At 71.9% G+C, this 461373-nt stretch carries 419 protein-coding genes, 1 tRNA gene and 30 pseudogenes (2 of these 450 cut by a window edge); 285 read left to right on the top strand and 165 right to left on the bottom strand.

Going from position 1 to position 461373, the window contains the following annotated elements; genetic code table 11:
* The 4 genes and pseudogenes from WBK50_RS06585 to WBK50_RS06600 all read right to left on the bottom strand — a co-directional run.
* Positions 1–1070, bottom strand: the 5' portion of a protein-coding gene (locus WBK50_RS06585) for a (Fe-S)-binding protein (protein WP_341334730.1). The gene continues 325 nt to the left of window position 1, outside the view; the window shows 1070 of its 1395 coding nt (coding positions 1–1070); it begins with the start codon at positions 1068–1070; the stop codon falls past the left edge of the window.
* Positions 1067–2200, bottom strand: a complete 1134-nt coding sequence (locus WBK50_RS06590) for an FAD-binding oxidoreductase (protein WP_341334731.1) — start codon at positions 2198–2200, stop codon at positions 1067–1069. The genes WBK50_RS06585 and WBK50_RS06590 overlap by 4 nt, the downstream gene beginning before the upstream one ends.
* A pseudogene (locus WBK50_RS06595) lies at positions 2197–3650 on the bottom strand (FAD-linked oxidase C-terminal domain-containing protein). Before WBK50_RS06595 ends, WBK50_RS06590 begins: the two are co-directional and overlap by 4 nt.
* A 109-nt stretch (positions 3651–3759) precedes the next feature.
* Positions 3760–4542, bottom strand: coding sequence for an IclR family transcriptional regulator (locus tag WBK50_RS06600; protein WP_341334732.1), 783 nt, complete (start codon positions 4540–4542; stop codon positions 3760–3762).
* Positions 4543–4639: 97 nt separating this feature from the next.
* Between WBK50_RS06600 and WBK50_RS06605 the strand changes: the two genes are divergently transcribed.
* The 12 genes from WBK50_RS06605 (at position 4640) to WBK50_RS06660 (ending at position 16049) form a co-directional block, all read left to right on the top strand.
* Positions 4640–6778 carry a malate synthase G gene (locus WBK50_RS06605; RefSeq protein WP_341334733.1) on the top strand — a complete coding sequence of 713 codons (2139 nt, stop codon included), beginning with the start codon at positions 4640–4642 and terminating at the stop codon, positions 6776–6778.
* 88 nt (positions 6779–6866) lie between these two features.
* A complete protein-coding gene (locus tag WBK50_RS06610) occupies positions 6867–8045 on the top strand; it encodes an MFS transporter (RefSeq protein ID WP_341334734.1) in 1179 nt (392 codons plus the stop codon).
* 19 nt (positions 8046–8064) lie between these two features.
* Complete coding sequence (locus WBK50_RS06615) at positions 8065–8556, top strand: GNAT family N-acetyltransferase (protein ID WP_341334735.1); 492 nt, start codon at positions 8065–8067, stop codon at positions 8554–8556.
* A 137-nt stretch (positions 8557–8693) separates the two neighbouring features.
* Positions 8694–11069: a hydrogen gas-evolving membrane-bound hydrogenase subunit E gene (mbhE, locus tag WBK50_RS06620; RefSeq protein ID WP_341334736.1), complete on the top strand. Its 2376-nt coding sequence runs from the start codon at positions 8694–8696 to the stop codon at positions 11067–11069.
* Entirely contained in the window at positions 11066–11611 is a 546-nt protein-coding gene (locus tag WBK50_RS06625) for an MnhB domain-containing protein (RefSeq protein WP_341334737.1), read from the top strand. Before mbhE ends, WBK50_RS06625 begins: the two co-directional genes overlap by 4 nt.
* Positions 11611–12078, top strand: a complete 468-nt coding sequence (locus WBK50_RS06630; RefSeq protein WP_341339320.1) for a Na(+)/H(+) antiporter subunit C — start codon at positions 11611–11613, stop codon at positions 12076–12078. The genes WBK50_RS06625 and WBK50_RS06630 overlap by 1 nt, the downstream gene beginning before the upstream one ends.
* Positions 12075–13592: a Na+/H+ antiporter subunit D gene (locus tag WBK50_RS06635; RefSeq protein WP_341334738.1), complete on the top strand. Its 1518-nt coding sequence runs from the start codon at positions 12075–12077 to the stop codon at positions 13590–13592. Before WBK50_RS06630 ends, WBK50_RS06635 begins: the two co-directional genes overlap by 4 nt.
* The gene (locus WBK50_RS06640; protein WP_341334739.1) at positions 13589–14128 is read left to right on the top strand and encodes a Na+/H+ antiporter subunit E; all 540 of its coding nucleotides are present in this window, start codon (positions 13589–13591) and stop codon (positions 14126–14128) included. Before WBK50_RS06635 ends, WBK50_RS06640 begins: the two co-directional genes overlap by 4 nt.
* Positions 14125–14391, top strand: coding sequence for a monovalent cation/H+ antiporter complex subunit F (locus WBK50_RS06645; protein ID WP_341334740.1), 267 nt, complete (start codon positions 14125–14127; stop codon positions 14389–14391). The genes WBK50_RS06640 and WBK50_RS06645 overlap by 4 nt, the downstream gene beginning before the upstream one ends.
* A complete protein-coding gene (gene mnhG, locus WBK50_RS06650; protein ID WP_341334741.1) occupies positions 14388–14732 on the top strand; it encodes a monovalent cation/H(+) antiporter subunit G in 345 nt (114 codons plus the stop codon). Before WBK50_RS06645 ends, mnhG begins: the two co-directional genes overlap by 4 nt.
* Before the next feature lie 112 nt (positions 14733–14844).
* Positions 14845–15369, top strand: coding sequence for a gamma carbonic anhydrase family protein (locus tag WBK50_RS06655; protein ID WP_341334742.1), 525 nt, complete (start codon positions 14845–14847; stop codon positions 15367–15369).
* Positions 15369–16049: a uracil-DNA glycosylase gene (locus WBK50_RS06660; protein WP_341334743.1), complete on the top strand. Its 681-nt coding sequence runs from the start codon at positions 15369–15371 to the stop codon at positions 16047–16049. Before WBK50_RS06655 ends, WBK50_RS06660 begins: the two co-directional genes overlap by 1 nt.
* Before the next feature lie 191 nt (positions 16050–16240).
* On the opposite strand, the gene rpmB is transcribed toward WBK50_RS06660, so the two are convergent.
* The gene (gene rpmB / locus WBK50_RS06665; protein WP_297499029.1) at positions 16241–16432 is read right to left on the bottom strand and encodes a 50S ribosomal protein L28; all 192 of its coding nucleotides are present in this window, start codon (positions 16430–16432) and stop codon (positions 16241–16243) included.
* Positions 16433–16565: 133 nt separating this feature from the next.
* On the opposite strand from rpmB, the gene WBK50_RS06670 reads away from it, so the two are divergent.
* The gene (locus WBK50_RS06670; protein WP_341334744.1) at positions 16566–18221 is read left to right on the top strand and encodes a DAK2 domain-containing protein; all 1656 of its coding nucleotides are present in this window, start codon (positions 16566–16568) and stop codon (positions 18219–18221) included.
* Positions 18222–18298: 77 nt separating this feature from the next.
* Positions 18299–20457 (top strand): annotated as a pseudogene (locus WBK50_RS06675) (ATP-dependent DNA helicase RecG).
* Positions 20458–20510: 53 nt separating this feature from the next.
* On the opposite strand, the gene WBK50_RS06680 reads toward WBK50_RS06675, so the two are convergent.
* Entirely contained in the window at positions 20511–21329 is an 819-nt protein-coding gene (locus WBK50_RS06680; protein WP_341334745.1) for a hypothetical protein, read from the bottom strand.
* A 228-nt stretch (positions 21330–21557) separates the two neighbouring features.
* On the opposite strand from WBK50_RS06680, the gene WBK50_RS06685 reads away from it, so the two are divergent.
* From WBK50_RS06685 to WBK50_RS06700, 4 genes are all read left to right on the top strand, one after another.
* Positions 21558–24935, top strand: coding sequence for a pyruvate carboxylase (locus tag WBK50_RS06685; RefSeq protein ID WP_341334746.1), 3378 nt, complete (start codon positions 21558–21560; stop codon positions 24933–24935).
* Between the two features lie 88 nt (positions 24936–25023).
* Positions 25024–25605: a 16S rRNA (guanine(966)-N(2))-methyltransferase RsmD gene (gene rsmD, locus WBK50_RS06690; RefSeq protein ID WP_341334747.1), complete on the top strand. Its 582-nt coding sequence runs from the start codon at positions 25024–25026 to the stop codon at positions 25603–25605.
* The gene (gene coaD, locus WBK50_RS06695) at positions 25602–26084 is read left to right on the top strand and encodes a pantetheine-phosphate adenylyltransferase (RefSeq protein ID WP_341334748.1); all 483 of its coding nucleotides are present in this window, start codon (positions 25602–25604) and stop codon (positions 26082–26084) included. Before rsmD ends, coaD begins: the two co-directional genes overlap by 4 nt.
* Positions 26085–26221: 137 nt before the next feature.
* Positions 26222–26968, top strand: coding sequence for a DivIVA domain-containing protein (locus WBK50_RS06700; protein ID WP_341334749.1), 747 nt, complete (start codon positions 26222–26224; stop codon positions 26966–26968).
* Positions 26969–27083: 115 nt separating this feature from the next.
* On the opposite strand, the gene WBK50_RS06705 is transcribed toward WBK50_RS06700, so the two are convergent.
* The gene (locus WBK50_RS06705; RefSeq protein ID WP_341339321.1) at positions 27084–28004 is read right to left on the bottom strand and encodes an NADP-dependent oxidoreductase; all 921 of its coding nucleotides are present in this window, start codon (positions 28002–28004) and stop codon (positions 27084–27086) included.
* Positions 28005–28137: 133 nt separating this feature from the next.
* On the opposite strand from WBK50_RS06705, the gene WBK50_RS06710 reads away from it, so the two are divergent.
* Both WBK50_RS06710 and WBK50_RS06715 read left to right on the top strand, forming a co-directional pair.
* A complete protein-coding gene (locus WBK50_RS06710) occupies positions 28138–29148 on the top strand; it encodes a MinD/ParA family ATP-binding protein (protein WP_341334750.1) in 1011 nt (336 codons plus the stop codon).
* A gap of 120 nt (positions 29149–29268) precedes the next feature.
* A complete protein-coding gene (locus WBK50_RS06715) occupies positions 29269–30789 on the top strand; it encodes a MinD/ParA family ATP-binding protein (protein ID WP_341334751.1) in 1521 nt (506 codons plus the stop codon).
* A gap of 14 nt (positions 30790–30803) precedes the next feature.
* Here WBK50_RS06715 and WBK50_RS06720 read toward each other — a convergent pair whose 3' ends face one another.
* A complete protein-coding gene (locus tag WBK50_RS06720) occupies positions 30804–31043 on the bottom strand; it encodes a hypothetical protein (protein WP_341334752.1) in 240 nt (79 codons plus the stop codon).
* On the opposite strand from WBK50_RS06720, the gene WBK50_RS06725 reads away from it, so the two are divergent.
* The 4 genes and pseudogenes from WBK50_RS06725 to mutM form a co-directional block, all read left to right on the top strand.
* The gene (locus tag WBK50_RS06725; protein WP_341334753.1) at positions 31033–31608 is read left to right on the top strand and encodes a YceD family protein; all 576 of its coding nucleotides are present in this window, start codon (positions 31033–31035) and stop codon (positions 31606–31608) included. The genes WBK50_RS06720 and WBK50_RS06725 overlap by 11 nt on opposite strands.
* Positions 31609–31704: 96 nt before the next feature.
* Positions 31705–31887, top strand: a complete 183-nt coding sequence (rpmF, locus tag WBK50_RS06730) for a 50S ribosomal protein L32 (protein WP_297499002.1) — start codon at positions 31705–31707, stop codon at positions 31885–31887.
* A gap of 16 nt (positions 31888–31903) precedes the next feature.
* Positions 31904–32662 carry a ribonuclease III gene (rnc, locus tag WBK50_RS06735; protein WP_341334754.1) on the top strand — a complete coding sequence of 253 codons (759 nt, stop codon included), beginning with the start codon at positions 31904–31906 and terminating at the stop codon, positions 32660–32662.
* Between the two features lie 21 nt (positions 32663–32683).
* A pseudogene (gene mutM / locus WBK50_RS06740) lies at positions 32684–33568 on the top strand (bifunctional DNA-formamidopyrimidine glycosylase/DNA-(apurinic or apyrimidinic site) lyase); the annotation flags it as partial.
* Here the strand turns inward: mutM and WBK50_RS06745 are convergent.
* On the bottom strand, positions 33546–34577 hold the full coding sequence (locus WBK50_RS06745) for a magnesium and cobalt transport protein CorA (RefSeq protein ID WP_341334755.1): 1032 nt from the start codon (positions 34575–34577) through the stop codon (positions 33546–33548). The pseudogene mutM and the gene WBK50_RS06745 sit on opposite strands and share 23 nt — an antisense overlap.
* 200 nt (positions 34578–34777) lie before the next feature.
* Between WBK50_RS06745 and WBK50_RS06750 the strand changes: the two genes are divergently transcribed.
* From WBK50_RS06750 to WBK50_RS06880, 27 genes and pseudogenes are all read left to right on the top strand, one after another.
* Positions 34778–35068 carry an acylphosphatase gene (locus WBK50_RS06750; protein ID WP_341334756.1) on the top strand — a complete coding sequence of 97 codons (291 nt, stop codon included), beginning with the start codon at positions 34778–34780 and terminating at the stop codon, positions 35066–35068.
* A gap of 152 nt (positions 35069–35220) precedes the next feature.
* A pseudogene (gene smc / locus WBK50_RS06755) lies at positions 35221–38804 on the top strand (chromosome segregation protein SMC).
* Between the two features lie 109 nt (positions 38805–38913).
* Complete coding sequence (gene ftsY / locus WBK50_RS06760; protein ID WP_341334757.1) at positions 38914–40782, top strand: signal recognition particle-docking protein FtsY; 1869 nt, start codon at positions 38914–38916, stop codon at positions 40780–40782.
* A 260-nt stretch (positions 40783–41042) separates the two neighbouring features.
* Complete coding sequence (locus tag WBK50_RS06765) at positions 41043–42395, top strand: ammonium transporter (protein WP_341334758.1); 1353 nt, start codon at positions 41043–41045, stop codon at positions 42393–42395.
* Between the two features lie 3 nt (positions 42396–42398).
* Positions 42399–42737 carry a P-II family nitrogen regulator gene (locus WBK50_RS06770; RefSeq protein ID WP_341334759.1) on the top strand — a complete coding sequence of 113 codons (339 nt, stop codon included), beginning with the start codon at positions 42399–42401 and terminating at the stop codon, positions 42735–42737.
* 372 nt (positions 42738–43109) lie between these two features.
* Entirely contained in the window at positions 43110–45509 is a 2400-nt protein-coding gene (locus WBK50_RS06775) for a [protein-PII] uridylyltransferase (protein WP_341334760.1), read from the top strand.
* A gap of 94 nt (positions 45510–45603) precedes the next feature.
* Positions 45604–46218, top strand: a complete 615-nt coding sequence (locus tag WBK50_RS06780) for an AAA family ATPase (protein WP_341334761.1) — start codon at positions 45604–45606, stop codon at positions 46216–46218.
* Positions 46219–46351: 133 nt separating this feature from the next.
* A pseudogene (gene ffh, locus WBK50_RS06785) lies at positions 46352–47895 on the top strand (signal recognition particle protein).
* Positions 47895–48977: an amidohydrolase family protein gene (locus WBK50_RS06790; RefSeq protein ID WP_341334762.1), complete on the top strand. Its 1083-nt coding sequence runs from the start codon at positions 47895–47897 to the stop codon at positions 48975–48977. The pseudogene ffh and the gene WBK50_RS06790 overlap by 1 nt, the downstream one beginning before the upstream one ends.
* A gap of 52 nt (positions 48978–49029) precedes the next feature.
* A complete protein-coding gene (locus tag WBK50_RS06795; protein ID WP_341334763.1) occupies positions 49030–49905 on the top strand; it encodes a CPBP family intramembrane glutamic endopeptidase in 876 nt (291 codons plus the stop codon).
* A gap of 199 nt (positions 49906–50104) precedes the next feature.
* On the top strand, positions 50105–50533 hold the full coding sequence (gene rpsP, locus WBK50_RS06800) for a 30S ribosomal protein S16 (protein WP_341334764.1): 429 nt from the start codon (positions 50105–50107) through the stop codon (positions 50531–50533).
* Positions 50530–50769 (top strand): RNA-binding protein, encoded by a 240-nt coding sequence (locus WBK50_RS06805; RefSeq protein WP_341334765.1) that lies wholly within the window; start codon positions 50530–50532, stop codon positions 50767–50769. Before rpsP ends, WBK50_RS06805 begins: the two co-directional genes overlap by 4 nt.
* Positions 50747–51316: a ribosome maturation factor RimM gene (gene rimM / locus WBK50_RS06810; RefSeq protein WP_445942230.1), complete on the top strand. Its 570-nt coding sequence runs from the start codon at positions 50747–50749 to the stop codon at positions 51314–51316. Before WBK50_RS06805 ends, rimM begins: the two co-directional genes overlap by 23 nt.
* Positions 51317–51493: 177 nt before the next feature.
* A complete protein-coding gene (locus tag WBK50_RS06815; protein WP_341334767.1) occupies positions 51494–51709 on the top strand; it encodes a helix-turn-helix domain-containing protein in 216 nt (71 codons plus the stop codon).
* Positions 51710–51726: 17 nt separating this feature from the next.
* On the top strand, positions 51727–52284 hold the full coding sequence (locus WBK50_RS06820) for a Clp protease N-terminal domain-containing protein (protein WP_341334768.1): 558 nt from the start codon (positions 51727–51729) through the stop codon (positions 52282–52284).
* 47 nt (positions 52285–52331) lie between these two features.
* Complete coding sequence (gene trmD, locus WBK50_RS06825) at positions 52332–53099, top strand: tRNA (guanosine(37)-N1)-methyltransferase TrmD (protein ID WP_341334769.1); 768 nt, start codon at positions 52332–52334, stop codon at positions 53097–53099.
* A 173-nt stretch (positions 53100–53272) separates the two neighbouring features.
* Positions 53273–53632, top strand: coding sequence for a 50S ribosomal protein L19 (rplS, locus tag WBK50_RS06830; RefSeq protein WP_341334770.1), 360 nt, complete (start codon positions 53273–53275; stop codon positions 53630–53632).
* Positions 53633–53938: 306 nt separating this feature from the next.
* Positions 53939–55618, top strand: a complete 1680-nt coding sequence (gene lepB, locus WBK50_RS06835; RefSeq protein WP_341339322.1) for a signal peptidase I — start codon at positions 53939–53941, stop codon at positions 55616–55618.
* A gap of 17 nt (positions 55619–55635) precedes the next feature.
* A complete protein-coding gene (locus WBK50_RS06840; RefSeq protein WP_341334771.1) occupies positions 55636–56487 on the top strand; it encodes a ribonuclease HII in 852 nt (283 codons plus the stop codon).
* The gene (locus WBK50_RS06845) at positions 56484–56807 is read left to right on the top strand and encodes a DUF2469 domain-containing protein (RefSeq protein ID WP_297503892.1); all 324 of its coding nucleotides are present in this window, start codon (positions 56484–56486) and stop codon (positions 56805–56807) included. The genes WBK50_RS06840 and WBK50_RS06845 overlap by 4 nt, the downstream gene beginning before the upstream one ends.
* A gap of 134 nt (positions 56808–56941) precedes the next feature.
* Positions 56942–57298 carry a YraN family protein gene (locus WBK50_RS06850; RefSeq protein WP_341334772.1) on the top strand — a complete coding sequence of 119 codons (357 nt, stop codon included), beginning with the start codon at positions 56942–56944 and terminating at the stop codon, positions 57296–57298.
* Positions 57298–58734, top strand: coding sequence for a YifB family Mg chelatase-like AAA ATPase (locus WBK50_RS06855; protein WP_341334773.1), 1437 nt, complete (start codon positions 57298–57300; stop codon positions 58732–58734). The genes WBK50_RS06850 and WBK50_RS06855 overlap by 1 nt, the downstream gene beginning before the upstream one ends.
* 5 nt (positions 58735–58739) lie before the next feature.
* Positions 58740–60200: a recombinase family protein gene (locus WBK50_RS06860; protein ID WP_341334774.1), complete on the top strand. Its 1461-nt coding sequence runs from the start codon at positions 58740–58742 to the stop codon at positions 60198–60200.
* Positions 60201–60232: 32 nt separating this feature from the next.
* Positions 60233–60499, top strand: coding sequence for a hypothetical protein (locus WBK50_RS06865; RefSeq protein ID WP_341334775.1), 267 nt, complete (start codon positions 60233–60235; stop codon positions 60497–60499).
* A gap of 811 nt (positions 60500–61310) precedes the next feature.
* The gene (locus WBK50_RS06870; RefSeq protein WP_341334776.1) at positions 61311–61853 is read left to right on the top strand and encodes a hypothetical protein; all 543 of its coding nucleotides are present in this window, start codon (positions 61311–61313) and stop codon (positions 61851–61853) included.
* Positions 61854–62105: 252 nt separating this feature from the next.
* Positions 62106–62687 (top strand): hypothetical protein, encoded by a 582-nt coding sequence (locus WBK50_RS06875; protein ID WP_341334777.1) that lies wholly within the window; start codon positions 62106–62108, stop codon positions 62685–62687.
* 53 nt (positions 62688–62740) lie between these two features.
* Entirely contained in the window at positions 62741–63625 is an 885-nt protein-coding gene (locus tag WBK50_RS06880; RefSeq protein WP_341334778.1) for a hypothetical protein, read from the top strand.
* 129 nt (positions 63626–63754) lie between these two features.
* Here WBK50_RS06880 and WBK50_RS06885 read toward each other — a convergent pair whose 3' ends face one another.
* Entirely contained in the window at positions 63755–64342 is a 588-nt protein-coding gene (locus WBK50_RS06885; protein ID WP_341334779.1) for a hypothetical protein, read from the bottom strand.
* Between the two features lie 284 nt (positions 64343–64626).
* Between WBK50_RS06885 and WBK50_RS06890 the strand changes: the two genes are divergently transcribed.
* Positions 64627–65208: a recombinase family protein gene (locus WBK50_RS06890; RefSeq protein WP_341334780.1), complete on the top strand. Its 582-nt coding sequence runs from the start codon at positions 64627–64629 to the stop codon at positions 65206–65208.
* 250 nt (positions 65209–65458) lie between these two features.
* On the opposite strand, the gene WBK50_RS06895 is transcribed toward WBK50_RS06890, so the two are convergent.
* Positions 65459–65773 (bottom strand): hypothetical protein, encoded by a 315-nt coding sequence (locus WBK50_RS06895; RefSeq protein ID WP_341334781.1) that lies wholly within the window; start codon positions 65771–65773, stop codon positions 65459–65461.
* Between the two features lie 441 nt (positions 65774–66214).
* Between WBK50_RS06895 and WBK50_RS06900 the strand changes: the two genes are divergently transcribed.
* The 3 genes from WBK50_RS06900 to WBK50_RS06910 all read left to right on the top strand — a co-directional run bounded on the left by WBK50_RS06900 (position 66215) and on the right by WBK50_RS06910 (position 67469).
* Entirely contained in the window at positions 66215–66484 is a 270-nt protein-coding gene (locus tag WBK50_RS06900) for a hypothetical protein (RefSeq protein WP_341334782.1), read from the top strand.
* A 91-nt stretch (positions 66485–66575) separates the two neighbouring features.
* Positions 66576–66830 (top strand): hypothetical protein, encoded by a 255-nt coding sequence (locus WBK50_RS06905; RefSeq protein WP_341334783.1) that lies wholly within the window; start codon positions 66576–66578, stop codon positions 66828–66830.
* 9 nt (positions 66831–66839) lie between these two features.
* Complete coding sequence (locus WBK50_RS06910) at positions 66840–67469, top strand: hypothetical protein (protein ID WP_341334784.1); 630 nt, start codon at positions 66840–66842, stop codon at positions 67467–67469.
* Here WBK50_RS06910 and WBK50_RS06915 read toward each other — a convergent pair.
* From WBK50_RS06915 to WBK50_RS06935, 5 genes are all read right to left on the bottom strand, one after another.
* Positions 67462–68058, bottom strand: coding sequence for a hypothetical protein (locus tag WBK50_RS06915; protein ID WP_341334785.1), 597 nt, complete (start codon positions 68056–68058; stop codon positions 67462–67464). The genes WBK50_RS06910 and WBK50_RS06915 overlap by 8 nt on opposite strands.
* A complete protein-coding gene (locus WBK50_RS06920) occupies positions 68007–69308 on the bottom strand; it encodes a protein rep (RefSeq protein ID WP_341334786.1) in 1302 nt (433 codons plus the stop codon). The genes WBK50_RS06915 and WBK50_RS06920 overlap by 52 nt, the downstream gene beginning before the upstream one ends.
* Positions 69305–70309 (bottom strand): FtsK/SpoIIIE domain-containing protein, encoded by a 1005-nt coding sequence (locus tag WBK50_RS06925; RefSeq protein WP_341334787.1) that lies wholly within the window; start codon positions 70307–70309, stop codon positions 69305–69307. The genes WBK50_RS06920 and WBK50_RS06925 overlap by 4 nt, the downstream gene beginning before the upstream one ends.
* Positions 70310–70485: 176 nt before the next feature.
* Complete coding sequence (locus WBK50_RS06930) at positions 70486–70848, bottom strand: hypothetical protein (protein ID WP_341334788.1); 363 nt, start codon at positions 70846–70848, stop codon at positions 70486–70488.
* An 89-nt stretch (positions 70849–70937) separates the two neighbouring features.
* Positions 70938–71210, bottom strand: coding sequence for a hypothetical protein (locus WBK50_RS06935; RefSeq protein ID WP_341334789.1), 273 nt, complete (start codon positions 71208–71210; stop codon positions 70938–70940).
* A 372-nt stretch (positions 71211–71582) separates the two neighbouring features.
* On the opposite strand from WBK50_RS06935, the gene dprA reads away from it, so the two are divergent.
* The 3 genes from dprA (at position 71583) to WBK50_RS06950 (ending at position 74834) form a co-directional block, all read left to right on the top strand.
* Entirely contained in the window at positions 71583–72731 is a 1149-nt protein-coding gene (dprA, locus tag WBK50_RS06940; protein ID WP_341334790.1) for a DNA-processing protein DprA, read from the top strand.
* Positions 72732–72850: 119 nt separating this feature from the next.
* Entirely contained in the window at positions 72851–73822 is a 972-nt protein-coding gene (locus WBK50_RS06945) for a tyrosine-type recombinase/integrase (RefSeq protein WP_341334791.1), read from the top strand.
* Complete coding sequence (locus tag WBK50_RS06950; protein WP_341334792.1) at positions 73797–74834, top strand: FliA/WhiG family RNA polymerase sigma factor; 1038 nt, start codon at positions 73797–73799, stop codon at positions 74832–74834. Before WBK50_RS06945 ends, WBK50_RS06950 begins: the two co-directional genes overlap by 26 nt.
* A 99-nt stretch (positions 74835–74933) precedes the next feature.
* Here the strand turns inward: WBK50_RS06950 and WBK50_RS06955 are convergent, their stop codons facing one another.
* Positions 74934–75539 carry a M23 family metallopeptidase gene (locus tag WBK50_RS06955; RefSeq protein ID WP_341334793.1) on the bottom strand — a complete coding sequence of 202 codons (606 nt, stop codon included), beginning with the start codon at positions 75537–75539 and terminating at the stop codon, positions 74934–74936.
* A gap of 379 nt (positions 75540–75918) precedes the next feature.
* On the opposite strand from WBK50_RS06955, the gene rpsB reads away from it, so the two are divergent.
* The 9 genes and pseudogenes from rpsB to rlmN all read left to right on the top strand — a co-directional run bounded on the left by rpsB (position 75919) and on the right by rlmN (position 82750).
* Entirely contained in the window at positions 75919–76842 is a 924-nt protein-coding gene (gene rpsB / locus WBK50_RS06960) for a 30S ribosomal protein S2 (RefSeq protein ID WP_341334794.1), read from the top strand.
* A 106-nt stretch (positions 76843–76948) separates the two neighbouring features.
* Positions 76949–77764, top strand: coding sequence for a translation elongation factor Ts (gene tsf, locus WBK50_RS06965; RefSeq protein ID WP_341334795.1), 816 nt, complete (start codon positions 76949–76951; stop codon positions 77762–77764).
* A 6-nt stretch (positions 77765–77770) separates the two neighbouring features.
* On the top strand, positions 77771–78529 hold the full coding sequence (gene pyrH / locus WBK50_RS06970; protein ID WP_341334796.1) for a UMP kinase: 759 nt from the start codon (positions 77771–77773) through the stop codon (positions 78527–78529).
* 48 nt (positions 78530–78577) lie between these two features.
* A complete protein-coding gene (gene frr, locus WBK50_RS06975) occupies positions 78578–79144 on the top strand; it encodes a ribosome recycling factor (RefSeq protein WP_341334797.1) in 567 nt (188 codons plus the stop codon).
* 35 nt (positions 79145–79179) lie between these two features.
* Positions 79180–80049 carry a phosphatidate cytidylyltransferase gene (locus WBK50_RS06980; RefSeq protein WP_341339323.1) on the top strand — a complete coding sequence of 290 codons (870 nt, stop codon included), beginning with the start codon at positions 79180–79182 and terminating at the stop codon, positions 80047–80049.
* Positions 80046–80788, top strand: a pseudogene (locus WBK50_RS06985) (class I SAM-dependent methyltransferase). The gene WBK50_RS06980 and the pseudogene WBK50_RS06985 overlap by 4 nt, the downstream one beginning before the upstream one ends.
* Before the next feature lie 217 nt (positions 80789–81005).
* Complete coding sequence (locus WBK50_RS06990) at positions 81006–81308, top strand: hypothetical protein (RefSeq protein WP_341334798.1); 303 nt, start codon at positions 81006–81008, stop codon at positions 81306–81308.
* A 2-nt stretch (positions 81309–81310) separates the two neighbouring features.
* Positions 81311–81562 carry a hypothetical protein gene (locus WBK50_RS06995; protein WP_341334799.1) on the top strand — a complete coding sequence of 84 codons (252 nt, stop codon included), beginning with the start codon at positions 81311–81313 and terminating at the stop codon, positions 81560–81562.
* Positions 81563–81637: 75 nt separating this feature from the next.
* Complete coding sequence (rlmN, locus tag WBK50_RS07000; protein ID WP_341334800.1) at positions 81638–82750, top strand: 23S rRNA (adenine(2503)-C(2))-methyltransferase RlmN; 1113 nt, start codon at positions 81638–81640, stop codon at positions 82748–82750.
* A gap of 80 nt (positions 82751–82830) precedes the next feature.
* Here rlmN and WBK50_RS07005 read toward each other — a convergent pair whose 3' ends face one another.
* From WBK50_RS07005 to WBK50_RS07020, 4 genes are read right to left on the bottom strand one after another with little or no spacing between them, the layout of a single operon-like run.
* On the bottom strand, positions 82831–83922 hold the full coding sequence (locus WBK50_RS07005; protein ID WP_341334801.1) for an ABC transporter ATP-binding protein: 1092 nt from the start codon (positions 83920–83922) through the stop codon (positions 82831–82833).
* A gap of 30 nt (positions 83923–83952) precedes the next feature.
* The gene (locus tag WBK50_RS07010; RefSeq protein ID WP_341334802.1) at positions 83953–84837 is read right to left on the bottom strand and encodes a carbohydrate ABC transporter permease; all 885 of its coding nucleotides are present in this window, start codon (positions 84835–84837) and stop codon (positions 83953–83955) included.
* Entirely contained in the window at positions 84837–85775 is a 939-nt protein-coding gene (locus WBK50_RS07015) for a carbohydrate ABC transporter permease (RefSeq protein ID WP_341334803.1), read from the bottom strand. The genes WBK50_RS07010 and WBK50_RS07015 overlap by 1 nt, the downstream gene beginning before the upstream one ends.
* Before the next feature lie 34 nt (positions 85776–85809).
* On the bottom strand, positions 85810–87252 hold the full coding sequence (locus WBK50_RS07020; protein WP_445942231.1) for an ABC transporter substrate-binding protein: 1443 nt from the start codon (positions 87250–87252) through the stop codon (positions 85810–85812).
* Positions 87253–87478: 226 nt separating this feature from the next.
* Between WBK50_RS07020 and WBK50_RS07025 the strand changes: the two genes are divergently transcribed.
* The 5 genes from WBK50_RS07025 (at position 87479) to mug (ending at position 90721) form a co-directional block, all read left to right on the top strand.
* Positions 87479–88495, top strand: a complete 1017-nt coding sequence (locus WBK50_RS07025; protein WP_341334805.1) for a LacI family DNA-binding transcriptional regulator — start codon at positions 87479–87481, stop codon at positions 88493–88495.
* A gap of 52 nt (positions 88496–88547) precedes the next feature.
* Positions 88548–89615, top strand: coding sequence for an ATP-dependent DNA ligase (locus WBK50_RS07030; RefSeq protein ID WP_341334806.1), 1068 nt, complete (start codon positions 88548–88550; stop codon positions 89613–89615).
* A 96-nt stretch (positions 89616–89711) separates the two neighbouring features.
* The gene (locus WBK50_RS07035; RefSeq protein ID WP_341334807.1) at positions 89712–89954 is read left to right on the top strand and encodes a hypothetical protein; all 243 of its coding nucleotides are present in this window, start codon (positions 89712–89714) and stop codon (positions 89952–89954) included.
* Positions 89951–90154: a hypothetical protein gene (locus WBK50_RS07040; protein ID WP_341334808.1), complete on the top strand. Its 204-nt coding sequence runs from the start codon at positions 89951–89953 to the stop codon at positions 90152–90154. The genes WBK50_RS07035 and WBK50_RS07040 overlap by 4 nt, the downstream gene beginning before the upstream one ends.
* A gap of 9 nt (positions 90155–90163) precedes the next feature.
* The gene (gene mug / locus WBK50_RS07045; protein WP_341339324.1) at positions 90164–90721 is read left to right on the top strand and encodes a G/U mismatch-specific DNA glycosylase; all 558 of its coding nucleotides are present in this window, start codon (positions 90164–90166) and stop codon (positions 90719–90721) included.
* Between the two features lie 9 nt (positions 90722–90730).
* Here mug and ligD read toward each other — a convergent pair whose 3' ends face one another.
* Together ligD and WBK50_RS07055 are read right to left on the bottom strand one after the other, a co-directional pair.
* Positions 90731–91708, bottom strand: a complete 978-nt coding sequence (gene ligD, locus WBK50_RS07050; protein WP_341334809.1) for a non-homologous end-joining DNA ligase — start codon at positions 91706–91708, stop codon at positions 90731–90733.
* A gap of 28 nt (positions 91709–91736) precedes the next feature.
* Positions 91737–91997, bottom strand: a complete 261-nt coding sequence (locus WBK50_RS07055) for a DUF2631 domain-containing protein (RefSeq protein WP_341334810.1) — start codon at positions 91995–91997, stop codon at positions 91737–91739.
* A 122-nt stretch (positions 91998–92119) separates the two neighbouring features.
* On the opposite strand from WBK50_RS07055, the gene dxr reads away from it, so the two are divergent.
* The 5 genes from dxr to WBK50_RS07080 all read left to right on the top strand — a co-directional run bounded on the left by dxr (position 92120) and on the right by WBK50_RS07080 (position 97402).
* Entirely contained in the window at positions 92120–93319 is a 1200-nt protein-coding gene (gene dxr, locus WBK50_RS07060) for a 1-deoxy-D-xylulose-5-phosphate reductoisomerase (RefSeq protein WP_341334811.1), read from the top strand.
* Positions 93313–94596 carry a M50 family metallopeptidase gene (locus WBK50_RS07065; protein WP_341334812.1) on the top strand — a complete coding sequence of 428 codons (1284 nt, stop codon included), beginning with the start codon at positions 93313–93315 and terminating at the stop codon, positions 94594–94596. Before dxr ends, WBK50_RS07065 begins: the two co-directional genes overlap by 7 nt.
* 83 nt (positions 94597–94679) lie before the next feature.
* Positions 94680–95183 (top strand): phosphatase domain-containing protein, encoded by a 504-nt coding sequence (locus tag WBK50_RS07070; RefSeq protein WP_341334813.1) that lies wholly within the window; start codon positions 94680–94682, stop codon positions 95181–95183.
* A 114-nt stretch (positions 95184–95297) separates the two neighbouring features.
* Positions 95298–96440: a flavodoxin-dependent (E)-4-hydroxy-3-methylbut-2-enyl-diphosphate synthase gene (ispG, locus tag WBK50_RS07075; protein ID WP_341334814.1), complete on the top strand. Its 1143-nt coding sequence runs from the start codon at positions 95298–95300 to the stop codon at positions 96438–96440.
* Positions 96441–96568: 128 nt separating this feature from the next.
* A complete protein-coding gene (locus WBK50_RS07080; RefSeq protein WP_341334815.1) occupies positions 96569–97402 on the top strand; it encodes a GNAT family N-acetyltransferase in 834 nt (277 codons plus the stop codon).
* Between the two features lie 66 nt (positions 97403–97468).
* On the opposite strand, the gene WBK50_RS07085 is transcribed toward WBK50_RS07080, so the two are convergent.
* Together WBK50_RS07085 and WBK50_RS07090 are read right to left on the bottom strand one after the other, a co-directional pair.
* Positions 97469–98755, bottom strand: coding sequence for an NAD(P)H-dependent oxidoreductase (locus WBK50_RS07085; RefSeq protein ID WP_341334816.1), 1287 nt, complete (start codon positions 98753–98755; stop codon positions 97469–97471).
* Positions 98755–99336: a dTDP-4-dehydrorhamnose 3,5-epimerase family protein gene (locus WBK50_RS07090; protein ID WP_341334817.1), complete on the bottom strand. Its 582-nt coding sequence runs from the start codon at positions 99334–99336 to the stop codon at positions 98755–98757. Before WBK50_RS07090 ends, WBK50_RS07085 begins: the two co-directional genes overlap by 1 nt.
* Positions 99337–99492: 156 nt before the next feature.
* Between WBK50_RS07090 and WBK50_RS07095 the strand changes: the two genes are divergently transcribed.
* The 5 genes from WBK50_RS07095 to WBK50_RS07115 all read left to right on the top strand — a co-directional run bounded on the left by WBK50_RS07095 (position 99493) and on the right by WBK50_RS07115 (position 103425).
* Positions 99493–99672, top strand: coding sequence for a hypothetical protein (locus WBK50_RS07095; protein ID WP_341334818.1), 180 nt, complete (start codon positions 99493–99495; stop codon positions 99670–99672).
* Positions 99673–99758: 86 nt separating this feature from the next.
* On the top strand, positions 99759–101327 hold the full coding sequence (locus tag WBK50_RS07100; RefSeq protein WP_341334819.1) for a penicillin-binding transpeptidase domain-containing protein: 1569 nt from the start codon (positions 99759–99761) through the stop codon (positions 101325–101327).
* A 121-nt stretch (positions 101328–101448) separates the two neighbouring features.
* On the top strand, positions 101449–101835 hold the full coding sequence (locus WBK50_RS07105) for a DUF3054 domain-containing protein (RefSeq protein WP_341334820.1): 387 nt from the start codon (positions 101449–101451) through the stop codon (positions 101833–101835).
* Between the two features lie 49 nt (positions 101836–101884).
* Positions 101885–102742, top strand: coding sequence for a type I methionyl aminopeptidase (map, locus tag WBK50_RS07110; RefSeq protein ID WP_341334821.1), 858 nt, complete (start codon positions 101885–101887; stop codon positions 102740–102742).
* 113 nt (positions 102743–102855) lie between these two features.
* The gene (locus WBK50_RS07115) at positions 102856–103425 is read left to right on the top strand and encodes a pyridoxamine 5'-phosphate oxidase family protein (RefSeq protein ID WP_341334822.1); all 570 of its coding nucleotides are present in this window, start codon (positions 102856–102858) and stop codon (positions 103423–103425) included.
* A 126-nt stretch (positions 103426–103551) separates the two neighbouring features.
* On the opposite strand, the gene WBK50_RS07120 is transcribed toward WBK50_RS07115, so the two are convergent.
* The 7 genes from WBK50_RS07120 to WBK50_RS07150 all read right to left on the bottom strand — a co-directional run bounded on the left by WBK50_RS07120 (position 103552) and on the right by WBK50_RS07150 (position 110428).
* On the bottom strand, positions 103552–104016 hold the full coding sequence (locus WBK50_RS07120; RefSeq protein ID WP_341334823.1) for a peroxiredoxin: 465 nt from the start codon (positions 104014–104016) through the stop codon (positions 103552–103554).
* Between the two features lie 68 nt (positions 104017–104084).
* The gene (locus tag WBK50_RS07125) at positions 104085–104837 is read right to left on the bottom strand and encodes a DUF1295 domain-containing protein (protein ID WP_445942341.1); all 753 of its coding nucleotides are present in this window, start codon (positions 104835–104837) and stop codon (positions 104085–104087) included.
* A gap of 71 nt (positions 104838–104908) precedes the next feature.
* Positions 104909–106291 carry a cyclopropane-fatty-acyl-phospholipid synthase family protein gene (locus WBK50_RS07130; RefSeq protein WP_341334825.1) on the bottom strand — a complete coding sequence of 461 codons (1383 nt, stop codon included), beginning with the start codon at positions 106289–106291 and terminating at the stop codon, positions 104909–104911.
* A 45-nt stretch (positions 106292–106336) separates the two neighbouring features.
* Positions 106337–107590: a class I SAM-dependent methyltransferase gene (locus tag WBK50_RS07135; protein ID WP_445942342.1), complete on the bottom strand. Its 1254-nt coding sequence runs from the start codon at positions 107588–107590 to the stop codon at positions 106337–106339.
* A 62-nt stretch (positions 107591–107652) separates the two neighbouring features.
* Positions 107653–108375: a DUF1365 domain-containing protein gene (locus WBK50_RS07140; RefSeq protein WP_341334826.1), complete on the bottom strand. Its 723-nt coding sequence runs from the start codon at positions 108373–108375 to the stop codon at positions 107653–107655.
* 65 nt (positions 108376–108440) lie between these two features.
* Entirely contained in the window at positions 108441–109709 is a 1269-nt protein-coding gene (locus WBK50_RS07145) for an NAD(P)/FAD-dependent oxidoreductase (RefSeq protein WP_341334827.1), read from the bottom strand.
* Positions 109706–110428, bottom strand: a complete 723-nt coding sequence (locus tag WBK50_RS07150) for an alpha/beta hydrolase (protein WP_341334828.1) — start codon at positions 110426–110428, stop codon at positions 109706–109708. Before WBK50_RS07150 ends, WBK50_RS07145 begins: the two co-directional genes overlap by 4 nt.
* A gap of 214 nt (positions 110429–110642) precedes the next feature.
* Between WBK50_RS07150 and WBK50_RS07155 the strand changes: the two genes are divergently transcribed.
* A complete protein-coding gene (locus WBK50_RS07155) occupies positions 110643–111446 on the top strand; it encodes a lysophospholipid acyltransferase family protein (protein ID WP_341334829.1) in 804 nt (267 codons plus the stop codon).
* Positions 111447–111504: 58 nt separating this feature from the next.
* On the opposite strand, the gene WBK50_RS07160 is transcribed toward WBK50_RS07155, so the two are convergent.
* Together WBK50_RS07160 and WBK50_RS07165 are read right to left on the bottom strand one after the other, a co-directional pair.
* Complete coding sequence (locus WBK50_RS07160; RefSeq protein WP_341334830.1) at positions 111505–112449, bottom strand: acyl-CoA desaturase; 945 nt, start codon at positions 112447–112449, stop codon at positions 111505–111507.
* Positions 112450–112575: 126 nt separating this feature from the next.
* Positions 112576–113958 (bottom strand): mycothione reductase, encoded by a 1383-nt coding sequence (locus WBK50_RS07165; protein ID WP_341334831.1) that lies wholly within the window; start codon positions 113956–113958, stop codon positions 112576–112578.
* A gap of 88 nt (positions 113959–114046) precedes the next feature.
* Here WBK50_RS07165 and WBK50_RS07170 point away from each other — a divergent pair, with 88 nt between their 5' ends.
* A complete protein-coding gene (locus WBK50_RS07170) occupies positions 114047–114511 on the top strand; it encodes a GNAT family N-acetyltransferase (RefSeq protein ID WP_341334832.1) in 465 nt (154 codons plus the stop codon).
* A 98-nt stretch (positions 114512–114609) separates the two neighbouring features.
* Positions 114610–115035, top strand: a complete 426-nt coding sequence (locus tag WBK50_RS07175) for a LapA family protein (protein ID WP_341334833.1) — start codon at positions 114610–114612, stop codon at positions 115033–115035.
* 31 nt (positions 115036–115066) lie between these two features.
* On the opposite strand, the gene WBK50_RS07180 is transcribed toward WBK50_RS07175, so the two are convergent.
* The 3 genes from WBK50_RS07180 to yaaA all read right to left on the bottom strand — a co-directional run bounded on the left by WBK50_RS07180 (position 115067) and on the right by yaaA (position 117864).
* Complete coding sequence (locus WBK50_RS07180; protein ID WP_341334834.1) at positions 115067–116443, bottom strand: DEAD/DEAH box helicase; 1377 nt, start codon at positions 116441–116443, stop codon at positions 115067–115069.
* 425 nt (positions 116444–116868) lie between these two features.
* Positions 116869–117078 (bottom strand): RIO1 family regulatory kinase/ATPase domain-containing protein, encoded by a 210-nt coding sequence (locus WBK50_RS07185; RefSeq protein ID WP_445942232.1) that lies wholly within the window; start codon positions 117076–117078, stop codon positions 116869–116871.
* Between the two features lie 36 nt (positions 117079–117114).
* Complete coding sequence (yaaA, locus tag WBK50_RS07190; RefSeq protein ID WP_341334835.1) at positions 117115–117864, bottom strand: peroxide stress protein YaaA; 750 nt, start codon at positions 117862–117864, stop codon at positions 117115–117117.
* Positions 117865–117955: 91 nt separating this feature from the next.
* On the opposite strand from yaaA, the gene WBK50_RS34970 reads away from it, so the two are divergent.
* From WBK50_RS34970 to metX, 3 genes are all read left to right on the top strand, one after another.
* Positions 117956–118030, top strand: a complete 75-nt coding sequence (locus WBK50_RS34970; RefSeq protein WP_366890865.1) for a putative leader peptide — start codon at positions 117956–117958, stop codon at positions 118028–118030.
* Positions 118031–118130: 100 nt separating this feature from the next.
* On the top strand, positions 118131–119441 hold the full coding sequence (locus WBK50_RS07195; RefSeq protein WP_341334836.1) for a bifunctional o-acetylhomoserine/o-acetylserine sulfhydrylase: 1311 nt from the start codon (positions 118131–118133) through the stop codon (positions 119439–119441).
* Positions 119438–120607: a homoserine O-acetyltransferase MetX gene (gene metX / locus WBK50_RS07200; RefSeq protein ID WP_341334837.1), complete on the top strand. Its 1170-nt coding sequence runs from the start codon at positions 119438–119440 to the stop codon at positions 120605–120607. Before WBK50_RS07195 ends, metX begins: the two co-directional genes overlap by 4 nt.
* Positions 120608–120611: 4 nt before the next feature.
* Here the strand turns inward: metX and WBK50_RS07205 are convergent, their stop codons facing one another.
* Positions 120612–121046 (bottom strand): PPOX class F420-dependent oxidoreductase, encoded by a 435-nt coding sequence (locus tag WBK50_RS07205; RefSeq protein WP_341334838.1) that lies wholly within the window; start codon positions 121044–121046, stop codon positions 120612–120614.
* Positions 121047–121153: 107 nt separating this feature from the next.
* Between WBK50_RS07205 and WBK50_RS07210 the strand changes: the two genes are divergently transcribed.
* Positions 121154–122899, top strand: a complete 1746-nt coding sequence (locus WBK50_RS07210) for a proline--tRNA ligase (RefSeq protein WP_341334839.1) — start codon at positions 121154–121156, stop codon at positions 122897–122899.
* Positions 122900–123135: 236 nt separating this feature from the next.
* Here the strand turns inward: WBK50_RS07210 and WBK50_RS07215 are convergent, their stop codons facing one another.
* Positions 123136–123270, bottom strand: a complete 135-nt coding sequence (locus WBK50_RS07215; protein ID WP_341334840.1) for a hypothetical protein — start codon at positions 123268–123270, stop codon at positions 123136–123138.
* 16 nt (positions 123271–123286) lie between these two features.
* Here WBK50_RS07215 and WBK50_RS07220 point away from each other — a divergent pair, with 16 nt between their 5' ends.
* Together WBK50_RS07220 and WBK50_RS07225 are read left to right on the top strand one after the other, a co-directional pair.
* On the top strand, positions 123287–123718 hold the full coding sequence (locus tag WBK50_RS07220) for a hypothetical protein (protein WP_341339326.1): 432 nt from the start codon (positions 123287–123289) through the stop codon (positions 123716–123718).
* Between the two features lie 83 nt (positions 123719–123801).
* A complete protein-coding gene (locus WBK50_RS07225) occupies positions 123802–125157 on the top strand; it encodes an FAD-dependent oxidoreductase (protein WP_341334841.1) in 1356 nt (451 codons plus the stop codon).
* Positions 125158–125423: 266 nt separating this feature from the next.
* Here WBK50_RS07225 and WBK50_RS07230 read toward each other — a convergent pair whose 3' ends face one another.
* The 3 genes from WBK50_RS07230 to WBK50_RS07240 form a co-directional block, all read right to left on the bottom strand.
* The gene (locus WBK50_RS07230) at positions 125424–126806 is read right to left on the bottom strand and encodes a serine/threonine-protein kinase (protein ID WP_341334842.1); all 1383 of its coding nucleotides are present in this window, start codon (positions 126804–126806) and stop codon (positions 125424–125426) included.
* A gap of 153 nt (positions 126807–126959) precedes the next feature.
* Positions 126960–127991: a hypothetical protein gene (locus tag WBK50_RS07235; protein WP_341334843.1), complete on the bottom strand. Its 1032-nt coding sequence runs from the start codon at positions 127989–127991 to the stop codon at positions 126960–126962.
* 102 nt (positions 127992–128093) lie between these two features.
* Positions 128094–128504 carry a YjbQ family protein gene (locus tag WBK50_RS07240; RefSeq protein ID WP_341334844.1) on the bottom strand — a complete coding sequence of 137 codons (411 nt, stop codon included), beginning with the start codon at positions 128502–128504 and terminating at the stop codon, positions 128094–128096.
* 22 nt (positions 128505–128526) lie between these two features.
* Here WBK50_RS07240 and WBK50_RS07245 point away from each other — a divergent pair, with 22 nt between their 5' ends.
* Positions 128527–129543: an aminotransferase gene (locus WBK50_RS07245; protein WP_341334845.1), complete on the top strand. Its 1017-nt coding sequence runs from the start codon at positions 128527–128529 to the stop codon at positions 129541–129543.
* 7 nt (positions 129544–129550) lie between these two features.
* On the opposite strand, the gene WBK50_RS07250 is transcribed toward WBK50_RS07245, so the two are convergent.
* Positions 129551–130018 carry a ferritin-like domain-containing protein gene (locus WBK50_RS07250; RefSeq protein ID WP_341334846.1) on the bottom strand — a complete coding sequence of 156 codons (468 nt, stop codon included), beginning with the start codon at positions 130016–130018 and terminating at the stop codon, positions 129551–129553.
* Entirely contained in the window at positions 130015–130491 is a 477-nt protein-coding gene (locus WBK50_RS07255; RefSeq protein WP_341334847.1) for a hypothetical protein, read from the bottom strand. The genes WBK50_RS07250 and WBK50_RS07255 overlap by 4 nt, the downstream gene beginning before the upstream one ends.
* A gap of 233 nt (positions 130492–130724) precedes the next feature.
* Between WBK50_RS07255 and rimP the strand changes: the two genes are divergently transcribed.
* From rimP to WBK50_RS07300, 9 genes are all read left to right on the top strand, one after another.
* On the top strand, positions 130725–131309 hold the full coding sequence (gene rimP / locus WBK50_RS07260; protein WP_341334848.1) for a ribosome maturation factor RimP: 585 nt from the start codon (positions 130725–130727) through the stop codon (positions 131307–131309).
* Positions 131306–132388: a transcription termination factor NusA gene (nusA, locus tag WBK50_RS07265; RefSeq protein ID WP_341334849.1), complete on the top strand. Its 1083-nt coding sequence runs from the start codon at positions 131306–131308 to the stop codon at positions 132386–132388. The genes rimP and nusA overlap by 4 nt, the downstream gene beginning before the upstream one ends.
* A 134-nt stretch (positions 132389–132522) precedes the next feature.
* A complete protein-coding gene (locus tag WBK50_RS07270; RefSeq protein ID WP_445942343.1) occupies positions 132523–132792 on the top strand; it encodes a YlxR family protein in 270 nt (89 codons plus the stop codon).
* Positions 132793–132886: 94 nt separating this feature from the next.
* Positions 132887–136018 (top strand): translation initiation factor IF-2, encoded by a 3132-nt coding sequence (gene infB, locus WBK50_RS07275; RefSeq protein ID WP_341334851.1) that lies wholly within the window; start codon positions 132887–132889, stop codon positions 136016–136018.
* 70 nt (positions 136019–136088) lie between these two features.
* Positions 136089–136385 (top strand): DUF503 domain-containing protein, encoded by a 297-nt coding sequence (locus WBK50_RS07280; protein ID WP_341339327.1) that lies wholly within the window; start codon positions 136089–136091, stop codon positions 136383–136385.
* A gap of 25 nt (positions 136386–136410) precedes the next feature.
* Positions 136411–136872, top strand: a complete 462-nt coding sequence (gene rbfA, locus WBK50_RS07285) for a 30S ribosome-binding factor RbfA (protein WP_341334852.1) — start codon at positions 136411–136413, stop codon at positions 136870–136872.
* A 32-nt stretch (positions 136873–136904) separates the two neighbouring features.
* A complete protein-coding gene (locus WBK50_RS07290) occupies positions 136905–137915 on the top strand; it encodes a DHH family phosphoesterase (protein WP_445942344.1) in 1011 nt (336 codons plus the stop codon).
* 225 nt (positions 137916–138140) lie between these two features.
* Complete coding sequence (locus WBK50_RS07295; RefSeq protein WP_341334854.1) at positions 138141–138662, top strand: class I SAM-dependent methyltransferase; 522 nt, start codon at positions 138141–138143, stop codon at positions 138660–138662.
* 7 nt (positions 138663–138669) lie between these two features.
* The gene (locus WBK50_RS07300; RefSeq protein WP_341334855.1) at positions 138670–140052 is read left to right on the top strand and encodes an MATE family efflux transporter; all 1383 of its coding nucleotides are present in this window, start codon (positions 138670–138672) and stop codon (positions 140050–140052) included.
* Here the strand turns inward: WBK50_RS07300 and WBK50_RS07305 are convergent.
* Positions 139982–143140: a cation:dicarboxylate symporter family transporter gene (locus WBK50_RS07305; RefSeq protein WP_341334856.1), complete on the bottom strand. Its 3159-nt coding sequence runs from the start codon at positions 143138–143140 to the stop codon at positions 139982–139984. The two genes, WBK50_RS07300 and WBK50_RS07305, sit on opposite strands and share 71 nt — an antisense overlap.
* Before the next feature lie 117 nt (positions 143141–143257).
* Here WBK50_RS07305 and WBK50_RS07310 point away from each other — a divergent pair, with 117 nt between their 5' ends.
* The 9 genes and pseudogenes from WBK50_RS07310 (at position 143258) to dapB (ending at position 152077) form a co-directional block, all read left to right on the top strand.
* A complete protein-coding gene (locus WBK50_RS07310; protein WP_341334857.1) occupies positions 143258–143917 on the top strand; it encodes a response regulator transcription factor in 660 nt (219 codons plus the stop codon).
* A gap of 11 nt (positions 143918–143928) precedes the next feature.
* Entirely contained in the window at positions 143929–144828 is a 900-nt protein-coding gene (gene truB / locus WBK50_RS07315; RefSeq protein ID WP_341334858.1) for a tRNA pseudouridine(55) synthase TruB, read from the top strand.
* A 36-nt stretch (positions 144829–144864) separates the two neighbouring features.
* Positions 144865–145801, top strand: a pseudogene (locus WBK50_RS07320) (bifunctional riboflavin kinase/FAD synthetase).
* Positions 145802–145905: 104 nt separating this feature from the next.
* Positions 145906–146514 (top strand): XRE family transcriptional regulator, encoded by a 609-nt coding sequence (locus tag WBK50_RS07325; RefSeq protein WP_341334859.1) that lies wholly within the window; start codon positions 145906–145908, stop codon positions 146512–146514.
* Between the two features lie 162 nt (positions 146515–146676).
* On the top strand, positions 146677–146946 hold the full coding sequence (gene rpsO / locus WBK50_RS07330; RefSeq protein ID WP_297500738.1) for a 30S ribosomal protein S15: 270 nt from the start codon (positions 146677–146679) through the stop codon (positions 146944–146946).
* 220 nt (positions 146947–147166) lie between these two features.
* A complete protein-coding gene (locus tag WBK50_RS07335; RefSeq protein ID WP_341334860.1) occupies positions 147167–149404 on the top strand; it encodes a polyribonucleotide nucleotidyltransferase in 2238 nt (745 codons plus the stop codon).
* Positions 149405–149411: 7 nt separating this feature from the next.
* Positions 149412–150752 (top strand): M16 family metallopeptidase, encoded by a 1341-nt coding sequence (locus WBK50_RS07340; RefSeq protein WP_341334861.1) that lies wholly within the window; start codon positions 149412–149414, stop codon positions 150750–150752.
* Between the two features lie 2 nt (positions 150753–150754).
* Positions 150755–151231, top strand: coding sequence for a DUF456 domain-containing protein (locus WBK50_RS07345; protein WP_341334862.1), 477 nt, complete (start codon positions 150755–150757; stop codon positions 151229–151231).
* 87 nt (positions 151232–151318) lie between these two features.
* A complete protein-coding gene (dapB, locus tag WBK50_RS07350) occupies positions 151319–152077 on the top strand; it encodes a 4-hydroxy-tetrahydrodipicolinate reductase (protein ID WP_341334863.1) in 759 nt (252 codons plus the stop codon).
* A gap of 29 nt (positions 152078–152106) precedes the next feature.
* On the opposite strand, the gene WBK50_RS07355 is transcribed toward dapB, so the two are convergent.
* Entirely contained in the window at positions 152107–152655 is a 549-nt protein-coding gene (locus WBK50_RS07355; protein ID WP_341334864.1) for a GNAT family N-acetyltransferase, read from the bottom strand.
* 83 nt (positions 152656–152738) lie between these two features.
* Between WBK50_RS07355 and WBK50_RS07360 the strand changes: the two genes are divergently transcribed.
* Together WBK50_RS07360 and WBK50_RS07365 are read left to right on the top strand one after the other, a co-directional pair.
* Positions 152739–153677, top strand: a complete 939-nt coding sequence (locus WBK50_RS07360) for an EamA family transporter (RefSeq protein WP_341334865.1) — start codon at positions 152739–152741, stop codon at positions 153675–153677.
* A 49-nt stretch (positions 153678–153726) separates the two neighbouring features.
* Positions 153727–154967: pseudogene (locus WBK50_RS07365) on the top strand (winged helix-turn-helix domain-containing protein).
* Between the two features lie 21 nt (positions 154968–154988).
* Here WBK50_RS07365 and WBK50_RS07370 read toward each other — a convergent pair.
* Together WBK50_RS07370 and WBK50_RS07375 are read right to left on the bottom strand one after the other, a co-directional pair.
* Complete coding sequence (locus WBK50_RS07370; protein WP_341334866.1) at positions 154989–156137, bottom strand: DUF4097 family beta strand repeat-containing protein; 1149 nt, start codon at positions 156135–156137, stop codon at positions 154989–154991.
* A 5-nt stretch (positions 156138–156142) separates the two neighbouring features.
* Complete coding sequence (locus WBK50_RS07375; protein ID WP_341334867.1) at positions 156143–156667, bottom strand: toxin-antitoxin system HicB family antitoxin; 525 nt, start codon at positions 156665–156667, stop codon at positions 156143–156145.
* 108 nt (positions 156668–156775) lie between these two features.
* On the opposite strand from WBK50_RS07375, the gene thyX reads away from it, so the two are divergent.
* The 4 genes from thyX (at position 156776) to WBK50_RS07395 (ending at position 161138) form a co-directional block, all read left to right on the top strand.
* Positions 156776–157528, top strand: a complete 753-nt coding sequence (gene thyX / locus WBK50_RS07380; RefSeq protein ID WP_341334868.1) for an FAD-dependent thymidylate synthase — start codon at positions 156776–156778, stop codon at positions 157526–157528.
* An 80-nt stretch (positions 157529–157608) separates the two neighbouring features.
* Entirely contained in the window at positions 157609–158301 is a 693-nt protein-coding gene (locus WBK50_RS07385) for a TIGR03085 family metal-binding protein (RefSeq protein WP_341334869.1), read from the top strand.
* Positions 158298–159302: a 4-hydroxy-tetrahydrodipicolinate synthase gene (gene dapA, locus WBK50_RS07390; RefSeq protein ID WP_341334870.1), complete on the top strand. Its 1005-nt coding sequence runs from the start codon at positions 158298–158300 to the stop codon at positions 159300–159302. Before WBK50_RS07385 ends, dapA begins: the two co-directional genes overlap by 4 nt.
* Positions 159303–159509: 207 nt before the next feature.
* Entirely contained in the window at positions 159510–161138 is a 1629-nt protein-coding gene (locus WBK50_RS07395) for a ribonuclease J (protein ID WP_445942233.1), read from the top strand.
* A gap of 96 nt (positions 161139–161234) precedes the next feature.
* Here WBK50_RS07395 and WBK50_RS07400 read toward each other — a convergent pair whose 3' ends face one another.
* From WBK50_RS07400 to WBK50_RS07420, 5 genes are all read right to left on the bottom strand, one after another.
* Entirely contained in the window at positions 161235–162185 is a 951-nt protein-coding gene (locus WBK50_RS07400) for a PDR/VanB family oxidoreductase (RefSeq protein ID WP_341334871.1), read from the bottom strand.
* 11 nt (positions 162186–162196) lie between these two features.
* A complete protein-coding gene (locus tag WBK50_RS07405; RefSeq protein WP_341334872.1) occupies positions 162197–162409 on the bottom strand; it encodes a hypothetical protein in 213 nt (70 codons plus the stop codon).
* On the bottom strand, positions 162406–163458 hold the full coding sequence (locus WBK50_RS07410; RefSeq protein WP_341334873.1) for an aromatic ring-hydroxylating dioxygenase subunit alpha: 1053 nt from the start codon (positions 163456–163458) through the stop codon (positions 162406–162408). Before WBK50_RS07410 ends, WBK50_RS07405 begins: the two co-directional genes overlap by 4 nt.
* A 30-nt stretch (positions 163459–163488) precedes the next feature.
* A complete protein-coding gene (locus WBK50_RS07415; protein WP_341334874.1) occupies positions 163489–164841 on the bottom strand; it encodes an MFS transporter in 1353 nt (450 codons plus the stop codon).
* 141 nt (positions 164842–164982) lie between these two features.
* Entirely contained in the window at positions 164983–165651 is a 669-nt protein-coding gene (locus tag WBK50_RS07420; protein ID WP_445942345.1) for an IclR family transcriptional regulator, read from the bottom strand.
* Positions 165652–165859: 208 nt separating this feature from the next.
* On the opposite strand from WBK50_RS07420, the pseudogene WBK50_RS07425 reads away from it, so the two are divergent.
* The 4 genes and pseudogenes from WBK50_RS07425 to WBK50_RS07440 all read left to right on the top strand — a co-directional run bounded on the left by WBK50_RS07425 (position 165860) and on the right by WBK50_RS07440 (position 171105).
* A pseudogene (locus WBK50_RS07425) lies at positions 165860–167285 on the top strand (DHA2 family efflux MFS transporter permease subunit).
* A 214-nt stretch (positions 167286–167499) separates the two neighbouring features.
* Entirely contained in the window at positions 167500–168648 is a 1149-nt protein-coding gene (locus WBK50_RS07430) for a hypothetical protein (protein WP_341334875.1), read from the top strand.
* Complete coding sequence (locus WBK50_RS07435; protein WP_341334876.1) at positions 168534–170066, top strand: DNA translocase FtsK; 1533 nt, start codon at positions 168534–168536, stop codon at positions 170064–170066. The genes WBK50_RS07430 and WBK50_RS07435 overlap by 115 nt, the downstream gene beginning before the upstream one ends.
* Positions 170067–170295: 229 nt before the next feature.
* Positions 170296–171105 carry a YceI family protein gene (locus WBK50_RS07440; protein WP_341334877.1) on the top strand — a complete coding sequence of 270 codons (810 nt, stop codon included), beginning with the start codon at positions 170296–170298 and terminating at the stop codon, positions 171103–171105.
* 12 nt (positions 171106–171117) lie between these two features.
* Here the strand turns inward: WBK50_RS07440 and WBK50_RS07445 are convergent, their stop codons facing one another.
* The 4 genes from WBK50_RS07445 to WBK50_RS07460 form a co-directional block, all read right to left on the bottom strand.
* Positions 171118–171591 (bottom strand): tRNA (cytidine(34)-2'-O)-methyltransferase, encoded by a 474-nt coding sequence (locus WBK50_RS07445; RefSeq protein WP_341334878.1) that lies wholly within the window; start codon positions 171589–171591, stop codon positions 171118–171120.
* Positions 171592–171603: 12 nt separating this feature from the next.
* Positions 171604–172434, bottom strand: coding sequence for a helix-turn-helix domain-containing protein (locus WBK50_RS07450; RefSeq protein WP_341334879.1), 831 nt, complete (start codon positions 172432–172434; stop codon positions 171604–171606).
* Positions 172435–172529: 95 nt separating this feature from the next.
* Positions 172530–173231 carry an ankyrin repeat domain-containing protein gene (locus WBK50_RS07455; protein ID WP_341334880.1) on the bottom strand — a complete coding sequence of 234 codons (702 nt, stop codon included), beginning with the start codon at positions 173229–173231 and terminating at the stop codon, positions 172530–172532.
* Positions 173232–173238: 7 nt separating this feature from the next.
* Positions 173239–173736 carry an amino-acid N-acetyltransferase gene (locus WBK50_RS07460; protein WP_341334881.1) on the bottom strand — a complete coding sequence of 166 codons (498 nt, stop codon included), beginning with the start codon at positions 173734–173736 and terminating at the stop codon, positions 173239–173241.
* A gap of 45 nt (positions 173737–173781) precedes the next feature.
* Between WBK50_RS07460 and rimO the strand changes: the two genes are divergently transcribed.
* The 4 genes from rimO (at position 173782) to WBK50_RS07480 (ending at position 177578) form a co-directional block, all read left to right on the top strand.
* Positions 173782–175275: a 30S ribosomal protein S12 methylthiotransferase RimO gene (rimO, locus tag WBK50_RS07465; protein WP_341334882.1), complete on the top strand. Its 1494-nt coding sequence runs from the start codon at positions 173782–173784 to the stop codon at positions 175273–175275.
* A complete protein-coding gene (gene pgsA / locus WBK50_RS07470) occupies positions 175272–175916 on the top strand; it encodes a CDP-diacylglycerol--glycerol-3-phosphate 3-phosphatidyltransferase (protein WP_341334883.1) in 645 nt (214 codons plus the stop codon). Before rimO ends, pgsA begins: the two co-directional genes overlap by 4 nt.
* A 135-nt stretch (positions 175917–176051) precedes the next feature.
* Positions 176052–176438, top strand: coding sequence for a helix-turn-helix domain-containing protein (locus WBK50_RS07475; protein WP_341334884.1), 387 nt, complete (start codon positions 176052–176054; stop codon positions 176436–176438).
* A gap of 324 nt (positions 176439–176762) precedes the next feature.
* Complete coding sequence (locus WBK50_RS07480) at positions 176763–177578, top strand: PspA/IM30 family protein (protein WP_341334885.1); 816 nt, start codon at positions 176763–176765, stop codon at positions 177576–177578.
* Positions 177579–177670: 92 nt separating this feature from the next.
* Here WBK50_RS07480 and WBK50_RS07485 read toward each other — a convergent pair whose 3' ends face one another.
* Positions 177671–178489, bottom strand: a complete 819-nt coding sequence (locus tag WBK50_RS07485; RefSeq protein ID WP_341334886.1) for a DNA-formamidopyrimidine glycosylase family protein — start codon at positions 178487–178489, stop codon at positions 177671–177673.
* A gap of 118 nt (positions 178490–178607) precedes the next feature.
* On the opposite strand from WBK50_RS07485, the gene WBK50_RS07490 reads away from it, so the two are divergent.
* From WBK50_RS07490 to WBK50_RS07505, 4 genes are all read left to right on the top strand, one after another.
* On the top strand, positions 178608–178907 hold the full coding sequence (locus tag WBK50_RS07490; RefSeq protein ID WP_341334887.1) for a DUF6412 domain-containing protein: 300 nt from the start codon (positions 178608–178610) through the stop codon (positions 178905–178907).
* Positions 178908–179012: 105 nt separating this feature from the next.
* Positions 179013–179987 (top strand): membrane protein insertase YidC, encoded by a 975-nt coding sequence (gene yidC, locus WBK50_RS07495; protein WP_341334888.1) that lies wholly within the window; start codon positions 179013–179015, stop codon positions 179985–179987.
* Positions 179988–179996: 9 nt separating this feature from the next.
* A complete protein-coding gene (locus tag WBK50_RS07500; protein WP_341334889.1) occupies positions 179997–180455 on the top strand; it encodes a hypothetical protein in 459 nt (152 codons plus the stop codon).
* 244 nt (positions 180456–180699) lie between these two features.
* Positions 180700–181932, top strand: coding sequence for a L,D-transpeptidase (locus tag WBK50_RS07505; protein ID WP_341334890.1), 1233 nt, complete (start codon positions 180700–180702; stop codon positions 181930–181932).
* A gap of 43 nt (positions 181933–181975) precedes the next feature.
* Here WBK50_RS07505 and WBK50_RS07510 read toward each other — a convergent pair whose 3' ends face one another.
* Entirely contained in the window at positions 181976–182872 is an 897-nt protein-coding gene (locus WBK50_RS07510; protein WP_341339330.1) for an alpha/beta hydrolase, read from the bottom strand.
* Positions 182873–182997: 125 nt separating this feature from the next.
* Positions 182998–184893, bottom strand: a complete 1896-nt coding sequence (locus WBK50_RS07515; protein ID WP_341334891.1) for a flavin-containing monooxygenase — start codon at positions 184891–184893, stop codon at positions 182998–183000.
* Between the two features lie 150 nt (positions 184894–185043).
* On the opposite strand from WBK50_RS07515, the gene WBK50_RS07520 reads away from it, so the two are divergent.
* The 3 genes from WBK50_RS07520 to WBK50_RS07530 are packed head-to-tail and all read left to right on the top strand — an operon-like array spanning position 185044 to position 187861.
* On the top strand, positions 185044–185682 hold the full coding sequence (locus tag WBK50_RS07520) for a nitroreductase family protein (protein ID WP_341334892.1): 639 nt from the start codon (positions 185044–185046) through the stop codon (positions 185680–185682).
* Positions 185679–187241: a class I adenylate-forming enzyme family protein gene (locus WBK50_RS07525; protein WP_341334893.1), complete on the top strand. Its 1563-nt coding sequence runs from the start codon at positions 185679–185681 to the stop codon at positions 187239–187241. Before WBK50_RS07520 ends, WBK50_RS07525 begins: the two co-directional genes overlap by 4 nt.
* Positions 187238–187861, top strand: a complete 624-nt coding sequence (locus WBK50_RS07530; RefSeq protein WP_341334894.1) for a TetR/AcrR family transcriptional regulator — start codon at positions 187238–187240, stop codon at positions 187859–187861. Before WBK50_RS07525 ends, WBK50_RS07530 begins: the two co-directional genes overlap by 4 nt.
* A 141-nt stretch (positions 187862–188002) precedes the next feature.
* On the opposite strand, the pseudogene WBK50_RS07535 reads toward WBK50_RS07530, so the two are convergent.
* Positions 188003–192785: pseudogene (locus WBK50_RS07535) on the bottom strand (ATP-dependent helicase).
* The gene (locus WBK50_RS07540) at positions 192773–193651 is read right to left on the bottom strand and encodes a DMT family transporter (protein WP_341334895.1); all 879 of its coding nucleotides are present in this window, start codon (positions 193649–193651) and stop codon (positions 192773–192775) included. The pseudogene WBK50_RS07535 and the gene WBK50_RS07540 overlap by 13 nt, the downstream one beginning before the upstream one ends.
* A gap of 106 nt (positions 193652–193757) precedes the next feature.
* On the opposite strand from WBK50_RS07540, the gene WBK50_RS07545 reads away from it, so the two are divergent.
* Positions 193758–194324 carry a TetR/AcrR family transcriptional regulator gene (locus WBK50_RS07545; RefSeq protein WP_341334896.1) on the top strand — a complete coding sequence of 189 codons (567 nt, stop codon included), beginning with the start codon at positions 193758–193760 and terminating at the stop codon, positions 194322–194324.
* Between the two features lie 4 nt (positions 194325–194328).
* On the opposite strand, the gene WBK50_RS07550 is transcribed toward WBK50_RS07545, so the two are convergent.
* Positions 194329–194481, bottom strand: coding sequence for a hypothetical protein (locus WBK50_RS07550; protein WP_341334897.1), 153 nt, complete (start codon positions 194479–194481; stop codon positions 194329–194331).
* Positions 194482–194540: 59 nt separating this feature from the next.
* On the opposite strand from WBK50_RS07550, the gene WBK50_RS07555 reads away from it, so the two are divergent.
* From WBK50_RS07555 to WBK50_RS07565, 3 genes are all read left to right on the top strand, one after another.
* Positions 194541–194753 (top strand): DUF3046 domain-containing protein, encoded by a 213-nt coding sequence (locus WBK50_RS07555; RefSeq protein WP_341334898.1) that lies wholly within the window; start codon positions 194541–194543, stop codon positions 194751–194753.
* A 256-nt stretch (positions 194754–195009) separates the two neighbouring features.
* The gene (gene recA, locus WBK50_RS07560) at positions 195010–196056 is read left to right on the top strand and encodes a recombinase RecA (RefSeq protein ID WP_341334899.1); all 1047 of its coding nucleotides are present in this window, start codon (positions 195010–195012) and stop codon (positions 196054–196056) included.
* A gap of 2 nt (positions 196057–196058) precedes the next feature.
* Entirely contained in the window at positions 196059–197294 is a 1236-nt protein-coding gene (locus WBK50_RS07565) for a regulatory protein RecX (RefSeq protein WP_341334900.1), read from the top strand.
* 152 nt (positions 197295–197446) lie between these two features.
* Here WBK50_RS07565 and WBK50_RS07570 read toward each other — a convergent pair whose 3' ends face one another.
* Complete coding sequence (locus tag WBK50_RS07570; protein ID WP_341334901.1) at positions 197447–198385, bottom strand: LysR family transcriptional regulator; 939 nt, start codon at positions 198383–198385, stop codon at positions 197447–197449.
* A 77-nt stretch (positions 198386–198462) separates the two neighbouring features.
* Here WBK50_RS07570 and WBK50_RS07575 point away from each other — a divergent pair, with 77 nt between their 5' ends.
* From WBK50_RS07575 to WBK50_RS07600, 6 genes are all read left to right on the top strand, one after another.
* The gene (locus WBK50_RS07575; RefSeq protein ID WP_341334902.1) at positions 198463–199197 is read left to right on the top strand and encodes a succinate dehydrogenase cytochrome b subunit; all 735 of its coding nucleotides are present in this window, start codon (positions 198463–198465) and stop codon (positions 199195–199197) included.
* Between the two features lies 1 nt (position 199198).
* Positions 199199–201142, top strand: coding sequence for a fumarate reductase/succinate dehydrogenase flavoprotein subunit (locus tag WBK50_RS07580; protein ID WP_341334903.1), 1944 nt, complete (start codon positions 199199–199201; stop codon positions 201140–201142).
* Positions 201139–201897 carry a succinate dehydrogenase/fumarate reductase iron-sulfur subunit gene (locus WBK50_RS07585; protein WP_341334904.1) on the top strand — a complete coding sequence of 253 codons (759 nt, stop codon included), beginning with the start codon at positions 201139–201141 and terminating at the stop codon, positions 201895–201897. Before WBK50_RS07580 ends, WBK50_RS07585 begins: the two co-directional genes overlap by 4 nt.
* 230 nt (positions 201898–202127) lie before the next feature.
* Complete coding sequence (locus WBK50_RS07590) at positions 202128–202943, top strand: hypothetical protein (RefSeq protein ID WP_341334905.1); 816 nt, start codon at positions 202128–202130, stop codon at positions 202941–202943.
* Between the two features lie 5 nt (positions 202944–202948).
* On the top strand, positions 202949–204877 hold the full coding sequence (locus tag WBK50_RS07595) for a fumarate reductase/succinate dehydrogenase flavoprotein subunit (protein ID WP_341334906.1): 1929 nt from the start codon (positions 202949–202951) through the stop codon (positions 204875–204877).
* On the top strand, positions 204874–205623 hold the full coding sequence (locus tag WBK50_RS07600) for a succinate dehydrogenase/fumarate reductase iron-sulfur subunit (protein ID WP_341334907.1): 750 nt from the start codon (positions 204874–204876) through the stop codon (positions 205621–205623). The genes WBK50_RS07595 and WBK50_RS07600 overlap by 4 nt, the downstream gene beginning before the upstream one ends.
* A 206-nt stretch (positions 205624–205829) precedes the next feature.
* Here the strand turns inward: WBK50_RS07600 and WBK50_RS07605 are convergent, their stop codons facing one another.
* On the bottom strand, positions 205830–206144 hold the full coding sequence (locus WBK50_RS07605) for a hypothetical protein (RefSeq protein WP_341334908.1): 315 nt from the start codon (positions 206142–206144) through the stop codon (positions 205830–205832).
* A gap of 124 nt (positions 206145–206268) precedes the next feature.
* Between WBK50_RS07605 and WBK50_RS07610 the strand changes: the two genes are divergently transcribed.
* The 3 genes from WBK50_RS07610 to WBK50_RS07620 all read left to right on the top strand — a co-directional run bounded on the left by WBK50_RS07610 (position 206269) and on the right by WBK50_RS07620 (position 208671).
* Positions 206269–206595: a hypothetical protein gene (locus WBK50_RS07610; RefSeq protein ID WP_341334909.1), complete on the top strand. Its 327-nt coding sequence runs from the start codon at positions 206269–206271 to the stop codon at positions 206593–206595.
* Positions 206596–206716: 121 nt separating this feature from the next.
* Positions 206717–207958: a TolB family protein gene (locus tag WBK50_RS07615; RefSeq protein ID WP_341334910.1), complete on the top strand. Its 1242-nt coding sequence runs from the start codon at positions 206717–206719 to the stop codon at positions 207956–207958.
* Positions 207952–208671, top strand: a complete 720-nt coding sequence (locus WBK50_RS07620; RefSeq protein ID WP_341334911.1) for a S9 family peptidase — start codon at positions 207952–207954, stop codon at positions 208669–208671. Before WBK50_RS07615 ends, WBK50_RS07620 begins: the two co-directional genes overlap by 7 nt.
* A 7-nt stretch (positions 208672–208678) precedes the next feature.
* On the opposite strand, the gene WBK50_RS07625 is transcribed toward WBK50_RS07620, so the two are convergent.
* The 4 genes from WBK50_RS07625 to WBK50_RS07640 all read right to left on the bottom strand — a co-directional run bounded on the left by WBK50_RS07625 (position 208679) and on the right by WBK50_RS07640 (position 211989).
* The gene (locus tag WBK50_RS07625) at positions 208679–209578 is read right to left on the bottom strand and encodes an amino acid ABC transporter permease (protein ID WP_341334912.1); all 900 of its coding nucleotides are present in this window, start codon (positions 209576–209578) and stop codon (positions 208679–208681) included.
* A 28-nt stretch (positions 209579–209606) separates the two neighbouring features.
* Entirely contained in the window at positions 209607–210254 is a 648-nt protein-coding gene (locus WBK50_RS07630) for an amino acid ABC transporter permease (RefSeq protein WP_341334913.1), read from the bottom strand.
* 81 nt (positions 210255–210335) lie between these two features.
* The gene (locus tag WBK50_RS07635; protein WP_341334914.1) at positions 210336–211220 is read right to left on the bottom strand and encodes a glutamate ABC transporter substrate-binding protein; all 885 of its coding nucleotides are present in this window, start codon (positions 211218–211220) and stop codon (positions 210336–210338) included.
* Between the two features lie 40 nt (positions 211221–211260).
* Positions 211261–211989, bottom strand: a complete 729-nt coding sequence (locus WBK50_RS07640) for an amino acid ABC transporter ATP-binding protein (RefSeq protein WP_341334915.1) — start codon at positions 211987–211989, stop codon at positions 211261–211263.
* 152 nt (positions 211990–212141) lie between these two features.
* Between WBK50_RS07640 and WBK50_RS07645 the strand changes: the two genes are divergently transcribed.
* The gene (locus WBK50_RS07645; protein ID WP_341334916.1) at positions 212142–212834 is read left to right on the top strand and encodes a response regulator transcription factor; all 693 of its coding nucleotides are present in this window, start codon (positions 212142–212144) and stop codon (positions 212832–212834) included.
* A gap of 4 nt (positions 212835–212838) precedes the next feature.
* Positions 212839–214287, top strand: a complete 1449-nt coding sequence (locus WBK50_RS07650) for a sensor histidine kinase (protein ID WP_341334917.1) — start codon at positions 212839–212841, stop codon at positions 214285–214287.
* On the opposite strand, the gene WBK50_RS07655 is transcribed toward WBK50_RS07650, so the two are convergent.
* Positions 214263–215237, bottom strand: a complete 975-nt coding sequence (locus WBK50_RS07655; protein ID WP_341334918.1) for a TAXI family TRAP transporter solute-binding subunit — start codon at positions 215235–215237, stop codon at positions 214263–214265. The genes WBK50_RS07650 and WBK50_RS07655 overlap by 25 nt on opposite strands.
* 66 nt (positions 215238–215303) lie before the next feature.
* Here WBK50_RS07655 and miaB point away from each other — a divergent pair, with 66 nt between their 5' ends.
* Together miaB and WBK50_RS07665 are read left to right on the top strand one after the other, a co-directional pair.
* Entirely contained in the window at positions 215304–216794 is a 1491-nt protein-coding gene (gene miaB, locus WBK50_RS07660) for a tRNA (N6-isopentenyl adenosine(37)-C2)-methylthiotransferase MiaB (protein ID WP_341334919.1), read from the top strand.
* A complete protein-coding gene (locus tag WBK50_RS07665; protein ID WP_341334920.1) occupies positions 216791–217285 on the top strand; it encodes an Rv2732c family membrane protein in 495 nt (164 codons plus the stop codon). The genes miaB and WBK50_RS07665 overlap by 4 nt, the downstream gene beginning before the upstream one ends.
* A 67-nt stretch (positions 217286–217352) precedes the next feature.
* Here WBK50_RS07665 and WBK50_RS07670 read toward each other — a convergent pair whose 3' ends face one another.
* The 3 genes from WBK50_RS07670 to WBK50_RS07680 all read right to left on the bottom strand — a co-directional run bounded on the left by WBK50_RS07670 (position 217353) and on the right by WBK50_RS07680 (position 219731).
* The gene (locus WBK50_RS07670) at positions 217353–217691 is read right to left on the bottom strand and encodes an endonuclease domain-containing protein (RefSeq protein ID WP_341334921.1); all 339 of its coding nucleotides are present in this window, start codon (positions 217689–217691) and stop codon (positions 217353–217355) included.
* Positions 217631–218224: a type IV toxin-antitoxin system AbiEi family antitoxin domain-containing protein gene (locus tag WBK50_RS07675; protein ID WP_341334922.1), complete on the bottom strand. Its 594-nt coding sequence runs from the start codon at positions 218222–218224 to the stop codon at positions 217631–217633. Before WBK50_RS07675 ends, WBK50_RS07670 begins: the two co-directional genes overlap by 61 nt.
* A gap of 160 nt (positions 218225–218384) precedes the next feature.
* Positions 218385–219731: a DUF349 domain-containing protein gene (locus WBK50_RS07680; RefSeq protein WP_341339331.1), complete on the bottom strand. Its 1347-nt coding sequence runs from the start codon at positions 219729–219731 to the stop codon at positions 218385–218387.
* A 689-nt stretch (positions 219732–220420) separates the two neighbouring features.
* On the opposite strand from WBK50_RS07680, the gene WBK50_RS07685 reads away from it, so the two are divergent.
* The 6 genes and pseudogenes from WBK50_RS07685 (at position 220421) to WBK50_RS07710 (ending at position 226513) form a co-directional block, all read left to right on the top strand.
* Positions 220421–221128: a hypothetical protein gene (locus tag WBK50_RS07685; RefSeq protein ID WP_341339332.1), complete on the top strand. Its 708-nt coding sequence runs from the start codon at positions 220421–220423 to the stop codon at positions 221126–221128.
* Entirely contained in the window at positions 221119–222024 is a 906-nt protein-coding gene (gene miaA / locus WBK50_RS07690) for a tRNA (adenosine(37)-N6)-dimethylallyltransferase MiaA (protein WP_445942234.1), read from the top strand. Before WBK50_RS07685 ends, miaA begins: the two co-directional genes overlap by 10 nt.
* Positions 222021–222866: a diaminopimelate epimerase gene (gene dapF, locus WBK50_RS07695; protein ID WP_341334923.1), complete on the top strand. Its 846-nt coding sequence runs from the start codon at positions 222021–222023 to the stop codon at positions 222864–222866. Before miaA ends, dapF begins: the two co-directional genes overlap by 4 nt.
* A gap of 167 nt (positions 222867–223033) precedes the next feature.
* Positions 223034–224466 (top strand): annotated as a pseudogene (hflX, locus tag WBK50_RS07700) (GTPase HflX).
* 28 nt (positions 224467–224494) lie between these two features.
* Complete coding sequence (locus WBK50_RS07705; protein ID WP_341334924.1) at positions 224495–225463, top strand: hypothetical protein; 969 nt, start codon at positions 224495–224497, stop codon at positions 225461–225463.
* A 225-nt stretch (positions 225464–225688) separates the two neighbouring features.
* Complete coding sequence (locus tag WBK50_RS07710; RefSeq protein WP_341334925.1) at positions 225689–226513, top strand: universal stress protein; 825 nt, start codon at positions 225689–225691, stop codon at positions 226511–226513.
* Between the two features lie 28 nt (positions 226514–226541).
* Here the strand turns inward: WBK50_RS07710 and lexA are convergent, their stop codons facing one another.
* Positions 226542–227312 (bottom strand): transcriptional repressor LexA, encoded by a 771-nt coding sequence (gene lexA / locus WBK50_RS07715; protein ID WP_341334926.1) that lies wholly within the window; start codon positions 227310–227312, stop codon positions 226542–226544.
* Between the two features lie 328 nt (positions 227313–227640).
* Here lexA and WBK50_RS07720 point away from each other — a divergent pair, with 328 nt between their 5' ends.
* The 5 genes from WBK50_RS07720 to WBK50_RS07740 all read left to right on the top strand — a co-directional run bounded on the left by WBK50_RS07720 (position 227641) and on the right by WBK50_RS07740 (position 233229).
* Positions 227641–228198, top strand: coding sequence for a LysM peptidoglycan-binding domain-containing protein (locus WBK50_RS07720; protein ID WP_341334927.1), 558 nt, complete (start codon positions 227641–227643; stop codon positions 228196–228198).
* Positions 228199–228780: 582 nt separating this feature from the next.
* Positions 228781–228939, top strand: a complete 159-nt coding sequence (locus tag WBK50_RS07725) for a hypothetical protein (RefSeq protein ID WP_341334928.1) — start codon at positions 228781–228783, stop codon at positions 228937–228939.
* Positions 228940–229414: 475 nt separating this feature from the next.
* Positions 229415–229951: a transcriptional regulator NrdR gene (gene nrdR / locus WBK50_RS07730; RefSeq protein ID WP_341334929.1), complete on the top strand. Its 537-nt coding sequence runs from the start codon at positions 229415–229417 to the stop codon at positions 229949–229951.
* A gap of 119 nt (positions 229952–230070) precedes the next feature.
* Positions 230071–232962 carry a vitamin B12-dependent ribonucleotide reductase gene (locus WBK50_RS07735; RefSeq protein ID WP_341334930.1) on the top strand — a complete coding sequence of 964 codons (2892 nt, stop codon included), beginning with the start codon at positions 230071–230073 and terminating at the stop codon, positions 232960–232962.
* A 102-nt stretch (positions 232963–233064) separates the two neighbouring features.
* The gene (locus tag WBK50_RS07740) at positions 233065–233229 is read left to right on the top strand and encodes a hypothetical protein (RefSeq protein WP_341334931.1); all 165 of its coding nucleotides are present in this window, start codon (positions 233065–233067) and stop codon (positions 233227–233229) included.
* Here the strand turns inward: WBK50_RS07740 and WBK50_RS07745 are convergent.
* Positions 233198–234196, bottom strand: coding sequence for an alpha/beta fold hydrolase (locus WBK50_RS07745; protein ID WP_341334932.1), 999 nt, complete (start codon positions 234194–234196; stop codon positions 233198–233200). The genes WBK50_RS07740 and WBK50_RS07745 overlap by 32 nt on opposite strands.
* A gap of 85 nt (positions 234197–234281) precedes the next feature.
* On the opposite strand from WBK50_RS07745, the gene WBK50_RS07750 reads away from it, so the two are divergent.
* Positions 234282–234773 (top strand): NUDIX domain-containing protein, encoded by a 492-nt coding sequence (locus WBK50_RS07750; protein ID WP_341334933.1) that lies wholly within the window; start codon positions 234282–234284, stop codon positions 234771–234773.
* Here WBK50_RS07750 and WBK50_RS07755 read toward each other — a convergent pair.
* Complete coding sequence (locus WBK50_RS07755; RefSeq protein ID WP_341334934.1) at positions 234762–235568, bottom strand: transglutaminase-like domain-containing protein; 807 nt, start codon at positions 235566–235568, stop codon at positions 234762–234764. The genes WBK50_RS07750 and WBK50_RS07755 overlap by 12 nt on opposite strands.
* 223 nt (positions 235569–235791) lie before the next feature.
* On the opposite strand from WBK50_RS07755, the pseudogene WBK50_RS07760 reads away from it, so the two are divergent.
* Positions 235792–236466, top strand: a pseudogene (locus tag WBK50_RS07760) (pirin family protein); the annotation flags it as partial.
* Positions 236467–236661: 195 nt separating this feature from the next.
* Here WBK50_RS07760 and WBK50_RS07765 read toward each other — a convergent pair.
* Positions 236662–236874: a helix-turn-helix domain-containing protein gene (locus WBK50_RS07765; RefSeq protein ID WP_341339334.1), complete on the bottom strand. Its 213-nt coding sequence runs from the start codon at positions 236872–236874 to the stop codon at positions 236662–236664.
* Positions 236875–237095: 221 nt separating this feature from the next.
* Here WBK50_RS07765 and WBK50_RS07770 point away from each other — a divergent pair, with 221 nt between their 5' ends.
* The 5 genes from WBK50_RS07770 (at position 237096) to WBK50_RS07790 (ending at position 241259) form a co-directional block, all read left to right on the top strand.
* Positions 237096–237782 carry a transglutaminase family protein gene (locus WBK50_RS07770; RefSeq protein WP_341334935.1) on the top strand — a complete coding sequence of 229 codons (687 nt, stop codon included), beginning with the start codon at positions 237096–237098 and terminating at the stop codon, positions 237780–237782.
* 37 nt (positions 237783–237819) lie between these two features.
* Complete coding sequence (locus tag WBK50_RS07775; RefSeq protein WP_341334936.1) at positions 237820–238878, top strand: MBL fold metallo-hydrolase; 1059 nt, start codon at positions 237820–237822, stop codon at positions 238876–238878.
* 44 nt (positions 238879–238922) lie between these two features.
* Positions 238923–239798: a hypothetical protein gene (locus tag WBK50_RS07780; RefSeq protein WP_341334937.1), complete on the top strand. Its 876-nt coding sequence runs from the start codon at positions 238923–238925 to the stop codon at positions 239796–239798.
* A gap of 253 nt (positions 239799–240051) precedes the next feature.
* Positions 240052–240540 (top strand): DUF3145 domain-containing protein, encoded by a 489-nt coding sequence (locus tag WBK50_RS07785; protein ID WP_341334938.1) that lies wholly within the window; start codon positions 240052–240054, stop codon positions 240538–240540.
* Positions 240541–240590: 50 nt separating this feature from the next.
* Positions 240591–241259, top strand: coding sequence for a hypothetical protein (locus tag WBK50_RS07790; protein ID WP_341334939.1), 669 nt, complete (start codon positions 240591–240593; stop codon positions 241257–241259).
* Here the strand turns inward: WBK50_RS07790 and WBK50_RS07795 are convergent.
* From WBK50_RS07795 to aceE, 7 genes and pseudogenes are all read right to left on the bottom strand, one after another.
* The gene (locus WBK50_RS07795) at positions 241246–242487 is read right to left on the bottom strand and encodes a beta-ketoacyl-[acyl-carrier-protein] synthase family protein (RefSeq protein ID WP_341334940.1); all 1242 of its coding nucleotides are present in this window, start codon (positions 242485–242487) and stop codon (positions 241246–241248) included. The two genes, WBK50_RS07790 and WBK50_RS07795, sit on opposite strands and share 14 nt — an antisense overlap.
* An 88-nt stretch (positions 242488–242575) precedes the next feature.
* Positions 242576–242818, bottom strand: coding sequence for an acyl carrier protein (locus WBK50_RS07800; RefSeq protein ID WP_297494910.1), 243 nt, complete (start codon positions 242816–242818; stop codon positions 242576–242578).
* A gap of 69 nt (positions 242819–242887) precedes the next feature.
* The gene (locus WBK50_RS07805) at positions 242888–243874 is read right to left on the bottom strand and encodes a beta-ketoacyl-ACP synthase III (RefSeq protein WP_341334941.1); all 987 of its coding nucleotides are present in this window, start codon (positions 243872–243874) and stop codon (positions 242888–242890) included.
* Positions 243871–244775, bottom strand: a pseudogene (locus tag WBK50_RS07810) (ACP S-malonyltransferase). The gene WBK50_RS07805 and the pseudogene WBK50_RS07810 overlap by 4 nt, the downstream one beginning before the upstream one ends.
* A 214-nt stretch (positions 244776–244989) precedes the next feature.
* The gene (locus WBK50_RS07815; RefSeq protein WP_341334942.1) at positions 244990–246264 is read right to left on the bottom strand and encodes a PucR family transcriptional regulator; all 1275 of its coding nucleotides are present in this window, start codon (positions 246262–246264) and stop codon (positions 244990–244992) included.
* Positions 246265–246457: 193 nt separating this feature from the next.
* Entirely contained in the window at positions 246458–246664 is a 207-nt protein-coding gene (locus WBK50_RS07820; protein WP_297494900.1) for a cold-shock protein, read from the bottom strand.
* A 281-nt stretch (positions 246665–246945) separates the two neighbouring features.
* On the bottom strand, positions 246946–249717 hold the full coding sequence (gene aceE / locus WBK50_RS07825) for a pyruvate dehydrogenase (acetyl-transferring), homodimeric type (protein ID WP_341334943.1): 2772 nt from the start codon (positions 249715–249717) through the stop codon (positions 246946–246948).
* Positions 249718–249998: 281 nt separating this feature from the next.
* Between aceE and WBK50_RS07830 the strand changes: the two genes are divergently transcribed.
* The 8 genes from WBK50_RS07830 (at position 249999) to WBK50_RS07865 (ending at position 255693) form a co-directional block, all read left to right on the top strand.
* Positions 249999–250436, top strand: coding sequence for a DUF3052 domain-containing protein (locus WBK50_RS07830; protein WP_341334944.1), 438 nt, complete (start codon positions 249999–250001; stop codon positions 250434–250436).
* A 120-nt stretch (positions 250437–250556) separates the two neighbouring features.
* The gene (locus tag WBK50_RS07835) at positions 250557–251018 is read left to right on the top strand and encodes a peroxiredoxin (protein ID WP_297494890.1); all 462 of its coding nucleotides are present in this window, start codon (positions 250557–250559) and stop codon (positions 251016–251018) included.
* A gap of 34 nt (positions 251019–251052) precedes the next feature.
* Positions 251053–251127: transfer RNA gene (locus WBK50_RS07840), tRNA-Val, on the top strand.
* 89 nt (positions 251128–251216) lie between these two features.
* Entirely contained in the window at positions 251217–253028 is a 1812-nt protein-coding gene (locus tag WBK50_RS07845; protein ID WP_341334945.1) for a tyrosine-type recombinase/integrase, read from the top strand.
* Positions 253029–253724: 696 nt separating this feature from the next.
* The gene (locus WBK50_RS07850) at positions 253725–254366 is read left to right on the top strand and encodes a class I SAM-dependent methyltransferase (protein WP_341334946.1); all 642 of its coding nucleotides are present in this window, start codon (positions 253725–253727) and stop codon (positions 254364–254366) included.
* A gap of 221 nt (positions 254367–254587) precedes the next feature.
* Positions 254588–255160, top strand: coding sequence for a hypothetical protein (locus tag WBK50_RS07855; protein ID WP_341334947.1), 573 nt, complete (start codon positions 254588–254590; stop codon positions 255158–255160).
* Positions 255161–255307: 147 nt separating this feature from the next.
* Positions 255308–255550 (top strand): hypothetical protein, encoded by a 243-nt coding sequence (locus WBK50_RS07860; protein ID WP_341334948.1) that lies wholly within the window; start codon positions 255308–255310, stop codon positions 255548–255550.
* On the top strand, positions 255547–255693 hold the full coding sequence (locus WBK50_RS07865; RefSeq protein ID WP_341334949.1) for a hypothetical protein: 147 nt from the start codon (positions 255547–255549) through the stop codon (positions 255691–255693). Before WBK50_RS07860 ends, WBK50_RS07865 begins: the two co-directional genes overlap by 4 nt.
* A 406-nt stretch (positions 255694–256099) precedes the next feature.
* Here WBK50_RS07865 and WBK50_RS07870 read toward each other — a convergent pair whose 3' ends face one another.
* Positions 256100–257632 carry a hypothetical protein gene (locus tag WBK50_RS07870; protein ID WP_341334950.1) on the bottom strand — a complete coding sequence of 511 codons (1533 nt, stop codon included), beginning with the start codon at positions 257630–257632 and terminating at the stop codon, positions 256100–256102.
* Between the two features lie 257 nt (positions 257633–257889).
* Between WBK50_RS07870 and WBK50_RS07875 the strand changes: the two genes are divergently transcribed.
* Both WBK50_RS07875 and WBK50_RS07880 read left to right on the top strand, forming a co-directional pair.
* Complete coding sequence (locus WBK50_RS07875) at positions 257890–258363, top strand: GntR family transcriptional regulator (RefSeq protein ID WP_341334951.1); 474 nt, start codon at positions 257890–257892, stop codon at positions 258361–258363.
* A gap of 43 nt (positions 258364–258406) precedes the next feature.
* Positions 258407–258982, top strand: coding sequence for an NUDIX hydrolase (locus tag WBK50_RS07880; RefSeq protein WP_341334952.1), 576 nt, complete (start codon positions 258407–258409; stop codon positions 258980–258982).
* Here the strand turns inward: WBK50_RS07880 and WBK50_RS07885 are convergent.
* Both WBK50_RS07885 and WBK50_RS07890 read right to left on the bottom strand, forming a co-directional pair.
* Positions 258968–259465 (bottom strand): hypothetical protein, encoded by a 498-nt coding sequence (locus WBK50_RS07885; protein WP_341334953.1) that lies wholly within the window; start codon positions 259463–259465, stop codon positions 258968–258970. The genes WBK50_RS07880 and WBK50_RS07885 overlap by 15 nt on opposite strands.
* A complete protein-coding gene (locus tag WBK50_RS07890) occupies positions 259423–260085 on the bottom strand; it encodes a hypothetical protein (RefSeq protein WP_341334954.1) in 663 nt (220 codons plus the stop codon). Before WBK50_RS07890 ends, WBK50_RS07885 begins: the two co-directional genes overlap by 43 nt.
* Before the next feature lie 223 nt (positions 260086–260308).
* Here WBK50_RS07890 and WBK50_RS07895 point away from each other — a divergent pair, with 223 nt between their 5' ends.
* The 10 genes from WBK50_RS07895 to mobF all read left to right on the top strand — a co-directional run bounded on the left by WBK50_RS07895 (position 260309) and on the right by mobF (position 271216).
* Positions 260309–260563 carry a helix-turn-helix domain-containing protein gene (locus WBK50_RS07895; RefSeq protein WP_341339335.1) on the top strand — a complete coding sequence of 85 codons (255 nt, stop codon included), beginning with the start codon at positions 260309–260311 and terminating at the stop codon, positions 260561–260563.
* 44 nt (positions 260564–260607) lie between these two features.
* Positions 260608–260850 (top strand): hypothetical protein, encoded by a 243-nt coding sequence (locus tag WBK50_RS07900; protein ID WP_341334955.1) that lies wholly within the window; start codon positions 260608–260610, stop codon positions 260848–260850.
* Entirely contained in the window at positions 260847–261287 is a 441-nt protein-coding gene (locus WBK50_RS07905) for a WhiB family transcriptional regulator (protein WP_341334956.1), read from the top strand. The genes WBK50_RS07900 and WBK50_RS07905 overlap by 4 nt, the downstream gene beginning before the upstream one ends.
* A gap of 534 nt (positions 261288–261821) precedes the next feature.
* A complete protein-coding gene (locus tag WBK50_RS07910) occupies positions 261822–262631 on the top strand; it encodes a hypothetical protein (RefSeq protein ID WP_341334957.1) in 810 nt (269 codons plus the stop codon).
* Between the two features lie 43 nt (positions 262632–262674).
* Positions 262675–263724, top strand: a complete 1050-nt coding sequence (locus WBK50_RS07915) for a type IV secretory system conjugative DNA transfer family protein (RefSeq protein WP_341334958.1) — start codon at positions 262675–262677, stop codon at positions 263722–263724.
* Positions 263721–264053, top strand: coding sequence for a hypothetical protein (locus WBK50_RS07920; protein WP_341334959.1), 333 nt, complete (start codon positions 263721–263723; stop codon positions 264051–264053). Before WBK50_RS07915 ends, WBK50_RS07920 begins: the two co-directional genes overlap by 4 nt.
* A 123-nt stretch (positions 264054–264176) precedes the next feature.
* On the top strand, positions 264177–264830 hold the full coding sequence (locus WBK50_RS07925) for a hypothetical protein (RefSeq protein WP_341334960.1): 654 nt from the start codon (positions 264177–264179) through the stop codon (positions 264828–264830).
* The gene (locus WBK50_RS07930) at positions 264827–265501 is read left to right on the top strand and encodes a hypothetical protein (protein WP_341334961.1); all 675 of its coding nucleotides are present in this window, start codon (positions 264827–264829) and stop codon (positions 265499–265501) included. Before WBK50_RS07925 ends, WBK50_RS07930 begins: the two co-directional genes overlap by 4 nt.
* Positions 265498–266571, top strand: a complete 1074-nt coding sequence (locus WBK50_RS07935; protein ID WP_341334962.1) for a hypothetical protein — start codon at positions 265498–265500, stop codon at positions 266569–266571. The genes WBK50_RS07930 and WBK50_RS07935 overlap by 4 nt, the downstream gene beginning before the upstream one ends.
* A gap of 241 nt (positions 266572–266812) precedes the next feature.
* The gene (gene mobF / locus WBK50_RS07940) at positions 266813–271216 is read left to right on the top strand and encodes a MobF family relaxase (protein WP_341334963.1); all 4404 of its coding nucleotides are present in this window, start codon (positions 266813–266815) and stop codon (positions 271214–271216) included.
* A gap of 50 nt (positions 271217–271266) precedes the next feature.
* On the opposite strand, the gene WBK50_RS07945 is transcribed toward mobF, so the two are convergent.
* The 3 genes from WBK50_RS07945 to WBK50_RS07955 form a co-directional block, all read right to left on the bottom strand.
* Positions 271267–271773: a hypothetical protein gene (locus WBK50_RS07945; RefSeq protein WP_341334964.1), complete on the bottom strand. Its 507-nt coding sequence runs from the start codon at positions 271771–271773 to the stop codon at positions 271267–271269.
* A gap of 125 nt (positions 271774–271898) precedes the next feature.
* Entirely contained in the window at positions 271899–272918 is a 1020-nt protein-coding gene (locus WBK50_RS07950) for a hypothetical protein (protein WP_341334965.1), read from the bottom strand.
* A gap of 356 nt (positions 272919–273274) precedes the next feature.
* Complete coding sequence (locus WBK50_RS07955) at positions 273275–273646, bottom strand: hypothetical protein (protein WP_341334966.1); 372 nt, start codon at positions 273644–273646, stop codon at positions 273275–273277.
* Between the two features lie 697 nt (positions 273647–274343).
* Between WBK50_RS07955 and WBK50_RS07960 the strand changes: the two genes are divergently transcribed.
* Positions 274344–274466 carry an excalibur calcium-binding domain-containing protein gene (locus WBK50_RS07960; protein ID WP_341334967.1) on the top strand — a complete coding sequence of 41 codons (123 nt, stop codon included), beginning with the start codon at positions 274344–274346 and terminating at the stop codon, positions 274464–274466.
* 6 nt (positions 274467–274472) lie between these two features.
* Here the strand turns inward: WBK50_RS07960 and WBK50_RS07965 are convergent, their stop codons facing one another.
* Positions 274473–275063, bottom strand: a complete 591-nt coding sequence (locus WBK50_RS07965; protein WP_341334968.1) for a hypothetical protein — start codon at positions 275061–275063, stop codon at positions 274473–274475.
* Between the two features lie 110 nt (positions 275064–275173).
* Positions 275174–275452: a hypothetical protein gene (locus tag WBK50_RS07970; protein ID WP_341334969.1), complete on the bottom strand. Its 279-nt coding sequence runs from the start codon at positions 275450–275452 to the stop codon at positions 275174–275176.
* Between the two features lie 595 nt (positions 275453–276047).
* Between WBK50_RS07970 and WBK50_RS07975 the strand changes: the two genes are divergently transcribed.
* On the top strand, positions 276048–276701 hold the full coding sequence (locus WBK50_RS07975; protein ID WP_341334970.1) for a hypothetical protein: 654 nt from the start codon (positions 276048–276050) through the stop codon (positions 276699–276701).
* A 237-nt stretch (positions 276702–276938) separates the two neighbouring features.
* Here the strand turns inward: WBK50_RS07975 and WBK50_RS07980 are convergent, their stop codons facing one another.
* A complete protein-coding gene (locus tag WBK50_RS07980; protein ID WP_341334971.1) occupies positions 276939–277319 on the bottom strand; it encodes a VOC family protein in 381 nt (126 codons plus the stop codon).
* Between the two features lie 324 nt (positions 277320–277643).
* Between WBK50_RS07980 and WBK50_RS07985 the strand changes: the two genes are divergently transcribed.
* Genes WBK50_RS07985 through WBK50_RS08000 form a run of 4 tightly spaced genes read left to right on the top strand, consistent with a single transcriptional unit; the run spans position 277644 to position 280652 of the window.
* Entirely contained in the window at positions 277644–277898 is a 255-nt protein-coding gene (locus tag WBK50_RS07985) for a hypothetical protein (protein ID WP_341334972.1), read from the top strand.
* The gene (locus WBK50_RS07990; protein WP_341334973.1) at positions 277895–279091 is read left to right on the top strand and encodes a hypothetical protein; all 1197 of its coding nucleotides are present in this window, start codon (positions 277895–277897) and stop codon (positions 279089–279091) included. Before WBK50_RS07985 ends, WBK50_RS07990 begins: the two co-directional genes overlap by 4 nt.
* A gap of 59 nt (positions 279092–279150) precedes the next feature.
* Complete coding sequence (locus WBK50_RS07995; RefSeq protein WP_341334974.1) at positions 279151–280212, top strand: DNA cytosine methyltransferase; 1062 nt, start codon at positions 279151–279153, stop codon at positions 280210–280212.
* Between the two features lie 2 nt (positions 280213–280214).
* Positions 280215–280652: a very short patch repair endonuclease gene (locus WBK50_RS08000; RefSeq protein ID WP_341334975.1), complete on the top strand. Its 438-nt coding sequence runs from the start codon at positions 280215–280217 to the stop codon at positions 280650–280652.
* Positions 280653–280692: 40 nt separating this feature from the next.
* Here the strand turns inward: WBK50_RS08000 and WBK50_RS08005 are convergent, their stop codons facing one another.
* From WBK50_RS08005 to WBK50_RS08020, 4 genes are read right to left on the bottom strand one after another with little or no spacing between them, the layout of a single operon-like run.
* On the bottom strand, positions 280693–285018 hold the full coding sequence (locus WBK50_RS08005; RefSeq protein WP_341334976.1) for a DUF1998 domain-containing protein: 4326 nt from the start codon (positions 285016–285018) through the stop codon (positions 280693–280695).
* A complete protein-coding gene (locus WBK50_RS08010) occupies positions 285015–286025 on the bottom strand; it encodes a DEAD/DEAH box helicase (RefSeq protein ID WP_341334977.1) in 1011 nt (336 codons plus the stop codon). Before WBK50_RS08010 ends, WBK50_RS08005 begins: the two co-directional genes overlap by 4 nt.
* Before the next feature lie 28 nt (positions 286026–286053).
* Positions 286054–288003, bottom strand: a complete 1950-nt coding sequence (locus WBK50_RS08015; RefSeq protein WP_341334978.1) for a hypothetical protein — start codon at positions 288001–288003, stop codon at positions 286054–286056.
* A gap of 41 nt (positions 288004–288044) precedes the next feature.
* Positions 288045–289130 (bottom strand): hypothetical protein, encoded by a 1086-nt coding sequence (locus WBK50_RS08020; RefSeq protein ID WP_341334979.1) that lies wholly within the window; start codon positions 289128–289130, stop codon positions 288045–288047.
* Positions 289131–289911: 781 nt separating this feature from the next.
* On the opposite strand from WBK50_RS08020, the gene WBK50_RS08025 reads away from it, so the two are divergent.
* Complete coding sequence (locus tag WBK50_RS08025) at positions 289912–290841, top strand: HNH endonuclease (protein ID WP_341334980.1); 930 nt, start codon at positions 289912–289914, stop codon at positions 290839–290841.
* 27 nt (positions 290842–290868) lie between these two features.
* Here the strand turns inward: WBK50_RS08025 and WBK50_RS34975 are convergent.
* Positions 290869–291031: pseudogene (locus tag WBK50_RS34975) on the bottom strand (IS1634 family transposase); the annotation flags it as partial.
* Here WBK50_RS34975 and WBK50_RS08030 point away from each other — a divergent pair.
* From WBK50_RS08030 to WBK50_RS08065, 8 genes and pseudogenes are all read left to right on the top strand, one after another.
* A pseudogene (locus WBK50_RS08030) lies at positions 291024–291791 on the top strand (IS1634 family transposase); the annotation flags it as partial. The pseudogenes WBK50_RS34975 and WBK50_RS08030 sit on opposite strands and share 8 nt — an antisense overlap.
* A 12-nt stretch (positions 291792–291803) precedes the next feature.
* A pseudogene (locus WBK50_RS08035) lies at positions 291804–292019 on the top strand (transposase); the annotation flags it as partial.
* 163 nt (positions 292020–292182) lie between these two features.
* Positions 292183–292542 (top strand): hypothetical protein, encoded by a 360-nt coding sequence (locus WBK50_RS08040; RefSeq protein WP_341334981.1) that lies wholly within the window; start codon positions 292183–292185, stop codon positions 292540–292542.
* Position 292543: 1 nt separating this feature from the next.
* Positions 292544–294097 carry a hypothetical protein gene (locus WBK50_RS08045; RefSeq protein ID WP_341334982.1) on the top strand — a complete coding sequence of 518 codons (1554 nt, stop codon included), beginning with the start codon at positions 292544–292546 and terminating at the stop codon, positions 294095–294097.
* Positions 294090–297260: a CHAT domain-containing protein gene (locus tag WBK50_RS08050; RefSeq protein ID WP_341334983.1), complete on the top strand. Its 3171-nt coding sequence runs from the start codon at positions 294090–294092 to the stop codon at positions 297258–297260. Before WBK50_RS08045 ends, WBK50_RS08050 begins: the two co-directional genes overlap by 8 nt.
* Positions 297261–297264: 4 nt before the next feature.
* A complete protein-coding gene (locus WBK50_RS08055) occupies positions 297265–297660 on the top strand; it encodes a hypothetical protein (protein WP_341334984.1) in 396 nt (131 codons plus the stop codon).
* The gene (locus WBK50_RS08060; RefSeq protein ID WP_341334985.1) at positions 297657–298688 is read left to right on the top strand and encodes a hypothetical protein; all 1032 of its coding nucleotides are present in this window, start codon (positions 297657–297659) and stop codon (positions 298686–298688) included. The genes WBK50_RS08055 and WBK50_RS08060 overlap by 4 nt, the downstream gene beginning before the upstream one ends.
* A 707-nt stretch (positions 298689–299395) precedes the next feature.
* Positions 299396–300118 (top strand): annotated as a pseudogene (locus tag WBK50_RS08065) (DUF429 domain-containing protein).
* Between the two features lie 466 nt (positions 300119–300584).
* On the opposite strand, the gene WBK50_RS08070 reads toward WBK50_RS08065, so the two are convergent.
* Complete coding sequence (locus WBK50_RS08070; protein ID WP_341334986.1) at positions 300585–301292, bottom strand: B3/B4 domain-containing protein; 708 nt, start codon at positions 301290–301292, stop codon at positions 300585–300587.
* A 285-nt stretch (positions 301293–301577) separates the two neighbouring features.
* Between WBK50_RS08070 and WBK50_RS08075 the strand changes: the two genes are divergently transcribed.
* From WBK50_RS08075 to WBK50_RS08085, 3 genes are all read left to right on the top strand, one after another.
* Complete coding sequence (locus WBK50_RS08075; protein ID WP_341334987.1) at positions 301578–301901, top strand: transposase; 324 nt, start codon at positions 301578–301580, stop codon at positions 301899–301901.
* A gap of 501 nt (positions 301902–302402) precedes the next feature.
* Positions 302403–302897 (top strand): pyridoxamine 5'-phosphate oxidase family protein, encoded by a 495-nt coding sequence (locus tag WBK50_RS08080; protein ID WP_341334988.1) that lies wholly within the window; start codon positions 302403–302405, stop codon positions 302895–302897.
* 694 nt (positions 302898–303591) lie between these two features.
* Positions 303592–303717, top strand: a complete 126-nt coding sequence (locus tag WBK50_RS08085) for a hypothetical protein (protein WP_341334989.1) — start codon at positions 303592–303594, stop codon at positions 303715–303717.
* A 184-nt stretch (positions 303718–303901) separates the two neighbouring features.
* Here the strand turns inward: WBK50_RS08085 and WBK50_RS08090 are convergent, their stop codons facing one another.
* Complete coding sequence (locus WBK50_RS08090) at positions 303902–305653, bottom strand: amidohydrolase (RefSeq protein ID WP_341334990.1); 1752 nt, start codon at positions 305651–305653, stop codon at positions 303902–303904.
* 222 nt (positions 305654–305875) lie between these two features.
* Positions 305876–306682, bottom strand: coding sequence for an IclR family transcriptional regulator (locus WBK50_RS08095; protein WP_341334991.1), 807 nt, complete (start codon positions 306680–306682; stop codon positions 305876–305878).
* A 129-nt stretch (positions 306683–306811) separates the two neighbouring features.
* Between WBK50_RS08095 and WBK50_RS08100 the strand changes: the two genes are divergently transcribed.
* A complete protein-coding gene (locus WBK50_RS08100; RefSeq protein ID WP_341334992.1) occupies positions 306812–307708 on the top strand; it encodes an alpha/beta hydrolase in 897 nt (298 codons plus the stop codon).
* 332 nt (positions 307709–308040) lie between these two features.
* Here WBK50_RS08100 and WBK50_RS08105 read toward each other — a convergent pair whose 3' ends face one another.
* Both WBK50_RS08105 and WBK50_RS08110 read right to left on the bottom strand, forming a co-directional pair.
* Entirely contained in the window at positions 308041–308172 is a 132-nt protein-coding gene (locus WBK50_RS08105; RefSeq protein WP_445942235.1) for an aldehyde dehydrogenase family protein, read from the bottom strand.
* Positions 308169–309469: pseudogene (locus WBK50_RS08110) on the bottom strand (aldehyde dehydrogenase family protein). The gene WBK50_RS08105 and the pseudogene WBK50_RS08110 overlap by 4 nt, the downstream one beginning before the upstream one ends.
* A gap of 203 nt (positions 309470–309672) precedes the next feature.
* On the opposite strand from WBK50_RS08110, the gene WBK50_RS08115 reads away from it, so the two are divergent.
* The 10 genes from WBK50_RS08115 (at position 309673) to WBK50_RS08160 (ending at position 318040) form a co-directional block, all read left to right on the top strand.
* A complete protein-coding gene (locus WBK50_RS08115) occupies positions 309673–310605 on the top strand; it encodes a DODA-type extradiol aromatic ring-opening family dioxygenase (protein ID WP_341334994.1) in 933 nt (310 codons plus the stop codon).
* Positions 310598–311422: a DODA-type extradiol aromatic ring-opening family dioxygenase gene (locus tag WBK50_RS08120; RefSeq protein WP_341334995.1), complete on the top strand. Its 825-nt coding sequence runs from the start codon at positions 310598–310600 to the stop codon at positions 311420–311422. The genes WBK50_RS08115 and WBK50_RS08120 overlap by 8 nt, the downstream gene beginning before the upstream one ends.
* A 21-nt stretch (positions 311423–311443) precedes the next feature.
* A complete protein-coding gene (locus tag WBK50_RS08125; RefSeq protein ID WP_341334996.1) occupies positions 311444–311740 on the top strand; it encodes a BMC domain-containing protein in 297 nt (98 codons plus the stop codon).
* Between the two features lie 54 nt (positions 311741–311794).
* Positions 311795–312130, top strand: a complete 336-nt coding sequence (locus WBK50_RS08130) for a BMC domain-containing protein (RefSeq protein ID WP_341334997.1) — start codon at positions 311795–311797, stop codon at positions 312128–312130.
* Complete coding sequence (locus WBK50_RS08135) at positions 312130–313500, top strand: PEP/pyruvate-binding domain-containing protein (protein ID WP_341334998.1); 1371 nt, start codon at positions 312130–312132, stop codon at positions 313498–313500. Before WBK50_RS08130 ends, WBK50_RS08135 begins: the two co-directional genes overlap by 1 nt.
* A 24-nt stretch (positions 313501–313524) precedes the next feature.
* On the top strand, positions 313525–313812 hold the full coding sequence (locus WBK50_RS08140) for a hypothetical protein (RefSeq protein ID WP_341334999.1): 288 nt from the start codon (positions 313525–313527) through the stop codon (positions 313810–313812).
* Positions 313809–315347, top strand: a complete 1539-nt coding sequence (locus WBK50_RS08145) for a PEP-utilizing enzyme (RefSeq protein ID WP_341335000.1) — start codon at positions 313809–313811, stop codon at positions 315345–315347. Before WBK50_RS08140 ends, WBK50_RS08145 begins: the two co-directional genes overlap by 4 nt.
* Before the next feature lie 15 nt (positions 315348–315362).
* Complete coding sequence (locus WBK50_RS08150) at positions 315363–315929, top strand: hypothetical protein (RefSeq protein WP_341335001.1); 567 nt, start codon at positions 315363–315365, stop codon at positions 315927–315929.
* A gap of 163 nt (positions 315930–316092) precedes the next feature.
* The gene (locus tag WBK50_RS08155; RefSeq protein WP_341335002.1) at positions 316093–316569 is read left to right on the top strand and encodes a RidA family protein; all 477 of its coding nucleotides are present in this window, start codon (positions 316093–316095) and stop codon (positions 316567–316569) included.
* 616 nt (positions 316570–317185) lie between these two features.
* Complete coding sequence (locus tag WBK50_RS08160; RefSeq protein WP_341335003.1) at positions 317186–318040, top strand: hypothetical protein; 855 nt, start codon at positions 317186–317188, stop codon at positions 318038–318040.
* Between the two features lie 330 nt (positions 318041–318370).
* On the opposite strand, the gene WBK50_RS08165 is transcribed toward WBK50_RS08160, so the two are convergent.
* The 11 genes from WBK50_RS08165 to WBK50_RS08215 all read right to left on the bottom strand — a co-directional run bounded on the left by WBK50_RS08165 (position 318371) and on the right by WBK50_RS08215 (position 334518).
* Positions 318371–320152, bottom strand: coding sequence for an alpha-amylase family glycosyl hydrolase (locus tag WBK50_RS08165; RefSeq protein ID WP_341335004.1), 1782 nt, complete (start codon positions 320150–320152; stop codon positions 318371–318373).
* Between the two features lie 819 nt (positions 320153–320971).
* Positions 320972–321895 carry a hypothetical protein gene (locus WBK50_RS08170; protein ID WP_341335005.1) on the bottom strand — a complete coding sequence of 308 codons (924 nt, stop codon included), beginning with the start codon at positions 321893–321895 and terminating at the stop codon, positions 320972–320974.
* Positions 321896–321978: 83 nt separating this feature from the next.
* Positions 321979–324804: a D-alanyl-D-alanine carboxypeptidase family protein gene (locus tag WBK50_RS08175; protein ID WP_341335006.1), complete on the bottom strand. Its 2826-nt coding sequence runs from the start codon at positions 324802–324804 to the stop codon at positions 321979–321981.
* Positions 324805–324992: 188 nt separating this feature from the next.
* Positions 324993–326174 (bottom strand): hypothetical protein, encoded by a 1182-nt coding sequence (locus tag WBK50_RS08180; protein WP_341335007.1) that lies wholly within the window; start codon positions 326172–326174, stop codon positions 324993–324995.
* 29 nt (positions 326175–326203) lie between these two features.
* Entirely contained in the window at positions 326204–326674 is a 471-nt protein-coding gene (locus WBK50_RS08185) for an IPT/TIG domain-containing protein (RefSeq protein ID WP_341335008.1), read from the bottom strand.
* Positions 326675–326695: 21 nt separating this feature from the next.
* On the bottom strand, positions 326696–327952 hold the full coding sequence (locus tag WBK50_RS08190; RefSeq protein WP_341335009.1) for a hypothetical protein: 1257 nt from the start codon (positions 327950–327952) through the stop codon (positions 326696–326698).
* A complete protein-coding gene (locus WBK50_RS08195; RefSeq protein WP_341335010.1) occupies positions 327949–330333 on the bottom strand; it encodes a hypothetical protein in 2385 nt (794 codons plus the stop codon). The genes WBK50_RS08190 and WBK50_RS08195 overlap by 4 nt, the downstream gene beginning before the upstream one ends.
* 169 nt (positions 330334–330502) lie before the next feature.
* Positions 330503–330679: a transposase gene (locus WBK50_RS08200; RefSeq protein WP_341335011.1), complete on the bottom strand. Its 177-nt coding sequence runs from the start codon at positions 330677–330679 to the stop codon at positions 330503–330505.
* 608 nt (positions 330680–331287) lie between these two features.
* Positions 331288–331809, bottom strand: coding sequence for a hypothetical protein (locus tag WBK50_RS08205; RefSeq protein ID WP_341335012.1), 522 nt, complete (start codon positions 331807–331809; stop codon positions 331288–331290).
* Between the two features lie 175 nt (positions 331810–331984).
* Positions 331985–332293, bottom strand: a complete 309-nt coding sequence (locus WBK50_RS34980) for an integrase core domain-containing protein (protein ID WP_445942236.1) — start codon at positions 332291–332293, stop codon at positions 331985–331987.
* 419 nt (positions 332294–332712) lie between these two features.
* A complete protein-coding gene (locus WBK50_RS08215) occupies positions 332713–334518 on the bottom strand; it encodes a hypothetical protein (RefSeq protein ID WP_341335013.1) in 1806 nt (601 codons plus the stop codon).
* Positions 334519–335401: 883 nt separating this feature from the next.
* Here WBK50_RS08215 and gltD point away from each other — a divergent pair.
* Positions 335402–335722, top strand: a pseudogene (gene gltD / locus WBK50_RS08220) (glutamate synthase); the annotation flags it as partial.
* Here gltD and WBK50_RS08225 read toward each other — a convergent pair.
* Together WBK50_RS08225 and WBK50_RS08230 are read right to left on the bottom strand one after the other, a co-directional pair.
* The gene (locus tag WBK50_RS08225; protein WP_341335014.1) at positions 335723–336805 is read right to left on the bottom strand and encodes a hypothetical protein; all 1083 of its coding nucleotides are present in this window, start codon (positions 336803–336805) and stop codon (positions 335723–335725) included. It lies immediately after the preceding pseudogene.
* 62 nt (positions 336806–336867) lie between these two features.
* Positions 336868–338334 carry an APC family permease gene (locus tag WBK50_RS08230; protein WP_341335015.1) on the bottom strand — a complete coding sequence of 489 codons (1467 nt, stop codon included), beginning with the start codon at positions 338332–338334 and terminating at the stop codon, positions 336868–336870.
* An 88-nt stretch (positions 338335–338422) separates the two neighbouring features.
* On the opposite strand from WBK50_RS08230, the gene WBK50_RS08235 reads away from it, so the two are divergent.
* Positions 338423–338908 carry a VIT1/CCC1 family protein gene (locus WBK50_RS08235; protein WP_341335016.1) on the top strand — a complete coding sequence of 162 codons (486 nt, stop codon included), beginning with the start codon at positions 338423–338425 and terminating at the stop codon, positions 338906–338908.
* On the opposite strand, the gene WBK50_RS08240 is transcribed toward WBK50_RS08235, so the two are convergent.
* The gene (locus WBK50_RS08240; protein ID WP_341335017.1) at positions 338902–339759 is read right to left on the bottom strand and encodes a DUF2127 domain-containing protein; all 858 of its coding nucleotides are present in this window, start codon (positions 339757–339759) and stop codon (positions 338902–338904) included. The genes WBK50_RS08235 and WBK50_RS08240 overlap by 7 nt on opposite strands.
* Here WBK50_RS08240 and WBK50_RS08245 point away from each other — a divergent pair.
* Positions 339758–339948 (top strand): annotated as a pseudogene (locus WBK50_RS08245) (ATP-dependent DNA ligase); the annotation flags it as partial. The gene WBK50_RS08240 and the pseudogene WBK50_RS08245 overlap by 2 nt on opposite strands.
* 675 nt (positions 339949–340623) lie before the next feature.
* Here the strand turns inward: WBK50_RS08245 and WBK50_RS08250 are convergent.
* Positions 340624–342159 (bottom strand): alpha/beta hydrolase, encoded by a 1536-nt coding sequence (locus WBK50_RS08250; protein WP_341335018.1) that lies wholly within the window; start codon positions 342157–342159, stop codon positions 340624–340626.
* A 994-nt stretch (positions 342160–343153) separates the two neighbouring features.
* Positions 343154–343372 (bottom strand): hypothetical protein, encoded by a 219-nt coding sequence (locus tag WBK50_RS08255; protein WP_341335019.1) that lies wholly within the window; start codon positions 343370–343372, stop codon positions 343154–343156.
* Positions 343373–343851: 479 nt separating this feature from the next.
* Here WBK50_RS08255 and WBK50_RS08260 point away from each other — a divergent pair, with 479 nt between their 5' ends.
* Positions 343852–345282 carry a tyrosine-type recombinase/integrase gene (locus WBK50_RS08260; RefSeq protein ID WP_341335020.1) on the top strand — a complete coding sequence of 477 codons (1431 nt, stop codon included), beginning with the start codon at positions 343852–343854 and terminating at the stop codon, positions 345280–345282.
* Between the two features lie 102 nt (positions 345283–345384).
* On the opposite strand, the gene WBK50_RS08265 is transcribed toward WBK50_RS08260, so the two are convergent.
* From WBK50_RS08265 to WBK50_RS08275, 3 genes are all read right to left on the bottom strand, one after another.
* The gene (locus tag WBK50_RS08265) at positions 345385–345798 is read right to left on the bottom strand and encodes a hypothetical protein (protein ID WP_341335021.1); all 414 of its coding nucleotides are present in this window, start codon (positions 345796–345798) and stop codon (positions 345385–345387) included.
* Between the two features lie 655 nt (positions 345799–346453).
* Positions 346454–346687: a hypothetical protein gene (locus tag WBK50_RS08270; protein WP_341335022.1), complete on the bottom strand. Its 234-nt coding sequence runs from the start codon at positions 346685–346687 to the stop codon at positions 346454–346456.
* 19 nt (positions 346688–346706) lie between these two features.
* A complete protein-coding gene (locus WBK50_RS08275; RefSeq protein WP_341335023.1) occupies positions 346707–347393 on the bottom strand; it encodes a hypothetical protein in 687 nt (228 codons plus the stop codon).
* Between the two features lie 559 nt (positions 347394–347952).
* Here WBK50_RS08275 and WBK50_RS08280 point away from each other — a divergent pair.
* Positions 347953–348537, top strand: a complete 585-nt coding sequence (locus WBK50_RS08280; RefSeq protein ID WP_341335024.1) for a GNAT family N-acetyltransferase — start codon at positions 347953–347955, stop codon at positions 348535–348537.
* A 201-nt stretch (positions 348538–348738) separates the two neighbouring features.
* On the opposite strand, the gene WBK50_RS08285 is transcribed toward WBK50_RS08280, so the two are convergent.
* The 4 genes from WBK50_RS08285 to WBK50_RS08305 all read right to left on the bottom strand — a co-directional run bounded on the left by WBK50_RS08285 (position 348739) and on the right by WBK50_RS08305 (position 350599).
* Positions 348739–349104, bottom strand: coding sequence for a hypothetical protein (locus WBK50_RS08285; RefSeq protein WP_341339588.1), 366 nt, complete (start codon positions 349102–349104; stop codon positions 348739–348741).
* Positions 349105–349273: 169 nt separating this feature from the next.
* The gene (locus tag WBK50_RS08295; RefSeq protein WP_341335025.1) at positions 349274–349552 is read right to left on the bottom strand and encodes a cadmium resistance transporter; all 279 of its coding nucleotides are present in this window, start codon (positions 349550–349552) and stop codon (positions 349274–349276) included.
* A 297-nt stretch (positions 349553–349849) separates the two neighbouring features.
* Positions 349850–350065 carry a hypothetical protein gene (locus WBK50_RS08300; protein WP_341335026.1) on the bottom strand — a complete coding sequence of 72 codons (216 nt, stop codon included), beginning with the start codon at positions 350063–350065 and terminating at the stop codon, positions 349850–349852.
* Positions 350066–350335: 270 nt separating this feature from the next.
* Complete coding sequence (locus WBK50_RS08305; RefSeq protein WP_341335027.1) at positions 350336–350599, bottom strand: hypothetical protein; 264 nt, start codon at positions 350597–350599, stop codon at positions 350336–350338.
* A gap of 32 nt (positions 350600–350631) precedes the next feature.
* Between WBK50_RS08305 and WBK50_RS08310 the strand changes: the two are divergent.
* Positions 350632–351147 (top strand): annotated as a pseudogene (locus WBK50_RS08310) (mycothiol-dependent nitroreductase Rv2466c family protein); the annotation flags it as partial.
* A gap of 316 nt (positions 351148–351463) precedes the next feature.
* Positions 351464–351946, top strand: a complete 483-nt coding sequence (locus WBK50_RS08315) for an acyltransferase (protein ID WP_341335029.1) — start codon at positions 351464–351466, stop codon at positions 351944–351946.
* Between the two features lie 694 nt (positions 351947–352640).
* Here the strand turns inward: WBK50_RS08315 and WBK50_RS08320 are convergent.
* The gene (locus WBK50_RS08320; RefSeq protein WP_341335030.1) at positions 352641–353624 is read right to left on the bottom strand and encodes a methyltransferase; all 984 of its coding nucleotides are present in this window, start codon (positions 353622–353624) and stop codon (positions 352641–352643) included.
* 117 nt (positions 353625–353741) lie between these two features.
* Entirely contained in the window at positions 353742–354389 is a 648-nt protein-coding gene (locus WBK50_RS08325; RefSeq protein ID WP_341335031.1) for a hypothetical protein, read from the bottom strand.
* 137 nt (positions 354390–354526) lie between these two features.
* On the opposite strand from WBK50_RS08325, the gene WBK50_RS08330 reads away from it, so the two are divergent.
* Positions 354527–355192, top strand: coding sequence for a hemerythrin domain-containing protein (locus WBK50_RS08330; protein WP_341335032.1), 666 nt, complete (start codon positions 354527–354529; stop codon positions 355190–355192).
* Between the two features lie 6 nt (positions 355193–355198).
* Here WBK50_RS08330 and WBK50_RS08335 read toward each other — a convergent pair whose 3' ends face one another.
* The 6 genes and pseudogenes from WBK50_RS08335 to WBK50_RS08370 all read right to left on the bottom strand — a co-directional run bounded on the left by WBK50_RS08335 (position 355199) and on the right by WBK50_RS08370 (position 365467).
* On the bottom strand, positions 355199–355606 hold the full coding sequence (locus tag WBK50_RS08335) for a hypothetical protein (RefSeq protein WP_341335033.1): 408 nt from the start codon (positions 355604–355606) through the stop codon (positions 355199–355201).
* Positions 355606–358452, bottom strand: a complete 2847-nt coding sequence (locus WBK50_RS08340; protein ID WP_341335034.1) for a BTAD domain-containing putative transcriptional regulator — start codon at positions 358450–358452, stop codon at positions 355606–355608. Before WBK50_RS08340 ends, WBK50_RS08335 begins: the two co-directional genes overlap by 1 nt.
* A 1304-nt stretch (positions 358453–359756) precedes the next feature.
* Positions 359757–360047: a hypothetical protein gene (locus WBK50_RS08345; protein WP_341335035.1), complete on the bottom strand. Its 291-nt coding sequence runs from the start codon at positions 360045–360047 to the stop codon at positions 359757–359759.
* Positions 360048–360237: 190 nt separating this feature from the next.
* Positions 360238–360576 carry a hypothetical protein gene (locus WBK50_RS08350; protein WP_341335036.1) on the bottom strand — a complete coding sequence of 113 codons (339 nt, stop codon included), beginning with the start codon at positions 360574–360576 and terminating at the stop codon, positions 360238–360240.
* 494 nt (positions 360577–361070) lie between these two features.
* Positions 361071–363373, bottom strand: a pseudogene (locus WBK50_RS08355) (hydantoinase B/oxoprolinase family protein).
* Positions 363370–365467 (bottom strand): annotated as a pseudogene (locus tag WBK50_RS08370) (hydantoinase/oxoprolinase family protein). The pseudogenes WBK50_RS08355 and WBK50_RS08370 overlap by 4 nt, the downstream one beginning before the upstream one ends.
* A 143-nt stretch (positions 365468–365610) precedes the next feature.
* Here WBK50_RS08370 and WBK50_RS08375 point away from each other — a divergent pair.
* The 11 genes and pseudogenes from WBK50_RS08375 (at position 365611) to WBK50_RS08420 (ending at position 376562) form a co-directional block, all read left to right on the top strand.
* Positions 365611–367134 carry an FAD-dependent monooxygenase gene (locus tag WBK50_RS08375; protein WP_341335039.1) on the top strand — a complete coding sequence of 508 codons (1524 nt, stop codon included), beginning with the start codon at positions 365611–365613 and terminating at the stop codon, positions 367132–367134.
* A complete protein-coding gene (locus tag WBK50_RS08380; protein ID WP_341335040.1) occupies positions 367131–368765 on the top strand; it encodes a (2,3-dihydroxybenzoyl)adenylate synthase in 1635 nt (544 codons plus the stop codon). Before WBK50_RS08375 ends, WBK50_RS08380 begins: the two co-directional genes overlap by 4 nt.
* Entirely contained in the window at positions 368762–369484 is a 723-nt protein-coding gene (locus tag WBK50_RS08385; RefSeq protein WP_341335041.1) for a maleate cis-trans isomerase family protein, read from the top strand. The genes WBK50_RS08380 and WBK50_RS08385 overlap by 4 nt, the downstream gene beginning before the upstream one ends.
* Positions 369485–369506: 22 nt before the next feature.
* On the top strand, positions 369507–370217 hold the full coding sequence (locus WBK50_RS08390; RefSeq protein ID WP_341335042.1) for a TetR/AcrR family transcriptional regulator: 711 nt from the start codon (positions 369507–369509) through the stop codon (positions 370215–370217).
* Positions 370218–370346: 129 nt separating this feature from the next.
* Positions 370347–371018: a VOC family protein gene (locus WBK50_RS08395; protein WP_341335043.1), complete on the top strand. Its 672-nt coding sequence runs from the start codon at positions 370347–370349 to the stop codon at positions 371016–371018.
* Complete coding sequence (locus tag WBK50_RS08400) at positions 371015–371263, top strand: hypothetical protein (RefSeq protein WP_341335044.1); 249 nt, start codon at positions 371015–371017, stop codon at positions 371261–371263. Before WBK50_RS08395 ends, WBK50_RS08400 begins: the two co-directional genes overlap by 4 nt.
* Positions 371260–372501 (top strand): alpha/beta hydrolase, encoded by a 1242-nt coding sequence (locus tag WBK50_RS08405; protein WP_341335045.1) that lies wholly within the window; start codon positions 371260–371262, stop codon positions 372499–372501. The genes WBK50_RS08400 and WBK50_RS08405 overlap by 4 nt, the downstream gene beginning before the upstream one ends.
* A 105-nt stretch (positions 372502–372606) precedes the next feature.
* The gene (locus WBK50_RS08410; RefSeq protein ID WP_341335046.1) at positions 372607–373101 is read left to right on the top strand and encodes an MFS transporter; all 495 of its coding nucleotides are present in this window, start codon (positions 372607–372609) and stop codon (positions 373099–373101) included.
* Between the two features lie 110 nt (positions 373102–373211).
* Positions 373212–373445, top strand: a pseudogene (locus tag WBK50_RS34985) (site-specific integrase); the annotation flags it as partial.
* Positions 373364–373804 carry a hypothetical protein gene (locus WBK50_RS08415; RefSeq protein ID WP_341335047.1) on the top strand — a complete coding sequence of 147 codons (441 nt, stop codon included), beginning with the start codon at positions 373364–373366 and terminating at the stop codon, positions 373802–373804. The pseudogene WBK50_RS34985 and the gene WBK50_RS08415, both read left to right, overlap by 82 nt.
* A 259-nt stretch (positions 373805–374063) precedes the next feature.
* Positions 374064–376562 carry a hypothetical protein gene (locus tag WBK50_RS08420; protein ID WP_341335048.1) on the top strand — a complete coding sequence of 833 codons (2499 nt, stop codon included), beginning with the start codon at positions 374064–374066 and terminating at the stop codon, positions 376560–376562.
* A 100-nt stretch (positions 376563–376662) separates the two neighbouring features.
* On the opposite strand, the gene WBK50_RS08425 is transcribed toward WBK50_RS08420, so the two are convergent.
* Positions 376663–377379, bottom strand: coding sequence for an alpha/beta fold hydrolase (locus WBK50_RS08425; protein WP_341335049.1), 717 nt, complete (start codon positions 377377–377379; stop codon positions 376663–376665).
* 179 nt (positions 377380–377558) lie between these two features.
* Between WBK50_RS08425 and WBK50_RS08430 the strand changes: the two genes are divergently transcribed.
* The 8 genes from WBK50_RS08430 (at position 377559) to WBK50_RS08465 (ending at position 388563) form a co-directional block, all read left to right on the top strand.
* A complete protein-coding gene (locus tag WBK50_RS08430) occupies positions 377559–378383 on the top strand; it encodes a PaaX family transcriptional regulator (RefSeq protein WP_341335050.1) in 825 nt (274 codons plus the stop codon).
* 103 nt (positions 378384–378486) lie between these two features.
* Positions 378487–379836 carry an MFS transporter gene (locus WBK50_RS08435; protein WP_341335051.1) on the top strand — a complete coding sequence of 450 codons (1350 nt, stop codon included), beginning with the start codon at positions 378487–378489 and terminating at the stop codon, positions 379834–379836.
* Complete coding sequence (locus WBK50_RS08440; RefSeq protein WP_341335052.1) at positions 379833–380936, top strand: cupin domain-containing protein; 1104 nt, start codon at positions 379833–379835, stop codon at positions 380934–380936. Before WBK50_RS08435 ends, WBK50_RS08440 begins: the two co-directional genes overlap by 4 nt.
* Positions 380933–381745 carry a fumarylacetoacetate hydrolase family protein gene (locus tag WBK50_RS08445; protein ID WP_341335053.1) on the top strand — a complete coding sequence of 271 codons (813 nt, stop codon included), beginning with the start codon at positions 380933–380935 and terminating at the stop codon, positions 381743–381745. Before WBK50_RS08440 ends, WBK50_RS08445 begins: the two co-directional genes overlap by 4 nt.
* Before the next feature lie 3 nt (positions 381746–381748).
* Positions 381749–385363: an acetate--CoA ligase family protein gene (locus WBK50_RS08450; protein ID WP_341335054.1), complete on the top strand. Its 3615-nt coding sequence runs from the start codon at positions 381749–381751 to the stop codon at positions 385361–385363.
* Positions 385344–387026, top strand: coding sequence for a (2,3-dihydroxybenzoyl)adenylate synthase (locus WBK50_RS08455; RefSeq protein ID WP_341335055.1), 1683 nt, complete (start codon positions 385344–385346; stop codon positions 387024–387026). The genes WBK50_RS08450 and WBK50_RS08455 overlap by 20 nt, the downstream gene beginning before the upstream one ends.
* Positions 387023–387718 carry a maleylpyruvate isomerase family mycothiol-dependent enzyme gene (locus WBK50_RS08460; RefSeq protein WP_341335056.1) on the top strand — a complete coding sequence of 232 codons (696 nt, stop codon included), beginning with the start codon at positions 387023–387025 and terminating at the stop codon, positions 387716–387718. Before WBK50_RS08455 ends, WBK50_RS08460 begins: the two co-directional genes overlap by 4 nt.
* 53 nt (positions 387719–387771) lie before the next feature.
* Complete coding sequence (locus WBK50_RS08465; protein WP_341335057.1) at positions 387772–388563, top strand: alpha/beta fold hydrolase; 792 nt, start codon at positions 387772–387774, stop codon at positions 388561–388563.
* Positions 388564–388584: 21 nt separating this feature from the next.
* Here the strand turns inward: WBK50_RS08465 and WBK50_RS08470 are convergent, their stop codons facing one another.
* From WBK50_RS08470 to WBK50_RS08480, 3 genes and pseudogenes are all read right to left on the bottom strand, one after another.
* The gene (locus WBK50_RS08470; RefSeq protein WP_341335058.1) at positions 388585–388740 is read right to left on the bottom strand and encodes a hypothetical protein; all 156 of its coding nucleotides are present in this window, start codon (positions 388738–388740) and stop codon (positions 388585–388587) included.
* A 72-nt stretch (positions 388741–388812) separates the two neighbouring features.
* Positions 388813–388935, bottom strand: a complete 123-nt coding sequence (locus WBK50_RS08475; RefSeq protein WP_341335059.1) for an ATP-binding cassette domain-containing protein — start codon at positions 388933–388935, stop codon at positions 388813–388815.
* 71 nt (positions 388936–389006) lie between these two features.
* Positions 389007–389543: pseudogene (locus WBK50_RS08480) on the bottom strand (SDR family oxidoreductase); the annotation flags it as partial.
* Between the two features lie 50 nt (positions 389544–389593).
* Here WBK50_RS08480 and WBK50_RS08485 point away from each other — a divergent pair.
* The 4 genes from WBK50_RS08485 (at position 389594) to WBK50_RS08500 (ending at position 392511) form a co-directional block, all read left to right on the top strand.
* On the top strand, positions 389594–390292 hold the full coding sequence (locus tag WBK50_RS08485; RefSeq protein WP_341335060.1) for an AMP-binding protein: 699 nt from the start codon (positions 389594–389596) through the stop codon (positions 390290–390292).
* On the top strand, positions 390259–390864 hold the full coding sequence (locus tag WBK50_RS08490) for a class I adenylate-forming enzyme family protein (RefSeq protein ID WP_341335061.1): 606 nt from the start codon (positions 390259–390261) through the stop codon (positions 390862–390864). Before WBK50_RS08485 ends, WBK50_RS08490 begins: the two co-directional genes overlap by 34 nt.
* 340 nt (positions 390865–391204) lie before the next feature.
* Positions 391205–391996, top strand: a complete 792-nt coding sequence (locus WBK50_RS08495; RefSeq protein WP_341335062.1) for a hypothetical protein — start codon at positions 391205–391207, stop codon at positions 391994–391996.
* 56 nt (positions 391997–392052) lie between these two features.
* Positions 392053–392511 carry a pyridoxamine 5'-phosphate oxidase family protein gene (locus WBK50_RS08500; protein WP_341335063.1) on the top strand — a complete coding sequence of 153 codons (459 nt, stop codon included), beginning with the start codon at positions 392053–392055 and terminating at the stop codon, positions 392509–392511.
* A 39-nt stretch (positions 392512–392550) separates the two neighbouring features.
* Here WBK50_RS08500 and WBK50_RS08505 read toward each other — a convergent pair whose 3' ends face one another.
* The 6 genes from WBK50_RS08505 to WBK50_RS08530 form a co-directional block, all read right to left on the bottom strand.
* Positions 392551–392997: a pyridoxamine 5'-phosphate oxidase family protein gene (locus tag WBK50_RS08505; protein WP_341335064.1), complete on the bottom strand. Its 447-nt coding sequence runs from the start codon at positions 392995–392997 to the stop codon at positions 392551–392553.
* A 71-nt stretch (positions 392998–393068) separates the two neighbouring features.
* Positions 393069–394103, bottom strand: coding sequence for a hypothetical protein (locus WBK50_RS08510; protein WP_341335065.1), 1035 nt, complete (start codon positions 394101–394103; stop codon positions 393069–393071).
* Between the two features lie 3 nt (positions 394104–394106).
* Positions 394107–397550 (bottom strand): thiol reductant ABC exporter subunit CydD, encoded by a 3444-nt coding sequence (cydD, locus tag WBK50_RS08515; RefSeq protein ID WP_341335066.1) that lies wholly within the window; start codon positions 397548–397550, stop codon positions 394107–394109.
* Positions 397547–398590, bottom strand: a complete 1044-nt coding sequence (gene cydB / locus WBK50_RS08520; protein WP_341335067.1) for a cytochrome d ubiquinol oxidase subunit II — start codon at positions 398588–398590, stop codon at positions 397547–397549. The genes cydD and cydB overlap by 4 nt, the downstream gene beginning before the upstream one ends.
* Positions 398591–398599: 9 nt before the next feature.
* Positions 398600–399994, bottom strand: coding sequence for a cytochrome ubiquinol oxidase subunit I (locus WBK50_RS08525; RefSeq protein WP_341335068.1), 1395 nt, complete (start codon positions 399992–399994; stop codon positions 398600–398602).
* A 240-nt stretch (positions 399995–400234) separates the two neighbouring features.
* Entirely contained in the window at positions 400235–400897 is a 663-nt protein-coding gene (locus WBK50_RS08530; protein ID WP_341335069.1) for a phosphatase PAP2 family protein, read from the bottom strand.
* A gap of 149 nt (positions 400898–401046) precedes the next feature.
* On the opposite strand from WBK50_RS08530, the gene WBK50_RS08535 reads away from it, so the two are divergent.
* The 5 genes from WBK50_RS08535 to WBK50_RS08555 all read left to right on the top strand — a co-directional run bounded on the left by WBK50_RS08535 (position 401047) and on the right by WBK50_RS08555 (position 405936).
* Complete coding sequence (locus WBK50_RS08535; RefSeq protein WP_341335070.1) at positions 401047–401640, top strand: ImmA/IrrE family metallo-endopeptidase; 594 nt, start codon at positions 401047–401049, stop codon at positions 401638–401640.
* 344 nt (positions 401641–401984) lie between these two features.
* Entirely contained in the window at positions 401985–402971 is a 987-nt protein-coding gene (locus tag WBK50_RS08540; protein WP_341335071.1) for a CBS domain-containing protein, read from the top strand.
* A gap of 47 nt (positions 402972–403018) precedes the next feature.
* Positions 403019–403693, top strand: a complete 675-nt coding sequence (locus tag WBK50_RS08545; RefSeq protein ID WP_341335072.1) for a CBS domain-containing protein — start codon at positions 403019–403021, stop codon at positions 403691–403693.
* 363 nt (positions 403694–404056) lie between these two features.
* Positions 404057–404980, top strand: a complete 924-nt coding sequence (locus WBK50_RS08550) for a universal stress protein (RefSeq protein WP_341335073.1) — start codon at positions 404057–404059, stop codon at positions 404978–404980.
* 656 nt (positions 404981–405636) lie between these two features.
* Positions 405637–405936: a hypothetical protein gene (locus WBK50_RS08555; RefSeq protein WP_341335074.1), complete on the top strand. Its 300-nt coding sequence runs from the start codon at positions 405637–405639 to the stop codon at positions 405934–405936.
* A gap of 127 nt (positions 405937–406063) precedes the next feature.
* Here WBK50_RS08555 and WBK50_RS08560 read toward each other — a convergent pair whose 3' ends face one another.
* Positions 406064–406735 carry a CBS domain-containing protein gene (locus tag WBK50_RS08560; protein WP_341335075.1) on the bottom strand — a complete coding sequence of 224 codons (672 nt, stop codon included), beginning with the start codon at positions 406733–406735 and terminating at the stop codon, positions 406064–406066.
* A gap of 171 nt (positions 406736–406906) precedes the next feature.
* Between WBK50_RS08560 and WBK50_RS08565 the strand changes: the two genes are divergently transcribed.
* Both WBK50_RS08565 and WBK50_RS08570 read left to right on the top strand, forming a co-directional pair.
* On the top strand, positions 406907–407068 hold the full coding sequence (locus tag WBK50_RS08565) for a DUF6307 family protein (protein WP_341335076.1): 162 nt from the start codon (positions 406907–406909) through the stop codon (positions 407066–407068).
* A complete protein-coding gene (locus tag WBK50_RS08570; protein ID WP_341335077.1) occupies positions 407065–408045 on the top strand; it encodes a PEP/pyruvate-binding domain-containing protein in 981 nt (326 codons plus the stop codon). Before WBK50_RS08565 ends, WBK50_RS08570 begins: the two co-directional genes overlap by 4 nt.
* A 61-nt stretch (positions 408046–408106) precedes the next feature.
* On the opposite strand, the gene WBK50_RS08575 is transcribed toward WBK50_RS08570, so the two are convergent.
* Genes WBK50_RS08575 through acsA form a run of 5 tightly spaced genes read right to left on the bottom strand, consistent with a single transcriptional unit; the run spans position 408107 to position 413456 of the window.
* Positions 408107–408370, bottom strand: coding sequence for an acyl carrier protein (locus WBK50_RS08575; RefSeq protein ID WP_341335078.1), 264 nt, complete (start codon positions 408368–408370; stop codon positions 408107–408109).
* Complete coding sequence (locus tag WBK50_RS08580) at positions 408367–409701, bottom strand: dihydrolipoamide acetyltransferase family protein (protein WP_341335079.1); 1335 nt, start codon at positions 409699–409701, stop codon at positions 408367–408369. Before WBK50_RS08580 ends, WBK50_RS08575 begins: the two co-directional genes overlap by 4 nt.
* 1 nt (position 409702) lies before the next feature.
* Positions 409703–410716, bottom strand: a complete 1014-nt coding sequence (locus WBK50_RS08585; RefSeq protein ID WP_341335080.1) for an alpha-ketoacid dehydrogenase subunit beta — start codon at positions 410714–410716, stop codon at positions 409703–409705.
* On the bottom strand, positions 410713–411681 hold the full coding sequence (pdhA, locus tag WBK50_RS08590) for a pyruvate dehydrogenase (acetyl-transferring) E1 component subunit alpha (RefSeq protein WP_341335081.1): 969 nt from the start codon (positions 411679–411681) through the stop codon (positions 410713–410715). The genes WBK50_RS08585 and pdhA overlap by 4 nt, the downstream gene beginning before the upstream one ends.
* On the bottom strand, positions 411678–413456 hold the full coding sequence (gene acsA / locus WBK50_RS08595; protein ID WP_341335082.1) for an acetate--CoA ligase: 1779 nt from the start codon (positions 413454–413456) through the stop codon (positions 411678–411680). The genes pdhA and acsA overlap by 4 nt, the downstream gene beginning before the upstream one ends.
* Positions 413457–413907: 451 nt before the next feature.
* Between acsA and WBK50_RS34990 the strand changes: the two are divergent.
* From WBK50_RS34990 to WBK50_RS08610, 4 genes and pseudogenes are all read left to right on the top strand, one after another.
* A pseudogene (locus tag WBK50_RS34990) lies at positions 413908–413970 on the top strand (hypothetical protein); the annotation flags it as partial.
* A gap of 40 nt (positions 413971–414010) precedes the next feature.
* Positions 414011–416257 (top strand): glycoside hydrolase family 65 protein, encoded by a 2247-nt coding sequence (locus WBK50_RS08600; protein ID WP_341335083.1) that lies wholly within the window; start codon positions 414011–414013, stop codon positions 416255–416257.
* A gap of 179 nt (positions 416258–416436) precedes the next feature.
* Positions 416437–417036 (top strand): Rv1733c family protein, encoded by a 600-nt coding sequence (locus WBK50_RS08605; RefSeq protein ID WP_341335084.1) that lies wholly within the window; start codon positions 416437–416439, stop codon positions 417034–417036.
* A 357-nt stretch (positions 417037–417393) separates the two neighbouring features.
* Complete coding sequence (locus WBK50_RS08610) at positions 417394–417657, top strand: SHOCT domain-containing protein (RefSeq protein WP_341335085.1); 264 nt, start codon at positions 417394–417396, stop codon at positions 417655–417657.
* 101 nt (positions 417658–417758) lie between these two features.
* Here WBK50_RS08610 and WBK50_RS08615 read toward each other — a convergent pair.
* Positions 417759–418001: pseudogene (locus tag WBK50_RS08615) on the bottom strand (transposase); the annotation flags it as partial.
* Between the two features lie 249 nt (positions 418002–418250).
* Here WBK50_RS08615 and WBK50_RS08620 point away from each other — a divergent pair.
* From WBK50_RS08620 to WBK50_RS08635, 4 genes are all read left to right on the top strand, one after another.
* Positions 418251–419678 (top strand): GAF domain-containing protein, encoded by a 1428-nt coding sequence (locus WBK50_RS08620; protein WP_341335086.1) that lies wholly within the window; start codon positions 418251–418253, stop codon positions 419676–419678.
* Positions 419627–419914: a sensor histidine kinase gene (locus WBK50_RS08625; protein WP_341335087.1), complete on the top strand. Its 288-nt coding sequence runs from the start codon at positions 419627–419629 to the stop codon at positions 419912–419914. Before WBK50_RS08620 ends, WBK50_RS08625 begins: the two co-directional genes overlap by 52 nt.
* Positions 419915–419979: 65 nt before the next feature.
* The gene (locus tag WBK50_RS08630) at positions 419980–420423 is read left to right on the top strand and encodes a pyridoxamine 5'-phosphate oxidase family protein (protein WP_341335088.1); all 444 of its coding nucleotides are present in this window, start codon (positions 419980–419982) and stop codon (positions 420421–420423) included.
* Positions 420424–420588: 165 nt separating this feature from the next.
* Positions 420589–420966 carry a CBS domain-containing protein gene (locus WBK50_RS08635; RefSeq protein WP_341335089.1) on the top strand — a complete coding sequence of 126 codons (378 nt, stop codon included), beginning with the start codon at positions 420589–420591 and terminating at the stop codon, positions 420964–420966.
* Between the two features lie 164 nt (positions 420967–421130).
* Here WBK50_RS08635 and WBK50_RS08640 read toward each other — a convergent pair whose 3' ends face one another.
* Together WBK50_RS08640 and WBK50_RS08645 are read right to left on the bottom strand one after the other, a co-directional pair.
* Positions 421131–421235, bottom strand: a complete 105-nt coding sequence (locus WBK50_RS08640) for a hypothetical protein (protein WP_341339336.1) — start codon at positions 421233–421235, stop codon at positions 421131–421133.
* A 263-nt stretch (positions 421236–421498) separates the two neighbouring features.
* Positions 421499–424270 carry a cation-translocating P-type ATPase gene (locus WBK50_RS08645; RefSeq protein WP_341339337.1) on the bottom strand — a complete coding sequence of 924 codons (2772 nt, stop codon included), beginning with the start codon at positions 424268–424270 and terminating at the stop codon, positions 421499–421501.
* A 976-nt stretch (positions 424271–425246) separates the two neighbouring features.
* Here WBK50_RS08645 and WBK50_RS08650 point away from each other — a divergent pair.
* The 9 genes and pseudogenes from WBK50_RS08650 (at position 425247) to WBK50_RS08690 (ending at position 431508) form a co-directional block, all read left to right on the top strand.
* Positions 425247–425723 (top strand): hypothetical protein, encoded by a 477-nt coding sequence (locus tag WBK50_RS08650; protein ID WP_341335090.1) that lies wholly within the window; start codon positions 425247–425249, stop codon positions 425721–425723.
* Positions 425720–426148 (top strand): universal stress protein, encoded by a 429-nt coding sequence (locus WBK50_RS08655; protein WP_341335091.1) that lies wholly within the window; start codon positions 425720–425722, stop codon positions 426146–426148. Before WBK50_RS08650 ends, WBK50_RS08655 begins: the two co-directional genes overlap by 4 nt.
* Positions 426149–426167: 19 nt before the next feature.
* Positions 426168–427133, top strand: coding sequence for a universal stress protein (locus WBK50_RS08660; RefSeq protein ID WP_341335092.1), 966 nt, complete (start codon positions 426168–426170; stop codon positions 427131–427133).
* A gap of 98 nt (positions 427134–427231) precedes the next feature.
* A complete protein-coding gene (locus WBK50_RS08665; RefSeq protein WP_341335093.1) occupies positions 427232–427939 on the top strand; it encodes a universal stress protein in 708 nt (235 codons plus the stop codon).
* Positions 427940–428043: 104 nt separating this feature from the next.
* On the top strand, positions 428044–429438 hold the full coding sequence (locus WBK50_RS08670) for a wax ester/triacylglycerol synthase domain-containing protein (RefSeq protein ID WP_341335094.1): 1395 nt from the start codon (positions 428044–428046) through the stop codon (positions 429436–429438).
* Positions 429439–429657: 219 nt separating this feature from the next.
* A complete protein-coding gene (locus WBK50_RS08675) occupies positions 429658–430056 on the top strand; it encodes a hypothetical protein (RefSeq protein WP_341335095.1) in 399 nt (132 codons plus the stop codon).
* A 165-nt stretch (positions 430057–430221) separates the two neighbouring features.
* A complete protein-coding gene (locus tag WBK50_RS08680) occupies positions 430222–430488 on the top strand; it encodes a DUF1876 domain-containing protein (RefSeq protein WP_341335096.1) in 267 nt (88 codons plus the stop codon).
* Between the two features lie 65 nt (positions 430489–430553).
* Positions 430554–431060 (top strand): annotated as a pseudogene (locus WBK50_RS08685) (universal stress protein); the annotation flags it as partial.
* Complete coding sequence (locus WBK50_RS08690) at positions 431053–431508, top strand: universal stress protein (RefSeq protein WP_341335097.1); 456 nt, start codon at positions 431053–431055, stop codon at positions 431506–431508. The pseudogene WBK50_RS08685 and the gene WBK50_RS08690, both read left to right, overlap by 8 nt.
* 367 nt (positions 431509–431875) lie before the next feature.
* Here the strand turns inward: WBK50_RS08690 and WBK50_RS08695 are convergent, their stop codons facing one another.
* Positions 431876–434404, bottom strand: a complete 2529-nt coding sequence (locus WBK50_RS08695; protein WP_341335098.1) for a cation-translocating P-type ATPase — start codon at positions 434402–434404, stop codon at positions 431876–431878.
* Between the two features lie 223 nt (positions 434405–434627).
* Here WBK50_RS08695 and WBK50_RS08700 point away from each other — a divergent pair, with 223 nt between their 5' ends.
* Positions 434628–435104: a universal stress protein gene (locus WBK50_RS08700; protein ID WP_341335099.1), complete on the top strand. Its 477-nt coding sequence runs from the start codon at positions 434628–434630 to the stop codon at positions 435102–435104.
* A 489-nt stretch (positions 435105–435593) separates the two neighbouring features.
* Here WBK50_RS08700 and WBK50_RS08705 read toward each other — a convergent pair whose 3' ends face one another.
* The gene (locus WBK50_RS08705; protein WP_341335100.1) at positions 435594–436055 is read right to left on the bottom strand and encodes a CBS domain-containing protein; all 462 of its coding nucleotides are present in this window, start codon (positions 436053–436055) and stop codon (positions 435594–435596) included.
* 185 nt (positions 436056–436240) lie between these two features.
* Here WBK50_RS08705 and WBK50_RS08710 point away from each other — a divergent pair, with 185 nt between their 5' ends.
* Positions 436241–437008 (top strand): hypothetical protein, encoded by a 768-nt coding sequence (locus WBK50_RS08710; RefSeq protein WP_341335101.1) that lies wholly within the window; start codon positions 436241–436243, stop codon positions 437006–437008.
* Between the two features lie 64 nt (positions 437009–437072).
* Here the strand turns inward: WBK50_RS08710 and WBK50_RS08715 are convergent, their stop codons facing one another.
* Complete coding sequence (locus WBK50_RS08715) at positions 437073–437369, bottom strand: hypothetical protein (protein WP_341335102.1); 297 nt, start codon at positions 437367–437369, stop codon at positions 437073–437075.
* A 188-nt stretch (positions 437370–437557) separates the two neighbouring features.
* Between WBK50_RS08715 and WBK50_RS08720 the strand changes: the two genes are divergently transcribed.
* A complete protein-coding gene (locus tag WBK50_RS08720; protein WP_341335103.1) occupies positions 437558–437740 on the top strand; it encodes a hypothetical protein in 183 nt (60 codons plus the stop codon).
* A gap of 25 nt (positions 437741–437765) precedes the next feature.
* Here WBK50_RS08720 and WBK50_RS08725 read toward each other — a convergent pair whose 3' ends face one another.
* Complete coding sequence (locus WBK50_RS08725; protein WP_341335104.1) at positions 437766–438668, bottom strand: universal stress protein; 903 nt, start codon at positions 438666–438668, stop codon at positions 437766–437768.
* 280 nt (positions 438669–438948) lie between these two features.
* On the opposite strand from WBK50_RS08725, the gene WBK50_RS08730 reads away from it, so the two are divergent.
* The 3 genes from WBK50_RS08730 (at position 438949) to WBK50_RS08740 (ending at position 442766) form a co-directional block, all read left to right on the top strand.
* Positions 438949–439845: a universal stress protein gene (locus WBK50_RS08730; protein WP_341335105.1), complete on the top strand. Its 897-nt coding sequence runs from the start codon at positions 438949–438951 to the stop codon at positions 439843–439845.
* 387 nt (positions 439846–440232) lie between these two features.
* Positions 440233–440670, top strand: coding sequence for a hypothetical protein (locus WBK50_RS08735; RefSeq protein WP_341335106.1), 438 nt, complete (start codon positions 440233–440235; stop codon positions 440668–440670).
* Positions 440671–441968: 1298 nt separating this feature from the next.
* Positions 441969–442766 (top strand): STAS/SEC14 domain-containing protein, encoded by a 798-nt coding sequence (locus WBK50_RS08740; protein WP_341335107.1) that lies wholly within the window; start codon positions 441969–441971, stop codon positions 442764–442766.
* Positions 442767–443000: 234 nt separating this feature from the next.
* On the opposite strand, the gene WBK50_RS08745 is transcribed toward WBK50_RS08740, so the two are convergent.
* Positions 443001–444533 (bottom strand): IS1380 family transposase, encoded by a 1533-nt coding sequence (locus WBK50_RS08745; protein WP_341335108.1) that lies wholly within the window; start codon positions 444531–444533, stop codon positions 443001–443003.
* Between the two features lie 188 nt (positions 444534–444721).
* Positions 444722–445354 carry a TetR/AcrR family transcriptional regulator gene (locus WBK50_RS08750; RefSeq protein WP_341335109.1) on the bottom strand — a complete coding sequence of 211 codons (633 nt, stop codon included), beginning with the start codon at positions 445352–445354 and terminating at the stop codon, positions 444722–444724.
* A 72-nt stretch (positions 445355–445426) separates the two neighbouring features.
* Between WBK50_RS08750 and WBK50_RS08755 the strand changes: the two genes are divergently transcribed.
* Positions 445427–446422: an alpha/beta fold hydrolase gene (locus tag WBK50_RS08755; RefSeq protein WP_341335110.1), complete on the top strand. Its 996-nt coding sequence runs from the start codon at positions 445427–445429 to the stop codon at positions 446420–446422.
* Positions 446423–447071: 649 nt separating this feature from the next.
* Here WBK50_RS08755 and WBK50_RS08765 read toward each other — a convergent pair.
* On the bottom strand, positions 447072–448073 hold the full coding sequence (locus WBK50_RS08765) for an Acg family FMN-binding oxidoreductase (RefSeq protein ID WP_341335111.1): 1002 nt from the start codon (positions 448071–448073) through the stop codon (positions 447072–447074).
* A 178-nt stretch (positions 448074–448251) separates the two neighbouring features.
* Here WBK50_RS08765 and WBK50_RS08770 point away from each other — a divergent pair, with 178 nt between their 5' ends.
* Positions 448252–449148: a universal stress protein gene (locus WBK50_RS08770; RefSeq protein WP_341335112.1), complete on the top strand. Its 897-nt coding sequence runs from the start codon at positions 448252–448254 to the stop codon at positions 449146–449148.
* Positions 449149–449191: 43 nt separating this feature from the next.
* On the top strand, positions 449192–450094 hold the full coding sequence (locus WBK50_RS08775) for a universal stress protein (protein ID WP_341335113.1): 903 nt from the start codon (positions 449192–449194) through the stop codon (positions 450092–450094).
* A gap of 87 nt (positions 450095–450181) precedes the next feature.
* Here WBK50_RS08775 and WBK50_RS08780 read toward each other — a convergent pair whose 3' ends face one another.
* The 3 genes from WBK50_RS08780 to WBK50_RS08790 form a co-directional block, all read right to left on the bottom strand.
* On the bottom strand, positions 450182–451669 hold the full coding sequence (locus WBK50_RS08780; RefSeq protein ID WP_341335114.1) for a bifunctional aminoglycoside phosphotransferase/ATP-binding protein: 1488 nt from the start codon (positions 451667–451669) through the stop codon (positions 450182–450184).
* Between the two features lie 30 nt (positions 451670–451699).
* Complete coding sequence (locus WBK50_RS08785) at positions 451700–452749, bottom strand: Acg family FMN-binding oxidoreductase (protein ID WP_341335115.1); 1050 nt, start codon at positions 452747–452749, stop codon at positions 451700–451702.
* A gap of 291 nt (positions 452750–453040) precedes the next feature.
* Positions 453041–453691 carry a response regulator transcription factor gene (locus WBK50_RS08790; RefSeq protein WP_341335116.1) on the bottom strand — a complete coding sequence of 217 codons (651 nt, stop codon included), beginning with the start codon at positions 453689–453691 and terminating at the stop codon, positions 453041–453043.
* Positions 453692–453906: 215 nt separating this feature from the next.
* Between WBK50_RS08790 and WBK50_RS34995 the strand changes: the two are divergent.
* Both WBK50_RS34995 and WBK50_RS08795 read left to right on the top strand, forming a co-directional pair.
* Positions 453907–454077, top strand: a pseudogene (locus tag WBK50_RS34995) (universal stress protein); the annotation flags it as partial.
* 118 nt (positions 454078–454195) lie between these two features.
* A complete protein-coding gene (locus WBK50_RS08795) occupies positions 454196–454804 on the top strand; it encodes a universal stress protein (RefSeq protein ID WP_341335117.1) in 609 nt (202 codons plus the stop codon).
* Between the two features lie 40 nt (positions 454805–454844).
* Here the strand turns inward: WBK50_RS08795 and WBK50_RS08800 are convergent, their stop codons facing one another.
* On the bottom strand, positions 454845–455849 hold the full coding sequence (locus WBK50_RS08800; RefSeq protein WP_341335118.1) for an Acg family FMN-binding oxidoreductase: 1005 nt from the start codon (positions 455847–455849) through the stop codon (positions 454845–454847).
* A gap of 370 nt (positions 455850–456219) precedes the next feature.
* Here WBK50_RS08800 and WBK50_RS08805 point away from each other — a divergent pair, with 370 nt between their 5' ends.
* Both WBK50_RS08805 and WBK50_RS08810 read left to right on the top strand, forming a co-directional pair.
* Positions 456220–456726, top strand: a complete 507-nt coding sequence (locus WBK50_RS08805) for a hypothetical protein (protein ID WP_341335119.1) — start codon at positions 456220–456222, stop codon at positions 456724–456726.
* Positions 456710–457321, top strand: coding sequence for an Rv1733c family protein (locus tag WBK50_RS08810; protein ID WP_341335120.1), 612 nt, complete (start codon positions 456710–456712; stop codon positions 457319–457321). The genes WBK50_RS08805 and WBK50_RS08810 overlap by 17 nt, the downstream gene beginning before the upstream one ends.
* Positions 457322–457804: 483 nt before the next feature.
* Here WBK50_RS08810 and WBK50_RS08815 read toward each other — a convergent pair whose 3' ends face one another.
* Positions 457805–458368 carry a flavodoxin domain-containing protein gene (locus tag WBK50_RS08815; RefSeq protein WP_341335121.1) on the bottom strand — a complete coding sequence of 188 codons (564 nt, stop codon included), beginning with the start codon at positions 458366–458368 and terminating at the stop codon, positions 457805–457807.
* A 207-nt stretch (positions 458369–458575) separates the two neighbouring features.
* Here WBK50_RS08815 and WBK50_RS08820 point away from each other — a divergent pair.
* Positions 458576–460977 (top strand): annotated as a pseudogene (locus WBK50_RS08820) (phosphoketolase family protein).
* A protein-coding gene (locus tag WBK50_RS08825; RefSeq protein WP_341335122.1) for an acetate/propionate family kinase crosses the window boundary here: on the top strand, positions 460965–461373 show its start. Its footprint extends 800 nt past the window's final position; 409 of the gene's 1209 nt are visible here — the first part of the coding sequence; the start codon lies at positions 460965–460967; the stop codon falls past the right edge of the window. The pseudogene WBK50_RS08820 and the gene WBK50_RS08825 overlap by 13 nt, the downstream one beginning before the upstream one ends.

The following is a 461373-nucleotide window of genomic DNA, read 5'->3' on the forward strand; positions in this document are numbered from 1 at the left end:
GCGTGCCCGAGGTGGCAGGCGTCGTGGTAGGCGACCCGGAGCCCACGCGAAGCGTCCTTGTCTCCGACGGGCGAGCGCGGGGCACGCGGTTCGAGCGCCGCGAGGACCTCGTGCACGTCCTTCACCCGCGCGCTGAACGCCTTCGCCCGCTCGGCCCACTCGGGGTCGTCGGACATCAGGTGGCCGTAGTCCTTCATCGACGAGCCGCAGCCCGCGACGTTGGTGACGATCGTGTCCACGTCGAGGTGCTCGAACCGCGCGATGGTCCTCCTCGCCCGGCCCAGCGCGGACTCCTCGCGTCCGGAGTGCAGCTCCAGCGCGCCGCAGCACTGCTGGTCCCTGGGGACCTCCACGTCGTAGCCCTCGGCGGAGAGCACCCGCACGGTCGCCTCGTTGACCCGGTGGAAGAACACGTCCTGCACGCACCCGGAGAGCAGCGCGACCCGGCCGCGGCGCTCGCCGATCGCGGCGGTGTGCACGGGCAGCGTCGCGAACGCCTCCCGGACCGTGACGGGCGGGAGCAGGGACTCCATCGCGGCCAGCCGCGAGAACCCTCCGGTGGCGAGGCGTCCGATCGCCTTGTCGGCCAGCTTCCCGATCGCCGGGACGGTCCGGAGCTTCTGGTAGAGCGCACCGGGCAGCGCGGCCGCCTTCAGCCGTCGCTTGTACGGGAAGAGGGCGAAGATCGCGTTCCGGAAGAGCTGGTCCCCACGCTCCCGTTCCACGTTCCGCTCGATCTGCGGGCGCACCGACTCCAGCAGCTTGTCGTACTGGACGCCGGACGGGCAGGCCGTCACGCACGCCATGCAGCCGAGGCACCGGTCGATGTGCTCGGTGAACGGGCCCTCGAGGGGGATCTCGCCCTTCGCCGCCAGGTCCATCAGCAGGATCCGGCCGCGCGGGGAGTCCATCTCCTCGCCCCAGAGCTGGTAGGTCGGGCAGGTGGGCAGGCAGAAGCCGCAGTGCACGCAGTCGTCGAGGAGCTCGCGCTCCGGCGGCCGGTGCGGGTCGAACGCACTCGGCCCGGCCTGCGGGATGTTGGTCTCGGCGGAGCCGGCGGGGGTGGTCACGAGATCTCCCACGGGTCGAAGCGGCCCGGACCGAAGCGGCCGTCCGGGTCGAACTGGGCCTTGACCGCTTTCAGCACGGCCAGGGCGGAGGGCGGCGGGCCCCAGGCGGGGGCGTCGAGCGCGGCGGGCCGTCGGCGGAGCACGGAGGTACCGCCCACCGCGTGCACGGCGTCGTGCGCGTCGGCGACGGCGGTGCCGGGCACGCTGACGGTGGCGACGCCCGTTCCCAGGCCCGCGGCGGCCGACGTGCAGGGCAGCCCGGCCAGCAGTGCGGGGAGCCGGGAGGGCCGGGCGCCGATCCGCAGGACGGCGCCGTCGCCGGAGCCGCGCACGAGGGCGGCGTGGGCGTCCCACACGTCGTCGGACGTCGTCTCGGCTCCCGCCCCGAGCTGCGCGACCACGCGCTCGATGCGGGCGGGCAGGGCCGCCTCGGTGCTCTCGATCCGCACCAGCAGCCGATCCGGCTCCGACGTCGAGTTCCCGCCCGAGATCCACTCCAGTGCGGTCGGCTCGAGCGGGCTCTCCAGCACGCGTGCGGCGTGCCCCGCGGCCTCGGCCAGGGGGCAGGCCAGCGCGACGGTGCCGGTCGCCTTCGGCGTCGGGTGCAGCCGCAGGACGACCTCGACGAGCGCGCCGAGCGTCCCGTACGAGCCGTGCAGCAGCTTGGCGAGGTCGTAGCCGGCGACGTTCTTGATCACGTGTCCGCCGCTGCGGGCGATGGTGCCGTCCGCGAGCAGTGTCGTCGTCCCGATCACGAGGTCCCGCATCCCGCCGTGGACCAGCGCGGACGGGCCGGCGTCGGCGGTCGCGACGAGCCCGCCGACGGTCGCCCCGTCGGCGATCCGGGCCGCGTCGAGCGAGACGTGCTGGCCGTGCTCGGCGAGCTCGTCCTGCAGGTCCCGCAGCGGGGTCCCGGCGTGCACGGAGACCGTCATGTCGCCCGGGTTGTGGGCGATGACGCCGCGCAGCCGGGAGAGGTCCAGGACGGCGTCGACGTCCCGGAGCCGGCCCGCCCAGTCCGCGGCGGTGCCGGCGCCGGTGATCCCCAGCGATCCGGGGGTGTCGAGGACCGCGTCCCGGGCCTCGTGCAGGCTCTCCGGCCTGGGTGTGGTGGGGGCCGTGGATGTCATAGCCGCTCGATCACTCCTGACTCCTCCAGCGGGTGCGGACGGTACTTCCCGGGGCGCTCGCCGCAGAGCCGCGGCGTGGGCAGCACCTTCCCGGGATTGCAGATCCCGTCCGCGTCGAACGCGTCGCGGACCCGCTGCATGACGGCGAGGTCGTCCTCCCCGAACATCTTGGGCATCGAGCACGCCTTGTCCGTGCCGATGCCGTGCTCGCCGGACAGCGACCCGCCGAGCTCGACGCACAGCTCCGCGATCCGGCCGGACAGCTTCTCGGCGCGCTCGGTCTCGCCCGCGGCGGCGCTGTAGAGGACCAGCGGGTGCAGGTTCCCGTCCCCGGCGTGGAAGACGTTCGCGACCCGGATGCCCTCCTCTGCGCCCATGTCCGCGATCCGGCCCAGCACCTCGGCGAGCCGGGTGCGGGGGACCACGCCGTCCTGGACGAAGTAGTCCGGCGAGATCCGGCCGACCGCCGCGAACGCCGCCTTGCGGCCCCGCCATATCGCGGCGCGCTCCTCCGGGGAGCCCGCGATGTGCAGCCGGGTGCAGCCGTGGGCGTCGCAGATGGCCTTGACCTGCTCGAACTGGTCGTCGCACTCCTCGATCGGCCCGTCCAGCTCGACGACCAGCGCCGCCGGGGTGCCCACGGTGTAGCCCGCGTGCACGGCCTCCTCGGCGGCCTCGATCGCGAGCGTGTCCATCATCTCGACGGCGGCGGGCACGATCCCGGCGGCGACGATGTCGCTGACGACGTCCCCCGCCTCCCCGACGGACGGGAAGTCCGCGAGCAGCGTCCGGACCGTCTCCGGGGTGCGCAGCAGCCGGACGACGATCTTCGTGGTGATGCCGAGCGTGCCCTCGGAACCGAGGAACACCCCGCGCAGGTCCGGGCCCTGTTGTTCGGGGCTGTCCCCGCCGAGGGTGACCAGCGTGCCGTCCGGCAGCACGACCTCGACGGACAGCACGTGGTTGGTGGTGAAGCCGTACTTCAGGCAGTGGGCACCGCCGGAGTTCTCCGCGACGTTCCCGCCGATCGTGCAGACCTGCTGGCTCGACGGGTCGGGTGCGTAGTACAGCCCGTGCGACGCCGCCGCGCCGGTGATCTCCAGGTTGGTCACGCCCGGCTCGACGACCGCGCGCCGGTTCTCCGGATCGACCTCCAGCACCCGCTTCAGCCGGGCCAGCGAGATCACGACCCCGTCCGCGACCGGGAGCGCCCCGCCGGAGAGCCCGGTCCCGGCGCCGCGGGCGACGAACGGGATGCCGTGCTCGTGGCACACCCGGACGCTCGCCGCGACCTCCTCGGCGGTGCGGGGAGCAGCACCATGTCCGGCACGACGCGGTACCCGGTGAGCCCGTCGCACTCGTAGGCGCGTCGCCTCACCGGGTCGTCGACGATGTTCTCGGCCCCGACCGCCGCGGCGAACGCGGCGCGGGCTCGCGGATCCAGGCTCATCGGTCTCCTCCTGTCGACGCTGGCGGAAAGGTGTGCGGAGCGTACGTCCGGATCGGCGCCCGGCGCCCGGCCGGACGGGGACGGGCCGGCCGCCCGTTCACCCGGCCCGTCACGCGAAGGCCAGCAGCGAGCCGAGCCGTCGGCCCGCCGCGACGACCAGCGGGGCGATCCGGGCGACGGTCGCGTCGTCCATCCGGGAGACCGGACCCGAGACCGAGACCGCGGCGGAGCCGTGCGGGCCGGTGACCGGGGCCGCGACGCAGCGCACGCCCGTCTCCTGCTCGCCCTCGTCCAGCACGTACCCCCGGCCCCGCGCGACGGTGAGCTCCGCGGCGAGGACCCCGGGGTCGGTGATCGTCGTCGGCGTGACGGCCGGGAGCCCGGTGCGCTCCATGATCGCGGCGGACTCGTCCGCCGGCAGCGCCGAGAGCAGGGCCTTCCCGACCCCGGTGCAGTGCAGCGGGACCCGGCGGCCGATCTCGGTGAACATCCGCATCGAGTGCCGGGACGGGACCTGGGCGACGTAGACGGCGCGGTCGCCGTCGAGCACCGCGAGGTTCGCCGTCTCGCCGGCCGCGGCGACCAGCTCGTCGAGCACCGGGGTGGCCCAGCGGCCGAACTGCCGGGCCGCCGTCTCGCCCAGCCCGACGAGCCTGGGGCCGAGCGTGTAGCGGCGCGAGGGGAGCTGGCGCAGGTAGCCGAGCCCGACGAGCGTGCGGACGAGCCGGTGGATCGTGGCCGGCGCGAGCCCGGTGCGGTCCGCGAGCTCGGACAGCCCGGCCTCGCCGCCGGCGTCGGCCAGGGTCTCCAGCAGCTCGAAGGCGCGCGCGAGCGACTGGACGCCGCCGGCGCGGGGTACCTCGGGGAGGGACTCGGGAAGGGACTCGGTCACGCCGGTGACTGTAGCGCGTATTCCGTGATGCGGAAACCGTAGTCCGCGTGGTAGAAAAGCAGCCGACACAGACGCGAGCGAGAGGGAGTGGACGGCGATGGCCGAGCCGACCGGTGGACTGCAGGTCGACCCGCAGCTGCGGGAGTTCGTGGAGACCGAGCTGCTCGCGGGCCTGGACCTGAGCCCCGAGCAGTTCTGGACCGCGCTGGCCGGGCTCCAGGAGCGGTTCGCTCCGCGGATCGCGGAGCTGCTCGCCCGCCGGGACGAGCTGCAGCAGCAGATCGACACCTGGCACGAGGCGAACGGCGCCGGCAGCCGGGAGGCCTACGAGGCCTTCCTGACCGAGATCGGCTACCTGCTCCCTGACGACACCTCGACCACCATCTCGGTGGAGAACGTCGACGCGGAGATCGCCGAGGTCCCGGGCCCGCAGCTGGTGGTCCCGTCGACCGTCCCGCGCTACGCGCTCAACGCGGCCAACGCCCGGTGGGGCTCGCTCTACGACGCCTTCTACGGCACCGACGCGCTCCCGCTGGACCACGAGCTCGCCGAGGGCTACGACGAGAAGCGCGGCGCCCAGGTCATCGCGGCCGCGGACGAGCTGCTCGACGAGCTCTTCCCGCTCGCCCGGGGCAGCCACGCCGACGTCAGCGCCTACCGGGCCTCCGCGGACGGCCTGACCGTCGAGCCCGGGGGCGCCCGGCTCGCCGACCCCTCCCAGTTCGCCGGCTTCCGGGAGCTGGACGCGGACGGTCGTGGTGCGGTCCTGCTGCGGCGCAACGGGCTGCACGTCGAGCTGACCCTCGACCCCGGCCACCGGGTCGGCCGGCAGCACCACGCCGACGTGGCGGACGTCGTGCTCGAGTCCGCCGTCACCACGATCGTGGACCTCGAGGACTCGGTCGCGACCGTGGACGGCGAGGACAAGGCGCTGGCCTACCGCACCTGGCTGGGCCTGATGACCGGCGAGCTGGTCTCGGAGTTCCGCAAGGGCGGGCAGACCGTCACCCGCCGCGTCCACGGGGACCGCGAGTACACCGGCGCCGACGGCGGGCAGCTCACCCTGCCCGGCCGCTCGCTGCTGCTCGCCCGCACCGTCGGGCACCACATGACCACCAACGCCGTCCGCACCGCCGACGGCACCGAGGTCGCCGAGGGCGTGCTCGACGCGCTGGTCGTCGCGGCCGCCGCGCAGTACGACCTGTCCGGCAAGGGCGCCTGGTCGAACTCGCGCACCGGCAGTGTGTACGTCGTCAAGCCCAAGCAGCACGGGCCGGACGAGGTGCGGCTGACCGTCGAGCTGTTCGCGGCCGTCGAGGAGGCCCTCGGGCTGCCCGCGAAGACCCTCAAGATCGGCATCATGGACGAGGAGAAGCGCACCAGCGTGAACCTCGGCGCGTGCATCGCCCAGGCCGCCGAGCGCGTCATCTTCGTCAACACCGGCTTCCTGGACCGCACCGGCGACGAGATCCACACCTGCTTCGTCGCCGGGCCCGTCGTGCCCAAGGGCGAGATGAAGACGTCGACCTGGCTCAACGCCTACGAGGACCGCAACGTGGACGTCGCGCTGCGGGCCGGGTTCTCGCACAAGGCGCAGATCGGCAAGGGCATGTGGGCCAAGCCGGGCGCGATGGCGGAGATGCTCGAGCAGAAGGGGGCCCAGCCGAAGCAGGGCGCCAACTGCGCCTGGGTCCCGTCGCCGACCGCGGCCACCCTGCACGCGCTGCACTACCTGCGCACGGACGTGCACGCCGTCCAGGAGGAGCTCGCGAAGCGGCCGCTGAAGGACCGCCGGGACCTGCTGGTGCTCCCGCTGCAGGAGAGGCCGGTCACGGACGAGGTCAAGACCCATGAGCTGGAGACGAACGCGCAGTCGATCCTCGGCTACGTCGTCCGCTGGGTCGGGCTGGGCATCGGCTGCTCGACCGTCCCGGACCTCGAGGGCGTCGGGCTGATGGAGGACCGCGCGACCCTGCGGATCTCCAGCCAGCTCCTCGCGAACTGGCTGCACCACGGCCTGGTCGACGAGCAGACCGTCCGGGACAGCTTCGCCCGCATGGCCGCCCTGGTCGACGAGCAGAACGCGAACGAGCCGGGCTACCCGCCGATGAGCAAGGACCTCGACGGCAGCGAGTCCTTCCAGGCCGCCCTGGAGCTCGTCTTCACCGGCCGGACCGAGCCGAACGGCTACACCGAGCGCGTCCTCACCAGCTGGCGCCAGAAGGCCAAGTCCTGACCCCCTGTGCGCGTGGAACCTCGTTCTAGCGAGGTTCCACGCGCACAAGTCCCTATGAGCTGCGGAAAGCGAGACGATGAGGCCCTGGATGCGGGTCGCCGCGGTGCTGTTCGTGATCGGGTACGGCGCGAACCAGTTCAGCCCGCTGATGGTCATGTACCGCGAGCAGGGGCACTACTCGGCGATCGTCGTCGCGGCGTTCTTCGGCGTGTACGTCGCCGGGCTCGCCCCCGGGCTGCTCGTCGGTGGCCCGCTCTCGGACCGCTGGGGACGGCGCCGGGTGCTGCTGCCCGCGGTCGTCGCCTCGGTGCCGGCGAGCGCCGTGCTCGCCCTCGGGGCGTTCTCCGAGCCCCTGCTCTACACCGGGCGCTTCCTGTTCGGTGTGGTCACGGGCATCGCGATGGCCGTCGGGACGACGTGGGTCAAGGAACTGAGCCAGCCGCCTTACGACCCCGAGGCGGACGAGGGCTCCGGCGCCCGCCGGGCGGCGCTGGCGCTGTCCGCGGGGTTCGGCATCGGCCCGGCGATCGGCGGCACCCTCGCGCAGTGGGCGCCGCTGCCGATGGAGCTGCCCTACCTGGTGCACATCGCGCTGACAATCCCGGTGGTGTTCTGGGTCGCCAAGGCCCCGGAGACCTGGGCGCCCGCCGCGACCGGCCGGTCGTTGCTCGCAGACCTGCGCGTCCCGGCCGTCGCCCATCCGCGGTTCCGCCGGGTCGTGCTCCCGGCCGCGCCCTGGGTGTTCGGCGCCTCGGCGGTCTCGTTCGCCATCCAGCCCGCCGCGCTCGGCGCCGGCCGCACGGCGGGCTACGGCCTGATCTTCGCAACCCTGCTGACGGCCGTGACGCTCGCCGCGGGCGTCGGCATCCAGTCCTGGGCCCGGCGGCTCGACCGGACGTCGGACACCGTGGCCGGACGCCTCGGCCTCGTCCTCGTCGCCGTGGGCGCCGCGATCTCCGCGGTCACGGCGGCCACCGGGTCGCCGGCCGTCGCCGTCCTCACATCGGCCGTCCTCGGTGCCGGCTACGGGATCCTGCTGGTCTCGGGGCTGCTGGAGGTGCAGCGCATCGCGGAGCCCGGGCAGCTCGCCGGGCTCACCGCCGTCTACTACTCGCTGACCTACGTCGGCTTCTTCCTCCCCGTGGTGCTGGCCGCGCTCGTCGGCGTCGCGTCCTACCCGCTGCTGCTGGTGGTCGTCGCCGCGGTCGCGGTCGGCTGCCTGGCCGTCGTGGTCACCGGTGGGCGAAGCTTCGTCGCGGAGGTGTAGTCGTGGTGCGGTGCTCGTGATGACCCCCGCGCCGTACGCCGATCCCGAGGCGCTCCGCTTGATCGCGCAGATCCAGGCGTTCTACGCCGAACGCTACGGCGGCGGGGACGACACGCCCCTGCGGCCCGAGCAGTTCGCGCCGCCCCTCGGCTACTTCCTGCTCGGCCGGGTCGACGGGGAGACGGTCGCCTGCGGGGGCTGGCGCCGGCGCGACGCCGTCGGGCCGGACGACCCGTCCATCCGGGACGGGGACGCCGAGATCAAGCGCATGTACGTCGTCCCGCAGGCGCGCGGCAAGGGCCACGCCCGCGCGGTCCTCGCCGAGCTCGAGCGCACCGCCGCGGAGGCCGGGCGGACTCGGATGATCTTGGAGACCGGTACGAAGCAGCCGGAGGCCCTCGGCCTCTACGCGAGCTCCGGCTACGTGCCGATGGAGGGATTCGGGATCTACCGGTTCGAGCCAGGCAGCCTGTGTTTCACCAAGCCGATGAGGGGAACGACCCTGGTGTGACGGGCGGCGACGGCCGTCACGCCGGTAGGGTCGAGGGCGACTCCGGGCCACGCGCCCGGGATCACCGTCGACCCGACCGTCCCCGAGCCGGGCCGCTCACCTTCGCGCACGTTGCACGGGACCCCGCGGTCAGAGCCATGGAGTTGCCGTTGCTCGCGCTCGTCCTCGCCCATCTGGTGCTGGCCGCCGTGCTGCCGCTCGTCTCGAGGCGCAGCCGGCGGGCGGCGTTCGGCGTGGCCGCGATCCTGCCCGCCGCCACGCTGGCCTGGGGGCTGGCCAACTCCCGCGCGGCCCTGGGCACCGGGCTGACGGAGACGGTCTCGTGGGCGCCCGCGCTGCACCTCGAGCCGTCCTTCCGGCTGGACGCGCTGGGCCTGGTCATGATCGTGCTGGTCAGCGGGCTCGGGGCGCTGATCCTGGTCTACAGCGCCTGGTACTTCGGGAAGGACAGCCGGGACGCCCCGCGCAACGCGGCCCTGCTCCTGGCGTTCGCCGGCGCGATGCTCGGCCTGGTCCTCGCGGACGACCTGCTCACCCTCTACGTCTTCTGGGAGCTGACCTCGATCGCGTCGTTCCTGCTGGTCGGGCAGGGCGGGGTACACCGCGTGAACCGGCGGGCGGCGGTCCAGGCGCTGCTCGTCACGGTGTTCGGCGGGCTCTCGATGCTGCTCGGGATCGTGTTCCTCGGCGAGGCCGCGGGCACCTACCGGATCTCCGAGATCGTCGCCCATCCGCCGTCCGGCGGCCTCGTCACCGCGGCGCTGGTGCTGATCCTGCTCGGCGCCCTGACCAAGTCCGCCCAGTTCCCGTTCCACCCCTGGCTGCCGGCCGCGATGGCCGCGCCCACGCCGGTCAGCGCCTACCTGCACGCGGCGTCGATGGTGAAGGCGGGCGTCGTGCTCGTCGCGCGGCTGTCCCCGGGGTTCGCGGACCGGCCCGGCTGGTGGGTCCCGATCGTCGTCCTCGGGCTCGTGACGATGCTGATCGGCGGCTGGCGCGCCCAGCAGGAGACGGACCTGAAACGGCTGCTGGCCTTCGGTACCGTCAGCCAGCTCGGGTTCCTGATGGTCCTGTTCGGCGCGGGCGGGCGGATCGCCGAGGTCGCCGCGCTGACGATGCTGCTGGCCCACGGGCTGTTCAAGGCGCCGCTGTTCATGGTGGTCGGGATCGTGGACAAGATCACCGGCACCCGCGACGTCGGGAAGCTGTCCGGGCTCGGCCGTGCGCAGCCCGCGCTCGTCGTCGCGTCCGTGCTGGCGGCGGCGTCGATGGCGGGGATCCCGCTGCTGCTCGGCTTCCTCGGCAAGGAGGCCGCGTTCGAGGCGTTCCTGCACCCGGGCGGGGTCCGCGGCTGGCTGGTGGGCCTCGGGCTGCTCGCCGGGTCGGTGTTCACGGTCGCCTACAGCGTCCGGTTCCTCTGGGGCGCGTTCGCGACCAAACCCGTCGTCGACGTCGTCGACGCGGCCCGGCCCGCCGCCGGGCTCATGGCGCCCACCTGGATCTCGGCGCTGGCCGGCCTGGTCCTGGGCTGCGTCCCGGCCGTCGCGGACGCCCTCGCCCAGCGCTACGCGGCGGCCTATCCGGCCGTGGACGCCGTCGAGAGCGGCTACCACCTCGCGCTCTGGCACGGGCTGTCGCTGCCGCTGCTGTTCTCGGTGCTCGCCCTGGCCGGCGGCGCGCTGCTGCACCGGCAGCGCGCCCGGGTCCAGGCCGTGCACCGCGCGCTGCACACCCCGCTGAGCGCCCAGCGCGCCTACGAGCAGGTCGTCGCCGGGCTGGAGCGCCTGGCGGTGCTCGTCACGGGCCGGGTGCAGGCGGGGTCGCTGCCCGTCTACCTCGCCGTCCTCCTGCTGACGGTGCTCGCCGTGCCGGGGACCGCGCTGGTCCTCGGCGGGGAGTGGCCGCGGGACCAGCCGTGGATCGGGTCGCTGATGCAGATTCCGCTCGGGCTGATCGTCGTGGTCGCGTCGCTGGCGCTGCTGCGGGCCCGGCGCAGGTTCACCGCCGTGCTGCTGGTCGGGGCCGTCGGGTACGCGATCGGCGGGCTGTTCGTGGTCGACGGGGCGCCGGATCTCGCCCTCGCGCAGTTCCTGGTGGAGACGCTGACGATGGTCGCGTTCGTCTTCGTCCTGCGCCGGCTGCCCGCCCACTTCGACAACCCGCGCGCCCCCCGGCCGGGCCGTTCGGTGCAGGCGCGCAAGGCGGTCATCGCGATCGTGGCCGGCGTCTTCGTCGCGATCGCGGGCGTCGTGCTGAGCGGGGCGCGGCAGGAACCGCCGTCGGCCAGCGGGGACTTCATCACGCTCGCCCCGCAGACCGGCGCGGACAACGTGATCGCCGCGATCCTCGTGGACTTCCGGGCGCTGGACACGGTCGGGGAGATCACCGTGCTGCTGATCGCCGCCGCGGGCACGGCCAGCCTCGTGCTGGCCACCCGCTTCGACCGCAGACGCCGCGGCGGGGTACTCAGCGGTTCGGGCTCACCCGATCACGAGGAGGAGATTCTCGGATGACCCGGCAGGAGCAGATGCCCCTCACGTGGAACCACGGGGACGAACCGGAGGGCGAGTGGATGCTGCCCGGGGAGTGCCCCGTCCGCACCAACCGAACGTTGCTGCTGGAGATGGCAGCGCGGCTGCTCTTCCCGACCGTCCTGGTGTTCTCGGTGTACCTGCTGATCGTGGGCCACTACGCGCCCGGCGGCGGGTTCGCGGGCGGCCTGGTCGCGGGGCTGGCGTTCGTGCTGCGCTACATCGCGGGCGGCGGCACGGAGGGGGCCGAGATCGGCACCCGGCTGAACCTGCGCCCGCCGTTGCTGGTCGGCCTCGGCCTGCTGCTCGCGGTGATCTCGGCGTTCGCGCCGGTCGCGTTCGGCAGGCCGGTGCTGGCCAGCGCGAAGTTCTCCGCCGACGTCCCGGTCCTCGGCCACGTCGACCTCGTCAGCAGCCTGGTCCTCGACGTCGGGGTCTACCTGCTGATCATCGGGGTGGTGCTCGACCTGCTGCGGTCCCTCGGCAGCGGCATCGAGCGGGACGCCCGGGAGGCCCGGCCGTGATCACCCTCAACCTGGGCATGACGATCGTGCTCGCCGTCCTCTACTCGGTCGGGTTCTACCTGCTGCTGCAGCGGTCGCTGATGCGGATCCTGATCGGGATCGTGGTACTCGGCCACGGTGCGAACCTGCTGCTGCAGCTCGCGGGCGGCCCGCCCGCCCGCGCCCCGGTGCTCGGCACCGCGCCGCCGGAGCTGTTCGCGGACCCGTTGCCGCAGGCCCTGGCCCTGACGGCCATCGTGATCACCTTCGCGATGACGACCTACCTGCTGGCGCTGGGCTACCGCTCGTGGGTGCTGGTCGGCCACGACGAGGTGCAGGACGACGTCGAGGACCGCCGGATCGCCGAGCGCGAGCGCCCGGAGGGCTCGATGTCCGACGACACCGCGGACACGGGCACCGACGACGACGAGGACCCGGGCTCCGCGGCGGCGTCCAGCGAGCCCGCGGCGACCGGGGGCAGACGATGAGCACCCTCGTCACACTGCCGGTCCTGCTCCCGATCCTCGGGGCGGCACTGACCGTCATCGGCTCCCGTTCCGCCCGGCTCCAGCGGCTGATCGGCATCGCGGTGCTGGCCGTGGTGTCCGTCGTCGCGGCGGTCCTGCTCGTGGCGGCGGACCGGACGGGGCCGGTCGTCGCCGAGGTCGGCGGCTGGCCGGCCCCGGTGGGGATCGTGCTGGTCGCGGACCGGTTGTCCGCCCTGCTGCTGCTGATCTCCACGCTGGTGACGCTGGCCGTGCTCGTCTACGCGATCGACCAGCGGATCACCGACTACGGCCGGGACACCGCCAGCACCACGTTCCACCCGATCTTCCTGCTGCTCTCCACGGGCGTCTCGCTCGCGTACCTGACCGGGGACCTGTTCAGCCTGTTCGTCGCGTTCGAGATCATGCTGGCCGCGTCGTACGTGCTGATCACCCGGCGCACGAACGCCTCGCGGATCCGCTCGGGTATGACCTACGTGATCATCAGCCTGACGTCGTCGCTGCTCTTCCTGACGACGATCGCGTTCGTCTACGCCGCGACGGGCACCGTGAACCTCGCGGACCTCTCCGCGCGGGTGGCCGTCCTGCCGCCGGGCCTGCAGACGCTGCTGGCGTGCATGACCATCGTGACCTTCGGGATCAAGGCCGCGATGGTGCCGCTGCACTTCTGGCTGCCGGACAGCTACCCGAACGCCCCCGCCCCGGTCACGGCCCTGTTCGCGGGCCTGCTGACCAAGGTCGGCATCTACGCGCTGCTGCGCACCCAGACGCTGGTCTTCCCGCAGGAGCAGCCCTCGGCCCTGCTCCTGGTGCTCGCCGCGCTGACCATGCTCGTCGGGGCGCTGGGCGCGCTCGCGCAGAACGACCTCAACCGCCTGCTGTCGTTCCTGCTGGTCAGCCACATCGGGTTCATGCTCTTCGGGCTGGCCGTGTTCGACGCGGCGGGGGTCGCCGGGACGGCGCTCTACGTCGTCCACCACATCACCGTGCAGGCCACGTTGTTCCTGGTGAGTGGGTTGATCACGCGCCGGACCGGCACCGTCGCGATCGACCAGATGGGCGGGCTCGCACAGCGGGCACCGTTCCTGGCGGTCCTCTTCGCGGTCCCGGCGCTCACCCTCGCCGGCATCCCGCCGACGTCCGGGTTCGTGGCGAAGCTGGCGTTGCTGCAGGCCGGCGCCGCGGCCGGGCTCTCGACGGCGCTGGTGGCGGGCGTGGTCGTCGTGGCCAGCCTGCTGACGCTCTACGCCATGGTCCGGGTGTGGATCCGGGTGTTCTGGGGGATCGAGAAGGAGCCGCTGCCGGACGCCGACCCGGCGGACGAGCTCGTGGTCGGTACCGCGGCGACGTCGCGTCCGATGTACGCCGCGACGGCCGGGCTGGTCGCCGTGAGCCTCGCCATCGCCGCGGCCGCCGGGCCCCTGTCGTCGGTGACGGGCCGGGCGGGCGTCGACCTGATGGACCGGCTGCCCTACGTCACGGCGGTGCTGCGGTGAACGTCCTCCGCCGCTGGCCGCAGGTCCTGTGGCTGACCGTGGTCCACGTCCTGCTGTGGGGAACGATCTCGGTGAAGATCGTTCTCGGTGGACTGCTCGTGGCGGTCGCGGTGACGGCGCTGTTCCCGTTGCCGCTGCTCCCGCGGCTGCCGGTGCGGCCCTGGCGGTTGCTCCGACTCCTCGGGTTCCTGGCGATGGACCTCGTCGTGTCCGGGGCGCAGGTCGCCTGGGAGACGCTGCGGTACGGCCCGAGGGCCCGGGCGGGGATCGTCGCGGTGCCGCTGCTGACCCGCTCGGACCGGGTGATCACGCTGATCGCCGGGGCGTTGTCCCTGGCGCCGGGGAGCTTCGTGCTGCAGATCGACCGCCGAGGCTCGGACACGGGTGAGGCCCGCTGGTACGTCTACGCGCTCGGCCTGCGGGGGCCGGACGACGCCGATCGGGTACGGAGGCAGGTGCTGTCGTTGCAGCGCAGGGTGATCGATGCGTTCGGGAGCCCCGAGGAGCTGCGGGCGTGCGAGGAGGTGGGCGCGTGAGCCTCGTCTTCACCGTCGTCCTGGTGATGCTCAGCGTCGCCGCCGTGCTCACGCTCTACCGGCTCCTCCGGGGGAGCAGCACGCTGGACCGGGTCGCCGCGCTCGACGTGTTCGTGATCCTGATCGTGTGCGCCGCGGCGGTGTACGTCGCGATCTACCGGGACGGATCGAACATCCCGCTGCTGGCGGCCGTCGCGCTGGTCGGGTTCGTCGGGTCCGCGACCGCGGCCCGGCTCGTCGAGCGCTGGGAGCGGCACCGGTGAGCGGTCTCCGAGACGTCGTCTGTGCCGTCCTGCTGCTGGTCGGCGCGCTGTCGTGCCTGCTGGGGGCGCTCGGGCTCGTCCGGCTCCCGGACCTGCCCGCCCGGCTCCAGGCGGCGACCAAGCCGCAGACCCTCGGCCTCGTGCTGATCCTGGTCGGTACCGCGGTGCGGCTGGAGTTCGAGAACGCGGCGACCCTCGTGCTCGTCATCGCGTTCCAGGTGGTCACGGCCCCGGTGATCTCACAGATCGTGGCCCGCTCGGCCTACCGGACGGGAACGCTGGACCGGGAGGACCTGGTCGTCGACGAGCTCGCCGGCCGGATGGACCGGGACACGGACTGACCCTCCGCGCGGGCTCGGGTCGTCCCGCGCGTGGCGGGACGCGCGCGGAACGACCGCACCGCGCGCGGAACCCCCGGGCCGGTGGCGGAGCCCCCCGCCGTACGCTCCGAGCGTGGCCATCTACGCGCTCGGCGACGTCGAACCGGACATCCATCCCGACGCCTATGTCCACCCGGACGCGGTCGTCATCGGGAACGTGAAGCTGGGGGCGGAGGCCTCGGTCTGGCCGACGGCGGTGCTCCGCGGGGACGACGGCTACATCGAGGTCGGTGCCCGGACCAGCATCCAGGACGGCTCGATCATCCACACCACCCTGCGCCAGCCGACGATCATCGGCGCAGACTGCACGGTGGGGCACAACGTGCACATCGAGGCCGCCACCATCGCGGACCGCGTGCTCATCTCGTCCGGCTCCGTGGTGCTCAACGGGTCGCGGATCGACGAGGGCGCGATCGTCGCCGCGGGCGCGGTCGTCTCGCCGAACGCCCACGTGCCGGCACGGCGGATGGCGCTGGGGATCCCGGCCAAGATCCGCGAGGGCTACGAGGTGCCGGAGGGACGGTTCCAGTACGCCGTGGACTCCTACGTCCAGCGCGGGAAGCGGTTCCACGCCGAGCTGCGCAGGCTGGACGTCTGATGGCCGCCAAGCCGCTCGCCGAGGTCGTCGAGGCCGGGTGGGCCCGCGCCCTGGAGCCCGTCGCCCCCGTCATCGCCGAGATGGGCGAGTTCCTGCGGGCCGAGCTGGCCGCCGGGCGCCGCTACCTGCCCGCCGGGGCGAACGTGCTGCGCGCCTTCCAGCAGCCCTTCGACGAGGTGCGCGTCCTGATCGTCGGCCAGGACCCGTACCCGACGCCCGGGCACGCCGTCGGGCTGTCGTTCTCGGTGTCCGCGGACACCCGGCCGCTGCCGCGCTCGCTGATGAACATCTTCCGTGAGTACCAGGAGGACCTGGGCCACCCGCTGCCGTCCAACGGCGACCTGACGCCGTGGACGAAGCAGGGTGTCCTGCTGCTCAACAGGTGCCTGACCGTGGAGCCGGGCTCGCCGGGGTCGCACCGGGACAAGGGCTGGGAGGCGGTCACCGAGCAGGCGATCCGCGCGCTGGTCGAGCGGGACGCGGATCCGATGGTGGCGATCCTGTGGGGGCGGGACGCGCGCAACCTCGCCCCGCTGCTCGTCGACGTCCCGATCATCGAGTCCGCGCACCCGAGCCCGATGTCCGCGGACCGCGGCTTCTTCGGCTCGCGCCCGTTCAGCCGGGCGAACGACCTGCTCGAGGAGATCGGCGGCGAGCCGGTGGACTGGAAACTTCCCTAGGCTCGCCCCGTGGGCAGGCCGGACTGCGGGTGTCCGACGCGGACCGCGAGGCGGCCGCGCGTCATGGCCCCATGACGTGCTCCGGACGCCTGCTCTTCCGCGTCGTGGCTCCACGACGCGATGCTTCACAACGCGACAAGGGCGGCTCCTCGTGGTCGAGGGGCCGCCCTTGTCGAGCAGAAGGGGTCGCGTCAGGCGCGCGCGACCTTGCCGGCCTTCAGGCACGACGTGCACACGTTCTTGCGCTCGCGGTTTCCGCCGGAGTTCAGGGTGCGCACGGTCTGGATGTTCGGGTTCCAGCGGCGGTTGGTACGGCGGTGCGAGTGCGAGACGGACATGCCGAAGCCCGGACCCTTGCCGCAGACGTCACAGACGGCAGCCACGTCGGACACTCCTCGGTTCGTAGGTGATCACAACTCGCCCGGGTGACCCCGGGCGCATGAAGGTCAAGGGTAACCGCCCGCTCCGACGCGCTGCACACGGGGCTCGGCCGGCGCGATGACTAGGGTGCCTCCCGTGCCCCCCATCCTCGACACCGACCTGCTCGGCCGGTGGGCCGCGGGTGCCGTCGCGGCGCTGGAACGGCACCGCGCGGAGATCGACCGGATCAACGTCTTCCCGGTCCCGGACTCCGACACCGGCACGAACCTGCTGCTCACGATGCGCTCCGCGGCCGATGCGCTACGGCGGGGCCGCCGGGAGGACGGCCCGGCGGATCCTCCTGCCATCGCGGCGGGCGAGTTCGCCCGCGGTGCGCTGGTCGGCGCGCGCGGGAACTCCGGTGTGCTGCTGTCCCAGGTGCTGCGCGGCTTCGCCGAGGCCCTCGTCGAGGGTGAGGGACCCCACGTCGCGGACGCCCTGGACCGGGCGGAGCGGCTCGCCGCGGCCGCTGTCGCGTGCCCCCGCGAGGGGACGCTGCTGACCGTGCTGTCCGCGGCGGCGAAGGCCGCGGTCGGCTGCCCCTCCCCCGACGACGGCGAGGTGGCGGCGACCGCTGCGGACGCCGCCCACGCAGCACTGCGCGAGACCACCGGCCAGCTCGCGGAGCTGACCCGGGCCGGGGTCGTCGACGCCGGCGGGCTGGGTCTCGTCGTCGTGCTGGACACGCTGGTGGAGGCGCTGACGGGTGTCGCCCCCACCGCCCGTTCGCACCTGCCGGAACGGGTCCGCGACACGGCGCCGGCGCCCCGTGGCCGCGAGGCGCTCACGACCGAGCGGGAGAGCGGCTCGGCCGAGCACGAGTACGAGGTCATGTACCTGCTCGAGGACTCGGACGACGTGCGGGTCGCGGAGCTGCGCGGCGCCCTGCTCGCCGTCGGGGACTCGGTGGCGATCGTCGGGGACGGGACGCCGGGGGGCACCGGCCTCTGGAACGTGCACGTGCACTGCACGGACATCGGCGCCGCCGTCGAGGCCGGGATCGGGGCGGGCCGGCCGCACCGGATCACCGTCATGCGCTTCGCGGTCCAGGACGCCCCCTCCGGCGCGGACCCGACCGGCCGCTTCGCCCGCGGCCGTGCGGTCCTGTTCCTCACCACCGGACCGGGCGCCGCGGAGCTGGCCCGGGAGGCCGGTGCGGACGTCCTGGAGGTCTCCCCGCGGCGCTCCGTCCCGGCCGACGAGCTGGCGGCCGCGCTCGCGGGCACCCGCGCCCGGCACGTCACCGTGCTGGCCTGCGACCGCGAGCTGACCGCCGTCGCGGAGCAGGCCGCGACGGCCGCCCGGGCGGACGGACAGGAGGTCGTCGTGGTGCCCACGTCGTCGGTCCCGCAGGGCCTCGCCGCTCTCGCGGTGCACGATCCGGAGCGCCGGGCCGGGGACGACGTGGTCGCGATGGCGGAGGCGGCGGCCGGGACGCGGACCGGGGGACTGGTCGTCGCCGAGTCCGAGGCCCTGACGTGGGTGGGTCGCTGCGCGCCCGGCGAGGTGCTGGGGCTCTCCGACGGCGAGGTCGTGCTGATCGCCCCGGATCTGAATGTCGGTGCCCTGTGGTTGGCTCACCGCATGTTGACCCCGGGCGGCGAGCTCGTCACCGCGCTGCTCGGCGCCGAGGCGGACGAGGAGCTGGGCACCCGGCTCGCCGACGACCTCCGGCGCACCCACCCGGAGGTCGACGTGGCGGTGTTCCGCGGTGGGCAGACGGACTTCCCACTGGTCCTGGGGGTGGAGTGAGCGCGCACAAGGATCCCGACGAGATCGACCTGGACTCGCCCCTGGAGCGGGCGATCGGCGGTGCGTCGGCGAAGCTGATGGCGAAGATGGACCTGCACACGGTCGGGGACCTGGTCCGGCACTACCCGCGCCGCTACGTCGCGCGCGGTTCGCTCACGGACATCGCCGGGCTCGAGATCGGCGAGCAGGCCACGCTGGTCGCGCGGATCGACAAGGTCTCCACCCGGCAGATGCGCACGCGCCGCGGGTCGCTGATGAACGTGACACTGGTCGACGGCAAGGGCCGCACGCTGGACTGCACGTTCTTCAACGCCCACAAGCTCAAGGGGATGATCGAGGTCGGCAAGACCATGATCTTCTCGGGGAAGGTCGGCACCTACCGCAAGGGCAACGAGGTCGTCCTGCAGCTCACCCACCCGGAGTTCGAGCCGCTGGACGACGGCGACGGCATCCGCCCCTTCATCTCCGTCTACCCGGCGAAGAAGGGGGTGGACTCCTGGAAGATCGCGCGGTGCGCCCGGGCTGCCCTCGACGTGCTGGACGACCCCACGGACCCGCTCCCGGAGGAGATCCGCCGCGCCGAGAAGCTGCCCGAGCTGGGCCGTGCGCTGCGCCGGATCCACGTCCCCGAGACCGAGGCGGACTACCACGCCGCCCGCGCCCGGCTGGTCTGGGACGAGGCGTTCGGCGTGCAGCTCGCGCTGGCCCTGCGCCGGGAGAAGGCCCTGGAACGCCCCGCCGCGGCCAGCCCGCACCGCCCCGGCGGCCTGCTCGACGCGTTCGACGCCGTGCTGCCCTTCCCGCTGACCAGCGGGCAGAAGTCCGTCGGGGCGGAGATCGCCGAGGACCTCGCGCACGAGCTCCCGATGAACCGGCTCGTGCAGGGGGACGTCGGCGCGGGCAAGACGATCGTCGCGCTCCGGGCGATGCTGCAGGTCGTGGACTCGGGCCGGCAGGCCGCGATGCTCGCGCCCACCGAGGTGCTCGCCTCGCAGCACGCCCGGTCGCTGCGCGCGATGCTCGGCCCGATCGGCCGCGGCGGCGAGCTGGACGCCGCCGAGAACTCCACGAAGATCACCCTGCTCACCGGCTCGATGACCACCGCGGAGAAGCGGCAGGCGCTGCTGGACACCCAGTCCGGGGAGGCCGGGATCGTCGTCGGCACCCACGCGCTGATCCAGGACACGGTCGGGTTCGCAGACCTCGGCCTCGTCGTGGTGGACGAGCAGCACCGCTTCGGCGTCGAGCAGCGGGACGCGCTTCGCGGGCGCGGCGAGCGGACCCCGCACCTGCTGGTCATGACGGCCACGCCGATCCCGCGGACCGTCGCCATGACGGTCTACGGGGACCTGGAGATCTCCGCGCTCACCGAGCTGCCCAAGGGCCGGTCCCCGATCGCTACGACGGTCGTCCCGGCGGGGAGAAGCCGGCCTGGCTCGCGCGGGTCTGGGCCCGGGTCCGCGAGGAGGTCGACGCCGGGCACCAGGTCTACATCGTGTGCCCGCGGGTCGGCGGGGACACGGCGACGGGGAAGAAGCGCGCCGCGGACCCCGAGGACGCAGACCTGATCGACACCGACGACCCGGACATCGGTGCGGACTCCGACGACGGCTCCACCAGGAGGCCCCCGCTCGCGGTCCTGGACGTCGCGCCGGGCCTCTCCGAGGGGCCGCTCGCAGGCCTGCGGATCGGCATCCTGCACGGCAAGCTCCCGCCGGAGGAGAAGGACGCGGTCATGCGCGCCTTCGAGCGTCACGAGCTGGACGTGCTGGTCGCCACCACCGTGATCGAGGTCGGCGTCGACGTCCCGAACTCCACCGGGATCGTGATCCTGGACGCGGACCGGTTCGGCCTGTCCCAGCTGCACCAGCTCCGCGGCCGGGTCGGCCGGGGCTCCGCGCCGGGTGTCTGCCTGCTGGTCACGGACATGCCCGCGGGCACCACGGCCCGGGAACGCCTCGACGCGGTCGCGGGCACCACGGACGGCTTCGAGCTCGCCCGGCTGGACCTGGAGCTGCGCCGGGAGGGGGACGTCGTCGGAACCACGCAGTCCGGGCGGCGCTCCGGCCTGCGGCTGCTGTCCCTGGTCCGGCACGAGAAGGTGATCGTGAGCGCCCGGGACTACGCGGGGAAGCTCCTCATCGAGGACCCGGGCCTGGAGAGGCACCCGGGCCTGCGCGCGCTCGTCGAGGAGACGGTCGGGGAGGACCAGGCGGAGTACCTCGCCAAGGCGTGACCGCCGGCCGCCGAGCAGGAGACCCCAGCAGGGCCGCCGGGCCTAGCCCTGGCCTAGCCCGGCAGCGCGCCCCGTGCCGCCTCGTCGAGCGCCGCCACCGCGGTCCGCGGCAGGCGCACCACCCCGGTCCGCTCCAGCCTGGCGAGCTCGCTGCGGGCCATCGCGTATGCGGTGAGCCGTTCGGCCTCGGAGTCCGAGTCCCGCGCCGTCGTCAGGAGCTTGAGGACGCGCTCGACGCTGCCCCGCTCGTCCGGGGAGAGCGCGGAGTGCCGGATCCGCTCGGCCGCGTCCCGGGCCGCCTGCCAGGCCCGCTCGGCCCGGTCCACGGCCGCGATGAACTTCCGGGCGTGGCCGTCGGGCGGGCGGGCGTCCGTGTCCAGGGCCTGGGCCTCGGCGAACGCCTCGACGAACCGGCCGGTGCTGGGCACCGACACGTCCGCGAGCGCGGGCAGCCGCAGGACCTCCATCGCGTCGCACTCGTACGCGGCGTAGTCGACGCGCAGCGCGTCGAATCGGGCACGGGCGGCGTCCCACGCCGGCCGGGGAGGCGTCGAGGGCGCGGTGCGCGGGGGTAACGGCGCCGGCGCCGTGAACAGGGAGCGGGCCCGGTACACGGACACCCCGACCATCAGCAGGAGGATCATCGGGATCAGGCCGAGCAGCAGCACGCCGTTCGCACCGGCACCCGAGACGATGAACAACAACGGGATGATCACGAAGGGAGCGGGGAAGGCGCCGCGGTGGCGGTACGGTCCGTGGTGTCCGTTCCGGCCGCGGGCGGCGCGCCGAACCTGGTGGGCCGCGCGCTCGCCCGGCCCCTCCCACCGCGGGTACAGATGGCCCTGCCGGTGCCCGTGTGGACGCGGTCTCATGACTCCTTGGTACCCCCGACGGGTGGCGGCGGCACGGAATCGAGGCGGAATGAACCCGGTCGGCCGTGCAGGTCTCAGGGGTTCCTCAGCGTGCCCCCGACGAGCGTGAGTCGATCCCGGACCCGGGACAGCGCTCGACGCTCGCCGGACGCCGTGCGAGTCTTCCCGCGTTCCTCCCGCCCTGCCGCCACCGCGGTCCGGGCGGGCCGGCGTGGGTGAGGGAGCTCGATGTTCAGCAAGGTGTTGGTGGCCAACCGCGGCGAGATCGCGATCCGGGCATTCCGGGCGGCGTTCGAGCTGGGGATCTCGACGGTCGCGGTCTTCCCGTACGAGGATCGGAACTCGCTGCACCGGGCCAAGGCGGACGAGTCGTACCAGATCGGCGAGGCGGGCCACCCCGTCCGCGCCTACCTGTCGGTGGACGAGGTGATCAAGGCTGCGCGCAAGGCGGGCGCGGACGCCGTCTACCCCGGCTACGGCTTCATGTCCGAGAACCCCGACCTGGCCGCCGCCTGCGCGGACGCCGGGATCGTCTTCGTCGGGCCACCCGCGGACGTGCTGCACCTCACGGGCAACAAGTCCCGCGCGGTCGCCGCCGCGCGGGAGGCGGGCGTGCCGGTGCTGGCCTCGTCGGAACCGACCACGGATGTCGACGCGCTGGTCGCGGCGGCCGAGGAGATCGGGTTCCCGATCTTCGTCAAAGCGGTCGCCGGTGGTGGTGGCCGCGGCATGCGCCGGGTCGCGGAGCCCGCGGACCTGCGGGACTCGATCGAGGCCGCGAGCCGCGAGGCCGAGTCCGCGTTCGGCGACGGCACGGTGTTCCTCGAGCAGGCCGTGGTGAACCCGCGGCACATCGAGGTCCAGATCCTCGCCGACTCGGCGGGCAACGTCGTGCACCTCTACGAGCGGGACTGCTCGGTGCAGCGCCGCCACCAGAAGGTCATCGAGATCGCGCCGGCGCCGAACCTGGACCCGGAGCTGCGCGAGCGGATCTGCACCGACGCGGTGAACTTCGCGAAGGCCATCGGGTACGTCAACGCGGGGACCGTCGAGTTCCTCGTCGACGAGCGCGGCAACCACGTCTTCATCGAGATGAACCCGCGCATCCAGGTCGAGCACACGGTCACCGAGCAGGTCACGGACCGGGACCTGGTCATCGCGCAGCTGCGCATCGCGTCCGGCATGACCCTGCCGGAGCTGCACCTCACCCAGGACGAGATCACCCTCTCGGGCGCGGCCCTGCAGTGCCGGATCACCACCGAGGACCCGGCGAACGGCTTCCGTCCGGACACCGGCACCATCTCGGCCTACCGCTCGGCCGGTGGTCCCGGGGTGCGGCTCGACGGCGGCACGGTCCACACGGGCGCGGAGATCTCCGCCCACTTCGACTCGATGCTGGTCAAGCTGACCTGCAACGGCCACGACTTCGCCAACGCCGCCCGCCGGGCCCGCCGGGCGATCGCGGAGTTCCGGATCCGGGGGGTCTCGACGAACCTGCCGTTCCTCGCCGCCGTGCTGAACGACCCGGACTTCCAGGCCGGCGCGGTCACGACGTCGTTCATCGAGGAGCGCCCGCAGCTGGTCAAGGCGCGCCCGTCCGCGGACCGCGGCAGCCGGGTGCTGAGTTACCTCGCCGAGACCACGGTGAACCGGCCGAACGGGCCGCGGCCCGAGGTCGTCGAGCCGGTGGACAAGCTGCCGTCGGTGGACCTGAACGCGGAGGCGCCCGCCGGGTCCGCCCAGCTCCTGCGCGAGCTCGGGCCGGAGGGCTTCGCGCGGCGGCTGCGGGAGCAGACCGCCGTCGCCGTCACGGACACCACGTTCCGCGACGCGCACCAGTCCCTGCTGGCCACGCGGGTGCGGACCCGGGACCTGCTCGCGGTGGCCCCGTACGTGGCGCGGACGGCGCCGGAGCTGCTGTCCCTGGAGTGCTGGGGCGGCGCGACCTACGACGTCGCGCTGCGCTTCCTGGCCGAGGACCCGTGGGAGCGGCTGGCCGCGCTGCGCGAGGCCGTGCCCAACATCTGCACGCAGATGCTGCTGCGGGGGCGGAACACGGTGGGCTACACGCCGTACCCGACCGAGGTCACGGACGCCTTCGTCACCGAGGCCGCGCAGACCGGGATGGACATCTTCCGGATCTTCGACGCGCTCAACGACATCGCGCAGATGCGCCCGGCGATCGAGGCCGTGCGGAACACCGGGACCGCGCTGGCGGAGGTGGCGCTCTGCTACACCGCGGACCTGTCGAACCCGGACGAGAAGCTCTACACCCTGGACTACTACCTGCGCCTGGCCGAACAGATCGTCGACGCCGGCGCGCACGTGCTGGCGATCAAGGACATGGCCGGGTTGCTGCGCCCGCCGGCCGCGCGGACGCTGGTCACGGCGCTGCGGGAGCGGTTCGACCTGCCGGTGCACCTGCACACCCACGACACCGCGGGCGGCCAGCTCGCGACGCTGATGGCCGCGATCGACGCCGGGGTGGACGCCGTGGACGCGGCGGTCGCGTCGATGGCCGGCACGACCAGCCAGCCGTCGCTGTCCGCGCTGGTCGCGGCCACGGACCACACCGAGCGGGCGACGGGGCTGAGCCTGCAGGCGGTGGCGGACCTGGAGCCGTACTGGGAGGCGGTGCGGAAGGTCTACGCGCCGTTCGAGTCCGGGCTGGCGTCGCCGACCGGACGCGTCTACCACCACGAGATCCCGGGCGGGCAGCTGAGCAATCTCCGTCAGCAGGCGATCGCGCTGGGGCTGGGGGACCGGTTCGAGCTGATCGAGGACCTCTACGCCGCGGCGGACCGGATGCTGGGCCGGCTGGTGAAGGTCACGCCGTCGTCGAAGGTCGTGGGGGACCTGGCGCTGCACCTGGTCGGCGCGGGCGTGGAGGCGGCGGACTTCGAGTCCGACCCGGGCAAGTTCGACGTCCCGGACTCGGTGATCGGGTTCCTGCGCGGCGAGCTGGGTGACCCGCCCGGCGGCTGGCCGGAGCCCTTCCGCACCCGCGCGCTGGAGGGCCGCTCGCCCGAGGCGGAGACTCCGGAGCTGTCGATCGAGGACCGGCGCGGACTGCGGGACAACCGCCGGGCGACGCTCAACCGGCTGTTGTTCCCCGCCCCCACGAGCGCGTTCGAGACCCACCGCGAGCACTACGGCGACACGTCCGTGCTCTCGACGAAGGACTTCTTCTACGGCCTGGAGCCCGACCTCGAGCACACCGTGACCCTCGAGCAGGGCGTCACGCTGCTGATCGAGCTGGAGGCGATCTCCGAGGCGGACGAGCGGGGCTACCGCACCGTCCTCGCCACCCTGAACGGGCAGCTGCGCCCGGTGTCCGTGCGCGACGAGTCGATCACCACGGACGTCAAGGCGGCGGAGCGGGCGGAGCGCGGCAACGACCACCACGTCGCGGCGCCGTTCGGTGGCGTGGTGACGCTGCAGGTCGAGGAGGGCGCGTCCGTCGAGTCCGGGCAGACCGTCGCGACGATCGAGGCGATGAAGATGGAGGCCTCGATCAGCGCCCAGCGCTCCGGCACGGTCGCGCGGCTGGCGATCGGCAAGGTCCAGCAGGTCGAGGGCGGGGACCTCCTCCTAGAGATCGAGTGACCCCCGGGCCGCACCATGGAGCCACGACGCGGAAAAATGGGCACCGAAACCGCGTCGTGGCCCATGACGCGCAGGGGCGGGGGAAGTCGTGACGCGGATCATCGCCGGGGTGGCCGGGGGGCGGCGGTTGGCGGTGCCTGCCGCTGGTACCCGGCCTACGTCGGACCGGGTGCGGGAGGCGTTGTTCAGCGCGCTCTCCCACGATCCCGGCCTCGACGGCGCGGCCGTCCTGGACGTGTGCGCGGGCTCCGGCGCGCTGGGGCTCGAGGCGCTGTCCCGGGGGGCCGCGCACGCCACGTTCGTCGAGTCGGACCGCAAGGCCGCCGCGGTGCTGCGCCGCAACGTCGCGGAGCTCGGGCTCGGCGGGACCGTGCGGCACGGCACCGCCGGGACGGTCCTCGCCGGGCCCGCGGACCGCGCCTACGACGTCGTGCTCGTGGACCCGCCCTACGCCGTGACGGACGCCGAGATCGCCGGCTGGCTCGCCTCCGCGCACCGCGGCGGCTGGCTCGCCGACGACGCGGTGGTCGTGGTCGAGCGGGCCCGCCGGTCGCGGGACTTCCCGTGGCCCGAACCCCTCGAAGGGGTGCGTGAGCGTCGTTACGGGGACACCGTGCTGCACGTCGGCGGCTGTTACCGTCCGCCCATGCCTGCTGAGGCGCAGCGATGAGGCGCGCGGTCTGTCCCGGCTCGTTCGATCCCCCCACCCTCGGGCACCTCGACATCATCGGCCGGGCGGCCGGGTTGTTCGACGAGGTCGTCGTCGGGGTGCTGATCAACAAGAGCAAGAAGAGCCTGTTCACGGTGGACGAGCGCATCGCGATGCTCAGCGAGATCACCCAGGACTACGACAACGTCCGGGTGGACTCCTTCCACGGGCTGCTCGTGGACTACTGCCGCACCCACGAGATCCGGGCGATCGTGAAGGGCCTGCGCGCCGTCACGGACTTCGACTACGAGCTGCAGATGGCGCAGATGAACCAGCGGCTGTCCGGTGTGGACACGCTGTTCATGTCGACGAACCCCGAGTTCAGCTTCCTGTCCAGCTCGCTGGTCAAGGAGGTCGCGACCTACGGCGGCGACGTCGCACACCTGCTGCCTGAGCTGGTCCACCGCCAGCTGCTGGACCGGATCGCCGAGCGCTCCTGAGCACGGCCGGGCGGGGGCTCGACGCCCTACCCGGTCGCGAAGCGCTCCACACCTGTCGATCACCCGGTCGGAACTTGACACGCTGGGGCAGGGCTCAATACAGCGTTCGGCCGCAGGGCGGTGAGAGGATCCCCTACGTGTACCGGGTCTTCGAGTCGCTCGACGCGCTGGTGACCGTGGTCGAGGAGGCGCGCGGCGTCCCCATGACCGCCACCTGCGTCGTCCCGCGTGGTGACGTGCTCGACCTGCTCGACGACGTCCGGGAGGCGTTGCCGGGCGAGCTCGACGACGCCCAGGACGTCCTGGACCGCCGGGACGAGATCGTCGGCGAGGCCGAACGGGAGGCCGAGGAGACGCGCTCCGCGGCGAGCACGGAGGCCGAGGAGACGCTCGCGGACTCCCGCGCCGAGGCCGAGCGGATGGTCGCCGAGGCCCGCGAGGAGGCCGAGCGCACCCTGGCCGAGGCCCGCCACGAGGCGGAGCTGGCCGTCGCCGAGGGCCGCCGGCTGTACGCGGAGCTCACCGACCGGGCCCGGTACGACGCGGACCGCCTCGCCGAGGCCGGTCGGGCCGCGCACGACCGCTACGTCGCGGACGGGCAGGCGGAGCAGACCCGGCTCGTCTCGGGAACCGAGGTGTTCCGGGTCGCGCAGCAGGAGGCCGCCCGGATCGTCGACAGCGCCGAGGACGAGGCGGAGCGGCTGCGCCGCGAGTGCGACGGCTACGTCGACGCGAAGCTGGCCGAGTTCGAGGAGACCCTCGGCAAGGCGCTGCGGACGGTGAGCCAGGGCCGCAGCCAGCTCTGGCAGACCGGCTCGCCCAGCGGGTCCCCGGTGACCGCGCTGCGCGGGCGCTCCGGCACGGGCATGGACCTGATCGACTGATCGTCGCGGGCGGGGACCAACGCCGTCCGTACTGCACACGTCGGCCTCGTTGCCGGCCGGGACGGGCCGGCCGAGGAGGCCGCCACGCTGCGGCCCGCCGCCGAGGGGTGACCGCTCAGTCCGTCGGCGCGACCCGGACGACGATCTTGCCGCGGCCGTGGCCCTGCTGGTTGAGGCGGAAGGCGTCCGCCGCCTCGGCCAGCGGGAAGACGCGCGTGACGGGGACGGTGAGCTCCCCGGCGTCGGCCAGGCCGGCGAGGAGCCGCAGCTGGGCCGCGTCCGGGCGCACCCAGCAGTACAGGCCGCCCGCCTCGGCGACCGTGGCGTCGACGACGGAGCCGTGCCGGCCGTTCTCGGCGAGGACCGCCCGGGTGACGTCGAGGACGCCGCCGACGAAGTCCGCGACCACGTCGACCCCGTCCGGTGCGAGCTCCCGGACGCGCTCGGCGAGGCCGTCGCCGTACTCGACGGGCTCGGCGCCGAGGGAGCGCAGGAAGTCGTGGTTGGCGGGCGAGGCGGTGCCGATGACCCGGGCGCCGAGGACGCGGGCGATCTGCACGGCGAGCGCGCCGACCCCGCCGGCCGCGGCATGCACCAGCACCGTGTCGCCCTTGCCGGTGCCGAGCCGGGTGAGCAGCTGGTAGGCCGTCAGGCCCGCGAGCGGCAGCCCCGCGGCCTGGTCCCAGTCGAGCGCGGCGGGCTTGCGGGCCGCCGTGCGGACCGGGGCGGAGACGTACTCGGCGAACGTCCCGCCGTGCACCCAGTCCTTGCGGGCGTAGGCGATCACCTCGTCGCCGACGGAGAACTCGGGGGTGTCGAACCCGGCCTCCTCGACGACCCCCGCCACGTCCCACCCGGGGATCGCGGGGAACTCGATCTCCAGCACGGCGTCGAGGCCACCGGCCATCACCTTCCAGTCGACCGGGTTGACGGACGCGGCCCGAACCTTGATCAGCACCTCGTCGGGCCCGACCTTCGGCCGCGGAAGCTCGGTGGCCTCGAGGACGTCGGGGTCGCCGTAGTGGTCGTACGTCATCGCCTTCACAGCCCCACCATGCCCCGTGGTCCGGCGGTCCCGCCTCGGAGCGAGGCAGCACGCGCGCGGCCGGCTCGATCACCATTCGATCAAGAGGGGCAACCGGGAGCGCCCGGCGGGTTACCGTACGCACATGGCGCGTCGTGTCGAGCCGGATCCGACGACCTGGTGGGACAGGTACGGGCACCGACTGCACCCACGGCCCACCGAGGCCGGCTCGGAGTCGCCGTCCGAGGTTGATCGATTCGATCCGCACAGCCTCCTGCGCCCCCGCGATCCCGCGCCGGACCGGGGCTGGCGGCGGCTGGTGCACACCGGCAGCCTGGGCCGGATCAACCCCGGCCCGGGCCCGGCGCAGCTCGTCGCGGAGGACCGGCTCGCCCGCATCAGGACTCCGCTCGATGGCCCGCACCGCGTCGCGATCACCTCGATCAAGGGTGGGATCGGCAAGACCACCGTGACCGCGGGTCTCGGCCTGGCGATGGCGGACCACCGGGGGGACCGGGTCCTCGCGCTCGACGCGAACCCGGACGCGGGCACGCTCGCGGACCGGACCTCGGGGGAGTCCGGGGTGACCGTGCGGGACCTGCTGAACGACCTCGCCCACGTCGACTCGTGGACCGCGCTGTCCCGTTACACCAGCCTGGCCGGCCGGCTGCACGTGCTGTCGTCGGAGCAGGACCCGGCGGCGGGCGAGGCCTTCAGCCGGGAGGAGTACTTGCGGGTCGACGCGCTGCTGGGCCGTTTCCTCAGCCTGATCCTCACGGACTCCGGGACCGGCCTGGTGCACTCGGCGATGGCAGGGACGCTGGAGTCGGCGGACTCGCTCGTCGTCGTCGGGGCGCCCACGGTCGACGGTGCGGGCCGGGCGAGCAAGACCCTGGACTGGCTGGTCGCGCACGGGTACGGGCAGCTGGTCGCGCAGGCGGTCGTCGTGCTGTCCCAGGACCGGGCCAGCGCGGAGGTCGACGGCGCGCGGGTGCACGCGCACTTCGCCTCCCGCTGCCGCGCGGTCGTCGAGCTCCCGCACGACCCGCACCTGGCGATGGGGGGCCGGATCGACCCGGGCCGCCTGCGCCCGGCGACGCGGGACGCGTTCCTGGTGCTGGCCGCGGTGGTGGCGGACGGCTTCCCGAACGGCTGACATGCACTCGGGAACGGGGGCACATGATCGTCTCTCGTTATAGTCACCGGACGACCGCGCTCCGTGACCGGCCGGGCCGCCGGAGCCGCGTGCACGTCGTCGACCAGGGGAGAGGTGGCCGTGAACGGCCAGGACAGCGGCAGCGACCGTCACGAGCAGGACGACCGGCCGGCCGAGCGGACGACGGACGGCGGCGACGGCCGGGTCGCCGGTGCCCGGTCCGCGGAGGGCCGGGTGTCCGCGACGTCGGCCCGCCCACCGGCGCCGGACGACGACGAGATCGAGGCCGCCGCCGAAGCGGAGAAGCGACCGGCCGGCGCGCCGGAGCCGGTCACCGAGCACGCCGAGTTCGAGCCGGAGCACGCCGAGCACGACGGGGACCAGGGCGAGGAACCCCTCGACGCCGAGGTGGTCGAGCCCGCCGAGACGGATCCGCCCGCGGCCACGGACCCCGCGCTCCCGGTCGGTCCGGATGCGGCGGCCGGGAAGCCGGGCGGAGCCGAGGCCGCCCCCGTGGAGCCGCCGCAGGGGCCGCGCCGGCCGCCCGGCCCGCCCACAGGGGCGCGGAGCCAGGCCGCGGCCCGGCTGCCGCAGGCCACCGGACCCGTGCCCGGGCCGTCGGACCTGGGACGGCGACCGAGCCGCGGGCCGGCGCAGCCCGCCCGGCCCAAGGCCCGTCCGGACGCGACGGCGGCCGAGCTCACCGAGGACGCGATCGTCCGCAACCGCGGGGACCGGCCCACCCAGGGTTGGCGCGGCGCGGTGTTCCGGGTGACCGGCGGCCTCGTCAACCCGGGCGTCGGCGCGGACGAGCGCGGCCGGCAGGAGCAGCTGCGGCGGATCCGCCGCCCGCTCCCGGGCTCGCACCAGATCGCGGTCAGCTCCATCAAGGGCGGGGTCGGCAAGACCACCGTGTCCGCCTGCCTCGGGCTCGTCCTGGCCGAGAACCGCGGGGACCGGGTGATCGCGCTCGACGCCAACCCGGACGCCGGCACCCTCGCCGACCGGCTCACCGGGGAGGCCTCCGTGACGGTCCGCAGCCTGCTGGACAACATCGAGGCGACCCACTCGCTGACCGACGTGGCGCGCTACACGAGCCTCGCGGGGCGGCTGCAGGTCCTCGCCTCCGAGCAGGACCCGGCGATGAGCGAGGCCTTCGACCGGGACGAGTACGAGCGCGTCTGCGCCGTCCTCACCCGCTTCTACAACATCGTGATCACGGACTCCGGGACCGGCCTCGTGCACTCCGCGATGGAGGGCACGCTCGCGCTCGCGGACAGCCTGGTGGTGGTCGGGGCGCCGACGGTCGACGGGGCGAGCCGGGCCAGCAAGACCCTGGACTGGCTGATCGCGCACGGGCACGCCGCGCGGGTCGCGAACGCCGTCGTGGTGCTGAGCTGCGACCGCGTGTCCAAGGAGGTCGACCGGGTCCGGGTGCGCGAGCACTTCGCGGCGCGCTGTCGCGCGGTCGTCGAGATCCCGCACGACCCGCACCTGGCCACGGGAGGCCGGATCGAGCTCGGCCGGCTGCGCTCGGCCACCCAGGACGCGTTCCTGGAGTTGGCCGCGCACCTCGCGGACGGCTTCGGCTACGTGCCCCGCGGGGCGGTTCCGTCGACGCCGGCGCCCGGCCTGCCCTGACGCGGTCCGGACGGTCAGGTGTCGAGGCGGGCGGTGGGCATCTCCGGTACCGGCCGGTGCAGGTCCGCGGCCTCCTCGGCGGGCGGCACCGGCACGTCGAGCGCGGTCAGCGCCAGGTACGCCTCGACGATCCCCGCGCCGTTCGTCCGGCTGCTCCCGGCGGGGCCGTCGCCGGACCCGGAGATCGCGGCGAAGGAGTACGCGGGCCGCTGAGCCGGACGGAGGACTATCGTGGCACCGGCTATGAGCAACAAGCGCACACCCACCCCCCGCCCCGAGGCGAGCCCGTGGGCTTTCAGCACCCGTGAGCTGGGACGTCGTCCCGGCATCATGCGTCCCGTCACCCGGTCCGTCCCCGCCCCCGGTGGAGACGAGGCGATCGGGCTCGTCGGCGTGCTCGAGGTTCCCGCGGGCTCCGACATCGACCTCGACCTACGGCTCGAGTCCGTCAGCGAGGGCGTCTACGTCTCCGGGACGGCCGCGGCGAGGCTCGAGGGCGAGTGCTCGCGCTGCCTGGACCCGCTCTCCGAGGACGTCGAGGTGCGCGTCGAGGAGCTGTTCGCCTACCCGGACAGCATCACCGAGGAGACCACCGACCCCGACGAGGTCCCCCGCCTGGTGGACGATTACCTGAACCTCGAGCAGACGGTCCGGGACGCGCTCGTCGTGGACCTGCCGCTCGCCCCGCTGTGCCGCGACGACTGCCCCGGTCTGTGCCCCGAATGCGGGGGACGACGGGCCGATCTCGGGCCGGACCACGGGCATGAGACACTGGATCCTCGGTGGGCCGCTCTCCGTGAGCACCTCCCTTCCGAGTGACGGGCCGTAGTCAGAGACGGGCTCGTCGGCTCGGCGCCCGAAGCCAGACCAGAACATGATGTCGTAAGACCTCTCAGCAACCGTAGGAGATCTGCCGTGGCCGTACCCAAGCGCCGGATGTCGCGGTCCAACACGCGCTCTCGCCGGGCGCAGTGGAAGGCCAGCGCGCCGAACCTCGTCGCCTGCTCGAACCGTGCCTGCCGCGAGATGAAGATTCCGCACATGGCCTGCCCCGTCTGCGGAACGTACGACGGCCGCCAGGTCACCAGCCCGGCCTGATCCACAGGTCAGCCGGGTGGGGGACAAGACCTTCACGGGGCCGCGCGAAGACCGCGGGCCCCTGCTCGAGGCGCTCGGCGTCGACTTCGACGCCGAGCTGCTGACTCTTGCCCTCACCCACCGCTCGTACGCCTACGAGCACGGGGGCCTGCCCACGAACGAGCGCCTGGAGTTCCTCGGGGACTCCGTGCTCGGGGTGGTCATCACCGAACGTCTGTACCGGGACCACCCGGACCTCCCGGAGGGACAGCTCGCGAAGCTGCGCGCCTCCGTCGTCAACATGCACGCCCTGGCGAGCGTGGCGGTGGAGCTCTCCGAGTTCGGTCTCGGTGCCTACCTGTATCTCGGCCGCGGTGAGGAGCTCACCGGCGGCCGGGAGAAGGCGAGCATCCTCGCCGACGCCACCGAGGCCCTGATCGGCGCGGTGTATCTGCAGCACGGCCTCGAGACCGCGCGCTCCCTCGTGCACCGCCTCTTCGAGGGCCTGCTGCAGTCGGCCCCACTGCTCGGTGCCGGCCTGGACTGGAAGACCAGCCTCCAGGAGCTGACGGCCTCGCAGAGCCTCGGCGTGCCGGAGTACCGGATCGCCGAGGAGGGCCCGGACCACCTCAAGGTGTTCACCGCCACCGCCGTCGTCGGCGGGCGGGAGCTGGGCACCGGGGACGGGCGCACCAAGAAGGAGGCCGAGCAGAAGGCCGCCGCTCTCGCCTGGCGGACACTCAGTGGTGACAAGAGCGTGGGCGGCGAGACGAGCTCGACCTCCCGCAGCTCCTGAGTCCGCGAGCAGTACCGTGCCCAGCTCCCCGAGGTCGAGGTCGTCCGCCGCGGCCTCGCCGACCACGTCCTGGACCGCCGGATCGCGGCCGTCACAGTCGCGCATCCCCGGGCCGTCCGCCGCCACGTCGCCGGGGCCCAGGACTTCACGTCCCGGTTGAAGGACCGCACCATCACCGCCGCCCGTCGCCGCGGCAAGTACCTGTGGCTGGAGCTCGATGCCGCCGGCCCCGGGGACGACGCGCTCCTGGCGCACCTCGGCATGAGCGGGCAGATGCTCGTCGCGGATCCTGGTCGGGCCGACGAGAAGCACCTGCGGATCCGCGTCTCCTTCGACGACGACGGCCCCGAGCTGCGCTTCGTGGACCAGCGGACCTTCGGCGGGCTGTCGGTCCACCCGCTCGTCGAGGGCGCCGGGGGAGGCCTGCTGCCCGAGCCGGTCGCACACATCGCGCGGGACCCGATGGACCCCGCCTTCTCCCTGGACGAGGCCGTGGCCGCGATGCGCCGGCGGCGCACCGAGGTGAAGCGGGCCCTGCTGGACCAGACCGTCGTCTCCGGGATCGGGAACATCTACGCGGACGAGGCCCTCTGGCGGGCACGCCTGCATTGGGCCCGCCCCACCGCCGCCCTCACCCGCGCGCAGGGCCGCGCGGTGCTGGCGGCGGCGTCGGAGGTCATGGACGAGGCCCTGGGCCAGGGCGGGACCTCCTTCGACGCGCTGTACGTCAACGTCAACGGGGCGTCGGGCTACTTCGACCGCTCGCTGAACGTCTACGGACAGGCGGACCGGGGGTGCCGCCGCTGCGGCACCCCGATCCGCCGGGACCCGTTCATGAACCGGAGCTCCTTCAGCTGCCCGCGCTGCCAGCCCAGGCCGCGCGCTACAGCCAGCCGCGCCGTTTGAAGATCAGGTACAGCACCAGTCCGAGCAGGAGCATCAGGCCGATCGCCATCGGGTAGCCGAACCACAGGTTCAACTCCGGCATGTGCGTGAAGTTCATCCCGTACACCCCGGCGACGAGCGTGGGGGCGAAGAGGATCGCCGCCCAGGACGACACCCGCTTCATCTGCTCGTTCTGCACGTAGCCGGCCTCGGTCAGCCGGGTCATCTCCTCGTTCTGCCGCTGCCCGACGAGCGTGGAGTTGACCGCCAGGATGTTCGTCAGCAGCTGCCGGAAGCCCTCGGTGCGCTCGCGGACGCGGGTGGCGTGGTCCTGGACGTCGCGCAGCAGGCGGCGCAGCTCGAGGTCCGGCGCCGAGCCGGTCTTGCCGAACCGGTCCCGCAGCTCGGTGAAGATCTCCGCCAGCGGCTCGACGGCGCGCTGGAAGTCGATGACCTCGCGGCTGAGCTGGTAGATGCGCCGGGAGACCTTCGGATCGCCCTCGAAGACCTGGACCTCGATCTGGTCGATGTCGTCCTGCAGGCCGTCGATCACCGGGCCGTAGTCGTCGACGACCCGGTCGAGCACGGCGTAGAGCACCGCCATCGGCCCGTGCGAGAGCAGATCCGGGTCCTTCTCCAGGCGGTGGCGGACGACCGCGAGGTCCGGTTCCTCGGCGTGCCGGACGGTGATCACGAAGTCCGGGCCGAGGAAAAGGTGCACCTCGCCGAGCTCGATCTCCTCCTGCTCGTCGAGGTAGCGGGCGGGCCGCAGCACGACGAACTCGGTGTCCCCGTAGCGTTCCATCTTCGGCCGCTGGTGGGCGTGCACGGTGTCTTCCACGGCGAGGGCGTGCAGGCCGAACTCCTTCGCGACGTCCGCGACGTCGTCGGGCGTCGGCCGCAGCAGCCCGATCCAGCAGAAGGTCCGCCCGGGCCCACAGTCCCGCAGCGTCTCGACGGTCTGGTCCAACGACTCGGGTTCGCGCGCGCGGTGCCCGTCGACGTACACGGCGTTGTCCACGACGGACACGGGGCACCTCCGAACGATCACCAGGCCGCCGGGGGCGGACCCTTCGCGGAGGATATCTCCGCGCCCCGCTGAGCGCGGGTCCGAGCGGTCCCACCGCCGCGACCCCCGCCGACCGGCGCGGCAGGGTCGAGGAACGCGAGCAGGCACGAGGCTCGCGTGCAGGCCCCGGCGGTGGATCACCGCGGTACCGTGGCGGCGCGATGAGTACCGACCAGTCTTCCTCCGTACGGCTCACCGCCTGGGTCGAGGGCAGTGTGCAGGGCGTCGGCTTCCGCTGGTGGAGCCGCTCCCGCGCCCTCGAGCTGGGCCTCGTGGGCCAGGCCCGCAACCTCGACGACGGCCGCGTCGCCGTCGTCGCGGAGGGTCCGCGCGCCCAGTGCGACGAGCTCCTGGCCCTACTGAGGGGCGGCACGACCCCGGGCACCGTGACCGGGGTCGCCGAGCAGTGGACGGACGCGAAGAACACCTTCACGACCTTCAGCGAAGCCTGACCGGAGGGGATCGCCCGGGCGTCGCGGGCGAGCGCGCAGGGATCGACGGCCCCGGGGCCCACCTCGCGAGCACCGGCGCGGGGGAGCAGGGCGTTCCTACCGCGACCGGTACGCTCCGCCTCACCCCCGAGACCTCCCGGAGAGCCCACCCCGTGCACCTGAAGAGCCTGACGTTGAAGGGCTTCAAGTCCTTCGCCTCGGCCACGACGCTCCGCCTGGAACCGGGCATCACCTGCGTCGTGGGGCCGAACGGCTCCGGCAAGTCCAACGTGGTGGACGCCATCAGCTGGGTGCTCGGCGAGCAGGGTGCGAAGGCGCTGCGCGGCGGCAAGATGGAGGACGTGATCTTCGCCGGCACGTCCGGCCGGGCGCCGCTGGGTCGCGCCGAGGTCACCCTGACCATCGACAACTCCGACGGCGCCCTCCCGATCGACTACTCCGAGGTCTCGATCACCCGGCGGATGTTCCGGGACGGCGCCGGCGAGTACGAGATCAACGGCAGCGCGTGCCGCCTGCTCGACGTCCAGGAGCTGCTCAGCGACTCCGGGATCGGCCGGGAGATGCACGTCATCGTCGGGCAGGGCCGGCTCGACGGCGTGCTGCAGTCCAAGCCCGAGGACCGCCGCGCCTACATCGAGGAGGCGGCAGGCGTCCTCAAGCACCGCAAGCGCAAGGAGAAGGCCCTCCGCAAGCTCGACGCGATGCAGGCCAACCTCACCCGGCTCACCGACCTCACCGGCGAGCTGCGCCGCCAGCTCAAGCCGCTGGGCCGGCAGGCGGAGATCGCACGCAGAGCGCAGCAGGTGCAGTCCGAGCTGCGGGACGCCCGGATCAGGCTCGCCGCGGACGACATCGTCACGCTACGGGACTCCCTCGCCCGCGAGGAGGCGGACGAGCAGCGTGCCCGCGCCCGCCGCGCGGAGGTCGCCGAGCAGTTGGACGCCGCCCGCGAGCAGCAGTCCGGCCTGGAGGACGCCCTCGCCGCGGACGCGCCACGGCTGCAGGCCGCGCAGGACACCTGGTACAGGCTCTCCGCGCTGGCCGAGCGGCTGCGCGGAACCGTCCGGCTGGCCGAGGAACGCGCCCGGCACCTCGCGGGGGACGACGGCGAGCGGCCGCAGGGCCGGGACCCCGACGAGCTCGACGCCGAGGCGGAGCTCGTCGCGGAGCAGGAGGCGGAGTCGTCGAGGGGGTCGTCGAGGCCCGGCAGCGGCTCGCGGAGGTCCTGGAGGAGCGCGCCGAGCAGGAGCGCACGCTGCAGGCCGCCGAGCGCGCGCACCTCGCGGCGGTCCGGGCGATCGCGGATCGCAAGGCGGGACTGGCGACGCTCGCGGGCAAGGCCGAGGCGCTGCGCAGCGGTGCGGCCGCCACGGCCGAGGAGATCGACCGGCTCTCCGAGGCGCTGGGCGAGGCCGAGGCCCGGACGACCGCGGCCGTCGCCGAGCTGGAGACCGCACGCGCCGAGCCGGGCGGCACAGACGAGTCCGAGGGCCTCGACGAGCGGGTCGAGACGGCCGCGGAGGCGCACGAGAGCGCCCGCGCCCGGGTCGCGGAGCTGGTTGCGCGGGAGCGGGAGCTCGAGCAGCAGCGCGCGCACTGGCGGGCCCGGGTGGACGCGCTGTCCGTCGGCCTGGCCCGCAAGGACGGTTCCGGCGCGCTGCTGGCCGGGGAGCACCAGGGCGTCCTCGGCGCGGTGTCCGGGCTGCTCACCGTCGAGCCGGACGCCCGGACGGCGGTCGCCGCGGTCCTGGGCGAGCTCGCCGAGGGGGTCGCGGTGGCCTCGGCCGAGGCGGCCGTCGACACCCTCCGCACGCTCCGCCGCACGGACTCCGGGACGGCGTCGCTGCTGGTGGGGACCTCCGCGAGCAAGGGCGACCCGGTCGCGCTGCCCGGTCCCGGTCGCGCTGCCCCGCCCGCGGGGACCTGGGCCCGGGAATCCGTGAAGGCGCCGCAGGGGCTCGGAGCGGCGGTGGCCGCGGTGCTGGACGGGGTCGTGATCGTCGACGACCTGGACGCCGCCCGTGCCGTCGTCGAGGCCGCTCCCGCGCTGATCGCCGTGACCCGGGACGGGGACGTGCTCGCCGCCGGGCGGGCCCGCGGCGGATCCGGGGGCGGTTCCAGCGCCCTCGACGTCCAGGCCGCGGTCGACGAGGCGCTGGCGGCCCGCGAGACGAACGAGCAGGAGCTGGCCCGGCTGCGCCCCGCGCTGGAGGGCGCCCGCGCCGAGGAGGCCGCCCGGGCCGGGGACCTCGAGGCCGCCACCGCCGCGCGCCGCGCCGCGGAGTCCCGGCGCACGGCCGCGTCCGCGCAGCTCGGGCGGCTGGAGCAGGTCGTGCGCTCGGCGGAGGCCGAGGCCGTGCGGCTCCGGGAGCGCCGCGACGCCGTCGAGGCCCGCCGGTCGGACTCGCTGCTCGCCCTGGAGGCCGCCGAGCGTCAGCTTTCCCTGGCCGAGGGCGAGCCGCTCGAGGACGAGCCGGACACCGAGGTGCGGGACGCCGCCGCGGACCGGCTGGCCGAGGCCCGGTCCGAGGAGGTCGAGTGCCGGCTCGCGCTGCGCACGGCCGAGGAGCGGGCGCGGGCGATCGCCGGGCGAGCGGACTCGTTGCGCCGCCAGGCCGCGTCGGAACGCCAGGCCAGGGCCCGGGCCGAGGCCGCCCGCGCCGAACGGGAGCGCGGCGCGGCGGTGGCCGCCCTCGTCGTCGGGGCGGGTGGGGCCGCGCTGGAGCGGATGGACGTCTCACTGGCGTCCGCGGCGGTGGAACGGGACGAGGTCGCGGCGGCGCGGGCCGAACGCGAGACGGCCCTGGCCGAGGCCCGCGCGTCGACGGGCCGGCTGTCGGCGCTGCTGGACAAGCTGGTCGACACCGTCCACCGGGACGAGGTCGCCCGCGCGGAGTCCCGGCTGCGGCTCGAGCAGCTCACCGAGAAGGTCCTGGGGGACCACGGGCTCGGGATCGACGACCTGGTCGCCGAGTACGGGCCGTCCGTGCCGGTGCCGCCGCCCGCAGGAGAGATCGCCGAGTACGAGGCGGCGAAGGAGCGCGGCGAGGATGTCGTCGCGCCCATGTCCGTGCCGTACGACCGGGCCACCCAGGAGCGCCGGGCGAAGCGCGCCGAGAAGGACATCGCGCTGCTCGGCAAGGTCAACCCGCTCGCGCTGGAGGAGTTCGCCGCGCTGGAGGAGCGCTACACGTTCCTGTCCACGCAGCTCGAGGACCTGAAGAACACCCGCCGCGACCTGCTGACCGTCGTCCGGGAGGTCGACGACAAGATCCTCGAGGTCTTCACCTCGGCGTACTTCGACGTCGCCCGCGAGTTCGAGACCGTGTTCGCCACGCTGTTCCCCGGCGGCGAGGGGCGGCTCGTCCTGACGGACCCGAGCGACATGCTCACCACCGGCATCGAGGTGGAGGCGCGGCCGCCGGGCAAGAAGGTCAAGCGGCTGTCCCTGCTCTCCGGCGGCGAGCGCTCGCTGACCGCGATGGCGCTGCTCGTCGCGATCTTCCGGGCCAGGCCCTCGCCCTTCTACATCCTCGACGAGATCGAGGCGGCGCTCGACGACGTCAACCTCCGCCGGTTGATCAGCCTGCTGGAGGAGCTGCGCGCCACCAGCCAGCTCATCGTCATCACGCACCAGAAGCCGACGATGGAGGTCGCGGACGCGCTCTACGGCGTCTCGATGCGGGGCGACGGCATCACCACGGTGATCTCCCAGCGCCTCCGCGCGGCGTCGTAGTCCCAATGATCTTCACGAGCGGCACTTTCGTTCAGACCTGGTGAGCGAACGCGCCGTTCGTGTGGTGCGGCACCGAGGCACCGACCCCGGCTGTGACAGGCTTGCCCGTGTGACGACGCAGACCTTGTGGATCGTCGTGGCTGTGGTCGCGGCGGTCCTGCTGATCGCTCTGGTCCTGGGGCTGGTGATCGGCCGGCGACGGCGGATCAGCCTGCGCGAGCAGGACGAGCTGAAGACGCAGCGCGGCCCGGAGCTGAAGCCCCCGCCGAAGGGCGGGGGCTACAAGGCGAGCGGTGGGTTCGACTTCTCCTCGGGCACCGCCGCCCCGCCGGCCCCGGAGGCCCCGGTACGCCCGGGCCGGCCTTCGGCCCCGGTCGAACCTCCGACCGCGGCCCAGCCCACGGCCCCGGTCGAGCAGCCGACCCCGGCGCAGACCGCCCCGCCGACCCCCACCGCGCCGGAGAGCACCGCCACCGCGGACGATGTGCGGACGCCGCCGGAGGGCCTGTCCGCCACGGGCACGGCGACCGAGGCGCGGACCCCGCCCGCCGGGATCCCCGTCGCGGAGCAGGCCCCGACCGCGGCGCCGCCGGTCATCCCGGTCGCCCCGCCGACGGACACGGCTCCCGCACGCGAGGACACGGCTCCGGCACCTGAGGCCACCGCGCCGCCGGTCATCCCGGTCGCCCCGCCGACGGACACGGCTCCCGCACGCGAGGACACGGCTCCGGCACCTGAGGCCACCGCGCCGCCGACCGAGACGGCCCCGCCGAGGGACACGGCCCCGCCGACCACCACGGCCCCGCCGATCGACCGGGCCGCGCCGGCCCCGACCGCCCCGCCGAGGGACACCGCCCCGGTCGCGGACACCGCTCCGCCGACCGCCCCTCCGCCGATGGCTCCTCCGGTGCGCGCTCCGGAACGCACCGCGCCCCCGCAGACCCCGGTCGCCCCGCCGCGCGAGGCACCCGCGCCCGCGGCGCCGGCCGCCCCCGCGGCGCCACCTGCCGCCCCTGCGGCCGACACGGCGGCCCCGCCCGCCCCGACGGAGGAGATCGCTCCCACCGACGGCCGCCTGGAGCGGCTGCGCGGGCGCCTCGCCCGCTCCCGTTCCGGGTTCGGGCAGAGCCTGCTGGGCCTCCTCGGCGCCGGCGAGCTCGACGAGGAGTCCTGGGAGGACGTGGAGGCGACCCTTCTGCAGGCGGACCTCGGTCCCGAGATGACCTCCGAGCTCGTCGAGACCCTGCGCACCGAGCTCGCCGCCCGCGGTGTCCGCACCCCGGAGCAGGCCCGTCAGCTCCTCCGGGACGTGCTCGGCCGCGCGCTCGGACCGGACGTGAACCGGTCCGTCGCGGCGCTCCCGCACGACGGGCGCCCGGCCGTGGTGCTCGTCGTCGGCGTCAACGGGACGGGCAAGACCACCACCACCGGCAAGCTGGCCCGGGTCCTCGTGGCGAACGGCCGGCACGTGGTCCTGGGCGCGGCGGACACGTTCCGCGCGGCCGCCGCCGAGCAGCTGCAGACCTGGGGCGAGCGGGCCGGTGCCAAGGTCGTGCGCGGCGCCGAGGGCGCGGACCCGGCAGCCGTCGCGTTCGACGCCGTCAAGCGCGGCACTGCGGACGGCGTGGACGCCGTCCTGCTGGACACGGCCGGCCGGCTGCACACCAAGACCGGGTTGATGGACGAGCTGGGCAAGATCAAACGCGTCGTCGAGAAGCAGGCCGAGGTCGACGAGGTGCTGCTCGTCCTCGACGCGACCACCGGCCAGAACGGGCTGATCCAGGCCCGCGTGTTCGGCGAGGTGGTGAAGGTCACGGGCATCGTGCTGACGAAGCTGGACGGAACGGCCAAGGGCGGCATCGTCTTCCGCGTGCAGCGGGAGCTGGGGGTGCCGGTGAAGCTGGTGGGTCTGGGCGAGGGCCCGGACGACCTGGCTCCGTTCGAGCCGGGAGCCTTCGTCGACGCCCTGCTGACCTGAGCCGGACGAGCGACGACGGTCACAGTGGACGGTCGCCGAACCGTGATGCACGGACGACGGTGCGTGACATGACGGTCACCCTCGCGGTTCGCCGCATTGCGTAATCCCGATGTAACCCGTGGAGGCGGCAGGTTCACTGATCGGAAACATCGAGCGACCCTCCCCGAAACATCGCGCTTCGATTATTCCGGGCATCTGCCGCTCGGCGGCGGCGACGAACGGGAGGGAGTTCCGTGGCTGACACCGGCGATACCGCCTGGATGCTTGCCAGTACCGCGCTGGTGCTGCTCATGACACCAGGCCTCGCGCTCTTCTACGGCGGCATGGTCCGTAGCAAGAGCGTGCTCAACATGATGATGATGAGCCTGAGTGCCATGGGCCTGGTCGGCGTCCTCTGGGTGCTGTACGGCTACTCGCTGGCCTTCGGTAACGACGTGGGCGGCGGACTGCTCGGCAACATCACGGACTACTGGGGCCTGAAAGGGCTCTTCGTCGGGTCCTACACGGGCGCCGCGCAGTCCTACCCGCTGGTGGGCACCATCCCGTCGCTGGTCTTCGTCGGCTTCCAGGCCACGTTCGCCATCATCACCGTCGCCCTGATCTCGGGTGCGATCGCGGACCGGATGAGGTTCGGCGCCTGGCTGGTCTTCGCCGGCATCTGGGCCACGGTCGTGTACTTCCCGGTCGCGCACTGGGTGTTCGCCTTCGACGGCGTCACCGCCGAGACCGGTGGCTGGATCGCCAACACCCTCAAGGCGATCGACTTCGCGGGTGGTACCGCGGTCCACATCAACGCCGGTGTCGCGGCGCTGGCCCTCGCGATCGTCCTCGGCAAGCGCCGCGGCTGGCCGCGCGAGCCCATGCGCCCGCACAACCTGACGCTGGTCATGCTCGGTGCCGGCCTGCTGTGGTTCGGCTGGTTCGGGTTCAACGGCGGTTCGGCCGTGGGCTCCAACGGCCTCGCCGGCTACGCGATCATCAACACCATCGTCGCGACCTGCGCCGCGATGCTCGCCTGGCTGGTCGTCGAGCGTGTCCGTGACGGCAAGCCCACGAGCCTCGGAGCCGCCTCCGGCATCGTCGCGGGCCTCGTCGCGATCACCCCGTCCTGTTCCTCGGTCTCCCCGCTGGGCGCCATCGCGGTCGGCGCCATCGCCGGTGTGCTCTGCGCCCTGGCGGTCGGGCTGAAGTTCCGCTTCGGCTACGACGACTCGCTCGACGTCGTCGGCGTCCACCTCGTCGGCGGCATCGCGGGCACCGTGCTCGTCGGCTTCCTCGCCGACCCGGGCTCGGGTGCCGGTGTGGCCGGCCTGTTCTACGGCGGCGGTGTCGACCAGCTCTGGCGCCAGATCGTCGGCGCGGCCGCGGTCCTCCTCTACTCGGGCATCCTGACCTTCGTCATCGCCTACGTCGTGAAGGTGATCTTCAAGGGCAGGCTCCGCCTCGACGAGGACGACGAGTACACCGGTATCGACGAGACCGAGCACGCGGAGACCGCGTACGACTTCTCGAGCCACCGCGGCCTGGCGAGCGTCGCCGGGACCCCGCGCCCCGATGCGGCCACCGCCCAGGCGGCCTCCCACGTGCCGGCGCCCGCCGGCAAGGAGGGCTGATCCATGAAGCTGATCACGGCGATCGTCAAGCCGTTCGTGCTGGAGGACGTCAAGGGCGCCCTCGAGCAGATCGGGGTCCTCGGGATGACCGTCTCCGAGGTCCAGGGCTACGGCCGGCAGAAGGGCCACACCGAGGTCTACCGGGGTGCCGAGTACTCCGTGGACTTCGTCCCGAAGGTCCGGGTGGAGGTCGTCGCGGACGACGCCCTCGCGGACAAGGTGGTCGACGCCGTCGTCGAGGCCGCGCGTACCGGCAAGATCGGTGACGGCAAGGTCTGGGTGACCCCGGTCGAGACCGTCGTCCGGGTCCGCACGGGCGAGCGCGGGAACGACGCGATCTAGGGCCCGTCCTGCGGATCCACGCCGGCTGGACAGACCCTGGTTCTGTCGCTTCACCGTCGGGGCCCGCCGTGCCGAGTGATCGGTGCGGCGGGCCTCCGGCGTCTGACGAGCGGGCGTGTTTCGTCCGGTTCGTCGGAGTTCTTCGTGATTTCCCGCAGGTACCCGTCGAAGAGGAGGCCACCGTGGTCGGTCGAGACGGTCGAGCGGGTCGGGTCCGGTGAGCGGGGTTCCGACGCCCTGTGAGGGTGGCGGAGGCCGGCGCCCCGGGGTTCGTCGGGGATCCGCCGGGAGGGTCGGGGGGCCTGGTGATGATCGGCGTGGACGTCGGCCCGGTTGCCGGCGGAGGACGCCGACGGAGGTGAAAGCGAGTCGGTGACGACGGTGAACTCGGGATCGGCCGAGGATCTGGTGAAGGCCAAGGCCGTGTTGCTGGAACACCCGGGTGGCCGGCGACGGCTGAGCCCGGAGGCGCTGCGGACGGCCCTGGTGGACCTGCACGACTTCTGGCTCTCGTCGCGGTGCGCCGCGATCGGGGTGAACGAACGGGCGTCCCTGGTCGCGGTGGGGGCGCTGGGCCGCCGGGAGCTGGCCCCCTACTCGGACCTGGACCTGGTGCTGCTGCACGACGGGCGCAAGGACGTCGACCGGCTCGCCGAACAGCTCTGGTACCCGCTCTGGGACGCCGGCATCGGGCTGGACCACTCGGTCCGTACACCCGGCCAGGCCGTCCAGGTCGCGGCGACGGACCTGCGGGCCGCATTCGGGCTGCTGGAGATCCGGCACATCGCCGGGGACCCCGCCCTGTCGGACAAGGTCCGCGGCGCGGTGCGGCAGGCCTGGCGGGCGGGTATCCGGAGCCGCTTCGACGAGATCGACGACGGTGCGCACGACCGCTGGACCAAGGTCGGTGACGTCGCGCACCGCATCGAGCCGGATCTCAAGTCCGGGCACGGCGGCCTCCGGGACGTCCAGCTGATCGGTGCGCTGGCCGCCGCCCAGCTCGTGGACCGGCCGGGCAGCGAGGTCGCGGAGGCCCGTGACCTGCTGCTGGACGTGCGGACGGAGCTGCACCGGCTCGCCGGGCGCGCCCGGGACGTGCTGCGCGCCCAGGACGCCGACGAGATCGCCGCCGTCCTCGAGATCGGGGACCGGTTCGAGCTCGCCCGCGCCCTGTCGGGCGCCGCCCGCGCCGTCGCGTTCGCCGCCGAGGTGGGCCTGCGGTCCGCCCGGGCCGCGCTGCCGCGGCGCGGGCTGGCCGCGCTGCGCCGCGCGCCCGTGCGCCGCCCGCTGGACTCCGGGGTCGTCGAGCACATGGGGGAGGTGGCGCTGGCGCGGGACGCCTCCGCCAACCGGGATCCCGCGCTGGTCCTGCGGGTCGCCGCCACGGCCGCCCGGACCGGTCTGCCGGTGGCCGCCGGCACCCTGCACCGCCTCGCCGAGACCGCCCCCGAGCTGCGGGAACCGTGGCCGCGGGCCGCGCTCGGCGAGCTGCTGTCGCTGCTCGGCACCGGGCGCGGCATGGTCGACGTGATCGAGGCGCTGGACCGCACCGGCCTCTGGGGACGGATGTTCCCCGAGTGGGGTGCCGTGCGGGACCTGCCGCCGCGGGACCGCGCGCACGTGTGGACGGTGGACCGGCACCTCGTCGAGGCGTGTGCGCAGGCCGCGCGGCTCACGACCCGCGTCTCCCGCCCGGACCTGCTGCTGGTCGGGGCCCTGCTGCACGACATCGGCAAGGGCCGCGGCGGGGACCACTCCGAGGTCGGCGAGTCGCTGGCGGTGCAGATGGGCCGCCGGCTCGGGTTCGGCGAGGCGGACGTCGTGCTGCTCGGCCGGATGGTCCGCCACCACCTCCTGCTCCCGCACACCGCCACCCGCCGCGATCTCGACGACCCGGCCACCGTCGGCCGGGTCGCGGAGACCCTCGGCAACGACGTGGTGCTGCTGGACCTGCTCGACGCGCTCGCCGAGGCGGACTCGCTGGCCACCGGTCCCGCCGTGTGGAGCCCGTGGAAGCGGGCGCTGATCCGCGACCTCTCCGCCCGGACCCGCGCGCTGATGGCGGGGGAGTCCCTGCCCGAGCCGGGCCCGGACCCCGAGCTCGACCCGGAGCTTGCGCGGGCGGTCGCCGAGGACGGGAAACCGCACGTCCGCCTCGTGCAGGACCACGACCTGGCCTCCGTGACCATCGGCGTGCCGGGCGGCCCCGCGGCGCTGTCCGCGTCCGCCGGGGTGCTGGCCCTGCACTCGCTGGAGGTGCACGCGGCCGAGGTCCGCACCACCGGCACGCTCGCGATCGCCCGGTTCGCGGTGTCCCCGCGCTTCGGCGGGCTCCCGGACCAGGCGTTGATCCGGGCGGACCTCGTCCGGGTGCTCGACGGCTCCCTCGTGCTCGCCGAGGCGCTGGCCCGCAAGGAGAAGGACTACGCGCCGACGTCCCCGGCCGTCGAGGGCACCGTCGCGCCGCGGATCCTCTGGTTCGACGACGAGGCCACCGGCGCCGTCGTCATGGAGCTCCGCGCGGCGGACCGGATCGGCCTGCTGCACCACGTCGCGGGCGCCCTCGAGAGCTGTGACGTGGAGGTGCGCTGGGCGCGGGTCGCCACGCTCGGGGCGTCGGTGGTCGACTCGTTCGGCCTGGCGGGCGCGGGGACGGACGGCGGGGTCGCCCGGGCGGCCCGGCGCAGGATCGAGCAGGCCGTGCTGGCGGCCGCGCGCCAGCCGGCCGGCAAGGTCCCGGCGGGGAGGACCCGCAAGGACACGCCCACGTAGCGGACGGGCGAGCGCGGCAACGACGCCCTCCTGAGCCGCGGGTCCGGGTAACGGACACCGGGAACGTACCGCCCTGACCGCTCGTTGGTCCGGCATGACGCTGACGCTGCCGGGAGACACCCCGTCCCGGCCGCTGCCCGTACCTTCCACCCCGCCGAGCCGATCGGCCGCGCCGGTCCGGCTCAGGCTGCCCGGGCGCAGCCTCGTGCTGGTGGCCGGGATGCCGGGCGCGGGGAAGTCCACGATGCTGCGCTCCGTCCGTCCCCGGCCCGGCCTGGTGGTCCTGGACTCCGACGCCCAGCGGGACGCCCTGGTCCGGCTCGCGCCGCGCACGCCGTACGCGCGCCTGCGGCCCCTCGTGCACCTGCTGCACCGCCTCGCCGTGATCGCGGCGGCCCTGGGCGGCGCGCCGACTGTCGTCGTCCACCTGCCCGCGACCGCACCCCGGCTGCGCCGCGCGGCGATCCTGCTGGCCCGGCTGAGCCGGCGGGACCCGCACCTCGTGTGGTTCGACGTCGACCCGGCGGACGCGCTGCGCGGCCAGCGGGAGCGCGGCCGGGTCGTCGACCCGGGGTCGTTCGCCCGGCACGCCGAGCGGGCGGAGGGGGTGGCGGAGCGGCTTCGGACGGGTGCGCTCGCCGAGCCGTGGCGCACCGTCACCGTCCTCGACCGTCCCACGGCGGCGCGCGGCCTCACCCTGGACAGCTGACCTCCCACGCAGACGCGCACGGGCCGGATCAGGTGCGTCGGCCCGCCATCTCGTGCGTGACCGCGGTGATCGGCCGGCCGGGGGCGGGCACGGGGTCTGCATCCCGGCCGCGCGGCCAAGTAGGGTTGGAGGGGTGTTCGACACCCTCAGCGAGCGTCTCAGCGGAACGCTGCGCGATCTGCGTGGCAAGGGCCGGCTCTCCGACGCCGACGTCGACGCCACCGCGCGCGAGATCCGTATCGCGCTGCTGGAGGCGGACGTCGCGTTGCCGGTCGTCCGGGGCTTCATCAGCCGGATCAAGGAACGGGCCAAGGGCGCGGAGGTCTCCGGCGCGCTGAACCCGGCCCAACAGGTCGTCAAGATCGTCGACGAGGAGCTCGTCACGATCCTCGGCGGCGAGACCCGCCGGCTGCGGCTGGCGAAGGAACCGCCGAGCGTCGTCATGCTCGCGGGCCTGCAGGGCTCCGGCAAGACGACCCTGGCGGGCAAGCTCGCGAAGCACCTCAAGGACCAGGGACACGCCCCGCTCCTGGTGGCCTGTGACCTGCAGCGCCCGAACGCGGTCAACCAGCTCCAGATCGTCGGCGAGCGCGCCGGCGTGCCCACCTACGCCCCCGAGCCCGGCAACGGGGTCGGGGACCCGGTGGACGTGGCCCGCCGCGGCATCGCGCACGCCCGCTCGGCGATGTACGACGTCGTGATCGTGGACACCGCCGGCCGCCTGGGCGTGGACCAGGAGCTGATGCAGCAGGCGTCGGACATCCGGGACGCGGTGCAGCCGGACGAGACGCTGTTCGTCGTCGACGCCATGATCGGTCAGGACGCCGTGGCGACCGCCGAGGCGTTCCGGGACGGGGTCGGGTTCACCGGCGTCGTCCTCACCAAGCTCGACGGCGACGCCCGCGGTGGCGCCGCGCTGAGCGTCCGCGAGGTCACCGGGCAGCCGATCCTCTTCGCCTCCAACGGCGAGAAGCTCGAGGACTTCGACGTCTTCCACCCGGACCGCATGGCGTCGCGGATCCTGGGCATGGGCGACCTGCTCACCCTCATCGAGCAGGCCGAACAGGTTTTCGACGCCGAGAAGTCCGCCGCCACCGCCGCGAAGATCGGCAGCGGTGAGCTCTCGCTCGAGGACTTCCTCGAGCAGATGCTCGCCATCCGCAAGATGGGGCCGATCGGCAACATCCTGGGCATGCTCCCCGGCGCCAACTCGGCGCAGATGAAGGAAGCCCTCGCGCAGGTCGACGACAAGCAGCTGGACAAGCTGCAGGCGATCATCCGCGGCATGACGCCGGGGAGCGGGCGGACCCGAAGATCATCAACGGGTCGCGGCGGTCCCGGATCGCGAACGGCTCGGGCGTCACCGTCTCCGATGTGAACGACCTGGTGAACCGCTTCTTCGAGGCCCGCAAGCAGATGAAGCAGATGGCCGGGCAGTTCGGCTTCGGCGGCGGGGGCCGCAGCGCCACCCGCAAGCAGCCCAAGAACAAGCGCAAGGCGAAGCAGCAGAAGGGACGCAAGGGCCCGACGCCGTCCCGCGCCGCCGGGATGCCGGACCTGTCGAACCTGCCGCCGTCGCTGCAGGAGCTGCCGCCGGCGTTCGGCGGCGGCATGGACCAGCTGCCGCCCGGCTTCGACCCCTCGAAGCTGAACTTCGGGAACAAGAAGGGCCGCTGATGCCCTCTGCCGGGTACCTGCTGCGCGGTGTGGTCCTGCCGTCGGGGGAGCGGGCGGAGCTCTACGTGGACGCGGCCGGACGGGTCGGCGCCGAGCCGCTGCCCGGCGCCGAGGTGCTCGACGAGGGCGGGTGGATCGTCCCCGGGCTGGTGGACGCGCACTGTCACGTCGGGCTGGGGCCCTCGGGGCCCGTCGAGCTGGACGAGGCGGAGCGGCAGGCGATCACGGACCGGGACGCCGGCGCGCTGCTCCTGCGTGACTGCGGCTCGCCGGTGGACACCAGGCCGTTGCAGGTCCGGGAGGACCTGCCGGAGATCATCCGCGCGGCCCGGCACATCGCCCGACCCAAGCGCTACATCTCGGGCCTCGCCGTCGACCTGGATGACCCCGCGCTGCTGCCCGAGGTCGTCGCGGAGCAGGCGGCGGCCGGGGACGGCTGGGTCAAGCTGGTGGGGGACTGGATCGACCGCGGCGTCGGCGATCTCGCCCCGCTCTGGCCCGACGACGTCCTGAAGGCGGCCGTCGACGCCGCCCACGCCGCCGGGGCCCGGGTCACCGCGCACGTCTTCGGGACGGACGCGCTGTACGGGCTGATCGCCGCGGGCATCGACTGCATCGAGCACGGCACCGGACTCACGGACGACCTGATCGCCGATATGGCCGCCCGCGGGACCGCGCTGGTCCCGACGCTGATCAACGTCGACACGTTCCCCGGGATCGCGGACAGCGCGTCGCGGTACCCGACGTACGCCGCGCACATGCGCGAGCTGCACCGGACCGCGCGGGAGACGGTCGGCAAGGCCATCGAGGCGGGCGTGCCGGTGTTCGCCGGGACGGACGCGGGTGGCGGCATCCGGCACGGCCGGATCGCCGACGAGATCGCCGCGCTGGCCGCGGCCGGGCATCCGGACGCGCTCGGGGCGGCCGCCTGGGCCGCCCGGGAGTGGCTGCAGCGGCCGGGCCTGGAGCCGGGGGCGCCGGCGGATCTCGTCGTCTACCGGACGGACCCCCGCACGGACCCCGAGGCCGTCCGGCACCCCGCCCTGGTGATGCTGCGCGGGCGGATCGCCGGGGCGGCCTGACCGACGCCCGTCGTGCGGACACGCTGATCCGGGGCCGGGTAGCGTCGGGGGCGTGGGCATCCCGGACGGCGACGGCCAGACGATCGGCCCCGGTTCGCAACAGCTGCCGCCGGGGGGCTACCGGTACGGGCCGCCGCCGCCGAGACCCGGCGCCCCGGTGATCCACGGGTGGCCGCACCCCCTGCCCGTCGCCCCCGCCTCCGACCCGTCCCCGGAACCCGCACCGGAGCCGCGCCCGCCGCACCGCTGGGGGCTCGGCGCCTACCTGCTCGTCGAGGTGGTCTTCCTCGGCGCGTCGTTCCTGGTCTCGGCGCTCTTCGCCGGCCCGGACGGCCTCGGCGTGCCGGGGATCCTGCTCGCGCTGGGTGCACCCACGCTGCTCGCCGCCGGGACCGCGCTGCTCGTCACCCGCCTGCGGGGCAACGGCCCCCGCCTCGACCTGGGGCTGAGCGTGCGTGCCCGGGACCTCGGGATCGGTCTGGCCCTCGGCTTCGGCGGGCTGCTGCTGAGCATTCCCGCGTCGCTGGTCTACGCGGCCGTGGTCGGGCCGGAACAGGCCACGTCCACCGTCGGGCAGATCTTCGACGGCGTGCGGGTCGGCTGGCCGATCGCCGTCCTGGTGTTCCTGCTGGTGGTGGTCGTCGCACCGATCTGTGAGGAGATCGTCTACCGCGGGCTGCTCTGGGGTGCGGTGGAGAAGCTCGGCGCCAACCGATGGGTCGCCTTCCTGATCACCACGCTGCTCTTCGCCATGGCCCACTTCGAGCTGACCCGCACGCCGTTGCTGCTGGTCGTCGCGCTCCCGATCGGGCTGGCCCGGGCGATCACCGGGCGGCTCCCGGCCGGGATCGTCGCCCACGCCGTGAACAACCTGCTGCCCGGGCTCGCGCTCGCCCTGGCGCTGACGGGCGCGCTGCCCGCGGTCTGAAAGCCCGGCGCGGGGGGCGATCCGCAGGTGGTGGGGTCGTCCGCCCGCGGGGGCGTCTGGCACAATGGTCGATCGGGTCCGCGGCTGGCCCTCTACCGTGCCGCGGCCGAACATCTCGAGTGAGCGAAGCCGTACCCCCACGCGGGACTGAGCTGACTCAACAGCAGCACTACCCGATCCGCGAGGAGTACCGAACAGCGTGGCCGTCAAGATCAAGCTGATGCGTCTGGGCAAGATCCGTCAGCCGTACTACCGCGTCGTCGTCGCCGACTCGCGCACCCGCCGCAGCGGTCGCGCCATCGAGACGATCGGCAAGTACCACCCGAAGAACGAGCCGAGCCTCATCGAGATCGACTCCGAGCGTGCGCAGTACTGGCTGGGCGTCGGCGCGCTGCCGACCGAGCCGGTGCAGCACCTGCTCGAGATCACCGGTGACTGGCAGAAGTTCAAGGGCCTCCCGGGCTCCGAGGGCACCCTGAAGCCGCAGCCGGAGAAGATCGACAAGCTTGCGCGCTTCCAGGCGGCGCTCGCGGCGGCGGGCGAGGAGCCCACCACCGAGGCCACCACGCCGAAGAAGAAGAAGGCCAAGGCGGACGAGCCGGCCGAGGCCGAGTCGACCGAGTCGTGAGCCTCCTGGCGGATGCGCTCGACCACCTGGTGCGCGGCATCGTGGACCACCCGGAGGACGTGCGCGTCGACCTGGTGACCAACCGTCGTGGCCGCACGCTCGAGGTCCGGGTGCACCCCGAGGACCTCGGCAAGGTGATCGGCCGGGGCGGTCGTACCGCGACGGCGCTGCGCACCGTGATGGGGGGCATCGGCGGCCGGGGTGTCCGGGTCGATGTCGTCGACACCGATCACTAGGACCGTGGCGCCCGGAACGGGCGGCGAACTGCTCGTCGGGCTCGTCGCCAAGGTCCACGGCCTGCGCGGCGAGCTCGCGGTCGACGTCCGCACGGACTCCCCCGAGGAGCGGTTCGCCCCCGGGTCGGTGCTGGTCTCGCGGCGCACCGGCCGGCCGGACGGCACCCTGACCGTGGAGAGCGCCCGCCCGCATTCCGGGCGGCTGCTCGTCCGCTTCGTCGAGGTGCCGGACCGGACCGCGGCCGAGGAGATGCGCGGCGCCCGGCTCCTGATCGGTGTCGAGTCGCTGGCGCCGGCGGAGGACCCCGAGGAGTTCCACGCCCACCAGCTCGAAGGCCTCCGGGCCGAGCTGGCGGACGGCGAGTCGCTCGGCACGGTCCGTGAGATCGTCCACGGCCCGGGCGGGGACCTGCTGGTCGTCGCGCGCGAGGGCCGGGCGGACCTCCTCGTGCCGTTCGTGCGGGAGATCGTCCCGACCGTCGATCTCGACGGCGGCAGGGTCGTCCTCACCCCGCCCGAGGGCCTGCTGGACCTCGACCAGAACTGAAGAAGCACCCCGGAAGGCCCCGTCGCACCGCGACGGGGCCTTCCGCATGCTCGCCTCGGCCGCCCGGCCCCGTTGTGGAGCCACGACGCGGTCTCTGGCGGGGTCGGCGCGTTGTGGGTTCCATGATGGTGTCAATGTCAGTTGACATGCTCCGCTTGTCAACGTAAGTTGACGGACATGGCAGATGCGACAGCGGTGGCGGCAGCGGCGTCGAGCAAGGACCCCGCGGTCGGCCTGGCGGCCGTGGCGTCCCTGCGGACGCTGCTCGAGTCGCTCGAGGAGCTCCAGGTCGGCAACGCCAGGGCGCAGGGCTGGTCCTGGCAGCGGATCGCCGACGTCATGAAGGTCAGCAGGCAGGCGGTGCACAAGAAGTACCGCCGCCTCGGATTCTGAGAGCGGGAGGCGCGAGCATGTTCGAGAGGTTCACCGTCCCGGCCCGGCAGGCCGTGATCACCGCCCAGCAGGACGCCCGGGAGCGGCGGCAGACCCACATCCGCACCGAGAACGTCCTGATCGCCCTCTACGGGTCCCCGACGAGCCCTGGCGCGCAGCTGCTGCGCGACGCGGGGGTGGAGCGCGCCGACGTCGAGGCGGACATCGTGCGCATGCACCGCGGCGACGCCCCGGATCCGGAGGCCCTCGCGACGATCGGCATCGATCTCGACGAGGTGCGCCGCCAGGTGGAGGACGCCTTCGGGCCCGGAGCCCTGGAGCGGACCCGGGCGGTCCGGGGGAAGGGTGGCGGCAAGCACGTCCCCTTCGACCGCCCCGCGAAGAAGTCCCTGGAGCTGTCGCTGCGGGAGGCGCTGCGGCTCGACCACTCCTACATCGGCTCCGAGCACATCCTGCTGGGGCTGCTGCACACGGAGACCGGCGCGGCCCACCACATCCTCGCGAGCCGGGGGGTCACGCTCGCCGGGATGCGTGCGGCCGTCGAGGAGTTCGGGCGCGGCGCGGCGAGCGGCTGAGAGTCCGCCGGCGTCCACGGCCACCCCACTCTGCGAGGATCCGCCCGGTGCGGATCGACGTCGTCACCATCTTCCCCGGCTATCTGGCCCCGTTGCGCGAGGCGCTGCTCGGCCGGGCGATCGAGGCCGGGCTGATCGACGTGGCCGTCCACGACCTGCGGAACTGGACGCACGACGTGCACCAGGCCGTCGACGACTCGCCCTACGGTGGCGGGCCCGGCATGGTCATGCGCCCGCAGGTCTGGGGCGAGGCCCTCGACAGCGTGATCGGGGGGGTGCCGGGTGACGCCCCCGCGCGGCTGGTGGTCCCGACGCCCGCGGGCCGCCCGTTCACCCAGGCCACCGCGCACGCGTGGGCGGGGGAGGAGCGCCTCGTCTTCGCCTGCGGCCGCTACGAGGGGATCGACCAGCGCGTCGTCGACCACTACGCGGAACGCATGCCCGTCGACGAGGTCAGCATCGGGGACTACGTGCTGGTCGGCGGCGAGGTGGCGGTGCTGACGATGGTCGAGGCGGTGGTGCGCCTGCTGCCCGGCGTGCTCGGCAATCCGCGCTCGGCCGCGGAGGACTCCTTCTCCGACGGGCTGCTCGAGGGCCCCGCGTACACGCGTCCGGAGAGCTGGCGCGGCCACGACGTCCCGGACGTGCTGCGCAGCGGCAACCACGCCGCGATCGCCCGCTGGCGGCGGGACCGGGCCCTGGAACGGACGGCCGCGCGCCGGCCGGACCTGCTCGACGCGTTGCCCGCCGACGCCCTCGACAAGAAGGACCGGGCGCTCCTCGCCCAGCTCAGGGAAGCTGCGGAGGGCTCCTGACCCCACCGATTTCACCCTGCCCGAACCCGTCTGGCACTATGGACGGGTTGCCAGCGCCCGACGCCATGGTTGTCGGGCCCTGTCGGGCGCCCCCGGCTCCATCGAGATCGAGCCGGTGCGGCCACCCCACACGACCGCTGCACGAGAGTTTCAGACGAGGACGGACCTGCGCGATGAACACCCTGGACGACCTGGACGCACAGATGCTGCGCTCCGACATCCCCGCCTTCCGGCCGGGGGACACGCTCAAGGTGCACGTGAAGGTCATCGAGGGCAACCGCTCTCGTGTCCAGGTGTTCCAGGGCGTCGTCATCCGCCGCCACGGCTCCGGCGCCCGGGAGACCTTCACGGTCCGCAAGGTGTCGTTCGGCGTCGGCGTGGAGCGCACCTTCCCGGTGCACTCGCCGAACATCGACAAGATCGAGATCTTCACCCGCGGCGACGTGCGCCGCGCCAAGCTCTACTACCTTCGTGACCTGCGCGGCAAGGCCGCGAAGATCAAGGAGAAGCGTGAGACGACCACCGCTTCCTGAGCGTCACCCGGACCGGTCGCCCCGGTTGCCGTAGCCTCGACACCGTGGCGTTCCCCAGCTCCCCGACGACCGCCGCGCGCAACCGCGGCGGTACGCGCCCGCGGATTCGCCCGCGCGGACGCAGACCCCACCCGACGGGTGGCGTGGTCCGGACGTCGGGCAGCCCGAGGACGACGGCGGTCGTGGCCGCGGCTGGGGCGGCGCCCTCCCGGACGGCCTCGAGGGCCGGCCCGGGGAGAGCCTCCCGTCTACGGACGCGCCTGGGGTGCGGAGCCGGACTTCCCGCCCGCGGAGCGGCTCGGCGTGATGCGCCGGGCCGACGCCCGTGACCAGCCCGGGCCGGACCGGCCCCCGTCGGGCAGCTCCGGCGGCCCGTCGTCGAGAGGGCAGCGCGCGGACGCTGCGCCCGCCGCCGGATCCGGCGGCTGGGTCAACGGCGTCTGGCTCGGGATGGCCGAGGCCGTCGGCTTCGACCCGGTCGAGGCGCGCCGCAGTGGCTCCGGATACGCCGCAGACCCTGCGGCGCCCTACGGCGACGCCCGGGCCGATCGCCCCGGCCCCGACGACCAGGGCCCGAACCGCAGGCCCGCGGAGCGCGGCCCGAACGGTCGGTACGCCGACGACCGCAGGCACAGCGAGAACCACCGCCCCGAGAACCACCGCCCCACCGAGAACCACCGGGACGAGCAGCCCACCGAGGAGTTCCGCACCGGCGGGTTCGCCGGCCGGCCCGTCCCGGGGCGCCAGGACCCGGAGGGGCGCCCGCCCCGCGGCCCGGACCCCGCTCGCCCGCAGGGCGACCCGCGGAACGTCGCGCCCCGGCAGTGGACCCCCGCCGGACCGCCGGAGACCGAGGAGACCGGCCCCACCGAGGTCATCCCCGCCGCGACCGACACCGCCGAGACCGAGGCCATCCCGAACGACCTCGTCCGCCCGCACGATCCTGCTCCGCAGGACCTGCCCGTCCCGGACGACGCTCCCGGGGACGTCGCCCCCGGGGCCGCTCCCGACGACGACGCGGACCCCGACGGCATCCCCGGCCGGCACCGCCGGCGCGCGGGCGCCTCGTCCGCGGGCAAGCCTGCGGCGTCCTACCTCGCCACCCAGCGCTCGGGCGGGAAGAAGCCCCGCACCGGTCGCCGGCGGCGGCCCACGTTCTGGAAGGAACTGCCGCTGCTCATCGTGGTGGCGCTGGTCCTGACCTTCCTGATCCAGACGTTCCTGGCGAAGGTCTACGTGATCCCGTCGGGCTCGATGGAGACCACGCTGCACGGGTGCACCGGCTGCAACAACGACCGCGTGCTCGTGGACAAGGTCACCTTCCGCTTCGGAGACCCCCAGCCCGGGGACGTCGTCGTGTTCCGCGGCCCGGACAGCTGGAGCAACACCGAGTTCAGCGTGGCCCCGCCCTCCAGCACGATCGCGCGGGTCGGCCAGGAGATCGGATCGCTGATCGGCCTCGCCCCGCCGGACGAGAAGGACTTCGTCAAGCGCGTCATCGCCGTCGGCGGCCAGACCGTCGCCTGCTGCGACTCGCGGAACCGCGTCATGGTCGACGGCGCGCCGCTCGACGAGCCCTACATCTACTACCTGCCCGCCGCGGGGCCGGCCCGGCAGATCCCGTTCGGGCCGATCACGGTGCCGGACGGGGAACTCTGGGTCATGGGCGACAGCCGCAACAACTCCTCGGACTCCCGGATCGACGGTCACGGCCCCATCCCGGTCGCCAACGTCATCGGCAAGGCCCGGCTCAAGGTGCTGCCGATCGGCCGTTTCGGCTGGATCGACGCGACGAACCCGCAGCAGAGCAAGGCGGTCGGCCTCGGCGACAGCCTCCCGCAGGGCGTGCCGCTGGCGCTGGGCATGGCCGGTGCGCTGCCGTTCGGGCTGCTGCGCCGCCGACGCATCCGCTTCGACCAGCACGTCGAGGAGTTCCTGCCGTCCACGCGCCGCAGCCGGTCCCGGTTCCGTCACGGCGGGTCCTGACCCCGTACGGTCACTCCGTGGTCGCGCGCCCTCGCATGCCGTCACCCCGCTCGCCGTCCCGCCGGCCCGCCCGGCGCCGCCCCGCCGAGATCCTGCCGCCCGAGCTCAGGCCCGGGCGGGCGATCGTCCGCGCCTCGGCGGGGACCTGGACGTTGCAGACCACGCTGCACCGGCACGGCCTGGGCCCCGTCGCGGGCGTCGACGAGGCCGGGCGCGGGGCCTGCGCCGGACCGCTCGTCGTCGCGGCCTGTGTCCTGAGGCCGAACGACGCGAAGCGGTTCGAGGGCCTCACGGACTCGAAGATGCTCACCCCGGCCGCGCGGGAGGAGTTCTTCACGCTGATCACCCGGCGGGCGGAGGACCTGTCGGTGATCGTCATCCCGCCGGCGGAGGTGGACCGCCGGGGCGTCCACGTCGCCAACATCGAGGGGATGCGGCGGGCCGTCGCCGGCCTCGCGTCGGCGCCCGGTTACGTCCTCACCGACGGGTTCGCCGTGCGCGGCTTCGGCCGGCCGGCGCTGGCGGTGCCCAAGGGCGACCTCGCGGCGGCCTGCGTCGCCGCGGCGTCGGTCCTGGCCAAGGTGACCAGGGACCGGATGATGGTCGAGCTGGACGCCGCGCTGCCGCAGTACCGGTTCGGCGAGCACAAGGGCTACTGCACGCCGGTCCACGACGCCGCCCTGGCCGAGCACGGCCCCAGCGCCGTGCACCGCTACTCGTTCGTCAACGTGGCCGCTGCTGCCCGCCGTGACCGCGGTGTTCCCGGAGGTGACCCGGCCGGGGTCGGGGGGTCGGTGGGCCTGGTCCACAATGAGGGCCCGCTCGACGAGCCCGTCGAGTCCACCGCAGGGGGAGGAATGCAGCTGTGAGCGCCGAGGATCTCGAGAAGTACGAGACCGAGATGGAGCTCACGCTCTACAAGGAGTACCGCGACATCGTGTCGCAGTTCTCCTACATCGTGGAGACGGAGCGCCGCTTCTACCTGGCCAACTCGGTGGACGTCGCCCCGCGCAACGCGGACGGCGAGATCTACTTCGAGGTCCGGATGTCCGACGCGTGGGTGTGGGACATGTACCGGCCCGCGCGGTTCGTGAAGAACGTCCGGGTGCTCACGTTCAAGGACGTGAACATCGAGGAGCTGGACAAGCCGGATCTGCGGCTGCCGGAGGACGAGCAGTTCGGGCGCTGACGCCCTACACCACGGCCCCGAGGGTTTCGGTGGCCCCGCCCTGATCCCGGCGAGTTGTCCCCACCGGCCTCCGGCCATCCACAGATTCTCGATTCACCCCGGGCGGACCCGCGGTCCACGCGATCGTGGACCGCATGGCAGCCAAGGACGAACTGGGCCGCCGCGGCGAGGACGTCGCGGTCGAGTACCTGCAGAACCGCGGCCTGGTCGTGCTGTCCCGCAACTGGCGTTGCCGGGACGGGGAGCTCGACGTGGTCGCGACGGACCGCGCACGGCTCGTGGTGTGCGAGATCAAGACCCGCTCCGGCACGCGGTACGGCGAACCCGCCGAGGCGGTGACGGAGAAGAAGGCCGCGACGATCCGGCGGGTCACCCGGGCCTGGCTCGCCCAGCACCACGTCGGCTGGTGCGAGATCCGGTTCGACGTCGTCGCGGTGCTCATGCCGCCGGACCGGCCGGTCACGCTGAAGCACTACGAGGCGGCGTTCTGATGGCGGCGCTGGCCCGGGCCTGGTCGGTCGCGCTACGTGGCGTCGAAGGCGTCCCGGTGGAGATCGAGGCCGCGATCGGCGGCGGGATGCCCGGGGTGCACCTGGTCGGCCTGCCGGACGCCGCGCTGCAGGAGTCCAAGGACCGGGTGCGGTCCGCGGTGGTCAACTCCGGCCGGCAGTGGCCCAACGAGCGGATCCTCCTCGCGCTCTCCCCGGCGACCCTGCGCAAGGCCGGTTCCGGGTTCGACCTGGCTCTCGCCTGCGCGGTCCTCGCCGCCGCCGGCGTGGTGGACCGCGGGCGGCTGGCCGGCACGGTGCTGCTCGGGGAGCTTGCCCTGGACGGCCGGATCCGGCAGGTCCGCGGTGTGCTGCCGTGCCTGCTCGCGGCCCGGGCGGCCGGGCTGCGGCGCGTGGTCGTGCCGGGGGTGGCGCTGGCCGAGGCGGGCCTCGTCGACGGGCTCGACGTGTTCGGGGCCGGGACGCTCGCCGACGTGCTCACCTGGCTCGCCGGGGACGGTCCGCTGGACCGCCCGGGCCCGGTGGCGGGCGAGCCCGGGGCCGCGGCGCCGGAGCTCGCGGAGGTCGTGGGGCAGCCGGACGCCCGCCACGCGCTGGAGGTGGCGGCCGCGGGCGGCCATCACCTGCTGCTGGTCGGGCCGCCCGGGACCGGCAAGACCATGCTCGCGCAGCGGATCGTCGGGCTGCTCCCCGAACTGTCCCGGGACGACGCGCTGCAGCTCGCGGCCGTCCGCTCGGTGGCGGGGAACCTCCCGCCGGCCGGGCCGCTGAGCACCGTGGCGCCGTTCGTCGCCCCGCACCACTCCAGCTCGATGGCCGCGCTGCTCGGCGGCGGGAGCGGTGTCGCGAGGCCCGGCGCCGTCTCGATGGCTCACCGCGGCGTGCTCTTCCTGGACGAGTGCGTCGAGTTCGGCGCGCACGTCCTGGACTCGTTGCGGACGCCGCTGGAGGAGGGCGAGGTCAGGCTGGCCCGCGCCGAGGGGACCGTGAGCTATCCGGCGCGCTTCCAACTCGTCCTCGCGGCCAACCCCTGTCCGTGCGCCCCCGCGAACGACCGGGACTGTGTGTGCTCGTCGGCCATGCGGCGTCGCTATCTGGGGAAACTGTCCGGCCCGCTGCTGGACCGGGTGGACCTGCGCGCGCGGATGCTGCCGGTCACCGCGCTGGGCGGAACGGACGAGACGGCCGAGAGCACCGAGGTCGTGCGCAAACGAGTGCTGGCCGCGCGGGAGGCCGCCGCGGAGCGCTGGGCCGAGCAGGGGTGGCGGACGAACGCCGAGGTGCCCGGGCCGGCGCTGCGTACCGCGTTCGCGCTGCCGCGCGCCGTGATCAGACCACTGGAGGAACGGATGCGAGCAGGCGAGCTGTCGGCCCGGGGCGCGGACCGCGCACTCCGGGTCACCTGGACTGTAACCTAGCGGATGTGCGCGCCGCCACCTATCTCCGCCAGTCGCAAGATCGACTAGGTGATGAGCTGGGCATCTCCCGCCAGCGCGAAGACGTGCAAAACCTGATCTCGCAGCGTGGATGGACTCCAGTGGTCGAGTTCAGCGACAACGACGTCTCTGCGTCCGGGAGGAAGACCCGGCCCGGCTTCCGCGACCTCATCGGGGCGATCGAGGACAAGCGGGTGGACGTAGTCGTGGCCTGGAATCTCGATCGTCTGACTCGCAACGCCCGTGACCGGTTAGCGCTCGTCGAAGCCTGCCAGCGGAACAGGGTGCAGATCGCCATCGTGCGTGGAACGGACATCGATCCGACGACGCCCGGCGGGCGACTACATCTCGGCATCCTCGGCGAAGTAGCTCAGCATGAGATCGATCAGAAATCGGACCGGCAGTCTCGGGCACAGCTCCAGGCCGCACAGCAGGGCAAGCGGGCCGGGGGAAGGATTCCGTTCGGGTACGAGGACGACGCAATCACCATCCGCGAGGACGAAGCGGAGTTGATCAGACGTGCCTACCAGGACGTCCTGTCCGGGGTGTCGGTCTCCGAGATCGCACGGGACTGGACGAACGCGGGCTACACCACGCGCCAGAAGCGCTACGGGGAGAAGCACCGCGGCGAGCCGAGTCCGTGGCGACGGGATGCCGTCCGCCGTCTCCTAATCAATCCTCGTAACGCCGGTCTACGGGCCTACAGGGGCGAGATCATGAGCCCGGCCGTCTGGCCCGGCATCGTTCCGGAAGAGACCTGGAGGGCCGCCGTGGACGTCCTCACCGACCCCTCTCGGACCCGCACGCCGACCCGGCCGAAGTTCCTCCTCACCGGCGTGGCCCTCTGCGGAGACTGTGGGGCGACGGTGCACGGCGGGGGAGCGCGACGGCACTATCGGACCTACCGGTGCAGTGCCACGAACGCGCACGTCTCCCGCATGGCCGAGCCGATCGAGAAGCACGTCGCCGACGTCATTGTCCGGCGGCTTGCCGAGCCGGACGCCATCGATCTTCTCGTGGACCAGGGTCACCCGGACGTCGACGCTCTCCGCGAGGAGGCCACGGCACTACGGACGCGCATGGAGACGGCGGCCGGAGCCTTCGCCGACGGGGACCTGTCGATTGCACAGGTTCGGACGATCAACGACCGGTGCACGGAGAAGCTCGCGGGGATCGAGGCTCAGATCGCCGATGCGGGCCGGGTGGACGTCCTCGGGCCTCTGGTCCGTGCTGACGACGTCCGTGAAGCCTGGGACGCTCTCAGGACCGCGAAGAAGCGCGTCGTCGTGGACACGCTCATGGCCGTCCGCATCTGCCGGGTAGGACAGGGCGTTCGGACCTTCCGGCCGGAGTCCGTGGAGATCGTCTGGAAGCTCATGGTGCCGAAGTCCTGGACGGGCGCGAAGACCGTCGCGAAGAAGCGCGTTGTGGTCCGCCGCCTGAAGTGACGCCCTACCCCGATACCCCCGAGGACAAGCCGATGGAGACCACGTTGAACAGCAGCACGAGCAGCAGCTATCCCGAGGACCGGCGGAGGGACGTGCAGGACGGGTCGGACGACGACGCGGTGCAGAAGGTGGTGAACCGTGCCCCGAAGCTCACGCCTGCACAGCGGGACACCCTGGCGACGATCTTCCGTCCCGTGCCTGCACCGAAGGGCCGTCGCCGGAAGACCAGGAGCGCAACGGACTGGGACAAGCTCGCACGGGCCACGCATGCCGACGAATTCGGCGACGGGCGCGACTAGGCGCAGAAGGGGCGCCGCCCGCGCACGTGAAGACGACGCCCCCGCGACGATCCCTGACGCCTCAAGATCGCCCTCCATCTGCCCTACGCCTGGTCAGGGTAGTGATCCCTAGTCGGGTAGGCAACGGAACCGAGCTAATCGGGCATTTCATCTTGTCTTATAGACGATGTTCTACGAATATATCTAGAATAGACAGAACAACACCCCCGCCGCAGGACCGGAAGGTCAGATGCAGAGCGGGGGTGCTATTCTGTGGGCACCAATACAAATCCCAAGGTCGGAGTGTACCTGAAACACTCGGCTCTCCCCAGACGTAGGGCACTGGTGAGGTAGCCGTAAGTCCCTAGCTCGGCTCGTACCCGAGGCAAGGCCGTCAGACGGCTTGTCGTTCGATGTCTCAGACCAGTCCGGTGAAGGCGGTACCCGGCCGGACGAGTATTGGTTGAGTCTGGACGACGCTAGAGCGGCCCTCGGGCCATACTCGGCACCCCGGCCCGTGGATCAGGTAACAGTGATCCGGGTAGGAACCTTCGTTGACGGAAAATTCCTTCCCCCTATGCTCGGCAGCTTTCTATTTCGCTGTCGGCAGGGGGGTAATTTCTTGTCTCCAGAAGGGGGATGCAGCTTACGCCCTGGTATCGCCTCCGGGGGAGTCGATCCCTTCTCCGGGCGAAAGGATCAGCAGGTCAGGCCAGGTGCGGGGTGCCGGCTATCTCTTACTTCGTGACTTCTCACGTATTGTGGACTCATGGGCAGAACACTTCACGGACCGCTGAACTCAGAGCCCTGGCGAAACGAACAGGAGAACGTCATGGAGCTTTCGGACAGCACTGGGCGTCGGTGGATCACCAAGGGCACCGGGATCCGGAAGAAGGATCTTGGACCCTCTCCCCGGCGAGTCCTGAACCGTCGGCCGGACGCACACCGGAACTCCGTGGAGAACACGGACGGGGTGAAGCGAGTCAAGGCCTCTGCCAGTACCACGGAGCTAGCCGACCAGGTGAAGCGGCGTAACCCACACCTGTTCAACACGGCCACCAGGTCGGACCAGCTCACGCAGGAGGCCCATGACCGGGAGCGCTTCCGAGGTCCCCGGATTGTTCAGCCGGAAGCGGATTACACGCGGTACAGCACCCATCCCAACGGCCTGGACCGCATGATCGATGACGTGGACTGGAGTGATCCGGACTCCGTGATCCACCGGACCGATCCGATCCTCACGGCCACAAGGGACACGGCGAAGCGCGTCCGTCGGCAGTTCCGCCACCTCGGCGGGAAGTCGAAGCTCAACGACACGAGCAACGTCGACTCGGCCACCCTCTCCCGCTTCGTCCGGGGTAACCGGGCCGGGTAGAAGACGCGGCGGGTGATGCGATCTCGGTTATGCCCATGATCGAGGTGGACGGCATCCCGCCGAAGTGGATCACGCTTTCTCCTTTCCGTGGTCCGCACTAGTGAAGGCCCGCCCGGTAGGGCGCGTGATAGTTCCCTCTCGGGCCGGGCGGGCCTTCCCACTCATTAGACGACCTGCGGATTAATAGCTACGGGCCTCCAGTAGCAGCAAGCAGCGGAGCAAGTAGCTACCAACACGATCACCCCTAAGAGCATGAAGACAACGGACAGAGAACGGGACTCCATGAGCGAGGACAGCAACCCGCGTAGACGAGCCGGCCACCGCACCCGCCGAGAGCGCATCCGAGACCGGGACGCGGAAGCCGCGAACCTCCGATCCGTCGGACACAGCTTCGCCGTCATCGCCGAGAAGATGGGTTACGCGGACGCATCGGGGGCCCGGAAGGCCGTCTACCGCGTCCTGGACCGCAACGCCTGGGAGCCGGTGGAGGAAGCCCGTCTACTGGAGCTTGCCCGTCTCGATCAACTCCACCGGGCCGCGTGGCAGATCATGCGGACGGCACCCACCCCGGCCATGCAGCTCCAGGCCGTGAAGAGCGTGCTGTCAGTCATGGAGAGGCGGACGAAGCTCCTGGGCCTGGACGCACCCACCCGGCACGAGCGGTGGAACCACCAGGTAGAGACGCAGGCCCCAGAGAGCATGTTCGAGGAGGAGATCAACCGCCTCACCCGAGAGCTTGCCGTCCTGGACCAGCAGCAGGGCAGAGACGCCGGGGGCACGTCGGTCTCCGACCCCGACGAACTCGAAGAAGCCCGTCGGGCAGCCGGGCTGTAGGAAGGGCACGGGCTGTCGGCGGTCCGTCGGTCCTGGGCCTTTAGTCTCACGGAGTGCAGCTCCCCGGCCGCCTCGGCACTGGCTCCGCGCCAATCAACTTCCCTTGGTACGTCGACCTCTGGCACTGGATCTCCCACCTGGACTACGGCAATGTCCAGGAGTTCATCACCTGGATCGTGGCGTCCGTGGCGCTGTTCTTTGCCTACCGCGCAGCCGTGGCGGCGAAACAGTCGAACGACCGCCAGAGTGAAGCCATCGAGTTGCAGCGGCAGCAGATCGAAGCGCTGCAGGAGGAAAGCAAACGGGAGCAGGCTGACAAGGTGGCGGTCTGGCTCACGCGGAAAACTGTGAAGCGGAAGCAGTTCGGCGAGGAGGGACTGCGAGAGGTCGAGCACGACGCCGTGATCGTGAAGAATGCTTCAGAGCTTCCGATCAATTTAGTCTGGGTCTACGTCTACGCTCCCGAAGACAATGAGGCCATCCCAGCCTTCTGGGAGATCAGCGAGTTCAACCTTATTCCTCCCCCACCTGCGGAGCCCTTCGTAGTCCCGCTCGGTAGGCAACTCTTCAGCTTCGACCATCGGATGGAGCAGCGGGTAGGTATTGTCTTCCGCGACGCGCGTGGACGCTATTGGGAGCGATATCAAGGCGTTCTGTATGCATTGGACGAAAGTGCGGCTCGTCAGCGAATTGGCCAGCTACGAATCGTCAAGGCGGAACTCGAAGCCGAGCTGGTACCTGACCCTCCGACGATCCTCGACGGCGGGACACCGCATGACTTCATGAAAGAGCGCTTCGGCGAAGCCGCGTCGAGCACCGCGGCGCGGGATGCCCCGCTGGTCGCGGAGAAGCGCATGAGGCTTCGGGGAAGGCCGCGGAGCGAGGGGGGCGGATGGCTCGCGAAGAAGCGGAAACTCTCCGAGCGCTCCTCCGAGTGATCAACTTGGGAGAGGTAGCCGCCGACGAAGTGCAGCGGGCCTACCTACTCGGCGCGGCCGACACGCGCGAAGCGCTCACGGAGCAGCACGGCGCGGACCAGTCGGACGCTACGGGGTAGTACTGCCCGGCTAAGCGGCGCCGTAGGTCCACTCCCAGCCGCCAAGCGTCGGGTTCGGGTGCTTGAAGATCAAGGTGCCGGTCGGGCTACTGACATCGAGGACCACCGATCCCCGGTACTTCGAGGCCGGGGAGAACTGAGGTGGGAGCTGCTCATTCGGATTCTGGCAGGTGAAGCTCGCCCCGGTGGCGACGTTCGACTGTGTAATCTCGTCAGGCCCGATCGCGGACCAGGAGTACGGGTTGATCGAGTAGCCGGCGTCCTTCGGCATGGTCTGAGTCGTCTCGACTCGGAGGTCAACCTGCACGAGGTGGCCGTTCTCCGCCTGTGACGGGAACTGGCTGTTGCACTTCGGGTCGACCGTGATCTTGTCCACCACGAACTTCACCGAGATGTCGTTGCTGCTGAGACCCCAACCAGAGGTGTCGCCGATCTGCTTGACCAGGTTTCCGCGAGGAGACTCGGGCGCCCCCTGCGCTGCTGTAGGCGCCGCTGCGGTCGTAGCCGGTGCAGCACTAGGAACGTCGACCGTCGGTGAGGACGTCGAGCTGTTCGAGCACGCGGTGAGCACGACGGCGGCGGCAGCGACGACGAACATGCGGGCAGTGCGGCGCACGTGGACCTCACGGGGTAGACGGGACTTGCTGCTCCGCAGTCGCGAGATCCGAAAGGTCTGTTACGTCGCCGGCATTCGCATACCCAAAGTTGATGATGGAGCGCTGACGCTGCTCCCGCCGGGGTGTCCCAGAAGTTTCGCATCGGGACATCCGAGACGGCGGCAGCCCGTGATCCCGTTTCCGCAGGTCGTCCAGTCCCGAAAGACCATCCCAGAAGTCGTGTCCCACTATTGCCCAGTGCGCCGACTTTTGAGACACTAGGTCTATGAGCACAGGGCATCTGGTCGGCTACGCACGCGTCAGCACGAAGCGTCAGAGTCTCGATCAGCAGATCGACGCGCTTCAGCGGGCGGGGGTGTCCCTCGATCGCATCTACACGGACAAGATGTCCGGCAAGCGGGATGACCGGGCCGGGCTCGCCGAGATGATGCGGTACGTGCGGGAGGGGGACACTCTCGTGATCGTCGCCCTGGACCGTCTCGGCCGTAGCCTCTCCGGGATCATCCGGACCCTGGCTGAACTCACCGAGCGTGGCGTCATGGTCAAGTCGCTCCGCGAGGGGATCGACTACTCGACCCCGACCGGCAAGATGGTCGCGGGGATCTTCGCCTCGCTCGCCGAGTACGAGCACACCCTGATCAACGAGCGGGCGGAAGCGGCTCGCGAGGCCGCACGCGACCGGGGAAAGCACACGGGTCGCCCCCGTGCCCTCACGAGCGACCAGGTCCGGCAGGCCCGTGCATTGCGGGACGCCGGGGAGTCGATCGCCGAGATTCAGAAGACGCTCAACTGTGCTCGGTCGACGCTCTACCGTGCCCTCAATGACACTCCGCCCGTGGAGGCGTGATCTTCGCGTCCTCGCCGGGCCTGGCGGAACGAAGTGGCACGCGAGCGCGGCGAAGGCAGTGCTGGATGAGTAGGACGCGAGAGTCATCCGATAGTGCGTGTCACATGGCCGATGCCTTCTCGGCTCCTGCTCGTTAGGCTGTACGTGGGTCGGCAGGCAAGCTAGCTGGCCTCGAAGACGCAGACGGCCCGTTGGGCAGGCGCGGTAACTAGCCTTTACCGCGACGCCCAACGGGCCGTGTGTCTAGCGTCTAACTCTTCCGGAGCGGCACCGCCACGAGGGCGATGAGGCCGATGATCTGGATCACCACGATGACGATGATCGCCCACATCGAAGCTCCGGCGTGCGTGCCGATGCCCAGGGTCACGCTCGGGCTGATGGAAACGAACGCCATCCCGATCACCTGCGGCGTCTGCGTCGACTTCGGGAGCTTGAGGTCCACCCACTCTCCGACCTGAATCTCCAGGTCGGCATCCGAGGTGGGCTCCTCGAACTCGTCGAACGCGTCGGCGTTGAAGCTGGGGCTGTTCATGCGGTTCTCCAAGGACAACCGCAGTTGAAGCACGTCTGGTGGTCCCAGGTTGTTACTCCAGCTGCGGTGCCCACATCTCCACCAACATCAACGTCACCTCCATCCTTCTCGGTGATCCTTTCCGACGAGTCCACTTTCCCGGCGGATCGTCAGATCAAGATCAACTACTGTGCGTGCAGCTCAGAGGCTTGCTCACTCTGGGCGTCACGCGGTCGGCGTCGCCGACTATTGCCGGATAACAAGGGCTGCAACGTGTGTGTTTGGCCGATGCATATGGCCTCCTCTTCCTGTTCCTAGGGGACGTCGCCGAAGCCAGTTGCTCCGACGGGTGAACTGTACCGCCTCACACGCGAGCGTGCAAATTCGTGCAGACCCGTGTAGATTCGTGTACGACGTCGGGTACGACTCAGTACGGGTCTCCGCCCACGTCCAGGCGGAGCGCGTCTAGGTGGAAGCGGGAACGGAGGGTTGGTCATGGCACAGCAAGGCGGTCGTCGGCTGTCGACGGTGAAGGGTTCGGGCGAGCGGATGCCGGACGAGGTGGAGAGGGTCACCGTGTCGCTGATCCCGAAGGCGTCCAAGATCCTCAACGAGTTGCATGCGGAGACGAAGATGTCGAAGACCGACATCACGAACCGCGCCTTGATCCTCTACGGGTTCATCACCGAACAGCTGGAGGCCGGCGCAGAACTACGCTTGCACAACCCCGAGACGGGGCAGAGCGCGCCCGTAGTTCTGCTCTGATGCGTACCTAGGGCCGTTACAGCTGGTGAGAAGGCCGCACCTCTCCGAAGTTGACATTGACGTGGTCTTCCATCTGCCCGAAGCTCCGCCCGTGGGGGAGGACTACGTGCCGGATGCGCAGGACGAGATCATCGGTGACGCCATCTCCTACGGCGGGCACGTGTTCGCAGCCGAGGTCCAGGGCGAAGCCATCGCAGCCGCCTTCGCGTCGTCCGGGTGGGACGGCCAGGGGGACGAACCTCCGGAGCACTACTCGGCATGGCTCGCAACGGCATGGCAGCTAGTCGATCAGCGCCGCGCGGAGATCGCAGACGGCATGATCCGTCCCGACCTGCCCGAAGCCTGAAGGCGAGCGATGACCACCTTCGCCGACTGGGACGAGACACCGCGCCCCTTCCTGCCCCCACTCCACCAGGACGTGCACGGCAAGCTGATCTTGCACATGCTGACCAGGGCCCTAGTCGGAGACGACCCCGCCGTGTCACGAACGAAGCCGGGCCGGGGTCTGTTCAATAACGCCATCCGACTCATGGACAAGACCATCGCGGAGTACGAAGCCGCACAGTCACTGTGTGCGCAGTGGGTGGACGGGCTCGACCGGGGAGCGCCGTCCTTCGCGAGTTTCTTCCGGGCGACCGGCCACGTAGAGACCTGCATCGGCACCCTGCATCGCACCCTCCTGCACCTCGACGTCATCCGGACGTCGCCGGGTACGGGGCAGGTGAACCGGACCGCGCACCGAGCCCTTCAGCACGCGACGCTAGAGATCAACAACCTTCGGGACGGGATCGAGCACGCAGAGAAAGAGCTTCGCCGGATCCCCGAGGACTCGCCCGCTCTCCCCGGCGTCCTGCTCATGGACGAGCGCGTCGCGGTCGGGGAGTACTCGATCAACTACGCCGATCTGAGTCAGTGGATCTCTCAGACGTTCCGCCTGGTCGTGAGCCTCTTCGGGCCTCCAACGAAGCCAGCGACGTCTAGGTGAGAGCCCCGATCAGGGAGCCGATGCCACCGATCACGAAGCCGATCGTGATGAACCAGAAGCCGCCGATCTCGGCGCGGAGTGACTTCACCTCACGTGCCCGATCTTCGTCCGCCCGCGCTGTCATCTCGCCTCGAAGCGCATCGCCGAGAGCGGAGACGGCAGCGTCTCGATCTCTGGCCTCTTGCCTAGCATCCGTCTGGACTTTTTGGATCATGTCGTGGAGTCGGTTGACCCGTATGTTCAGCTCAGCGATAGCGTCGGGCGTCTCCTCAGGAAGTGTGCCGAAGGCGACGTGTGCGTCTCCGTGCGCCGTCCCGAACGCTGCTGCGAAACCGGCACCCGCCAGCGTTTTCGGCGCTGGTTGACGTCGACTGATCTTCCGTGCCAGATCGGTGAGCTTCTTCCGTGTCATCTGAACCTGCTCTATGAGCAGGTCTCGGAACCGCTCGCCCGGTCTCGCTACCTCGGCCCAGACCAGGAAGATGCCTCGGATGGTGAAGACGGCCCCGATGATCTGTAAGAGCAACCCGGCACCGACTAGACCGATCTCCCACCAGTTTGGCCCGTCGTCCGGGGTAACGCTCGACATGCGGCGGACGCTAGCGGACCACTCCGACAGTCCAGCCACGACAGACGCCGACTCAACAACCACGCCATAGCCCCGGCAAGGCCTCCGATCTCCGCAGCAGCGAGAAGATCCTCTACCTCGTGCCGGACGGCCTCCCAGGTCCGGACCGGCAGCATGATCAGGTCATCGGAGCCGAGATCTTCGGCCGCGACCTCTTCGTCCGTCTTCTCTTCGACGTGCAGCCCGGCCCACTCCCGAAGGCCCTTCGACCAGGTGAGCTGCCTACGGCCCCGGGAGACCTCTTCCCACTCCCACCACAGCTCTAGGTCATCCGCGAGCCCGGTAGCTAGGCCGTCTCGCAGGATCGCGAACGGGGAGCGGTTGCCGTACCTGCCGTCTTTGATCACGCCACCGGTGATCTCGTAGGCCACCTTCGTGAAGTAGCCCGCGACCAGGTCCGCAGACTCGGCGTTCATGGCTATCTGCCGGGCGTCGAGTCCCCCGCTGTCACGAAGGCCCGAGAGACCGCGCCGGGCAAGAGCTTTCTCCCACCGATCCCACCAGGCCCCCGCGAGCTCGAAGAGAAGATCATCGGAGACCGGGGAGTCGAAGAGGACCAGGGCGTGCACGTGTACGTGCCATCCCGAAGCACCGTGGGTGACCTCCACGACCCGGGACCACCCGAGCATGCCGAAGGTCGTCGTCTCGCGGGAGTAGGCCCGACCAGACGTCACCCGGCCCCATGCGTAGGACAGCGCATCCCAGCAGTCCGCGAGACGAAGCCCGGCGTGATGACGCATAGTCAGGGTGACGAGCGCGCCCCCTCCGCCCTCCGCAGCACAGGCGGACACGACAGCACGAAGATCCTCGGCACGACGGGCGCCGATCTTCCGAGCACACACAGGACAGGCCCACACGGAGCCGCACGTCTGGAGACCCGAGAGGCCAGCAGCACGACGACCGTCGGGACCTTCGGTGATGCGCAGACCGGGACCACCGGCATCGGAGTGAGACACCCGACCACAGGCACGAACGCGAGCTAGAGAACTGAGATCCCAGAGACGACGGCGGACCCGGTACGCATCCCCACGACGATCACGCCGGGCAGCTTCCTGATCATGGACCGGGACATCACCCCGGATGCCTGGTCGCACCCCGTGGGAAGAGCTATTCGCAGTATTACCAAGGGACCCGGCTTCGACGGCCTTCGGCCGTCCCCGTCCCGGCCTCCTGCCTTCGGCCCGGCCGGTCCGGGACGGGAGGCCGATCATCGGGTGCCTGCACTACGGATCGTCTTCGTGTAGGTGCGGTAGTCGACGTGGGGTGCCCGTAGCCGTGTCAGGGGCATGCCGGGTGCCGACAGCAGGGCGATCCCGGGCAGGGCCGTGGAGTGGTCACCAGCAGCATCGGGCGTGGCGTTCGGGTGCAGCATGCGGAGCGCGTCAACGGAGTCCACACGGAAGCTCAGGCGGTGGGATGCCTGTCCCCGCTCGTAGCCGCCGATGATCGACGCGTCGGCCCTCTGCGCCACGATGATCACGCGAAGGCCGGCCTTTCTGCCCTCGGCCAGTAGGCGGGCGACGGCGGCACGGATGCGCTTCCCTAGGCCCTTGCTGTCGACGGCGTCCAGCAGCCGCAGCAGCCCGGGGTACTCCTCCAGGACGACCAGGACGGCGGGGTGATCGGCACCGAGGGGCAGTGAGTCGTGATCAGCGGGGATGAGGGCTACGCGCCGGTCCATCTCGGCGACCAGGCCCTCTAGAACGGCCACGTGCGCGGCAGGGTCAGAGGTACCGAGAGCAGGCCCGGGAAGCTCCAGGGACGGCCACGGAGCCAGCAGCAGGCCCGTGGGATCGGAGCCCGTGACTCGGACGCCGGGAGTAGAGGCCACCTGCCCGAGCACGGAGTAGAGGAAGCTCGACTTCCCGCTACCCGTGGCGCCCTGAACGATCATGTGTGCGCCGGTCACCAGGTCGGCAGTGATGCTCTTACCGTCTTCGTCTTTGCCCAGGTAGACGCCGCGCTCGAGATCGGGAACGGGCCGTGGGTGCGGGATGGTGACGGCAAGCGGATCGGCCGGGAGAAGTAGGACGTGCACCCACCCGTGCCGGAACGGGCGGACACGAACAGCGGCGACCCCCATGCCCTCGGCGAGACGCGAGAGATCTCCCGTGAGGTCGGCGAGGATCTGACCCGGCAGCAGGCGCACCGTGAGCGTGGTGGGGGTGCGGAGATCCACGTGCGTGACGACGGGCAGGGACAAGCCCGGCATGCCCGATCCGGAGACGAAGGGCCGTCCGAGGCCCGCAGCAGCCGCGACGGCATCCCAGAGGTCGGCGATCTCTTGTGCGGCCCACGCGGCAGCATCTCGATCATGACGACGAGCGCGGATGCCCAGAAAGCCCGAAGGGGCGACCGAAGCCGCCCCTCCAGGTGTGAAGCTCACAGTCACGACGCAGATGCCTTCGCCGGGGTCATCAGGCCCTCGGCAACGAGACTGACCTTCGCCTGCCCGCTCGCACGGTCGGTGTAGATCTTCGCGACGACGTTGCGGAACTGGACCGGCTGAAACTTCGCGATGATCGGCTCTTCGTAGGCCGGGACCGTGACGCCGATGACCTCGGAGCGGACGGCATCGTCGTCGTCCACCAGGACGTCAACCGTCCACAGGGGCATGCCGTTTCCGTCGGTGGCCTGGTTCCCGCTACGGCGCGTCTGGCCGTCCGAGAGCTGCACGTACTCGGCCTTCGGACTGGCCTTGCCGGTACCGATCAGGGCGACGCGGGCGATGTCGACAGGGATAGAACGCATGGTGATCTCCGGTGAGGTAGCCGCCGGAAGACGGCAGGGGAGATCCCGGGCAGGGCAGAGGGCCGTACCCGAGATCGAGAGGGGTACGGCTAGTAGCGCGGGGCGAGATCTTCCACCGTGCAGTCCAGGTGCTCTGCGTGGTCATGAACGCGGGCCAGAGCCAGCACCCACGACGCGAAGCGCGGGACCCGGCCGGACTCGGCGCACGTGCCGCACAGGGTCACGCAGAAGATGCCGAGGGTGGATTCCGCCGTGCCGACCGCAAGATCGTCGGCGGCCTCGCACGTGTCGCACCACAGGGCGGTAGGGCAGCGGGAGGTGTCGTCCGCGTCGATCGGGTGCGGGTCGTCCCCCTCCACCACCGGCTGATCGTCCGACGCACTCGGCGAAGCGTCCAGGGCGCCTACCGGCGTCACTTCGTGATCAGCTCCGCTGACCCTGGACTCTTCACCTCCCGCGTAGGGGTGGCCAGTGTCGAAGAGGGTCGGGGAGGTCTGTAGCACCTCGGCGGGGCCGGAGGGCGGTATCGTCCGCATGGGTCGCGCTCCCTGTAGTGAGGGGGTGGGCCAAGTCCCCGTCCCGGCGTTCCCGCGCCGTTCGGGGGCGTCTGATCGCCACGTCCGCTAACCCGCCGCGCACGTAGTCGCGTGGACCCTCGGCGATCTGGCCGGTGCCGTGCGCCCGGACCGGGACATGGTCGACAACGCGCTCTACTACCGCGATCGGCGGACGACGTGAGCGGGGCGGACAGGGCGATTCTCCGAGCCCGCGCCTACCTGCTGCGGGTGGCGGAACCGCCCGCGAAGGAGACCGGGCTGCTGGTCGAGCAGATGGGGCCGGTCGCCGCCGCGGACGCGATCCGGCGGGGGGACGTTCCCGGACCGGTGGCGGCGGAGACCCGCGCCCGCCGCTCCACCGACCTCGCCGAGAACGACCTGGCGGCCGCCGCGGCGGCGGGCGTCCGGCTCGTGGTCCCCGAGAGCCCGGAGTGGCCGCACTGGCCGTTCTCCGCGTTCGCCGTCGCCGGGACCAAGGAGCTCGCCCCACCGCTCGCCCTGTGGGTCCGGGGGAACGAGGACCTCGCGGAGCTGTGCGACCGGGCCGTCGCGATCGTCGGTGCCCGGGCGGCGACCGGGTACGGCACGCATGTCGCCTCGGACCTCGGGGCGGCCCTGGCCGACGGCGGGCAGACCGTCGTCTCCGGGGCGGCGATCGGCATCGACGGCGCGGCCCACCGCGGCGCGCTGTCCGTCGGTGGCCCCACGGTCGCGGTGCTGGCCTGTGGGCCGGACCGTGCCTACCCGGCGTCGCACGCCGCGCTGATCGAGCGGGTCGCCCGGTCCGGGCTCGTGGTGTCCGAGTACCCGCCGGGCGCCGTCCCGGCCCGGCACCGCTTCCTCGTCCGGAACCGGCTCATCGCGGGCCTGACGGCCGGGACCGTCGTCGTCGAGGCGGCGCGGCGCAGCGGGGCCCAGCGCACCGCGTTCGCCGCCCGCGCCCTCGGCCGCCTCGTGATGGCCGTCCCCGGACCGGTCACGTCGGCGGGCTCGGTGGGATGCCACGAGCTCATCCGCGACGGCGCCCTGCTCGTCACCCGCCCCGAGGAGGTGCGGGAGGCCACCGGGCGTCTCGGGATCGACCTCACGGCGGAACCCGAACGCCCGCGGCGGCCCACGGACGGCCTCGATCCCGTCCAGGTGCTCGTGCACGACGCCCTGCCCCCGCGGGCCGCCCGGGACACGGGCTGGCTGGCCGTCGAGGCCGGGGTGACGGTGGGGGCCGTGCGGTCCGCGCTGGTCGAGCTGGAGGGACGGGGACTGGTCGAGCACCGGGAGGGGCGGTGGCAACGGCCGGCGCCGAAGCGGGACGAGCAACCGGCCTGACCCGGGTGGCGGGCCGAACACCGCCGAACCGGCGACCCCGCGGTGAACGCAGCACGGGGATCGGCCACAGCCCGCGTGGCGCGCTTGACCTGGGGGCCCGACGCCAGGACTGTCGGCGGATGCGCCGCGAGCCGGGTTCGCCGGATCGGTCGGGGCCCGGGCCGGAACAGGGCCCGGACACCGACCCGGACGCGCTCGCCCCGGACGCGGCCAGGGCCCTGGACGGTTTCCTGCGCCACCTGGAGCTCGAACGCGGGCGCTCGGCGAACACCGTCCGGGCCTATCGCGGGGACCTCACCGGGCTGCTCACCGGGCTGCCCTCGCTGGCCTCGCTCGATCTCGCGCACCTGCGGGAATGGCTCTCCGCGGCACACGGCTCGGGACTCGGCCGCGCGACCCTGGCCCGTCGCGCCGCGGCCGCGCGGACCTTCACCGCATGGCTCTCCCGGGGCGGCCTGCTCGCGACGGATCCCGGGGCGCGGCTGACGTCGCCGCGGCCGCACCGCACGCTGCCGGAGGTGCTGCGCGCGGACCAGGCCGAGGAGCTCCTCGACGCGGCGGGGTCCGGCGCGGCGGAGGGCGATCCGCAGAACCTGCGGGACCTGCTGCTGCTGGAGCTGTTGTACGCGACCGGGGTGCGGATCGGCGAGCTCTGCGGCCTCGACGTGGACGACGTGGACGACGGTCGGCGCACGGTGCGGGTGCTCGGCAAGGGGAACAAGGAACGGACGGTCGTCTACGGGGCCCCGGCGTCGACCGCGCTGCGCCGGTGGCTCGCCGAGGGCAGGCCGGTGCTGGCTCGTCCGGACTCCCCGCCCGCGCTGCTGCTCGGGGTCCGCGGGCGCCGGTTGGACCCGCGGGTCGCGCGTGGCGTCGTCCATCGTGCGGTGGCCGCCGTCCCGGGCGCGCCGGACATCGGCCCCCACGGTCTGCGCCATGCGGCCGCAACCCATCTGCTGGACGGCGGCGCGGACCTTCGTTACGTACAGGAGTTACTTGGTCACGCTACGCTGTCAACTACGCAGCTGTACACGCACGTCACTCCCGACCGTTTGAAGGTGGTCCATGAGCAGGCTCATCCCAGGGCTTGATCAAGGCAGGGACGAGTCCGCCCAGCTGATGAGCTTCTCGGGGGCGCTGGCCCGGGCCTTGGTGGCCCCGTCCCCGACCCCCCGGACCCGCCTGCGGGCCGTGCCGGCGCCTTCGAAGGACGACCACGCAGCGCGACCGGCGGGTCTCCCGTGGTCGGCGCCCGCGGACGAGCAGGGCGAGCGCGCCGCCGTCGTCGCACCGCTGGGGGGCGACACGCCCGGAGAGGACCCGGGTCCCCCGATCGAGGCCCCGGGGTCGGCGGCCTCCGCCGTGGCGGAGCTCTGGGACCGGTTCCGGAACGGCCGCGCCCGCGAGGACCGGGACGCGCTCGTCGTCCACTACTGGCGTCTCGTGCGCGGGGTCGCCGGGAAGATCGCGGGTGGCCTGCCCGCCCACGTCGACGTGGCGGACCTCGTGCAGTCCGGCATGTTCGGGCTGATGGAGGCCGTCGAGCGGTTCGATCCCGCGCGGGAGGTCCGGTTCGAGAGCTACGCGGCGCAGCGGATCCGCGGGGCGATGCTGGACGAGCTGCGCGCCCAGGACTGGGTGCCCCGGTCCGTCCGCGGCCGGCGCCGCGAGATCGACCGGGCGCGCGAGCGGCTGGAGATCCGGCTGGGGCGGGCGGCCCGCGAGCACGAGCTGGCCCTCGAGCTGGGCGTGGGGCTGCGCGAGCTGCGGGCGAACAGCCAGCACGTGCAGCTGGTGAGCGTGGAGGCGCTCGACGACGCCACGCCGCCCGGGGCCGTCCCGGTGGCGGAGCTGCTGGCCGACGACGATGCACCGGACCCCCTCGACGTCGCCCTGCGCCGGGAGGTGGGCCGCAGGCTCACCGCCGCGGTGCACGCGCTCGCCGAGCGGGACCGCCTGGTCGTCCGGCTGTACTACCTGGAGAACTTCACGCTCGCCGAGATCGGCCGGGTCCTCGGGGTCACCGAGTCCCGGGTGTGCCAGCTGCACTCGCGGCTGCTCACGCGGCTACGGGTGAGGCTCGAGGAGGACGCCGCCGGCTGAGCCGGTCCGGGCCGGTGCCGGCCGGTGAGGTTTCGGCTCGGCCACGAGACGGTGCGCGGTGTCGCGCCCCGAGGGGTGCCGCGCGCGGTCGACCACCGCTCAGACCGGCGGAGGTTCGGGGAGCAGCCGGACCCGCGCCGGCCGCAGCAGCACCAGCGGATCGAGGTAGTCCGCCTCGCCCCGGCGCACCCCCCAGTGCAGACACGCGTCCGCGGGACAGCCCGAGTGCCCCGCCTCGAGAACGCCGATGACGTCCCCGCGCCCGACACGGACGCCGGCGGCCACGGTCGCCCGGACGGGTTCGTACGTGGTCCGCAGGCCGTCCGCGTGCTCGACGGAGACCACCCCGCGCCCCGCCAGCCGGGCCGCGAAGACCACCGTCCCCGCCCGCGCCGCCAGGACGGCCTGGCCTGCCGTGCCGACGAGGTCGGCGCCGCGATGCCCGGTCCCGTACCGGAACGAGGGCGCCCGGAAGACGTTCCCGACGGCCGGGCGGGGCTGCAAGGGCCAGGAGTACCGCGCCCCGGGCGCCGGGACGGCGGTCATCCCGGACGGCCCGTCTCCTGATGGCCCGCCTCCGGACGGCCCGGCGGCGGAGGAGCCCGGCCCGGTGCCCGGCTCCCCGGGATCCACCGGCACCTGACCCACCGCCGTCACCACGCCGACGACCCCCGCCAGGAGCGCCCGGACCAGCCCACCGTTCATCGCTCCAGCCTGACCCGCGCAAGCCCTCCGCGGCCCCCGACCGGTCCGCCCGTGGACAGCCGGAACGCCCTGTGGACAACCCGGCCCCGTGGAGCCATGCCGGGTGAGGTCGATCGCGCCCACGGCGTACACTCGACATGCACCTCGATCCGTCGGGGTGACTTCGCGCGCACGCGTGCTCCGCGGTCACGGCCCTCCTTCCGAAGGCCGCGCGGGGCAACGGCGACCGGGCGGTCCCGTACCGCCGGCCAGCAGTCTCGGGCCGGTGCGGCGGGTCCGGTGGCCGGCGCGGCGCCAGGGTGGGACCACGACAACGCGGTCCCCGCAACCGCCCCGCGCGGCCGTGAGGCCGCGCCCGACGAAAGGGTGAACACCGGCCATGGCCGTCGTCACCATGAAGCAGCTGCTCGACAGCGGCGTGCACTTCGGGCACCAGACCCGGCGCTGGAACCCGAAGATGAAGCGCTACATCCTGACCGAGCGCAACGGCATCTACATCATCGACCTGCAGCAGACGCTGTCGTACATCGACCGGGCCTACGAGTTCGTGCGCGAGACCGTCGCGCACGGCGGCACGATCATGTTCGTCGGCACGAAGAAGCAGGCGCAGGAGGCCATCGCCGACGAGGCGGGCCGCGTGAACATGCCCTACGTGAACCAGCGCTGGCTGGGCGGCATGCTCACCAACTTCCAGACCGTGCACAAGCGCCTCCAGCGCCTCAAGGAGCTGGAGTCGATGGAGCAGACGGGGGGCTTCGAGGGTCGCACCAAGAAGGAGATCCTCATGCTCACCCGTGAGAAGGACAAGCTCGAGAAGACCCTCGGCGGTATTCGCGACATGTCCAAGGTGCCCAGCGCGGTGTGGATCGTCGACACCAAGAAGGAGCACATCGCCGTCGGAGAGGCCCGCAAGCTGGGCATCCCGGTCGTCTCCATCCTGGACACCAACTGCGACCCGGACGAGGTCGACTTCCCGATCCCGGGCAACGACGATGCGATCCGCTCCGCCGCGCTGCTCACCAAGGTGATCGCGCGCGCCGCCGCGGACGGTCTCATGGCCCGCTCGTCGCGGGGTCGCGGGGACAGCTCGGAGAAGCCCGAGGGCGCCTCCGACGAGCCGCTCGCCGAGTGGGAGCAGGAGCTGCTCACCGGTGGTGAGGTCGGCTCGGACGGGGCCAGCATCAACGGCACCGCCGGCACGCCGGAGACCGCGCCCGCCGCTGCCGAGCCGGAGGCCGGCTCCGCCGCCCCCGCCGCGGCCCCGGCCAGCACCAGCAACGGCACGCAGCAGACCGCCGGCTGACCTGCCCGATCTCGGCGGCCGGGCTCCTCGGGGACATCTCCGGGAGCCCGGCCGTCGGTCGGATTCCCTCATTCGTACGCTTCCCAAGGAACGAGAAGACACCGAGATGGCGAACTACACCGCCGCGGACGTCAAGCGGCTCCGTGAGCTCACCGGCTCCGGGATGATGGACTGCAAGAAGGCGCTCGAGGAGTCCGACGGCGACTTCGACAAGGCCGTCGAGCTGCTCCGCATCAAGGGCGCGAAGGACGTGGGCAAGCGCGCCGAGCGTTCCACGTCGAACGGCCTGGTCGTCGCCGAGGGCGGCACCATGGTCGAGCTGGACTGCGAGACGGACTTCGTCGCCAAGAGCGACGACTTCGTCTCCCTGGCGAACCAGATCCTGGCCGTCGCGGTCGAGCAGAAGCCCGCCGACGTCGAGGCGCTGGCGAAGGCCCCCCTCGACGGTGGCACCGTTGCGGACGCGATCCACTCGCTCTCCGCGCGCATCGGCGAGAAGCTCGAGCTCAAGCGCTACATCCACGTCGACGGCCCGGTCGCCGTCTACCTCCACCGTCGCGCGAGCGACCTGCCGCCGGCCATCGGCGCGCTGGTCTCGTACGAGGGTTCGGACGACGAGGCCGCCCGCGGCGTCGCGATGCACATCGCCGCGGCCCGCCCGCAGTACACCACGCGTGAGCAGGTGCCGGCGGACCTCGTGGAGAACGAGCGTCGCATCGCCGAGGCCACCGCCCGCGAGGAGGGGAAGCCGGAGAAGATCCTGGACCGCATCGTCGAGGGTCGGCTCACCGGTTTCTACAAGGACGTCGTGCTGCTCGAGCAGGCGTCGGTCCAGGACTCCAAGAAGAGCGTCAAGGCCCTGCTCGACGAGGCCGGCGTCACCGTCAAGGAGTTCGCCCGCTTCGAGGTCGGCCAGGCCTGATGCAGAATGACTGACGACCACGGGATCGACGCCTCGGCCACCCCCCGACGCGGCTACCGCCGAGTGCTGCTCAAGCTCGGCGGGGAGATGTTCGGGGGCGGTGGCCTCGGCGTCGATCCCAAGGTCGTCGAGACGGTGTCGCGCCAGGTCGCGGAGGTCGTCGCGAGCGGCGCCCAGATGGCGATCGTGATCGGCGGCGGGAACTTCTTCCGCGGATCGGAGCTGCAGCAGCGTGGCATGGACCGCTCCCGGGCGGACTACATGGGCATGCTCGCCACCGTCATGAACTGTCTCGCGCTCCAGGACTTCCTGGAGCGCGAACACCATCTCGACACCCGCGTGCAGACCGCCATCACGATGGGACAGGTCGCGGAGGCGTACATCCCCCGTCGCGCGATCCGGCACCTGGAGAAGGGCCGTGTGGTGATCTTCGGCGCCGGCGTCGGGATGCCCTACTTCTCCACCGACACCGCGGGGGCGCAGCGCGCGCTGGAGATCGGCTGCGAGGCGCTCCTGCTGGCCAAGGGGGTCGACGGCGTGTTCGACGCGGACCCGAAGACGAACCCCGACGCCACGATGTACCACGAGATCACCCACCGGGAGGTCCTGGAGCGCGGGCTCAAGGTCGCGGACGCCACCGCGTTCAGCCTGTGCATGGACAACCGGATGCCGATCATCGTCTTCAATCTGTTGACCGAGGGCAACATCGCCCGCGCGGTCGCAGGTGAGAGGATCGGCACGTTGGTGAGCACGCCCGAGAACTGACACCGAGAACCACGAACACCGCGGACCGAGCAAGCCTGGGGAGCAGCCGTGATCGACGAAGCCCTCTTCGACGCCGAGGAGAAGATGGAGAAGGCCGTCGCGGTGGCCAAGGACGATCTGGCCTCCGTCCGTACCGGCCGCGCCACTCCCAACATGTTCTCGAAGATCGTCGTCGACTACTACGGCGCCTACACGCCGCTCAACCAGCTCGCGTCGGTGAACATCCCCGAGGCGCGCATGGTCATCATCAAGCCGTACGACGCCAGCCAGCTCAGGGCGCTCGAGAAGGCGATCCGGGACTCGGACCTCGGCCTCAACCCCAGCAACGACGGGCAGATCATCCGCGTGGTGGTGCCGCAGCTGTCCGAGGAGCGCCGCCGGGACATGGTGAAGGTGGCCCGCGGCAAGGGCGAGGAGGCCCGGGTCACGGTCCGCAGCGTCCGGCGCAAGGCGATGGACGAGCTGCACCGCATCGTCCGGGACGGTGACGCGGGCGAGGACGAGGTCAGCCGTGCCGAGAAGGAGCTCCAGGCGACGGTGGACCGCTACGTCGCCCAGATCGACGAACTCGTCAAGCACAAGGAAGCCGAGCTCCTCGAGCTCTCGAGTCCGTGACCGCCTCCCCTCACGACGCCCCCGGCACTGCTCCGGTGACCTCGGACCTCCCCGGTGCGGACCTCCCGGGCGCCCCGCGCCCGCCGAGGTCCGCGCGGCTCGGCCGCAACCTGGTCGCGGCGATCGGTGTCGGCGTCGCGATGGGCGCGGTCATCATCTCCTCCCTGCTGATCGTCCGGCAGGCGTTCGTCATCGTGCTCGCGGTGGCCGCCGCCGTCGCCACCTGGGAGCTCGCCGGTGCGCTGCGCCGCGGCGCCGGGATCGAGGTCCCGCTGCCGGTGCTGCTCGTCGGCGGGCAGGCGATGATCTGGCTGGCCTGGCCGTTCGGGCTGCGCGGATCCGCCGTCGCCTTCGCGGTGACGGTGCTGGTCTCGCTGCTGTGGCGGATGCGCGGCGGCGCCCAGGGCTTCGTCCGGGACGTCGGCGCGGGCGTCTTCACCGCGGCCTACGTGCCCTTCTTCGTGTCCTTCGCGGTCATGCTCACCGTCACGCCGGACGGCGTCGGCCGCGTGCTCACCTTCATGATCTGCGTCGTGGCCTCGGACGTCGGCGGCTACGCGGCCGGTGTCATCGCGGGCCGGCACCCGATGGCACCCACGATCAGCCCCAAGAAGTCCTGGGAGGGCTTCGGCGGGTCGCTGATCGCCGGGATGGTCGCGGGCGCGCTGTGCGTCTTCTTCCTCCTCGACGGCGTGTGGTGGCTCGGCGCGATCACCGGTGCCGTGCTCGTCGTGACCGCGACCCTCGGGGACCTCACCGAGTCGCTGATCAAACGGGACATCGGCGTGAAGGACATGGGGGACCTGCTGCCCGGCCACGGCGGCCTGATGGACCGGATGGACTCGATGCTCCCGGCGGCGTTCGTGTCGTGGGCGCTGCTGAGCCTCGTGGTGCCGGTCGCTTGACCGCACGGTTCAAGGGGTTCGGCGGCCAGGTGAAGCCCGGACCGGCGATCCCCAGCCCCAACATCTGGCACTGGCCGGACGTCTACGCTCAGGAGAACGCCGCCCAGGACGCGGACGGCGCGATCTGGACCGCGCTGCGCGAGGCGGCGCCGTGGGCGGGCAAGGACGTCGTCGACGTCGGCTGCGGGGACGGTTTCCACCTGCCCGTGTTCGCGGCCGAGGCCGCGTCGGTCGTCGGGGTGGAGCCGCATCCGCCGCTGGTCGAGCGCGCCCGGGCGCGCGTCGCCGGCACCGGGATCGGCGTCCTGCGCGGCGGGGCCGAGGCGTTGCCGCTCCCGGACCGCAGCGCGGACGTCGTGCACGCCCGGACCGCGTACTTCTTCGGCGAGGGCTGCGAGCCGGGGCTCGCAGAGGCGGACCGGGTGCTGCGTCCCGGGGAGTGCTCGCGGTCGTCGACCTGGACTTCGCGGCGTCGCCCTACGGGGACTGGCTCCGCGCGGACCTGCCGACGTTCGATCCCGTCGTCGTCGAGCGGTTCTTCCACCGGCACGGCTTCCGCTCCCGCAGCGTCGACACCGTCTGGCGCTTCGAGGACCGGGCGACGCTCGGGTCGGTCCTCCGGATCGAGTTCTCGAAGGCTGTCGCGGACCGGGCCCTCGCGTCGACGCCCGGCCTCACGATCGAGGTCGGCTACCGGCTGCGGACGCGCCACCGACCCGCGACGCTGCTCCGTCCCTGATCAGGGCGCGCGGTCGGACGACCGTGATCTGCCCCCGTCACCGCCACGGGCTGTGCGGGTGAGCCCCTGGTCGGGGCGGTCAGGTTCGGGGGCACACGGGTTCGCCATGGGTGGTGCTCCTCGCCCCGTGGTGGGGCCCGGTCCGGTGTTGAACGGTCCTCTTCCCGGGTGGGGGCTGGGACCTGTGTGCGGTCCGCCGCTCGCTACCGTGGAGCGCATGAGCCGTACGGTGCGCGCGGTCGCGGGGATCCCCGTCCCCCATCTGGAGATCGTCCTGGGCGCCGTCGCGTGGGTCGCGGGCACGCTCGCCCTGCCCACGGGCGTCGGCACGGTGCTGATGGCCGCCGGCCTCGGCGTCACCGGGGTGTTGTGGGTGGCGGTGCGACGCCGGCACGGCCTGGGCGCGCGGCTGGACCGGGCGCTGCGGACACAGGTGCTCAGGCTCGGGCTCGGGGTTCTCGTCGCGCTCGTCGCGCTGGGCGTCGTGCTCCCGCTCGTGGGCGGCGGCTGGGGGAGCTGACGGTGCCGGCCGGCTGCGCGGTCGTCGGGGTGGCGATGTTCCCCCTGTCGTCGCTGCTCGCGGAGCGGTCCTACGTCGCGCTCGGCGGGCTCCTCGTCGTGCTGGCCGCGGTGGGCGCACTGCTCGCCCTGAACTCGGCGGGTGCGTCGCTCCCGCAGGGCGCCGTCGGGATCGTCGGCGCCCTGCTGCTGTGGCTCGCCTGCTGCCGCCGCATCGGCCTGTTCGGCGAGCTCCGCGCCCGCGTCGGGCGGTAGGACCGGACGGCTCCGCGTGGCCCGCCTCCCACCGGGCGGGCAACGGGCCGGCGAGCTGGCACAATGGGAGAGGTCATGCCTACCCCCCTGCCGCTCGTCTTCGACGAGCCGAAGCGCGCCCTTCCGCCCCGCCACCTCGCCGACCTCGCCCCGGCCGACCGCAAGGCCGCGGTGAGCGAGCTCGGCCTGCCAGGGTTCCGCGCGGACCAGCTCGCCCGGCACTACTTCGGCAGGCTCACCGCGGACCTCGACGAGATGACGGACCTGCCCGCCGCCGCGCGCCAGACGCTCGCGGCGCTGCTGCCGCCGCTGGTCACCCCGGTCACCGAGCAGGTCTGCGACGACGGCCAGACCCGCAAGTCCCTCTGGCGCGGCCACGACGGCGTGCTGGCCGAGTCCGTGCTGATGGGGTACCCCGACCGGACGACGGTCTGCATCTCCAGCCAGGCCGGGTGCGGAATGGCCTGCCCGTTCTGCGCCACCGGCCAGGGTGGGCTGCAGCGCAACCTGACCACGGGCGAGATCGTGGACCAGGTCCGCCAGGCCGCCCGCGCCGCCCGGGACGGGGTGCTGGGGAAGCCGACCCGCCTGTCCAACATCGTCTTCATGGGCATGGGGGAGCCGCTCGCGAACTACAAGCGGGTGGTCGCGGCCCTCCGACGGATCACCGAGCCCGCGCCGGAGGGACTGGGGATCTCCGCCCGCGGGGTCACGGTGTCCACGGTCGGGCTAGTCCCGGCGATCGACAAGCTCGCCGCCGAGGGCCTACCGGTCACCCTGGCCGTCTCCCTGCACTGCCCGGACGACGAGCTGCGGGACACCCTCGTGCCCGTCAACAACCGCTGGAACATCGCCGAGGTGCTGGGCGCCGCGCGGCGCTACGCGCAGGCCACCGGCCGTCGGGTCTCGATCGAGTACGCGCTGATCCGGGACGTCAACGACCAGCCGTGGCGGGCCGACCTGCTGGGGAAGGTCCTCCGCCAGCAGATCGGCGCCAAGCGGGTGCACGTCAACCTCATTCCGCTGAACCCCACGCCGGGCAGCGAGTGGGACGCGAGCCCCAAGCCCGTCGAGCGGGAGTTCGTCCGCCGGGTCGAGGCCGCCGGGATCTCCTGCACGGTCCGGGACACCCGGGGCCAGGAGATCGACGCCGCCTGCGGCCAGCTCGCCGCGACCGCCCGCCCCTGACGCTCGAGTGGCTCAAGCGTCCAGCAGCGACGCTTGAGCCACTCAAGCGGCAGGTTCGCCACGTGCAGCGCCGAGACGCGCTACAGCCGCTCGCCCGTCTCCGGGTTGAACAGGTGCAGGTCCTCGCTCGTCGGCGTCAGGGCGATCTGGTCATCCCGCCTCGCCCCCGACCGTCCCGCGGACCGCACGACGACCGGCGTCTGGTTCTCGTCGTCCAGGTGCGCGTAGAGGAACGCGTCGCTCCCGAGTTCCTCGACGACGTCGACCTGCGCCTTGACCCCACCGGCGCCGTCCCCGTCGCCGCCGACCGCCCACTGCTCCGGCCGGATGCCGAGGGTGATCGTGTCCAGGCCGGCGGCGGAGATCCTGGCGTGCAGGGACCGCGGCAGCGCGAGCTCGGACGAACCGATCCGCACGCCCTCCGCGCCGACCGGAAGCGTGAACAGGTTCATCGCCGGTGAGCCGATGAACCCGGCCACGAACACGTTGGCCGGCTTGTCGTAGAGCTCCGCGGGCGTGGCGAACTGCTGCAGCGCCCCGTCCTTGAGCAGCGCCACCCGGTCGCCCATCGTCATGGCCTCGACCTGGTCGTGCGTGACGTAGACGGTGGTGACGCCGAGCCGCCGCTGCATGGCCGCGATCTCGGTGCGGGTCGACACCCGCATCTTCGCATCGAGGTTGGACAGCGGCTCGTCCATCAGGAAGACCTGCGGCTCGCGGACGATCGCGCGACCCATCGCGACCCGCTGGCGCTGACCGCCGGAGAGGGCGCGCGGCTTGCGGTCCAGGTAGTCCGTGAGGCCGAGGACGTCCGCCGCCGCCTTCACCTTCTCCTGCTGGACGGCCTTGTCCACGCCCCGCATCTTCAGCGGGAACGCCATGTTCTCGCCGACGGTCTTGTTCGGGTAGAGCGCGTAGTTCTGGAACACCATCGCGATGTCCCGGTCGCGCGACGCCACCCCGACCATGTTCTTGCCGCCGATGCGGATCTGACCGGCGTCGATCTCCTCGAGACCGGCCAACATCCGCAGCGCGGTGGACTTGCCGGAACCGGACGGACCGACCAGGACGACGAACTCGCCGTCGTCGATGGTCAGGTCCAGCCGATTGACGGCGGGCTTCGCGCCGGGCGTGTAGATCCGCGACGCCTGATCGAACTCGACTTCAGCCACGACGGGCCCCCTTCACTTGGCTGGCCCCGGTCACTTCACGGCTCCGAAGGAGAGGCCCTGGACGAGCTTGTTCTGGGCGATCCACCCGGCGATGACGACGGGCAGGGCGACCATGGTGGCGGCCGCACACAGCTTGGCGAAGTACAGGCCCTCGGAGGTGATGAACCCGACGAGGAACACCGGCACCGTCGCGGCCCGCGCGGCGGTGAGGTTGACGGCGAAGAAGAACTCGTTCCACGCGAAGATCACGCAGATCAGCGCCGTCGCCGCCATGCCGGGGGAGACGACCGGGAGCACGACCTCGCGCAGCGAGCGGGCGAGCGAGGCACCGTCCATGCTCGCGGCCTCGAGGAGCTCCTTGGGCACCTCCTGGAAGAACGAGCGCATCATCCACACCGCGATCGGCAGGTTCATCGCCGTGTAGAGGATGACCAACGTCCAGATGTTGTCCAGCATGCCGATGTTGTTGACCGCGACGTAGATCGGCACGATCGCCGCGACGACCGGGAGCATCTTGGTGGAGATGAAGAAGAACAGGACGTCCTGCACCTTCTTCACCGGCCGCAGCGACACCGCGTACGCGGCGGGCGTGGCCAGCACCAGCACCAGGATCGTCGAGACGACCGTCGCGAACAGCGAGTTGAGCAGGTACGGGCCGATGCCGGCGGCGAACACCGCGCGGAACTGGTCGAGGGTGGGCGAGAAGAACAGCTTCGGCGGGGTGGTATAGGCGTCCGCCTCCTGCTTGAAGGCGGTGAGCACCATCCAGAGGATCGGGAAGAAGAACCCGATACCGACGATCCAGGCCAGCACGCTGAGCAGCGTGCTGCCGACGCTCCTCCTCGCCTTCGGGTTGAGTTGCTGCTCGTCGCCCCCGGCAGGAGTGACGGTGCGTTCGGGCGTCGCGGTGGCCATCACGACTCCTCTCCCGAGAAGCTGCGGAAGATCAGGCGCAGCGCGAACGTGGCGATGATGATGGTGGCCACGACGACCACCACGCCCATCGCCGCGGACTGTCCGATGTCGAAGCCCAGGAACGCGCGTTGGTAGATGTAGAAGGGCAGGTTCGCGCTGGCGATGCCCGGTCCGCCCTGGGTCATCATGTAGATCGCGTCGAACGTGTTGACCAGGTAGATCGCGCCGAGTACCAGGCCCAGCTCGATGAACCGGCGCAGGTGCGGCATCGTCACCTCGCGGAACACCGCGAAGGTCCCGGCCCCGTCGACCCGGGCCGCCTCCAGCACGTCGTGTGGCTGGCTCTGCAGCCCCGCGAGGGTCAGCAGCATCATGAACGGCGCCCACTGCCAGACCAGCGCGATCATCACCGAGGTCAGCGGGAACGTCGAGATCCAGTCCGTCTGACCGACGCCGAACGGCGAGAGGACGAAGTTGATCAGGCCGTAGGTCGGGTCGAACAGCACGGTCTTCCAGAGCAGCGCGGCTGCCACCGGCGTGATCAGGAACGGCGTGATCAGCAGCGTCCGGATGAAGCCCCGGCCGAAGAAGGCCCGGTCCAGGAGCAGCGCGAAGAACAGCCCCAGGATCATCGAGAAGATCACCGCGCCGGCGGTCAACACGACGGTGTTGAGCGCGACCTGGCGGAACTGGCTGTCCGTGAAGACGTTGACGTAGTTGTCCAGGCCCACGAACTGCCGGCTGCCCGGCCGGACGAGGTTCCAGGACTGCAGCGAGTAGTAGATGGTGAACAGGAACGGCAGCTGCGTGATGATGATCGTGAAGATCAGCGCCGGCAGCAGCGGCGCGCGACGGATCCACCCGTCGGCCCGCGATCCCGGTCCGCGCTCCGGCCGCCGCGGGGTGACCTCCGCGGGCCGCTCGGCTGTGACGGTCATGATTTCGCCTCCGCGGGAGTGTGTACGCCGGCGGTCATGAGCCCGCTCCCTGCCGTTTGTAGGAGTCGCCGACGGTCTGCGCATAGACCTGCGCCTGGTCCAGCGCCTCGTCGGTCGTCTGCTGGCCGGCGATGGCCGCCGACAGCTGCTGGCTGACCCGCGTCCCCAGGTCCTGGAACTCGGGGATCGCGACGAACTGAATGCCGGTGTAGGGCACCGGCTCGACGGTCGGCTTCTTCTGGTCGGCCGCCGCGATGGCGTCGAGCGTGGGCCGGGCGTAGGCCTTCGACGCCTCGACGTACTCCGGGATCTGGTAGGTCGACTGCCGCGCGCCGGGCGGCACGTGCTCCCAGCCCAGCTGTCGCCCGACCATCGGGCCGTACTCCTTGCTCGTCATCCAGGACAGGAACTTCCAGGTGTCCTCGGTGCTGCCCTTCTCGTCCGAGGTCTTCGGGATGGCGAGCGACCAGGCGTAGAGCCAGCCGGAGTTCGGCTTCACCACGATCGGTGCCGGCGCGTAGCCGACCTTGCCGGCGACCCGGCTCTCGTCCCGGTTCTCGACGATGCCGGCGGCGACCGTCGCGTCGTACCACATCGCAGCGTTGCCCTGGCTGAACTGCGTGCCGCACTCGCTGAACCCGCTGCCCGCGGCGCCGGGCTCGCCGTACTGACGGACCAGGTCGACATAGAAGTTCGCGGCCTGGCGGAACTGCGGTGACGTCAGCTGCGCGTTCCACTCCAGGTCGAACCAGCGGCCGCCGAAGGTGTTGGCGACGGTGTCGAACGGCGCCATGACCTCGCCCCAGCCGGGCTTGCCGCGCAGGCAGATGCCCGCCATGCCCTTGGCCGGGTCGTCCAGCTTCGCCGCGGCCGCGGCCACATCCTGCCACGTCGGCTGGGCCGGCATGCTGATCCCGGCCTGCTCGAGGAGATCCTTGCGGTACATGAGGAACGACGACTCGCCGTAGAACGGGACCGAGTACATGTGCCCGTCGGGGCCGGAGAGGGCCTCCCGGACGGCCGGGATGAAGTCGTTCTCGTCGTACCCCGGGCTCCGCGCCATGAGCGGGTCGAGGTCGACCAGCCATCCGTCGGCCGCCCACTGAGGCGTCTCGTAGTTCGAGATCATCACGGCGTCGAACTCGCCGCCGCCGGTGGCGACCGATGCAGTGATCTTCGCGCGGGCCTCGTTCTCCGACAGGCTCACGAACTTGAGCCGGATGCCCGGGTTCTCCTGCTCGAACTGCGGGGAGAGCTGGACGGCGTCCTGCATCTGCGGGTTGGAGACGATCGCGATGGTGATCGTGCGCTGGCCCTCGCCCCCGCCGCCGAGCGCGCCGGCTCCCGCGCAGCCCGTCACGGTCAGGAGCAGGGAGGCCAGCACGGCCAACGGGGCCGAGCGGGCCACCCGTGGCCGTCTCCGGGACTGCCGCCGCCCCGGCTCGTCGGGTGTCGATGTTCGTAGTCGGGCCACCATGCCCTCCTCGCTGACGCCGGTGGAGCTTGCACTCCCGAAGTCGAACGTGTCCTATATCACCATTTGCTGTACGGTAAACCCGAGTTAAGCGTTTGCGCAACGGCTTAACCTCTCGTGACCCGCGGAAGCGCGACCACCATCTCCGGGCGCGGTCCGTGATCAGGTCATGCTCTTGTCCAGGGAGATCGGGTTCCGGCGCGCCGGAGCGGCATGCGGAGGTGGAGCCATGGCGACCATGGCCGACGTGGCCCGGCTCGCCGGGGTCTCGATCGCGACGGTCTCGCACGTTCTCAACGGGACCCGGACGGTCCGTCCGGAGACCCGGGCGCAGGTGCTCGACGCGGTCCGGGTCGCGGACTACACGCCCAACACGGTCGCGCAGTCCCTGGCCACCGCCCGCACCAGGACGATCGGGCTCGCCCTCTCGGCGATCTCGAACCCGTACTTCGGCGAGCTGCTGCACGCCGTGGAGTCCGAGGCCGCGAAGGCCGGCTACACGCTGCTGCTCGTGGACCCGCACGAGGACCCGGATCTCGAGGACACGGTGGTGCGCAAGCTGCACGCCCGGCGCGTCGACGGGGTGCTGCTCGCGCCGTCGGCGGACCCGGGAGAGGCGCTGGAGTACCTGACGAACCGCGCGGTGCCCACCGTGCTGATCGACCGCCTGATCGACGACCGGATGGACCAGGTCGGTACGGAGAACGTCGAGGCGGTGGCCGGGCTCGTCGGACATCTGGCCGAGCGGGGCCACCGGCGGATCGCGCTGGTCGCGGGCCACCCCGGGCTCGCGACGACCGTCGAGCGCGTCGAGGGCTACGAGCGGGGGCTGAGCCGGCACGGGCTGGCGAAGGACCCCGCGCTGCTGGTCGACGGCCACTCGGACGCAGACCTCGCCCGCGCCGCCGTGCAACGCCTGCTGGACCTGGACCGCCCGCCGACCGCGATCGTCACCGGCAACAACTCCATGACCATCGGCGCGATGCAGGCGCTGCGGGACGCGAAGGTCGAGGTGCCGCGGGACATCGCACTCGTAGCGTTCGACGACTTCCCGTGGGCGGACCTGTTCGCCCCGCGGCTCACCGTCGTGGCGCAGCCTTTCGATCGGATCGGCCGGGAGGCGGTGCGGCTGCTGCTGCGCCGGATGGCGGACCCGTCCGCGACCCCGACGACGACGCGGATGACCCCGGGGTTCGTGCACCGGGACTCCTGCGGGTGCGGCCTGCCGGCGGCCGCTCGGCCCTGAGGGGACGACCCCGTCCGGGCGGTCCGGGAGTGCTCCAGGGCACACTGGTGCGGTGCAGCTGCCCGTGATGCCCCCCGTCGCCCCGATGCTGGCGAAGCCGGTCAAGGACATCCCGGAGGGCCAGCTCTACGAGCCGAAGTGGGACGGGTTCCGGTCGATCGTGTTCCGGGACGGGGCCGAGGTCGAGATCGGCAGCCGCAACGAGCGGCCGATGACCCGGTACTTCCCGGAGGTCGTCGAGGCCGTCCTCGCCAACTTCCCCGAACGGGCGGTGATCGACGGCGAGATCGTCGTCGCCGACACCGCGCGCAACACGCTGGACTTCGAGGCCCTGCAGCAGCGGATCCACCCGGCCGTGAGCCGGGTGACCATGCTGTCCGAGAAGACGCCGGCGAGCTTCATCGCGTTCGACGTGCTCGCCCTGGGCGACGACGACCTCACCGGGCGGCCGTTCGCGGAGCGTCGCGCGCTGCTCCAGGAGGCCCTGGCCGAGGCGGCGCCCCCGGTGCACGTCACGCCGCTGACCCGGGATGTCGAGACCGCGCGCCGCTGGTTCTCCCTGTTCGAGGGCGCCGGGCTGGACGGGCTCATCGCGAAGAGCCCGGACGTGGTCTACGAGCCGGACAGGCGGGTCATGAGCAAGATCAAGCACGAGCGGACCTGCGACTGCGTGGTCGCGGGGTACCGGGTGCACAAGTCCGGGCCGGATGTGATCGGCTCGCTGCTGCTCGGGCTGCACGACGAGCGCGGGGTGCTGAACTCCGTGGGCGTCGTCGGGGCGTTCCCGATGGCTCGCCGCCGCGAGCTGTTCACCGAGCTCCAGCCGCTCGTGACGGAGTTCGAGGGGCACCCGTGGAACTGGGCGGCCCACGAGCAGGGCGAGCGGACTCCGCGGAAGAACGAGACGAGCCGCTGGAACGCGGGCAAGGACCTGTCGTTCATCCCGTTGCGTCCGGAGCGGGTCGTGGAGGTCCGCTACGACTACATGGAGGGCGTGCGGTTCCGGCACACGGCGCAGTTCGTCCGCTGGCGTCCGGACCGCGACCCGGAGTCCTGCACCTACGCGCAGCTGGAGCGCCCCGTCTCGTTCGACCTCGCCGGGGTGCTCGCCGGCGGCTGAGCCCGGCGCCCGTCGCGGCGTCGACGGCGGTCGGATCTCGGCGCCGGTCGGATCTCGGCGCTGGTCGGATATCGGCGGGACGGGCATCCTGACCGGGTGAACCCCGAGCACCGGCACGGACCCGGCTGCGATCACGACGCCGAGGACCGGCCGATCGGCTGGTGGGTCAAGCAGGTCGATCGGATGATCGAGGAGTCCTTCGACCGGCTGCTCGCCGGCGAGGGCATCGGGCGCCGGCACTGGCAGGCACTCAACGCCGTCGCCGGCGGGGCGGACACGCCGGCCGCCCTGGACGCCGCGCTCGCACCGTTGCGGGCCGCGGGCCCGCCCCCGCCGTGATCCTGGACCAGCTGGTCTCGCGCGGCTGGGTGCAGAACGCGGCCGGCCGGATCAGGGTCACGCCCGCCGGCTCCGCGGCGCGCGGCCGGCTGATCGTCGCGGTCCGGGACCACCGGGCGAGGATCACCGAGGGCGTGGGCGAGGCGGAGTACCGGACGACGGTCGCCACCCTGCGGCGCATGAGCCGCAATCTGTCCTGAGAGCCTTGCCTGGTGCCCCGCTTCACCGCCGCCGAGCTCGAGGCCGCCCGCTCACGTCTGCTCCCGGACGTCCTCCCCGGGCCGGGCGACCCGCCGTTGCGGGTGCTGTTCTGCGGTATCAACCCCGGCCTCGTCTCCGCGGCGACCGGTCACCACTTCGCCCGGCCCGGGAACCGGTTCTGGCCGGTCCTGCACGGCGCCGGCTTCACCCCGCGGCTGCTGCGGCCGGACGAGCAGGGGCTGCTCCCGGAGTGGGGGATCGGCATCACGAACATGGCCGCCCGCGCGACCGCCCGGGCGGACGAGCTGAGCGCCGCCGAGATCGTCGAGGGCGGGCTGGTCCTGCGGGCGCTGGTCGAGCAGCAGGCGCCGCGTTGGCTGGCCGTGGTCGGCATCGGGGCCTACCGGACGGCGTTCGGCGCGAAGGGGGCCGTCGTGGGACCGCAGGAGTCGATGCTCGGACCGACGCGGATCTGGGTGCTGCCCAACCCGTCGGGCCTCAACGCCCACTGGTCCCGGGCGGCGATGGTCGAGGAGTTCGGGCGGCTGCGGGCCGCGGCCGGCTGAGCCCGGCGTTCAGACCGCGTCGAGGTCCGGGGGTTCCTCGGCGGGGGCGTCCTTCGCGTCCCGGTCCGCCCACTCCAGCAGCGGGTCGATCGCGAAGACGGCGTCGTCGATGCCGGCGTGCAGGTCCCCGAGCTCGGCGAAGCGGGCGGGCATCGTGGCGATCGTGAAGTCCCCGGGCTCGGCGTCGTCGATCTCGTCCCAGCGGATCGGGGCGGAGACGACGGCCTCGGGCACGCCGCGCACCGAGTAGGCGGCGGCGATCGTGTGGTCCCGGGCGTTCTGGTTGTAGTCCACGAAGATCGACTTCGGGTCCCGGTCCTTGCGCCACCAGCTCAGGTCCACCACGTCGCCGGCGCGCCGGCCGACCTCCTTGGCGAACGCGTGCGCGGCCCGCCGGACGTCGGCGAACCCGTGCTCCGGGGCGATCCGCACGTAGACGTGCATCCCCTTGCCGCCGGAGGTCTTCGGGAAGCCGGTGGCGCCCAGCTCGTCGAGGACCTCGTGGGCGACGTGCGCGACCCGGCGGACGTCCGCATAGGTCGCGTCCGGCATCGGGTCGAGGTCGATGCGCCACTCGTCCGGTTGCTCGACGTCGGGCTTGCGGGAGTTCCAGGGATGGAACTCCACCGTGGACATCTGCACGGCCCAGACGACGTCCGCGACGTGCTGCACGCACAGCTCGTCCGCGGTGCGGTTCCAGCGCGGGAAGTGGATCCGGACGGTCTCGACCCAGTCCGGGGCGCCCCGCGGCAGCCGCTTCTGGTGCACCTTCTCGCCGGTCACGCCGGTGGGGAAGCGGTGCAGCATGCACGGACGGTCCCGCAGGGCGCGGACGATCCCGTCCCCGACGCTCAGGTAGTAGCGCGCGAGGTCCAGCTTGGTCTCGCCCCGCGCCGGGAAGTACACGCGATCGGGGCTGGAGATCCGGACCGTCCGGTCGCCGGCCGCGATCTCGACCGGTGCGCCGGCCGGGTCCTTGGCGGCCACGGGCCGGTTCCTGGTCGGACCTGGCCGGTCAGCGCCGCCAGGAGTGCCGCTTGCGGACGGACCCCCACACGACGGCGCCGATGATGGCGACGGCCGGCAGGACCATCCAGAGGATCTCGGTGGCGCTGACGTGGTGCCCGATCAGCATGATCGGCAGCAGGATCGCCGAGATGACGGCCGCGAGGGGCGTCGCCTTGGGGAAGGTGCCGTGCCAGCCCCACTCGGCCGACGGCTCCTCCTCCGGGTCCACCGCCGGTCGCTTCGCCAGCTCCCGCGAGTTGCTCGCCACGTCTGCACCCCTCTTCGTGCCCGTCCAGGTCGGGCCTCATCGTCGCACAACATGCGAACGGGGATGATGGCGCCGGAGGGTGAGATCCGTGCGGGTCCTCCCCGAGGTGTGAGAGAGGTGCCATGACCGACGGAGCCGGGCCGCGTTCGCTGGTCCTGCTGGGTTCCACGGGCTCGATCGGGACCCAGGCGCTCGACGTGGTGGACGCAGCGCCGGGCCGGTTCACGATCGCCGGGCTCGCGGCCGGCGGAGGCGACGTCTCCCTGCTCGCCGCCCAGGTGCGGGCCCACGACGTCCGCCGGGTCGCCGTCGCGCGCCCGGAGGCGGCGGCCGAGCTGCGCGAGGCGGTTCCCGGTCTCGAGGTCCTGGAGGGCCCGGACGCGGCGACCGAACTGACCGCGACCACCCCCGCGGACGTCGTGCTCAACGGCATCACGGGCTCCCGCGGGCTCGGCCCGACGCTGGCGGCCCTGCGGTCGGGGGCCACCCTCGCGCTCGCGAACAAGGAGTCCCTGGTCGCGGGCGGGCCGCTGGTGCTCGACGCCGCCGCGCCCGGCCAGATCGTGCCGGTGGACTCCGAGCACTCCGCGATGGCCCAGTGCCTGCGCGGCGGCACCCCGGACGAGGTCGCGCGGCTCGTGCTGACGGCGTCCGGCGGACCGTTCCGCGGGCGCCCGCGCCGCGACCTCGAGCACGTGTCGGTCGCCGACGCGCTGAAGCACCCGACCTGGGACATGGGCCCGGTCGTCACGATCAACTCGTCGACGCTGGTGAACAAGGGTCTCGAGCTGATCGAGGCGCACCTGCTCTTCGGGGTCCCGTACGACCGGATCGACGTCGTCGTCCACCCGCAGTCGATCGTGCACTCGATGGTCACCTTCACCGACGGGTCGACGATCGCCCAGGCCAGCCCGCCGGACATGCGGCTCCCGATCGCGCTCGCGCTGGCCTGGCCCGCCCGCGTGCCCGGGGCGGCCCGCCCGTGCGCCTGGGACCTCGCGCAGAGCTGGACCTTCGAACCCCTCGACGACGACGCGTTCCCCGGCGTGCGGCTGGCCCGCGCGGCGGGGGAGCGGGGCGGCTGCCTGCCCGCCGTCTACAACGCGGCCAACGAGGAGCTCGTCGCCGCGTTCGTCGCAGGCACACTGGGTTACACGGGCATCACGGACGAGCTGGAGCGCGTGCTGGCCGCGGCCGACGGGTGGGCGGGGGATCCCGCTACCGTGGCCGACGTGCTGGCTGCCGAGGACTGGGCGCGCGCTCATGCGCGCGAGCGGGTCAGGGCTCACGAGCGGAACGGAGCGAGGACCACCGCATGGTGATGACGATCGTCGGGATCGTGATCTTCTTCCTGGGGATCCTGTTCTCGATCGCCTGGCACGAGCTGGGCCACTTCGCGACCGCGCGGTGGTTCGGGATCAAGGTGCCCGAGTTCATGGTCGGGTTCGGGAAGACGGTCTGGTCGAAGCGGGTCGGCGAGACCGAGTTCGGGGTGAAGGCCGTCCCGATGGGCGGCTACATCCGCATGATCGGGATGATGCCGCCGGCCAAGGGCGAGCGGTACGGCCGCAGCCGGCGTACCGGGCCGTTCCAGGGCCTGATCGACGACGCCCGCCAGGCCTCGGCCGTCGACGTCGGCCCGGAGGACGCGGACCGGCAGTTCTACACCCGCCCGCCGTGGAAGCGGATCATCGTCATGGCCGCCGGCCCGGCGATGAACCTGATCCTCGCGGTGGTGTTGTTCGCGATCGTGCTCATGGGCTTCGGCCGGATGACGGCGACGACGACGGTCAGCGAGGTCAGCGCCTGCGTGCTGCCGGCGACGGCCACCCGGCAGGACGCCTGCCCGCCCGGCGCCCCCCTCACGCCGGCCGCCGCGGCCGGGTTCCAGGCGGGCGACAAGATCGTCGCCTTCAACGGCGTGCGCTACGACACCTGGGACGACCTGCAGCTGGCCATCCGGGCGGCGAGCGGGACCGTGCAGGTCACGGTGGAGCGCAACGGGCAGGAGCAGGTCCTCACGCCGACCCTGGTCACCACCGAGCGCCTGGACCTGAACGACCCGAACAAGCTGGTTCCCGTGGGCTTCCTCGGTGTCGGCCCGGTCGCGGAGGTCCAGCGGCAGAGCATCTCCGACGTCGGCGCGACGATGGGCTCGGTGATCTCCGAGGTCGGGCAGAAGCTCGTTCAGCTGCCGCAGCGCGTGCCGAACCTGTTCGGCTCGGTGTTCCTGGGCGAGGAGCGTTCGCAGGACTCACCGGTGGGCATCGTCGGCGCTTCCCGGATCGGCGGCCAGATCCTCGCCAGCGACGCGCCTCCCGGCCAGGAGATCGCGTCGATGCTCACCCTGCTCGCGCTGGTGAACATCTCGCTAGGCCTGTTCAACCTGTTGCCGATCCCGCCGCTGGACGGCGGGCAGATCTTCCCGGCGATCTGGGAGGCGATCCGGCGGCGGTTCGCGGCGCTGCGCGGGCGGCCGGACCCGGGTCCCGTCGACGTCGCACGGCTGCTGCCGATCGCCTACACGGTGGCGTTGATCTTCGTCGCGTGGAGCGCGCTGGTCCTGGTGGCGGACGTCATCAACCCCGTTCGGCTCTAGACGAGAGGCGTTCGGAGGCGGCGGGGATACTGGGGGATGATCCTCCCCAGCTCCCCTGGCCCCGCGGGCGGTGCGGCCCGACCGTGAGCACCGCACATCCGACCAACGGGGCCCGGCCCGTGGCCGTCTTCGACATCGACGGCGTCCTCGCCGACGTGACCCACCGTCTGCACCACCTGCGCGCGCGCCCGCCGCGCTGGGAGCGCTTCTTCGCCGAGGCGGACGTCGACCCGCTGCTCGACGAGGGCGCGGGCCGGCTGCGGGCCGCCCAGGCGGGCCACGACGTGATCTACCTGACCGGCCGCCCGGAGCGCAACCGGCGGCTCACCGAGCGTTGGCTGGCCGGGCACGACCTGCCGACCGGCCCGCTGTACATGCGCGAGGACGACGACTACCGCCCCGCCCGGATGATGAAGCGCCAGGTGCTGCGCCGGCTCGGCCGGAGCCGGAAGATCGCGTCGGTGATCGACGACGATCCCGCCGTCGTCGACCTGCTGAAGGCGGACGGCTGGCCGATCGAGCTCGCGACCTGGCTGCCGCACTCGTCGACCCTGCAGGACGCCCAGGAGCGGAAGGGGCGTACGTAGCCGCTCGTGCGCGTTTCTCGCTGCCCTGGTGGCGATTTCCGCGCACGAGTGCCGGAGGCGTAGATCACGGCCTCCGTCGGTGGCGATCGGCGGGGCAGGTGGATACTGGAGGTCGTGAGCGTCTCCCTGGGTATGCCGTCGACTCCCGCACCGACCCTCGCGCCGCGCCGGAAGACCCGGCAGCTGCAGGTCGGTCCGGTCGGGGTGGGCAGCGAGCACCCGATCTCGGTCCAGTCCATGACCACCACGCTGACCTCCGACGTCAACGCCACCCTGCAGCAGATCGCCGAGCTCACCGCCTCGGGCTGCGACATCGTGCGGGTGGCCTGCCCCAGCCAGGACGACGCCGACGCGCTGCCCGCGATCGCGCGCAAGTCCCAGATCCCGGTGATCGCGGACATCCACTTCCAGCCGAAGTACGTCTTCGCCGCGATCGAGGCCGGCTGCGCCGCGGTCCGGGTGAACCCGGGCAACATCCGCAAGTTCGACGACCAGGTCAAGCAGATCGCGCAGGCCGCGAAGGACCACGGCACCCCGATCCGGATCGGCGTCAACGCCGGCTCGCTGGACAAGCGCCTGCTGGCCAAGCACGGCAAGGCCACGCCCGAGGCGCTCGCCGAGTCCGCCCTGTGGGAGGCGAGCCTCTTCGCCGAGCACGACTTCCACGACATCAAGATCTCGGTCAAGCACAACGACCCGGTCGTCATGGTGCGCGCCTACGAGCTGCTCGCCGAGCAGTGCGACTACCCGCTGCACCTCGGCGTCACCGAGGCCGGGCCGGCGTTCCAGGGCACGATCAAGTCCGCCGTCGCGTTCGGCGCGCTGCTGCGCCAGGGCATCGGGGACACGATCCGCGTCTCGCTCTCGGCACCGCCGGTCGAGGAGATCAAGGTCGGCACGCAGATCCTGCAGTCGCTGAACCTGCGCCCGCGCAAGCTCGAGATCGTCTCCTGCCCGTCCTGCGGGCGGGCCCAGGTCGACGTCTACACCCTCGCCGAGCAGGTCACCGCCGGGCTCACCGGCATGGAGGTCCCGCTGCGCGTCGCCGTCATGGGCTGCGTCGTCAACGGCCCGGGGGAGGCCCGCGAGGCGGACCTCGGCGTCGCGTCCGGCAACGGCAAGGGCCAGATCTTCGTCAAGGGTGAGGTCATCAAGACCGTCCCCGAGCACGCCATCGTCGAGACCCTGATCGAGGAGGCGCTCAAGATCGCCGAGGGGATGGAGCTCGAGGGCGAGCCGCAGGTGACCGTCGGATGAGCTCCCGGGCCCACGCCGCACGAGGCGCTGCGCTCTCCACTACTGCCAACGGATGATCCATGGACACCGCCCGCGGTAGCGGCGATCCGGGAATGGGAATCGCCGGCCGGGTATGGCACCGTAAAGGGGTGCTGAGGGTCGCCGGTGCCCGGCTGCTCGACGATCGGGATCGCGGTGGTGTGCGCGCGGCGCTGGACGCCGATCCCGTGGCCGCCTGCATGGTGGCCGCCCGGGTGGAGATCGCCGGGCTGGACCCGTGGCGGCTCGGCGGAGAGCTCTGGGCCGTCGGCTCCCGGATGGAGGGGCTCTGCTTCTCCGGGGCCAACCTCGTGCCGCTGCGGGGCGAGCGTTCGGCCATCCGCGCCTTCGCGGACCGCGCCCGCCGGCACGGCCGCGCGTGCTCGTCGCTGGTCGGCCGCGCCGAGCTGGTGCTGCCGCTCTGGGAGGACCTCGCGCCCGGCTGGGCGCCCGCCCGCGAGGTGCGCGCGGACCAGCCGCTGATGGTGCTCGCCGGCCCGCCGACCGTCCGGCCCGACATGCAGGTGCGCCCGGTGCGGATCGAAGAACTCGACCGCTACCTGCCCGCTGCCATCGCCATGTTCACCGAGGAGGTGGGCATCGACCCCCGCGCGGGGGACGGCGGCGTCGGCTACCGGGCCCGGGTCGCCGAGCTCGTTTCCGCGGGCCGCGCCTTCGCCCGGTTCGAGGACGGCGAGGTCGTCTTCAAGGCCGAGATCGGCGCGCTGTCGTCCCGGGTCGGACAGATCCAGGGTGTCTGGGTGCATCCGGACCGCCGCGGCCAGGGCCTCGGCATGCTGGGCACCGCCGCGGTCGCGGCGCGGCTCGCGGCGTGGGGCAAGATCTCGAGCCTCTACGTCAACGGCTTCAACCACCGGGCCCGGGCCACGTACGACCGGATCGGGTTCCAGCAGGTCGCGAGCTTCGCGACCGTTCTCTTCTGAACCCACGAACGGCACTCTCGTGCGGTAGGTCCGCACAGAGTGCCGTTCGTGAGAGCGAGGGGCCGATCAGGAGAAGAAGAGCTTCTCCTGCTCCTCGCGTAGCTGGTCGATCAGCCGGCCCGGGGGCAGGGTGACGTCCGCGTAGGTCAGGACCTCGTCCTTCGCCACGTCGCGCAGCAGCGTGCAGCCCACGGCCACGCCCATCGGCAGCAGGTTCTCCGCCCGGGTGACGGGGGTGGACTCCGCGACGCCGTAGGTGTCGTACTCGCCGAGGCCGTCGAGCACCTGCCCGGCCCTCAGGTCCCGCTTCGCCGTGGTGACGACGTCGACCTTCGGGGCCCCGGCCGGGACGAGCGCGGCGTCGGCGAAGTCCACGGCGCGTGCGACGCTGTTCGGGACCTCGAAGTGGCACAGGTGGTACGGCGTGTAGAAGCTGTAGAGCGGGCCCTTGCCCAGCTTGTAGAGCTCCAGGTAGTGCCGCTGCTTCGGGTCGTCGTGCGTGCCGAGGACGTAGACGCCGGGACCGGGCCTGGAGCCGACCACGTAGTCGATGATCCCGCCGAGCTCACGCAGCTCGTCGATGTCGTAGGCCTCGGTCAGCTCGTCGACGTGCCCGGCGTGGTCCCGCCCGTACATGCCGCGCTTCGGCACGGTCAGACCGAAGGCGTTGGCCACGATGGCCTGCTCGAAGCTGATCTTGGTGCCGTCGGCGAAGCTGGTGACCATCGCGGGGTCCTGGCCCCAGCGCTCCGCGAACGCCTTCTGCGTCGTCGGGTTGCGGTAGGGATCCTGCAGCCCCTTGACGTTGCCCGCGACGAGCGGGGTGACGCCGAGGCCCTGCACGAAGCGGATCAGGTTGCCCTGCACGCCGGGCTGGTCCCCGTCCGCGCCGGTGAGCACGACGCCCGCGGCCTTGGCGCGCACCGCGAGCAGCGGGCCCACCGTGGCGTCGAGCTCGGCGTTCATGGTGACGACCGGCAGCCCGCGCTCGATCGCCGCGACGGTGATCCGCGCGCCGAACTCCACAGCGCCGGTGACGTCCACGATGCAGTCCACGTGCACGGACTTGAGCAGCTCGAACGCGTCCTGCAGGACGGCCGGCTCACCCTTCTCGATCGCGTGGTCGAGCGCCGACGCGTCCTCCACGACGGTGGGCTCGAGGCCCGCCTCGGTGAAGGCGCGCCGCCCGTTCGCGAGCGTCCGGTTGGCGATGGCCACCAGGCGCATGCCGGGGACGGAGTTGACGATCTGGTTGGCCAGCCCGCGGCCCATGAAGCCCGAGCCGATCATGCCGACGCGGATCGGCCGGTTCTCCTCCTCCCGCCTGCGCAGCGCGGTGTCGATGATCAGCATCAGCGCGCCTCGACCGACAGCTCGGTGCCGATTCCCGCTGTCGCTCCGCTTCCCGGGGTGAGCAGCGGCCAGCTCGCGTCCTTGTCCGAGATCGTCGTGACCTCGTGCGGCCACTCGACCGCCAACGTCGGGTCGTCCCAGCGCAGGCCGCGCTCGGCGCCCGGCGTGTACGGGGTGCTCACCTGGTACATCGTGGCGGCGCCGTCGGTGAGGGTGAGGTACGCGTGCCCGAAGTTCTTCGGGATGTACATCGCCCGGTAGTTGTCCTCGGTCAGCTCGGCGCCGAAGTGCTGCAGGTAGGTCGGGGAATCGGGACGCAGGTCCACGATCACGTCGTAGATCGCGCCGCGGAAGCAGCGGATGACCTTGACCTCGGCGTTGGGCTCCAGCTGGTAGTGGAACCCGCGCAGCGTGCCCGCCTTGTGGTTGTACGAGATGTTGCACTGCGCGATGGCCGGGTCGAGCCCGGCCTCGGCGAACTCGTCGACGCAGAAGGCCCGGGCGAAGAACCCCCGGTCGTCGGAGAGCCGCTTGAGATCGATCAGCGCCGAACCGGGGAGCGGATTCGGATGGATGTCCATGGGGGAGATGCGTCCCGTCCTGTCGGAGGCGTTACGGGGATCTTCATGGTAGTGAAGCCGCTTCTCCGTCGAGGAGCAGACCTGTGGTCGGCAGATGCCGGGCGGTCCCGGCGAGGCTGCCGAACGGTCGGCAGGGTGTCTCGGCATACTCCGGGGGTGCCCGGTCCCCTCCGTCCCGCCCGCCCGTTCCGTGCGCTCCGTGTCCTGACGGTCACGCTGGTGGTCCTGGCCGGCGTCGCCGGATGCGGCCTCTTCGGCGACGACGGCCCGACGGAGACCGCCGAGAAGTTCCTCGCGGCCTGGAGCCGGGGGACGACGCCGGGGCCGCGGCCCTGACGGACGACCCGGACGCCGCGAGGCAGTCGCTCGCCCAGGCGCGGACGGCGCTCGCCCCGGCCGCGATCACCACCGAGGTCGCTCAGGTGCGCACCGCGACCGAGCGCTCGACGGCGTCGGTGAACATCACCTGGGACCTCGGTCAGAACCGCCGCTGGACCTACCTCGGCGGGTTCGAGATGCACCCCGCGGAGACGGACACGGGCTGGCAGGTGCGCTGGGCGCCGACGGTCGTGCACCCACAGCTCGCGACCGGTCAGCGGCTCGCGCTGCGGACGGACGTCCCGGACCCGGCCCCGGTCGTCGACCGCAACGGCGTCCCGCTGCTGGCCCCGACGACCGTGGTGAACATCCTGCTGGACCGCAAGGCCGCCGGCGACCTCGACTCCGTCACCGGGACCCTGGCGCAGGCGCTGCGCCCGATCGACCCGGAGATCACCGCGCAGACGATCACCGACGGTGCGGCGAAGGTCCCCGACGGCCAGGCCTACACCGTCGCCGTGCTGCGGGAGACGGACTACAACGGCGTCAAGACCGCGATCCACGACCTGCCGGGCGTGCGGTTCACCTCCTCGTCACGGCTGCTCGGGCCGTCTGCCGGATTCGGCAGCCAGGTGCTCCCGCCGGTGCGGTCCGAGGTCGCGTCGCAGGTGGACGGCGTCGCAGGCTGGTCCGTCGCCGCCGTCGACTCGTCCGGTGGCACGGTCGGCACACTGACCGAGACCCCGCCGACGCCCGGCGCGACGGTCGGGGTGAGCCTGGACCGGACAATCCAGTCCGCCGCCGAGGACGCCGTCGAGGCGATCCCGCAGCAGGCCGCGATCGTCGCGATCCAGCCGTCGACCGGGGACATCCTCGCGGCGGCGCAGAACGGGCCGGCGGACGCCGCGGGCGCGATCGCGTTCACCGGCCGGTACCCACCGGGCTCCACCTTCAAGATCGTGACGGCAACGGCGGGCGTGGAGCGGCTCGGTCTGACGGGCACCACGCCCGAGGCCTGCCCGGGCACGACCGTCATCGGCGGTCGCCCGGTGCCCAACGAGAACAGGTTCGACCTCGGCACGGTCCCGCTGTCGACGGCGTTCGCCCAGTCCTGCAACACCACGTTCGCCCGGATCGGGGCCCAGCTGCCCCCGGACGCGCTCACGACCGCCGGCCTGCAGCTCGGCTTCGGCGCGGACTTCGGTATCCCCGGCCTCACCACGGTGACGGGCTCGGTGCCGCCCGCCGACGACCAGGTCCAGCGCGCCGAGGACGGCTTCGGCCAGGGCCAGGTCGTCGCGACGCCGTTCGGGATGGCCCTGGTCGCCGCGACCGTCGCGCACGGCGCCCCGGTCACCCCGCAGCTGATCCGGGGGCGCGCCACCGAGACCGTCACACCCGCGACGGCGCCGGACCAGGCCGCGCTCGCACAGCTGCGGCCGATGATGCGCCAGGTCGTCACCGAGGGGACCGCGACGCTGCTGCGGGGGTCCGGTGAGGTGTACGGGAAGACCGGCACCGCGGAGTACAGCCAGGGCGGCGTCAACCGGGCGCACGGTTGGTTCGTCGGGTACCGCGGGGACGTCGCGTTCGCGATCCTCGTGGTCGACGGCGGCTCGTCCAGCGTCGCGGTCAAGGCGGCCCAACCGTTCCTGGCGGCCTTCAGCTCCTGACCCATCCGCCGACGTCCGCGTTGTGGAGCCACAACGCGGTTTTCGAGGCGTTCTCGTCGCGTTGTGGAGCCATGACGCGGAGGTCGGAGCGGGGATTGCGCGAGGGTTCTAGGCTGGGGGCGTGCGCCGTCCCCCAATCCCCGCCCTCGCGCTGATCGCAGACGCCGTCGCCGTGGTGGTGTTCGCGGCGATCGGGCGGTCGAGCCACGCCGAGGCGGACAGCATCGTCGGCCTGGTCGGCACCGCCGCCCCGTTCCTGGTGGGCCTCGGCGCCTCGTGGGCGTCGCGCCGGGTGCGGGCGGACCCGCCCGGGCTGGGGGCGGGCGTCGTCGTACTCCTCGGGACGGTGGTGATCGGGCTCGCCCTGCGCGCCGCGTTCCTGCAGCGGCTGCCACTGAGCTTCGCGATCGTCACCACGATCTCCTTGGCCGTGCTGTTGCTCGGCTGGCGAGGCTTGTCCATGCTGGTCGCCCGCGTCTCGGTGAAGCGCGGAGCGCTGCGTCACTGACGGGCCCGTCCGGCAGCACCGCCGCCGGCACCCGACCTACACTGGACCCGTGGCTTCACCTGCTCTCCTGGTCCCCGGCACCCCCACGCCGATCCGCACCGTCCCCGCGCACATCCCGCGGCCGGAGTACGTCGGCAAGAAGGCCCCGGCCGCGAACCGCGACTCGGACGTCCAGCCGCCGGAGGTCATCGAGGCCATGCGGATCGCGAGCCGCATCGCCGCGCAGGCGCTGCAGGTCGGCGGCGAGGCCGTCAAGCCCGGTGTGACCACCGACGACGTCGACCGGGTGGTCCACGACTTCCTGGTGGACCACGACGCCTACCCCTCGACGCTGGGCTACCGCGGCTTTCCGAAGTCCTGCTGCACCAGCCTCAACGAGGTCATCTGCCACGGGATCCCGGACACCACCGTGATCAACGACGGGGACATCGTCAACATCGACGTCACCGCGTTCATCGGCGGCGTCCACGGGGACTGCAATGCCACCTTCCTCGCGGGGAACGTCTCCGAGGAGGACCGCCTCCTCGTCGAGCGCACCCACGAGGCGACGATGCGCGCGATCAAGGCGGTGAAGCCGGGCCGCGAGCTGAACGTCGTCGGCCGGGTCATCGAGTCCTACGCGAAGCGCTTCGGCTACGGCGTCGTCCGGGACTTCACCGGCCACGGCATCGGCCGCTCCTTCCACAGTGGGCTCGTGGTGCTGCACTACGACCAGCCGGACATCCACATCGAGCTCGAGCCGGGCATGACGTTCACGATCGAGCCGATGATCACCCTGGGCACCATCGACTACGACATCTGGCCGGACGACTGGACCGTGGTGACCAAGGACCACAAGCGCACGGCGCAGTTCGAGCACACGATCCTGGTGACGGCGGACGGCGCGGAGATCCTCACCCTGCCCTGATCCGGTGGCTCGCGGGCCGACCCCGTCCCCGCAGGCCGACCGCACGGGCCTCGTTGCGCGCCCGCCGGGCCGAAACCGTGGTCACCTCCCCTCGGCGGCCGTACCGTCGGGGGATGGCGAAGGTCCACGACGGCATCTCGGGTCGGCTGCGGGAGTTCATCGAGGCGCAACCGGTGTTCTTCGTCGGCACCGCGCCGTTGGACCCGGACGGGCTGGTGAACCTCTCGCCGAAGGGGACACGCGGCACGTTCCGGGTGGTAGACGAGCACACGTTCGCCTATCTGGACATCACCGGCAGCGGCATCGAGACGGTCGCCCACCTGCGGGAGAACGGGCGGATCTGTGTGATGTTCTGCGCCTTCGAGGGGCCGCCGAACATCGTCCGGTTGCACGGGACGGGTCGGGTGCTCGCCGCCGGCGACCCCGGTTTCGACGACGCGCTGGCGGGCTTCGGCGAGGCCGGCACGAGCCGGCGGATGCAGTCCCGCGCCGTGATCACCGTCGACGTGGCGCGGGTCGCCGACGCCTGCGGTTACGCCGTGCCGTTCATGGACTACCGCGAGGAGCGGACCCTGCTCGACCGCTGGGCGGACGACAAGACTCCCGGGGACCTCGAGGCGTACCACGCGAAGAAGAACGCCGAGAGCATCGACGGCCTCCCGGGTCTCCTACAGCGCGCCTGACCAGGGTGGTGGAGTGTGCCGTCCGTGCGCCGACGAGTCGCCGCGCTGGCTGCGGTATCGCGCGGCGACCTCCACAACTCCCCTCCACAGAGGTGCTGTCCGAGGAGCTCCTCGCGTGGGTGTGGTTCAGCCGGTCGCGTGCCTCTTCACCGCGGCCAGCGCCTCGTCCGCGTGGGCGTCGAACTTCGACTCGCTGGCGAACGCGGCGACGATCCGCCGGTCCTGACCGATGACGAAGGTCTGCCGGCGGGTGTGCAGCCCGCCCGGGAGCCACCAGCGCCACGCGCCGAACTCCTTGGCGACCTCGTGGCCCTCGTCCGAGAGGAGCGGGTACCCGAGCGAGTGGCTCGTCGCGAAGACGCTCTGCTTCAGCACGCTGTCCCCGCTTATCCCCACGGGCTGCGCGCCGGCGGCCGCGAAGTCCGCGGCGAGGTCGCGGAAGTGGCAGGCCTCCTGCGTGCAGCCGCCCGAGGAGGCGATCGGGTAGAAGAACAGGACGACGGGGCCGTTCGCCAGCAGGTCGGAGAGCCTGCGCGGGGTGCCGGTCTCGTCCTTCAGCTCGAAGTCGCCGACCTGGTCGCCGGGGTTCATGGGGGTCCTCTCGGGGGTGCGGGCCTGTCGGTGCGCGTTCGGGCGCGCGCGGGGACCGGCTCGGGTGATCATGGTCTGACCCGCTTCTTCGGGGGCAGGGGAATGAAGCCGCTGGTCCGCTGCACATACTCCACGTAGCCGGGCCGCCGGTTCCCGATGGTGCTCTCGAGCAGCTTCGCGCCGGTGCCCCTGGCCAGGTTGAACGTCATCGCCGCGGCGGCGGCCAGGCCGATCAGCCCGGCGGCGTGGTGCAGCGCGAGGATCGCGAGACCCCACCAGACGACCGCGTCGCCGAAGTAGTTGGGGTGGCGGGTGTAGCGCCACAGGCCCGTGCCCATGACCTTGCCCTTGTTGTCCGGGTCCGCGGTGAACCGGGCGAGCTGCGCGTCGCCGATCGCCTCGAAGAGGAACCCGACCAGCCACAAGGCCACGCCGAGGACCGCGGTGACGACGCCGGGCATGGCTGTCGCGAACCCGTACTGGCCCAGCTGGACCGGCAGGGACACGAACCACATCACCGCGGCCTGGGGCAGGTAGATCCGGCGGACCGCGCGGAGGTGGGGGTTGCCCGGCGCCCTCGCCATGAGCGCCACGTAGCGCTCGTCCTCGGGCTTGCCGTGGTTGCGCCGCCCGATGTGCCAGGCCAGCCGCGCGCCCCAGACCACGGTGAGCGCGGTGATCAGCCAGCGTCGCCACGCGTCGCCCGCGCCGGCGGAGAGGATCAGCGTGGTGATCGCGACGATCGCGAACCCGCCGCCCCACACGGCGTCGATGCCGTCGTGGCGCTTGCGCAGGACCGCGACGCCGAGCGCACCGAGCATCACGACCGGGATGACGACGGCGCTGACCCAGAGGTTGGTCAGGAACGCACCCCAGGGGTAGTCCACGCCCCTCATCGTGTCGGAGCCGCCGTGGACGCGCGCGGCGCCCCGTCCACCTCGTCCTGGGTGACGTCCGCGGTGAGCCGGTCCAGCGCGGGGTCCGCCCCGAGGGTGGCCGCGCGGCCGCGCGGGAGCCCCGAGCGGCCGTCGGCGTCCGGGCGCACCATCAGGATCTGGTGCACGCCCATCCGGTTCTCCTCGAACGCCAGCGCCGCGCCGGCGAGATAGAGCAACCAGACGCGGTACTGCTCCTCGCCGATCAGCCGGATCGCCTCGGACCTGTTGTCCTGCAGCGTGTCCAGCCACGGCCGCACGGTCCAGACGTAGTGCTCGCGCAACGAGTGGACGTCGACGACCTCGAGCCCGGCCGCCTCCAGGAAGTTCAGCGTCTCGCCGAGCGGGCGCATGTACATGTCCGGTGCGACGTAGCTCTCCATGAACGCGCCGCCGCCCGGGGCGGTGTTGCTGCCGGCCGCGCCACGGGACATCTGCTGCAGCAGCAGGCGGCCCTGGGGGAGGAGGAGCGTGTGCAGCTGCGCCGCGTAGACGGGGTAGTTGTCCTGCCCGACGTGCTCGCCCATCTCGACGCTGGAGACGGCGTCGAAGGGGCGATCGGTGATCTCGCGGTAGTCCTGCAGCCGGATCTCGACCCGGTCGGTCAATCCGAGCTTCGCGACGCGGGCGAGGCCGAGTGCCCGTTGCTCGGCGGACAGCGTGACGCCCACGGCGGTGACGCCGTAGTGCGTCGCGGCGTGGATGAGCAGCGAGGCCCAGCCACAGCCGACGTCCAGCAGTCGCATCCCCGGCCGGAGGCCGAGCTTGCGGCAGATCAGGTCCAGCTTGTCCCGCTGCGCGTCGGGGAGGCCGTAGCCCTCGCCCGCCTCCGAGGCCCAGTAGCCGCAGGAGTAGGCCATCCGCGGGTCGAGGAGGAACTCGTAGAAGTCGTTCGAGAGGTCGTAGTGGTGCGCGATCGCCGCGCGGTCGCGGCGGCGGGTGTGCAGCCCGCCCGCGAGCCGGGCCTCGGACGCCGGGCGCCGCGGCTTCGGGCCGACGGCCCCGAGGCGCGCCGCGATCCGCACCGCCGCCGCCTTGTCCGCCCGGGACAGCGACACGGGGCGGCCGCGGCCGAGCTTCCAGAAGCGGGACAGGCCGTCCGCGATGTCGCCCTCGACGTCCAGCTCCCCGGCGACGAACGCCCGGGCGAGCCCGAGCTCGCCCGGGTTCCACAGCAGCCGGCGCAGGGCGCGGCGGTGCCGGACGATCGCGACGGGCGCGGCCGGGTCCGCGGGCGGGCCGGCCTCGCTGCCGTCCCAGGCGCGGAGCCGGAGGGGCAGCGGGGCGCCGAGGACGCGTTGCAGGAGGTCGGCGAGCTGAGGGGCGACGGGCTTGGCCACGGCGTGTTTCTCCAGGTCGGATGGGGTTGTGCGCGGGAAACCTCGTTAGAAGGAGGTTTCCCGCGCACAGAGGGAGAACTGGTGGACGTCGAGGTAGCCGACGCGGAAGCCCGCCTCGCAGTAGCCGAGGTAGAACTCCCACATCCGGCGGAAGGTCTCGTCGAAGCCGAGCCCCGCGACGTCCTCCCAGCGGGCCAGGAAGCGCTCCCGCCAGTGGTGCAGCGTGCGGGCGTAGTCCGGGCCCAGCGTGCGGCGCTCGACGATCCGCAGGCCGGTGTGCTCGGCGAGGTTCTGCTCGATCGCCTCGACGGAGGGGATCAGGCCGCCGGGGAACACGTACTTGTGGATCCACGTGTAGTCGTTCCTGGACACGACCATCCGGTCGTGCGGCATCGTGATCGACTGCAGCCCCACCCGTCCGCCCGGTTTGAGCAGCCGGTCCAGCGCCGCGAAGTACGTCGGCCAGTACTCCTCGCCGACGGCCTCGACCATCTCCACGGAGACGACGGCGTCGTAGCTGCCCCGCGCCTCGCGGTAGTCCCGCAGCAGCACCTGCACGCGGTCGCTCATCCCCGCCGCGGCGATGCGCTGCTCGGCGAGCGTCGCCTGCTCGGCGGAGATCGTCAGGGTGGTGACCCGGGCGCCGCGCTGCGCGGCGCGGATCGAGAGCCCGCCCCAGCCCGTCCCGATCTCCAGGATGTGCTGGCCCGCGGTCACCCCGGCCATGTCCAGGATGCCGTCGATCTTGCGGTGCTGGGCCTCGACGAGGTCGTCGGAGCCCGGGGCGAACCAGCCGGCGGAGTAGGACATCGTCTCGTCGAGGAAGATCGAGAACAGGTCGTTGGACAGGTCGTAGTGGCGGTGGATGTTCTCCCGGGACCCCTCGACCGTGTTGACCTCCTCCTTCGGCTGCCGCGCCTCGACGTGGGACCGCGCGAGCCGCTGCAGGGCCGGCGGGATGAGCGTGGAGAGCCGGGCCGCGAAGGGGGTGAGCAGCTCGGGGAGCGAGGTCGTGGTCCAGTCGCCGGCCATGTACGCCTCGCCGAACCCGATCTTGGAGCTCGCGCCGAGGCGCTGGAAGAACGCCTCCGGGCGGACGATCCGCATCACCGGCGCGTCGCTCCCGCCCGCCCCGATCCGGTCGCCGCCGGGGAACACCACGCTCACCGGCAGGGAGCGGACCGCGCGCCGGAACAGCCCCTCGGCGATGCGCCCCTTGAGCTTCGCGCTCGGCGGGGTGGCCAGCCCGGGCCACACACCGTCGTGGGGACGGGGCACGAGCCGGTCGGCGCGCAGCACGGGCGGGGCGAACCGCGCGGCGGGAGCCGGATCGGGACCTGCGGGTTGGGTGGGCTGGACGGTCACTGGACCCCTTCCTGCGGACGGTGTGTCGGGCGGGCGACGACGGGGAGCCTGCGCAGCCACAGCGCGATGCCGTGGCGACGGATCAGTGCCGACGTCCGATGGGTGACGAGCGGGCGCCGCAGGAGCATCCGGAGCAGCTCGCGGGTGGTGGCCGGCCGGCGGGTGCCGACGACCGTCGCGGACAGGGCGGTGGACCCCTGCCGGCGCAGCGTGATCGCGAGCGCGAGCCGCTCGCCGGGTTCGGGGACGGACATCGAGTACCGCCCGTCGACGGCGAGGAACGGCGACACGTAGAAGTCCTTGTCGACGACCGCGCGCCCGCTCGCGTCCGGCCGCAGCAGGTAGCAGTGTCGCTCGCCGTAGGTGTTGTGGACCTCCGCGACGACGCACTCGAGCGTGCCGTCGGCGCGGTGGCACCAGTAGACCGAGATCGGGTTGAAGACGTGGCCGAACGCGCGGGCGTTGGCGAGCATGAGGACCTGCCCGCCGCGCAGGTCGACGCCCTGGGTGGCGAGGTAGGCGTCGAGGTTGCGCCGGATCGTCGCGGCCGGGTCGCCGAGGTGGTCCCGGGCCTCGAACCGCGCGAACGGCCGCATCGGGCGGGGGAGCCGGGGGAGGTCGTCGAGGTCGACGAGCCAGTAGTACACGGAGTGCGCGAATCCGTGGTCCCTCTCCTGCCGGCGCCGGTGCCGGACCTGCGCGTCGTAGAGGGCGGGCACGACCGCTCGTGCGCGGTCGTCGTCGCCTCGGCAACGGCTTTCGCGCACGGGCGGCGGAGCCGCGCTCACCAGCCCGCCTCGAGGGACTCGGCGGCGCGGACCCCGGAGAGGCAGCCGTCCTCGTGGAAGCCCCAGCCGTGGTAGGCCCCGGCGAACGCGGTCCTGCCGTCGTTCAGCGTGGGCAGGGCGCGCTGGGCGGCGACCGAGGCCGGCGTGTAGACCGGGTGCTCGTAGGTCATCCTCGCGACGACCTTCTCCTCGGCCACGCGGCCGGCGCCGTTCAGGGTGACCACGTACGCGTCGGGGTCCACGAGGCGCTGCAGGCGGTTCATGTCGTAGCTGACGAGCACCGGGGCGTCGGTGCTCGCACAGCCGGCCTTGAGGTAGTTCCAGGAGGCCCGGGCCCCCGCCGTCCGGGGCAGGACGGACGTGTCGTGGTGCAGCCAGGTCTCGTTGCGGGAGTAGGTGAACGCGCCGAGGACCGCGGCCTCGTCGGGCGTCGGGTCCGCGAGCAGGCGCAGCGCCTGGTCCGGGTGCGTGGCGACGACGACCCGGTCGAACCGGTGGGCCACGTCGTCGTCCGTCCGGATCTCGGCGCCGGTCGAGGAGCGGCGGACCGCGCGCACCGGCGTTCCGGGATGGACTGTCGTGATCTGCTTCGCGACCAGCTCGACATAGCTGCGGGAGCCGCCGACGACCGTCCGCCACTGCGGCGAGTCCCCGATGGACAGCAGCCCGTGGTGCTCCAGGAACGTGAACAGGTAGCGGGCCGGGTAGTTCAGCGAGGGCTCCGCGCCGGCGCTCCAGACGCAGGAGACGACCGGGATCATGAAGTGGTCGACGAAGTACCGGGAGTACCCGCCGATCGCGAGGAAGGCGCCGAGCGTCACGTCGTCGGAGTCCGTGAGCTGCAGGAACCGGCGCGCGTGCCGGTGGAAGCGGACGACCTCGCCCAGCATCTTCAGGTACGGCCCGCGCCGGACGTTCGACGCCTGCGGGAACAGCCCGCCGAGCTTCCGGGCCCCCGCGTACTCCAGGCCGCAGCCCTCGCAACGCACGCTCATGGACATGTCCGAGTCCTGTGTGGCGACGCCGAGCTCGCGGAACAGCCGCAGCAGGTTCGGGTAGGTCCGGTCGTTGTGGACGATGAAGCCGGAGTCGACGTGGGTGGTACCGCCGTCGGACGCCGTGAGCTCGTGGGTGTGGGCGTGCCCGCCGAGGCGGTCGTCGGCCTCGAAGAGGCTGACGTCGTAGCGGCGCTGCAGCAGGTGGGCGGCGGTCAGGCCGGCCACGCCACTGCCGATCACCCCGACTGTCTCGCGTGGACTGGTCATCGGACGGCTCCGGTCAGGACGGTCGTCAGTCCGGCGGGTGCCGGTCGTCGCATAGCGTTCGTGATGTCGGGGTCAGGGGGTTCGATCTCGATCTCGCCGAGCACGAACCGCCGGACCAGGGAGGCCCAGTCGCCGCTCCGGCGGAGCATCGAGTGGCCGTCGCCGAGGACCTCGAAGCGGGCGACGCGGTCCGTCACGGCCTTGGCGCGGACCGCATAGGCGAGGGACTGCCGCGGGTCCGTCCAGCGGTCCCGGTCCCCGTGGGCGATGAGCACGCTGCGGCCCGCGAGCTGTGCGACGGGGTCCGAGCCGTCGAGCCAGGGGGCCAGGGCGCAGACCGCGACCACGCCGTCCGCACCCGCCGCCCGCAGCACCGCGCGGCCGCCCATCGAGTGCCCGAGCAGCACGATCGGCACGCCGGGGTGACGCCGCCGGAGCTCGCCCAGCATCGCCTCGACGTCGCGCTGGGCGTCCCGGTCCGCGCCGTTCCAGCCGCGGTGGCGGTAGCGGAGCATGAACACCCCGAGCTCGGGGCCGGCCCGTCGCAGGTCCTTCGCGAACGGCAGCATCCGCCAGTACGTCAGCCGTCGTCGTTCGCCGGACTCCCGGCTGCCCGCCCGGCCGCCGTGGGCCACCAGGACCAGCGCGGCGGGATCCGGGCGCCGGCGGCCGACCGGCTCCAGCCGGGGCAGCGCCCTCCCGGGGACGTGACCGGTCACCTGCCACCTCGTATCGCTCGGCCGACGTTCTCGGTGGTTCCTCCGTTCCGGAGCGGCTCGGCGGATGGCGACCTGCGAGCCATGTCACATGTGGTCGACGATCAGCTCGTGACCCGCCGCGCCGCGCCCTCCGGCCGTGAGCGAGGATCCTGTTTCGACCCGCGGCGTCGAACGCTCCACCCGGCGCCCGCCACCGAGATCTGGAGACCTGGGGATGATCACTCCGCCGCTGCTCACGGCGCGGGAGAAGCTGCTGCTGACCCTGCGCCGCCGACGCCGGGGCTCCGGTTTCTGGTACGGCCTGGCCATCGAGGTGATCTGGCCCTTCGTGATGGCGTTCACGCGCATCTCCTGGTCCGGCGGCGAGCGGATCCCGCGCACCGGGGGCGTCCTGCTCGCCGCGAACCACGTCTCGATGGCGGACCCGATCTACGACGTCGCGTTCACGATCGTGAACGGCCGAATGCCGCGGTTCCTCGCGAAGTCCGAGCTGTGGGGGGTCCCCGTGGTCAAGTGGGTGCTCGGCCGGGGCGGGCACATCCCCGTCTACCGGGAGTCCGCGCGGGCGGGGGACGCCTACCGGGAGGCCGTCAAGGCCCTCGAGCGCGGTGAGGTCGTCGTGTTCTATCCCGAGGCCACCTACACCGCGGACCCCGACGGCTGGCCGATGAAGGCGAAGAACGGCATCGGCCGGATCGCGATGATGACCGGGGTGCCCGTCATCCCGATCGCGAACTGGGGGACCCAGGACCTGCTGCCGCCGGACGACAAGCCGCGGCCGTGGCCGCGCAAGCGCGTCACCGTCCTCGCCGGACCGCCGGTCGACCTCTCGGCCTACATCGGCAAGCCCCGCACCCGCACGAACCTCGACGGCGCCACCGGCGCGATCATGTCCGCGGTGACGAAGCTGGTCGGGGAGGTGCGGGGGGAGACCCCGCCGTCGATCCCGTTCGACCCGGACGCGCGCCGGGAGCCCTCGGGGCCGCCGAGTGCGCTGGGGGAGCGGCCGGCCAGCTGATCACGGGCTGCGCGGTACCTCGCGGCCACCCGCGGCCGTCAGGTACCGCGAACCGTGATCAGGCGGCCTTGCTCAGCTTCTCCAGCCGACGCGACGTGGGCCAGCGGACCGACGTGGCCCAGCCCGCCTTCTCGAATCCCCTGATCACCGCGGCGGAGAGGTCGATCTGGCCCTTCCTGACCCCGTGCCGGGCACAGGTGGGGTCCGCGTGATGCAGGTTGTGCCAGGACTCGCCGAAGGACAGGATCGCGAGCCACCAGACGTTGGCCGAGCGGTCCCGGGCGGCGAAGGGGCGCTCGCCCCACATGTGGCAGATCGAGTTGATGGACCACGTGACGTGGTGCAGGAGCGAGACGCGCACGAGGCCGGCCCAGAAGAACGCGGTCAGCGCACCCCACCAGGACCAGGTCACGAGGCCGCCGATCAGGGCGGGGGCGAGCAGCGTCAGGGCGCTCCACAGGCCGAAGAGGCGGCTGACGCGGTTGATGTCGCGGTCCGCGAGCAGGTCCGGGGCGAAGCGCTCGGCGTTGGTGAGGTCCCGGTCGAAGAGCCAGCCCATGTGCGAGTGCCAGAAGCCCCTCGCCAGCGCCCGCACGCCCGTGCCGAACAGCCACGGCGAGTGCGGGTCGCCCTCCTTGTCCGAGAACGCGTGGTGGCGGCGGTGATCCGCGACCCAGGTGATCACCGGGCCCTGCATGGCGAGCATCCCGGCGATGGCCAGCGCGATCCGCAGCGGGCGGTTCGCCTTGAACGAGCCGTGCGTGAAGTAGCGGTGGAAGCCGACGGTGATGCCGAGGCCGCTGACGACGTAGAAGACCGCGGCGATCACCACGTCGGCCCAGCCCAGGAGGCCGAAGACCGCGGCGAGGGGGACGGCGGCCAGCAGCGCGGCCAGCGGGGTGAACACGAAGACGTACACGCCGATCTGCTGCGCCAGCCCGCGGCTGCCGTCGAGGACCGGCCGCGCGCCGGCGGCCTCGGGAGTGTCAGCGGTCAGGGTCATCGGGCCTCGCACCTCACAGGTCACTCCAACGTCAGCGCTCGCGGAACGTGCCACCGCGATGTTCGATGCCCGAGCCTGCCCGGATCGGCGCCCTCAGGGTAAGGGCAACCTTCGTCACATGCCGGGCTAGACGTCGAGGCCGAGGAGCGCGTTCTCGACGACCTCGGGCAGCGCCGGGTGGATCCAGTACTGCCCGGTCGCCATCCGTCGCGCGGTCAGCCCGAACGACATCGCCTGGATCAACGGCTGGATCAGCGACGACGCCTGCGGGCCGAGCAGGTGCGCGCCCAGCAACCGGCCGGTCCCGCGCTCGGCGATGATCTTGCAGATGCCGGTGTGGTCCTCCATCGCCCAGCCGTAGGCGACGTCGCCGAATTTCTGGATCTTCACCGTGTAGTCGATCCCGGCGTCCCGGCACTGCTGCTCGGTCTTCCCCACGACCGCGATCTGCGGATCCGTGAACACCGCCGAGGGGACGAACCGATGATCGATCTCGATCATGTCGTCGGGGTGGAGCAGGTTGTGCCCGACGACCTTCGCCTCACGGTTCGCGACGTGCTTGAGCTGCCAGGGCGAGCTGATGTCGCCGAGGGCGAACACGCCCTCGGCGCTGGTCCGCTGGAACCTGTCGACGTCGATGCGGCCGTCGGAGAGGGTTCCGATGCCCGCCGCGCCGAGGTTCATCAGGTCCCCGTTCGGGACGCGGCCCGTGGCGACGAGCAGGATGTCCGCCCGGAGGGTCGAGCCGTCGTCGAGGGCGATGGTGAGGTCGCCCGCAGTGCCGCTGAGACCGGTGACCTGGCAGTTGAGTCGGACGTCGATGCGGGAGCCGGCGACGGCGAGGCCGGTGTAGGTCTCCGAGATCGTCTCGTCGTGCGAGCGGAGCAGGGCGTGGCTCCGGTTGACCAGTGTGACCCGGCTGCCGAGCGCGGAGAACACGTGGGCGAACTCGGAGGCGATGTAGCCGCCGCCGAGGACCACCAGCCGCTCCGGGAGCTCCGGCAGCCGCATGATCGTGTCCGACGTTTCGAAGGGGACGCCCGAGTTCTCGACGACTGACGGCACCATCGGCCTCCCACCCGCCGCGACGACGACCTGGTCCGCCGTGATCATGTCGGTGCCCGAGCCGTCGGTGCGGGCCACCTCCAACGTACGCGGAGCGGTGAACGACGCGTGCCCGAAGTAGACGGTGACGTTGGGGCTGCGCTCGACGCGGTACTGCCTGCCGCCCGCGGAGATCGGGTCGATCCGGCTGAAGACCCGGTCCCGGATGTCCGACCAGCGGATCTTGTCGATGGTCGCGTCCACACCGTACTTCGCGGCGCGCCGGACGACCTCGGCGACGTCCGCGGCGTAGACGTACATCTTCGTGGGGATGCAGCCAACGTTGAGGCAGGTGCCGCCGAACACCCCGTGCTCGACGAGCGCGACGTCGAGACCCGCGAACCGCTCGTCGAGGAAGGTGTTGCCCGAACCGGTGCCGATGACGACGAGATCGTGGTGGCGCACCCCGCCTAGGCTAGCCGCGAGCAGGCGGTGCGGCTCGTCCGGCGGCCGGGATCACGCGCGGTGGACGTGGTCTGGTAGTCACTGGGGCATGAGCGGCGAGACGACTGCGGCGACGGTACGTCGCTCCTGGGCCCTGGACCTCGACGCGCGGACGCTCTACGAGCTGCTGCGCCTGCGGGTCGACGTGTTCGTGGTGGAACAGGCCTGCCCCTACGGCGAGCTCGACGGCCGGGACCTGGAGGACCGCGCCCGGCACTACTGGCTCGCCGGGCCGGGGGAGCCGGAGCCGATCCTCGGCTGCGTGCGGCTGCTGAAGGAGCCGGACGGCGACTACCGGATCGGCCGGCTGTGCACCTCGCGGGACGTCCGCGGCCGCGGCCTGGGCCGGCAGCTGATGCAGGCTGCGCTGGCGGAGGTCGGGGACGGCGCGTGCATCCTCGACGCGCAGGAGCACCTGGCCGAGTTCTACCGGGAGTTCGGGTTCGAGCCGACGGGCCCGGCGTACGACTGGGACGGCGTCGCCCACCTGCCGATGCGGCGCCCGTCCCGCTGACGGGTGACGCGCCGCGCGGGGTGACGGGCGTCCTGGTGCGTCATACTCCGCCCGACGTTCGCGGCGCGGGGCCGCGCACGGAGAGGGGCGGGGACGCGATGAGTGACGACCGGGTCAGCACGAACGGCACGAGAGCGACGCCGTCCCCCGGACCGACCGTCGACGAGCCCGTGCCCGGCGCCGACCTGTCCGGCGGCTCGACCGTCGCGACCCCGGACGGGACGACGACCGGCCCCACGCCCACCCCCGCCCCGCCGGCGCGCCCGGTCGGCCGGACGCGGACCAGCGGGCTGTGGGTCGGGCTGATCCTCTCGACCCTGGTCCTGATCTTCCTGCTGATCTTCATCCTGCAGAACCTGAACCCGGTGGAGATCCACTTCCTGGGCGTGGTCGGGACCCTGCCGACGGGCGTCGCGATGCTGTTCGCGGCCGTCGCGGGGGTCCTGCTGGTCGCGATCCCGGGCAGCGCGCGGATCCTGCAGCTGCGCCGGGCCGCGAAGAAGGGCGCCCGCCGGGCCCGGTAGGCCGGCGGACGCCCTCGCGTCGTTTCTTCGGTCAGGCGGCGCGTCGGCGGCCGCCGCGGCCGCCGGCGGGCCCGCGGCCCTGGCTGCTGCTGTAGCCGCCCTGGCCCTGGCCCTGGCCGCCGCCGGAGCTGCGGCCGCGGCCGCCACTGCGGCGTCCGCCGCCGGCCCGCGGCTGCTGCGCCGGCTTGGGGGCCTCGGGCACCGGGATCCCGCTCGGGGTCCGGGCGCCGAACACGTCGGTGAGGACCGGGGAGCCGACCACTCCGTCGTTGATCGTGGGGCGGACACCGGCCTGGCGCATCATCGTGTCCACCTCGCGGCGCTCCGGCGGGGTCACCATCGTGACGACGATGCCGTCCTCGCCGCCGCGGGCCGTGCGGCCCGCGCGGTGCAGGTAGTCCTTCGGGTCCGCCGGCGGGTCCACGTGGACCACGAGGCCGACGTCGTCGACGTGGATGCCGCGCGCGGCGACGTCCGTCGCGACCAGGACCGGCACGCTGCCGTCCTTGAACGCGTCGATCGCGCGGTTGCGGGCGTTCTGCGCCTTGCCGCCGTGCAGCGCGCTGGCCGAGATGCCGTCGCGGCGCATCTGGCGGACCAGGCGGTCCGCGCCGTGCTTGGTACGCACGAACATGATCGTGCGGCCCTCGCGGGCGGCGAGCTGGTGGACGACCGGGTTCTTGGAGTCCCGGTCCACGAGGAGCACGTGGTGGTCCATGGTCTCGACCGGTGCCGCGGCGGAGGCGACGGCGCGGGTCAGCGGGTCGTGCAGGTAGCGCTCGACCAGCGTGGCGACCTCGTTGTCCAGCGTCGCGGAGAACAGCAGCCGCTGCCCGTCGCTCGGGGTCTGGTCCAGGATGCGCCGGACCTGGGGCAGGAAGCCCATGTCCGACATCCGGTCCGCCTCGTCGATCGCGGTGACCTCGACGGCGGACAGGTCCGCGGTGCCCTGGCCGATGTGGTCGGTGAGCCGGCCCGGCGTGGCGACGAGCAGGTCGATGCCGCGGCGAAGCTCCGAGATCTGCCGGTTCATCGACATGCCGCCGACGACCGACGCCACGGTCAGGTTCAGCGCCTTGGCGAACGGGTTGAGCGCGTCCATCACCTGCTGGGACAGCTCGCGGGTGGGGACGAGGACGAGGCCGCGCGGGCGGCGGGGCTCGGCGCGGCCGCCGGCGAGGCGGGCGAGCAGCGCGAGGCCGAACGCGAGGGTCTTGCCCGAGCCGGTCTGGCCGCGACCCAGCAGGTCACGCCCGCGAATGGTCTCGGGCAGGGTCGCGGACTGGATGGCGCGCGGCTCGGTGAAGCCCTCCGCGGCCAGCGCGCGGAGCATCGGCTCGGGCAGCCCGAGCTCGGCGAAGCTGGGCATGCCGGACTCGGGGACGGTCCAGAGGACCTCCACCGGCATGGAGTCGATCGCGGAGTTGCGGCGCGGGGCCGATCCGCGGGAGGAGCCGCCGCCGCTGCTGCGGGGACGGCCGTTGGGGCTGCCACCCCCACGACGGGGACGGCGGGCAGGACGGGACGGGACAGTCAAGGAGACCTCCGGGACGTGGCACGTCTGCCGGAGCGGCCGCGCGCCGTGCGGCGCGGGATGGTCTCGGGACGGGCCCGGGCGCTGGGTGCGCGCCCGTAACGGGTACTGCGGTCGGTGGGCTCGGCGGCAACGAAGGGCCGAGCGCTCGTGGATCACACTACCGGAGACGCCCCCCGCGCCGGAGAGTGACGCCCGGTCACCGGCCCGCAGGTAGGCCCCGGCGGACGGATCGACGCGCTGGGCCGCCTCGTGGACGCGCGGTGACACCGCGGGCCCGTCCGGCGCGTCCGTGCCGGTCAGAGGCCGATCCCGGCCTCTGGTCGGAGGTCGCCGAGGAGCGTCTCGACGGTTCCGGACCCGGGCAGACCACGTGCGGTGAACCACTCGGTGATCCGGCGCACGTCGCGCGCCAGGAACTCCGGGCCCTGCGGATCGCCGACGACGTCGACCACCTGCGGCAGGTCGATCAGGACCAGGCGTCGAGGTTGCCCGCTCCGGCACGGCACAGCCCATCCCGCACGGCCCGGGGCCGTGCCACGGAATCACGCGGGGATGACGAGATCCAGGTGGGTCTCGCCGGTGCGCTCGACCGTGTGCCCTGCCCGTCGCGCGAGGCGCGCCACCGCGGACGCGTCCGCCGGCTCGGCGCGGGTGGAGGCGAGAAGCCGGGCCAGGGCGCCCTTGTGGGACTTGTTGTGGTGGCTGACGACGCTGCGCGAACCGTCCGGGCGTTCCGCCAGGACGTTCACCGTGACGGCCCCGGGGACGCGGGCGAGCGCCGCGTACGAGCCGGACCGCAGGTCGACGACGAGCTGCTCGGCCGCGACCGCGGCGAGCACCGGTTCGAGCACGGGCTTCCAGCGCGCGGCCAGCGTCGAGCTCGCGGGCAGTGCGGAGCCCGCCGACAGCCGGTAGGCGGGTACCGGGTCGTCCGCCCGCAGCAGGCCGAACAGCGCGGAGCCGACGGCGAGCCGCTCCCGCGCCCGGCCCGCGGCCGCGCCCCGTAGCGACGTGACGTCCAGGGCGTCGTAGAGCACGCCGGTGTAGCGGGTGATCGCCGGCATGGTCGGCGACGTCCACAGCTCGGCGTTGCGGGCGATCTCGTCGTCCTGCCGGCCGGAGAGGCCGAGCGCGGCGCGGCTGGCCTCCACGTCCGCGGCGAGGGCCACCACCTCGTCGAGCAGCTCCTTGCGCACCGCGTCCAGCTCGGGATGCGACAGCGCCGCGAGGTCGAGCGGCGGACCGTCGCCATCGGTCCGCTTGGTCTCCGAGGGCGGAAGCAGAACGAGCACCCGGCCACGCTAGCCAGGCCCGGCGGCGGGGCCGCCGCCCGGTCAGGGGGCACTGTTGTGCCACGTGTGACGGCACCGTTACGGTCGCAGCGTGATCCGTCTCGTGACCCGTCGACACGTCGACCTCATGCGCGTCACGAGCGCGTCCTGTCGTTCCGGCCGCTGACCTCGCGCTCGAACATCTCGCCCGGCGCCCGCGCCGCTGGCGCCCAGCGATCCCATCCCGGCCGGCCCGTACCGGGCCGCCTCCCTCTCAGGAGAGCAGCATGACCGAGACAGACCCCACCGCAGCCTGGTCCTTCGAGACCAAGCAGGTCCACGCGGGCGCCACGTCCGACCCGACGACCGGTGCCCGGGCGACCCCGATCTACCAGACCACGTCCTACACCTTCCGGGACACCGAGCACGCGGCGAACCTCTTCGGCCTCGCCGAGCTGGGCAACATCTACACCCGGATCATGAACCCGACCCAGGACGTCCTGGAGCAGCGCGTCGCCGCGCTCGAGGGCGGGATCGGGGCGGTGGCCGTCGCCTCGGGGCAGGCGGCGCAGACGCTGGCGATCCTGAACCTCGCCGAGTCGGGTGACCACTTCGTCTCCAGCGCCTCCCTCTACGGCGGCACGTACAACCTCTTCCACTACACGCTGCCGAAGATGGGCATCGACGTCACGTTCGTCGACGACCCCGACAACCTCGACGAGTGGCGCGCCGCGGTGCGGCCGAACACCAAGCTGTTCTACGCCGAGACGATCGGCAACCCGCGCAGCAATGTCCTCGACATCGCACCGATCGCGGACCTCGCCCACGAGAACGGCGTCCCGCTGGTCGTCGACAACACTGTCCCGACGCCCTACCTGGTCCGCCCCTTCGAGCACGGCGCGGACATCGTGGTGCACTCGGCCACCAAGTTCCTCGGCGGCCACGGCACCAGCATCGGCGGCGTCGTCGTGGACTCCGGCAACTTCGACTGGGGCGCGCAGGCCGCGAAGTACCCGGGCCTGACCACGCCGGACCCGAGCTACCACGGCCTGAACTACTGGGAGGCGCTCGGCCCGCAGGCGTTCCTGATCAAGTTCCGGGTGCAGCTGCTGCGCGACCTCGGCCCGGCGATCGCCCCGTTCAACAGCTTCCTGCTGATCCAGGGCATCGAGACGCTGTCCCTGCGCATCGAGCGGCACGTGCAGAACGCGCTGGCCGTCGCCGAGTGGCTGGAGGCCCGGGACGAGGTGGAGAAGGTCTACTACGCGGCCCTCCCGTCCAGCCCGTGGCACGCGCTGCAGCAGAAGTACCTGCCCAAGGGCGCCGGCGCGATCGTCGCGTTCGACATCCGCGGCGGCGTCGAGGCCGGCCGGAGGTTCGTGGACGCGCTGGAGCTGCACAGCCACCTCGCCAACATCGGCGACGTGCGCAGCCTGGTGATCCACCCGGCGAGCACCACGCACAGCCAGCTCTCCGGCGAGGAGCAGCTGGCGACGGGCGTGGGCCCCGGCCTCATCCGGCTCTCGGTCGGCCTCGAGGGCGTCGAGGACATCAAGGCGGACCTCGACGCGGGATTCCGGGCGGCCAAGGGCGCGTGAGCACGGACATCACCACCTCGGTGGACCCGGCCGTCCGCCCTCCCGCCAGCGGTGCCTGGCGGGAGGGGGACGACCCGGGCCGCCGGCTCTTCCTCGACCTCGAAGGCCCGTTGCGCCTGGAGGTCGGGGGCGAGCTGCCGCAGGTCCGGCTGGCGTACGAGACGTGGGGCGACCTCCGGGTCGACGCCGCGGGGCGCAGCAACGCGGTGCTGGTCCTGCACGCGCTGACCGGCGACAGCCACGTCGCCGGCCCCCTCGGCCCGGGCCACAAGAGCCCGGGCTGGTGGGACGCTCTGATCGGGCCCGGTCGCGCGCTCGACACGGACCACTGGTTCGTCGTCGCGCCGAACGTCGTCGGCGGCTGCCAGGGCACGACCGGCCCCGCCTCGACCGGCCCGGACGGGCGGACGTGGGGTGGCCGGTTCCCGTTCGTCACCGTGCGCGACTCGGTGCGCGCCGAGACCGAGCTGGCCGACGCCCTCGGGGTGGACCGGTGGGCGCTGGTCGTCGGCGGCTCGATGGGCGGCATGCGGGCGCTCGAGTGGGCCGCCATGGAGCCGGAGCGGGTGGAGCGGCTGCTCCTGCTCGCCTCCCCGGCGGCCGCGTCGGCGGACCAGATCGCCTGGGCCGCACCGCAGCTCGCCGCGATCCGCGCGGACCCGGGCTGGCGGGGCGGCGACTACCACGACCTCCCGGACGGCGCCGGCCCGCACGCGGGCCTCGGCGTCGCCCGGCGGATCGCGCACCTGAGCTACCGCAGCGGCTACGAGCTGGGCACCCGGTTCGGCCGGGACCCCCAGGACGGCGAGGACCCGCTGCACGGCGGCCGCTACGCCGTCGAGTCCTACCTGGATCACCACGCCGAGAAGCTGGTCCGCCGCTTCGACGCGGCGTCCTACGTGCGCCTCACGGAACTGATGAACGCCCACGACGTGGGCCGTGGCCGAGGAGGCGTCGCGGCCGGGCTCGCCCGGGTGACGGCGCGGACGATCGTGGGCGGGGTCAGCTCGGACCGGATCTACCCGCTCGAGCAGCAGGCGGAGCTGGCCGCGGGCATCCCGAACGCCGCCGAGCTGCGGGTGATCGACTCGCCGTACGGCCATGACGGCTTCCTGATCGAGACGGGCGCGGTGGCGGCGATGGTGGCGGAGCTCCTGAAGGACTGACCGGCTACCGGATCCGTTCTCCGTAGACCTTCTCCACGGTCATCGCCATCAGCACGCGCCGCTCCGCGACCATGACGGCGCGGTACTCGTCCCAGTCCGGGTGCTCCCCCGCGGCGTTGCGGTAGTAGTCGACCAGCGCCTGCACCTCGGGGGAGTCCGGGGTGGTGCTCGGGCCGGTCAGCGTGGCGGTGCCCTCGGCGGTCGCCCACGCCCAGCCGTCCGGGCTGGTGACCTCGATGCTCGCCCGCGGGTCCCGGCGCAGGTTCGCGGTCTTGGCCCGGCCCTCGGTCATCGAGACGTAGACGATCCCGGCCTCGCGGTCGTAGTACGGGGTGACCGGGGAGAGCTGTGGGCGGCCGTCGGACTTGAGGGTGGCGAGGACGCCGAGGCGGGCCTCGGCGATCAGTGCGTGCAGGTCGATCCCTGTGGCGGCGGTCATACCGATGCCAACCCGGGCGCGGCGCGGCGCTATTCCGGCAACCAGGATGCTGCCCTGTTCCGCAACCGGGGTGAAGCGGCCCGAGGCGCGTCGCTACCCTTCTCCGGGTGTTGACCAGGATGTCGTCGCTGTTCCTCCGCACCCTCCGCGAGGACCCGGCCGACGCGGAGGTGCCCAGCCACAAGCTGCTGGTCCGCGCCGGTTACGTCCGCCGTGTCGCCCCGGGTGTCTACTCCTGGCTGCCGCTCGGCCTGAAGGTGCTCCGCCGCGTCGAGCAGATCGTGCGCGAGGAGATGGACGCGATGGGCGCCCAGGAGATCCAGCTCCCCGCGCTGCTGCCCCGCGAGCCCTACGAGGCGACCGGCCGCTGGACCGAGTACGGGGCGAGCCTGTTCCGGCTCAAGGACCGCAAGGGCAACGACTACCTGCTGGGCCCGACCCACGAGGAGCTGTTCACGCAGGTCGTGAAGAGCGAGTACTCCTCGTACAAGGACTACCCGGTCACCCTGTACCAGATCCAGAACAAGTACCGGGACGAGGAGCGGCCCCGCGCGGGCATCCTGCGCGGGCGGGAGTTCCTGATGAAGGACTCGTACTCGTTCGACCTCACGGACGAGGGGCTGGCCGAGTCCTACACCCGGCACCGCGACGCCTACATCCGCATCTTCGACCGGCTCGCCCTGGACTACGTGATCGTCTCGGCCATGTCGGGGGCGATGGGTGGCTCGGCGTCGGAGGAGTTCCTGGCGATCACCGAGACCGGTGAGGACACGTTCGTCCGCGGGCCCGGCGGCTACGCCGCGAACGTCGAGGCCGTCACGACGCCCGCGCCGCCCGCGCAGCCGGTCGAGGACAAGCCCGCGGCGCAGGTGCACCACACGCCCAACACCCCGACCATCGAGTCCCTGGTGACGTTCCTCAACGGCGCGGGCCTGGGCCGGGAGTTCACCGCCGCGGACACGCTGAAGAACGTGCTGCTCAAGATCCGCCGACCCGGTGCGACGGAGTGGGAGCTGCTCGGCGTCGGCGTCCCGGGGGACCGCGAGGTCGACCTCAAGCGCGTCGAGGCCGCGGTGCACCCTGCCGAGGTCGCGCTGCTCGACGAGGCGGACTTCGCGCGCAACGCCTTCCTCGTCAAGGGCTACATCGGGCCGGGCGCGCTCGCGGCCAACGGCGTCCGGTATCTGGTCGACCCGCGGATCGTCACGGGCACGGCGTGGGTGACCGGAGCCGACAAGGCGGACCACCACGTCGTCGACCTCGTCGCGGGGCGGGACTTCACCCCGGACGGCACGATCGAGGCCGCCGAGGTGCGCGCCGGGGACCCCTCGCCGGACGGCCAGGGCGTGCTCGAGGCGGCCCGAGGTATCGAGATCGGACACATCTTCCAGCTCGGCCGGAAGTTCGCCGACGCGTTCGGGCTCGACGCGCTGGGCCCGGACTCGAAGCCCGTCCGCATCACGATGGGCTCCTACGGCATCGGCGTCTCCCGGCTCGTCGCGGCGGTCGCGGAGCAGAGCCACGACGACTCCGGGCTGATCTGGCCCCGGTCGGTCACCCCGTTCGACGTGCACGTGGTCGTGGCGGGGAAGAACGCGGAGCTGATCGAGGGCGGTGAGGTCCTGGCCGCCGAGCTGGAGGCCGCGGGCCTGTCCGTGATCCTCGACGACCGCAAGGCGTCGCCGGGCGTGAAGTTCGCGGACGCGGAGCTGATCGGCGTCCCGACGATCGTCGTCGTGGGCCGGGGCCTGGCGAACGGCGTCATCGAGCTCAAGGACCGCCGCAGCGGCGAGCGGATCGAGATCCCGCGTGAGGGCGCCGCGGAGCACCTCGTGGGCGTCGTCCGCGGCTGACGCCCACTCGTGCGCGGAAATCGTCGCCAGGGCGACGGTTTCCGCGCACAGGCGCCGCAGGCGCGGGACACAGCGGATTCCCAGGACCGGGCGGGACGGTGGTGACGAACCGGCGGGGCCGGAGCGCTGACCCTCGCCGGGTGCACGAGCGCGGCGACCGGGTCGTCGGCGGCCCGGGCGACCACCACGTCGTCCGGCACGAGCACCGGGCAGATCCCCGAGGAGACCGCGGGCCCCTACCCGGCCGACGGCTCCAACGGCCCGAACGTCCTCGACGACGCCGGCGTCGTCCGCCGCGACATCCGGTCCAGCTTCGGCTCGTCGACCACCACGGCCGACGGCGTCCCGCTGACGATCACGTTCGCGGTCACCGAGGGGGGTGCCCCGCTGGTCGGCGCGGCCGTCTACCTCTGGCACTGCGACCGGGACGGCAACTACTCGCTCTACTCGAAGGGCGTCACCGGGGAGAACTACCTGCGGGGCGTGCAGGAGGCCGACGCGAGCGGGAACGTGGCGTTCACCAGCATCTATCCGGCCTGCTACGCGGGGCGCTGGCCGCACGTCCACTTCGAGGTCTACCGGAGCCTCGCGGACGCCACGTCGTCCGGGAACGCGATCACCACCTCCCAGATGGCGCTGCCGCAGGACGTCTCCGAGGCCGTCTACGCGACGGACGGCTACTCGGCCGGCGTGCGCAACCTCGCGCGCGTCTCGCTCGACTCGGACAACGTCTTCCGCGACGGCTGGGAGCAGGAGCTCGGCACCCTCACCGGCAGCGTCGACACGGGCTACACGGCCACCCTCGCCGTCAGGGTGTGATGCATCCGGTCCGTCATTAGTTAGGTAAGCCTGCCTTCACTCGCTACGGTCGTATGTGGATCGGGACGAGGGAAGGGATCGGCGTGGTGCGGACGTTGCGGGTGGCGGTGATCGGGGCGGGCCCGGCCGGGATCTACGCCACGGACACCCTGATGAAGTCCGGGACGCCCTGCACGGTGGACGTGTTCGACCGGCTGCCCGCCCCGTTCGGCCTGATCCGCTACGGCGTGGCGCCGGACCACCTGCGCATCAAGCAGATCGTCCATGCGCTGCACCGGGTGCTGGACCGGCCCGGCGTCCGGCTGTTCGGCAACGTCGCCTACGGGCGCGACCTCACGCTCGCCGACGTCCGCGCGCTCTACGACGCGGTGATCGTCGCGACCGGCTGCGAGAAGGACCGGGACCTGGACATCCCCGGCGTCGACCTGCCCGGCAGCCACGGCGCGGCCGAGTTCGTGCAGTGGTTCGACGGGCACCCCGACGCCCCGCGGGAGTGGTGCCTCGACGCCGAGCAGGTCGCGGTGATCGGCGCCGGGAACGTCGCGCTGGACGTCGCGCGGGTGCTGGCGAAGTCCGCCGAGGACATGCTGGCCACCGAGATCCCGGACAACGTCCACCGCGGGCTCGCCGCGAACCGCGCCACCGACGTCCACCTGTTCGCCCGCCGCGGCCCGGCCCGGGCGAAGTTCACGCCGATGGAGCTGCGCGAGCTCGACCACGTGCAGGGCGTCGAGCTCGTCGTGGACCCGGAGGACGTCGAGCTCGACGAGGGCTCGGTCGCCGCGCTGCGGGAGAGCCGGCAGCAGCAGATGGTGGTCCGGACGGTGCAGGACTGGGCGCTGCGCGACCGCCGGCCCGCCGCGGACCAGGCCCGGGCCCGCCTGCACCTGCACTTCCTGCGGGCGCCCGTCGCCGTGCTCGGGGACGGCAGGGTCACCGGCCTGCGCACGGAGCGGACGGAGCTCACCGGGACCGGCTCGGTGCGGGGCACAGGCGAGTTCACCGACTTCCCGGTCCAGGCCGTCTACCGGGCCGTCGGCTACCTCGGTTCGCCTCTCCCCGAGCTCCCGTTCGACCACGCGGCCGGGGTGGTCCCGCACGAGGCGGGACGGGTCCTGGACCTCGACGGGCAGCAGGTCCCGGGCGTCTACGCGGTGGGCTGGATCAAGCGCGGGCCGGTCGGGCTGATCGGGCACACCAAGGGCTGCGCCCTGGAGACCGTCGGCAGCCTGCTCGCGGACCTGGACACGCTCCCGCCCGCCCCGGTGCCGGACCGGTCCGCGATCGTCGAGCTGCTCACCGAGCGCGGCGTGGAGTACACGACCTGGGACGGCTGGCTGCGGCTGGACAAGCACGAGCGCGGCCTGGGCGAGGACCGGGGCCGCGAGCGGATCAAGGTCGTCCCGCGCGAGGAGATGGTGGCCGTCGCCCGGCGCTGACGCCCGCCCGAGGGGGCAGCGGCCGGCCAGACGTGAAGGCGTGGCCCTGCCACCAGGCGTAGAGGGTGGAGGCGTCGCCGTCGTCGCGGCCGCGGTGAACCCGCCGTCGAGGGCGCTCTGCTGGGAGTAGCGGCTGAACGTCGCGCCGTTCGGACCGTCGCTCGGCCCGTTCTCGCAGGCCAGGTACGCCGTCGCGCCGATGTTGCGGGCGGTCGGGTCGTCCGCGGCGCAGGTCGTGGCCGTGAAGCCGACGGGCAGGTCCGCGATCACCGGTCCGTCGACGGGCCGGGGCCCCCGGTGGTCGGAGGCAGGCTCGCGACGGTCTGCGGGACGACCGGCGGCCGGGTCGTGGTGGTGCTCGACGACCCCCCGCCACCTCCGCTCCCGCTCAGCGCGTAGGCGGCCGCGCCGCCGCCGCCGAGCACGACGAGAGCCGCGACCACCGCCGCGATCGTCCTGCCGCGCCTCCCCTTCTTCGCGGGCGGGGGCCCGGTCGGCGGGACGGGCGCGTGGCCCGGGCCCGCGGGTGGCGGACCCGTCCCGGCGCGAGCCGGACCGGCCCCGCCGGGATTCGGCCCGCTCGCCCGGCCCCGGGGCGCCGTCGGGTGGTCGCTGTGCCCGGGGCTGCTCCGGCTCAGCCCGGGGTCGCTCCGGCCGGGGCTGAACCCGGCCGGAGCGCCGAGCGACGGCCCGAGGTACGTCTCCGGGTCGGTGCGGGGCATCGGCGCCCCCGTCCCGAAGGTGGACGTCCTGGGCTCGCCGCTGCCGTCGGGGGGTGCGGCGCCCGGCACCCCCTGCGTGCCGACGACCGCGCGGGCCGCGGCGGCGAACGCCCCGGCCGTCGGATAGCGGTCGTCCGGGTTCTTCGCCATGCCGCGGGCGATCACCTGGTCCAGCGCGGCCGGCACGTCCGGACGGGCGCCCGAGGCCGGCGGCGGCTCGACGGTGAGATGCTCGTGCGCGAGGGTCGCCAGGTCCCCGTCGAAGGGCTGGCGGCCGGTGAGGGCCTGGTACAGGACGCAGGCCAGCGCGTACACGTCGACCCGGCGGTCCGCGGTGATCCCGCGGAAGCGCTCGGGCGCGAGGTGGGCGAGCGAGCCGGGCACGGTGCCGGTGCGGGTCGGGGTGGACCCGTCCCCCGCGGCGTCGGAGACGGAGCCGGCGATCCCGAAGTCGGAGAGGTAGGCGAAGACCGAGCCCGGGTCGACCTCGTCCCCGGGGACGCCCGCCAGCAGGATGTTCGACGGTTTGACGTCCCGGTGCACCATCCCCGCGGCGTGTGCCGCGTCGAGCGCGCTCGCGACCTGGGAGATCACCGCCACGGCCGCGGCGGGGGAGAGCGGGCCGTGGTCGTGCAGCCAGGAGCCGAGGTCCGCGCCCTCGACGAGACGCATGTCCAGGTAGAGCCGGCCGTCGATCTCGCCGAAGCGGTGGATCGGGACGATGTGCGGGTCGCGGAGCTTCGCGGCGGCCCGGCACTCGCGGCGGAACCGTTCGAGGTACTCGGCATCCGACGCGAGGTGGGGCGGCAGCACCTTCAGCGCGACCTCGCGGTCCGTCTCGGTGTCGAAGGCCCGGTAGACCTCGCCCATCCCGCCGCGACCGATCAGCTCCTCGATCGTGTACGGGCCGAACGTCGTGCCCTGCACCCTGTCCCCGTCTCCCCGGTCGCCCCCGGAAACCGCCACATCGGCCACCCACGGTAGCCGCGCGGCAGGGCCGGGCACAGGATCCGAGATCGGACCGTCGACTCGGCGCGGCCCGAGGATCTTCGGAACCCGGCGGCCGGTGTCAGCCCGCGATCACCCGGGCAGCGCCGCGCTCGCGGCGATCAGGTCCATCTCCTCCCGCGGCGGGATGGGCGGGATCGCCGGGCCGCCCGCGGTGTCCACACCGGAGGTGAGCAGCGCGGTCCCGGCCCGCCCACCGGCCGTCGTGGGGACGGCGAGGACGAGGACGAGACCCTCGGTCCCGAGGCAGCCGTCGGATGAGGGGGGCGTGGCGCGCACCTCCACCAGGCTCCCCGTGGTCTCGGCGTCCCCGGGTCCGGGCACCTGCACCGGGGTCGTCGAGACGACCGTGACCGCCGGCACCCGGCCGGACGTCCCGGTGTAGGACTGCGTGGCGATGCGGGTCGCGAACTGCGCGGCGAGCTGGGCGGGATCGCCGCGGTCGGAGACCAGCGCGCTGGACGCGGAGCCGCGGATGTACCCGTTGCCGCGGCAGGTGTAGGACGGCGCGTCCGCGCGACCCTCGAAGCCGACCCCGAGCGCGAACGGGCCGCCGGCCGGGTTGGACCTCCAGCCCGGCGGCACCGAGTAGGTCAGGAACGGGGTGGTGATCGGCCGGTACGACGCCGGGATCGCCGGGCGGTAGCCGGCGAGGTTGCCCCGGACGAGCACGACGCCCGCCACGACCAGGGCCCCCACGACGACGAGCGCGAGGGCCACGAGCGCGAGCGCGCGGCCCCGCCGCTTCGGCGGGGGTGCGGTGAGGCCCGCGGGAGCGTTCCAGGGGTCGGCAGGGGGAGTGCCCCAGGGCCGGCTGTCCCACTGCCCCTGCGGGCCCCACTGCTGCCCCGGGTCCGCCTGCGGACCGCCCCACGGTGCCGGCGGGTACGAGGTGCCGACCCAGGTCTCGTCCGCCCGCGGTACCGCGGGCTGCCCGACGTGGCCGGGCGCGGCCGGGTACTGCTGTCCGGGGTACCGGGGGACGGACTCGCCGGGGTCGGCGTACCGGTCCTCGGTCCGGTCGGCCGGGGTGGGCTCGGGGGACACGTCCCCGTTCTCTCGTGGTTCCTGCGGGCTCGAGTCCGCGGTCCCGGGGGTGCTCACGAGCGGAGACTAGCGCGGAGGGGGCGACTCGATCGGCCGATCGAGGGAGGTCATCGGGCCCGGGACGACCTCCGCCCCTGATCGCCGGAGAACGCGCGGGTCCTAACCCTGCAGGAACGACAGCCGGACGCTCCGCACCGCGTTGTCGACGTTGGTGTCCACCAGGCACACGGACTGCCACGTGCCCAGCGCGAGCTTCCCGCCCAGCACCGGCACGCTCGTCGACGGCGGGATGAACGCGGGCAGGACGTGGTCCCGGCCGTGCCCGGGGCTGCCGTGCCGGTGCCTCCAGCGGTCGTCGGCAGGGAGGAGGTCCTTGAGTGCGGCGAGCAGGTCGGTGTCGCTCCCCGCGCCCGTCTCGATCACCGCGATACCGGCGGTCGCGTGCGGTACCCAGACGTTGAGCAGGCCGTCGCCGGCGCCGGCGCCGCGCAGGAAGTCGTCGATCGGGGAGGTCAGGTCGACGACCCGCTCCTCGCCCCCGGTCCGGATCTCGATCAGCTCGCTGTGCACCCGGAAAGCCTAGGCTCACCCCGTGCGCGAGGCCTTCGGTGAACGGTTCGACGTCCCTGCCGGCTATCTGAACACCGCGAGTGTCGGGGTTCCGCCCGCGCCGGTCGCGGACGCCATGGAACGGGCGGTGCGGGACTGGCGGTCCGGATCCGCCACGGCACCGAGTTACGACGACCCCACGGAACGCGCCCGCGCGGCGTGGGCCCGGCTGGTCGGCGTCCCGGTGGACCGGGTCGCGATCGGCGCCGCCGTGTCGCCGCTGGTGGGGCTGGTCGCGGCGTCGGTCCCGGACGGCACCCGGGTGGGCGTCTGCGAGGGCGAGTTCACGAGCGTCAGCTACCCCTTCGCCGTGCAGGGCCGCGGCGTCACCGTCACCGAGGTCCCTCTCGACGAGCTGGGTGCGCGGGCCGCGGAGTTCGACCTCGTCGCGACGAGCGTCGTGCAGTCCCTCGACGGCCGCCTCGCCGACCTCGACGCCCTGGAGGGCGTCCGCGCGCACGGCACGCGGGTGCTCCTGGACGTCACCCAGTCCGGATGGCTGCCGACCCGGCTGGACTGGGCGGACGTCGTCGTCGGCGCGGGCTACAAGTGGCTGATGTCCCCGCGCGGGACGGCGTGGATGGCCGTGCACCCGTCGCTGGCGCCCACCCCGCACGCGGCGGGCTGGTACGCGGCCGCGGACCGGTGGGGCAGCACGTCCGGGCTGCCGCCGCGGCTCGCGCCGGACGCCCGGGCGCTGGACACGTCACCGGCCTGGATGTGCCAGGCCGGGGCCGCCGTCGCGCTGGAGTGGGTCGCCGGGCTGGACCTCGAGCTCGTCGCGAAGCACTGCACCGGGCTCGCCGACGCGTTCCGGGCCGGGCTGGGCCTGGAGCCCGCGGGCTCGGCGATCACGCACGTGCGCGTGCCCGGGGCGGCCGAACGGTTCGCCGCCGCCGGGATCACCGCGACCGACCGCGGCGGCGGGGTCCGGCTGTCCTTCCACCTCTACAACGACATGTCCGACGTCGAACGGGCCCTGGCGGCGCTCAGCGGGTGACGGGTGCTCAGCGGGTGATGCCGGGGAACGGCGGGATCACCGGTGTGGTGCCCGTCGCGATCCGCCAGCGGGCACTCCGGGTGGTGCCCTCGACCAGCGCCTTCAGCCCCGCCGCGCGCAGCTGCGGCTCCTCGGTGTGTTCCAGGACCGAGCGCCAGGCGGCCATCGCGTCGTCCTCCGCGGCGATGGCCAGGCGGCCCGCGCCGAGGGCGTCGGTGACCGGTTGCGGGGTCGTGTAAGCGGGCTGCGCGGACACCGGGCGGGCGCCGAGCTCGGTGAGGGTCTGCTCGATCTGCGAGCGCAGCGTCCGGTGCGCCTCGATGTCCTTGCGGGCCTGGGCCGCCTGGTCCGTCGGGACGAACGCGAGGATCAGCGTGTAGGACCACAGGGCCGCGTGCTCGGTGGCGAGCGCGCCCTGCAGCGCGGTGATCGCCTCGCCGCTGATGGCGGACTCCTGCTGGCGGGGGGCGCTCACGTCAGCACCGCCGCGTACGTCGTGCAGCAGGCGGTGATCGCCGCGACGAGCCCCACCCGCTCGACCCCGATGCCGCCGACGAGCCCCTGCGCCTCCCGGGCCGCGTCCTCGATCGCGGTCCGGACGGCGGGGAGGTCGGCGGTCCGTGGCGCGGCCGGCGGGGCGGTGGACGCGCGGGCCTGCGGGTCGAGCCGCTGGATCTCGCGGTCCAGCGCTGCGGCGTGGTCCGTGCGGGCGGAGCTCAGCGGGGCGAGCCGCTCGGTCAGCCCGGGGTCCGCCGCGATCGCGGCGGTGATCACGGCCGTGTCCGCGCGGGCCCGTCGGGCGAGCGCGATCAGCGGGTCCGGCCCGTCGGATCCGGTGCCCGTGGTGGTGCAGGCGGCCAGTGCGGGGGAGACCGTCACCGCTGCCGCACCCGCCGCCGTGAGCGCGAACAGCCGTCGTCGGCTCAGCGTCGGACCGGGGACGTTCACGGACCGGCATCCTGCCAGGCGGCCGATCACGGGCCGCCACCCGCGCGGGCGACGGGGTCCGGGGTGCGGCGCGATACGCTGGACGGCCCGTCCGGCCCGACGTCTCGGCCTTCGATCGTCCCGGCCCTGATCGTCCGGCCGGACGGGAGCAGGGTGCCGGCATGCCGGTGCCGACCGTGACGGCGACGACAGAGCGCGACCCGCCGAGGAACCGACCGCGAGGAGCGACCGCGATGCCCAGTCCAGACCCCGAGCAGCTCACCGGGCTGCTGCGCGGTGTGCTGGAGCCCGTCGTCGCCGGCGCAGGCTACGAGCTCGACGAGCTCGACGTGCGTTCGGCGGGCCGGCGGCACACCGTCAAGGTCGTCGTGGACGTCCCGGAGAACGGCGCGCACGGGTCGGACTCCGTGGGCCTGGACGCCATCGCGGAGCTGAGCCGCACCGTCGCCGCCGAGCTCGACGGGCACGAGCACCTGATCGAGGGCTCCTACACGCTCGAGGTCACCTCGCCCGGTGTCGACCGCCCGCTCACCCGTCCGCTGCACTGGCGGCGGGCGAAGCTGCGGCTGGTCCGCGTCACCCTCGTCGGTGGCGGCACCCAGGACGTCCGCGTCGGCGAGGCGGGCCCGGACTCCGTCACCGTCGTCGACGCGGGCGCGAAGAAGCCCGAACGCCGCACGCTGCGCTACGCCGACGTCGCGAACGCCGTCGTGCAGGTCGAGTTCCGCCCGCCGCCCGCGGCCGAGACCACCCTGCTGGCGCCCCCTTCCGACACCGACGACGGCGTGGCCGAGCACGACCCCCAGGAGCTCTCATGAACGTCGACATCGCCGCGCTCCGCGCGATCGAGCGCGACAAGGACATCCCGTTCGACATGGTCATCGAGGCCATCGAGACGGCGCTGATCACCGCCTACCGGCACACCGACGGCCACCAGCCGCACGCGCGCGTCGACATCGACCGCAAGTCCGGCCTCGTCCGCGTCATGGCGCAGGAGATGGCCGAGGACGGGTCCGTCGCCCAGGAGTGGGACGACACCCCCGAGGGCTTCGGCCGCATCGCGGCCACCACGGCCCGCCAGGTGATCGTGCAGCGGCTGCGGGACGCCGAGCACGAGCGCACCTACGGCGAGTACTCCACCAAGGAGGGCGAGATCGTCGCCGGGGTGATCTCGCGCGACGCCCGCGCGAACGCCCGCGGCGTGGTCGTCGTGGCCCTGGGGCAGACCGAGGGCGTGCTGCCCCAGGCCGAGCAGGTCCCCGGGGAGAAGTACGTGCACGGCGAGCGCATCCGCTGTTACGTGGTCGGCGTGACGCGCGGAATGCGCGGTACCCAGATCACGTTGTCCCGTACACACCCCAACCTCGTGCGCAAGCTGTTCGCGCTCGAGGTGCCGGAGCTCGTCGACGGCTCCGTGGAGATCATGTCCATCGCCCGCGAGGCCGGCCACCGGTCCAAGATCGCGGTCCGCTCGACCGTGTCCGGGGTCAACCCCAAGGGCGCCTGCATCGGACCGATGGGCCAGCGGGTACGCAACGTGATGAGCGAGCTCGCGGGGGAGAAGATCGACATCATCGACTGGGACGAGGACCCGGCGACGTTCGTCGGGAACGCGCTCTCGCCGTCGAAGGTGGTGTCCGTCACCGTGGTCGACGCCAAGAGCCGCACCGCCCGCGTCGTCGTCCCGGACTTCCAGCTCTCCCTCGCCATCGGCAAGGAGGGGCAGAACGCCCGGCTCGCCGCCCGGCTGACCGGCTGGCGGATCGATATCCGCAGCGACGCCGACCCGCGCAACGCCGCCCTCACCGCGGACGGCGAGGGGGTCGACGCCGACGTGGAGCCGGACGCCGACGTGGCGGAGATCGCGCGGCCGGCGGGGACGGAGTCGGTCGGCTGACCCGCGACGCGCTACACTCAGGTCCGGCCCGTCACCAGGGGCCGGTTCCCGTACGTTCCGGTTCGGATCCTGTCCGTACCTGTGTGGGATGCCGCTCCCGGGAGCTGGCCACCGGTCTGTTGCGAGTCGTCGCGGTGGACGGGACCCTGGTCCCGGACCCGCGCCGAAGACTTCCCGGCCGGGGTGCCTGGCTGCACCCCGTGCCGGAGTGTCTGGACCGTGCGGAGCGGAGATCGGCCTTCCCGAGGGCGTTGCGCGTCCCCGGGCGGCTGGACACCGCCCCGATACGGAGGTTCCTGCAGGAAGGCGCTGCAGGGGACGACGGCACGGGATCGGAATCGGCACGAGGGGTTCGGGAAGCGCCCGGACCCGTCATTCACGGAAGCAAGGTCGACCCGTCATGAGCCAGTCGTGAAGATCGCACCATGAACGTGCATCGACTTTAGGTTCGAGGTCGAGCGGGAGTTGCCGCCGGCCTCTTCGAGTACAAGGAGAGCAGTGGCAGGCAAGGCCCGCGTTCACGAGCTTGCGAAAGAGCTCGGACTCAGCAGTAAGCAGGTCCTCAGCAAGCTGCAGGACCTCGGGGAGTACGTGAAGTCCCCCTCCTCCACCGTCGAGGCCCCCGTCGCGCGCAAGCTGCGTGACTCGGTCTCCGGCGGCGGCAACGGCAACGGTGGTGGCGGCGGTGGCCGTCGTGCCCCCGGTGGCGCTCGCCCCGGCCCCCGTCCCTCGGGCGGCCCCACCCCCACCCCCGGTCCCTCGGCCGTGCCCGGTCCGCCGCGTTCCGGCGGCGTCCCCGGACCGTCCGCGGTGCCCGGCCCCGGACCGCGTCCCGGCCCCCGGCCGCCCGCGGCCCCCTCGACCCCTCCGGCCCCGGCGGCTCCCGCCGCTCCGGCGGCTCCCGCCGCTCCGGCGGCCTCGTCCGCTCCGGCCCCGGCCGAGCGTCAGCAGCGGCCCGAGCAGCGGCCGGGTTCCGGCCCGCGCCCTGGTGCCCCCGGACCCCGTCCGGGTCCGCAGCCGGTGCGGCAGCAGCCCGCGACCGAGCAGCCGGCGGCGCAGGCCCCGGCCGCCCCGGCCGAGCCCGCGGCCCGTCCCGGCCCGCGTCCGCAGCAGCAGCCCTCCCGGCAGCAGCCCGCGGCCGCATCGTCCGGTGACACCGGCACGGTCCCGCCGCGTCCCTCGGGCCCGCGGCCCGGTCCGCGCACCCCGCGGGTCGGCAACAACCCCTTCGGCGTCGGCTCCGGCGCCCCGCCCCGTCCGGCCGCTCCGCGTCCCGGTCCGCCCCCCGCCGCACCGCAGGGTGGCGGCGCGGGTGAGCGTCCCGAGCGCAGCGGTGGCCCCGGCGGCCAGGGCGGCGCCCGTCCCGGCCCCGGCCAGGGTGGACCGCGTCCCGCGGCCCGTCCGGGCGGCGAGGCCGGTCGCGGTGGCCCGCGTCCGCCGAACCCCGGCAACATGCCGCCTCGCCCCAACCCGGGGATGATGCCGGCCAAGCCGGCCGGTGGCCGTCCCGCGCCCGGTGGGCGTGGTGGTCCCGGTGGTGGCCGAGGTGGCCCCGGCGGCGGTCGTCCCGGTGGTCCGGGCGGTCGTCCCGGTGGTGGCGGCGGCGGTTTCCGTCCCGGTGGCGGTGGCCCCGGTGGCGGCGGCGGCGCCCCGGCCGGTGGTGGCTTCCGTGGACGTCCCGGCGGCGGCGGTGGCCGTGGCCGTGGCGGTACCGCGGGTGCGTTCGGTCGTCCCGGCGGACCGGCCCGCAAGGGTCGTAAGTCGAAGCGGCAGAAGCGCCAGGAATACGACGCCATGCAGGCGCCCTCGGTCGGCGGCGTTCGCCTTCCGAAGGGCCAGGGCGAGACGATCCGTCTCCCCCGTGGCGCGTCCCTGACGGACTTCGCAGACAAGATCAACGCCAACCCGGCGTCGCTGGTCCAGGTCCTGTTCCACCTGGGTGAGATGGTCACGTCGACACAGTCCGTGTCGGACGAGATCCTCGAGCTGCTCGGGTCGGAGATGAACTACCAGGTCCAGGTCGTCAGCCCGGAGGAGGAGGACCGGGAGCTGCTCGACAGCTTCTCCCTCACCTACGGCGAGAACGCCGGGGACGACGACGACCTCGAGGTCCGGCCGCCGGTCGTGACCGTCATGGGTCACGTCGACCACGGTAAGACGCGACTGCTGGACACGATCCGCAAGGCGAACGTCCGCGAGAGCGAGGCCGGCGGCATCACCCAGCACATCGGTGCCTACCAGGTGATGGCCGAGCTCGAGGGCTACGAGCGTCCGATCACGTTCATCGACACCCCGGGTCACGAGGCGTTCACCGCCATGCGTGCCCGTGGTGCGAAGTCCACGGACATCGCGGTGATCGTGGTCGCGGCCGACGACGGCGTCATGCCGCAGACGGTCGAGGCGATCAACCACGCCCAGGCGGCGAACGTGCCGGTCGTGGTCGCGGTCAACAAGATCGACAAGGAGGGGGCCAACCCCGCCAAGATCCGCCAGCAGCTCACCGAGTACGGGCTGGTCGCCGAGGAGTACGGCGGCGACACGATGTTCGTGGACATCTCTGCGAAGCAGGGCACGAACATCGACCAGCTCCTCGAGTCGATCCTGCTCACGGCGGACGCCGCTCTGGACCTCCGGGCCAACCCGGACATGGAGGCCCAGGGTGTCGCGATCGAGGCGCACCTCGACCGCGGCCGCGGCCCCGTGGCCACGGTCCTGGTGCAGCGCGGAACGCTGCACGTCGGCGACTCGATCGTCGCGGGAGACGCCTCCGGGCGTGTCCGGCGGATGTTCGACGAGCACGGCGAGGACATCATCGAGGCGACCCCGTCGCGTCCGGTCCAGGTCATCGGCTTCACGTCGGTGCCCGGTGCGGGTGACACCTTCCTCGTCGTCGACGAGGACCGGGTCGCGCGGCAGATCGCCGACCGGCGGCGCGCTCGTGAGCGCAACGCCGAACTGGCGAGCCGTCGCAAGCGCGTCAGCCTCGAGGACCTCGATGCGGCGCTCAAGGAGACGAACCAGCTCAACCTGATCATCAAGGGTGACAACTCGGGTACCGTCGAGGCCCTCGAGGACGCCCTGATGAAGCTGGACGTGGGCGAGGACGTCGAACTGCGCGTCATCCACCGCGGCGTCGGTGGGATCACCGAGGGCGACATCAACCTCGCCATCGCGGACAACGTCATCGTCATGGGCTTCAACGTCCGTGCCGAGGGCAAGGCCACGGAGCTGGCCAACCGCGAGGGCGTGGAGATCCGCTACTACTCGGTGATCTACCAGGCGATCGACGAGATCGAGGCGGCCCTGAAGGGCATGCTGAAGCCGGAGTACGAGGAGGTGGAGCTCGGCCGCGCCGAGGTCCGCGACGTCTTCAAGTCCTCCAAGTTCGGCACCATCGCCGGTTGCCTCGTGATGGGCGGCGAGATCCGTCGCAACGCGCGCGGCCGCCTGCTGCGGGACAGCGTCGTGATCGCCGAGAACCTGCCGATCAGCTCGCTGCGGCGGTTCAAGGACGACGTGGTCGAGGTCCGCGAGGGCTACGAGTGCGGTCTCACCCTCGGCACGTACAGCGACATCAAGGTCGGTGACGTGATCGAGACCTTCGAGATGCGCGAGAAGCCCCGCGCCTGATCGAACGTGATGTCGGGTGCGCAGTCCCATCCCGGTGGGGCTGCGCACCCGCCTCGCCTACGGTGGCCTCATGTACGTGGGGGCCCTCGAGCTCGACCTCCTCCTCGGGGATGTGCGCTCGTTGAAACAGAAGCGCTCCGTGGTCCGGCCCGTCGTGGCCGAGCTGCGGCGCAAGTACGAGGTGTCGGCCGCCGAGGCCGGACACCTCGATCTCCACCGCCGCGCCCTGATCGGGGTGTCCTGCGTCGCCGCGGACCCCGGCCACGTCACCGCGGTGCTCGACTCGTGCGAGCGGCTCGTCGCCGCCCGCCCGGAACTCGAACTCCTCTCGGCGCGGCACCGGATGCTGGGCCCCGAGGACGACTGACGAAGGACGACAGGGAGTACGCGCCATGGTGGACCAGAGCCGCGCGCGCCGGCTGGCCAAGCGGATCTCGCAGATCGTCGCGCACGCGATCGAGCACGAGATCAAGGACCCGCGCCTGACGATGGTGACGATCACCGACAGCCGGGTGACCGGCGACCTGCGGGAGGCGACCGTGTACTACACGGTCCTCGGTCGGTCCGTGGACGAGGCGCCGGACCTGGCGGGTGCCGCCGCGGCGCTCGCCAGCGCGTCGGGGGTCCTGCGCTCCACGGTCGGTCAGCAGACCGGCATCCGGCACACGCCGAGCCTCGCGTTCGTCGCCGACCAGGTGCCGGACGAGGCCCGCCGGATGGAGGAGCTCCTCGCCCGCACCCGCGAGTCCGACGCCGAGGTGGCCCGGCTCGCCGCCGGCGCCCGCCCGGCCGGGGAGGCCGATCCCTACCGCGCCCCGCGCGAGCGCGCGGACGACGGCGACGAGGTCGAGTGACGGCCACGGCGACCACGCGGGTGGTGCCCCCGGTGGGGCAGGGGATCCGCTCCGCGGCCCTCGAGGCCTCGGTCGCCGGGGCCGCGAACGTGCTGCGGGGCGCCCGTGAGGTCGTCCTGCTCGCCCACGTGCAGCCGGACGCGGACGCGCTCGGCAGCGCGCTGGCCCTCGGGATCGCGCTGCACCGGCGCGGCGTGCGCGTGACCGTCTCCTTCGGCGCCACGTCCGGAGCTGACGAGCGGGTCCCGGAGTCCCTGCGCTCGCTGGACGAGTACGGCCTGCTCGTGCCCGCCGCCGAGGTCCCCGCGGCCCCCGAGGTCCTCGTCGCCTGCGACACCGCGGACATCGGGCGGCTCGGCTCGCTGGCCGGCCTCCTCGACACCGCGGGCACGTCGATCCTGGTGGACCACCACGCGTCGAACCCGGGGTTCGGGACGGTGCGCGTGCTGGACCCGGCCGCGGAAGCCACCGTGATGCTCGTGCGCCGGGTGCTCGCCGCGCTCGGCGAGCCCCTGGACGCCGTCATCGGCCGCTGCCTCTACGCCGGGCTGGCCACGGACACCGTCGGGTTCCGCACCGCGGGCCCCGGTGCGCACCGCCTCGCCGCCGAGCTGGTGGAGGCCGGGGTGGAGGTCGAGCCGTTGATCCGGCGGATCGTCGACACCCACCCGTTCAGCTGGCTGCAGGCCCTGGCCGGCCTCCTCGCGGACGCCCGGCTGGAGCCGGACGCGGCGGGCGGGCGGGGCCTCGTGCACACCTCCGTCCCGGCCGCCGTCGTCGCGGCGTTCGGCCAGGAGGAGGTCGAGAGCGTGGTCGGCCACCTGCGGACCGCCGCGGAGGCGGACGTCGCCGCGGTGTTCAAGCAGGTCGGCCCGCAGCGCTGGGCGCTGTCGCTGCGCGGGAAGGGCAGCGTGGACCTGTCCGCCGTGGCCGTCGCGCTGGGCGGGGGCGGGCACCACGACGCCGCCGGCGCCGTAGGGGACGGCGACCTCGCCGAGGTGCGGGCGGCGCTGCGGGCGGCGCTCACCGCCGTGACCGGCTGACCCCCCTTGCCCGCCGTGCCTCTCTCAGGTGGATCTCACCTGGCGTCGCTACCGTGTGCAGAGCCTAGGAGGACCCTGTGACCCCGGAGCCCGCCCTGACCTTCCCCGCGCTGCCCCGACTCCGTTCCCCCCACCACACGTTTCTGCTCGCCGCCCTCCGCCGCCCCGGTCAGATCGGGGCGGTCGCCCCGCTTCCCGCAGCTCGCCGCGCTGCTCGCATCGGTCGTGCCCACCGAGGGCGCCCCGGTCGTCGTCGAGCTGGGGCCCGGGACCGGCGCCATCAGCGCCGCCATCGAGGAACGGCAGCCGCCGCGCGCGCGGCACCTCGCCGTCGAGCTGGACCGGGGGATGGCGGACTACCTGCGTCGCACCCGCCCCGGGCTGGAGGTGGTGCAGGGCAACGCCCTCGCGCTGTCCACCCTGCTCGCCGAGCGCACCGTCCCGGCCGTCGACGCGGTGATCAGCGGGCTGCCGTGGTCGCTGTTCGACCGGGCCACGCAGCGCGACATCCTCGACGAGGCCGCCGGCGTCCTCGCACCGAACGGGGCGTTCGTCACCTTCGCCTACAGCTACACGGTGGTCATGCCGCCGGCGCGGCGTTTCCGCCGGCTGCTGCACGAGGTGTTCGACGAGGTCGTGGTCACCCGCACGGTCTGGCGCAACCTGCCGCCCGCCTTCGCCTACATCTGCCGCCGCCCCCGGGTGACCGGGGGAGTGTCCGCGCCCCGGGCGATCGCCGGGGGATGATCCCGGGGTGAGCGACCCGCACCACCGATCCGACCCGCACGACCCGGAGGCCGACGGCCCGCTCCCGGCCCGCAGCGTCCTGCGGCTCGCCCTGCCCGCGCTCCCCGTGCTGGCGGCGGAGCCGCTCTACGTGCTGGTGGACACGGCCGTCGTCGGCCGGCTCGGGGCGGTCCCGCTGGCCGGGCTGGCCGTCGCCGGGGTGCTGTTCACCCAGGTCACGAGCCAGCTGAACTTCCTCTCCTACGGCACGACCGCCCGCGCGGCCCGGCTGCACGGCGCCGGCCGCCGGTCGGCGGCCGTCGGGGAGGGCGTGCAGGCGACGTGGCTCGCGCTGGCCGTCGGGCTCGTCGTGCTCGGGGCCGGGCAGCTCGTCGCCGGGCCGCTCGCGCAGGCCCTCGGCGACGGCGGCGAGATCGCGTCGTCGGCCGTCTCCTGGCTGCGGATCGCGCTCTTCGGCGCACCGATGGTGCTCGTCACGCTCGCCGGCAACGGTTGGATGCGCGGCGTCCAGGACACCGTGCGGCCGATGCGGTACGTGTTGGCCGGCAACGGCCTCTCCGCCCTGATGTGCCCGTTCCTGGTGCACGGCGCCGGGTCCTGGCCCGGCTGGGGCCTGGAGGGCTCGGCGGTGGCGAACGTGGTGGCCCAGACCGTCGTCGCAGGTCTCTTCCTGGCCGCCCTCGCGAAGGAGCGGCGGGCCGCCCCCGACGCCGATCCGGTGCCGCTGCGGCCGGTCCCGTCGCTGATCAGGGCCCAGCTCGGGCTCGGCCGGGACCTCATCCTGCGCACCGCCGCGTTCCAGGCCTGCTTCCTCTCCGCGACGGCCGTCGCCGCCCGGTTCGGCGCGCCCTCGGTGGCCGCGCACCAGATCGTCCTGCAGCTGTGGAACTTCCAGTCGCTCGTGCTCGACGCCGTGGCGATCGCCGCCCAGTCCCTGGTCGGGGCCGCGCTGGGGGCGGGCGGGGCGCAGCGGGCGAAGGCGGTGGCGAAGCAGGTCACCCGCTACGGGCTGGTCCTCGGGATCGGGTTCGCGGTGGTGTTCGCCGCGCTCTACCCGGTACTGCCGCGGGTGTTCACCGCCGATCCGGCGACGCTCGCCGCCGTCCCGCTGGCGTGGTGGTTCTTCACCGCGCTGCAGCCGATCGCGGGAGTGGTCTTCGCGATCGACGGGGTGCTGCTCGGCGCCGGGGACGCGGCGTTCCTCCGCACGACGACGCTGCTCGCCGCGGCCGCCGGCTTCCTCCCGCTGATCTGGGTCTCGCTCGTGTTCGGCTGGGGCCTCGCCGGGATCTGGACCGGGCTGAGCCTGTTCATGCTGATCAGGCTGGTGGCGGTGGGCCTGCGGATGTGGTCGGGACGCTGGGCGGTGACGGGAGCGGTCCGGGCCTGACCGCCGGGATCCGGACGGTGAACACCGTGCCGGGCGAACCGGGCCTCAGGTCCACGCTGCCGCCGAGCCGCCGCGCGACCCGGGACACCAGCGCCAGGCCGATCCCGCGCGGCCGGTCCGGCGCCGCGGGCTTGGTGGAGAAGCCGTGCTCGAAGATGTCCTCCCCGGCGTCGGGCGGCACGCCGGGTCCGGTGTCCGCGACCTCGAGGACCAGCCGGCCGTGCTCGGTGGCCAGCCGGACGCGGATCTCGGCGGGGGCGCCGGGGTCGGACTCCCGGCCGGTCGTGACGGCGTCCAGGGCGTTGTCGACGAGGTTGCCCAGCAGGGTGACGAGATCGTCGGGGGACGCGGCCGTCGTCGTCCCCCCGTCGGTGGTGTCGGTGACGGTGAACGCGACGTCGCGCTCCGCGGCGACCCACGCCTTGTCCACCAGCACCGCGGCGAGGACCGGGTCCTGCACCTGGGCGAGCACCGCCTCCGCGGGCCCGCGGGTGCGGTCCAGGGCGGTGGTGCCGGCCCGCAGCGCGTCCGCGGTGTCCCCGAGCTGGACCAGCGTGAGCACGGTCTGCATCCGGTTGGCGAACTCGTGGGCCTGCCCGGCCAGCGCGCGGGCGCGGTCGCGGGCCGCGTCGCGCTGGCGGAGTGCGTCCGCGACCTCGGTGCGGTCCCGGAGCGTGACGACCCGGGTCCCGGCGCCCGCCCGTTCCCCGGCGGCGGTGCGGCTCACGAGCAGGACGCGTTCCCCGGCGAGGGCGAGGGAGTCCCGGACCTCGACGGACCCGCCGGACTCCGGGGGCCGGACCACCGCCCGCAACGCCGGGTCGACGCCCAGCTCGGCCAGCCGACGGCCTTCGACGTCGTCGCCGGCCCAGCCGAGGAGCCTTCTCGCCTCCGCGTTCGCGACCACCACCCGCCCCCGCGGGTCCAGCACGACCAGGCCCTCCCGGACGGCGTGCAGCACCGCGTCGTGATGGGCGTAGGCGGCGGCGATCTCCTCGGGCTCGAGGCCCAGGGTCTGCCGCCGGACCCGGCGGGCGAGCAGCCACGCGAGCAGTCCGCCGAGCGCCACCGCGGCCGCGGCGACCAGCAGGATCCAGGGCAGCTCCCGCCACACCAGGGCACTGATCCGGTTCTCCAGCACCCCGACGGACACCATCCCGACGACCCGCCCGCCGTCGACCACGGGCACGACGGTCCGGATCGACGGCCCGAGCGTGCCGAGGAAGTGCTCGCTGTGGGGCTGTCCGGCCAGCGCCTCGGCCGTCGAGCCCACGTAGACGCCGCCGATCCGGTCCGGCTCGGCGTGGCTGTAGCGGATGCCCTGCGGGCTCATCACCACGACGAACGCGGTGCCGGTGGCGATCCGGACGCGTTCGGCCAGCGGCTGCATCGTGCGGGCGACGACGAACGGGTCGCCGCCCGCCGCCACGGCCGCGACCACCTGCGGGTCCGTCGCCACGGACGTCGCGGTCGCCCGGGTGAGCCGCTCGGCCGCGTCCGTCTCGACCTCGCGTGCGCCCCACACCCCGAGCGCCGCCACCCCGCCGACGGTGATCAGCACCGTCACCAGCTGCAACGCCAACAGCCGGCGGACGAGGCGCGAGCCCCGCCGCCGGCTGTCCCGACGCGTCCCGGTCACGGGCGCATGTATACCGCTCAGCGGTTCGTCGTGGCGGCGAGCTCGCGGTCGGCGGGCCCGTCGACGGCGACGGGCTGCTCCTCGGCGCCCTCGCCGTGCTCGGCGTCCATGTCCGACTCCACCAGCGACGGGTCGTCGAGCACCGCGGCGAGCCGCTCGCGGTCGAAGCTCGTCGTTCCACCGGGCGATCACCAGGGTGGCGACGACGTTGCCGATGCAGTTGGTCAGCGCCCGGCCCTCGCTCATCACCCGGTCGATGCCGATGATCACCGCGATGCCGACGGCGATGGCCTCCGGGGTGAAGAACTCCCCGCCGAACGCCTGCAGCGAGGCGGACAGCGTGATCAGCCCGGCGCCGGTGATGCCCGCGGCGCCCTTGGACGTCAGCACCATCAGCAGGGCGAGGCCGATCTGGGCGCCGACCGGCAGCGTCTCACCGCCCGCCTGGATGATGAACAGCGCGCCGAGCGTCAGGTAGATGCAAGTGCCGTCGAGGTTGAACGAGTAGCCGGTCGGGATGACCAGGCCGACGGTCTGCCGCGACGCGCCCGCGGACTCCAGCTTGGTCAGCAGCCGGGGCAGCACGGACTCCGACGACGAGGTGCCGAGGATGATCAGCAGCTCGTCCTTGATCAGCCGGATGACCTTGAAGATGTTGAACCCGGCCCACGCGGAGACGGCGCCGAGCACCACGACCACGAACACGGCGCAGGTGCCCCAGAAGACGAGCATCAGGGCGCCGAGGTTGCCCAGCGACGAGGCGCCGAACGCGGCGACCGTGTAGGCCATGCCGCCGAACGCGCCGAGCGGCGCCGCCCACATGATCAGCTTGATGATGCCGAAGATCACCTTCGCGATGCTGTCGATCGCGCCGACGATCCGCGTCCGCATCGGCGCGGCGAGCATGCTGACCGCGCACGCGGTGAGGATCGCCAGCACCAGGACCTGCAGGACCTTGTTGTCCACGAACGGGCCGAGGAAGCTCTTCGGCAGCAGGTCGTTGGTGATGAACGCGACGATGCCGGAGTCCGTCTCGCCGGAGCCGATCTGCTTCTGCGCCGCGTCGAGCTGGGCCTGCGAGGGGGTGCCCTGGAAGCCCGCCCCCGGCGCGAACACGTTGGCCGCGGTGAGCCCGAGGGTCAGCGCGACGGCCGTCGCGACGAGGAAGTAGCCGAGCGCGCGGGTGGCGAGGCGGCCGGCGCGGGCCAGGTTGCCGATCGAGGCGATGCCGACGACGACGGTGCAGAAGATCACCGGGCCGACGATCACCTTGATCATCTGGACGAAGGCGTCGGCGAGCCACTTCGTCTCCTTGGCCACGCCCGGCGCGAGCAGGCCGAGGAGGATTCCTCCGACGATGCCCACGATGACCCAGAACCAGAGCTGGGTGAAGAACCGCCTCCGTCGTCTCGGAGCGGTGGTGGTCGTTTCGCTGGCGACCTGAGCCATGATCGTCCTCCTCGACGTCGGTGACGGAACGGTAGGGACGTGACCGGAGTCATGTCAGTCCCTGGACCCTCATAATTGGGCGGTTGTTGAGGTTCTGCAGAACGGAGGTCCGTCGCGGTGCGTGCCCTGCTCGTCGAGGACGACGAGGTGCTCGGCAAGGCGCTCCGCCGCGCCCTGTCCGAGGGCGGGTTCCGCGTGCGCCACGTGACGACCGGCGGCGCCGCGCTCGCCGCCGTCGCCGAGGACGAACCGGACGTCGTGCTGCTGGACATGGGCCTGCCGGACCGGGACGGGCTGGCCGTCTGCCGCGGGATCCGCGAGATCTCCCGGGTGCCGATCCTGGCCGTCACCGGGCGGGGCGCGGTGGAGGCGCGGGTCCGCGGGCTGCGCAGCGGTGCGGACGACTACATCGTCAAGCCGTTCCTGGTCGAGGAGCTGCTGGCGAGGATGGACGCCGTGCTGCGCCGTACCCGCGGGCTCGGTGTCGCGCCCACGGTCGTCGCCGGGGACGTGGAGGTGGACCTGTCCCGGCGGTCGGTGACCGTCGCGGGAGAGCCGGTCACGCTCGCGCGCAAGGAGTTCGACCTGCTCGCGGCGCTGGCCCGGCGGGAGGGCGCGGTGGTGGCGCGCGACGAGCTGCTCGACGAGGTGTGGGGGAGCGTGGACGCCAGCGCGCGGCGGACCCTGGAGGCGCACGTCGGGCTGGTGCGGTCGAAGCTCGGCCGGCCGGGGGCGATCGTGACGGTGCGCGGAGTCGGCTACCGGCTGGACCGGTAGGTTCGCCCGTCGTGCCCGCACCTCGCCCCGCCGTCCCGCCCGGCCTCGTCGTCGTCGACAAGCCCGGCGGTCTCACCTCGCACGACGTCGTCGCCCGGCTGCGCCGGATCCTGCGCACCCGCAAGGTCGGCCACGCCGGGACGCTGGACCCGATGGCCACCGGCGTGCTGGTCTGCGGGGTCGAGCGCGGCACCAAGCTGCTCGGGCACCTCGCGCTGGACACCAAGGCGTACACGGCGACGATCCGGCTCGGCGCCGCCACCACGACCGACGACGCCGAGGGCGAGGTCCTCTCGACCGCCGACGCGACGGCCGTCACCGAGGAGGCCGTCCGGGCCGCGATGGCGCCGCTGACCGGGGCGATCGAGCAGGTGCCCAGCTCGGTCAGCGCGATCAAGATCGACGGCGAGCGGGCCTACAAGCGGGTCCGGGCCGGGGAGGACGTCGTCCTCCCGGCGCGGCCGGTCGTCGTGTCGGCGTTCACGCTGCTCGCGGTGCGCCGCGTCGAGGGCTTCCTGGACCTCGACGTCCTGGTGGACTGCTCGTCGGGCACCTACGTCCGCGCGCTGGCCCGGGACCTGGGGGCGGGCCTGGGCGTCGGCGGGCACCTGACCGCGCTGCGCCGCACGCGCGTCGGGCCGTTCGACCTCACCCACGCCCGCACGCTGGAGCAGCTCGAGGTGGACCCGGCGCTGTCCCTGGGCCTCGACGAGGCGGTGGCGACCGCGTTCCCGCGCCGGGACGTCGACACGTCGGGGGCCACGGACGTCTCGTACGGGAAGTCCCTGCCGCCGGCCGGGCTGGACGGGACCTACGGGGTCTTCGACCCGGCCGGGCGCGCGTTGGCGCTGATGGCGGACCGGGAGGGTGCCGCGCGGCCGCTGGTCGTGCTCGCTCCGGCCGGGTCCTGAGATCGCCCCGCACGCGGTCTGCGTAGGCTCACGGGTGTGCAGCGCTGGCGTGGACTCGAGGCCGTCCCGTCCGGATGGGGCCGCAGCGTCGTCACCGTCGGGGTGTTCGACGGTGTGCACCGCGGTCATCAACAGCTGATCTCGCGGGCGGTCGGCCGGGCGCGGGAGCGGAACCTGCCGAGCGTGGTCGTGACGTTCGATCCGCATCCCGCCGAGCTGGTGCGCCCCGGGTCCCATCCGGCGGCCCTGACCTCGCTCAGCCGCCGGGCCGAGCTGGTGGCCCAGGCGGGCGCGGACGCGTTCTGCGTCATCCCGTTCACCCCCGAGCTTCTCCCGCATGGAGCCCGCCGAGTTCGCCCACGAGGTGCTGGTGGACCGGCTGCACGCCGCGGTCGTCGTGGTGGGCAGCAACTTCACCTTCGGCCACCGTGCCGCCGGGGACCTGGACACCCTGCGCAGGCTGGGGGAGCGCTTCGGCTTCGAGGTCGAGGGCCTGGACCTGATCATCGACTCGGACCACGGCGGCATCACCTTCTCCTCCACCTACGTCCGGTCCTGCATCGACGCGGGCGACGTCGACGCCGCGGCCGCCGCGCTCGGCCGGCCGCACCGGATCGACGGGGTGGTCGTGCACGGGGACCGGCGGGGCCGCGAGCTGGGCTTCCCGACCGCCAACATCGCGACCACGCCCTACGCCGCGCTGCCCGCGGACGGTGTCTACGCGGGCTGGTTCCTGATCGGCGACCGCCGCCTGCCCTCGGCGATCTCGGTGGGTACGAACCCGACGTTCTCCGGCCGGGTCCGGACCGTCGAGGCCTACGTGCTCGACGTGGACGAGGACTTCTACGGCCACGAGGTCTCCGTGGAGTTCGCCCACCGCCTGCGCGGCCAGGAGCGGTTCGAGGGGATCGAGCCGCTGATCGCGCAGATGACGGACGACGTGAAGAAGACCCGCACCCTCCTCTGCCCGTAGGCCGCCGCCTGCTCGGGCGTCCGGGGTGGGGTGTCTGTCGGGGAGGACACCCGAGTTTCCCGTTCGGCCACGGGAGGCGGGGTCCGGCTGCGACGATCCGGGTCGTGACCACCGACCGGCCCGAGCTCGTCGTCAACCGGGAGCGGCAGCGGGCGCTCTACGGTGTGCCCCTGGCCGAGCGCGTCCACCACCTGACCCGGGCGCTCGGGATCAGCCAGGCCCGCCTCGCCGCCACCCTCGGGATCAGCCCCGCCATGCTCAGCCAGCTGATCAGCGCCCGCCGGGTGAAGATCGGCGACCCGGCGGTGCTGAGCCGGATGATGCTGCTCGACGAGCGGTGCGCCGGCGGGCGGGTGGACGTCGGCCCGGAGGGGGTCGACGGCCTGCTGGCCGAGGTGAACGCCGCCGGCCTGCAGTGGCGGGAACCCCGGTCGGCCCCGGACCCCGACCTCGTGAACGGGGCGGGCGCGCCGGCCCCCGGCCCTGCGCGGGCGGCGGACGGCGCGGCGGCCCGCCCCCGCACCAACGCGGCGGACGCGCTCCGGGCGGTGGCGACCCCGGCCCGGCTCGTGGCCGCCGCGGCGGCCCTCGCGCCGTCGTTCCCCGAACTCGCCGAGGTGCTCCGGCAGGCGGCCGGCCCGCCCCGGACCCGCACCCGAGTCGCCGTCCGTCGCCCCGTCAGGCCCGCTGACCGGCCCCTTTCGGGTACGTGACCGCGGCCGGCCGGGGCCGCACTGGTAGCCTGGTTCACAGGGTCCGGCTGCAGTCCGTGGCGGCCGAGACCGTCCCCCGCCCCGTACGCGGCGCGCCGTCAGCGGTGCACGTGAGGCCAGGGAGCGGGACCCACGGACTTCACCACAAGAGGAGTACCACCAGTGGCTCTCGACGCCGCACAGAAGAAGACGATCCTCGCCGACTACGGCGTCCACGAGGGGGACACCGGGTCCCCCGAGGCCCAGGTCGCACTGCTCACCAAGCGCATCAGCGACCTGACCGAGCACCTCAAGCAGCACAAGCACGACCACCACTCCCGGCGCGGACTGCTGCTCATGGTGGGTCGCCGCCGTCGCCTGCTCAAGTACCTGGCGTCGGTCGACGTCGCGCGCTACCGGTCGCTCATCGAGCGGCTCGGCCTGCGCCGCTGATCCATCCCGGTCCCCCGGGGTGAACCAGCCCGGGGGCCGGCCGGCACAACTCCATCCCGCACACGCCACCGCGTCCGGCACATGATCCGCCGGTCCTCGGTAGTGGCTCCCGGAACCGACGAGAAGCAAGGTCCCGGGGGCTTCGATCGAAGACCGGCTCCGCGGAGGATCCGCCCGGCAGGTGGCAGTGCTCATCCCATCCGAGGAGAGACTCCACTTCATGACCGATCCCATCGAGATCGACGGGGTGCACGAGAGCACCGCCGTCATCGACAACGGTTCCTTCGGGACCCGCACGATCCGGTTCGAGACCGGGCGCCTCGCGCGCCAGGCCGCCGGGTCCGTCGTCGCGTACCTGGACGACGAGACCATGCTGCTGTCCGCCACCACGGCGTCGAAGCAGCCCAAGGAGCACTTCGACTTCTTCCCGCTCACGGTGGACGTCGAAGAGCGCATGTACGCCATCGGCAAGATCCCCGGCTCGTTCTTCCGCCGGGAGGGTCGCCCGGGTACCGACGCGATCCTGACCTGCCGGCTGATCGACCGGCCGCTGCGCCCGTCGTTCGTCGACGGCCTGCGCAACGAGATCCAGATCGTCGTCACGGTCCTCTCGCTGGACCCGCAGGACCCCTACGACGCGCTGGCGATCAACGCCGCGTCGGCGTCCACGCAGCTCTCCGGTCTCCCGTTCTCCGGGCCGATCGGCGGCGTCCGCGTCGCCCTGATCGACGGCCAGTGGATCGCGTTCCCGCAGCACGAGGACCTGCAGCGGGCCGTGTTCGACATGGTCGTCGCCGGCCGCATCGTCGGTGACGACGTCGCCATCATGATGGTCGAGGCCGAGGCCACGACCGAGACCAACGAGCTCGTCGCGGCCGGTGCCCAGGCGCCGACCGAGTCCGTCGTGGCCGCGGGCCTGGAGGCGGCCAAGCCGTTCATCCGCAGCCTGTGCATCGCGCAGCAGCAGCTGGCGGACGTGGCCGCGAAGCCGGTCCGCGAGTACCCGACGTACCCGGCCTACCAGCCGGACGCGTTCGAGGCCGTCGAGGCCGCCGCCTCCGACGACCTGGCCGCCGCGCTGACCATCGGCCCGAAGCAGGAGCGCGAGGCCAAGCTCGACGAGATCAAGCTCCACGTCCTCGAGCAGCTCGGGCCGAAGTTCGAGGGTCGCGAGAAGGAGCTCGGCGCCGCGTTCCGGTCGCTGAACAAGAAGCTGGTCCGCCAGCGGATCCTGCGCGAGCAGGTCCGCATCGACGGCCGCGGCCTGACCGACATCCGGCCGCTCTCGGCCGAGGTCGAGGTCGTCCCGCGGGCGCACGGCTCGGCGCTGTTCGAGCGCGGCGAGACCCAGATCATGGGTGTCACCACGCTGAACATGCTGCGCATGGAGCAGCAGATCGACTCGCTCGGCCCGGAGTCGCACAAGCGCTACCTGCACCACTACAACTTCCCGCCGTACTCGACCGGTGAGACCGGCCGGGTCGGGTCGCCGAAGCGCCGCGAGATCGGCCACGGCGCGCTGGCGGAGCGGGCCCTGCTGCCCGTGCTGCCCACGCGCGAGGAGTTCCCGTACGCGATCCGTCAGGTGTCCGAGGCGCTGGGCTCCAACGGTTCGACGTCCATGGGCTCGGTCTGCGCGTCCACGATGTCGCTGCTCAACGCCGGCGTGCCGCTCAAGGCGCCGGTCGCGGGCATCGCGATGGGCCTCGTCTCCGACACGGTCGACGGCACCACCAAGTACGTCGCGCTGACGGACATCCTGGGCGCCGAGGACGCGTTCGGCGACATGGACTTCAAGGTCGCCGGCACGGCCGAGTTCGTCACGGCCCTGCAGCTGGACACCAAGCTGGACGGCATCCCGTCGGAGGTCCTCGCGGCAGCCCTGTCGCAGGCCAAGGACGCCCGGATGACCATCCTCGAGGTGCTCGGCGAGGCCATCGACGGCCCGGACGAGATGAGCCCCTACGCGCCGCGGGTCACCGCGGTCAAGGTCCCGGTCGACAAGATCGGCGAGGTCATCGGCCCGAAGGGCAAGATGATCAACTCGATCACCGAGAAGACCGGCGCGGACATCTCGATCGAGGACGACGGCACCATCTACGTCGGTGCCGCCGACGGGCCCTCCGCGGAGGAGGCGATCGGCATGATCAACGCCATCGCCAACCCGCAGCTGCCGAAGATCGGCGAGCGGTTCCTGGGCACGGTCGTCAAGACCGCCGCCTTCGGCGCGTTCGTCTCGCTGGTCCCCGGCAAGGACGGCCTGGTCCACATCTCGAAGCTGGGCTCCGGCAAGCGCATCGGCAAGGTCGAGGACGTCGCCAAGGTCGGCGACAAGATGCGCGTCGAGGTCACCGACATCGACAACCGCGGCAAGATCAGCCTCATCCCGGTCCAGGAGGAGGGCGCCGCGGGCGACGCCCCCGCCGAGACCACGGAGCCGGAGACGGCCGAGGCCTGATCACTTCGTGACGCACCGCACCACCACTGGGACGGCGGCACCGGAATCCGGTGCCGCCGTCCCGGCGGTTTCCCGCACCGACCTGCCCGGCGGCATCCGGGTGCTCACCGAGCGCGTCCCGGGCGTCCGGTCCGTCGCGCTCGGCATCTGGATCGCGATCGGCTCCCGCGACGAGAACCCGGACCAGGCCGGTGCCGCGCACTACCTGGAACACCTGCTCTTCAAGGGCACCGGGCGGCGTACCGCCACCGGGATCGCCGAGGAGATGGACGCGGTCGGCGGTGAGCTGAACGCGTTCACCGCCAAGGAGCACACCTGCTACTACGCGCACGTCCTGGACGAGGACATGCCGATGGCGCTGGACGTCCTCGCGGACGTCGTCACCAACGCCGAGCTCGCGCACACGGACGTCGAGCTGGAGCGCGGGGTCGTCCTCGAGGAGATCGCCATGCGCGACGACGACCCCGAGGACCTGCTCGGCGAGCTCTTCGACGAGACCCTGTTCGACGAGCACCCGCTCGGCCTGCCCATCGTCGGCTCCGAGGAGTCGATCCGCGGGATGAGCCGGGACACCCTCTTCGACTTCTGGCGCGGTGAGTACACGACGCCGCGGATGGTCGTCGCGGCCGCCGGCAACCTCGACCACGCGCACGTCGCGGACCTGGCGGCGAAGGCCCTCACCGATGCCGCGTCGCGCTTCCCGACCGGCGTCCCCGTCGGGCCTCGCTCCGGGGCTTCCGGGCTGCTCAGGCCGCGCCGCGCCCTCGCTCTGCGTTCCGACGACTCGGAGCAGAGCCATCTGATGCTCGGCGTACCGGGGCTGAACCGGCACGACCCGCGGCGCACGGTGCTGTCCGTGCTCAACAGCGCCCTCGGCGGAGGCCTGAGCTCGCGGTTGTTCCAGGAGGTCCGGGAGCGGCGCGGGCTCGCCTACCAGGTCTACTCGTCGCACGCCTCCTACGCGGACGCCGGCACTCTCAGCGTCTACGCGGGCTGCGCGCCCGAACGGCTCGGCGAGGTCGTCGGGGTCGTGCGGGACGTGCTCGCGGGTGTCGCGGCGGACGGGCTGACCGAGGCCGAGGTCGTCCGGGCCAAGGGCTCGATGCGCGGCGGGCTGGTCCTCGGGATGGAGGACACGGCGTCGCGGATGAACCGCCTGGGCCGCTCCGAGCTGGACCACGGCCGGCAGCGCTCGGTCGCCGAGAGCCTCGAGCGGATCGACGCGGTGACACCGGAGCAGGTGTCCGCGCTCGCGGCGGAACTGCTCGACGTGCCGCTCACGGCCGCGGTGGTCGGGCCGTACGACGACGAGTCGGAGCTGCCCGGCGCGCTGCAGGACCTGGCCTGACGGTGCTGCTCACCGTGGCCTCCGGGCTGCTCGTCGTCCTCGGGCTGGTCGGTGTCGTGGTGGCGGTGCTGCCCGGGCTGGTCCTCGTGCTCGCCGGCGTCGCGCTCTGGGCGGTCCCGCGCGGCGACGCCGTGGGCTGGTGGGTCCTCGGGATCGCCGCGGCCCTGCTGGTGCTCGGCACCGTGGCGAAGTACCTGCTGCCGAGCCGGGCGCTCAGGGAGGCGGGCGTCCCGAACCGGACCCTGCTGGCCGGCGGCGTCCTGGGCATCGTCGGGTTCTTCGTCGTCCCGGTCGTCGGGCTGTTCCTCGGGTTCGTGCTGGGCGTCTACCTCGCCGAGCTGGCACGGTCGAAGGACCGCGGCGCGGCCTGGCCGTCGACCAGGCACGCGCTGCGGGCCGTCGGCTGGAGCATCGTGATCGAGCTCGCCGCGGGCCTGCTGATGGCGGCGACGTGGGTCGCGGGCCTGGTCGTGGGCTGAGTCGCCGCCGCCCCCGGCGGCCGTTCGAGGCGCCCACCTAGGCTGGTCCGGCCAGCGGCGCAGGGAGCGCCGGGTGTGGAGGTGGGCGTGAGCGTGAGCGAGCCGATCCGGGTTGCGGTCCTGGGCGCGAAGGGCCGCATGGGCTCGGAGACGTGCGCGGCCGTGCGCGCGGCCGCGGACCTGGAGCTGGTGGCCGAGCTCGGCGCCGGGGACCCACTGTCCGCGCTGACGGAGGCGGGCGCACAGGTCGTCGTCGACTTCACCCGGCCCGCCGTCGTCATGCACAACCTGAGCTTCTGCATCGAGCAGGGCATCGCCGCCGTCGTCGGCACCAGCGGTTTCGACGCCGAGCGGCTGGCGACGCTGCAGGGCTGGCTCGACGAGAGGCCCGGTTCGGCGGTGTTGGTCGCCCCGAACTTCGGGGTCGGCGCGGTGCTGTCGATGGCGTTCGCCGCGCAGGCCGCCAAGTTCTTCGAGTCCGTCGAGATCGTGGAGCTGCACCACGCCGGCAAGGTCGACGCGCCGTCCGGCACCGCAGCCCGGACGGCCACGCTCGTCGCCGAGGCGCGTGCCGAGGCCGGGCTGGGGCCGGTCCCGGACGCCACGACCAGCGAGCTCGACGGCGCGCGCGGGGCGGACGTCGACGGCATCCGCGTGCACTCCGTCCGGATGCCCGGGCTGGTCGCGCACCAGGAGGTCATCCTGGGGGGCGAGGGCGAGGTCATGACCATCCGGCACGACTCGATGAACCGCGCGTCGTTCATGCCCGGGGTGCTGCTGGCGGTCCGCGCCGTGCGCGACCGCCCAGGCCTCACCCTGGGCCTGGAGCCCCTCCTCGGCCTCTGAGCGTCGGCGGGACGGGGTTCGGGCCGCCGTCAGGATCCGGTGAGCACCAGGTCCAGCGGCCCCGAGCACCGCACCTCGCGCACCGTGCGCACACCGGTGTCGAGGGTCCGGACCGCCCCGTCCGGGGCCCAGCCGGCCCGGGCGTAGAAGCCGCGCGTCGCCGCGTCCGTCTCGGGGACCCAGGCCCGGCCGCGCTCCGACCCGGCCGCGCGCAGGGCCTCCGCGGCGGCCGCGAGCAACCGGCCGCCGTGCCCCCGCCGGGCCCACCGCGGCTCGACGACCAGGGCGCTGATCTCGGCGATGTCCCTGTCCTCCCGGCCGGCGTAGCGGGCGGCGGCGCAGAACCCGACGGTCCACTCGCCCTCGCCGGCGACGAAGACCCAGTAGGACTCGGCACCCGAGCCTGCGCCGGCCGCCACCGCGTCCGCCCAGGCCGCACGGGCCTGGTCGCCGCGCAGCTGTTCGAGGGCCTCCGGCGGCACGATCCCGGCGTAGGCGACACGCCAGGTGTCGGCCTGGATGCGGACGATCTCGTCGACGTCGGAGTCGGCGGCGGGGCGGACCGCGGCGATGGCCATGGTGCATTCGTACCGGACGGGTTCCCGGTGGCTCCGGCCACACTCCTTCCGCCGACTGGTTGGGCATGGCAACGTTCCCCCGCGTGAGCAGAGGATCGGTCGACGTCGCGGCCTCGACCCGGTCGGCGTGGATCGCGCTCTGCGTCGTCTACGTCCTGTGGGGATCGATCTACCTGTTCAACCGGCTGCTCATCACCTACGTCCCGCCGCTGCTCGCCGGCGGCACCCGGTTCCTGACGGCCGGGCTCGGCCTCACGGTGCTGGTCGTCCTGTTCGCGGGGCCGAAGGGCCTGCGGATGAGTCGCAAGCAGCTGGCCACGACCGCGCTTTCCGGGCTGCTGCTGCCCGCCTGGGGCAACGGGCTGGTCGCGGTCGCGCAGACGCAGGTCGCCTCCGGCCTCGCGGCGCTGCTCATCGCCGTGGTGCCGCTCTACATCGTGGTGCTGCGCGCGCTGGGCGGGGACCGGCCGCGCCGGGCCACGGTGGGGGGCGTGGTCGTCGGGCTCGCCGGGCTGGCGGTGCTCGTGCTCGCCGCGCCGTCCGCGGGATCGGGCGGCACCCAGGGGAGTGCGTGGTGGGGGCCGTGGCTGGTGGTCCTCGCCGGGCTCGGCTGGGCCACCGGCACCTACGCGACGACGAGGCTGCCGGTCCCGGCGAACCCGTTCGCCCTCGCCGCGGTGCAGATGACGATCGGCGGCGCGGTCCTGCTGACCATCGGGAGCGCGAAGGGGGACCGCCTGGACCTTCCCACGATCCCCGCCGGGACCTGGTGGGTGTGGGTGGGCGCCGTGCTCGCGACCCTCGGCGGCTTCAGCGCCTACGCGTGGGCGCTGCGGGTCCTCCCGGTCTCCACGGTCGCGACCTACGCCTACATCAACCCGGTCATCGCGGTGCTGCTCGGCGTGCTCCTGGTGGGGGAGCGGTTCTCCCCGGGACAGATCCTGGGCGGGGCGATCGTGCTGGTGGCGGTGTTCCTGGTGGTCGCGGCGGAACGCCGGCCCGTGGTCGCGGCCCCGGCCTGACCCCGGCGGTGGGCCGTCCGCGGCGGGACTGTCGGTGTCCGGTGGCAGCATCTCGGCCGTGCGGACGAACCCAGCCCGAACCCTCGGAGCGGACGTGGCCCGGCGGACGGCGCTCGCGGCCCAGGGCTTCGCCGAGCCCCGCCCCGCGGGCCCGGTCACCCGGCGGCATCTGCAGCGCACGCTCGCCCGCACCCGGCTGTTGCAGCTGGACTCGGTGAACGTCGCGGTGCGGGCCCACTACATGCCGCTGTTCAGCCGGCTCGGACCGTACGGAAGGGACCTGGTGGACGCGGCGGCGTGGTCGCACTCGGCGCGGCGGCCCCGGCTGCTCGTCGAGTACTGGGCGCACGAGGCGAGCCTGCTCCCGGTGGAGGACTGGCCGTTGCTGCAGTCCGGCGCCAAGCGGCCGGGCTGGTGGAGGAACTACGCGCACCTCGCCGAACGGCGACCGGGGCTCGTGGAGGACGTGCTGGCCGCGGTCAAGGAGTCGGCCCGGTCGGCGCGGGAACGCTGGAGGACGTGCTCGGCGCGGAGTTGCCCCGCCCGCCCGGGGTGAGCTGGTGGGAACGCTCGGAGGTCAAGCGGATCTGCGAGTACCTCTTCGGCCTGGGCGCCCTCACCACCGGCACCCGGGTGAACTTCCGGCGCCTCTACGACCTGCCCGAGCGCGTCCTGCCGCCGGAGGTGCTGGCCCGGCACCCGATGGACCGGCACGAGGCCGCCCGCGGGCTGATCCGGCGGTCGGCGTCCGCGCTGGGCGTCGGGACGCTGTCGGACCTGCGGGACTACTACCGGCTCGGCCCCGAGGACACCCGGCAGGCGGTGGCGGAGCTGGTCGAGGCGGGGGAGCTGGAGCCGGTCACCGTCCGCGGCTGGACCCAACCGGCCTACCGGGATCCCGCGGCGAAGGTGCCGCGGCGGGTCGAGGGCCGGGCGCTGCTCTGCCCGTTCGACCCGCTGATCTGGGAGCGGGACCGCACGATGCGGATCTTCGGCTTCCGCTACCGCGTCGAGATCTACGTGCCCGAACCGAAGCGCGAGTACGGGTACTACGTCTTCCCGTTCCTGCTCGACGGCGAGCTGGTCGCCCGGGTGGACCTCAAGGCGGACCGGGCCGCCGGGGTGCTGCGGGTGCAGGGGGCGTTCGCGGAGCCGGGGGTGGACGGTGCGCGGGTCCCCGCGGAGCTGGCCGCGGAGCTGCGGGTGATGGCGGAGTGGCTGGAGCTCGACGGCGTGGTGGCGGGCGAGCGGGGCGACCTCGCGGGGCCGCTGGCGGTGGAGCTGCGGTGAGCGAGGCCGCCCCGGGCACCGTCAGGCCGTGGTCGCCTCCGCGGCCCGGGTGACCAGCACGTCGCCCGTGCCGGTGCGGCCCCGGATGCGCAACGCGGGCTCCGTCGCCGGGGCGACCGCGCCGACGTGGAGGTCGCTGCGGGCCCGCCCGGAGCCGGACGACAGGTCCAGTTCGGCCACGACACCGGAGTGCACGCCGATGCGGATCCCGCCGGAGCCGGTGGTCAGGTCGTAGGTCCCGGACACCGCGTCCGCCACCTCGACGTCGCCGGAGCCGGTGCGCAAGGACAGGTCGGCCGCGACCTCGCCGAGCCGCACCGCGCTGTTGCCGGCCTTGATGCTGGTCGACGCGGCGAGGGCGGCGGCGGCGATGCGGCCGGACCCGGTGCGGATCTTCGCCTTGCCGTCGACCGCGCCGAGCTCGATCGCGCCGGAGCCGGTCGTCACCTCGACCTGGCCCTCGACCGCGCCGAGACGGGCCTCGCCCGACCCCGTGCGGACGGCGGCCCAGCCCGCGGTGCCGGTCACCGTGACGTCGCCGGCGCCGGTGCGCACGGCCAGCCGCGAGCGGGCGGGGGCCCGCACGACGACGGCCAGCGGTACCACGCGCAGCGGGAGGTCGCCGGTGGAGCGGACCACGAGCCGCCGGGCGGGCTCGGACCAGGTGATCTCCGCGGCGCGGACCGCCGCGGCCCCCTGGTCGGCCGGGCCCGCGCCCGGCCCGAAGGCCCCGCCCTCGCGGAAGGCGCCGCCCTCGCCGAACGGCCCGCCCTCACCGAAGGCGCCGGCCTTGCCGAACGCGCCCTGACGGAACGCCGCGGCCTGACCGATCACCTTGCCCAGATCCGGCCCGGCGGAGGAGCCGAGCCAGTTCAGGAGCCCGCTGACGCCCTGGGCGAACGGGTTCGCCGGGTCCGGCTCGTGACGGACCTCGACGTGGACCTCGTCCGCACCGTCGACGAGCTCGATCCGGACCCGCCCGACGTCGATGCCCACCTCGATCTCGGCGGGCCCGTTCGCGGCCCAGCCCTGCTGCCGGACGGCCTCCTGCGCGTCACTCCCCGCGTCGTCACCGGCCGCACCACGGTTCGCCGCCGCCGCCCCGGTGTCCTCGGGTCCGGACGACTCGGATCCCGTGTCCTCGGGTCCGGTGGACTCGTGCTCGTTCATCGCGCTCACCCCTGCACCCAGCCGCGGACGCGTCGCCCGCCGTCGTCCCCGCCGGAGCCGCCCTCGCCCCGCCCGTCCCCGCCGTGCCGGCGCTGCTTGCCGGCCAGCGCACCCTGCACGGCCTGCGCCACCCACGAGTTCAGCGAGACCCCCTGGGACGCCGCGGCCTGCTCGGCCTGCGCCTTGATCTGCTCGACGAGCCGGAGCGTGATCCGGCTGATGTCGCCGGTGTCGCCGCCCTGCGGCGGGAGCGGCGGCGTGGCGCGGGCGTGTTCGGGCGCCGCCGCGGGCTCGCCGGAGACCGCGACCCGGACGTCCCGGCCGTCGAGCCGCAGCTCGACGACCCGGTCCCCGAGGTGGGCGGTGACCTCGGCGGCCAGGTCGGACATCGCGTTCATGATCGCCAGCCGCGCGGCCGGCTCGATCGCCGCGCCGAGCAGCGCGGCGGTCCGCCGGGTCTGCTCGTCGCCGGCGGCCGCGGCAGAGGCGAGATCCTCCCGCAACTGTGTGACGTACTGGCCGATATCCATGGCACCACTATGGCGTCACTGATGACGTCACGCAACGTCTTGTTGACATCATCGGTGATGTCGGAGGTGAGGTCCCGTCACCCAGAGTGGCCCGGTTACGCTCCTGCCATGCCGGAGACCGTGCCGCTCAGGGTCCAGCTCGTCGCGAAGACCGAGTTCCTTCCGCCGGCCGACGTGCCGTGGGAGACCGACGCGGACGGCGGCCAGGCGCTCGCGGAGTTCGCCGGCCGCGCCTGCTACCAGTCCTGGAGCAAGCCGAACCCGCGGACCGCGACGAACGCCGGCTACCTGCGCCACATCCTCGAGGTCGGCCACCTGTCCGTGCTCGAACACGGCACCGTCAGCTTCTACCTGACGGGCATCTCCCGCTCGCTCACCCACGAGCTGATCCGGCACCGACACTTCTCGTACTCGCAGCTCTCGCAGCGCTACGTCCCGGAGCGCAACGCGGCGATGGTCGAGCCGGACGCCATCGCGGGCGACCCCGAGCTGCACGAGATGTTCCTCCAGGCGGCCGACGCGTCCGTCCAGGCCTACGAGCAGCTGCTCGAGGGCCTGGAGAAGCGCTTCGCCGACGTCCCGAACGCCACGCTGCGGCGCAAGCAGGCGCGGCAGGCGGCGCGGGCGGTCCTGCCCAACGCCACCGAGACCCGGATCGTCGTGACCGGCAACTACCGGGCCTGGCGCCACTTCATCGGGATGCGCGCGACCGAGCACGCGGACGTCGAGATCCGCGCCCTGGCGATCGAGTGCCTGCGCCAGCTGCAGCACGAGGTGGCCAACGTGTTCACGGACTTCGAGATCCAGAAGCTCGAGGACGGCACGGAGATCGCGAGCAGCCCCTTCGTGACGGAGGGCTGAGCGCCCGGCGCCTCCCTTCCTACGTCGGCGGGCGCCGGTTTCGCCCGGTGCGGGAGCGCGTCCGGCGTTAGGTTGCGCGGGTGAGCCTTGCCAGCACCGAGCGTGCCGCCCTCTGCGACGAGTTCGAGTCCTCCGGCCCGGACCGGCCGACCCTCTGCAAGGGCTGGACCAGCCGCGATCTCCTCGCCCACCTGCTCGTCCGGGAGCGCCAGCCGTGGGCCGCGCCCGGGATCCTCGTCCCCGCGCTGGCCCCGCTGGCGGAGAAGGCGATGCAGGGCTACGCGAACACGTCCTGGGAGTCGATGATCCGCGACCTGCGCGACGGCGCGCCGCCGTGGTCCCCGTACAGGATCGGGAAGGTCGACGAGGTGGCGAACGGCGCCGAGTTCTTCGTCCACCACGAGGACGTCCGCCGCGGCGAGCCCGGCTGGGAGCCCCGCCCGGCCGACCCCGAGCGGGACGCCGAGCTGTGGAACCTGGTCACGCGGATGGGCAAGATCCTCTTCCGGCGCAGCCCCGTCGGGGTCGTGCTGAGGCGCCCCGAGGGTGCGATGCACGTCGTCAAGACCGGCTCGGGGATGGTGACGCTCGTCGGCGAGCCGGGGAGCTCGTGCTGCACGCGTTCGGCCGGGACGCGACGAACGTCGAGGTCGAAGGCCCGGTCGCCGACGTCGAGGCGTACGAGGCGGCACCGCGGGGGTTGTAGCGCGTCTCCGCCGTCCGGTCGGCTCAGGTCTCCGCCTGCCGGCCCGGGCGGTACCGTCAACCCATGAGCCCGACCCCAGCGCTGCCGCGGCCCCCAGGCCGACCGTTCGGCCAGGTGCTGACCGCGATGGTCACACCGTTCGACGCCGAGGGCGAGCTGGATCTGGCCAAGGCCGAGGAGCTCGCCACCCATCTGGTGGACCTCGGCAACGACGGCCTCGTCGTCAACGGCACCACCGGCGAGGGCCCGACCACCACCGACCAGGAGAAGTCCGAGCTGGTCCGGGCCGTGGTCAGCGCCGTGGGAGACCGGGCCACGGTCGTCGCGGGCGCCGGGACCTACGACACGCGGCACAGCGTGCACCTGGCCCGGGAGGCGGAGAAGGCGGGCGCGCACGGGCTGCTCGTCGTCACGCCGTACTACTCGCGGCCGCCGCAGTCCGGCCTGCTGCTGCACTTCACGGCGGTCGCGGACGCGACGGACCTGCCGGTGATGCTCTACGACATCCCGCCGCGCAGCGTCATCCCGATCGAGCTGGAGACCCTGCAGCGGCTCGCCCAGCACCCCCGGATCCTCGCGGTGAAGGACGCGCGCAACGACCTGCGCGTCGGCACCGAGGTGCTGGCCACGACCACGCTCGCCTACTACTCCGGGGACGACCCGGTGAACCTGCCGTGGCTCTCCGTCGGGGCGGTCGGGTTCGTCAGTGTGATCGGGCACGTCGTCGCGGACCGGCTCCGGGTCATGCTCGACGCGTACGAGGCGGGCGAGCACGACCGCGCCCGCAACCTGCACTACGCGATGCTGCCGCTGCTGCGGGCCATGGGCCGCGTCGGCGGGGCCGTGTTCGCCAAGACCGCGCTCGGGCTGGTCGGCGTGGACGTCGGCGAACCGCGGCTGCCGCTGCCGCCCGCCACGGAGGAGCAGGTCGCCGCGATCGCGGGCGACCTCATGGCCGCCGGCGTCGCGCTGGACCCGGACCGCGTGCCGGGCCGCGTCGCCCCCGGGCACGGTGCCCTCGGCACCCGCACCCCTACGGACCTGGGGGCCGAGGTCGCGTACCGCTGAGGTACGCCGCCGCCCCAAAGATCACCGACAGCTGTACTCCACCTACCTTCGCGAGGCCATCACTTGAGCCGCCCACCGTCCCGTTCCGACCGTCGAAACCGCCCGCCGCGGCGCGATCGACAGACCCCCCGGCGCCCCCGGAGGACGCCAACCGCACGGAGCTTCCCCGCCGGTCCGCCACCCGCCCTCGCCCGGGGCGGCCTGCGCGTGTTCGCGCTCGGCGGCATCGGCGAGATCGGCCGCAACATGACCGTCTTCGAGTACGAGGACCGGCTCATGGTCGTCGACTGCGGGGTGCTGTTCCCCGCCGAGGACTCGCCCGGCGTCGACCTGATCCTCCCGGACTTCCGGGCGATCGAGGACCGTCTCGACGACATCGACGTCCTGGTCCTCACCCACGGCCACGAGGACCACATCGGCGCGGTGCCGTTCCTGCTGCGGCAGAAGCCGGACCTGCTCGTCGTCGGGTCGAGGTTCACGCTCGCGCTGGTCGCGGCCAAGTGCAAGGAGCACCGGCTCACCCCGCACCTGCTCGAGGTCAAGGAGGGCGACCGGCTCAACCACGGGCCGTGGGACTGCGAGTACTTCGCGGTCAACCACTCCATCCCGGACGCGCTGGCCGTCGCCATCCGCACGCCTGCGGGCCTCGTCCTGCACACCGGTGACATCAAGCTGGACCAGCTCCCGCTCGACGGCCGGCTCACGGACCTGGCCGGGTTCTCCCGGCTCGGCGACGAGGGCGTGGACCTGTTCCTGGTGGACTCCACCAACGCGGACGTCCCCGGGTTCGTCACCCCCGAGCGGGACATCGGACCGGTCATCTCCGACGTCTTCGCGAAGGCGCCGTCGCGGATCATCGTGGCCTGCTTCGCGAGCCACGTGCACCGCGTCCAGCAGGTCATCGACGCCGCGGCGGCGCACGGCCGCAAGGTCTGCTTCGCCGGCCGGTCGATGGTCCGCAACATGGCGCTCGCGGGCGAGCTCGGCCTGCTCAACGTGCCGGACGGCCTGCTCGTCGACCTCGACGACGCCATGCGCCTTCCGGACGACCAGCTGGTCCTCGTCTCGACGGGCTCCCAGGGCGAGCCGCTCTCGGCGCTGTCCCGGATGGCCCACGGCGAGCACCGCAGCGTGATCATCCGGCCCGAGGACACGATCGTGCTGGCCAGCTCGCTCATCCCGGGCAACGAGACCGCGATCTTCGCGGTGATCAACGGGCTGACCCGGCTCGGCGCGACCGTCGTGCACCAGGGGAACGCCAAGGTGCACGTGTCCGGCCACTCGCCGGCCGGTGAGCTGCTGTTCCTCTTCAACGCCGTGCGCCCGAGCAACGTCATGCCGGTGCACGGCGAGTGGCGGCACCTGCGGGCGAACTCCGCGCTGGCCGTCAAGACGGGGGTGGCCGAGGCGAACGTGGTCATCGCCGAGGACGGCGTGGTCGTCGACCTGGTGGACGGCAAGGCCGCGATCACCGGCAAGGTCGAGGTCGGCCGCGTGTACGTCGACGGCAACCAGGTCGGGGACATCGGCGAGACGACGCTGGGGGACCGGCTCGTCCTCGGCGAGGGCGGCTTCATCTCGATCACCGTCGCGATCGACGGGACGACGGGCCGCGCGGTCTCCCGTCCCTCGCTCTCCGGCCGCGGCTTCTCCGACGACCCCAAGGCGCTCGACGCCGTCCTCCCGCTGGTGGAGGACGAGCTGTCCCGCACCGAGAACGAGGGCATCACGGACACGCACCGGATCGCGCAGAGCGTGCGCCGGGTCGTGGGCAAGTGGGTCGGCGAGACCTACCGCCGCCGCCCGATGATCGTCCCGACGGTCATCGCCGTCTAGGTATCCCGCGAGTCGGGGTCCAGCGACTCCCGAGTCGGGGTCTCCCGTCGACGGAAGACCCCGACTCGGTGGTCGCGAAACCCCGACTCGCGGGAGTTACAGGTCCAGGGTGAGGCGGGGGCAGCCCGGGGCGGCCCGGGAGACGCAGACGAACATTGTGTCGTTCGCGGCCTGCTCCTCGTCCGTCAGCAGTGAGTCCCGGTGGTCGACCGCGCCCGCCAGGACCGCCGTCTCGCAGGTGCCGCAGGTGCCCTCCTGGCAGGACGAGAGCACCGGCACGCCGGAGTCCTCGATCACCTCCAGGACCGAGCGGTCCGCCGGCACCGTCAGCACCGTGCCGGTCTGCGCCAGCTCCACCTCGAAGGACTCGGACGGCCCGTCGGTCGCGCCCTCCTTCGGGGCGAACCGTTCGACGTGCAGCGCGTCGTCCGGCCACCTCGCGCACCGCTCCTCGACGGCGAGCAGCAGCGGCTCGGGACCGCAGCAGTAGACGGCCGCGTCCGGGTCGGGCTCGGCGAGCAGGCCGTCGAGGTCGAGGAGGCCCGTCTCGTCCTGCGGGCAGATCTCCACGCGGTCCGGGTACTCCGCGACCAGGGAACCCGCGAACGCCATCGACGCCCGGGTCCGACCGCCGTAGACCAGCCGCCACTCCGCGCCGGCCTCCTCGGCGGCGGCGATCATCGGCAGGATCGGTGTGATCCCGATGCCGCCCGCGAGGAACAGGTACCGCTTCGCCTCGACGAGCCGGAAGTGGTTCCGCGGCCCCCGCACCCGGACGGCGTCGCCCTCGGCGAGCAGGTCGTGGACATGGGCCGAACCGCCCCGGCCCGTGGGCTCGCGCAGCACCGCGACCTGCAGGACGGAGCGGTCCCGCGGGTCCCCGCACAGCGAGTACTGCCTGATCAGCGCGCCCAGCGCGAGGTCGAGATGCGCGCCGGGCTCCCACTCGGGGAGGTCGGCCCCGTCCGGCGAGCGCAGGGTCAGCCGGACGACACCGTCGGCCACGGTCTCCTTGCGGTCGAGCCGCAGCTCGAACTCGTTCTCCATGGTCCCTCCGATCAGACGGCCGCGAGCTCGCGCGGGGGTGCGGGCGCCGGTGCGGGGACGTGTCCGGCGGGGTGCCCGAGCAGCCACTCCCACAGCTCCACCGGGTCCTCGAACTCGCGCTCGGCGGAGCAGTGGCAGACCGCGCGCAGCCGGTCCGTCCCCAGCACCCAGTGGATGCGGTAGACGCGGTCGCCGTTCAGGACAGGGGGCGCCTCGGGAATCACCGGGTCGTCGCCTCGTCCCGCGCACCGGCCATCCGGGCCAGCATCCGCCGCGCCGCGAGCCCGCCGGTGTCGATGTTGATCGACAGCTCCTGGTAGCCCTGCGGCTCGGTCGCGATGACCTTCTCCAGCACGTCGAGCGCCTCGACGTCCTGCAGCACCACGGTCCGGTTGTTCTCGGCGAGGAACGCCGAGACCTCGGCGTCGTCGAGCGCGAAGTCCCGCGCGACGGCCCAGAAGTCGTGCGTCGAGTTCTCCGTCTCCGGTGTGATCGCGTAGACGACCTCGACGTGGAACGCGTCCGGGTCGGTGCCGTCCGGGTTCGGCACGGAGCCGACCGGCGCGATCCGGCTGTGCAGCTTGTAGAGGCACGGCGGGGTGTACTCGATGTCCTGCCAGCGGGCGATCCGCCCCTCCAGGCCGGTGGACCGGGAGTAGAAGGGCGGGCACTCGGCGTCGTCCATGTGCCGGCTGACGTAGATGACGCCCGCCTCGTCGTCGACCTCGGTGGTGATCGGCGTGCTCGCGACCTCGGGCGTGCCGATGTAGCCGCCGTGCAGGTAGGTCTCGTGCGAGAGGTCGAGCAGGTTGTCGACGAGCAGCGAGAACCGCGCGGCGAGGGGCTCGCGGCCGCTGACGGTCGTCCAGCCGGCCGCGTCGAGGTAGGGCACCCGCGGGATACGGGACGCGTCGGCGAGCGCCGGGTCCCCGATCCACACCCAGACGAACGAGTCCTGCTCGACGACGGGGTAGCTGGTCAGCCGGGCCGTGCGCGGCACCCGGGTCTGCCCCGGCACGGCGACGCACTTGCCGTCCGCGCCGTAGGTGAACCCGTGGTACCCGCAGACGACCTGGTCCCCGACGAGCCGGCTCGGCGCCTGGGACAGCGGGAAGCGGCGGTGCACGCAGCGGTCCGACGTCGCGGTCACGGAGCCGGCCTCGGTGCGCCAGAAGAGGATGGGCTCGTCGCAGATGGTGCGGGAGAAGAGCTCGTGGGAGATCTCCCGGCCGTAGGCGGCCACGTACCACTGGTTGCGCGGGATCGCGCTCATGATCGTCTCCTTCTTCGACGGTGGTGGGGATCAGCTCGGGTTGGCGACGACCGCGGGTGCGGCCTCGCGGGCACCGGACGACGCCGGGCGGAGGAACAGGAGCAGGACCGCGGTGGCGACGAAGACCACCCCGACGGCGAGGTAGAGGTTCTGCGGCGTCCAGCCGGCGTCGAGCAGGGCGCCGGCCGCGGTGGGGGAGAGGATCGCGCCGATCCGGCCGATGCCGATCGCGGTGCCGACGCCGGTGGTCCGCACGTCCGGTCCGTAGATCGCCGGCGTCAGCGCGTAGAGGCCGGCGACGCAGCCGTTGACGAACAGCCCGACCAGGAAGCCGAGCGCGAACGCCACCGTCAACGACGAGCTCGCCGCGATGAACACCGCGAGCATGACCGCGGTCGCTACCAGGTAGGTCGTCAGGACGGCGCGCAGCGTCCAGCGGGCGGCGAGCGCACCGAGCAGCGTGGCCCCGAAGATGCCGCCGAGGTTGAGCAGCGTGCCGCCGGTGAGGCCTTGGGTGGCGGACATCCCGGCCTGGACGAGCAGTGTCGGCGTCCAGCTCGTCACGAAGTAGAACCCGGCCATGACCAGGAAGAATGCGCCCCACATCAGGAGCGTCGTCCGGCGCATCCCGGGCTCGAGCAGCCGCTTGAACCCGGAGCCGACGCCCCCGGTCGCGGCGGGCTGGGGCAGTTCGGTGAGCTCCGGCTGCCCGAGCCTGCGGGCCAGCGCGTTGACCTTGCCGAGCGCGCGGGCCGGACGGCGGGTCAGCAGGAAGTCCAGGGACTCGGGCAGCGTCAGCATGACCAGCGGGATGGAGACGGCCGTCGCGACGCCGCCGAACAGGAAGACCGAGCGCCAGCCGAACTCCGAGATCAGCACGACGGCGAGGAGCCCGCCGAGCGTCGCGCCGAGCGCGTAGCCGGTGGAGTTCAGGCTGACGGCCAGGCCGCGCCAGCGCTTCGACGCGTACTCGGCCGCGACGACGTTGCTGCTGGCCAGGATGCCGCCGATGCCGATCCCGGTCAGGACCCGCAGGAGGCCGAGCTGGGTCGACGACTGGCTCGCGGCCGACAGCAGCATCCCGGCGCTCGCCACGGCGAGGCAGGTCAGGATCATCGGACGGCGCCCGATCCGGTCCGCGAAGGGCGCGAGGAACAGCGCGCCCAGCGCCATCCCGACCAGGCCCGCCGAGAGCAGCAGGCCGAGCTGGGCGCCGTTCAGGCCGAACTCCGTCGAGACGGACTTGCCGGTGAAGGCCATGACCAGGACGTCGAAGCCGTCGAGCATGTTCAGCAGGACGCAGACGGCGACGGCGGCCCACTGGAAGCGGCGCATCGGGCTGTCGTCGAGCGTGGCCCGCAGAGAAGCAGGTGAAGAGGACACAGGCGCACTCCGTTGTCGCTTGCTGTGGTGGTCGGCCGGGACCAGGGACGCGGTGATCTGCATCCCGGATCGGCCGTGCCGTCATCGTGCGGACCGAGCAGGGCCGAGCGAAGACTCTTTCCGGATGCCGGAAAGAAAGTGCTAGTCGGCGAGGGCTCGGGAGATCGCCCGGGCGCTGGTCCGGACCAGCGGGACCAGCGAGTGCGCGGAGGCGCTCCCGTACCGGACGACCAGCGAGACGGCCGCGACGACCTGCCCGGTCCGGTCCTGGACCGGGGCGGCGACGGACAGCGCGTCCATCGTGACCTGGCGGTCGCTGATCGCGAACCCGTTCGTCCGGACGTCGGCGAGCAGGTGCCGCAGCACGTCGGGGTCGGTGACCGTGCGGGACGTGTGCCGGGAGATCGGGGCGCCGAGCACCTCGTCCTGCACGTCGACCGGGGCGTGCGCCAGCAGGACCAGGCCGACGCCCGTCGCCGTCAGGGCGAAGCGGCCGCCGACCCGGGTGAGCACCCGCACCGCGCCGGTCGCCGCGATCCGTTCGACGAACACGACCTCGGTGCCCTCCCGAACCGCGAGCTGGACGTTCTCCCGGGTGATCAGCGACAGGTCCTCGAGGAACGGGAGCGCGCGTTCCCGCAGGCCGGGGCCGCGCGGGGCGAGCGCGCCGAGCTCCCAGAGCCTCAGCCCGACGCGGTAGCCGCCGTCCGCGCCACGCTCGAGCGCGCCCCACTCGACGAGCTCGCCGACCATCCGGTGCACCGTCGACACGGGCAGCCCGGCCTGCCGGGCGAGCTCGCTGAGGCTCATCGCGGGGCGCTGCGGGCCGAAGGCGCCGAGGATGCGCAGGGCTCGGCCCAGCACCGGTCCCGTCGCCCGTGCCGCGTCCACACCGGCATTCTCCACCGGCAGCGAACTCGCTGGCCGGGGTCGGGGTACCCCGGATAGCGTCGGACCATCGCTCCCGGACCGCCGCCCCGCGCCGGCCGGGGCCTCGCGAACGACGGGAGATCCTCGGATGAGCGGCCAGGCCACCAGCCGCGTGGACACCGGTGCGCCGGTGAACGCGAACCTCGCGATCGGCCTGCTGGTCGGCTCGGCGTTCGTCATGATCCTCAACGAGACGATCATGAGTGTCGCGCTGCCCGCGCTGATCACGGACCTGCGGATCACGGTCGGCACCGCGCAGTGGCTCACCAGCGGTTTCCTGCTGACGATGGCGGTGGTCATCCCGATCACCGGCTTCCTGCTGCAACGGTTCCGGCCGCGGCAGATCTACATCGCGTCGATGACGTCGTTCAGCCTCGGCACCTTGATCGCCGCGCTCGCGCCCGGCTTCGGGATGTTGATGACGGGCCGGATCGTGCAGGCCTTCGGCACCGCGGTGATGATCCCGCTGCTGATGACGACCGTGCTGCGGCTCGTCCCGCAGGAGCGGCGCGGCGCGATGATGGGCACGATCACGGTGGTCATCGCCGTCGCGCCGGCCGTCGGGCCGACCCTCTCCGGGATCATCCTCACGGCGCTGGGCTGGCGGTGGATGTTCTGGATCGTGCTGCCGATCGCACTGGTCGCGCTCGCGGCGGGGGTGCGGTGGCTGCGGGTGCCGGCCGAGACGCGGCGCATCCCGCTCGACGTCCTGTCCGTGATCCTCTCCGCGCTCGCGTTCGGCGGGCTGGTCTTCGGGCTGAGCGGCGTCGGCGAGGCTGCGCGGGGAGGCTCTGGTGAACCCGTGGATCCCGACCGCGGTCGGGCTCGTCGCGATGGTCGTGTTCGTACTGCGCCAGCTCCGTCTGCAGGGCGAGGGGCGGGCGCTGCTGGACCTGCGGCCACTCGGCTTCCGGCCCTTCGCGGTGGCGATCGTGCTCGTCGTGCTGAGCATGATGTCGCTGTTCGGGGTGCTGATCCTGCTCCCGCTCTACCTGCAGGAGGTACTGAGGCTGAGCCCGTTCGTCACCGGGCTGGCGGTCCTGCCCGGCGGGCTCGTGATGGGTCTGCTCGGACCGGTGGTCGGGCGGCTCTACGACCGGATCGGGGCCCGGCCGCTGGTCGTCCCCGGTGCGGTCGTGCTGGCGCTCGCGCTCTGGGCCTTCACGACGCTGGGCGCGTCCTCCCGGCTCTGGATGATCATCGGGATGCACGTCGTGCTGGTCGTCGGGCTTTCGCTGATGCTCACGCCGCTGATCACGGACGCGCTCGGCCGGCTGCCGGGGGACCTGGACTCCCACGGCAGCGCGATCCTCGCGACGCTGCAGCAGGTCGCGGGTGCGGCCGGGACGGCCCTGTTCATCACCGTCATGTCGCTGGCGTCGGCCGACGCGGCCACGGGCACGGACGTCGCGGGCGCCCGCGCGGCGTTCCTGTGCGCGGCGGTCATCGCGACGGTCGCGCTGCCGCTCACGCTCCTGATCGGCCGCCGCGCGCCGGCGGACGCGACGGCCTGAGCGCCGGCCCAGGGCCCGACTCGCGGGGCCCGAGACCGCGACTCGCGGGGTGCCGGAGAGCGACTCGCGGGGGAGCGGCGTCGCGGCGTCGACGGCCCGGGCCCTCGGCGGCTGAGGCGGGCGTCCGGCGTGTGACCGGACCGGGGGTCCCGGGTCGGCCGCCGGGGTGCGTCGGAACCGGACGCCCGGGCCCGTCCCGGCTACCGTGTCCGCCATGGCAGGACGCTCGACCACCGGTGGCGCCGCGGGCAGGGGAGGCGGCACCCGGGCCGCCGCCGGTTCCGGCCGTGGCTCGGGCGCGTCGCGTTCCCGCACCACCGGCTCGTCGCGCAAGCCGGCTTCCGGCCGCAAGGCGCCCGCCCGCCGCCCGGCGCCGCAGAAGGGGCCGGACCTGATCGACCGCGGGATCGACGCCGTCGGCCGCGGGGTCGTGAAGGTGGGGAGGTCGACGGGCAAGGCCGTCGGGCGCACCCGGGAGATCGACCCCGCGCACCGCCGGGATGGTCTGGGAGTCGGCTTCATCGTGCTCGCCGTCATCGCCGGCGCGGGCGTCTGGTGGGGCGCGGGCGGCCCGGTCGGCCAGGGGTTCTCCACTGCGGTCGGGGCCGTGTTCGGCCTCGCCGGCGTGCTGTTGCCGGTCATCCTGCTCGGCGTCGGCATCGTCCTGATGACCACGCCGGCGCATCCGGAGGCGCGGCCGCGGATCGCCGTCGGCACGCTGCTGCTCGGCCTCGGCGTGCTCGGCCTCGTGCACCTGTTCGCCGGGTCCCCGGACGAGCCCGCACAGTGGGCCACCGGTGGCGGTGCGGTCGGGTACGTCGCCTCGACGCCGCTGGTCAGCGGCGTCACGGTGTGGGTCGCGGTGCCGATCCTGCTGCTGTTGAGCTTCTATGCCTTCCTCGTCCTCACCGGGATCCCGCTGCGCGAGGTCCCCAACCGTTTCCGCCGGCTGCTCGGCAAGCCCGAGGTGGGCCACGAGGACGACGAGCAGGACCTGTACGACGAGCCCGAGGACGAGGTCGCGCAGACCCCGCCGGCCCCCGCGCGCCGTCGCCCGACGCGCCGCCGGCAGGCCGCCGCGAGCGAGGCGGACGCGTTCAAGGACGAGGAGCCTCCCCCACCCCCGAGGACGAGGAGGAGGAGTACGTCCCGGTCACCCCGCCGCCGCGGAAGAGCCGCCCGGCGCCCGCCGCCGTCGTCGCCACCCCACCCGCGGAGACCGTCCCCGAGGCCGGCGAGGCCGAGCAGATGTCGCTCGCGATCCGCGAGCCCGTCAGCGAGACGGAGTACAAGCTCCCGCCCGCGGACATGCTGCCCACCGGTCCGGTGCCGAAGACGCGCAGCGCCGCGAACGACGCCATGATCGAGGCGATCACCGGGGTACTGGACCAGTTCAACGTCGACGCGCAGGTCACCGGCTTCACCCGCGGCCCGACGGTCACCCGCTACGAGATCGAGCTGGGCCCGGCCGTGAAGGTCGAGAAGATCACCCAGCTCTCCAAGAACATCGCCTACGCGGTCGCCACCGACAACGTCCGGATCCTCGCGCCGATCCCGGGCAAGTCCGCGGTCGGCATCGAGGTGCCGAACACGGACCGCGAGATGGTCCGGCTCGGGGACGTCCTGCGCTCGACGACCGCGCGCACCGAGCAGCACCCCATGGTCATCGGCCTCGGCAAGGACATCGAGGGCCACTTTCTCTGCGCCAACCTGGCGAAGATGCCCCACCTGCTCGTCGCGGGGTCCACGGGTTCCGGCAAGTCCAGCTTCGTCAACTCGATGCTGGTCTCGCTGCTCTCCCGGGCCACGCCCGAGGAGGTCCGGATGATCCTCATCGACCCGAAGATGGTCGAGCTCACCCCGTACGAGGGCATCCCGCACCTGATCACGCCCATCATCACCCAGCCCAAGAAGGCGGCCTCCGCGCTCGCCTGGCTGGTGGAGGAGATGGAGCAGCGCTACCAGGACATGCAGGCCAACAAGGTCCGCCACGTCGACGACTTCAACCGCAAGGTGCGGTCCGGGGAGATCACCGCGCCGCTCGGCAGCGAGCGGGTCTACCGGCCCTACCCCTACATCCTCTGCATCGTCGACGAGCTCGCGGACCTGATGATGACCGCGCCGCGGGACGTCGAGGACGCGGTCGTCCGGATCACGCAGAAGGCCCGCGCGGCGGGCATCCACCTGGTGCTCGCGACCCAGCGGCCGTCGGTGGACGTCGTCACCGGCCTGATCAAGACCAACGTGCCGTCCCGGCTGGCGTTCGCCACGTCGTCGCTCACGGACTCGCGGGTCATCCTGGACCAGCCCGGTGCCGAGAAGCTGATCGGCATGGGCGACGGGCTCTTCCTGCCGATGGGAGCGGGAAAGCCCGTCCGCATGCAGGGCGCCTTCGTCAGCGACGAGGAGATCTCCGATGTGGTCTCCTTCACCAAGGATCAAGCCGAACCGACGTATCTGGACGGCGTCACGGCGGCCAAGCAGGGCGAGAAGAAGGAGATCGATCCGGACATCGGGGACGATCTGGACGTGCTCCTGCAGGCGACCGAACTGATCGTCACCTCGCAGTTCGGCTCCACGTCGATGCTGCAGCGCAAGCTCCGCGTCGGGTTCGCGAAGGCCGGACGGCTCATGGACCTGCTGGAAACCCGTGGTGTGGTCGGTCCCTCGGAGGGCTCGAAGGCGCGCGAGGTGCTCGTCAAGCCGGACGAGCTCGAGAGCGTTCTCTGGCTCATGCGCGGTGGTGGCGGTCCCGACCCGGACGGCGACACGGACGAGTGACAGACGCGCCGTCGGTGACGGAGCGTGATCGCATTCCATCTGCGTGAACGGTCAAGTACCTGATCCACTGGTGAAACAGTGACCGAGCGTGGCATTGTGTCCAACCGGTCGGTCGCTGCGGCTCCCCCTCATCGCGTACCGACCGTCGTGTCGCCTGTCGGAAGGTCGGTCTATGTTCTGGAGCAAAAGTCGTCGTGGCCGCGGGGGCAACACGGGCAGACATGCCCTCGTGCCCATCCCGCTCACCGGCGGCCTGCTCAGCGGTCAGGTCCGTGACGGCGAGGGCAGGCCGCTGGCCGGCGCTGAGATCTCGGTGCTGGACCGGACGAGCCGGCGCGTCGCCCACGCGGACAGCGACCCCTTCGGCTACTTCGCCGCCGCCGTCGTCCCCGGCGAGTACCGCGTCCGCGTCGAGGCCGGTGGCTACCGCGGCGCGGGCAACGCCGTCGAGGTCGAGTGGGGCAAGCACACCGAGCTCGCGCCGATGAACCTGGCGACGGACGAGTCGCTGCTGCCGCCCCCGCCCGGGCTCTACGACATCGACCCGGACCACACGTCGGTCCGCTTCGTCGCCCGGCACATCGGCATGTCCAAGGTCTACGGCAGGTTCAACTCCTTCCGCGGCCAGATCTACATCGCGGACCCGTTCGAGGACTCCTCCGTCGACGTCGTGATCGACGCGGCCAGCATCGACACCAGCGTCGAGGCCCGGGACAACCACCTGCGCTCGGCGGACTTCCTCGACGTCGAGCGGCACCCGGAGCTGCGCTTCTCCAGCGGCCGCTTCGCGCAGCTCGGCGGCAACCGCTGGCAGATCGACGGGGACCTCACCCTGCACGGCCTGACCAGCGACACTTCGCTGGAGACGACGTTCCTCGGGATGCAGGAGTGGAACGGTGAACGCGTGGGGGCCGTCGCGACCACCGAGCTGCACCGCGAGCACTTCACGCTGAACTGGCAGCAGGTGCTCGGCAAGGGCCTCCCGGTCATCGGCTCGACGATCGAGATCACCCTGGACGTCCAGGCGATCCGCCAGTAGCCGCCCCCGACGTCACGGTGGCGCGGCGCCGGCGAAACCGTGCTGGCGCCACGCCTCGTAGACGGCGATCGACGCCGCATTGGCGAGGTTGAGCGAGCGGGAGCCCGGCTGCATCGGCAGCCGGACCCGGTCGCTCACCTCGGCCGCGTAGGCGACGGCCTCGGGCAGCCCGGTGGACTCCGAGCCGAACAGCAGGACGTCCCCGGGCGCGTAGGCGACGTCGGTGTAGCCGGTGGTCGCGGACGTGGTGAAGGCCCACACGTGCGGGCCGGGCAGGACCGCGGCCCACAGCTCGTCGAGACCGCGGTGGACGTGCAGCTGCGCGAGCTCGTGGTAGTCCAGGCCCGCCCGTCGCACGTTGCGCTCGTCGAGGGAGAACCCCAGGGGTTCGACGAGGTGCATCTCCGCCCCGGTGTTCGCCGCCAGCCGGATCGCGCTGCCGGTGTTGGGCGGGATCTCGGGGGCGTGGAAGACGATCCGGAACACGGTGCCTGCCTCTCAGCCGCCGGTCGCGTCGGGCCGCTCGGCGCGCCAGGCCGTCGCCGTCATGCCCGCCAGCTCCCGGAAGTCCCGCGCGAGGTGGGCCTGGTCGACGTAGCCGCAGTCCGCCGCCAGCTCGGCCAGACCCGGGGGTTGTGGGGCCCGCAGCCGCGTGCACGCCCGCTCGAAGCGGATCACCCGGGCCGCGGACTTGGGGGCGAGCCCGATCTCGTCCCGGAACCGTCCGGCGAGGTGCCGCCGGCTCCAGCCGACCTCCCGGGCCAGCTCCTCGATCCGCAGTGTCCCGCCCGTCTCCCCGAGCCGGTCCCACGCGTACCCGACCTCGGGCAGCGGCTCCCGACCGCGCTCCTCGCCGGCCGCCGCGAGCCGCCCCAGCGCGGCCTCGAGCAGCGCGAACCGCGACCGCCAGGTCCGTGTCGACGCCAGCTGGTCCAGCAGCGCGTGCGCCGTGCGGCCGAGCAGTGAACCGAGGTCGACGACGTCGCCCTGCAGCGCGGCGGCGGGCAGGCCGAGCAGGGTGCGGGCGCCGCGCCAGGTGAGGTCGACCTGCAGGCCGGCCTGCGGGGCGCCGGAGGCGATCACCGCGGGTTCGACGTGCAGGCCGCCGACGAATGCGTCGAAGGTGCCGGGGGTGCGGGCGGGGTCCGGCATCCGGAGCATCTCGACCGTGCCGTCGAGGCAGAGGAGGAACGTCAGGTGCGCGCTCGGGACGCCCTGGTGGGTGCCGCGGGCGGTGGCGCCCGTCCGGTAGCCGACGTAGCCGCCGACGTAGGGCCGTAGCCGCGGGCCCGGCTCGGCGCGCACGAACTGCTCCTCCGCGGCAGCCATGGGGCGAGGATAGCCGAGCTCGGACGGCCGCGGCGCTCTCGTGGATCAAGGCCGGGCGGGCGTTCCCGTCCCCCTTCCACCCTCGGTCGTCGGGGTCAGGGGCGCAGCTCGGCGGCCCGGCGCGCGCCTCGCGTGCGGAGCCACTCCGCCACGTCCGCCGCGCCGGTGCGGAGGGCGGCGTCGAGGGGGGTCGCGTCCTCCCACGACGGCCGGTGGTCGACGTCCGCGCCACGGTTGAGCAGCAGCTCCGCTGTGGTCCGGCTGCCTCCGTGGCACGCGTACCAGAACGCACGGTCGAGGTCCTCGGGCTGCGGGGGAGCGGCGTCCAGGGCGGAGGTGACGCGGCGGACCAGGCCGAGCGCCGCGGCGTCGTCGAGGGACGGGACCGCGCCCCGCTCCACCAGCCGCCGGGCCGCGGCCCAGTTCCCGAACACGCGGGCGTTGGTCAGCGCCGTGCCGCCGGCGATCGTCGCGCCGTCCGCCTCGATGTCCGCGCCCGCGTCGAGCAACGCGTCCAGGACGGCCATGTCGCCGCTGCTCGCGGCCCAGTGCAGCGGGGTCTCGCCGTGCCGGCCGAGGAACCGGGCGTCCGGCTCCGCACCCGCACGGGCCAGCGCCGCGACGGTCTCCGCGCCCCGCGGGAAGTGTCCCGGCCGGTCCGCGACGACGTGCAGGAGCGTCCGCGCCCGGTCCGGCCGGGCCTTCGCCAGCGACGGGTGCTCCAGCAGCAGCGCCTCGAGCGTCTCCACGTCACCGGCGCGGATCGCGTCGACGGCGGACCGGTGGAGATCGATCATCACGGCCTCACAGGTGCAGCATCATCCGGACGTTCCCCAGAGTGTTGGGCTTGACGTGCGCGAGGTCCAGGAACTCGGCGACGCCGGCGTCGTAGGAGCGCAGCATGGCCGCGAAGACCTCCTGCGAGACGGGCGTCCCGTCGATCTCGGCGAACCCGTGCCGGCCGAAGAAATGGCGCTCGAAGGTGAGCACGAACAGCCGTTGCAGCCCGAACTCCCGCGCCTGCTCGATGAGCGCCTGGACGATCGCGTGCCCGACCCCGCGGCCGAGTACCTTCGGGTGGACCGCCACCGTGCGGATCTCGCCCAGGTCCTCCCAGAGCACGTGCAGCGCCCCGCAGCCGACGACCTCCCCGTCGACCTCCGCGACCAGGAACTCGGGCATCGCCTCGTAGAGGGTGATGATCTCCTTGGCCAGCAGGACCTTTCCGGCGTAGTTGTCCACCAAGGACTTGATCGTCGTCACATCGCGGGCCCTGGCCCGTCGTACGGCCACCGCTGCCACGACGCCGGAGCGTAGATCATGGGACCGGCGTCTACCCTGTGAGCCGTGCAATCTTCCTCTCCCGAGGCCGCCCCGCGGCGTGCCGCCCTGCTGACGTTGGGGTGCGCCCGCAACGAGGTCGACTCCGAGGAGCTCGCCGGCCGTCTGGCCGGCAGCGGCTGGGAGCTCGTCGACGCGGAAGCCGACGGCGAGCCCGCGGACGTGATCGTCGTGAACACCTGCGGCTTCGTCGAGCAGGCGAAGAAGGACTCGATCGACACCCTGCTGTCCGCGTCGGACGTCGCGCGGCACAGCGGGGCGAAGGTCGTCGCGGTCGGCTGCATGGCCGAGCGGTACGGCGCGGAGCTGGCGGCGAGCCTGCCCGAGGCGGACGCGGTGCTGGGCTTCGACGCCTACCCGGACCTCGCCGAGCGCCTCGGGGACCTGCTCGACGGACACGCGCCCACCCCGCACGTCCCCGTGGACCGGCGCACGCTGCTGCCGATCTCGCCGGTGCAGCGCCCCGCGGCCAGCACCGACGTCGCGATCCCGGGCCACAGCTGGGTCCCGGACATCTCCCGGCGCCGCCTGTCGTCCGGCCCGGTCGCGTCGCTCAAGCTGGCCTCCGGGTGCGACCGGCGCTGCGCCTTCTGTGCCATCCCGTCCTTCCGCGGCTCGTTCGTGTCCCGCCCGCCGGAGGAGGTCCTGGCCGAGGCGCGGTGGCTCGCCCAGCAGGGCGTCCGGGAGCTGGTGCTGGTCAGCGAGAACTCGACGTCGTACGGCAAGGACCTGCCCGGCGGCACCCGCGCGCTGGTGGAGCTGCTGCCGGAGCTGGGCGCCGTACCCGGGATCGAGCGGGTGCGCGTGAGCTACCTGCAGCCGGCCGAGATGCGCCCGGACCTGATCTCGGTGATCGCGACGGCGCCCGGGCTGGCCCCGTACTTCGACCTCTCGTTCCAGCACGCGAGCGCGCCGGTGCTGCGCCGGATGCGCCGCTTCGGCTCGCGCCCGGACTTCCTGGACCTCTGCGAGCGCATCCGGGCCCTCGCGCCGGAGGCCGGGATCCGCAGCAACGTGATCGTCGGGTTCCCCGGGGAGACCGAGGAGGACCTGGCCGAGCTGGAGGCGTTCCTGGTGGGCGCCCGGCTCGACGCGGTCGGTGTCTTCGGCTACTCGGACGAGGACGGGACGGAGGCCGAGGGCTACGAGGGCAAGCTCTCCGCCGAGGAGGTCACGGCGCGGGTCGCCCGGGTGTCCGCGCTGGTGGACGAGCTGATGGCGCAGCGTGCCGAGGACCGCGTCGGCACCGAGGTCGTCGTGCTGGTCGAGTCGCTCTCGGACGAGGAGAACGACTGCGTCGGCCGGGCCGCGCACCAGGCGCCCGAGGTCGACGGCGAGTGCGTCTTCGACGCCGACGAGCTCGACGGGGAGCCGCTGCGGGTCGGGGACCTGGTGCGGGCGGTCGTCGTGGACACCGAGGGGACGGACCTGGTCGTGTCGCCGCGGGAGGTCGTGGTGGCCGTGGAGGCCGTCCGCGAGGCCGCGCAGGTGACCGGATGAGTGACGTCCCGGCAGGCGCTCGCGTGCCGCCGGGAGACGCACCGCTGCCGGGCGCCGCGCCCATACTGAACATCGCGAACGTGCTCACCGGGGTCCGGCTGGCCCTGGTGCCGTTCTTCGTCGTCGCGCTCTTCCGCGTCGACGGCCTGGACGCGGACTGGCGGCTCCTCGCGTTCGGCCTCTTCGCGGTCGCGGCGATCACCGACCGGCTCGACGGCGAGATCGCCCGCAAGCGCGGCCTCGTCACGTCGTTCGGGGAGATCGCGGACCCCATCGCGGACAAGGCGCTCACCGGCTCGGCGCTGATCGGGCTGTCGATCCTCGGGCTCGTCCCGTGGTGGATCACCGTGGTGATCCTGGGCCGCGAGGTCGGCGTCACCGTGCTGCGGTTCTGGGTGCTGCGCCACGGGGTGATCCCGGCGAGCCGCGGCGGCAAGGCCAAGACCTTCGTCCAGACGATCGCGATCGGGCTCTACGTGCTGCCGCTGCCGCAGCTGCTGCCCGCGATCAGCGACCCGATGGGCTGGTTCCAGATGGCGTTGCTCCTGCTCGCGCTCGTGTTGACCGTGGTCACGGGCCTGGACTACGTGTTCCGCGCGCTCCGGCTGCGCGCCGCCGCCCTCGGCCGGAAGGTTCCCTGACGGGGTGTGTTCGCCCTCAGCGGACGGTCCGGCGAGGCGCGCCGGGGACGCGGGACGCCGGAAGTCGGTACGGTGACAGCACACCACCCGTCCGCAGGGACGGGCGGTGGTACCGGGCGGACGAGGAGGGGTCGCATGGCCGTGCTGCTGCGTGAGGCGATCGGTGGCAGCCTTCGGCGTGCCCGCACGCTGCGTCGTCGCACCCTGCGCGACGTGTCGCGCGCCGCCCGGGTGAGCCTGGGCTACCTCTCCGAGGTGGAACGCGGCCGCAAGGAGCCGTCCAGCGAGCTGCTCGCCTCGATCTGCGAGGCGCTGGACATCGCGCTGCCGGACCTGCTCGCCGAGGTCATCGACGACATGGCCCGCGACAGCGGCCTCGAGGTCGCCGGCGCCGGCCGGAGGGACACCCTCGTCCCGATCGGGCAGCGGCACGCGGACCTGCGCCTCGCCCCCGTCCGCAGCGGCCTCGCCGCACCCGCGACGCCGACCGCACCGGTCGCGTCCGTCTCCGCCGCAGCCTGAGGCCGATCACGGAGGCGCCCGCAACCTGTCCGTTTCGTCCCGTAATCCTGGATCTTCCCGAGGTCGGCGCGGGTACCGGTAGCCTGGTCCCCGGGTCGCCCGGACGGCGGCCTCCGGACGATCCCCGATATCGTCGCCGTTCGGTGGCCGATGTGCCCGTTCCGGTGCCACGATGGCCCCCGGGTGGCATCAGCACTCGCCACCTCGGTCGGGGCAGCGGTACAGAGGTTGTTCAGCGACGCCGGCTCGACCGCCGCGGGGGGACACTGCGGTGGAGCGGGATGCGGTGGTCGGAAGAGAACGCAGCGGAGGTAGGCGGAACAGATGGCCAACGGTTTCACGAAGGCCTGGAAGTACCTGATGGCGCTGTTCTCGTCGAAGGTCGACGAGTACGCGGACCCCAAGGTGCAGATCCAGCAGGCCATCGAGGACGCGCAGCGCCAGCACCAGGCGCTGTCCCAGCAGGCCGCCGCGGTGATCGGCAACCAGCGGCAGCTCGAGATGAAGCTCAACCGGCAGCTCGGGGAGATCGAGAAGCTCCAGGCGTCGGCGCGCCAGGCGCTCGTCCTCGCGGACAAGGCCCGTGCCGAGGGTGACGAGGTGAAGGCCGGGCAGTACGAGCAGTCCGCCCAGGCGTTCGCCACCCAGCTCGTCACCGCCGAGCAGGGCGTCGAGGACCTCAAGACGCTGCACGACCAGTCGATCGGCGCCGCGGCGCAGGCGAAGCAGGCCGTGGAGCGCAACTCGATGATGCTGCAGCAGAAGATCAGCGAGCGCACCAAGCTGCTCAGCCAGCTCGAGCAGGCCAAGATGCAGGAGCAGGCCGCGAACTCGCTGCGCCAGATGAGCGAGCTGGCCGCGCCCGGCAACACGCCGTCCCTCGAGGACGTCCGGGACAAGATCGAGAAGCGCTACGCGAACGCCCTCGGGTCCGCGGAGCTGGCCCAGAACTCGGTCCAGGGCCGCATGCTCGAGGTCCAGCAGTCCTCCACGGACATGGCGGGCGCCAGCCGCCTCGACCAGATCCGGGCGTCCCTGCACGGCACCCCGGTCGCGGGCGAGGTGACGGCCGAGAAGCCGACCACGCAGATCCCGGCCGCCCCGCAGAGCACCCCGCAGGGGCAGACCGGCACCGCCTGATCGCACCGCGTCGAACGCCGCCCACCCGCACCGGGAGGGCGGCGTTCGTCGTTTCCGCAGGTCATCGGGGGTCGTGCACGGAGAAGGCCGCTCTAGCGACGTTTCCCGCGCACAGGGGACGGGCCGGGCTGGCAGCGCGGGCACCAGTAGGCGGGGCGAGCGTAGATCCCCGCGCCCTGGTCCGCGGTCCGGATCCGGGTGCGGCAGCGGCGGCACGGGCGGTTCCCCCGCTCGAACACCCAGTGCGCCTCGGCCGGGTGCAGGGAGCCGGTGGTCGTCTGCGACGGCCGGTCCGCGTTGGCCGCCAGCAGCTTCCGGGACAGCGCGATCACCCCGGGGAGGTCCGGGACGTCGCGCACGGGGGTCCACGGCGAGACGCCCAGCAGGAAGCAGACCTCGGTCTTGTAGAGGTTGCCGACGCCGGCCATCACCCGCTGCTCCAGCAGCACCAGGCCGAGCTCGTGGTCCCTGCGGGCGGTCATCCGGCGCAGCGCCTCGGCGGCGTGCTCCTCGCCCCAGGCGGGATCGAGCAGGTCCGGCCCCAGGTGTCCGACGAGCCGCGACTCGTCCTCCGTCGGGAGCAGTTCGAGGTCGTGCAGCGCGAACCCGACGGCGACCCGGTCCGGCACCTCGAGGACGGCCCGCGCCTCGTGTCGCGGGCGCTGCCACGCCATCCCCGGGCGGTAGAGGTGCCAGGCGCCGTCCATCCTGAAGTGGCTGTGCAGGCTGCGGCCGTCGTCGAGGCGGGTGAACAGGTGCTTGCCGACGGACGCGACGCCGGTGACCGTCCGGCCGGTGAGATCCTCGCCCGCGAGCCGGGGGTGCCGCAGCTCCCCGCGCAGCAGCGTGTGTCCGGCGAGCGCGGCGTGCAGGCGCTTGCCGGCGAGGTAGACGGTGTCGCCTTCGGGCACGGCGTCGACGGTAGCGGCGCGGGACGCCGGGCGCCCGCGAGGACGACGGCGTCCCGGCCCGGGCTCCCCGGGCCCGGCAGCTGCTACCGTCGAGGACGAGAAGAGGGGGTGGGCCGCCGTGATCGCACGTGTCGGCACGTTCGTGCCCGCCGTCTTCCTGCTGCTCACGGGGTACGTGCTGGCCGCGGGGGAGCCCGCGGCCGTCGTCGGCGTCGTCGGCGCCGCGACCCTGTGGGCGCTGGGTCTGGCCCGCCGGGCGTCCACCGTCCTGCGTGTCACGTCCTCCCGCGGCCCGGCCGTGACCCGGCGCAGCGGACACCGCCGCGCCGCCGGATCCCGGCTGCTGCGCCAGCTCGATCCGGACGCCGCGGGCCGCACCCGCGCCCGCGCGCCGTCGGGGCTCCTCCCGGCGGTGTAGCTCCACCCTGCTCCACCGCCGGGATCTCGTGATCACATCCGAGGCCCGATCCGTCAGGAGCCCCCTCATGCCCGTGTCCCCTGCGCGCCCGTTCCGGGGTGCGCCGTGCTGAACGTCGTCTATTACCCCGTCTCCGCCGTCATGTGGTTCTGGCACCAGGTGTTCGGCCTGGTCCTGGGCCCGGGCAGCGGTGTCGCCTGGGCGCTGTCGGTGGTCTTCCTCGTGCTGACCCTGCGCGCGATCATGATCAGGCCGGTGCTGGCGCAGATGCGCTCGGCCCGCACGATGCGGACGCTGGCGCCGCACCTGGCCGAGCTCAGGCGCAAGTACGGCACGGACCGGCAGAAACTCGCCGCGGAGACCCAGAAGCTGCACAAGGAGCACGGCGTCTCGCCGCTCGGCGGCTGCCTGCCGCTGTTGCTGCAGCTGCCCGTCTTCATCGGTCTGCTGCACGTGCTGCGGTACTTCAACCGCCCCGGGCTGACGTTCGAGCAGAACGCCGCCATCCCGAACTACGCCTTCTCACCGGACCTGGTCCGCTCGTTCCTCGAGGCCCGGCTGTTCGGGGCGCCGCTGTCCGCGTACGTCGCGATGCCGCAGAACCTGCTGGACTCCTTCGGCGGCGCCGTCGTCGAGCGCTGGCACGTCTACGTCGTGGCGGTCCCGCTGATGGTGCTCGCGGCGGTCGCGACCCACTTCACCGCACGCTGGTCGGTGCGCCAGCAGCAGGCGGTGCCGGCCGCCGCCGACAACCCGCAGGCCGCGCAGATGGCCGGATTCATGAAGCTGACACCGTGGATCTTCCCGCTCGGCGCGATCATCGGTGGGCTGTTCTTCCAGTTCCCGATCGCGATCCTCGTGTACTGGCTGGCGAACAACGGCTGGACCTTCGCCCAGCAGCACCTGATCGGGAGGAAGCTGGACCGGGAGGCGGAACGGGCACCCGTGGTCGTCCCCGCCGCGCCGGCGGAGACGAGGGTGCGGGCGCCCAAGCCGGGGCAGAAGCCGCTGACCGCGAAACCTCGCAAGTCGGGCGGGAAACCGGTGGGCGACCGGCAGCCGGCGAAGCGGAGCGCCTAGCCTCGACCCGTGCGAACCCGTCTGGTCCTCGTCGTTCCGGTGCTGCTGCTCGCCCTCGCCGGATGCGGGGAGTCGGCGGCGCCCGCGCGGCCCGCGGGACCGGGGGACGCGCACACGGAGCGCACCTCGTTGGCGGACCTGCAGACGAAGCTCGCCTCGATCGCCCAGGACGAGTGCGCGACCACGAAGAACCCGGCGGCGGTCTACCCCCGGTGCGGCCGGTTCGTCCGCGAGGTGCAGAACTCGACGCCGGCGGCCCGCGCGGACTCGAAAGGCCTCGCGATCGAGCCCGGGGTCCGCAGCGCCGCGGACGCCGTCGACGCCGCGGTGAGCCAGCTGGCGCGGGACCAGTGCACCACGCCCGTGGGCGCGGGGACTCCCGGACCGCCGCAGGCCTGCGGGCCCGATCTGGAGGCGCTGCAGGCGGCGGTGCGGGCGCTCGTCACGGCGGTCGGTCCCCCCGCGTGAGCGGAAGATGAGACCACGCTCACGTCCGCGGCGTTCGGCGTAGGCATGCCCGCCCGCAGCCGGGAGAACGTCGTTCCTGTCCGGTTCACCCGGTTCACGCCACCCCCTCAACGTGCGGAAACGCCCCTATCGGACCCTCCGGGTCGGGTGCGCGCAGTGATCGCCGGAGGGTCAGAATGGCGGCTGTCACGGGCCCGGGCAGATCGCTCGACGGGGCCCGCACGGGGTGGGAGCGGCACAGGCGATGCGGTGGCCGAACACGGGGGCGCGGAAGTGGCTGACGGCAGTCCTCTGTCTGGCCGTGGTGGCGGTGCTCGGGCTCGGTGTGGCCGTCGCCGTCGATCCGGGTGCCGCGGCCGGGTCGACCCCCGGCGGCGGGCTCGACCCGGTGGCGTCCGGCCCGCTCGTCGACGCGGCCCCGCAGCCGGTCGTCTCGATCACCCCGGACACAGCGACACCGCTGAACCCGACGCAGCCCATCGTCGTGAAGGTCGAGCACGGCACCGCGCAGTCGGTCGGCGTGACGGACTCGAAGTCCGGCGACACGGTCGACGGGACCCTGTCCCCGGACGGGACCTCCTGGACGTCGACGGGCGCCCTGGCCTACGGCAGGACGTACGCCGTCTCCGTCGCCACGCTCGACGGCTCCGGCGCTCCCGGCCACCAGGACGGCACCGTGCGGACGGTGTCCCCGAAGGCCGAGGCGTACCCGTCGTTCATCCCGCCGCCGTCCGCCGCGTCCGTGGGGGTGGGACAGCCGGTCGTCGTCCGCTTCGACCACCCGGTCACCGACCACGCGGCCGCGGAGAAGCAGCTCAGCGTCACGTCGAGCCCGAAGCAGGTCGGCGGCTGGTACTGGCTCTCGGACACCGAGGTCCACTACCGGCCCCAGCAGTACTGGCAGCCCGGCACGACGCTGACGGTGAAGGCCAACCTGTTCGGCGCCGACCTCGGGAACGGGACCTACGGTTCGACGGACCGCACCGAGACCGTCCACGTGCACGACGCGTGGGTGGCGAAGGCGGACGGCGCCACCGAGCAGATGCAGCTGTTCGACAACGGGCAGCTGGTCAAGACCATGAACATCAGCCTCGGCGCACCCGGTTTCCCGTCGCACACCGGCCCGCACGTCATCTCGGACAAGCAGCCGAGCATCACGATGGACTCCTGCACCTACGGTGTGTGCCAGGGCCAGCCCGGCTACTACAAGGAGAAGGTCGACCTCGACCTGCGGATCTCCAACGACGGCGAGTTCGTGCACTCCGCGCCCTGGTCCGTCGGGCAGCAGGGCAACTCGAACGTCTCGCACGGCTGCGTGAACCTGGCGCCGGCGGACGCCCAGTGGTTCTTCGACCACTTCGGCGTCGGGGACGTCGTCGAGATCACCAACTCCGGTGGCCCGTCGCTCCCGATCTATGACACCTACGGGGACTGGGAGCTGAGCTGGGCGCAGTGGCAGAAGGGCTCCGCGCTCTGACGCCGGTGCCGGGCCGGTCGTCCGGCCCGGCACGAGGTCCCTCCTAGACCCCCAGCGCCCGTCGCAGCACCGCGACCCGCTCGGCGATCTCCCGCTTCGAGATCGCGGCGCCCTCGATCAGGGTCGAGCCGTGGAACGTCCCCGGGAACAGGTGCAGCTCCACCGGCACCCCGGCGGCGAGCAGGGCCAGGCCGTAGGCGATGCCCTCGTCCCGCAGCGGGTCGAACGCCATCGTCGAGACGTAGGCGGGCGGCAGTCCGGAGAGGTCCGTGGCGCGGGCGGGCGCGGCGTACGGCGAGACGTCCGCGCTGCCGGGGACGCCCTCGCCCAGGTAGGAGTCCCAGCTGACGGTCGCGTTCGGCCGGTTCCAGATCGGGGTGTCGGTGAACGCGGTCATGCTCGGCGTGGTGAGCCGGTCGTCGACCTCGGGGACGCCGAGGTACTGGAACGCGATCGCGGGGCCGCCGCGGTCCCGGGCGAGCAGCGCCAGGCCGGCACACAGGCCGCCACCTGCGCTGATGCCGTGGATGGCGATGCGGGCGGGGTCCACCCCGTAGTCCGCGGCGTGCTCGGCGAACCACACCAACCCGGCATAGACGTCCTCCAGCGGGGCCGGGAACGGGGCCTCCGGTGCCAGCCGGTACTCGACGGTGACGACGACGGCGCCGACAGCGCGGGCGAGGGCCACGTTGCCCGCGTGCGAGGCGTCGATGTCGCCGAGGATGAAGCCGCCGCCGTGGACGTCGTAGATCCCGATCGGACCCGCGACCTCGTCCGGCCGGTAGATCCGCAGCGTGACGTCCGGGGCGCCCGCGGGTCCGGGAACGGTCACGTCGGTGACGCTGATCCCCGTCTCGTCCGGCTCGGGCAGCCCGGCCCGCAGCTCCTTCATGGTGACCCGGGCGGCCGGGATGTCGCTGACGTCGAGCGTCGGCAGCATCGCGACGGCGGCGGCGAGCTCGGGGTCGAAGGCGTATCCGGTCTCGGTCGTGCTCACGCGTCCTCCACGTCGTCGGGGGTCCTGCTCGATCGATCATCGCGCGGCCGCGCCCGCCCGTCACGTGCTCAGGGCGGAGCGGGCTCCGTGACGAAGTCCGCCAGGTCCGGCTCCCGGGTCATCGCCCAGTAGTCGACGATCCGCCACGGCAGCGCCGAGACGACCCGGCCCGCGTCGTTGCGGTACCAGTTGCCCATGCCCGGGTGGGTCCAGATCATCCGCTCGTGCGCCTCGTCGTGGCGCCGCACGTACTCCGCCTCCACCTCGGGCCGGCACTCGACCGCGGCGATGTCCCGCTCCAGCATCGTGACGAGCAGGTCCACGATGTAGCGGACCTGGCACTCGGCCGTGGTGATGTAGCTGCCGCCGTGCCCGAGGACCGTGCCGGGGCCACAGGTCAGGAACAGGTTGGGGAAGTCCGGCGTGGTGATCCCGAGGTGCGCCCGCGCGTCCTCGGGGCCCCACACCTCGTCGATCCGCCGGCCGGACCGGCCCCGCACCTCGATCGGGAAGAGGATCTTGTGGGTCTCGAAGCCCGTGGCCAGCACGACGACGTCGGCCTCGCACTCCGCCCCGTCGACCCCGCGGACGCCCGTCTCCGTGATCTCCGCGACCGCCTCGGTGACCAGGTCCACGTTCTCCCGCCGCAGCGCGGCGAACCAGCCGTTGTCCAGCAGCATCCGCTTGCCGAACGGCGGATAGTCCGGCAGCGCCTTCGCCACCAGGTCCGGCCGACCGTCGAGCTCGGACTCGAGGTAGCGGGTGAACACGCGCCGGTGGCCGTCGTTCATGGCGTTCACCGAGCGCTCGGGGTGTTCCCAGGTGTCGTCCTTCTGCAGCGCGGGGTGGACCCGGTCGTTCGTGTTCCAGGCGAGCCGGGTGCGGTACCAGAGCCGGTAGTAGGGGACGTGGTCGAGCAGGTACTGCGCGCCCTCCTCGATCGGCGAGAAGTACACGTCGTTGGGGGCCACCCACTGCGGCGAGCGCTGGAAGACGGTCAGCCGCGCGACGTCCGGCGCGATCGCGGGCACGACCTGCATCGCGCTGGCTCCCGTCCCGACGATCGCGATCCGCTTCCCCGTGACGTCCAGGTCGGCGGGCCAGTGCGCGGTGTGGAAGATCGGGCCCCGGAAGCGGCCGAGGCCGGGGATCGGCGGGAGCTTCGGGCGGTTGAGCTGCCCCGTCGCGCTGATCACCGCGTCCGCGGTGAAGGTCTCCCCGGTGGCCGTGCGGACCGTCCAGCGCCGCTCGGCGGGGCCGTGGACCGCGGAGACGACCTCGGTGCCGAACCGGATCCGCTCCCGCAGCCCGTGCCGGTCCGCGACGTCGCGCAGGTAGGCCCAGACCTCGTCGCGCTTGCCGAAGTGCGTCGACCAGGCGCGCGGCGCGAACGAGTAGGAGTACAGGTGGCTGGGGGTGTCGACGCCCGCGCCCGGATAGGAGTTCTCCAGCCAGGTGCCGCCGACGTCGGCGTTCTTCTCCAGGACGACGTGCGCGATCCCGGCCTCCGCCAGCTTGATCGCCGCGAGGATGCCGGAGACCCCGGCGCCGATGACGATCACCCGCAGGTCGTTCGGCGGGGCCGTGCGGACCGGGGCGGGTGCGAACCCCATGTCCTCGGCCGTCATCGCCGCGTACTCCGGCGGCACCGGCTCGCCGACGGCCACGGACATGATCTCGGCGAGAGCCTCGCCCGTGGGCGCGGGAACGGCCGGCGGGCGTCCGTCCGCCCAGGCGGTGACGGCGTCCGCGGCGGCGGCCCGCAGCTCGGCGCGGACCTCCGGGGAGAAGCCGCCGAGATCGTTGTCGTCCATGCCGCGGCTGCGCGTCGGGCGGTAGGGATCGGCGAGCCAGCGCCGGTCGCCGGTGAGCTGGTGGAGCACCGCGACCAGCGAGGGCAGGTTCGCGTGCTCCAGGGCCGCGGTGAGCCGTGCGCGGTCGAGCGGACGTTCCGGTGCGGTCATCGTCGACCCCTCCTTCTCCGGACCCCAGGCTAACTGCGGTTAGGTCCCGTGGGTATCGGCCCGGCGCGATCGACGGTTGACGCGTGTCCGGCGCCACAGCATGCTTCCCTCGCCAACCTAACCACCGACAGGTGAGAGCGGGAGACAGCAATGGAGCTGACCGAGGCGATGCGAACGACCGGCACCTGCCGGTACTTCAGCCCGGACCCGGTCCCGGACGACGTGCTGCACCGCGCCTTCGACGCCGCCCGGTTCGGTCCGCAGGGCGGCAACCGGCAGCCGGTGCGGTGGATCGTCGTGCGGGACGCGGCGCGTAAGCAGGCGCTCGCGGACCTGTACCTGCCGCCGTGGAAGGCCTACCTCGCGGGGATCGGCATCGGCGACGTCGCGGTCGGCGCACTTCCGAAGACCGTCGCGGACGCGGACCACTTCGCCGAGCACCTGGCCGAGGCGCCCGCGATCGTCGTGGTGTGCGCGGAGATCGACGGCCTGCACCCGACGGACCATGAGCTCGGCCGGCTGTCCGTGGTCGGCGGCGCCTCGATCTACCCGGTCATGCAGAACCTCTGCCTCGCGCTCCGGGACCAGGGCGTCGCCTCGGCCGTCACCACGCTGCTGTGCCACTCGGAACCCGAGGTCAAGAAGCTCCTGGACATCCCGGACGGCGTGATCACCGCGGCCCACGTCGCCATCGGCTACCCGGCGAAGGGGTTCCCGCACCGGCTCAGCCGGGCCGCCGTCGAGGACACCGTGTCCCTCGACTCGTACGCGACCCCGCTCTTCACATGACCGGCCTCGCCCGCCCGTCGGAGCTGGCGGAGCAGTACCGGACCCCGCTCGGCCGGGCCACGATCGGCGACCAGCTGCGCCGGCACGCCCGGACGAAGCCCGGCGCCGTCGCCGTCGTGGGCCACGCTGTCGACGGGACCCGGACGGCCACGACCTACGCCCAGCTCGACGCGCGGGCCAACCGGTTCGCGCACGTCCTGCGTGGGCTCGGGGTCGGCCGGGGTGACGTCGTCGCCTCGATGGCCCGGAACTCGGTCGACGTCGTCGCCGCGTACTACGGCGTGCTCAAGCTCGGGGCCGCGTTCACCGGGGTGAACCCGATGTACGGCGCCCCGGAGGTCGGGCACCAGCTCGGGCACGCCGAGCCGCGGGTCGTGCTGGTCGACGAGGACTTCCGCGGTCTCGTCGGCACCGTCCTGCCCGACGGCACGCAGCTGCTCGGCTATCCCGAGATCGACACGCTGCTGGCCGAGGCTCCGGACACCGAGCCGGAGGCGGACGTCCACGAGCACGACGTCGCGATGATCGTCTACACCTCCGGCACCGAGGCCGCGCCCAAGGGCGTGCTGATCCCGCACCGCAACTACCTGATCTCCACCGCACCGGCGTGGAGCTGGGGCCTGCGGACCGGGCCCGACGACACCTGGCTGTTCGTGATGCCGTTCCACACGATCGCCGGGCTCGGCTCGATGACCACACTGACCCTGATGGGCGCCACGCTGGTCCTCCCGGCGACGACCGACCCCGCGCGTTCGCTGGAGATCATCGCCGGCGAGCGGGTCACCGTGATCGCGCAGACCCCGACGTTCTACCTGGCCCTGGCCGCGCAGGAGGCGTTCGGGACGGACTCGGTCGGGACGGTCCGCCGCTGCCTGACCTACGGCGGCCAGGTCGCCCCGCACGCCGTCTCCTCCTGGGCGGCCGCGGCGCCCGACGCGGTGTGGGGCACGTACTGGGGCCAGTCCGAGCTCGCCCAGCTCGGTTCGGTCGGCTGGTTCCGCACGCTCGACGACGTCCCGGACCGGGACCCGTCCTGGATCGGCACCCCGGTGACGCACCTCGAGATCAAGGTCGTCGACGCCGATGGCCGGGAGGCCGAGATCGGCGAGCTGCTCTGCCGCTCGCCGTCGGTGATGCTCGGCTACCACCGCGACCCCGAGCGGACCGGGGAGGTGCTGGCCGACGGCTGGGTGCACACGGGGGACATGGTGCGGATCGACGCCGCGGGCAACCTGTTCTTCCACGACCGGGCCAAGGACATGATCAAGACCGGTGGGATGAACGTGTCTTCGCAGGAGGTCGAGCGGGTGCTGCACGCTCACCCGGACGTGCTGCGTGCCGCCGTCGTCGGGCTGCCGGACGAGTACTGGTCCGAGGCCGTCACCGGGTTCGTGATCCCGCAGGAGGGACGCGCCCCCGATCCGGCGGAGATCATCGCGTTCTGCCGGGAACACCTGGCCGGGTACAAGACGCCGAAGGCCGTGCACGTCGTCGCGGAGCTGCCGGTGGACCCGCAGGGGAAGATCCTCAAGCGGGAGCTGCGGAAGAGAGGCGGATGAGCACGCCCGACGCCGTACCCCTCTCCCGGGACGCGCGGACCCGGTTGCGCCGGGCGGAGATCGTGACGGCCTCCGCCCGGATCTTCGCCGAGCACGGCTACGCGGGCGTCGGGATGCGGCAGATCGCGGACGCCGTCGGGATCCGTGGGGCGAGCCTCTACCACCACTTCCCGGCCAAGGAGGAGATCCTCTACGCGATCTGCCTGACGGTCACCCGGGAACCGAACGAGGAGAACCTCCCGCTGCTCGACGCCGCGGGCACGCCGGCCCACCGGCTGGCGACGCTCGTGCGCGCCCACCTGCGCCACCTCGCCCGGCGGCGGGTGGAGCACCTCGTCGCGCTGCACGAGCTCGCGTCGCTCTCGGTACCGCACCGCGCCGAGATCGACGACTACCGGCGCTACTACCAGCGCCGGGTGCGGGACGTGGTCGCCGCCGGGATGCGGGCGGGGGAGTTCGGCGTGCCCGACGCGCAGCTCGCCGCCTTCGGCCTCTGCGACATGCTCAACGGCTTCAGCAGCTGGTTCGTCGACGGCCGGGAGCTGGAGCTCACCGACGTCGTCGAGGGGTATGTCGAGCTGATCGTGGGACGGATGCTGGGCGCGAGCGGGCCGCTCTGAGCCGACCGGGCGGCTCGGGGCCGGCCGGGGCGGCCGACCGCCACTCGGGCGGCCGGGCCGGCTGGGCCGCTCTCGGGCGACCCGGCCGCTCGGTCCGACGGGCCGACCGCGCCGCACCAAGCCGCTCCGGGCCGCGCCGGGTCAGGCGCGCAACCGCAGCCCCTTCGGGGTGACCCGGAAGCCCGCCTCGGTGAGCACGTCCGCGAGCTCCGAGCCGAGCGACCCGACTCCGTCCGCCCGCTCGACCGCCAGGGAACCGAGCCAGCCCTCGTGCACCGCCCCGGCCAGGGCCTGCGCTGCCGCGGCGAGCTCGTCCCGTTCGGTGGTGAAGGACAGCAGGGACCGGCCGCCGCGCTCGACGTAGAGCGCCGGAGCCCCCTCGACCAGCACGACCAGCGCCCCGGCCTTGCGTCCGGGCCGGTGCTTGGAATCCCCGACGGTGTCCGGCCACGCGAGGGCCGCGCCGTAGGGCTGGGCAGGATCGGCGGCGGCCAGGACGACCCGGGACAGGCCCGCGCCCCCCGCGGATCCGCCCGGCCCGGCGCCCGCCGGGCGCAGCCCGCCGAAACCGTCTTCGTCGGCCCGGCCACGCTCGCCGTCGCCCGGGCCGACCGGCGCGCCGTCCGGCCGGGACATCGCCCGGAGCCGGTCGATCGCGCCCGGCACCGCGAACTGCGCCGCCCCGAGCCCCTCGACGACGTAACCGCGTCGGGCCCGCCCGGAGTCCTCCATCGCGCGCAGCACCCGGTAGACCGCGGCGAAGCCTCCGATGACCCGCTCGGTGCCGAGTGCCCCGCGGGTGAGCACGCCGTGCCGCTCGAGGAACGCCTCCGCGCGGGCGTGCGCCCGGCGCGTCGGATCGGGTTCGCGCTCGACGGCCAGCGCCCACCGGCCGCCGACCGACGGCGGGCCGCTCCGGCTCGGCATCGACGGGCGCCCGGCCCGGAGCTGCGCGTAGCGCCCGCGGCCCGCCGTCCGCCGGGTCCGATGCGCCGGCCCGCCTCCGGAGCGCCCCCGCCGCCGAGCCGCGCGCGCAGCGGGCCGAGGGTGTCGTTGCTCAGCAGTCCCGCCCAGACCAGGTCCCAGATCGCGGTGACCACGGCGTCGTCCGTGGGCCCGGGCTCCTCCTGCTCGACGAGCGCCCGCCCCGCCCGGTCCGCGAGCTCGCGGAAGAACAGCGCCCCACCGCCGACGGGGGGCTGCTCGAGATCCGGCTGGCCCAGGGCCGCCAGCACCGCCCGGTGCAGCGGCGTCCCCGCGACCTCGGGGTCCGGCTCGGGCAGCAGCAGGTCCGCGACGTCCGTGGGCGCCACGGCCAGCCAGCCGTCGCTGCCGGCCAGCGGACCGCACCCGGTCCAGGTGACCTCGCCGGCCGCCGTCAGCTCGTCGAGCAGCGCGGGCGTGTAGCCCGGCAGCCGGGCAGGCAGGATCAGCGACTCCAGCGCGCTCGCCGGCAGCGGCGCCCCGGCCAGCTGCTCGACGACGCCGAGCACGTCCTCCGCGCCCGGAGCCCGCCGCATCCGGCCACGCCGCTCGCCCGCGGCGCCGGTCTGCACACCCTGCCAGGCCGGCAGGAACCGGCCGAGCGCCCGCTGCTCGACGGGCTCGACCTCGGCCCGCAGCCGGGCCAGAGAGGCCCGCCGCAGGCGGCGCAGCACCTCGGCGTCGCAGTACTCGGTGGCACCATCCGCGCCGCCTGCGGCCTGGGGCCGCAGCTCGCCCCGGACGAGGCGGCCGGTGCCGGTGAGCCGGTCCAGCACGCCGGACACCACCGCGACCCCGAGCCCGAACCGCGCCGCGCACTCGGCCGGGGTGAACGGACCGTGCGTGCGGGCGTAGCGGAGCACGAGATCCCCGAGCGGGTCGGGGACCGGCTCGGTGAACGCCTCCGGCACCCCGACGGGCAGGGCCGCACCGAGCGCGTCCCGGACCCGGCCGGCGTCCTCGATCGCGATGAACCGCTCCTCGCCCGCGATCCGCACCCGAAGCGCCCGGCGGGCCGTCTCCAGCTCGGCGAACCAGCCGGGCTGCACGCCGCGCGCCAGCCCCTCGGCCTCGGTGAGGGCGCCGAGGAAGCGCAGCAGATCCGCGGCGCCCTCGGCGTTGCGGGCGTGCCGGTCCTCCGCCGTGCGCTGCAGGGACGCCTCGACCTCGGCGAGCACCTCGGGATCCAGCAGCTCGCGGATCGCTTCGGAACCGAGCAGCTCGGCGAGCAGCGTGGAATCCAGCGACAGGGCGGCGGCGCGGCGCTCGGCCAGCGGCGCGTCCATCTCGTAGAGGAACATCCCCACGTAGCCGAACAGCAGGCTCCGGGCGAACGGCGACGGCGCCGGCGTCGCGATCTCGACCACCTTCACCTTCCGCGCGCCCACGTCGCTCATCAGCTCGCGCAGGCCGGGCAGGTCGTAGACGTCCTGCACGCACTCCCGCATCGCCTCGAGCGTGATCGGGAACTGCTCGTACTTCCCGGCCACGGTCAGCAGCTGCGCCGAACGCTGCCGCTGTTGCCACAGTGGACTGCGGCGTTTCGGGTCCCGCCGGGGGAGCAGCAGCGCCCGGGCCGCGCACTCCCGGAACCGGGACGCGAACAGCGACGACCCGCCGAGCTCCGCCACGACGATCTGCTCCACCTCCGCCGGGTCCAGCAGCACGTCCTCGGCCGTGGGGACGACCTCGCCGCCGTTCTCGTCGAGCGCGTCCGGCAACCGCAGGACGATCCCGTCGTCGGCGCTCGCGGCCTGCACCTCCACCCCGCGCCGCTCCCGCATCCGGGCCGCGATCGCGAGCGCCCACGGCCCGTTGACCTGGGCGCCGAAGGGGGAGTGCACGACGAGGCGCCAGTCGCCGAGCTCGTCCCGGAACCGCTCCACGAGGATCGTCCGGTCGCTCGGCACGTGGCGCGTGGCGTCGCGCTGTTCGTGCAGGTAGGCGAGCAGGTTGTCGGTGGCCCACTCGTCGAGGCCGGCGGTGGTCGCCCGCGCGCGGGCGTCCTCCTCGCCGAGCGCGGACATCTCCCGGACGAACGCGCCGACCGCCCGGCCCAGCTCCAGCGGCCGCCCGATCGACTCGCCCTTCCAGAACGGCATCCGCGCCGGCACCCCCGGCGCCGGTGTGACGATCACCCGGTCGTGCGTGATGTCCTCGACCCGCCAGCTCGACGTCCCCAGCAGGAAGGTGTCCCCGACCCGGGACTCGTAGACCATCTCCTCGTCCAGCTCCCCGACCCGGGAGCCGGCGCCGTCCGCACCGCCGGGCGTCATCACCGTGAAGAGTCCGCGGTCCGGGATCGTGCCCCCCGAGGTGACCGCCAGCCGTTGCGCACCGGGACGCCCCTGCAGCTGGTCCGTGACCCGGTCCCAGGTGATGCGGGCGCGCAGCTCGCCGAACTCCTCCGACGGGTAGCGCCCGGCGAGCATGTCCAGCACCGAGTGCAGGGCGGAGTCCGGGAGCGCCGCGAACGGGGCGGCCCGCCGGATCACCGCGGCCAGGTCCGACAGCTGCCAGGGCTCCAGCGCGACCATGGCGACGATGTGCTGGGCCAGGACGTCGAGCGGGTTGCGCGGGTACCGCAGCGCCTCGATCGAGCCGGACGTCATCCGTTCCGCGACGACCGCGCAGGACACGAGGTCCCCGCGGAACTTGGGGAACACGACGCCCTTGGAGACCGCGCCGACCTGGTGCCCCGCGCGGCCGACCCGCTGCAGCCCGGAGGCCACGCTCGGCGGCGCCTCGACCTGCACCACGAGATCGACGGCGCCCATGTCGATGCCCAGCTCGAGGCTGGACGTCGCGACGACGCAGGGGAGGAGCCCCGACTTCGCTCCTCCTCGACCAGCGTCCGCTGCTCCCGCGACATGGAGCCGTGGTGGGCCTTCGCGACGGTCGGGGGTGCCCCGCCGCCCACGCCGGACTGCCCGATCGCCTCGGCCGGGAACGCGTCGAGCTCGACGGGCTCAGCACCCTCGGCGGCGTCCTCGGCGGCCAGCTCGTTCAGCTTGGCGGTGAGCCGCTCCGCGAGCCGCCGGGAGTTCGAGAAGACGATCGTGGAACGGTGCTGCCGCACCAGGTTCAGCAATCGCCGTTCGACCGCCGGCCAGATCGACGGGCGCTGCGCCGTGCCGGCCGCGGACCCCACGACCTCCTCGTCCGCACTGCCCGGCGCGGGCCGCTCGTCGAGCGCCGCGAGGTCCGGAACGGGCACCTGGACCTGCACCTCGATGGTCTTCGGGGTCCTCGGCTGGACGACCTCGACCGGGCGGGCGCCGGACAGGAACGTGGACACCTCGTCCAGCGGGCGGACCGTCGCGGACAGGCCGATCCGCTGGGCGGGGCCGTCCGGCAGCAGCTCGTCGAGCCGCTCCAGCGAGACGGCAAGGTGCGCGCCGCGCTTGGTCCCGGCGACGGCGTGCACCTCGTCGAGGATCACCGTGCGGACGCCGCGCAGGGACTCCCGCGCCGCCGACGTGAGGAGCAGGAACAACGACTCCGGCGTCGTCACCAGGACGTCAGGCGGGGTGCGGGCGAACCGGCGCCGCTCGTCCGCCGGGGTGTCCCCGGTGCGCATGCCGACGGTGATGTCCGGGACCGGCTCGCCGAGGCGCTGCGCCGCCTGCCGGATGCCGGTGAGCGGCGAGCGGAGGTTGCGCTGCACGTCGACCGCGAGGGCCTTGAGCGGCGAGACGTAGAGGACGCGGCAGCGGTGCTGCTTGTCCTCCGGCGGTGGCTCGGCGGCGAGACGGTCCAGCGCCCAGAGGAACGCGGCGAGCGTCTTGCCGGAGCCCGTGGGGGCCACGACCAGCGCGTTCCGCCCCGCCTGCGCCGCGGACCAGGCCCCCTCCTGGGCGGGTGTGGGCGCGGCGAACGCACCCCGGAACCAGTCCTGGGTGGCAGGGGAGAAGTCGTCGAGCGCCGTCACGTGCCCCATGATGCGCCGGGGGTACGACAGTTTGCGCCGGGAGCGGGTTCCGCGGTCCGTCGCCGCGGCGTCCCCAGCACCAGCCAGACGCCGAGGGCGCACAGTGCGAGACCGGGCGCGGCCAGCACCACCGGGACCTCGCCGAACATCACGAACGTCCAGGCCATCGTGGTCGGGGGCGTGAGGTAGAGCAGCGTGCTGACCCGCGTCGCGCCGCTCCGGCGCAGGACGAGCAGGTAGGAACCGTAGCCGCCGAACGAGGACAGCACGACCACCCAGGCGATCGCGCCCCAGAAGCCCGGGTCGGCCGGTGGTGCCGCGTCCCCGGCGGCCACGGCGACCGCGCCGAACAGCACGGCGGCGGTGCTCGTCTGCAGGGTCATCGCCACGAGCGGGCTCTCGGACGGCCGCAGTCGCCGTTCCAGGAGCGTCCCGGCGGACAACGCCAGCATCCCGCCGGCGGGAAGCACGAAGGCCCACCACGGCGCGTCACCCGGCCCGAGGTCGCCCGCGACCACCAGACCGACGCCGACGAGCCCACCGGCCAGCCCGATCCGCTGCCGGAGGGTCGTGTGCTCGCCGAGGACGGGCCCCGCCGCCGTCGCGACGACCAGCGGCTGCAGCGCCGCGACCAACGCCGCCGTGCCCGCGGGGACCCCGAGCCCGACGCCGGTGACGACGCCGCCGAGGTAGAGGACCTGGCTCAGCGATCCCAGCAGGCCCTGGCGCCCGATCGCGCCCCGTGGGATCCGCGTCCGACGGACGAACAGGACCAGCCACAGCACGGCCGCCGCGATCGCGTAGCGCCAGGCCAGGAGGGTGTCCGCGCCGGTGAACCGGGTACCGAGGTCCGCCCCGACGAACCCCAGCTCCACAGCACGACGAACGCCGTCGAGACGGCGAGGTCACTGCGTCCCTTTCTCATGCGAGCGACATAACCACACCGGTCGGTATACTCGCAGTGGAGTCGAGGGAGGAACCATGGTCGAGGTTCTCGAGCCGCTCACGCCCGCAGGCGAACGCCTGGCCACCGCGGCGGCGGAGCTGTTCTACCGGCGCGGGATCCGGGCGGTGGGGGTGGAACTGATCGCCGAGGTCGCCGGTACCACCAAGAAGACGCTGTACGACCGGTTCGGCTCGAAGGACGCTCTCGTCGCGCTCTACCTGCGGCGCCGCGCCGTCCGCTGGCAGGATTTCCTGCGCGGGCACCTCGAGGCCGTTCCCGCCGGCCGGGAGCGGCTGCTCGCGGTGTTCGACGCTCTCGACGCCTGGCTGCGCGAGCAGGATCGCGGCTGCGCCTTCGTCAACGCCTACGCCGAGATCGGCGGCACGGACCATCCCGGCGTGCCGGTGATCCGCGCGGAGAAGGAGTGGATGCGGGAGTGCCTCACGTCGCTGGCGGCCGAGGCCGGGTTCGCCGAGCCGGAGCGGGTCGGCGGCGAGCTGCACGTGCTGTACGAGGGCGCCACCGTCCTGGCGACGGCCGGCGGCAGGTCGGACGCCCCGGCGGAGGCGCGGCGGGCCGCGTCCCGGCTCCTGGGGTCGTGACGGGTCACCGTCGCCGGTTCTGCACCCACCACCGGATCAGCAGGACGAGGGCCGACAGGAGGGCCAGGCCGACGACGAGCTGTCCGAGCGGGGACGAGAAACCCGTCGGATCTCCCTGGACGAGGCCCAGGGGATCGAGGGTCGGTGGATCGGGCATATCAGTCACGGTACCCACGCCCGGGGCCGTGCGACCTCGACGTGACTACCCTCGGTCCGGTGCGACTGAGCCACTTCCGAGAGCTGATGGAGGGCGAGTTCGGGGCCGCGCGCGCCGGATCCCTCGCCCGTGACCACGTGTTCGCCGAGCTCGGCGGGCGGACGGCCGAGCAGGCCATCGAGGCGGGCATCGACCCGAAGAACGTGTGGCGGGCGATCTGCGACGCCTATGACGTCCCGTCCGCGCGCCGGCTGGGGGCCGACGACAGGTAGAGGCCCGGTCCGCCCGGAAGGGACGCGCTCGGACGGGTCGCGCCGCTCGGCGCCGCAGAATAGCCGACGAGCGTGTCGGTGCCCACATCGAACACGTGTTCGTATAGTGTGGTGTCCACACGGCGCTGAAGTTGTCCACAGCCGGGACGTGGGCACCGGAATTGTCGGGGGTACCCAATACGGTTCTCGTGTGGCTCCCCGGAAGTCGTCAACACCGTCAACCCAGTCCCGCATCCCGAGCGAGCGAGGTACTCAGATGAGCACTCCAGACCGCGAGAAGGCGCTCCAGCTCGCCCTCGCCCAGATCGAGAAGAACCACGGCAAGGGATCCGTGATGCGCCTCGGCGACGACACGCGTCCGCCGATCGGCGTCATCCCCACCGGCTCGATCGCGCTGGACGTCGCGCTCGGGGTGGGCGGTTTCCCGCGTGGCCGCGTCGTGGAGATCTACGGCCCGGAGTCCAGCGGTAAGACCACGGTCGCGCTGCACGCCGTGGCCAGCGCCCAGGCCGCGGGCGGCGTCGCCGCCTTCATCGACGCCGAGCACGCGCTGGACCCGGAGTACGCGAAGGCCCTCGGCGTCGACACGGACGCCCTGCTGGTCTCGCAGCCGGACACCGGCGAGCAGGCGCTGGAGATCGCGGACATGCTGATCCGCTCCGGCGCCCTGGACATCATCGTGATCGACTCGGTGGCGGCCCTCGTGCCCCGCGCCGAGATCGAGGGCGAGATGGGCGACAGCCACGTCGGCCTGCAGGCCCGGCTCATGAGCCAGGCGCTGCGGAAGATCACCGGTGCGCTGAGCACGTCCGGCACCACGATGATCTTCATCAACCAGCTGCGCGAGAAGATCGGCGTGATGTTCGGGTCCCCGGAGACCACGACGGGCGGCAAGGCGCTGAAGTTCTACGCGTCGGTCCGCCTGGACATCCGCCGCATCGAGACGCTGAAGGACGGCACCGACATGGTCGGCAGCCGCACCCGCGTCAAGGTCGTGAAGAACAAGGTGGCCCCGCCGTTCAAGCAGGCGGAGTTCGACGTGCTCTACGGCGTCGGCATCAGCCGCGAGGGCTCGCTGATCGACGTCGGCGTCGAGCAGGGGATCATCCGCAAGTCGGGCGCCTGGTACACGTACGAGGGCGACCAGATGGGACAGGGCAAGGAGAACGCCCGCAAGTTCCTGAAGGAGAACCCGGACGTCGCCGCCGAGGTCGAGAAGCGGATCAAGGAGAAGCTCGGGATCGGCGCGGTGCTCGACGCCGACGCCGAGGTCGAGCCCCTGCCCGCCCCGGTCGACTTCTGACGGTGTCCCGCTCGCACGACGGTTCCCCGGACGGCCCGGAGGTGGGCCGGTCCCGGCCGGAGGGGATCAGCCCGGTGGACGAGACCCGGCCCGCCGAGGGTCGGGCACGCCGGGAACCGCCGCGGGTCCTCGGGTTCGAGTCGTTCGATCCCGAGGAGGCCCCCCGCGAGGTCGAGACGCTGGAATTCGGCTCCTTCGCCGCCCGCCCGGCCGGTGAGCAGGCCGAGCAGCGGGTCATGGACTTCGAGGACTTCGGCTCCGGCGGCTCCGGGCGCGAGCACCGGATCGCGGAGTTCGACGAGGCCGGCGCGCCGCGCGAAGCCGTGCCGATCATGCAGATCGGTGACCCGGGGACCGGTGAGCTCGGCCCGCCCGCACCCCCGGCCCGGGTCGCATCCCTGGACGGCCTGCGCGCCAGGGTCACCCGGGCGGAACGCTCCGGACCGCGGGGCGGGCCGCTGGAGCCTGATCGCAGGGGTGCACGCCGCTCGGGAAGTGGCGTTGCGCGAAGCCGTTCCCTCTTCGGTGACCCGGACACGGATCCCGCGTCCGAAGCAGACCGCGACGGCGGCGTCGGGCAGGCGCCGGACGCAGACGCAGTCGGTCAGGAGCCGGGCGCGCGACCTCGCCGCGGCCGCGCCGGTGATGCCGGGTTGCGGCCGGACCGCGGAACTCGACGCCCACGCGGGCGTCGCTCCGACGGGTCCGCCGCGGAAGGCCCCGAGGCCGATCCCGAGGCCGCGGCCAAGGAGATCTGCCTGAACCTGCTCGAGTACCGCGCCCGGACCCGGCAGGAGCTAGCCCAGGCCCTGCGGAAGAAGGACATCCCGGACGAGGTGTCGAACCGGGTCCTCGAACGGTTCGACGAGGTCGGCCTCATCGACGACGAGGCCTTCGCCGGGCAGTGGGTCCGCTCCCGCCATCGGCAACAGGGTCTCGGCCGCCGGGCGCTGGCCGTCGAGCTGCAGCGCAAGGGCGTCGCGAAGGAGGTGGCGGAGGAGGCCCTCGCCGAGGTCGACACCGAGTCCGAGGAACTCCGCGCCCGTCAGCTGGTGGACAAGCGCCTTCGCTCCATGACCATCGCCTCCCCGGACGACCGGGCGAAGGCCGGCCGCCGGCTCATCGGAATGCTCGCGCGCAAGGGCTACCAGCCCGGCGTCGTCTACGGGGTGGTCCGGGAGGCCCTCGCCGCTCACGGCGCCGAGGACGACGAGCTCGGCCCCGCCGACCTCGACTGAACCGCGCACGGTCGACCGGCGCAGCCCCACGCGGCCGTCCGTCCCCACGCGCGTCGTCAATCGCGCGCGTCGCACTGCTCCCTCGGCCGCGCCCTCGGCGGCCCGAATCCCGCGCCCCGCGCCATCGGCGCTGTGCACCGCCGCCCGCCCGCCTACCCCTCCGGCCGCAGCAGCACCTGCACGTCCGCCGACAGTCCACCGGTAGCCCCGATCTCCCCGATGAACCCCAGCAGCGTGTCCGTGAAGGCCTGGGTCGCGTGGCTCGGCGCGATGTCCGCCCGCCGCGCGAGCGCCACCGTCCGGTAGAGCGGCGGCGTCAGCACGGTCCGCCGCAACCGGGGCCGGCCCGCGAACACCAGGTCCGGCACCACCGCCACCCCTGTCCCCGCCTCGACGAGACGCAGTACCGCGTCCATCTCGCCGCCCTCGACGGCGAACTTCGGCGTCACGCCCGCCTCCCGATAGGCGTTCAACGTGACCTCGCGGAGGTCGTAGCCCTGGCGGACCATCACCAGCGGCTTCCGGGACAGCTCCGCGACGGTCATCGACCCCCGGCTCGACGGCGGCTTCCCGGAGCGCGGCGAGGCCACGGACAGGCGTTCGCGCATCAACGGCAGGGTGTGCAGCGCGGAGTCGATCCCCGACGGCGGGACGATCACCAGCGCCACGTCGATCGCGCCCCGGGCGAGGTCGCGCACGAGGGACTGCGAGCCGTTCTCGGCCAGCTCGAGGTGGATCTCCGGATGGCACTCGTGGAAGAGCCGCAGCGCGTCCGCAAGGACGCCGATGCACAGCGACGGCGTCGCGCCGACCCGCACCCGGCCGCTGCGAAGTCCGACGATCTCCGCCACGGACATACGGGCGGCATCCATGTCGGCGAGCATCCGGCGGGCGAGTGGCAGTACCGCCTCGCCCGCCGGGGTGAGCGTGACGGCCTTCCCCCGGTTCACCAGGGGTGCGCCCAGATCGTCCTCCAGGGACCTCAACTGCCTGCTCAGTGTGGGCTGCGCGACACCCACGAGATCGGCCGCCCGAGTGAAGCTGCGCACGTCGGCGACCGCGACGAAGTACGCAAGCTGCTGAAGTGTCACGTGTATAGCGTACGTGCATCGATCCTGCCGTCGTGATGCATTGGACGGCCGCCGGTCTGAGTAGTGCACTTCGAGACGTGGCGACACAGGTGTCTACTAAGGGTGCGGCCGGCAAGCCGTCGACCCCCAAGCCCCCGGCGGCCAGACGGCCTCTCCTCCCGGCGGTACTGCTCAAGTTCGTGATCGCGGCCAGCAGCGTGCTGCTGGTCCTCTACCTCGTCGTGCACATGCTCGGCAACCTGCAGATCTTCTTCGGCCCCGAGAACATCGACGGCTACGCGGTCTGGATCCGGACGATCTTGGCGCCCCTCCTGGGCAACGAGGGCTTCGTCTGGGTGATCCGGGTCGTCCTGACGCTGGCGGTGGTCGGGCACATCTGGGCCGCGACGCTGCTGGCGCTGCGGGCGAAGAAGGCGCGTCCGGTCAAGTACGCGGCCGGCAACAAGGTGAAGGGCAACTACACGACCCGCACCATGCGCTGGGGCGGCGTGATCGTGCTGCTCTTCATCGTCTACCACATCCTGGACCTGACGACCGGCACGCTGAACCCCAACGGCGAGCACCTCGCGGTGTGGGACAACGTCCACGCGGACTTCGCGCCGGACCGCTGGTACGTGACGATCTGGTACGTCGTCGCCCTGCTCGCGATCTTCTTCCACCTTCGGCACGGCCTGTGGAGTGCCACCCAGACCTTCGGGTGGTCGTCGAACCGCCGGGAGCCGATCCTGAAGGCGATCGCCACCGCGTTCTCGGGACTGCTGGTCCTGGGCTTCCTGATCGTCCCGATCTCCGTCACGTTCGGATGGATCTGATATGAGCTTCTCGGACTACACCGTCGGCGCACCGGTCGTCGACAAGGCCGCTCCGGACGGACCCATCGAGACCCGGTGGGAGCGTCGGAAGTTCGGCGTCAAGCTGGTCAACCCGGCCAACAAGCGCAAGGTCAAGATCATCGTCGTCGGCACCGGCCTGGCCGGGGGCGCGGCGGCGGCGACCCTGGGCGAGGCCGGCTACCACGTCTCGTCGTTCTGCTACCAGGACAGCCCGCGCCGCGCGCACTCGATCGCCGCGCAGGGTGGCATCAACGCCGCGAAGAACTACCGCAACGACGGCGACAGCGTCTACCGGCTCTTCTACGACACCGTGAAGGGCGGGGACTTCCGCGCCCGGGAGTCGAACGTCCACCGGCTCGCCGAGATCAGCCGTCAGATCATCGACCAGTGCGTCGCCCAGGGCGTCCCGTTCGCCCGCGAGTACGGCGGCCTGCTGGACACCCGGTCGTTCGGTGGGGTGCAGGTCTCCCGGACCTTCTACGCCCGCGGGCAGACGGGCCAGCAGCTGCTGCTCGGCGCCTACCAGGCCCTCGAGCGCCAGATCAACGCCGGCACGGTCGACATGTACCAGCGGCACGAGATGCTCGAGCTGATCATGGTCGAGGGCCGGGCACGGGGCATCGTCGCGCGGGACATGGTCACCGGCGAGATCTCCACGCACCTCGCGGACGCGGTCGTGCTGGCCACGGGTGGCTACGGCAACGTCTTCTATCTGTCGACGAACGCCAAGGGCTGCAACGTCACCGCCAACTGGCGCGCCCACCGCAAGGGCGCCCTGTTCGCGAACCCCTGCTTCACCCAGATCCACCCGACCTGCATCCCGGTCTCCGGCGACCACCAGTCGAAGCTGACCCTGATGTCGGAGTCCCTGCGCAACGACGGTCGCGTCTGGGTGCCCAAGCGCCTCGGCGACGACCGCAACCCGAACCAGATCCCCGAGGACGAGCGGGACTACTTCCTGGAGCGGAAGTACCCGTCGTTCGGCAACCTCGTGCCCCGTGACATCGCGAGCCGCGCGGCCAAGGAGGTCTGCGACGAGAAGCGCGGCGTCGGCCCGACAGGCCTCGGCGTCTACCTGGACTTCGCGGACGCGATCGCCCGTCTCGGCCGCCCGGCGGTCGAGGCCAAGTACGGCAACCTCTTCGAGATGTACGAGCGCATCACGGGGGAGAACCCCTACGAGGTGCCGATGCGCATCTTCCCGGCCGTGCACTACACGATGGGTGGGCTGTGGGTCGACTACGACCTGCAGAGCACCATCCCCGGCATGTACGTCGCCGGCGAGGCGAACTTCTCCGACCACGGCGCCAACCGCCTCGGCGCGTCCGCGCTGATGCAGGGCCTGTCCGACGGCTACTTCGTGCTGCCGGTGACGATCGGGGACTACCTCGCGTCGAACAAGCTGCCCGAGGTCGCCCCGGACGCCCCCGAGGTGCTCGAGGCCGTCAACTCGGTGAACGAGCGGATCGACACGCTGCTCTCGATCAACGGCACGCGCACGGTGGACTCGTTCCACCGCGAGCTCGGCCAGATCATGTGGGACTACTGCGGCATGGAGCGGACCGAGGAGGGGCTGCGCAAGGCGCTCGAGCTCATCCCCGAGCTGCGCCGCGAGTTCTGGAACAACGTGAAGGTCCCGGGCACGGGCGCAGAGCTCAACCAGAGCCTGGAGAAGGCCGGCCGCGTGGCGGACTTCCTGGAGCTCGGCGAGCTCATGTGCCTCGATGCGCTGCACCGCCGGGAGTCCTGCGGCGGCCACTTCCGCGGCGAGAGCCAAACCGAGGACGGCGAGGCGCAGCGCGACGACGAGAACTTCGCCTACGCGGCGGCCTGGGAGTACACCGGCCGCGGCGAGTCGCCGGTGCTGCACAAGGAAGAACTGAACTTCGAGTACGTCCACCCCACCCAGCGGAGCTACAAGTGAGACTCAACCTGCGCGTCTGGCGGCAGAAGGACCTCGCCGACAAGGGTCGGATGGTCGACTACACCGTCGAGGACGCCTCCGAGGACATGTCGTTCCTCGAGCTGATCGACGTCCTCAACGAGAAGCTCATCCTGCAGGGTGAGGACCCGGTCGCATTCGACCACGACTGCCGTGAGGGCATCTGCGGCGCGTGCAGCATGGTGATCGACGGCCAGCCGCACGGCCCGCAGAAGGCCACCACGACCTGCCAGCTGCACATGCGGCAGTTCAGCGACGGCGACACGATCACCGTCGAGCCCTTCCGCGCCGGGGCCTTCCCGGTGATCAAGGACCTGGTCGTCGACCGCAACGCGTTCGACAAGATCATCCAGGCGGGCGGCTACATCTCGGCCAACACCGGCTCGGCCCCCGAGGCGCACTCCACTCCCGTGCCGAAGGCCGCCGCGGACCGCTCGTTCGCCGCGGCGAACTGCATCGGGTGCGGCGCGTGCGTCGCGGCCTGCCCGAACGGCTCGGCGTCGCTCTTCCTCGGCGCCAAGCTGACCCACCTCGGTGAGATGCCGCAGGGCCAGCCGGAGCGCTACGACCGCGTCGTCAACATGGTCGAGACGCACGACGACGCCGGCTTCGGCGGGTGCACCAACACGGGCGCGTGCGCGACGGCGTGCCCCAAGGAGATCCCGCTCGACGTGATCAGCCAGCTGAACAAGGACTACCTCGCGGCCACGGTCCGGGGTAAGCGCCGCAAGGCCTGAGCGCACCGGCACCAGGCCTCGCACGACGAGCCCGTCCCCCACGAGGGGCCGGGCTCGTCGTCGTGCGCGGGCGCGCCCGGCCGTGCTGTGACTCCCGTCTCGTCCCCGCGATTTGTTCCCGACCTGACGCACCCACCCTGTGAGCTGCGTCGTACTCTCCCTGTGATCCGCACGACACGGCGCAGTGTCCCGTACGCCGTCGTGTCCGACACAGATGAGGACTCAACGACGTGTCATCCACCACAGCGACGTCCGACACGGCCACGGCCGCGGGCCGGGCTCAGATCGCGGCGCGGACCCTCCGCACGGACCGGTGGTGGTTACCACCGCTGCTCAACATCATCGGGCTCGGGGCGTGGGTCGTCTACGCGACGGTGCGCGCGTTCATGCAGAACTGGTACTTCGTCCCCGAGTACAACTACCTGACGCCGTTCTACTCGCCGTGCGTGTCGAACGGCTGCGTGGAGCAGGCGGCCCACTTCGGCCGCTTCCTGCCCGACGTCTGGTGGCTGCCCTACGCGGCGGTCTCGCTGCCGTTCCTGCTGCTGTTCCGGCTGACCTGCTACTACTACCGCAAGGCCTACTACCGGGCGTTCTGGGCGTCGCCGCCGGCGTGTGCGGTGGCCGAGCCGCACAAGAAGTACACCGGCGAGACCCGCTTCCCGCTGCTCTTCCAGAACCTGCACCGGTACTTCTTCTACATCGCGGCGCTGATCTCGCTGGTCAACACCTACGACGCGGTGCACTCCTTCATCAAGGGCGACGGCAGCTTCGGGCTCGGCCTGGGCAACATCATCCTGGTCGCGAACGTCGTGCTGCTCTGGCTGTACACCGCGTCCTGCCACTCCTGCCGCAGCATCATCGGCGGCCGGCTGAACCACTTCTCGAAGCACCCGGTGCGCTACCGGGCCTGGACCCAGGTCACCAGGCTCAACGGCAAGCACATGCAGCTGGCCTGGGCCACACTCGCCAGCCTGGCGATCACGGACGCCTACATCATGGCGGTCTCGGCCGGCTGGATCTCCGACCTGCGGATCGTGGGGTGAACAGCATGCCAGACAACGACATGAGCACCGAGAACGTCGAGACCTACGAGTACGACGTCGTCGTGATCGGCGCAGGCGGCGCCGGCCTACGGGCCGCGATCGAAGCCCGGATGCAGGGCAAGCGGACGGCGATCATCTCGAAGTCGCTGTTCGGCAAGGCGCACACCGTGATGGCCGAGGGCGGCTGCGCGGCGTCGATGGGCAACGCCAACCCGAACGACAACTGGCAGGTCCACTACCGGGACACCATGCGCGGCGGGAAGTTCCTCAACAACTGGCGGATGGCCGAGCTCCACGCCAAGGAGGCGCCGGACCGGGTCTGGGAGCTGGAGACCTACGGCGCGCTGTTCGACCGCACCCCGGACGGCAAGATCAGCCAGCGGAACTTCGGCGGGCACACCTACCCGCGGCTCGCGCACGTCGGCGACCGGACCGGTCTGGAGCTGATCCGCACGCTGCAGCAGAAGATCGTCTCGTTGCAGCAGGACGACTTCAAGGAGACCGGCGACTACGAGTCCCACATCCGGGTCTTCCACGAGTGCACGATCACCGAGCTGTTCACCACCGGCGGCGCGATCTCCGGGTGCTTCGGCTACTTCCGCAACACCGGCGGTTTCGTCCGGTTCGACACCGCCGCGATCGTGATGGCGACGGGTGGGGTCGGCAAGAGCTACCAGGTCACGTCGAACTCCTGGGAGTACACCGGCGACGGCCACGCGCTGGCCCTGCGCGCCGGCGCGACCCTGATCAACATGGAGTTCCTGCAGTTCCACCCGACGGGCATGGTCTGGCCGCCGTCGGTGAAGGGCATCCTCGTCACCGAGTCCGTCCGCGGTGACGGCGGCGTGCTGCGGAACTCCGAGGGCAAGCGGTTCATGTTCGACTACGTGCCGGACGTGTTCAAGGAGCAGTACGCCACCACCGAGGAGGAGGGCGACCGCTGGTACACCGACCCGGACAACAACCGCCGCCCGCCGGAGCTGCTGCCGCGTGACGAGGTCGCGCGGGCGATCAACTCGGAGGTCAAGGCCGGCCGGGGGAGCCCGCACGGCGGCGTGTTCCTGGACATCGCCTCGCGCAAGACGCCGGAGGAGATCCTCAAGCGGCTGCCGTCGATGTACCACCAGTTCAAGGAGCTGGCGGACGTCGACATCACCAAGGAGCCGATGGAGGTCGGCCCCACCTGTCACTACGTGATGGGCGGGATCGAGGTCGAGCCGGACACCGGGATGGCGAAGGTACCGGGCCTGTTCGCCGCGGGCGAGTGCTCCGGCGGCATGCACGGCTCGAACCGGCTCGGCGGCAACTCGCTGTCCGACCTGCTGGTCTTCGGCCGGCGGTGTGGGCTGAGCGCGGCGGAGTACGTCGACTCGCTGGGGACCCGGCCACAGGTCACGGACGACGACCTGAACGCCGCGGTCGAGCGGGCCCTGCTGCCGTTCTCGAGTGCCACCGACGGCGGGGAGAACCCGTTCGTCGTGCACCTGGAGCTGCAGAAGACGATGCACGAACTCGTCGGGATCATCCGCAAGGAAGACGAGATGGAGATGGCGCTCAAGAAGCTCCAGGACATCGCGACGCGGACCCGGACCGTCCGTGTGGAGGGGCACCGGGAGTTCAACCCGGGCTGGCACCTCGCGCTGGACCTGCGGAACATGCTGCTCGTCTCGCTGTGCGTGGCGAAGGCGGCGGTGGAGCGACAGGAGAGCCGCGGCGGGCACACCCGGGACGACTTCCCGGTGATGGACTCGGACTGGCGCCACGTCCTGCTGGTCTGTTCGGCGCTCGGCGAGGACAACGTGGAGCTGACCCGCAAGGAGCAGGTCCCGATGCGGCCGGACCTGTTCGACCTGTTCGAGCTCGACGAGCTGAAGAAGTACTACACCGGCGAGGAGCTCGGCGGGCACCGGGCCGGGGCGGGGGAGACGGCATGAGCCACTGGCAGCACTTCCGCGTGTGGCGCGGGGACTCCGAGAAGGGCGAGCTCGTCGACTACCCGGCGGAGGTGAACGAGGGCGAGGTCGTCCTGGACATCATCCACCGCCTCCAGCAGACCGAGGCCCAGGACCTCGCCGTCCGCTGGAACTGCAAGGCCGGCAAGTGCGGCTCCTGCAGCGTGGAGATCAACGGCAAGCCGCGGCTGGCGTGCATGACCCGGATGTCGACCTTCGACGACGACGAGGTCGTCACCGTCACGCCGATGCGGACGTTCCCGGTGATCCGGGACCTCGTGACGGACGTGTCGTTCAACTACACCAAGGCCCGGGAGGTCCCGGCGTTCGCACCGCCGGCCGGGGTCGCGCCCGGTGAGTACCGGATGCAGCAGGTCGACGTGGAGCGGAGCCAGGAGTTCCGCAAGTGCATCGAGTGCTACCTGTGCCAGAACACCTGCCACGTCGTGCGGGACCACGAGGAGAACAAGGAGAACTTCGCCGGCCCGCGCTACCTGATGCGGATCGCCGAACTGGACATGCACCCGCTGGACACGGCGGACCGGCAGCTCGCGGCGCAGGAGGAGCACGGCCTCGGGTACTGCAACATCACCAAGTGCTGCACCGAGGTCTGCCCCGAGCACATCAAGATCACCGACAACGCGCTGATCCCGCTCAAGGAGCGGGTGGTGGACCGGAAGTACGACCCGGTCGTCTGGCTCGGCAACAAGCTGTTCCGCCGCAACTGACCCTGTGCGCGTGGAACCTCGCTGGAACGAGGTTCCACGCGCACAACCCCCGGTGACCTGCGAAAACGGCTCGCCGCAGGATGTCTGTGCTGCTCGGTCGGGGTCGTGCGTGCGCAGCCTCGTTCTCGCGAGGCTGCGCACGCACAGGGCGACGGACGTGCGGGCTGCCCGCGCACAGGTCCCGCAGGCGCGCCGGCGCCGAGGCGCTAGAGGCCGAGGGACTTGCGGATCTCCGCGAGCTTGTCCTTGCCCTTCTGCTCCCGCTCCTCGAACTTCTCGTCCGCGGTGCGGGCGGCCTCGGTGTCCCCCGCGAGCTCCTGCCAGCCCAGGGCGGTCGCGTGCCGGCCCTCGATCTTGTCCCGGACGTGGTCCAGGCTCGGGGTGCCGTGCTCGTCGTAGTCCGGTGCCGGGCCCTCGGGCAGCGGCGCGTCCTCGATCGGGACGGGCACCGGCGTCGGGACAGGCGCCGCGGACGCCGTGGGCTCCTCGGGCGTCGGTGGGGTGCTGGTCGGCTCGCTCATCGTGCTCCCGCCTCGCGTCGGAGCCACCCACGGTAACGGAACTCGACGGTCGGGCCGAGCTGCTCAGCGCCGGGACGCACACCGGGGAGCACCTCGCCCGGCACGTGGGTGCCACGATGAGCGCGTGACGAGAGCGGGCGTGCGGGAGGTGGTCGTCGTCCACGACACCGGCTGCCCGCGCTGCTCGCGGATCGCCCGGGAGCTGCCCGGGTGCGTCACGGTGAAGGTCCGGGTGCGCTCGTGCTCGGAACCGCGCCTCGCGGAGATCTACCCGAACCTGCCGCGTGCGGTGGCCGGCTGCGGGACCCCGGCGGTCGGCGTGCTCCGCAAGGACGGGCGGGTGCGCTGGTGGACGGGCCTCAGTGGCGCCGTCGGGCTGCTCCCGGTGCTGCGCCCGGGCGCCCTCCTGCGGGCGGCTGCGCTCCTCCGCGACGCCGCCCGGGTCCGCTGAGCGCGGTGGCCGGTGCTGCGGCGGCCATCGGGTGGCTCGTGCCGCGTCCGTGTCGAGGCGCGACGTGAAAACGCCACGAGTGGCCCGCCGGACGCGCGGCGCGGGTACTAGCGTTGGCGGCGTGACGATCACCCCGTACGGCGCGTGGCCCACCCCGATCACGTCCGAGCTGGTCCTGTCCGCGGCGGTGCGGCTGGCCGGGGTGCAGGTCGACGGGGACGCGGTCGTGTGGGCGGAGGGCCGGCCGGGCGAGGGAGGCCGCACCCAGCTCGTCCGCCGGGAGGCCGACGGCACCACCACCGACCTCCTCCCCGACGGCTTCGACGCCCGTACCGGCGTCCACGAGTACGGAGGCGGCGCGTGGAAGGTCCGCGACGGCGTCGTCTGGTTCAGCAACTGGGCGGACCAGCGGCTCTACCGGCTCGCGCCGGGCGGTGAGCCCGAGCCCCTGACGCCGGAGCCCGTGCTGAGCCGCGGGGACCGCTACGCGGACGTCGACGTGTCGCCGGACGGCTCCGTGCTCGTCGCGGTCCGGGAGCACCATCCCGTGCACGGGCAGGGTGCGGCCGACGTCCGCAACGAGATCGTCCGGCTCTCCGCGGACCGGCCGTCGGAGCCCGAGGTGCTGGTCAGCGGCCCGGACTTCGTGGCGAGCCCGCGGCTGTCCCCCGACGGCCACAGGCTGGTCTGGGTGTCCTGGGATCACCCGTCGATGCCCTGGGACGACACCGTCCTCAGCGGGCGGAACCTCGTCACCGGGGACGAGGCGATCGTCGCGGGCGGCCCGGGGGAGTCCGTGTCCGAACCTCGCTGGAGCGCCGACGGCGCGCTCCACTTCCTCTCGGACCGCACCGGCTGGTGGAACGTCTACCGCTGGCTGCCGGGCACGGACATCGTGCCGGAGGTGCGGATCAACGCCGAGATCGGCGAGCCCGGCTGGGCGCTCGGCGGCTCGCGGTACGTGGTGCTCGACGGCGGGGAGATCGTCTTCGCCCGCTGGCACGTCGGCTACGACGGCCTGGCCGTGCACCGGCCGGACGGCACCCTGGCCGACGTCGACGTGCCGTTCTCCGCGATCGCGATGGTGCGGGCGAGCGGGCCCGGGGAGGTCGTGCTCGTCGCGGGGACGCCGACGGAGGAGCCGGGCGTGCACCGCGTCAGCGTGGCGGACGGCCGCACCGAGACCCTGCGGCCGCCGCGCGACCTCGGCCTGGACAGCGGGTACCTGTCCGTCCCCGAGGCGATCTCGTTCCCGTCGGTGGACGGCGAGGGCGCGCCCCGGACCGCGCACGCGCTGTTCTACCCGCCCGCGAACCCGGAGCACGAGGGGCCGCAGGGGAGCTCTCGCCGCTGCTCGTGGTGATCCACGGCGGCCCGACGTCGTCCGCGGTGCCGGTGCTGTCGGTGAACGTGCAGTACTGGACGAGCCGCGGGTTCGGCGTCGTCGACGTCAACTACGGGGGTTCGACGGGCTTCGGCCGCGCCTACCGGGACCTGCTGAAGGGAGCCTGGGGCGTCGTCGACGTCGCCGACTGCCTGGCCGCCGCGCGCTGGCTCGCCGAGCAGGGCCGGGTCGACGGCACCCGGCTCGCTATCCGCGGCGGCTCGGCCGGCGGCTACACGACCCTGGCCGCCCTGGCCCGCAAGGACACGCCCTTCGCGGCGGGGGCGGACCACTACGGCGTCGCGGACCTGGAGGCGCTGGCCGCGGACACGCACAAGTTCGAGAGCCGCTACCTCGACGGCCTGCTCGGCCCGTACCCCGAGGCCCGCGACGTCTACGTGGAGCGCTCGCCGATTCACCATGTCGAGCTCCTCACCCGGCCGCTGATCGTGCTGCAGGGCTCCGAGGACGCGGTCGTCCCGCCGAACCAGTCCGAGGCGATCGTCGGCGCCCTGCGGGCCCGCAAGGTGCCCGTCGCGTACCTGGTGTTCGAGGGGGAGCAGCACGGCTTCCGGCGCGCCGAGAACATCCGCCGCGCGCTGGAGGCCGAGCTGTCCTTCTACGCCCAGGTCTTCGGCTTCGGGCTGCCGGAGGCCGAGGGGATCGAGCCGGTGGTGGTGGAGAACCTCTGAGCGGCTCTCAGAAAGCTGTGCCCCCGCCGGCTTGCGCCTGGGCGGCGTTGACCTCGTTCTTCCCGTCGGCCATCGCCTTCGGGTCGGTGGCCGACGCCTTCGGGCTCTTCCGCAGGCGCCTCTCCAGCAGCTTCGACAGCCCGGAGAGGATCAGGCACATCGCGATGTAGATGACCGCGACCACCAGCGCGACCTGCAGGATCGGTGCCCCGAGCTGACCCTGGCTGCCGAGGAAGCGCGCCTGGTAGAGCAGCTCGGGGTACAGGATGATGTACCCGAGCGCGGTGTCCTTCAGAACGACGACCAGCTGGCTGAGGATCGTCGGCAGCATCGCGCGCAGGGACTGCGGGAGCAGGACGTTCGTCATCACCTGCGTCTTGCGCATACCCAGCGCGTACGCCGCCTCGCTCTGCCCCTTCGGCAGCGCGCGGATGCCCGCGCGGAACACCTCGGCGAGCACCGAGCCGTTGTAGAGCATCAGGCCCAGCACGACGGCCCAGTAGGCCGGGATGTCGATGCCGAGTCCGCGGGACACACCGAAGAACAGGATGAAGATCAGCACCAGCAGCGGCACGGCCCGGAACAGCTCGATGATCGCGACCGACGGCCGGCTGAGCCATGCGTGCTCGGAGAGCCGGCCGGCGGCGAACACCGCGCCGAACACGAGCGACAGGACGGCCGCCACCGCGAAGGCCGAGACCGTGTTCCAGAGCGCCTCGAGCAGGAGGTACTGGATGTTGACGTAGGTGATCCAGCTCCACAGCCGGCCCTCGAACTGGCCGGTCGCGATGAAGCGGTAGATCACGAACCCGACGATCGCGAGGACGACAGCGGTGCCGACGACGCCGAGGATCGTGTTGCGGGCCCGGGCCTTCGGGCCCGGGATGTCATAGAGGACGGCGGTCACGACGTCACCTCCGCGGGGTTTCGAGGGGTCATCGGGCCGTGCTCCAGCGCCGGTCCAGGTTGCGCTGCAGCAGCGTCAGCGGCAGGACCAGGACGAGGAAGCCGAGCGCCACCCAGAGCAGGCCGACGAACACGTTGTAGCCGCGTTCGGAGAGGTTGGCGTAGATGCCTCCCGCCTCGAGCACCGAGAAGCCGGCGGCGATCGTGGTGTTCTTGAGCAGCGCGATCTGGACGTTGGTCAGCGGCGGGACGACCGAGCGGATGGCCTGCGGCATGACGACCTCGGTCATCGTCTGGCCGAAGGTGAAGCCGAGCGCGCGCGAGGCCTCCGCCTGCCCGACCGGCACGGTGTTGATGCCCGAGCGGACGACCTCGCACACGAACGCCGACGTGTAGAGGGTCAACCCGATGCAGGCGCGCCAGAAGAACGAGATGTCGGCGATCTCGAGCCGGGGGTAGGCGAACGCGAAGAAGAACAGCACCAGCGTGAGCGGCGTGTTCCGGATCGTGTTGACGTACAGGGTGCCGAAGGAGCGCAGGACCGGAACGGGACTCACCCGGGCGCCGGCCAGGATCGTCCCGAGGATCAGGGAGCCGACGGCCGAGACGAGGAAGAGCTCGATCGTGCCGAGGAACCCGCTCCCGTAGAGGCTCAGGTTGTCGAACAGGACGTTCACCGCGGGTCGCTCCTTCGCCGGTGTCGTGCCGCGGACGGATCCCGGGGCGGGCCGGAGACCGGCCCGCCCCGGGAGGGTGCGTCAGTACCGCTGGAGCGCGGGCGGCGAGGCCGGGGAGCCGGACTTGCCGAGCGTCTCGTCGTAGATCTTCTGCCAGGTGCCGTCGTCGTACGAGGCCTGCAGGATGTCGTTGATCTTGTTCCGGAGGGCGGCGTCGTCCTTGTTCAGACCGATGCCGTAGGGCTCCTGCGAGAACGTCTCACCGACGACCTTGAGCTTGTCCGGCTGCTGCGCGGCGTAGCCCTTGAGGATCGCGTCGTCCGTGGTGACCGCGTCGACCTGGTTCGACAGCAGCTGGTCCACGCACTGGGTGTAGGTCTGGAACTCGACGATCTGGTCGGTCAGGCCCTGCTCGCGCACCCGCTGGATCGGGGTGGAGCCGGTGACGGAGCAGACCTTCTTGCCCTTCAGGGTGTCCTTGCCGGTGATCGTGGTGTCGTCCGCGCGGACGAGCAGGCTCTGCCCCGCCACGAAGTACGGGCCGGCGAACGACACGAGCTTCTTGCGGTTGTCGTTGATGGTGTAGGTGCCGACGTAGTAGTCGACCTCACCGCGGGCGATGGTGTCCTCGCGGGCGGCGGAGGGGACCGTCTTGTAAGTGATCTTGTCCGCGCCGAAGCCGAGCTTCGCGGCGACGAGGCGCGCGATCTCGATGTCGAAGCCCGAGTACTGGCCGGTCGTGGCGTCCTTGAAGCCCAGGCCGGGCTGGTCGTCCTTGACCCCGATGACGACCCCGTCGCGCGCCTTCATCGCGTCGAAGGTGGGGGAGCCGGCGACCGTGACGTTGGCCTCGGCCGTCTCGGAGACCACGGGCGCGGAGGCGCCCGGGCTGCCGGACTGCCCGCAGGCGGTGAGGGCCAGACAGCCGGCGAGGACGCCGGCCGCCAGGATGCGCAACTTCTTCATGGGTTCTCCGCTTTTCTCGGTCGGGAGGGTGGGGAGGCTCTCAATGCGTGAGGATCTTGCCGAGGAAGTCCTTGGCGCGGTCGCTCGTGGGGTTGGTGAAGAAGGCGTCGGGCGTGGCGTCCTCGACGATCTCGCCGTCCGCCATGAAGAGCACCCGGTTCGCGGCGCGGCGGGCGAAGCCCATCTCGTGGGTGACCACGACCATGGTCATGCCGTCCGCGGCCAGACCCGTCATGACCTCGAGGACCTCGTTGACCATCTCGGGGTCCAGCGCCGAGGTGGGCTCGTCGAAGAGCATCACCTTCGGGTCCATGGCCAGCGCGCGGGCGATCGCCACGCGCTGCTGCTGGCCGCCGGAGAGCTGCGCCGGGTACTTGTCCTTCTGGTTCGCGATCCCGACCCGCTCGAGCAGCGCGAGCGCCTTCTTCTCGGCGTCGGCCTTGCTCGCCTTGCGGACCTTGAGCGGGGCCAGCATGACGTTCTCGAGGATCGTCTTGTGGGCGAAGAGGTTGAAGCTCTGGAACACCATGCCGACGTCCGCCCGGAGCGCCGCGAGCGCCCTGCCCTCGGCCGGGAGCTCCTCGCCGTCGATCGCGATCGTGCCGTTGTCGATCGGTTCGAGCCGGTTGATGGCACGGCAGAGGGTGGACTTGCCCGATCCCGAGGGCCCGAGCACCACCACGACCTGCCCCGCGTCGACCTCGAGGTTGATGTCGCGGAGCACGTGCAGGTCGCCGAAGTGCTTGTCCACACCCGACATCGAGATCATGGGAGTACCGGTCGGTGATGTCATCTGGGTCCTCCGAGCATGGCGCGAGCCTGGGCGAATCGGACAGCGGAGTCCACCACTTTGGTGAACCTTTAGGGTTTCGCTCTGATAACGACCCGTCGATCGTCGATCAGGCGGGGGAGGGTGGACAGGTGCACATCCTGCTCGTGGAGGACGACGACCGCATCGCGGCGGCCCTGCGGCCGGCCCTGCACCGGCACGGGATGACGACGACCCGGCTGGACCGCGGCCGCGGCGTCGTCGACCACCTCGGCGGCGTCGACGTCGTGTTGCTGGACCTCGGCCTGCCGGACGTCGACGGCGTCGACGTGTGCCGGGCGATCCGCGACGTCAGCGAGGTCCCGGTGATCGTGGTGTCCGCCCGCGGCGAGGTCGACGACCGGATCCTCGGCCTGCACTCCGGCGCGGACGACTACGTGGTCAAGCCCTACGACGTCGGCGAGCTGGTGGCCCGGATGCACGCCGTGCAGCGCCGCCGGGGCACCGCCGCGGGGCCGGCCCCGGACGTCGTCGCGATCGACGGGGTGCGGATCGACCTCGGCCGCCACGCGGTCTCGGTCGACGGCCGCGACGTCGCGCTGACCCGCAAGGAGTTCCAGGTCCTGGCCCTGCTGGCCGGGGCGAAGGGGGCGGTCTGCACGCGCAACCGGATCGTCGCCGAGGTGTGGGGGCGCAGCTGGCCGGGCGCCAACCGGACCCTCGACGTGCACGTCGCGACCCTGCGCACGAAGCTCGGCCGCCCGGAGCTGGTCCAGACCGTGCGCGGCGTCGGGTACCGGCTGGGCCCGGGACGGACCGGCGGCGCGGGCCGGGACGTGGGCTGACCCCGTGCGGGCCCGGCTGCTGGTGATCGTGTGCGTGCTCGTCGGGCTGCTCGCCGTCGGGCTCGGGGTGCCGCTCGCGATCGCCGACGCGCGCGCCGAGCAGCAGACCCTGTTCACGGACCGGCTGACGGACACGATCTTCTTCGCCTCGCGCGCCCAGCGGCCGATCACCGAGGACAGCGCGGTCGGGCTGGCCGAGGAGCTGGCGCGCTACGACGAGGTCTACGGCGTCGCGGTGACGATCGTGGACCGCAGCGAACGGGTCGTCGCCGCCTCCCGGTCCGACCCGCCGGTGCTGGACGCGGAGGGGCGGACCCGGTTGCAGGTGGCGCTGGCCAGCCGCCGCTCCGCGTCCTACCCGCTGCTCCTGCCGTGGGACACCCGGCCGATCGTGCTGGCCGAACCCGTGCTCGTCGACGGCGAGGTGCGCGGCGCCGCCGTCACCGTCTCGCCGACCGGGCCGCTGCGGGAGCGCGAGCTGAGGGTCTGGTCGCTGGTGGCGGCGGCCGTGCTGGTGGCGCTGTGCCTGGGTGTGCTCGTCGCCGTCCCGCTGACCCGCTGGATCCTGCGCCCGGTCCGCCGGCTCGACGAGGGCACCGGCCGGGTCGCCCGCTCCGTGCTGGCCGGGCGGCCCGCCGAACCGGTCTCGGACGGCACCGGCCCGCCCGAGCTGCGCCGGCTCACCGCGTCGTTCGACCGGATGGCCGAGACGGTGACCCAGGCGCTCGCCGCCCAGCGCGCGTTCGTCGCGGACGCGAGCCACCAGCTCCGCAACCCGCTGACCGCGTTGCGCCTGCGGCTGTCCAACCTCGAGGGCCGGGTGCCGCCGGAGGCCGCGGAGGAGCATTTCGCGGCGCTGGAGGAGGCGGAGCGGCTCTCCGGCGTCCTCGACGGGCTGCTGGCCCTGGCCCGCGCGGAACGGGACTCGAGCGGGGACTCCGGCGCCGTCACCGAGATCGACCGCGCCGTCGACGACCGGCTCGACGCCTGGCGCCCGCTCGCCGAGCACACCGGGCTGCGGCTGCTCCGGGGCGGCGCCCGCGGGCTGTGGGTGCGGATGGCGCCCGGCGGCATCGAGACGCTGCTGGACGCGCTGCTGGACAACGCGATCAAGTTCACGCCGGCCGGCGGCTCGATCACCGTGTCGGTGCGCCCGGTGCGGACCGAGGACACCGAGGCCGACCCCACGGTCGACATCGCCGTGCTGGACTCCGGGCCCGGGATGGACCCGGACGAGCTGGAGCGGGCGACGGACCGGTTCTGGCGCGGCCCGGGCCAGAGCAACGTCGAGGGCACCGGGCTGGGGCTGGCGATCGCGGCGCGCACCGCGGAACTGTCCGGGGGTGCGCTGCGCCTCGAGCTGCCGCGCGGAGGGGGTCTGCGGGTCACCGCGCGGCTGCCCCGGGCCCCGCACGCCGCGGCCCCGGCTCAGGCGTCCTTGGACTCCCGGTAGAAGCGTTCGGCCCCCGGGTGCAGGGGAACGGGCTGGGTGCCGATCGCCGTCCGTGCGTCGATGGTGACGGCCGCGGGGCCCGCCTCGGAGAGCCGCTGCTGCTCGTTGAACAGGGAGTGCACCAGGGCCTCCGCCAGGTCGTCCTCCATCGAGGCCGGGACCAGCAGGATGTTGCGCGTGAGTAGCGTGCTGACCGCCTCGCCGATCCCGTACGTCGAGGCCGGGACGGTGCCGGAGGAGTAGACGGGGTGCCGCTCGCGGACGGCCGGCAGGTCGTCGCCGAGGTCCAGCAACCGGACCGGCAGCTCCTGGGCCAGGGTCGCGATCCCGGTCGTCGGCAGGCCGCCGGACCAGAAGAACGCGTCGATCGTGCCCGCGCGCAGGGCGTCGCAGGCGTCCTGGAGCCCGAGCTCGGACGGCGTGAGGTCCCGGGCGGCGTCCAGGCCCGCGGCCGCGAGCACGCGCTGGGCGATGACCCGGTAGCCCGAGGTCTGCGGGCCGATGGAGACCCGGGCGCCGCGCAGGTCCGCGAGCCGCAGGTAGGGCGCGTCCCGGCGGATCACGACGTGCAGCGCGTCGTCGTAGATCCGGGCCAGGCCGCGCAGGGCCCGCGGCCCGTCGGCGGGGACGGTCCCGATCAGCTCCGCGGCCGTGTCGACCTGGCTGAACGCGACCTCCGCCGTGCCGGCCGTCAGCCGGGCGAGGTTGTCCGGCGAGCCGAACGTCGCGAGCACCTCGGGCGCGGTGGACAGGTGCAGGTCCTCGCGCCAGATCTCGGACAGCGTCGTCCCGAGCCGGGAGTAGACGCCCTGGGCGACCCCGGCGGCGATGGGCAGCCGGCGGTCCGCGAACGGCGCCCCGCACCCGGCGACGCCGAGGCCGGCCAGCAGCCCGAGCCCACCCGCGGCACGCAGCACCGTCCGGCGGGGGAGGGCGCGGGGCGGCGGCACGCGATCATCCTCCCGCTCCGGGGCTCGCTTGTCGTCCCTGCCGTCCCGGGGCCTACCCTCGGGGGCGTGACCCGCAGCTACACCATCCGCACCTACGGGTGCCAGATGAACGTGCACGACTCCGAGCGCATGGCCGGACTGCTCGAGTCGGCGGGGTACACGCGGGCGCAGGACCCGGACGTCGCGGACGTCGTCGTGTTCAACACCTGCGCGGTCCGGGAGAACGCGGACAACAAGCTCTACGGCAACCTCGGCCACCTGCGGCCCGCGAAGGTCGCCAACCCGGACATGCAGATCGCCGTCGGCGGGTGTCTGGCGCAGAAGGACCGCGAGACGATCACGCGCAGGGCCCCCTGGGTCGACGTGGTGTTCGGCACGCACAACGTGGGGTCGCTGCCGACGCTGCTGGAGCGCGCGCGGCACAACGCCGCCGCCGAGGTCGAGATCCTGGAGTCGCTGGAGGTCTTCCCCTCCACACTGCCCGCCCGCCGCGAGTCCGCCTACGCCGGCTGGGTCTCGATCTCCGTGGGCTGCAACAACACCTGCACGTTCTGCATCGTCCCGGCGCTGCGCGGCAAGGAGCGGGACCGGCGGCCGGGGGACGTCCTGGCCGAGGTCGAGGCCCTCGCCGCGGACGGCGTGCTGGAGGTGACGCTGCTCGGGCAGAACGTGAACGCCTACGGCTCCGAGTTCGGGGACCGGGGCGCGTTCGCCTCGCTGCTGCGGGCCTGCGGGACCGTCGACGGGCTCGAGCGGGTCCGCTTCACCTCGCCGCACCCCCGGGACTTCACCTCCGACGTCATCGCCGCCATGGCCGAGACGCCGAACGTCTGCCCGCAGCTGCACATGCCGCTGCAGTCCGGTTCGGACCGGGTCCTGAAGGCCATGCGCCGCTCGTACCGCTCCGCGCGGTTCCTCGCGATCCTGGACGAGGTGCGCGAGTCCATCCCGCACGCCGCGATCTCGACGGACATCATCGTCGGCTTCCCGGGCGAGACCGAGGAGGACTTCGAGGGCACCCTCGAGGTCGTGCGCCGCGCCCGCTTCGCGCAGGCCTTCACGTTCCAGTACTCCAAGCGCCCCGGCACCCCGGCCGCGGACCTGCCGGACCAGCTGCCCAAGGCCGTCGTCCAGGAGCGGTACATGCGGCTCGTCGAGCTGCAGGAACAGATCTCCTGGGAGGAGAACCGGGCGGTCGAGGGGCGCGAGGTCGAGGTGCTCGTCGCCACGGGGGAGGGCCGCAAGGACGGCGCCACCCACCGGATGAGCGGCCGTGCCCGCGACGGCCGGCTGGTCCACTTCGCGCCGGGCCCGGCCTCCCCGCGCCCCGGCGACCTCGTCACCGTGCGGGTCGACTACGGCGCGCCGCACCATCTCGTCTCCGACGGTGGCGTGCTCGCCCACCGCCGCACCCGCGCGGGCGATGCGCACGAAACAGGGCAGCGGCCTGGTGGCGCCCCGACCGGGCTCGGCCTACCGTCGTTCGGGGCGCCCGTCGCCTCGCCCGATCCCGCGCCCGGCTGTGGCGCTCTCGTCCCGGAAGGGGCCCACCGATGACCTCGTCGCAGAACGGCAAGCGCTCCGACCGCCCCTTCCCCGAGGAACTGTCCTCCCTGGAGAGCGAGCTCGCCGGCGTCGCGAAGCGGGTGGAGCGGCGGTTCGACCCCGGTGCCACCGCCATGGTCGTGGCGGTCGGCGTCGTCGCGCTGATCGGCGCGCTGCTGCTGCCGTGGGTCGGGCCGGCGGCGGGCTGGCAGATCCTCGTCGGCGCGGAGTGGTTCGGGGTGCTGCCCCGGATGTTCACGGTCACCGCGCTCGCCTTCGGGGTCATCGCCTCCGCCCTCGCCCTGACCACGCGGTTCTGGGCGATCGCCTGGCTCTCCGCGATGGGCTGCGGCATCTCCTTCATCAACGGCCTGTGGGCGATCTGGTCCCGCCAGATCGGCATCCCCCAGGGTCTCGACGGCCCGGGGCCGGGCCTACTGCTGGCGGTCGTGGTGGTGCTGGTGCTGGCCGTGACGTGGGCGAGGATCGCTTTGCGCCGCTGAGGTCTCATGATCGCGATCCGGGGAGCAGCAGCGACATCTCAGGTCGTTCCTGCTCCCAGAATCGTGATCAGGCGGCTCGGGCGAGGGCGGACTTGATCTCCGCTACGACCGCGGTCGGCCGCTTCTGCAGGTCCTGCCAGGTGAAGCGCAGCACTGTCCAGCCGGCGGCGACGAGCGCGTTCTGCTTCCTCCGGTCCGTGCGGAATCGGTCCACGTCCACGTGCCACGCCCACCCGTCGACCTCGATCGCCACCTTCACGTCAGGGAATCCGACGTCGATCTCGTAGGGGCCGAAGGAGATCGCCCGGGCCCACCCCGTGAGACCCTCGGCGCGCAGCAGCCCGATCAGTGCCCGCTCCGCCGGCGAGTCCGCGCGATCGGCGGCCGCGACCAGCAGCCGTCGCACGGCGGAGCTCCCTTCGCGTTCACCGTCCGGCAGAACGCGGCGTGCAGCTGCTCGAACGACACCTGCCGTTGCAGGGCACGGTCCAGGAACGCGGCGCCGTCGTCGAGGCGCACGGCGGTCTCGAGAACGGTGAGCGGCATGGCCGTCACCCAGATCCCGCGAATGCCGACGAGGTCCCGGACGTCGAGATCACGCCGTCGGATCCGGATACCGTCAGGCGGCCGGCGACGCGTGCCGTGAGGAACGGTCACCTCGATCAGCGGAGGGGGACCGGGAAGGAGTCCGTGCCACCAGGCCGCGGCGACGCCCGACACCGCTCCGGCATCGCCGATCCACATCCCGGCCGCCCGCACCGCCGTGCCGTCCGTGAGGGGATGCCCGCCGACGAGGTAGAGCCGGGGACGGATCCGCATCCAGGCGCCGCTGCGCACCCGGTGCTGGACGGCGCGTGCGGAGAGCCCGGCGGAGGCCGCCTGCTCCAGGGTGATCAGGCCCTCCTGGCGGGCGAGCAGGCGGCGGAGCTGCGCGGACATCCGCGCAGGATGGCCCCGCCACGCCGCGTCGGAGTCCCGATCGGGGCAGCTGGTGGCGATCGTGAACGCCGGTCAGCGGCAAGATCACGATCTTGGGCGCATCAACGACATCTCAGGTCGTTCCTGCTCCCCGGAGCGTGATCATGGGCTTGAGCAGGCGCTACCGGCCCTCGACCGCCTGCTGGGCCGTATCCAGCCACTCCCGCCACGTCGCGGCCTGGCGCTCGGCCTCCTCGGCGCGGCGGGCGTCCCCGGCGGCGCGGGCCTTCTCCGCCTGCGCCTCGAACTGCGCGACCCGGTCCCGGAACTGCGCGACCCGGGCCTCGGCCTCGGGATCGGTGCGCTTCCACTCCCGGTCCGCGGCGTCGCGCACCTTCTCCTCGACGGCGCGCAGCCGGGACTCCAGCGGACGGATGTCGTCCCGGGGGACCTTGCCGATGGCCTCCCAGCGCTCCTGGATGTCCCGAAGCGCGGCCCGGGCGGCGTCCGCGTCCCGGGTGTCGATCTTCTCGGCCTCGTTGAGCAGGGCCTTCTTGGCCTCGGCGTTCGCGGCGAACTCCGAGTCCCGCTCGGCGAACACGGCGGAGCGACGGGCGAAGAACGCGTCCTGGGCGCTGCGGAAGCGCTGCCAGAGCGAGTCGTCCGCGTCCTTCTGGGCGCGGCCCGCGGCCTTCCACTCGGTCATCAGGTCCCGGTAGCGGGCCGCCGTCGGGCCCCAGTCCTCGGAATCCGTCAGCGACTCGGCCTCGGCGACCAGCTCCTCCTTGCGCGTCTTCGCGCCGGCGCGCTGCCGGTCCAGGTCCGCGAAGTGCGAGCCGCGGCGGCGGTTGAACGCCTCGCGGGCCTTGGAGAAGCGCTTCCAGAGGGCCTCGTCCGTCTTGCGGTCGATTCCCTTGATCGTCCGCCACTCGTCGAGGATGGCCTTGAACCGGTCGCCGGCCTGCTTCCACTGGGTGGACTCGGCGGCCATCTCCTCGGCCTCGACGGCCAGGGCCTCCTTGCGGGCGACGGCGGCGCTCCGTTGGGCGTCCCGGGCGTGCCGGGCGGCGCCGACGGCCTCCTCGGCGCGGGCGATCAGCTCGTCCAGCCGGGCCCCGAGCGCGGCGACGTCCCCGACGACGGCGGCCTCGGCCAGCCCGTCCCGCAGGGCGCGGGCGCTGGTGAGGGCGTGTTTGGGGTCCCCGCTGCCGGTCGCGAGCCGGGCCGCGAGCAGCTCGGCCTCGGTGAGCATGTCGTCGAAGCGGCGGGCGAAGTGCGCCAGCCCCTCCTCGGGCGTGCCGGCCTGGAACGAGCCGACGACGCGCTCGCCCTCGGTGGCGAAGAGGTAGATCGTGCCGTCCGGCTCGAAGCGGCCCCACCGGGCCGGGTCCGTGCTCGCGTGCGGCACGGGCGACGGCTCGACGGCGGGCGTCTCCGCGACGGGTGCGGGCGCGGCGGCGGGGGTGGGGCGCGGCCCGGGGGGCGGACCCGGGCGGGCGCCACTGGCGGGTGGGCCGGGCCGGGGGATCGACCCGGGGCCGGGGCGGGGCGGGCCCGGACGCGGCGGGGTCGGGCCGGCTCCGGGCGTACCGGGGCGCGGCGTCGGCCGGTCAGGGCCGGGTGCGACGGGGCCGGAGGCCGCCGGTCCGGGGGTGGGTGCCGCGGGAGCCGGTGGTGCCGCCGGTGGCGCCACCGGGGCCGGCGGCTCGGGGCTCGGCGAGAGCGTGCTCCCGGCACTCGCCTCGTCGCCGCCCGCCTGCTCGCCGCCCGCCTGCTCGCCGCCCGCCTGCTCGCCGCCCGCCTGCTCGGCAGCCGCCTGCTCGGTGCTCGCCTGTTCTCTGCGATCGGTGTCCGTGCCGCCGTCCGGGGCCGACTTCACCGGCCCCTCCGGCTGATCGGTGCGCTCCGGGATCTGCTCGTCCGACACCGTCGTCCTCCCTCGTTCCTGTCCACCGAGGTCCGGTGGACGCCCCACCTGACGGAGGGGCCGTACGCGTGCCGGCCAGGTCACGACCTGCGACCGCCGGTTCCGGAATTGAAACAGTTCGGCGTGTCACGCGAAACAGTTGCCGCTCGTACGTGCCTCTCAGCGGCGGATCCTGATCGACGAGTCGCGCCCCCCGGCCCCGGAAGGCGTGATCTGCGCACGCTCCGGGCTCTTCCGTGCGCGGAGCGTGACCGCGCGGTCGGCGGATAGGATCGGCACCCGTGCTTCCCATGGTCGTCGTGCTGCCACAGCCTCCGCTGCTCGTCCCCGAGCTCGCCACGGGCGCGGCCGCCGAGACGGAGGAGCTGCGGGCGGCCTGTCGCTCCGCCGCGGCCGGGCTCGCGTCGGTCGCCCCCGAATGGATCGCCGTCGGGTCGGACGCCAGGGGCCGGCGGACCGTCCGGCCGGAGGCGGTCGGGACGTTCGCCGGGTTCGGCGTCGACGTCAGGGTCCCGCTGGACACCACCGCCCCGGCCGACGGCCCGGATCCCGATCTCGCGTTGCCCCTGTTGATCGCGGCCTGGGCCGCGGGCACGACCGGCGCACCCGTGCGGATCCGCGGCGAGCTCGTCGCCCCGGACGCCGGCCCGGAGGAGTGCGCGCGGCTCGGTGCCGACCTGGCCGCGGAGTGCGCGGCGGCGGCCGGACCGGTCGGGCTGCTGATCGTCGGGGACGGGGCCGCGACGCACACCGACAAGGCGCCCGGCCATCTCGACGAGCGCGCCGGGCCGTTCGACGACGCCGTCGCCAAGGCTCTCGAGTCCGCGGACGCCGCGGCGCTCGCGGCCCTCGACCCGGTCGTCGCGGCGGAGCTGTGGGCCGCGGGCCGGGCGCCCTGGCAGGTGCTGGCGGGAGCGTGTCCGCAGGGACGGCGCGGCGAGCTGCTGCACTCGTCGGCGCCGTTCGGCGTGGCCTACCACGTGGCCGTGTGGACGTGACCCGGCTCGTCGCCGTCGTCGGCCCGACGGCCACCGGCAAGTCCGATCTCGCGCTCGACCTCGCCGAGGCCCTCGACGGCGAGATCGTCAACGCGGACGCCATGCAGCTCTACCGCGGGATGGACGTGGGAACCGCGAAGCTGACCGTGCCCGAGCGCCGCGGGATCCCGCACCACCAGCTCGACGTCCTGGACGTCACCGAGACCGCGTCCGTCGCCGTCTACCAGCGTGAGGCGCGAACGGTGATCGAGCGGCTGCTGGCCGCGGGCCGCACGCCGGTGCTGGTCGGCGGGTCCGGGCTCTACATCCAGGCGGTCGTCGACGAGCTGGAGTTCCCCGGCACGGACCCGCAGGTCCGGGGGCGGCTGGAGACCGAGCTGGCCCGGGTCGGCGCGCCGACGCTGCACCGGCGGCTCGCGGAGGTGGACCCGGTGGCCGCCGAGGCCGTGCTGCCGAGCAACGGGCGCCGGATCGTCCGGGCGCTGGAGGTCGTGGAGCTGACGGGCCGCCCGTTCAGCGCGAACCTGCCCGGGACGCGGCCGCCCCGCTACGACGCCGTCCTGCTCGGCGTGGACCGAAACACCGCCGAGCTCGACGAGCGGGTGGCGCTGCGGGTGGACCGGATGCTGGCCGACGGGTTGGTCGAGGAGACCCGCGAGCTGGTCGGACGCGGCCTGCGGGAGGGCCGGACCGCGTCCCGGGCGCTCGGCTACCAGCAGGTCCTGGCCGCGTTCGACGGCGAGTACCCGCTGGAGACCGCCGCGGAGGAGACCGTCCGTCGCACCCGCCGGTTCGTCCGTCGGCAGCGTTCCTGGTTCCGCCGGGACCGCCGGATCCACTGGCTCGACGGCGCGGAGCCGGAACTGTCGGCGCGGGCTCGTAGGCTGGTCGGGTGAGTGACGGGATCGCCTTCGCCAAGGGCCACGGGACGCAGAACGACTTCGTCGTGCTGCCGGACGCGCAGGGTGCGCTCGCGCTGACCCCGCAGCGGGTGGCCGCCCTGTGCGACCGCCACCGCGGCCTGGGCGCGGACGGGGTGCTGCGCGTGGTCCGCTGGTCGGCGCTCGGCTCCGGGGGCCCGGCGCCCGAGGCCGGCGTCGAGTGGTTCATGGACTACCGCAACGCGGACGGCAGCACCGCGGAGATGTGCGGCAACGGTGTCCGGGTCTTCGCGCGCTACCTCGAACAGGCCGGCTGGCTGGGCGAGGGACCGCTGCGGATCGGCACCCGCGCCGGGGTCAAGGACGTCACCTTCGCCGACGGCGAGGTGTCCGTCGAGATGGGGCGCGCGCGGGTCGGGGAGCCGTCCACCGCGCTCGTCGCGGGCCGGGAGTTCGACGGCGTCGCGATCGACGTCGGGAACCCGCACCTCGCGTGCGTCACCGACGCGGCCATCCCGGCACTGGACCTCACCTCGCCGCCCCTGCACGACGAGGCGGCGTTCCCGAACGGCGTGAACGTCGAGTTCGTGTCCCCGATCGGGACGGACGGCGTCGCGATGCGCGTGCACGAGCGCGGCGTGGGGGAGACCCGCTCCTGCGGGACGGGCACCGTCGCGGCCGTCGTCGCGGCGCTGCGGGCGGCCGGGCGGGAGTCCGGCACCGTGCCCGTGGAGACCCCCGGCGGGCGGCTGCGGGTGACCGTCCGGGACGGAGGCGCCTCCACCGTGCTGCACGGTCCGGCGGTCCTGGTCGCGCACGGTGAGCTGGATCGGTCCTGGTGGGATGCGCTGCGGTGACGTCGGACAAGGCAGCGCCAATCGGGCGGACAGGGAACGCGGAACGTGGGACACTGGGTGTCACGATGACTGAAACCCCCCTGAGCACGACCCCGCGAACCACCTCGCCCGGCTTCACCGCCGACCCCCGCTTCGACGCTCGGCGTCCCGATCCCTCCCGCGGGGACATGGAGCTGGAGGAGCGCACGTCGCTCCGCCGCGTCGCGGGCCTGTCCACCGAGCTCACGGACATCACCGAGGTCGAGTACCGGCAGCTGCGGCTGGAGCGGGTCGTCCTCGTCGGGGTCTGGACGGAGGGCACGTCCGAGCAGGCCAACGCCTCCCTCGTGGAGCTCGCGCGGCTCGCCGAGACCGCCGGCTCCGAGGTGCTCGACGGCCTCGTGCAGCGGCGAAGCTCGCCGGACCCGGCCACGTTCATCGGCTCCGGCAAGGTCGAGGAGCTCAAGCTCGCCGTGCAGCAGGCCGAGGCGGACACCGTGATCTGCGACGGCGAACTCTCGCCCGGCCAGCTCCGCCAGCTGGAGGAGAAGCTCAAGGTCAAGGTGATCGACCGGACCGCGCTGATCCTGGACATCTTCGCCCAGCACGCCCAGTCGCGGGACGGCAAGGCGCAGGTCGAGCTGGCCCAGCTGTCCTACCTGCTCCCGCGCCTGCGCGGCTGGGGCGAGGCGCTGTCCCGGCAGGTCGGTGGTCGTGCCGCCGGCGGTGTCGGGATCGGTGGCCGTGGCCCCGGTGAGACGAAGATCGAGCTGGACCGGCGGCGGATCCGCAACCGCATGTCGAAGCTGCGTCGCGAGATCAGCGCGATGTCCCGTGTCCGGGACACCCAGCGCGGCGGCCGCCGGAAGACCGAGATCCCCGGCGTCGCGATCGTCGGGTACACGAACGCGGGCAAGTCCAGCCTGCTCAACGCTCTGACGAACGCCGGTGTGCTGGTCGAGGACGCGCTGTTCGCGACCCTGGACCCCACCACCCGGCGCGCCGAGACGCCGGACGGGCGGGCCTACACGCTCACCGACACCGTCGGGTTCGTGCGGCACCTGCCCCACCAGCTCGTCGAGGCGTTCCGGTCGACGCTCGAGGAGTCCGCGCAGGCGGACCTGCTCGTGCACGTCGTGGACGCCTCGGACCCGCTGCCCGAGGACCAGATCGCCGCCGTCCGCAAGGTCCTGGTGGAGATCGGCGAGGCGCACGGCGGCACCATGCCGTCGGAGCTGCTCGTGGTGAACAAGGTGGACGTGGCCGGGGACCTGCAGCTCGCGCGGCTGCGGCACCTCCTGCCGGACGCGGTGTTCGTCTCCGCGTACCGGGGGACGGCGTCGAGCAGCTCAAGGCCCGCCTCGCCGAGCGCCTGCCGCGCCCCGAGGTGGACCTGGAACTGCTCGTCCCCTACACCGAGGGCGGCCTCGTCGCCCGGCTGCACACCGAGGCCGAGGTGCTCGAACTCGAGCACGTCGGCGAGGGAACCCGGCTGCACGTGCGCGTGGGGCCGGAGCTCGCCGTGGTCGCGGCGCCATATCTGGTGGGGGAGGCGCCCCGGTCTGCGGTCGCCATCGCTCCCGCTGTGGACGACGAGCTGCGGCGCGTGGCCCGGCGCTGACCTGCGTCCCTCCGTCGAGAAGCCGCACGTGAACGCACGTCCCGCCGCGCGCGGTGCGGTGGTCACGCTCGTCCTCCTGGTGCTCGGCGTGCTCGGCACCGGATCCGCCTCCGCGGATCCGGTGAGCCTGTGCACGGTCGAGGACCCGCGGCTGCTCGAGCTGTCCGGGTTGGCCGTCGGGCCGTCGGGTGAGGTGTGGGCGATGGCGGACAGCGGACGCCAGGTGCGCCTGCAGCGCCTCGACCCGAACACGTGCGCCATCGTCGAGACGCGCACCGCGGACGTCGACCCGCTGGACGCGGAGGACCTCGCCCTGGGCCCGGACGGCACGTTCTGGGTCGCGGACACGGGGGACAACACCCGCCGCCGGGAGACGGTCGCGCTGATCGCGGTGCCACCTCGCGGGGAGGCGCGGCTGCACCGGCTGACGTATCCCGACGGGGCGCACGACGCCGAGGCGGTGCTCGTCGGGGCGGACGGCGTGCCCGTGATCATCACCAAGGAGGTGCTCGGCTCCGCCGGGGTGTACCGCCCGGCCGGGCCTCTCGCCGAACCCGGGCCGACGCCGCTGACCAGGGTCGGAACGGTCGTGCTCCCACGGTCGGACTCCTCCGGCGGCCCCGTCGGGGACCTCGGCTCGTACACGGTCACCGGCGGCGCGACCAGTGCGGACGGCTCGGTCGTCGCCCTGCGGACCTACACCGACGCCTGGCTCTACCGGATGCCCCGGGGATCCGCGGACGTCGTCGCCGCGCTGGACGGGGTGCCGACGAGGGTCCCGCTGCCGGACGAGCCCCAGGGCGAGGCGCTGGCGTTCCTGCCCGACGGCACGCTGCTCTCCGGATCGGAGACGCGGGGGCTCGGCGAGGGGAAGCCCGGGCGGTTCCGGGGGCCGCGGCGCTCGCCCTCGCCGCCCCCGCGGCGTCGGCCACGGGGCCGGCGGCGCCGGCGGTCGTGGTCCCGCCCGAACGCGCGCCGGAGTGGCGGCCGGCGGTGATCGGCGGCGCGATCGCGGTCGGGCTGCTCGCGCTCGGGGCCGCCGCGATGGCGCTGCACGGCCACCGTCGCCGTTGATCGCTCTCGTCGTCCGGGCCGGGGCCTCCCGTGTGACGTCCGCGTTACCGATGAGCCGGACGTGATCGTGTCCGGGCCCTCGCCGCCTAGTGTTCCTCCGAGGGCCGAACGGGGTCGAGGAGCGGGAAGGGGTGCCGAGGTGCCGATCGTGGCCGCCTACGAGGACACGCCCGGCGGGCACGACGCGCTCGTCCTCGGCGCCCAGCTGGCTCGCCTCACCGGGCTCACCGCCGTCGTCGCCACGGTCTACCCGACCGACGGGATCGGGCTCTCGGCGATCGCCCGGGACCCGCGCTGGCGGGAGAAGGCCGAGGCGGTGGCGCGGGAGCGCTTCGGTCGCGCCCGAGCGGTGATCGACCGCGAGTGGGACTCGGCCGAGATGGAGTTCACCCCGCTGGGCCCCGGCCCGGCCGCACCCGCGCTGGTCGACCACGCCGACGACGTCGGGGCCGCGGTCCTGGTGGTCGGTTCGACGGCCGGCGGTCTCGTCGGCCGCCTCGCGCCGGGCAAGACGGTGCAGCGGCTGCTCCCGATGGCCCGCTGCCCGATCGCGATCGCCCCGCGTGGCTACCGGCACTTCGCCGAGAAGCGGATCTCCAGCATCGGGGTGGCCTACGACGGGACCGCCGAGTCCGACCAGGCCATCGTCGTGGCGGTGCACCTGGCGAGCCGGACCGGCGCGGCGCTCCGGTTCGTCGTGGTCGCGACGGATCCGGGCGCGGTGCACGAGGCCAAGAAGACGGCGCAGAAGGGTGTGTCCCGGGTCCCCGCCGAGATCGACACACTCGTCGACGTCGTGATCGGCCGCCACGTCGCCCACACCCTGGCGGACCTGCCGGAGCGGACGGACCTGCTCGTCGTCGGTTCCCGCGGGTACCGGTTCATGCGACGGCTGCTGCTCGGGAGCGTGACCGGGTCGCTGGTGCGCAGCGCCCGCTACCCCGTCGTGGTCGTCCCGATTCCGGAGCCGTGACCGGCCCCGGGGCGCGCGAAGACCGACCTCAGAGCCGGCGCAGGACCGCGACGACGCGGCCGAGGATGCTGGCCTCGTCGCCGGGGATGGGCTCGTACGCGGAGTTGGCCGGCATCAGCCAGACGTGCCCGTCGCGCCGCTTCAGGGTCTTCACCGTGGCCTCGCCGTCGATCATCGCGGCCACGATCTCACCTTGTTCGGCGACCGGCTGCTGACGCACGACCACCCAGTCCCCGTCCGTGATGGCGGCCTCGATCATCGAGTCCCCCTTCACGTTCAGCAGGAACAGCTCGCCCTCGCCGACGATCTCGCGGGGGAGCGGGAACACGTTCTCCACGGCCTGCTCGGCGAGGATGGGGCCACCGGCGGCGATGTTGCCGAGCAGCGGCACGTAGGCCGGCGACGGGCGCTCGGAGCGCATCGCGACGTCCGCCTCGGTGCCCGTGCCGGAATCGACGTCGGCGAGGTCCTCGGGGCTGCGGACGTCCACGGCGCGGGTCCGGTTGGGATCACGCCGCAGGTAGCCCTTCCGCTCGAGGGTGCGCAGCTGGTGATGCACCGAGGAGGTGGACGTGAGGCCGACGGCGTCGCCGATCTCGCGCACGCTGGGCGGGTAGCCGAAACGGTCCACCCAGTCCTTGATCACCTCGAGCACCTTGCGCTGCCGGGGGGTGAGGCCCACCGGATCCGCGGGGGGATCGGGGAAGGCGCGCACCTGCCCGGGCTTCGCTCCGGCACCGACGCCACCGGCCCGACCGTTCCCCGGGCCCGCGCCGCTGCCGGACTCGTCCCGTGCCATCTGCCCTGCCGCCTCCTTCGTCTGCGTCCCGGCCCTCGTGCCCGGCCGGCTCTTCCCGGCCCCGGACCGCGGCCCGGGCCTCCTGCCGGCCGACCGGGTGCCGCGCCTTCGGCGCGGCACCTCGCCGTCGCCGGCCGGAGCATCGTGACAGACCGTAGCCCGTTCCGGCCGGTTCGCCAAACACATGTTCGAACGACACCCGAGATTTTTCGGCGCGGATCGTCGTGTCCGGAGCGACGGGGTGGTACAACATCGCACAGACGTTCGATCGAACACATGTGCGAGATCCGGCCGATGAGCGGCGCGGACGAGGACGGGAGACGCGGAGATGGCACCCAGCGCGGTGGCGGAGCGGCAGGACCCGACGACCCGGCGGGCGGTGCCCGGACGGGAGCCGGCGGTCGGCGCCCTCGCGCCGGTGATCCCGTTGCGCCGCGGTCCCCGTGCCGTTCCCGCTCCCGCCGGTTCGCCCACGCCGCCACGGGTCCCGGGACGCACGAGGCCGTCGCCGGTCCGCCGGGGCGGCACCCGGGAGCGGGTCGTGAGGCCCGGCGTGGCGCGGGCGCGGGCCCGCCGGCGCCCGGTCGGCGAGGCTCGCCACCGGCTGCGTCGCCTCGTCGCCGGGCTCGCCGTGACGCTCGCCTCGACCGCGGCGGTGGTCGGCCTCGGCCTGATCGCGGACGCCGCAGGCGCCGCCGCGGCCCGGTCGACCGTGCCCGACGGGACGCGGCTCGTCGTCACCGGTCCCTCGGACACGGCCTGGGACGTCGCGCGGCGCGTGGCCCCCGAGGCGGACACGGCCGCCGTCGTGGAGCGCATCCTCGCGGACAACGGCCTCACCTCGGTCGCCCTGGAGCCCGGCCGGACCCTGCGCGTCCCGGCCTGACCGACGCCCGGACGCGCGATCCACGGTTCTTGTCGGGGGTCGCTGATAGACCTCGCACAGGCGTTCGAGGACGCCCGGGCATCGGTCCGGGCGCGGTCGAACCGCCGCGGGGAGGTCGTCATGGATCTCGGGAACCACACGAACGACGCGCGCCCGGCCGTCACCGGTCGGCGGCCGCCGAGGGGCGCGGGGGAGGGTGGACGGCCGGGGCCGCGAGCGGCGCGCCGGCGCGCGGAGAGCGCGGGCCCGACGGCGGTCCGAGGTGCCCGGCGCGGACGTGGGGACGCGACGGTGCCGATCGCCCCGCGGCGGACCGGCGCCGGCCGAAACGCGGCCTGCGGACGGCCCGCCGGTGGTCGTCCGGTCGGTGGAGCGCAGGGGCGCCAGGCCGAGGACCTCCATCCGGGAGCCGGCGCGCGGGAGGGGTTAGTCCGCCGTGCCGTCCCGCGGGCGCGGCTCGCCCTCGGCGTACCCCGTGAGGTCCTCGCCCTCCGCGCTCCGCATCGGGGCGGTGGGCGCCCCGCCGGTGTCGATCGGGGCTTTGGGGGTTCGCTGCGGGTCTCCTCGCGGCGGCCGGACCGGATGTGTGTCGCCCGCCGTCCGCGACGACTTCCGGTCGGGTTCGTCCCGCGGCCCGTCCTCGGTCGGCCGGACCGCTTCCTGGCCGGCCTGGCCGTCGTGACGGCCAGCGCCACGGCCGTGGTGCTGCTCGGGCTGCTCGCCGATCTCGCTGCGTCGTGACCGTGGGCCGCGGGAGCGCGGGCACCGGGTTGCTGGGCCGGACTGCCGGGGCCGTCCACCGCTCGCCACGGTCCGTGTCGGTCCGGCACCCGCGTCCGGGGCCACGCCAGGCCGACACGCCCGGTGCGGAGCGCCCCGGAGGGGCGATGCGTTCCCCGCATCTGCCCGGCGTGTCGCCGACGCGACGAGCGGTCGGCGCGTGCAGATGCGGCCGTCGTCCCCGAGTGTCGCCCTCGCGTCATCCACGTGACCTGCAGGGCGTCACTGGGTGTCGCCGAGGCGCCACTGTGAAGCCACCGGGCGGCGTTCGGAGATCGTGTGGAAGCCTTCTTCCCACGATCGGGCGAGAGTCGGGGACATCCGGGGTCAGCGATGGCCAGGCCCCACATGTTGTGGTTACATCTGTGTTGTTCGCCTACAGGTTGGGTTTCGCCCAGCCGATTCGGTTCGGCGAGGTCTTCGGGGGAGGTTGCTCGTGCGGTGTCCGTTCTGTCGTCACTCGGACTGCCGGGTCATCGACTCCCGTGAGGTCGAGGACGGCCAGGCCACCCGTCGCCGCCGCTCGTGCGCGGCGTGCGGCAAGCGGTTCACCACGGTCGAGGAGGCCGTGCTCGCCGTCGTCAAGCGCAGCGGCGTCACCGAACCGTTCAGCCGGGACAAGGTCGTCAGCGGCGTACGACGCGCCTGTCAGGGGAGGCCGGTCCACGAGGATGCGCTGCAGCAGCTGGCGCACCGCGTGGAGGAGGCCGTCCGGGCGGGCGGCACGGCCGAGCTGCCCAGCCATGAGGTCGGGCTGGCGATCCTCGGACCGTTGAAGGAGCTCGACGAGGTGGCGTACCTGCGCTTCGCGAGCGTCTACCGTTCGTTCTCCTCCATCGAGGACTTCGAGAAGGAGATCGCCGATCTGCGCGAGGCGGCTGCCGGGGAAGCAGCCGAACCGCGGGACCGGGAGGCGCGTGATCCCGTCGCGCGGCGCACCGGCGCCGGGCGTGGCGAGGCCACGCGCGAATAGGGGCGAGATCGAGGGGCCGACAGCGGTGCCGACTCCCGAGCAGACCCGGTCCGAGACCGTCCCGTCACCCCAGTGGGTGGGACGGCGAAAGAACACGTTCGGATTGTGAGAGGGAGAGCATGACGGAGACCGTCGGGGCGGAAGCCTCGGACAGGACGTCCTCGGGGGGCGGCGCGACGCGGGCCAGGCGCGGAGCGGAGAAGGCGGACGGGAACGGTACGGCGAAGCGCAAGCGCGGTGCCGGCCTGACGGTCGAGCGCCTCTACACCACCGCCGGTGTGCACCCCTACGACGAGGTGACCTGGGAGCGCCGGGACGTCGTCATGACGAACTGGCGGGACGGCACCGTCAACTTCGAGCAGCGCGGCGTGGAGTTCCCGGACTTCTGGTCGCTCAACGCCACCAACATCGTCACCAGCAAGTACTTCCGCGGCGCCGTCGGCAGCGCCACCCGGGAGTCGAGCCTGCGCGCCCTGATCGACCGGGTCGTCGGCAGCTACCACCGCGCAGGCGTGGAGCACGGCTACTTCGCCACGGACGAGGATGCCGAGATCTTCGCCCAGGAGCTCACCTGGATGCTCTTGCACCAGGTGTTCAGCTTCAACTCGCCGGTGTGGTTCAACGTCGGCACCGCCTCGCCGCAGCAGGTCAGCGCCTGCTTCATCCTCTCGGTCGACGACACGATGGAGTCGATCCTGAACTGGTACCGCGAGGAGGGCCTGATCTTCAAGGGCGGCTCCGGTGCCGGCCTCAACCTCTCCCGGATCCGCTCGTCGAAGGAGCTGCTGTCCTCCGGCGGCACCGCGTCGGGCCCGGTCTCCTTCATGCGCGGCGCGGACGCGAGCGCCGGGACGATCAAGTCCGGCGGCGCCACCCGGCGGGCCGCGAAGATGGTCGTGCTGGACGTCGACCACCCGGACATCGAGGAGTTCGTCGCCACGAAGGCCAAGGAGGAGGCCAAGGTCCGCGTACTGCGGGACGCGGGCTTCGACATGGACCTCGGCGGTTCGGACATCACCTCGGTCCAGTACCAGAACGCCAACAACTCGGTCCGCGTGACGGACGAGTTCATGCGCGCGGTCGAGGAGGGTACGGACTTCGGCCTGCGTTCCCGCACCACCGGTGAGGTCATCGAGCGCACGGACGCGCGGAACCTGTTCCGCGGCATCGCCCAGGCGGCCTGGGAGTGCGCGGACCCCGGCATCCAGTACGACGACACGATCAACGACTGGCACACCTGCCCGGAGTCGGGCCGGATCAGCGCGTCGAACCCGTGCTCCGAGTACATGCACCTGGACAACTCCAGCTGCAACCTCGCGTCGCTGAACCTGCTGAAGTTCCTGGGCGACGACGGCGCGTTCGACGCCCCGAAGTTCGCCAGGGCGGTCGAGATGATCATCACGGCGATGGACATCTCGATCTGCTTCGCGGACTTCCCGACCGAGCCGATCGCGGAGACCACCCGCAAGTTCCGCCAGCTCGGCATCGGCTACGCCAACCTGGGTGCGCTGCTCATGGCCACCGGTCACGCGTACGACTCGGACGGCGGGCGCGCACTCGCCGCCTCGATCACCTCGCTGATGACCGGTGCGGCGTACAAGCGCTCCGCCGAGCTCGCCGGCGTCGTCGGCCCCTACGAGGGCTATGCCCGCAACGCCGAGGCGCACCAGCGCGTCATGCGCAAGCACGCCTCGGCCAACGACGGCTACCGGACCTACCCGGCCAGCACCGCGATCCAGAAGCTCGCCACGATCACCTGGAAGGACGCGCTGGCCACCGGCGAGCGCAACGGCTGGCGCAACGCGCAGGCCTCCGTCCTGGCCCCGACGGGCACGATCGGCCTGATGATGGACTGCGACACGACCGGCATCGAGCCGGACCTGGCGCTGGTCAAGTTCAAGAAGCTGGTCGGCGGCGGCTCCATGCAGATCGTCAACCAGACCGTGCGCCGCGCGCTGGACAAGCTGGGCTACCAGCCCGAGCAGGCCGAGGCCATCGTCGAGTACGTCGCCGAGCACGGGCACGTCGTGGACGCGCCGGGCCTGCGCCCGGAGCACTACGAGGTCTTCGACTGCGCCATGGGCGAGCGGGTCATCGCCGCGATGGGCCACGTCCGGATGATGGCCGCGGTGCAGCCGTTCCTGTCCGGCGCGATCTCCAAGACGGTCAACATGCCGGAGACGGCGACGGTCGACGACATCGAGCGCGTCTACATGGACGGCTGGAAGCTCGGCCTCAAGGCGCTCGCGATCTACCGGGACAACTGCAAGGTCGGGCAGCCGCTGTCCGCCGGCAAGGCCGCCCGCAAGGACGCGGAGCCCGAGACCGTCACGGTCGTCGAGCAGCGTCCCGTCCGTCGCCGGCTGCCGAAGAAGCGTCCGAGCGAGACGGTGTCCTTCACCGTCGCGGGCGCCGAGGGGTACCTGACCGCCGGTTCCTACCCGGACGACGGCCTCGGCGAGATCTTCGTCAAGCTCGGCAAGCAGGGCTCCACGCTCGCCGGTGTGATGGACGCGTTCTCCATGTCGATCTCGGTGGGCCTGCAGTACGGGATCCCGCTCGAGTTCTACGTCTCGAAGTTCTCGAACCTGCGCTTCGAGCCGGCGGGCATGACGGACGACCCGGACGTCCGGATCGCCACGAGCGTCCTGGACTACCTGTTCCGGCGGCTCGCGCTGGACCACCTGCCCTACGAGAAGCGCGCCCAGCTGGGCATCTTCTCCGCGGCGGAGCGCACCAGCCAGGTCGCCGAGAGCTACGGCCCGGGGGACTTCGGCGCGGACGTCGACATCGACGCCATCCGTTCCGGCGTCGACGCCACCCCGGCGGCGGCCGAGCCGGTGGGCGTCGACCCGGCGCCGGTCGAGGTCGGCAGCTCCACGGAGCTCCTCGAGCTGCGGCTGGGCAAGGCGGCCGACGCGCCGCTCTGCCTCACCTGCGGCACGAAGATGCGCCCGGCGGGCTCCTGCTACCTCTGCGAGGGCTGCGGCTCCACCAGCGGCTGCAGCTGACCCCTCCGTACGCCCCGACGGGCCCGGCACCTCACGGTGCCGGGCCCGTCGGCCGTTTCCGGCGCGAGGCTTCCGGCGCTCGAGTGGCTCAAGCAGCGCAGGATGACGCTTGAGCCACTCGAGCGCCGGGGACAGGTCGTGGGGGTCCCGCCGGCCGACGCCGTCGCGCAGACCGCCGGGACGGTCGCGCTCGCCGTGGTCGCTGCGCTCCTGCTGCTCCGCACGACGGGCCGGGTCAGGTCGCGGACCGCTCCTCCGCCGGGCTGACCGGCCTCGTCGCCCCGCCCGTCGCCCGCAGCAGCTGCCGCCACTGCTCGGGACTCCACCGCGCCGGCTCGGTGGAGCCCAGAAAGTCCTCGAGCAGCCCGACGAACCGCGCGGGGTCGGTGTGGAAGGGGAAGTGCCCGGCCTCGGGGAAGATCTCCAGCCGGCTGCCGGGCATCGCCTCGTGCGCCCGGTACGCGTGCGCGACGGGCACGATCGCGTCCCGCCTGCCCCACACGAGCAGCGTCGGCATCCCGCGCGTCAGGTAGCAGCGGTCGAGCATCGTCACCACCTGGCCGCGCCAGTCCACGACCGCCCGCAGCGTCCGGATGAAGACCGCCCGGGCCGTCGCGTCAGGGAGCGCGTCGACGATCCGGAGCATGTCCGGCGCGTCGAGGCCCAGGGCCGTCCCCAGCACCTTCAGCATCTCGACGGCCGCACCCACCTGCCAGCGCATGCCCGGCAGGCGCAGCGCGTTCAGGGCGAGCGCGGCGCCGGGCATCGACATCAGCCGCAGCCCCGGGTTCACGTCCGGCCCCGCACCCCCGCTGCCGATCAGGACGAGCCGCTCGGTGCGCTCCGGGAACTGGTAGGCGAACTGCATGGCGACGCCACCGCCGAAGGAGTGCCCGACGAGCGTCGCGCGCGGCACCCCGAGCACGCCGAGCAGATCCCGCACTCCGTTCGCGTAGGCGGCGACCGAGTAGTCCGCGCGCGGCTTGTCCGAACGGCCGTGGCCCAGCAGGTCCGGTGCGATCACCAGGTGCCGGCGGGCGAGCGCCGGGAGCACGCTCTCCCAGGTCGTCGAGCTGTCCCCGATGCCGTGGATCAGCACGATCGGCGCTCCGGACCCGGCCACCCGGAACGCCCGCCGGTACCCGTGGACGGTGCGGTAGCGCAGGTCCGCGTCGCGTTGCGGGACCGCGCCGAGCCGCCCGCCGCCGGTGCGTACGCGCGTGGTGGGGCCCATGGCGTCTCCCTCCGCACGGTCTCCTCGCCCCCGCGACGGTAGGCCGGTCGGATTACCGCGGTGTTGCCCGCGCAGAATCTGCGCCGTGATCGATCGTTTCCGGCTCGTGCCCGCCGCCTACGTGGTCCTGCGCCGCGGTCCCGAGGACGGCGGGGAGGTCCTGCTCCAGCTCCGGCGGAACACCGGCTACCGCGACGGCTGGTGGGCGACCGCCGCCGCGGGGCACGTCGAGGCGCGGGAGACCGTCGTGGAGGCGGCGTGCCGGGAGGCGGCGGAGGAGCTGGGCGTCACCGTCGATCCGACCGATCTCGTCCCGCTGACGGCGATGCACCGGACCCATCGCAACGACGACCCGATCGACGAGCGGGTGGACTTCTTCTTCACCTGCCGCCGCTGGACGGGCGATCCGGTCCTGCAGGAGGCGGCGAAGGCCGCGGACCTCGCCTGGTTCCCCGTCGACGCGCTGCCGGAACGGACCGTCCCGCACGAGCGGTTCGTGTTCGAGAGCCTGCCGGCGGGCGGCCCGCCGGCGATCACGACCTTCGGGTTCTCACCCCCGGATCGATCAGCCGAGTGAGAGGGCCTCCGCCGGGTCCTCCGCCGGCAGCTCGTCGACCACGGCGGTGATCATCATCGAGTTCAGGTCCACCCCGCCGTGGTGCGTGGTCAGGAACGCCGTGTCCGAGGCGTCGCGGCCCGTCGAGATCCGGAGCATCGAGCGCCGGGGGGCCAGGCCCGTCGCGTCGACGACCCGCCACTCGGACCCCGTCCACGCCTCGACGACCGCGTGGAAGTCCATCGGGCTCAGCCCCGGGGCGTACACCGCGACCAGGCGAGCCGGCACGTCCCGCGCGCGCAGCAGCGAGACGACCAGGTGCGCGTAGTCCCGGCACACCCCCTCGCCGAGCAGCAGGGTGTCGACGGCGTCGTCCGTCGGCTTGCTGGACCCGGCAATGTAGAGCAGCCGGCCGTTGACCCAGTCGCGGACGGCGTCGATCAGCTTCCCGGTGTCCTCGATGTCCCCGAACTCGTGGGCCGCCGTGGACAACAGCTTGTCCGACGGGCAGTAGCGGCTCGGCCGCATCTGCACGATCCGGTCGTGCTCCTCCGACCCGGGCGGCGCCGGGACCGGGTACGTGCCCTCCACCGACGCCGCGTACTCGACGACCAGGGCCCCCGGGGCACACTCCTCGATCATGTGCACGCGCCCGCCGTAGCCGCCGTCGATCTCGCGCGGGGTGGGCAGCGGGGAGCCGTCCAGGGTCACCACGAGTTCCTCTGCGGTCGTCGGACCCGCGACGGCGATCTGCAGGGACAGCAGTGCCGGTTCGGTGACGGTCAACTCGAGCCGGGCCCTCACGTCACGTCGCATCGCAGGATCGTCGCAGCAACGGATGACACCCGTGTGTCGCGGCTACTGTGGAACCTCGCGGGATGGGGGGATCTCGATGAGCAACGTGACGGCCGACCCGTCGGTCACCGTCTGTTCGGCGCACGCGTCGGCGGCTCCGGCGCACGACCTGCTGCGCTCGAAGACCGTGCGGCTGGGGGAGAGCACACAGGTGCGACGCCTGCTGCCGAGCCTGGACCGGCGGATGGTCGGCGCGTGGTGCTTCGTGGACCACTACGGCCCGGACGAGGTCGCCGGCGAGCCCGGCATGCAGGTCGCCCCGCACCCGCACATCGGCCTGCAGACGGTGAGCTGGCTGCTCGACGGCGAGGTGCACCACCGGGACTCCCTCGGCAGCGACGTCGTGATCCGGCCCGGCGAGCTCGGCCTGATGACGGCGGGGAGGGGCATCGCGCACTCCGAGCAGTCCCCGGACCCGCACGCCCCGCTCCTGCACGGCGCCCAGCTGTGGGTCGCGCTGGCGGACGAGGACCGCGCGAGCCCGCCCCGCTTCGAGCACCACGCGGACCTGCCGGTCCTGCGGAGCCCGGGCATGCGCGCGACCGTCCTGCTGGGCGAGGTCGACGGCGCCCGCTCCGCCGGCCGGGTGCACACCCCGCTCGTCGGCGTCGACGTCGAGCTGGCCGCGGGCGCGGACGTCCGGCTGCCGCTCGAACCGGACTTCGAACACGCCGTTCTGACGGTCTCCGGCAGCCCCGAGATCGGCGATGAGCCGGTGGACGGCCCGGCGCCCGGCCTGGACGTCGGCGTCCTGCTGTACCTGGGCTGCGGACGGCGCGAGCTGCGTCTGCGGACGGAGGCGGACAGCCGTTTCCTGCTGCTCGGCGGCGTGCCGTTCGCCGAGGAGCTGGTGATGTGGTGGAACTTCGTCGGCCGGACCGGCGACGAGATCGCGCAGGCCCGCGCGGCCTGGCAGGCCGAGATCGCGGGCGCGCGGGGGCCGTTCGGGACGGTGCGGGGATACGAGGGCGATCCGCTCGCCGCGCCGGAGCTCCGCCCATGCCGTTGCGTCCGCGGGGCCGTGCGGTCCGGAGGACGTAGCGGGCCCGGCGGATCAGCCGGCCTCGTACCGCGCGGCCCGGATCAGGTCCTCGACCGCGCCCCGCTGCACCCGGAACGAGCGACCGAACCGGACCGCGGGCAGCTCCCCGCTGTGCAGCAGCCGGTAGACCGTCATCTTCGAGACGCGCATCCGTTCGGCGACCTCGGCCACGGTGAGGAACGGTGCCCCGATCACGTCCTGCTTGCCCGGCACCTGTTCTGCCATGCCCTCGAGACCTCCGTCGTCGTGCCGCCACACCTGCGACGTGTGGGGTTCGTGTGACCGGAGAGTAGTCGACATTGCCTCACCGACCAGGTGGTCGACGGTCCACGGACGGGTGGACCGGCCGCGCCGGGTTCGGGGTGTGTGACGCAAAGTCGATCGCCGATCGCTCTGAGTTCCGAGAACCGCGTCGTACGATCACCTCGAACGAGGAGGTTCCCCCGATGACCGCACAACCGACCACCGACGACCCGGTCCTCCCGGAGCACCTGGCTCCCACGGAGTTCGTGGACTCGGACTCGCCGCAGGTGCGCGCGTACGTCGCGCGCGTGGTCGGGGACGAGCCGGACCCGGTCCGGCGGGCGGTGCTGCTGTTCGAGGCCGTCCGGGACGGGATCTGGTACGACCCGCACCACATCGCGTCCGCGCGCGCGGCCTACCGGGCGAGCGCCGTCGCGGAGGCGCCGTCGAACTGGTGCGTGCCCAAGGCCGTCCTGCTCACCGCGGCCGCGCGGGCCGCCGGCATCCCGGCGCGTCTCGGCTTTGCGGACGTCCGCAACCACCTCACGTCGTCCCGGCTCCAGGAGAAGATGGGCGGCGCAGACCTCTTCGTCTACCACGGCTACACGGACCTCTACCTGAACGGGCGCTGGGTGAAGGCCACGCCCGCGTTCAACGCCGAGCTCTGCGCCCGCTTCGGTGTCGCGCCGATCCCGTTCGACGGCGACGCGGACGCGCTGATGCACGAGTTCACCGGGGACGGCAGCCGGCACATGGAGTACGTCCGCTACCGCGGCGTGTACACCGATCTCCCGCTCGACGCGATCCTCCGCGAGTTCGCGCAGGTCTACGGCTCGGCCATGGTCGGTCACGACGCCGGCCCGGCGGAGGTGGACGAGTTCGTCCGGTGAGGAGCCGAGTGAACGACCGTTCGCCTAGGGTGCCGACGTGACCCGCCCCGAACTCCACGACGACCCCGGTGCCGCCGGGGACTGGACCGCGCCCGGCGTCTACCGCAGCGCCCCGGACGTCTACCGGATCCCGCTTCCGCTGCCCAACGACGGCCTGCGCGCCGTCAACGTCTACGCGATCGCGGACGACGCGGGCTGGACGCTGGTCGACGCCGGCTGGGCGCTCGCGGAGTCCCGCGAGCTGCTCGCCGGGGCGCTCGACGTGCTCGGGTCCGGCCTCGCCGACGTCCGCCGCTTCCTCGTCACCCACTCCCACCGCGACCACTACACGCAAGCCGTGACACTCCGGAAGGAGTTCGGCGCGCAGGTGCTGATCGGCGCGGGGGAGCGGCCCAACATCGACGAGGTCGTCCGCCCCGGGCACACGGCGTGGGGCGTGCACGGGGCCCGGCTGCACCGCGCCGGTGCGGACGAGCTCGCCACCGAGATGGACGCCGAACCGCGCGGCGAGCGGGACATGGCCGGCTGGGAGCGCCCGGACGGCTACCTGGCGGACCGCGCCGTCGTCACCGTCGGGCCGCCGGCCGCCCGGCGGCGCCTCGAGGTCGTCGAGACGCCGGGGCACACCCGCGGGCACGTCGTGTTCGCGGACGAGGCGTCGGACCTGCTCTTCGCCGGGGACCACGTGCTGCCGCGGATCACGCCGTCGATCGGCTTCGAACCGCGCCCGACCGCGACCCCGCTCGGGGACTTCCTCGTCTCGCTGCAGCTGCTCAAGGACCGGCCGGACGCGGCGCTGCTGCCCGCGCACGGCCCCGTCGGCCGGCGGGTGCACGAGCGGGTCGACGAGCTGCTGGAGCACCACGCGGACCGGCTCGACGCCACGCTCAAGGCGGCCGAGGAGGGCCGGAGCACCGCGTTCGAGGTGGCCGGGGCGCTCACCTGGACCCGGCGCGAGCGGACCCTCCCCGAGCTCGACCGCTTCAACATGATGATGGCGGTCCTGGAGACGCAGGCCCACCTGGACCTGCTGGCGCAGCGCGGGATCCTGACGACGGAGGATCACGGAGTGGTCACGCACTACGCCACGCCGTAGCAGGCTCGACTACGTGAGGTGTTCGGCCGCGTACTCTCCGTCGGATGGTGCAGGTCGGCGGGGGCACGGTCGGAGCGGCGCGGGCGATCCTCGCCGCGCTGATCGCCACCGCGGCCGCCGGCGGGGTGCTGGCCGGCCTCCGTGACGAGACAGCAGCGGTCCCGACCTGCGTGCAGGCCGGGCCCTACGCGCCGCCCGCCCCCGACAGCGTCGGCGTGCCGGACGACCTGCCGCTCTGCCGGGTCTCCGCGCTCACGGTCAGCGCGCCCGGCGCCGTCCTGGACGGGCTGGACGTCGCGGGCGGGATCGTCGTCGAGGCCCGGGACGTCGTGGTGCGCCGCAGCCGGGTCACCGGCGACGGCACCCTGCCCGCCGGAATCCGGACGGTCGACGGCGGCTCTGTGCGGATCGAGGACACGACCGTCACCGGCGACTTCACCGAGGCCGGGGTGGAGGGTGCGGACTGGACCGCCGAACGCGTCGAGCTCGTCGGCCTCCGCGGCGATCCGGACCTCACCGGCGCCCGGCTCGGGCCGGGCGTGACCCTGCGGAACAGCTGGCTGCACGACCTCGCGGGCTCGGGCGACGCCCTCGCGCTCGTCGCCCCGGCCGGGGACGTGCTGGTGGAGGGCAACCGGATCGAGCGCGGTCCGGGTGGCGGGAGCGCCGTCGTCGTCGAACCCCCGCCCTCCCGGCGCGCGGAGCGGCCCGGAGCCGTCGTGATCCGGGGCAACGAACTGGGCGGCGGCGACTACACGCTGCGCCTCGGCGGCACCTCGGACAGCCTCTCCGAGCTGCGGATCACCGGAAACCGCTTCCGCAGGGACGCGGCCGTCGGACCCCTGCGGGTGCCCGGCGCGGTCGATCTCGCGGACAACCTCTTCGTCGACGGCGGGCTGCTCGGCCGAGGCCGGGGATGACCGGGCCCGGGAAGGTCGCCGGCCCCTACCGGAACGACACTCCCGGTGGGGGGCGACACGCCGTGTCCACCGCGCGGTGGTGGCGGCGATCCGCCGGATCGTGCACAGTGATCACCGCACAGCCGTATCCGCTCCCTGAACGGGTTGGGAGACCCGCACCTACACTCACCACGCACCACTGGCATCACCGAAGACACCGCAGGACCGAGGACGTTGGGGAAGGCGATCCTCGTCTCGAAAGCGGAGGTCAGCAGTGAGCACACGTGGCGTGGTCTACGTCCACTCGTCGCCGACTGCGGTCTGCCCGCACGTCGAGTGGGCGATATCAGGCGTCCTCGGTTCCCGAGTGGCGTTGCAGTGGTCTGCGCAGCCCGCCGTTCCCGGCCAGCTGCGCGCGGAGTGCACGTGGGGTGGCCCCGCGGGCAGTGCCGGTGCGTTGGCCGGCGCCCTGCGGGCGTGGCCGATGCTGCGCTTCGAGGTCACCGAGGAGCCCAGCCACGGCGTTGACGGCCAGCGGTTCTGCCACGTCCCGGGCCTCGGCCTGTGGAGCGGGCGGACCAGCGCCAACGGCGATGTCGTCCTCGGGGAGGACCAGCTCCGAGCCGTGCTCGCCGAGCTCCCGGCCTCGCAGGTCCGCGGCCGCATCGCCGAGCTCCTCGGCGCCGCGTGGGACGAGGCCCTCGAACCCTGCCGCTTCGCCGGCGACGGCGCTCCGGTGACCTGGCTGCACCAGGTCGGTTGACCGGCGGCCTCCCTGCCGGGGCCGTTGCAGGCATCCGGCAGACTGTCCGGGTGAGCGACGAGGCGACCGGGCGGCCTGGTACACGCCGCACGATCCTGGTCGTCGTCGTGCTGGTCGTCGTTCTCGTGGGCGGCGGGATCGGCGCCGCCGTGGCGGGGATCCGCTCCTTCGAGGGGAGTGCCCCGCTGTACGCACCGCCGGGCCCACCCTCCTCCAGCGCCGGGTCGAGCGAGGTCACGCTCAGTTTGGACGCGATGGCGCACCCGGCCGGGGAGTCCGTGCGGTCGCTGCTGCAGCGCTACTTCGACGCGATCAACGCCAAGGACTACCAGGGCTGGTCGGACACCGTCGTGCCGGAACGGGTGGCCCGCCAGCCCGAGCAGGCCTGGCAGGCGGGCGTGCGGACCACCGTGGACGGCACGATCCGGGTGGACCGCATCGACGATCGTCCCGCCGATGCCGTCCTCGCCCTGGTCCGCTTCGTGAGCACCCAGGATCCCGCCGATGCCCCCGAGATGCTGCGCACGGGCCGGATCTGCTGGCGGGGCAGCCTGCCGCTCACCGGGAGCCCGCCGCGGATCGACACGGGCGCCGCCGGGAGCCTCGTCGGTACCCCCTGCTCAGCTCGGTCGAGTACAGGTTCCGCCGGCCCGGCACAGGCCGAACCTGTGCCGGGACGCCGGGAAGGGTGCTCGAGGAGAGCGGTCAGACCTTCGTGAACACCAGGCTGGCGTTGTGCCCGCCGAAACCGAAGGAGTTGTTCACCGCGGCGGTGAGCTCCATCTTCCGCGGCTCCCCGGACACGACGTCCAGGGTGACGCCCGGGTCCAGCTCGTCGAGGTTGCGGGTGGCGGGGATGATCCCGTCCCGCACCGAGAGCATCGCGACGATGCCCTCGACGGCGCCCGCGCCGCCCACCAGGTGTCCCAGGGCGGACTTCGGGGCGGTGAGGACGGGGTGCTCGCCGATCGCCTTGCGGATCGCGACGGTCTCACCCACGTCACCGGCCACCGTCGACGTCGCGTGGCAGTTCACGTGCCCAACGTCGGACGGGGAGATCTCGGCGGTGCGCATCGCGTTGGCCATGGCGCGGGCCTGGCCCGTGCCCTCCGGGTCCGGCCCGGTGATGTGGTAGGCGTCGGAGGTGATCCCGACGCCCGAGAGCCGGCCGTGCACGGTGGCCCCGCGGGCGGCGGCGTACTCCGCCCGCTCGAGGACCATGACGCCCGCGCCCTCGCCGAGGACGAACCCGTCCCGCTTGGTGTCGAACGGGCGAGACGCCCTCTCGGGCTCTTCGTTGCGCTGGCTGAGCGTGCGCGCCTGCACGAACCCGGCGACGGTGAGGCCGCTGATGCACGCCTCGGCGCCACCCGCGACCACGACGTCGACCTCGCCCGCCTTGAGCAGCCGGTACGCCCAGGCGAGCGCCTCGGCCCCGGTGGCGCACGCGGAGGCGGGACTGTGCACGCCACCGCGCGCCCCGATCTCGAGGCTGACCATGGCGGCCGGCCCGTTGGGCATCAGCATCGGGACGGTCAGCGGCGAGACCTTCCGCAGCCCGCTCGTCTCCAGGAGGTCGTCCTGGTCGAGCAGGGTGGTCACGCCGCCGATGCCCGTCCCGATGACCACGGCGAGTCGCTCGGGCTCGACCCGCGGCTCCTCGCCCTTCTCCACCGCGAGGCCCGCGTGGGCCCACGCCTCGCGGGCCGCGATGATCGCGACCTGCTCGGCGCGGTCCATCCGGCGGGCCTGCACGCGCGGCAGGACCTCGGACGGCTCCACGGCGAGTTGCGCCGAGATCTTGACGGGCAGGTCGAACTTCTCGACCCACTCGCCCCGGGTGAGCCCGACGCCGGACTTGCCGGCGAGCAGGGCGTCCCAGGTGGAAGCGGCGTCCCCGCCGAGCGGGGTCGTCGCGCCGTAGCCGGTGACGACGACGTCGGTCATGACTCCGCCTCCGCGGAAGGAAGTACGTCGGCGGGCATGCGGGGGCCTCCTGAAACGGTGCAGCGGCAGAGCGGATGTGAGCGGGGTCTTACTGGTTCTTCGAGATGTAGTCGACGGCGTCGCCCACGGTCTTCAGCTCGGCGAGCTGCTCGTCCGGGATCTTGACGCCGAACTTGTCCTCGGCCTGCACCGCGATCTCGACCATGGAGAGCGAGTCGATGTCCAGGTCGTCGACGAAGGACTTGTCGGCGGTCACCTCGGCGGTGTCGATGCCGGCGACCTCCTCGACGATCTCGGCGAGGCCGGAGAGGATCTCGGCGTTGTCAGCCACGGGTGTACTCCTTCTGGTGGGGGGTGGTGCCGGTCGGTGCAAGCAAAGCAGGCCTCATCGAATCAGGCCTCACGGGCAGACGATTACCTGGCCCGCGTAGGAGAGGCCCGCGCCGAAGCCTACGAGCAGCGCGAGCTCACCGGAACGGATCTTCCCGGCGGCGCGCATGTGGTCGAGCGCCATCGGGATCGAGGCCGAGGACGTGTTGCCCGAGTACACGATGTCGTCCGCGACCCGCATGTCCTCCCGGGCTCCCTTGGCCCGCAGCCGCTTGGCGACGGCCTCGACGATGCGCAGGTTCGCCTGGTGCGGGACCAGCACGTCGATGTCCGCGGGCGTCAGACCGGCCTTCGCGACGGCCTCGAGCGCCACCGGGGCGATCTGCGTGGTGGCCCAGCGGAAGACCGCCTGGCCCTCCTGGTGCAGCTTGTTCGTGCTCTCGGCGAGGATCCGGATGGTCGACGCGATGTCCCCCGCGCTGCCCCAGGCGACCGGCCCGATGCCGACCTCGTCCTCGGTCGAGGCCCCGCCGACGACGGCCGCGCCGGCGGCGTCCGCGAAGATGATGCACGTCGAGCGGTCGTCCCAGTCCACCCAGTCCGACAGCTTCTCCGCGCCGATGACGAGGGCGTTCTTCGACGTCCCGGAGCGCACGAGGTCCGCGGCCGCGCCGAGTCCGTAGCAGAACCCGGCGCACGCGGCGTTGAGGTCGAACGCGGCCGCGGCGTGGATCCCGACCCGGTCCGCGGTCTGCGCGGCGGCGTTGGGGATCGGGTTCGGCATCGTGCAGGTCGCGACGATCACGGTGTCGATGTCGCCGGTGTCCAGCCCCGAGTCCTTCACCGCGCGGGCCCCGGCCTCGACGGCCATGTCCACGAGGCTGGTGTCGTCCTGGGCGATCCGGCGCTCCACGATGCCGACGCGGTCCCGGATCCACTGGTCGTCCGTCTCGACCCGCTTCGCGAGGTCGGCATTGGTGACGACCTGCTCGGGCTGGTAGCTGCCGAGCCCGAGGATGCGCGCCCCGGCGAGGGCGGGCGCCAGGTTGAACTTCACTGTGTGGGCTCCTTCTGAGCCGCTCCCGCGTGCTCGGCGATCAGCGCGACGGCCTTGTCCAGGTCGTCGGGGGTCTTCAGCGCCAGGGTGGCGGTGCCCTTGAGGTCGCGGCGCACCAGGCCGACGAGGGTACCCGCCGGCGGAGCTCGATCACCGCGGTGACCCCGAGCTCCTTCAGCGCGGCCATGCAGGAGTCCCAGCGGACCGGCTTCGTCACCTGCGAGACCAGCCGGTCCAGCGCGTCCTCGCCGGTGGTGACGACCGAGCCGTCGGCGTTCGTCAGCAGCGGGCGGACCGGGTCCGCGGGGGAGATGTCCTTGGCGTGGGCGCGCAGCGCCTCCTCGGCGGTCGCCATGAACCGCGTGTGGAACGCGCCGGCGACGGGCAGCGCGGCCGCCCGCCGGGAGCCCTCCGGGGGTCCGGCGACCAGCTCGTCGATCGCGCCGATCGGGCCGGCCGCGACGATCTGGCCGGCGCCGTTGCGGTTCGCCGGATCGAGCCCCAGCTCCGCCAGCCGGGCGACGACGACGTCCGGCTCCCCGCCGAGCACGGCGGCCATGCCGGTGGGCTCGAGCGCGCAGGCGGCGGCCATCTCGCGGCCGCGGACGGCGGCGAGGGCGACGGCGGCGTCGGGGGAGAGGACCCCGGCGATGGCCGCGGCGGCGAGCTCACCCACGGAGTGCCCGGCCGTCGGGGCGCCGGAGGGCAGGTCGATCCGCGCGGCGAGTGCGGCGGCGGCGAGCAGGGCGTTGGCGACGACCAGCGGCTGGGTCACCGCCGTGTCCTTGATCTCGTCCGCGTCCGCGGTGGTGCCGAGCCGGCGCAGGTCCAGCCCCGTGGCGTCGGACCAGGCGTCGACCTTCGCCGAGGCCGCAGGGTCGTCGAGCCAGGGTTCGAGCATGCCGGGGGTCTGGGATCCCTGTCCCGGCGCGAGCAACGCGATCACAGCCACCTACCCAACACGGCCGACCTCCGGCTCCGGGATACCGCCACGCACCAACTCCGACCCCGGGATTTGGAGGATGTCCACAACGCGACCGGGATCATCGACCCGACAGGCGAGTGGTCGCCGGGACGATTTGTAGGGTCCCGTAGGTGACCGTGGTCTCGATGATTCATCTCCGATGCTGGTCAGAAGTGTATGCGGGCGCGTCGAGGGCATGGTCCGCGGCAGCGAGGCGACCGGCCACGAGCGCGGTCCGCAGCACGAGCTGGTCCCGCGGGTCCGCCGGCACGAGGCCTGTGAGTTCACTCACCCGGCGCAGCCGGTAGCGCACCGTGTTGGGGTGCACGAACAGCGCGCGGGCACACGCCTCGAGCGCGCCGCCGCCCTCGATGTAGCTCCCGAGGGTGCGCAGCAGCTCGCCGCCGGCGCTCCCCAGGGGCTCGATCACGGTCTCCACGAGCCGCCGGTGCGCCACGGCGTCGCCGCACATCGCGCGCTCCGGGAGGAGGTCGTCCGCCGCCACCGGCCGGGGCGCGTCCGGCCAGGCGGGGGCGGCGCGGAGCCCGGACAGCGCGTCCCGGGCGCTGGCGTGGGCGTCGGTCAGGCCCGCCGCCAGCGGTCCGACGACGACCGGGCCCGGGCCGAAGTCGGACACGATCGGCCCGATCACGGCTTCCGGCGACGACGCGCCGACGGCGTCGTCCGCTGCGCCCCGGCTCCGGCGCGGCTCGCTGAGCAGCACCACGAGCCGGTTTCCCTGCACCCCGACGAGAACCGAGCGGCCGAGCCGGGCCGCGTGCCGGCGCAGCCCGGTGAGCGACTCCGGCGGTGGGTCCGCCTCCTCCGGCGGGGGGCTGCCGACGATCACGCGGACGGCGGCGGCGGGGTCCCAGCCGAGGACGGCGGCGCGGGAGAGCACGCCGTCGGCCCCGTCCTGGGCGTCGCCCCGGACGACGCCGTCGACCACGAGGGCCTCCAGCCGCGCGTCCCACGCGCCGCGGGCCTCCGCGGCGGCGGCGTAGACCGTGGCGGCGGCGAAGGCGATCTCCCGGCCGAAGCGCAGGACGGCCTCGACGAGGATCCGGTACTCCTCGCGATCGGCCGCCAGCGGCGGCAGCCGCTCCTCGAAGACCTCGGTGGCGATCCGGACGAGGTCGACGGTCTGGCGCAGGCTCAGCCGGCGGGCGAGGTCCCGCGGCGCGATCCGGAAGGCCTCGGCGGTGAGCCGGATGGTCTCGGTGGGCTCGCCGAGCCACGCCACGAAGTTCGCGACGCCCGTCTGCGTCACGAGGAGGACGCCGGCGCGCTGGTCCGCGGGCAGCCGGGCGAACCACGGCTGGCGCTCCTCCATGGCGCTGAGGCAGGAGCCCGCGAGGTCGCCCGCTGCCAGCTCCAGGCGCCGTAGCGTCGCAGGTGAGACCCCGCGGACCTCGGACAGCGTCACGCGCAGAGCATGGCACGTCCGGGGCTCGACCCGCCCCCGGACGTCGTCGACCGGGGTGACCGCTGGGGTCACCCCGGTCGACGACGACGTACCGATCGATCTCTGTGCGGGGACCTGGAGGCCTCGCGAGGAGCGCAGAACCGGTGAGCGCCGATGGGTGGTGGAAGGTGTTTGCGGGTGTCGGTCGGTCCGATCAGCCGAGCGGGGTGACCGCGGTCGCCTGCGGCCCCTTCTGTCCCTGCTCGATGTCGAACGACACGCGCTGCCCCTCGTCGAGGCTCTTGTAGCCGTTCACCTGGATCGCGGAGTAGTGCACGAACACATCCGCGCCACCACCGTCGGGTGCGAGGAAGCCGTAGCCCTTCTCGCTGTTGAACCACTTGACGGTGCCCTCTGCCATTCTTGCTCTCCTCGTGCCTGCTCACCGGAACGCCGTGTCCCGAATTGCGCCGCCCGGCCGCCACTTCTTCGCGACCAGGCGGAACGCCTTCCGCGCGATCGCGCGGTCGGCATCGGGCGGAGCCTAGCGCGATCCAGGCGCGTTGCCGAGAGTCAATTCGCCGGTTATCCGATCCGGAACGCGGAGGAAACACGGGAGCGGAGAGCCGGGGCGCCGATCGGCGTCGACGGGTATTCACGTAACCGATTACGCACAGTTCTCGGCGCCCCGCGCCCCGATGGTCAGGCCACCCCGGAGTCCGACGTCTGCGGGCCGGCCGCCTGCGGGTCGTCGATGCGGTACTTGGCCGCCGCCTCGCCCGCGACGCCCTTGTCGATCTCACCGCGCTTCGCCAGCGAGGCCAGCGCCGCCACCGTGATCGACTCGGCGTCGACCGCGAAGTGCCGGCGGGCGGCCGGACGGGTGTCCGACAGGCCGAAGCCGTCCGTGCCGAGCGAGGTGAACGGCGCCGGGACCCACTGCCGGATGAGGTCCGGCACGCCGCGCATCCAGTCCGAGACCGCGACGACCGGCGCGTCCGAGCCGCCCAGGGCGGTGGCCACGTACGGGGTCACCGGCTCGGCGTCCGGGTGCAGCAGGTTCGCGTGCTCGGCTTCGACGCCGTCGCGGCGCAGCTCGCCCCACGACGTCACCGACCACACCTCGGCCCCGACGCCCCATTGCTCGGCCAGCATGTCCCTGGCCCGCAGTGCCCACGGCAGCGCGACGCCGGAGGCCAGCAGCCGCACCTGCGGCCCGTCCTCCTTGTTCGTCCCGACGTAGCGGTAGATGCCCTTGAGCAGCCCCTCGACGTCCAGATCCGCGGGCTCGGCCGGCTGCACGTACGGCTCGTTGTAGACCGTCAGGTAGTACATGATGTTCTCGGGCTCGTCGCCGACCATCCGGCGCAGCCCGTCCCGCACGATGTGCGCGATCTCGAAGGAGAACGCCGGGTCGTACGCCGCGACGGCGGGGTTGGTGCTGGCCAGGACGAGCGAGTGGCCGTCGTTGTGCTGCAGGCCCTCGCCGGTCAGCGTCGTGCGGCCCGCGGTGGCACCGACGAGGAAGCCGCGCGCCATCTGGTCCGCGGCGGCCCAGATCGAGTCACCGGTGCGCTGGAAGCCGAACATCGAGTAGAAGACGTAGACCGGGATCATCGGCTCGTCGTGGGTGGCGTAGGACGTGCCCGCCGCCGTGAACGACCCGACCGAGCCGGCCTCGTTGATGCCCTCGTGCAGCAGCTGACCCTGCTCGGACTCCTTGTAGGACAACATCAGCGAGGCGTCGACCGACGTGTACTGCTGGCCGTGCGGGTTGTAGATCTTCTGCGTCGGGAACATCGCGTCCATGCCGAACGTGCGCGCCTCGTCCGGGATGACGGGCACGAAGCGGGCCCCGATCTCCTTGTCCTTGATGAGCTCGCGCAGCAGCCGGACGAACGCCATCGTCGTGGCGACCTCCTGCTTGCCGGAGCCCCTCGTGACGACGTCGTAGACCTTGTCCCCGGGCAGCACGAGCGGCTTCGACGTCGTGCGCCGCGACGGCAGCGGACCGCCGAGCTGACGGCGCCGCTCCTCCATGTACCGGATCTCCGGAGCGTCGTTGCCGGGGTGGTAGTACGGCGGCAGGTACGGGTCCTTCTCGAGCTCGGCGTCCGAGATCGGGATGCGCTGCTCGTCCCGGAACTGCTTGAGGTCCGGCAGCGTCAGCTTCTTCATCTGGTGCGTGGCGTTGCGGCCGGCGAAGTGCGAGCCCAGCCCGTAGCCCTTGATCGTCTTCGCGAGGATGACGGTGGGCTGGCCGTTGTGCTCGGTCGCCGCCTTGTAGGCCGCGTAGACCTTGCGGTAGTCGTGCCCACCGCGCTTGAGCTGCCAGATCTGGTCGTCCGTCAGCGGCTCGACCAGCGCCTTCGTGCGCGGGTCCCGGCCGAAGAAGTGGTCGCGGACGTACGCGCCGTCGTTGGCCTTGTAGGTCTGGTAGTCCCCGTCCGGGGTGGTGTTCATCAGGTTGATCAGCGCGCCGTCGCGGTCGCCGTGCAGTAGCGCGTCCCACTCGCGGCCCCAGATTACCTTGATGACGTTCCAGCCCGCGCCGCGGAAGAACGACTCAAGCTCCTGGATGATCTTGCCGTTGCCGCGCACCGGCCCGTCGAGGCGCTGCAGGTTGCAGTTGACGACGAAGGTCAGGTTGTCCAGGCCCTCGGTCGCCGCGATCTGGATCTGCCCGCGCGACTCCGGCTCGTCCATCTCGCCGTCGCCGAGGAACGCCCAGACGCGCTGGTCCGAGGTGTCCTTGATGCCCCGCGCGCCCAGGTAGCGGTTGAACCGCGCCTGCATGATCGCGTTCATCGGGCCGAGGCCCATCGAGACGGTGGGGAACTCCCAGAAGTCCGGCATCAGGCGCGGGTGCGGGTAGGAGGGCAGGCCGTGGCCCTTGCCGCCGTGGCTGAGCTCCTGGCGGAAGCCGTCGAGGCGGTCCTCGGACAGGCGTCCCTCGAGGTACGCGCGGGCGTAGATGCCGGGGGAGGCGTGGCCCTGGATGTAGATCTGGTCCCCGCCGCCGGGGTGCTCCTTGCCGCGGAAGAAGTGGTTGAAGCCCACCTCGTAGAGCGTCGCCGACGACGCGTAGGAGGAGATGTGCCCGCCCACGCCGATCCCCGGGCGCTGGGCGCGGTGCACGGTCATGGCCGCGTTCCACCGGATCCAGCGACGGTAGGCCCGCTCGGCCTCCTCGTCCCCGGGGAACCACGGCTCACGGTCCGTCGGGATCGTGTTGACGTAGTCCGTGCTGGTCAGCGACGGCACGCTGACGTGCCGCTCCCGGGCTCGCTGCAGCATCCGCAGCATCAGGTAACGCGCGCGTTGCTGGCCCGCGGCGTCGAGGACGGCGTCGAAGGAGTCCATCCACTCGGCGGTCTCCTCGGGATCGATGTCCGGGAGGTGCGCCGCGAGTCCGTCGCGGATGACGTGCACGCGTCGGGGACTGTCGTCGCTGGTGGTGCTCTGGCCGGTCAAGGGATCTCCCTGCGTGGGCGTGCTATGTCGGTACTTGTGGTTCTCTGTCGACGTGGTCGTCGACCGTGTCGCGGGTGGTGCTGCGATGGTGCCGCTACCGCCCGTCAGCCGTGGTACGGCGGGCGGGCGACACACCCCCTATCGTGCCCCTCTACGCATGATCACGGAACGGCGGTTGCGCGCGGCAGGCCGGTCGTGTTCGGATTCCGCATCGATGAGTCGGGTTCCACCCGGGCGCGGACACTGAGTCCGCTCCCGTTCACGAGGAAAGAGGTGCACGCGTGGTCGCCGCGGAAGATGCCGGACGAACGTCCGACATCGCGGGCAAGCTCGGTGTCGAACCGGGCATGGTCGTCCAGGAACTGGGTTATGACTCCGACGTCGACGAGACGGTGCGCGACGCCGTCGAGGAGCGCTCCGGCGACGAGCTCCTCGACGAGGACGCGCAGGAGGTCATCGACGTCGTGCTGATGTGGTTCCGGGAGGGTGACGGCGATCTCGTCGACGCCCTGGTGGACGCCCGCGCCAATCTCGCCGACAACGGCATCGTCTGGGTGTTGACCCCCAAGACGGGCCGGGACGGCCATCTCGAGCCGAGCGAGATCGCCGAGGCCGCGCCGACGGCGGGCCTCACCCAGACGTCGAACGTCAGCGTGAGCGACGAGTGGGCCGGTGCCCGGCTCGCATCGCCGAAGGCGAACAGCAAGGCCAAGCGGTGAGCTGAGCCCTTGACAGCCGTGGCGCGGGTGGGCGGCTCGCCCCCCGTGGCCTAGGCTCGGCCGGGAACGTGCCCGCCGGGTGACCGGCGGGCTCCCGCATGCCTCCGAGGAGTTGTACGCATGGCCGCACCCGAGGTCGGTTCCCAGGCCCCCGACTTCACGCTGAAGGACCAGAACAACCAGGAGGTGACCCTGTCGTCGTTCCGCGGCGACAAGGCCGCCCTCGTGGTGTTCTACCCGTTCGCGTTCTCGGGGGTCTGCACGGGCGAGCTCTGCTCCGTCCGTGACGACCTGTCGAGCTTCCAGAACGCCGACGTGCAGATCCTTGCCGTGTCGGTCGACCACCCGTTCGCGCTCAAGGCGTGGTCGGACGCCCAGGGATACGAGTTCCCGCTGCTGGCGGACTTCTGGCCGCACGGCGAGGTCGCCAAGGCCTACGGCGTCTTCAACGACGGCGCCGGCTTCGCCCTGCGCGGCACGTTCCTCGTGGACAAGGACGGCGTCGTCCAGTTCTCCGAGGTCAACGGGCCGGGCGAGGCGCGTGACCAGGACGGCTGGAAGAAGGCGCTCGCGGCGCTGTGAGTCGTCTCTCGGGGCCCTCGGGCCCCGGGAACCCGGGCGCGTAGCTCAGCGGGAGAGCACTCGGTTTACACCCGAGCGGTCGCAGGTTCGATCCCTGCCGCGCCCACCACTCTGAGCAGCAAGTATGCAGCTGACGCAGCTTGTGCGCTCCCGTCGTGGGATCAAATGTGGTGCGAACTGCCTGCTAGCGTGATCGGCATGGCCGGTTCGCCCCAGCGCCGCAAGCGCCAGCGCGGCAGTATCGAGGAGCTCCCGAGCGGGGCCCTTCGCGTCTCGGTGTACGCGGGGATCGATCCAGTCACCGGACGGCGGCACTACCTCAAGGAGACCGTGCCGCCCGGGCCTGCGGCGTCCGCGGAGGCAGAGAAGGTCATGCGCCGGCTCGCGAACCAGGTCGACGAGCAGCGGCACCCGCGGACGAGCGCGACCGTCGACCAGCTGCTCGACCGCTACCTCGAGAACCTCGACGTCGGGCGGACGACGCACCGGATGTACGCGAAGTACCTGGAAAAGCACGTGCGGCCGTTCATCGGTCGCCAGAAGGCCGGCGCGATCGACGCCGACGCCCTCGACTCGCTCTACGCCGAGCTTCGCCGCTGCCGGATTCACTGCACCGACAAGCGCGCTGTCGACCACCGCACGCCACACGAGCACACCTGCGACGAGCGCTGCCGTCGTCACGAGTGCCAGCCACTATCGGCTTCGACGATCCGCCAGATCCACTTCGTGCTCAACGGGGCATACGGCAAGGGCGTTCGATGGCGCTGGGTCGCTACCAACCCCGTCGCGTTGGCAACGCCGCCAGCCGCGCGGAAGCCGGACCCTCAGCCACCGTCCGCAGAACAGACCGCGCGCCTCCTGAACGAAGCGTGGGCCGACCCGGACTGGGGCACGCTGGTCTGGCTGGCAATGGCTACAGGCGGCCGTCGAGGAGAGCTCTGTGCGCTCCGGTGGTCCCACGTCGACCTCGTCAACGGGGTGCTGACGTTCCGGCGGAGCATCGCTCAGGACGGGACCCACCGCGAGGAGAAGGACACCAAGACCCATCAGCAGCGCAGACTCACCCTCGACCCCGAGACCGTGGCGGTGCTGCAGGAGCACAAGGAGCGGGCAGTCGAGCGGGCTGCGGCGCTAGACCTCGACCTCGGCGACGAGACGTTCGTCTTCTCTCTTGACCCCGACGGCACGAACCATCTCGTGCCTAGTTCGGTGTCTCAGCGGTACAGCCGCCTCGCTGCGCGAATCGGGATCGACACTCATCTGCACAACCTGCGGCACTACTCAGCCACCGAATTGATCGCCTCCGGCGTCGACGTGCGGACTGTCGCGGGCCGCCTGGGCCACTCGGGCGGCGGGATCACGACCCTGCGCGTCTACGCCGCCTGGATGTCCGAGGCAGACCAGCGAGCTGCCGGCGGACTGCTCGGGCGGATGCCGGCAAGGCCCGAGGTTGTAGCCGATCCCGTCGAACGGGCGTTGGGCGATCCGAAGACTCCCCGCGAGCTACTCGCTGCAGACCTCCGTACAGACATTCTGACCGGAAAGATTCCGCTGGGCGGCCATCTGCCAGGTCTGAAGCAGCTGGCCAAGGAGCGGGGTGTTTCCACCAGCACTGTTCACAGGGCTTTCGAGCTACTCCGTGAGGCTGGCCTGATCGTTGGGGATCCGGGGGAGCGGCCGACGGTGCTCGCGTCACTGGCGGCGGAGACATCTGGCCGAGCAGCAGAGACCGACGAGGTAGCGGCCGAGCTTGCCGGCACAGTGCCACCCGACTTAGCCAAATTGCCGGCCGCTCGGCAGTGGTTGGATCTCGTAGTCCGCCATAGGGGCGTTGTCGTTAGCCGGCTAACAACTGAGGTGAACCGGCGAAGTGGTGCGGAACTCAGACAAGTCCTCGCCGGGGTGATCCGCCGCAGCGGCGGCGACGCGGCGTTGATCAACGACTACGAGATGGAACTGCGGGCGGCTGGCGACGACGAGCTCCTCACGACGTTCGTTGCTGCCCGCTGAATGATCTCCGGAGCGGTTCGAGATGAAGGTGGTCCCCTGCTGCGCGGAGAGACTGGCGGAGCCCGTCCGGCCTGAGCGTTGTGCCAAGGAACTGGACGAAGAGGAGAACCTGGGGCACGTGATGCAGTCAACTGCCCATTCAACGAGCCACCGCAGTAGAAGGCTTCTTGACGGCCAGGCACTCGGGGACCCGGCCGGACGTCGTCTCCGATGCCGCGATCACCTGCGCGCTGTCCGCCGACGTCCGCCGCTGTCCCCACTCCCCTGGCACGGTTGTCTCAGTTAGTCACTCACGGCCCGGCTCGCGAACCCAGCTCCTAACGCGAACCATATTCGTCGACAACCTGCTCGTCAGCCTCTCCAGACCTCTCGTTCACCAGCCCACCCGCTGCCACGTCGTGTCAAGCACGCACCGAGAACGAGCGACGTCGGTTGGGAAAGGGCACACATCGCTGGCCAGGTCGCCCGCGGCTCTCATGGGCCCAGATGTCGCCCTCCGCCGGCGAAGGCGAATGCGTAGCGACGGTTCTGTGTGGGGCTAGGGGCCCCGCGCAGGTTCGCCGTGGACGGCGCCCGAACCACGTTCGATACTTCGGCCGGCTCGGGCAACACCTCTTCGTCCCGAAGTGACCGCTGCGGAGTCCACTCCAGAGATTGCACAGGTCATCCCTGGCGAGTCGGGCTAGCGTGTCGCCCATGCCTGACACCTGGCTGTCCGATACCCGCTCCTCGTACAACACCGACGCCTCCGGATACACCGAGAAGATACGTGGACTGCTCGGTGCGAGCCCTTACCTCCGCGCGAGCCTGGCGTTGTTCGCCGAGTTGGTGCACGGTGCCGGAGGCGGGCCAGTCGTCGATGTCGGCTGCGGGCCGGGGTACGTCACCGGCCACCTCCACGACGCCGGAGTGGACGCGTTCGGCATCGACCTCTCGCCCGAGATGATCGCCATCGCGCGGCGCGACTACCCCGACCTACGCTTCGAGGTTGGGACAATGACCGATCTCGACCTGGCGGACGGCTCGGTCGCTGGCGTACTAGCGTTCTGGTCCGTGATCCATGTGCCCGACCATGCCATGCCCGGCGTGTTCGAGCAGTTCCGCCGAGTGTTGCGCCCAGGCGGTCCGCTGCTGGTCGGCTTTCACGTCGGTGACGAGACACGACACACGTCCGAGGGCTACACGGGTCGCCCGATCAATGTTGAGAGTCACCAGCGCCAGCCGAGCAAGGTCGTGGGCTGGCTTCGTGCCGCGGGGTTCACGATCGAGGCCGAACTGGTCATCGGGCCGGACAAGGACGTCCCGGGAGCTGTCATCTTTGCGCGCAGCAGCGCCTGACCGAGCCTTGACGTCGCCGTCCTACTAGCTATAGCTAGGGGGTCCCCCGCGCCGGTTCGCCCTGGACGCTGCCCGTGGGATCGGACCATCGTGGTCATCGCCGGGGCTCCTGCTCTTCCTTCCGCCGACGTGGTCGCGGCGCCTTGACCAGGAAGAGAAGGTCTGGACCCCGCGGCCACGGGCTGCGCGAAACTGCAGCTCAGAGCGGCTTTCGGCCCGGCGTGGTGCGGGACGTCGAGCGGACCGGGCAGAGCGGCGCCGCAGCGGAGCTCGCTCTGAAGGCCGCGCTGCGCGACCGGAGCCAGGCAACTCGCGACGGCGAGCTCGAGAGCGAGTCGACGGTTCGCCAGCTGGGAGAGCTGTGGCTGGCTGAGACCGACCGTGCTGTCCGCCTCGGCAAGCGCTCGCCGTCGACTGCGCAGCAGTACAACTACCGCTTCGACCGCCACGTCCGCGACGGCCTCGGTGCCCTCCGGGTGCGTGAGCTGACGGTCTCCCGTCTGGACCGGCTCGTCGTCGAGGTTCACGACCGCTTCGGTACGGCGGCGGCCAAGACGACCCGGACTGTGCTCAGCGGCATGATCGGCCTCGCGGTCCGGTACGAAGTGCTGGAGCGCAACCTCGTGCGGGACGTCGGCCGCATCGAGAGCGCAACGTCGTCGGCCCGCGCCCTGGCCATCGACGAGCCCCGTGACCTGCGGAGGAAACTGCGCGCGGATAAGCGGTGCCGGGACTGGGACCTGGTCGACTTCATGCTCGCCTCCGGCTTGCGGATCGGTGAGGGTCCGCGATGACCTGGGCTGTTCCCGATCTCGACGCGGGGACGGCCGAGGTGCGGGGCACGGTCGTCCGGATCACTGATGAAGGCCTGGTGATCAAGCCACGCCCGAAGAGCAAGAGCGGCTTCCGGAAGCTGGAGCTGTCGACGTGGAACGGCCGGAATGCTTCTCCGCCGCCGGGCTGCCGTCGCTCCGAATCAGTGGGACGCCGTCTTCACGTCGCCGAACGGCGGGCTCCGCGACCCGTCGAACACCCAGTCCGATCTCCGGAAGGTGTTCACGGAGGCCGGCTACGACTGGGTGAGCTCGCACGTCTACCGCAAGACCGTCGCAACGCTGATGGACCAGGCCGGGCTCACCGCTCGTCAGGCGGCCGACCAGCTCGCCACTCGAAGGTGTCGATGACGCAGGACAACTACCTCGGCCGGAAGGTCGCCCGGACCGGCGCGGCCGTCGTCCTGGAGGTCTTCGGCACGGCCACCCTGAAACCCATTTCTGGGGGTACTCCGGGGGCCGATCATGGCCCGGAGTCCGAGTCGAAGCCCTGACCTGGCATTGAGTCGGCCCCCGGGGGATCGAACCCCGAACCCGCGGAGTCAAGATCCACTACCTCGACGGGGTCCCGACACTTGCTGTTGACCCTCGTACGCTGCGCAGACTCGCAAGCGCACCTGTCGCGGGCGTCGGCTCGACGCGGGCTTCTGCCGTTGATCTATGGGGGTACTCCGGGGGCACGCCCACGTCCCGCGCCTACTGAGTGCCATCCCGTTGACCTGTCGCCAGACCGACCGGACGGACGCCCGTGGGCGGCCCTCGACGCAACCGCACCTGACCTTGCCACGCTCCGCCCACGGGTGGCCGTCCGGTATACGCCCACCGGGAGGTCTTCGGGATGGCACGGTGCCGCCATCCTGAAGACCTGCCCGCCCGGCGAGGGCATCGACGCATGATGGCTTATGGCGCCCAGGGCACCTCAGTTAGCGATCCGAGATACTTGGACTCTTGAGCCGCCGAACGTATGCGCCCGCTATAGCCGATCGTGTTGAGAATCGCGAAGCGCAAATAGTCAAGAGCAATCTCGGACGCTTCCGCCCACTGGTAGGCCGTCCACCTCGTCGCCTTGTCCCGCGTGGGGTGAATAATGTCGTTGCGCATCTTGATCAAACACTGCAAGGCGTCGCGGGGACTTCCGTCTGACATCGGTCCGAGTATTGATGCCACACCTTGGAAGTGCGTAAAATGAGCCGGAATTCCGAGCGGGACGGAGCAGTCGTTCAGCAGGCGCCTGATCTGCTGACCCGTACTTAAAGCCTCCCATGAACCCTTAGACTCCACGCCCCGGATTTCAACGAAGCGCGAGAATGCTAGCAATTGAAGAGCAGACACCGGCAATGCGACGGCGAGCTCAACATTCACATCGTAGCTAGCAGTGAGATAGTAGGAGATTGCGTACTGGAGCACCTCTTCGCGGTACTCGTCGGCCGTGAAGTCGAGACAGCGGGCAACAATCTGCTCCAGCTGATCCACTGCCTCAGTCTCGTCGAGCAAAGCATGGACGTTTCGCATCCGATCAACGCCGCCGCAATGCCACTTGGCCCAGACAGCCTTAGACTCTTGCCAGCCCACCGGCAGCAGGCACTGCACCGACCGCCCCAGAGCCAAGCTAATCGCAAGTCTGATTGCATTACATGGCTTCTCGGCGTCCGCAGCCGAGAAGCGTGAAGCGTCAACTCGGGTCAACCTGCCGACATGAGTGACGTCACTCGTTCCGCTAGCAGCCAATTGTTGCCAGTACTTCCGAGACAGGGATGCTATCGGGTCGAGCGTTAGAGCCCAGCCGGCCGCCTGGACGCGGATGCCCCCGTCCCACCACACCCACGGCTTCTCACGATCCCTGACGCGTGTGCCGCCGATGCTCTGCCAGCCGTTCGGAATCAGGAAGGTCAGACTGTCGAGGTCGTCCCCTTCGCCGACATCTGGGCTCGCAATTCGATCCTCCATCCAGCTATTGGTAATGCCCTTATCCCAGATAGACGGTTCACCTGACGGTTGGGGAGGAATGCCAAGAGAAGTGTCGACATGTACATCGCCCATCCGCGTCCACTTCGGAGCCTCGGTAGGATCTCCTGCAGCGCCAAAGATGTCATCGATGATGCTGCGATTAGCGCCGCCCCGCGCAATCAAGCGAGGGGTAGGGTTCCAGGTGAAGTGAATGTCGCCTTCATGCTCAACATTTAGGTCCGGCGCTAGGGAGAACTTCCCAGTGTAGATCGGGATGTCGTTACCGATCCCTGCCGGGCGATAGTGATGGGCTACGACCGGATCAAAGTCCTGTCGCGCAACTATAGTTCCCGCGTCGGACGTCTTGTGCGTTGTGTATACGACTGTTCGACCGCCCTCCTCTGCCAGTCGGACATTCGGCGGAAGCCCCCCTTCATTCCGAACCTCCTCCTCATCGCTAGTCAACTTTCGCAGCCTGCCCATCATCCGGCGTACCACAGATCGCATTGTTGACCATGATACGACAAGATCGTCCCGTTCCGGTGTAAACGTCCGCGATAGAACGGATCGAATCGGCCGCGCCGGGTGATGACCGGCCGGAGGCCGCAGTACCGCGCGGGTGGCGCCGCAAGGCGCCCCTGAACAAGGTAGGGGAAGTCTGAACCCCGGGAGGCGTCATCGCCGGGTCGCACTGAGGTGACGGATCCGGTGACTTGCTCAGCGCTAGCCTGATGACGGTGTAGTTGATCGGCAACGAGCAGGAGCGTGGACGAGTGGCACCCCGTGGTACCTACCGGCAGATCGCGGAGGATCTGCGGCAGCGCATCGCCAGGGGGGAGTTCGGTCCCGGCGCGCTCGTGCCGTCTGAGTTGACCCTGGCTGAGGCGCATGAGGTGTCGCGCGGGACGGTGCGTGCCGCACTTGCGATGCTCGTCGACGAGGGTCTCGTGGAGGTCGTCCCGGGGCAGGGCCGGCGGGTGGTTGGTACGCCTGTCAACGTCGAGCCGGTGAGCGCGTACGAGCGGATCGCGGCCGAGTTGTCGGCACGCGTCGCCGCTGGCGAGTTCGGAACGAACGACCCATTGCCAAGCGAGGCGGCCCTTGTGGAGGCGCACGGAGTCTCCCGCAACACGGTGCGGCGCGCGTACAAGCAGCTGGTGGACGCCGGAGTCGTCGTGGTCAAGCAAGGGGCGGGGGCGTACCCGGCTCCACGCTGACGGCGGGTGTTCGCTGCTGCGTCGGCTGGCTACGGTTGATCGTATGACGCGCCCGCAGGACGACGCCGGACGTTGGATCGTGCACAGCGAGCGCCCGATCTACGAGAACGAGTGGGTGACGGTTGGGCTCGCCGACATCTCGGTTCCGTCGGGCGAGAGGTTCGACCACCACACGGTGACGCTGCCGTCCGCTGCGATGACCGTCGTTCTCGACGACGCGGGAGAGAACGTCCTGATGTCCTGGCGCCATCGGTTTGTGCCGGACGTGTGGAACTGGGAGCTGCCGGGCGGTCTGCTCGACGCGGGCGAGTCGCCCGCTGAAACTGCAGCCCGGGAGGTCGAGGAGGAGACCGGCTACCGGCCTCGCTCCGTGGAGCACCTGGTGTCGTTCGAGCCGATGGTCGGCACCGTTCGCAGCGCTCACCACGTGTTCCTCGCTCGGGGTGTCGAGCGCGTTGCGGATGCGACGGAGCTGAATGAGGGCTCGTTCGAGTGGATCTCGCTGGCTGACGTGCCGGAGCTGATTGCGAAGGGCCGCATCGCCAACTCGGGATCGCTGGTCGGGCTCCTGCATGTGCTGGCGTTGAGCGGGCCGACTGCGCGCTCACGCGCCGAGTAGATCGTCGATTCGTCTGCGTTGGCGCTGGGAGCCGGTTCGCCCGGCGAGAGTGGCCGCCCGCTGTGCATGAATTCGGGACTGGGTTGCGTCGCCCCGTGCTTGGAAGGCCAGGGCCAGGTCGACGCGCAGGCTGACCTCCGCCCGGCCGTACTGGCCCTCGCCCATGGCGTCGAGGGCGGCCGTCAGTTCGGTGATGGCGCTGGTTTCGCCGAGTCGTGCGAGGCAGTGGCCGCGCCAGCGGGCGAGGTGGCCGGCGTTGAGCATGACGAACGGGAGTCCTTCCTCGTCCGCGGACGGCAGCTCATCCGCGGCTGCGTCGAGGACCCGCAGAGCTGAGTCGCGGTCGCCGAGATTGGCGAGCACTTCCCCTTCGGCTGCGTGAAGCCACGCCCTGAGCATTGCGGAAACCGCAGTTCCCGCCTGCTCGCGCGTTGATCGAATCAGGGCGAGGGCGTCGGCCGCCTCCCCGGCATCGAGGAGCACGAATCCTTGTTGTGCTCTCGCATAGGCGTAGCCCGCGACCTGGCCGCTTTCGCGTGCGGCTGCTGTCGCCTTCTCGTGGAAGTGCCAGGCCTGATCCAGATGGCCCATGTCGAGTGCCTGCCAGCCGGCCAATGCGGCGGCTTGACCAGCTCGTCGGCGGCGGCTTCGCGATGGGCGCCGGGCAGGGCGTAGCGCATCAGGTCCTCGATGCTGTCGACGTGCCCCGTGGTCTGGTGGTAGATCGCGGCACCGCCCAGGCGACGGTCGAGCAGACGGATGCTCTGGGTCTGCCCGCGGAGCAGTTCGACGAGGCCTGCGTCGAGCCGGGTGAAGGCTGGCCGATCGGGAAGCTCGCCGACCGTCGTCGCGGTCTCCTCGACGAGAGCCGGGTCGACCAGTCCGAGTTCGAACGCAGAGACGCCGTAGACCTCGCACAGGAGGTCTCGATAGAAGTCCCCGACTGCGCCGCCCTGGTTCTCCCAGACGGCGACCCGGCGCCCCAGGCTCTCGTCCTTCGGTAGCTGCACACCACGTCGCACCGCGGCAGTGCGAAGCTCGCGGAGGAGCCGGACCTTCTTCCAGCCGCGGTCTGAGCGGAGCTGTGCCAGGCGGTTCGACATCGCCCTCCTTGATCTTCTCCTGTCTAACCATGACGCCCTGAGCTGCAGGAATCAACCCTGATGCGCCGGGTCGCGTCACCTGACGTCATCCCGCGTCATCTGCCGGCGACCCCTGTCACGGCCGCAATCTCGGTCCCACAGGAGGCAACGGGATTGACAGCCCGACCACTTGTACCTAGCTTCTTCAGTACACGTGCAGAACATGTACAGAAGCGGGGCAGTGATGCAGGGATCGATGGTCAACAAGGAGTCCGCCGAGCCGCCGCGCTTCTACAGCGTCGCGCAGGTCGCTCAGATGCTCGGCATGTCCGCCATGACCGTGTACCGGGCCATCGGCGCCGGGGAGTTCCCGGCGGTCCGAGTGCGGGGCCGACTGATCGTTCCGGCCCGCGCGGTTGCCGAGATGGTCGATGCCGCTGTCGCGAGTCAGGGCGTGGTCGACGCCTCCGGCTGGGTTCCCGGGCAAGCCGCCGGCTGAGTCGCGGCGCAACCAGAGCAGCTGGACGAAAGGACGACTGAGTCGTGAGCAGCGTGGGTTTGTTGATCTTCGGTGCGATCGCGGGCGCGGTGATCTGCGCGAAGGCGCGGTCGGCGATGGGTGCGATCGTGTTCTCGCTGGTGGCGTTGGTGTTGTTCATCGCTACGCCGGTGGGGCAGGGGTTGCCGGGTGCGGTGTCGGGGTTCATGTCGGCGGTGGATCAGGCGTCGACGCCTGCGCTGAACGGTTCCGGGCCGCAGCAGGCCAGCTCGGGGGCCGTCGGATGAGCGGGCGGGAATGGGCGGCGCGGGCTGTGTGCCGGGATGTGGACCCGGAGGTGTTCTTTCCGCTTGCCGAGGCGGGGCCGGAGTTGGTGCGGCAGGAGGCGCGGGCGAAGCGGGTGTGCGCGGGGTGCCCGGTGCTCGCCGAGTGCCGCGAGTTCGCGGTGGCCGAGCTGGGGCACTGGGTGGCGGGCGGGTTGAGCGAGTCCGAGCGACGCGAACTGCGGGCTCGACTTCCGCGGCCTGCGGTCGCGGCGGCTGCGGTGGCGGTGGTGGTGCCGTCGTCGGCGTCGAAGCGGGAGCTGGCGACGGCGGGTCGGGCGGCGATCCGGGCCGGGGCTGGCCGGGCCGAGGTGGCGCGGGAGTTCGGGGTGACGCCGCGGACGGTCGAGCGGTGGGTGGCGCAGGCGCGCGAGGAGCAGAGAAAGCGGGGTGCGGCGTGAACGCGGGTGCGAGGAGCGAGGCGATGGCCGCGGTGCGGTCGCAGGTGGGTCAGGTGGTGCGGCGTGCGGCGCGGGATGTGTTCGGGGCGTCGATCGTGGAGGCCCCGGTGGAGGGGTTCCGGCTGTTGACCCGGTCGGCGTTGGATGACCCGCGGGCGGGGATCCGGGCGGCGTTGGCGGTGCAGGGGATCGCGGGTTCGCTGGTGGGGGGTATGCCAGGGAGGCGCGGGCGGCGGGCCGGTCATGGGAGGACATCGCCGAGGTCCTCGGGATCGAGGACGACCGCGACGGCTATTGCGGTCGGGGTGAGGTGGTGTATCGGGTTCTGGTCGAGAGCGAGCCGCTGCCGGGTGCGGAGCGTTCCCGATTCGAGCGGTCCTCGACGTACTGGCGGTGCGGGTCATGCCAGGAGCGTGTGACCGATCGGGGTCCGTTCGAGTCCCACCCTGCCGACAACGAGTCCGGACACGCCGGGTCCTGCGTCCGCCACGCCGCCGACGTCGCGGCCTACGTGCGGGATCGGGGGTGGTGAGCATGTGGACGCTGATCCTGATCGTGGCCCCGATCGCCGGAGCGGTGATCGCGGCCAAGCGCGGCGCCAAGGCCCTCGCCGTCCTGCTCGGCGGGGTGGCGCTCCTCCCGCTATGGGGCGTTATCGCGGTGGCCGGCCTTCCGGTGCTGCTGATGGGCGCCGCCCTGGTCGGGGTGGTCGCCTGGCATCGGTGGTCGCGGTCCTCGTCGACGGTGACCCGTTGGGGCGCCCGGTCGCGGCGCAAGTCCGGAGTCGCCTCGACCTGGGATGTGGTCCGGTTCGCCGGTGGGTGGGCGATGCTGCGCAAGGCCGCCCAGGTCCGCCCGTCGTTCGCCGGCCTCTCCCGCCGTGCCCTGGTCACCGGGGTGCGGGTGTCGGAGGTCGCGGTGCGGTTGTGCCGGGTGGGGTGGGCGACGGTATGGGCCTCGATCGAGGACGTCGTGCTCGTCACCGGGTCTCCACGGATCGGGAAGACGGGCTGGCTGGCGGGTCAGATCATCGATTCCCCCGGCGCGGTGCTGGTGACCTCGACCAAGCTGGACCTGCACGAGTTGTGCACCCCGTACCGGCAGCGCCTGGGCCCGGTGTTCGTGTTCAACGCCGTCGGGTTGGGGGAGCAGCCCTCGACGATCACGTTCGACCCGTTGACTGGGTGCGGGGATCCGGTGACCGCAGCCGAGCGGGCCGCGGACATGCTTTCCGCCGTCTCCTCCGGAGGCGGCGGGGACCGGGAGTACTGGGAAGCTCCAAGGCCGCCGCGTCCTGGAAGCACTCCTGCACGCCGCAGCGCTCGGGCACCGGTCGATGCGTGAGGTCCTGGGGTGGGTCGCCGACCCCGACGGGGCGCGTAAGGAGGTGACCGGTCTGCTGCGGCGTTCGCCGGAGCCGGCGTTCGGGGTGAGCTTCGAGCAGTTCGTGGGCACCAACGACCGCACCCGCACGAGCATCACCTCGACGATCATGCCGACGATGGGGTGGCTGACCTCCGCCCCGGCGCGGGAGGCTGCCGGGCTGGGCCCGGAGGGGGCGCGTCCGTTCGACGTCGCCGAGCTCCTGGAGTCCAGGGCGACGGTGTTCCTGCTGGGTGGGGAGGAGTCTCACGCTGCGCCGCTGGTGTGTGCGTTGACCGGGCACATCGCCCGTGAGGCCCGGCGGATCGCGGCGACGAGGCCGGGTGGCCGGTTGGACCCGCCGTTGCGCGTGGCGCTGGACGAGGCCGCGCTGATCTGCCCGGTCCCGCTGGAGTCGTGGACGGCGGACATGGGCGGGCGCGGGGTCACGATCCTGTGCGTCGTGCAGTCCCGGGCCCAGCTCCTGGCCCGCTACGGTGAGCACGGGGCGGCGACGATCCTGAACAACGCGGGTGCGGTGATGGTGTTCGGCGGGTCGCGGGATAAGCAGGATTTGGAGTTCTGGTCGACGCTGAGCGGGGACCGTGACGAGTCCTCAGACACCACCGACCCCCACGGCCGCACCCGGTCGCGCTCGAGCCGCAAAACACCGGTGCTCTCGCCCGCGCAGATCGCGGCCATGCGCCCGGGGCGGGTGTTGGTGATCCGTCGTGGGATCGCCCCGGTGGTCGGGCAGGCGCAGATGGCGTGGCGGCGCCCGGACATGCGCTGGGCCGCCCTGTCCCGGCGGCGGCCGAACCTGGCGCGACGGATCGCCGCCCTGGTGGCGCGGGTGCCGGGTGTGCGGTCGTGGGTGGCGCTGCTGGTCCCGGGCTGGCCCGGACAGGTTCTCGCCCCCGCCCCGGCTCGTGAGGCGCTCGACGAGGGCCTGGTGATCGAGGGCCAGGTCTATGACACCGACCAGGACAGCAGCGCCGAGCAGCCGGGCGAGGCCCCGGAGCAGGCGCAGGCCGAGGCCGGGCAGCCGGTGACGGCGGAGCGGAGCACCTCATGAACCCCCACGAGGAGATCCGGTTCTCTGCCCAGCACGGCGGGCACGACACCGCCCCGGCCGTTCTCCTGGTCCTGCTCGTGCTGACGATCACCGCCACGGTCGCGGTCGTGGTGACCGGCACCGGCCTGGTGATTGCGGCGGCCACTGCCGCGGGTGGGGTGCTGACGGTGGCGGGAGCCCGGGTGTTGGCGCGTCGGGTGTGGGAGCGCCGCGAGGACGCCGCGGATGAGATCGAGGGGGCCCGCTGGTGGGCCACCCAGCAGAACCACCGCACGAGCAGCACGGAGTTGTCGCCCGGTGAGCCGGGCCCGCGGGAGCTGACCCGCTAGACCCCGCCGCCGGCGCGGGGACACGTTCGCCGGCACTCCCTGCAGTGATTTCGGGACGCGAGGACGTCGCGGCCTTGGTTTGCGCTGCCCGAAACCCGGGCGGGCACACGAGGAGGACACACGATGAGCAGCACCACGAACAGCCAGCACGACCGGTACGCCCGCGAGATCGACGACCCGGACGCGTCTCTGGTGCCGGTGTCCGCGACCGAGGCCGCGGCCAGGATCTCGGTGGAGGCGGGCCGGTCGCCTCAGGTAGCCGAGGCGATCGTACGCGCCTACCTCGACGACCTCTCCGCCGAAGTCGGGGTGCCAGTGCACCAGTGGGGCCTCGACGCCGCGGACGTGGCGGAAGCGCGGCGCCGGTTCGAGTGGGTGGACTTCGAGCAGGGCGAAACCGTCGAGGCGGCCCGCACCCGGGCCGCGCGGGAGGCGGCCGCGTGGACAAGGGCGGCAGCCACGATCGACCGGGACCAGGCCCACGGCCGGGGCGGCCGTATCGACCAGGAGGTCCGGTACTGGACCGAGCGAGCCCGCACCGGCGATCAGGACGAGGACCGGGCCCAGGACGCCAAGGCGGGGGCTGGGCAGGAGCACGCCGAGCCGTTCGGCCCCGGGGCGGCTGGGCAGGATCCGCTCGACCGGGCGCGGCAGGCCTGCACGGTGCTGCCTGCCCAGACCAGCGTCGCTGCCGCCCTCGACGACACCGTGCCCAGCGCTGGGCTCCACGAGGCCGACGGCGCGGCGGCGGCCGCGGGAGAGGCGGTGTCGCGATGAGCACGAACCCTGAGGAGGCCGGGTCCGGGGCGGTGGCCGGGCTGGCCCGGGAGGTCGACGCGCTGCGCCGCGAAGTCGGTGGACTGGCCGGGGTCCCGGAGCGGGTCGACGAGCTCGCCGCGCTGCTGGCCCGGCTGGCGGATTCGGTGGCGGCGCTCTCGGCGCGCAAGGCGGCCCCGGCGGCGCCGTCCTGGCTGCTCGCCCCCGAGGACCAAGCCGCGACCGGTGAGTTGCTCAACGGGCTCGCGGGCTGGCTGGGGGAGGTGTTCCTGCGTTACCCGGACGGGGTCGAGGTGTTGCCGGAGTGCTGGTGCTGGCACCCCGACGTCGTCGAGGAGCTGGTGTGGCTGATGCACGCCTGGTCGGCCGCCTACCAGGGCGCAGGGGCGTCGGCGGGGTTGGCGGGGGACTGGCACGACCGTCAGCGCCCCGGCGTCGTGCGCCGCATCCGCGCGACGGCGGGGACGTGTTCGCGGGAGAACCACCAGACCCGCCCCGGCTGGACCACCACCACGAGCGCCGCTCGCGTGGTGCCCGCGGTCGCCGACCTCGGCGCGATCGCCGAGTGGTGGGCCACCGACCGGGCCGGTACGGCCCCGCAGGCCCCAGATGTCGAGCACGAGTCGTCTCTGATCGGGGCGGCGATGAACGGAGCAGGAAGTTTCCGATGACCACCGCCCACCATCACCGCGCCGAGGACCGGGCCGGAACTGACCGCGTTGACGCGCCCTTGTCAACGAGTGGCGGCTGGGTGCGGGCCGCGGTGTGGCTGCCCGGCCTGGCCGTCGCGGTCGGGGCGGCGGTGGCGACCGCGCACGGGCTCTACGAGGTCGCCGCGGCCGCGACCGTGCCGACGCTGATCGCCTGGCTCTACCCGCTGATCACCGACGGGCTCGCACTCGTCGCCTACACCGCCACTGCCCGCCTGGCCGGGTCCGCGCGGCGCTACGCGTGGGGCGTGGTCGTCCTGGCCGCCGGCCTGTCCGGTCTGGCCCAGGCCAGCTACCTCGCCTCCGTCGACACGAGCGCCGCGCCCGGAGCGGACGGCACGGCGGCGGCGTTCGAAGTCTCGGCCGCTCTGCGGTTCGGGATCGGGGCCTGGCCCGCGATCGCCGCCGCAGTGGTAGCGCACCTGCTCTACCTCCTGGCCGAGTCCGCCCGCCCCGAGCACGACCGGCCGCCCGCCGCCGCGCCGTCGAGCGAGGAGCCCCCAGTAGCCGTAGCCCCGCCCCGGCCGGAGATCACCGCCGCCGCGGCGCCGGTGACCGAGCCGCTGACGGTCGTCCGCGAGCAGGTCGCGGTCGAGTTGGTCGGCGCGCCGGTACTCGCGCTGTCCACCGGTCACCGTTCAGGCCCGGGTGTTCACCCGGCCCTGTTCAACACCCCCGCTGTACAAGCCGACGCACTGAACACCACCCCCACTGAACACCGCCCGGAACCGGGCGCAGGTGTTCAGCCCGGGGCGGCCCCGGCGGTCCCGGCCCGACGGGTCAACAGCACCTCGGACCGTTCACCGTCCAAGCCCTTGGATTCCCCGGTCCGGGACCGAGCCGAGGGCGTGGCACGGGCGCACCTGGAGCGCCGGGGCGCGCTGCCCACGGTCTCGGAACTGGAGCAGGCCGCGCAGGTGTCCCGAGGCACCGCCGCCGCCGTCCTCAAGACCCTCCGCGAGACCCCGAACGCCGTCGAGAGCCAGAACTACGACCGCTCCCTGAGCGAGAACGAGCACCAGAACTCATGACCCACAACGCACTCATCACCACGACCAGCACCACCAGACCAACAACCAGCCAGATCACCTATCAAGACACCAAGACCACGACCACAGCCAAGAACACGACCAGGACCAAGACCCAAAACGAGGATGCACACCTTTGCATCACGATCCCAGGGCCCGTTCCGGCCTCCGGCCGCCCGGGAACCGCCACCCCGCTATTTGATCTTGAGTGTGCGGCACTGACGGCCGGGACAAGGTGGTTTTCGTGCTGAGGATCAGCAACGGTTACAGCCCGGAGTACCTGTTGAAGGAGGTCGCGACCGGGCGGGAGAACTACTACACCGGCGCGGTCGCCGAGGGCGAGCCCCCGGGGCGCTGGTGGGGCGCCGGCGCGGAGAAGCTCGGCCTGCGCGGCCTGGTCGACGCCGCGGATATGCGGGCGGTCTACGAGCGGTTCCTCGACCCGCGCTGCGAGGGGTTCAACGACCCGTCCCGGTGGGAGGAGGTGAACACCCTCGGGCAGACCGGTCGGGCGTACAAGTCCGAGGAGGAGTTGTACGCCGAGGCGATTGAACGCGAGCCCGGCGCGAGCCCTGAACGCCGCGCTGAACTCCGGGTCGAGGCGGGCAAGAACGCGCGGCGGAACGTGGCGTTCTACGACGCCACGTTCAGTGTTCAAAAGTCGGTGACGCTGCTGCACACGGCGTTCGAGGCCAAGGAAGTCGCTGCCCGTACAGCCGGGGACGAGGAGTCGGCGCAGGCGTGGGGTCGGTTCCGGACCGCGGTGGAGGACGCGATCTGGGCGGGCAACAACGCCGGCCTCACCTACTTGCAGGACAAGGCCGGCTACACCCGCATCGGGCACCACGGCGGCGCCGCTGGGCGCCATGCGGATGCCCACGAGTGGACCGTCGCGTCCTTCTTCCAGCACGATTCCCGGGAGCGGGATCCGCAGCTGCATATCCACAACACGATCCTGAACCGGGTCGAGGGCCCGGACGGGAAGTGGCTGACCGTGGACGGGCGGAGCCTGCACCGCTGGCGCACGGCGGGGGCGGCAGTGGCGGAGCGGACGACGGAGGAACGGATCACCGCCACCCTCGGCATGCTCCTGGCCACGCGCCCGGACGGGAAAGCCCGCGAGGTCGTCGGCGTGTCGGCGGAGGCGATGGACCTGATCTCTACCCGGCGGCGCAAGCTCACTGCGAAGGCTGCGGAGCTGGTCGCGGACTTCGAGGCGCGCTACGGGCGGGCCCCGACCAGCTACGAGCGCGAGCGGATCCACCAGGCCGCCACGCTGGTCACACGGAAGGCGAAGTCGCACGACGGGGAGACCCGCGCCGAGCTGCTGGAGCGCATCGACTCCCGGATCCGCGCCGACATCAGTGGTGGGCTGGCCGGGGTCGCCGACGCCGCCCTGGCCGCCCGCACCGGGAACGTGGCGGCGCAGACCTGGTCTCCATCGGCGGTGATGGAGACCGCGCTGGCGGATGTGCAGTCCCGTAAGGCGGCCTGGACCCGCGCGGACCTGACCGCGGCGATCAACGCCGCGCTGCCGGACTACCTGGGCACTACCGACGGGGCTGACGTCGCCCGGTTGCTCGACGGTCTCACTGAGCAGGCATTGCGCTCGGCGACCCCGCTCGACGCGGCCCGGCCGGCGGACGAGGCGCTCCCGGCCGCGCTGCGCCTGGCCAACGGCGAATCGGTCTACCAACAGCCCGGGGCGCAGCTCTACGCCACACCCGACCACGTCCGCACCGAGCGCTACCTCGTCGCGGCGGCCGCGCACGGCGACGCCGCCACCCTGCCCGCGGCGCAGGTCGAGCGGTTCCTGACTGGGCTGGCCGAGCAGGGCATCGAACTCGGGGTCGACCAGGCCGCCGCCGTCCGCGGCGTCCTCACCTCCGGTGCCCGGATCGAGACCCTGGTCGGCCCGGCCGGGACCGGGAAATCCTTCGTCGTCGGTGCCCTGGCGAAGGCCTGGTCGGACCCGGAACTCTCCGGAGGCCCGGTGCGGCGGGTGTTCGGGTTGGCGACCTCCCAGGTCGCGACCAACGTCCTGGCGGGTGAGGGCTTGCGGGCGCGGAATGTGTCGCGCTGGCTCACGACGCAGGAGCGGCTGGCCGCGCCGGGTGCCGAAATCCAGGCCCAGGCGCAGGGCGAGGATGCGTCGTGGCGGTTGCACGCCGGGGACCTGGTGGTTGTCGACGAGTCCGCGATGACCGACACCGCCGCCCTCGCAGCGATCCACAAAATTCTCGACGCCGCGGGCGCCAAGCTGCTGCTGGTGGGCGACCACAAGCAGCTCGCCGCGGTCGGCGCCGGCGGCGGCATGGACCTCCTCGCGAACTCCGGTGCCCGCTACGAGCTCGCCGACGCGCGCCGGTTCACCGCCGACTGGGAACGGGCCGCGTCGCTGCGGCTGCGTGCGGGCGACGAGGCGGTGTTGCGGGACTATCACCAGCACGGCCGCCTGTTGGACTCCGGCACCGTTGCGCAGGCGGAGGAGTCCGCTACGCGAGCGTGGTTGGCCGATACCCTCGCCGGACAGCGTTCGTTGCTGCTGGTCGACAGCAACGAGCAGGCCGCCCGTCTGTCGTCGGAGCTGCGCGCTGAGCTGGTCCGCCTCGGTCGCGTCGAGGAGACGGGAGTGTCGCTCGGGCTCGAGGGCACCACCGCCGGGGTCGGGGACGTGGTGCAGGCGCGTCGCAACGGCTGGCACCTCGCCGGGGTCGAGGGGAACCGGCGCGGGCCGATCAACCGCGAGACATACAAAGTGACCGCGGTACGCGAGGACGGCTCGCTCGAGGTGACCCCGGCGACCGGACCTGCCGTCGACGGAATGACACCGGAACGAATGGTCCTGCCCACCGAGTACGTGGCCGCGGACCTGGCGCTCGGCTACGCCACCACCGTGCACGCCGCCCAGGGCGCCACGGTCGACACCGCGCACACCGTCGTCACCGGGCGCACCGGCCCGGCCGCGCTCTATGTCGGGATGTCGCGGGGGCGGGAGTCCAACACCGCGCACGTGATGACCGTGTCGGTGGTCGAGGATGCCGCGGACGGGCGGGAGGACCAGACGATCCACCGTGACCCGATCGCGGCCCTGTCCGGGCTGCTGGACCCCGACGAGGCCCGCGGGTCCAAGTCCGCCCTTGCCACGGCCACCGAGTCCAGTAGCGAGACCGAGGCAGTTCGCACCCCGGCGGAGCTGCTTGCCGACGCCTCCCAGCTCGCCGCGACCGACCGCACCGTGACCTGGCTCGACGAGCTGACCGCCGATGGGACCCTGTCGTTCCTGGAGCGGGCGCGAATCGCTGCCGAGGACGGTGCCGCGTCCCTGACCCGCGTGCTGCGGCGCGCGGAGCTGGCCGGGCGTGACGCCCGCCAGACCCTCGTCGACGCCGTCGCCGGACGGCCGTTGTCGGGGGCGCGCAACGTCACCAACGTCGTCTACGCCCGGATCACCGAGCGCGACCGGTTCGACCCAGAAGGCAGATCCTGGGCCGAGTGGACCCCCACCGTCACCGACCCGGAGTGGCAGTCCTACCTCGCCCGCCTCGCCGCGGCCGCGGATCAGCGCACCGCCGATCTCGGCGCCCAGGCTGCTGTTGACGCGTCCGGGTGGGCGGTGCAGACCTTCGGTGAGGTCCCGGAGGACCCGACGGAGCGGGCGAGCTGGCAGGAGAAGGTCGCGACCGTCGCCGGCTACCGGGAGCTGCGCGGCCACGACAGCGACGACCCCGCTGATGTCCTCGGTCAAGCGCCGGCGCCGGGGCAGACCGAGGCGTTTGCCGCCTACCGGGCCGCGTGGCGCACCCTCGGGCGCGCGGACACCGACCGCGAGGAGATGGAACTGACCGACGGGCAACTCCACGTCCGCGTCCGTGCCGCGGCGAGGGAGGACGCATGGGGCCCCCGCTACGTCGGCAACGAACTGGCCGGCACCCGCCAGGCCGCGGCGTCACAGCGCCAGACCGTCGCGCTGCGCACCGCCGAAGCCGCCGCCGCCGACCCGGACGAGCAGGGACGGCTGGAACAGGAAGCCGCCGACGCCGCCGCCTTGGCACAGGTGCTCGACGAGCAGGCGGCGAAGTTGCAGGAGATCGACGATGCCCGCGCGATCTGGCTCGCCCACACCGCCCAAACCAGGGTCAGGGGCGAGCGATCCAAGGCCGAGCTGGCGATCCGCCACACCGACGAGGAACCAGAACCACAGGTGACCGCGGAGGAATGGATCACCGCCGACAAGGCCGCCCGGGAAGAGGACGACGCCCACCGCGACATCACCGAGGCCGACCTCTACCAACCCGACCAGCACCACACCCGCGCCGAGGACACCGACGACACAGGAGAGGCCACCGTCAGGACCAGAGACGAACGAATGGAGGTAGCGGTCGAGCCGGACGTGCGGGAGATCGCCGTGCGCGAGCCCGCCCAGGTCGACGAAGACGTCGTGCGGGTCCCGTCCGCCGACGAGACCAGCGTGGCGCTCGATGACGCCCGCCGGGCACTCGCCGAGGTCACCGCCCGCCAGGTCCTCGACGCGCAAGACACCGAACAGCGCGCCGCAGAACTGGTGCGCTGGCACACCGACGACCACCCCGCCGAACACGGCATCGAGGAAGAACGCAGCCCCGGCGACGAGTACGCCGACGCCTAGGCTAGGCGACCGGATCAGCCTTCGCTGACTTGTCGGCCGACCCCAGCTGCTTACTCCACGTCCAGAGCGCACGATCTAGAGTTCGCAGATCGCATCGAGCTTCTCGTGGCGATGTCACGGCAGAGCGCGAGGTAGGGCGTATAGCGTGGATCGGGTCCGCTGAACTCTCCATGGGCACGAAGGGTTTCCATCGCCCGAACATCGGTCACTGTGAACATGTCCGCGTTCCAGACCGTCAGCAGAGCGCTGGCCACAGGCGTCTGGACGCCCGCCAGCAAGTGCAGGATCCGATGCTTCAGACGGTTCGGTGCTGATAAGGCGACCCTGGTGATGTCTTCGATGTCTTCGTCCGAGTTCGAGTTCAGCCGACTGAGCACGCGGGTGCTCTTCCAGCGGCCGACCGCCAGCAAGTCCGCCCGGGTGAAGTACCCACGCTTGGCAGCCGTTGGCCCTACGCGTTCCAGTAGGTCTCGCTCAAGGTCCCCGAGGGGATAACGGCTGCTCCAGTTCCGCACAAACTCCTCGTCGATAGTCCCAGAGGTCACGGGTGCGCTCATCGATCAGCCTTTCGCCGGTTTCATAGACGCCTGACCATGCTGGATGACGGCAGCGGAGAGAGTTCTGCAACACTATCGTGGGGCGGCAAGACCGACCCATATGGGGCACCTGCGCACCGTAGGCGTCATATGCCCTTTCGCTGCCGCAGATAGAGGTCGGCGTTGAGGCCGATATCAATCCACCAGTCCATCCACGAAGCGTCGCTGGACGTCTCCACGTCGGGCACCGCATCTGACAGCACTCGGCCATCGGCCGTGACCAGCTGGTCGCCGACCGTCTCAACTGGGGAGCGGTCAGCGTCCAGGACGTAAGGGTAACCGCGGCTTATGTCTGCAACGACCTGCCGCACGGGTTCGGTGAACGACGCTCGTCGAGTTTGGAACTCGGTCCATCCACAGACGGTAGTTCCAGCTTGGAGCGTGCCCACGATCGATCGGGCGGAGCCGGCAGGCCTCGCACTCGCAGCAAACTCGAACAGGTTGCGCTCGGCTTCCTCATGGGTCGGCCAGTCCGGTCCGAGCCGGTAGTAGCCGACCGCCCTTCCCGAGAGCGGTCGCAACGGGAATCCTTCGACCTGTCCGTCGGGATCCCTGCGTGCTAGCTGACCGTCGCAGGCGTCGAAGAACGCGAAGGCATCGATGAGTGTGTCCAGGACATGCCTCCCCGCCACGTGGTTGTCGTAGGCGGAGATGCGTGTGCCGTAGACGCCACCGTGCTGCTTCCGGAAGGTGTCAACGGGCAGATCTGTCCGCTGCTTCCAGCGGGGGAAGATCAGAAAGCGCCCCTCATCTAGTGGCCCGACCGCTCGTCTGATGTCGGGGTCCACCACGTCCGCACGGTGCGTCGCTACATCCCGCAGCGAAGCGAATGCCCACACCACCTGCCCGCACGGAGTAGTGCCCCGCAGATCGACATAGTCCTGGCCACCGGATGCGCAATACACCTCGTTGTCGAGCGTGCGGATAGCCCACAGCGCTCGGTCCACCTCGTTGACGATTGAGTCGAAGTCCTCGAACTGCACCATCTCGCCCGGCATCACTGAGCCGGCGACGCTGGCACACTTCTCAGCGCAGCGGTTGATGTCCTCGGCCAGAGCACGCATGCGAAGCGCGCCCTTGCGGAATAGCTCGTCCTTCACCTGCACCGAGCAAGCAGACCAGCAATCACGGCAAGTCAGCCAGCAAGATTATGGCTCGGTGGGACCAACGGTGCCCGCCACGCGTTGGAGAGCGGCAGCGGACCCGGCGAGATCAGCGCGATGCAGCGGGGCTGCAGTATCTGCCGCGGCAACGGCATCCCTGGCCAGCCTTCGCAGGATCCCCGCGACCTCCGCGGCCTGAGCGGCGTCCACCGTCACGATCAGGCTTTGTCTCAGCAACGCCTGCTCGGCGAGCAATGTCGTCCAGGTCCAATGATCCACGCGCAGGCCTCCCTCGCCGCGCCGATGCGCTGCACCAAATCCGCGCTAGCCCACCGCCGTCGACGGGCGCCGCGAGCAGATCAGCTCGCGGCGCTGACTGCTGCCGTGGGGCCGATGACCGGGCGGGGCCCGTTACGCCGCCACGCCCACTGCAGCACCGCACACACTGCCTCGACGTAGCCCGGTCGATCGGCGTAGCGGCGGGTCGCCGGATCCCTCGCCGCCAGGATCTCCGCCGCGACGTACTCGGCCTCGATCAGCTCCTCATACGCCACCGGCGTCCCACCGGTGATCGGCCGCAACGCCAACGACCGCCAGCCGTTCACGTCGGTGGTCGAGCACGCCATCCACCGGCACGCGATCACCAGCCCGCCTGCGCGCCACGACGGCCGGCCCGCCGCCGTCTCCGCCGCGGAGTACACCTCCGCCTCGCGCCAGAACTCGCCGAACACCTCCCGCGACACTCGAAGGTTTCGCACCGGAATTCGAGCGATGTCGTGGCCCGTCACAGTCTTCATAGGGGAATAGTTGCACGGCATCCCGACAATTTCACTCAGCATCGCAAAAGCGACCTTTCATTCGGCCATTGACAGTGATCTGTCAATTCGGCCATCTGTGATCGGTGCGATTACTGACGCGTCAGCATGGATGTGTGGCGTCTGAGGAGGTCTGCGACGTGCAACGCCCGACCTGGCGCTCGGGCGTAACGGATGAGCCTCGTGTGGCGAGCAACGGCACGCTCCCTTGATCAACACTTGGAAGGTTGTTCGCACGTGCTCGTTCTCGGCCCGCCCACTGCGTCGCGCAGTACCCCAGCCCTGGGGATCGCAGCGTGAGCCGATCGCAGAAGGGCACCCTGTCGCGGGATGTGGTTGCCTGGTCGTCCTCGTCCTGATCTTCGGTGGGCTTATCCGGGCGTGCAGCGGCGGCGACGAGGAGCCCAGGCCGCTCTCCCGCCCGACAACCACGACCACAGCTACGACGACGTGGCGCGCGCCCGCCACGGTCAACCAGGCGCCGCCAACGACGACCACAACCACGACGCCACAGGAAACCCCGAAACCGCGGCCCAATCCAGAGCCGAACCCTGAACCGAACCCGGAGTCCGACCGGACTACTCGGCGCACCACCGAGGAAGCGCCGGCCGCGGTGTACTACGCGAACTGTGATGCGGTGCGAGCCGCCGGGGCCGCACCCATTCATGCGGGCGACCCCGGTTACCGGAGGGCTCTTGACCGAGACGGTGACGGTGTCGGATGCGCCGGAGACTGACGTCGATCACGAAAGCCGGGGGTTGTCGTCGAGGTCGTCGAGTTCGTGGATGAGCTGATCGGTGCTGTTCTCGGCGACGCCGGGGATCGCGCCGAGGGCGGTGAGGGTATTGCCGTGGTGGGTTGCGGCGAGCAGGCGGCGCCGCGAGATGTCGTCGTGGTCAGCGCCAGCCTCGGTGATGATCTGCTCGGCGCGGGCGCACAGTTCGACCGCGATCTGGTGGCTCAGACGAATCTCTCGCATGGAGGCAGGCGAGACCGCACGGAGCGCGGCGAGGCGCCCTTCCTCACGGTTTGCTCGGTAGATCGATCGGAGGAACCCGACAGTTTGGGTGTGGGCCAGGCGCTCTTTCGCGGCCTGGTGAGCTGCAGCGGTACGCAGATGGTCGGCGTCGAGGCGCTCCAGTAGGAACCGGGCGTAGCTGTCGCGCCATGCTTGCGCCCGCGGCAGATACCGCGGTTCGTCAGCGCTACCAACGTTGAGCAGGGTAGGCCCTGGGTCGCGTTCGTAGAGCACGCAGTTCGCGGCGAGCGACCAGGCCGTCAGCGCGTCCGCCAGGTCCTGCGGCAGCTTCTCGTCGAGGCCGTCGTCCTCCATGCCATGGACGGTAGCCAGTTAACTCGGCCGCCGCGGGCATTTGAAGAATCGGGCGACAGCGATTCAACCGGGCCGCGGCGCAGTCCATCGGCTCGCGCCGTGAGCGGCGGTCAGCTGCTTCGGGTGTTGGGGTCCAAAGACTCCCGCAAGGCGTTCGCAAGCCCACGAACGGCGCGGCGGATACCGGGGGGGATCGCCCGGCCGTTGTTCAGCTCGATTGCCGCGTTGTGCAGGAGGTTACTGAGGTTCATGGCGACCTCGCGGTCCCCGATCACCTCGTCGCGGTAGTCGACGAGCAGCTCGGCGATGATCGAGTAGGCGCGGGCCTCGGCGGCAACGTCGGCGTTCAGCGGTGGCCGTTCGCGGTCGTAGCGGCTCGAACCACTCATGACGTCCACCCTCCAGCGGCCGCGGACCAGGGTCGCGCGGGGCCGCCGACCTTCCCCATCGCCGGCCACCGCGCGAGCCCCACGGTAACCCAGATCGAACATTAGTTCGACCTCTGGCGGTTTGGCGAAGTCAACGGCCGGACCGAGTCAGGCGGCAACCAGGCCAGACGCCCGGCCACCGCAGGCCTCCGTGGCGAGTACGCGCTCAGGGCCGCGCCGGCCAAGCAAAAAAGAAGGTGGGCGCCCTTCGGGCGGGGCCTGCCGGCCCTTGGCTTAGCACGGCCGACCTCCCGGTAAAGGGTGCTCCGCTGCGCTGCGCATCGCCTTCGGCGACGACCTTCGGTCGCCCTTGACCGCGAGCCTCCACGGCCGTGCAGGTGCGCCTTACGGCGGCGGGGGACAGCACCCCGCCACCCCAAGGGGACGGGCCAGCAGACCCACGGAGGTTGTGATGTCCAGCAGCGCGAGCGCCGGTTCCGAGCAGGAGACCGCGATTGACGCGGCCGCGTCAACGGCGGGGATCAGTGCGCCGATGGTCGCAGCCTTGGAGGGGGCGTGGTCGGCGATCCGGGCCCGGCACCCGGAGGTTCCGCCGGTGGTGCTGATCGTCGGCGCGGGATCGGGGTCGGGGGCATCGCTGCGCTTGGGGCATTTCGCGGCGATGCGCTGGAGTAGCCCGGATCAGCCCAAGGCGGCCGACACCAACGGTGCGGCTGCCGGGGAGCGGTTCCCGGAGGTGTTCGTCGGGGGCGAGGGTCTGGCCCGGGGCCCTGCCGAGGTGCTGGCGACGTTGCTGCACGAGGCCGCGCACGCGCTCGCGCATGTGCGACGAATCAAAGACACGTCCCGGCAGGGTCGGTGGCACAACGCCCGGTTCAAAGCGCTGGCTGAGGAGTTGGAGATCGAGGTCACCAAGGACGCGAAGTTGGGGTGGTCCCCGACCAGCCTGCCGGTCGCGACCCGGGCGACCTATGCGGTGACGATCGGCGAGCTCGGCCAGGCGCTGCGGTTGATCCGGGCGGTGGAGATCACCGGGGCTGGGAAGACGTCGAAGCCGTCGCCGCCGGCCGTGTGCGGATGTGGGCGCAAGATTCGTGTCTCGAAGGCGGTCCTGGTCGCCGGGCCGATCCTGTGCGGGGCGTGCGGCACGGAGTTCACGGTCGACGGCCCCGATCCGGAACCCGACATAGCCTATGGCGGGGACGGCGAGGGCGCGGCTGGCGAGGTCGAAGCGGGGGCGGTGGCGTAATCGCGCCGCGGGTGGATCCCGTGCCGTATCTGGCTCGGGCGGCGGTGAGCTGGCTGGCGTTGTGACTCGCAGCTGCCCTCCCGCGGCGGTCTGCGGGGCCGAACCCGCTCCGGTTTGAACAGGCCACGCCCGCCGAAGGTGTCCCACCACCGCCACACCCCGTCGTTCTCCGTACCGCATCTGTCGCGGCCCTCGAGGACCTCGACCGCGCCGGCCAGGCCGCGATGGTGAACGCAGCTATGTCTGACTGCTGCCGTACGGCCGGGTGATCACCTCGAGGTTGTGGCCCTCCGGGGAGTCGAAGTAGGCCCCGCGGCCTCCGTCGCTTGTGTTATAGCCCGGCGTGCCGTGCCACGGGTCGGCGTGGATCGGCACGCCCCGCTTCCGCAGTCGCCCGGTCACGGCGTCGAACTCGTCCTCGGAGACGAGGAACGCGTAGTGCTGCGGAGGCACCTCGTCGCTGTCCATGTAGTCGAGGCTCGCTCCGTCGGGCAGCGCGACAACGCTGAACGGTCCGAAGCGGGTCGGCGCGGGCAGCCCGAGCACCTCGGCAAGGAAGCGCGCGCCGGCTTGCTGGTCGTGGGTGGCGACGATGGTGTGGTTGAACGCGATGGCCATGGAACTCAGGGTGCGACCTCGACCTGGGTCGAGGTCAAGAGTCTGACCGGTTTCCGGCCTGGGTCAGTCCTCACGGATGGGTCGCTGCCCGCTGCCGTTTGCGACGTCCGGTCGCTTCTCTCGTTCCGCCGGGCCTGAGGAAGAGGCGGTGGTTGTGGCGCTGGACCGGGGAGTCCGCGGCACTGGCTCAGTTCATCTCAGGCGGCGAGACCCCCGGGATGTAGGGGCCCGGGTGACTGCCGGATCGACGGGCCGGGGGTGTGCGGTTGCAAGGGGCACGCTCCCTTTCTGATTTCGGAAAGGAAGTGCGCCTACGGTCAGATGGTGCCCGACGACCTCGACGACCTGGCTCGTCAGCTGTCTGGCGCGGTGGGCAGCCTGACCGAGGCCGAGATCCTCGAGGCGGTACGCCAGGCAGAGGAGATTCACCTGGCCAGCAGGGCTAGGTCGGGCCGGCTGTTGGCTGAGCTGCACGGGCGGGGGCTGTCGTGGCCGGCGATTGCGCGGGCAACCGGGCTGAGTCAGACGACGGCCTACCAGTGGGCTCAGCCTTACCTGATGGTCAAGGACCCGGAGTGACGGAGGATGCCGGTCCCGGCGCAGTCGCGGGCCGGGCGTTCGCGCGTGTCTACCGGGTGTCGCGTCGGGAGGACCTCGCCGACTACATCGCTGCAGCGTTCGCCAAGTCGGGTGCGCAGGTGCTCTACGCGACGAGCCCGCAGCGCGCCCCGATGTACTTCGCGGTCCAGACAGCAGCGGGCGAGCGGGTCGGGGTGATCATCTACCCGTTCCGGGCTAACCGGATCGAGACGGGGAACCGGCCGAAGGACGAGCACAAGCTGCAGATCCGCTACGGCGGCCAGGACGGCTGGGGCGGGTCGCATCCGGTCGGCTACGACGTCGCGAACGTGGACACGACCCTGGTGCTGGGTGTGAGCATGGCGGCGGGCGTGTTCGTGGGGCTCGACCCGCAGATCTATGACCCGTTCCCGATGGGGATCTCGACGTACTTCAAGGACGGGCAGGTCGCCGAGGCGGTGGCGAGCAACGGCTGGGCGGTGTTCGAGCGGCACAACCTGCCAGGGCGGCGCCGGCCGGACCGGCGCTCACCGGAAGGCCTGGAGACCTTCGTCCTGTTCGAGCCCCGCAGGCTGCTGGACTATGTGCGGTTCGAGCGGCGTGCAGCTGACCTGGGTCTGGACCCGGCACTGCGGTTCACCACGGCTGTGGAGGCGGGCAAGACCGTCGACACGGCCGGGGAGATGACGACCTCGCTGCATGGGCTCGAGGCGCAGTTTGACATGACGAGCACTGAGATCCTGGAGATGATCAGTCAGCGCAACCGGCTCACGGTGGCGGTGCGGGGCGGGGTCGCCGAGTATCACCTGCAGAAGGTGCTTGATGCGGACCCACAGGTAGTGTCGGCGACGTCGCTGGACCAGGACGGTGCCCATGACTTCGATGTGGTGATGCAGGACGGGAGGACCGTCCGGGTCGAGTGCAAGAACAGCTCCCCGAAGCGCTACGCCAACGGCGACATCAAGGTCGAGGTGCAGAAGACCCGCGCAACGCAGGGCGACCCGGCTGGCCGGCTTTACCGGCCCGAGCAGTTCGACGTGGTGGCTGCCTGCCTGTTCGCGCCGACCGGTGAGTGGCGCTTCGCCTACCGCGCCACCGCGGATATGGACAAGGACAAGGAGCACGACGACCGGCTCGCCGCCCTGCAGCGAGTCACCGAGGTGTGGAAGCCGACTCTCTTGGAGGCCCTGTGAGCAGCACGGACAGCGCGGCTTCCCCAGATCGTCGGTGCCCCATGGCATCGTCTGTGCCTGTGAGCGAGGAACGAGGGGTCGCAGTCTCCCTGTTCTCCGGCGCCGGGGGACTTGACCTGGGCGCGGAGCAGGCGGGCTACCGGGTGCAGGCGGCCGTGGAGTACAACCACGACGCCGCAGACACGATGGAGAAGAACTTCCCCGATCTTCGGTCCCCGGTGATCCGGGAGAACATCCTGCAGGTCCCGTCGGAGCAGATCCGTGAGGCCGCCGGGCTGGGGCCGAAGGAGAGCCCGGAGCTGCTGATCGGCGGGCCGCCGTGCACCCCGTTCAGCAAGTCGAGCTTCTGGCTGGACTGGAAGCGTGACGGCCTGGACCCGAACGCCTCTCTGCTGCAGGAGTACACGCGGGTACTGCGTGACCTCAAGCCGCGGTACTTCGTGCTGGAGAACGTCTACGCGCTCACCTACAACAACAAGCAGAGCCGCCCCCACTTCGAGCGCCTGCTCCGGGAGATCGACGACTTCGGCTACGACTGCAACTGGGAGGTACTGAACGCGGCGAACTTCAACGTCCCCCAGGCACGTCCCAGGCTAGTCATCGTCGGAGCACCCAAGGGTGCACGCACCCCGACCCTCCCGTCGGCATCGCACGGTGGTCGCTGGGAGCGTCAGAACGTGGGGAAGGCCGACTCCCCCCATCAGACGGCGGGTGAGGCCCTGGCCGGGCTCGTCACCACCCCGGAGCCGGCCGACGAGGTCGCCGGCCAGTACGGGCACCTTCTACCAGGGATTCCGCCGGGTGGGAACTACCTGCACTACACCGCCGAGCGTGGTCACCCGGAACCGCTCTTCAGGTGGCGCAGCCGCTACTGGTCATTCCTCCTGAAGCTGGATCCCGACAAGCCGTCTCCGACGATCCAGGCACAGCCCGGTCCGTATGTCGGCCCTTTTCATTGGGAGAATCGTCGACTCCGCGTAGCCGAGCTGAAGCGGCTCTTCACATTCCCCGACGAGTTCGAGCTTGTCGGCTCGCGCAACTCGATCCAGGCGCAGCTAGGCAACTCCGTGCCCCCGTTGCTGGCGAGGACTGTCATCGAGGCCCTCACCGACGAGGAGTAGCCGTGGCGGACGGATGGGTTAGCACTTCGAAGAGTACCCACCTTCGAGGCCGCAAGAAGGTCAGCACCGAGCCTGAGGTGCTCCTACGGAAAGCGCTGCACGCTGCTGGTGCTCGGTTTCGACTGCACCGCCGGATTGCCCCCGGATGTACCCCTGACCTGGTACTGCCCCGTCATGGCGTCGCTGTCTTCGTCGACGGCGACTACTGGCACTCCTGCCCGCTCCACGGTAGGAAAACTCCTTTCACGGGTCCGAACGCTGACCTGTGGGAGCAGAAGATGCACCGCAATCGGGAGCGCGACGCCCGGTCTACGGCGTTGGCCGAGGAACGCGGTTGGACTGTCCTTAGGCTGTGGGAATGCACAGTCCGGGCAGACCCGTCGCTCGCAGCAACCGCCGTCCTCGAGCAGCGCTCACTGCCGCCTCTTGCGGTCACGTAAGACGCGTAAAAGTGTGACGTCTGCAGTCGCCAAAGATCAGTTACCCCACAACTCGGCGCAAGATTGTCAGCGGCTGCCGGTCGGCCTCGTAGGGATCGCTCCAACTCAGGTTGGTGACGCCTAGCTGCTCCCCAGCGTGTTTCTGAACCGCTCGTTGGGCGTCCGTGAGTAGGTGCGCTTCGCGACGCCACAACGGGTGCCCGAGAGCCACTGCTCGTCCCGTCCGACCATCGGCGATGACAGGAACGTTGACGATCGTGTGATGCTCGAGGTCGACCCCCTCGATCGCCGTGAGTGACTCAGCGAGGGCGCGGCCGCGAGCCTGCCAAAGCTCGAACGGGAGTTGCTCGCCGGCGGCGATGGCGAGCATGTCGAGTGCCAGCCTCCAGTCCAGGGCCCCGTGGAGTCGTCGGTTGTCGTATGACCGGAGGCAGTCAGGGCAGGAAGTCGTGCAGACCTGATGGGTCTTGTCCAACCACCTCTCGGTGAGCTCATGTCGCGTCGAGTGCAGAAGCTTGTCGAACACGGTGGCGTGGCCGATCTCCGCGGCGTAACCGGCCCCGTTCTCGAGAGCATCAGCTATGAAGATGTCGTAGGTCGGGATGTTGAAGCGTCGAACGGGCTGAAGACCGACGACAAGCTCCTGTGGATCGACATCGAGCTGTGCCTGGCAGGCGATCCGAAGTGCCTCAGCGAGTGACCAGAACGCAGCCCTCCCCGCGGGAACATGCTGGGGGAGTGACGAGATGGTCCCAGCGGGGACGTTCGCGTCTCTCAAACCCACAATGAGGACGTCCGTGGTCCGGACTTCTCCGATTGCCGCCGGCTCGAGGCTTGTACCCGCCGGGATCTGCCATGTCTTCGGTGGGTAGCGAGACGGGTCCGGGACGATGACCGACCCGTCGGTGAGCTGGCGCAGAGGGAAGAGGGCCCCGCGGTTGTCATTAACCTGAACGACCTGGGCCTGCTCGAACGTCCGCAGCTGAAGTGCGAGAATCTCTTCTGACCGGGTCGGTGGGGTCGCGGTTGTCACTGCGGGCAGCGCAGCTCCTGGGGAGAACTCGTTCTCGTCGTTGTAGTCCTTGGCCCTATAGGTCGTCCGAAAGCCAAGCGGTTGGTACATCGTGAACGCGAACAGCTGCCCCTGACAGACCTCGCACGTCTCCGAGCCCGGAGATGCGATGACGGCATCGCACTCTAGGCAGCGTGCCATCTTGTAGGCCGGTCCCAACGGGTCTTTGGCCTCGACGCGGTAGCCCTTGAGGTCGTAGGCGGCGAAGCCGGCCGCAACATGCAGCACGCCGTCACGGACGACTTGAGCGCCCGGTGCAAAGGCTGAAACTGCCATGTCCAAGGGGCGGTCTGCGACCTCCGCAGAGTCCAGGGTCGACTTGTTCCTAGCCTCGTGGCTGTACAGAGACCTGGCCCGCGTCGGGAACCCGAACATCGGGAGAACGCCGGCGGTAGCGAGAAGCTCGCTTAGCTCCGAGATGGGCGGTGTGACTCGGGCAATCGCAGCGTCTACGTCCGATACGAGCGTCGTCGATGCCCAGTCGTGGAGCACGGCGATCTCGTGACCAGCAAGTCCCGTGTAGCTGCAGAGCCGCTCGACGGCTTGACCAACAGCCGCGGAGGTCTTTAGCCAGAGCTGGACCTCGGGCCGATATGTCGACCATTGGCCCGTCGAGCCGAACGAGCCGTGGATGCTCTTCGGCGTCCAGGCCGGCGGGTTCGATGTCGACAGGAACGCTTGCCGAAGTACCTCCGCAGCGATGACGCGACGCACAATCGGTAACCGGTCCAGATCGAGGAACGGCTGTGGCGGGATGTCGCCCGTCATTCGGTGGGTGTTATTGAAATAGTAGTCGTCGTGAGTCCTGTCCCGGCAGACCGTGACAGCGTAGGAGTAGGCCTGACCGGCGCGGCCAGCCCTGCCGACTCGCTGCTGATAGTTGAAGCGTTGCGGCGGCATGTTGGCCATAAGCGTCGATCGCAGTGAGCCGATGTCGACGCCTACCTCCATCGTCGTGGTAACGCTGAGGACATCAAGACCACAGGTGAGACGGTTCTCGCGGGGCTCGGGAAGCAGGACTCCACGGAACCATCGTTGCCGCCGGCGTTGCTCATCGAGTGGCTTTGTCTGGCCGGTAAGTTCAGCAACGGCCAGTCTTCGAGGCTCGCGTTGTGCCAACCATGCGTAGTAGTCCTCCGTCAGGGTTGCGAGGCCGTCCTCGACTAGCTCCACTCCTCGACAGTTGCGGTTCGCGCACGCGCCTCCGGACCGATGAAGGTGACGGTAGGAGCATGAGATGCACCGCCAGACTCGGCCGGCGGAAGGTACGACGACAAGCGGTGCCAAGCCTGTATGGATCTGTAGCAGCCATCCCGTCGCCACGGCGAACGTGAGAGCCTCACTGGCCCATTCAATGAGTGCTTGTCTGTCCACGCCAAGCTGGTCACCGACCTTCTCGAGGTACCGCCGCACCACCCGGGGGATAGTCGGTTGTGGGTCTCCGTAGTCCGCGCCGACGTATCGCCGTGATGTTCCAAGAATGCGGATACAGGACGCCAGAATTTCCTCGGCCCGAGCTTCGTTGACCGGCGAGCCGATCATGCGGATCGATGAGGGGGCAACATACCCGAGGCCTGCGGACTCGATGTCGCGTCCGGCCCGATCGAAGAGAGCCATCGCAAGCCCAGCGTTGAGCTTCTCCGCGTAGGCGGCGCGCGTTGCCGCTACGTTCTCGCCGCCTGCCTTGTCCCACAAACCGGGCGTAGGCGGTTCGAAAACCGTGTACCAGGGGTCACCATCGTCAGTCTTACCCATCGACGGCGCGGGACCGGCTGGATGAACCCCGAGCTGTAGAAGCTGTTCGTTGACGCGGGCTCGGAGCGTTGCCCAGCTGGTTCGCGAGACCCCGCCGCCTTGACGTGCAGCATCGAGTTGATCTTGTTCTTCTGGCGTCAGCTTGAGCCACTGCTGTTTCTGGACGAGACCATAGAGCTCGGGCGACGTACGTATCGTCTCGGCGAGAACGTGCTTCTCGTCCTCTGTTAGCGAGGTCGGGTCAGTGGTCGACTTTGTGAGGACATCGACGACGTCCGGTGCCTCCCTCCCCAACGCCTGGCGCACCACCTGGCGGACCAGGTCTCGGTAGTGGTTGCGGGCCACGCCAGCGGCTGTGCGAGCAGCGTCGTCTCTACTGTCCGTGAAGACGATCGTCTTGCTGTCCTCCGGTAGGTCCCCCATCGTTCTGATCAGCTGAGAGAGGAACACTTGAGTTGACTGCGCGAGACCTGACGTGTGAGCACGGATCGGGCTTCGGACCTCACCGCGCCAGTACATCTCGGGATCTCTGTTGTGACCCTTCTGAGCGCAAGCCGGACACATCTCAGGGAGCGCGGGCGGCTTCTCCTTGCTGTCACCGGGAAGCCCGCGATAGGTCATCACCCAACCTGTTGCGTTGAACGAGCCCAGCTCAACGAGCCCAGTACGTGGGTTCAGCTCGGCTGGGCTGAAGCTGAACTTCACCGTTCCCGACTTGGCGGGAAGTTGGTGAGACCACTCAAGGTCAGGGCTGATCGGCTTCGCACCGGGCCAGTACCACATGTACTCGCCGTACCGGCGGCGGAACACTGGTTGCTGCTCCATCGCCGGTACCTCTGCGGTGTCTGGTCCGAGGACCCAGCCGAGACCCTCCTCCTCGGGAAGCCGGTCAACGACAAAGCCGCCGAGACTGACATCGCCACAGTCGAAGCAGTAGAGGAGGTCTAGAACCCGGGACCCGCAGTCCGGGCAGGACGACGCCGGGACATCGAGAAGCCTTCCGATGGTCCGCGCGGGGTCGGCTGGCCCCGTACCGCAGGACGGATTCGAGCATGCCCAGACTCCGCGGACAGTCCGTGCGAAGAGATGCGCTCGCAGGGGGATTGTGGTGTCTCGGTCAGCCGGGTCATCAGCGATTCGGGTGAGTACCTCGCCCAGCGCCTGCCGGTCGCGCTCACTGCCGTCGGCGTCTGCGAACAGGCGCCGAGCTATCTCCGCCAAAGGCGTCGCACGGTGACGACCGTCGTCGGGCGAGTAGCAGGCGCCTGCAACGGCCTGGGACAACGTCGGCCCATCGGCCCGCGGCTCGTGGCCGGCGTCGCCTCTGAGCACCTGCGACCGAGTCAGCTTAGGCGGAGTGCCGATGGACCGAGGCTGCCCTGCGGTGATGTGGAAGGAGTCGCGCGACGCTCCGAAAAAGCCCTCGAGGTACTGGCGACTCTCTTCGCCCTCGTCAAGGGAGGCGCTGGTGGCAACAAAGCGAAGCTGGGAGCTGTCGGGCTCCAGGCCCAACCGTGCAAGCAGGTTGCGCAAGATCATTGCGACCTCGCTGCCTTGTGTGCCTCGGTAAAGGTGGAGTCGTCAACCACCAGGGTGAGCACGTGCTCTGGCGCGTGCGCCAACCAGTCGCGGGTTCTTTCAAAGAGCGGGCTGTCGGCATCCCGCATCAGAAGAGCATTAAGCATAGAGTAGTTCGTCACGAGCACGTCGGGAGGAGTGACTCGCATGTCCCAGCGCACCAGCATCTCGTTTCGGCGCGGATCCGAGAACTGTGTCAAGTTGTCCGGGCTGTAACCGGCTGCCTGCAGGTCGTCGTACTCACGAGTGATGCCTCGTAGCTGCTCCGCGACCCGCGCAGCATTGTCAGAGCTGCCCTGCGGTTGCGTGACGGTCCCAAGAGAGGCTGAGGTGTAGCGGCCGAACCAGAGCTGGGACTCTCGACGAAGCGCCGCAATGTTGCGGACCGCGCGGCGGAGTCGGACGACCTGGTCCTCGACAAGTGCATTCGTGGGATACAGGACGATAGCCCGCATCGATGCCGGACGGCTCTCACTGCGTAGTGGTTTCCATCGGTTGGCGTTCGGCGCGCTCCACCAGTCGTTAACCGCGGGCTCGTTGGTCCATGACATCGACTCGTCAACGAGCCGCAGGAGCACTGGCAGGAGGAAGCTCTCGGTCTTGCCGGACCCTGTTCCTGACGTGACTACTACGTTGGGCCGTGTGTTGCTGCTTCCTAAGGAGTAGCGGATCGCCTCGGCCTGGTGTTGGCGCAGGAGGATAGGGGAGGCTTCTTTGGTGAACGCGCCAAAGAGGGCCCTCCCCACGATCTCTGCAGCTGTATCAGAGACGCCGGCCTCCCGGGTGACGTCGAGTAGCGGCATCCTGGCATCGTAGGGTACGACAGGTTCCAGCAAAGGATCTGCGAAGAGACGCCCGGGTCGTTCGAGAAGCGCCCGCCGCTCTTCCATCAGGCTCTCATTGCGGAGCCAGAACGCCGTATCGAAGTACCGAAGGTAAGCATCCCGGATTGAGTCGTTGGTCGACAACGGGTTAGCAGACATGCAGCACCTCGGCTTAGGTAGCGAAAAGATCGAAGATGTGCTCAGCGAAAGACTTCGACACGTCGTGGTATGCGATTGCGCGCTGGTCCTTCACTTTCTGCGGTAACCGGCCGCTGCTTAACACGGCCGCGCGACCGTACATGCCAGGGAGGTCGGCGCCAAGCGCAACGACAAGCAGGCGGGATTTTGAGTAATAACCTAGGAGTGGTCGTCCGAGGCGCTGAGCCTCTAGGTGTTTCACCAGTTGTGCCGTTCCGACTGCTGCTTCCTGTCGCTCGATATCTGCATCGGATCGGTATACATAAAGCGTGCGGAATGCGGACTCGAGACGGTAGGCGCCCGGGGTGGCCGCTGTTTGGACCGGCTCCCAGTATGCGGCTGTCACGTTGAAGCGCTCAATCTTTCGCGCCCCAGGCATGGGAACGCGGCACAGCTTTGCACCAACACGACTTAGCTGCGGCAGAATGTTGAGTAAGGCCGACGCCGCGCGCGGGACGATCTTCACGGGGGCATCAGAAGGCAACAGGTCCCGTAGCCCAGGTAGTAGGTCAGCGACGGTCGAGGCGGTCAGGCCCTCCACGAACCAGGACCTCGGGCCTTCCCTGTTCTCCTCGTACGAGTACTTCCCACCGACATCATTTACATTCTGCTCCAGCTGCGCTCGCGCGCTGTCGGACCATGCGCCTACGAGGTAGAAGGACCCGTCAGCCGCTTCCGCGAGAGCCGGCGGAGCTATCGACCAGGACGTCACCTCGAGCCGCTCGTTGCGGCTCAGGTCGACGTGCCCGAGGACCTCGAGACTGCGCCGGAAAGAGTCGGCCGCAATGGCCGAGGAGTCAACCTGAGTAATCACCCGGTCCAGCGACGTCACGGTGCCACCTCCGAGGTGGACGAGTGCGTCGAGCGCAACGTCGTGATCGACTACCAGTGTATCAGCGCTTGCGATTTGTGCCAGGCGGTCCGAAATGCTGATCTCGGCGCCAAGGTCACTCGAGCGCGGACGGTTTCTCCGTGGCCACGATGGATATCGCTTCTCAATTCCACACTGACTGCAAGAGCCAGACAGCATCGGCGATGGCGGCTTTCCCATGGGGGTCGGCGGGAGCTGGATGCGATGCGCTCCCGTGACGACGCACGACTTAGGGTTAGGGGCCGCAATGACAATCGGCACCGAACTTTGCCGGGGTGGCCGGTTAGCTGACCACCAAATCTGCCCGATCTTCGTGGCGGAGGGCTTCATGATCTGGTGTGTCGTCGCTGGAACAGAAGCGCCCCGAACAACGTGCGACGAGCCGTCGAATTGGTCGATAGCAGTCGTAGCGGTGAGTGGCTGGTCCGGATGGTAGCCGACAACAACGGCCGTGTCCCAGGTCCAGCGGTCCGGGGTGTCTGACGACCGCAGCCGCAGGATTGAGCGCTGCAGCGCTCGGTTCCCGGTGTCGAGCTTGAGTTCGTAGTCGCCGTCCTCCAGCTCCATCTCGGCGAGATCGACCAAGAGCACCCCACGCTGGCTTTGCCAGCTATGCGACTCGATCGCGTCGCCCGAGGCCAGCTGCATGCGGGACAGCGAGAGGGCAAGCTCGTTGTCGAGCTGAGACACCGCACGAATCTCTGGTGGTCGAAGTGCCGACCACTTGCGAAGGTTCCCGGGAAGCTTCATACCGCCGGCGATGCTTAGCTGTGAGGAGATGACCGGCACGAGCGGGTTAAGGTCCGGATACTTCGACGCAGAGATGGGCGCCGACAGAATCTGAACGTCCGTGAATAAAGACCATCCCCGCGGAAGCCCCTGCAACGCGTCCCGGCGTTGAAAGCCTGGACGAGCAATCGCTTTGAGGAGCCCGTCTACCTGGTCCGGCAGCTGACCCTGGTTCTTGACGAGAACAAGTGAGTCCTCGCCGAGCTGGACCCGTTCGCTCTCGACGAATGCGTTGGTCAGCTCGTCCCGGCGGAAGGGAACCACACGGTGTGGGTGACGCCGGGCCTGGACTCCTGTGCGTGGGTCTACCAGGTGCAGAACGCCTTCCACCACGGAACCTGGGTCAATGCTGCCCGCCGTCCGCGGACGGACCGTGCCGCCCCCGAGCGGAAGCATGTCGATACGCGGCGTGCCATCAGCGCTCTCAACGACGAGCTCGTCGGGGCAGACGCTCCGAGCATCGTTGCCAGGAACGACAGCTGAAGAGCAGGCTTGGGGAAATTTCGTAGCTGTGCCATGAGCCGGATGTCACCGGTTCGTGGCTGTGCCGACGTGCCTCCGGCGTCAATGGGATCAGTGGCATCGCGGTTGTCCCAGCTCGCCAGCTCCGTCGCGGCGACCTCCGCAATCCGCTCCTGCGCACCGGTTCGCTGCCACAGACCCTGCAAGTTCTTGCTCGCAGGACAAGGAACTTGCTGGATCCAAGTGTCAAGGATCCTTGCCATGTCGGCTGGCGGGATGTCGCTTCCCGGTGGAAGGCCGAACTGACGGAACATCCTCGTGAGATGGCGCCGGTCCGCGGCCCGGATGAGCGCCTGAGACAGCGGAAGGCCGATATAGCGGTGGGTAAGCGCGAACGCTGTGGGTACACCGTAGCGACCATCGTTCAGTGTCAGCCAGTCGTTGAGTCCACGCCACAGCTGCTCGGCGGCTGCCTGGTAGGCACTTTGCAGTCGTTCCTTCGGCTTGTCCCCTGTGACTCCCAGAACCGCAGCGAGACGCGGGTAGTAGGCATGGACGGCCACATTACGATCACTCCCCATCGCTTCGGCCGCCAGTGTGAACGCAGCCAGCAACGCCAACGTGGGGGGCGGCTTGACATGGGAGTCAGACTTGCTCCGGCGTCTGACGTCTCGCCGCCACCGGTCGAGGTGTTGTAGATGAGCGCGGAACACATCGGCGGAGCCGCCGTGAAGCGCCAGGGTCGCCCGGACAGCCTCCACAAGCTGGCCTTGCGCCTCGTCGACGTCGATCGACAGATGCGAGGAGACCTCGGCCAGAACAGCGTCGTCCATGTCTAGGTAGACGGGGCGGCCAGCCTGATCTTCGGAGAAGACGGTTGCGCATATTGCAGAGTTCCAGCGGAGGTAGTCGTCCCACGCGTTCTCCATCTTGGCCTCCAACTGACCCTTGACGGCCTCTCGGTGCCATGCCTGCTCACCACTGAGGGCACAACCGCCGCCCGTATGATCGACTCGCGTCGACACTCCGTCGCGGCGCCACGCCGGACCGTACTCGTGGTTAGGCTGAATAGCCTAGTGCTGCTACGCCTGGTGAGGTCACCCGAAGGACTAGGGGGACGCGAAAATCGGAGAGCCGCGAACGCGGCAGGTCGCTACCGTCCGCGTACGCGATCTGACGGCTACCGCGCCAGCTGGTCGAGCTCGATAACGTCGATGTCGAGTTCGTAGGCGACAGCCTGTGCCGCAACAAGGGCAGCAGAGGCGTCAGTAGCATTCAGCTGGAGGCCGAAGCCACGTAGTTCTCGTATGGTACGAGTCTGAGTTCGCTGCAACCCAGCGGAGCGACATATCGCCTCTTTTCTCAGTAATTCGACCCGTCCAGGCATGGAGTATCGGCGTCACTCATGTCGTGTACTTTCGTTGGTGGGATAACAGGACATCAAGGACCATGAGACCACGTTTCCCCGTAAAGCTGCGTCGAATCTCGACGGCGCGGCGGGTTGTGTGTTCGCTGTCGGCGGGCCACGCAACGCGTAAAGCATCAATGGCTTCATCCCAGCCAGGCGTGCCGCGCAAAACTTCTAGCCCCAGTACGGGGACGCCGCTGTGCTGCCTGAGCTTCCCATGGTCTAGTTTCGCTTGCTGTGGTGAGCGTCTTCAAGACGGAGGCATGTAACCACACGGACGTGTGCAGGGAGAAGAGGTCGCGATGGTCGAAACCGATGTTGCTAGGGACTGGTTCGTTGCAAATGAAGGGCGAGTAGTCAGTTGGAAAGAGCTCTCGCGACACGAACCTCGGATGGTTAGCGCACCCAAGGGGATCTACAAACCTGCTGGCGATCGGTATGCGCTGACGGTACGAATAATGAAGGAGAGTCGCTACCCCGATGGCAAGATCTTCTACGACGAAAGTGGGTGGCGCTGCGCGTACCATCAGGAGGGTAGTGATCCGTCGCGCCGAGATAAGGAGTTCACCAACAGGGCCCTTATGGAATGTCTGCGGGACGGCATCTCGGTCGGTGTTCTTAGGGAAGAGTCGTCAACGTCAAGCGGCGTACATTATCGAGTAATAGGACTGGCCAATATTGCGCGATGGCTTGACGGATTCTTCTTCCTGCAGAGTGTGTCTCGATCACCGGGTGAGCGAGATATCGTCGCGTCAGTCGTTGAGGCTGAGGCTCGCCGCGAGATGACAGATGACAAGGACGCTCCGGATGATGACTACGACGCACGGCTTCGGGCCGAACGCTCCATAGTCGCGCGTCAGGGTGCGTCACATTTTCGTGCTGCGCTCCTCGAATGGTACAGGGGACGGTGCGCACTCAGTGGTAGTGATGCCGTGCCCGTTCTCGACGCGGCACATATCGTTCCCTATCGCGGTGTTGACTCGAATATGATCTCTAACGGAATTTTGATGCGGACCGACCTGCATACGCTATTTGATAAGTTACTACTTTGTATCGACCCAGATTCAGGGACCGTTCGGCTCTCGGCTAATGTCCCTGAGTCGGCCTATGGCTGGATCGATGGTCAGCGGGCCGACGGCTGGGGCGTTACGCTGGGCGACCGCCAGATCGCCGCTTTGCGGCGTGCATGGAGCCGATTCCGCGACGAGGAGGTCGCTCGTGGCGTTCTGTAGACATCCGTTCGGATGGCGGCCAAACAGCGATGGGCGCCTTACTGATCCTCGACCCGACGATGAACGAGAACCCGGCGTCTTCCAACGCGTTCAGGTTCTTCGCTGACAGCATCCCGGCGTCGGCGACCACGACCATGTCCTTCACGCCGTGGCGCTGCTGGAAGCCGCGTAGAACCGGGAGCAGGGTGGACCCGCAGATCCAGGTCGGGCTGCTCGTCGACCCGTCCGGGTTCCCACTCGAGGTGGCCTGTTTCGAGGGCAACACCGCCGAGACCACCACCTACGACCTGGCCGCGCACTTCGAGCGGCACGGCAACGCCTTCGACGACGGCCAGCACCTTGAATCCTCGCGGGTCATGGGCACCGGGAAGGCCGCCCGGTCCCGGCGGGTGGTCTACCACTACCTGTTCGCCCGGCATAAGCGTGACGACCGGGCCATCAACGCCATGGTCGACCGGGCCGAGAAAGTCGCTGCCGGCACGCGGCCGTTGAACAAGGACCGGTTCGTGCGCATTGACGCCGCCGGGAAAGACGTGGACTGGGGCCTGGTCGAACGCGCTCGCCAGCTCGCCGGGCTCAAGGGCTACGTCACCAACCTGCCCATCTCCACGATGGACGCCGCGGCGGTGGTCGCCGCCTACCACGATCTCTGGCAGGTCGAGAAGTCCTTCCGTATGGCCAAGTCCGACCTGCGCGCCCGCCCGATCTTCCACCGCGAACGCGACGCCATTGAAGCCCATCTGACCGTCGTGTTCGCCGCCCTCGCTGTGTCCCGGCATCTACAGGACGCCACCAGCGTCTCCATCAGGAAGCTCGTCCGCGCTCTGCGGCCGCTGCGCACCGTCCGCATCGACGTCGGCGGGCACCCCATCACCGCAGCCCCGCAGATCACCACCGAAGCCCGCGCCCTGCTCGACCGACTACCCGCGATCAACGCGCCGGGGCACTAAACCTGTGCAACTCAGGTCTGGCAAGCGGTCGTCGCGCTGGCCTGCGAGATCACCGCCTGGACCCAGATGCTCGCCTTCACCACCCACCCGGCGCGGCGATGGGAACCCAAACGGCTCCGGCTGCGGCTGTTCTCGATGCCCGCCCAACAAGCCCGCCACGCCCGCCGGACCGTGCTGCACCTGCCCGCCCATGCGGTCTGCCGGCGCGCCGCCTGGAGCTCGACATGATCGGAAACCTGCACCGCGTGATCTGTATCAGCGGGACGCGTAGATCGCTCTTTCTTGACACGATGATGGAGAGGACGTCCGCGGAGGAGTCGACGTGACAGGACCTTGCCTTCGCGACGCCGCCTTCGGAGTATCGATTTCGGCCGCATAGGGAGTATCGATCATGGCGCGACATCCCAGTCGGAAGGACATCGCCGCGGTCCAGAAGTGGGAGCAGGAGGCGCTCTCCGATTATTTCTCGTCGATGTCCGCGGTCGATAGCGACGCGGAGCTGAAGGCGCTCTGGGAGGCCGTGCGCGCGCTGGTCTTCGCGCGAAGCCCGCGCGAGGTGATGGAGGTGATCGCGGCGAATCCGGGCCTCCTCACGGAGCGGGGTGATGCCACCCTCAATGTCACGGAGCACTTCATCGTGCACCTACCCATGCCATTCGCCGCGGCGACCCTCAGGGATCGCCGGGAGTGGCTGACCCGGATGCGTGAGGTCGGCACCGGCGCGAGCGGCCCGGCGCTGCCCGATGCCTGAGGTGCCGGCACGGGTCACATCGCTGTACGCGTCGCGGCGCTGGCTCGACCGGCGGTTGCGTGCGGGTGACGAGCCGTCCGAGCATCCGCCGAGCGGCCTGGAGCGCGGGCGCGCGGTGGGCGCGGTGAACATCGCGGGCCCGCTCATCCGGCAGGGGCGCACCACGGAGGGCCGCGCGTGGCGGCACGGCGCCGCTCTCGCCGGCATGCCCGAGGCGGCGCTGGAACTCGGCGGCGACCTGATTAACGGCAACGCTTTCGCCGAGGGCGAGCTCTGGCTCCGCCGCGCCGCTGAGGGCGGCCTCCCGGCGGGGATGCTGCACCTCGGACGCTACCTCCTCTTCTCGGGCGATCGGGACCAGGCGGACGCCTGGCTGCAGCGCGCCATCGAGGCCGAGCCCGCGACTGCGCACGCGCTCGTCGACGACCTGCAGCTCCGCGGCTTTGACTCGGACGTTGCCCGCTGGACGGTGGCCGCCGCGGAGGTTGGTAACGCGCGGATGGTCGCCGACGCCTACGACGCGGCGGTCCGGCGGGATGACCGCGCCGACGCCGAGCGCTGGTGGGCCTACGCCCGGGCGCTGGGTGACGCGGACGCGCTCGAGCGCGGCGCGGCGCTGGCCGCCGAGCGCGGGGATGCGGACGACCGCCGACGCTGGCTGCAGGCGGCCGCGGCGCGGGGCCATGCCGATGCGACGCTGATGCTCGCGGGGGAGCGCGTGGAGGCGGGCGACCGCGCCGCGGCGCGGTCGCTGCTCGAGCCGCTCGCCGCTGGCGGGCACGCCGGCGCCCTCGACGTGCTGGCGCGGCTGGCGTGGCTCGACGGCGATGCGGCGGCTGAGCAGCGCTGGCTGGAGCGCCTGGTGTCCACGGGTGAGACAGACGCGCTGTTCGCGTGGGCGACGAAGCTGACGGAGGAGGCTGGCGACCTGGTCGCCGCTGCGCGCGTCCACGACCTGGCCGCTCGCCACGGGCACCTCCCGGCGGCCGTCGAGGCGGGGCGGCTGAACCTACGCCGCGGGGACGCGGACGCGGCGGCGCGCCTGCTGGTGGCGCCGGCCGCGGCGGACCTGCCCGACGCGGGGCTTCTGCTGGGGATGGCCGAGCTCGCGGCGGGACGGCCCGACGCCGCCCGCCGCGCGTTCCGGCGCGCCGCCGAGGGCGGCGACGCCCGCGCGGCGCACAAACTGGGGCTGATCGCCCACGAGGTCGGCGACCGCGAGACCGCGCGGACGTGGTACCTGCGTGCGGCCAAGGGCGGCGAGACCACGTCGATGTGGAACCTCGCGCTCATGGCCCAGGAACGCGATCAGCAGGACGCCGTGCGCTGGCTGGCGATCGCAGCGAGTCACGGCCATGCCAAGGCGGCCACCCGGCTGGGCGCCTTCGAGGCCAGCCAGGGTCGCACGGACGAGGCGCTGCGCTGGCTGGCGCAGGCACAGGCCCTGGGCGACGACGACGCGCCAGCGGCGATCGCCGCCATCGAGCGGCACCTCGCGACAGGTGGTCGCCGGCGCCGGTGGGCGCCGTGGCGCCGGGGCGGCGGCGATGGCTGACGTGCTGCCGCTGCAGGAGCAGGAGGAGCTGCGCTTAGCGATGACACGGCCGCGGATGCCGTCCGCCGCGCGGACGCAGGCCGCCGCCGCATATGCCGCGGTCGCTCCGGCGTTTCAGCGCCTCGCCGCCGCGGAGGGCCGCTACGACTACGAGGGCGACCTCGACGGGCTCGATGAGGCGCTGCGGACCTTCGAGTCGGTGGACGGCACCCCCGCGTGGCGCGCGCTGGCCGCCGACCGCCGGGCGGACTGGGGGAGGCGCGCGTGCCTGATCTACCGCGGGCGCTACGAGGAGACCGGCGCCGAAGATGACCTCCGCCGCGCAGTGGCGACGGCGGGCACAGCGGCCGAGGCCGCCGCGGCAGCCGCCGCCGCCGCCGACGACGCCGAAGCCGCAATGAGCGCCGTCGCGGCGCTGGTCACAGCGCGCACGGGCGCGCCCGTGGAGGCGACGCTGCCCGCGGTGCGGCAGGCGATGGGCCGCGAGATCGAGGAGGCGCGTGCGCAGGTCGCTGAGATCGAGCCCACGGTGCTCGCCGTGCTCGGTGAGCAGCTCACCGGGCGCTTCGACCGTGACCGCCGGCACGGCGACGCCGACCGTGCCGTCGACGTGCTGCGCCGGGCACGGTCACTGCGCGCCGAGCTGCGCATTGAGCCGGACGCCGCAATCGACGTCCGCCTCGGCGGGGCGCTTATCCTGCGCTTTAAATATGCTGGCGCCCGTGCGGACATCGACGAGGCGGTCGCGGTGCTGCGCGAGGGCGTCGAACACGCCGGCGACGATCCTGACCGCGCGCGGGCGCTCGACGGGCTCGGCTGCGCGCTCCTCGCGCGCAGTGAGCACGCCGCCAGCGGCGATGACCTCGCCGAGGCGGTCGAACGGCTCTCCGAGGCGGTGGCGCTCAAGCCCGCCTCCCCGTGGTTCCGCGCGAACCTCGGGACCGCGCTGGTGGAGCGCTTCGGGCGCCAAGGCGACCGCGCGGACGGCGCACGCGCAGTCGAGCTCCTCGAGTCCGCGCTCGCCACGATCCCGCCCTCGGCCCCGGACCGCCGCCGTATCGAGCAGAACGTCCTGGCGGCCCGCCACACGTTCCGCGAGCCGGGCGCAGCCACGCTCAGCACGCGGGCGCTTGTCGACGCCACGCCCGAGGGAGCTCGCGGCCGGCCCGGGCGAATGGGGGCACTCGCGCTCGACCTGGTCGTGGAAGCCGAGCGCACGCTCGACCTGACGAGCCTCGATGAAGCGGTACGGACCGCGGCGCAGGCGCTTGACGCGACGGCGCCGGGCGCCGTGGACCGGCCCAGCATCGTGCACGCGCTCGGGCGCGCGCTCGCGACGCGGTTCGCCGTCCTGGGAGCCGACGCCGACCTCGACGACGCCATCGGCGCGCTCGCCGAGGCCGCCCACGACTCCGGCCACAGCGCAGCCGAGCGCCCCGATTTTCTCCTCACGCTGGCGGAGGCTCGGTCCATGCGCGCGGCGCGGACGGGCGCCCCGCAGGACGCGGAGGTCGCGGAGGCGAGCTTCTTCGATGCGTGCACCGCGGGGGAGGAGCAGAACGCGACCGCCGCGCGGCGCGCCGCGGCGGCGTGGCTTGCGTGGGCAGCCGAGGAGGGTGCCTGGGACGCGGCAGCCGAGGCAGGGCGCCGCGCGATGGTCGCCGTCGATCGCATCCATCGGGTCCAGTTCGGGCGCGAGAACCGCGAGGCGATGCTCGGCGGGGCTGGCTTCATCAACGCCGACGCGGCGATCGCGTTCGTGCGGTCTGGGCAGCCCGCCGAGGCGCTGCTCGCGCTCGAGCACGGCCGCGCGCGGCTGCTATCCGCGGAGCTTGAGCGCGACCGCGCGGAGCTCGACGCGCTGGTCGCAGCGGGCCGCGGGGACCTCGCCGAGGCGTTCCTCGCTGCGGCGCGCAGCGTGAGTGGCGCCGAGCGCGCTGGGGACGCCAGCACCGTGCGGGAGGCCGACGCGGTGCTGCGCGCGGTGGCCGGGGAGATCCGCAGGGTTCCCGGGCACGACGCCTTTCTGCAGCAGGTCGGCGTGGACGAGCTTCTGCGGATCGGCGGCGAGGCGCCGCTGGTCTATGTCGCCGCCGGCCTCCTCGGCGCGACCGTGGTCGCGGCCGTCCCCGGCGGCGAGGTGCGGGCGCGCCTCCTCGATGGCGTTGATGCCTATGTGGTGGGCGGACTGGTCGACGACTACCTGGCCGCGCTGAAGGCGCGCTGCACCGCGCCGCACGCCTGGCGCGGGGGACTCGACGCCGTGGGGGAGGCGCTCGGTGCGATGCTCTGGCCGGCGCTCCTGTCCGTCCTGGGCGGCGTGGACCGCGCGGTGCTCGTCCCGGCCGGCCTGTTTGGCCTGCTGCCCGTGCAGATCGCATGGTGGCGCGACCCGCTCGGCCGCCGCTACGCGATCGACGCCTTCGAGTTGAGCTTCGCGCCGAACGCCAGGACGATCGCGGCGTGCCGACGACTGGCCGCGACCGCCGACGCGGGGTCTGTGCTCACCGTCGCGGCGCCGGAGCGCACCGACGTCGCGCCGCTGCCGCTAGCGCGCGCGGAATCCGACGGCGTGCGGTCGGCGTTCGCCGTGGGCGAGCAGGTGGCCGGGCCGCAGGCGATGAAGGCGGAGGTCCTCGGCGCGCTGCACCGCCATGGCGTCTACCACTTCGCCTGCCACGGTCGCTCGACGCCCGACCGCCCGCTCGACAGCGCGCTGCTGCTGGCCGGCGACGACGCGCTGCGCGTCCGGGACCTCCTCGAGACCCCACTGCCCGGAGCCCGGCTGGCGGTCCTCTCGGCGTGCGAGACGGCGGTGATCGGGCGGCGGCTCGTCGATGAGGTGATCGGGTTGCCGACCGGCTTCCTCCAGGCGGGCGTCGCCGGCGTGATCGGGACGTCGTGGGAGGTCGGCGACGAGAGCGCCGCGCTGCTGGTCCGGCGCTTCTTCGATACGTGGGACAGCGAGCGCCCGGCCGCGGCGCTCCGCGCGGCGCAGCGGTGGTTGCGCGAGAGCACGAACGCCGACAAGCGCGCCGCCTACCCGGACATCGCGGCGGCGCCGCCGGAAGGGCTCGATGCCGAGGACCTCGAGGACTGGGGAGCGAGCCGCGACCATGCCGGCATCGAGCGCTGGGGCGCCTTCGTGCACACGGGAGCCTGACGCGATGGACGACGACGACATCCTCGAGGCGGCCCGCACGATCCGGTCGGTCCTCGCCGAGATGCCGGGGATCGATGATCCCGCGGCGATCGACGCCGCGCTCGCCGCCGCGGTGTCGGAACACGACGTCCAGGCCGCGCGCGCGGAGCTGTGGCGCCGGCCCGTGATGCGCCGGTGGGCGAAGGAATTCGTGCGCCTCGGCGTGCCGCCGGAGCTCGTCCTGGAGCAGACCCGGAGCGGCGCCGCCCCGCCGCCCGGCCACGGCGGGATCGTCGCGGCGCCTCGCTTTCGCTGCCCGCAAGGCGACTACGTCTGGTACCGGCGCACCGCTGTCCACGCGGTGCCACTTTGCCCAAGTCACCGCGTCCGCGTGGTGCCCGATATGGGCGCGGTCTCATGATCTCGAGCTTCTGGAGCGGGCTGGGCGGCAAGCTTGCGGAACGCGGGGCCGCAGCGCTGTTCACCCCGGCATTCGCGTTCTGGGCGCTCGGTGTTGGCGCTTGGCTCCTGAGCCGGCCCGACGCCGCCGCGCAGCGCCGTCTCATGGACGCGTTCGAGGGCCTCTCGGGGATCGCGCAGGCCACGCTGATCGTCCTGGTGTTGCTGGTCGTCGCTGCCTCCTCGGTTGTCGCCGAGCGCCTCGCGCTGGCGGTCCTGCGCGTGCTGGAGGGCTACTGGCCGCGGCCGTTGCGAGCGCTCGCGCGCGCCCTCGTCAGGTGGCGCGCTGCGCGCTTCGTGGTGCTAGAGAAGCGCTGGGTCGAGCTCTACGCTCGCCACGAGGAAGGGCGCTCCGCTCAAGGGGAGGAGCAGGAGCTCGTCGATCTCGAGCGGCGGCTCGCGGCGCTGCCGGCGCGCGCCGACCGACTGATGCCCACGCGGCTCGGGAACGTCCTGCGCGCCGCCGAGAGCGGCGTCGAGGACAAGTACGGCATCGACCCGGTCCGCTGCTGGCCCGCGTTGTGGCTGGTGCTCCCGGATGCGACGCGTACGGAGGTCACGGCCGCGCGGGCGAGCCTCGACACGGCCGCCACGTGGGTGCTGTGGTCGGTGCTGGTGGTGGTGTGGGCCGTGTTCACGCCGTGGGCCGTGCCCGTTGCCGTGGTGGCGGCGGTCGCGGCGTACGCGAACCTGCTCGGCACCGCGGCCCGCTACGGCGAGCTTGTCGACGCCGCCTTCGCGCTGCATCGGGGGCTGCTCTACGACGCACTCGGGCGCCCGCGACCGTCGCAGCCGTCCGACGAAAGGGCCGCCGGCCGGGTGCTCACCGCGGCGCTGTGGCGAGGGCCCGAGGTGGCCGCACAGCTCCCGAGTACCGCTCCGGACGCGGCCGAGGCGCCAGCGATCCGGCGGGCTCCGCGGCCACCGTCGGACGCAACTGCAGGAACCGTCCGCGTTCGTCGAGGGGGTCGCGCTGGGCCGCGGGCATAAAGAGGCTCTGCTCTTCGTCATGAAGCGTGGTGAGCCGGTGATGAGCGGCGAATGACTCTCACCTCCGCGCGGCGGAGTCCAGCACGGCGGTGCTCAGCTTGGGGGCGTTGTTGCAGCAGCAGGGCAGGCGACTCGTGAACGTGGGCGGACGCCCCTCGCTGACCGGCGAGCGGCGTCCACCAGAGTGGTGTTCGACCGGCCTGGTGACGGGCGGACGTTCAGCACCGGTGGGTTGGGCCGGGGGGCGACCGAGCACGATCCGGTGCGCGATGCCCTCCCGGTGCGCTCGACTCGACGTCCGCGGCGAGCTGAACGGATAGCACGGGGGAGCCGGGGAGGGGAAAGATCCACCAAGACCCGACCAGCAGCGGATGCCGCTGGCCACCCGGGACCGGAACGTCCCGCTGGTCAGAGCAACGTTCCGCCGGTTCCCAGGTGAGCGCACTTGCAGTGCCGGTGATGTTGGTGGAGATCGAGGCGATCGTCGGCATTCCGGCCAAGCTGTCGCGATCGGCGTTGATCGACAGGCTGAAGCGCTTGGGCTCCATGGCCGAGCTGACGCAGCGTGTCGCGGCTCCGCACGCCAGCGCGGTGGGTGATAGTCGCGGCTGTGTAACGTCAGCTCGCCGCGGACAGGTGAGCCAGCTTGGCTGCGGTGTCTCCCATGGGTGGCGTGGATGTCTCATGGGATAACAGCGGGGATCGACTTGTCGACGAAGGCCAGCACGACAGCGGTGTGTGTCATCGAATGGCAGGCAGGGCGGGCTGTGGTCTCGTTGCTGCGCGACACCTCGGACGTCAGGCTTGTGGAGATCTGTCAATCGGCTGACAAAATCGGCATCGATTGCCCGTTCGGCTGGCCGGAGCCGTTCGTCGAGGCGATCGCCGCCCACGCTTCGCATGAGCCCTGGCCCGGCCGCGGCCTGCCGCCCGATGAGTACCGCAGGAAGTTGTCGCTGCGCACTACCGATCTGCACGTCGCCCAGACCCTGAAGAAGACCCCGCTGTCGGTGTCCGCAGACCGAATCGGGAGGACGGCGATGCGCTGAGCTCTTCTGCTCGACAGGCTGGCTGATGTCGACCGCAGCGGAGTCCCGGCAAGGTGGCAGAGGTCGTACCCCGCAGCGTCGCTCGCGTCCTGGCGAGTCGACAACACCAGCTACAAGTCGCCAGGCAACCTCACGACGCTTGGCAAGCTGCTGAGCGACCTCACGCCACGGCTCCCGTGGCCAAAGTTCGAAGACGACGCGCATGAGAGCTGTCTGCAAAGCGACGACGCTTTCGATGCGATGATCGCCGCGCTGACGGCGAAGGCTGCCGAACGCGGCCTGACGCACCTGCCTGAGGACGAGGAACAGCGCCGACTCGCGAACTCGGAGGGCTGGATCCATGTGCCCCGCGCCGGGTCGCTCGATGAACCGCTGAGCTGAGCTCCGGGTCTGGGCGTGGGGCCATTCATGGGGCGAAACGGTGTCGCGTGGTGCGGTTGGAGGGGCTTCAGTGACCCACGACGGGGGCATAGTTGCTGGTAGAGACCAGATATCATGAGATCCGGCCGCCTTTTAATCCGCGGGTTCAGGGTTCGGTCTCCTGGGGCCCACCATGTACTCCTGCACGTTCGGTAAGGAGGTGCTACTCGACCACGTGCCGAGCCGGCGGCCAGACGTGGTCCATCGCGCTGACGCGCGCGAACCCGGCCTCCTCGGCGGCGGTGACGATGCGGGTCAGGTCGTCGGCCGGCCCCGCCGGGCCGGACGGGTAGGTGAAATCCGCGATGTGCCAGACCGATCTTCACGATGTCCTCGGTGCCTTCTCGTCAATCAACGGTTTCGACGCTAGCCGCTATGAGCTGCCCAGATGTCATCTGACGGTGGCCCTGCTGGTACCCGGTTCGGCTCAGGTGGGCACGGTGGCGGGGTGCCGGGCGGAGAGGGCGTGCGCGGTGGTCGCGGCGGCGGGCTGAAACTCGGCCAGCAGCGCGGCGACCTCGGTGCGCGCGGCGGCGATGTCGGCCTCGGCGCCGTCGTGCAGCCCCTCGACCACGACGAGCGCCCGCGTGGTGGTCGGCCGCGTCGCGCTCTGCGCGCTCTGCCGCCAGCACCAGCGCCGGGCGCAGGCGACGCCGGCGCGGTCGACGAACACCACCTCCCCGGGCTCCGGCGCGCTGGCCTCGGCCGCACCGAGGTCGGTGAACCGCTCGGTGCCGGTGGCGAACCGGACGGTGATGCCGCCGTCGATCCCGGCGAGGTCGACCACGGCGACCGGCAGCGCGTACCGGATCGACACGAGGTTGCCGAGGTCGACGAGGGTGTTGATGGATGGGATGTCGCCCTGCTTGGCCAGCCGCCGCAGGAGCGCCTCCGCGGCGCTGCGGTACTGGGTGGGCTTCGCCCCGAACGCTGCGAACGCGCGGCGCCAGGCCGCGATGGATGGCAACTCGGCGACCGGCGTGGTCGCGAGCCGCTGCGCGACGTCCCGCTGGGCGGCGCGGTAGCGCTCCAGCAGCGCGGGCGGCGTCGATCCATTGGTCAGCCGGGACGCGGCAACGATGCCGGCGTGGATCGCCGGGTACCGCTCCAGGACGGCGGGGTCGTAGCGGAACACGCGCGAAAGACTAGGGCCAGACCAGTCCCGTGACCGAGTCCAACGAGCCTGTGATCAACGGGACCGATCCGGGCCTGCCGATCGGGCTCGGCGACGTGCGGGCACGCGGCTCCCGGGCGCTGCCCGATGGGCTCGCCGACGCGCTTTGCCACGCGGTCAGCGGCCGTCAGTCGGGCCGGGCGCGGACCCGTTGGCGGCGGAGACCCGGGCGCAGGCCGCGAGGAGCAGCCGCAGCGGCGGGGACGGCACGTCGGACGACGGGGCTGCCAGCGCTCGTGATCGTCGGTGGCTCGCTACCGCAGTGGGCCGCTGCGCGCGTTCCTGCGCGCGCAGCGCGGCTGGTTGACCGTGCACTACCTGCCTGCGTACGCCTCGGAGCTGAACCCGACCGAGAACCTGTGGGTGTCGTTGAAGACCCGTGATCTGGCGATCCGGGCCGCCGCCACCGTGGAGGAGTTGCTGGTGCTGGCCCACCGGGGTGTCCACCGCCTCCGCCGGCGACCGGACCTGCTGGGCAACTTCCTCGTCCACACCCGGACTGCAGCCCTTCAACCAAATAGGAAAAGCCCGTTAATCCGTCGGTTGGAGTTCAGGTCCTGCAGCACATAGCAACATCGTTCCTGACTGCCGCTGCCGCTTTGCCGGAGCCGGTTCACCCCACATCGCGCCAATAAGAGCGCTCAGGGCCGCGCGGGCCGAGAGCCCTTGGCGGACCGCCTTCGGCGGGGGCCGGTCGGCCTCTCGAGCTTCGCACGGCCTCACTCCAGGTCAAGGTCGCTGCGCTGCCCTCCGCGTCCCTTCGGGACGGCCCTTGCGGGTCGCCCTTGACAACCCCACGTCAACCTGCGGGGCGTAGCGGAGGCTCGGCCGTCTTGTGGCCCGGTCGCCGAGTCGCGGGCCGGGTCGCCGGACACCATGTGGGCTCGGGTCTCGCCGCCACGGGGTGCTCCGTCCTACCGGACCGCGAGGACTGGCAGCGCTCGAACCCGCTTGCAAGAGCGTGCTCGGCGAGCGTGCGGGGGAATCGAGGTCGAAAGGCCACGGTCTGCTCCGTCCCCCGGAGGGTCGGTGACCACACAGGTCACGACGTACGAAACAGGGAGACAGCTCATGGACCGGCACGAAGTCGACGAGGAACTGTCCGCAGCCGGCGCGCAGGAGTTGCTCACGGCTACCGCCGCCGCCCATCTCGCCTACAACGGCAAGGACGGCACGCCGTGGGTGATCCCGGTCGGCTTCTACTGGACCGGTAGTCAAGTGATCGTGGCCACGGCCACCACCTCTCCGAAGGTCGCGGCCCTCTCGGCCCGCCCGGATGTCGCCGTCTCCATCGACGCCGGCGACACACCCGGCGGGGCGCGGGCCTTGTCCATCCGCGGGCGGGCCAGCGTCGAGATCGTCGACGGCGTTGTCGAGGAGTACCTCGCCATGGCCAGGATCAGCATGGACCCCCACGCGGCCGCCGAGTTCGAGCAGCACGTCCGTGGCATGTACGAACAGATGGCGCGCATTGCGATCACCCCGAACTGGGCCCGCTTCTACGACTTCGGCGCCGGGCGTATGCCCCGCTTCCTGCGGGAGCTCGCCGAGCGCAGCCAGCCCTAGAGGCTTGCCCGCGCTGACCGGGGGTCACGCGTCAGCGCTTCGTCCGCCCTCCGACGGCGTCTTATCGGTCTGGGAGTAGTTCGTTCCCGTCGTGGGAGGTGTCCGGCCGTCCTCATCGGTGTCCAGGCCGGTGCCCTGCGGGTGGCCTTCGGCCAGCCTGGACACCGACTGCGGGCGGCTGGAGTGGGCCACGATCAGGAAGCGACGCCGATGCTGGTCACGACGCGGCCGGTGGCAGGTGGGCCGGTGTCGCCCTCGGGGCGGCGGGCCGCGAGGGCGGCTTCGTGTCGGGCGGGGTCGTAGGGGGTGTGGTCGGCCCAGCAGCGCCAGATGATCCGTAGCCAGGCCCGGGCCAGGACGCGTACCGCGTGGGCGTGGTTGAGTCCGCGCGCTCGGGCGCGGACCCGACGGGGTTGGTGCGCATCCCGGCCCTTCAGGTCATCACCCAGGCTCGCAAGGCCTGTGAGTCGAGCTTGCCCTGAGTGACCGCGAGCCTCGGAGGCCGTGCCGGGTCGCCTTGCGGCGGCGGGGGACAGCACCCCGCCACCCCAAGGGGACGGGCCAGCAGGCCCACAGTTCGGGAGGCCACCCTGAGCGCGCGTCGCACCCGCCACCTGGCCGTCGAGCAGGCGGCACAGTCCCGACCGGCGGTGCTGGGCCGGATGGTTCCGGCGTCGTCGGCGGTGATGGGGTAGTGGTCCAGGTGGCCGGGATCGTCCCGGCCCGCCTGGACCTCTCCCACGTCGGCACGCCCGAGCAGCAGCTCGGGTTGAGCCTGGGTACTAGGGACGCGCTCGTTCGAATGTGGCACGAGCAGTAAGGGCCAAGGTCGATGACCGGAGGGCGGCGCAGATGTTCGCCGAGTGGTCACCGGTCCGCTGCACCGGATCATGCGAGGGAACGCGATGAACCAGCGGGCTGATTTCAGCGGAACTGCGCCCGTGCAGTGGCCCCGGGGCCGGCCTTGGCCGAGCGATTAGGTCAGCAGCCAGCTGCCGCGACTTTCATGCTGGGAAACCGTCGCGGGCGTGCACCACCTCGCCGTCCACCAGCGTGGCGACCACCTCGATATCCTTGATGTCGTCCTCGGCGCACGTCATCGGGTCGGCGGACAGGATCGCGAGGTCGGCGAGCTTGCCGGTTTCGATCGAGCCGAGCTTGTCCTCCATGAAGAGCGCGTATGCCCCATTGATGGTGAAGATGCGCAGCGCCTCCTCCCGCGAGATGCTCTGGTGCGGACCGATCACCTCTCCGGTGAGCCCGGCCTGCCGCGCGATGGACTGCCAGATGGTGAACATGGGGGAGCGGGGCCCCCAGTCGGTCTCCTGGCACACCGGCACGCCGGCGTCCAGCCACCAGCGAAGCGGAATGGCGTTCTCCGCGTACTCCTTGCCCAGCCGATCGAGGTAGACCTCGGCGCCCTTGCCCCAGATGAAGTTGGTCGCCGTGGTCGGGACGATACCGAGCCGCTTGCATTCAGCGATCTGCTCGCGGGTCGGGAACTCGCAGTGTTCCAGGATGAACCGGCGGTCCGCGATCGGTGCTTCACGGTCGAGCTTCGCCATGGTGTCCAGGAAGATCTGAACGGAACCGCGCCCCGCGGCTTCGCCGTGGATGCGTAGACCGTGCTGGGCGGCGAGCCGGACCACAGCCCGATACGCCTCCACCGGGGCCAGCGGTCCTGGCGAGACGAGGTCGCCGAAGGGACCCATGTATGGCTCGTCCAATACGGCAGTGCCTTGCCAGTGGGGGCCGTCCAACCCGATGCTCACACCGGAGATCCCGACCCGATCGTTACCGAAGCCTCTACCGGAGGCGAATGCGATGCTCCGCACCAACTGCTCGAGTTCGGCCATCGGCCGGTTTGGATCTAGTTCGACGGTGCAGAAGACCCGTAGCGGAAGGTCGAGCTCGGCGTAGGCGCGCAGCTCCTCGGGCGAAGTGAGATGGTTTTCCAGCAGTGTCGTCGTGCCGAGCGAGAGGAAATCCGGGGCCAGCATGCGAATGCCCTCACGGACGAACTCGTACGTCGGCTTGGGGACGAAGTTCGTGATGATGTCGAAGTAGGAGGACTGCGGGTAGAGCGGGTTCATGGTGCGAAGCTCGCCGATGGGCTCGCCGGTCACGTGGTCCCGCGGGATCTCGATGCCGTCCAGCCAGTAGGCGTCCTTGCGGATCTGGACACGGTTCGGGTTGCCTGGCGGCACCGAGTCGGCAGTGATACCGGCGAGCTTGAACGCGAGGCTGTTGAAGACTGCAGAGTTGGGGATGCGATTGGTAGGAGCCGTGATGTAGACCGGATGGTCGGGCGCGGCCTCGTCGAGCTCCTGCCGCGTGGGGAACCGGCCTTCCTCCAGGATTCCCGGGACGTTGAAGAAGTAGGGGTGGTCACCCACGGGAGTCGTGACGATCACGGTTCCGGCCGGCAGCTGTCGCGCCCGCTCCCGGATTCGGTCGCAAATCTCGCGCACTGACCGCGCGCCGTCGAGTTTGACGAAGTGTTCCTCCATCCCGAACAAACCGATATGCGCGTGCGGGTCGATGATCCCGGGGATGACCGTGCCGCCGTCCAGGTCGAGGACCTTGGTATGCGAACTGGCCAGCGCCATAACTTCGTCGTTGGCGCCCACGGCGACGATCTTGTTGCCCTTGATCGCGAGTGCCTGGGCCTTGCTGAAGTCGGCGTCGACGGTGATGACATTTCCGTTGACGATAACGGTATCCGCAGCGGATAGCGGCACCTTGTGCTCAGCCACGTCTAGCTCCTCTATGTCACATGGCGGCGTCTGTGGACAGCAGGAAAGCGGAACTGCGAATGACCGTCCGGCGGGGTTCTCTCGTGCCGACTGCGATCAGCTCCACGGGTATACTCGGGGTCCCTTCGGCGTGACGCGAAGCACCGTGTCTGGCATCGCTGGACACCAAGGGTGGGTGCTGTCGTCAAGGAACCCGCTGGACTCGTCCCGTGTGGACCCCGGTCACCATCTGATCGGGCGAGCGCGCACGTATGCCGCGCGCTCGCCCAGCAGCCGCGCACCGGTCTGGCGTGCGGCTTCCTTCACGTCGTGTGCGGCCTGCTCGGTGAGGCGGGGAGTGAACAGGGACGATGGGCCCGCTACTGACAACCCTCCCACCGGCACACCGTCCGGCCCGACCACGGGGGCGGCGACCGAGGTGCGATCCTGCTGGAAGGTGCGGGACACGACGAAGCCTTGCTCCCGGGCGGCGGTGAGTTCGTCGCGCAGTGTGGATGCGTCCGGTGGACGAACCTGCTCCGATCGGGACAGGCTCCGCATCCGGGCCTCCACGTCCTTGGGCTCGAGTAGGGAGAGCGTCGCCTTGCCGCATCCGGTCAGGAAAGCGGGGGCGCGCAACCCGACCCAGTTGGCCATGGGAACGCGCATCGAGTCGAAGCTGCGGTGGTGGAGGTATACCACCCAGCCGCCAACCAGCTGGCCTAGGTGAGCTTCCATGCCTCGTATGCGCGGCAGTCGACCCATCACCGGCTCGGCGGCCTCAACCAGCCCGGCCCGTTCGACGATCTGCCCGCCGAGCTCCAGCAGGGTTGGGCCGAGTCGGTAGCCGGCCTGCGGGACCAGCTCGAGCAGGCCCTCCGCCGACAGGGTTGCGCACAGCGCATGCACCGTGCTGCGCGGTATCCCAGTACGGTCGGCGAGCTGCCGGATGGACAGCACACTGGCGGACGGCGTGAACATCCGTAGCAGGCTGACGGCCTTACTTACCGAAGCCACCCCGGAGCTGGGTGCCTGCTCAGGTGCAGCCATGGCCGGAGTGTAAACACGTAATGACCCACTGCTACGGTCGATCACCTGGTCAGGGGTTCGTAGAGGCGTCCAGCGATGCGGGACAGACAGGTCTCGATTAGGGGGCGGCCGGCGCTAGCGTCCACCGCCATGCGGCCGGTCTATCGTGCACCCAACGGCAGCTCCTTCACCCGTGAGGAGCTCGACGAGCAGTACGACATCGAAGCGGCGGTGCCCGACTTCTCCGCATACGCCCTTCGGTTTGTCAGAGACAGTGCACGCGCACGCGCCGAGCTCACCTGTCACCTGGACGTGCCGTACGGGCCGACCCTCGACGAACGCCTGGACGTGTTCCCCGGCGAACCGGGCGGGCCGGTCGTGGTGTTCATCCACGGCGGTTACTGGAAATCCTTGACCAGCGCCGAGTTCAGCTTCGCGGCGCGGGGGCCGGTCGCCCGGGGAGCCACCGTCGTCATCCCGACCTACGCGCTGTGCCCGCAGGTCACCATCGACGAGATCGTCCGCCAACATCGGGCGGCGGTGGCGTGGACGTATCGGCACGCCGCGGACTACGGGGCCGACCCGGAGCGGCTGGTCGTGGTGGGTCATTCCGCCGGCGGGCACGGTGTGGCCATGCTGCTGGGCACGCCGTGGGCCGGGGACTACGGGTTGCCGCAGGACGTAGTGCGGGCCGGCTGCGCGATCAGCGGGTTGTTCGACCTCCGTCCGCTGCCCTACACGTTCGTTCAGCCCGACCTGCAACTCACCGCGGACCAGGTACTGCGCAACAGCCCGATACTCAACCTGCCCCAGTCGGCTCCGCCGCTGCTGGTGACCAACGGCGGCCGTCAGACGTCGGAGTTCGAGCGTCAGTCCGTCGACTTCATCGCCGCGTGGCAGGCGGCCGGGCTCCCCGGGGAATACTGGGCACGCCCCAGCTCAACCACTTCGATGAGATATTGCCCCTTGTCGAGCCGGACAGCGAGCTCGCCGAGCGGATCCTCGCTCCCGTCAAGGCCTGAGCCGACGGGCATGCCACGTAAGTGAGGGTGGCGGGACGGGTTGTCATTCACACCCCTTCGCGAACGCCGAACAGCTGGGTTCGCCAACCGAGCCGGCAGTCTCGCTTCTTGAGCGGGTCGAGATGATCGCTCGCGGCGGCTGCGTGGTCCACTTGGGACCATCCTGCGTGGACCCGCCTCGAGCACCACCGTCTCCGCGGACATGCCTGCTGTACGTACCGCGGCGGAGTTGGTCGCTGCACTCTTATGCCGACGTGACGTGAGGGCTTGGTGCAGCTCAGAGCCGTCGAGGTTGCACGCGGGGCCAATCGATCTCGGGATTTCTGCAGGGGTCTGCCGAGCGGTGGATGCCGACCCTCAAAGCTGCATCACGACAGCCTTGGCCTCGGTGAAGAAGTCACGGCTGTAGGCGCCGCCCTCGCGGCCGATGCCGGAATCCTTGTATCCGCCGAATGGCGCGCGGAGATCCCGGACGTAGAAGCAGTTCACCCACACCGTCCCGGCGCGCAGGCCGGAGGAGACCTTGTGGGCCCGGTGAGATCGCGTGTGAACACCATGGCGTTGAGGCCGTACCGGGAGTCGTTCGCGAGCGCGACGGCATCGGCGTCGTCGTCGAACGGCTGTACGGCGACGACCGGACCGAAGATCTCCTCGCGGGCGACGCGCATGTTCTGGTGGACGTCGACGAAGACAGTGGGCCGCACGGTCCACCCCTCGCCAACCCCTCCGGTGAGGATCCTTGCTCCCTTGTCGCGTCCCAGATCGAGGTAACCGGCGACCTTTTCGAAATGCTCCTCCGAGGCCAGCGGGCCGATCTCGGTGGCGGGGTCGAGTGGATCGCCCACCCGCATCGCCTCGGCACCCTGCACGAAGCGCTCGAGGAACGTGTCGAAGATCGGTCGCTGTACGTACAGGCGCGACCCGGACAGGCAGACCTGCCCGGAGTTGAGGTAGATCGCCTTGAGCGACCAACTCACGGCGTTGTCCAGATCGGCGTCGGCGAAGACGATATTCGCCCCCTTGCCGCCCAGTTCGAAGCTCACCCGCTTCAGCGTCGGAGCCCCGGAGGCGAGGATGGTCCTGCCGGTGACCGACTCCCCGGTGATGAGGTCGACGTCCTCGTGCCGGGTCAGGGCTTCGCCCACCGCGTCGGTTCCGAAGCCCTGCACCACGTTGAGGACACCGGGCGGCAGGCCGGCCTCGCCGGCGAGCAGCGCGAGCCGGTGGCAGGACACCGGTGACTGTTCGGCCGGCTTCAACACCACCGTGTTGCCGAAGGCCAACGCCGGAGCGACCTTCCACGTCGCCTGCATGAGGGGGAAGTTCCACGGTGAGATCGCCGCGACCACACCCACCGGCTCCCGGGCCGTGAAGACGTGGTGATCGGCCGAGTACGGCAGTGCCTCGTCGACGGCCTGCCGGGCGTAGTCGGCGAAGAAGCGGAGGTTGCTGGCCGCGGGGGGACGTCGGTGCCACCGGATTGCGTGATCGGCTTGCCGAGGTCGCGGGTGTCCAACTCGGCGAGTTCGGCGCGGTTCGCTTCGATGAGGTCAGCGAGCCGGTGCAGCGCCGCGGCGCGCTCGCCGACGGCCATCCGCGGCCAGGGGCCCTCATCGAAAGCTCGCCGGGCCGCGGCCACTGCGGCCTCGGCGTCCTTCGCGCCGCCGCTCGCAACTTCGGCCCATGGCTTCCGCCGAGCGGGGTCCACCGAGGTGAACGTCGCGCCGTCGACGCTGGCGCGCTCCTCTCCGTCGATGACATGGGGGACGTGACGCAAGGCGGTCATGGCGGCTCCTCATATGCGTAACCGGCGCCGAGGATTCCAAGCGGGCCAACGAGTGGCTGCCGGGTGTCCGGCCAGGCCGGACACCTGAGCAGACTCAGCCGTCCGGCATCCTTACCGTCCCGGCCATGTCCCGCGTCTTCCGTCTCGAACCGGCATATCCGACCCGCGGTCGTGGCGTTGGGCTCCCGGCGGCTGCTCGGGGAATGCCGACCGACGCGTCCCCGGCGGATCCGGCAGGCGGTGGCCACGGGATCGTCGCGGGCTACCTGTCGCCGCACCCGCCCCACCTGATCTACGCCGAGAACCCGCCGCAGAACGAGCCGCGTAGCACCGGTGGTTGGGAGGTGTTGCGGTGGGCCTACGAGGAGGTGCGCCGCCGCATCAGGGCACTCGCGCCCGACGTCTTGATCGTGCACGCACCGCACTGGATCACGATGGTCGGACACCACGTGAGTTGCGTGCCCAATCCGCGGGGCCTCTCGGTCGAGCCGATCTTCCCGCACCTGTTCCGGTACCACTACGACTTCACCACCGATGTGGAACTCGCCGAGGCGCTGGTGGACCGTTGCGCCGCGAACGGCCTGGTCACCCGCGCCATGCGTGAGCCCGGCGTGCGGGTGGACTACGCGACGATCGGCGCCCTGCACCTCGTCAACCCCCGCTGGGATCTGCCCGTCGTCTCGATCAGCGCGAACAACAACCCCTACTACTACGCCGACGCCGAGCTCGACGAGATGGAGGTCCTGGGGAGGGCGACCCGCGAGGCGGTAGAGGCCACCGGGCGCCGCGCCGTCGTGCTCGCGTCGAACACCTTGTCCCACCTGCACTTCGACCGAGAAAGCGACCTGCCAGAGGACATGTCCCAGGAGCATCCGTTCAACAATGCGCAGTACCAGGCCGACATGGTGTTCCTGGAGACCGTCCGTACGCAGCCCAGCTCGGCCCTGCGCACCGCGATACCTGAGCACATCAAGGCCAGCGAGGCAGAGACCAAGTCGGGCAGCTTGACCTGGATGCTCTCGGCGCTGGACTGGCCTGACAGCACCGGCGAGATCCTGGGCTACGGCACCATCATCGGGACCGGGAACGCTGTGGTCGAGTGGCGCCCGGACGGCAAGGGCGGGCGTCGTGGTTGACCACGGGGCGGTCGTCGCCACCGCTTTGCTGCCGGGAATGCCGCATCTCCTGGCTGTCGACGCGGCCGGGAGCTGGCGGGACCTACGTGTCGGCGTCGAGACCGTCGGCGAGCGATTCCGGCAGGCAGGTGTGGATACGGTGCTGACAATGTCGACGCAGTGGTTCACCGTCCTCGGTCACCAATTCCAGCTGGATCCCAACCCGCGTGGGGCCCGGACCGATGAGAACTGGTACGCCTACGATTACGGGCATATCAAGTACGACCTGCGGATCGACACCGAACTCACCGAGAAATGGGTGGAGCTGACCGCGGCCCAGCATCTGCAGAGCCGGCGGACGCATTATGAAGGATTCCCCATCGACACCGGGACTGTCGTGGCCGCGACGCTTCTCGACCCGGGTCGACAGTTTCGGATGGCGTTGGTGTCCTGCAACCTCTACGCGGAGGTCGATGCGCTGTCCACGATCGGACGGGCCGGGGTCGCAGCCGCCGAAAGGGTGGGCCGGCGGATCGGTGTGGTAGCCGTGACCGGGCTGTCGGCAGGGTTGCTGCAGCGGTGGATCGAGCCCAGCGAGGACCACATCGCCGCGTCGACGCATGACACCTGGAACCGGCGCATGATCGACGCACTGGTCAGCGGTCGAATCGATCAGGCGTTGGCCCTGCGTGAGGACTTCGCCCGCGAGGCGTCCGCCGACAGCCAGTTCCGGGCGCTGGCGTTCCTGGCTGGGGCCGGCGGGGCCACCGGGCCCGCCGAACTGCTCGCGTACGGGCCGGTGTGGGGAACCGGAGCAGCTGTCCTGTACTGGCAATGATGACGAGGAAGTAGGGATCCAATGGCGAACGTTGCTGCCGGCTTCATCGAGGCCGATGGGTTCGTGCCGATATTCGACGCGGTGGACGCGATGGTCAAGGCCACCGAAGTGACGGTTCATGGGGTTGTCCGGCTCGGCGGCGGGGTAGTCGCCGTGGCAGTTTCCGGCGATCTGGCGACGGTGGAAGAGGCGGTCGAGATCGGAGAAGAGACAGCCAAGGCGATTTCCGGAGCTCCGGTCAAATCTATCGTCTTCGCGAACCCGTGCGACGCGGTAGCGGCGCTGGCAACCAACACCTCCGTGCTCGACGGAAGCTGACTCGCCGCGCCGCGGCGAGTCGATCCCGGCGCTCGGAACAATGAGGAGAACGACATGGCAACCGCTTCTGACCGCGCTGTCGGTCTGGTGGAGACCCGCGGCATCGTCGCGCTGGCCGCCGGCATCGAGGCGATGGTGAAGACCGCGGATGTCCAGTGCATCGCGGTAGAGAGGGTGTCCAGCGGCTACTTGGTCGCCGCCATCCAGGGCTCGCTTGCCGCGGTCCGGCAAGCGGTCGACGCCGGGGCGGCCGCCGTCAAGCGCTACGGCGACTTGCGGGCGGCGCAGATCTACCCCAAGCCCAGCCAGGAAAGCGCGCAACTGCTCGAGACGCGGCGGAGTGTGGCCCTGCGCCAGACGGTGCTCGAGCTGCCTTCGGGCGGCTCCTGATGGTGCTGGGGGAGGTGGTCGGCCGCGTGTGGGCCGACCGCCAGCTGCCGACGTTGGCCGGGCGCCGGTTGGTGCTGGTGCGCAGCCTGGACGACGGCAGCCTGACCGTCGCCGTGGACCTGGTCGAGGTCGGCGCAGGAGTCACCGTGCTCGTGTCGACCGACGAAGCCGCTGCTGCCGCCAGCGGAGAGTCGACGATCGACGCCGCGGTAGTCGCGCTGGTCGCGGACTACGACGCGCGGCCGGCTGCCGGGATCCCGGCGGGGGAGAGGGTGACGGTGACAGCTTCGGATGTGGTGTGGATCGGGAGCGAGGGCCCCGGGCTCACGGCCAATGTTGTCGGGGGAAAGGGCCGTGGGCTGGACATGCTCGTGCGCGCCGGTTTGCGAGTCCCGGAAGCTTTCGCGGTGTCGACCCTTTGCTACCGCCGCGCGGTGACCGGAACCCTCGCGGCCGAGCTTGACCGCAGGATGGGCGGCCTTGCCCCCGACACCGATATCGCCGAGCTCGACGCGGTGACCGAGCAGATGCGGGCGCTGGTCTTCGAGGCCACCGCTGACCACCCGGCGGATCAGCACATCCGGGCGGCCTACCAGCGGCTCTGCGAGCAGGCTTGCCAGGAGGACGCGCCGGTAGCCGTGCGATCGAGCTCCGCGGCCGAGGACGGCGGCGAACGCAGCTTCGCCGGCGAGCACGACACCTACCTGTGGGTCGTCGGTGCCGACGCCGTCGCCGAGCACGTACGGCGCTGCTGGGTCAGCCTGTTCACCAGCCGCGCCGTCGCCTACACCGCTCGCTCGGACCGATCGGCAGCCGCGCCCGCGGAGCGTGACGCGATGGCCGTGGTGGTACAGCGCATGGTCGATGCCCGGTCGGCCGGTGTGTTCATGACGCTCAATCCCGCCAACGGTGACCGTTCGAAGATCGTGGTGGAGTCGGTCTGGGGGTTGGGTGAGCCGCTGGTCAGCGGCGCCGTGACACCGGACCGGTTCACGATCGACAAGGTGACCGGTGAGGTCGTGCTCCGCGAGATTGTGAACAAGTCCGAGCGCACCGCCCGCGACCCGCGCACCGACCGCGCGATCACGACGCTGCCGGTGCCGGACGCCGACCGGGGGCGAGCGTCGCTCTCCGATGCCGAACTCGCCGAGCTGCGACGAATGGGCCGGATCGTGGAGAAGTTCGCCGGGAGCCCCCAGGACGGCGAGTTCGCGGTCGCGGGCGACGGGGGGCCGGACCAGGTCTTCCTGGTGCAGGCGCGGCCCGAGACCGTCTGGAGCTCTCGACAGGTTCGGCGCGTAACTCAGCAACCGGGCGATGTACTCCACCGCGTCGTCGCGGCGCTGACTCGGCCCTCCGCTTCCGCCTGACCCATCCGAACGAGGAGCACCGCCGTGGCACAAACGTTCCCCAACCCGTTCGAGATCCCCACTCCGCCCGGGGCCGACGGCTGGGAGTCGATGTACAACTGGTACCACCTGTTCGGCGAGGACCGACGGACGGCGGACGAAAAGAAGTTCTGGTTCCAGGACGCTCTGCACCATCCCTACGTGATCCATCCTTACGACGAGATCCAATGTGAGTGTTGGTGGCAGGCGCTGGGCGCGATGAACACCCGGATCTTCGCGCTCCCCCGGCCTTCGGGCTTGAGCAGCGGATCCTCAACGGCCGGCTGTTTGTGACCCCGGTGCCGGCGCCGCCCGAGCAGATCGCCGAGCGCGCCGAGGCCTTCGCCGCGCGCGCCGGTTACTACTACCAGAACTGGGATGCGATCTACGCCGAGTGGAAGGCCAAGGTCCTCGACCGGCTCGACCTCGTCAAGGGGCTGCGGTTCGATCCGCTGCCCGACCGGGAACCGCTGGAGACCGTCACCGGGCACGTCGGTCACTCTGCGGGTTTCCGCTGGGAGCGAGACTTCTCGCTGATGGTCTCGACGATGTACGAGATCTACCAGTGGCACTTCGAGCTGCTCAACATCGGTTATGCCGCCTACCTGACCTTCTTCGAGTTCTGCAAGACCGCCTTCCCCGGCATCGGTGACAAGTCCATCTCCCAGATGGTCGGTGGTCTGCACGTCGAGCTCTACCGACCGGACGACGAGCTCAAGCGTCTGGCCAAGGAAGCAGTGCGACTCGAGGTCGGCGAGATCATCCTCGGTTCCGACGACCTCACCACGGTTCTGGACGAGCTACGTCGCACCGCGGGGGGCACGGCGTGGGCCGAGGACTGGGAGCGGACTCGCGACCCGTGGTTCCACATCAACACCGACCCGGGCCACCCCGGCGGCAGCCACCGCTTCGGCACCTGGGACGACCACCTCGACATCCCGTTCGGCTCCGTGCAGGAGTACATCCGGCGGCTCAGCAAGGAGGAGGTGATCGACCGACCGACCGCCGAGGTGCTGGCCGACCGGGAGCGGATCGCGCAGGAGTACCGCGATCTGTTGAGCCCGGACGACGTCGCCAGCTTCGACGACATGCTGGCGTTGGCGCGCAAGGTATTCGTCTACATCGAGGAGCACGTGCTCTACATCGAGCACTGGCTGTGGGCCGCCTTCTGGAAGAAGTCGAAGGAACTCGCCCGCTCGCTGGTCAGCATGGGGGTGCTGGCGGACGAGGAGGACCTGTTCATGCTGCGGCGCACCGAGGTCGCCGAGCTGATCTTCGACACCGTAGCCGCCTGGTCCACCGGAGCCCCTGGCCGTGGGCGGGCCTATTTCGGACCCATCATCGAACAGCGCCGTGCAGTGTTCTCCGTGCTCGAGGCCTGGGAGCCGCCGCCGGCACTCGGTCCGCCACCCACGGAGGTCAACGAGCCCTTGACGATCATGCTGTGGGGCATCACGACGTCGTCGGTGCTCGGCTGGCTGGAGGACCAGGACAGCGACGACAACGCGACCATCCTGCGCGGGGTCGCCGGTTCAGGGGGAGTGGTCGAAGGCCCGGTCCGCATCGTGCGGTCCGCGACAGAGCTGGCTGAGGTGCAGCCCGGCGACGTCTTGGTGTGCCCGGCCACCTCGCCGGCCTGGGCACCGGCCTTCTCCCGAGTCGTGGCCACCGTCAGCGATGTCGGCGGGATCATGAGTCACACGGCCATCGTCTGCCGGGAGTACGGCCTGCCCGCCGTGGTGGGAACCGGTCGCGCCGTGGCGACGCTACGTAACGGCCAGCGCGTCCGGGTCGATGGTGACGCGGGCGTGGTCACCGTCCTCGACTGAGCGGACAGCGACCGGATGAGTACCTATGGGCGCGGGGACGACCCGTCGCCGACCCGGGAGCAGCGTCGTCGCGCGCTCCGGCGGGCAGCTGCGGCTCGTTCCCGCATAGAAGCGGTCGGTCTGCAGCTGACCACGGTGGTGCTGGACCTGGGCGGGGTGGTCGTGCCCACCCTGTTCGAGGTGGTGCGGGACCCCGACTTCCCCAGTGGTCCGTTCGGCGGGGACCCGCGGTACGTCGACGTCGAGCGCGGGCGTATCCAAGAGCGAGAGTACTGGGCGGAGCTGAGCCGGGGCCGGCCGGACCTCGACATCGGTGAGTACATGCGCAACCGGTTGTTCGTCCGGGAGGAGATCCGCGAGATGCTCGCCCAGTTGGGCGGGCGGGTGCGGGTGGCGGCTCTGACAAACGACATGACGCACTGGTTCGGCCCGAGCTGGCCGCAACGGTTCCCGGAGTTCGAGAAGTTCGACCGCCTGCTCGAGGCCTCGCGGTCGGGTGGGCTCAAGCCAGATCCGTTTGTGTTCCGCTGGGCACTCGAACACCTCGGCGAGCTTCCCGGCGCACTGCCTGTTCGTCGATGACCTGCCCTCGAACCTCAAGGGCGCGGCCGCGGTGGGGATGCACACGGAGCACTTCGACGTGACCGATCCGGCTGGTTCGGTCGCCCGGGTGCTCGATCGATTCGGACTCGGAACCTCGCCGTCGGCACCGCGTGTCTTCAGTACCCCCGGAACGGAGATTGACATGGGTGAGAAGTTCGATCTGCATACTCGGCTGTCGGAGCTGGGACTGGACTTGCCGCCCCTGCGCCCCAAGGCCGGCAATTACCTCGGCTACGTCGAGACGGGCGAGCTGCTGTTCCTGGCAGGCCAAGGGGCCGATGGCTGGATCGGCCGCGTCGGAGCCGACCTCGGCCTCGAGCAGGCCCGCACCGCGGCGCGGGACTGCATGCTCAACCTCCTCGCTCAGGCCGACGACGCGCTCGGCGGGGACTGGTCACGGCTCGTGACGGCAGTCAAGGTGCTCGGCTTCGTCGCCTGCACCGAGGAGTTCACGCAGTCACCCGCGGTGCTCGACGGCGCCTCGGACCTCCTCGTCGAGGTACTGGGCAGTCGCGGCCGGCACGGCCGTTCGGCCATCGGGGTCCAGTCGCTGCCGCTGGGATTCGCCGTCGAGATCGAGATGATCCTCGCGGTTCGGCCCCGTCCGGCAGGCGCATGACGAGCGACGCTCGCCTCGACCAGCTCGTCGAAGTTTGGCGATATGTGGCGACGCGGCCAGATGCCCCCCAGGCTTCCCGTCGGCATGACCACACTGGTGGGCGCCGCGACCCTACGATGGCCCCGTTCGACCCGCAATCAAGGTGGGGAGACATCCCGGCCCCAGCCGAGCCCCGCAGTTGTCTCCACAGAACCGCCCGATCCTGCCCGATGCTTGGCGCCGAGGGTCTATGCGCCGGTTCGGCGTTGCAGTAGCTCGATGTGACTGGCGTGGGATCATTCGTGGTGCGAAACGGAGTGAACGAGGGTGGCGGCATCTCGCTCGTGGTGGCTCGCGCGCAACTATTGTTGCAGGTAGTGGTCCTATGAGGGGGAACACCGCCCTCGTTTAATCCGTGGGTTCAGGGTTCAAGGCCCCTGCAGGCCACCGAGGTTGACCAGGACGGACAAGTAGCCCGCTCGCTACCTCAGTCCCTCAGCTGGTGGCGTGGCTTCGACTGCGCCTTGTCGGAACTCCGGTGGGCGACGCGTATGGGCGTGGCATCCTTCCCGGGCGGCTTCTGATGACACGGATCCCCCCTGTTAGCCCGCTGCCACAAGCCCAGGAGTAGAAGATCATGGCGTTCGCCTGTCCCGCCTGCGAACAGACGACCGTGGACCTCGTCGAGATCACCGACGACGCCCAGACCCGGCTTCGGTGCCGCAGCTGCAGGCACGACTGGCTGCACAGCCGCCAGCCCGAACCGGTGCCCGCCAGCTCGCGGGGCGCTTCACCGGCACGGCACTCCCGCCTGTCGCGTGATCAGGCTAAGGCGCAATTCCCCACCGAGGACGACCTCACCGACGCCGTCCGAACGCGGGTCGCCGAGCTCAAGCGCCGCTTCCTAGTCCGCCAGCCCGAGGCAGACCCGGCAGTGGCGCCCTACTGGCGCCGCTACCAGCACATCTTCTCCGCCGAGGGGCTGCCCACGGCACACCCGGCCGACCTCAAGGCCTTCGCCAACAACCGGATCGGAGCCAACCCGGGCAACATGTCGGTGTTCAACGACGCCTGGAACAAGCTCGGCTCCCACGAGGCGGCCGACCGGGTCCGGAGCGCAGTCGAGTACCTCTTGCGCGGAACCCGCGAACCCCACATCGAGGACCGGATGCAGACGCTAATCGACCCTCGCAGCCCGGTCGGCGTGACCGGGTTCCGCGAAAGCCTGCTCACCCGGGTGCTGTGCATCGTCCAGCCCGACCGTTTCCTGCCGATCCTGACCTACACCAGCCCTGCCGGCGGAAAGCGGGAGATCGCCGCCGCTGTCTTCGGGCTCGAACTACCCGCGCCCCAGACCACATCCATGACCACCGGGCGGCTCGCCTTCTGGAGCAACGATCTGCTCCTGCGCCTCTGCGGGACCGGCTTCGCCGATGTCGCCCACGCCTCGCAGTTCCTGTGGTGGGCTAAGGACGAGCCCTCCAAGCCCTGACCCGTGACGGCGGTTCCTCGCCCCGGGTGGAGGGTTGTGGATGACCGGGACGCTAGCCTGATCAGGCCTTCTGGATCATCGCCACATCGGGGCCTCCGATCCGCCAGGAGCGATGGCGCCGGGGTTGCGCTTGTCGGCGCCGCCAGCTGAGGCGTGACACGGGTTGTGACACGAGCTGGAGTCGTTCCGCGGCGTCTGGAGTGGCTGGAGAGGTCGGCCCCGTGCCGGTTGTTGCCGGTAGAGGACGTTGTGTATATGGACGTGCCGTCTTGTAAGCGGTAGGTCGTCGGTTCGATCCCAGTCTCCGCGCGTGTCACCGCGCTTTATCTCTCACTGGTCCTGGGAGAGGACGAGGGTGCTGTAGGGGGGCAGGGCGATGTTGGCCGAGCAGGGCATGTTGTCCCGGGGCGTCCCATTGGCGCTGGTGTCAAGTACCGGGAGAGCGCCGAAGTCCGGGTCGTAGCCGGCCCAGTCGGTGTTGAGGCGGACGTGCCACTGCCCGGCGCGTGGTAGGCCGATCGGGTAGGTGGGCCAGGTGTGGTTGGCGAGGTTGGCGAGGACGACGACGTCGTCGCGGGGTCCGCCGTTGGCCCAGCGGTGGTAGGCGATCGCTTTGTCGGTGTCGTTGAGGTGGTGGACGTTGAGGTGGGGTCCGCGGAGCCCGGCGGTGGTGTAGCGGGAGTTACGGCGCAGCGCGATGAGATCGCGGAAGAGCGTGACGTGCCCGGCGCGGGCTGCTTCGTCGGTCCAGTCGAGCGGGGTGTCGTCGTGCCATGACCGGATCTCCAGCCATTCCTGGCCTTGGAAGAGCATGGGGATGCCGGGTGTGGTGAGGGTCAGGGCGGCGCCCAGGATCGCTCGTTTGCGGGCATACCAGGAGCGCGGGTCGCTGGGGTCGGCGAGCGTGGGTAGGCGCGATCCGCCGTTGCGCTGCGCGACCTCGTCGTGTGACTCGACGTAGACGGTGCGAGCGATCCAGCCACCTTCGCCAGGGCCGCGGAGCGCGGCGGCGACGGCGGGGATGCTGCGGTCCTCGTCGCGGGGTTGGGCGAGGACCGCGCGCAGGGTGTCGACGAACTGGTCGTCCCACTGGGTGTCGAAGCCGAGACCGCCCTGGTCGATTGGGCGGGTCACCCACGGGTTGCGGTGGAGGTCCTCGGCCATCATCAGCTTCCAGGGCTGTTCGCCGCCGGTCTCGCTGAGGATCCAGCGCAGCAGCCCGACGCCGTCCGCAAGCGGGGGCCAGCCCGAGTCGACCCCGGTGATGTAGGGGGTCATGTCGAAGCGGAGCCCGTCGGCGCGGTAGTCGTGGAGCCACATGCGGGCGTTGTCGCGCAGGTACTGGCGGACCTCGGGTCGGCCGTAGTCCGGGCGGGTCTCGCCCCACGGGGTCGTATAGCGGGCGCGGTCGTAGATGTAGATGCCGTTCGGGTGGTCGTCGTCGTGCCAGCCGTCGAAGAGGTAGACGGCGGAGTCGTTCACGCCGAAGTGGTTGTAGACGACGTCGACGAGGACGGCGATGTCGTGGTCGTGAGCGGCCCGGACGAACGCCCGGAAGGCGTCGGGGCCGCCGAAGTCGGTCTCCACGGTGAAGATCGACGAGCTGTTGTAGCCCCAGGACGACTCGCCGGGGAACTCCGCGGGCGGCAGCACGAGCACCGCCGTGACGCCCAGCCCGGCCAGGTACGGCAGCTTCGCCGACACCTCTTGCAGGCCCCGGCCCGGCCCGCGGTCAAACGTCCCGACGTGCAGCTCGTAGACGACGAGGTCGTCCCACCCCCGCATGGTGAAGCCCTCGCCCCAGTCGAAGGCCGGCTGGTAGACCACGCAGTCGCCGTTGGAGTTGCGCATCTCGCGCGCGTAGGGGTCGGTGCGCCACAGGGTCTCGCCCGAGAAGCCGGTGAGGACGAACCGGTAGGGCTGGCCGACGGCGGCGCCTAGCACGTCCCCGGACCAGTAGCCGCCGCCGTCGTGCTCGAGTGCGACGGCCCCGGCTTCCCATCCGGTGAACTCGCCGGCGACCCGCACGGCTCGGGCGAAGGGCGCCCACACGCGGAACGTCACCCCGCCGGGATAGGGGATGGCGCCCATCCCTGGCCGCGAGCCGGTCATGCCCGAAGCCCGATCGCATAGTTGAACTCGGGGCGGTGGCGCGCAGCTGGGCGGCGTCGGCGAGCACGCGGTGCGGTGTCAGTAGCTCGGCTGTGCGTCCGTGCCGCGCCGCCTCGTCGGGCGTTGCACTGCGGCTGGCCTCGGTACTCTTGGCCGCCCTTGGTCTCTGGGGAGCAGGCGTTGCCCGCGGGCAGGCGGATGATCTGCGGTCGCATGAGGGTGATGTGCTCGTCGAGGAAGGGACGCTTGCTCCGGACCGTCTCGTCGAGGTTCTCCAGGTTGAGTGTGGCGATTCGCACCGTTGTCACCGATCCAGCCATTCGACGTGGGGCGCGCTCCGTCCCGGTCCAGGGCCCATCGGCTCCGTGCCCCGGACCCGACGGATCCGGCTGCGAAGTGGTGTCCCCGGTGACGGCCGCGACACCGCTTCACCTCGTCACCCTGGATGGCGGGCGCCGCCTCATCAACCGGCGGTCGGGCCCTCCGGAGCCGCTTGCCGCACCCCGTCCTGGCCGCCCAGCCCACGATGATGACCTCGGCGGTGTGTCGGATCCGTGTCTTGATCCACGCCCGTGACCGGCGCCCGGCTGATAAACGGAGCCGACCCTCTTGGCGACCACGCTTTTCCCTCTGCTCGCGGGCGGCCGCCATCACCAGCTCGCCGACGGTGTAGGTGAACATCGGCGAGAGCTGCAGTCCGAGCGCGTCCAAGCCCCACCCGGCCAGCATGGGTTGGGGGCGGTGATCTGTCGCGGCGCGACAAACGGGTGGCACCGCCGTTGTCGGCTCCGCCGATCGCACCACGTCGGCGGCCACCGATTAGGTACCAGTCCGCGCGGCCGAGCACTTGGGGACCGGCGGGACCGTCGCCCGCGCCGTCGCGACCGGGATCTCGGCGAGCAGCCAGTCCGGCGGCCGGCCGGGCGGTATCCGTGTCGCGGGTATCCGGGTACCGAGGAAGTTGATCGTCGTCTCGTCGCCGGCCCCGGTCGGATCGTGGGTGATCCACCGGACCTTGCGCGACTCCGGCCAGAGCCAGTGCGGCAGCCGCCCCGGCCGCTGGTCCGTGCAGTTGAGCCGCCCCTTCCCGGTGCGGTGGCAGAAGTCCATGCCGTGCACGCCACCGGGATCGCGGCATGCTGTCGTGTCGATCTGCAGGGTCCTGGCGAGGTGCCGGGCGATGCCCTCCACCGAGGCGCCGCCAGCGTTGAACAGATCCCAGTAGGGATCGGAGGTGTCGAACGTGTGGGTCGGCGCGCCGGCGAAGCACCCCCAGACGTGCATAAGCGCCCCCGGGAGCAGCTGCGCCCTGATCTCGGCCAGCTTCGTGGACGTGAGGGCGTCGGAGAAGAACCCGGACATGAGCCCGGCGTCCCACAGCAGCGCGAGCAGCCGCTTCCGCCCCGGTTGCGCGAACCATCCGCTGGTCTGGCGGCCGAGGAAGTTGATGATCGTCTGCCGCGACGCGGTCGCGACCGGGTTGTGGTAGCCGAAGTACAGCCCGCCGCCTGCGCCGTGCCCGACGTAGTGGATCTGCCGGATCTTCTCCCCGGGCGCGCGCAGCGTGTTGACGAACGTGTCCTTGTGCCAGGCGCAGACGACGTCGACGGAGTCACCCGGGAACCGCTGCTTGAGGTGCAGCTGCAGGGTGTGCGCGGTGAGGAGGAACGAGTTGTCGCGCTCGACGGTCCCGGTCGGCTCGGGCGCGCCGGAGAAGCCGTAGAAGACGAGGTCCCGCGCCATGCCCGCTCACCGCCCCGGGGCGGCGGCGAAGGCGGCGGAGGAACCGCGCGAGGGGGTAGCGTCCGGTGTGGTCATCTCCGGGCTCATCTCGTGGACGTCAGCCCGGCGCCCGCAGGCACCAGTCGGCCGGTGATCAGCGCACCGACCTCCCGATCGGTCGTCTTCTTCGAATCGGCCCAGAGGTATCCGTCGGAGATGTGATCGAACCACATGTCGAACTCCAGGGTGCTGCGACGCTTCGCCGTGCTGTAGAGCTCGAACTGCGACTGGAGCATGCCGGTCCACTCCGCGCGGAATCGGGCATCGATCTCGTCCAACGCCCCGTTTACCTCGGTGCTCCGCAGCTTCTTGACGAGGGCTGTCATCGAGTCCTCGAGCGCCTTCTTCTCGCTCAGGAACTGCTCGATCTCGGTCCTCTTCCCGTCGTAGGTGATCGTCTTGCCCTCCCTCGCCGACGTCTCGTTCTCGGCGTCGTCGAGCTTGATGGAACCGGGGTACTCCATGACCCAGGGAATGCCGCGGATGAGGACCTCGTTGCGGGCGGTCCACGTGGACCTGATGGAACCGAAGGTGAAGCCTTGCGCGCCACCCACCGTGACGTCGATCGACAGCCGCTTGGCGAGCCGCCGCGCCAGCCCCTTGTGCAGGCCGAGCCCCGCCCGGCAGGAGAGCAGGACGATGACGATCTTCTTGCCCTTCCGGAGCCTGCCGAGGTTCCCGTCGCCGGTCAGAATGTCGACGAGCCGGTCCAGCCCCTTCGGCGCGTCGGGCCCCATGGCGTAGAGCCCGTGAGCGGTGCCGTGGGCCGCGATTAAGATCACATCCGAGTCTCGGAGACCGGAGAAGTCGAGCGGGACCAGCGGCTCCTGGACCTGCAGCGCGTGGACGCGAGCGTGCGGCTTGCCGACACCCTGCACGCGCAACGTGGAGAGGACCTTGAGCAACGCGTAGTCGTTGTGGACGGGCGGCCACGTGCGTTGGGGATCTTCCGCCTGCCACTCCTCGTCGATCTTCTTGCTGGGCACGGCCACGGCGACGTATCGCGTCGTTGAGATGGCGTCGATCACAGGACGGGCCCCGCCCTGCCGGCGTTCCCGGCGGTGGGCATCGATCTCGGCGAGGGCCGCACGGCCCTTCGCCGTACGATCCCCGAAGTAGGTCCACCGCGCCCACGAGCCGCGGATATCGACGTGGCCGTAGGTGTCGGCGATGCCCACGCCGATGTCCGTACCGCAGGCGTCGATCGCCGCCTTGGCGACCTGCATCCCGGACATCCCGGCGATGCGCACGTCGGCGGCCTGCCCGCTGGAGTGCCGGCTCCGGGTCGGCATGCGCCGGTAGCGCTTCGTGTAGAGGGCCTCGTTATAGCGGTAGGGCCGGTAGCCCGAGGTGACCGACACGGCCTTGCCGACGTGGTCGCGCAGCTTCTGCAGACACGCGACGAGGGCGGGATCGATCCGGGCCCGGTCGAACCTTTCCCCGCCGCTTCGGGCGAGCTCGCCGACGGTGAAGCTCTCCGACAGCCGGGTCGAGCGGTGCGGCCCGCTCGTGTCCAGGACCGGGTTGCCCGTGGCCCACGGGTCGTGATGGTCCTCGCCTGGTCCGGTCGGGGCCGACACCACGCGCAGGGTCGCACCGCTCGGGAACGTCACGGCCGTCCCCGACTCCTCCGCGATGGGCGTCGCGCCCGACTCCCGGTCGGCGAGGAACGCCTCCGCCTCCCCCTGCTCCACCTCGCCGGACTCGGCGCCCCCGGTCTCGCCCTCGCCGCTGCCCTCCGCCTCGTCCTCTCCGGTGAACCCGACCTCCCACTCGCCCCCGTCCTCGTCCTCGCCCCCGAACTCGCCGTCCGCCTCGTCCTCGGCCTCGGTGTCCTCGCCCGCCTCCTTCCGCCGGCGCCCCCGGTCGAGGTCGCTCACCTCGATGCCCACGCCCGGCAGCTTGCCGTCCGCACCGGTCTCCCGGCCGGGGCCGGCCACCTCGGTGGCCTCGAACGCTGCGGACAGGGCCTCGTACGCCGCGGTCGCTGCGACCAGCTCGGGGTCCTCCCGGGAGTCCTTCTGGGAGTCGACGTACTCGGCGGCGGCCGCGTCGTCGGCCTCCTGCTCCGCCCCCTCGTCCCCGCGGACGGCGCCGGGGCCGGGCGCTGCGGGGCCGCCTGGCGTCCCGGATGAGGGCGATGAGGGCGGCGGGATGCGCACGGGCGCGCCACGGTAGGTCCAGTGCCATGGCTCCCTCTCGTACGGGTAGAACCCGAAGCGGCGCGCGTTGGCCACGAGCCACCTGTGGAACCATGCCCGTCGCCCGATCGCGCCGAGGCCCTCCCCGGCCGCGCCGGTGCCGAAGTCGATCGCCAGTCCGTCCTGGTGGTTGCTGTAGCCCGGGGCGGCGATCCACCCCGCGACCTCGGCCGCCATCGCCGCGACGGCCCGCGGGCCGTAGTCGCCAGCCCGGAGCCGACCCTGGCGCACCATCTGCTCGTAGTAGTGCGGGAACCCGCCCGAGCGCCCCTTGCCCTGCCAGATGGCGAACTGCTGCGTCGCGGGCCGATACGCGCTCACGACCCCGATCCGCACCCGGGCGGCGAGGCCATCGGCGGTGAGCGCCGCCCGCGCGGCGGCGAGCAGCGCGCGTGCCTCCATCGCGGTGTCCTTGCGCGCACGATGCGCGCCGGTGATCACGTCGAGCGCGTCGTCGGGCAGGTCGGCGGTAAACCTCGCCCCGGCGGCCGTGGACCGCTGTACGTGCGCGTCGTAGACCGCGCGCATGAACGCGAGCTTCTCCGCCGACGCGCCGGGCCACTCCAGGGCGCTCGAGGGGATCGCGGTGCTCTCGCCTTCGGTGATCTCCCACTCACCGGGTGTCGCCCCCAGGTCGACCGCGCCGACGAGGTGACCCGCCGGTTCCACCTCCGCGGCGAACGTTGCGGGCCCGACGAACGGGCTCTCGTCGTCCCAGCCGGGCGCGGCCGCGACCGTGGCCGCCGGGACGGCGGCGAGTGCCTCCCAGGCCCAGGGCGTCTCCTCGTCCCCCGTGCGAACCTCGCTACGGGGCGGTCGCCGGAGGGCCGTTGCTCGACGCGCACGGTGGCGGCCGTTCAGCGGCCGGGCGCGAGGGCGGTGGCGCGGGACGGGACGGCGACCTCCTTGGCCTTGATGTCGCGGTCAGTCGCGATCGACCACTGTGTGATGATCGTCATCATGTCGTCGCGGGTCGTGTTGGGTGTGCCCGGGGGCTGCGCGTAGAGCGTCTGTGCGCCGCTGGGGGTGTTGAACACGCCCCGCTCCAGCGAGATGAGGATGCGGGAGAGCGGCTCGGCCATCAGAAAGAAGCTCTCCGACTTCACGTGCGCGGGCACCCCGACCCGTTCGCCCATCTTGCGCAGCCGCTCCTCGGGGCTAGTGGCCTCGGCCTTGAGGTCGACCACGATCGGGGAGTTGAACTCCAGCGTGAGGTGCACGAACTCCGCCCGGGCCACCAGGAAGAACTCCTCGCGAGACAGGTTCCCGTTCCGCCTGCGCACCCCCAGCATGTCGCACAGCTGCTGGGACAGGTTGGCGATGCCGGTGTCGTCGGTGGAGTTGGGGCCGCTGGTGTTGGTGAAGTTCTCGATGCCCCGCCACACCTCGCGAAGCCACGCGACGAACGTCGGGACGAAGTCGACATTGGCCGCCTTCGCCTTGACCTGTGGGCTCAGCCCGTCCTTGCCGACGTGGTTGAGCAGCATCGCGAACATCCGGAAGTACGCGTTCTGCGCGGTCGTGTCGATGTTGGGGCGGATCCAGCTGGTCAGCGAATGGATCAGGTACGGGGGCGTGTCCTTGAAGAACAGGTCCTCGACGGCGCGCAGCCAGTGCTGACCGGCCACCGAGGGCACGTCCAGCGCCTCGTCGTGCAGGTACTCGTGCAGCACCCGACGGACGATCTCCAGCACGCGCGTGTTCTCGATCATGTACGCGTAGATCAGGTGGTGCCAGGCGGCGCTCTGGTTGACGACGACGCCGCGGGCCACCAGGGGGTAGATGTCGGTGAGGACCTGGCGGAGGTCGTCGCCGAGGAACGAGTCGAGCTGCGGCTGGATCGGGACGGGCAGGCGCAGGCTCGGGCGCTGGGCGGGGCCGACGGGCGACGCGAACCAGGCCTCGTCGAGGAACCGCGCCAGCTGCAGCGGGTGCTTCTCGAACACCTGCATGGCCGCGTTCTGCAGGTCGGCCGCCGAAGGGCTCCCGATGGTGGCGATCGCCTGCTCCTGATACCACCTGGCGAGTTGCCGGTACATGCTGCTCCCTGGGCTCGGGTCGTCGGGGATCAGGCGCCGATGGACTTGCCGGACTTCAGCGTGGCGTCCCCCGGCGTTGGAGGCGGCGGGCCGCCGCTGACGGTGAACTTGTCCTTGCTGGCGCCGGCACCCTGCGCGGTCAGGACGGTGAGCCTGCCGGTCGCGGCCCCTGGCGGGACGGCGACGGTCAGCGACCCGTCGCCGTTGAGCGTCGGCGTATCCGAGCGGGCGCCGCTGAAGTGCACCGCGATCGGGGTGCCGAACCGCTCGCCGACGATCGTCACGTTCGTGCCGACCGGCCCGCTGGTCGGGTTGAAGCGGGTGACCACCGGGCCCGGAGGGGTGAGCCCCGGGCCCGCGAGATGGTCCTTCAGGAACCCGTGCTCGGCGATGATCGCCTTCTGGTCGTCGGTAAATTCCCGCACACCGGTGCGCAGCCCCTCCAGCGCCCGGATTAGGTGCGGCACCCAGGCCGGCTCCTGCCCGTCATAGTCGGTCATCGTGATGCTCCTCACCCGTCCTCACGCCGCCGCGGCGGCCGTGCTCCCTAGCCGCACCATCCAGGCCTCCTGCCGCGCGGCCAGCTCCGGCGCCCGTTCCGGCGCGGTGGCCAGCCGCGAGCCGGTCAGCGCCATCAGTCGCGTGCACTCCTGCCACAGCCAATGCGTCGACAGGTCCATGCCGCGCGCGACGTCGCGTTCCAGGCGGTCCAGCCGCTCGGGCCCGACGGCGAGCGGGTCGACCAGGGTCGCGAGCGGCCGGCCGGCGAACGCGCGCATCGGCGTGTAGAGGCACAGGTCGACGATCGTGTCCAGCCGCTCCAGCGACGCCTCGACGAGCTCGCGCACGGCGGCTGGCGCGCGGTCCAGCGGGTGGGTGCGCACCCATGCCAGGGCGAGGTCGTCCCACGGTCCTGGGCCGTAGGCTCGCCCGCACATCCGGGCCCCGAGCAGCACCCGCAGGTAGGGGACGGGGTGCGGGTCGCCGATCGGGAAGGCGAACACGCTGTTCTCCTCCCCGGCGAGCACGTCATACAGCGCCGCCACCGCCGCGAAACCGGTGTGCGCGAACGCGAACGCGTCGGCACTCACTTCGGAGGTCCAGCCGGCCCACGCCGCCGCGACCGGCGAGCCCGGTCCGAGCTCGCGCGCGAACGCGGCCGCGAGCTCCGGGGTCCAGCGGGTGAGGGCGTCCACCTGGTGGCCCGTCTCGTGGGTGAGCGCCGTGCCTCGACGCATGTTGTGCCGGGTCATTTTGATCGTGGCGACCGGGCTGAGCGAGCCCTCGTCCCACAGCCGCAGCCCGTACCGGGTGATCGCAGCGCCGATGCCCTTGTCGTAATAGGTGAGCGCCGGCGGCACGTCCAGGTCGAGCGGTCGCAGGGCGGCCGCCATGCTCTGCGTGGCGATCACGTCGCACGCCGACAGCAGCGCGGCCAGGCGCGGGTTCGTGCGGGTGTTGACCGCGTCGCCGTAGAAGTCGAGCAGCGTCTCGGTGCGCAGGTAGCGTCGGCGGAACGCGACCACGCGGCGCCGCAGGCGTTCGAGATCGGTCGCGGTGCGGGCCGCGCGCAGGTCCTCGGCCAGCGCGTCCGACTCGTGGGCAAGCCGTCCCACTGCGTCGTCCAGGTGCCGGCGCAGCGCGAGCCCGAGGTATCGCTCCAGGCTCGCCCACGCCGGTGCGGAGGCGAAGCCCTCCAGGTCGGCGAGCCCGGCCGTGGCCGCCCGCCAGTGCGCGACCTGGCGGGCGACCTGTGCCCGCAGCGCCGAGGTGGTCACCGGCTGAACCCCGGCAGGATCTCCACCACCGCGTCGGCGGGCGCGGGCGTCGGGCCCGTCGCGGGCGGGACCGGCCCGCCCCGCAGGAGGTGGGTGAGCCGCGCCAGGCCGGGCGGGTGCCGGAAGGTGACGCGGACGGTCACTCCGTCGGCCGGGTTGGCCAGCGCCTCGGTGAACTGCCGGCCGTGGCGGGCGGCGAACCGGTCGGTCACCGCGCGGTGCAGCGCCGCGGGCAACCAGCCGGCCAGCCACCGGCGCACCTGCGGCCGGCGCTGCGCGACCCGCCCGGTCAGGTGGTCCTCGGGCACGGCCTCGTGCACGATCCGGACCCGTCCGGGCGCCCGCCCGCGCAGCACGGCCCGCAGGCCCGCGTCCACCCGCCGCAGCAGCAGCCGGGTGAGCCGGCGCGCGCCGGCGGGACCCTGGCCGAGCGCGGTCGCGAGCTCCTGCGCGTCGGTCTCGCTTAGGTACAGCCGCACCCGCACCTCGTCGCGGCCCGGGGTGACACGCACCGACAGACCCGTCGAGCGCGGGCGCCGCTGGCGGTCGCGCCGCCTGGCAGCTGGTGTCGACGCCGCCGCGCTGGGGATCTCCAGGTGGTAGAACCGCTGCCCGTCGGCGATCACGTCGGGCCCGGCCAGGTACTCCGGCGCCACGTCCCTGCCCAGGCCTGGCTCGCGCAGCAGCATCCCGGCCGCCTGCGTGGTCAGCGGGTGCAGCGACATCTCGTCGAGCTGCGGCACCTCCCGCTCGGCGCGCACCACCCGGGCCAGCGCCGTCCCCGGAACCGCCTGGTACATCCGCATCCGGGCCTCGACGGGACCGGTGATGCCGTACCGGTCGCGCAGCACGTCCGCGAGCGTGCCTCCACCGAACGTCCGCACGGCCCGGGCGAGCTGCGGGGTGATCCGGGTCGGCGCCACGTGCGTGAAGCCGCGGTAGAACGGTCGGCCCTGGGTGGGGAGAAGCACCCACGTGCCCGGCAGTTCGGTCTCGCGCAGCTCGGGCCGGATCAGCTCCGGCGGGAAGTTGGCCGCGGCGGCCTCGTCGAAGGCCTCCGCTACCGCCGCTTCCAGCAGGGTCTCGCTGTCGAGGACGGCCTCGTCCAGCTCGGTCATGCGGCGCACGGTGTCTTCGACGGTCCCGGCCAGGGCGGTGCCCGCGACGTGCGTTTCGGTCTCCTCGCTCGCCTCGAGGCTCAGCATGCGCAGACCTGCGTCGACGATCGCCCTGGCCAGCGGCCTGCTCTGGGCCCCGACGTAGGGCTGGATCATGCGGGCGACGTGCCGGCTCAGCGCCGCGACGACCTTCGGGCGCGCGAGGCGGAGACCGAAGCGCAGGACCGGCAGGAGCGCGGGCACGAACCGTTCCGTCGCCTGTGTGGCGTCCTGCCCCTCGCCCAGGGCGCCGACCTCGGCGATGAACCGCTCCCGGGCGGCGTGTAGCTCGCCGAGCGGGTCGCCCTCGCCGCGTTCGGTGTCGGCCATGCCGACCAGCGCGACCTCGCTCTCCAGCTCGTCGCGCGCCAGCAGCAGAGTGGCCACCCCGACGTCGAACTCCTCCTGAATGAGGCCCACCGCGGGCCCGGCGGGCTGGTCAGTCTCGCCGTACTCGTCGAGCTCCTGCGCGGTGGCCTTGCGCAGCAGCCGCGCGGCGAGCTGCCTCGCCGCCGGTCGCAGCTGCGGTGGGAGTTGCCCCAGGGCGAAGCGCAGGACCTTCTTGACGAGCGCGCGCACGAACGGCAGCGACGCCAGCTTGCGCAGGATCGCCGAGATCGGCAGGAACCGCCCGGCGAGCTGCACGCCCTTCTTGACGACGCCGGCCAGCTTGCGCCCGAACCCACCGAGGAAGTTCTCGAAGGCGGGTCGCATGCCGGTGTCGGCCACCTCGAACCGGCTGAGGAACCCGTCGAGCTCCTCCTCCGTCATCGCGGCGGGATCGTGCTCGGCCGCCGCGTCGGCGACCTGCTCGACCAGCGCCTGTGCCCTCTCCTGAAGGGGCGCCAGGTACTCGCTCAGGAACCGCTCGGCGACCGGTCCGGTAGCGTCGTCCGCGGTCTCGAACCGGTACTGCTCCGCGTACGCCTCCGCGGCGTCCTGCACGAGCTCCCCGACAACCTCGTCGAACTCGGCGTCGTGCAGCTCCGCGAGCAGCTCCACCGCCTCGGACGCGCGCGGGTCGGGCGCGTCGGCCTCTACATCCGATCCGGTGTCGGCGGCGAAGTACTCGTTGAGGAACGGCGAGTCGGCGCGGGCTGGCGTCGCCTCGGACGCCTCCGGTCGGTCGGCCTCTAGGACGAGGGTCTCCCCAAAGGGCGCGACCTCGAACGACTGCGGGGCAGCCCCGTTCACCTGCCCGTTGACGTACGTCCCACTCGGCATCGCGGCACCCCTCGATCGAGTGATGTGAATCACACTCTATGGGGCGTGTCAATGGCTCTGCCGGCGCGCCCGCCGCGTCCGCGCAACGCGCACCCGCCCAAGCTCGCTCGAGCTACGACCGGGTGACGGGAAGGACGAGATCAAGGTCGTAGATCGGCTCATCAAAGAGCTATCCAACCTCGATCCTGACAGTGGATTGTTCCCACCGACGCCCGGCCCGCAACGCTTCGTGGTGCACGCCGAGCTGCTCAGCCAGCCGGCGGATCACCGGTTTCGGGTCCGACTCCTGATACAGCCGGACCGCGCGCTCACGCAGCTCGTCGGGGTACTTCTTCGGTGCTGCCACAGAGACTTCCTTCACAGCCCTTCGGCCATGATCGTCGGTCTCCGAGCTACCGGGGGAACCTCAGATGAGTTGATGACGCAAGACGCAATACCCGCGATTCAAAAGAAGGAGGATCTATCCGAGCATCACGCCAATACCCGCGCTCAAGAAATCGCATGGGGGTCCCCCAACGCAAAGTCCGATCACAACCCTGTGCGCGGTTAGCTGATGCCGAGGAGGCCGAGAATCGGCACTCCGGCCGCACCCAGCCATCGGGCGAGCGTCTCGATCGGCGTCGACAGGGCGGTCCCCGCCGTGGCGAGTGCGCCGACGCCCTGGAGGATCTCGGTGAGCCGGCGCAGTGAGGCAGCGATGTTGCCCCGGTCGGGCTCGGAATCGCCGAGGTGGTCCTCCGCGTCCTTGAGTTCCCGTTCGGCTATGGCCGCGGCGGACGGGGGAAGGGCGATGGTCTCGAGCTGGCGGCGCAGCCGCCGAGCTCGCCGCGGGCGTGCTCGATTGTGATCTGTGAGCCTGATCTGTCGATGAAGGTCTGGTCGCCAGCGACGTTGTTGATGGTCCGCGCTCGCTGGTTTCGGATGTTGAACATTGCGGTGCCGCTCCGTTCCAGGCTACCGAGGTGGAGGCGTTGGGGGGCCCCAATTTGGCGGCGGCGCCTGCCAGCCGGTGTAGGCAGGGGGAGGCGGGGCCTGCCAGTCGGTATAGGCAGTGGGAGGTGGCGGGAAGACGGGCAGCCTCCGGCGTCGGGCGGCGGCGATGATGTGCATGACGATTCCGGCCAAGAGGATGAACTGGCCGATGAAGGCGATGCCGAAACCGAGGAGACCGACCGACACGCCCCCGATCTTCGGTCCACCGAACCCCAACTCGGGCGGGCTGACATTGCCGAAGTCGTTCATCTTGCTAATTAACGGGACTATGAATCCTACGGCGCCCCCCGCCACCATGACGAACCCGACGGTCACGAGGTGCCGCGCCCTGGTCTTGGCTGCTGCGATCTCGCGCAGGAAGCTGTCTCGCTCGCGCAGGACCTGGGTGAGGTACTGGTCCCTTGCCACGTTGTTGACGTTGTATCCGCTTTGATCGCGGATATCGAATGGTCCTGCTTGACTCATGTTTACCCCGCCATTCATGCTGCTTTGGTCAGCCGATCCTGCGGGCCTCATCGCTCGGCACCGTTGGCCCATCACGTCCTGGCCCGCCGAGCAGCCAGCTCGACCGCCCTGACGTGAAGCGTGACCGGCAGCGCGCGGTGCATCTATGGTGTAGGCCCCCCGCTTACGGGGGCAGCCCCCACGGCAACCGTCGTCAAGCTGGCTGGCGGCCGTGACCTTCCCCCGCCGCCACGGACTCGTTGATCCTCCCCCGATCACGTGGGGTATGGGGTTCAGGCCGCGCCAGCGACCGGGGTGTGGGTTCGTTCGTAGTCGATGGGGAGAGGTAGTCCAGCCCGGAGTGGCGCCGGACGGGGTTGTAGAAGGCCTCGATCCACTCGAAGATCGCGCTCGCCAGTTCCTGCCTGGTGCGCCAGGGCCGGCGATCGAGTAGCTCGACCTGCATCGAGGAGAAGAAGCTCTCCGCGAGAGCGTTGTCGAAGCAGTCCCCGATCGAGCCCATCGAGCCGAGCAGCTGGGCCCGGCGCAGGCGCCCCGGCCTGACCCGGCGAGGAGGGAGCCGCCGCGGCTGGCGCTTCAGTCGCCGCGGCGGCGCCCCGGCGACGCCGGAACGGGCGATCGCCGCTCGCCGGGACCTGCGGTGACCGAGGCGCTCAGCCCCGGCCGTCGCCGTCCACCGCGTCCTCGGAGGTCCCGGCGGTCGCCTGGTCGGCTCCGCTGCCGGCCAGGGCCTGACCAACCGGAGGCATCAAGAACAACCGAGACACGTTCTGCGACGCTCTGACCTGCCAGATGCAACGCAGCTCACATCGCTGATTACCTTTGCAAGGCAGTGCGTCGGAGTTCCCGAGGGCAGAGGCAGCCGACAAGTGAACGGTGACAACGGACGCAATCTTCACCAACAGTTGACCATGCGCCGCGCTACCCGACGTCGGGCGCATAGCTCTTCACGAGCCAGCCGTCCTGGTAGCCGATATCCGCCCACTCGAAATAGAGATCGACACCGTCGGTGGTTCGGATGTAGGCGGAGACCTTGCCGGTCTGCTCGACATCGTAGGTCATATCGAACCCCGACTCGCCGGGCTTCATCGCTAGCAGGCTGGGCACGAGCGGACGACCGACGTTGTCCCGGGCGTTCGCGGTGCTCAACTCCTTCATGCGCATTACGTTGCCGACGCGCCAGGCGGCGAGGAACGCGTCAGCACTGGCGACGGCCTGCTGACGTTGGACCTTATCCCGCTCGTCGCACGCCGCGGCCTGAGCAGCACCAGGCTGGCCGCCGCGACAGTCGTCGTTCAGTATCTTCCAGCGCTCCCACAGGCTCGTGGGATCGTTCGACGTCGAGGTCCCCGCCGCGGCCCGGGGATCGAGCCGGAACGTCAGGCTGCCTTCGGCGAGATTGTCGAAGATCCCGTCCCAGGCCGACGTGAGGACGTTGGCGACGGCGAACGCGCGCAACGCCTTCTTCGCCGCAGGTTCCACCCTGCGGAGGGCAGGCTCCACCCGCTGCTCGAATCCTGCCGGGACGTTCTTGACGCCGCTAGAGCGGATGAGCTTCGCCACCGTAGCGGCGGCAAATTTTGGGTTCATGACCAGGTCGAGAACGCACTCGACGCCAGCCTTGATCTTGTCCGCCGACGGCACCTCCTTCGCGACGATGTCGCCTCGCCAGATGTCCGTCCCGCCGATCTTGTCGGCACAGTTCAGCACCAGATAGGTGACCGCCAGGGTGGTCTCGTTGCCGCCCGACTGTGATTCGATCAGGCCGCCGAGCAGCGCTGAGACAGGATTGAGCAGGACGATCGGATAGGTCTGGTAGCTCTGGATCTCCCCCTCCGCCTTCGTCGCAGGTCGCCGGAAGCCCATGCTCATGCTGTCGCCGCCTTGCAGCAGCACACTCGTCTGCGGGTCAGCGCCGAGTACCGACGTCAGGGCGGAACGCCAGGTGTCGTTCCCGCCCTCGACCCAGAGATAGTCCTTCGTCGTCGATGGGATGGTGATCATCTGCAACGTCTGACGATTGGACTTGAGGAGGATCTCCGCTCGGTCGGATCCGTCCTGGGCGCGGTTGGTCTGCAGGCACGCGTGGACCGAGGAGAGTTCCTTTGCCGCCATGTGCGCCCACTCGGGGCGCCTTCCACAGGCAGGCGGATCGGTCCGGCCGGTCATCCAGTCCGCGAGATAGTCGATCGCGCCGCCGACAATCTGGGCTCCGCCCTTCGCCCACGTCACGGGGTTGAACCACGCCGCATAGTCGTCCGAGAACGATGACGTCCAAATCACGACCTCGTTAGCGGGCTCGTCCCAGGCGGCGGGGATGACTGAATAGGCGCCATCGTCACCGACGTGCAACACCGCCGGGACTGCCTCGTCATTAGGCCGCGCGGGAAGTGGGAGCCGGACCTCGACCGCCCCGTCGAGCGGCTCGCGGAGCTCGACCGATACCCCGGACCCCAGGGCCTCCACGCCTCCGGGCACCGCGATGTCGGGAGCCTTGTCGGCATCGATCCGGGAGGGATCGGCCGTACTGGAACCTGCGAAGATGGTGAAGACCCCATCAAGCCCGGCGATGAGGTCGCCGGTCGGTGGGATCGGCGCTCCGGACGGTGTCTGATCAGCTGTGGCAGGAGCAGCCTCAGGTGGGGCCTCGCCGGTGCATGCCGTCACCGACAAGGCGATAGTTACCACCAGCAGAGACAGCAGCGTGTCGAGCCGCAGACCGCGCACGTTCGCCCTTCGTCAGCACAGCCCGTAGCCACACGGATACGAGCGTTAACATCAACTCGCCGCTGGGCGAATGGGTGTTACCCGCTGGTCTAAAGTCGAGGCGATAACGGTGTGGTTGAACGCTACGGTCATGGGAGAGGGTGCGACCTCGACCGGGCTTCAGGTCAAGGGCGTGGCCTGCTCTTGGATCTGACCGGGTCGCCGTTTCCGTCGCGCGGAACGCGAGGTTGCTCGTGGGATCATTCGTGGTGCGAAAGCTCGTCTATCGGTGATGCCTACGGCGTCCGCAGTCAGCCGAGCTGGGGACGAAGTTGCTGGTAGATGCCAGTGGCGAAGATAGCCGCGCCCTTTACACCCGAGCGGTCGCAGGTTCGATCCCTGCCGCGCCCACTGTCTGACCTGCGGAAATGTGTTCGGATGCCTCTGCAATCGTCAACTCCGGCCCCACGTGGTGCCGGATTTTCGCACCACGGGGCCGTTTGATGACACCTTCTAGCGGAACTCCCTGCGGCCAGAGTTGAGCCCTGCGTCTTGGGTGTGATTCCGTCAGGAGATCGGCCAGCCCTGGGCCGCCAACTCGCCGGTGCGTGCGCTGGCCGCCAGGTACCGTGCGCCGCCACCCGATTCGACGGCTGCTGCCCGATCCCTCGGGCGGATCAAGGTCGGTCGCGAGCAGGTCGGGTCGGATCCGGATGTAGCGGGTGGCGTGGCGCCACCGGTGCTGCTCGAAGGAGGTGCCGACGTCGAGTTCGCCGACGGTTGTCGGGCGACCTGGAGGTAGTCGATGGGTTCGCGGGGTCGCTGCCCGAACCTGCTCGACGGGATCCTGGCTGGCCAGGGGTGTGCCCCGGCCGCCGGGGTAATGGGGTGGTGCGGCCGGCAGCGCTTCCGCCCCGCCGGGGCGACCACGGTCCTGCCCGCGCAGCTCGCGCTGATCGCCCTCGGCTTCACCGGGCCCGAGCACAGCGACCTTCTGGCACAGCTGCACATCGGGCTCGACGAGCGCGGCAACCTCGTCCGCAACGAGGACTTCATGTCCACGGAGGAGGGCGTGTTCGTCGCCGGGGACATGGGTCGTGGCCAGTCGCTGATCGTGTGGGCGATCGCCGAGGGCCGCGCCGCGGCGGCCGCGGTCGGCGCCTACCTCACCAGCCGCGACCTGCTGCCCCGACCGATCCGGCCCGACCACGCCCCGATCGGCTGATCAGGCCCGGCGTCGGCGCCGGAGCCACAGGACCGCTCCGAGTGCCACAACGACGAGCCCGGCGAGCACGGCGAGGGCCACGGCGAGGCTCGAGCCGCCGCAGTCGTTCACCGGGTCGTCGTGGGTGAGCGCGCAGATTATGCGCTCGCCGCGGTCGGTGCCGTACCGCGCGACCAGCTCGGACCGGAAGTCCTGCCACTGCCGGCGGGTCTCGGTGACGACCCCGGACACGGCCTTGGCGAAGTTGTTCCCGACCATCCCGCGCGTCGTCGTCGGGTCGCTGGCCGCGCCGGTGGCGGGGTCGATCCGGCCCCGGTCCTTGTTGAGCGCGGCGTGGGTGACCCGCAGCGTGCAGGACGCGACACCGGGGACCTCGTCCCGTGCCACGAAGCACCCGGTGCTGAGCCCGGGCGGCGGGCCGGGCGCCGCGGCGCCGCGCAGGTCGAGCAGCGGAGTCGGTGCCGGGAGGTCGAGTCCCGGCGGGTTCTCGTCCCCGACCGGACGGGCCGGGTCGGCCCGGTCGGCCCAGTTGCTGTGCGCGTAGAAGTCCTGCACGCCGTGGAGGGCCCGCCCGAACCCTTCGAGGGTCGCGCACTTGGCCCGATCCTCCCGCTGCTCCCGGGACCGGCACTCCGGGTTCAGGCCGACCTCGGCGGCGAGCACCTCGCCATCGGCCCCGAGCATGTACTGCGCACTGTCCAGTCCCTCGCCGAACCGCAGATGGTTCAGGCAGTCGACGAGCGACGCGGTGGCCTGGTCGCGGGTGCGCGGGTAGTCGCCCGCGACGTAGTCCGCGTCGTCGCAGTGCGCGGCCGGGTCGGACAGCTCGTCGCTGTCCGGCGCGCCGACGGCCCCGAACTCGTGGCCGTGGCCGGCGAGGTAGTCCACGGTCACCGGCTCGATGCAGTCCGGCTCCGAGCCCGCGTCGCCGGCACAGCTCAGGGCGGCCCGGGTGAGGCGCTCGTGCTCGCGGCTCTGGCCCCCGGTGTCGATCGTGCCGAACCCGGCGGCGGAGCCGGGCGCCGCGGCGAGACCCAGGACGACGAGCAGGCAGAGCAGCACCGTGAACCGCCGTCGTCGCACGCGGAGCTTCCCCCTCGACCGGCCGCGTCACCGACGGTGCCGCGCGGGAGATCGCGCCGGCCTCATCCCGGCGGGGTGATCGCCGGGCCGAGTCCGTCGTTCGCCGTGAGCCGGCTCCCGGCCGTCCGGGCCGTGCCGGGCCGGGCGAGCACCCAGACGACGCCCACCAGGATCCAGGCCGCGGAGATCGCGGGATAGATCCCCGCGGCACCCTCCGGGTACGGGACGATGTTGCGGAACAGCGTGTACCCGAGCAGGACCAGCGCGAGCGCCGGGACGACGACCTCCCACGCAGCCACCTCCCGGCGTCCGGAGAAGAACAACAGCCGGGCGGCGCCGATCGTGGCGAGCGCGTAGACCACCAGCAGGATCAGCGTGCCGATCGTCGCCGAGGCCTGGAACAGCGTGAACGGCTCCCCGCGCACCCCGAACCACGCGATGCCGACGATCACGTACATCGCCCCGACCACGACGACCGTCGCCCGTACCGGTGTGCCGCGCACCGGGGAGACCTCCGCGAGCGCGGCCGGCCCGACGCCGTCTCGGGTCAGGGCGAACAGGAGCCGGGAGGCGCCGACCGCGCAGGCGAGCGCGCAGCCGAACGCGCTGACCGCCGCGCCGATCGTGATGAGGTGGCCGACCCAGCCGGCGACGTACTGCGCCCCGAGGTCGCCCAGCAGCGACGACGACGCCGTGAACGCCGCCACGCCCGCCGGGTCGGTACCGAAGCCCATCACCTCGACAGTCGTGACGAACACGAAGTAGACGCCCCCGAACACGGCCGTGCCCAGGATCGCGCGCGGGATGCTCCGGCGCGGGTCGCGGGCCTCCTCGCCGAGCGTCGCCGCGGCCTCGAATCCGGCGAAGGAGAGGAACCCGAATACCACGCCGAGGAACAGCGCGGACACGCCGGTGCTGGGCGCAACGGTGAACACCGAGGCGTCGAGGGTGCGGCCGCCGGGAGCCGTCCCGCCGGCCAGCCGGACGAGGACGACCACGCAGACGGCGACGATCAGCGCCACGGTGACGCCCTCGATGGTCAGCAGCACCCGCGTGCCGCCCCGCACCCGGACGACGGCGAGTCCCAGCACGCCGAGCAGGGCGACCGCGGCCAGGGCGAATCCCGCCCAGTCCGGCTGGTCGGGCCAGATGCCGAGCACGCGCAGGGCGTCGGCCCCGAAGATCCCGGCCGCCGTCGACGTGACGACCCCGTAGAACACGTACGTGCCCAGCAGCGACCACCCGGCGACGACACCGGCGCGCGGGCCGAGCGTGGCGCCGACGAACCCGTAGACGCTGCCGGCGTGGTGGAACCGCTGGCACAGCCGCACGAAGGTGTACGCGACGAGCAGGACGCCGAGCGTCGCCAGCGCGAAGGCCAGCGGGACCGCGCGCCCGACGGAGCCCGCCGTGCCCTGTGGGTTGATGTTGGCGGCCATCGAGGGCGCCATGAGCGCCAGGGAGAGCCCGATCGCCTCCCACACGCCGAGGCCGCGACGGAGCCGGGCGGGGGTCGAGCTCTGCACCATGGCGCTCACCTCTTCCGACCCTGGCTCGGCCCGACCGGGGTGAGAGTTACGTTCGGCGACGGGACGGGCGGGGCGCAGACTGTCGCCCATGCCCGACAGCTCGACGGGGAGCGACCCCTCCGCGCGGCCGTCCCGCGCGAGCCGCCGCCGGTGGCGCCGCATGCTGGCCGACGAGCGCGAGGAGGCCAAGGTCTACCGCGACCTGGCCGGCCGGCGCAACGGCGACGAGCGGGAGATCCTGCTCGGCCTCGCCGAGGCGGAGGAACGGCGCATCGCGCACTGGGCGCGCCTGCTCGGCAGCGACGCCGCCTCGGCCGGCCGAGGCTCGTTGCGGATGCGGTTGCTCGCGCTGCTCGGGCGGCGGTTCGGCTCGGTGTTCGTGCTGGCGCTCGCGCAGCGTGCCGAGACCCGCTCGACCTACCGCTGGGACGTCGACGCCACCCCTGCGATGGCGGCCGACGAACGGATCCACGAGGAGGTCGTCCGCGGCCTGGCGGTCCGTGGCCGGGCCCGGGTGTCCGGCACCTTCCGGGCCGCCGTCTTCAGCGAGGGTGCCACCACGTTCAGCTACTGAGTGGGCGCCCGGCCGGTCGGCATGCCGACGTCGCTGCCCTCGGAGGCGTGGTCGACGCGGACGTCCTCCCCCGCGGCCTCGATCTCCAGGAGGCTCTCGCTCGCCAGTTCCCGCTCGTAGGCCGTGGCCCCGCCGCGGGCGCCGAACAGGCGCTTGGCCACGACCAGGTAGACCACCGCCGCGACGTTGATGGCGAACGCCCCCGCCTTGGTGACCGTCACCGACTTGGTCAGCTCGTAGACCTCGTAGGGGATGAAGACGGCCGTCGCGATGACCGTGAGGTACTCGGCCCAGCGCTTCGCCATCCACAGGCCGACGCCCTCGATCGCCTCGAGGAGTCCGTAGCCGAGCAGGCCGACGGCGACGAGGACCAGGACGCCGTGCCCGGCGTGCAGTGCCTTGGTGGCCTCGTGGACGATCGTCGTCCTGTCCAGGTCCACCCCGAGCCGGTCGAAGATCGGGCGGAAGTAGGGCAGCCAGGAGCCGAAGGACCTGCGCAGCGCGGTCTGCGCGCTGGAGAAGCGGTACACGCCGAACGCGGCCGCGACCAGCACCATCGCGCGCACGAGGCGCTCCACGGCCAGCACCCGCAGGATCGTGAGCTGGCGCAGCGCCTTGCCGCGGGCCGGCACCGGCGCCTGGTCGGCCGGCCCGTGCGCCGCCGCAGGCCCGAGCACCCAGTCGCCGCAGCGCAGGCAGCGCCAGCTCTCGCCCAGCGCCGTGCTCCCGCGTAGCCGGGCCGCGAGCTGCTCCTCGTCCGGCGCATACGTGAGGTGGCCGTTCCTGCCGCACGTCTTCAGTTCCCTGCTGGACACCATGCCGCTCCACCCCACCTGCTTGACTGCTGACATGGACCTGCCGCTGCCGCCGCCGGTGAAGCCGATGCTGGCCAAGCCTGCCACAAGCTGCCGACCGGTGAGGGATTGTTCTACGAGCCGAAGTGGGGCGGCTTCCGCTGCATCGTCTTCCGGGACGGCGACGAGGTGGAGCTCGGCAGCCCCAACGAGCGGCCGCTCACCCGCTACTTCCCCAAGGTGGTCACCCCGGCCGCAGATCACATCAAGGAGTACCGGTACGGAGCACTAGTGCCTCGCCAGAACCAAGGTGATCAACGAGGTAGTCCTGGACGAGCGCGAGGAAGGTGCCTACCTGCACCTCGTCGAGCGGTGGCGTGTCATGTGGGGGCCGGGTGGCGCCTAGCTCGGCTCGGGCTTGCTGGCTACCTAAGCACCATCCTCCGCGAGCCACCGGTGATCGAAGAGGGAGGCGTGTGCGAAGAACCGGATTCAAGTGGGGGTGAGCGCCACATCGGTCTCCCCGCAGCCATCGACGCGAGCCCGGGCATATCGATAGACCTCGGGGAGCCTCCGCCCCGTCGACGCCACGGAGGCGTATCAACTTTCGCAGCCTGCGGACCAGACCAGCGCCGGTGAGCGCGCCCGCCGTCCGGCTCCTAGACCAAGATCAAGGGCTCTTCGCGCACACCTGGGCACAGAGGCATACCGTACGTTGAAAGTGGGCCTCTCCCTAACTTTTGCTGGTCCCTGGGTTTGTCTGTGAGAGGCTGAGTTGTCCGTGAGAGATCGTGCCCCCGCATCTTCGTGATGCGTGGCGCCGGAGGCGCCGGGCCGCGTGGATAGCCCGGTGGGGGCCCGACGCTACCGCCGTGAGGATCACCGCCCGTGGCGAAGGCTGGTCAACCCTCAGGCGTGGGGTCAGCGGGTGGTGAATGTCAGCGTGGTCGTCGCCGCGCATGTGTGGTCGACCGGCGGCGCCGGGTTGTCGAGGAACCCGATCATGGTCGATTGCGCGCATGTCGATTTCGGTAGGACGGCGTGGCCGGTGAAGGGAAAATTCACCAGCTGCGAGTTCTTGAGGTGCGGGGTGACGAGGTTGACCCACTCGGGGGCGGTGGCGGCATCGAATTCGCCCTCCATGATCAGCACGGGCACGTCGCTCACGGTCGGGGCCATCGCTGCGGCATCGGCCTTTCCGACGTTCCAGATCGGGCATTCGGTGAACAGGCGGCCCTGTTTGGGCTGCACCCGCAGCACGCCGTCGGGGAAGCCCGGGAGCACCGATCGGGCCTTGGTCAGCGCGGCTTCCTCGGTCGTCAGATTGGCCTCCTCCGAACAGAACACGCCGAAGGCCAGGCCGTAGCCGGCCAGTCCGACGATCACGGGCGGAGTCTGCAACGCAAGCATGGCGGCGACGGTCGAGCTCGCATCGCCTCGCGCCATGTCGGTGATCATCTTAGGGACGCCGGACGCATCGCCTCGCTCGCTAGCCATGATCACGGCGTAGGCGAAAGGAAATCCGTCGATGTTCACCGTCAGTGGTGCGCCGGAGGCATCCTTGGCCTGTACGACGACCGGCGTCTCCTCGAGTCGGTTCACGGTGGCGGTGAAGTCCGCCGCCAGGTTGGGGTAGGCGCTCGCGCAGGATGGCTGGGCCGCACACGCTGCGAATATCGCTTTGAACGAGCTGGCCGGGGCCGCCCACCAGGCCTCGGCGATGTTGTTGTTCGGCGGCGACACCGAATCGAGGACTACGCTCCGGATGCCTTGCGGGTGATCTCTCAGCACGGACAACGCAAGGTTTGATCCGTAGGAGACCCCGTAGACGTTCCAGGTGTCGATGCCCAGCGCCACGCGCAGATCGGCGATATCGGCGGAATTCTCTGCGGTGTTGTAGGCGGCCAGGTCGACGCCGGCGGCGGCCAACCGGTTTCGGCACTTCTGAACGGCCGCGGCGTCCCCGGCCGTGGTGGATTCCGCCGTGAACGGAACGCTGATGGCATCGTTGACGTACTGATCGACCTCGGGACATCCGAGGAGAGGGTCGGCGTGATGGGTCCCGCGCTGATCAGCGAAGATGACCTCGCGGTCGGCGTTCAGACCCTTCTTGATCATCGATGTCACCTCGAACGACCCAGCACCGCCTGGGCCGCCCGACAAGTACACAATGGGGTCGGGCTTGGGTGTGGCCGAGACGGCGGGTGCGCGCATCACGAAGATGCGGATCTTCCGCCCGTCGGGCTTGGACCGATTCTCCGGGACGGTCAGGTAGCCACACTGAACACCGGGTGGAATGTCGAGGTCGGGGACGCCTGCGACATTCGGTTGGGGACAGGGCGTGCTCGCGTAGACAGCATCGGGTTGCTGGGCGCCGGACGGGGTTCCGGCACAGGCGGCCGCCATACAGACGGTGGTGAAGGCAAGGGACGCCACGACTGCGCCGACCCGGCTCATCTCGTTCCCTTCATAGAGGGCCGCCCGAGGTCCACCGCAGGATCCCGAATCGGTTCTCAAGCCCCTCCGCGGTGTGCGCGTGGTTTGTGGATCCCGTCTGTGACCCCCGAGCGGTTCACGTGGATCCTGTCATGATCGCCCGCGCGTGCTCGGGCCCTGCCGCCTCGTGAGCGCGGCGACGTCCACTGCCGCAGAGGCGGGAGGGTGACGTCGAGCTGACCCCGACGTGGGTCTGGAGCGTGCAGTGGGGCCCTCGGCCAGTCTAGCGTATTTAGTATCCGGCGCAAATAAACTTTTCTCTCCGGTTTGGAGAAGCGGAACTGCCTTAATCGGCGTGCTGGGCACTAGAACTTATGGCCACTCAGCCGCATACTCATTGATTAACGGCCGCCCCTTCGTGGCCCGAGTCTTAAGCTGGGCAGTGATCTTCTTTGAATGTGGCTTCTGTCTAGTTTTTGCCGTGCCTCTTGGTGTCGGAATTTGGATATTGGCAATTGGAGTATCGTTCCATATCTCTACCGCTCTGTTGATGGGAATAAACGGGTTCTTCTTCGCCTTTGCGACGGAGCAGGGCCCGTGCGAAGTCGTCGGGTGATCTTGTAAGTGGTCAACGGTTCTTCGCGCGCAGCAGCGCCTACCCGCTCGCTTCCGGGATGTCTGTGCGTATGTCAAACGAGGGCACCGTGCCGTCCAGCAGGTTGGCAAAGGCTCAGTAAGTAGAGATCGGCGCCGGTGGGCAGCGGCATAGGCGCCGCCGGTGGCGAGCCGCCGGACCGGCGTTGACGGACTGCGCGGTGTTACGACATCGCGCCGCGCTCTGTGGAGCTGCGCAGCTACTTCTGACCGCTGCCGTACGGTCGGGTGATCACCTCGAGGTTGTGGCCTTCTGGGGAATCGAAGTAGGCACCGCGGCCACCGTCGTTCGTGTTGTAGCCCGGGGTGCCGTGCCAGGGGTCGGCGTGGATCGGCACGTCCCGCTGCCGTAGTCGGCCGGTCACGGCGTCGAAGTCGGCTTCGGAGACGAGGAACGCGTAGTGCTGTGGATGCACCTCGTCGCTGCCATGTAGTCGAGGCTCGCTCCGTCGGGCAGCGCGACGACGCTGAACGGTCCGAAGCGGGTCGGCGCGGGTAGCCCGAGCACCTCGGCGAGGAAGCGCGCGCCGGCCTCCTGGTCTCGGGTGGCGATAATGGTGTGGTTGAACGCTACGGTCATGGGATAGAGGGTGCGACCTCGACCCGGCTTCAGGTCAAGGGCGTGGCCTGCTCTTGGAGCTAACCGGTCGCCGTTTCCGTCGCGCAGAACGCGAGGTTGCTCGTGGGATCATTCGTGGTGCGAAAGCCCGTCTACCGGTGATGCCTTGGGTGTCTGCAGTCGTCTGACCTGCGTGCAAAGTCGCTGGTAGATGCCAGTGGCGGAGATAACCGCGCCCTTTACACCCGAGCGGTCGCAGGTTCGAACCCTGCCGCGCCCACCACATCTGGCCTGGAGATTCGCAGGTCGTCGGGCTCAGCGTTGGCGTGTCGTGACCCCAAATCTGACCCGAAACGGTCCTACCGTGACCTCGTGACCTCGTGACCTCGTGACCTCGTGACCTCGTGACCTCGTGACCTCGTGACCTCGTGACGTCGACACGGGCCGGGCGCAAGCGGGTGCGAGGAAGCATCGACAGGATGCCCAACGGTGCTCTTCGCGTGCGTGTGCACGCCGGCTACGACGCCGTCACGGGACAGCGTCACCGGCTGACGGAGATCATCCCGCCCGGGCCGCAGGCGGTCGCTCAGGCTGAGGCCGCTCGGACACGGATGGTCCACGAGGTCGACGAGCGTCGGAACCCCCGGACCGCGGCCACGGTGAACCAGCTGCTGGATCGCTACCTCGAGATGATCGACGTGAGCGCCTCTACACACCTGATGTACGAGCGGTATCTGGACAAGCACGTCCGGCCGTTCATCGGGAGCAAGAAGGCGGGTGCTCTGGGCCCGGACGAGCTGGACTCGCTCTATGCCGAGCTCCGTCGCTGTCGGGTCCACTGCAAGCCCCGCAGCAAGGTCGTCGATCATCGGACCCCGCGGCCGCATGAGTGCGACGAGCGCTGCCGTCCGCATGTGTGTAAGCCGCTGTCGAACACGACTGTTCGGCACGTTCACCACGTCCTCAGCGGCGCGTATAAGAGGGCGGTGCGCTGGCGGTGGGTGGCGACGAGCCCGGTGGTGCAGGCCGAGGTTCCCGCACCGAAGCCGCCGGACCCGCGGCCACCGACGCCTGCTGAGGCGGCGAAGCTGATCGAGGAGGCTTCCGCGGATCCGGACTGGGGTGCGTTGGTCTGGTTCACGATGACGACGGGCGCGCGCCGTGGCGAGGTGTGTGCGCTGCGCTGGCGCGACGTCGACCTCGACGGCCGGACCGTGCAGATCCGTCGGGCGATCGCCACCGACGGGCGTCGGAACCTGGTCGAGAAGGACACCAAGACCCATCAGCAGCGCCGGGTCGCCCTCGATGAGGAGACGACCGCTGTGCTCGCGGAGCACAAGGCGCGGGCCGAGGAGGCTGCCGCTCTTCTTGGGCGCGAGTTGACCGGGGCGTCCTTCGTGTTCTCGCAGTCTGCGGACAGCAGTGAGTCGCTGGTGCCGTCGTCGGTCGGGCAGCGGTATACCCGGATGGCGAAGCGACTGGGCCTCGAGACCCATTTCCACGGCCTGCGGCACTACTCGGCGACCGAGCTGATCGCCGCCGGCATGGACATCCGCACGGTCGCGGGCCGTCTCGGCCACAGCGGCGGCGGGGTCACGACGCTGCGGGTCTATGCCGCCTGGCTGGCCGAGGCCGACCAACGCGCCGCGGCGGGGATCACCGCCCGGCTACCGGAAAGGCCGACGTCCGTGTCGGCGGTGGAACGTGCACGGACCGCGCCACGGTTGCCGTTCGAGAAGACGGCTGCGGCGATCCTGCGGAGGATCGAGGCGGGTGAGCTCTCGGAGGGCGAGCATCTTCCGGCGATCAACAGGCTGGCTCGGGAGTACGAGGTCGGGGTCGGGGTCGGCGTACAAGGCTCTCGACTTGCTGCAGACCTGGGGCGTGGTCCGTACTCAGGCGGGCGGAGGCGCTGTTGTTCTTGCGCCTGAGCAGCCGACCGAGCCCGCGGTCAGCACCGCGGCGGTGCCTGAGGAGACGGCGCCGCTTGCACCGCAGCGCCGTCTCCTCGATTTCGTCGTCCGGCGTCGTGGCTACGTGATTGCAGACTTCTCTGCGGAGGCCGATCCCGATGACGCCCCAGGGCTCTGTGAGCTGCTGGTGGGGGCGGTGCGCCGCGACGGCCGGGATCCTTCTGAACTCGACGACTTCACGCTGGAGGTCTCGGACCCGGTGCTGAAGGAGCGGCCGCCCGCGACACGGCGCTGGCCGCGCTGCGCACCGAGCACCAGGCCGAGCTCGACCGGATCCGCCGCGACACCAGCACCGCCCGACACCAGGCCGCGGCCGAACACGCCGAGATCGTCGATCGGCTGCGCGCCGACCTCGCCGCCGCGGCCGAGCGCCGCGCCACCGAGCACGCCGGCCAGCTCGCCGAGCTGCACCGCCAGCTCGGCGCCGCCGAGCACGAGATCGAGGTCCTCCGCGCGCGCCTGACCTCCGATCAACGATCAGGCGGGAGCGGAAGCGCGCGGCCCGGCCAGGGCTGAGCGGACCCCTCCCGCAGCGCGAGGACCGTCAACCCGCCGAGGCCGACCACAAGGCATAGGCGCTGGGCCAACCCGCCGGCCGGGAGGAACACCGGATCCTGGGCAAACCCAGAGCGGCCAGCGCGAACCACGCGACCGCGGTGGTATCGCAGCGTTTTCGGCTCGGCTTTAACGAGCTCACGGTCAGGTCGACGGCGATCATCACCACGGTCAGCCACGCTTGGTCCCCCCGGTGGGCTGGTGTCCGGATGACCGAGCCGCCCCGGGACCCGTTCGCCGCGAGGTACCGCTGGCAGTCAGAGGCCGCCCCGTCCGCCCGCGGCCCAACTTCCAACGCCTGCCAGTCCAACGAGGCCCGAGAGCCACCACCCTCCGAATTGCGATACCAGGTACGACCGCGAATCATCGAAGATGACGATGATCAGGGCGGGCGTTTACTCCCTGCCCTCGTGAACAGCTCCTTTGTCTGCGACTCGCCAGGGGCCAGCTGCCCAAGCACCACGCTTGGTCCTGCAACCTTCCCGTTCTTGGTCTCTTCGCCCGGCCAGTACGTGTCCACGCGAAGGATCGTCCGGTAGATCGGTAGGTCACTGTGGTTGGTGGCAGCGACCTTCTAGACGGTGATCTGCTTGTTGTCCTCAGCCCGCGCTGAGTGGTAAGCGGGCTCATTATGAGCTGATACCTTGCTGGCTTGCGCCTCGCGGTTGTCGTCAAGCTGACGTCGGAACACCCACAGGGCCAGCATGAACGCTGCGACTGCACCGACTCCAGCAAAGGCGTCAGCGATGGTTCCGGCGTAGTTCCAGAAGTCCTTGGGATCATTAACGAGCACGGGGAGCGGGAGCACGGCTTATTCTATCGCAGTGTCAGAATGGCTCTTCAGGATATTCAAGGTACTCGTACTGCTCCGGCATAGGTCGTCCGGTGACGCGCCGCTTCAGTTTATGGAACCATAGACCAATCGCAAGCCGCTTCTCGAACTTCTTGGTGACCTCGTTCTCGGCATCTATCCTCTGTTGATCTTCTACTCGCCACGCGTCAACGTAGTCCTCACAAGCGACCACCAGCTTGAGAAAGTCCTTGACCCCGCCGACAAGCGCGCCATCTGTGAATCGTGCCCATTCTCTTCCAGCAGAGTCAGTGAACATGACAGCAGATTTCCACTCGTCTGTCCGAAGTATGGTCTCGACCATATCGACGCGGCTCTCGCCAGGTTTCAAAGTGTCCGCACTTATAGACTGGCCACTGTGAGTCATCCACTCGAACTTGCTACGCCGACGACCGAGGTTCCAGATCCTGCAGCGAAGTCCGTAGATTGGAAACTTGCTGTAGTTGGCGTACTCCACGCCGATGGACCACATCGATTCGCCCTCTAGCTGCTGCATGTCTCCGTGACCAGCAGCTATCTCGTTCGCCTGTGCCTTCCGGCTATCGTCCTGCTGACGCTTGAAGACGACGAAGCCGAGGATCAGCGCGCCAGCTGCCCCGATGCCCGCAATGCTGTCGGCGATCGTGCCGATGATGTCCCATACGCTCGTAGCGTCTCTCGGCATGGTCAAAGTCTACTGATACACATTCATGCGGAGATTACGTGCAGCCCGAGGGGTCCTCGGTCGGCAGGGTCAAAGAGTTATCCCGTCTCTGCCCCACGGAACCCCCAGGGCATCCGCCCGCTCCTGGCCGCCACCGGGCGTCGCGCGTTCCACACGTCGCTGGGCGAACCCGGCCTGTCCGACACCGCGGCCGCGATCAGCGAGGGCCGGCCTGGCCTGTGGACCGACGGCTCGTGAGCCACCGCTGGCCAGCTCACAACAGCGGCAATCGCAGCGCTTCCGGGGCGCGGCCGTGGTCATCGCGACTGGTCTACCGGTTTGGGCCGCAGCGACCGGACTGCAGGTGATCTCGCCGGCTCGTCCTGCGCCGCGGTGCCAACGGATCTGCCGACTCGCGGCGGGAGCCTACGGCCCGGACCGACCCGGGTCCCAAGCCAAGCGGGCGTGCGCCCGGGATCGCTTCGGGCAGGTCCCAGTCCCGCGCGCACGACGCCCCGGCGCCGACCCCCCGTCGCCGACATGGGTGGACCGAGGCGCGCACTAGTCATAGCGTGGCTCGATGGTGTTTCCGCTGGTGACTGATCGTCTGCGGGTGCGGGCCTGGACGCTGTTGGACACCAAGGATGCGTTGGCGACCTATGGGGTCGCCGATGTGACGGGGTGGCTGACCCCGGCCACGGACCGGATCGGGGACACGGCCGCGATGCAGGCGGTATTGGGCGCCTGGGCCGAAGCGCAGGTCAATCTTCTCCCGCCGCTGGGGCGGTGGGCGATCGAGCGTCGCGCCGACGGGGTCGTGGTGGGCGGGTTGGCGATCCGGCTGCTGCCGCCCTCCCAACAGGATTTGGAGATCAGCTTTCAGCTTCGTCCGGACGCGTGGGGGCAGGGCTTTGCCACCGAGTCCGCCGCCGCTCTGATCGAGTGGGCATTCACCCACGGCGCCGAAGAGCTGTTCGCGGTGGTCCGGCCCGACAACACGAGAGCGATCGCGGCCGCGCGCCGGTTGGGCATGTCCTGGGTCGGGGAGACCGACAAGTACTACGACCGCACCTTGCAGGTCTACCGCGTCCGTCCGGGTGATCTGACCACCGACCCGATGGTCGAGCTGCCCGACACCGACCATGAGAACAATACGAGGACCTGAGGGGCAACAGGCCGCGCCGGCGCGCGGGCCTCGGGATCGGGGTCCCCGGCTGTTCCCACAACACCGCGATCTCGGTCGCGAACGGACCGTATCCGCAGCTGGGTCGTCAAGACGCGGCCCGCCTAAACCCAACACCGCTTCGGGGATGAGGGGAGTGCAGCGGGGCACCGATCTCCTCACGGCGCGCCGAGATTGCTCGGCTCAGGCCGGTGAGTCGAGGACGGACACATCCCCGGGGTGCAGGTCGGCGCGCAGCCGGACGTAGCGGGTGGCGTGGCGCCACCGGTCCTGTTCGAAGGAGGTGTCGACGTCGAGCTCGACGACCGTGGTCGGGGCGACCTGGAGGTAGTCGAGGGGTTCGCTGGGGCGCTGCCCGAACCTGCTCGACGGGATCGTGGCCGGCCACGGGTGTGCGCCGGCCGGTGGTGAGGAGGTGGCCGAGTTCGGCGCGGGCGGGTCGGGGCAGCGGGGTGGTGCGGGGCTCAGGCGTCGAAGCGGACATCGGCGCGACGAACGTCGGCGCCGAGATGGAGACCAGCTCCCGCCCGGGATCACCGAAGCGTGCACCGAGCGGCACCGCCACCAGGAGTTCCTGGCCTTCCTCAAGCAGGTCGCCGCCGCCTATCCGCGCCGCGAGCTGCACGTCGTCTGCGACAACCTGGCACCCACAAGCACCCGGCGGTGCGCGGCTGGCTCGCCCGCCACCCGCGAGTCCAGCTGCGGGATCGGGTGGGGGTCATCGGGAGGCGATGAGGTTCGCCAGCGCTCCGGACCTGACGAGGACCCACCCGCCGATGACGATGAACACGGTGGGGATGAGCCAGCGCCCGAATCCGCCGACGAGCGCGGCCACCTGCTTGCGGCTACCGATCAGCGCGGCGGCCGCGCACCAGCCGCCGAGCAGGACGAAGAACGTCACGATGGTCAACACTTCGCTGCCGGGTGGAAGGCCGGTGAAGAGCAGGACATAGACGGTGACGTTGTCCACGCCGTTGGCGGCGGTCAGCCCGGCCACCGACATCGTGCCCGTCGCCGGGACGTAGGTGGGGTCGCGATGGGTTCACTCGATGTTCATCGCTCGGCACGGAAGCGTTCATCGTGAAGGTTCCGGCGTCGAGGGGACTTCGGCCCCGGTGGACCAGTAGTACCGCCCGTGCTCGTCCCGTCGGGCCGGGACCGCAGAGATCCGGGACGTGAGAAGCCGACTTCCGAGTGCGGAGCGGCCTTGCGGTTCACCGAGGGATGGGAAGGCCGCCTCCTACCGGGCCCGTCGGCCCGGGGATCGCGCCGTTCCGGGCGGCCTCCTCGGCCTTCAGCCTCCTGCACACGACGCTGCGACGTCCGCGAGAAGCAGGTCCAGCTTCGGCGGACCGGGCGGCCGCACCCGGAGCATGCCTCGACGGGCCTCGACGGTCAGGAGGGCGCTCGACACGAGGCAGGGCTCGGCGGTCCCCGCGATGTCGGCACGGAGCGCGGGCCCCTCGGCCTCGTCGTCCTTGACGAGTTCGAGTAGGGCCGAGGTGTCCACGTGGATCGATACCGCTCCTCGTCGCGCATCTCGCGGATGCCGACGCTCTCCGGCTCGCTCACCGAACCGATACAGCACCGATGTGCTCCACAAGTCTGCTGATGAGCCGGCCGCCGCGCCGGCCCCGCAGATGTCCCGGGCTCACCCGGCGAGATCAATTACCTGGTCGACCCAGCGTGTCGAGCCACTAACCCGAAAATGAGTCGGGGACGGGCGAACGGGGCCCACCGGCCAGGTGCGTGTCGGGTCGGGGTCGGGCTGTGGTGGTGCTCAGGCCGCGGGTTCGAGGGTGACCTTGAAGTCGAGGGCCTCGAGTTGCCGGACGTGGTTGCGCTTCTTGCGGTCCGGCCCGATGCGGTTGTCGTAAAAGTCGGAGCCCAGGTCACGGTAGCGGGCGCCGGGGGCAGACAGCAGGTGCCAGATGATGACCAGGGTCGAGCGGCCGACCGCGACGATCGCCCTCTTCTTGCCCCGGCGCCGGGCGATGCGCCGGTAGCGCTCGCCGAGGAAGGTGTCGGTCTTCCCGGCGGTCACGGCCGCCGCGCCGAGGACACGTCGAAGCCCAGCGGGAGATCGACCTGACCGTCCGTACCATGAGCCTCGCCGTCCTCAACGACGGCCGCGAGGGGCACGTCCCCGAGTCCGAGAAAGGCCTCGACAGCGCGTGGCGGCCCGTACGGGTCGCGGCCGCGGTGGACGAACGGCTCGGCCAGCCCGGGCTCAGGAGCTACTACGAGACGTTCGGGCGGCTGTTCCACGTCGAACGAGTCCGCGGCAGAGACAAAGTGATCCGCGACGTACTCGCCCGCATGAACGCGGACGAACTCATTGCGGCTGCAGACACCACGGACTACGACGAGACCATCATGAAGAGCCACAACGCCGGCATGGAGCCAGTCGGCCTCGAGGTCGGCACCCCCACCATCCACGTAGACGGTGTGGCGTTCTTCGGGCCAGTGCTCAGCGCGATACCGCGGGGTCAGGAAGCCCTCGACATGTTCGACGGGACATTGCTGATCGCACGCAACCCACACTTCTCGGAGCTGAAACGAACCCGGTCAGGGGACCTTCGCTATGACTAGTACTCCAGCCGCACTTCGTTAGTTTGCCTGTCTTGATCACCTGACGGTGGTAGTCGGTCCGGGCGCTTGCGCGGTCGGCCGGGTCCGGCCCGATGGAACGCCGTCGACGGGCGCGGGCTGCGGAGTGCTGGTGGGCCCGGCCGCTGCTGGAATCGAAACACCGAACACCGAACACCGGACACCGGACACCGGGTCCAGGTTCAGGCGGCGTTGGCGGGACTGCCAGACCGCCCGATCGCGCTACCCTGCCGCTGTCAACTGGTCAACCACCGCCCACGACGAGATGACGGTGGTAACGCGAGGAGCGGAGTCTTCAATGCGACTGCTCGACCGATTGCTCAGGTCGACTGTTGCTCGGCTGGTCGTGGAGCGCATCGAAGAGGAACGCCTGGACGCGCTGTACCGCTACCGCGTCCACAGCGATCCCGCCCGACTGCGGATCCATCCGACCGCCGTCGTCAATAATGCGATCTTCAACACCGGTGGCGGTCATATCACGGTGGGGGAATATGTGTTCTTCGGGCACAACGTCTGCGTACTGGCCGGGGTGCACGAGGTAGACAAGTTCGGTCTTGATCGACAACGGGCCATCCCGCGCAGCGGCTACGACATCGAGATCGGTGAGGGCGCATGGCTGGCCACCAACGTAATGGTCGCCGGGCCGGTGAAGATCGGCGCGCACGCCGTCGTCGGTGGCGGATCGGTGGTACGCAAGGACGTCGAGCCGTATGCAGTGGTGGCCGGCAACCCAGCGAGGCTCATCCGCTACTTGACTCCGCCAGACGCTCACCAGGAGTGAGGCTGCCACGTAGGCGGGTTGCGCCTCGGGTGGGTGGCGGCGTTGGACGCACTGCTGGAACGGGTCGCGGGCGGACGGGTCCACCACCAGAGGCGGCATCAAGGTCACGAGGAAGCCGCTGCCCCCGGTAGCCCGGCAGCGCCCATCGTCACGGCTGGATTGACCTGCTCATCAGCCGCGAGACACATCCATCACGCTGATACCCGGCGCTTGCGGTCATGGTCCTGGTGCAGTCGGCTCATTTATCTGGCGGGCACGCGTCATCCCAGACCTCTGGACGACCTCCGACCTATTATTAATGTGCATCGCAAGCGCCGTCTTACGGTCAGCAGGTCAAAGATGACGGGGCGTTCGCGACACCTGTGGGTGACTCGATGCCTCCCGGCGGAGACCAGTAGCGGAACGGGTGATCCCCCCTTAGAAGACAGGGTGAATCGAAGACGAGCACTCGCCAAGAACGCGCCAGGACGTACTGCAGGATGGCGTGCAAGGCATTTCTGAAGTGAGAGCTGTATAGCGTGCGAGCTGGACATGCGCAGCTTCGGCGGGTTAGCAAGCAGAGCGCTCCTGAACGTCTGGCCAGTCCAACGAGACCTCATCCGCGGCGCTTACCAGGCCCTCGAGATCCTCCACCGACTCCACAAGATCAAAGCCTAACGGAAGATCACCTAACGAAGTGCGGCTGGAGTACTAGTTAGGTGGGGGCGCCTTCGAGGATGCTGTTGGGGGAGGCTGTGGGGATGATCCTGGTCAGGCGCAGGCCGGCGGCGGTGAACAGCTCAGTGAATTCGGCTTCGGTGCGGATGCGGGCCCCCGTGTGCTGCAGCAGCATCAGCACGTCGAAGGTCTTCGCTGGGCTTGGCTCGTTGCCCGCTGGCAGGACCATTTCGACGGCCAGGACCCTGCCGTGGGCGGGTGCGCCCGCCGCGCAGTTGCCCAGGATCGTGGTGGCCTGCTCGTCGCCGAAGGACATGAGGATGCGTTTGACCAGGTAAGCATCGGCGCCTTCGGGCACTGCACGCAGCATGTCGCCGCCGATGACCTCGCAGCGCGGCGCGATCCCCGCCTCGTCGAGCGGGGCGGGGTGAGCGACGACCTGCGGTAGGTCGAGCAGGATGCCGCGCAGCGACGGGTTGGCCTGCAGGATCGCGGCCAGGGTGGAGCCCTGTCCGCCGCCGATGTCAGCGACCACTCGAAACGGGGAGAAGTCGTAGGCCGCCACCACCGCCGCGTTGTGCTGAGCGGACTGTTGACTCATCCAGCGGTGAAACGGTGCCGCGAAGTCCGGGTGTTCGCTCATATAGTCCCATAAGGGTAGGCCGTGCACCCGCGGGAACGCCGGCTCACCGGTCGTGACGGTGTCGCGCAGCGCGCCGAGGACCTCCCACAGCTGGGGAGAGCCGAGGTAGAGTGCCCAATCCCGCACCGAGTCCGGCCCGTCGCTGCGCAGGCACTTTCCGAGCGGCGTGAGCGCGATCCGCCCGTCGGGTTCCTCGCGGAACACCCCGGCCCCGGCGAGCAGCCGCAGCAGTCGCCCCAGGGACTGCTGGTGCGTGCCGGTGGCGGTGGCCAACTCGGCCAACGTCCGGGGCCCGGCAGCCAATCGGTCAGCGATCTTGAGCTCGGCAGCCACACAGAGAGCCCGCATGGTGAACCCGGCGTTGAGCATCTGCAGCATCTGTGACGACCCTGCCACCGGTTGGCCCGGATCACCCGCCATAGCATCGACCGAGCCTCCCCTGAGCGGGATGGTGTTCTCCTCGACTGGACTGCGACCCTAAGCTAGCCCCTGTCGTCATCGCTCGTCTGACCTTTCGAGGTCGGGGTGCGGTTCCCACATAGCGCCGAAGCGCGAGGCCAGCCTCAGGTATGCGGCCGCGGTAGGGGAATCCAGGACGAGCTCCTCGGCGGCGCCGGCCTTGTTGAGCTGCTCGTCGAGGCGTTCGGCATCGTCGGTCCAGGCGAGGTCGAGCAAACCGTGCAGTCTCGCGAAGGAGGCGATGATGTCGGCCGGCGTCGTGCCGGCGACCGCGGCGGGAGGAGCGGCGTCGGAGAAGTCCACAAGCGCTCCGGTGATCTGCCGATCTCCGGTCAGCAGCCCCGCACCCAGCGCTCGGATCGCCTCACCCATGGTCGCGAGATCCGCGGCGTCGAGGTCGACCACGGAAAGCCGGAGATACTCCGCTCGCCACTCAGGGGCGAACAGCCGCGGGGCGGTGCGCTCCTGAGTCGGCTTGAGGACCACCCAGATCCGGTCCAGGGCCTCGAGCCCGAAGCCATCGGCAAGCACCGACGGCAGCTCACTTTCCAGGGTTTCGTCGACGAGCGCGATGAGCATCTCCGTGAGGTCGCTGACGACCTCGATGACCGCGTCACCGAGGTCGGGAACGACCACCCGCCTGGTATTCATCCTGGTCAGAAGCCTAGCGCCGGTCACCGACAATCCTTAGCCTCGTCACCGGCGACGTCGGGGTGGTGAGGCGGTTCGGCGCGCGCAACGACAACAGCTGAGCAAGCACGGGGCAAGTCGGCGGAAAGCGGTGCCGGTGACGGTGGTGTCCCCGACGAGAGGAATCCACCGTGTCCACCACCAGCACCGACGCCCCCGACCTGCTCGGCATCACCCTCGCGCACCGCATGATGCGCACCGACCTGCACCGGCTGACCGACGTCGCCGAGCGCATCGCCTCCGGCGCATGCGGCTGCACCGACCGCAGGGCCGCCGCCATCGCGGCCTGGATCGGGACGCTGTGCGACGAGATCCACCACCACCACACCTCGGAGGACGAGATCGCCTGGCCGGTGATCACCCGCTACGCCTCCGGCTGCGTCGACCTCGCCGTGCTCACCGACGACCACCACGCCCTCGACCCGCTGCTCGACGAGGTGCGCTCCGCCGTCCAGGGCCTGACGTCGGCCCGCGCCGGCGCCCGGGGCCCGGCCGCCGGGGAGCTGGCGGCTCGGCTGGCCCGAGTCCGCGACGAGATCGACGAGCACCTCGACGCGGAGGAGTCCGGTCTGTTCCCGGTCATCGAGCGCTACGTCCCGGCGGCCGAGTGGAAGCGCATCGAGGAGGAGGTGCGGCGCAACGGTCCCGGCGCCCAGTTCGTGCTGCCCCGCATGGCCGATGTCGCGAGCCCCGACGAGTGGGCGCACATGCGGGCCGTGGCCGGTCCGGTACCCGCGGTGCTGGCCCGGCTGATGCGGCCCGGCCACCGGCGCCGGGAACGGCTCGTGTTCGCCTGACGGGCGTCAGGACCGCAGGGCGTCCAGCGCCCGGCGCTCCCAGTGGGGCGCGCCGACCTCGCGGGCGAGCCGGGCGGCGGCGTGCAGGTGTGCCTCCCGCTGCTGGGCCGGCCGGCCCAGCAGCAGCACGAGATCCGCCAGCGCCAGGTCCACCGGGCCGAGGGTGATCGACCCGCTCGACAGCCCGGCGAACGAGCCCGCCCACGGCAGCAGTTCGGCGTGCAGGCGGGTGCCTTCGACACGGTCGGCGAGAGCGACGGCGATCTCCGCCCGCAGCACCGTCCACAGCAACCAGTAGTAGTTGCGCGGCAGCATCACGTCCGGGCGCCACGTCGCCCGGGCCTCGTCGATCCGCCCGGCGGCGATGAGTGCCACCACCACGTAGTCGACCATCGTCAGCGGCAGCCGAGGCATCAGCTCCAGCAGCTCGGGGGCGAAGCGGCCGTGCGGCCCTGTGCATGGCGCACGGCGAACCGGCCGGCCACGCCGATGAGGTCCCCGTTGACCGCGCCCGCCGCGACGAGCTGCTCGCTCAGCGCCGCGTACATGGCCTCGGCGCGGTCGAGGTCGCCGTGCACGAGCGACTGCAGCGCCTGGAAGATGGCGGCCCAGCCCAGTGTCAGGCCCAGCTGGCCGCCTGTGGCCGACGCGATCGCGGCGTCGGCGTGCCGCTGCGCGGTGGCGAGATCGTGGCGCGAGGTGTTGACCATGAACAGCACGTGGTGGCCCTGTGACTCGTAGCCGGCGAGCCCGGCGGTCCGGGCCGTGGTCACGAGCTCGGTGCCGACCGGTTCCATCTCCTGCCACAGGTCCGGGCCCAGCGCCGCGAAGAACCTCGCGTTGAGCGCCGTGCAGCGCAGGTGCGGGTCGTCGAGGCCTGCGGAGAGCGTCATCGCCTCCGCGCTCGCCGACCGCACCCGCTCGTCGTCGTGGCTCTCCAGCTCGAACACCAGCGCGGCCAACAGGCGGCACCGCGTTGCGGCGTCACGGGTGGCGGCCAGGGCGGTCTCCATCAGCTCCACCAGGTCGTGGTCCACGCCCATGTCGGGCCGGATCGTCCACGACACGGGGGCGTCGTAGCTGGTCAGAGCGCTGACCAGCAGTGGCGGCCACTCGCGGGCACGGTCGACGGCCACGCGCCGGGCCCGCACCGCGGCGATGCTCTCGCCCGCGTTGGCCAGCGCCGAGACGTGCGAGCAGCGCAGCGCCATCTCCCGCTGGACGTCCATCCCGGCCGCCACGGCGAGCTCCACGGCCGCGCCCCACAGCCGGGCGGCTTCGCGGCGGGCTCCGAAACGGTCGGCGGCACCGGCGGCCGCGGCGGCGTGCTCGGCCGCCCGCTCGGCGGGGACGGACGGGCCCGCGGCGAGCGCGTGGCGGGCCAGGGCCGCGTGGTCGTCCGGGTGGGTCGCGGCGAGCACGTCCAGCGTCGCCGCGTGCAGCCGCGTGCGACGCAGACGCGGGACGTCGGCGTAGAGCGTGTCGCAGACCAGCGCGTGGGTGAACCGGACGCGGCCGGGCGCCGGCTCGGTCAGCAGTCCACTGAGGACGCCCAGTTCCAGGGCGTCGAGCGTGGCGTCCTCGTCGGCGGTGAGCTGCGCCAGGACGTCGACGTCGACGTCACGGCCCAGCACCGACGCCTGCCGCAGCACCGTCTGGGCGGGCCCCGGGAGGCGGGCGAGCCGTCGGCGGAGCACGTCACGGACTCCCGCGGGCACGGCGTGCCCGGCGGCCGCGACGCCCTCCGCGGCGATCAACCGGGCCAGCTCCCGCACGAACAGCGGATTGCCCCCGGTGCGGTCGGCGACGAGGGCGACGGTGGCAGGGTCCGCGCCGGCGACTCCGTGGCGGGCCAGCAGGGTGCGGACCTCGTCGGGGCCGAGGCCACCCACCTCGATGCGGTCGGCGGTCGGCTCGGCCAGCGCGGCGAGCGCGGCCTGGACGTCGGGCCCGACCTCGGCGGGCCGCAGCGTCGCGACGACCAGCACGGGCGCCCCGGCCAGCCCCGCCACCACCGACCGCAGCAGCTGCAGCGTCTCGCCCTCGGCCCGGTGCAGGTCGTCGAGCACGAGCAGCAGCGGGCCCGAGCGGGCGGCGCCGTGCAGCAGATCGACGACGGCGCGGGCGATCCAGAACGTCTCCTGCGCGGCGGTCGGCCCGGCGCGCAGCGCGGCGAGCCGCTCGTCCATGTCGGCGTCGGTGGGATGCGCGGCGAGGACCTCCTCCACCAGCTCCCGCCACGCCCACGCCGGCGGAGCCCCGTCGACCTCGGGACAGCGGCCGACCGCGGTGGTCCACCCGGCGGCGGCGCGCTCCGCCCGGAACGCGGCGACCAGGGCGGACTTCCCACCGCCCGCGTCCGCCGAGACGAGGACGACCTGGGCCCCCGCGACGGCCCTGTCGGCCGCCCCCCGCAGCCGTCCCAGCTCGGACGTGCGCCCGACGAGGTCCGGTGCGGGCGACCGGACAGCGGGCGGGGCGGGCGCGACGGGCACCGGCCGGGGAAGGACGTGGTCGACGTGCCCGAGGACGTCACGTTCCACCGCGCGCAGTTCCGGGCCGGGATCGACACCGAGCTCGTCGGCCAGCCTCCGGCGGGCGCGGGCGAGCACCGCGAGCGCGTCGGCCTGCCGGCCGGTGCGGTAGAGCGCCAGCGCGAGCAGCCGCACGGCTCCCTCGCGCAGCGGATGGTCGTGCAGCAGCCGTTCCAGATCGGGGACGGCGGCCGCGGGGTCGTCCAGCGCCAGCCGGGCGTCGGCCCATCGCTCCACCGCGACGAGGCGCAGCTCCTCCAACCGGGCCGCCTCGGGCACGGCCCACGGCTCGGCGGCGAACTCCGCGAACGCCGCACCGGACCAGCAGGCGAGCGCGTCGCGCAGATGCTGGGCGGCCACGGCGGGGTCGGCCGAGGCGGCGGCGTCGAGCAGGGCGGTGAACCGGAGGGTGTCGAGCGAGTGCGGGGCCAGCGCGTAGCCGGGCGGAACGCTGAGCAGCACGGTGGCCGGCGCCCGGGGCGGCCGGTGCGGCTCGAGGGCCCGGCGCAGGTGCGAGATGTGCACCTGGAGCGCGCTCAGTGCCCGCGGCGGCGCCTCACCGGGCCACAGATCGTCGACGATCGCGTCCGTGGACACCACGTCACCACCGCCGACGGCGAGCCGGGCCAGCACGGCACGCCGGGTGCGGCCCCCGAGATCGGCCGGCCGGCCGTCGACGTCCGCGCGCAGTGGGCCGAGGACCCGGACACGTACTGCGCTGATCACCGCTGGGGTCATACCGGGAGCAGGGCCTCCACGACGGCCACGCCGTGGGTGCGCAACGCGGCGACGAAGTCCACCAGGTGGCCGGACAACCCGTGCTCCGACCCGATCCGCTCCACCGTCGCCATGCCCCCATGATGCCCCGGAGGTCCCGCCGATCTCCAGACGGAACCGACCCGGACGCGACAAGGGCCGACAGAGGCCGAGCGCGGTCGCCGGTGCGGGCTGTCGGCCGACGCGGTGCCGGCGCTGGAACGGCTGCCCGAACCGCTGCGGTCCTGTGTGCTGACCCCGATCGGCTGGGCCGCCGAGCGGCAACGGATCGACACCGGCGTTCGCGAGTATGTCGGGCGCATCGCGGCCCGGATGAAGGCTCGGAAGAAGCCGGTGAGTCGCAAACTTCTGGCCGGCATCTGCGAAGAGGCCATCACGAAGGTCGCGTTCGAAGCCACCGGCACCCGGCTGGACTACATCAGCATGCAGTTGCTGCGGCGCTGGAGCCGCACCCTCGGTGTCGCCACCTTCAGCTACTACGCGCCCGGCCCATACGCCCTGCGGTGGTTGAGCAAAGTGCTGGAGCAGAAGCCCGACGTCGAGCAGCTCTACCGGGAGGCGGCCGCGGCCGGTGATCCTGTCGCGCTACGGGAGTTGGCCCGGTGGTTGAGCAGGGCGCCGGGGCGTGAGGACGAGGCCGAGCAGGTCTACCGGGAGGCGGCCGAGGCGGGCTATCCGCGCGCGCTGCGGGACCTGGCTGGTTGGCTGAGCCTGAGGCCAGGGCGGGAGGACCACATCGTCGAGCTCTACCGGGAGGCGGCCGCGGCGGGTGATCCTGGAGCGCTGCAGGAGTTGGCCCGGTGGTTGTGCAGGGTGCCGGGGCGGGCGGGCGGGCGAGGTCGAGCGGGTGTACCGGGAGGCGGCCGCCGGGGGCGAGAGCAGTGCGCTCTGGGAGCTGGCTCAGTGGTTACACGAGGTGCCGGGGCGGGAGGCCGATGCTGCGGCGTTGTGGCAGCGTGGCATCGACGCCTTCGGGGACACAGTCGCCGAGTGATCGTTCGGCGTTTCGTAGACGGCTCGGACGCTTGTCTATTACCCGGGATAACGGAAGGAATCCTGGCTGATACGCCTGCGCCGTCGTGTGGGGCTTCACGGACCACCCGCGTGGGCTGGCTCACCCCCGCTGCTGGCCGGCGAGCTGATGGGGCTGGATCCACCGGCCCTACCGCCTTGACGGGCCACCACCTTCGACCGGGCTCACCGTCTAGGTAATCCGCTCTGCACTTGCTCTGGCCTGGAGGCGTGAACGGGTCTCACCGACCTGCCGCTGTCTCCTGCGCTACGCGGCGGGCGATCTGTTCCAGCGCACCGGTCGCTGTCCAACCCAGGGCAACCGGACCCGCAACGAGGGAACGCCCGATGTCGGGAAGCAGCACCGTCACCATGCTGTTCGTCGCGACCGTCAACACGGTCGCCGCGACCAGGACGGCCAGCATCGACCGGGCTTCCAAGTTTTCGGCTGGGGGCTTCCCCTGCTCGCTGGCCCAGCCGCCCATCAGGCCGCCGCGCGCCGGAGAGGCCGGCGGCGCGAGCTTGAAGACCAAGCCCGGCTCGGAGGTTCCGCGACCGCGTGGAGGTGACCGACCTGGCCGCGGGCAAGGCCCGTCACGCTAGCCCGGAACGAGGAACACGCTGGTGGAAGCGTCGCCGCGATCCCATGCGCAGAGTTGGGGGCTCGTCCAGATGAAGCTGCGGTGTCAGGTCGCTGGCCCCAGTTCGTAGTGCACTGATGGTTCACCAGCCGACCATGCCGTGCGCGGCGCGCTGCCGTGCCGAGACTGCCGCCCAGTACGCAGCCTCCGCCTGTCGGCGCGCGAGCTCGGCTCGGTCGGCGTCGGTGAGGGGCTCGGCGGCCTCGAGGGGGGTGTGGAGGTCGCAGAGGAAGATCCGGGCGCGCTGTGGCTTGGGCCCGCGGTAGTGCTTCCTCGCGGCCGCGGTCACCTCGCCCTGGCACGGGCCGGGCGCCCCACTGCCACCGCGCGCGCCGGCGCACCCGGAGTTCCCGGGGTAGAGGATGTCGCCGAGGCGCAGACGGCGGAGCTCGGCGAGACGGGCGTCGCGGTCGTCGGGCATAAGGTCCCCCGCTGGTGTGATCCGGATCGGTCTGCCGCGGGGGAGCGCGACCCCGAGAATCCTAGAGCCACGCCGCGCGTTGCACGCGCGGCGTGAACGACGAACACCCCACCGAGTCGACTGTCCGGTCCCGCATGCTGGCCGCCCCAATCTCTCCCGAGCGCCTCGAGGAGCACTTCCGCGCCGGCCGCGTGTTGCTTGACGGCGAACCCGTGGAGAGCCTCGACGTGCTGGCGCCGCCCCGGGAGTCGGAGTGCGCGCGAACCTCTAGGCGAGGCGGCATCGGCCGAGCCGGTCCGGACCCCTCCCTGAGGCTGACGACACGCCGCCAACTACGAGAAGCCTCCTTCTCACAAGGAACGTCGGTACATCCGCAGGTCATTGCCCCCGGGGAGCTGGGGGTTGGCCGGGTGTGGTCGTCGGGGCGCGTCGCTGTGTGTGGGGATGGGGTCGGGGTGGGTCAGCGGTGTGCCGCTCACCCACCCCGACCCGCTCTACCCGGCGGTGACGGTCAGTCGGCCGAGTGTGGTTGCGTGGTCCGGGTGGTCGGCGGGGACCACCGCGGAGGACAGTGCGGTCCAGCAGGACGGGCAGCTGTACTGGCGGAAGACGACGGGTGCGTCGACGTAGTCCGCCGCGGTGGCGATGATCTGCGGTCCGGCATCGGTGGGCGGGCCGTCGTACACAGCCAGGGCCAGCCGTCGGGCGCCGGTGTCCCCGAGGATCTCGGCACAGTGCACGCAGGCGATCGTGTCGCCGACCTCGACGAGGTTGTCGTCGATCCGCTTGACCGATGCCAGATCAGCCTTGCCCCGGGTCTCACCGTTGACCCGGGAGCGGTCCCGGCGCACGTCACGCAGCCGGGCGCGCTCGGCCGCGGTCGCCGCGGCGTCGACGGAGCCGTCCCGCAGGGCCACTCCGTACACGCCGGTCGCAGCGTCGGCGGTGATCTTCTGTTCGCGCACGTCCTGGGCGACGGCCTCGGGGGCGCGGGTGAGCGGGTCGCCGTAGCCCCCGCCGCCCTGCCAGGTCATCGCGAAGACCTCACCGGGGGCCAGGTAGCTGGAGGCGTAGTTCTGCCCGGGCTCCAGGGTGTCGCCGACCTCCTCCAGGGAGGAGGGCATCCGGCCCGACGCGAGGATCTCGGCGACCCGGCTCTGCCGCGCGACGACGTCCAGCCCGCTGTTGCCGGGGTGCCCGCCGGACAGGCCGGCGTTCTGCGCCACGGCCTTGCCTGCCGAGGCCAGGACCAGCCCCATGGGCAGGCTGGTGCCGTGCGGGGTGATCGCCAGCGACGCACCCAGCCCGCCGCGCTGCCGTCCGGGTCCGCCCGAGTCGGGAACCTCGCGCCGCCAAAGGGTCAGCACGGGGTAGAGGAACTCGGTCATCTCGACGTCGGGCACCCGGCCCATGGGGATGCAGAACAGCCCGCCGGTGTCCACGCCGTCGGCGTGTGGCCGGGCGCCGTACCCGCCCGCCATCGGCTCCATCATGATCGACAGGAACGGGGCGGGGTGCTCGCCGCGCTCGTCCAGCCCGGCGATCACGGCGGTGTCCCACGTGCCGCAGCAGGTGGCCTGGACGTTCTTGCCCAGCTCCAGGTCCCGGTCGAGCATCTGCGACAGGCACTCGGCGATCAGGCTGCCGGTCAGCCAAGCCGGACCGATCGGGCCGCGGCCGACGGCGGCGGGGAAGGTCGCGTTGTTGAGCGTGCCTTCCTCGGTGACCAGGTCGAAGCAGCGCATCAGCCCGCCTGCGGACCACGGGATGTCGTTGGCCAGGATCGGCAGCAGCGCGAGCATGACGCCGCCCCGCAGGCCGGCGTAGGTGCAGTTGATGACGCCGGCCTGCGGGTCGGTGCCGGTGAAGTCGAAGGTCAGCCGGTCACCGGTCTTCGTGGTCCGGACGGTGATCTTGTGCAGGTCCCGGTCGCCCTCGTGCGACTGGTCCTGGTAGCCGGTGGCGGTCCAGCTGCCGTCCGGCAGGGCGGCGAGCTTGCTGCGCAGCCGATGTTCGGCGTCGGACATCATCCGCTTCATCACGGCCTTGACCGTGTCCGCGCCGTACTGGTCGATGAGCGCGTGTAGGCGCTCGCCGCCGACGTTGTTCGCGCCGATCTTGGCGCGCAGGTCCAGCCCGACGAGCATCGGGACGCGGGACCGGCGCACCCAGACGTCGGCGACGTCGCGCTGCAGCTGCCCACCACGCACGACCTTGATCGGCGGGGTGGGCAGGGACTCGGAGAAGACGTCCTGTGCGGCGGGGAGAAGGAGCCGAGCCCGACGCCGCCGAGGTCCGGCTGGTGGGCGATCGCGCTGGTCCAGGCGAAGAGCTTGCCGTCGTGGAAGACGGGCTGGTAGACCATCACGTCGTTTTGGTGCAGCCCGCCGCCGACCCAGGGGTCGTTGCACAGGAACATGTCGCCGGCCTCGATGCCGGGGTTCTCGGCGCGGTTGCGCAGCGTCCAGTAGATCGCGAGGTCCACGGCGCCGACGAGCATGGTGTTGTAGAGGCCGACCTGGACCTCCTGGCCGAGCTCGTCGGAGATGGCGAAGTCGAAGTCGTTGGCGTCGGTGACGATCGGCGAGCCGGACATGCGCTTGAGCGCCTCGCCCATCTCGTCGGTGACCGACCAGAGCCGGTGGCGGATGACCTCGTAGGTGAGCGGGTCCAGGGCGTCGATCTGCTCCTGGGTGACCGTGTGGATCTCGAGCGACGAGGGCAGCGAGCGGGCCAGCTCGTCCGGGTCGACGGGGCGGCTGGAGAAGGCCTCCGAGCCGGGGATCGGCATGGTCATGCGGTTCTCCGGATGGTGAGGTTGCCGAGGTGGTCAATGGTGCCGGTCGTCCCGCCGGGGATGACGACGGTGGTGGTCGGCACCTCGACGATCGCCGGACCGGTCAGCACGTGGCCCGCCCGGAGCTCGCGGTAGTCGTAGACCGGGGTGTCGACGTAGCCGCGCCGGGCGTCGAGCTGGACCGGTCGGGTCGTGAACGGCTCGGCCGGGCCGGTGGCCTCGGGGACCTCCGGGAAGCTCCGGGCTGAAAGGCAGCACGCCGATTCCGCGGACGCGGAAGGTGATGGCCTGGATTCCGGCCTCGCGGAAGCCCGCGTCCTTGCCGAACAGCTCGGCGTAGCGCTTCTCGAACGCCGCCGCCGCGGCCTCGACTGCCGCCATATCCAGCGAGCCGCCCTGCACCGGGGCGGTGACCTCGGCGAGCTGCATGGTGTATCGCATGTCGATCTCGCGGTGCAGCTCGACGGTCTCGAACCGCACGCCCTGCCGGTCGAGCCCCTCGAGGACTCGCTTCTCCAGGTCGGCGAAGTTGCGCCCCGCGCGGGCCGGGTCGAACGGCACGACCGTGGGGTCGGACAGCTCGGCCGCCAGCACGATGTCCGACGACGCCAGCCCGAAGGCCGAGAACGCCGACGCCACGGGACCCAGCGGGACCAAGACCTCGTCGCAGCCCACCTCGGCGGCGTAGCCGGCGCAGTGCGCGGGGCCCGCCCCGCCGAAGGCGTAGAGCACGAAGTTGCGCGGGTCATGCCCGGCCTCGACGACGGTCTTGCGCAGCAGATCGCCGGTCTGCGCGTTCTGCACGGTGTAGATCGCCGCCGCGGCCTCCTCGACCGACAGCCCGAGCGGCTTGGCAATCTGGGTGTCGATGGCCTGGCGGGCCAGCTCGAGCGAGAGCGGTTTGCGCCCACCGAGCAGCCCCTTCTCGGGCAGGATGCCGAGCACCAGGTTGGCGTCGGTGTTGGTGGGCTCGGTGCCGCCGTTGCCGTAGCAGGCGGGGCCGGGCACGGCCTGCGCACTGCGCGGGCCGATCCGCAGGTTGCCGCCCGCGTCGAGCCAGGCGATCGCGCCGCCGCCGGAGCCGATCGCGTCGACGCGCAGCGTGGGGACGTTGATCGGGTGGTGGTTGATCACCGTGGTGGTGTCGCGGACGGGTTCGCCGTCGACGACCAGGCCGGCCAGGAAGGTGGTGCCGCCGACGTCCGTAGAGATGATGTTGCGGTGGCCGAGCTGGCGGCCCAAGGCCACCGATCCCACGACGCCGCCGGTGAGGACGGACCCGACGGTGCTGATCGCGGCCGCCGGCGCCTCCTTGGCGGCCACGGCGCCGCCGTTGGACTGCATGACGAGCAGCGGGCCACGCAACCCGTTGTCCCGCAGCGAGGTCTCGAGGGTGCCGAGGTAGTCCCGTAAGCCGGGCCCGATCTGGGTGCTCATGATCGTGGTGGCGTTACGGGCGAACTCGCGGATGCGTGGGCTGACCTCGGAGGACAGTGCGACGAAGAGGTTCGGGTCCTCTTCGGCGATCAGCTCGCGCAGCCGGTGCTCGTGCACCGGGTTGCGGAAGGACCACAGCAGCGAGACGGCGATGGCGGCGACGCCGTCCGCGATCAGGGAGCGGATCGCGGCGCGGGCCTCCTCCTCGTCCAGCCCGACGACCACGGTGCCGTCCCGGTCGACCCGCTCGGTGACCTCGAGCGCGTGCCGCTTGGGCAGCAGCGCGTGGTCCTTGTTCTGCCCGAGCACGTGCTGCAGCTCGTGCGGCGAGCGGCCCAGGTAGCGGCCCTCGACGTTCATGATGAAGATCGAGTCGCGGTGGCCCTTGGTGGTGAGGAATCCGACCGGTGGCACGTTGCCCATGACCAGCGCGTTGAGCGACGAGGTCGTGCCGTGCGCGATGTGGTGGGTCTCCGCCAGCATCTCCGGCAGGGTCTTCCCGAGCTGCTCGGCCAATAGGGCGAGGACGTCGAGCACGCCCCGCGAGTAGTCCGGCGGGGTGGACGGGGACTTCGCGGCGAGCACGGTCCCGGCGTCGTCGTCGAGCACGGCGTCGGTGAACGTGCCGCCCACGTCCACGCCGATGACATAGGCCATGGCTGGCGCTCCTTCGCGCAGTGAGGTGACTGACGGTTGCGTAGACTATTCAACAGCTACGACAGGGTCAACTTTGACTTTTGGGCTGCGGTGCCGTCGAATAGTCGACGCAACAGTCAATTGACGCCATCGGAGGTCCGGTGATGCAGCCACGACGAGTCGCGGTGCTGGGCGGGGGCCCGGGCGGGCTCTACGTCGCGCGCCTGCTGAAGCTCGCGTACCCCGCGTGCGAGGTCCGCGTGTACGAGCAGGGGGATCCGGACACGACGTTCGGGTTCGGGGTCGGGCTCGCCGCCGGCACGCAGCGCAAGCTCGAGGCCGCGGATCCCGACACGCTGCGCGAGCTGGTCGCGGGCGGCCTGCGGCACGACATGACGATGCAGGTCGGGGGACACGTCGCCCGGGTGCGTAACGACCGGCTGATCGGCATCGCCCGCACCGAGCTCCTCGCCGTGCTGCAACGGCACGCCGAGAAGGCCGGCGTCGAGCTCGAGTTCGGCGGCCGACGCAGGGCCGAGGAGCTCGACGCGGACGTTATTGTCGCCGCGGATGGCGTGTCGAGCGCGACCCGCGAGAACGGCGCGTTCGGCGGGCAGGTCGAGGTCGGCAAGGGCCTCTACCTGTGGTGCGGTACCGAGTTCGCGCTCGACGCCGCGGTGTTCGCGCCGGTCGAGACCGAGCACGGGGTCTTCGTCACGCACGCCTATCCCTACTCGGGCGGCCGCTCGACCTTCTTGATCGAGACCGACGAGGAGACCTGGCGTCGCGTGGGGTTCGACGTCACCACTGCGGCGTTGGAGTCCGACGGCACGCCGTTCGACGCCTCCGACGAGACCTCCCTGCGGTACCTGGAGCAGGTCTTCGCCGAGCAGCTGCGCGGCCGTCCGCTGATCGGGAACCGGACGCGCTGGCTGCGCTTTCGCACCGTCCGCTGCGACCGCTGGGCGCAGGGGAACACGGTGCTGTTGGGCGACGCCGCGCACACCGCCCACTTCTCCATCGGCTCCGGCACCAAGCTGGCGATGGAGGACGCGATCGCGCTGGTCGAGGCGCTGCGGGAGGCCCCGGACGTCGCTACCGCGTTCACCCGGTACGAGGAGGTCCGACGCCCCGCGGTCGAGCGGCTGCAGGAGCTGGCCCGGCGCAGTCAGCTGTGGTGGGAGTCGTTCCCGTCGCGCACCCGGCTGCCGGTGGAGCGCCTGATGGTGGCGTACATGTCCCGGGCGGGGAACGTCCCGCTGGACCGGTTCGCCCAGACTAGCCCTGACATCGTCGACGCGGCCCTGCGCCAGTACGGCAGCGGGCAGCCCACGGCGGGCGAGCTCGTGGACTGGGTGCTCGACCGGCCGCTCACCCACGGGGACCGGTCGTTCTCGAACCGCACCGCCGTCCCCGAGCTGCAGCGGCTGGTTGCCGACCTCGGCGACCCCTGGTCGCCGGAAGGGGACGCGCTGGTCGCGCGGGCCCGCGGAACGGACGGCGTGCTGATTACCGGGTCCGCGGCCCGCCCGGCTCTGCTCACCCGGCTCGACCTGGCCGAACGGATCCGGCTGGAGACCGGCGCGTTGACCGCGGTGCAGGGACCGGCCGCGCTGCGCGACGATCTCGCCGCCGGGTTGGTCAGCGGCCGCACCGATCTGGTGGCGCTCACCGAGGAGATCGCATGACACTCGTCCCGTACCCCGAGGCAGCCGTCCGCCGATACCGCGAGGCGGGCCTGTGGGGTACCGCCACGATCGCCACCGAGTTCCACCGGATCGCGCGCGCCCACCCGGACCGGGACGCCGTCGTCGCGCTGGAGGGGCGGCTCACCTTCGCCGAGCTCGACCAGCGGACCGACCTCCTCGCCGCGGGGCTGGCCGGGTTGGGGTTGCGGCCCGGTGATCCGGTGCTGTTCCAGCTCGCCAACCGGCTCGAGGCCGTGGTCGCCTGGTACGGCGTGCTCAAGGCCGGGCTGATCCCCGTGGCCACGCTCGCCGCGCACCGCGGACACGAGATCGGCGAGATCAGCCGCCGCGTCGGCGCGGTCGCCCACCTGATCGAAGCGGAAGGGCGCGGCTTCGACCTCGTCGGGTTCGCCCAGGAGCAGCGGCGCGACCACCCGACGCTCCGGCACGTGCTCGTCCTGGGCGACGACCCGCGCGGCGTGCCGATCGCCGCACTCGGTCGGGACAAGGACCCCGCCGACGCCCGCGCCCTGGTCGAGAAGATCCAGAGGGACATCGACCCCGATGCCGTGGCCGTCTACCAGCTCTCGGGCGGCACCACCGGCGTGCCCAAGGTGATCCCTCGTCTGCACGCCGAGTACTGGTACAACGCCGCCGAGTACGCCCGGTCCTGGGGCTGGACCTGCGAGACCCGGGTCGCGCATCTGATCCCGATCATCCACAACGCCGGCATCGTCTGTGCGGTCCACGGTCCGCACAGTGTCGGCGCCTGCCTCGTCCTCGGCACCCCCGACCTCGACGAGTCGCTCCCGCTGATGGCCCGCGAGGGCGCCACCCACGTCCTGCTCGGGCACGGCCATTACCGCGCCGTCGATCATCCCGACTTCGACGCCGCCGCCAAGGCGCTGACCCAGCTCGTCCTGTCCGGCAGCAAGGTCCCGCCCGCGCTGTTCGACGCTCTGGAGGCCCGGGGGCTCTGGTCGGGGCAGCTGTTCGGGATGGGCGAGGGGCTGTTCCTGACGACCCGGCCCGGCGCGCCGCGGGAGGCGCGACTGACGACGGTGGGGACCCCGCTGTCCGTGCTTGACGAGGTGCGGATCCTGGATCCCGGTTCCGAGGCCGACGTCGCCGAGGGGGAGGTCGGCGAGCTGTGCGCGCGCGGTCCGTACACGCTGCCCGGCTACTTCGACGCACCCGAGCACAACGCCCGTGCCTTCACCTCCGACGGCTTCTACCGCACCGGCGACCTGGCCGCGTTCGTGACGATCGAGGGCGAGCGGTACGTCTCCATCGAGGGCCGGCTCAAGGACCTGATCAACCGCGGCGGCGAGAAGATCAACGCCGAGGAAGTGGAGCTGCTCCTGCTCCGTCACCCGCGGATCACGGCGGTCGCCGTCGTGCCGATGCCGGACCCGCGGCTCGGCGAACGGACCTGCGCCTACGTGGTGGTGGAGGGCGCGGAGCTGACCTTGTTCGAGGTGCGGGAGCACTTCGCCGCCCTCGAGGTCGCCAAGTTCAAGTGGCCCGAACGCATCGAACACCTCCCCGAGATCCCCCGCACCCTCGTCGGCAAGACGGACAAGAAGCGCCTGGCCGCCGACATCGCCCAGAAAGTGAGTACCGCCCAGTGACACACCGGATCGGGCTGGTCGTCCCCAGCTCCAATGTGACGGTCGAGACCGAGATCCCGGCCCTGCTCGGCCGCCACGCCGAGAGCTTCTCCTTCCACTCCAGCCGGATGCGGATGCACCAGGTGTCGCCGGAGGAGCTCAAGGCGATGAACGCCCAGCGCGAGCGCTGCGTCGACGAGCTGGCCGACGCCCACGTCGACGCCCTGCTCTACGCCTGCCTCGTCGCGCTGATGGCCCAGGGGCCCGGCGAGCACCAACGTGTGGAGAAGGCCGTCCGCGTCCAGCTCCCGGACACCCCGATCCTCTCCAGCGCCGGCGCCCTGGTCGACGGGCTCAATGCGCTCGGCGCCCGCCGGATCGGGCTGGTCACGCCCTACATGCGACCCCTCGCAGAGCAGGTCGTGGCTTACCTGGAGGCCGAGGGGTTCACCGTCGTCGACTGGGCAGCGCTCGAGGTCGGGGACAACACCGAGGTCGGGTGCATCCCCGGGGACCGGGTCATGGAGGCCGCCCGGGGCCTCGACCTGACCGGCGCGGACGCCCTGGTCATCTCCGCCTGCGTGCAGATGCCCTCGCTCAACCTCGTCGCCCCGGCCGAGGAGGAGTTCGGGCTGCCGGTGCTCTCTGCCGCCACGGCGGGGGCGTACGCGCTGCTCACCGGCCTCGGCCTCGACCCGGTGCTGCCCGGCGCGGGACGGCTGCTCGCGGGGAGCCGGTGACACCGGCCCCTACCATCAGCACATGAGCGGCAACGGGACCGGGCGCAAGCGCGGCGGGGCGAGCACGGCCCGCCGGGAGCTGGTGGAGAACGAACTCTACGAGCACGCGACACGGCTGTTCGCCGAGCGTGGCTTCGCCGGCACCAGCCTGCAGGACATCGCCGACGCCCTGGGCATCACCCGGCCTGCCCTCTACTACTACGTCAAGAGCAAGGACGAGCTGCTGGCCAAGCTGGTCACCGAGGTAACCAGCGGGCCGCTCGACGAGCTCACCGCGCTGGTGGCGCGCGGGCTCGGCCCCATCGCGACGCTGCGCGGGATCGTCGAGGTTCTCGTGCGCCGTCGGGCCACCCAGCCCGAGCGGTTCCGGCTGCTCATCCGCTCCGAGGCCGAGCTGCCCGCGGAGCTGACGGCGGCCTATGACGAGGGCCGCCGCGCGGTACTGAAGACCATCGCCGGCGTGATCGACGACGGCGTGCGCGCCGGCGTGTTCCGGCCGGTCGACGCCCGGGTCGCGGCCCTCGGCGTGCTCGGCATGTGCAACTGGGTGGCCTGGTGGTTCCACCCGGGTGGCCGCTACAGCGCCGAAGGCGTGATTGAGCAGCTCGCCGACATGGCCGTCGCCGCCCTGCAGCGCCCCGAGCACCAGGTTCCCGGCGGTGAGGGCCCCGCCGCGGCGATCAAGCTCCTGCGGCAGGACCTCGACCACCTCGAGCGCACCCTCGACCTCTGACGACTCGCGCCGACGGGTCCGGGACCTCGTGCGCGCGGCATATCGTCTGTAGCGTCAAACTATGGACTCAAGCGTCAATCACGGCGTAGGGTCGTGGGTGAGCACCGCAAGACCGTCACGGAGGTACTGATGACAGAGCTGGACCACCGGGTACGGGGGGTCGACCACGTCGCGTTCCCCACCTTCGACCCCGCGGCCACGGTGCGCTTCTACCGGGACGTCCTCGGCTTCCCGGTGGTGCACTCGATCTGCGCCGCGGGCTGGGGGCCGGAGGACCACCCGGACTTCATCCACTTCTTCTTCGACATCGGCAACGACGACCGGATCGCCTTCTTTTACTACTTCGGCACCGACACCTCGCTCGGCGGACCCGAAGGGGCGAAGGGGGACGTCTACGGCCGCTTCGGCGCCGACGTGCCCGAGTACTTCGTCCGGTCCCGGCACCTCGCCATCCACGTGGAGAACGAGGAGGACCTGCTGGAGTACCGCCGCCGGCTCGACGCCAGCGACTGGCCGGTGGAGATGCAGATCCAGCACGAGACGATCGAGTCGATCTACACCCACGACCCGAACGGCTACTTCTTCGAGATCACCCGCGCGATGCGGCCGGTCACGTCGCAGGAGGACCTCGACGCGAACCTCACGATCGACGCCCTGCTGGACGTCGTCGCGCAGCCGGAGCCGAGCTTCGGGAAGTTGTTGGCGCGCAAGGCCGAGCTGATCGTCGAGCGGCTCGGGGGACGGCAGCCTGCGGAGCAGGCGGGGTGGGTAAGTACAGCGGACTGGGAGCCGGCCCGGTGACGACCCTCTACGTGCTAGACGTCCCGGAGAACACCGCCGTCGCGAAGGTCGCCGCCGAGGACCCGTCCGTGACCGTCGGCCAGATCGGTCCGTACTTCGTGATCACCGCCGACGGTCCGATCGTGATCGACCGCCGCGCGGCGGGCTGCCGGCACGCGGTCTGGTACTCGTGCGTCGCGGGGGTGGCCCGGGACGGCCGGATCACCCAGCACGACAAGGACGCGCTGCGGGTGGAGCCGGCATGACCGGGCGCTTGGGGGCGGGCCGCTACCTCGCGGCGGAGGAGCGGCCCACCTCGACGGTCACGTCCGTCCACGAGCTGACCACGTCGGACGGGGCGACCGTCCGCGGTGTGCTGGCCACCGTGCCCGGCGCGCGGACCGTGGTGTGCCTGATGCACCCGCGCCAGGACGTCACGCACCATCCGCTCGTCCCGCTGCTGCTGCAGTCCGGGGTCGCGGTGTGGACCCAACACACCCGGTCGGTGAACAACGACCTGACCCTGGTCCACGAGCAGGCCCTGCTCGACGTCGCCGCCGGGCAGGTCTTCCTGCGCGACACCGGCTTCGAGCACGTGGTCGTGCTCGGGCACTCCGGTGGCGGCACCCTGTTCGCCTACTACCTCGAGCAGGCGGCGCTCGCCCCCGGGGCCCGGATCGCCACTACCCCCGGCGGTCGGCTGACGAAGTTGGCCGACGCCGCCATGCCCTTGGCCGACGGCGCGATCTTCCTCGCCCCGCACCCCGGCCAGGGCAAGCTGCTGCTGGCTTGCATCGATCCCTCGGTCGCCGACGAGACGGACCCCCTGGCGGTCGTGCCCGAGATGGACCCGTGGAACCCGGCGAACGGGTTCGCGGAGCCGCCGCAGAGCTCCTCGTACACACCGGAGTTCCTGGCGCGCTACCGTGCCGCGCAGCGCGACCGGGTCGCCCGGATCGACGCGGTCGCGCGGCAGGCGCTGGCGCGCACCGCCGAGGCCCGCGCGGCGTTCAAGGAGTCCGGTGCGGCCGCCGACCGACGACGGTCGCTGGCGCCGACGATCATGACGATCTTCCGCACGGACGCCGACCCGCGGAACGTCGATCTCTCGCTCGACCCGAGCGAGCGGCCGTACGGCTCCCTGTTCGGCAAGCGCCCAGACCTGATCGACTACGGTCAGGTCGGGTTCGGGCGGCTCACCACCCCCGAGGCGTGGCTCTCCACCTGGTCCGGGCTCAGCTCGAAGGCGGACTTCGTCCGCTGCGCCCCCGGCGTCACCGCGCCGACGCTGTTCGTCGAGCTGACCGGCGACCAGGCTGCGTTCCCCGCCGACAGCCGCCGCATGATTACCGCCCTCGGGGCCGGCGACCTCACCGTCGCCACCGTCCGCGGCCTGCACTTCGGCGGCGCCATCGCCGAGGGCGAGCCCACGGGTAACCAACTTGCCGCCGAGGAGATCCGCGGCTGGCTGGACAAGCGCTTCCCCCTCGCACCGCCGATCTGAGCGGCGGCCTCCACACGGAAAGGCACTGTCGCCATGTCCTCCTCCGCGCCCCCGTCGGCAGCGTCGCGGACCCCGACCAGCGTCCTGCTGCTCTGCCTCGCGTGCATGACGCTCGAGGGATACGACGTCCTCGCCTACGGAGCCGCCCTGCCGACCATGCTCGCCGACCAGGACTGGGGCCTGACGGTGGCCCAGGCCGGTGTCCTCGGCAGCCTGACCCCGATCGGGATGCTGGTCGGCGCCGTCCTGGTCGGCCTGCTGACCGACATGCTCGGGCGCCGACGGCTCATCCTCGCCAGCGTCGCGGTCTTCTCCCTGGCGATGGTGCTGTGCGGGGTCGCCCCCGGGGTGACGCTGTTCGCTGTCGGACGAGTCCTGGTCGGGATCGGCGTCGGCGGCGTCCTGCCCTCGATCGCCGCGCTCGTCTTCGAGTACTCGGCGCTGCAGCGGCGCAACCTCAACACCGCGCTCGCTTTTGCCGGGGTCGGCGTCGGCGGGGCACTCGCCGCCGTCGTCGCGGCCGCCGTCGTCCCGGTGCTCGGTTTTCGCGCCGAGTACCTCGTTGGCGGCCTGGCCGCCCTCGTGTCGCGCCGTGACTGATCCGGAGCCGCATGGGCTGAGTGCCGACCTAAGACGCTCGGTGCCGTGTTTGGGCCCGAGGCCGCCGCCCGGAAGGTGGTAGCACAGGCCGGTTCACGCTTCTCGACCGCTGGATGGAGACGGTCGACCACGAGCTCAGCACCGCCGAGACGTCGGCTGGCTACATCCGCCGCACGATCAAACCCGCGCTCGGCGACATGCCGATCCGGAAACTGCAGCACCGGGTGGACATCCTCGACAAGCTCTACGCGCACCTCCGGCGGTGCAACCAGTTCTGCACAAGGGCACCAAGACCGGGGACGAGCGCCTGCCATCCCTCGACTCAGTCTCGGTCGAGCTGCTGACGCAGTTCCGCGCGACCAGAGAGGTCGGCCTGGCACCGGTTGGCTTGGCCTTCGCCGCCAACGCCTTCGTCTTCTCCCCGGACCCCGCCGGTGCTGCGCCATGGCATCCCGACCACTTCACCCACGCCTATCGCCAGGTCGCGAACAACCTCGACATCACGGAGCCGCTGAAGAACCTCCGCCACTTCAACGCGACCCAGCTCCTCGCCGCCGGTGTGGACCTTAGGACGACCGCTGGCCGCCTCGACGACAGCGACGGCGGCGCGACCACGCTGCGCGTGTACGCGAGCTGGACCAAGCCTGCTGATCAGCGAGGGGCCGAGATGTTGGCTGGAGGGTCGGCTCACCCACCGGGGTAGTCCATCGCCGCGCAGACGCCGGGGAAGCGGTGCTCGACGACGGTGGCGGCGACCTTTGTCCTGCCGATGTCCAGTTGTTGGGCCTCTGAAACGTCACCCGATCGGGCCATTTTGTTCCATGTTTCAGGCGGACGCCGGATTTTCGTTACTTGTCCGGGGACGGGTCGTTGACCGGTTGCCGGCCCCGACGCCGGAGTCCCCGCGCATCGAGGCACGGGCGGCGCACGCGGGGGCGGTGGAGGTGCGAGGTGAGCTCCACGTGATCAAGCGATCCGGCATTGCGGCCTTGGTGGCCGGTGCGCTGGTCGCCGGTGCGTTCGCGGCGGGTCCGGCGCTGGCTAAGGACGGGCCGCCTGCCGATACTGCCGGTCCTGAGCTGCTCCGCGCGCCCGCGGTGGATGCGCCGCAGCTGCAGAACACCGGGATCTGGCAAGCCGATCCGATTGGGATCTGCATGACCAGCGCGTACCGGGAGGGTGAGTACGTCCACCAGGGCTGTGTCTATGACGATCAGGGCGGTGGTACCCAGTGGCGCTGGCCCAACGACACGTTGCTGCGTAACTACACCTACCCGGAAGACCCGGCGTACCGGCGCAACGCCGCTGACATCGTCGAAGTTCGGGTCAAGCCCGAGGCCGATGCGACGGCGTTCCGGGTCACGATGAACACGATGACCGACCCGAAGCTGCTGGGCCTCACGCTTGCGCTCGGGGACTCGGACGACCCGCGGGAGGCGCCGCACCGCGCGAACACCGTGATGCCTGCGGAGCGGTTCGTCACCGTGCACGGCACCGAGGGGGATGTCGTCGACGCCGCCACCGGCGAGGAGCTCGCGGCCCCCGAAGTCGCGGTGGACCTCGAGCGCCGACAGGTCGAGATCCGGGTGCCGCACACGGCGTGGGAGCCCACCGGCTCGGAGCGGGTGGCTGCCGCCGCCGGGCTGTGGGATGGCGCGAACGACTCCTATCTGGTCCCGCAGCTCACCGCGGACGAGACCCACCCCGGCGGCGCGGTCGCCGGAGATCCCACGCCGTCGGCGTTCTTCGACAGCGCCTTCCGCTTCGACGAGCCCTTCGAGGCCCCCTACCGGGATAACGACCAGAAACGTGCGATCGCGAACGGCGACCTTTCACCGTTCTTCGCCGATGTCGATTTCGCAAAGCTGGCCGACGGCGTCGATGACGAGTCAGGTGTCCCGACCAGCGGGTACGTGACTCGGATCTTCGCGTCGAACTTCGAGAAGGCGCAGGGCCGACGACTGCCGAGTGACCCGGGTGGTCCGCCGCCGGGGTCCGGCACGCAGCAGGGTGGCATCGCGACCGGTGCGGGGGAGGGCAGCGAGGGTCGCCCGAGCGTGGCGTTTGGCTGGCCCTGCCGCGACGACTGTGTGCCCGACCTCCCCGGGCGGTTGCAGCGGTACATGGTGTTCGTCCCCGAGGCGCCCGCGCCGAAGGACGGCTACGCATCGATGGTGTGGACCAACGGCTACGCCCTGCGTCCCGGCGACGACGTCGCGGGGGACCGCGACCTCTACCGCCAGTTCGCCGAGCGGCCCGGCAACCCGACGATGGTGATAGACGTCGATGCCCGCGGCCAGGACGAATGGGGCTACGGCGAGTCCGGCGCGGCCGTGTTCGAGGCGATCGCCGACGCTCGCAGGCACTACCACCTCGACACCGAGCGCACCGCGATGGGCGGCTTCTCCAGTGGTGCCTACATGGCGAACAAGCTCTCGCTGTCCTTCCCCGATGTGTTCAACAAGGCGTTCATCTGCGACGGGCTCAACGTCGCGCCGTCCCTGCCCGGGGTCAACGCGGTGGCGGACAAGGTCGGTGACCAGCTCGGCGTTGACACGGTGACGGTGCACGAGCCCGGCTCGAAGCTGTCCACCCTGTTACCTAGCCGGCGCAACCAGCCGGTGATGGAGTGGGCCGGGGTCAACGATGACTTCATCCCCTACACCATCACCCGGGAGCGGGCCGATGCCTACAAGAACGGGGACTACGACTACGAGTTCTACAGCTGGGTCGGGCTCGCCGCCGAGCACCTGGTGATGTGCAAGAACGGGATGTGGCAGAAGGCGACTGACTGGCTGGGCGACGAGCCGCGCGCGGTGGATCCGCACCACGTCACGTTTGTGCGCAACCCGCTGATGGACGACCCGCAGTCCGGCCTCGTGGCGGACAAGGCGTACTGGCTCTCGGGTATCGAGACGCGCGGGCCCGAGCCGGGCACCATCGATGTGGACTCGCGCGGGCAGGGGGTCGCCGACGCGGCTGTGCCGCCCTCGCAGAGCGAGATCGGAGCGACCGACGGGACCTTCTCTCCGATCAACCCCTATCTGCGGGAACATCGGCATCTCGACACACCGGCCGCGGCGAACGCCGAGAACGTGCTCGACGTGCGATCGGCTGGCATTGGTGCGGTGACCGTCGACCCGAAGCGGGCCGGCGTGGACTGCGACGCCGAACTGAAGGTGGCGACCGATGGGCCGCTGCGGCTCACTCTGGCCGGCTGCGACCGTACCGAGTCCTTCGACGGCACCGACTCGGGCGGGTTGGCGAAGCCTGAGACCTACGCTCCGGCCGACCCGCTTGCCCCGGTGGGCAACCCTGTGCAGGGTGCGCCCATTCCGCCCGAGGTAGGCAACGTCCCGCAGCTCCCGCTGCAGCTGCTGCCTCCGCTGCGGTTCCCGCCGAACCAGCTCGGCCAGGACCCGGCTCCGGGTGCCGGGGCGCAGGAGGACCCGCAGGGCTGACCGGCCGGAACAACGGAACGGCACCTCCGCCGCGGCGGAGGTGCCGTTCCTCGTGTCAGACCTGCTGGCAGTCAGACCGGGGCTGTCAGACCTGTGTGGCTCAGGCCTTGAGCAGTGCCTCGGCCAGGCCGGCCGGCTGGGTGAAGCAGGCCTCGTGGCTGCCGGGGGCGGCCGTTGCGTCGACCCCGAGTCGGCCGGGGAAGCGGTCCCAGCCGTACTCGCCGGGAGGCAGCGCGACGTCCTCGGTGCTCAACACATAAGCGACGGGTACGCCCAGCGCCTCGACGTCGAGCGGCTCGACGGTCTCGGTGAAGTACTGGAACGGCTGCGGCACCATCAGCGCGTGGATCGCGCGCTGGATGTCTTCCGGTGCGTCGTTCATGAACGCGGCCTGCCAGACCTCGAACGGCATTGCCACCGAGTTGTTCCCCGACGCGGTGGCCTGCCCGGCGAAAAGCTCCTGGTAGGGCGGAGGCACCTCGTCGAACAGCGACTTCCCCGCAGCCGGCACGAATGCGCTCCAGTAGACGACCTTGCGCAGGCGCCCGGCCAGCCGCGGCGCCGCGCCGGTGATCGGGTAGCCGCCCCAGCTGTGCCCGACGAGTGTGACGTCGCGCAGGTCCTCACGCTCCACCAGGTCGACGACCGCGTCGACCACGTCGGAAAGGTGGTACTGGGTCGGGTCGTCGCCGTCGTGCAGGCCGGGGAGTGTCGGGGTCAGGACGCGGTGGCCGGCTGCACGCAGTTGCTCGGCGACCGGCCGCCAGGCCCAGCCACCGTGCCAGGCACCGGTGATCAACACGAAGGTCTCGGACATCCGAATCTCCTTTGACAGGCAAGAAGGGCCCACGCGAACGGATGGGCGCAAGTGTGCGTCATACATGAGACGGACGGCAAGAGAACGGCACACTTAAAGTGCCGCGTCCGGGAGTGATCGATGCCGTGGGGTCGCGTCGGGATGCCGGTCTACTGTGCGAAGGAATCCTGGGAGGTGGCGTGAAGGCGCGCTCGTTGGTCTTCGATCTGTTCGGTGACTACCTGCGGTATAGAGGCGGCGAGGTCCGTCTTCGTGGGCTGGTGGCGCTCATGGAGCGCTTCGGTGTTCCTGAGTCCACCGTGCGGGTGGTGGTCACGCGACTGCGCAAGGAGGGGTGGCTGGCCAGCCGCCGCGACGGGCGCGAGACGGTCTACTCGCTGACCGACGAGGCGTGGGCGCTGCTCGACGAGGGCCGCTCGCGGATCTTCCAGCGGACGGCGGGCCCGTGGGACGGGCAGTGGCACATGGTCATCTACTCGGTTCCGGAGACCGAGCGGGGCCTGCGCGAACAGCTGCGCAAGAAGCTCGCCTGGCTCGGTTTCGGACCGCTCGCCGCGTCGGTATGGATCAGCCCGCACGACCGTGTCCAGCAGCTTCGCGAGGCATTCGAGGGGGTCTCGGCGGTCCAGCTCGACGTGTTCAGGTCCCGCTCGCCGAACACCGAGGCCGACCGCGACATGGCCGCCCGCGCCTGGGACCTCGGCGAACTCGATCGCGACTACGCCCGGCTCCTGGAGACCTACGAGCCCCGGCTCGACCGCTACCGTCGCGGCAAACTATCCGACGCCGAGGCGCTCGTCGAGCGTATGCGCCTGGTCCACGACTACCGCCATTTCCCGTTCCGCGATCCCGACCTCCCGCTGGAGCTGCTTCCCGCAGGCTGGTCCGGGCGGCGGGCTCACGACGTCTTCCTCGAGGCGCACGGCCTGCTCCGCGAGCCGGCCGAACGATGCGTCGACTCGCTGATCGAGCGAGTCGCAGCGCCGGCGGTCGAGGCCGGCTGACCCGACATATATGTTTCGTTAGATAGACGGCCGTCGACTTCTTGTTGTAAGTTGTGGGCGCTTCGCCATGGCGGCGAGCGAACCAACGAGGAGCGTGGTGCTCGTGTCACAGGCGACAGGCCCTGCAGCTGCCCGATCCGGGCTCATCGTGGTCGCGCTGTGCTTCCTGACGATCGTCTTCGACGGCTACGACCTGATCGTCTACGGCTCGGCCGTTCCGAGCCTGCTGGCCGAACCCGGCTGGAACATGGGCCCGGCCCAGGTCGGAGCGATCGGCAGCTATGCCCTGGTGGGCATGTTGATCGGCGCGCTGGCTGCGGGAGCGATCACGGACGCCCTCGGCCGCCGCCGGATCATGCTGATCGGTATCACCTGGTTCTCGGTGCTGATGGTCGCCTGTTCACTGGCTCCGAACCCGGGAATGCTGGGGCTGCTGCGGTTCCTTGCCGGGCTCGGTCTCGGTGGAGTGATCCCCTCGGCGATCGCCCTGACCGTCGAGTACGCGCTCCGCGGTCGTCGGCAGCTCTACAACGCGCTCATGTTCGCCGGCTACTCCGTCGGTGGTGTCATCGCCGCGGTCCTGGCACTGCTCCTGCTCGCCGACCACGGCTGGAGGCCGCTGCTGGCCATCGGGGCCGCGCCGCTGGTGATCGTGCTCCCGCTGGCGTGGCGGTTCCTGCCCGAATCGGTCGGCTACCTGCTCGCGAAGGGCCGTGACGACGAGGCCCGGACCCTCGCGGACCGCTACGGCGTCGATCTGCCGGCGTTGCGGGAGGAGCGGGCGGCAGCCGCGGGCAAGGCCGGGCCCCGGGCCCTGTTCCGTCGCGACGGCATCACCGCGACGCTGTTGTTCGGTGCGGCGAGCTTCTGCGGGCTGCTGCTGGTGTACGGCCTGAACACCTGGCTGCCGCAGATCATGCGGCAGGCGGGCTACCCGCTCGGGTCCGCGCTGACCTTCCTGTTGGTGCTGAACCTGGGTGCGATCGTCGGGGGCGTCGCGGCGTCCGCGCTCGCCGACCGCTTCGGGCCCAAGCCGGTGACGGTCGGAGCGTTCCTGCTCGCCACCGCGTGTCTGCTGGTGCTGAGCCAGCGCGTCGACACCGGTCTGTTGTTCGTCGCGGTCGCGATCGCGGGCCTGGGCAGCGTAGGCACCCAGATCCTGGTCAACGGCTACGTCGCCGTGCACTACCCGGCCTCGATCCGGGCGACCGCCCTCGGGTGGGCGCTGGGCGTCGGCCGGGCCGGGGCGATCGTCGGACCGCTGTTCGGAGGCTGGGTGCTGGCCTCGGGCATCGGGTTCGAGTGGAACTTCTACGGGTTCGCCGTGCCGGCGCTGGCGGGGGCCATCCTGATCGCCCTGATCCCCAAGCGACGCACCGCGGGAACCACGACCGCGAGCACATCCGACGACCCGACGACCTCGGGCACGACGAAGGAGGAGACGACCGCATGACCGCGACGGTTCGAGAGATCACGCCGGAGGAGCAGAAGCAGCTCGACGAGCTGTACGCGAACTTCGAGGCCGCCCACATGACGCCGCTGTGGACGCAGATCGGCGGGCTGATGCCGACGAGCCCGCGGCCGGACTCGGTGCCGTTCCTGTGGCGCTGGTCGACGCTGCTGCCGCTGGCCGAGCAGGCGGGTGAGCTGGTCCCCGTCGGCCGTGGCGGTGAGAGGCGCGCGATCGCGTTGGCCAACCCGGGCCTGCCGGGCACCCCGTATGCCACGCCGACGCTGTGGGCGGCGATCCAGTACCTCGGCCCGCGCGAGGAGGCCCCCGCGCACCGGCACGTGCAGACGGCGTTCCGATTCGTCGTCGAGGGCGAGGGTGTCTGGACCAATGTGGAGGGTGACCCGGTCGCGATGCGACGTGGGGACCTGCTGCTCACCCCGGGCATGCACTTCCACGAGCACCACAACACCACCGACCACCCGATGGCATGGATCGATGGCCTGGACATCCCGCTCATCCGCACGATCGACGCGGGCTTCTTCGAGTTCGGGCCGGATGTGCTCGCCACGAAGGAGACTCCCGAGGTCTCGCGCAACGAGCGACTCTGGGGTCATCCCGGGCTCACTCCGGTCGGCGCGCCGGCGCCGAAGGCCTCGCCGCTCATGGCGTACCGCTGGGAGCACACCGACGCTGCGCTGACCGCACAGCTGGAGCTGGAGGCCGAGGGGCACCCCGGTGTCGTCGAGCCCGGACACGCCGTCGTCCGCTTCACTAACCCGGCCACCGCAGGGGACTGCCTGTCGACGATGCGCTGCGAGATGCACCGCCTGCGCGCCGGCACCTCGACCGCGCTGACCCGCACGGCGGGCTCGTCCGTCTGGCAGGTCTTCGAGGGCTCCGGCGTCGTGAGTGTCGGCGAGGAGCGGTACGAGGTCGGCAAGGGCGACCTGTTCTGCGTGCCGTCCTGGGCCGGGCTCGCCTTCGACGCCGGCCCCGCGGGGCTCGACGCCTTCGCCTACTCCGATGCCCCCGTCTTCGAGGCCCTGGGCTTGTCCCGGATCGAAAGCACTGCCCGTACTTCCCGAGAGGACCGTTCGTGAAGCTCGCGACCATCCGCACCACCGCCGGAACTGCGGCCGTCCGGATCGACGACGACGGGGCGGTCGAGCTCGGCGCCGCCGACCTCGGCGAGTTCCTGGCCCGGCCGGACTGGCGCGCCGCCGCGGAGTCGGCGTCGGGCGCCCGGCACGACCTGATCGGGCTGGACTACGCCGCGCTCGTCCCGCGGCCGGAGAAGGTGTTCTGCGTCGGGCTGAACTACCGCACGCACATCCTGGAGATGGGCCGCGACCTGCCCGAGTACCCGGCGCTGTTCGCCAAGTTCGCCCGCGCCCTGGTCGGCGCGCACGACCCGGTGGAGCTGCCCGCCGGGTCGGAGCAGGTGGACTGGGAGGCCGAGCTCGGCGTCGTGATCGGCGCCGAGGTCCGGCACGCCACCCCGGAGCAAGCCGCCGCGGCGATCGCCGGGTACACGGTGGTCAACGACGTGACCGCCCGGGACTTCCAGTACCGGTCGATCGAGTGGCTGCAGGGTAAGACCTTCGAACGCAGCACCCCGGTCGGCCCGTGGCTGGTCACCGACGTGGTGCCCGGTGAGATCTCCTGCGAGGTCGACGGGGACGTCGTGCAGAAGGCGGACACCTCCGACCTGGTGTTCGGGCCCGCAGACCTGGTGGCCTACATCTCGCAGATCATCACCCTCGTCCCAGGCGACATCATCGCCACCGGCACGCCGGGCGGGGTCGGGCACGCGCGCAAGCCCGCGCGCTACCTGGCCGCGGGCTCGGAGCTGGTCACCCGCGTCGAGGGCGTCGGCGAGCTGCGCAACACCCTGGTGAAGGGGGCCTGAGGCATGCGTGTCGCCGTCGCGGGGGGCGGGCCGGGAGGGCTGTTCTTCGCCACCCTGATCCGGCAGGCCGACCCGTCGGTCGAGGTCACCGTGTTCGAACGCAACCGCGCCGACGACACGTTCGGCTTCGGCGTGGTGTTCTCCGACCGCACCCTGGCCGGGATCCACGAGGCCGATCCTGTGTTGCGCCAGGCCCTGACCGAGCACGGCAAGCACTGGGACGAGATCGAGGTCCGGCTCAAGGGCGAGCGCATCCGCTGCGGCGGCAACGGCATGGCTGCCGTTGTGCGCAAGACGCTGCTCGCGCTGATGCAGGCCCGTGCCAGGGACGTCGGGGCGGACCTGCGCTTCTCCACCGAGGTCACGCTAGCCGACCTCGCGGACTACGACCTCGTGGTCGCCGCCGACGGGACCGGCTCCCGGATCCGGGAGCAGCTGGAGGCCGATCTCGGCGTCGAGGTGGAGACCGCGACGGCGAAGTTCATCTGGTTCGGCACCGACTACCTCTTCGACGGGCTGACCTTCGTCCACGAGCGCAGCCCGGACGGCGTCTTCGCCGTGCACGGCTACCCGATCTCCGACGAGGTCTCGACGTTCATCGTCGAGACCGATGAGGAGTCCTGGCGCCGTGCCGGGCTCGACGAGTTCGACGTGACCCAGCCGCCCGGGGCCAGCGACATGGTCACCAAGGACTACCTGGAGAAGCTGTTCGCCGACCAGATCGACGGCAAGCGGCTGCTGACCAACAACTCACGCTGGGGCAACTTCCGCACCCGCCGCACCCAGCGCTGGCACGCGTTGAGTCCGCGCCCGGTCGCCTTCCTCGGCGACGCCGTCCACACCGCCCACTTCTCGGTGGGATCGGGCACCAAGATGGCGATGGAGGACGCGGTCGAGCTCGCCCGCGCCGTCGCCGCGTCGCCCGACGACCTGGGTGCGGCCCTCGCGGCCTACGAGGAGGCGGCCCAACCGTCCGTGCGGAAGATCCAGAAGCTCGGCGCGGCCGAGTCTGGCCTGGTGGGAACACTTCGGGCGCTACCACGACGAGTTCGAGCCGTGGCAGTTCGCCTACCACTTCCTGTCCCGCAGCATCTCCGACGCCCGCCTGGCCCGGCGGGCCCCCGAGTTCGTCGAGGCCAGCCACCGCGGCTGGATCGACGCCCATGGCACGGAGCCGGTGGAGACGCCCTTCGAGCACGGCGGATGGTCGGCCCCCGGGCGTCTGGTGAGCCTGTCGCCTGCCGCGGTCGCGGGCGACCTCCCGTTCGCCGACGAGCCGCAGGCCGGCCCATGGGCCGCCCGCGTCGAGGCCCCCGGGGGCGAGGACGGGCTCCCCGAGACCTTCGGTCGGCTGAGCCGCTGGGCCGCGCTGGGGGAGCGAGCGCCGGTGCTGGTCGCCGTGGAGGGCGGCACCCCGTTGACCCGCACCCTGGTCTGCGAACAGGCCCGCATGCACGATCGACTGCCCGCGCTACTGGTGGACGTCGACGGCGAGGAGGGCCTGCAGGACCGTGCGGTCACCACCGTCCTCTCCGGCCGCGCCGACCTGGTGGGAGTACCCGAATGACCGCAACCGATCTCGACGCGCTGTTCGCACCGAAGGGGATCGCCGTCGTCGGCGCCTCCCGCAACGCCGCCAAGCTCGGCGCGACGATGGCCCGGTCGCTGCGCGGGTTCGCCGAGCGCGGCGGCCATATCGCCCTCGTCAACTCCCGCGACGACACGATGTACCCGAGCGTGGCCGCAGCCGCCGAGCACGGCCCCGTCGACCTCGTCGTCGTCTGCGTCCCCGCCGGCGCGAGCGCGTCGGTGGTGGCCGAGGCCGCCGCCGCGGGGGCAGGCGCGGCGGTCATCTGCGGAGGTGGGTTCGCCGAGGCCGGCGGCCCCGGGATCGGCTTCCAGGCCGACCTCGCCGCCGTCGCCGCCGAGACCGGCATCCGCCTCCTTGGCCCCAACACCAGCGGTTTCCTCGCCCCGCACGCCGGGGTCACAGCCAGCTTCGTGCCCGGCGTGGCCCAGGTGCGGCCGGGTCGGGTCGCCGTGGTCGCGGCCAGCGGCGGGATCAATCACGCCCTGTCGTTCCTGCTCACCGAGGCGGGCCACGGGATCAGCCTGGCCGTCGGACTGGGCAACGCCGTCGACATCTCCGCACCGGATGTGCTCGACCACCTCGCTTCGGACCCGAGCACCGGTGCGGTCGCTCTGCATGTCGAGTCCGTCGCCGACGGTCCCCGGCTCGTCGAGGCCGTCCGTAGGCTCTCCGCCGAGCGGCCGGTCGTCGCACTGGTCGTGGGGCGCCATGACATCGGGGCCTTCGCCGCCTCGCACACCGGTGCCCTCGCCACCTCCTGGCGCACCACCCGCGCCGCACTGGCCCAGGCCGGTGCGGTCATCGTGGACGACGAGCGTGAACTCGTCGATGCGGTCGGGGCACTGTCGGTGACCCGCGCCCGGCCAGCACGGGCGGCCGGTGTCGGCGTAGTGACCGCCCAAGCCGGACCGGGGCTGCTGCTGCTCGACGATCTGCGCGGTCGGCAGGCGCAGGTGCCGGAGCTGGCCCGCGCCACCCAGGACACCCTGGCGACCCTGCTGCCCCCACTGACCTTCCAGGCCAACCCGGTCGACACCGGCAGGCCCGGGCCGGAGCTGGGCCGGATCTTCCACACCGTCGCCTCGGACCCGCAGGTGGACGTCGTCGCCGCATACGCCCTCTACGAGCCGGACGCGGTCGACCTCGTCGCGGCCGCGGAGGAGAGCCGGGTCCCCGAGGTCCCGGTCGTGTTCGGCCTCGGCGGCACCGGTGAGGACGTGGTCCAGCAGCGTCGTGACCTGCTCGCGGCAGGCATCGCGGTCGCGACCGATCCCCGCGGCGTCGCCGCGGCGACCGGGGCGCTGCTCGCCGACGCCCGCGCGCGGGACCGCTCCCCGGCGGCCTCGACATCGTCCGCGGCGCCGACCGGCATCCACGGCCCGCACGACGAGGACCAAGCCAAGAGCCTCCTCGACCGGATCGGCGTCGGGACCACCCTGCGCCGGGTGTGCGCGTCGCGGGCGGAGGCGCACACCGCCCTCGCCGAGCTCGGCGGGCCGGTCGCGGTGAAGATCCTCGACGCCGCGATCCTGCACAAAACCGAGATCGGCGGCGTCCACCTCGGGATCCGCAGCGCGGACGAGCTCGACACCGCCCTCGACGCCCTGGACGCGATCGACGCCGAGCGCTACCTCCTCGAGTCCATGGCCTCCGGCGGCGTCGACCTGGTGCTCGGCGCCCGCCGGGACCCCGTGTTCGGATCGATCCTGCTGCTCGGCCTGGGCGGCACCACCGCCGAGGCCCTCGCCGACGTCGCGATCCGGCTCGCGCCGGTCGCCCCGGCCGAGGCCGCCGAGATGGCCGCCGAGCTGGCCGGGCATGCCCTGCTCGACGGGTGGCGCGGCGGCCCCGTGCTCGATCCCGCCGAGCTCGGCCGGATCGTCGCGGCACTGGGGGACCTGCTCGTGGCCAACCCCGACCTCGCCGAGATCGAGGTCAATCCCCTCCGTCTCACCGCGACCGGCCTGGTCGCCCTCGACGCCGTCGTCATCCCCAGGGAGGCCAGCGATGCCCAGCCCCATCAGTGACCACACCGTGCCCTGGCCGGCGGACCTCGCTGCGAAGTACGTCGCGAAGGGCTACTGGGCGGAGGTGCCGCTCGGTACCGCCCTGCGCGAGGTCGCGGACGCACAGCCGGACGCCCCGGCCCTGATCGACGCCGCCGCCGACCTGCGGCTGACCCACGTCGAGCTCGCCGACCGCGCGGACGCCGCAGCGGCGCGCCTGCTCGATCTCGGCATGGCGCCGGGGGAGCGGATCGTGGTCCAGCTGGGCAACGGGTGGGAGTTCGTGGTGCTCACCCTGGCCTGCCTGCGGGCTGGGATCGTGCCCGTCATGGCGCTGCCCGCGCACCGCCGCACCGAGCTCGCCTACCTGGCCCGGCATGCCGAGGCCACCGCGATCGCGGTGCCGGACCGGATGCGGGACTTCGACCACCAGACGCTCGCCCACGAGCTGGCCGACGATGTCCGGGAGGTGACCGACGGTCCCTGGCACGTGCTCGTCGCGGGAGCCGACGTCGCCCCCGGCAGACTCGACCTGCGCGAGCTGTGCGGTCCCGGCGACCCGGAGGCGGACCGGGTCCGGCTCGACGCTCTCGCCCCGGGCAGCCGCGACGTCGCCGTCTTCCTGCTCTCGGGCGGGACCACGGGGCTGCCCAAGCTGATCGCCCGGACCCACGACGACTACGTCTACAACGCCCGGTGCAGCGCGGAGATGGCCGGCGTCGACGCCGACTCCGTCTACCTGATCAGCCTGCCCGCGGGCCACAACTTCCCCCTGGCCTGCCCCGGCATCCTCGGCGTGCTACTGGCGGGCGGCCGGGTCGTCACCCTGCCCTCGCCGGAGCCCGTCCGGGCCTTCGCGACGATCGAGGCCGAGGGCGTGACCCACACCGCGGTGGTCCCCGCGGTCGCCGGTCGCTGGCTCGACCACGCCGCCGAACACGGATCGTCGCAGGTCGCGACCCTGCGGGTGCTCCAGGTCGGCGGCGCGCGGCTGGCCGACGAGCTGGCCCGCAAGGTCACCCCGGCGCTCGACTGCACGCTGCAGCAGGTGTTCGGGATGGCGGAGGGGCTGCTGAACTTCACCCGCCTCGACGACCCCGACGACGTCATCTGCACCACCCAGGGCCGCCCGATGTGCCAGGCGGACGAGGTCCGCCTGGTCGACGAGCTCGACCAGGACGTGCCGGAGGGCGAGCCGGGCTCGCTGCTCACCCGCGGCCCGTACACGCCCCGCGGCTACTACAAGGCCGAGGAGCAGAACGCCCGCGCCTTCACCGAGGACGGCTGGTATCGCTCCGGCGACATCTGCCGGCGCACCCCCGAGGGCAACCTGATCGTCGAGGGCCGGGACAAGGACATGATCAACCGCGGCGGAGAGAAGATCTCCGCCGAGGAGGTCGAGAACCTCGTCTACCAGCTCCCGTCGGTCGCCCAGGTCGCCGCGGTGGCCATGCCGGACCCGCAGCTGGGGGAGCGGGTCTGCCTCTACGTCGTCCCGCGGCCGGGCGCGACAGTCACCCTCGAGGAGATCCGCGAGTCCATGGACGCCATCGGCGTCGCCCGGTTCAAGCTGCCCGAGCACCTCGTCCTGGTCGACGAGCTCGCCGCCACCAAGGTCGGCAAGATCGACAAGAAGGCGCTGCGGGCCGACATCGCCGACCGCCTGAACGGAGCCCCCGCATGACCGACCGCCACGACATCGCCCGGACCCTGCCGTGGATGTGTGAGGGGACGGAGCACCTACTCGCCGTCGTCGGCAAGCTCACCGACGAGGACTACCGCGGACCCAGCGCGCTGCCGGGGTGGTCACGTGCCCACATCGTCGGCCACGTCGCCCGTAACGCAGAGGCCCTGAACCGCCTCGCGATCTGGGCGAGTACAGGGGAGGAGACCCCGATGTACGCCAACCGGGAGCAGCGGGCGGCGGAGATCGAACGGTCCGCCACGCACTCGGTGTCCACGCTCCGCGACGAGCTGGCGAGCACGGCCGAGATGCTCAACGAGGCGCTCGACGCGCTGGCCCCCGAGCAGTGGCAGGCCCAGGTCCGCAGCGCTCTCGGCCGGGCGATCCCCGCTGCGGAGGTGCCCTGGATGCGGATCCGCGAGGTGTGGCTGCACGCTGTCGACCTCGGCGCTGATGTGGACGATCTGCCTGCGGGCGTCGTCGACTTCCTGCTCGACGACGTGAGCGCAGCCCTGTCCAGCAAGGACGACTGCCCCTCGCTCGCCCTCGCTCCGACCGACCGCGACCGGACCTGGTCCCTCGGCGCCGACCCCAGGAGCGAGACCGTGGCAGCGAGCGCCGCCGATCTCGCAGGCTGGCTCACCGGCCGGGTCACCGCGCCCGACCGTCCCATCCTCCCGCGCTGGCTCTGACCCGGCCCCGACAGCCCGATCCCACGATGTCCAGCCCAACGAAGGGTTCTCCGATGTCCGACATCCAGTTCGAGTCGACCACCTCTGCTGACGGCACCGAAATCGGCTACCTCCGCCGCGGCACCGGGCCCGCGCTCGTCATCACCCACGGCAGCGTGGCCACCTCCGAGCAGTGGATCCCAGCGACCGACCACCTCGCCGAGCACTTCACCTGCTACGTCCACGACCGCCGCGCCCGTGGCCGCAGCGGTGACGCCGCCGCCTACGACCTCTCCACCGAGGTCGCCGACATCGCCGCGATCATGGCCGTCGCCGGAGCGGGCGCCCACCTGCTCGGCCACTCCTACGGCGCGCTCTGCACGCTCGCCTACGCCGAGACCGAACCCCTGGACGGGACACTGGTTCTCTTCGAGCCGCCGCTCGCAGTGGACGGGCCGGTCGCGGGGGAGGGGCTGGCCTCATACCGCGACCTCGTCGACTCAGGTGATCTCGACGCTGCGTTGGAGTTCGCTCTGGTCAACTTCGTGCGGGTCCCCGCGGAGGCGGTGCCGGAGATCCGGAAGACCCCGCTGTGGGCGGCCTGCGCGCCGCTGACCCCGACCTGGGTCCGCGAGCTGGAGCAGATCGACGCGCTCGGCGACGACCTCAAGCACTACGCCGCGATCACGGCAGCGACCCACCTGATCGCGGGCACCGCGACGACCCCATTCCTTCTCGAGTCCGCCCACGCACTTGTCGACGTGATCGCCGGCGCCGCGATCACCGAGCTGCCCGGCCTGGACCACTTCGCGCACCTCATGGACCCGGCGGGCTTCGCCGCCACCGTGCAGGCCGCGGTGTCCTGACCAGCGCTTGGCGTCGTTTGCTCAGGCGACGTCGAGCAGCCGGTGGGCGGTGCCGCGATCGGCGCGGAACTCCGGAGTGGTGACCAGATGGACGATGCGGCCCTTCTCCATCACCGCGATCTCGTCGCAGACGGCGAAAGCAAGGTGCAGGTCCTGCTCGACGAGCAGCATCGTCACCCCCTCACCGTGCAGGGTCCGCAGTAGCTCACCGATCTGGTCGACGATCGCCGGGGCGAGGCCGTCGGACGGTTAGTCGAGCAGCAGGACGGCGGGATCGGCGAGCAGGGCCCGGGCGATCGCCAGCATCTGCTGCTCGCCGCCGGAGATCAGGGTTGCCTGACCCGGCACTAGCTCGCCGATGCGAGTCTGCACGCCACGGAAGTGGGCGGGGAGACCCTCGCCGAACGGCGGGCAGCCGGCCCGAGCTGACGGCGCCGCCCGCCTCAGGTGCGCGGTCCACCCGCCACGTACAACACCTGGCCTGACACGAATCCCGAGCGCTCATCGGCGAAGAAGGACACGGCGTTGGCGATGTCCTCGACCTGGCCCGCCCGCTGGACGGGGATGGCCTTGGCGCGGTCGGCGACGTACTGCTCCCACGGGACGCCAATGCGCTCCGCGGTCCCCTTGGTCATGTCGCTGGCGATGAAGCCGGGCGCGATGCAGTTCGCGGTGATCCCGAAGCGGCCCAGCTCGATCGCGAGGGTCTTGGTGAAGCCTTGGATGCCGGCCTTCGCGGTGGCGTAGTTGGCCTGGCCGCGGTTGCCGAGCGCCGAGGTCGACGAGAGGTTGACGATCCGGCCCCAGCCGGCGTCGACCATTTGCTTCTGGGACGCCTTGGTCATCAGGAACGAGCCCTTGAGGTGCACGCCCATGACGGTGTCCCAGTCGCCCTCGGTCATCTTGAACAGCAGGTTGTCGCGGGTGATGCCGGCGTTGTTGACCAGCACCGTCGGCGCGCCCAGCTCGGTGACGACCCGGCCCGCTCACCGTGGCCCTATGGCTGGCGATCCCCGCCAACGGTGCGGTCGTGCAGGCGATCGACCCGGACTCCGGGCTGCTCACTATCGAGCGGGCCCTACGAGCCACCGGACCGGCCGCGGTCGTGGCAGCATCATCCAACGCTGGCCTCATTGCCGACGCCATCGCCCGGACAGAGACGTCGACACGGCTTCTGGTCCCGTCCGACGACGAGCTGTGGACCACCACCTGCCCCGCCGACCTGGGCGCGGAGGGCGGCGAGCCGCCCTCCGCCACACCCGACCTCGTCGCCGGACTCCTGCCGACCTCCGGTACCAGCGGCGCACCGAAGCTGGTGCAACTCACCCACCGCAACTACGTCATGTCCGCTGAGCGACTCGCGCGCAACGGCGGTTATCTCGGCACCGACCGGCACTACCTCTGCTCGCCGTTCTTCCACACCAACGCACAGCTCTACCTCTGCGCCCCGCCCTTCGTCACGGGCGGCTCGATCGCGATCGTGCCCCGGTTCAGCGCGAGCACCTGGTTCAACGCCGCCCGCCGCACCGGCGCCACGATCGCCTCGATGGTCGCCCCGCCCATGCGGATGGCGCTGAAACGCGCCGTCTCCTCCGGACGCCCGGTCGACCCGGGCCCGCTCCGCGCCGTCCACTACGGGATGACACTCAGCAGCGCGGACTGGCGGAGTGGGACCGGCTGGTCCCAGAGATCCACATGCGTCAGATCTACGGACAGACCGAGTCGGTGACCGGCGTCCTCGGCGGCGCGCCGTGGGAGTCCGACGACCGCGCGACGATCGGCCGACCGTTCCTCGGCGTCGATGAGGTGCGGCTGGTCAGGCGCGACGGCTCCGACGCCCCGGACGGCGAACCAGGGGAGCTGTGGGTCCGCGGCACCCCGGGCGTCACTCTGATGCTCGGCTACCACGAGGCGCCGGAGGCGACTGCCGAGACGCTCGTCGACGGGCGCTGGTTGCGCACCGGCGACGTGATGGTCCGGCACGCGACGGGCCGTTTCGAGTTCCGCGGCCGAGGCATGCACATCATCCGGCGCGGCGGGGAGAACCTCTCGACCTACAGCCTGGAGATCGACCTGCAGGCCTGCCCGCTGGTCCAGGACGTCGCCGTCACCGCGCGTGCGGACGAGACCCTCGACGCCCTCGTGGTCGCCCACATGATCCCGGCTGCAGACTACGAGCAGGAGAGCTTCCGCGACTGGTGTCGCGAGCACCTCGGCCGGCGCGGTGTCCCTGACGAAATCCGCGAGCACACCTCGTTCCCGCGGACGGGAAGCGGACGCGTGATCGTCCGAGACTTGTGAGTTACGACAGAGAACTCAAGTCTCGGGTAGGCAGGTGTCGGAGTCGGAGTCGGAGTCGGAGTCGGAGTCGGAGTCGGAGTCGGAGTCGCGTCATGACACCACTCATGACACGAAATTTCGTTCACGAGTGCTGCCGGAGGTGCTGAAGAGGGATCTGGCGCCAGCATTGTCGCTGGTAGGAGGCCTGGGAGGGAGGTAGCGCGCGCTTTACACCCGAGCGGTCGCAGGTTCGAACCCTGCCGCGCCCACCGCGTCTGACCAGCGGATCTGGTGGCCTTCGGCGCTCAGCGCCAGCGTGTGTGACACGGTTCATGACACGAATGTTCCTTACCCTCGTGTCATGCCTCGTGCTCAGACCCCTCGCCAGAGGACTCGCGGCAGCGTCGATCGGCTGCCGAGCGGTGCCTACCGGGTGCGCGTCTATGCCGGTGTCGACGCCGTCACAGGCCAGCGCAACGATCTCATCGAGATCGTCCAGCCGGGCCCACGTCCACGCGCAGAGGCTGAGGCCGCTCGGATCCGGATGCTCAACGAGGTCGACGAGCGCCGGAACCCGCGGACCGCTGCCACCGTGGATCAGCTGCTCGACCGCTATCTCGAGATGCTCGACGTCAGCGCCAGTACGCATCTGATGTACGAGCGGTATCTGGACAAGCACGTCCGGCCGTTCGTTGGCAGCAAGAAGGCGGGTGCTCTGGGCCCGGACGAGTTGGACTCGCTCTATGCCGAGCTCCGTCGCTGCCGGGTTCACTGCAAGCCCCGCAGCAAGGTCGTCGATCATCGGACCCCGCGGCACGAGGTCGCCGAGACCCTGGAGAAGCACTCCGGGCTCGCCGCGCTCGCCGGCACACCGGACATGCGCGAGGTCCTGGCGGGCGCCTCCGAAGGCGAACCCGACGCCGTGCTGGGCCTGGAGGTCTACGTCCACCGGCTGGCCGCGGGGATCGCGTCCATGGCCGCCGCGGTCGGCGGAATCGAGGCCCTGGCGTTCACCGGTGGGGTCGGCGACCCCGCCGGCAACGACACCGCCGATGGCGAGATCACCACGCCCGGGGCCGCCGTCCGCACCCCCGTCCTCCCCGCCCGCGAGGACCTCGTGATCACCCGCGGCGCCCGCGCGGCGCCGTCCTGACCGGCGACGGGAAGACGAGCACCGGCACAGGTGCCCGAGTCCGAGGAGAGGAAGAGATGACCGAGACCGAACACGGCCGGGAGATGCAGGCCCTGAGCCCAGACGAGTGCTACCGCCTCCTCGCGACGGAGGAGATCGGACGGCTGGGCGTCAACGCCGAACACTATCCGTTGATCTTCCCGGTGAACTATGCGCTCGACGGAGAGGCGATCGTGATCCGCACCGACGCCGGCACCAAGCTCTCCGCGGCCGACCACGCCAACGTCACCTTCGAGGTCGACCAGATCGACAAGCGGACACGGTCTGGGTGGAGCGTGCTCGTGCGCGGCCTCGCCGAGGCGGTCACGGAGGATCACCGCGCCGAGCTCGTCGAACGCACCCACGCCAGCGGGGCGGAGCCGTGGGCGCCGGGAGACCACGGGCACTGGATGCGCCTGATCCCGCAGGGCATCAGCGGCCGTCGCATCGTCCCGGGCCAACTGCCCCCGGCCTTCGAGCCCGGCGCCTACCTCTGAAAGGGGTCGTCCGCTGACGGCCGCCGCTCGGCAGCCCTGTCAGTAGTACAGGCCGCGGTAGCTCCGGTCGTCCAAGGAGAGGCCGGCGCCGCTCACCCGCCGGCCGCTGATCTTCTCGGGATCCACCTGTGCCCAGACCGGCTTGTCCCCGGAAGCGAGCGGGTTGATTCCCAGCCGTTCCAGACGACGAACAGTGCTCGGGTCGTTGTGGTCGGGCGCCGCGATGGTGCCGAGCACCAGGACGCTCCAGCCCGTGTGTCGCCCGGGATCGACGTGATCCACCTGGAACGACACCCTCGAGTGCTGCGCTGCGGCGAACTTCGTACCGGGCGCTGTGCGGAAGGTGACGCGGTGGCCGTCCAGCGCATAGTTGACGGGAAGATGAGGGGGTATCGGCCCAGCACGATGCCGAGCCGACCGATGTCGGCGTGCGCAAGCAGCTCCCAGCACTCCGGCTCGGTCAGCCCGCCCTCGTCCATGCCCCACTCTCCTGAACGCTGCGTACGCGCACCGCCCGCCAGCGGTCCCGCGCTCATGACTTCGCGCCGACGGCCGGGTCAGCGGGGAAGACCGAGTAGCCGGACGGCGGCGGCCCCGGTCAGGCCGGCGACGGTGGCGGCCATGACCAGCCCGCCGAGCACCCCGATCGCGATGATGAGGGGTAGGGCCTGCCCGGGCTGCCACAGTGGAGTCGCCACCGTGGTGAACACCAGCAGTCCGGCCGCCCACGCCCCGGCAGTGGTGGCGATCCACCACGCGGACCGTGGCCTGACCGTCCGCAGCACCAACCACTGTGCGGTACCGATCGTCGCGAGTAGGCAGGCGCCGCCCACCACGCCGCCGGCGACCACGACCGCGACCGGTAGCGCGGCGAGCCGCTCACCCAGCGCCATGGGGATGAGCCCGAGCGCGTAGGCGAGCACGGCGGCGAGGGCGGTCGCGGCGACGAACCGCCCGCGGCGCAGCGCCGGAAGCTGCGGGCCCAGGACGTGGGCCTGGGCCCAGCCGAGCGCGCCTCCCTCGTCGGCGCCGGCCAGCAACAGGGCCGCGGCCGCCGCCGGCAGCGACCACGTGGTGGACACCGCCCCGACGACGGCCGGGGCGACGAAGCCGACGAACTCGCCGAGCGTGACCCAGGCGAACCAGCGCCGCCACAGTGCCGACGACGTCGGTGGCGAGGCGGTCGAGGCGGCGGCGGGCTGGAACGCCACGACCTCGTCGGTGTCGCCGACCAGGGTGTGCGGGTGATGTCCGTGGTGGACGTCGAGCGCCGCGGCCCGTTCCGGGGCGTCGAGCACGCGCCCCGTGCACCGCACCCAGCGGCCATCGATCGTGACCTCGACGGGGCGCTCGTGCGCGCGAAAATGCCGCCACCAGGTCTTGACGGCCGCGTTCCCGACCACCACGAGCAGGCGGTCGGCGTCGCGGACCGCCGCGACCACAAGGGTGATCCGGCGGCCGTCGCGGGCGGTGTAGCGCAGCGCGCAGAGCGTGCGGGCCGCCGCGGCGCCGGGCCGGGTCGAGAGGAAACGCACGAGCAGGGCGGTGATCACGCCGGGCGTACAGGGTGGGGGCAGGAGGGTCGTGGACATCGGTCAGACCTTCGTGGGCTCGGCCGTCGGGAGGCCGGCGACCAGTTCGCCGCGGGGCAGGCCGGGGGTCTGCTCGGGCCGGTGGGTGACGATCAGGGCGGTGCGCTCGCTGGTCGCGGCGAGAATCTCCGCGGCGAGCGCGTCGCCGGTGTCGGCGTCGAGGTGCGCGGTGGGCTCGTCGAGCACCAGGATCGGGCGGTCGGTGAGCAGGGCCCGGGTGACCCCGAGCCGCTGGCGTTCCCCGCCGGACACCGCACCGCCGTGGCGGCCGACGGCGGTGTCGAGGCCCTCGGGGAGAGCGTCGAACCAGGGGCCGAGCCGGGCCCGGCGGAGCGCGTCGACAACCTCGGCGTCGCTCGCCGAGGGGCGGGCGAGGGCGAGGTTGGCCCGCAGGGTGCTGTCGAACAGGTGACTCCAGGATCCGCACCAGGCGATGCCCGCCCGGACGTCGTCGGCCCGCAGTGCGGTGACGTCGCGGCCGTCGGCCTCGAGCACGCCGCCGCTGGGTGGCAGGGTCCGCAGCAGCGCGGCGACGACCGTGGACTTCCCGCTTCCGGAGGGCCCGGTGAGCGCCATCCGCCGCCCCGGGCCCAGATCGAGGTCCACGCCGCGCACCGCGTCGGTCTTCGCGCTCGGCCACCGCACCGCCAGGGCACGCGCCTGCAGCGTGAGCGGTGCCGGGGTGGTGACGGGGGCGACCGGGTCGGTGACGGGCGGTTCGAGCTGTTCGAGCGTCTGGATCCGCCGGACGGCGGGAACGATCGAGAGCAGCCGCACGGCCGCATCGGGCAGGGTGGCCAGGGCCTCGGCGAGGGCGAGCGGGGTCAGTGCGAGCACGGCGACCGCCGGGCCGGGTAGCGTGCCGGCGGCGAACGCCGCGAGTCCGAGGGCGGCGCAGGCGAGGGCGGTCAGGCCGATCGCGAGCACGGACAGCGCGGTGCCCGCGCCGGTGGCCGTGGCGGCGCGGCGGCGGAGGCGGCCAAGGCGGGTGTCGGCCGCGTCGAGCTCGGCGCGACGACGGTCCGCGGCACCGAGGACGAGCAGGTCTGCGGCCGCGTCGAGCAACTCGACCGTGCGGGTCGAGACCTCGGCGCGCAGGTGGGCGGTGTTGCGTTCGGTGCGGTGCGCCGCCCACACAGACAGGGCCGGGGCAACGATCCCGGCGGCGAGCAGCCCGAGGGCGAGTGCGACGCCGGCCGCCGGGAGCAGCACGGTGAACACGGTGACCGCGGCGGCCCCGACGAGCAGCGCGGAGGCGGCCGGGAGGAAGACCCGGACCAGCAGGTCCTGCGGGGCGTCGGTGTCGGAGACGAGCCGGGTGAGCAGGTCCCCGCGCCGCTGTCGCGCGGTCGCGGCCGGGCCCAGCCGGACGAGGTCGGTCCACAGACGGACCCGCAGTGCGCTGGCCACGCGCAGAGCGGCGTCGTGCGAGACGAGCCGCTCGGCGTAGCGCAGCACGCCCTTGCCGAGGCCGAAGGCGCGCACGGCCACGATCGCGACCATCAGGGTCAGAACCGGCGGTTGCAGCGCGGCCGCGGAGATCAGCCAGGCTGAGGTGGCGGTCAGGGCGACCCCGCAACCGAGCGCCGCGGCGCCGAGCAGGGTGGCGGCTAGGAGCCGGCCTCGCTGGGCGTGGGCGACCGTGAGAACCCAGCGCAGGGCATCGCGGTACACGAGCGACCTGCCGGCCTCTGCGGACCGTTGGGGCGCCGGCCCTGCCGGCGTGGTCCGTTCACCGGGGCGACGGTCCGGGCCGGCCGAGACGACGGACTGCCGGCTCGACGCCGGTGGCGTGGCCGAGGCCGGTGTCGTAGCCGGTGTCGTGGTCGCGGAGGGTGTCGGGGTGAGCGCGACGATGCGGTCGCAGCGGGCGAGGAGCTCGGGCCGGTGGCTGACGAGCACGGTGGTGCGCCCAGCCGTGACGGCGGCGAGGGCGTCGCCGATCGCGGCCTCGGTCTGCGGGTCGACGCCCTCGGTGGGTTCGTCGAGCAGCAGCAGCGGGCGGTCAGCGAGGATCGCGCGGGCGAGTGCGACGCGGCGCCGCTGTCCGGTCGACAGACCTTCGCCGTCCTCGCCGACCGGGGCACCGAGGTCGACGTCGAGCCGGGCGGCCTCGGCGGCCCGGGCGATCGCGGCGGGGGAGGCGTCGGGGTCGGCGAGGGCGATGTTCGACGCGACGGTGCCGGCGAGCAGCACCGGGCGCTGGGGGACCCAGGCGACCCGCCGCATCCACTCCGCGGTGGCCACCTGGCACAGGTCCGTGCCGGCCACGGTGATGTCGCCGGCGTCGGGGGTGCGGAGCCCGGCGAGCAGTTCGATCAGGGTGGTCTTGCCGCAGCCCGACGGCCCGGTGACGCCGAGGAGCTCCCCGGGGCGAACGGTGAGGTCGAGGTCGTCGAGTACGGGTCCGGTCCGTCCGTCCACCCGCACGCCGCCCAGGGTGACGGGGAAACGGGCGGGGTCCGGCGCCGTCGCCCCGTCCCGCGCCGGGACCGGGGTGTCGATCAGGTCGAGGGCGGTGGTGGCGGCGGCGGTGCCGGCCGCGGCGTCGTGGAAGCGCGCGCCGACCGCGCGCAGGGGCAGGTAGACCTCGGGGGCGAGGAGCAGCACCAACAGACCGGTGGCGAGGTCGAGGGTGCCGTCGACGAGCCGCAGCCCGATCGACACGGCCACCAGCGCGACCGACAGTGTGGCGACCAGTTCGAGGACCAGCGCGGAGAGGAACGCCACCCGCAGCGTGCGCAGGGTGGTGCGCCGGTAGGCCTCGGCCATCTCGTGCAACCGGCCGGCCTGGTGGCGGGCGCGCCCGAAGGCGACGAGGACGTCGAGCCCGGCGACGAGGTCGAGGAAGTGGTGGCCGAGGACGGCGAGGGTGCGCCACTGCCGGGTGGTGGAGCGCTCGGTGTGCAGCCCGACGAGGATCGCGAACAGCGGGATCAGCGGCACGGTGAGCCCCACGAGCAGGCCGGAGAGCCAGTCGGCGGTCAGGATGCGGACCCCGATCACCGCTGGGACGCCGGCGGCGATCAGCAGCGCCGGCAGGTACCGGCCGAAGTAGCCCTCCAGGTCGTCGAGGCCGCGGGCGCTGAGGGTGGCCAGCTCCCCGGTGGGCGGCAGGTCTTTGTGCCGGGGGCCGAGGCGCAGCACATGAGCCACGATCCGGCTGCGCAGCTGCCGCACGACGTCGGCGGCGGCCCGGTGCGCCGCGACCTCGGCGGCCCAGGCCAGCGCGGCCCGCCCCGCCACGGCGAGCGCGAGCAGCCCGAGCAGCGGGGCGAGCGCGGCCAGCCCGGCGCCGCCGAGGAACCCGTCGGCGATCACGTCGGCGAGCAGCTGGGCCTGGGCCATCACCAGGACCGCGGTCGCGAGGGCGATGCCGACGCCGAGCAGGACGAACCGGCGGGCCGCGGCGGCGTGGCGGAGCAGGCGCGGATCGAGCGGCTTCATCGCGGGTGCGCGCCCTTTTCCAGCCGACGCGGCAGGACCAGCCCGGCGTCGCCACCGACGTCGGCGCGGGAGAGCCGCCGGCGGAACACCCAGAAGGTCCAGGCCTGGTAGGCGAGCACGACCGGGGTGATCGCCACCGCGACCCAGGTCATGATGGTCAGCGTGTAGGGCGTCGACGCGGCGTTGGTGGTGGTCAGGCTGTTCGCCGGGTCGGTGGCGGGCAACACGTCCGGGAACAGCGTCCCGAACAGCGTCACCACGACCGCGACGATCGCGCCGGCCGTGGCGAGGAAGGCCCAGCCCTCGCGCCCCTTCATCGCGAGCACAGTCCCCGCCACCAGGCCCACGGCCGCAACTGCGGCGGGGGCGAGCGTCCACAGCGGGCCGTAGCCGAACACCGCCCAGGCCAGGAAGGCGCCGCCCGCGACGACCAGCAGCGGGCCAGCGATCGACGCCACCCGGATCGCCCGGGTCCGGACCTCGCCGGTGGTCTTCAGCGCCAGGAACACCGCGCCGTGCAGGGCGAACAGCAGCAGGGTGGTCACCCCGCCGAGCAGCGCGAAGGGGTTGAGCAGGGTGAAGAAGGTGCCGGTGTACTCGTGGGCGGCGTCGAGCGGCACCCCACGGACGATGTTGGCGAACGCCACGCCCCACAGCAGGGCGGGAACCGCCGAGCCGCCGACGATCGCGAGGTCCCAGCGCCGCCGCCACGCCACGTCGTCGACCTTGCCCCGGTACTCCAGGGCCATCCCGCGCAGGATCAGCGCGACCAGCATCAGCAGCAGAGCCAGGTAGAAGCCGGAGAACAGGGTGGCGTACCACTCCGGGAAGGCGGCGAAGGTGGCGCCGCCGGCGACGAGCAGCCACACCTCGTTGCCGTCCCACACGGGGCCGATGGTGCCCAAAGCGACGCGTCGGTCGGTCTCGTCGCGGGAAACGACGGGCAGCAGCATCCCGACGCCGAAGTCGAAGCCCTCGAGCACGAAGTAGCCGGTCCACAGCAGGGCGATCAGCAGGAACCAGACGGTGGTGAGGTCCATGGCGGGCTCCTAGTAGCTCACGGTCGGGCCGGTGGCCGGGGCGCGGACGGGTTCGACGGGCGCGGGCGGGGGTGGTCCGGCCTTGACGTAGCGGATCATCAGCCAGCCCTCGACGACCGCGAGCGCCCCGTAGAGCAGCGTGAACACCGTCAATGAGATCCAGACCGAGGCGGCACCGACGCTCGGTGACACGCCGTCGGCGGTGCGCAGCATGCCGAACACGAGCCAGGGCTGGCGGCCCATCTCGGTGAAGATCCAGCCGACGCTGTTGGCGGCGAAGGGCAGGAACAGGGCCAGTACCGAGGCGCTGAGGAACCAGCGGGGCAGCGGTCTGGTGGCGCGCTTGCGGGTCAGCCACAGCCCGATCACCGACAGCAGCCCGGCCAGCGCGCCGAAACCGATCATCAGCCGGAAGGTCCAGTAGGTGGTCGGGATGTTCGGGGTGTAGTCCCCGGGGCCGTAGGTCTGCTCGCTGCGGGCCTGCAGGTCGCGGATGCCCTCGACCGTGCCGTCGAAGGAACCGGTGGCCATGAAGGACAGCACCCGGGGCACACGCAGGCTCCAGACCTCCTGCGAGCCGTCGAGCGAGCCGATGGTGAACACCGAGAACGAGGCGGGGGCGACGGTGTCGTAGAGCGCCTCGGCGGCGGCCATCTTCATCGGCTGCTGCTCGGTCATCAGCCGGGCCTGCAGGTCTCCGGTGACGACCGCGCCGAGCGCGGCGATCAGCGTGGTGACCAGGGCGATGCGGATGGACGGGCGGAAGACCTCGGTGTGCGTGTTCTTGCGCAGGTGCCAGGCGCTGATCGCCAGGACGAACACCCCCGCGGTCAGGAAGCAGGCCGTGATCGTGTGGGCGAACGCCCCGACGGCGGTCGAGTTGGTCAGGACCGCGCCGAAGTCCTTCAGCTCCGCGCGCCCGGCCGTGTCGTTGACGACCGCGCCGACCGGGTGCTGCATCCAGGAGTTCGCGGCGAGGATGAAGTAGGCCGAGAGCATGGTGCCGATCGCGGCCAGCCAGATGCAGGCCAGGTGCACGCGCTTGGGCAGCTTGTCCCAGCCGAAGATCCACAGTCCGAGGAAGGTGGACTCGAGGAAGAAGGCGAGCAGACCCTCGATCGCGAGCGGGGCGCCGAAGATGTCGCCGACGAAGCGGCTGTAGTCGCTCCAGTTCATCCCGAACTGGAACTCCTGCACGATGCCGGTGACCACCCCGATCGCGAAGTTGATCAGGAACAGCTTGCCCCAGAACTTCGTCATCCGCAGGTAGCGGTCGTCACTCGTGCGGACCCACGCCGTCTGCATGCCGGCGACCAGGAACGCCATGCCGATCGTGAGCGGCACGAACAGGAAGTGGTACACGGTGGTGATCGCGAACTGCCACCGTGCGAGATCGAGTGTCATCCGGCCCTCCGAGCGCCGAGTGCCGGTGCCTCCGGCCGGTGCTCACCATCCCGCCGGCTGTCTGCCGATCACTAGGGCCCAGCGACGGTCGTGCGCAGGACCCTCGCGGCACACCGCCGGGACCAAGGTCCTTCTGCGCCGTGAGGTCCCGACCGTGGTGGTGTGAACGGGTCCCCCGGGTTCGGCGAAGGCGGGCGAGGAGGCGCGGCCTGTTCGGCGGCTCGTTGCGGCGCGTACCTGCTACCTCGTGTCGTCCGGCCGCTCCGGCCCGTGGTGGTGCGGTCGGGGCGGCTCGGCCGTGTGCCGACCACCGCCATCGGGATCAAGATTGAAGCCGACGGGGGACGGATCGGCCGTGACCTCGGACACCGGGCCGGCGGGCCGGGCGGGATCAGGCAGGGCGGGATCCGGAGCGGGCAGCGGCACCGGCCTGCGGTGCAGCAACAGCGTCACGCACAGTGCCAGCCATGTGGCGCCGACCAGCCATCCGTCGAGGACGTCGGTCAGCCAGTGCGCCCCGAGGTAGAGCCGGGACAGCCCGATCGCAACGACCAGAGTGGCCGCGAGGACGACCGCGACCGTCCGTGCGGTCCTGTCCAGGAGCACGACCACCGCCACGGCGGCGAGGATCCCGAGGACGCGGTCGTAGAAGTTCTTGAGCGTCTCGACCAACACTCCCGCCCCGGCGGCGGTCACGATCACGACGCCGGCCTCCCACCGGCGGCGCCGCAACCACAGCACGACGGCGGCGACCGTGGCGAGCACCGCCATGCCCGTCGTCCCGCCGAGCGTGGTGCCTGCCAGGGCCGGTGCGGTTGCGGCGAGGGAGCGGTTGGCGACCGTCCAGTGAAGCAACGGGACGTCGGCGGCGGAGATCCCGTCCGGGTCGGCGACCGCGTCCACCACGGCCGCCTGGAGTGCTGAAATCGCTCCCCTGCTGCGTGCACGGAAAGATCTGACGAAGCCTGATATCGAACTACTCGAGGCGCTGATCGAATCCGCAGTCAGGAGATTCTCTGCGGACCCGTCGAGGATGTAGAGCTGACCTCGGGATGGTCGAGCGTTGGACCCAGAAGAAGATGGCCGGTCTAGCGTTGGAGGAGCGCAACGAGTTGGGTCTGTCGCCGTTCGATCCGCTGAGCCCGTTCGAACTGGCAGAGCACCACGGAATCCCCATCTACGGACTTGACAGTCTGGCCACCTCACCGCTGGCCGCCCAGGCCGTCATGCGGTTTAGCACTACCGGATCAGCGCTTTGGTCTGCGGCACTGGTTCCGGTCGGACGCCTCCGTCTCATCGTCGAGAACACGTCCCACTCGCCCGAGCGTCGGGTGTCGTCAATCGCTCATGAACTGGCTCATTTCTTGCTCGAGCACGAGTTCGAGTCGGCACTTCTCAGTGAAGAGAAGCAGTGTCGAAACTTTGACAAGACGAAGGAGGACCAGGCCAAGTTCTTGTCGAGCGAGCTCTCGGTGCCGCAACAGGCAGCTCGAAGGGTAGCCTTTCGTGGCTTGGATAACGAGCAGGTCGCGGCCCGCTTCGGCGTGAGCATCCAGTTCGCTCAAATGCAAATGTCGGGTGCGCGGAAATACGCACAACGCGCACTGGTGAAGCAGGCCAGATCAAACGCTGGACGCGGTGCATAATTCTGCCATCAAGCTGTCAGCCGGGATAGTTGTCGGAGCGTGCCTCGCCTAGTGAGCGGCTGAGCTGAGTGCCGCTGTTTCGAGCACGGACTGTGTCTCCAGGGAGCCACCCCGACCAGTACGGCGCCCTGCTCGTGCGGCGCGGTCGGGACGGCGGCGACCGGGCAGAACGGCGAACGGTCATCCGCGGAGAGGATGTGGCGCGCCGGTGTCATCCCGCCCGGCGGTGTCGGGGCTTTGGGCCCTGCCCGACGCCACGCGAAAGACCGACCATGCACACGCGGAGCCCCGTCCACCCGGGCGGACGGGCGAATTCGACGGGCTCCGGGCGGAGGAGGAAACCGATGAAGGCCGATGACGTGATGAGCCAACCGGTGATCACCGTGCGGCCCATGACCCCTGTACCCGAAGCGGCGGCGCTGCTGGCGTCGCACGGTTTCACCGCCGCGCCCGTGGTCGACGACCAGGGCCGGTTGATCGGCATCGTCACCGAGGCCGATCTTGTCCGGCACCAGATCCGTCCGGAGGGGTGGCCTGCCCGGTCGGGCGGAAACACCGTAGGAGAGGTCATGACGGGGTCGCCGCTCGCGCTGCGGCCCGTGGACGACCTCGCCGACGTCGTCTCCCTCATGCTCGATGCGCGGGTGCGGTCGATCCCGATCGTGGAGGACGACGGCGAGCTGGTCGGCATCGTGAGCCGTCGCGACGTCCTGCGGGTCGTCGCCCGACGGGAGCAGACCTCGGCGGAGGTGCGGAGCAGGCGCGGTCTCGCCCCCGATCCGGCGACCGAGGAGACGTCGGCCCGGGTGGGGGCGTCCGGGCGGATCGTCGTAGGGTTCGACGGGTCGCCGGCCGCGCGGGTGGCCGTGCGGGACACGCTGCTGGAGGCGTCGCGCCGGGGTGCGTCGGTGAGCGTGGTGGCGGCGTTCTCGCCGCCGGCGGTCTGGCCTGTCGTGTACGGGCTGCCGGCCGTGCCGACACTCGCAGGCCTGGCCGGCGAGATCGAGGGCGAAGTCCGGCGCACCGTCATCAAGATCCTCGACACCGTGCGGTCCGAGCTGGCGGGCGGCACCCCGCACGTGGAGGTCGTCGCAGTACAGGGTTCGCCGGGCGAGGTCCTTGTCGACCGGTCGTCGGGCGCGGACCTGCTCGTCGTGGGATCGCGGGGTCGCGGTCCGGGAGCGAGCCTTCTGCTCGGGTCGGTCGGGTTGCACTGCGCGCTGCATGCCCGCTGCTCGGTGACGATCGTGCGTCCGGAGTCCGAGCCGGTCGAGGCGCACGACGCCGCGGCGGCGGCCGGTGTCCTTCGACCCGCCGTGGCATCCCCGTGAGCGGGCAGGGCAGGACTCGCCTGAGGACGACCGCGGTGCGGGACGTCATGACGACCGACGTCGCGGCCGTGGCACCCGACGCCCGGTTCGAGGAGATCGTCGACCTCCTGCGTGGCCGCAGGACCCGCGCCGTACCGGTCCTCGACGCCGACCGTCATCTGCTCGGCGTCGTCTCCGAGGCCGACGTCCTGGAGACCGCCGAGTACAGCGACCCGGACCGGCCCGTCGGTCAGGCGCATCACCTGTGGAGCGTCCGCCGGGATGGCCCTCGCCCGTCCACTAGCGCTGAGGCCGCCGCCGCCCGTCCGACCACCGCCCGGGACCTGATGACCACCGAGGTCGTGGCCGTCCGCCCGCAGGACGGCATCGCCGCGGCGGCCCGCAGCATGCGTGCGCACCACCTGGGCTGGCTTCCCGTGGTCGATCCCGACGACCGGCTGGTCGGCGTCGTCGGGCGTTCGGACCTCCTACGGGTCTTCGAGCGCAGCGACGAGGACCTGCGGCGCGAGATCATCGAGGAGGTCTTCCTGCGTGTCCTGCTGGTCGACCCCGCGCGGCTCGACATCGTCGTCCAGAACGGGATCGTCACCCTGTCGGGGACCGTGCCGATCCGGGCCGACGCCCTCGTGGCGGTCGCCCTGGTCGAGCGACTGGAAGGGGTGGTCGCGGTGCAGGACCGGCTGCACTACGAACTCGACGAGCGCAGGTACGACAACCTCTAGGTCCGCCGGTCGCTGGGTGACCATGCTGGCCAGGCGGGTGAGCCGGCACGCGGCGCGCGCCGTGAGCTCGGCCCACGAGACCGTCCGGCGATGAGCGATGAAGAGACGACCGACCGGGCCTGGGTCGCCATACCGCGGGCCGGCGGCGCGCCGCCGGTGCGAGCGCGGGCCGCACCACCGCCGTCGAGATGACCATCGGCCGGGTCGGCAGGACGGCCACGAGTCGGCGTCCTTCCCGGGCTTCGGTGCACGCGTCGAGCGGCGCTGAGGATGGGGAGGCGCACGGCGTCCTACGCGCCACGATCCTGAGGCGAAGGTCCCGGGAGTTCGGGCCGGTGGACGCTGTCCTCACGGTCGCCACGGATGCGATCGTCGACGTCCGCGGAAGGGGTGGTCATGGACGGGCGGTCGTCGAGAAGGATCGTCGTCGGGGTGGACGGTTCGAAGTCCGCCCTGGTCGCGGTGAGGTGGGCTGCACGGGAAGCGGTGCGCCGCCGGTGCGAGCTGGCGGCGGTGCACGTCTACGGCTGGACGGGACCGGGGATGGTGTCCGATCCGGAGATCTGGGTGCAGTACCTGGAGCTGATCCGCCGGGCGGCGGCGCGGTGCCTTGACGAAGCGGCTGCGGAGGCTGCGGATGCCGCGCCCGACGTCGAGGTGGTCCCCCGGTCGGTCGAGGGCTCCCCGGAGCCGGTGTTGCGCGCCGAGGCCGACCACGCCGAACTGGTGGTGGTGGGCGCACGAGGCGCTGGTGGGTTCGTCGGGATGCTGCTGGGGTCCGTTGCGACCTCGCTGGTCGTGCGTTCCCCGTGCCCGGTCGTCGTGGTCCGGGATGCGCCGCGGCCGGAGGACGCGCCGGTCGTCGTCGGTGTCGACGGCTCACCGGCCAGCGAGGCTGCGCTGGCGTTCGCCTTCGAGGAGACGTCGGCGCTGGGGGCCCCGCTGGTGGCCGTGCACACCTGGTGGGACCTGCTCGTCGAGCCCGTGCTCGCGCCGCTGCTGGACTGGGACGCGATCGAGACGGACGAGCGTCAGGTCCTGGCCGAGCGCCTGGCCGGATGGAGCGCGAAGTATCCCGACGTGGACGTCCGGCGGGTCGTCACCAGGGACCGGCCCGCACACGCCCTGCTCGAGCAGTCGGAGACCGCCCGGCTCGTCGTGGTCGGTTCGCGGGGCAGGGGAACGACGGCCGGAATGCTGCTCGGCTCGGTCGGCCGCGCACTGGTGAACCACGCCGCCTGTTCCGTCGCGGTGGTGAAGCCGACCGCCGGGGACGGAGGGGAATGACCCCGCGGGCCCTCGGACCGCCCTTCGTCGCAGGGGCCGCAAGGGCCCGGGATCCTCTGCGCCACCGTGTTTCCTGATCGAATCAGAAGGTTCGCCCGGTGTGCCCGGCAAGTCGGGCACCTAAGCTCGATTCCTACCTCGTCGCGAGGCCCGCGCAGCGGTCGGGCTCATCGGGAAGCGGAGGTCAAAGGTGAAGCGCGTCGATCATCGGTACCAGTCGGGACTGATCGAGGTCGAATGGGTCGCCGAATGCAACCTGTGCGGCCGCAGGACCACCCTCGGGCGGCAGAGCCTGGCCCGCGATTGGGAACGGACGCACGCACGAGTCGGCTGTCGGCGTCGTCTCGTCCTCGACGAGAGCGGCCGTGGCTGGCTGCCGTGTGCCTCCGGCTGGCAGCAATAAGCGCCGGCCCGTCGGCCCGGTTCGGTCAGGACCTTGGCCTCTGCCCGTCCTCGGTCCTGGCTCCTAGCGTTCGGCCATGAGCGACACCGAACCTCCCGGCCCGAGCGCGACGCGGGATCCACGCGCGGCTGCCGATCTTCTGCACCGAGCGGCGCACGTTCTCCGGGTGGGAGCCCGGGACGCGGCGCGCGGCCCGTGGCGGTGGGCCGAACCGGACCCCGAGATGGCGCCCGACGAGCGGCTTGGACACCCCATGAGCGCGAAGGACGTGACCGCGGTGCGCGCCGTGGGTCCGAGGGGTCTCGGGGAGGACGCCGAGGCGATGTCCCGTGCGTACCGCGATCGGTTGACGACATCCACCCACGCCACTCCCCACCCCGGCCGCCCGCCCGCCGCCACGACAGTCGGCCCGGCGCTCGCCGAGCCCCTGGCGGCTCTGCTGGACGCGCTGGCCACGGGCCTGCCGGCCGGGCCGGACGGAACGTCCGTGGTGTCCACCGAGAGCTATCGGTCGGCAGTGGCCGTCGCCTCGATCGTCGTCGGATCGACGTAGGGTCGGTCCGCGGAGCCGGTCGCTCGTCGTGGGAGGACCTTCGACCGCCGTAGACGAGCCCCGCTCGGCACCCCATCGCTCCCATGCAGAGGGGATCCGGGGGGCGCTGACCACTCGGCACCGGCTCTCAGCGCGGGTGAGCCAGGCCGCCGTCGTCGACGCGGTGCCGGAGTTCGCTGACGACGTCGACGACCCCGTCGAGCCGGCGGACGAGGCGTTCGGCGGTCTCCGCCGTGCTGCGCTCCCCGACGACCCCGGTCATCGTGACGACCCCGTCGTGGACGCCGACGTCGATCCCGGTGGGGTCCTGCCAGAGCAGATGTACGAGAACCTCGCCGAGAATCTCGGCGCGGATCTCCTCGTCGGTGCGCAGGAACGTGCTCAGGACGTCGGCCCGGCTGACGATGCCGACGAGAGCACGGTGCCGGTCGACGACCGGAAGGCTCCTCACGCCGAGTTCGGTCATCAGCCGCGCGGCCCGGGCCAGGCTGTCGTCGGCCATGGCGGTCTCCACCGGCGCGCTCATCACGTGGCCGACCGTGTCGCCGGCCGCCCGGCGCAGGGTGTCACGTCGGCGACGGCCTTCCCACCAGTGTGGCCTCCGGGGGATCTGGTGGCCCTGCTTCAGTAGGACGTCGCCCTCGGAGACGACGCCGACGAGGTGGTCGTCGGCGTCGAGCACCGGCAGCGCGCTGATGTGCTTCTCGGCCAGGACCCGCGCGGCCTCCTTCAGGGGCATGGCGGGGCGGGCGGTGAGGACGGCGGTGGTCATGACGTCGCCGACGGTTAGGTTCCTCATAGGCTCACCCTGGTCCCGGCACGGAGGGTTCGGCAGTGCCACAGGTCCCGCCGCACCGGGGCCCAACGGCCGCTGGGGCGCGAGTCGGGTCCTTCGCCCCTTCAGCGACACGTCGGCCGCACGCGACCATCGAGCACGCGCACCTCCCGCGACCTGCGACAAGGATCGACTATGACAGAACCCGCTACCGTCTACCGCACCGTCCACGAGCAGCGGGTGGAACTGGTCGCCAAGGCCATCGCCGAGCAGTCGGCTCTCGATCACGAGGCCGCCGTGGCACTCGCCCGCCACGTCCTGCAGGCTCTCGACCACGTCCCGGAGAAGGTGCGATGAACGTGACCACGGCCGACGTGAGGAGCCTGGCCGAGGTCCGCCTCACCGACGCCGCCGCGGTCGGGCCCAAGGCCGCGAAGCTCGGAGAGATGCTCCGCGCCGGCCTGCCCGTACCGCCCGGTTTCGTGGTGACCGCCGATGCCTACCTCAGATCGATGGAGGCGGGCGGGGTGCGCTCCGGTCTCGCGCTGCGCTATGCCGACACGCTTCTCGGCTGTGACACCGTGGGCATGACGGCGGTGCTGGCCGAATCCTCGGAGGCGATGGCCCGGCTGGTGCGCCGCGCGGGACTCTCGGTCGAGCTCGCGGCCCAGGTGTACACGGCCTACGTCGGGCTCGGGGTCGACGTCGACGGGCCGGCGCCGGTGGCCGTACGTCCCTCCTCGCCCGACTCCGATTCCGGTCCCGTCAGTGCCCCTGTGATGCACGCGTACACGACGGTCCGCGGCACCGCGGACCTCATCGAGCGCATCGTCGACTGCTGGGCCCAGATGTTCGGCCCTCGGGCCGTTCTGCGCCGCTCACGGAGCGGGGCCCGGGCCGAACCCGCCGTCGCGGTCGTGGTGCAGGTGGCGATCCCGGCGGAGAAGGCCGGCGTCGCCAGTCCCGCCCGGGCGTCGAACGGGCGAGTGGACCGCGTCGTCCTCGAGGCTGCATGGGGCCGGGGCGAGGTCGTCGTGAGCGGCCGGGTGCACCCGGACCGTTACGTCGTCGACGCCTCCGACCTCCGCGTGACGTCGGTGCGAGCGGGGCGCCAGGAGTTCGAGGTCATCCCCGGCCGTGACCGGCCCGACGTGACCGTCCAGTTGGAGCCCCGGCACGCCGCGGTCCCGGTGCTGACGGACCAGGAGGCGGCGACGATCGCCGGGCTCGCGCTTCGGGCAGACGGCCTGTTCGCCGAACCGGCAGCGTTCGAATGGGCCACGGCTGCGGGCCGGACCTGGCTGCTCGAGGCGCGCCCCGTGACCCGAGCCTGACCGCGAACCGTCGGTGGCACCGATGTCCGGAGTCGCCAACCCGTCGCCGTCACCCCGTCGGTCACGCCGGGGCGGTCAACAGCTCGACCCATCCCTGCAGGTCGGCGAGCCGGTCGTAGTCGTCCTCCTCGATGCGTCGTCCGGTGCGCTCGCAGACCCGCACGACGAGGGCCTGGAAGTCCAGCGAGTCCAGGCCGAGCGTGTCGCGCAGGTCGTCGTGCGGCCCGAGGGCGTCGAGGGCCGGCCCCGGCGCGATCCCACGTAGGACGTCGAGCACGAGCACCCGGGCGTTGTCGGCGGCGGGCAGGGCGGTGGGGCCGGTCATCGCAGCTCCTCGGGTTTGTGCAACAGGTGGTCCAGCTCGCGCAGCAGCCGCGCGCCGGTGGTGCCGTCGCTCGCACGGTGGTCGGCGGCGAGGCTCGCGTCGACGACCGGGCGGACGGTGACCTGGCCCTCGATCGCCCAGGGCCGAGGGCGCGTCGTGCCGAATCCGACCAGGGCGATCTGCGGGGGATGAATCACGCCGGTGACGACATCGACGCCGAGGTCGCCGAGATTGGTGACGGTGACGGTCGCCCCGGACATCTCCGACGACCGCAGGTGGCCGCCGCGGGCGCGTGCGGTCAGGTCCCAGAGCCGGGCCATGAGGGCGTCGAGGCCCAGCGTCCCGGCGTCGCGCACCACCGGGGCCGCGAGCCCGCCCCCGCGCAGCGAGACCGCCACACCGAGGTGCACGGCCTCGGCGGGCCGGAACCCGCCGTCGAGCCAGTGGCCGTTGAGCTCCGGCACCTTCCCGAGGGCGAGGACGACCGCGCGCAGCAGCAGCGCGGCCGGCAGCACCCGCTCGGCGACCGGGACCTCGCGGTTGTGGGCGCGCAGCCAGTCCGCGGCCGGTCCCAGCTCGATCTGGGTCGAGAGGTAGTAGTGCGGGATCTCCCGATTGGACCGGGCCATCAGCGCTGCGGTCACGGCCCGCGGATCTGCTGACCGCCGCGGTTCCTGCGGCGCGCGCGGTGCGGCGGAATCGAGCACGTCCCGGGCGCGGACGAGCCCGCCGGGCCCGGAGCCGGTCAGTGTCGACGGGTCCACGCCGCGCAACGCGGCCAGCTTTCGCGCGTACGGGGATACACGGGCCCGGTCCGCGAGCCGTGGCCGCCGGGTTTCGGGAGCGTGCAGGACGGTCCGATCGAGGTCAGTGCGGGTGATCATTCCTTCCGGACCCGTCCCGGGAACGGTCGTGAGGTCGACACCCAGTTCGGCCGCGCGGTGGCGGACGATCGGCGAGCGGACCGGAGGGGGCGTGCCCCGCGGCGTGGGCGGCCGGGGAACCGGGCCGGGTGGCGGCTCGGGGGCCGTGGTGGCGCGCGGCGTCCCGGTGACGAGATCGTCGGGGGAGGGGCCGCCCGACACGCCGCTGCCGGCCCGTCGGCCGATCACGGCGAGCGCAGCTCCGACCGGTACCCGGGTCCCCGGCTCGACGAGCAGGCGGTCGACGACGCCGGACTCGAAGCACTCGACGTCGATCACCGCCTTGTCGGTGTCGACGACCGCGATCACATCTCCGCGGCGCACGGTGTCGCCCGGGGCGACGAGCCATTCCAGGACCGTGCCCTCCTCCATGTCGGCGCCGAGCGCCGGCATCCGGAACTCGCCCACGTCACCCGACCGCCCGAAGCGTGGCCGCGACGACGTCGGACGCCTGCGGGAGCGCGGCCTCTTCGAGGTGACGCGGGTAGGGGACCGGCACCTCGACCGCGGCCACCCGTTCGACCGGGGCGTCGAGTTCGTCGAGGGCCTGCTCGGCGACCCGGGCCACGACCTCGGCCATCGGGCCGCCACTGCGCCACGCGTTGTCGACCACCACCAGCCGGTGGGTGCGGGCCACGGACTCGACGACGGTGTCGGTGTCGAGCGGGCGCAGCGCGCGCAGGTCCACCACCTCGGCCGAGACGCCCCGCCCGGCCAACTGCTCGGCCGCGGCGAGCACCGGGGCGAGCGAGCCACCATAGGCGACGACCGTCGCATCCGTGCCGGCCCGCCGGACCGCCGCCCGGTCCAGGTCGACCGGCCCGGCGTCGGTGGCGAGTTCCCCGGATGTCCCGTAGAGCCCGATCTGCTCGAACACGAGCACCGGGTCCGGGTCGAGCAACGCCGTCGCGAGCATCCCGCGGGCGTCGGCGAGCGTCGCGGGAGTGACCACCCGCAGACCCGGGACGTGCGCGAACCACCCCTCCAGCGTGTGTGAGTGCTGCGCGGCGAGCTGGCGGCCCGGACCGGTCGGGATCCGGACCACGAGCGGCACGCCCAGCTGACCGCCCGACATGTGCCGGAGAGTGGCGGCGTTGTTGACGATCTGGTCGAGCGCGAGCAGGGCGAAGTTCACCGTCATGATCTCCACGATCGGCAACGTCCCGCCGATCGCCGCGCCGATCCCGGCCCCGACGAACGCGGACTCCGACAACGGGGCGTCGCGCACCCGCTCCTCGCCGAACTCCTCCAACAGGCCCTGGCTCACGGCGAAGCACCCGCCGTAGCGGCCGACGTCCTCACCCATCAGGAAGACGCGCTCGTCGCCTGCCAGGGCTTCGCGAAGGCCCGCCCGGAAGGCGTCGCGGAAGGTCACGGTGGTGGTCGCCGGCCCGTCCGGGGCTCGGACCGGGGTCGCGGTCATCGTCCTGCCTCCGCGGTGACGTACCGGCTCAGGTCCGCGACGGGCTCGGGTGGACCGGCCTCCGCCAGCCCGACCGCCTCGTCGATCTCCCGGGTGACAGCCTCCTCCAGGGCGGTGCGGCCCGGCTCGTCGAGGGTCCCGTCGGCGGCGAGCACCGCAGCGAGGCGCTCCACCGGGTCCCGCTCGAGCCAGGCGTCTATCTCCGCCCGCTCGCGGTACCGGTCGGCGTCGTACATGGAGTGGGCACGGAAGCGGTAGGTCCGCAGCTCCAGGAAGCACGGGCCGCCACCGGCCCGCGCCGTGTCCACGGCCAGCCGGGTCGCCGCGCGTACCGCGACGGCGTCCATCCCGTCCACCGACCAGGACCGCAGGCCGTAGGAGCCGGCGCGGAGCGCGAGGTCGGTCTCCGCGTGGGTACGGGCCAGCGAGGTGCCCATCGCGTACTGGTTGTTCTCGCAGCAGAACACGACCGGCAGGTGCCACAGCGCGGCGAGGTTGAGCGACTCGTGGAACTCGCCCTCGGCGACGGCGCCGTCGCCGAACAGGCACGCACTGACGTGGGACCGGTGCAAGAGCCGGTCGGCGAGGGCGAGGCCGACCGCGACCGGGATGCCGCCCGCCACGATCGCGTTGCCGCCGTAGAACCGGCGGGACGCGTCGAACAGGTGCATGGAACCGCCGCGTCCTCGACTGCAGCCGGTCACCCGGCCGAACATCTCGGCGAACACCGACGGCATCGGGATGCCGCGGGCGAGGGCGTGGCCGTGCTCGCGGTAGGTCGAGACCACCGCGTCGTCGGCCGCGAGCGCTCCGATCACCCCGGCGGCGACGGCCTCCTCGCCGATGCACAGGTGCATGAAGCCGCGGATGGCGGCGGCACTGTAGAGCTCCACGCAGCGCTCCTCGAACCGGCGCACGCGCAGCATCGTGGTGAACAACGCCAGCGGATCGTCGGCACCGCTCATCGACCGGCCTCCAGCGTGGACAGATCCCCCTCGGCGAGGTTCAGCTCCCGCGCCTTCAACAGCCGGCGCATGACCTTGCCACTGCGGGTGTGCGGCAGCTCCTGGTCGAACTCGACCGACCGCGGCGCGACGGAGCCCAGCGCACGCCGGCCGAAGGCCAGCAGCTCGGTGCGGAGCTGCTCGGTCGGCTCGACGCCCGCGCGGAGCGTCACGAAGGCCTTGACCAGCTCGCCCGCCACGGGGTCCGGGGTCCCGATCACCCCGACCTCGGCCACGGCCGGATGCTCCATCAGCGCGCTCTCCACCTCGAAGGGGCCCACGAGGTGTCCGGCGGACTTGATCACGTCATCGGCGCGGCCGACGAACCAGTACCAGCCGTCGCGATCGCGCCGGGCGATGTCACCGCTGAGGTACCACCCGTCGGCGAAGCAGGCCGCGTACCGCTGCGGCGCGCCGAGATAGCCGCGGAACATCGACGGCCATCCCGCCCGGAGGGCGAGCTCGCCCTGCGCCGGCCCGTGCAGCACCTTCACCTGCCCGTCCGGACCGATCAGGGCCCGCCCGTCGGGTCCCTGCTCCAGCAACCCGGCACCGATCCCCGGAAGGGGCCGCCCCATCGAGCCGGGCCTGATCTCGCACGCCGCGAAGTTGGCGATCATGATCGCGCCGGTCTCGGTCTGCCACCAGTTGTCGTGCACCGGGTGGCCCAGCGCCTCGTTCGCCCAGACCACGACCTCGGGGTTGAGCGGCTCGCCGACGCTGGCGATCAGGCGCAGCGCGGAGAGGTCGTGCCGGGTCGCCTCCTCAGTGCCGCGGCCCATCAGCATCCGTAACGCGGTCGGCGCGGTGTACCAGATCGTGACCTTCTGTTCGCCTAGGATCCGGTACCAGCGCCTGACGTCGAACTCCCGCTCGTCGCAGAGGAGCGTCGCCCCGGCCACGAGCGGTGCGACGATCCCGTACGAGGTGCCGGTGACCCACCCCGGGTCGGCGGTGCACCAGAAGACGTCGTCGGGGCGGAGGTCGAGGGCGGCCCGCGCCGTGGCATGGTGGGCGACGACCGCCTCGTGCACGTGCAGCGCGCCCTTGGGCTTCCCGGTCGTCCCGCTGGTGAAGTGAACCAGGGCGGCTTCCTGTGGGTCGGTCGGCGCGATCGCGTACTCGGGTGACGCCGCGTCCAGCAGCGCGCCGAGATCGTGGCCGCCCGGTTCGTCGGCAGCCCCGGGTCCGACCAGCAGGACGTGCCGCAGGGTCGGTATCCGGTCGCGGACGGGGCGCACCGTGCGCCGGTAGAGCTGTGGCGTCGTGACCAGCACGGTCGCGTCGCCGAGCACCATCCGCTCGCGGACCGGCTCGGGACCGAAGGCCGAGAACAGCGGAGCCAGCACGGCCCGGGCCTTCAACGTGCCCATGGCCGCGACGTACAGCTCGGGGACACGGCCCAGAAGGGTGAACACCCGCTCACCCGGGCGGACGCCGAGCGTACCGAGCAGGTTCGCGAAGCGCGAGGTGCGCCGCGCGAGCTCACCGTAGGTCAGCTCGCGCAGCGCGCCGGTGCGGTCGATGCACCGCACGGCCGTCCGGCCGACCCGGGCGGCATGAGCGGCGTGCCGATCGACCGCCTCGTGCGCGATGTTCAGGCCAGCCCCGCCGGGCAGCCCCGACATGTCCAGCCGTGCGTGCGTCCAGCTGAAGTCACGGCGGGCGTGGTCGTAGTCGCCCAGCACCGCCCCGTGCCGCACGTGGTCCGGCTTGTGGATCGTCTCGAACCGCATTCCGCCAGCGTGGCCCCGCCCCGATTGCCCAGACAGGGCCGGAGGTCCCGGCGTTCGGGTCCTCCGGCCCTGCCCCCGGGCCACAGGCCCGCGATCGTGATCGCGGAGCGCATCAGCGCGACGCGCCTGGAAGGAGTCCACACGTGGGTTGTCCGGTCATCCACTCCGAGATCGGCACGATCGACGGTATCCGCTCCCGCCGCTTCTGTTCCGTGCGCGCACGGGGTTGTACCCGGCGCCGTCGACGTCGACCTCCCATCCGACAGGAGTCGCTGGCCAGGGCCGCGGAGCTCGACGCGACGCGGATCATGGAACGCGGCGACGAGGCATCGTGACCGCGACGGAGACGGCTGCGACAGCACGGCTACAGGACGCCTGGACGGTGGTGTTCGAGGGCTTCGACCCGCGCGACGAGGGACGCCGGGAAGCTCTGTGCACCCTTGGCAACGGGGTGTTCGCGGCCCGGGGAGCGGCGCCGGAGAGCACGGCGGACGGCGTCCACTACCCGGGAACCTACGCCGCCGGATGCTTCAACCGGCTCCGCGACGAGATCGGTGGTGGCACCGGGGTCGGCACGACCGTCGTCGAGAACGAGAAGCTCGGTCAACCTGCCGAACTGGCTCGTGCTGCGTCTCGGCCTCGACGGGGACGAGCCGGTCGACCCGCTCGGGCCGGCCGTGGACCTGCACGAGCACCGCGTCACGCTCGACCTGCGCCGCGGGGTCCTGAGCCGGGTCCTGCGGTTCACCGACGGGCACGGGCGGCGCACCGCGGTGCGGCAGCGGCGGTTCGTGCACATGGCGTCGCACCATCTCGCCGGTCTGCAGACGGTCGTGACGGCGGAGAACTGGTCCGGGACGCTGACCGTGGCCTCCGGCCTCGACGGGGACGTCACCAACTCGGGTGTCGCCCGCTACCGCGAACTGGCGGGCCGCCATCTCTCCGTCGTCCGAATCGCCGAACCCGACCCCGAGACCCTGCTGCTGGTGGCCCGTACGACCCAGTCGGAGATCGAGGTGGCCGAGGCCGCGCGGACCCGGGTCGTCGACGCCCCGGCAGTACGGTCCGTGACACGAGAGACCTCGCGCATCGCCCACGAACTCACAATGGAGATCGCCGAACGTGCCCCGGTCACAGTGGAGAAGATCGTCGCCGTCGTCACCTCCCGGGATGTGGCCCTCTCCCATCCCGGCACGGCCGCGGCCGAGGAAGTCGCCTGTGCACCCGGCTTCGACGCCCTGCTGGAGACCCACGAACTGGCCTGGCACCAGCTCTGGCGCCGGTTCCGCCTCGACCTCACCGGCGGCGACAGCCCGGCGGCCGCCCCGACGCTGCGGACGCTGCGGCTCAGCATCTTCCACCTGCTGCAGACCGTGTCGCCCCACACCCTCGACCTCGACGCCGGGATACCGGCCCGGGGCATGCACGGCGAGGCCTACCGCGGGCACGTGTTCTGGGACGAGCTGTTCGTCTTCCCGCTGCTGACGGTGCGGATCCCGGGCCTCGCACGGGCGCTGCTGCACTACCGCGTCCGGCGGCTGAACGCCGCGCGCCGCGCGGCCCGCGAGGCGGGGCACCACGGCGCGATGTTCCCGTGGCAGTCCGGCAGCGACGGCCGGGAGGAGAGCCAGCGGCTCCACCTCAACCCGCTCTCGGGCAGATGGCTCCCGGACGTCAGCTACCTGCAACGCCACATCGGGCTCGCCGTCGCCTACAGCGTCTGGCAGTACTACCAGGCCACCGGCGACCTGGAGTTCCTGGCCGAGCACGGCGCCGAGGTGCTGCTGGAGGTGGCCCGGTTCTTCGCCACCCTGGCGCACCACGACCCGGCGATGGACCGCTTCCGCATCGGCGGGGTGATGGGACCCGACGAGTACTCCACCCGCTACCCGGGCGCGGCCGAACCTGGCCTCGACGACAACGCCTACACCAACGTGATGGCGGTGTGGACGCTCCGCCGGGCCGCCGACGTGCTCTCGGTGCTGCCGCCGTTGCGGCGGACCGAGCTCGTCGAACAGCTGGGCCTGACGCCCGCCGAGCTGCTGCGCTGGAACGACGTCACCCGGCGGATGTACGTGCCGATCGCCGAGGACGGGGTCATCAGCCAGTTCCACGGCTACCGCGACCTCGCCGAGCTCGACCTCGACGACTACCGCCGCCGCTACGGCGATCTGCAACGGCTCGACCGGATCCTGGAGGCCGAGGGCCGCTCGGTGGACGACTACCAGGTGTCCAAGCAGGCGGACGTCCTGATGCTGTTCTACCTGCTCTCGGCCGACGAGCTGCGGGTCCTGCTCGGCGGGCTCGGCTACCCGCTCCCCCCGGATTCGATCCGCCGCACGATCGACTACTACCTGGCCCGGACGGTGCACGGCTCGACCCTGAGCGCGCTCGTCCACGCCTGGGTGCTCGCCCGAGCCCACCGTGAGGACGCACTGACCCATTTCGAGCGGGCCCTGAGCAGCGACCTGGCGGACATCCAGGGCGGCACCACCGCGGAGGGCGTCCATCTCGGCGCCATGGCCGGTTGCGTCGACCTGCTCCAGCGGTGCTTCGCCGGGGTGGAGACCCGGGAGAACGCGGTCTGGTTCAACCCGCACTGGCCGTCCCGGTTCGGCGCCCTCGAGTTCGTGGTCCAGTACCGGGGCCTGTCTCTCGACGTCCGGGTCTCCGACCGGGAGGTGCGGGTCGTCGCGGCACCCGGACCGGGCCCGGCGGTGCGTGTGGGGTGCGGGGAGGACATCCGCACCCTGCGGCCGGGGGAGGCCGTGCGGTTCTCGGCCGCGGTGCGGCGGACGTGACGAGCGCGCCTCCTGATCGACGCCATCGAGGGCGATAGCCGCGGTGCGGCACGGTTGAAAGGGCCCGACAGCATTAGGCACACCGGCACCGGTGACCAGGCCGTAGGGCACTGCCCCCCGAGCACGCGGCACGCCACGCTCGTTCCCGACGGCACCACAGCACACGGGAGGCACAGCAGATGCGCGCTGAGGAGAGGAAACCACGACCTGCCCAGCCCGTACGACCGCCGCGCCGGCGCAGCGATCGGCTCGACGACGCCGTCGCCTGGCTGGTCTGCTCGCTGGCGCTGCTCAGCGTGCTCGGAGCGATCGTGCTCGGGATCGTCGTCCACGGCCAGATGGCCGAGCAGTCCCGTCTCCAGGCCGCGGACCGGCATCCGGTGGAGGTCGTGCTGACCGAGGACGTGCCCCTGGCCACCTCGGACGGTGCGACCGTGACGGTCCCGACGCGGGTGCGCTGGACGGGACAGGACGGGATCGAGCGGACCGGGATAGCGCAGGTGAAAGGGCCGCGGCGGGCCGGCTCGACGGTCCAGGCCTGGGCCACCGGCGACGAGCGTCTCGTGCATGCGCCGCTCACCGCCACCGAAGCCCTGCTCATAGCGCTGGTGGGCGGGCTCGTGGCTGCGCTCGCCAGCGCGTCGGTCGTCGCATTCGTGGCACAGCTCGCGAGCCGTTGGACCACGGCCGTGCATGCGGCGGAATGGGAACGGGAGTGGGAACGCATCGAGCCACGGTGGACGAACCGGACCGGGAACGACGACGAGCGCCCCACCTGACGCGGGTGAGCAGCAGGCCCACTGGAGACCTCGATGGGCGCCGTCCCGCAGTAGGAGGCGAACGCCCCGGCGGTGGGGAATCGGGACGCTCGTCAGGTCTAACGCCCTGCGCTTTGCGGGACTTTGGACGCGCTGGGCGATGCCCGACGGCCGCAGCCGCGTCGCCTGGTGCCGCGGCAGAGTGGGTGTCAGCCAGCCGAGGAGAGGCCCTGGGATGAAGCGTCAGCACCTGCCGTTGTACGCCCTGGTCGCCGCGATCCTGATCGTTGGCGCGAGCCTTCGGTGTTCCGGTCTCGAATCTGCTGGTCCTCGCCTTCGTGCTGGCCTGCCCGTCCAGAGAAGAGAAGGAGACGCGACATGATGTGGTGGTACGGCAACGGGATCAGCGGTTGGGGTTACGCCCTGATGACCGTCAGCATGGTGCTGTTCTGGGCTCTGGTCATTTTCGGGGTGATCGCTCTGTTCCGCTACCTAGGACGCAGCGACCGGTCGACGGCGATCCGGCCCACGCCGGAGCAGGTGCTGGCCGAGCGTTTCGCGCGCGGCGACATCGACGAGCAGGAGTACCACCAGCGCCTGAATACGCTGCGTGACCGGCCCCGGCCGTTCGTCGAGCCCTGAGCGACTTGGTCCGGCGTTCGCGCCGATCCCGGACGCCGAGCCGGTTGCCGTCGCGCCGTCGACGCCCGAACGGGCTCCCGCTGCATGCGCCTGAGACCCCGCACCGCCACCCCATCGATGCGAGCTCGGGACCGGTCCAGCAGCTCGGGTTCGGCGAGCTCGTCGAGCACCAGCTGGTGCAGCCGATCCCACACGCCGGCGTCCTGCCACTCCCGCAACCGCCGCCACGCGGTATGCCCGGACCCGCAGCCCAGCTGCGGCGGAAGATCCCGCCGGCGACAGCCTGTGACGAGCACGAACAGGGTCCCGTCCAGCGCGGCCCGGCCATCGATCCGCGGCCTGCCCCACCCGGCCCACGCGCTGCCGGCCTGCACGGGTAGTGGGTGACCCTTGCGCACCGTCGCCGACCGGACGAGGGTCGGATGGGTCATCACGCAGCCGCTCGCGCAGCGATCCGCCGCCGCGGGCGACTCACGTCGTCGTGGGACGGTGGGTTCCGCCGAGGGGGACGTATGGGGGCATGCGACGAGCACGGTCGGGACCAGGAGCGCGGTTCGGGCCACGAAGGGTTGAAGTTTCCGGATCTGCGCCGGATGGAGCTCGATGAGTTGCTGGGCCAGCTGGTGGAGCGTGCCCAGGAGGTGATGGGCACCCAGGGGCGGTTGCGGGGTCTGCTGCGTGCCTCTCAGGCGATCAGTACCGATTTGAGCCTGTCGGCGGTGCTGCGCCGAATCGTGGACGCGGCCCAAGAGGTGATCGGTGCGCGCTACGCCGCGCTCGGGGTGATCGGTGTCGACGGCGGTGGCCTCGTCGAGTTCGTGCACACCGGTATGCCCGCCGACGAGGTCACCACCATCGGGCATCTTCCGCAGGGCAAGGGCCTGCTGGGTGCGTTGATCGACGATCCGCGGCCGATCCGGACCACCTCCATCGGGGACGACGCGCGGTCCTCGGGATTCCCGGCCGGGCACCCGCCGATGAGTAGCTTCCTCGGCGTGCCGATCAGGATCCGCGAGGAGGTGTACGGCAACCTCTACCTGAGTGAGAGCGACAAGGGGGAGTTCACGGCCGAGGACGAGGAGCTCGCCCTGGCGCTCGCCGCCTCCGCGGGCGCGGCGATCGAGAACGCCCGGCTCTACGAGGCTGGCCGGGCCCGACAGGCCTGGCTCTCGGCAACCGCCGAGATCACCCGCAAGACCCTGTCCGGCGAGGCCGGGCAACCCCTCGACCTCATCGCCACGAACCTCGCCGAGCTCGCCGCCGCGGACGCCGTCGTCGTCGCCCGGCCGGACGAGCACACGGGCGGGCTGCGGATCGACATCGCGCAGGGACACGGAGCCGATGGCCTGCGAGGCTTCCTGCTACCGCTGGAGACGTCCCTGTGCGGGGAGGTGTTCCGCACCGGTGAACCCCGCCGGGTGGAGAGCCCGGGGAAGGTACCCGGGTTGATCTCGATGGCGTCCCTCGATCTCGATCTCGGCCCGATGCTGGCCCTTCCGCTGCAGCGGGCCGGCCAGGTCGACGGGGTCCTGGCCGCGGCCCGGGTACGGGATCGGCCCGGCTTCACCGTCGAGGAACTGAACATGGCTACGGCGTTCGCGAACCAGGCGTCGATCGCCATCGAGCTGGCCGAGTCGCGGGAGGAGCAGCAGCGGCTGGCGATGCTCGACGAGCGGGACCGCATCGCCGCGGACCTGCACGACCAGGTGATCCAGCGGCTGTTCGCGGCGAGCCTGTCACTGCAGAGCGTGGCGGTGGGGCTGGGCGGCGGCCCGCACGCCCAGCGGATCCAGGAACAGATCGACAACCTCGACGCCACCGTCCGACAGATCCGCACCACGATCTTCGACCTGCACGCGTCGCGGGGGGAACCGGGGTCCGCTCGCGGATCCTGGACGTCGTCACCGAGCTCGACGATGCCCTGGGCCTCAGGGCCGCCGTCAGCTTCTCCGGCCTCATCGACAACCGGGTGCCCACCGACGTCGCAGAAGACCTCGTCGCCGTGCTCCGGGAGGCGTTGACGAACGTCGCCCGGCACGCGTGCGCACACAGCGTCGAGGTCGACGTCGTCACCGACGCGGGGCAGGTCGCCCTGCACGTCGCCGACGACGGTGCCGGCATCCCGGAGACGGGACGCCGCGGCGGCCTGGCGAACATGCGTCGCCGGGCCGAACGGCACGGCGGCCAGCTGGCCCTGGAGAACCGTGAGCAGGGCGGGACGCGGGTGTCCTGGACGGTCCCGCTGGGAGCGGACTGACCTCGGCCGGGCACGGGGACCTTCGGCCCCTGCCTGCGCCCGCGGACCTGAGCGAGACTGTCCGGATGGGCGATCGAAGCGGCTATGTGGTCGCGCAAAGGGCGCGGCGGTCGAGACTGGCCGAGCTCGACCGTGCGCAGTGCCTGGACCTGCTCCGCGGCAGTGTGATCGGCCGCGTGGTGTTCACCGACTCGGCTCTGCCGGCGGCTCAGCCCGTCGCCTACCTCCTCGACGGGGAGGAGGTCGTCTTCCGGACCGGTGAGGGGACCAAGCTCGCCGCTGCCACCTGCAGTGCGGTGATCGCGTTCGAGGTCGACGAGGTCGACCTCGGCATCCGCACCGGGTGGAGCGTGCTCGGCATCGGCCGGGCCTACGAGGTGACCGACCTGCGACGGTGGGCGGACCTCGCGACCCGAATGCCCGAACCGCGGGCTCCGGACGCGACTGCACACACCATCGCGGTGCCCATGAGCCGGCTCGCGGGCCGCCGGACCGACCCGGCGAGCTGATAGCCGAAGACCCGACAGGCTCGTCCTCGTCCTCGTCCTCGTCCTCGTCCTCGTCCTCGTCCTCGACGTCGCGGGTCGCGTGGCGGGCGGGGTCGGGCCCTTCGTCCCGTGTGCGGAGGCACGCTCTGCGCCATCGTCGACCTCGGACTCGGAGACGGAGGCGAGATGAAGGTGCGCGACGCCATGAGCGGCTCGGTGAGCACGGTGCGAGCGGACACGCCCATTCCCGTGGCGGCCTCGATGCTGCACGGGCACGGGACGGTGCCGGTCGTCGACGGTCAGGGGCATTTCCTCGGAGTGGCGGCCGAGGCCGACCTCGCACGCGGCCTGCTGGTCCCGGACGGCTGGCAGGTCGAGCTGGACCCGGAGTCGATCGTGGCCGCGGTGACGAGGCAGGCCGTGGTGATCGCCCGGCCCGAGGACGACGTCGTCGACGTCGTGGCGGCCATGCTCGACCGGGGTGTCCGATCCGTGCCGGTGGTCGACGGTGAGCGCGTCGTCGGTGTCCTGACCCGACACGAGGTGCGAGGAGCTGAACGATGAGAGTGGAGGAGAGGCCCGTCGCCGGTGGTCAGCCATCAGGCGAAGGGAAGGACGAGGCGGAGCTGCGCAGCCGCGCGGTGAAAGGGCCTGCGCCCGGCGGTTGAGTTCGGCACGACCGTGTCGTTCCCTCCGACGATGAGCCAACGGGCATCCTTCCCAGTCGGCTACCGCCGACTCAAGGTCGGAGTCCGTCGAACCGGGGGAAGGTCAATCCCGTAACGTCGGCCGTCGATCGTGAACTCGTGCAGGTGGGAGTTGGTCCAGCCCATCGTCGACTGCACCACCTCATGCAGCACCGCCAGGCTCACCTCGCCCGCACCCGACGCCGAACCGACGGCTCAACCTCTTCCAACACGATCTCGAGCTCGAAGATCTTCGTCTTCGTCGTCACGCGAGGCGCGGGCATCCTTCGATGCTGTCAGCCTCACCCAGAAGCGGCAGAAGCGGGCCCACCACTTCTGAAACGACGTCTTACACCGATCTTCTTTCAGCCCCCAGCCAGATCGCAGGTGGTGCACGACGCCGGCCTGGTCTAGGAGCCCGCCATCACGGGTTCGCGGCCTTCGCGTCCGGAGGTTCCTTGGTGGCCGGACGTCCGGGCGTGGCGGCGGATCAGCCAGCGACGGATCTCGTCGGCACCCCAGACGATGAAGGGGTAGGGGATGGTGAAGGCGAGCATCTCGGGGGTGAGGGCGGCGGTTCCCAGCAGGTCCTGCATCAGTGGGATGTAGATGATCCCGGCGGCGAACGCGAGCTCGAAAAGGATGCCCCACAGCAGCAGCGGGTTGGAGAACACGCCGATGGAGCGGAGCGAAGCGCGGTCGGTCCGGGCGGCGAAAGCGGTGCCGATCTGGCCGGCGATCATGCCGAAGAAGGTCATCGTGGTGGCCTGCTGGTAGGCATGGTGCAGCGGTGTCCCAGGCCCGGTCGGGTCGCCGACGTGCCATCCGGCGTCCAGCAGCACGTGGAAGAACCCTGCCATCTGCAGCGCGGCGCAGATGACGCCGAGGAACAGCCACGCGCGCAGCAGCATCCCCGGTTGGATCACCGATTCACCGCGTCGCCGCGGAGGGCGCTGCATGAGCCCGGGTTCGGCGGGTTCCCGGCCGAGCGCGAGCGCGGGCAGCGTTTCGGTGCCGACGTCGAAGGCCAGCAGTTGCAACACGGTCAGCGGCAACGGGATGGCCCCGCCGGACAACGCGAACACCACGAACGGGGTCACTTCGGGGGTGGCATGGGCGAAGATGTAGAAGATGAACTTGCGGATGTTGTCGTAGATCTGTCGGCCGGCTCGTACCGCGGCGGCGATGGTGGCGAAGTTGTCGTCGGTGAGCACCATCGTGGACGCTTCCCGCGCGACGTCGGTGCCCGACCCCATCGCGATTCCGATGTCGGCGCGCCGCAGCGCCGGGGCGTCGTTGACGCCGTCACCGGTCATGGCCACCACGTGCCCGGCGTCACGCAACGCGTCGGCGATGCGGAGCTTGGCCTCGGGTGAGGAGCGCGCGAAGATCAGCTCCGCCTGACTGTCGAGCAGAGCGTCGAGATCGTCCTCGCTCATCCGGTCCAGTTCCTCGCCGGTGACGACAGTGGGCTCCCCGCGGACGATGCCGACCTGACCGGCGACGGCCGCGGCGGTCAGGCCGTGGTCACCGGTGATGACGATGATGCGGATCCCGGCGAGGTGACATTGCGCGACGGCGTCGGCGACCCCGGCCCGGGGCGGATCGATCATGGCCACCAGGCCCAGCAACACCAGGTCCTGTTCGGCGCGGTCACGGTCCTCGGGCACGCCCTCACCCGGAGCGAGGCGGCGTTCGGCTGCGGCCAGCATCCGAAGCCCCTGCTGAGCCTGGGCCTCGACCAGCTTCGCGAGCTCGTGTCGCCGGGTGTCGCTCAGCGTTCGCCTCTGGTCGCCGTCCACGAGTTCGGCGTTGCACAGCGGCAGCACCGATTCCGGGGCGCCCTTGGTGTGGATCCACAGCGTGCCCCCGATTTCGTCCACCGTCGACATGCGTTTGCGGACGGGGTCGAAGTGGAACTGGCGTCGCCGCTGCCGGTCGTCGCCGTCAAGCCGTTCGCCGAGTACGCCGGCGGCCTCGAGGAGCGCGATCTCGGTGGGATCACCGATCATCGTGCCCGTGACGTCGAGACGGGCGTTGTTGCACAAGGCCACCGTGGTGGCCAGATGCGCCAACGCCACGTCGTCGTGAAGTGCTTCGCCCGGCTCGTGCATCCCGCTCGTGGTGGTGATCGTCGTGACGCGCATCCGGTTCTCCGTGAGGGTCCCGGTCTTGTCGGTGCAGATCACGTCCGTCGAACCGAGTGTCTCCACCGAACTCAAGCGCTTCACGACGGCACCGCGTTTGGCCAGTCCCCGAACCCCGATCGCCAGCGCCAGCGTGATCACCGGCAACAGCCCCTCCGGCACGTTGCCCACCAGCAGGCCGACTGCGAAGACGGCGGCGTTGACGAACGACAGCCCCGCCCCGACCGTCGCTATCGGGATGAACGCCGCACCGAGCACTACAGAGATCAGCGCGATCAGCCACGCCACCCGCCGCACCTGGGTCTCCAGCGGGCTCTCGTCCTGCTCCACCCGCTCGGACAGGGCGGCGATCCCGCCGAGCTCGGTGTGCATGCCGGTGGCGAACACCACCGCACGGGCTTCACCTTCGGTGCACGTCGTCCCGCTGAAGACCAGATCGCGCGCCTGCAGCAAGGGAACCCGGACATCGACCAGGTCCGCCGAACGGTACACAGGCATCGACTCGCCGGTCAGCGCCGAAAGATCCACCTCGATTCCGTCGTCGAGCAGTCGGGCATCCGCCGAGATCCGGTTTCCCTCCTCGATGACCAGGACGTCTCCCGGCACCAGGCCGACGGCTTCGATCTCGCGTATCCGGCCGTCGCGCACCACCTTCGCCCGCATCGGGAGGAACGCCGCCAGCGCCTCCACCGCCCGCTCGGCGTGACGCTCCTGCACGAACGCGAACAGCGCATTGATCACGATCACCACCACGACCGCGATCGCCACCGGCGTGATCCCCACTGCCCACGCCATGCCCGCCGCCGCCCACAACAACAGCGCCAGCGGATGCGTGAACTGCCGTGCCAATTCCCGTGGCCACCTCCGGCCACCTCGCCGCCGCAACTCGTTGGGCCCGGAGGACACCAGCCGTCGCTGGGCCTCGCGCTCGGTCAACCCGGACCGAGAGCTGCGCAGATCCCGCAGGAGCAGGTCGACCCGCTCGGTCGGATCCAGCCGAGGAACAGCTGGCTGCGCATCAGCGACCTCGGTCATCTCCCACCTCGACAATCGCGTCTCGAGCCCAGGGTGTGGTCCCGCGCGAGGCTTCACGACAGCCCAAAGGACCCTGCCGATGGTGACCATCGGCCTTCGTCGTCATCGAGTCCGGACGAATCGGCGAACGACGGCGTCACTCATGCGGCCGGCACCCCTCGCCCCGCTTCCCATCGTCGCAGGCGAGCGCTGCGGCATAGACCGACCAGCACAGCATCGACGCCAACACCACCCGGCCACGACCACGAGCTCAGTCATCAGCATCCCTACCTCCTGGCCGCGACCACCATGGGTCGCCCGCGCCTGCCAATGCTGCGCACGCCGGTCACGGTCGATGCGGGACGGCACTCTCGGGCCGCACGTGGTCTGGTTCGTGAGTCGGCTCGATGACATTCCGGCAGCGTGGCCCGGCCCCCGTCGGCGCGCCGGACGCGACGCTGCCGCTATGCCGGTCCGTTCGGGCCGGTGCTAGCGAGGCGGTGGCCGGGATGAGCGAGCGGGGCCTGCCTGTGCTGGCGGTCGCGCACCGGGACTCGACGGCTGCGATCGGAGAGGCTGACCCCGGCGAGACCGATCTGGAGCTGCTGGGGCTGGTCGGCCTGGAGGGCCAGCCACGCCCCGACGTGGCCGAGGCGATCGCCGACTGCCGAACCGCGGGGATCCGCCTGGCGATGGTGTCCGGCGACCACCCCGGCACGGCCGCGGCTCCGGCACACTCGAGTCTCCCGGATCAAGGAGGTCGATCACCCCTCGGGTGGACGAACCACCTCGAAATGCGGGAATCGACCAGGTCGACGACAAGATCGCCGGATGGCTCGAGCAGGCCCATACCGCCGCGTCCCGCGGCGCGTGAAGGCTTGGCGGGACTGCCGAGCCGGATCGCATCAGGGCCGACGGGCCCGGGCCGCGGGCCTTCCGCCTCTGCCGAGGAGCCCAGGGATCGCGCGACCCTGACCCCGTCCAACGAGGAGGACCAATGGCAGTCGACGCGAGGTCACCGAGGCAAGACCTGCCGTTCGTCGCGGGGCAGGACCCGTCGGGTGCGCAGGCCGGCCGCGGCCGGACAAGGACCCTGCTGACCGGTGTGGGGACCGGCACTCTGTCCGGCGCGCTGGTCGGGCTCGGGGTGGGCATACAGACCGGGGACCCCACGGGTCTGGTGCTCGCCGCCGCCATCGGCGCGGCGGTCGGCGCCGTGACCGGAACCGCCGTCGCCACGGCCGCGCGGGCCGCGACTCTTCGCGGAGCCCGCCGGTCCGAAGACATGTCTGTCGGGCCTGACGGCTTTAGCGGCGGGCCGGACCTGCGCAACGGGGAGCCGAGCCGAACCGCCGCGGCCGAGGCACCCTCGGACGGCACGTCGCGCTCCTCGGCCCGGCACACCGAGCCGGTCGTCCTGGCCCCCATCGGGTCGGATCCCGCATCGGACTCCGACGGAGGAGCGGCGGGATGAGGGGCAGGGCGGGCACGATCGTCATCGGGGTCGACGGATCCCCCGGCTCGGAGGGCGCCGTGCGGTGGGCGGTCGAGCAGGCCCGGCGCACCCGCGCCCCCGTGCGCGCGGTGATGGCCTGGCAGATCCCGACCACCTACGGGTGGGCGCCCGTCATCACGGTGGACTGGGCGGGCGACGCCCGGACCGCGTTGAACTCGGCCGTCGACAGCGCGCTGAAGGAAACGGGCTACCTGGACGTCGACCGGGAGGCGACCGAGGGGCACCCCGCCGCGGTCCTCCTCGCCGCGGCGCGCGACGCAGACCTGCTGGTGGTCGGCTGCCGCGGGCACGGCGGGTTCACCGGCATGCTGCTTGGCTCGGTGAGCCAGCACGTCGTCGCCCACGCCCGATGCCCCGTCGTTGTCACCCACGACGCCGCCTGAGACCGCGGAGGAGATCGACATGACGACATCGAACGACGTCGCCGGGAGCAGCGTGGTCGTCGGAGCCGACGGCTCGCCGGGCGCGCTCGCCGCGGTGCGGTGGGCGGCACGGGAAGCTCGGCGCCGCAAGGCGAAGCTGCGGCTGGTCGCGGTGGTCGACTGGGCAGCCGACCCCGCTCGGACCGCGGCCGCCGCGGACGTGCTGCAGCGGTACCGCGAACACCTGCACTGCACCGCCCGCGCGCAGCTGCGGGAGGCGACCGACATGGTCCGCTCCCTCGGACCGCTACCGACCGTGCAATGCGTCGTCCGCGACGGCGCCGCCGCGGACGTGCTCGGAACCGAATCGGACGAGGCCGAGCTCCTGCTGGTGGGGCTGCCCCGGTCGGGCGAGGCCGGGCCCCTGGTCGCCGCGCTCGTCGGCCGGGCCTCCTGCCCGGTCGTGGTCGTCGGCCCGGCGCCGGCGCAGCAAACCGCGCCGACGTCACCGGTCGTCGTCGGCGTGGACGGTTCGGCGGCGAACGCGGCGGCGTTGGCGCAGGCGTTCGAGGAGGCGAGGTCCCACGGGGTTCCGCTCGTGGCGGCGCACGCCTGGACCGACGCCACCATGCGGCAGAGCAGCCCGACGCTGAGCTTCGAGGCCGTGCTCGCCGATGCGCGCGAGCTGCTGGAGTCCCGGCTCGCGCCATGGACCGCCACCTATCCGGACGTGCACGTGCGGCGCCTCGTCGCCCGGGACAGCGCCGCCACCGTTCTCGCGGAGCGGTCGACGAACGCGTTGCTCGTCGTGCTGGGGTCCGACGGCTGGCGTGCCCCGGACGGCTATCCGATCGGTGAGGTCGGGCGTGCGCTGCTGAGCAGGGCCCGGTGCCCCGTGATGCTGGTGCGCGACGGTCTCGCGCTCGACCGCCCCCGGCGCTCGGATGCCGGCCTCCGCTCGACTCCGGAATCGGGCCGGTCGGCGCCGCCAGCGGTCACTGCCTAGCGGAGGCGGCGCGCACGCACGCCCGCGATCCCGTCGTGGGCCACCGCCCGGAGGAAGGAACATCCACAATGCCCGGAACGGGATCCGTGGTGGCCGGCGTGAACGGTAGTGCCGCGGCGCTGACTGCCACCCGCTTCGCGGCGTGCGAGGCGCGCGCCCGGGCGGCGCCCCTGGTCCTGATGCACGCGACGTCGTCAGGAGAGACGGATCGGCAGCGCGACACCGTCCTCGAGCGGGCGGCGGCCGCCGCCGCGGCAGCCGCGCCGGGAGTGGAAATCGTCCGACGGACGTCGGCCTGGAGCCCGCTGGCGGCGCTGCTGGCGGCGAGCCGCGACGCCGCGATGCTCGTCGTGGGATTGGGCGGCCGGGACGACCCGCCGGAGGCCGCCGACGAATCCGTCGCCCTCGACGTCCTCGGGCGGGCGGGGTGCCCGGTCGCGGTCGTTCGTGCCCCGCACCTGCGCCGGCGAAACGTCGTCGTCGCCGCGCTGACGGACACCGAGCGCGACGCCCGGGTGCTCGCGGAGGCGACCATGCTGGCCGCACGCCGAGGGGTGCCGCTCATCATCGACCATGTCGACGGCGAGGGCACCGACCTCGTGCTCGACCGTGCGACCGGCGCGATCGCGCTCGTCCTCGGCCGACAAGACGGACCTGCCCGTTACGACGAGCCGGCCAGGATCGCCGTGCACCGAGGCCCGTGCCCGGTGGTCGTGGTCCGCACCGCCGAGCGGACCTCCGAGAGCCCTCACGGGACCGCTCCGGGCCGACCCGCCGCGGCCGACGGCGTGGGAGGCCCGGGATGAGACCTCGGCGAACCCCAGGACCCGCCACGCTGCCTGCGCGGCCGCACCCGCAGCCACCGGACGTCGATCCCGCGCTTCGGACCCGGCCCGGCGCGGCACCGGACGTGGTCCGCGGGGAAGCACCCGTCCACGACGCCGTCGGCCCGGCGGACCTGGTCATGCTCGCCATGGACGACGCCGCCGCGGTACCCGAGCACCTCGGAGCACTGCTGATCCTCCGCCCCGGACCGGGTTTCGACCTGGGCGCCGCGGAACGCCTCGTCGCCGAGCGGGCGCGCTCCGTCGCGCGGCTGCGGCAGCGCATCGGGCCGGGCCGCGGACGTCCTGAGTGGGTCGAGGACGCCGCGTTCGACCCGCCCCGGCACCTGCACCACACCCGTAGCGGGGCGCCGGGTGACGAGCGCGAGCTCCTGGACATCGCCGCCGGCGCCGTCCTCGAACCGCTTCCCAGGGACCGGCCGCTGTGGCGCGCGGTGTTCGTGGAGGCCGGTGCCGGTGTCGTCGGGGTCGTGCTGGTGGTTCATCACGGCCTGGCCGACGGGATCGGCGGGCTGGCCGTCCTCGAGCGGCTGCTCGACGACACCCGGCCCCCGTCCCCGGGCACCGAGGGCACTGTCGCCCCTGAGGCGCGCGCGGGTACTGCCCGGTCCCCGAGAGGCAGGCGGTCGCGGGTCACCGCAGCCCTGCGTGCCCTGCGCCTGTCGGTCGCCGCGAGCGGCGGGCTCCACGCCGAGCGTGCCGCGGCGTGCTCGTTGCTGGCGCCGACCGGGTCACGACGCCGGTTCGCCACGGTCGAGGCCGACCTCGTGTCGGTCCGCGAGGCCGCGCACCGTGCCGGCGGCAGCGTGAACGACGCCCTCCTCGCCGTCACCTCGGCGGCTCTCGGCGATCTGCTCGCACATCGGGGCGAGTCGGTGGACACCTTCCGGATCGCCGTGCCGGTCGCGGGCCGCCGATCCGCCTCACCAGCCGGTGCGGGCAACGCCGTCGCACCCCTGGTGGTCGGGATCCCGGCTCGAACCGATCCCGCGGAGACCGTGCGGACCCTCGCCCCGGTACTCGCCACGGCCCGCCGCCGCACCACGGCGCCGGCGCCGATCGTCCTGCTCTGGCCGCTGTTCCGGCTCCTCGCCGCCACGGGCCTCTACCACTGGTACATGACACGCCAGCACCGGATACACACGCTGGTCAGCAACGTGCGAGGGCCCGACCGGGTGCTGCACCTGGCCGGAGCGCCGGTCGCGCGCATCGTGCCCTTGTCCGTCGGGGAGGCGGGTAACACCACGGTGAACTTCGTGGCGTTGTCCTACGCCGGGACGCTCACCGTCAGCATCGTCGCCGACCCGGACCAGGTCCCCGACCTCGCCGTGCTCACCGACGCCCTCCGGGCCCGTCTCGCCGCTCTCGTCACCTCACCCTTCTTGAGCCAAGCCCGCCGTGCACGGGGAACTCTCCGAGCAGGCCCACGACCGGGTCCCGGTCCAGGTCGTCGTGGCTGAGGACGTCCCCCTGGTCGCAAGCGGCGGCAGCGCCGAGGAGATACACACGCGCAGGTCCGGTGGACCGGGAGCGACGGGGCTGAGCGGACCGGGCTCGCTCCGGTCAAGGGCCCGAAGCGAGCCGGCGCGGTGGCCGTGGCCTGGACGACCCGGGACGGGCAGCTTGTGCACCCGCCCATGGCACCCGCAGAAGTCGCAGCGGCCGCGATCCTCGGTTCGGTGCACGCCGGAATTGTGGGGGCCATGGTCGGCGCCGGCGTGGCGCACCTCGCCCGGCAGTGGACTTCTGCGGTACACGCCGCGGAGTGGGAGCGCGAGTGGGCACGGGTCGGACCGCAATGGACCGACCGCGCCGGGAACTCCCGCGTGAGGGCTCAGGCGGCGGGCTGGGAGTTCAGCAGCCGCCCGGCCGGTGCGTTCGTGCTGCGCGGCGACGACGTCCGCTGGCAGCCCGCGGTCGCCGCCGACCGCCTCGCGATCGCGGCCGCGACCGTCGCCGTGGCGGCCCTGCTGACCGCCAGGGCGGTCGTACGCGCCCGGACCACCCTGCCGCTCACTGAACCGACCCGTCGGCGCCGAGGCGATCACCACCGCGTCGATCATCCACTGTCCCCGTGATGCGATGGCGCTACCGCATCTCGGTCGCCGCGAGCGACACGCTGCGGCTCCGGCCCGCCCGGCACCTCGGGCCCATCGGCCCGATGACGAGGGCAGGTCGACCCTCCTCGGGCACAGCTGTGTGGGGGACGATCGACCGCTACCCGGTGAGGGTGAGGAGCTGACATGCACGAGGCGAAGCAGTGGAACGTATCGCTGGACATCGACGAGCACGACGGGCGCACCAGGGCCGTGGCGCGGCTGCACACCCGCGACTCGGACTCGCTCGTCGGGGTCGGCTCGGCCCGACTGAACCCAGCAGATGCCGACATACCCGAGATCGGTGACGAGCTCGCCGTGGCACGGGCGCTTGCGGAGCTGCACCACAAGCTGCTCGACTGCGTGGCCGACGACCTGGAGCACGCCGGCGAGACCGCTCCACAGTCGCCATGAGCAGTCCGCAGCCCCGGGCACGGTGACGAGTCGGACGGCGGCCGGCCCGATGCGGCGCCGATCTCGCCGCGCGATTGGACGCCCACGTTCACGTCCTGCACGCGATCGACCTGGCCGACTACCCGATCGACCCCGACGCCGCCGATTTCGAGGAACAGCTCGAGTGCACGCTCGATCTTCGACGTACCCGCGTTGCCGTCGCTCTGGCCGGGGCACCACGCGGACACACGGTCCACATGCCGCACGGCGACCCGATCGGCCTCGTCATCTCGCTGGCCGACCAGCACGACGCGTTGATGGTCGTCACCGGGACGCGCGGCGAGGGCGTCGCGGCCGGCCTCGGGCGACTGGCGAGACCATCGGTGTCGCACGGGCTGATCGCTCGCGCACACCGTCCGGTGCTCGTCGTGTCGGCCGACCTTACGGAGGATGAGATGAAGGTTCGCGACGTCACGAGCATGTCGGTGGCCACTTTGCAGCCGGGCACGCCGGCCCAGGTGGCTGCCGCCACCGCCCGCCCCGGGGACGACCTGGTCGATCTCGGCGCGCTCGCGATCCACGACCGTGGATGACGGGCAGGACCGCGCCGGCGCGAGGGAGATCGTGGTCGGCGTGGACGGGTCGCCGTCCTCCCGATGCGCCCTGCAGTGGGCGGCGCGCCAGGCGCGCCTCACCGGAGCCAGGGTGCGGGCAATCATCGCTTGGTCGATCCCGGTGTCCTATGGCCCGGTGCCGGTGCCGATCCCGCAGATCTGGGTCGACTGGGAGCACATCGCCCGGACGACGATCCAGGAGGCGATCAGACAGGCGCTCGACGCGGACGCGGCGGCGACCGTGGTGACCGAGGTGATCGAGGGCGGCGCGGCGAGCGTCCTGCTCGTCGCCGCGAAGGACGCCGAGCTCCTCGTCGTGGGTAGCCGCGGTCACGGCGGGTTCGCCGGGCTCCTGCTCGGCTCGACCGCGCAGCACGTGACGACCCACGCCCGGTGCCCCGTGCTGGTCGTGCACGGTCCTCGGTGATCGCCGGCTCGGCAGGGCACTTGCGCACGGTTTCCTGCACTTCCTCGGGCGGGGCCGTCCTCGGCCCGGCGTTCCGGGTGCTGCCGGTCATCGCCTCCGGTGGCGTGGGTGGGCAGCCAGGCCACGGCCAGGGCGTTGCACGGTAGCGAGCAGAGGCCGGGGCCGGTGTCCCCGACACCGGCCCCGGCAGGATCCACTCGTCTGCTCCCCAGCGACGGGTGGTGGCTTCCTCGCGGTCCTTCCGGCGCCGCGGACTCCTCGAGAGTGGACGACGCCCGCCGCTCACGGCAGGGCCGGAAGTCCCGCCTTTCATCCCCGCAGGTCGCACCCCGCGAGCAGGCCGCTTGCGACAGGCCAGGCCGGCCCGTCACCCGCGGAGACGCGGTTCCCCGGAGTGCTGGCGGCCGCGGATGACTTCGGCCACCTCGACCACCACTGCCGGCACGGCGGCGACCCCGACCGAGACCGCGAGCTCGGAGGCACCGAGAGGCGTCGTCCCGAGCAGGTCGGAGAGCCCGGGCAGGTAGAGCGCGCTCAGCGTGGCGACCAGGCTGGCGGCGACGGCGAGGAACAGGAACGGGTTCGTGGCGGGGGACAGGCGCCAGAACGGGGTGCGGTCCGAGCGCGTGGTCAGGGCCACGCCCAGCTGGGCAAGCGCAAGGGTCGTGAAGAGCATCGTCTGCCAGTTCCAACCGGCGAACGAGGCCGCCACCGCGACGCCCAGACAGCAGGTGGTGATGGTCGCGGCGAGGACGACGATCTCGAGGGTGGTACGCCGGGTCAGGATGCCCTCACGCGGAGGCCGGGGAGGGCGGCGCAGGATGTCGGGCTCGGCAGCCTCCGAGCCGATGGCGACGCCGGGCAGGCCGTGGGTGACGAGGTTGACCCACAGGATCTGCGCCGGCAGCAGCGGCAGGGGCATGCCGAGGAACGGGCCCAGGAACATGACCAGCAGCTCGGCGAGCCCACCGGAGAGCCCGTAGCGGACGAAGCGCCGAACGTTGTCGGCCACCCGGCGGCCCTCGGCGACAGCGGCGACGATGGTGCCGAGGCTGTCGTCGGTGAGCACGACGTCCGCGGCCTCCTTGGCCACCTCCGTGCCGCGGCGGCCCATGGCCACACCCACATCGGCGGCACGCAGCGCCGGGGCGTCATTCACCCCGTCCCCGGTCATCGCCACGATGTGCCCGGCGTCCCGCCAGGCGGCCACGATGTCGAGCTTGCCGGCAGGGTCGGTGCGTGCGTACACGGCGCGCAGCGATGAGCCGGGGTCGACGGGGAGGTCGTCGGGTTCGAGCACCCCGGTCTCCCGGGCGATGGCGTTCGCGGTCCCCGGATGGTCACCGGTGATCATAACGGTCCGGATGCCCGCCCCGCGGGCCGCGCGGACGGCCTCCCGGGCATCCGGGCGGACGGGATCGGCCAGCGCCACGAGACCGCGCAGCCGCAGGCGACCGGGCGGACCGGCGGCGACGGCCAGTACGCGCCGACCCCCCTCCGTCCACCGGGCGACGACGTCGGCGGCCTCTGCGTGCCCGTCGAGCAGCAGCTCGGGCGCGCCCTTCACGATCTCCAGCTCGCCGTCCGGCCCGGCGTGCACCGTGCGCATGCACCGCCGGACGGAGTCGAACGGCACCACCGACGTCCGAGGGTTGCGCCGCCGCAGGGCCGTCACGTCGATGCCGCCGGCGGTGGCCGCCCGGACGAGCGCGCCTTCCGTACCGCCGGCGTCGGGTCCGGCGTCGTTGCACAGCGCGGCCGCCTCGAGCAGGGCGCGTTCGGGTCCCTCGGCCGTTCCTGACGGCGCCGGGTGCTCGCCGTCCTCCGGGGTCCAGGTCGCCGCGCATGCGGTGCTGCCCCCGGTCAGCGTCCCGGTCTTGTCGACCGCGAGCACGGTGACCGAGCCGAGCGCCTCGACGGCGGGCAGGGACCGGACGATCGCGCCGCAGGCGGCCATCCGGCGGGTCGCGGCCGCGAGCGCGAGCGCGACCACCGCGGGCAGGGACTCCGGGATGGCGGCGACGGCGAGGCTGACCCCGGCGACGAGCATCAGCTCCCACGGCTCGCCCCGCACGAGGCCCAGGGCCACGACGGCCGCGCAGGCGGCCACGGCGCCGACGGAGATCATCCGGCCGAGCCGGGCGAGCCTGCGCTGCAGCGGCGTCACCGGGGCCGTGTGCTCGTGCAGCAGGGTGGCGATGCCGCCGAGCTCCGTGTCCGTGCCGGTGGCGACGACCACGGCGGTACCGCTGCCGTGCACGACGAGGGTGCCGCCGTGGAGCATCGTCACCCGGTCACCCGGTCCGGCATCCGCCGCACACCGGCGGTCCGCATCACGATCCGACGGCTGTGACTCGCCCGTCAGGAGGGCCTCGTCGACCTGCAGCGCATCGGTGGTCAACAGGCGGGCGTCGGCGGCGACGACGTCGCCCTCGACGACCCGCAGGAGGTCGCCCGGGACTATCCCGGTCGCGGTGATGCGCCGGGCGACGCCCTCCCGCACGACCGTGGCCTCGGGCGTCGTCAGCGCGCGCAGCGCCGCCACGGCGCCGACGGCCCTCCGTTCCTGCAGCACCCCGACGGTGGTGTTCACCGCGATGACGATCAGGATGACCGCGCAGTCGGCGAGGTCTCCGGTCGCGGCGGTGAGCGCCGCGGCCCCGAGCAGCACCAGGATCATGGTCTCCCGCAGCTGGGCCAGCACCGAGGTGAGCAGCCGTCGGGGCGGTTCGTGGGGCAGGTCGTTCGGTCCTGCCGTGTGCAGACGTGCGGTGGCCTCGGCGGTGGTGAGGCCCACCAGGCGGTCGGTGCCCAGCGTCCGCGCCACCTCGGCGCCGGACGTCGACCAGGGACGGTCCAGCCGCTGACTGATCGAGGGCGTGAACGGTGTGGGCACGGTAGTCCTCCTGGGGTCGGCCCCAGCCTCCGTTGCGACGACGGTCGACGTCCCGGGTCGCATGCCCCTTCCGCACGGTCCGGAGGTCCCGTATCTCCGACGCCGGGACCAGCGGCCCTACCGCGAGGGGCGTCCGGCCGTCGTGGCCGGCGGGACAGAAGCGAGAGCGTTCGGCCGAGGCCAGCGCGCTGCCGGCCCCGACCGATCGAGGACGGAGGACCCGGTGGACGAGGTACCGATCATCGTGGTGGGCATGGACGGCTCACCCGGCTCCAGGACGGCGCTCGAGTACGCCCTCGCCGACGCGGGCCGTCGCGGCGCGCGGATCCGGGCCGTCATGGCCTTCGACCCGCCCGCCTACTGGGCCGAGACCTACGGGCTCTCGGCCCCGCCGAGCCTGCAGGAGGTCTCGACGAGGGTGGAGACCGGGCTACGGTCCACGGTGGCCGAGGTGCGGGCTGGGGTCACGGGAGCCGCCGCCGACGTTCCGGTCGAGGTCCTCGCGCTGCCGGGTGCGGCGGCGAAGGTGCTCGTCGAGCAGGCGCGGGATGCCGACGACCTGGTCGTGGGGCACCGGGGGCGCGGCGGGATCGCCTCCGCGGTGCTCGGCTCGGTGAGCCTGCAGTGCGTGCTGCACGCCCCCCGCCGGGTCACCGTCGTCCGACCGGACCGCACCCACACCGCCGCGGGGGCGGCGTGATGAGCGCTGGAGTGCTGCGCCGCACGCTCGCCCGTGACGATGTCGACGGCTGTGGCCGACGCCGTCCTCGCCCCGTGGTACTGAGGGGAACGCAATGTTGGTGAGAAACCCCCGCGGCCGGGTAGCGGCGCGCCTCGCCGTCGCCGCGGCCCTCGCGGCGGCGGCGCGCGATCGCGACGCTCCTCGGACACGGATCGGGCACCCCACGCGCCGTCACGACCACCCGGGGGGAGACCAGCCTGCTCCAAGGCAGCGGCCTCGACGCCTACGACACGGTGTTCATCGCGACCGGCAACCTGGCGGTCGCGGTCGTGGTGCTGCTCGCCTTACCAGGTCCTACTGGACGCCCTGCGGGCCGCTGGATGGGGATCGCACCGTGGCGCGCTGCTGTCGGCGGGGTTGCTCGGATACCTGCTCTACGTCGCGGTGACCGACACCCTCGGCACCGCGTTGCCGCCGTCACTCGTTCGCCCGCGGGCGAACGAGTGGTCACCCTTGCGGCGGGTGCTGTGGGGCCGCACGGGCCGCCCACGCTCGGATCAGGTCCGTCGCGGTGAGGATGCCCAGCAGTTGCTCGTCGCGGACCACGAGCACGGCGTCCCGGTTCGCCGTCCGCATCCGGCGGGCGGCCTCGGAGAGGCGGGCGTCTTCGGTGATCGTCGGTGCCGGGCGGGCCACGTCTCCGACGCTCAGGTGGGCCAGGCCGAGCGGTCCGTGCTGCGCGGCGATGCCCTGCAGCAGATCGACCTCGGAGACCAGCGTTCCGTACTGGCCGTCCTCGACCACCGGTAGGTGCCGAACGCCACCGGCGATCATCAGCCGGAGGGCGGTGGTGAGTGGTGCCGTCGGCACGATCCCGACAAGGCGCGAGGACATGACCGTCCGGATCAGTGGGTCGTCGTCGAGGGCCTCGGGGGGCGCCGCGAGGCGTTGCGGGTCGTTCGTGGTCATGGCGTGCTCCTGTGGTCGGGTGCGCGTACAGCGTCCTGCGCGGGGCGGCACCCGCCCAGGGGCCGAGGACCCTGCGAGAACCGCCGTTGGGCCGTGGAGCTGCGGCACCCAGGGGTGCGGACAGCGGCGCCGAAGGGGACCTCGGGCCCTCGTCGGGGGCTGGCCGGGTCCGCAGACTCGACGCCATGACGAGCCCTTCCGCAGTCCGGCCATCGGGCCGGCCAGGCCTGGCCCTCCGGATCGAACCGGTGATCGAGGCGGCGCGTGGCGCGCCCAACCCGACGGGCCCGGTTCGCTGGTTCATCCGGGCCATCGAGGACGGCATCGAGCTCAGGACCGTCATCCGCCGGTGGTCGGTCGCCGACGAGCTCACGCCGCGGACGGGACGGGTCGCCGGAGGGGCCGCGCTGCGCAACGCCCGGCTGGCGGTGGCGGTGCAGGGCAGGCGCCCTCTGCTCACCTTTCCGCCCGAAGCCGGCCTCCTGGCCGTACTGCGGGCCGGGGCGTCGGCTGCGCCGCAGGGGGAGGAGCGGTTGCTGTACGCCGTCCTGTCGGCGGGCGCGCGGGAGACGGCCGGCACCTCACCGGCGGCCCACGACGTCGCGGTGCGCACCCTGCTCCGCCGGGCCGCGGAGGCGGAGGCGTGCTGGCTCCGCGAGCTGCCCGAACGGCCCGCTGGTCTGGCGCGCGACTCGACGTGGCCGGCCGCGGCTGTGGGGCCGGTCTCCCGGACGGGAGCACTCGTCGTCCTGCTGGGCGCCGAAGGTCCTGGGCCCGTGGCGGACCTGCGTCTCGGCCAGGCGCTCCAGTCCGTGCGGCTGACCTCGATGGCCCTGGGCCTGCGCCCCGAGGTACTGGCCGCTCCGGTGCCGGTCGGCGTGCTGCCCCACAGCCTGCAGCCTCGGCTGCCGTCGGGGGGATCGCTGGCGGTCCTCGAGTTGTCGCCGGGCTGAGGGCGCACGACGAGGAGCGGACCGGCTTCGTGCCGGCCCGCTCCTCGTCATTTCAGCGTTCTCGTCAGACCGCCACCGGCTGCTCGCTGCCCGCCATCCGCTCCACCAGCAGATCCACCGCTTCCCGAGGTGTCTCGGCCTCGACGCGTAGCGGCACGCCGGTGCCGAGGATGACCCGTGCGATCACCGGGCGCACGCGCCTGGGGTCGTGGTCCCGGATGATCCGGATGTGCACGGGGACCGTCGGGCGCCCCTGAGCGGTGAGTAGACGGGTCAGGGCGACGCGTGCGTAGTGCGCGACGCCGGGATCGATGTCGGTACCGAGCTGGACGACCGGGCCGGTCGAGTCGATTCTGTTCATTCCCGCACGGTGGCAGCGTCCTCGCCGCCGGGGCAGGGGCGGACGACCCGCCCTCGGGTGCTCAACGGTGATTCCCCGGAGCCCGGAGAGGCGACCAGTGGCTCGGGTCGTGCGGACCTTCGGCCCTCCCTCGTGAGGCTGGTGGTGTCGAGCATGGGGCCACCAGCCTTTCGGATGAAGGAGACGACATGAGTGCCGTACACACCGCCGGGCGCGAGGTCCGGGACCACGCGGGCGTCCGGATCGGCGTCGCCACCGATGGCGGAGACGTCTATGACTACTCCGGAGTACGGATCGGAACGGTGACCTCGACCGGCGACGCGTACGACCACGGCGGGGTTCGGATCGGGAAGGTGCACCTCGCACGCTGAGTCGACGCCGGGGGCGGGACCGTCTTCACCGGCCGGCTCCGCCTCCGGGCGTCGTGAGGCAGCGGCCCGGCTCGGCGCTCGTCTCCGGCACGGGGAGGACGAGGACGGGGCAGCTCGCCGCCTGCACGAGTGTCAATCCGCACGCCCGTGCTCCCGGCGAGTGCGGGCCGAGGACCACGAGCTGGGCGCTGTCGGACAGCTCCAGCAGTGCCCATGCCGGATGGCCGCGGACCACGGACTCCCGCACAGGCAGGTCGGGGTGATCCGCGGCCAGCCCGGCAAGGCACTCCGCGAGCAGCCGCTCCGAGGCCTCCCTGCCGGGTTCGCGCTCGCCGCGCCCCAGGCGCCGGAGGACGTCCGGGAGCCGCTCGGGCCACACGTACACCGCGTGCAGCATCGCCCCGCGGCGCTCCGCCAGCTGTGCGGCGGCCTCCACGACGTGCCGGCTCTGCGGTGTCCCGTCGACGGCGACGACGATCGGCCGGTCCCTGTCCGGCACCGGGCGCCCCGGCGCGAACCGCACGACGGCCACAGGACCCGTCGCCGAGCGGGAGAGGGTCGCCGCCGTCGACCCGAGCGCGATCGACGGGCGACCTCCGGACCCGCGGTGTCCGACGACGGTGAGCTGCACGTCCGGGGCGAGCCGGGACAGCACGGGGGTGGGCCGGCCGATGACGGCCCGGGTCTTGATCGCGACGTCCGGCGCGGCGGTCCGGGCGATGGTCACGGCCACGTCGAGCAGGCTGTGCGCCACGAGCGGAGGGCCACCCGGCGCCGTTTGCAGCGCGCAGACGATCAGCAGCGTGCAGCCACGGAGTTGGGCCTCCTCGGCCGCCCAGCGCACAGCGAGGCCGGCTGCTGCCGAACCGTCGGTGCCGACCAGCACGGGACGTCCGGGCGCGGTGGCGGGGTGTGAGGGAATCTGCATGGCGCGACGGTCCCCGAAGGCCGGTCGCCGGGGCAGGTGCCGAGCGGCCCGCCTCCACCTGCCGGAGGGCCTTGACCGTCACGGGTGACGGCAGGGGTCAGCCGGAACGCGGCACCAGCAGCACCGAGCCGGGGGCGTGCGCGACGGCGGCCTGTGCGCCGGCCGGTCTGGCGGGCCGATCGGGCCTTAGGTCCTGCCCAGAGAGGACGGAGAGCCGCAGCGCGGGAGCCCGCCCGGAGGGCAGCGTCCGCAGTGACACAGGGACATCGGGGAGGGCGAGATGAGTACTCACCACACACGGTCGGTCGTTGTCGGGGTGGACGGCTCGGACTCGGCACTGCAGGCGGTGCGGTGGGCGGCATCGGAGGCGGTACGGCGCAATCGCCCGCTGCGGCTGGTCGCGGCCGTTCCGTGGATGACCTACCAGCCCATCGGGATGCCGCCGGGCGGGAAGGAGTACGACCGGCAGCTGATGGTGAAGAGGGCGCACGAATTCCTCGATGCCGCGGCGATCGAGGCCTCGGCGGCCGAGGCGACCGCCGAGGTGGACCGCGAGGTCGCGGGCGGCGAAGCAGTCCCCGCTCTCGCGCGCGAGGCCGAGGACGCGGAGCTCCTCGTCCTGGGGTCGAGGGGGCACGGCGGCTTCGCGGGCCTGCTCCTCGGCTCGGTCGGGGTGTCGATGGCGGCACAGGCCGCATGCCCGGTCGTCATCGTCCGCGAAGGCGGGCCGCACGACGAGCAGGACGCCCCCGTCGTCGTCGGGGTGGACGGCCCGCCCGGCGGTGACGCAGCGCTGGCGTTCGCGTTCGACGAGGCGTCGCGGCTCGGGGCACCGCTCGTCGCGATGCACGCGTGGAGCGACGCCGCGCTCGACCCGTTCCTCGTGCCCTACCTGGACTGGACCGCGATCGAGGCCGACGAGCACCGCACGCTCGCCCAGCGGCTGTCCGGGTGGACGGCGAAGTACCCCGAGGTCGAGGTCCGGCGCCAGGTGATCCGCGACGGCGCCGCCGGCGCGCTCACCCGGCTCTCGGAGGGGGCCTGCCTGGTGGTCGTCGGCTCCCGGGGCCGTGGCGGCGTGACCGGGTTGCTGCTCGGTTCGGTGAGCCAGGCGGTGCTGCACCACGCCGCGTGCCCGGTGGCGGTCGTCCGGGCCGAGCCGAAGGTGGCGGAGTGACCGCCGGAACGGTCACCCGCTGGGCACGCCCGCTCTCCGCTGTCCCTCGCTGCGACGCCGACACGGTCGGGACCAAGCGGCCGACCTCGGCGAGACGGCTGGACCTGCCGGTTCCGGCTGGCTTCGTCCTGACCGTGGCGGCCTACCTCGACTCGATGGACGCCGCCAAGGTCAGGACGGAGCTTGCTCGGTTGCACGCCCTGGCACTTGCTGCCGCCGGCCGGTCCGGGGGCGAACCCGAGCTGGCAGACCTGTGCACCGAGATGCGCGACGTGGTGCGGAAGGCCGGGGCCTCGCCCGAGGTGGTGGAGGAGATCCACGCCGCGTACCGGGACCTGGGCATCGAGGAGCGGCGGCTGCTGCGCGCGTCACAGCGGGACACCCCAGGTGACGGCCACCCGGACCGGCGAGGTCACCACCCACCGAGGCCGGCTCGTCGCGGCCGCCGAGTTGCTGGTGACGCTGGCGGCGCTCTACGGCGGGGTCGGGCTGATCGCGGACAACGCCATCGGGATGGGCGACGACTGGCTGGCGGGTACACCGTTCACGTCGTGGATGTGGCCGGGGATACTGCTGCTCCTGGTGGTGGCCGCCCCGATGGCGGTCGCCGCCGTGCTGGAGCTGGGCGGTTCGAGGTGGGCCATGACGGCGTCGGTCCTGGCCGGGGCGGCCCAGATCGGCTGGATCGGCGCGCAGTTGCTGGTCATGCAGCGCTACCACGTCCTACAGCCGATCATGCTCGGGTTCGGCTTGCTGGTGGTGCTGATGGCGCTGTGGACCCACCGCCGCACACCCCTGGGACCGGAGAGGCTCCCGAGCCCGTAGAAGGTCCTGTGCCGAAAGCGACCACGGGATCCGGCGGCGACGGAATTCGTCGCCGCCGCCCTTCGTGCTCGGGAACCGTGCTCAGCGGGCCGCAGCCACCACGCTTCGCGCGAGGCTGAAGGTGGGCCGGGACCCGGCGGCGGACCACCAACACCGGGCAGCGCGTCGTCCGGAGGAGGCGGTCGACAGGTGAACTCCCGCGCGCAGGGGCACCGACCACCAGCAGCTGCCCACCGGTCGAGAGCGCCGCCAGGAGCAGCGCGGCGTCGTCCCGCACGACCAGTGGACGCAGGTCGACCTGTGGGTGGGCCCGGCGCACAGGCTCGAGGACGCGTTCGAGTTCGGCCTGCACGGGGCGCTCCGCGACGGTCCACCGGGCGAGGTTCTCCGGTCGGACCCGCCCGAGCGTCACCTGCAGGTCCGACCAGGCCCGGACCGCCCACAGGGGCACCCGGCGATCGGCGGCGATCGCGGCCGCCGCCGCCGGCACCGCGACGTCCGTCTCCGGCCCGACACCGACGAAGACAGGCCCGGAGGGGCGCGGGTCGCACGGGACCACGGCGACCGGGCACCCGGCTACCGTGAGGACCGACGCCGCGAGGTCGGCGTCGGGCAACACCAGCAGGGCGGCGCCCCGGGCCAGGGCGAGTAGCTCCCGGACGACCGATGAGCCGATCCGGGCGATCCGAACCGGCGTCACACCGGCGGCCTCCGGCCCCGGGTCGTCGGTGCCCGCGGGGAGCGCGACGACGAGCGGAAGCCCTCGGCGCTCGGCCTCGGCCGCGGCCCAAGCCACCGCGCTCCGGGCCCCGGCCGTCGCGAGCGCGACGACTGCGTTCTCGGTCCAGCCGGCCGCGGCGTCGTGCGCAACGGCAGCCCTCTCTCGGGTCTCATCCACCCCACCACGGTCGGCCCCTGGCGAGCCGCACGGTAGGGCCGTCGGTCCCGGACCGGTCCGGCCGGCGGACCGTTCACCGCGTTCGGGACTGGGACGTCGGCCCGCCGCAACCGGGCCATCCGGCCCTGGGGCCGCGGCTCCCATGCCCGTCCTCTCCTGATGCCGTCATCCTGCTGACAGTGGCCACATCATGAGGTCCGCCCGCACCCCGAGCAAAATTCCTCAAGATTGCCCCGTTAGCCCGGCGAGCGACGATCACGGGGCATCGTGTGTCTCCGGGACCCCGGCAGCTTCACCTGCGACGCGGATGACGCAGATCACCCACGTCAACCCCAAGGTGCCACAGCCGGACTCAGAGCACAGGTCCTTCAGCCCCTCACGCCGGGGGCCGTCCGCCACTGTGCTGGAACCGCTGCCGGCGTTCCAATGGCATCTCGGCAACGACACGGAGGAGCACATGATCGAGAAGCTGGCGGATCTCCCCGACGGGGTGATCGGGCTGCGAGTCGGCGGCCGCCTCACCGCGAAGGACTACGACGACGTCATCGCACCGATGGTCGACGACGCCGTGCGAGAAGGCGGACGGCTGCGCTGCCTGGTCGAGATCGACCAGGACTTCACCGGCCTGACGCCGCCCGCCGTCGTTGACGACGTCCGGCTCGGGTTCCACACCTTCGCAGCGGTCGACGGCGTCGCCGTCGTCGCCGCCTCCGGCTGGGCGGTGACGGCCACTCGATGGGCGGCCTTCTTCGTGCCGTTCCCCATGCGAGTCTTCCGGCCCGAAGACCGCGCAGCGGCCGCGGACTGGCTTGCGGCGCTGCCCGCCGACGCCGGGATCACCGTGACACTCGACGAGTCGACCGGCGTCGTCACAGCGGAGGTGACCGAGGCTCTGCGCGTGGAGGACTTCGAGACGCTCGCAGCCACGGTCGACCCGTGGATGCGCGAGCACGGGCAGCTGCCCGGCCTCGTGCTGCACCTGCGCCGTGTCCCCGGCTGGACGAGCATCGGCAGCCTGGTGCGGCATGTGCGATTCGTCCTCGAACACCAGGGCAAGGTCGGCCGCCTGGCGCTTGTCACCGATGTCCCCGTTGCCGACACGATCGCCGCCGTGGCCGGCCACGTCGTCCACCCCCAGATCCGCGCCTTCGGGTACGAGGACCAGGTCGCTGCGCAGGCATGGGCCGCCGGATCCTAGGAGTACCGGCAACCGAGGCCTTCAGGCGACCGCCGCAGACCCGCTTCAGGAGCGGCCGCTGCCGGACGAGTCAGCGTGCTGTAAGCCTGGATGCACCGTCGAGCCGAGTTGATGATCGGTAAGCCCAGGGCTGGGTTTGGGGCGGTTTCAGAATCGGAACTGGCCGTGATCGTGCTGCCGGTCGGCCGGCTTCTCCGAGGTCTTCCGGGTCGTAGGCGGACTGGGTTCCGCTGTTCAGCTGCGCATCGGGAGGGCGTTGATGCCGGTCAGGGCGGTGAGGAACGCGCTGGCCCAGGGCCAGTTCGCCGGTAGGCGTAGGTGCAGCCGGCGGGCGGTGTGCACCAGCCGGCCCGGGGTGGTGAACAGTCGCCGGCGCAGGGTCGCTGCGGTGGCCCGGGTCATGCCGGCCAGGGCGCCGACGGCGCGGCCGAGGTTATGCGCGATGACCGCGAGCGCCAGCCATGCGGCGTTGGCCATGAACCGTCCCGAGGGCAGGTGCGCCAGCCCGGCGGACTTGAGCTCGGCGATCGACTGCTCGACCACGGCGTGGCGGCGGTGATCCGCCTCGATGTCGAGCAAGTCACCGTCGCGGTCGGTGACCATGGCGTGGTAGTCCCAGTCGGTGAACAACGCCAGTTGCGAGCCCGGGGTCGGGCGCACCCGGCGCACGATCAACCGCACCTCGAGGGCGTCTTTCGTGCTGGCGAAGCAGGTGTAGGTGGTCTCGGCGACATCGGCGCCGGACACCTCCGGGGTGGAGAGCCAGTACGGGATCGGCACCCACGCCGACTCCGGGATCGAGGCGATCGCGGCTCGGATCTTCTTGTCCTGCCGGGCGGTGACCGAGAACCGGACTTTGAAGGTGCGGGCGGTGGTCAACACCGCGCGGGAGTAGAAGTCGCTGTCCGCGCGGACGGTGAGCTGTCCGGTGGCTCCGGCGTGACGCAGCCGGCTGATGGTCTCGGTAAGGAAGCTCTTCGCGCCCCGGGCGGCGCCGGCAGGTCCACCGCGGAGCCGGGAGAAGATCACTTGCCCGGTCTCGGGTAGCGTCGCGAGCTGCGGGTGATAGCCACGGACGTTGGTGTAGCCGAACCCGGCGCCCTGCTTGGCCTGGCCGTAGACCGGGCAGATCGTGGAATCCAGATCGAACATCAACGGACCCGTCGGATCGACCGGCCCGGCACCCGCAGCCCACAGCCGGGCCAGCACCTCGCGGCTCACCGCATCGAACTCACGCACGTTGGACCACTTGAAGGCACGCAGCCACGATCCGACGGTCGAGGGCGCGCGGAGCTGGTCGAACACCTCACTGGTCGCGCCGGCTTGCAGGAGCGCGGTGTCGGCGACCGAGTCGCCGCCCAGCAGCATCGACCCGACCACCGTCAGCGCCTTCGTGCCGCCGCTAGCGCCGTGCCGGGCCAGCCACACGCGTTGCTCAACCAGCTCGGCGAGCCCGATCTTCTGAGCCAGCACGGCCGCAGGCAGCAGCCCCGCGCCCGACACGAGGTTCGGCTCGTCGCAGCTGACCGACACGCGGCTGAGGTTGTGGGAAGCTCGCATCTTCCAGGTGCCTTCCGGGCCGGGGAACGATTGGCGTCGAGAACCACATCGTTCTTGTTCAGAGGGCACTTGGTCTTTCAGACGCCGCATCATCACTACTTCAACAGCGCATCCGGGCTTAGAGATGGTGGGCAGAGCGGCTTCGGTGCTATTTGGTGTGGGGTGCGCGCCATCTCCACGCCGCTCGGCGTCACCGCCACCTCCCACCCAGACTCGCCCTCGGGCGGTGCCTTCGCCGGCCTCGCGCCCTTCGGATCGCACGCGGTCGCGGCAGGCGTGCCGCCGGCGCTCGATCCGTCCGGGTTCGACCGGGCCGCTGCGCAGGCGATGGCACCCGCGGATCGCGGCGTGGCTGGCAGCACCTGCTGTCGCTCGGAGCAGTCGACGTCATGGGTCTACCCGAAGATGCGGTCGAGGTGGTGGTCGACGAGGGCGAGGGCGTCCTCGGGGGTGAAGAGCCCGATCAGGATGGGCCCGACCAGGCCTTGCGTGAGGAAGTACAGCGCCGCCGCTTCGCGGTCGGGGTCGATCCCCTCGGTGGTTTCGCCGGCATCGGCGGCGGCGCGCAGCTCGGCCTGCGACACGGCCAGGATCCGTGCATAGCCCTGGCGGAGCAGGTCGGCGTAGGCCGGGGTGATGGTGGCGGCAGAGAAGAACGCGATGTTTACGCAGGCCTCCTGGCGGCCTGGCTCGTCGACCGGCAGCATGACCCGCAGGACTGCGCGGATGCGTTCGCGGCGGGTGGGCTCGGTCAGTCGGCTGATCGCGATCTGCAGCCGGTCCAGCACCCTGGCCCGCATGTGGGCCAGCGCGAAAAGGAGCATCTCGCTCTTGGAGGCGAAGTAGTGCTGCACGGCGCCCATGGACACGCCGGCCTGCTCGGCCACGTCGCGCAGGCTCACCGCCTCGAAGCCGCGGGTCCCGATCACCGAGAAGACCGCCTCGGCGAGGGCCCGTCGCCGCTGTTCGTGGTCGACCTGTTTCGGCACGCTGACGACGCTCCCCTGACGGTCCACCGATGTTGCCATGCGGGCGTATTGCAACATAGTCGCACCCCAGATACCATGCGACTGCATTGCAAAGGCTGAAGGGAGCCTGCGATGGCACCACAGACCCGGTACGCCCGCAACGGCGACGTCTCCATCGCCTACGAGACCTTCGGAGATCTCGACAGCGGCGAGCCGCTCCTGCTGATCATGGGCCTGGACTTTCAGATGGTCTGGTGGCCCGAGGCCTTCTGCGACCAGCTCGTCGCCGCGGGGTTCGCCGTCGTCCGGTTCGACAACCGCGACACCGGCCTGTCCACCCACTTCGACTCGCCGACCAAGCAGAGCCCGTGGCGTGCGCTGCTGGGCGCGACCAAACCCGCCTACACCAGCTCGGACATGCTCAACGACGCAGCAGCCGTACTGGACGCCGTCGGCTGGACCAGCGCGCACGTCATGGGCGGATCCATGGGAGCCGCGCTCGCCCAGGCCATGGCGCTGCTGCACCCGCACCGGGTCCGATCACTGATCAGCTGCATGGGCCTGCCCGCCACGGCCGGCCCGCTGCGAACGCTGACCTACCTGAGGTTCGGCATCTTCCCCACGCTGATGACGCTCAAGCCGGCCACCACCCGCGACGAAGAGATCCACAACCTGGTGACCATCTACCGCGCCATCGCCTCGCCCGGCTTCCCCTTCCCCGAGGACTGGGCCCGCGAGGTCGCCGGCATCAGCTACGACCGCGGCCCGCGCGACCCCCGCACCACCCAACGCCACCTCGCCGCCGGTCGCGCGGTCAGGCTCCCGCCACTGTCCACCATCACCGCGCCGACCCTGGTGATCTCCGGCGAGGACGATCCGCTGGTCAAGGCCGCGGGCGGGCGGGACACCGCCCGACAGATCCCCGGGTCCACCTTCGTGTCGTATCCGGGCATGGGTCACAACCTCCCGCAGGAACTCTGGCCCGAGCTCATCACGCGTATCCGCACCACCGGCAGCCACGAAATCCCCACCCGCGATGCCGGGGCGACACACTGCAGCTCCTTCCAGTTGGCGTCAGCCAGCGAGGATGAGGACCTGCACGGCCTTGTCCAGGGCGGTGGTCCGTAGCGGGCAGCAGCGGATCTTCCAGCTCTTGAACACAGCGTTGGCCCGCTCACCTGACCCCCGCCGTGCCGGGCCAGCCGCACGCGTTGTTCGACCAGTTCGGCGAGACCGACCTTCTGCGCCAGCACGGCCGCGGGCAACAGCCCCGCGCCCGACACCAGATTCGGCTCGTCGCAGCTGACCGACACGCGGCTGAGGTTGTTGGAAGCTCGCATCTTCCAGGTGCCTTCCGGGCCGGGGAACGATTGGCGTCGAGAACCACATCGTCCCTGCTCAGAGGGCACCTGGCCTTTCAGGCGCGCCGCACCAACCCCACTTCAACGGTGCATCCAGGGTAAGCAGCTGCCGGGTTGAGGCTCGGTCGCCGTCCGGCCGCCGAGCCCGGCCACCATGGGGGCGTCGGCGCGGGTGCCCGCCCGGCTGGGCCCGAAGGCATGCGTCGGCCCGGCCACGACGAGCAGGTCCACGTCCCCGGGGTGAGGGTGGCTCCGCTGCGCCCACGTCAGCGACCCGGACGTCCCCCGGAAGGCGTTCGCGCAGACCGTCGGCGACGGTCCCCGCGACCGCGCGGGTGTCTCCGAACATCGACTCGACGACGACCAGTGCGCAGCGCGCTCACCTCCGCAACAGGAGAAGCAAGGGACCAGTGGGGTCAGGGACGTCGGGCGCCGAGCTGGTCGCCGAGCGAGCGTCGCCGGGTGGCCGGCACGGTGCCGCTGCCGGGAGCCCACCCGACGCGGAGCACCAGCTGCGGGGACAGCGTTCCACCGAGCACCTGCTCGCGGAGCAGGGCCCGCGTGCCCTCGACCTCCAGCGGCTCGCTCAACGGGCTCGTGGCCAGGCCGAGCGTGGCCGCCCGGAGCAGGACCGCGCTCATCGCCTCACCCGCCCGCAGCCGGGAGAGCTGGTGGTCCGAGGACGTGCCGAGAACCATGAGCACCGCGCCGTCGGGGCTGTCCGGGCGGGGCTCGGTGAGCTCGCCGGAGGCGAAGCGGCGCAACGCCACCCCGCCTGCAGACTGGCCCGGGGCGGGCACGTTCGCGGCCGGGACACCGTCGTCCGAGGCAAACATCCCGGTCCAGAGCGCCACCTCGCTGTCGTAGCCGGCCACGCGGGCGTGCTCGACGGCGGCAGCGTGGATCGCCAGCTCCAGCGTGCGGCGGGTCCTCCCGTCGGCGACGGTGCGCAACAGTGCGCCCTGCTCTCCGGCACGAGCGGCCAGGTCGGAGAGGAACTCGGCCGGTACGGGCCAGTCGGAGAACCGGCGGCGGTCCGTGCGGCGCACCCCGATGGCGTTGGCCTCCTCGACGTCGACGCCCGGGTCGGTGAACCCGCCGGTCATCGCGCGCCCCGGACGCAGCGCCACGGCTGCGAGCAGATCCGGCTCCTCGGGGTCGGGCATCCGCTCGACGGTGGCCGCGACGTCCAGCGCCGCCAGCGCCACCCGCAGATGGTGCAGCGCCGCGCCACAGCTGAGCAGAAGGTCACGGCCGTCGGCGTCCGTGACCGGCAGCCAGCGCTGCAGGTCGGCGTAGAGGTGCACGGAGCGCTCGCTCGCCCACCACCGCCAAGGCTGTGAGTTGTGCACGGACGGTGCGCGGGTGGCGAGCGCGAGGGCGGCCCGCACCGTTCCGATGTCGACCCCGGCATTCATGTCTGCTCCCTGATCGGTGGTGTCCCCTTCATCCCGCCACGCGGACGGTCTCGGGCACAGATGCCGCTCGTCGCCGCCGAGGGGGACTTCGGACCCGGGTACACGGGGCCCTGAGCCGGTGGCCGTCATCGCCGTGGCATTGCCACGCTCGAGGCCGACGCCGTCGAAGGAGAGAACGATGAACGCATCGCACACCGGACCGATCGTGGTCGGCGTGGACGACTCGGAATCGGCGAGGGACGCCGTGTACTGGGGCGCTCTGGAGGCGGCCCGCCGGCACATCCCGCTGCGCCTGGTCTCGGCGTTGATGTTGCCGTCACCTCACCACCTGGGCGACCCCGGCATGGGTACCTCCTACCGGACACTGATGACCGAGACCGCGCGGACCGTGCTGAGCACCGCCGTCGAGCTGGCCGGCAGGTCCGCCCCGGGGATCGCCGTCGAGTCCGAGCTGATCACGGGGTTCCCGGAGAACGTGCTGCTCGACGAGTCCCGCCGGTCCTTGCTGGTGGTCGTGGGCAGCCGCGGACTGGGCGGGTTCACCGAGTTGCTCGTCGGCTCGGTCGCGATCACGCTCGCCTCCAGGGGTGCATGCCCGGTCGTCGTGGTCCGGGGCACGTCGATCGCGCGGACGGGCGTGCCGGACCACCGCCCCGTGGTCGTCGGCGTCGACGGCTCGCCGACCAGCGAAGCCGCGGTCGCCTTCGCCTACGACGAGGCGGACCGGCGGGGGGTTCCGCTCGTCGCGGTGCACACCTGGCTCGACGACATGCTCGAGCCGACCCTGGCCCCGCTGATCGACTGGAACGCCATCGAGCAGGACGAGCGCGTGCTGCTCGGCCAGCGGTTGGCCGGCTGGAGCGAGAAGTACCCCGACGTCGAGGTCCGGCGCCTCGTCACCCGTGACCGGCCCGCCCACACCCTCGTCGAGGAGTCGGTCGGCGCCCAGCTCGTCGTGGTCGGGTCGCGCGGGCGCGGCGCGGTACGGGGGCTGCTGCTCGGCTCGGTCGCGCACGCCCTTCTGCACCATGCCCACTGCCCGGTCGCGGTCGCACGGCCCGACACGGAGTCCTGACTCGGGGCGCATCGTCGACACAGGACCACGGAAGAGGCCAGAGATGAGTTCGAGGAGCACCGGGCTGCCGGTCGTCGCGGGAATCGACGGATCGGAGCAGGGCATGGACGCGGCCCGCTGGGCGGCCGCCGAGGCCGACCGCCGGGGCGCCCCACTGCGGCTGGTACGCGCCTACCACTGGCCCCCTTCCGCCGGCAACGAGGGCGCCGACCTGTTGCGCGACCTCGCCCGACGCCAGCTGTGGGCCGCGGCGTCGGCCGCTCGCACGGTCGCCCCTGGGGTCACCGTCCAACGCCGGCACGTCGACGGCGACCCCGTCGACGTCCTGGCCGCCGAGTCAGCCGACGCCCGGATGGTCGTCGTCGGCACGCGGGGCCTCGGCGGGTTCACCGAACTGCTCGTCGGATCGGTCGCCGGAGGCCTCGCGGTCCGCGCCGTCTCGCCGGTGATCGGCGTCCGCGCCACCAGGGGTGACGTGGAGCAGCTTGCGACACCGGACCGGGTGCGTCCAGTCGTCGTCGGGGTGGACGGATCGCCTGCGAGCGAGGCCGCCCTGGCATTCGCCGTCCAGACCGCGGACGCGTGGGGCGCGCCGCTGGTCGCCGTGCACTCCTGGACCGATGCCGATGCCGACCACCCGGAGCTCAGCCCGCGGGATCTGCTGGTCGAGGCGGAGACGGAGGAGAAGGAGGTGCTGGCCGAACGGCTCGCGGGCTGGTCGGGGAAGTACCCCGACATCCGCATCCGGCGCGAGGTCCTCCGGGGCTCCGCTGCCCGGGCCCTGCGGGAGCGGTCGGAGAACGCCCGGCTGGTCGTGGTCGGTTCCCGCGGGCGGGGGTGGGCGACGCGAATGCTGCTGGGCTCGGTCGGCCGTGCGCTGCTGCACCACGCACACTGCCCGGTCGCGATCGTCCGTCCGGAAGAGGCGGCCACGACCACACGGTGAGGGCACCGACGAGCCCCCGGCGCGTCGGTGCCCCGTGGCGTCGGCGGCTCCCGCGGCGCCCTGACCCACCGCGGTCCCGCCCGAGGCTCAGACCGCCGTGGTCCGGGCCCCGGACGGCGACCTCGCGGCCCCGATCCACGCGGCTTCGGCCGCCCGGACGGACTCCGCCAGGGGACCCGACGTCGGGACCGCGACCGCGTCGGGCCAGTCGTCGACCGCGCCGGCCATCGCAGTGGCGATCTCGGCGGTGGCGTCCGACGGCGTCACACCCCGGGAACGAATCCGCCTCCGCGCCGTGTCGGCGCCGGCCCGGCATTCCAGCTGCACGAGCGCACTGCCGCTGCGGGCCGCGAGCTCGATGGCGGCAGTGCGGTGCGCCGAGGAGATCCACGACGCGTCGAGCACCACCGACTCGCCCCTCCCGAGCAGCTCCTCGGCCCGGCGCAGCAGCTCCCCGTAGGTGGCCTCGGTGTGCGCGGCGGCATAGAGACCGGTGCCGTACGGCGCGGCGGCGGAGGCGCCGGGGTCGATCCTGGCGAGCTCCTTGCGGATGCGGTCGCTCGACAACAGCACCGCTCCGACCCGGTCCGCGAGCGCGCCCCCGACGGTGGTCTTGCCCGTCCCCGGGAGGCCGCCGACCAGCACCAGCCGGACCGCACCCCGTTCCAGGTGACGCAGGGCCAGCTCGAGATGCTCCGCCGCGTCGATCCGGGCCCCGGCGTCGCCCTGCGCGTGGCGCAGGCAGGCGACCTTCGCGCGGACCACCGCCCGGTAGGCGATGTAGTGGTGCCGGAGCGCAGGCGGGGCGGGGTCGGCGGAGAACTCGACATAGGTGTCGAGGAAGAAGCCCGCGGCCTCGGGGGCGCCGAGCCGCTCGAGATCCATCGCGAGGAACGCGACGTCGTCGAGCCCGTCGAGGTAGCGGAGGCGGTCGTCGAAGTCGAGACAGTCCAGCAGCCGCGGGCCGTCGTCGAGACAGAAGACGTCGTCGGGCAGCAGATCGCCGTGCCCGTCGACGACGCGGCCGCGCGCCTGGCGGTCGGCGAACAGCGCGCAGCGTCCGCGCAGGAACCCCAGTGCCAGCCGCCCGACCCCGTCGAGGAGGTCGCCGTGGACCGGGTCGCCACGGAAGGGTTCCAGCTCGTCGAGGTTGTGCCGCCACCGCTCGGCCAGCGCGTGCCGCCCGCCCTGCACCTCGATCTCCGGGTTGCGGGCCGCGCGCGCGTGGAAGGCCGCCATCAGCCGGGCCGTCGCCCGCAGCGGCTCCGTCACGTCCCGGCCCTGTCGCACGAGCGTCGAGAGCCTGCGTTCGGCGGGCATCCGCCGCATGACGAGCATCGGTTCCACCGTCGGCCCGCCGTCCGGTCCCGGTTCGGTGATCTCGCCGGTGCCCAGGTAGACGTCCGGGGCCAGCCTGCGATTGAGCACCAGCTCCCGATCCAGCGCGGCGCGGCGCAGCTCGGCGGTGGAGAAGTCGCAGAACGCGGTACGGACGGGCTTCTTCAGCTTGTACGCGCGGTCACCGAGCAGGACGACGACGCCGATGTGGGTTTCCCGGACCGCGGCCGGGCTCACCACAGCTCGGCTCGCGTGGCGAACGGCAGGTCAGGCACGGTGTGGGTCATCAGCGAGCTCCTTGTCCGTGTGCGCAGGGGTCGTGGAAGTCGCGGCGGAGGCAGGGAGGACCAGGTCCTCCACGCGGAGTCGTGGTGTCGCGGCGACCGGCCATCCGTGGCCGATCCGCAGGACCGCCAGCGGCGGGCGTGTCCCGCTGAGCAGCCGGCGCATCCGGTCCCGGACGTCGGGTATCTCGACCAGCTGGGACAGGAAGGAGACGGACAGCCCGTGCACGGTGGCGGTCAGCAGGACGCGCTGCAACGCCTCGCCCGCGCGGATCTCCTCCCGCGGCCCGTCGGTGTGGACGCTGAGCACCCCGATCAGGGGCTCGGCCTCGAAGTCGGGTCCGTCGATCCGGCCGGTGCCGCCGGTGAAGTCACGCATCACCCACGCCCCGTTGGACAGGGGCTGCGGGCCCCCCGCCGCCGCGGGCACCCCGTCGGGGCGCCCGGCCTCGTGTCCGGTCCAGGCGGCGATCTCGGCCAGGAACGCCGGATCGGCCGACTGCCGCTGGTGGGCCTGGCGGGCCAACCAGCCCAATTCGGAGCGCTGCTGCGGATCCGTGACCAGATGCAGCCAGGCGCCCTCCTCGGTGGCGGCGCGGGTGAGCTCGTAGCGGGCGGGGGAGGCCACCGCCACCTCGGCGAACGGACGCCTGTTGGTCCTGCGCCGTGGAACCGCCGCGAGCAGCCGCTGCTGCTCGGGTGTGGCTCGTCGCCGACCGCCCCGACGGACGATCGCGACGAGATCGGGGTTCGCGGGATCGGGCAGGACGGTCACCACCGGTCTGATCCCCAGCCCGATCAGTCCGAGCCGGAGGTTGAACAGAGCGGCCCCACCTGCGATCCGCAGCTCCCGGCCGTCGGGGTCGGCGACGCGGAGTTTTCGTCCTCGATCGAGGTGGACCTCGATCCAGTCCGGGGTCAGGCGAAACCGCCACGGCTGCGTGTTGTGCAGCGACGGGGCCAACGCCGCCGTCTGCAGGAGCCTGCGCACCTGCTCCTCGGACAGCCCCAATGCCTGCGTGATCGTGCCCATCACCGCTCACCGTCTCCGTACCCGGCGGGTGTCCGCCATGACTTGCGAGCCTGCTCGTGGCCGCCGACGGCGGGTAGCGTCGAAGGTCCCGTTCGGCCGGGGTATTCGTCCCACCGCCCGGGAGGCCGTCAGCAACGCGGTGCGTCACTCCGGCGCCGGCTGCACAACCTGGCCGAGCGCGCCGAACAACTCGGCGGCACCTTCGCCGTCGCGCCGCGCCACGGCGGGGGGACCCGTCTGCAGTGGCGGGTGCCGCTCGACTGACCCGGGCCCGGAGGGCCGACCGGGCCGTCAGCGCGCGCCGGGGCGGCGGCGTTCGGTCGCGTAGACCGCCGCCTCGGTGCGGCGGGCGAAACCCAGCTTGTGCAGCAACGAGGAGACGTAGTTCTTGACCGTCTTCTCCGCCAGGTAGAGCTCGGCGCCGATCTGCCGGTTCGTCAACCCGTCCGCGATCAACTCGAGGATCCGCCGCTCCTGCGGGCTGAGCGACTCGAACTTCGGGTCCGTGGGCTCCGCGCCGCGGCGCAGCCGTTCGAGTACCAGGCCCGTGGCCTTGGGGTCCAGCAGCGAACCGCCCGCGGCCACGGTCCGCACCGCCCCGACGAGATCGATGCCGGCGACCTGCTTGAGCAGGTACCCCGAGGCCCCCGCCATGATCGCGCCGAAGAGCGCCTCGTCGTCGGAGAACGAGGTCAGCATCAGACACGCCGGGGGAGGTGTCATCACCGAGCGGATGTTCCGGCACACCGTGACCCCGTCACCGTCGGGCAGGCGAACGTCCAGGATCGCCACGTCCGGCCGCAGGGCCGGCACCCGGGCCAGGGCCTGCGCCGCCGTACCGGCCTCGCCCACCACCTCGATGTCGTCCTCGGTCTCGAGCAGTTGGGCGATACCGCGGCGGACGATCTCGTGGTCGTCGAGCAGGAACACCGAGATGGTCAACGTGTCCTCCGTGGGCCGATGCGACGACGCTAGCCCGGCGCCGGGCCCTGCGTCGCTGATCGCTCGGCCCTGGCCGGTAGGGCCGATGGTCCCGCCTCCTCCCGGCGTGCGAGGACCTTCGCCCGCGAGGGGACTACCGGATGCCCTGGCCCGGTCGGGGCTGATCGGCGACCCTGGTGCGGTGGGCCCGGCGGGCCCGGGACGGAGGACCAGACATGCACGACCCCTCGACGGCTGCCCCACCGGACCGCCGGCCGGTCCTGGTCGCGGTCGATGCCTCGCAGGCCGGGCGCGACGCGGCACGGTGGGCGTCGGACCTCGCCGTCCGATCGGGCGCGGAGCTGCGGCTCCTGCACGTCGCTGCAAGCCCGGAGACTCCTGCGTGGCTGTCGGAGCTGGCCGCGTCCCTCGGGCCCGGGGCGACGGCCGAGGTCGTCCTCGACTCTGATCCCGGTCCTCGGCGCATCGGCGAGCTTCCTGGCGGAGCGAACCGCCGGCGCGCATATGCTCGTCGTCGGAAGCTTCGGCGAGGGCACCTCCGGCGGGCTCCTCGCCGGGACCGTGGCGGAGGCGCTCAGCGGGGCGACGCGGTGCCCCCTCGTGGTGGTCCGCGGGCCGGAGCCGGACGCGCCACCTCCGACCGAGGGTCCCGTCGTCGTCGGTGTCGACGCCACGAGGGCGGGAACGGCCGCCCTCGACGCCGCCGCGGACATCGCCGCCGCGCTGCCGGCGCCGCTCGTCGTGGTGTACGCCTGGTCCGACGTCACCGCTGGTCCCGGTGGCGGGGCTCACCGGGCCGGAGAGGACTGGAGCGCTCTGGCCGCCTCCGCCGAGACCGTGCTGAGGGATGCCGCGGCCCGGGTCGCCGAGCGGGCGCCGCACGTCGAGGTCGAGACCCGGGCGTTGCGCGACACCCCGCTCCGGGCCCTGCTCGACCTTGCCGGGACGGCCCGCCTCGTGGTCGTGGGCCCGCGGAGTGATCACCACGCCCCGCGGCGGGAGGACGGTATGCTGCTCGGCTCGACGAGCCGCGGCCTGGTCGGGTTCGCACCCTGCCCGGTCCTCGTCGTGCCCGGCACGACCACGGCCGGAGCCACGACCGCGAGTACCTGACCGGGTCACCGGGCCGCGCCGTCGCCGGCGCGGCCCAAGGTCAGCGGTGCAGGACCGATCGCAGCGGCCGGCGCGGAGTGGCCTCGAGCGGAGCGGAATCCGCCGGTGGGTGACCGACGCGAATGATCAGCTGCGGATACTCGGGTAGGCGCAGGGCCTCCATCTGGATCCGCTCCCGCGTCGCGCTGATTTCCAGGGCCTGGCTCAGCGGTGCGGTGGCCAGCCCGGATCGGGTCGCGGTGAGCAGGACCGCGCTCATCGCCTCACCCGCCTGGACCGCGCTCGGCACGTCGTCGCGCGCGGTGGCGAGCACGAGCAGGAGGCCACCGTCGGGGCCGAACGCCGGATCGGCGGCCTGCTGTCCGGACGGGAAGCGGCGCAGGTAGCTCGCGGTGTACGCGTCGCGGGGCGGGACGGAGGTTGCGGGAATCCCGTCGTGCGCGTTCGCGTACCGGTGGGTCCAGGTCAACAGCTCGCTCAGGTAGCCCGGGCGGTGTGGCTGCGAGGTGGCGGCCTCGGCCAGGACGACGTGGAGGCGGGCGGCCGCGGCGGGGTCGGTCACCGCTTGCAGGACGGTCCCGAATCCGCTCGCCCGATCGACCATCGCGCGCAGGGCGGCGGTCGAGACGGGTTCCTGGGCGTAGGGCCGGCGGTCGGTGTGCCGGCGGCCGAGCTGGCCGAAGAGCGCGGCGTCCGCCCGGTTCGGCGCGCCGGAGCGCGTTCGCACGGTGGCGAGATGGTCTCGGCTCTCCGGGTCGGGGAGCCGATCGGTCTCGGTGGCCACGCCGAGCCCGGCCAGCGCCACCTGCAGGTGGTGCAGGGCGGCGCCACAGCTGATCAGCATGTCCCGCCCGTCCGGGTCGGTGCCCGTCAGCTGCCGGTTCCGATCGGCGAACAGCTCGACCCGGTCCGCCCCGATCCGCCAGCACCACGGCTGGGTGTTGTGCACCGAAGGAGCCTGCAGGGCCAGCTCGACGGCGTGCTGAAGACGGTCGTGGTCCGCGGGGCGGGTCGAGAGTGTCGTGGGGCGGTCGTCGCTGTTCATCGCATCAGGGTCCCGCGGGCGCGGCCTCGGAGGCAGGGTCGAAGGGCCCCGGTGGGGGAGTCGGCAGGTCCGGTCCTGCGCCGACGAGGGGCGAAGGACCCTGGCCGTCCGGCTGTTCGCCGCCCACGGCAGGCCGAGTTCCAACGGGCCAAGGCGGATCACGACTTCGTCGAGGAGGAACTCGAGCTGCGGGCGAACACCGAACTGACCCGCGCGATTCACGCCCTGGCTCTCGAGATTCGTGGGCGACTGGAGGCTGAGCGCGCCGACGACACCGGGCCCGGGACCGTTCGACCCGGGCGATGAGGCCCCACGACCCTGCCGCCCGCGCGACTGCGAGTCGAGTCTGAGATGGGCGAAGGAGGCCGAGATGATCCAGGTGCTCGTGGCCGCCGCGGTCTATCTCGTGTTGGTGGCGCTCGCGTTCCTCCGCCCCGCCGCGGGGCGCCGCGCGATGGGGATCTTCTTCGCGGTGATGGCCGTCGGGGTGAACGGGGCGGTGACGCTGTTCGCGCCCCACCTGTTCGTCGACCTCGCCGCCGCTGCCCCGTGGGGTTGGTATCGCGCGATCGCGCTGACGCTCACCGAACCCTCGCCACGGGTCTTCGGGACCGTCATGGTGCTCGGCGAGCTCACCGTCGCAGGCCTCGTCCTCGCGCCCGGCCGCGCCGCGCGCCTCGGGCTGCTGGGTGCTGCCCTGTTCGCGCTGGGCATCACGCCGCTCGGAGCCGCGACGCCGGCAAACCCGCTGCTGGCGGTGGCTGCGCTGCGCCTGGCCTCGATCCCGTGGCCGGAGAGCGCGTTCGCCCGGGCCGATCGTGGGCCCGTCGCAGAGCATGCGGAGGCACGAGGAGTCCACGATGTCCGCGTCCGCTGACCGGCCGCACCGGCGCGGCGGCGCGTTCCGACCTCGCCGGTCGGACCGCGCCGAGCAGGTGCTGTGGTGGGCGGCCGCGGTGCTGACTCTGGCCGGGATCCTGTTCTCCGTCGCGGCAGGGATGGCCGCGCACGCGGACGGGGTGTCCCGCTCCGCCCGAGAGTCCGCGACCCGCACGCCGGTCGACGCGGTCCTCCTCGAGGAGACCGTTCCTGCCGGATCGGCGCGTTCAGGACTGCGTACGACCACCCGGGTGCCCGTCCGGTGGATCGGGCCGGACCGCGTCGAGCACACTGCCACCGCACTCGTCCCCGGGCGGCACCAGGCGGGCGCGACGATGCGGATCTGGGTGGACCGCGACGACGCGGTCGTCGCGGAGCCGTTCACCCGTACCGAGGCGACCGCCTCGGCGGTCCTGGCCGTCGCGCTCCTGCTCACGGGGGTTGTCGTTCTCCTCGCCGCGATGCGGCTGGCGACCGGTTGGTACCTCGACGTCCTGCGGCGGGCGGAGTGGGCCCGGGAATGGTCCGAGGTCGAGCCGCGGTGGTCCGGGCGAGTCGGCGGCACACCCGGACCTATCGAGGGAGAGAACTGAGAGGGCAACGAGAGACCGCGAACGCCGTGCGGCCGCTCCGGCCGCCGTCAACCGGCTGATCCTGGCGTGGCTGGGATCGACCCTTCACGGCGCCACCGCGGCCAGGGATGTTCGGCCTGCGCGCTGGCGGCCGGCCACCGGGAATGTCGCCACCGCCCCTGCTCGGGCGGCCGCGGCCCGCCGCTACCGGAATGCGTTTCCCGCGCACACCGTGCCCGGCGGGGACGAGCTCGTCGTGTTCACGCTGCACGACGGGACCGCGCTCGTATCCCCGGTGCGGTCGAGGGCGCCGCGCCGGGCCCGCTTCGTGACGGCGACGGCAGGGAGGCTGCCGCGGTCGGCGAGCTGGATCCTGACGACGGCCGGCGCCTGGGCACGGGGCTGCTGATGTCCACCGCCGTCGCCACTCCGCTGTCGCACGCGGACCGGCCTGTCGCGCCCGTCGCCGCGATCGGCGCGGGGGCCGGGTTGTTCCGCCGGAGCTCAACCGACCGGCAGTACCTCCGATCGGCCGGAGGGCTCGGCGGGGCGGATCTCCTCGGCGATGACCCGGGCCCACCCGCGGATCCGCTCCGGGTCGCGGAAGTCCCCGGCCAGCCCACCGCGGGCCATCCATTTCGCGACGAACCCGCGAGCGGACGCCGGGTCCAGGACCCCGCCGAACGTGATCGGGGCCTCGCCGTCCACGCCCTCACGTAGACGGCGGACGTTCGCCGGCTCCGGAACGCCCGCCTCGACCTGCTCGGCGGCGTCCGGCCCGCACGGTCCCGACTGGAACAGCCAGACCGGGCGGCCGCGCAGCATCACCGCGTGCCGGCGCAGGAATCGCACGGCCTCGGGGCGCCACCGGCGCATGTAGAGCGCACTTCCCAGCACGACCGAGCGGTAGCCCGTGAGGTGATCGACGTCGGTCGCGGGGGCTACGTGCACACGCAGCCCCTGCGCGCGCAGCTCGTCGGCGATCAGCGCGGCGATACCGGCCGTTCCTCCTGCCTTCGACGCATGCACGACAAGCACGTCGGCGCGCGGACCTTCTGTGGTGGACATGCCAGCTCCCTTCCGAGGACTGCGTCCAGCCTCGCCGGGCAGGGCGGCCGGGACGAGGGCCGCAGGCCCGGCGTCGTGCCGCCGGCCGACCCCGGAGCAGGAGGCACTCGGCGGGTCGACAAGGGACTTTCGGCCCGCTCCCTCGGATCACTGTCGCCCGAAGACTGGAACCGTCCCCGTCGCCCGATCCCGTGGAGCTGATCCGTCGTGACCGTCACCTCCGGCTACCGACCGCCGGCCGTCCGCCCCGAGGCCGATCCGGCGCTCGCCGCCGTCGACCAGTGGTGGCGCGCCGCCAACTACCTCGCTGTCGGGCAGATCTATTTGCAGGACAACCCGCTGCTCACCGAGCCGCTGCGCCCGGAGCACATCAAGCCGCGTCTGCTCGGGCACTGGGGCACCACACCCGGCCTCACGTTCTGCTGGGCGCACCTGAACCGGGTGATCGCCGGACGACAGGGCCAGACGCTGTTCGTGACGGGTCCGGGCCACGGGGGACCCGCCGTGGTCGCGACGGCCTGGCTCGAGGGCACCTACACCGACCGGTTCCCTGACGTCACCCGCGACGTCTCAGGGATGAAGCGCCTGTTCCGGCAGTTCTCCTTCCCCGGGGGATCCCGAGCCACGCCGCGCCGGAGACCCCGGGATCCATCCACGAGGGGGGCGAGCTCGGCTACTCCCTGGCCCACGCCTACGGCGCCGCGATGGACAACCCCGACCTGCTGGTTGCCTGCGTGATCGGGGACGGCGAGGCGGAGACCGGTGCGCTCGCGACGTCCTGGCACGCCAACAAGTTCCTCGACCCGGTCGACGACGGCACCGTGCTCCCGATCCTGCACCTCAACGGCTGGAAGATCGCCAACCCCACGGTGCTGGCCCGGATCCCCGACGAGGAACTGCACGACCTGCTCAGCGGGTACGGCCACGAGCCGTTCGTGGTCGACGTAGGCGACGGCACCGACACGGCGGCCGCGCACGCGGCCATGGCCGCCGCGCTCGACCAGGTACTGGCTCGCATCGCCTCCATCCGCGTCCGGGCCGCGCGCGGCGAGCTCACCGAACGGCCCCGCTGGCCGATGATCGTGCTGCGCAGCCCGAAGGGCTGGACCGGTCCCGCCGAGGTCGACGGCCTGCCCGTCGAGGGGACGTGGCGCGCTCATCAGGTTCCTCTGGCCGCGGTCCGGGAGAACCCGGCGCACCTCGCCCTGCTCGAGGAGTGGATGCGCTCCTACCGCCCCGAGGAGCTCTTCGACGACGCGGGCCGGCCACGGCCAGGGCTGGACGCCGCCCTGCCCCCGCAGGAGAAGCGGATGAGCGCGACCCCACACGCCAACGGCGGCGAACTGCTCCGCCCCCTGCGGCTGCCCGACCTCGCCGAGTACCTGATCGACGTTCCCACGCCGGGGACCGTCGTGGCCAGCGCGACCCGGGTTCTCGGCGGCTGGGTGCGTGACCTGATCACTGCCAACCCGTCCACGTTCCGTTTGTTCGGCCCGGACGAGGTGGCGTCGAACCGCCTGCAGGACGTGTTCGCGGTGACCGACCGGGTCTTCTCCGGCGAGCGCCGTCCCGGCGACGACCATCTCGCCGCGCACGGCCGGGTGGTGGAGGTGCTCTCGGAGCACCTGTGCGAGGGCTGGCTGGAGGGCTACCTCCTCACCGGCCGGCACGGGATCTTCACCTGCTACGAGGCGTTCATCCACATCATCGACTCGATGCTCAACCAGCACGCCAAGTGGATCAAGGTGAGCCGGGAGATCCCGTGGCGCCGCCCGATCGCGTCACTGAACTACCTGCTGACCAGCCATGTCTGGCAGCAGGACCACAACGGCTTCTCCCACCAGGACCCCGGATTCCTCGACCACGTCGTGAACAAGAAGCCCGACATCGTGCGGGTCTACCTGCCGCCGGACGCGAACACGCTGCTCGCGGTGACCGAGCACTGCCTCGCGAGCCGGGACCGGATCAACGTCGTCGTCGCGGGCAAGGCCCCGGCGCCGCAGTGGCTCTCCGCCGACGCGGCCCGGGCGCACGTCGCCCGGGGCATCGGGGTCTGGGACTGGGCGTCGAACGATGCGGGAACCGAACCGGACGTGGTCCTCGCCTGCTGCGGTGACGTGCCCACGCGCGAGACCCTGGCGGCGGTGGGCCTGCTGCGCACCCACCTGCCCGATCTTCGGGTGCGGGTGGTCAACGTCGTCGACCTGATGCGGCTGCAGGACCCGGGCCAGCACCCCCACGGACTGTCCGACCGCGCGTACGACGCGCTGTTCCCGCCACGCGCCCCGGTCATCTTCGCCTTCCACGGCTATCCCTGGCTCGTCCACCGGCTCACCTACCGCCGCGCCAACCACGACCAGCTGCACGTACGCGGATACACGGAGGAGGGCACGACGACGACCCCGTTCGACATGCTGATGCTCAACGACCTCGACCGGTTCCACCTCGTCGCCGACGTGATCGACCGCGTGCCTGATCTCGGCGTCCGGCACACCGCCCTGCGCCAGCACATGCTCGACGAGCGCCTGCGCTGCCGCGCCCACACCCGCGCCCGCGGCGAGGACGCCCCCGACATCCGCGACTGGGCGTGGACCGGATGCGGATCCTGACCGTCAACGCCGGCTCGAGCACGGTCAAGATCCGCGTCCTCGATGGACACGGCTCGCCGTGGACACTCGTGTGCGCGCGCGACCTCGACGCGGACCGCGGACGTCCCGACCCCGCAGAGCTGCGCCGGGCGTTGTCGTCGCTCGGCCCGATCGACGGCGTCGGCCACCGCGTCGTGCACGGAGGTCACCGGTTCACCGGCCCGGCCGCGGTGGACCGACAGGTCCGCTGGGCCCTGGGGGACCTGTCCGCGATGGCCCCGCTGCATCAACCGCCGGCGTTGGCCGCCATGGACGCCACGTCCGCGCTGCTGCCGGACACCCCGGCGGTCGCGGCCTTCGACACCGCCTTCCACGCCCGGCTGCCCGCAGCGGCCTCCACCTACGCGGTCCCGAGGT

Origin of the sequence: Pseudonocardia sp. T1-2H, from assembly GCF_038039215.1 — a bacterium.
Taxonomy (GTDB): Bacteria; Actinomycetota; Actinomycetes; order Mycobacteriales; family Pseudonocardiaceae; genus Pseudonocardia.

Coding starts and splice junctions, on each gene's coding strand:
- WBK50_RS08775 (WP_341335113.1), top strand. CDS start 449,192: ATGAGTTCGAGGAGCACCGGGCTGCCGGTCGTCGCGGGAATCGACGGA.
- cydD (WP_341335066.1), bottom strand. CDS start 397,550: ATGAAGCCGCTCGATCCGCGCCTGCTCCGCCACGCCGCCGCGGCCCGC.
- WBK50_RS08635 (WP_341335089.1), top strand. CDS start 420,589: ATGAAGGTGCGCGACGCCATGAGCGGCTCGGTGAGCACGGTGCGAGCG.
- WBK50_RS08315 (WP_341335029.1), top strand. CDS start 351,464: ATGCGACTGCTCGACCGATTGCTCAGGTCGACTGTTGCTCGGCTGGTC.
- WBK50_RS07435 (WP_341334876.1), top strand. CDS start 168,534: ATGTCGCTCGCGATCCGCGAGCCCGTCAGCGAGACGGAGTACAAGCTC.
- WBK50_RS08150 (WP_341335001.1), top strand. CDS start 315,363: ATGAGTACCTATGGGCGCGGGGACGACCCGTCGCCGACCCGGGAGCAG.
- WBK50_RS07795 (WP_341334940.1), bottom strand. CDS start 242,487: ATGACCGACGTCGTCGTCACCGGCTACGGCGCGACGACCCCGCTCGGC.
- WBK50_RS07025 (WP_341334805.1), top strand. CDS start 87,479: ATGGCGACCATGGCCGACGTGGCCCGGCTCGCCGGGGTCTCGATCGCG.
- WBK50_RS07375 (WP_341334867.1), bottom strand. CDS start 156,667: ATGGATATCGGCCAGTACGTCACACAGTTGCGGGAGGATCTCGCCTCT.
- WBK50_RS08755 (WP_341335110.1), top strand. CDS start 445,427: ATGGCACCACAGACCCGGTACGCCCGCAACGGCGACGTCTCCATCGCC.
- WBK50_RS06635 (WP_341334738.1), top strand. CDS start 12,075: ATGAGCACCCTCGTCACACTGCCGGTCCTGCTCCCGATCCTCGGGGCG.
- WBK50_RS08425 (WP_341335049.1), bottom strand. CDS start 377,379: ATGTCCGAGACCTTCGTGTTGATCACCGGTGCCTGGCACGGTGGCTGG.
- WBK50_RS07020 (WP_445942231.1), bottom strand. CDS start 87,252: ATGGTGGCCCGACTACGAACATCGACACCCGACGAGCCGGGGCGGCGG.
- WBK50_RS08165 (WP_341335004.1), bottom strand. CDS start 320,152: ATGACCGGCTCGCGGCCAGGGATGGGCGCCATCCCCTATCCCGGCGGG.
- WBK50_RS07745 (WP_341334932.1), bottom strand. CDS start 234,196: ATGGGCCCCACCACGCGCGTACGCACCGGCGGCGGGCGGCTCGGCGCG.
- WBK50_RS08640 (WP_341339336.1), bottom strand. CDS start 421,235: ATGGGCTGGACCAACTCCCACCTGCACGAGTTCACGATCGACGGCCGA.
- WBK50_RS08020 (WP_341334979.1), bottom strand. CDS start 289,130: ATGGAGAACGCGTGGGACGACTACCTCCGCTGGAACTCTGCAATATGC.
- WBK50_RS06875 (WP_341334777.1), top strand. CDS start 62,106: ATGAAGACAACGGACAGAGAACGGGACTCCATGAGCGAGGACAGCAAC.
- WBK50_RS06915 (WP_341334785.1), bottom strand. CDS start 68,058: ATGTCGAGCGTTACCCCGGACGACGGGCCAAACTGGTGGGAGATCGGT.
- WBK50_RS06870 (WP_341334776.1), top strand. CDS start 61,311: ATGGAGCTTTCGGACAGCACTGGGCGTCGGTGGATCACCAAGGGCACC.
- WBK50_RS08500 (WP_341335063.1), top strand. CDS start 392,053: ATGACCGAGACCGAACACGGCCGGGAGATGCAGGCCCTGAGCCCAGAC.
- WBK50_RS07430 (WP_341334875.1), top strand. CDS start 167,500: ATGGCAGGACGCTCGACCACCGGTGGCGCCGCGGGCAGGGGAGGCGGC.
- WBK50_RS07640 (WP_341334915.1), bottom strand. CDS start 211,989: ATGATCTCGATGTCGGGTGTGGACAAGCACTTCGGCGACCTGCACGTG.
- WBK50_RS08115 (WP_341334994.1), top strand. CDS start 309,673: ATGCCGACCGACGCGTCCCCGGCGGATCCGGCAGGCGGTGGCCACGGG.
- WBK50_RS08135 (WP_341334998.1), top strand. CDS start 312,130: ATGGTGCTGGGGGAGGTGGTCGGCCGCGTGTGGGCCGACCGCCAGCTG.
- WBK50_RS08660 (WP_341335092.1), top strand. CDS start 426,168: ATGACGACATCGAACGACGTCGCCGGGAGCAGCGTGGTCGTCGGAGCC.
- WBK50_RS07845 (WP_341334945.1), top strand. CDS start 251,217: ATGGCCGGTTCGCCCCAGCGCCGCAAGCGCCAGCGCGGCAGTATCGAG.
- WBK50_RS07550 (WP_341334897.1), bottom strand. CDS start 194,481: ATGCCCGATCCACCGACCCTCGATCCCCTGGGCCTCGTCCAGGGAGAT.
- WBK50_RS07945 (WP_341334964.1), bottom strand. CDS start 271,773: ATGAGCGCACCCGTGACCTCTGGGACTATCGACGAGGAGTTTGTGCGG.
- WBK50_RS07935 (WP_341334962.1), top strand. CDS start 265,498: ATGACCACCGCCCACCATCACCGCGCCGAGGACCGGGCCGGAACTGAC.
- WBK50_RS07820 (WP_297494900.1), bottom strand. CDS start 246,664: ATGGCAGAGGGCACCGTCAAGTGGTTCAACAGCGAGAAGGGCTACGGC.
- WBK50_RS06885 (WP_341334779.1), bottom strand. CDS start 64,342: ATGTTCGTCGTCGCTGCCGCCGCCGTCGTGCTCACCGCGTGCTCGAAC.
- rlmN (WP_341334800.1), top strand. CDS start 81,638: ATGCCTACCCCCCTGCCGCTCGTCTTCGACGAGCCGAAGCGCGCCCTT.
- pdhA (WP_341335081.1), bottom strand. CDS start 411,681: ATGAGCGGTGCCGACGATCCGCTGGCGTTGTTCACCACGATGCTGCGC.
- WBK50_RS08025 (WP_341334980.1), top strand. CDS start 289,912: ATGGTCGAAACCGATGTTGCTAGGGACTGGTTCGTTGCAAATGAAGGG.
- WBK50_RS08130 (WP_341334997.1), top strand. CDS start 311,795: ATGGCAACCGCTTCTGACCGCGCTGTCGGTCTGGTGGAGACCCGCGGC.
- WBK50_RS07160 (WP_341334830.1), bottom strand. CDS start 112,449: ATGACCCTGACCGCTGACACTCCCGAGGCCGCCGGCGCGCGGCCGGTC.
- WBK50_RS08815 (WP_341335121.1), bottom strand. CDS start 458,368: ATGTCCACCACAGAAGGTCCGCGCGCCGACGTGCTTGTCGTGCATGCG.
- WBK50_RS07925 (WP_341334960.1), top strand. CDS start 264,177: ATGAGCAGCACCACGAACAGCCAGCACGACCGGTACGCCCGCGAGATC.
- WBK50_RS08680 (WP_341335096.1), top strand. CDS start 430,222: ATGCACGAGGCGAAGCAGTGGAACGTATCGCTGGACATCGACGAGCAC.
- pgsA (WP_341334883.1), top strand. CDS start 175,272: ATGAGTGACGTCCCGGCAGGCGCTCGCGTGCCGCCGGGAGACGCACCG.
- WBK50_RS07450 (WP_341334879.1), bottom strand. CDS start 172,434: ATGGCTGCCGCGGAGGAGCAGTTCGTGCGCGCCGAGCCGGGCCCGCGG.
- WBK50_RS07205 (WP_341334838.1), bottom strand. CDS start 121,046: ATGACCGCCGCCACAGGGATCGACCTGCACGCACTGATCGCCGAGGCC.
- WBK50_RS06955 (WP_341334793.1), bottom strand. CDS start 75,539: ATGAACGGTGGGCTGGTCCGGGCGCTCCTGGCGGGGGTCGTCGGCGTG.
- WBK50_RS08405 (WP_341335045.1), top strand. CDS start 371,260: ATGACCGGGCGCTTGGGGGCGGGCCGCTACCTCGCGGCGGAGGAGCGG.
- WBK50_RS08525 (WP_341335068.1), bottom strand. CDS start 399,994: ATGACACTCGATCTCGCACGGTGGCAGTTCGCGATCACCACCGTGTAC.
- WBK50_RS06900 (WP_341334782.1), top strand. CDS start 66,215: ATGGCACAGCAAGGCGGTCGTCGGCTGTCGACGGTGAAGGGTTCGGGC.
- WBK50_RS08380 (WP_341335040.1), top strand. CDS start 367,131: ATGACACTCGTCCCGTACCCCGAGGCAGCCGTCCGCCGATACCGCGAG.
- WBK50_RS08375 (WP_341335039.1), top strand. CDS start 365,611: ATGCAGCCACGACGAGTCGCGGTGCTGGGCGGGGGCCCGGGCGGGCTC.
- WBK50_RS08180 (WP_341335007.1), bottom strand. CDS start 326,174: ATGTACCGGCAACTCGCCAGGTGGTATCAGGAGCAGGCGATCGCCACC.
- WBK50_RS07520 (WP_341334892.1), top strand. CDS start 185,044: ATGGAGCTGACCGAGGCGATGCGAACGACCGGCACCTGCCGGTACTTC.
- WBK50_RS07015 (WP_341334803.1), bottom strand. CDS start 85,775: ATGACCGTCACAGCCGAGCGGCCCGCGGAGGTCACCCCGCGGCGGCCG.
- dapA (WP_341334870.1), top strand. CDS start 158,298: ATGAGCCCGACCCCAGCGCTGCCGCGGCCCCCAGGCCGACCGTTCGGC.
- WBK50_RS06820 (WP_341334768.1), top strand. CDS start 51,727: ATGTTCGAGAGGTTCACCGTCCCGGCCCGGCAGGCCGTGATCACCGCC.
- WBK50_RS08720 (WP_341335103.1), top strand. CDS start 437,558: ATGAGTGCCGTACACACCGCCGGGCGCGAGGTCCGGGACCACGCGGGC.
- WBK50_RS08575 (WP_341335078.1), bottom strand. CDS start 408,370: ATGACCGGCCCCACCGCCCTGCCCGCCGCCGACAACGCCCGGGTGCTC.
- mbhE (WP_341334736.1), top strand. CDS start 8,694: ATGGAGTTGCCGTTGCTCGCGCTCGTCCTCGCCCATCTGGTGCTGGCC.
- WBK50_RS07860 (WP_341334948.1), top strand. CDS start 255,308: ATGCTTCTCCGCCGCCGGGCTGCCGTCGCTCCGAATCAGTGGGACGCC.
- WBK50_RS08455 (WP_341335055.1), top strand. CDS start 385,344: ATGCCCAGCCCCATCAGTGACCACACCGTGCCCTGGCCGGCGGACCTC.
- WBK50_RS07865 (WP_341334949.1), top strand. CDS start 255,547: ATGACGCAGGACAACTACCTCGGCCGGAAGGTCGCCCGGACCGGCGCG.
- WBK50_RS07870 (WP_341334950.1), bottom strand. CDS start 257,632: ATGATGGGCAGGCTGCGAAAGTTGACTAGCGATGAGGAGGAGGTTCGG.
- WBK50_RS07085 (WP_341334816.1), bottom strand. CDS start 98,755: ATGCTGATCATCGACACCGCGCTGCGCAGGCGGGAGGAGGAGAACCGG.
- WBK50_RS07155 (WP_341334829.1), top strand. CDS start 110,643: ATGATCACTCCGCCGCTGCTCACGGCGCGGGAGAAGCTGCTGCTGACC.
- WBK50_RS07980 (WP_341334971.1), bottom strand. CDS start 277,319: ATGGCCATCGCGTTCAACCACACCATCGTCGCCACCCACGACCAGCAA.
- WBK50_RS07910 (WP_341334957.1), top strand. CDS start 261,822: ATGTGGACGCTGATCCTGATCGTGGCCCCGATCGCCGGAGCGGTGATC.
- acsA (WP_341335082.1), bottom strand. CDS start 413,456: ATGCGGTTCGAGACGATCCACAAGCCGGACCACGTGCGGCACGGGGCG.
- WBK50_RS07305 (WP_341334856.1), bottom strand. CDS start 143,140: ATGGCTCAGGTCGCCAGCGAAACGACCACCACCGCTCCGAGACGACGG.
- tsf (WP_341334795.1), top strand. CDS start 76,949: ATGGCGAACTACACCGCCGCGGACGTCAAGCGGCTCCGTGAGCTCACC.
- WBK50_RS06610 (WP_341334734.1), top strand. CDS start 6,867: ATGCGGGTCGCCGCGGTGCTGTTCGTGATCGGGTACGGCGCGAACCAG.
- WBK50_RS06615 (WP_341334735.1), top strand. CDS start 8,065: ATGACCCCCGCGCCGTACGCCGATCCCGAGGCGCTCCGCTTGATCGCG.
- WBK50_RS08395 (WP_341335043.1), top strand. CDS start 370,347: ATGACAGAGCTGGACCACCGGGTACGGGGGGTCGACCACGTCGCGTTC.
- WBK50_RS08710 (WP_341335101.1), top strand. CDS start 436,241: ATGACGAGCCCTTCCGCAGTCCGGCCATCGGGCCGGCCAGGCCTGGCC.
- WBK50_RS08095 (WP_341334991.1), bottom strand. CDS start 306,682: ATGGCTGCACCTGAGCAGGCACCCAGCTCCGGGGTGGCTTCGGTAAGT.
- WBK50_RS07685 (WP_341339332.1), top strand. CDS start 220,421: ATGGTCGTCGTGCTGCCACAGCCTCCGCTGCTCGTCCCCGAGCTCGCC.
- WBK50_RS08805 (WP_341335119.1), top strand. CDS start 456,220: ATGATCCAGGTGCTCGTGGCCGCCGCGGTCTATCTCGTGTTGGTGGCG.
- WBK50_RS08155 (WP_341335002.1), top strand. CDS start 316,093: ATGGGTGAGAAGTTCGATCTGCATACTCGGCTGTCGGAGCTGGGACTG.
- WBK50_RS07580 (WP_341334903.1), top strand. CDS start 199,199: ATGAGCTTCTCGGACTACACCGTCGGCGCACCGGTCGTCGACAAGGCC.
- recA (WP_341334899.1), top strand. CDS start 195,010: ATGAGCACTCCAGACCGCGAGAAGGCGCTCCAGCTCGCCCTCGCCCAG.
- WBK50_RS07065 (WP_341334812.1), top strand. CDS start 93,313: ATGGTGATGACGATCGTCGGGATCGTGATCTTCTTCCTGGGGATCCTG.
- WBK50_RS08535 (WP_341335070.1), top strand. CDS start 401,047: ATGGTCGAGCGTTGGACCCAGAAGAAGATGGCCGGTCTAGCGTTGGAG.
- WBK50_RS07335 (WP_341334860.1), top strand. CDS start 147,167: ATGACCGATCCCATCGAGATCGACGGGGTGCACGAGAGCACCGCCGTC.
- rimP (WP_341334848.1), top strand. CDS start 130,725: ATGCCCAGTCCAGACCCCGAGCAGCTCACCGGGCTGCTGCGCGGTGTG.
- WBK50_RS07765 (WP_341339334.1), bottom strand. CDS start 236,874: ATGGCAGAACAGGTGCCGGGCAAGCAGGACGTGATCGGGGCACCGTTC.
- rpsB (WP_341334794.1), top strand. CDS start 75,919: ATGGCCGTCGTCACCATGAAGCAGCTGCTCGACAGCGGCGTGCACTTC.
- WBK50_RS08795 (WP_341335117.1), top strand. CDS start 454,196: ATGCTCGTCGTCGGAAGCTTCGGCGAGGGCACCTCCGGCGGGCTCCTC.
- WBK50_RS08565 (WP_341335076.1), top strand. CDS start 406,907: ATGACAGAACCCGCTACCGTCTACCGCACCGTCCACGAGCAGCGGGTG.
- WBK50_RS06710 (WP_341334750.1), top strand. CDS start 28,138: ATGGCGCGTCGTGTCGAGCCGGATCCGACGACCTGGTGGGACAGGTAC.
- WBK50_RS08100 (WP_341334992.1), top strand. CDS start 306,812: ATGCGGCCGGTCTATCGTGCACCCAACGGCAGCTCCTTCACCCGTGAG.
- WBK50_RS08240 (WP_341335017.1), bottom strand. CDS start 339,759: ATGTCAGCAGTCAAGCAGGTGGGGTGGAGCGGCATGGTGTCCAGCAGG.
- WBK50_RS06950 (WP_341334792.1), top strand. CDS start 73,797: ATGAGCAGGCTCATCCCAGGGCTTGATCAAGGCAGGGACGAGTCCGCC.
- WBK50_RS08335 (WP_341335033.1), bottom strand. CDS start 355,606: ATGCCTCGGCTGCCGCTGACGATGGTCGACTACGTGGTGGTGGCACTC.
- WBK50_RS08160 (WP_341335003.1), top strand. CDS start 317,186: ATGGCGTTCGCCTGTCCCGCCTGCGAACAGACGACCGTGGACCTCGTC.
- WBK50_RS07895 (WP_341339335.1), top strand. CDS start 260,309: ATGCAGGGATCGATGGTCAACAAGGAGTCCGCCGAGCCGCCGCGCTTC.
- WBK50_RS06990 (WP_341334798.1), top strand. CDS start 81,006: ATGAGCCGTACGGTGCGCGCGGTCGCGGGGATCCCCGTCCCCCATCTG.
- WBK50_RS07675 (WP_341334922.1), bottom strand. CDS start 218,224: ATGTCCGCGCAGCTCCGCCGCCTGCTCGCCCGCCAGGAGGGCCTGATC.
- WBK50_RS07595 (WP_341334906.1), top strand. CDS start 202,949: ATGCCAGACAACGACATGAGCACCGAGAACGTCGAGACCTACGAGTAC.
- WBK50_RS07770 (WP_341334935.1), top strand. CDS start 237,096: ATGACCGCACAACCGACCACCGACGACCCGGTCCTCCCGGAGCACCTG.
- WBK50_RS07355 (WP_341334864.1), bottom strand. CDS start 152,655: ATGGCCATCGCCGCGGTCCGCCCCGCCGCCGACTCCGACGTCGACGAG.
- WBK50_RS08570 (WP_341335077.1), top strand. CDS start 407,065: ATGAACGTGACCACGGCCGACGTGAGGAGCCTGGCCGAGGTCCGCCTC.
- WBK50_RS08185 (WP_341335008.1), bottom strand. CDS start 326,674: ATGACCGACTATGACGGGCAGGAGCCGGCCTGGGTGCCGCACCTAATC.
- dxr (WP_341334811.1), top strand. CDS start 92,120: ATGACCGACGGAGCCGGGCCGCGTTCGCTGGTCCTGCTGGGTTCCACG.
- WBK50_RS07515 (WP_341334891.1), bottom strand. CDS start 184,893: ATGACCGCACCGGAACGTCCGCTCGACCGCGCACGGCTCACCGCGGCC.
- WBK50_RS07740 (WP_341334931.1), top strand. CDS start 233,065: ATGACGCTTGAGCCACTCGAGCGCCGGGGACAGGTCGTGGGGGTCCCG.
- WBK50_RS08495 (WP_341335062.1), top strand. CDS start 391,205: ATGCCTCGTGCTCAGACCCCTCGCCAGAGGACTCGCGGCAGCGTCGAT.
- WBK50_RS08765 (WP_341335111.1), bottom strand. CDS start 448,073: ATGAATGCCGGGGTCGACATCGGAACGGTGCGGGCCGCCCTCGCGCTC.
- WBK50_RS08725 (WP_341335104.1), bottom strand. CDS start 438,668: ATGCAGATTCCCTCACACCCCGCCACCGCGCCCGGACGTCCCGTGCTG.
- WBK50_RS07120 (WP_341334823.1), bottom strand. CDS start 104,016: ATGAACCCCGGCGACCAGGTCGGCGACTTCGAGCTGAAGGACGAGACC.
- lepB (WP_341339322.1), top strand. CDS start 53,939: ATGCGCCGGGCCGACGCCCGTGACCAGCCCGGGCCGGACCGGCCCCCG.
- WBK50_RS07605 (WP_341334908.1), bottom strand. CDS start 206,144: ATGAGCGAGCCGACCAGCACCCCACCGACGCCCGAGGAGCCCACGGCG.
- WBK50_RS08080 (WP_341334988.1), top strand. CDS start 302,403: ATGGACCGGCACGAAGTCGACGAGGAACTGTCCGCAGCCGGCGCGCAG.
- WBK50_RS08800 (WP_341335118.1), bottom strand. CDS start 455,849: ATGAACAGCGACGACCGCCCCACGACACTCTCGACCCGCCCCGCGGAC.
- WBK50_RS08170 (WP_341335005.1), bottom strand. CDS start 321,895: ATGGCGCGGGACCTCGTCTTCTACGGCTTCTCCGGCGCGCCCGAGCCG.
- WBK50_RS08770 (WP_341335112.1), top strand. CDS start 448,252: ATGAACGCATCGCACACCGGACCGATCGTGGTCGGCGTGGACGACTCG.
- WBK50_RS06815 (WP_341334767.1), top strand. CDS start 51,494: ATGGCAGATGCGACAGCGGTGGCGGCAGCGGCGTCGAGCAAGGACCCC.
- rimM (WP_445942230.1), top strand. CDS start 50,747: ATGTCGTCGACACCGATCACTAGGACCGTGGCGCCCGGAACGGGCGGC.
- WBK50_RS06750 (WP_341334756.1), top strand. CDS start 34,778: ATGAGTACCGACCAGTCTTCCTCCGTACGGCTCACCGCCTGGGTCGAG.
- WBK50_RS07835 (WP_297494890.1), top strand. CDS start 250,557: ATGGCCGCACCCGAGGTCGGTTCCCAGGCCCCCGACTTCACGCTGAAG.
- WBK50_RS06605 (WP_341334733.1), top strand. CDS start 4,640: ATGGCCGAGCCGACCGGTGGACTGCAGGTCGACCCGCAGCTGCGGGAG.
- WBK50_RS07635 (WP_341334914.1), bottom strand. CDS start 211,220: ATGAAGAAGTTGCGCATCCTGGCGGCCGGCGTCCTCGCCGGCTGTCTG.
- WBK50_RS07665 (WP_341334920.1), top strand. CDS start 216,791: ATGACCTCGTCGCAGAACGGCAAGCGCTCCGACCGCCCCTTCCCCGAG.
- WBK50_RS08540 (WP_341335071.1), top strand. CDS start 401,985: ATGAAGGCCGATGACGTGATGAGCCAACCGGTGATCACCGTGCGGCCC.
- WBK50_RS08650 (WP_341335090.1), top strand. CDS start 425,247: ATGGCAGTCGACGCGAGGTCACCGAGGCAAGACCTGCCGTTCGTCGCG.
- thyX (WP_341334868.1), top strand. CDS start 156,776: ATGCCGGAGACCGTGCCGCTCAGGGTCCAGCTCGTCGCGAAGACCGAG.
- WBK50_RS08555 (WP_341335074.1), top strand. CDS start 405,637: ATGAGCGCGAAGGACGTGACCGCGGTGCGCGCCGTGGGTCCGAGGGGT.
- WBK50_RS08230 (WP_341335015.1), bottom strand. CDS start 338,334: ATGGTGCAGAGCTCGACCCCCGCCCGGCTCCGTCGCGGCCTCGGCGTG.
- rplS (WP_341334770.1), top strand. CDS start 53,273: ATGAACACCCTGGACGACCTGGACGCACAGATGCTGCGCTCCGACATC.
- WBK50_RS08490 (WP_341335061.1), top strand. CDS start 390,259: ATGCGTCAGATCTACGGACAGACCGAGTCGGTGACCGGCGTCCTCGGC.
- WBK50_RS08810 (WP_341335120.1), top strand. CDS start 456,710: ATGTCCGCGTCCGCTGACCGGCCGCACCGGCGCGGCGGCGCGTTCCGA.
- WBK50_RS06765 (WP_341334758.1), top strand. CDS start 41,043: ATGCTTGCCAGTACCGCGCTGGTGCTGCTCATGACACCAGGCCTCGCG.
- WBK50_RS07965 (WP_341334968.1), bottom strand. CDS start 275,063: ATGGAGGACGACGGCCTCGACGAGAAGCTGCCGCAGGACCTGGCGGAC.
- coaD (WP_341334748.1), top strand. CDS start 25,602: ATGAGGCGCGCGGTCTGTCCCGGCTCGTTCGATCCCCCCACCCTCGGG.
- WBK50_RS07370 (WP_341334866.1), bottom strand. CDS start 156,137: ATGAACGAGCACGAGTCCACCGGACCCGAGGACACGGGATCCGAGTCG.
- WBK50_RS08390 (WP_341335042.1), top strand. CDS start 369,507: ATGAGCGGCAACGGGACCGGGCGCAAGCGCGGCGGGGCGAGCACGGCC.
- WBK50_RS07410 (WP_341334873.1), bottom strand. CDS start 163,458: ATGAGCGCGATCCCGCGCAACCAGTGGTACGTGGCCGCCTACGGCCGG.
- WBK50_RS07010 (WP_341334802.1), bottom strand. CDS start 84,837: ATGGCCACCGCGACGCCCGAACGCACCGTCACTCCTGCCGGGGGCGAC.
- WBK50_RS06920 (WP_341334786.1), bottom strand. CDS start 69,308: ATGATCGGCCTCCCGTCCCGGACCGGCCGGGCCGAAGGCAGGAGGCCG.
- WBK50_RS07400 (WP_341334871.1), bottom strand. CDS start 162,185: ATGGAGAACGAGTTCGAGCTGCGGCTCGACCGCAAGGAGACCGTGGCC.
- WBK50_RS07890 (WP_341334954.1), bottom strand. CDS start 260,085: ATGTCGAACCGCCTGGCACAGCTCCGCTCAGACCGCGGCTGGAAGAAG.
- WBK50_RS08715 (WP_341335102.1), bottom strand. CDS start 437,369: ATGAACAGAATCGACTCGACCGGCCCGGTCGTCCAGCTCGGTACCGAC.
- WBK50_RS08585 (WP_341335080.1), bottom strand. CDS start 410,716: ATGACCGCGACCCCGGTCCGAGCCCCGGACGGGCCGGCGACCACCACC.
- WBK50_RS07510 (WP_341339330.1), bottom strand. CDS start 182,872: ATGCTGCCGACGCTCGACGTCAGCGACATCCCGGCCGCCCGGGTCACC.
- WBK50_RS06625 (WP_341334737.1), top strand. CDS start 11,066: ATGACCCGGCAGGAGCAGATGCCCCTCACGTGGAACCACGGGGACGAA.
- WBK50_RS06910 (WP_341334784.1), top strand. CDS start 66,840: ATGACCACCTTCGCCGACTGGGACGAGACACCGCGCCCCTTCCTGCCC.
- WBK50_RS08750 (WP_341335109.1), bottom strand. CDS start 445,354: ATGGCAACATCGGTGGACCGTCAGGGGAGCGTCGTCAGCGTGCCGAAA.
- WBK50_RS07930 (WP_341334961.1), top strand. CDS start 264,827: ATGAGCACGAACCCTGAGGAGGCCGGGTCCGGGGCGGTGGCCGGGCTG.
- WBK50_RS08630 (WP_341335088.1), top strand. CDS start 419,980: ATGGGCGATCGAAGCGGCTATGTGGTCGCGCAAAGGGCGCGGCGGTCG.
- WBK50_RS08550 (WP_341335073.1), top strand. CDS start 404,057: ATGCGATCGTCGACGTCCGCGGAAGGGGTGGTCATGGACGGGCGGTCG.
- WBK50_RS07125 (WP_445942341.1), bottom strand. CDS start 104,837: ATGCTCGGTGCGCTCGGCGTCGCGGTCCTGCGCAAGCGCCACGACGGC.
- WBK50_RS07180 (WP_341334834.1), bottom strand. CDS start 116,443: ATGCCGGTGGAGGTCCTCTGGACCGTCCCCGAGTCCGGCATGCCCAGC.
- WBK50_RS07970 (WP_341334969.1), bottom strand. CDS start 275,452: ATGAGTGGTTCGAGCCGCTACGACCGCGAACGGCCACCGCTGAACGCC.
- WBK50_RS08460 (WP_341335056.1), top strand. CDS start 387,023: ATGACCGACCGCCACGACATCGCCCGGACCCTGCCGTGGATGTGTGAG.
- WBK50_RS06725 (WP_341334753.1), top strand. CDS start 31,033: ATGAGCAACAAGCGCACACCCACCCCCCGCCCCGAGGCGAGCCCGTGG.
- WBK50_RS08410 (WP_341335046.1), top strand. CDS start 372,607: ATGACGCTCGAGGGATACGACGTCCTCGCCTACGGAGCCGCCCTGCCG.
- WBK50_RS06780 (WP_341334761.1), top strand. CDS start 45,604: ATGACGCTGACGCTGCCGGGAGACACCCCGTCCCGGCCGCTGCCCGTA.
- WBK50_RS07530 (WP_341334894.1), top strand. CDS start 187,238: ATGAGCACGCCCGACGCCGTACCCCTCTCCCGGGACGCGCGGACCCGG.
- WBK50_RS08195 (WP_341335010.1), bottom strand. CDS start 330,333: ATGCCGAGTGGGACGTACGTCAACGGGCAGGTGAACGGGGCTGCCCCG.
- cydB (WP_341335067.1), bottom strand. CDS start 398,590: ATGGACCTCACCACCGTCTGGTTCCTGCTGATCGCCCTGCTGTGGACC.
- WBK50_RS06865 (WP_341334775.1), top strand. CDS start 60,233: ATGGAGACCACGTTGAACAGCAGCACGAGCAGCAGCTATCCCGAGGAC.
- WBK50_RS08050 (WP_341334983.1), top strand. CDS start 294,090: ATGGCTGACGTGCTGCCGCTGCAGGAGCAGGAGGAGCTGCGCTTAGCG.
- WBK50_RS08275 (WP_341335023.1), bottom strand. CDS start 347,393: ATGCCGAGAGACGCTACGAGCGTATGGGACATCATCGGCACGATCGCC.
- WBK50_RS06925 (WP_341334787.1), bottom strand. CDS start 70,309: ATGCCGGGCTTGTCCCTGCCCGTCGTCACGCACGTGGATCTCCGCACC.
- WBK50_RS07455 (WP_341334880.1), bottom strand. CDS start 173,231: ATGATCGATCTCCACCGGTCCGCCGTCGACGCGATCCGCGCCGGTGAC.
- WBK50_RS08235 (WP_341335016.1), top strand. CDS start 338,423: ATGCCCGACAGCTCGACGGGGAGCGACCCCTCCGCGCGGCCGTCCCGC.
- WBK50_RS07115 (WP_341334822.1), top strand. CDS start 102,856: ATGGCGAAGGTCCACGACGGCATCTCGGGTCGGCTGCGGGAGTTCATC.
- lexA (WP_341334926.1), bottom strand. CDS start 227,312: ATGGCACGGGACGAGTCCGGCAGCGGCGCGGGCCCGGGGAACGGTCGG.
- WBK50_RS08605 (WP_341335084.1), top strand. CDS start 416,437: ATGCGCGCTGAGGAGAGGAAACCACGACCTGCCCAGCCCGTACGACCG.
- WBK50_RS07725 (WP_341334928.1), top strand. CDS start 228,781: ATGTGTGTCGCCCGCCGTCCGCGACGACTTCCGGTCGGGTTCGTCCCG.
- WBK50_RS06790 (WP_341334762.1), top strand. CDS start 47,895: ATGCCCTCTGCCGGGTACCTGCTGCGCGGTGTGGTCCTGCCGTCGGGG.
- WBK50_RS06855 (WP_341334773.1), top strand. CDS start 57,298: ATGGCGGCGCTGGCCCGGGCCTGGTCGGTCGCGCTACGTGGCGTCGAA.
- WBK50_RS07480 (WP_341334885.1), top strand. CDS start 176,763: ATGGCCAACGGTTTCACGAAGGCCTGGAAGTACCTGATGGCGCTGTTC.
- WBK50_RS08250 (WP_341335018.1), bottom strand. CDS start 342,159: ATGAGCCGGGTCGGCGCAGTCGTGGCGTCCCTTGCCTTCACCACCGTC.
- WBK50_RS07175 (WP_341334833.1), top strand. CDS start 114,610: ATGAGTGACGACCGGGTCAGCACGAACGGCACGAGAGCGACGCCGTCC.
- WBK50_RS08465 (WP_341335057.1), top strand. CDS start 387,772: ATGTCCGACATCCAGTTCGAGTCGACCACCTCTGCTGACGGCACCGAA.
- WBK50_RS08055 (WP_341334984.1), top strand. CDS start 297,265: ATGGACGACGACGACATCCTCGAGGCGGCCCGCACGATCCGGTCGGTC.
- WBK50_RS06705 (WP_341339321.1), bottom strand. CDS start 28,004: ATGACGTACGACCACTACGGCGACCCCGACGTCCTCGAGGCCACCGAG.
- WBK50_RS08545 (WP_341335072.1), top strand. CDS start 403,019: ATGACGACCGACGTCGCGGCCGTGGCACCCGACGCCCGGTTCGAGGAG.
- WBK50_RS07780 (WP_341334937.1), top strand. CDS start 238,923: ATGGTGCAGGTCGGCGGGGGCACGGTCGGAGCGGCGCGGGCGATCCTC.
- WBK50_RS07880 (WP_341334952.1), top strand. CDS start 258,407: ATGACGCGCCCGCAGGACGACGCCGGACGTTGGATCGTGCACAGCGAG.
- WBK50_RS08510 (WP_341335065.1), bottom strand. CDS start 394,103: ATGTCCACGACCCTCCTGCCCCCACCCTGTACGCCCGGCGTGATCACC.
- WBK50_RS08705 (WP_341335100.1), bottom strand. CDS start 436,055: ATGACCACGAACGACCCGCAACGCCTCGCGGCGCCCCCCGAGGCCCTC.
- nusA (WP_341334849.1), top strand. CDS start 131,306: ATGAACGTCGACATCGCCGCGCTCCGCGCGATCGAGCGCGACAAGGAC.
- WBK50_RS06660 (WP_341334743.1), top strand. CDS start 15,369: ATGGCCGCCAAGCCGCTCGCCGAGGTCGTCGAGGCCGGGTGGGCCCGC.
- WBK50_RS07905 (WP_341334956.1), top strand. CDS start 260,847: ATGAGCGGGCGGGAATGGGCGGCGCGGGCTGTGTGCCGGGATGTGGAC.
- WBK50_RS08255 (WP_341335019.1), bottom strand. CDS start 343,372: ATGACCGTAGCGTTCAACCACACCATTATCGCCACCCGAGACCAGGAG.
- WBK50_RS06685 (WP_341334746.1), top strand. CDS start 21,558: ATGTTCAGCAAGGTGTTGGTGGCCAACCGCGGCGAGATCGCGATCCGG.
- WBK50_RS08655 (WP_341335091.1), top strand. CDS start 425,720: ATGAGGGGCAGGGCGGGCACGATCGTCATCGGGGTCGACGGATCCCCC.
- WBK50_RS08205 (WP_341335012.1), bottom strand. CDS start 331,809: ATGAATGGCGGGGTAAACATGAGTCAAGCAGGACCATTCGATATCCGC.
- WBK50_RS07850 (WP_341334946.1), top strand. CDS start 253,725: ATGCCTGACACCTGGCTGTCCGATACCCGCTCCTCGTACAACACCGAC.
- WBK50_RS08450 (WP_341335054.1), top strand. CDS start 381,749: ATGCGTGTCGCCGTCGCGGGGGGCGGGCCGGGAGGGCTGTTCTTCGCC.
- WBK50_RS08350 (WP_341335036.1), bottom strand. CDS start 360,576: ATGCCCGACGACCGCGACGCCCGTCTCGCCGAGCTCCGCCGTCTGCGC.
- WBK50_RS08040 (WP_341334981.1), top strand. CDS start 292,183: ATGGCGCGACATCCCAGTCGGAAGGACATCGCCGCGGTCCAGAAGTGG.
- WBK50_RS08280 (WP_341335024.1), top strand. CDS start 347,953: ATGGTGTTTCCGCTGGTGACTGATCGTCTGCGGGTGCGGGCCTGGACG.
- WBK50_RS08730 (WP_341335105.1), top strand. CDS start 438,949: ATGAGTACTCACCACACACGGTCGGTCGTTGTCGGGGTGGACGGCTCG.
- WBK50_RS08785 (WP_341335115.1), bottom strand. CDS start 452,749: ATGGGCACGATCACGCAGGCATTGGGGCTGTCCGAGGAGCAGGTGCGC.
- WBK50_RS07600 (WP_341334907.1), top strand. CDS start 204,874: ATGAGCCACTGGCAGCACTTCCGCGTGTGGCGCGGGGACTCCGAGAAG.
- pyrH (WP_341334796.1), top strand. CDS start 77,771: ATGACTGACGACCACGGGATCGACGCCTCGGCCACCCCCCGACGCGGC.
- WBK50_RS06680 (WP_341334745.1), bottom strand. CDS start 21,329: ATGAGACCGCGTCCACACGGGCACCGGCAGGGCCATCTGTACCCGCGG.
- WBK50_RS06590 (WP_341334731.1), bottom strand. CDS start 2,200: ATGACATCCACGGCCCCCACCACACCCAGGCCGGAGAGCCTGCACGAG.
- WBK50_RS07920 (WP_341334959.1), top strand. CDS start 263,721: ATGAACCCCCACGAGGAGATCCGGTTCTCTGCCCAGCACGGCGGGCAC.
- WBK50_RS07720 (WP_341334927.1), top strand. CDS start 227,641: ATGGCACCCAGCGCGGTGGCGGAGCGGCAGGACCCGACGACCCGGCGG.
- WBK50_RS08060 (WP_341334985.1), top strand. CDS start 297,657: ATGATCTCGAGCTTCTGGAGCGGGCTGGGCGGCAAGCTTGCGGAACGC.
- WBK50_RS08320 (WP_341335030.1), bottom strand. CDS start 353,624: ATGCTGCAGATGCTCAACGCCGGGTTCACCATGCGGGCTCTCTGTGTG.
- WBK50_RS07475 (WP_341334884.1), top strand. CDS start 176,052: ATGGCCGTGCTGCTGCGTGAGGCGATCGGTGGCAGCCTTCGGCGTGCC.
- WBK50_RS07525 (WP_341334893.1), top strand. CDS start 185,679: ATGACCGGCCTCGCCCGCCCGTCGGAGCTGGCGGAGCAGTACCGGACC.
- WBK50_RS08645 (WP_341339337.1), bottom strand. CDS start 424,270: ATGACCGAGGTCGCTGATGCGCAGCCAGCTGTTCCTCGGCTGGATCCG.
- WBK50_RS07090 (WP_341334817.1), bottom strand. CDS start 99,336: ATGGACATCCATCCGAATCCGCTCCCCGGTTCGGCGCTGATCGATCTC.
- WBK50_RS07505 (WP_341334890.1), top strand. CDS start 180,700: ATGCGGTGGCCGAACACGGGGGCGCGGAAGTGGCTGACGGCAGTCCTC.
- WBK50_RS06890 (WP_341334780.1), top strand. CDS start 64,627: ATGAGCACAGGGCATCTGGTCGGCTACGCACGCGTCAGCACGAAGCGT.
- WBK50_RS06850 (WP_341334772.1), top strand. CDS start 56,942: ATGGCAGCCAAGGACGAACTGGGCCGCCGCGGCGAGGACGTCGCGGTC.
- WBK50_RS07170 (WP_341334832.1), top strand. CDS start 114,047: ATGAGCGGCGAGACGACTGCGGCGACGGTACGTCGCTCCTGGGCCCTG.
- WBK50_RS07195 (WP_341334836.1), top strand. CDS start 118,131: ATGACCGAGACAGACCCCACCGCAGCCTGGTCCTTCGAGACCAAGCAG.
- WBK50_RS08560 (WP_341335075.1), bottom strand. CDS start 406,735: ATGAGGAACCTAACCGTCGGCGACGTCATGACCACCGCCGTCCTCACC.
- WBK50_RS07280 (WP_341339327.1), top strand. CDS start 136,089: ATGTACGTGGGGGCCCTCGAGCTCGACCTCCTCCTCGGGGATGTGCGC.
- WBK50_RS08440 (WP_341335052.1), top strand. CDS start 379,833: ATGACCGCGACGGTTCGAGAGATCACGCCGGAGGAGCAGAAGCAGCTC.
- WBK50_RS07545 (WP_341334896.1), top strand. CDS start 193,758: ATGGTCGAGGTTCTCGAGCCGCTCACGCCCGCAGGCGAACGCCTGGCC.
- WBK50_RS07755 (WP_341334934.1), bottom strand. CDS start 235,568: ATGCGACGTGACGTGAGGGCCCGGCTCGAGTTGACCGTCACCGAACCG.
- WBK50_RS07735 (WP_341334930.1), top strand. CDS start 230,071: ATGACGGAGACCGTCGGGGCGGAAGCCTCGGACAGGACGTCCTCGGGG.
- WBK50_RS07420 (WP_445942345.1), bottom strand. CDS start 165,651: ATGAGCCTCAGCGAGCTCGCCCGGCAGGCCGGGCTGCCCGTGTCGACG.
- WBK50_RS06770 (WP_341334759.1), top strand. CDS start 42,399: ATGAAGCTGATCACGGCGATCGTCAAGCCGTTCGTGCTGGAGGACGTC.
- WBK50_RS07145 (WP_341334827.1), bottom strand. CDS start 109,709: ATGACCAGTCCACGCGAGACAGTCGGGGTGATCGGCAGTGGCGTGGCC.
- WBK50_RS06930 (WP_341334788.1), bottom strand. CDS start 70,848: ATGCGTTCTATCCCTGTCGACATCGCCCGCGTCGCCCTGATCGGTACC.
- WBK50_RS06945 (WP_341334791.1), top strand. CDS start 72,851: ATGCGCCGCGAGCCGGGTTCGCCGGATCGGTCGGGGCCCGGGCCGGAA.
- WBK50_RS08005 (WP_341334976.1), bottom strand. CDS start 285,018: ATGATCTTGCGCAACCTGCTTGCACGGTTGGGCCTGGAGCCCGACAGC.
- WBK50_RS34980 (WP_445942236.1), bottom strand. CDS start 332,293: ATGGGCTCGATCGGGGACTGCTTCGACAACGCTCTCGCGGAGAGCTTC.
- WBK50_RS08125 (WP_341334996.1), top strand. CDS start 311,444: ATGGCGAACGTTGCTGCCGGCTTCATCGAGGCCGATGGGTTCGTGCCG.
- rbfA (WP_341334852.1), top strand. CDS start 136,411: ATGGTGGACCAGAGCCGCGCGCGCCGGCTGGCCAAGCGGATCTCGCAG.
- WBK50_RS08620 (WP_341335086.1), top strand. CDS start 418,251: ATGGAGCTCGATGAGTTGCTGGGCCAGCTGGTGGAGCGTGCCCAGGAG.
- WBK50_RS08610 (WP_341335085.1), top strand. CDS start 417,394: ATGATGTGGTGGTACGGCAACGGGATCAGCGGTTGGGGTTACGCCCTG.